The organism is Eisenibacter elegans DSM 3317 (genome assembly GCF_000430505.1).
Classification (GTDB): domain Bacteria; phylum Bacteroidota; class Bacteroidia; order Cytophagales; family Microscillaceae; genus Eisenibacter; species Eisenibacter elegans.
Genome location: NZ_AUMD01000012.1, coordinates 173,015 through 519,546 on the forward strand (window position 1 = coordinate 173,015; position 346,532 = coordinate 519,546).

At 48.4% G+C, this 346,532-nt stretch carries 291 protein-coding genes, 9 tRNA genes and 1 other RNA gene (1 of these 301 cut by a window edge); 153 read left to right on the top strand and 148 right to left on the bottom strand.

Annotated features, from left to right (window positions below; genetic code table 11):
- The 6 genes from G499_RS0104315 to G499_RS0104345 form a co-directional block, all read right to left on the bottom strand.
- A protein-coding gene (locus G499_RS0104315; RefSeq protein WP_026998928.1) for a 3-oxoacid CoA-transferase subunit B crosses the window boundary here: on the bottom strand, positions 1 to 312 show its 5' portion. 348 nt of this gene lie to the left of the window's left edge; 312 of the gene's 660 nt are visible here — the first part of the coding sequence; it begins with the start codon at positions 310 to 312; its stop codon lies beyond the left edge, outside the window.
- 42 nt (positions 313 to 354) lie between these two features.
- Positions 355 to 1,050 carry a CoA transferase subunit A gene (locus G499_RS0104320; RefSeq protein WP_026998929.1) on the bottom strand — a complete coding sequence of 232 codons (696 nt, stop codon included), beginning with the start codon at positions 1,048 to 1,050 and terminating at the stop codon, positions 355 to 357.
- A gap of 212 nt (positions 1,051 to 1,262) precedes the next feature.
- Positions 1,263 to 1,970: an SDR family NAD(P)-dependent oxidoreductase gene (locus G499_RS0104330; protein WP_026998930.1), complete on the bottom strand. Its 708-nt coding sequence runs from the start codon at positions 1,968 to 1,970 to the stop codon at positions 1,263 to 1,265.
- A 211-nt stretch (positions 1,971 to 2,181) separates the two neighbouring features.
- Positions 2,182 to 4,377 (bottom strand): M1 family metallopeptidase, encoded by a 2,196-nt coding sequence (locus tag G499_RS0104335; protein ID WP_026998931.1) that lies wholly within the window; start codon positions 4,375 to 4,377, stop codon positions 2,182 to 2,184.
- A 187-nt stretch (positions 4,378 to 4,564) separates the two neighbouring features.
- Positions 4,565 to 5,605 carry an aldo/keto reductase gene (locus G499_RS0104340; protein WP_026998932.1) on the bottom strand — a complete coding sequence of 347 codons (1,041 nt, stop codon included), beginning with the start codon at positions 5,603 to 5,605 and terminating at the stop codon, positions 4,565 to 4,567.
- 104 nt (positions 5,606 to 5,709) lie between these two features.
- Positions 5,710 to 7,038, bottom strand: a complete 1,329-nt coding sequence (locus G499_RS0104345) for a CHASE2 domain-containing protein (RefSeq protein ID WP_026998933.1) — start codon at positions 7,036 to 7,038, stop codon at positions 5,710 to 5,712.
- Positions 7,039 to 7,251: 213 nt separating this feature from the next.
- Between G499_RS0104345 and G499_RS0104355 the strand changes: the two genes are divergently transcribed.
- On the top strand, positions 7,252 to 8,010 hold the full coding sequence (locus G499_RS0104355) for a DUF4197 domain-containing protein (protein ID WP_026998934.1): 759 nt from the start codon (positions 7,252 to 7,254) through the stop codon (positions 8,008 to 8,010).
- 102 nt (positions 8,011 to 8,112) lie between these two features.
- A complete protein-coding gene (locus tag G499_RS0104360; protein WP_026998935.1) occupies positions 8,113 to 8,967 on the top strand; it encodes an aminotransferase class IV in 855 nt (284 codons plus the stop codon).
- A 10-nt stretch (positions 8,968 to 8,977) separates the two neighbouring features.
- Here the strand turns inward: G499_RS0104360 and G499_RS18705 are convergent, their stop codons facing one another.
- On the bottom strand, positions 8,978 to 9,664 hold the full coding sequence (locus tag G499_RS18705) for a DUF2461 domain-containing protein (protein ID WP_035726559.1): 687 nt from the start codon (positions 9,662 to 9,664) through the stop codon (positions 8,978 to 8,980).
- Positions 9,665 to 9,701: 37 nt separating this feature from the next.
- Positions 9,702 to 10,475 carry a CRISPR-associated endoribonuclease Cas6 gene (locus tag G499_RS18710; protein WP_161627693.1) on the bottom strand — a complete coding sequence of 258 codons (774 nt, stop codon included), beginning with the start codon at positions 10,473 to 10,475 and terminating at the stop codon, positions 9,702 to 9,704.
- 296 nt (positions 10,476 to 10,771) lie between these two features.
- Here G499_RS18710 and G499_RS0104375 point away from each other — a divergent pair, with 296 nt between their 5' ends.
- Together G499_RS0104375 and G499_RS0104380 are read left to right on the top strand one after the other, a co-directional pair.
- Entirely contained in the window at positions 10,772 to 11,551 is a 780-nt protein-coding gene (locus G499_RS0104375; protein ID WP_035726653.1) for a DUF4846 domain-containing protein, read from the top strand.
- An 81-nt stretch (positions 11,552 to 11,632) separates the two neighbouring features.
- Positions 11,633 to 11,851 (top strand): heavy-metal-associated domain-containing protein, encoded by a 219-nt coding sequence (locus G499_RS0104380; protein WP_026998937.1) that lies wholly within the window; start codon positions 11,633 to 11,635, stop codon positions 11,849 to 11,851.
- Positions 11,852 to 11,890: 39 nt separating this feature from the next.
- Here the strand turns inward: G499_RS0104380 and radC are convergent, their stop codons facing one another.
- From radC to smc, 5 genes are all read right to left on the bottom strand, one after another.
- The gene (gene radC / locus G499_RS0104385) at positions 11,891 to 12,592 is read right to left on the bottom strand and encodes a RadC family protein (protein WP_035726560.1); all 702 of its coding nucleotides are present in this window, start codon (positions 12,590 to 12,592) and stop codon (positions 11,891 to 11,893) included.
- A 202-nt stretch (positions 12,593 to 12,794) separates the two neighbouring features.
- Positions 12,795 to 13,319: a DUF4199 domain-containing protein gene (locus G499_RS0104390; protein WP_081413639.1), complete on the bottom strand. Its 525-nt coding sequence runs from the start codon at positions 13,317 to 13,319 to the stop codon at positions 12,795 to 12,797.
- A 65-nt stretch (positions 13,320 to 13,384) separates the two neighbouring features.
- On the bottom strand, positions 13,385 to 14,578 hold the full coding sequence (locus tag G499_RS0104395; RefSeq protein ID WP_026998940.1) for an aspartate aminotransferase family protein: 1,194 nt from the start codon (positions 14,576 to 14,578) through the stop codon (positions 13,385 to 13,387).
- A gap of 555 nt (positions 14,579 to 15,133) precedes the next feature.
- Entirely contained in the window at positions 15,134 to 16,171 is a 1,038-nt protein-coding gene (hemE, locus tag G499_RS0104400) for a uroporphyrinogen decarboxylase (protein ID WP_026998941.1), read from the bottom strand.
- Between the two features lie 231 nt (positions 16,172 to 16,402).
- Positions 16,403 to 19,972, bottom strand: a complete 3,570-nt coding sequence (gene smc / locus G499_RS0104405) for a chromosome segregation protein SMC (RefSeq protein WP_026998942.1) — start codon at positions 19,970 to 19,972, stop codon at positions 16,403 to 16,405.
- A gap of 252 nt (positions 19,973 to 20,224) precedes the next feature.
- Here smc and G499_RS0104410 point away from each other — a divergent pair, with 252 nt between their 5' ends.
- Positions 20,225 to 20,758: a hypothetical protein gene (locus tag G499_RS0104410; RefSeq protein ID WP_026998943.1), complete on the top strand. Its 534-nt coding sequence runs from the start codon at positions 20,225 to 20,227 to the stop codon at positions 20,756 to 20,758.
- A gap of 120 nt (positions 20,759 to 20,878) precedes the next feature.
- On the opposite strand, the gene G499_RS0104415 is transcribed toward G499_RS0104410, so the two are convergent.
- Entirely contained in the window at positions 20,879 to 21,169 is a 291-nt protein-coding gene (locus G499_RS0104415) for an SCP2 sterol-binding domain-containing protein (protein ID WP_026998944.1), read from the bottom strand.
- Between the two features lie 375 nt (positions 21,170 to 21,544).
- Between G499_RS0104415 and G499_RS18715 the strand changes: the two genes are divergently transcribed.
- Positions 21,545 to 23,065, top strand: a complete 1,521-nt coding sequence (locus G499_RS18715) for an acyl-CoA dehydrogenase family protein (protein ID WP_051295906.1) — start codon at positions 21,545 to 21,547, stop codon at positions 23,063 to 23,065.
- Positions 23,066 to 23,243: 178 nt separating this feature from the next.
- Here the strand turns inward: G499_RS18715 and G499_RS0104425 are convergent.
- From G499_RS0104425 to G499_RS0104455, 6 genes are all read right to left on the bottom strand, one after another.
- A tRNA-Val gene (locus G499_RS0104425) sits at positions 23,244 to 23,318 on the bottom strand.
- 22 nt (positions 23,319 to 23,340) lie between these two features.
- Positions 23,341 to 23,415: transfer RNA gene (locus tag G499_RS0104430), tRNA-Val, on the bottom strand.
- A 133-nt stretch (positions 23,416 to 23,548) separates the two neighbouring features.
- The gene (locus G499_RS0104435) at positions 23,549 to 24,070 is read right to left on the bottom strand and encodes a hypothetical protein (protein ID WP_026998945.1); all 522 of its coding nucleotides are present in this window, start codon (positions 24,068 to 24,070) and stop codon (positions 23,549 to 23,551) included.
- 143 nt (positions 24,071 to 24,213) lie between these two features.
- Positions 24,214 to 24,561, bottom strand: coding sequence for a MazG nucleotide pyrophosphohydrolase domain-containing protein (locus G499_RS0104445; protein ID WP_026998946.1), 348 nt, complete (start codon positions 24,559 to 24,561; stop codon positions 24,214 to 24,216).
- Positions 24,562 to 24,573: 12 nt separating this feature from the next.
- A complete protein-coding gene (locus G499_RS0104450; protein WP_026998947.1) occupies positions 24,574 to 25,749 on the bottom strand; it encodes a tetratricopeptide repeat protein in 1,176 nt (391 codons plus the stop codon).
- 18 nt (positions 25,750 to 25,767) lie between these two features.
- Positions 25,768 to 27,507 (bottom strand): Ig-like domain-containing domain, encoded by a 1,740-nt coding sequence (locus G499_RS0104455; protein ID WP_026998948.1) that lies wholly within the window; start codon positions 27,505 to 27,507, stop codon positions 25,768 to 25,770.
- A 496-nt stretch (positions 27,508 to 28,003) separates the two neighbouring features.
- Here G499_RS0104455 and G499_RS20900 point away from each other — a divergent pair, with 496 nt between their 5' ends.
- The gene (locus tag G499_RS20900; protein ID WP_051295907.1) at positions 28,004 to 28,516 is read left to right on the top strand and encodes a nitrous oxide reductase accessory protein NosL; all 513 of its coding nucleotides are present in this window, start codon (positions 28,004 to 28,006) and stop codon (positions 28,514 to 28,516) included.
- A gap of 83 nt (positions 28,517 to 28,599) precedes the next feature.
- Here the strand turns inward: G499_RS20900 and G499_RS21675 are convergent, their stop codons facing one another.
- Complete coding sequence (locus tag G499_RS21675; RefSeq protein WP_154658311.1) at positions 28,600 to 28,866, bottom strand: hypothetical protein; 267 nt, start codon at positions 28,864 to 28,866, stop codon at positions 28,600 to 28,602.
- 131 nt (positions 28,867 to 28,997) lie between these two features.
- Between G499_RS21675 and atpB the strand changes: the two genes are divergently transcribed.
- The 7 genes from atpB (at position 28,998) to G499_RS0104500 (ending at position 35,455) form a co-directional block, all read left to right on the top strand.
- Positions 28,998 to 30,164 carry a F0F1 ATP synthase subunit A gene (gene atpB / locus G499_RS0104470; protein WP_026998950.1) on the top strand — a complete coding sequence of 389 codons (1,167 nt, stop codon included), beginning with the start codon at positions 28,998 to 29,000 and terminating at the stop codon, positions 30,162 to 30,164.
- Between the two features lie 53 nt (positions 30,165 to 30,217).
- Entirely contained in the window at positions 30,218 to 30,472 is a 255-nt protein-coding gene (gene atpE / locus G499_RS0104475) for an ATP synthase F0 subunit C (protein ID WP_026998951.1), read from the top strand.
- 224 nt (positions 30,473 to 30,696) lie between these two features.
- Positions 30,697 to 31,191, top strand: a complete 495-nt coding sequence (atpF, locus tag G499_RS0104480; RefSeq protein ID WP_026998952.1) for a F0F1 ATP synthase subunit B — start codon at positions 30,697 to 30,699, stop codon at positions 31,189 to 31,191.
- Positions 31,192 to 31,221: 30 nt separating this feature from the next.
- The gene (atpH, locus tag G499_RS0104485; RefSeq protein WP_026998953.1) at positions 31,222 to 31,761 is read left to right on the top strand and encodes an ATP synthase F1 subunit delta; all 540 of its coding nucleotides are present in this window, start codon (positions 31,222 to 31,224) and stop codon (positions 31,759 to 31,761) included.
- Between the two features lie 15 nt (positions 31,762 to 31,776).
- Positions 31,777 to 33,387 carry a F0F1 ATP synthase subunit alpha gene (atpA, locus tag G499_RS0104490; RefSeq protein WP_026998954.1) on the top strand — a complete coding sequence of 537 codons (1,611 nt, stop codon included), beginning with the start codon at positions 31,777 to 31,779 and terminating at the stop codon, positions 33,385 to 33,387.
- Between the two features lie 94 nt (positions 33,388 to 33,481).
- A complete protein-coding gene (gene atpG, locus G499_RS0104495) occupies positions 33,482 to 34,375 on the top strand; it encodes an ATP synthase F1 subunit gamma (protein ID WP_026998955.1) in 894 nt (297 codons plus the stop codon).
- 174 nt (positions 34,376 to 34,549) lie between these two features.
- Positions 34,550 to 35,455 (top strand): OmpA family protein, encoded by a 906-nt coding sequence (locus G499_RS0104500; protein ID WP_026998956.1) that lies wholly within the window; start codon positions 34,550 to 34,552, stop codon positions 35,453 to 35,455.
- A gap of 204 nt (positions 35,456 to 35,659) precedes the next feature.
- Here G499_RS0104500 and purB read toward each other — a convergent pair whose 3' ends face one another.
- Positions 35,660 to 37,003 carry an adenylosuccinate lyase gene (purB, locus tag G499_RS0104505; protein WP_026998957.1) on the bottom strand — a complete coding sequence of 448 codons (1,344 nt, stop codon included), beginning with the start codon at positions 37,001 to 37,003 and terminating at the stop codon, positions 35,660 to 35,662.
- 427 nt (positions 37,004 to 37,430) lie between these two features.
- Here purB and G499_RS20905 point away from each other — a divergent pair, with 427 nt between their 5' ends.
- The 7 genes from G499_RS20905 to G499_RS0104545 all read left to right on the top strand — a co-directional run bounded on the left by G499_RS20905 (position 37,431) and on the right by G499_RS0104545 (position 44,198).
- Positions 37,431 to 39,578 (top strand): GAF domain-containing protein, encoded by a 2,148-nt coding sequence (locus G499_RS20905; protein ID WP_211231582.1) that lies wholly within the window; start codon positions 37,431 to 37,433, stop codon positions 39,576 to 39,578.
- A gap of 37 nt (positions 39,579 to 39,615) precedes the next feature.
- Positions 39,616 to 40,011 carry a hypothetical protein gene (locus tag G499_RS0104515; protein WP_026998958.1) on the top strand — a complete coding sequence of 132 codons (396 nt, stop codon included), beginning with the start codon at positions 39,616 to 39,618 and terminating at the stop codon, positions 40,009 to 40,011.
- A gap of 35 nt (positions 40,012 to 40,046) precedes the next feature.
- On the top strand, positions 40,047 to 40,556 hold the full coding sequence (locus G499_RS0104520; protein WP_026998959.1) for a hypothetical protein: 510 nt from the start codon (positions 40,047 to 40,049) through the stop codon (positions 40,554 to 40,556).
- Between the two features lie 220 nt (positions 40,557 to 40,776).
- The gene (locus G499_RS0104525; protein WP_161627694.1) at positions 40,777 to 41,802 is read left to right on the top strand and encodes an AAA family ATPase; all 1,026 of its coding nucleotides are present in this window, start codon (positions 40,777 to 40,779) and stop codon (positions 41,800 to 41,802) included.
- A 333-nt stretch (positions 41,803 to 42,135) separates the two neighbouring features.
- A complete protein-coding gene (locus G499_RS22105) occupies positions 42,136 to 42,369 on the top strand; it encodes a hypothetical protein (RefSeq protein WP_026998961.1) in 234 nt (77 codons plus the stop codon).
- Positions 42,366 to 42,869: a DUF4442 domain-containing protein gene (locus G499_RS0104540; protein ID WP_026998962.1), complete on the top strand. Its 504-nt coding sequence runs from the start codon at positions 42,366 to 42,368 to the stop codon at positions 42,867 to 42,869. The genes G499_RS22105 and G499_RS0104540 overlap by 4 nt, the downstream gene beginning before the upstream one ends.
- Positions 42,870 to 42,875: 6 nt before the next feature.
- Positions 42,876 to 44,198, top strand: coding sequence for a hypothetical protein (locus G499_RS0104545; RefSeq protein ID WP_026998963.1), 1,323 nt, complete (start codon positions 42,876 to 42,878; stop codon positions 44,196 to 44,198).
- Here the strand turns inward: G499_RS0104545 and G499_RS0104550 are convergent.
- Positions 44,165 to 45,220, bottom strand: coding sequence for a glycosyltransferase (locus tag G499_RS0104550; protein WP_245576650.1), 1,056 nt, complete (start codon positions 45,218 to 45,220; stop codon positions 44,165 to 44,167). The two genes, G499_RS0104545 and G499_RS0104550, sit on opposite strands and share 34 nt — an antisense overlap.
- Positions 45,221 to 45,301: 81 nt before the next feature.
- Between G499_RS0104550 and G499_RS0104555 the strand changes: the two genes are divergently transcribed.
- Positions 45,302 to 45,904, top strand: coding sequence for an acyl carrier protein phosphodiesterase (locus G499_RS0104555; RefSeq protein WP_026998965.1), 603 nt, complete (start codon positions 45,302 to 45,304; stop codon positions 45,902 to 45,904).
- Here G499_RS0104555 and G499_RS0104560 read toward each other — a convergent pair.
- The 6 genes from G499_RS0104560 to G499_RS0104590 form a co-directional block, all read right to left on the bottom strand.
- Positions 45,885 to 46,853 (bottom strand): AAA family ATPase, encoded by a 969-nt coding sequence (locus G499_RS0104560; protein WP_026998966.1) that lies wholly within the window; start codon positions 46,851 to 46,853, stop codon positions 45,885 to 45,887. The genes G499_RS0104555 and G499_RS0104560 overlap by 20 nt on opposite strands.
- A 192-nt stretch (positions 46,854 to 47,045) precedes the next feature.
- Entirely contained in the window at positions 47,046 to 48,206 is a 1,161-nt protein-coding gene (locus G499_RS0104565) for a 1-deoxy-D-xylulose-5-phosphate reductoisomerase (protein ID WP_026998967.1), read from the bottom strand.
- Positions 48,207 to 48,426: 220 nt separating this feature from the next.
- On the bottom strand, positions 48,427 to 49,218 hold the full coding sequence (locus G499_RS0104575) for a zinc ribbon domain-containing protein (RefSeq protein ID WP_026998968.1): 792 nt from the start codon (positions 49,216 to 49,218) through the stop codon (positions 48,427 to 48,429).
- Positions 49,219 to 49,326: 108 nt separating this feature from the next.
- Complete coding sequence (locus G499_RS0104580; protein ID WP_026998969.1) at positions 49,327 to 49,740, bottom strand: PaaI family thioesterase; 414 nt, start codon at positions 49,738 to 49,740, stop codon at positions 49,327 to 49,329.
- 93 nt (positions 49,741 to 49,833) lie between these two features.
- Positions 49,834 to 51,006, bottom strand: coding sequence for a S1 family peptidase (locus G499_RS18730; RefSeq protein ID WP_051295909.1), 1,173 nt, complete (start codon positions 51,004 to 51,006; stop codon positions 49,834 to 49,836).
- A gap of 5 nt (positions 51,007 to 51,011) precedes the next feature.
- Positions 51,012 to 51,590, bottom strand: coding sequence for an RNA polymerase sigma factor (locus tag G499_RS0104590; protein ID WP_026998970.1), 579 nt, complete (start codon positions 51,588 to 51,590; stop codon positions 51,012 to 51,014).
- 288 nt (positions 51,591 to 51,878) lie between these two features.
- Between G499_RS0104590 and gatB the strand changes: the two genes are divergently transcribed.
- From gatB to hemL, 4 genes are all read left to right on the top strand, one after another.
- Positions 51,879 to 53,330, top strand: a complete 1,452-nt coding sequence (gene gatB / locus G499_RS0104595) for an Asp-tRNA(Asn)/Glu-tRNA(Gln) amidotransferase subunit GatB (RefSeq protein WP_026998971.1) — start codon at positions 51,879 to 51,881, stop codon at positions 53,328 to 53,330.
- Between the two features lie 199 nt (positions 53,331 to 53,529).
- Positions 53,530 to 54,693, top strand: a complete 1,164-nt coding sequence (locus tag G499_RS0104600) for a TlpA disulfide reductase family protein (protein ID WP_051295910.1) — start codon at positions 53,530 to 53,532, stop codon at positions 54,691 to 54,693.
- A 16-nt stretch (positions 54,694 to 54,709) separates the two neighbouring features.
- Positions 54,710 to 55,222 (top strand): acyl-CoA carboxylase biotin carboxyl carrier protein subunit, encoded by a 513-nt coding sequence (locus tag G499_RS0104605; protein ID WP_026998973.1) that lies wholly within the window; start codon positions 54,710 to 54,712, stop codon positions 55,220 to 55,222.
- A 305-nt stretch (positions 55,223 to 55,527) separates the two neighbouring features.
- Positions 55,528 to 56,826, top strand: coding sequence for a glutamate-1-semialdehyde 2,1-aminomutase (hemL, locus tag G499_RS0104610; protein WP_026998974.1), 1,299 nt, complete (start codon positions 55,528 to 55,530; stop codon positions 56,824 to 56,826).
- An 82-nt stretch (positions 56,827 to 56,908) separates the two neighbouring features.
- On the opposite strand, the gene fabG (G499_RS0104615) is transcribed toward hemL, so the two are convergent.
- A complete protein-coding gene (gene fabG, locus G499_RS0104615; protein ID WP_026998975.1) occupies positions 56,909 to 57,664 on the bottom strand; it encodes a 3-oxoacyl-ACP reductase FabG in 756 nt (251 codons plus the stop codon).
- Between the two features lie 173 nt (positions 57,665 to 57,837).
- Between fabG (G499_RS0104615) and G499_RS0104620 the strand changes: the two genes are divergently transcribed.
- Complete coding sequence (locus G499_RS0104620; RefSeq protein WP_026998976.1) at positions 57,838 to 59,007, top strand: BtaA family protein; 1,170 nt, start codon at positions 57,838 to 57,840, stop codon at positions 59,005 to 59,007.
- A gap of 51 nt (positions 59,008 to 59,058) precedes the next feature.
- A complete protein-coding gene (locus G499_RS0104625) occupies positions 59,059 to 59,700 on the top strand; it encodes a class I SAM-dependent methyltransferase (protein ID WP_026998977.1) in 642 nt (213 codons plus the stop codon).
- A gap of 142 nt (positions 59,701 to 59,842) precedes the next feature.
- Here G499_RS0104625 and G499_RS0104635 read toward each other — a convergent pair whose 3' ends face one another.
- From G499_RS0104635 to G499_RS0104645, 3 genes are read right to left on the bottom strand one after another with little or no spacing between them, the layout of a single operon-like run.
- On the bottom strand, positions 59,843 to 60,319 hold the full coding sequence (locus G499_RS0104635; protein ID WP_026998978.1) for a hypothetical protein: 477 nt from the start codon (positions 60,317 to 60,319) through the stop codon (positions 59,843 to 59,845).
- Positions 60,320 to 60,326: 7 nt separating this feature from the next.
- The gene (locus tag G499_RS0104640; protein WP_026998979.1) at positions 60,327 to 61,061 is read right to left on the bottom strand and encodes a hypothetical protein; all 735 of its coding nucleotides are present in this window, start codon (positions 61,059 to 61,061) and stop codon (positions 60,327 to 60,329) included.
- Positions 61,058 to 61,591, bottom strand: a complete 534-nt coding sequence (locus G499_RS0104645; protein WP_026998980.1) for an RNA polymerase sigma factor — start codon at positions 61,589 to 61,591, stop codon at positions 61,058 to 61,060. Before G499_RS0104645 ends, G499_RS0104640 begins: the two co-directional genes overlap by 4 nt.
- Positions 61,592 to 61,784: 193 nt before the next feature.
- On the opposite strand from G499_RS0104645, the gene rimO reads away from it, so the two are divergent.
- Positions 61,785 to 63,098, top strand: a complete 1,314-nt coding sequence (gene rimO, locus G499_RS0104650; protein ID WP_026998981.1) for a 30S ribosomal protein S12 methylthiotransferase RimO — start codon at positions 61,785 to 61,787, stop codon at positions 63,096 to 63,098.
- 46 nt (positions 63,099 to 63,144) lie between these two features.
- Positions 63,145 to 64,194: a Holliday junction branch migration DNA helicase RuvB gene (gene ruvB / locus G499_RS0104655; RefSeq protein WP_026998982.1), complete on the top strand. Its 1,050-nt coding sequence runs from the start codon at positions 63,145 to 63,147 to the stop codon at positions 64,192 to 64,194.
- On the opposite strand, the gene G499_RS0104660 is transcribed toward ruvB, so the two are convergent.
- The 8 genes from G499_RS0104660 to G499_RS0104695 form a co-directional block, all read right to left on the bottom strand.
- Positions 64,189 to 64,899, bottom strand: coding sequence for a 16S rRNA (uracil(1498)-N(3))-methyltransferase (locus tag G499_RS0104660; protein WP_026998983.1), 711 nt, complete (start codon positions 64,897 to 64,899; stop codon positions 64,189 to 64,191). The two genes, ruvB and G499_RS0104660, sit on opposite strands and share 6 nt — an antisense overlap.
- Positions 64,900 to 64,912: 13 nt before the next feature.
- Positions 64,913 to 65,596, bottom strand: coding sequence for a YggS family pyridoxal phosphate-dependent enzyme (locus tag G499_RS0104665; protein WP_026998984.1), 684 nt, complete (start codon positions 65,594 to 65,596; stop codon positions 64,913 to 64,915).
- 97 nt (positions 65,597 to 65,693) lie between these two features.
- Positions 65,694 to 66,674, bottom strand: coding sequence for a pyruvate dehydrogenase complex E1 component subunit beta (locus G499_RS0104670; RefSeq protein ID WP_026998985.1), 981 nt, complete (start codon positions 66,672 to 66,674; stop codon positions 65,694 to 65,696).
- A gap of 224 nt (positions 66,675 to 66,898) precedes the next feature.
- Entirely contained in the window at positions 66,899 to 67,585 is a 687-nt protein-coding gene (locus tag G499_RS0104675; protein WP_026998986.1) for a 2-C-methyl-D-erythritol 4-phosphate cytidylyltransferase, read from the bottom strand.
- Between the two features lie 161 nt (positions 67,586 to 67,746).
- Positions 67,747 to 68,700 (bottom strand): acetyl-CoA carboxylase carboxyltransferase subunit alpha, encoded by a 954-nt coding sequence (locus G499_RS0104680; RefSeq protein WP_026998987.1) that lies wholly within the window; start codon positions 68,698 to 68,700, stop codon positions 67,747 to 67,749.
- A gap of 104 nt (positions 68,701 to 68,804) precedes the next feature.
- A tRNA-Leu gene (locus tag G499_RS0104685) sits at positions 68,805 to 68,888 on the bottom strand.
- 139 nt (positions 68,889 to 69,027) lie between these two features.
- A complete protein-coding gene (locus G499_RS0104690; protein WP_026998988.1) occupies positions 69,028 to 70,467 on the bottom strand; it encodes a pyridoxal phosphate-dependent decarboxylase family protein in 1,440 nt (479 codons plus the stop codon).
- 39 nt (positions 70,468 to 70,506) lie between these two features.
- On the bottom strand, positions 70,507 to 71,517 hold the full coding sequence (locus G499_RS0104695; RefSeq protein WP_026998989.1) for an FAD:protein FMN transferase: 1,011 nt from the start codon (positions 71,515 to 71,517) through the stop codon (positions 70,507 to 70,509).
- A 295-nt stretch (positions 71,518 to 71,812) separates the two neighbouring features.
- Between G499_RS0104695 and G499_RS0104700 the strand changes: the two genes are divergently transcribed.
- Positions 71,813 to 72,538 (top strand): Eco47II family restriction endonuclease, encoded by a 726-nt coding sequence (locus G499_RS0104700; protein WP_245576652.1) that lies wholly within the window; start codon positions 71,813 to 71,815, stop codon positions 72,536 to 72,538.
- On the opposite strand, the gene G499_RS22235 is transcribed toward G499_RS0104700, so the two are convergent.
- Together G499_RS22235 and dcm are read right to left on the bottom strand one after the other, a co-directional pair.
- Positions 72,514 to 72,780 carry a DNA cytosine methyltransferase gene (locus G499_RS22235; RefSeq protein WP_342663920.1) on the bottom strand — a complete coding sequence of 89 codons (267 nt, stop codon included), beginning with the start codon at positions 72,778 to 72,780 and terminating at the stop codon, positions 72,514 to 72,516. The two genes, G499_RS0104700 and G499_RS22235, sit on opposite strands and share 25 nt — an antisense overlap.
- Positions 72,781 to 72,783: 3 nt before the next feature.
- Positions 72,784 to 73,752: a DNA (cytosine-5-)-methyltransferase gene (gene dcm / locus G499_RS18735; RefSeq protein ID WP_245576654.1), complete on the bottom strand. Its 969-nt coding sequence runs from the start codon at positions 73,750 to 73,752 to the stop codon at positions 72,784 to 72,786.
- A gap of 178 nt (positions 73,753 to 73,930) precedes the next feature.
- Here dcm and G499_RS0104710 point away from each other — a divergent pair, with 178 nt between their 5' ends.
- The 5 genes from G499_RS0104710 to G499_RS0104730 all read left to right on the top strand — a co-directional run bounded on the left by G499_RS0104710 (position 73,931) and on the right by G499_RS0104730 (position 81,395).
- Positions 73,931 to 75,034 carry an Mrp/NBP35 family ATP-binding protein gene (locus G499_RS0104710; RefSeq protein ID WP_026998991.1) on the top strand — a complete coding sequence of 368 codons (1,104 nt, stop codon included), beginning with the start codon at positions 73,931 to 73,933 and terminating at the stop codon, positions 75,032 to 75,034.
- Between the two features lie 261 nt (positions 75,035 to 75,295).
- A complete protein-coding gene (locus tag G499_RS0104715) occupies positions 75,296 to 75,547 on the top strand; it encodes a NifU family protein (protein WP_026998992.1) in 252 nt (83 codons plus the stop codon).
- Entirely contained in the window at positions 75,534 to 77,654 is a 2,121-nt protein-coding gene (locus G499_RS0104720; RefSeq protein WP_026998993.1) for a M43 family zinc metalloprotease, read from the top strand. Before G499_RS0104715 ends, G499_RS0104720 begins: the two co-directional genes overlap by 14 nt.
- Before the next feature lie 25 nt (positions 77,655 to 77,679).
- On the top strand, positions 77,680 to 80,628 hold the full coding sequence (locus tag G499_RS18740; RefSeq protein WP_161627695.1) for a sensor histidine kinase: 2,949 nt from the start codon (positions 77,680 to 77,682) through the stop codon (positions 80,626 to 80,628).
- Between the two features lie 14 nt (positions 80,629 to 80,642).
- Positions 80,643 to 81,395, top strand: a complete 753-nt coding sequence (locus G499_RS0104730; RefSeq protein WP_026998994.1) for a LytR/AlgR family response regulator transcription factor — start codon at positions 80,643 to 80,645, stop codon at positions 81,393 to 81,395.
- A gap of 28 nt (positions 81,396 to 81,423) precedes the next feature.
- On the opposite strand, the gene porU2 is transcribed toward G499_RS0104730, so the two are convergent.
- The 5 genes from porU2 to G499_RS18750 form a co-directional block, all read right to left on the bottom strand.
- Positions 81,424 to 86,427, bottom strand: coding sequence for a putative type IX secretion system sortase PorU2 (gene porU2 / locus G499_RS0104735; protein WP_026998995.1), 5,004 nt, complete (start codon positions 86,425 to 86,427; stop codon positions 81,424 to 81,426).
- A gap of 48 nt (positions 86,428 to 86,475) precedes the next feature.
- A complete protein-coding gene (locus G499_RS0104740; RefSeq protein ID WP_051295911.1) occupies positions 86,476 to 87,564 on the bottom strand; it encodes a putative type IX sorting system protein PorV2 in 1,089 nt (362 codons plus the stop codon).
- A 112-nt stretch (positions 87,565 to 87,676) separates the two neighbouring features.
- Positions 87,677 to 89,431, bottom strand: coding sequence for a gliding motility-associated ABC transporter substrate-binding protein GldG (gene gldG, locus G499_RS0104745; RefSeq protein WP_026998997.1), 1,755 nt, complete (start codon positions 89,429 to 89,431; stop codon positions 87,677 to 87,679).
- 143 nt (positions 89,432 to 89,574) lie between these two features.
- The gene (locus G499_RS20910; RefSeq protein WP_051295912.1) at positions 89,575 to 90,036 is read right to left on the bottom strand and encodes a T9SS type A sorting domain-containing protein; all 462 of its coding nucleotides are present in this window, start codon (positions 90,034 to 90,036) and stop codon (positions 89,575 to 89,577) included.
- Positions 90,037 to 90,193: 157 nt separating this feature from the next.
- On the bottom strand, positions 90,194 to 91,771 hold the full coding sequence (locus G499_RS18750) for an OstA-like protein (RefSeq protein ID WP_051295913.1): 1,578 nt from the start codon (positions 91,769 to 91,771) through the stop codon (positions 90,194 to 90,196).
- Between the two features lie 159 nt (positions 91,772 to 91,930).
- Between G499_RS18750 and tilS the strand changes: the two genes are divergently transcribed.
- From tilS to G499_RS0104775, 4 genes are all read left to right on the top strand, one after another.
- Positions 91,931 to 93,274: a tRNA lysidine(34) synthetase TilS gene (gene tilS / locus G499_RS0104760; RefSeq protein ID WP_026998998.1), complete on the top strand. Its 1,344-nt coding sequence runs from the start codon at positions 91,931 to 91,933 to the stop codon at positions 93,272 to 93,274.
- On the top strand, positions 93,271 to 93,807 hold the full coding sequence (locus tag G499_RS18755; RefSeq protein WP_035726564.1) for a cyclic nucleotide-binding domain-containing protein: 537 nt from the start codon (positions 93,271 to 93,273) through the stop codon (positions 93,805 to 93,807). The genes tilS and G499_RS18755 overlap by 4 nt, the downstream gene beginning before the upstream one ends.
- 88 nt (positions 93,808 to 93,895) lie before the next feature.
- The gene (locus tag G499_RS0104770) at positions 93,896 to 94,540 is read left to right on the top strand and encodes a hypothetical protein (RefSeq protein WP_026998999.1); all 645 of its coding nucleotides are present in this window, start codon (positions 93,896 to 93,898) and stop codon (positions 94,538 to 94,540) included.
- 170 nt (positions 94,541 to 94,710) lie between these two features.
- On the top strand, positions 94,711 to 95,541 hold the full coding sequence (locus tag G499_RS0104775) for an SDR family oxidoreductase (protein WP_026999000.1): 831 nt from the start codon (positions 94,711 to 94,713) through the stop codon (positions 95,539 to 95,541).
- A 468-nt stretch (positions 95,542 to 96,009) separates the two neighbouring features.
- On the opposite strand, the gene lepB is transcribed toward G499_RS0104775, so the two are convergent.
- The 3 genes from lepB to G499_RS0104795 all read right to left on the bottom strand — a co-directional run bounded on the left by lepB (position 96,010) and on the right by G499_RS0104795 (position 98,790).
- Positions 96,010 to 97,149: a signal peptidase I gene (gene lepB / locus G499_RS0104785; protein WP_081413643.1), complete on the bottom strand. Its 1,140-nt coding sequence runs from the start codon at positions 97,147 to 97,149 to the stop codon at positions 96,010 to 96,012.
- 29 nt (positions 97,150 to 97,178) lie between these two features.
- Entirely contained in the window at positions 97,179 to 97,901 is a 723-nt protein-coding gene (gene dapB / locus G499_RS0104790) for a 4-hydroxy-tetrahydrodipicolinate reductase (RefSeq protein WP_026999003.1), read from the bottom strand.
- A 355-nt stretch (positions 97,902 to 98,256) separates the two neighbouring features.
- Positions 98,257 to 98,790, bottom strand: a complete 534-nt coding sequence (locus G499_RS0104795; protein WP_026999004.1) for a DUF5683 domain-containing protein — start codon at positions 98,788 to 98,790, stop codon at positions 98,257 to 98,259.
- A gap of 342 nt (positions 98,791 to 99,132) precedes the next feature.
- On the opposite strand from G499_RS0104795, the gene G499_RS18760 reads away from it, so the two are divergent.
- The 15 genes from G499_RS18760 (at position 99,133) to G499_RS0104875 (ending at position 121,502) form a co-directional block, all read left to right on the top strand.
- Entirely contained in the window at positions 99,133 to 100,830 is a 1,698-nt protein-coding gene (locus G499_RS18760) for an ABC transporter substrate-binding protein (protein ID WP_051295914.1), read from the top strand.
- Positions 100,831 to 100,920: 90 nt separating this feature from the next.
- Positions 100,921 to 101,658 (top strand): tRNA pseudouridine(38-40) synthase TruA, encoded by a 738-nt coding sequence (gene truA / locus G499_RS0104805; protein ID WP_026999005.1) that lies wholly within the window; start codon positions 100,921 to 100,923, stop codon positions 101,656 to 101,658.
- 186 nt (positions 101,659 to 101,844) lie between these two features.
- Positions 101,845 to 103,971, top strand: coding sequence for a tetratricopeptide repeat protein (locus G499_RS0104815; protein ID WP_026999006.1), 2,127 nt, complete (start codon positions 101,845 to 101,847; stop codon positions 103,969 to 103,971).
- Between the two features lie 145 nt (positions 103,972 to 104,116).
- A complete protein-coding gene (locus G499_RS0104820) occupies positions 104,117 to 105,883 on the top strand; it encodes an ABC transporter ATP-binding protein (RefSeq protein WP_026999007.1) in 1,767 nt (588 codons plus the stop codon).
- Between the two features lie 122 nt (positions 105,884 to 106,005).
- Positions 106,006 to 106,437 (top strand): dUTP diphosphatase, encoded by a 432-nt coding sequence (gene dut, locus G499_RS0104825; protein WP_026999008.1) that lies wholly within the window; start codon positions 106,006 to 106,008, stop codon positions 106,435 to 106,437.
- Between the two features lie 119 nt (positions 106,438 to 106,556).
- Positions 106,557 to 107,570 (top strand): sugar phosphate nucleotidyltransferase, encoded by a 1,014-nt coding sequence (locus G499_RS0104830; RefSeq protein WP_026999009.1) that lies wholly within the window; start codon positions 106,557 to 106,559, stop codon positions 107,568 to 107,570.
- A gap of 324 nt (positions 107,571 to 107,894) precedes the next feature.
- A complete protein-coding gene (locus G499_RS0104835) occupies positions 107,895 to 109,646 on the top strand; it encodes a tetratricopeptide repeat protein (protein WP_026999010.1) in 1,752 nt (583 codons plus the stop codon).
- A complete protein-coding gene (gene lolB1, locus G499_RS0104840; protein WP_026999011.1) occupies positions 109,639 to 110,415 on the top strand; it encodes a lipoprotein insertase outer membrane protein LolB1 in 777 nt (258 codons plus the stop codon). Before G499_RS0104835 ends, lolB1 begins: the two co-directional genes overlap by 8 nt.
- Positions 110,416 to 110,472: 57 nt before the next feature.
- Positions 110,473 to 112,179, top strand: a complete 1,707-nt coding sequence (locus G499_RS0104845) for an ABC transporter substrate-binding protein (RefSeq protein WP_081413645.1) — start codon at positions 110,473 to 110,475, stop codon at positions 112,177 to 112,179.
- A 132-nt stretch (positions 112,180 to 112,311) separates the two neighbouring features.
- Positions 112,312 to 112,385, top strand: a tRNA-Asn gene (locus tag G499_RS0104850).
- A gap of 39 nt (positions 112,386 to 112,424) precedes the next feature.
- Positions 112,425 to 112,501 (top strand) — tRNA-Asn (locus G499_RS0104855).
- Positions 112,502 to 113,178: 677 nt separating this feature from the next.
- Positions 113,179 to 115,698: a T9SS type A sorting domain-containing protein gene (locus G499_RS0104860; RefSeq protein WP_081413646.1), complete on the top strand. Its 2,520-nt coding sequence runs from the start codon at positions 113,179 to 113,181 to the stop codon at positions 115,696 to 115,698.
- Positions 115,699 to 115,910: 212 nt separating this feature from the next.
- A complete protein-coding gene (locus tag G499_RS18765) occupies positions 115,911 to 117,170 on the top strand; it encodes a lytic transglycosylase domain-containing protein (protein ID WP_051295915.1) in 1,260 nt (419 codons plus the stop codon).
- A gap of 233 nt (positions 117,171 to 117,403) precedes the next feature.
- Positions 117,404 to 120,580 (top strand): VPS10 domain-containing protein, encoded by a 3,177-nt coding sequence (locus G499_RS18770; RefSeq protein WP_081413647.1) that lies wholly within the window; start codon positions 117,404 to 117,406, stop codon positions 120,578 to 120,580.
- Positions 120,581 to 120,767: 187 nt separating this feature from the next.
- On the top strand, positions 120,768 to 121,502 hold the full coding sequence (locus G499_RS0104875; protein WP_026999014.1) for an MlaE family ABC transporter permease: 735 nt from the start codon (positions 120,768 to 120,770) through the stop codon (positions 121,500 to 121,502).
- A gap of 271 nt (positions 121,503 to 121,773) precedes the next feature.
- Here the strand turns inward: G499_RS0104875 and prfA are convergent, their stop codons facing one another.
- The gene (gene prfA / locus G499_RS0104880; protein WP_026999015.1) at positions 121,774 to 122,853 is read right to left on the bottom strand and encodes a peptide chain release factor 1; all 1,080 of its coding nucleotides are present in this window, start codon (positions 122,851 to 122,853) and stop codon (positions 121,774 to 121,776) included.
- Between the two features lie 257 nt (positions 122,854 to 123,110).
- On the opposite strand from prfA, the gene G499_RS18775 reads away from it, so the two are divergent.
- Entirely contained in the window at positions 123,111 to 125,057 is a 1,947-nt protein-coding gene (locus tag G499_RS18775) for a GAF domain-containing protein (protein WP_081413648.1), read from the top strand.
- An 11-nt stretch (positions 125,058 to 125,068) separates the two neighbouring features.
- Here the strand turns inward: G499_RS18775 and G499_RS0104890 are convergent, their stop codons facing one another.
- From G499_RS0104890 to G499_RS0104930, 8 genes are all read right to left on the bottom strand, one after another.
- Positions 125,069 to 126,178: a type III polyketide synthase gene (locus tag G499_RS0104890; protein WP_035726568.1), complete on the bottom strand. Its 1,110-nt coding sequence runs from the start codon at positions 126,176 to 126,178 to the stop codon at positions 125,069 to 125,071.
- A 298-nt stretch (positions 126,179 to 126,476) separates the two neighbouring features.
- Positions 126,477 to 127,205: an arylesterase gene (locus G499_RS0104895; RefSeq protein ID WP_026999017.1), complete on the bottom strand. Its 729-nt coding sequence runs from the start codon at positions 127,203 to 127,205 to the stop codon at positions 126,477 to 126,479.
- A gap of 173 nt (positions 127,206 to 127,378) precedes the next feature.
- The gene (locus G499_RS0104900; protein ID WP_081413649.1) at positions 127,379 to 128,395 is read right to left on the bottom strand and encodes a porin family protein; all 1,017 of its coding nucleotides are present in this window, start codon (positions 128,393 to 128,395) and stop codon (positions 127,379 to 127,381) included.
- Between the two features lie 43 nt (positions 128,396 to 128,438).
- Positions 128,439 to 129,164, bottom strand: coding sequence for a hypothetical protein (locus tag G499_RS0104905; protein WP_026999019.1), 726 nt, complete (start codon positions 129,162 to 129,164; stop codon positions 128,439 to 128,441).
- Positions 129,148 to 129,735: a sigma-70 family RNA polymerase sigma factor gene (locus tag G499_RS0104910; protein ID WP_026999020.1), complete on the bottom strand. Its 588-nt coding sequence runs from the start codon at positions 129,733 to 129,735 to the stop codon at positions 129,148 to 129,150. The genes G499_RS0104905 and G499_RS0104910 overlap by 17 nt, the downstream gene beginning before the upstream one ends.
- Before the next feature lie 99 nt (positions 129,736 to 129,834).
- Positions 129,835 to 131,784 (bottom strand): TrkH family potassium uptake protein, encoded by a 1,950-nt coding sequence (locus G499_RS0104915; RefSeq protein ID WP_051295916.1) that lies wholly within the window; start codon positions 131,782 to 131,784, stop codon positions 129,835 to 129,837.
- Positions 131,781 to 132,791: a bifunctional heptose 7-phosphate kinase/heptose 1-phosphate adenyltransferase gene (locus G499_RS0104920; protein WP_026999022.1), complete on the bottom strand. Its 1,011-nt coding sequence runs from the start codon at positions 132,789 to 132,791 to the stop codon at positions 131,781 to 131,783. Before G499_RS0104920 ends, G499_RS0104915 begins: the two co-directional genes overlap by 4 nt.
- Before the next feature lie 280 nt (positions 132,792 to 133,071).
- The gene (locus tag G499_RS0104930) at positions 133,072 to 134,277 is read right to left on the bottom strand and encodes a pyridoxal phosphate-dependent aminotransferase (protein ID WP_026999023.1); all 1,206 of its coding nucleotides are present in this window, start codon (positions 134,275 to 134,277) and stop codon (positions 133,072 to 133,074) included.
- Positions 134,278 to 134,300: 23 nt separating this feature from the next.
- Between G499_RS0104930 and G499_RS0104935 the strand changes: the two genes are divergently transcribed.
- Positions 134,301 to 134,528, top strand: coding sequence for a hypothetical protein (locus tag G499_RS0104935; protein WP_154658315.1), 228 nt, complete (start codon positions 134,301 to 134,303; stop codon positions 134,526 to 134,528).
- On the opposite strand, the gene G499_RS18780 is transcribed toward G499_RS0104935, so the two are convergent.
- Together G499_RS18780 and G499_RS0104945 are read right to left on the bottom strand one after the other, a co-directional pair.
- Positions 134,510 to 135,223 carry an NAD-dependent epimerase/dehydratase family protein gene (locus G499_RS18780; protein WP_154658316.1) on the bottom strand — a complete coding sequence of 238 codons (714 nt, stop codon included), beginning with the start codon at positions 135,221 to 135,223 and terminating at the stop codon, positions 134,510 to 134,512. The genes G499_RS0104935 and G499_RS18780 overlap by 19 nt on opposite strands.
- 103 nt (positions 135,224 to 135,326) lie before the next feature.
- Positions 135,327 to 135,758, bottom strand: a complete 432-nt coding sequence (locus tag G499_RS0104945; RefSeq protein ID WP_026999025.1) for a lipocalin family protein — start codon at positions 135,756 to 135,758, stop codon at positions 135,327 to 135,329.
- Between the two features lie 233 nt (positions 135,759 to 135,991).
- Here G499_RS0104945 and G499_RS20915 point away from each other — a divergent pair, with 233 nt between their 5' ends.
- Positions 135,992 to 137,425: a serine/threonine protein kinase gene (locus G499_RS20915; RefSeq protein WP_051295918.1), complete on the top strand. Its 1,434-nt coding sequence runs from the start codon at positions 135,992 to 135,994 to the stop codon at positions 137,423 to 137,425.
- Between the two features lie 4 nt (positions 137,426 to 137,429).
- Here G499_RS20915 and G499_RS0104955 read toward each other — a convergent pair whose 3' ends face one another.
- The 3 genes from G499_RS0104955 to dnaK form a co-directional block, all read right to left on the bottom strand.
- The gene (locus G499_RS0104955; protein ID WP_026999026.1) at positions 137,430 to 138,728 is read right to left on the bottom strand and encodes a hemolysin family protein; all 1,299 of its coding nucleotides are present in this window, start codon (positions 138,726 to 138,728) and stop codon (positions 137,430 to 137,432) included.
- Entirely contained in the window at positions 138,725 to 138,961 is a 237-nt protein-coding gene (locus tag G499_RS0104960) for a hypothetical protein (RefSeq protein ID WP_026999027.1), read from the bottom strand. Before G499_RS0104960 ends, G499_RS0104955 begins: the two co-directional genes overlap by 4 nt.
- Positions 138,962 to 139,232: 271 nt before the next feature.
- On the bottom strand, positions 139,233 to 141,131 hold the full coding sequence (dnaK, locus tag G499_RS0104965; RefSeq protein ID WP_026999028.1) for a molecular chaperone DnaK: 1,899 nt from the start codon (positions 141,129 to 141,131) through the stop codon (positions 139,233 to 139,235).
- Positions 141,132 to 141,333: 202 nt separating this feature from the next.
- Between dnaK and G499_RS0104970 the strand changes: the two genes are divergently transcribed.
- The 5 genes from G499_RS0104970 to G499_RS0104990 all read left to right on the top strand — a co-directional run bounded on the left by G499_RS0104970 (position 141,334) and on the right by G499_RS0104990 (position 146,351).
- Positions 141,334 to 142,128, top strand: a complete 795-nt coding sequence (locus G499_RS0104970; RefSeq protein ID WP_026999029.1) for a hypothetical protein — start codon at positions 141,334 to 141,336, stop codon at positions 142,126 to 142,128.
- 420 nt (positions 142,129 to 142,548) lie between these two features.
- Positions 142,549 to 142,893 carry a hypothetical protein gene (locus G499_RS0104975; protein ID WP_026999030.1) on the top strand — a complete coding sequence of 115 codons (345 nt, stop codon included), beginning with the start codon at positions 142,549 to 142,551 and terminating at the stop codon, positions 142,891 to 142,893.
- A gap of 148 nt (positions 142,894 to 143,041) precedes the next feature.
- On the top strand, positions 143,042 to 143,974 hold the full coding sequence (locus G499_RS0104980) for a hypothetical protein (protein WP_026999031.1): 933 nt from the start codon (positions 143,042 to 143,044) through the stop codon (positions 143,972 to 143,974).
- A 350-nt stretch (positions 143,975 to 144,324) separates the two neighbouring features.
- Positions 144,325 to 144,933 carry a hypothetical protein gene (locus tag G499_RS0104985; RefSeq protein WP_154658317.1) on the top strand — a complete coding sequence of 203 codons (609 nt, stop codon included), beginning with the start codon at positions 144,325 to 144,327 and terminating at the stop codon, positions 144,931 to 144,933.
- A 266-nt stretch (positions 144,934 to 145,199) separates the two neighbouring features.
- The gene (locus G499_RS0104990) at positions 145,200 to 146,351 is read left to right on the top strand and encodes an acyl-CoA dehydrogenase family protein (RefSeq protein WP_026999033.1); all 1,152 of its coding nucleotides are present in this window, start codon (positions 145,200 to 145,202) and stop codon (positions 146,349 to 146,351) included.
- A 267-nt stretch (positions 146,352 to 146,618) separates the two neighbouring features.
- Here G499_RS0104990 and G499_RS0104995 read toward each other — a convergent pair whose 3' ends face one another.
- The 10 genes from G499_RS0104995 to G499_RS18800 form a co-directional block, all read right to left on the bottom strand.
- The gene (locus G499_RS0104995) at positions 146,619 to 146,921 is read right to left on the bottom strand and encodes a hypothetical protein (RefSeq protein WP_026999034.1); all 303 of its coding nucleotides are present in this window, start codon (positions 146,919 to 146,921) and stop codon (positions 146,619 to 146,621) included.
- A gap of 187 nt (positions 146,922 to 147,108) precedes the next feature.
- Entirely contained in the window at positions 147,109 to 154,299 is a 7,191-nt protein-coding gene (sov, locus tag G499_RS0105000) for a T9SS outer membrane translocon Sov/SprA (RefSeq protein ID WP_051295919.1), read from the bottom strand.
- Between the two features lie 45 nt (positions 154,300 to 154,344).
- Entirely contained in the window at positions 154,345 to 154,935 is a 591-nt protein-coding gene (gene ruvA, locus G499_RS0105005) for a Holliday junction branch migration protein RuvA (protein ID WP_026999036.1), read from the bottom strand.
- 202 nt (positions 154,936 to 155,137) lie between these two features.
- A complete protein-coding gene (locus tag G499_RS18790; protein WP_051295920.1) occupies positions 155,138 to 156,454 on the bottom strand; it encodes a serine hydrolase domain-containing protein in 1,317 nt (438 codons plus the stop codon).
- 22 nt (positions 156,455 to 156,476) lie between these two features.
- Positions 156,477 to 156,656 carry a hypothetical protein gene (locus G499_RS0105015; protein WP_026999037.1) on the bottom strand — a complete coding sequence of 60 codons (180 nt, stop codon included), beginning with the start codon at positions 156,654 to 156,656 and terminating at the stop codon, positions 156,477 to 156,479.
- A 25-nt stretch (positions 156,657 to 156,681) separates the two neighbouring features.
- Positions 156,682 to 157,026: a hypothetical protein gene (locus G499_RS0105020; RefSeq protein ID WP_026999038.1), complete on the bottom strand. Its 345-nt coding sequence runs from the start codon at positions 157,024 to 157,026 to the stop codon at positions 156,682 to 156,684.
- Between the two features lie 178 nt (positions 157,027 to 157,204).
- A complete protein-coding gene (locus G499_RS0105025; protein ID WP_026999039.1) occupies positions 157,205 to 158,068 on the bottom strand; it encodes a hypothetical protein in 864 nt (287 codons plus the stop codon).
- A gap of 145 nt (positions 158,069 to 158,213) precedes the next feature.
- The gene (gene ahcY, locus G499_RS0105030) at positions 158,214 to 159,518 is read right to left on the bottom strand and encodes an adenosylhomocysteinase (protein ID WP_026999040.1); all 1,305 of its coding nucleotides are present in this window, start codon (positions 159,516 to 159,518) and stop codon (positions 158,214 to 158,216) included.
- 105 nt (positions 159,519 to 159,623) lie between these two features.
- Positions 159,624 to 160,976 (bottom strand): type IX secretion system plug protein, encoded by a 1,353-nt coding sequence (locus G499_RS18795; protein ID WP_051295921.1) that lies wholly within the window; start codon positions 160,974 to 160,976, stop codon positions 159,624 to 159,626.
- 235 nt (positions 160,977 to 161,211) lie between these two features.
- A complete protein-coding gene (locus G499_RS18800; RefSeq protein ID WP_161627696.1) occupies positions 161,212 to 162,582 on the bottom strand; it encodes a BatD family protein in 1,371 nt (456 codons plus the stop codon).
- A gap of 205 nt (positions 162,583 to 162,787) precedes the next feature.
- Between G499_RS18800 and G499_RS0105045 the strand changes: the two genes are divergently transcribed.
- Complete coding sequence (locus G499_RS0105045; RefSeq protein ID WP_026999041.1) at positions 162,788 to 162,985, top strand: hypothetical protein; 198 nt, start codon at positions 162,788 to 162,790, stop codon at positions 162,983 to 162,985.
- On the opposite strand, the gene queG is transcribed toward G499_RS0105045, so the two are convergent.
- Positions 162,982 to 163,977, bottom strand: a complete 996-nt coding sequence (gene queG / locus G499_RS18805; RefSeq protein WP_051295923.1) for a tRNA epoxyqueuosine(34) reductase QueG — start codon at positions 163,975 to 163,977, stop codon at positions 162,982 to 162,984. The two genes, G499_RS0105045 and queG, sit on opposite strands and share 4 nt — an antisense overlap.
- Positions 163,978 to 164,029: 52 nt before the next feature.
- On the opposite strand from queG, the gene gmd reads away from it, so the two are divergent.
- From gmd to G499_RS0105100, 10 genes are all read left to right on the top strand, one after another.
- Positions 164,030 to 165,148 carry a GDP-mannose 4,6-dehydratase gene (gmd, locus tag G499_RS0105055; protein WP_026999042.1) on the top strand — a complete coding sequence of 373 codons (1,119 nt, stop codon included), beginning with the start codon at positions 164,030 to 164,032 and terminating at the stop codon, positions 165,146 to 165,148.
- On the top strand, positions 165,141 to 166,061 hold the full coding sequence (gene fcl / locus G499_RS0105060) for a GDP-L-fucose synthase (protein WP_026999043.1): 921 nt from the start codon (positions 165,141 to 165,143) through the stop codon (positions 166,059 to 166,061). Before gmd ends, fcl begins: the two co-directional genes overlap by 8 nt.
- Positions 166,062 to 166,115: 54 nt before the next feature.
- Positions 166,116 to 167,165, top strand: coding sequence for a dTDP-glucose 4,6-dehydratase (gene rfbB, locus G499_RS0105065; protein WP_026999044.1), 1,050 nt, complete (start codon positions 166,116 to 166,118; stop codon positions 167,163 to 167,165).
- A gap of 19 nt (positions 167,166 to 167,184) precedes the next feature.
- The gene (gene rfbA / locus G499_RS0105070) at positions 167,185 to 168,051 is read left to right on the top strand and encodes a glucose-1-phosphate thymidylyltransferase RfbA (RefSeq protein ID WP_026999045.1); all 867 of its coding nucleotides are present in this window, start codon (positions 167,185 to 167,187) and stop codon (positions 168,049 to 168,051) included.
- Positions 168,052 to 168,054: 3 nt separating this feature from the next.
- Positions 168,055 to 168,624, top strand: coding sequence for a dTDP-4-dehydrorhamnose 3,5-epimerase (gene rfbC, locus G499_RS0105075; RefSeq protein WP_026999046.1), 570 nt, complete (start codon positions 168,055 to 168,057; stop codon positions 168,622 to 168,624).
- Positions 168,614 to 169,618, top strand: a complete 1,005-nt coding sequence (locus G499_RS0105080; RefSeq protein ID WP_051295924.1) for an SDR family oxidoreductase — start codon at positions 168,614 to 168,616, stop codon at positions 169,616 to 169,618. Before rfbC ends, G499_RS0105080 begins: the two co-directional genes overlap by 11 nt.
- The gene (locus G499_RS18810; RefSeq protein WP_051295925.1) at positions 169,615 to 170,820 is read left to right on the top strand and encodes a nucleotide sugar dehydrogenase; all 1,206 of its coding nucleotides are present in this window, start codon (positions 169,615 to 169,617) and stop codon (positions 170,818 to 170,820) included. Before G499_RS0105080 ends, G499_RS18810 begins: the two co-directional genes overlap by 4 nt.
- A 17-nt stretch (positions 170,821 to 170,837) precedes the next feature.
- Positions 170,838 to 171,917, top strand: a complete 1,080-nt coding sequence (locus G499_RS0105090) for an NAD-dependent epimerase/dehydratase family protein (protein WP_035726574.1) — start codon at positions 170,838 to 170,840, stop codon at positions 171,915 to 171,917.
- A 51-nt stretch (positions 171,918 to 171,968) separates the two neighbouring features.
- Entirely contained in the window at positions 171,969 to 173,030 is a 1,062-nt protein-coding gene (locus G499_RS0105095) for an NAD-dependent epimerase/dehydratase family protein (protein ID WP_026999049.1), read from the top strand.
- A 102-nt stretch (positions 173,031 to 173,132) separates the two neighbouring features.
- Positions 173,133 to 174,827 (top strand): hypothetical protein, encoded by a 1,695-nt coding sequence (locus G499_RS0105100; RefSeq protein ID WP_026999050.1) that lies wholly within the window; start codon positions 173,133 to 173,135, stop codon positions 174,825 to 174,827.
- Between the two features lie 171 nt (positions 174,828 to 174,998).
- Here the strand turns inward: G499_RS0105100 and G499_RS0105105 are convergent, their stop codons facing one another.
- Complete coding sequence (locus G499_RS0105105; protein WP_026999051.1) at positions 174,999 to 176,363, bottom strand: hypothetical protein; 1,365 nt, start codon at positions 176,361 to 176,363, stop codon at positions 174,999 to 175,001.
- Between the two features lie 555 nt (positions 176,364 to 176,918).
- Between G499_RS0105105 and G499_RS0105110 the strand changes: the two genes are divergently transcribed.
- From G499_RS0105110 to G499_RS0105150, 9 genes are all read left to right on the top strand, one after another.
- Positions 176,919 to 177,683: a glycosyltransferase family 2 protein gene (locus tag G499_RS0105110; protein WP_026999052.1), complete on the top strand. Its 765-nt coding sequence runs from the start codon at positions 176,919 to 176,921 to the stop codon at positions 177,681 to 177,683.
- A gap of 68 nt (positions 177,684 to 177,751) precedes the next feature.
- Entirely contained in the window at positions 177,752 to 179,044 is a 1,293-nt protein-coding gene (locus tag G499_RS0105115; protein WP_026999053.1) for an oligosaccharide flippase family protein, read from the top strand.
- Positions 179,025 to 179,693: a class I SAM-dependent methyltransferase gene (locus tag G499_RS0105120; RefSeq protein WP_035726575.1), complete on the top strand. Its 669-nt coding sequence runs from the start codon at positions 179,025 to 179,027 to the stop codon at positions 179,691 to 179,693. The genes G499_RS0105115 and G499_RS0105120 overlap by 20 nt, the downstream gene beginning before the upstream one ends.
- Before the next feature lie 57 nt (positions 179,694 to 179,750).
- Positions 179,751 to 180,617, top strand: a complete 867-nt coding sequence (locus G499_RS0105125) for a glycosyltransferase family 2 protein (protein WP_026999055.1) — start codon at positions 179,751 to 179,753, stop codon at positions 180,615 to 180,617.
- Between the two features lie 124 nt (positions 180,618 to 180,741).
- Complete coding sequence (locus G499_RS0105130) at positions 180,742 to 181,626, top strand: hypothetical protein (protein WP_154658318.1); 885 nt, start codon at positions 180,742 to 180,744, stop codon at positions 181,624 to 181,626.
- Between the two features lie 81 nt (positions 181,627 to 181,707).
- Positions 181,708 to 182,871 (top strand): hypothetical protein, encoded by a 1,164-nt coding sequence (locus G499_RS0105135; protein WP_026999057.1) that lies wholly within the window; start codon positions 181,708 to 181,710, stop codon positions 182,869 to 182,871.
- A gap of 12 nt (positions 182,872 to 182,883) precedes the next feature.
- Positions 182,884 to 183,627: a glycosyltransferase family 2 protein gene (locus G499_RS0105140; RefSeq protein WP_051295926.1), complete on the top strand. Its 744-nt coding sequence runs from the start codon at positions 182,884 to 182,886 to the stop codon at positions 183,625 to 183,627.
- Position 183,628: 1 nt separating this feature from the next.
- Entirely contained in the window at positions 183,629 to 184,549 is a 921-nt protein-coding gene (locus tag G499_RS0105145) for a glycosyltransferase family 2 protein (RefSeq protein WP_026999059.1), read from the top strand.
- Complete coding sequence (locus G499_RS0105150; RefSeq protein WP_026999060.1) at positions 184,530 to 185,837, top strand: O-antigen ligase family protein; 1,308 nt, start codon at positions 184,530 to 184,532, stop codon at positions 185,835 to 185,837. The genes G499_RS0105145 and G499_RS0105150 overlap by 20 nt, the downstream gene beginning before the upstream one ends.
- Positions 185,838 to 185,879: 42 nt before the next feature.
- Here the strand turns inward: G499_RS0105150 and mdh are convergent, their stop codons facing one another.
- Both mdh and G499_RS0105160 read right to left on the bottom strand, forming a co-directional pair.
- Entirely contained in the window at positions 185,880 to 186,812 is a 933-nt protein-coding gene (mdh, locus tag G499_RS0105155) for a malate dehydrogenase (RefSeq protein ID WP_026999061.1), read from the bottom strand.
- A gap of 274 nt (positions 186,813 to 187,086) precedes the next feature.
- Complete coding sequence (locus G499_RS0105160) at positions 187,087 to 187,314, bottom strand: hypothetical protein (protein ID WP_026999062.1); 228 nt, start codon at positions 187,312 to 187,314, stop codon at positions 187,087 to 187,089.
- Between the two features lie 248 nt (positions 187,315 to 187,562).
- Between G499_RS0105160 and G499_RS0105165 the strand changes: the two genes are divergently transcribed.
- Complete coding sequence (locus G499_RS0105165; protein WP_035726577.1) at positions 187,563 to 187,934, top strand: hypothetical protein; 372 nt, start codon at positions 187,563 to 187,565, stop codon at positions 187,932 to 187,934.
- Positions 187,935 to 188,072: 138 nt separating this feature from the next.
- Complete coding sequence (gene lipA / locus G499_RS0105170; protein ID WP_026999064.1) at positions 188,073 to 188,933, top strand: lipoyl synthase; 861 nt, start codon at positions 188,073 to 188,075, stop codon at positions 188,931 to 188,933.
- Positions 188,934 to 189,111: 178 nt separating this feature from the next.
- Here the strand turns inward: lipA and G499_RS18815 are convergent, their stop codons facing one another.
- Positions 189,112 to 189,837: a Fe-Mn family superoxide dismutase gene (locus G499_RS18815; RefSeq protein ID WP_035726579.1), complete on the bottom strand. Its 726-nt coding sequence runs from the start codon at positions 189,835 to 189,837 to the stop codon at positions 189,112 to 189,114.
- 136 nt (positions 189,838 to 189,973) lie between these two features.
- Here G499_RS18815 and G499_RS0105180 point away from each other — a divergent pair, with 136 nt between their 5' ends.
- From G499_RS0105180 to G499_RS0105190, 3 genes are all read left to right on the top strand, one after another.
- Positions 189,974 to 190,285: a TMEM254 family protein gene (locus G499_RS0105180; protein WP_026999065.1), complete on the top strand. Its 312-nt coding sequence runs from the start codon at positions 189,974 to 189,976 to the stop codon at positions 190,283 to 190,285.
- Positions 190,286 to 190,449: 164 nt separating this feature from the next.
- On the top strand, positions 190,450 to 191,127 hold the full coding sequence (locus tag G499_RS0105185) for a metal-dependent hydrolase (RefSeq protein WP_026999066.1): 678 nt from the start codon (positions 190,450 to 190,452) through the stop codon (positions 191,125 to 191,127).
- A gap of 67 nt (positions 191,128 to 191,194) precedes the next feature.
- Positions 191,195 to 191,578 carry a response regulator gene (locus G499_RS0105190; protein WP_026999067.1) on the top strand — a complete coding sequence of 128 codons (384 nt, stop codon included), beginning with the start codon at positions 191,195 to 191,197 and terminating at the stop codon, positions 191,576 to 191,578.
- A 22-nt stretch (positions 191,579 to 191,600) separates the two neighbouring features.
- Here the strand turns inward: G499_RS0105190 and ffs are convergent.
- The 12 genes from ffs to G499_RS21680 all read right to left on the bottom strand — a co-directional run bounded on the left by ffs (position 191,601) and on the right by G499_RS21680 (position 199,078).
- Positions 191,601 to 191,688, bottom strand: an RNA gene (gene ffs / locus G499_RS21435) — signal recognition particle sRNA small type.
- A 65-nt stretch (positions 191,689 to 191,753) separates the two neighbouring features.
- Positions 191,754 to 192,557 (bottom strand): diaminopimelate epimerase, encoded by an 804-nt coding sequence (locus tag G499_RS0105195; protein WP_342663918.1) that lies wholly within the window; start codon positions 192,555 to 192,557, stop codon positions 191,754 to 191,756.
- Positions 192,558 to 192,781: 224 nt separating this feature from the next.
- On the bottom strand, positions 192,782 to 193,147 hold the full coding sequence (gene rplS, locus G499_RS0105205; protein WP_026999069.1) for a 50S ribosomal protein L19: 366 nt from the start codon (positions 193,145 to 193,147) through the stop codon (positions 192,782 to 192,784).
- A gap of 118 nt (positions 193,148 to 193,265) precedes the next feature.
- On the bottom strand, positions 193,266 to 194,333 hold the full coding sequence (locus G499_RS18820; protein WP_035726580.1) for a glycosyltransferase family 4 protein: 1,068 nt from the start codon (positions 194,331 to 194,333) through the stop codon (positions 193,266 to 193,268).
- A gap of 72 nt (positions 194,334 to 194,405) precedes the next feature.
- Positions 194,406 to 195,758 (bottom strand): undecaprenyl-phosphate glucose phosphotransferase, encoded by a 1,353-nt coding sequence (locus G499_RS0105215; protein WP_161627698.1) that lies wholly within the window; start codon positions 195,756 to 195,758, stop codon positions 194,406 to 194,408.
- Between the two features lie 147 nt (positions 195,759 to 195,905).
- The gene (locus tag G499_RS0105220; RefSeq protein WP_026999071.1) at positions 195,906 to 197,192 is read right to left on the bottom strand and encodes an O-antigen ligase family protein; all 1,287 of its coding nucleotides are present in this window, start codon (positions 197,190 to 197,192) and stop codon (positions 195,906 to 195,908) included.
- 124 nt (positions 197,193 to 197,316) lie between these two features.
- Positions 197,317 to 197,529: a hypothetical protein gene (locus G499_RS0105225; RefSeq protein WP_026999072.1), complete on the bottom strand. Its 213-nt coding sequence runs from the start codon at positions 197,527 to 197,529 to the stop codon at positions 197,317 to 197,319.
- A gap of 29 nt (positions 197,530 to 197,558) precedes the next feature.
- Positions 197,559 to 197,714 (bottom strand): hypothetical protein, encoded by a 156-nt coding sequence (locus G499_RS22380; protein WP_211231583.1) that lies wholly within the window; start codon positions 197,712 to 197,714, stop codon positions 197,559 to 197,561.
- A gap of 55 nt (positions 197,715 to 197,769) precedes the next feature.
- Positions 197,770 to 197,874: a hypothetical protein gene (locus tag G499_RS22490; RefSeq protein WP_211231584.1), complete on the bottom strand. Its 105-nt coding sequence runs from the start codon at positions 197,872 to 197,874 to the stop codon at positions 197,770 to 197,772.
- A 76-nt stretch (positions 197,875 to 197,950) separates the two neighbouring features.
- Positions 197,951 to 198,154, bottom strand: a complete 204-nt coding sequence (locus G499_RS0105235) for a hypothetical protein (RefSeq protein WP_026999073.1) — start codon at positions 198,152 to 198,154, stop codon at positions 197,951 to 197,953.
- 88 nt (positions 198,155 to 198,242) lie between these two features.
- Positions 198,243 to 198,899 carry a fructose-6-phosphate aldolase gene (gene fsa, locus G499_RS0105240; protein ID WP_026999074.1) on the bottom strand — a complete coding sequence of 219 codons (657 nt, stop codon included), beginning with the start codon at positions 198,897 to 198,899 and terminating at the stop codon, positions 198,243 to 198,245.
- Between the two features lie 35 nt (positions 198,900 to 198,934).
- The gene (locus tag G499_RS21680; RefSeq protein ID WP_154658319.1) at positions 198,935 to 199,078 is read right to left on the bottom strand and encodes a hypothetical protein; all 144 of its coding nucleotides are present in this window, start codon (positions 199,076 to 199,078) and stop codon (positions 198,935 to 198,937) included.
- Positions 199,079 to 199,145: 67 nt separating this feature from the next.
- On the opposite strand from G499_RS21680, the gene G499_RS18825 reads away from it, so the two are divergent.
- The 3 genes from G499_RS18825 to G499_RS0105260 all read left to right on the top strand — a co-directional run bounded on the left by G499_RS18825 (position 199,146) and on the right by G499_RS0105260 (position 206,698).
- Positions 199,146 to 201,992, top strand: coding sequence for a S9 family peptidase (locus G499_RS18825; protein WP_035726582.1), 2,847 nt, complete (start codon positions 199,146 to 199,148; stop codon positions 201,990 to 201,992).
- A gap of 335 nt (positions 201,993 to 202,327) precedes the next feature.
- On the top strand, positions 202,328 to 203,422 hold the full coding sequence (locus tag G499_RS0105255; RefSeq protein WP_035726692.1) for an NAD(P)/FAD-dependent oxidoreductase: 1,095 nt from the start codon (positions 202,328 to 202,330) through the stop codon (positions 203,420 to 203,422).
- A gap of 48 nt (positions 203,423 to 203,470) precedes the next feature.
- Positions 203,471 to 206,698 carry a hypothetical protein gene (locus G499_RS0105260; protein ID WP_026999076.1) on the top strand — a complete coding sequence of 1,076 codons (3,228 nt, stop codon included), beginning with the start codon at positions 203,471 to 203,473 and terminating at the stop codon, positions 206,696 to 206,698.
- Positions 206,699 to 207,459: 761 nt separating this feature from the next.
- Here the strand turns inward: G499_RS0105260 and G499_RS20920 are convergent.
- The gene (locus tag G499_RS20920; protein ID WP_051295929.1) at positions 207,460 to 209,436 is read right to left on the bottom strand and encodes an extracellular catalytic domain type 1 short-chain-length polyhydroxyalkanoate depolymerase; all 1,977 of its coding nucleotides are present in this window, start codon (positions 209,434 to 209,436) and stop codon (positions 207,460 to 207,462) included.
- Between the two features lie 242 nt (positions 209,437 to 209,678).
- Between G499_RS20920 and G499_RS0105270 the strand changes: the two genes are divergently transcribed.
- Positions 209,679 to 210,593 (top strand): hypothetical protein, encoded by a 915-nt coding sequence (locus tag G499_RS0105270; protein WP_026999077.1) that lies wholly within the window; start codon positions 209,679 to 209,681, stop codon positions 210,591 to 210,593.
- 8 nt (positions 210,594 to 210,601) lie between these two features.
- On the opposite strand, the gene G499_RS0105275 is transcribed toward G499_RS0105270, so the two are convergent.
- Together G499_RS0105275 and truB are read right to left on the bottom strand one after the other, a co-directional pair.
- A complete protein-coding gene (locus tag G499_RS0105275; RefSeq protein WP_026999078.1) occupies positions 210,602 to 211,441 on the bottom strand; it encodes a CvfB family protein in 840 nt (279 codons plus the stop codon).
- Positions 211,438 to 212,157, bottom strand: coding sequence for a tRNA pseudouridine(55) synthase TruB (gene truB / locus G499_RS0105280; protein WP_026999079.1), 720 nt, complete (start codon positions 212,155 to 212,157; stop codon positions 211,438 to 211,440). Before truB ends, G499_RS0105275 begins: the two co-directional genes overlap by 4 nt.
- 261 nt (positions 212,158 to 212,418) lie before the next feature.
- On the opposite strand from truB, the gene rseP reads away from it, so the two are divergent.
- The 7 genes from rseP (at position 212,419) to G499_RS20925 (ending at position 226,294) form a co-directional block, all read left to right on the top strand.
- On the top strand, positions 212,419 to 213,732 hold the full coding sequence (gene rseP, locus G499_RS0105285; protein ID WP_026999080.1) for an RIP metalloprotease RseP: 1,314 nt from the start codon (positions 212,419 to 212,421) through the stop codon (positions 213,730 to 213,732).
- An 8-nt stretch (positions 213,733 to 213,740) separates the two neighbouring features.
- Entirely contained in the window at positions 213,741 to 214,265 is a 525-nt protein-coding gene (locus G499_RS0105290; RefSeq protein ID WP_154658320.1) for a DUF6702 family protein, read from the top strand.
- A gap of 74 nt (positions 214,266 to 214,339) precedes the next feature.
- Positions 214,340 to 214,765 carry a GtrA family protein gene (locus tag G499_RS0105295; protein ID WP_161627699.1) on the top strand — a complete coding sequence of 142 codons (426 nt, stop codon included), beginning with the start codon at positions 214,340 to 214,342 and terminating at the stop codon, positions 214,763 to 214,765.
- Positions 214,766 to 215,009: 244 nt separating this feature from the next.
- On the top strand, positions 215,010 to 216,032 hold the full coding sequence (locus G499_RS0105300; protein ID WP_026999083.1) for a PorP/SprF family type IX secretion system membrane protein: 1,023 nt from the start codon (positions 215,010 to 215,012) through the stop codon (positions 216,030 to 216,032).
- Between the two features lie 269 nt (positions 216,033 to 216,301).
- Positions 216,302 to 217,177, top strand: a complete 876-nt coding sequence (locus G499_RS22385) for a J domain-containing protein (RefSeq protein ID WP_026999084.1) — start codon at positions 216,302 to 216,304, stop codon at positions 217,175 to 217,177.
- Between the two features lie 281 nt (positions 217,178 to 217,458).
- Positions 217,459 to 224,592 (top strand): ELWxxDGT repeat protein, encoded by a 7,134-nt coding sequence (locus G499_RS18835; RefSeq protein WP_161627700.1) that lies wholly within the window; start codon positions 217,459 to 217,461, stop codon positions 224,590 to 224,592.
- A gap of 31 nt (positions 224,593 to 224,623) precedes the next feature.
- Entirely contained in the window at positions 224,624 to 226,294 is a 1,671-nt protein-coding gene (locus G499_RS20925; RefSeq protein ID WP_051295931.1) for a PorP/SprF family type IX secretion system membrane protein, read from the top strand.
- 174 nt (positions 226,295 to 226,468) lie between these two features.
- Here the strand turns inward: G499_RS20925 and G499_RS0105320 are convergent, their stop codons facing one another.
- The 4 genes from G499_RS0105320 to G499_RS0105335 all read right to left on the bottom strand — a co-directional run bounded on the left by G499_RS0105320 (position 226,469) and on the right by G499_RS0105335 (position 229,982).
- Positions 226,469 to 227,416, bottom strand: a complete 948-nt coding sequence (locus tag G499_RS0105320; RefSeq protein ID WP_026999085.1) for a 3-oxoacyl-ACP synthase III family protein — start codon at positions 227,414 to 227,416, stop codon at positions 226,469 to 226,471.
- An 84-nt stretch (positions 227,417 to 227,500) separates the two neighbouring features.
- Positions 227,501 to 228,106, bottom strand: a complete 606-nt coding sequence (locus G499_RS0105325) for a bifunctional nuclease family protein (protein ID WP_026999086.1) — start codon at positions 228,104 to 228,106, stop codon at positions 227,501 to 227,503.
- 119 nt (positions 228,107 to 228,225) lie between these two features.
- Complete coding sequence (locus G499_RS0105330; protein WP_026999087.1) at positions 228,226 to 229,194, bottom strand: electron transfer flavoprotein subunit alpha/FixB family protein; 969 nt, start codon at positions 229,192 to 229,194, stop codon at positions 228,226 to 228,228.
- 50 nt (positions 229,195 to 229,244) lie between these two features.
- Positions 229,245 to 229,982: an electron transfer flavoprotein subunit beta/FixA family protein gene (locus tag G499_RS0105335; protein WP_026999088.1), complete on the bottom strand. Its 738-nt coding sequence runs from the start codon at positions 229,980 to 229,982 to the stop codon at positions 229,245 to 229,247.
- 116 nt (positions 229,983 to 230,098) lie between these two features.
- On the opposite strand from G499_RS0105335, the gene G499_RS0105340 reads away from it, so the two are divergent.
- The 6 genes from G499_RS0105340 (at position 230,099) to G499_RS0105365 (ending at position 235,613) form a co-directional block, all read left to right on the top strand.
- Positions 230,099 to 230,422 (top strand): tetratricopeptide repeat protein, encoded by a 324-nt coding sequence (locus G499_RS0105340; protein ID WP_026999089.1) that lies wholly within the window; start codon positions 230,099 to 230,101, stop codon positions 230,420 to 230,422.
- A gap of 67 nt (positions 230,423 to 230,489) precedes the next feature.
- The gene (locus tag G499_RS0105345; RefSeq protein WP_026999090.1) at positions 230,490 to 231,260 is read left to right on the top strand and encodes an alpha/beta fold hydrolase; all 771 of its coding nucleotides are present in this window, start codon (positions 230,490 to 230,492) and stop codon (positions 231,258 to 231,260) included.
- Between the two features lie 179 nt (positions 231,261 to 231,439).
- Positions 231,440 to 232,711 (top strand): NADH-quinone oxidoreductase subunit D, encoded by a 1,272-nt coding sequence (locus G499_RS0105350; RefSeq protein ID WP_051295932.1) that lies wholly within the window; start codon positions 231,440 to 231,442, stop codon positions 232,709 to 232,711.
- Between the two features lie 242 nt (positions 232,712 to 232,953).
- Positions 232,954 to 233,475: an HNH endonuclease gene (locus G499_RS0105355; RefSeq protein WP_026999092.1), complete on the top strand. Its 522-nt coding sequence runs from the start codon at positions 232,954 to 232,956 to the stop codon at positions 233,473 to 233,475.
- 173 nt (positions 233,476 to 233,648) lie between these two features.
- Positions 233,649 to 235,451, top strand: coding sequence for a 30S ribosomal protein S1 (gene rpsA, locus G499_RS0105360; protein WP_026999093.1), 1,803 nt, complete (start codon positions 233,649 to 233,651; stop codon positions 235,449 to 235,451).
- A gap of 91 nt (positions 235,452 to 235,542) precedes the next feature.
- Positions 235,543 to 235,613, top strand: a tRNA-Cys gene (locus G499_RS0105365).
- Positions 235,614 to 235,655: 42 nt separating this feature from the next.
- Here the strand turns inward: G499_RS0105365 and G499_RS0105370 are convergent.
- Positions 235,656 to 236,213, bottom strand: a complete 558-nt coding sequence (locus G499_RS0105370) for a TVP38/TMEM64 family protein (RefSeq protein WP_026999094.1) — start codon at positions 236,211 to 236,213, stop codon at positions 235,656 to 235,658.
- 324 nt (positions 236,214 to 236,537) lie between these two features.
- On the opposite strand from G499_RS0105370, the gene hemA reads away from it, so the two are divergent.
- On the top strand, positions 236,538 to 237,806 hold the full coding sequence (gene hemA / locus G499_RS0105375; protein WP_026999095.1) for a glutamyl-tRNA reductase: 1,269 nt from the start codon (positions 236,538 to 236,540) through the stop codon (positions 237,804 to 237,806).
- A 170-nt stretch (positions 237,807 to 237,976) separates the two neighbouring features.
- Here hemA and G499_RS21685 read toward each other — a convergent pair whose 3' ends face one another.
- Together G499_RS21685 and lepA are read right to left on the bottom strand one after the other, a co-directional pair.
- Entirely contained in the window at positions 237,977 to 238,147 is a 171-nt protein-coding gene (locus G499_RS21685; RefSeq protein ID WP_154658321.1) for a hypothetical protein, read from the bottom strand.
- Between the two features lie 66 nt (positions 238,148 to 238,213).
- Positions 238,214 to 240,010, bottom strand: a complete 1,797-nt coding sequence (gene lepA, locus G499_RS0105385; protein ID WP_026999097.1) for a translation elongation factor 4 — start codon at positions 240,008 to 240,010, stop codon at positions 238,214 to 238,216.
- Between the two features lie 306 nt (positions 240,011 to 240,316).
- Here lepA and G499_RS18845 point away from each other — a divergent pair, with 306 nt between their 5' ends.
- The 11 genes from G499_RS18845 to G499_RS0105445 all read left to right on the top strand — a co-directional run bounded on the left by G499_RS18845 (position 240,317) and on the right by G499_RS0105445 (position 251,921).
- On the top strand, positions 240,317 to 241,375 hold the full coding sequence (locus tag G499_RS18845; protein ID WP_051295933.1) for a quinone-dependent dihydroorotate dehydrogenase: 1,059 nt from the start codon (positions 240,317 to 240,319) through the stop codon (positions 241,373 to 241,375).
- A gap of 39 nt (positions 241,376 to 241,414) precedes the next feature.
- The gene (locus G499_RS0105395; RefSeq protein WP_026999098.1) at positions 241,415 to 244,069 is read left to right on the top strand and encodes an FtsK/SpoIIIE family DNA translocase; all 2,655 of its coding nucleotides are present in this window, start codon (positions 241,415 to 241,417) and stop codon (positions 244,067 to 244,069) included.
- Between the two features lie 92 nt (positions 244,070 to 244,161).
- Positions 244,162 to 244,809 (top strand): outer membrane lipoprotein periplasmic chaperone LolA1, encoded by a 648-nt coding sequence (gene lolA1, locus G499_RS0105400; RefSeq protein WP_026999099.1) that lies wholly within the window; start codon positions 244,162 to 244,164, stop codon positions 244,807 to 244,809.
- Positions 244,810 to 244,840: 31 nt separating this feature from the next.
- Entirely contained in the window at positions 244,841 to 245,659 is an 819-nt protein-coding gene (gene pyrF, locus G499_RS0105405) for an orotidine-5'-phosphate decarboxylase (protein ID WP_026999100.1), read from the top strand.
- 61 nt (positions 245,660 to 245,720) lie between these two features.
- On the top strand, positions 245,721 to 246,446 hold the full coding sequence (locus G499_RS0105410) for a (Fe-S)-binding protein (protein WP_026999101.1): 726 nt from the start codon (positions 245,721 to 245,723) through the stop codon (positions 246,444 to 246,446).
- A 52-nt stretch (positions 246,447 to 246,498) separates the two neighbouring features.
- A complete protein-coding gene (fabG, locus tag G499_RS0105415; protein ID WP_026999102.1) occupies positions 246,499 to 247,239 on the top strand; it encodes a 3-oxoacyl-[acyl-carrier-protein] reductase in 741 nt (246 codons plus the stop codon).
- A gap of 389 nt (positions 247,240 to 247,628) precedes the next feature.
- Positions 247,629 to 247,940, top strand: a complete 312-nt coding sequence (gene rplU / locus G499_RS0105420) for a 50S ribosomal protein L21 (RefSeq protein WP_026999103.1) — start codon at positions 247,629 to 247,631, stop codon at positions 247,938 to 247,940.
- Between the two features lie 23 nt (positions 247,941 to 247,963).
- A complete protein-coding gene (gene rpmA / locus G499_RS0105425) occupies positions 247,964 to 248,230 on the top strand; it encodes a 50S ribosomal protein L27 (protein WP_026999104.1) in 267 nt (88 codons plus the stop codon).
- 176 nt (positions 248,231 to 248,406) lie between these two features.
- A complete protein-coding gene (locus G499_RS0105430; protein ID WP_026999105.1) occupies positions 248,407 to 248,631 on the top strand; it encodes a Sec-independent protein translocase subunit TatA/TatB in 225 nt (74 codons plus the stop codon).
- A 150-nt stretch (positions 248,632 to 248,781) separates the two neighbouring features.
- Positions 248,782 to 250,110: a NupC/NupG family nucleoside CNT transporter gene (locus tag G499_RS0105435; protein ID WP_026999106.1), complete on the top strand. Its 1,329-nt coding sequence runs from the start codon at positions 248,782 to 248,784 to the stop codon at positions 250,108 to 250,110.
- 785 nt (positions 250,111 to 250,895) lie between these two features.
- The gene (locus tag G499_RS0105445; protein ID WP_026999107.1) at positions 250,896 to 251,921 is read left to right on the top strand and encodes a helix-turn-helix transcriptional regulator; all 1,026 of its coding nucleotides are present in this window, start codon (positions 250,896 to 250,898) and stop codon (positions 251,919 to 251,921) included.
- Positions 251,922 to 251,928: 7 nt separating this feature from the next.
- Here the strand turns inward: G499_RS0105445 and G499_RS0105450 are convergent, their stop codons facing one another.
- Positions 251,929 to 254,085 (bottom strand): GAF domain-containing protein, encoded by a 2,157-nt coding sequence (locus G499_RS0105450; protein ID WP_026999108.1) that lies wholly within the window; start codon positions 254,083 to 254,085, stop codon positions 251,929 to 251,931.
- Positions 254,086 to 254,277: 192 nt separating this feature from the next.
- Positions 254,278 to 256,191 (bottom strand): M1 family metallopeptidase, encoded by a 1,914-nt coding sequence (locus G499_RS0105460; RefSeq protein WP_026999109.1) that lies wholly within the window; start codon positions 256,189 to 256,191, stop codon positions 254,278 to 254,280.
- A 239-nt stretch (positions 256,192 to 256,430) separates the two neighbouring features.
- On the opposite strand from G499_RS0105460, the gene G499_RS0105465 reads away from it, so the two are divergent.
- The 3 genes from G499_RS0105465 to yidC all read left to right on the top strand — a co-directional run bounded on the left by G499_RS0105465 (position 256,431) and on the right by yidC (position 263,206).
- Positions 256,431 to 258,116 carry an ATP-binding protein gene (locus G499_RS0105465; protein ID WP_026999110.1) on the top strand — a complete coding sequence of 562 codons (1,686 nt, stop codon included), beginning with the start codon at positions 256,431 to 256,433 and terminating at the stop codon, positions 258,114 to 258,116.
- A 310-nt stretch (positions 258,117 to 258,426) separates the two neighbouring features.
- On the top strand, positions 258,427 to 261,156 hold the full coding sequence (locus G499_RS0105470; protein ID WP_051295934.1) for a T9SS type B sorting domain-containing protein: 2,730 nt from the start codon (positions 258,427 to 258,429) through the stop codon (positions 261,154 to 261,156).
- 193 nt (positions 261,157 to 261,349) lie between these two features.
- On the top strand, positions 261,350 to 263,206 hold the full coding sequence (gene yidC / locus G499_RS0105475; protein ID WP_026999112.1) for a membrane protein insertase YidC: 1,857 nt from the start codon (positions 261,350 to 261,352) through the stop codon (positions 263,204 to 263,206).
- 144 nt (positions 263,207 to 263,350) lie between these two features.
- On the opposite strand, the gene phbB is transcribed toward yidC, so the two are convergent.
- A complete protein-coding gene (gene phbB, locus G499_RS0105480) occupies positions 263,351 to 264,097 on the bottom strand; it encodes an acetoacetyl-CoA reductase (RefSeq protein WP_026999113.1) in 747 nt (248 codons plus the stop codon).
- Positions 264,098 to 264,342: 245 nt separating this feature from the next.
- Between phbB and G499_RS0105485 the strand changes: the two genes are divergently transcribed.
- Positions 264,343 to 265,179, top strand: coding sequence for an SDR family oxidoreductase (locus G499_RS0105485; protein ID WP_026999114.1), 837 nt, complete (start codon positions 264,343 to 264,345; stop codon positions 265,177 to 265,179).
- A gap of 100 nt (positions 265,180 to 265,279) precedes the next feature.
- Here the strand turns inward: G499_RS0105485 and rpsT are convergent, their stop codons facing one another.
- The gene (rpsT, locus tag G499_RS0105490) at positions 265,280 to 265,534 is read right to left on the bottom strand and encodes a 30S ribosomal protein S20 (RefSeq protein ID WP_026999115.1); all 255 of its coding nucleotides are present in this window, start codon (positions 265,532 to 265,534) and stop codon (positions 265,280 to 265,282) included.
- A 122-nt stretch (positions 265,535 to 265,656) separates the two neighbouring features.
- A complete protein-coding gene (locus tag G499_RS0105495; protein ID WP_026999116.1) occupies positions 265,657 to 268,107 on the bottom strand; it encodes a SpoIIE family protein phosphatase in 2,451 nt (816 codons plus the stop codon).
- Positions 268,108 to 268,511: 404 nt separating this feature from the next.
- Between G499_RS0105495 and G499_RS0105505 the strand changes: the two genes are divergently transcribed.
- The gene (locus G499_RS0105505; RefSeq protein WP_026999117.1) at positions 268,512 to 270,899 is read left to right on the top strand and encodes a TonB-dependent receptor; all 2,388 of its coding nucleotides are present in this window, start codon (positions 268,512 to 268,514) and stop codon (positions 270,897 to 270,899) included.
- 165 nt (positions 270,900 to 271,064) lie between these two features.
- On the opposite strand, the gene G499_RS0105510 is transcribed toward G499_RS0105505, so the two are convergent.
- The 5 genes from G499_RS0105510 to G499_RS20930 all read right to left on the bottom strand — a co-directional run bounded on the left by G499_RS0105510 (position 271,065) and on the right by G499_RS20930 (position 275,903).
- Positions 271,065 to 271,772 (bottom strand): SAM-dependent methyltransferase, encoded by a 708-nt coding sequence (locus G499_RS0105510; protein WP_026999118.1) that lies wholly within the window; start codon positions 271,770 to 271,772, stop codon positions 271,065 to 271,067.
- A gap of 17 nt (positions 271,773 to 271,789) precedes the next feature.
- Positions 271,790 to 272,851, bottom strand: a complete 1,062-nt coding sequence (gene cobT, locus G499_RS0105515) for a nicotinate-nucleotide--dimethylbenzimidazole phosphoribosyltransferase (RefSeq protein ID WP_035726585.1) — start codon at positions 272,849 to 272,851, stop codon at positions 271,790 to 271,792.
- Positions 272,852 to 272,915: 64 nt separating this feature from the next.
- Positions 272,916 to 274,379 carry a trypsin-like peptidase domain-containing protein gene (locus G499_RS0105520; protein ID WP_026999120.1) on the bottom strand — a complete coding sequence of 488 codons (1,464 nt, stop codon included), beginning with the start codon at positions 274,377 to 274,379 and terminating at the stop codon, positions 272,916 to 272,918.
- Between the two features lie 209 nt (positions 274,380 to 274,588).
- Positions 274,589 to 275,146 (bottom strand): thioredoxin domain-containing protein, encoded by a 558-nt coding sequence (locus G499_RS0105525; RefSeq protein ID WP_026999121.1) that lies wholly within the window; start codon positions 275,144 to 275,146, stop codon positions 274,589 to 274,591.
- A 103-nt stretch (positions 275,147 to 275,249) separates the two neighbouring features.
- Positions 275,250 to 275,903 carry a 4'-phosphopantetheinyl transferase family protein gene (locus G499_RS20930; RefSeq protein WP_051295935.1) on the bottom strand — a complete coding sequence of 218 codons (654 nt, stop codon included), beginning with the start codon at positions 275,901 to 275,903 and terminating at the stop codon, positions 275,250 to 275,252.
- Positions 275,904 to 276,263: 360 nt separating this feature from the next.
- On the opposite strand from G499_RS20930, the gene G499_RS0105535 reads away from it, so the two are divergent.
- From G499_RS0105535 to G499_RS0105545, 3 genes are all read left to right on the top strand, one after another.
- The gene (locus G499_RS0105535; RefSeq protein WP_051295936.1) at positions 276,264 to 278,936 is read left to right on the top strand and encodes a YfhO family protein; all 2,673 of its coding nucleotides are present in this window, start codon (positions 276,264 to 276,266) and stop codon (positions 278,934 to 278,936) included.
- Between the two features lie 172 nt (positions 278,937 to 279,108).
- Positions 279,109 to 279,906 carry an adenosylcobinamide-GDP ribazoletransferase gene (locus G499_RS0105540; protein WP_026999123.1) on the top strand — a complete coding sequence of 266 codons (798 nt, stop codon included), beginning with the start codon at positions 279,109 to 279,111 and terminating at the stop codon, positions 279,904 to 279,906.
- Positions 279,906 to 280,904, top strand: coding sequence for a glycosyltransferase (locus G499_RS0105545; protein WP_051295937.1), 999 nt, complete (start codon positions 279,906 to 279,908; stop codon positions 280,902 to 280,904). The genes G499_RS0105540 and G499_RS0105545 overlap by 1 nt, the downstream gene beginning before the upstream one ends.
- Positions 280,905 to 281,155: 251 nt before the next feature.
- Here G499_RS0105545 and G499_RS18855 read toward each other — a convergent pair whose 3' ends face one another.
- The 8 genes from G499_RS18855 to G499_RS0105585 all read right to left on the bottom strand — a co-directional run bounded on the left by G499_RS18855 (position 281,156) and on the right by G499_RS0105585 (position 286,532).
- Entirely contained in the window at positions 281,156 to 282,262 is a 1,107-nt protein-coding gene (locus tag G499_RS18855) for a glycosyltransferase family 9 protein (RefSeq protein ID WP_081413662.1), read from the bottom strand.
- 67 nt (positions 282,263 to 282,329) lie between these two features.
- Positions 282,330 to 284,024 (bottom strand): DNA polymerase/3'-5' exonuclease PolX, encoded by a 1,695-nt coding sequence (gene polX / locus G499_RS0105555; protein ID WP_026999125.1) that lies wholly within the window; start codon positions 284,022 to 284,024, stop codon positions 282,330 to 282,332.
- 217 nt (positions 284,025 to 284,241) lie between these two features.
- On the bottom strand, positions 284,242 to 284,538 hold the full coding sequence (locus tag G499_RS0105560; RefSeq protein WP_026999126.1) for a putative quinol monooxygenase: 297 nt from the start codon (positions 284,536 to 284,538) through the stop codon (positions 284,242 to 284,244).
- A 128-nt stretch (positions 284,539 to 284,666) separates the two neighbouring features.
- A tRNA-Gly gene (locus G499_RS0105565) sits at positions 284,667 to 284,739 on the bottom strand.
- A gap of 12 nt (positions 284,740 to 284,751) precedes the next feature.
- Positions 284,752 to 284,837, bottom strand: a tRNA-Leu gene (locus G499_RS0105570).
- Between the two features lie 27 nt (positions 284,838 to 284,864).
- A tRNA-Gly gene (locus tag G499_RS0105575) sits at positions 284,865 to 284,937 on the bottom strand.
- Positions 284,938 to 285,023: 86 nt separating this feature from the next.
- Positions 285,024 to 285,692 carry a hypothetical protein gene (locus tag G499_RS0105580; protein WP_154658322.1) on the bottom strand — a complete coding sequence of 223 codons (669 nt, stop codon included), beginning with the start codon at positions 285,690 to 285,692 and terminating at the stop codon, positions 285,024 to 285,026.
- Positions 285,693 to 285,782: 90 nt separating this feature from the next.
- A complete protein-coding gene (locus G499_RS0105585; protein ID WP_026999128.1) occupies positions 285,783 to 286,532 on the bottom strand; it encodes a hypothetical protein in 750 nt (249 codons plus the stop codon).
- A 209-nt stretch (positions 286,533 to 286,741) separates the two neighbouring features.
- Between G499_RS0105585 and G499_RS0105590 the strand changes: the two genes are divergently transcribed.
- Entirely contained in the window at positions 286,742 to 287,107 is a 366-nt protein-coding gene (locus tag G499_RS0105590) for a CoA-binding protein (protein ID WP_026999129.1), read from the top strand.
- Positions 287,108 to 287,143: 36 nt separating this feature from the next.
- Positions 287,144 to 287,911 (top strand): MBL fold metallo-hydrolase, encoded by a 768-nt coding sequence (locus G499_RS0105595; RefSeq protein WP_026999130.1) that lies wholly within the window; start codon positions 287,144 to 287,146, stop codon positions 287,909 to 287,911.
- A gap of 106 nt (positions 287,912 to 288,017) precedes the next feature.
- Here G499_RS0105595 and G499_RS0105600 read toward each other — a convergent pair whose 3' ends face one another.
- The 10 genes from G499_RS0105600 to G499_RS18860 form a co-directional block, all read right to left on the bottom strand.
- A complete protein-coding gene (locus G499_RS0105600; RefSeq protein WP_026999131.1) occupies positions 288,018 to 288,455 on the bottom strand; it encodes a DUF2147 domain-containing protein in 438 nt (145 codons plus the stop codon).
- A gap of 168 nt (positions 288,456 to 288,623) precedes the next feature.
- Complete coding sequence (locus G499_RS0105605) at positions 288,624 to 289,352, bottom strand: phosphoglycerol geranylgeranyltransferase (RefSeq protein ID WP_035726586.1); 729 nt, start codon at positions 289,350 to 289,352, stop codon at positions 288,624 to 288,626.
- Positions 289,309 to 289,803, bottom strand: coding sequence for a hypothetical protein (locus tag G499_RS0105610; RefSeq protein ID WP_154658323.1), 495 nt, complete (start codon positions 289,801 to 289,803; stop codon positions 289,309 to 289,311). Before G499_RS0105610 ends, G499_RS0105605 begins: the two co-directional genes overlap by 44 nt.
- Positions 289,742 to 290,143, bottom strand: a complete 402-nt coding sequence (locus G499_RS0105615) for a phage holin family protein (protein ID WP_026999134.1) — start codon at positions 290,141 to 290,143, stop codon at positions 289,742 to 289,744. The genes G499_RS0105610 and G499_RS0105615 overlap by 62 nt, the downstream gene beginning before the upstream one ends.
- Before the next feature lie 30 nt (positions 290,144 to 290,173).
- Complete coding sequence (locus tag G499_RS0105620) at positions 290,174 to 293,215, bottom strand: PD-(D/E)XK nuclease family protein (RefSeq protein WP_026999135.1); 3,042 nt, start codon at positions 293,213 to 293,215, stop codon at positions 290,174 to 290,176.
- A gap of 287 nt (positions 293,216 to 293,502) precedes the next feature.
- On the bottom strand, positions 293,503 to 296,001 hold the full coding sequence (locus tag G499_RS0105625) for a PAS domain-containing protein (RefSeq protein ID WP_081413654.1): 2,499 nt from the start codon (positions 295,999 to 296,001) through the stop codon (positions 293,503 to 293,505).
- Positions 296,002 to 296,141: 140 nt separating this feature from the next.
- Positions 296,142 to 296,696: a hypothetical protein gene (locus G499_RS0105635; RefSeq protein WP_026999138.1), complete on the bottom strand. Its 555-nt coding sequence runs from the start codon at positions 296,694 to 296,696 to the stop codon at positions 296,142 to 296,144.
- A gap of 103 nt (positions 296,697 to 296,799) precedes the next feature.
- A complete protein-coding gene (locus G499_RS0105640; protein ID WP_026999139.1) occupies positions 296,800 to 297,909 on the bottom strand; it encodes a helix-turn-helix transcriptional regulator in 1,110 nt (369 codons plus the stop codon).
- Positions 297,910 to 298,052: 143 nt separating this feature from the next.
- Positions 298,053 to 299,216 carry an acyl-CoA dehydrogenase gene (locus G499_RS0105645; protein ID WP_051295938.1) on the bottom strand — a complete coding sequence of 388 codons (1,164 nt, stop codon included), beginning with the start codon at positions 299,214 to 299,216 and terminating at the stop codon, positions 298,053 to 298,055.
- 140 nt (positions 299,217 to 299,356) lie between these two features.
- On the bottom strand, positions 299,357 to 300,163 hold the full coding sequence (locus G499_RS18860; protein ID WP_211231585.1) for a metallophosphoesterase family protein: 807 nt from the start codon (positions 300,161 to 300,163) through the stop codon (positions 299,357 to 299,359).
- Positions 300,164 to 300,353: 190 nt separating this feature from the next.
- Here G499_RS18860 and G499_RS0105655 point away from each other — a divergent pair, with 190 nt between their 5' ends.
- The 4 genes from G499_RS0105655 to G499_RS0105670 all read left to right on the top strand — a co-directional run bounded on the left by G499_RS0105655 (position 300,354) and on the right by G499_RS0105670 (position 303,382).
- Positions 300,354 to 301,175: a crotonase/enoyl-CoA hydratase family protein gene (locus G499_RS0105655; RefSeq protein ID WP_026999141.1), complete on the top strand. Its 822-nt coding sequence runs from the start codon at positions 300,354 to 300,356 to the stop codon at positions 301,173 to 301,175.
- A gap of 115 nt (positions 301,176 to 301,290) precedes the next feature.
- Positions 301,291 to 301,683, top strand: a complete 393-nt coding sequence (locus G499_RS0105660; protein ID WP_026999142.1) for a hypothetical protein — start codon at positions 301,291 to 301,293, stop codon at positions 301,681 to 301,683.
- A 436-nt stretch (positions 301,684 to 302,119) separates the two neighbouring features.
- Positions 302,120 to 302,845, top strand: a complete 726-nt coding sequence (locus G499_RS0105665; RefSeq protein ID WP_026999143.1) for a tetratricopeptide repeat protein — start codon at positions 302,120 to 302,122, stop codon at positions 302,843 to 302,845.
- A 123-nt stretch (positions 302,846 to 302,968) separates the two neighbouring features.
- A complete protein-coding gene (locus G499_RS0105670; protein ID WP_026999144.1) occupies positions 302,969 to 303,382 on the top strand; it encodes a hypothetical protein in 414 nt (137 codons plus the stop codon).
- A 2-nt stretch (positions 303,383 to 303,384) separates the two neighbouring features.
- Here the strand turns inward: G499_RS0105670 and G499_RS0105675 are convergent, their stop codons facing one another.
- From G499_RS0105675 to G499_RS0105685, 3 genes are read right to left on the bottom strand one after another with little or no spacing between them, the layout of a single operon-like run.
- A complete protein-coding gene (locus tag G499_RS0105675) occupies positions 303,385 to 304,284 on the bottom strand; it encodes an alpha/beta fold hydrolase (RefSeq protein WP_026999145.1) in 900 nt (299 codons plus the stop codon).
- A 45-nt stretch (positions 304,285 to 304,329) separates the two neighbouring features.
- On the bottom strand, positions 304,330 to 305,454 hold the full coding sequence (locus G499_RS18865; protein ID WP_051295942.1) for an AMP-binding protein: 1,125 nt from the start codon (positions 305,452 to 305,454) through the stop codon (positions 304,330 to 304,332).
- Complete coding sequence (locus G499_RS0105685) at positions 305,454 to 305,849, bottom strand: hypothetical protein (RefSeq protein ID WP_026999146.1); 396 nt, start codon at positions 305,847 to 305,849, stop codon at positions 305,454 to 305,456. Before G499_RS0105685 ends, G499_RS18865 begins: the two co-directional genes overlap by 1 nt.
- A gap of 240 nt (positions 305,850 to 306,089) precedes the next feature.
- Here G499_RS0105685 and mnmC2 point away from each other — a divergent pair, with 240 nt between their 5' ends.
- Positions 306,090 to 306,767 carry a tRNA (5-methylaminomethyl-2-thiouridine)(34)-methyltransferase MnmC2 gene (gene mnmC2, locus G499_RS0105690; protein WP_026999147.1) on the top strand — a complete coding sequence of 226 codons (678 nt, stop codon included), beginning with the start codon at positions 306,090 to 306,092 and terminating at the stop codon, positions 306,765 to 306,767.
- Here the strand turns inward: mnmC2 and G499_RS18870 are convergent.
- On the bottom strand, positions 306,764 to 307,852 hold the full coding sequence (locus G499_RS18870; RefSeq protein ID WP_051295943.1) for an oxygenase MpaB family protein: 1,089 nt from the start codon (positions 307,850 to 307,852) through the stop codon (positions 306,764 to 306,766). The two genes, mnmC2 and G499_RS18870, sit on opposite strands and share 4 nt — an antisense overlap.
- 408 nt (positions 307,853 to 308,260) lie before the next feature.
- On the opposite strand from G499_RS18870, the gene G499_RS0105700 reads away from it, so the two are divergent.
- The 7 genes from G499_RS0105700 (at position 308,261) to rplI (ending at position 315,421) form a co-directional block, all read left to right on the top strand.
- Positions 308,261 to 310,579, top strand: coding sequence for a peptidylprolyl isomerase (locus G499_RS0105700; RefSeq protein ID WP_161627703.1), 2,319 nt, complete (start codon positions 308,261 to 308,263; stop codon positions 310,577 to 310,579).
- The gene (locus G499_RS18875) at positions 310,545 to 311,468 is read left to right on the top strand and encodes a peptidylprolyl isomerase (RefSeq protein WP_051295947.1); all 924 of its coding nucleotides are present in this window, start codon (positions 310,545 to 310,547) and stop codon (positions 311,466 to 311,468) included. Before G499_RS0105700 ends, G499_RS18875 begins: the two co-directional genes overlap by 35 nt.
- Positions 311,446 to 312,816, top strand: a complete 1,371-nt coding sequence (locus tag G499_RS0105710) for a peptidylprolyl isomerase (RefSeq protein WP_161627704.1) — start codon at positions 311,446 to 311,448, stop codon at positions 312,814 to 312,816. The genes G499_RS18875 and G499_RS0105710 overlap by 23 nt, the downstream gene beginning before the upstream one ends.
- Positions 312,817 to 313,075: 259 nt before the next feature.
- Complete coding sequence (gene dprA, locus G499_RS0105715; RefSeq protein ID WP_026999150.1) at positions 313,076 to 314,197, top strand: DNA-processing protein DprA; 1,122 nt, start codon at positions 313,076 to 313,078, stop codon at positions 314,195 to 314,197.
- Positions 314,198 to 314,288: 91 nt separating this feature from the next.
- The gene (gene rpsF / locus G499_RS0105720) at positions 314,289 to 314,666 is read left to right on the top strand and encodes a 30S ribosomal protein S6 (protein ID WP_026999151.1); all 378 of its coding nucleotides are present in this window, start codon (positions 314,289 to 314,291) and stop codon (positions 314,664 to 314,666) included.
- Between the two features lie 12 nt (positions 314,667 to 314,678).
- On the top strand, positions 314,679 to 314,930 hold the full coding sequence (gene rpsR / locus G499_RS0105725) for a 30S ribosomal protein S18 (protein ID WP_026999152.1): 252 nt from the start codon (positions 314,679 to 314,681) through the stop codon (positions 314,928 to 314,930).
- 44 nt (positions 314,931 to 314,974) lie between these two features.
- A complete protein-coding gene (rplI, locus tag G499_RS0105730) occupies positions 314,975 to 315,421 on the top strand; it encodes a 50S ribosomal protein L9 (protein ID WP_026999153.1) in 447 nt (148 codons plus the stop codon).
- A gap of 175 nt (positions 315,422 to 315,596) precedes the next feature.
- Here rplI and G499_RS0105740 read toward each other — a convergent pair whose 3' ends face one another.
- The 7 genes from G499_RS0105740 to G499_RS0105770 form a co-directional block, all read right to left on the bottom strand.
- Positions 315,597 to 316,964 (bottom strand): flavin monoamine oxidase family protein, encoded by a 1,368-nt coding sequence (locus G499_RS0105740; protein WP_026999154.1) that lies wholly within the window; start codon positions 316,962 to 316,964, stop codon positions 315,597 to 315,599.
- Positions 316,965 to 317,267: 303 nt separating this feature from the next.
- Positions 317,268 to 317,687: a nuclease A inhibitor family protein gene (locus G499_RS0105745; RefSeq protein ID WP_026999155.1), complete on the bottom strand. Its 420-nt coding sequence runs from the start codon at positions 317,685 to 317,687 to the stop codon at positions 317,268 to 317,270.
- Between the two features lie 83 nt (positions 317,688 to 317,770).
- Entirely contained in the window at positions 317,771 to 318,334 is a 564-nt protein-coding gene (locus G499_RS0105750; RefSeq protein ID WP_026999156.1) for a hypothetical protein, read from the bottom strand.
- Positions 318,335 to 318,388: 54 nt separating this feature from the next.
- Complete coding sequence (locus tag G499_RS0105755) at positions 318,389 to 319,300, bottom strand: bile acid:sodium symporter family protein (protein WP_026999157.1); 912 nt, start codon at positions 319,298 to 319,300, stop codon at positions 318,389 to 318,391.
- Between the two features lie 77 nt (positions 319,301 to 319,377).
- Positions 319,378 to 319,749: a dihydroneopterin aldolase gene (folB, locus tag G499_RS0105760; protein ID WP_026999158.1), complete on the bottom strand. Its 372-nt coding sequence runs from the start codon at positions 319,747 to 319,749 to the stop codon at positions 319,378 to 319,380.
- Between the two features lie 15 nt (positions 319,750 to 319,764).
- Complete coding sequence (locus G499_RS18880; RefSeq protein ID WP_051295950.1) at positions 319,765 to 320,406, bottom strand: DivIVA domain-containing protein; 642 nt, start codon at positions 320,404 to 320,406, stop codon at positions 319,765 to 319,767.
- 52 nt (positions 320,407 to 320,458) lie between these two features.
- On the bottom strand, positions 320,459 to 321,376 hold the full coding sequence (locus G499_RS0105770) for a WD40 repeat domain-containing protein (RefSeq protein WP_035726590.1): 918 nt from the start codon (positions 321,374 to 321,376) through the stop codon (positions 320,459 to 320,461).
- 350 nt (positions 321,377 to 321,726) lie between these two features.
- Between G499_RS0105770 and G499_RS0105775 the strand changes: the two genes are divergently transcribed.
- The 4 genes from G499_RS0105775 (at position 321,727) to G499_RS0105790 (ending at position 325,774) form a co-directional block, all read left to right on the top strand.
- Entirely contained in the window at positions 321,727 to 322,155 is a 429-nt protein-coding gene (locus tag G499_RS0105775) for a hypothetical protein (RefSeq protein WP_154658324.1), read from the top strand.
- 421 nt (positions 322,156 to 322,576) lie between these two features.
- Complete coding sequence (locus tag G499_RS0105780; RefSeq protein WP_026999161.1) at positions 322,577 to 323,764, top strand: WG repeat-containing protein; 1,188 nt, start codon at positions 322,577 to 322,579, stop codon at positions 323,762 to 323,764.
- 260 nt (positions 323,765 to 324,024) lie between these two features.
- Positions 324,025 to 324,549 (top strand): hypothetical protein, encoded by a 525-nt coding sequence (locus G499_RS0105785; protein ID WP_026999162.1) that lies wholly within the window; start codon positions 324,025 to 324,027, stop codon positions 324,547 to 324,549.
- 145 nt (positions 324,550 to 324,694) lie between these two features.
- The gene (locus G499_RS0105790; RefSeq protein ID WP_026999163.1) at positions 324,695 to 325,774 is read left to right on the top strand and encodes a hypothetical protein; all 1,080 of its coding nucleotides are present in this window, start codon (positions 324,695 to 324,697) and stop codon (positions 325,772 to 325,774) included.
- Positions 325,775 to 325,931: 157 nt separating this feature from the next.
- Here the strand turns inward: G499_RS0105790 and G499_RS18885 are convergent, their stop codons facing one another.
- A complete protein-coding gene (locus tag G499_RS18885; RefSeq protein WP_051295952.1) occupies positions 325,932 to 328,292 on the bottom strand; it encodes an ATP-binding protein in 2,361 nt (786 codons plus the stop codon).
- Between the two features lie 50 nt (positions 328,293 to 328,342).
- Positions 328,343 to 330,454: a methionine--tRNA ligase gene (metG, locus tag G499_RS0105800; protein ID WP_035726592.1), complete on the bottom strand. Its 2,112-nt coding sequence runs from the start codon at positions 330,452 to 330,454 to the stop codon at positions 328,343 to 328,345.
- A 401-nt stretch (positions 330,455 to 330,855) separates the two neighbouring features.
- On the opposite strand from metG, the gene G499_RS18890 reads away from it, so the two are divergent.
- From G499_RS18890 to G499_RS21445, 7 genes are all read left to right on the top strand, one after another.
- Positions 330,856 to 332,772, top strand: coding sequence for an aspartate ammonia-lyase (locus tag G499_RS18890; RefSeq protein ID WP_081413663.1), 1,917 nt, complete (start codon positions 330,856 to 330,858; stop codon positions 332,770 to 332,772).
- Between the two features lie 151 nt (positions 332,773 to 332,923).
- Positions 332,924 to 334,090 (top strand): tetratricopeptide repeat protein, encoded by a 1,167-nt coding sequence (locus G499_RS20935; protein WP_051295954.1) that lies wholly within the window; start codon positions 332,924 to 332,926, stop codon positions 334,088 to 334,090.
- A gap of 158 nt (positions 334,091 to 334,248) precedes the next feature.
- Positions 334,249 to 336,087, top strand: coding sequence for a M1 family metallopeptidase (locus G499_RS0105815; RefSeq protein ID WP_026999166.1), 1,839 nt, complete (start codon positions 334,249 to 334,251; stop codon positions 336,085 to 336,087).
- 99 nt (positions 336,088 to 336,186) lie between these two features.
- Positions 336,187 to 336,705, top strand: a complete 519-nt coding sequence (locus G499_RS0105820) for a gamma carbonic anhydrase family protein (RefSeq protein WP_026999167.1) — start codon at positions 336,187 to 336,189, stop codon at positions 336,703 to 336,705.
- 79 nt (positions 336,706 to 336,784) lie between these two features.
- A complete protein-coding gene (locus G499_RS20940) occupies positions 336,785 to 337,873 on the top strand; it encodes a pentapeptide repeat-containing protein (protein ID WP_051295956.1) in 1,089 nt (362 codons plus the stop codon).
- A gap of 580 nt (positions 337,874 to 338,453) precedes the next feature.
- Positions 338,454 to 338,948: a redoxin domain-containing protein gene (locus tag G499_RS18900; protein ID WP_051295958.1), complete on the top strand. Its 495-nt coding sequence runs from the start codon at positions 338,454 to 338,456 to the stop codon at positions 338,946 to 338,948.
- 13 nt (positions 338,949 to 338,961) lie between these two features.
- Positions 338,962 to 339,279 carry a hypothetical protein gene (locus G499_RS21445; RefSeq protein WP_211231586.1) on the top strand — a complete coding sequence of 106 codons (318 nt, stop codon included), beginning with the start codon at positions 338,962 to 338,964 and terminating at the stop codon, positions 339,277 to 339,279.
- 232 nt (positions 339,280 to 339,511) lie between these two features.
- On the opposite strand, the gene bioB is transcribed toward G499_RS21445, so the two are convergent.
- On the bottom strand, positions 339,512 to 340,483 hold the full coding sequence (gene bioB / locus G499_RS0105835) for a biotin synthase BioB (RefSeq protein ID WP_035726594.1): 972 nt from the start codon (positions 340,481 to 340,483) through the stop codon (positions 339,512 to 339,514).
- 80 nt (positions 340,484 to 340,563) lie between these two features.
- Entirely contained in the window at positions 340,564 to 342,339 is a 1,776-nt protein-coding gene (gene sppA, locus G499_RS0105840) for a signal peptide peptidase SppA (RefSeq protein ID WP_026999169.1), read from the bottom strand.
- A 313-nt stretch (positions 342,340 to 342,652) separates the two neighbouring features.
- On the opposite strand from sppA, the gene folK reads away from it, so the two are divergent.
- Positions 342,653 to 343,171, top strand: coding sequence for a 2-amino-4-hydroxy-6-hydroxymethyldihydropteridine diphosphokinase (folK, locus tag G499_RS0105850; RefSeq protein WP_026999170.1), 519 nt, complete (start codon positions 342,653 to 342,655; stop codon positions 343,169 to 343,171).
- Here folK and G499_RS0105855 read toward each other — a convergent pair.
- Positions 343,127 to 344,092 (bottom strand): Ppx/GppA phosphatase family protein, encoded by a 966-nt coding sequence (locus tag G499_RS0105855; protein WP_081413657.1) that lies wholly within the window; start codon positions 344,090 to 344,092, stop codon positions 343,127 to 343,129. The genes folK and G499_RS0105855 overlap by 45 nt on opposite strands.
- Positions 344,093 to 344,214: 122 nt before the next feature.
- On the opposite strand from G499_RS0105855, the gene G499_RS0105860 reads away from it, so the two are divergent.
- Together G499_RS0105860 and G499_RS0105865 are read left to right on the top strand one after the other, a co-directional pair.
- Complete coding sequence (locus tag G499_RS0105860; RefSeq protein WP_026999172.1) at positions 344,215 to 344,493, top strand: DUF493 family protein; 279 nt, start codon at positions 344,215 to 344,217, stop codon at positions 344,491 to 344,493.
- Between the two features lie 63 nt (positions 344,494 to 344,556).
- Positions 344,557 to 345,183 (top strand): tetratricopeptide repeat protein, encoded by a 627-nt coding sequence (locus G499_RS0105865; RefSeq protein ID WP_154658325.1) that lies wholly within the window; start codon positions 344,557 to 344,559, stop codon positions 345,181 to 345,183.
- A gap of 6 nt (positions 345,184 to 345,189) precedes the next feature.
- Here the strand turns inward: G499_RS0105865 and G499_RS0105870 are convergent, their stop codons facing one another.
- Entirely contained in the window at positions 345,190 to 345,708 is a 519-nt protein-coding gene (locus G499_RS0105870) for a PH domain-containing protein (protein WP_026999174.1), read from the bottom strand.
- 58 nt (positions 345,709 to 345,766) lie between these two features.
- Complete coding sequence (locus tag G499_RS0105875; RefSeq protein ID WP_026999175.1) at positions 345,767 to 346,243, bottom strand: Lrp/AsnC ligand binding domain-containing protein; 477 nt, start codon at positions 346,241 to 346,243, stop codon at positions 345,767 to 345,769.
- Between the last annotated feature and the right edge of the window lie 289 nt (positions 346,244 to 346,532).

Genomic DNA, 346,532 nt, shown 5'->3' on the forward strand with positions numbered 1-346,532 from the left:
AGCCCCGAGGATGGTCAGGTCTACGTGATTGCCCCGAATCATCGCAAAGCTTTCGGCAGAGCTAAAGAGCGCCGAGCCTGCTAACATCGACACCGTCTGTTTGCCTGCATTGATGAGGTCTGCGTCTACGTCTTTTTCTTCTGGGAAGGGGCCGATACCGAGCAGGCCGTTTTCGGATTGTAGCACAACGTTCATTCCTTCGGGGATATAATTGGCCACCAAGGTCGGGATGCCAATACCCAAGTTTACATAATAACCATCGCGCAGCTCTTGGGCTATTCTGCGGGCGATGCCGTCTTTATCTAAAGCCATAATGAATCGTCTTTTGGGGTTGTGGGAAAAAGTACTGGGCGATTACTTGCGCACGGTGCGTTGTTCGATGCGTTTTTCGTAGTCTTTGCCTTGGAAAATACGCTGCACATAGATGCCGGGCGTATGGATGTGGTTGGGGTCGAGCGTACCGGCAGGCACTAGCTCCTCTACCTCGGCGATGGTGATTTTGCCGGCGGCGGCCATCATCGGGTTGAAGTTGCGGGCTGTGCCTTTGAAAATGAGGTTACCGGCGGTATCCCCTTTCCACGCTTTTACGAGGGCGAAGTCTGCACGCAGCCAGCGCTCCATCAAATACAGCTTACCATCAAACTCACGTACTTCTTTGCCTTCGGCCACCTCTGTACCCACCCCGGCAGGGGTGAAAAAGGCCGGAATACCAGCTCCACCGGCGCGGATGCGTTCTGCGAGCGTTCCCTGCGGGATGAGGTCTACCTCCAGCTCACCGGAGAGTAGTTGGCGCTCAAACTCTTTGTTTTCGCCCACATACGACGAAATCATCTTGCGTACTTGGCGCTGTTGGAGCATCAGTCCGATGCCGAAATCGTCTACACCGGCGTTGTTGGAGATGCAAGTCAGCCCCGTAATACCTTTGCGTACCAAGGCAGCAATGCAGTTTTCGGGGATACCACAAAGCCCAAAGCCGCCCAACATCAACACGGCGTTGTCGGGAATGTCGGCGGTGGCTACCTCGGCGTTATCTACCACTTTGTTGATCATACTTGTAATCCTTATTAGATTTATTTGAAGAAGGTGAAAAATGTGAAGTGCTTTCGAGTCCTTGCGGGTATGGGTGTTGGGCTCAAAGGACAGTCAAAAATCGAGATTTTTTTAGAGAAAGCCAAACAAGCTTGTGCTTTGCTATCTTTTGCCTGTAAATTTCAGCAGCCAATAAGATTTTTACAAGAACTGGCTGCGGTTTGTTTTTGGACTTAAATATCGCCGAGCTGTGGGCGCAAGATGATTTCCTCGACCACGGTTTGGTTAGAGAGGCTATAAGCTGCCCAAACGGTTTGGGCTACGTCTTCGGCCTTCATAAAGCGCTCTTGGGGCAAATCTACACCTTCCCAGCTGGCGGTATAGGCTGCGCCGGGCAACAGGGAGGTTACGCGGATGTGGTGTGGCTTAAGTTCTTCTCTCAAGACTTTGCTCATGCCATAGAGGGCAAACTTGGTGATGGAATACGAGCCACCGTTCGGATATGCCATAAAACTGGCGATAGAACACATATTGAAGATATGTCCTTGTTTGCGGGCAATCATCGATGGTGCAAGCGCACGGGTCAATTGATAGGCGCTCAAGAGATTGACTTGTAGCATTTGCTCCAAGGCTCCATCGGGTTCTTCTAAGATGCTGCCAGGCGAGAAAAAGCCTGCATTATTGACAAGCACTTCTATGGGGCGTTGTAGCGCTTGGACTTCGCGGGCGAAGGTTTGGACGCTGCTGGCTTGGGCAAAATCAGCTACAAGGCCATAAAACTGCTGTCCGGGGTACTGTATCTGCCACTGTGTGATGGTCTGGTCGAGGTCGGCTTGGTTGCGTGCGCAAATCAGCACATCAAACTGATTTTGGGCAAACACTTCGCCTATGGCCTTGCCTAGGCCTTTGGTGGCTCCGGTGATGATGATGAGTGGGTGCATATTGTGGGAATTTAGGTAATGTGAAGCTCCGGCTTCGCATCAGGTATATGTTACACGTAGTTGATACATCAAACAAACAGGCTAAAGCCTATGTTGCATTTAGGTATTGTGTGGAAAATTGGAAAAGCATCAAGGCGAAGATACAAAAAAAACCGTAGGCTTTTTACCTACGGGTTGTGATGCGCTGTTGAAGTGCCTTTTAGACGGCGGCTTAGTTTTGGCGGTTTTTGAACTGCTCAAAACGCGAGGGGCTTGCCCCTTGGCGCGGGAAGATGTTGTTGTCGATGTTGATATCGGCAGTTTCTTCGAGTGGGTCTACCAAGAAGCTCTTAACGGGCTTGTCAGTTACGATGAGCCTACTGATTTTTTCGGGGTTCATACGCCATATTTCAGCAGCAAATCGGTGTAGGTCTTGTGTACCATCTTGGTATTCTACTCCTACAATGAGTGGCATTATCAGCCCGCCGGGGTTGCTCAAACGCAGTAGATATAGGTATTTGCCTTCGCCAATGGTGCGACGCTCTTGGGCGCTTACCTCCATACGGGCAAACACTTCGTCGAGGCGGGCGGGGTCAATGGTTTGGGCTGTAAAACCATTGGCATTTTCGGGTTTTTGGCTGCTGATGAAGTACTGCTCAACCTCGTCGAGAGAGATGTCGCAAGGCTCTGTGCCGAAGAACCATCCACGCCAGAACCAGTCGAGGTCTACAGCAGAGGCATCTTCCATGGTACGGAAGAAGTCGGCAGGCATTGGGTGTTTGAACATCCAGCGGTTAGAATATACCTTGAAGGCGTGGTCAAACAGGTCTCGTCCCAGGACGGTTTCGCGCAGGATGTTGAGAGCCGTAGCGGGCTTGCCATAAGCATTGTTGCCAAACTGCATAATCTGCTCGGAGTTGGTCATAATCGGTTCCAACACGGCAGGGTCGGCGCGCATATAGTCTACAATATTTTTGGCAGGACCACGGCGGGAGGGGTATTTGCTGCCCTTGGGGTAGTCTTTTTGTGCCCAAGGTTGGTTAGGGATTTCCTGCTCGGCCACATATTGCAAGAAAGAGTTGAGGCCTTCATCCATCCAGCTCCATTGGCGTTCGTCAGAGTTGACAATCATCGGGAAGTAGTTGTGGCCTACTTCGTGGATAATTACTGAGACCATCGCGTTGCGGGTGCGATCGGGTACAGTACCATCAGGCTCGGGGCGGCCACCATTGAAGCAAATCATGGGGTATTCCATCCCAAATACAGGCCCGTGTACAGAGATAGCCACTGGGTAAGGATAGGCAAAAGTCATTTTGGAATATTCGCGGAGGGTATGCGCGACGACATGGGTGGAGTAGTCGCCCCAGAGTGGGTTTCCTTCTTTGGGGAAGTAAGACATGGCCCATATTTTTTTACCTTCGACTTCTACTTGCATTGCATCCCAGATGAACTTACGCGAGCTGGCCCAGGCGAAGTCACGCACGTTTTCAGCCTTATAAATCCAAGTTTTGGTTTTTTTGGCCTTGCTTTTTTCAGCTTTTTCGGCTTCAGCCTGTGTAACGATGAGTACGGGGTTTTGCGCGTTTTTGGCTTGCTCTAGTCGTTGGCGTTGCGTATTGCTCAGCACTTGTTCGGGGTTTTGTAACTCACCGGTAGAGGCCACGATATGGTCTTCGGGGGCGGTGATGTGTACCTCATAGTCGCCAAAAGTGAGGGCAAACTCTCCACGGCCTAGGAACTGCTTGTGTTGCCAGCCATTGACATCATCATAAACGGCCATACGCGGAAACCACTGAGAGATTTCGTAAAGGTAGTTACCATCTTTTTCAAAGTACTCATAACCTCCACGGCCTCCCATCTTGTTAGCATCGATGATATAGTGTTCCCATTCTACCGAAAAAACCACCTTGCCATTACGTGGCGCAAGGGTTTGGGGAAGGTCTACCCGCATCATGGTTTCGTTGATGGTAAAGGGTAGGGCGTTGCCTTGTGCATCTTTGACAGCCAATATTCTGAATCCGTGCTTGCTTTCTTGGCCGCGCATCCAACCTACCAAGCTAAAGGGGCTGTTGAGGTCAAAGGCTGCGGTATTGAAGGCGATGGAGTTTTTGGCAAACCGGTTTTGGTCAAGTTGTAGCCAAAGATAATCTAAGGGGTCAGGTGATTGGTTGTAGTAAGTGATGACCTCCTTGGCTTTGAGCATCTGCTTATCGTCGTCGAGGGTAACCTCTATCTTGTAGTCGGCGCGTTGTTGCCAGTATTCGTGCCCGGGAGCGCCAGATGCTGCCCGGTAGTTGTTTGGAGTAGGCAAAAGATAGTCCAGCTGCTCAAATTTGATGCTGCGTGGGTTTTGTGCCCAAGCGCTCTGTATACCGATTAAAATCAATAATAAAGCACACCAATAAGGGGTTGTTGTTCTTAGTCTCATATGTCAAGAATGGGGAAGATAGTGGGTGTTCTCAGTGGAATGGAGGGGTAAAAATGCGCTGTTGGTGTTTCTTCAAATAGTAAAGAAACAAAAAACAGGCGTTGAGCACAACAAAATTCGCTGATTTACTGGTTTTCCCCTGCTTTCAGCAGGTTTCGCCTCCTTTCTTCTGTGTTGGGGTGGCAATCTATACTTGATAAGGTCGGTGCTGTATGCGTTCATCAAACCCACCTAGCGCATTGGTACGCACAGCGGGCAGGCGCATAAACTCGTGTGGGAAGCCGAGGTCTATGGCGCTTATTTCGTCGAGTGTTTGGAGCTGTTCGTCGGAGAGCTGTACGGTCAATACACCTAGGTTATCGTGAAGTTGGTCGAGCGTGCGCGCTCCTATGATGGGAATCATCATAGGATGTTTGGCGCGTATCCACGCCAGTGCTACTTGGGCGGAGGTGGCATCTAGTGTGGTAGCGATTTCGCTTACTTTACGGGCAATGGCTAGGTTTTGTGGCTTGTTAAATTTCAAGCTTTTTTCTGACAACCTCACCCCCTGTATCATTCCTTGGTTGTACTTGCCCGTCAGTAGTCCTGCGCCTAGCGGCGACCAGGGCGTGATACTCATCCCAAAGTGGGCGGCCATCGGCAGGAGGTCGCGCTCAGGAGTCCGCTCAATTAGGCTATATTCGATTTGTAGGCCCACAAAACTGCTCCATCCGCGCAGCTCCGCAATGGCATTGCCTTTGGCCACAATCCAAGCAGGGGTATCTGAGATGCCGATATAGTGTACCTTGCCGCTGCGCACAAGGTCGTCCATCCCGCGTAATACTTCTTCGATGGGAGTGGTATTGTCCCAAATATGTAGCCAAAGCAAGTCGATATAGTCTGTGTTGAGCCTTCGGAGGCTGTTTTCTACCGAACGCATCATATTCTTACGGTGATTGCCAGAGGCGTTCACATCTTCGAGGCTGTCATAAAGTCCATATTTGGTAGCGATGACAAAGGCATCGCGCCTGTCGGCAACAAACTCGCCCAACCACCGCTCGCTTGTTCCTTCGGTATATCGGTTGGCCGTATCTAGGAAATTACCTCCGGCAGCGACAAAAGCATCAAATAGCCGTTGGCTTTCGGCCTTGTCAGCGCCGGTTCCCCATTCTTGCCCGAAGGTCATCGTTCCCAAACAAAGTTCGGATACCCGCAGGCCTGTTTTTCCAAAAAGCTTGTACTGCATCATTGTTGGTGGTGGTTATAAATGGCGTAGTATGTTATCTTATCCCTTGAAATATTGGCAACCAGTGGGTATATCGCCCATTTTTGCGCGATTAGTTGCCATTTTTGTCATCGTGTAGGTGGCGCGTTAGACGTGGTCGAAACTGCGGAAGATTTCCCCGGGGCAGTAGGACTTGCTTCGGTTTTCTTTTTCAACCCGCTGCGTTCGAGCACTTTGTCTACAATACCAAAGTAAATTTCTATCAGAAACCCTGCGATGAAGATACTCAAAATAGTGATGCCAATATCTATACGGAGGCGGTACCAATCAAACATCAGCACTACGACTGTCAGGAATAGCAGGGAGAGCGCCAACTGGAGCACCACCGCTACAGCATCAAACCAAAAATCAAGCTTCCGATATACTACCGACAGCAGGGCTACCGTAAAATAACAAAAGCCAAAAGCTATCAAATAGTTTACCCAAGCAGGCATTTCGTTGATATATTCTTCTGCCAAAATCATGGAAACGATGTTGGCGTGTACCACGACTCCATACATATCCGGTGAGCCCCTGCCCAGATAATCCATATTGAGTGGCGTAAATAGCCGGTCGATGTAAGAGATTTCACCCAAATGAGGCCCCATATATCCCAACAAAATCGCCTTGCCTTTGAGGAAGCTTAGGTCGGCTTCGGGGTCAAAAACATTACTGATATCCAAGACATAAAACTTATCTTGATTACCTCTGAAATTGACAAACTCGTGGTCATTGTTGCGAGCCAAGAAACGCTTTACCTTCTCTGGGGCAATATGGTTGGCTACTTGTACGGCAAAGGCCAGCTCAGAACGATAAGTATCTTTTGAGGTTTTTACTTTTTCTTGTGGGCTGAAGGCGCGCACGGTTACAAACTCTCCTTTGTCGCCGGTTGTAATGAGGTTGACAAAGCCCGTAGTGGCCTGCCCCATAAACAAAGGGTGTGAGGCTTCGAGGCTGTCATAGCGTTTGGCTTTTTGTTTGAAGTGACTTTCGGGCAACTCACTGGCCATCACCAGATGCTCTATTTGTGCCAAGCTCATTGCCAAAGCACCGTCCCAGGCCGCACGTTCTTCATCTTGGTGCAGCTGCCTGAAAAACGCATCTATCCCAATCACTGCCGGTGACTGGGCTTGCAAAATCTCCAACATCTCGGCAACCTCACCTCGATGTAGTGTGCCAATATTGACTACTACCACATTGGTATCAGCAGTAGTTTCTTTTTTGAAATGTGAGAACACCAAGTCTGTCAGGTCAAACGTCTCAAAAGCATTCTGAATCGGATTGAGAAACTCTAACTTGAGCGGAATATTGGCAATCACAAGGATAGACAAAAACACAAAAACCGACAACAGCAGATTGTTCAATACTCGGTTCAGCCATCCTTGGCGATGTTGGGTAGGCGCAGGACTATCTGTCATAAAGCAATTGGGGTTTAGTAGTATTAAGTAAAGCTACAAAAAATATGCTGCTTTGGCCAGACATTTGCCCAAGGATGTATTTTGGGGCGATGTAGGCTATACACGCCCGATTGTAAATGTTAGTTTTTTTGTTTTGAGTCAAATTATGTACCTTTACTCATACACAGGGCAAATGCCTGTGTGCTCTATTTACCCCCTAAATACCTAATACCGATGAACAAACAATGGTACTATCGTTTGGTGCTGGCGTGTCTGTTGCCCCTCACCCTTAGCTCTTGTGCCTCTATGGGCAGTTTCATTTCTACCTCAGGAATGCTTTCTCAACCCCTGACAGATGGCGAGATAGGCTCCGGCCTCAAAGAGGCGCTTAATGTGGGTATCCGCAATGGTGTACAAGACTTGATTCGTACAGATGGGTACTTCGCCAACGAAGCTATCAAGATATTACTCCCTCCCGAAGCCCAAAAAGTGCAAAATATCATCACGCAGTATATCCCCGGTGGCCAGAACCTTATCAATGAGGCGGTATTGAAGATGAACCGCGCCGCCGAAGATGCTGCTCAGGAGGCGCTGCCCATCTTTGCCGACGCTATCACGAGCATGAGTATTCAGGACGCTCGCGGCATCCTTTTTGGAGAGCGCAACGCCGCCACAGCATATCTCCGCAGCCGTACATACGACAACCTGCGCGGCCAATATGCTCCCAAAATCAATAACTCTCTCAGCAGTGTAGGCGCTACACAAGCGTGGGAGGCACTCACAACTCCTTACAACAAATTTGCAAACTCTGCCGCCGCCCGTCTCATCGATGGGGTAAGCCCTGTCAATTCAGATTTGGGCGCTTATGTAACAGAACGCGCCCTTGATGGCTTGTTTTTCAAAGTACAACAAGAAGAGGATAAAATCCGCACCAATGTCAATGCCCGAGTGAGCGACCTGCTTCGCCGCGTATTTGGCGAATTGGATAAATAAAGATGTACTTTGGTCGCCTGTGAAGCCACAGGCGACACCTCAACCGCTTTCTTGCCAATAGCCGTACGTATCGCTATCGATTCCCTCTATACCCATAGGCCTATGTCCCAACGTTATCATTACCTTAACGGCGCTGTGCTTCCCGCTGAGACCGCCTCGCTCTATCTCAACGACCTTGGTATCTTGCGTGGTTATGCAATCTTTGATTATTTCCGAACCTATGGTCGCCACCCTTTTCGGATGGAAGATTACTTAGCGCGTTTTGAGCGTTCGGCTGCCGCCCTCGACCTAAGCCTGCCTATCAGCCCTGCCGAAATTGCAGAGCAGGTCGAAGAATTGATTTTTATGAAACAATGGCAACCTGGCGCTTCTTGTGGTTTTAGGCTGTTGTTGACAGGGGGATATAGCGACAATGCGCTCCAATCGCTTGCGCCGAATTTGGCAATACTTACAGAAGATTTTAACCCCCCTCCGGTCAGCTATTATCAAGAGGGGATTCACGTGTTGCTCAAAGACTTTCAGCGAGACCTGCCCGAAATCAAAAGCACCAATTACCTCCGTGCGCTACAGTGGTACAAAGAACTGCCCGCACGCCAAGCCCAAGACCTGCTCTATCACCATCAAGGGTTGCTGAGTGAGTGTTCGCGCAGTAATTTTTTTGCTGTTGTTGAGGGGAAACTCATTACACCAAAATCCGGTATTTTGTATGGCATCACCCGAAAGGTAGCCCTAGAGCTAGCCCAAGACTTGATGGAGGTAGTAGAGGCTGATTTGAGCTTAGAAGACTTGGCGCGTGCTACAGAGGCGTTTACTACGGGTACTTCCAAGCAAGTCGTCCCGATTGTCCGTATAGACGATAAGCCGGTGGGCAATGGCCGACCCGGCCCAAAAACACGTCAGCTGATGGCGGCATTTGATGCATTGGTGTCCCCATTGCAAAAAAAACATACTCAATAGAGACTGCCAATTACCACTGTAGGTGTTCTAGTCCCTCGCCTGCGCGGTTGATGAAGCGGTTGAGTGGAGCCAGTGCCTTGCAAGCGTCTGCTACTGCAGGCAACCACTGCTCAGAGCCCAAGAGCGCATCTGATAGAGGGTAAGAAGCCAAGAAACTTTTCATCCGTAGCCACTCGATAGCCGGATTATTGGCCTCGTAGCCTTTGGGAGTGGTTTTGAGGCGTTCGCCTTCAAGACCCGAAAAATATTTTGCAAACATTGGTTCGTGGAGGATGGCCTCAAACTCTGCCAGATTGTAATCAATCTCTTCGCGTATGACGCGCAAAAGTGGTGCGGGGGGCATATATACCCCTCCTGCCACAAAGCTTTGCCCACCCGGCTCTATGTGTAGATAGTAGCCGGCCAGGGCCGAACGCTTGCCATAGCCACTCACAAAAGCCCCCATATTGCGCTTATACGGTGATTTGTCCTTGCTAAAACGAATATCCCTGTTGATGCGGAAAGTACAGTTTTTGGCTTGTAACTCGCGCATCCGCACCGGCTCATCAAAGGCTGCGACAGCCTCTATAAAAGCAGTGATTTGGGTTTCAAAAATTTGTTTCGCTTTTTGATAACGTGCTTTGTTTTGCTCCATCCAATCACGGTGATTGTTGGCTTGGAGATCTGTCAAAAAATCGAGTACAGGGGCAAACGACACAGGTGTGAAAGTTAAGAGTAGCGTAAAATAAAGTCGATTATTGCCAGTGGTATGGCTCTGTGCGCGCTACTGGGTCAGCATTGGCAATGTCTATCATCCCGAAACCCTTGTGTGTATACGCACCTAGACCACGGATAAAGACAAACTGCTGTACTTCGGGCGCAGCGTGTAACACAAAAGGAAAGGTGTACCCGCGCACCTCATAACCTAGGGCTTGATCGTATACTGTGTAGATACGGGCAAACTTCTTGTCGCTGCGCTTGGCTTTTTGGAGGTATTGCGCATCAGGGACAAGCTGAAACCGGAAAAACGAGGCCATCTGCTCAGAGGTAAACATCCCGGAGTTTTCCATTCGTATCATTGTCGTATCATACAGAATGTCCGAAAACTCATCGGTGTTGGGCAGAATAAACCGCTTGGCAGGGTCTTGCTCGCCAGACTCGGTGTGGGCTGGTGCCAATACTGTAGGCGAAATACAAACGTATTTGTTTTCTTCGCCCAGCTCGGGTAAGTGCTCGCGCTCCGTAAATTCCGGCGTTAGCTGCAAAGCCCCGATTTTTATTTTGGGAAAAGAGAACAAGCGCTGCAAAAATGCGCGTATAAAAGATTCCGAACTACTAGCCAACACCAAGGTTACCCGTGAGGAATAAAAGTGAAGCCCCGCCTTGCTAACCTTAGTCTGTCCTTTAAGCCCTGAGAAGTTGTAGTCTTCAAAATGCTCGTAGCGACGGTCTTCGGTTTGCGTAAGCTCCTGAATGAGGTCTGCCAGTAGATGTTGGTGATGAAAAGGCACATATGCCCCTCGATTCAACAGATTGAAAATGATCCGTACCCTCATCTTGCTGATTTATAATTGATAACAGTGAAAATATACAGAATATTAAAGTACAACAAAATAACGTTATGAATTGTTTTTTGCAACTTATCTTGATTCAAGCTAAAAAAATCAAATGTTTTGCTTGTTACTATTCCCTCACAAAACCTTGGGGGTTGAGGGTGGTGTTTTGGGGTGTTTCAGGTATCTTGGTGTTACTTTTTGCCGAAAGATATATCTGTTCAGCAGCCTCTGCCAACGGCCTTTGTGAGACACAAAAGGATTTGACCAAAATGGGCAACGCTAAAGAAGGCAAAAGTATTGCTTTTTCAAGAGTAGAACAAATTCCGCTCCCAAAAAGTTACCAACGGGTGCAGGTTTTGTCCCAAAGTTTTGCGGCATACTTGCGACAGCTGCCCTTGCGCACAGCCGACAGCCGTGTCTATCTCTATGATGGCCGCCTCAAGCCCAACCAGTCAGCGCAGTATGCAGTGGTCGATTTGGATATTGGCAAGCGTGATTTACAACAGTGTGCAGATGCTATCATACGTCTACAAGCGGAGTATTTGTATCAACAACAACGCTACCAAGAGATTGCTTTTCATTTTACTTCGGGTGACTTGGCGCGTTATCAAGATTGGACAAAGGGGATGCGTCCTAAGGTAGATGGCTCGCGGGTACATTGGCAACAAAGCGCCCAGCCCAGCGAAGGTTATGCTGATTTTAGGCGTTACCTTGATATTGTTTTTGCTTATGCTGGCACTCGGTCTTTGGCCAAAGAGCTGAGCCCCATAACTGATGTAGAGACCATACAAATCGGGGATGTATTCATCCAACCCGGCTCCCCCGGTCATGCGGTGTTGGTGGTGGATATGGCCATACATACCCAAACAGGCGCAAAAATCTTTTTGTTACTCCAGAGTTATATGCCTGCACAGGATATACACATTCTCAAAAATCCACAATCAACCAGCCTCAGCCCTTGGTATGGGCTGCCGGCTGTAGGGGGCAGTTTATATACTCCCGAATGGAAATTCAACACCAGCGATTTGCGCCGATGGCCAGTGCAGTAAGCGCCTGCTTTTCGTTGTTGGAACTATCCCAGAAGAGGGTTTGTATGAATATAAACTGTTGAAACCATAGACCGAAAACTTATGCCCACCCTATATTTTCATACAACCATCAACTGCGCCAGCTGTGTGCGTGCGGTTACACCTGCCCTAGAGAAGCTAGCTCCGGCCACGTGGGCAGTAGACACCAACGAAGCCAACAAGCCCCTGACTGTCAAGGGTGAAAATGTCAGCGCCCAGCAAGTTGTGGATACCTTGGCCGCCGTTGGTTTTTCGGCCACCCTAGTACAAGAGGAAGCCTAGCAGGGCCATACCCCTACTTTGTGACAGGCAAGCGCTTGGTTATAAAATGCCCTCATCGGCAAAGCTGAGGTAGCCGTTATTGGTAAAAATCAGATGGTCAAGTATTTGTATATCCAATACTTTGCCTCCCTCTTTTAGTTTGTGGGTGAGGGTTTTGTCTGCTTGGCTGGGCTTGAGGTTGCCCGAAGGATGATTGTGTACGAGGATAATCCCTGTGGCAAGCGCTTGTAGCGCGGGTTGGAATACCATCTTGGCATCTACCACTGTCCCGCTTACGCCTCCCGAGCTAATCCGGGTTTTTTGAATGACCACATTGGCGTTGTTGAGCAGGATGATCCAAAACTGCTCATAGGGCAAGTCGAGCAGCTCTGCCTGCATTAGGTTGTATACATCAGCCGAAGAGCTGATGCGCGGGCGCTTGTGTGGCTCGGCGGCCTTACGCCTACGGCCTAGCTCTAGAGCCGCCATAATGGTGATGGCCTTGGCCTCTCCTATGCCTTTGAATTTTTGTAAATCCTTCATATTCAGCTGAGCCAAGTGGTGTAGGTCGTTGTTGGTGGCTTGCAAAATCTGCTTGGCCAACTCTACGGCGCTCATCGAGACTGTTCCGGAGCCAATCAGGATGGCAATCAGCTCTGCGTCTGATAGGGCTTCGCGGCCTTTGTCGCGGAGCTTCTCGCGTGGGCGGTCGTCTGCTGCCCAGTGGTTGATAGCGAGATATTTGGGGTTTTGTTCTTCCATAGTCAAAGGATTTTTGACAGATGAAAATAGACCAAGAGTGAGTGGATTGAAGGTTTTATAGGGGCTGATTTGCTTGATGCCCCTGATTTTTCAGTGTTTTTCCCAAACTAGTATCACAAGGTTGGGAAAACGCTGAGGATATCGTGATGTATCTCCGGCGGCTTGTGCTTGTTTTTCCGAAGTTCCTAGAAGAGGTTATTTGCTAAAAAACTTTTTCAGGGTCATCTTTTTTGAGAATGGCTGTGATAATGACCGCAATGATGCCACCGAACAGCAGCCCTCCCAACACCCCGGTAACGGCCATTGTAGGGAGTGTCCATTTGCGCATCAAGGAGATGGTCGCATCAATTTCGGTATCGCTGATGTTTCCTCTTTCTTCTAATTGCTGCTGGGTTTGTTCAAAGATAAGGTCCAATGCTCCGGGGTCAATCACCCCAAAGTGTAACATCGTATAGGCCGTACTCAAAAACGATGAGATAAGCAAGGTAATAAAAGCCGTACTCATGCCTTGGCCAAAACTCATATAGCCATTGTTTTTCTTTTTGAAATCGCTCAATGCCCATACCAGTATCCCGATTGTAATCAAGATACCAAACCAGCTGAGGGCAGAGTTAGTGCCTAGCTGTAGGCTTTGTAATAATAGAAACCAGACAACGGACAATACAGCCCCCAGAAGTCCGGCTTGCATACCGACTTGCGTGCTTAAATTTTTGGGAGTTTCGCTCATAAGAGGTATAGTTTAAGGTGAAATAATATTGTTGATATTTGTACAAATATATGACAATAAGCATTTTAAGCAAGGGCTTCTTCAATACTTTGAAGAATAATGGTGCAAGCTTCGCGAATTTGCGCTTCTGTGATGATAAGTGGCGGGGCAATACGCATCGCATTATCACAAAACAAGAACCAGTCTGTCAGCACGCCTTTTTCGATGGCTTTGTCAATGATGGGTTTGAGTACGTCGAAGGAGTCAAAAGCGACGGCCATCATCAGTCCACAATGTCGGACTTCGCGGATGGCGGGGTGTTTTAGCAGCGATTTGAAAAGTTGTGCTTTGGCTTCTACTTGTGTATAGAGCTGCTCTTGGGTGATAATTTGTAAGGTAGCCAAAGCGGCCGCACAGCTCACCGGATGCCCGCCAAAGGTGCTAATATGACCCAAGATAGGGTCATTTTTGAGGTGTGCCATCAGGGCTTGCGAGGCGATAAATGCTCCGATTGGCATTCCCCCACCCATTCCCTTAGCACAAACCAAGATGTCAGGCACAATGCCCATTTGTTCAAAAGCCCAAAGGCTGCCCGTACGCCCGAAGCCGGCCTGGATCTCATCCAGAATGAGTAAGGCACCTACTTCGTCGCAGCGGCGGCGCAGAGCCTGAAAATATGCAGGACAGGCGGCCTTTACTCCGGCTTCGCCTTGGATGGTTTCGATAATGACGGCGGCGGTTTGGGGGGTGATGCTCTGTGTTAGGTCGCTAAAGCTGCCATAGTGTATATGGCTGACACCGGGCAGCAGTGGCCGAAAGGCTTGTTTGAAACGCTCGTCGCCGCCTACCGAAAGCGCACCTTGTGAGGAGCCGTGGTAAGCCTGATAACACGAAACTATCTCGTAACGCCCTGTGGCGCGTTTGGCCAGCTTGAGCGCACCCTCTACGGCTTCGCTGCCCGAATTGACAAAATAAAAGTTATCAAGTGAGGGGGGTAAGTGTTGGGATAGCGCAGCAGCAAGTTGATTTTGAGGGCTTTGTACCAGCTCGCCATACACCATTACGTGTAGGTATTTGTCCAGTTGTTGGCGGATGGCATCGAGCACCTTGGGGTGCCGGTGGCCTACATTACTCACACCAATACCGGAGATGAGGTCGAGATAGGCTTTGCCATCAGGAGCATAAAAATATACCCCTTCTGCCCGCTCTACTTCGAGTAATAACGGGAAATCAGTCGTTTGCGCCATATAGCGCAAAAAAGTATCTCTAGCAGAAAGCATAAATAGTCATAGGTTGGGTGATGGGTAACTCCAAAGATAGGTAAACCTCATTTATGTATCAACGTAACACTCTTGTTGACACAAAGCTGGAGGCTACCTTAGTTTTTAGTTGTGAGTTGTTTTATTGGTTTGATTTCCAATATATTACACAATAAACAAAACACGAGTTGTTTTTGCATTGGTACTTATCAGCCTATTTGTCTAGATAGGCCGCGTTTTCTTGGTGAGACAGCGCCTGAGGGTAACAAAATGAACAAAACATAAAATTATTTTTCAACACAAGTGTTTGTTTATCAGGATTTCAGCGCTTTGTTTAAGTAGTAGTGAATTTCTCTATTTCGGGTTTGGACCTTATGGGCTAGCTTTGTTCTACAATCTGAGCATTGGTTGTACACAACACATCCTGTTTAGACCCACTATATCCTTCGACCTTATCCTTCAACCAAACCCTTTTTCATCTCAAAGGAAAACCACTACCGTTTGAAAAAACCGCCTTCGAATAGAGGGCGGTTTTTTTGAGAATCATTTTGGGCAAAATCCATTATAGGAAGCAGCTTAGGCTTCCTGTAGTTGATATTCTTTGACAGTATCGATAAAGCAGCGCACCTTGTCAGGGTCAATATCGGGATATAGTCCGTGGCCAAGGTTTACGATATGCTTTGGTCCAAACTTTTGGAGCATTTCTCGCGTACGTTTGCGGATAAATGCATAATCTCCATACAGCACACAAGGATCTAGGTTGCCTTGTAATACTTTTTCGGGGCCTATGAGCAACCTTGATTCGTGCGCATCCATTGTCCAATCAAGGCCAATGGCCGCACAGGGAAGCTGCCCTAGCTCTACCCGTGCAAAGAAAGCTCCTTTGGCAAAAACAATCATCGGAGCCTCTTGGACAGCCTCTGCGATTTGCCGGATATATGGCAAGGCGAAAGTACGGTAGGCCTCAGGAGAAAGGATTCCGGCCCAAGAGTCGAATAGCTGGACTAGGTCTGCTCCGGCTTTTATTTGCGCTTTTAGATAGGCAATAGTACTGTCAGTGATGCGTTGTAGCAGCTCGTGTGCGAGCTCAGGTTGGTTGTAGAGCACGGCTTTGGCTTTGGAGAAGGTTTTTGAGCCTTGGCCTTCGGTCATATAGGCGAAAATAGTCCAAGGGGCTCCTGCAAATCCAATCAAGGGAACTCTACCTTGTAGCCCCTGCTTGGTGAGGCGAATAGCCTCCAAGACATAGGCTAGGTCTTCTTCAGGATTGGCTACCCTTACTTGAGCCAAATCTTGGCTATTGGTAACGATTTTGGGGAAACGCGGCCCTCGTTGTTCTACCATTTCGTAGGGCAATCCCATTGCTTCGGGCACTACTAGGATATCCGAGAAAATAATGGCAGCATCTACGCCCAGCAGATCTACGGGCTGGATAGTTACTTCGGCGGCTAACTCGGGAGTGGTAGCTAGCTCGATAAATCCACTGAGTTTTTCGCGTACTGCGCGATATTCAGGCAGAATACGCCCTGCTTGGCGCATCAGCCATACGGGCTTTCGTTCGGTTATTTCTCCACGCAATACGCGTAAGATGAGGTCATTCTTGAGTGTTTGCATAAGCTGCAAAGATATGAAATAAGTTGCTATGAAAATTATACCAAAATTTACTCAACTTAGGCGCTTTGTTTGTTCTAAGTGGTTTGTAGAACATCAAGTCCTCAAGTTATGCTAAGATTCACTGGATGGGGACTCCCTTGGTTATCGAGGGTTTTTCAGTGTAATCTATTTCCCAAACCAATTTGGATTGGGTGTAGTTGCCATAGAGAGTATGTCCATGGCGCTGTTGGGTTACAGCGCTTGGCTGGCCGTACGTACGTCTACTGGCACGACCATCGACACACCCACTTCGCGCATAGTGATGCCATACATTACGTCGGTCATAGCCATAGTGCGTTTGTTATGGGTTACGATGATAAACTGCGAGTCTTTAGAAAAGTTCTTGATGATTTGATTGAACTTGTCCGTGTTGGTATCATCCAAGGGGGCATCCACCTCATCAAAAATACAGAAGGGGGCTGGCTTTAGTAGGTAAAGCGCAAAGAGCAGCGAGGTAGCAGTCAGGGTTTTTTCTCCGCCCGAAAGTTGGTTGATGGTAAGAGGTCGCTTACCCTTGGGCTTGGCGATGATTTCGATTTTGGACTCCAGCGGCTCGTTGGGGTCTGTCAGCACTAAGTCGGCGGTATCTTCTTCGGCAAAGAGCGAGCGGAACACGCGGATAAAGTTGATGCGAACGGCTTCAAAAGCTTCGAGGAAGGCCGTTTTGGCAAAGTCTTCCATCTCTTTGATGGTTTGTAGCAGCGCCATCTTGGACTCCATCAAGTCAGCGCGTTGGGTTTCTACAAAATCAAAGCGGTCTTTCATCTCTTGGTATGATTCCATCGCCATGGGGTTGATAGCGCCCATCCGGTCTATACGCTTGCGCAGGTCTTCGACCTTGCGCTTGAGCTGCTCTTCGTCAAGGTGTTCGTTGGCTTCTACAAAGACTTGCGCGTCTTCTTTCCAAAGGTCTTCGGCTTCCATTTGGAACTCAGCCGATAGGCGTTCTTGGATGGAAGTCAGGCCGATGGCTGTTTCGTGGAGTTTGTTGCGCAGCTCTCCGATGAGGGAGTCGAGCATTTCTTTTTGGCGTTGCATCTCCTTGATTTCGCGCTCTGTTTCGGCAATGCGCCCTCGAACGGTATAGAATGCCTTTTCGGCTTCTTTTACTTGTGTGTCATAGAGGTCAGTTTGCTCGTGAAGCCCTTCGATGGCCAGATTTTGGTCGTCGATATTGGCCAGCAGCAGCGCTACATCACGGCTGGCCTGCTGTTGGTCTTGGCTTTGCTGCCAGAGTCGGTGTTCGATATTTTCGAGTGCTGTTTGCTTGTAGTCCAGTTCTTGGGCTACGTTTTCGGCCTGGCTTTTTTGTTGGTGATACTGAATATTTTGTTCGTTGAAGCGGTTGGTTTTTAGTTGTAGGTTTTCGTTTTCAAACTCCAACTGTTCTTGTAGTGTACGCAGGCGTTCTTCGGTAGCTTGTAGGGTATCAGCTTGGTTTTGTCGCTGTGGCTCTAGGCTTTCTAATGCGGCAGCCAAGCTTTGGAGGCGTTCTTGGGCTTGGTGTTGCTTTTGGGCGCTGCGTGCGAGTTGCTCTTGGGCTTGTTGGAGTTGGGTTTGGAGGGTGATGGCTTGGCGTTCTACGCTCTTGAGGGATTGTTGTGCCTCTCGGATATCCTCTTCCAGTGTTTGGGACTTGTAGTGTTGTAGGTCTTGGCGTTTGTTTTCGAGTGATGTCTGCAATTGGATTACCTCCTCTTGCAGTGTCTCCAGTTGACTTTGCAGGCTTTGCAGTCTTTGTTTGCGTGCTAGTGGAGAGGCATCGGTTTTGCCTGTAGAGCCGCCCAAGAGTTGGCCTTGGCTTTGCATCAGGCTACCGTTTTTGCTTACCCACACAAAGCTACCCGGCAGTGGTGCCTCCAGAGCAGTTTCGTCTTCTACAATAAAAACTTGGTTGAGCAGGCGGCGAATCAGGTTTAGGTATTTTTCCTCCACACTGACTACTTCTTTGGCCGGGGTAGCGGGAATGCTTTGGGGCTGATGCTCGGTATTGGAGGCAGTGGGCAGGGCTTCGAGTACAAAAAAGCCGACCTTGCCCTTCTCTGAGCGCTTGAGCAGGGCGATGGCCTCACGGGCTTGGGCGTAGGTATCGGTTACGTAGTAATTGAGGTAGGGTTCGAGCCTTGCTTCGATGGCTTTTTGGTAGCCTGGGCTCACCTGAATGATGTCTGTCAGGAGACGGGCTTGCCCCTGCTCGCTGCGTTGCCAGTCAGGCTGTTGGTGCAGGTATTTGAGCGCGTCAGGGAAGCCTTCGAGGTTATTGATGAGCGCTTCGAGCAGGCCGATTTCGTTTTGGGCGGCATCGAGCTGGCGGGTTTTCTCACGGAGGGTCTCACGGAGTTGGTCTATCTCGTCGGAGAGAGCTTCGATGTGCTGTCGGTTTTCGGCTTCTTCAGCTTCAAGGTTTTCGAGGGTTTGCTGCTGTACTTGCAGGTCTTGGGCTGTATCTTCGTATTGGCTGCGGTATTGTGTTAGGCGCTCTTCGAGGTTTTGGGCTTCTTGTTGGCTGTTTTCGGCCTCTTGGGAGAGGGTATCGTACTGTGTTTGCTTGACTTCGTAGTTTTTGTTGAGCTCAAAGAGGGCTTGTTGTTGTTGGGCTTGTATTTGAGTGAGCGATTGCGTTTGTTGTTGCAGTTCGGCTACGGCAGCCTGTTGGTCTTGGTAGGCGGCGCGGGTATCATCGAGTAGGCTTTGGCTTTCGGCCAAGGTTTTTTCGAGGCCTTGTTGGCGCTCTACGAGGGTTTCGATATTGCGTTTGGTTTCAGACTGTTGCTCCAAATCTCTAGAGATTTGGCTGCTGAGGGAGCGGGTTTTGTCTTCCAAAAAGCGCAGTCTTTCCGACTTGAGCCTTTTTTCGTTTTCGAGGCTTCGGAGCTTATTGAGGTGTTCGTTGAGTTCTTTTTGTTTGTCGTAGAAGTGTGTTTCGGTGCTGAGGGCTTCTTGTTTTTCGCGCTCAAGGCCGGTTTCTTTCTCCTCTAGCAGCTGGGCTAGGGCGTTGCGCTTGTCTATTTCGGCCTCTATTTGTAGCTGGAGCGCTTCTTGGTGGGCGCGTTGGCGGCTTAGCGCTTTGCGGGCATAGGCAATGCCGGCCTGCTTGTATTCGTCTTTGAGGGCAAAAAACTGCTCAGCTTGCTTGGCCTGACGTTCCAAAGACTTGAGGTTCTTCTGAATTTCGTGTTGGAGGTCTTCTACACGGTTGAGGTCCTTGTCTACATCCTCTAGGCGGTCGAGTGCTTCTTTCTTACGTACTTTAAATTTGGAAATACCGGCAGCTTTTTCAAACAAGCCACGGCGGGAGTTTTCCTTATCAGTCAGAATCTCATCAACCATTTTGAGCTCAATGATGGCATAGCTATCGGGACCGATACCCGTATCGAGAAAGAGATTGCGGATGTCCTTGAGGCGGCAAGGTACATCGTTGATGAAATACTCACTATCACCGCTGCGGTGGTAGCGGCGGGTGATGGTAACTTCGGTATATTCAGCAGGCAGGATGTTTTTGTTATTGACAAAGGTAAGTGCTACCTCTGCTACTTGGGCGGGCTTACGGTTTTTGGTACCATTGAAGATGACGTTCTCCATCTTGTCGGAGCGGAGCAAACGGGATTTTTGCTCACCCAAGACCCAACGAATCGCATCGACTACGTTAGATTTTCCGCAGCCATTGGGGCCTACAATACCCGTTACGCCATCGTCAAACTGGATGCGGATACGTTCGCCAAAGCTCTTAAATCCCTTGATTTCTAACCTGCTGAGTTGCATAATATATGATGATGGAAAACAATGAAGTAACGATGAGGTATGAAGTATGAACGGTGGGGTATGGGGCAAAAAGCTTGATATTCACCCGAAAAATCGGTTTGCCGTCAGTTGGGTGCTATAACACCAACTCCCAGTTGGGCTTTTATACAAAATACCCTGCGTATGCGTTTGCAAAAATAAGATTATTTTATAAATTTGAATCAATGACTGCAAATAAGCCGCTCATAACCACAATACTAAGCCTGTGTTGCTATGGAACCACAAATTGTACAAATACTCATTTACGCCCTGATTGTCATTGTTTATGTGCTCATTCAGCGTGCTGATGCGGCCAAAAAGAAAGCACTAAAAGACCAGAAAACCAAGCAGTTAGCTCCCAATGACGCGCAAACGCCTGTGGTAACATCATTTATTGAACGCTACAAAGCTTTGCTCGAAGAAGAACGCAAAGTGAGCACTCAGCAGCCTCAGTATGTCAACTATGACGAACAGGCCATCGCCAAAATGGGGCAGTACAAAGACTATGACACCGACATAGAGGACGATTTTTTTGCCCAAGCAATCGCCGAACGCGACCGAGACATCCATCAATATGATAACTTTTTTGAAGATGCCAAGCAGGCCGTAAAACAAAGTGCCGGCCAGATTCCCAAAATGCCGACAATAACATCTTTGCCTCCAACCAATACCGCGCCAGTCGGCAATGCTATCAAAACCTTTTTGCAAGGGCGGCAAAACCTACGCCGGGCTTTTATTGCCTCCGAGATATTCAAACGAAAGTATTGATTCGCCAATTATCTAACCCATATCTTCCTAATACAAAAGAGATTGCATTTATGAAAACTAAAAAACCCTCAGCAATCGCTGAGGGTTTTTTCGTCAAGTTTTTGTCAATTAAGCAGGGGCTTAGCTGAATACAGCTTGGAGTTTCATGGCAATGCTCATATCGCCATCAATCTGCATTTTACCACCCATAAAAGCGTTCATTGGGTTGAGGTCGCCATCAAGCATGCTGTTGAAGTCGTCGATAGAAATAGAAACGGTACAAGCCGCGTCCTTATCTTCGTTGCTTACGCCGCCTTGGCCGTCGAGGTATACTACGCCACCTTCGCTAAAGGTAAACTTTACAGAGGCTCCCAAGTCGGCTGTCTGGGCTGAGCGGGCGTTTACTTTGGCTGTTGTTGCTTCTAAACTCATTGTCTATTAGTGTTTAAAGATGAGAAAATGATAAAACTATGATTTGGCTTTGCTAAGTACGTCAAATTTTCGCGTTCTGTCAAAATACCTTTGGCTGCTCAATTTGACAATTCTGGGAGCAAATATAAAATTTTTTTTAGGCACAGAGGACTAATCTCAAAAAAACTTCTAACTTTGTATTCAGATTAGGCCAAGAGGACTAATTGTCATCACCCCGAAAGTTTTCGGAAATTAACTACCTACTTTAAACTGCTTGTTTGATGCAATAGCGAGGGGCTGAACGACATGTGCAGTCCCTCAATTGCTAAAGTAGCTACCCAATCGAGAAATTGTTAGTACGAATTAGCTCCAACATCATTCATCATCCAAAAAATTATGCAAGCTTATTACTTCAGCGAAGAACACGAACTGTTTCGTGAAGGATTACGCCGCTTTTTGGCGCAGGAGGTACATCCCCATATCAATGCTTGGGAGCAGGCCGGAGAGATTCCTAAAGACATTTGGAAAAAATTTGGGCAAATGGGCTATCTTGGCCTCAACTATCCGGAGGCATATGGTGGCAGCGATGCAGATTTCTTTTATACAGTAGCTTATATCGAAGAGCTGGCCTGGCTCAACTCTGGAGGCTTCAATGCCGCAGCCGGAGTTACACCCTATATGGCTGGGGCGCATATCTTGGCTGCCGCCAGCGAAGCGCTCAAACAAAAGTACCTGCCCGGAAGCATCAGTGGATACCTACTCGGCGCGCTGGCCATTACAGAGCCTGTTGCAGGCTCTGATGTGTCTAATATTCGGACTACTGCCGTGCGCGAAGGTGACCACTATGTAGTCAATGGCAGTAAGACCTTTATCACCAATGGATACCTCTGCGACTATATCGTGGCGGCTGTCAAAACCAAGCACGAGGCAGGAGCCGCCGGCATCAGCCTGCTCCTCATTGACAAACGCGAGAGCGATGGAGTGCGAGCCAACAAACTCAATAAACTGGGCTGGCATTCTTCAGATACCGCTGAGATTTTCTTTGACAATGTGCGCGTTCCGGTCTCTAATCTCATAGGAGAAGAGAATCAGGGCTTTTACTACATCATGAACAAGTTTCAGCTCGAACGCCTCATTATGGCCATCGGCGGCGTAGCTGCCGCAGAGGTCGCGCTCCAAACAGCCCTCAAGTATATGGCAGAGCGCGAAGCTTTTGGGCGACCTATCAACAAATTTCAAGCGCTGCGCCACCGGATTGCGGACTTATACGCAGAGCTAGAAAGCACCAGATACTTTGTATACCACGTAGCGCGCCTCCACAACGACGGCCACTATGATGTAAAGCTGGCTTCTATCGCCAAGCTCAAAGGCACAGAGCTAGCCGACCGCGCTACGTATGAATGTCTACAATATTTTGGAGGCTATGGCTTTATGGAAGATTATCCGCTGGCTCGGATGTTCCGCGATAGCCGTATTGGCACCATAGGCGGGGGTAGCTCCGAAATTATGCGTGAAATTATTGCCAAAACCCTCATCGATTCGGTGAAATATGGACACGAAAGCCAAAACAATACACCAACATCGGACACGGCTATCACAGCCCGCGAGATAATCGCAGGGCTGCCACAACGCTTCAAGCCCGAAAAGGCTGCCGCCTATGAAGGGGTGTTTCATTTTGACCTCTCTGGCACGGGGGGCGGGCAGTATACCGTACGTCTGGCCGCTGGCGATTGCCAAGTAAGTGTGGGCTTCCAAGGCACTCCCACTTGTGTGGTGGAGACGAGCGCAGAGGTCTATGCGGCGGTTGAAACTGGCCAGATGGACCCTCAACAGGCTTTTATGGGAGGCAAAATAAAGGCTTCCAATCCGATGGAAATGCTCACCTTTGGTAGTTTCTTTAAGCGGCTGAAGAAGTAACATCAAGCATCCCTGCACCCGAATGAGCGTTTTTGGCAGCTAACCCTACCAAGAGCGCTCATTTTTGTTGAGGGGTATCGTAGGGCTCTGCTTATGTCATAAGGGGCTACAACCAAATGTGCCATAGGCTACAAAAACAAAAAACCACTCTTATTGATGTAAGAGTGGTTTGTGGGAGTGGGTTTTGAGGGATTCGAACCCCCGACCCTCTGCTTGTAAGGCAGATGCTCTGAACCAGCTGAGCTAAAAACCCAAATTGTATGTCAAAAATATAGTGGGTTTTGAGGGATTCGAACCCCCGACCCTCTGCTTGTAAGGCAGATGCTCTGAACCAGCTGAGCTAAAAACCCAAATTGTTGGTGTCTGAATGGATTGCAAAGGTACGGCGAGGTATTGATTTGCACAAGCTTTTGGGAGAAAAAATCAAGCTTTTGTGTTAAAAAAAATCACAAAAGCCTGATTGTAAGCTTTTTAAAATAAGGCTTATGACGATTTTTTGACCATTGCGCTATACTGTTTAACCGTTTCGAGGAGGCGCTCATTCATGTCTTTGGCCATCGATACAGGGTTGAAGGGCATCTGGTTGAAAGGCGCACCGAGCTTATCGAGGGTATCTTGGTACTGCTTTTCCATAGTTTCAAACATTTTGCCCACCTGCTCTTGGTACTTGTCTACGTCTAGGTTGGGGGTAGAGGCATTTTGCACAATCACGCCCACAGAGTCCATCATTGATTTGGAGAAGTTAGTCATAGTTTCGGACATTCCCTTGAGGAAATCAGGAACAAAGGGGATGTCGCCGGCGTTGGCCTGCAACAAGGTAGACGCACGCTCTAGTGTTTCTTTTTGCTTGTCGTAGAGTTCTTTGTAAAGCTCTGAGGTTTTTTGTAGCGCGTCGCCCTTGCCCACGATTTCGGGCAATTTTTTGGAGGTTTCGAGGAAGTTGTTCATCATTTGACTTTGAGTACTGACCATCAAGTCAAATAGTTGCTTTAGTTGGGTGTTCATACAGAAATGAGGTTTATTAAGAGTGTTTGTGATAGTGGGCAAGCGCCTTCAAGGGTCGAAGTGCGCTTGGCTTGCTCAAATATGCTGATTTTTACTTTCATATCAAAGCAAGGCTATCAGAAAGCCATCGATATGATTGGGTATCAATGCCATATTCTTTTGGCGTTGAGTTGTTCTTTTTCGTGTAGGGCGGTGGCTAGGTCTATACCAAACAAGTTGGAGAGGTGCAAGAGGTAGCTTAGCACATCGGCCAGCTCTTCGGCCAGCGCTTGGCGGCTGTCTGTGGGTTTGGCTTTGGCGCTTTCTTGGTATTGCTTTTGGTGGTTTCGGATAGCCTTGGCTAGCTCGCCTACTTCTTCGCCCAAGAGCAAGAAGAGCGTCTCGGGGTTATCGGTATCCCAACCACGGGCTTTGACAACTGCGTCGATATAAGCCTGTAAGTTGGGGAGGGTCGTTTGTTGGGGGAACGGAGGGAGGTTGGGCGTTTCCATTGTTGCAGGGGTTTATTTGAGCATTTTTTTGCGGGTAGCAAACCCTTTTTTGGCCATCTTCTGAATGTCTTTGGGCATTGCCTCTCTGGGGTAGCCATGTACAGCCGCCTGTACAAAATCTTGTTGGGCTTCGCGGGGTTGCTGTAGTTGTAGATAGCAAAGCCCGCGCTCGTAGTACAGTCCTGAGTCTTTGGGCGCGGCCTCTATACTTTGGGTGAGGTGTACGATGGCCGCCTCGTAGTTTTGTGTGGCTACATACAGGCGTACAAAGGTGCTGTCGAGCTTCAGGCTGGGGCTGAGCTGGGCTACGTGGTGGTAATCTTCGAGAGCAGCGTAGAGGTCTTGGTTTTGCTCGTGATAGTAGGCCCGTTCTTGGTAGAGCTTGGCGGAGTCAGGAGCGGCCTCTATCACAAAGTTGAGCGCTGCAATGGCTCCGCTGTAGTCTTTGAGCGCTGCCTTACAAAAAGCGTTGAGGCTGTGGTGGTATAACTCTAAAGTTTGGGGCGCAACAGCAAGGATATTGTCTATATCCAAGGATGTCAGCTCATATTCTCCAGCCAAAAAATAGGCCTGAATGCGTTGGTGGTAGAAGTTGAGGTTTTTGGGGTTAAGGTTGATGGCTTTCGTAAAATCTTCGGCGGCGTTGGCATACTGCTCTATGTCGAGATAACATTTGCCCCGGCCATAGTGTAGTGTGGCGCTTTGGCTGTCGATAGCAATGGCGCGGGTATAGTCTGTGATCGAGAGTGTTGTCAGGCCGATGGCGCGGTATGCCTCGGCGCGGTAGTTGTATGCCAGTGAGTAGTTGGGGTTGAGGCTGATGGCCTTATCAAACTGGGCGATGGCCTGAGTCTCGTTTTTGAGTGCTTGGTAAGTGGCTCCTTTATAGAGATAGCCCTCGGCTACTTGAGGAGCCAACTGGGTGTATTTGTCAAAATCCCAGAGGGCTTGTTGGTATTTTTTGAGAAAAAACCAGCTCTTCCCTCGTTCAAAGAACGCGTCTTTGTGGGCGGCATCTAGTTGGATGACCTTCGTAAAATAATTAATGGCTTGGTTGTAGTCTCCTAGTTGGAGTTCGAGTTTGCCTTTCTGAAAATAATCTGCGACAGCGGTTTGGGCCTGCCCCAAAACAGGCAGCCAAAGCAGCCATACTAAGGCCAAGGATAGGTGTTTTTTGTGTATTTTCATCGGATGAGATTACAAATGTTAGAATTCGATTTGGAGGCCTTGAATGTCCCAACCTTCGCGTACCCTGTTGGGTAGGGGGAAGTAGAGCACTTTCTCGGCAGGTATTTTTTTTCTGAAATCGGAGCCGTCCCAGCGATTGTTGTTGTTGTTGTCTATGGTAATGCGGATTTGGTATTCGCCAGAGCGGACATACCGAAACTCAAAGTCTTGTGATTGGCTCATTCCTTCGAGTCTATCAACTATCTGACCATCATTTTTCATCAGCTCGATAAAATAGTGAGCGGCTTGGCTTTGGATGGTGCCGCTGATAGAACCCAGCTTATTTTCGTCAAGCAAGTTGAAAACCTTGGATACCAAGGCGCTGCTGTCTTGTTCGATACTGATAAAAGCACCTTCTTCGATGCGCAGCTCTAGCCCTTTCTTGATAGGCAGCAGGGTATCCCAGCGGAGGGCGCTGCGGTTGTCATCCCACACAAAGAGGCTTCCTGAGGGGCTCCAAACTTCCACTTTTGGAGATGTATTGGTGTAGCGTTGAGCTATTTTGTCTGCCCAGTTATTGGCAGAAGAGGGTTTTTGGGCTTCGCGGATAAAGCGGATTTTGCTGTAATCGACTTCGGCCACAGGCTTGCTAAAGTATATCCTAAAGCCAAAAGGCATTCGTAGGGCTTCGCCCTCTCCTCCGGCTGCTTTGATGGTCAGGTCAAATGATTTTTGGCTGTTTTTTTTCTCTGTATCGGGCACCCTAAACTTGAGTTTGAGGGGTAGCCGCGCCACATTGTCGGCAGAATCACGCACCACTGCCAGCGTGGGGATGGTGTCTCTGATAGCGCTGCTGTCGGTAGGAGGGAATATCAGCACCTTTGTGGGCGCGTCTCTATTGACAATAAAGCGCAAATCGGTGTTGGCAGAGTCTAGTGCAAAATTGGCCAGCCCTTCGTCAAACTCTAGCTCTAGGTAGCGTTGTATGGGGGAGATGCCTCGCAGTCGGGGCGGGTTGTGGTCTTCGGGAGCAAGCGCCAGCTGCATATTGGCAAACACACTGTCGGAGAGTTGGATGGGGGTTTCTAAGAAAGCAATGGCTTCTCCTTCATCATATTTTTTGTTGCTGTTGCGGTCGTGGTAGGCATATACCTCAAACTCCTCGCTAGCCAGATTGGGCATCAGAAACGTACCATCTTCGTTGCTGATGGTGTAGTATCGCGGTGTCGATTTATCGAGCTGTATGGTATCGCCGGGTTTTACGAATGCAATCAACACATCTTTGGTAGGCTTGTTGTTGCGGAGGTTGGCCGTTCGCCCGCGCACTATCGCCGTATCGAGTTTGTCGCCAGTACTGAAGGCAAAGCGCAGATCTGGGGGGACATTCCCCTCGGTAATGTCTTTGAGCCCCTCTCTAAAGCTGAGGCTGTAGGTGGTGTTGGGTTCTAAAGGTTTCTCAAAGCTCAACTTCAAGCTGCGTTTGCTTACTCGGTGGCGGTATTTTATTTCCGGGATGATGATGAGCTGTTGCTTGAGGTTCTCTTCTTTGATCCATTCATCAAACTCCAGTGTGATACTCTCCCCGTTGAAATTGGTCGTATTGGGAGCCGGATTGGTATACTTGATTACCGGTGGCACCTCGTCAAGGTCACCTCCAGTGGGGGGGATACGATTGGCGCAGGCTTGTACAAGCAAGGTCGCTATCAGTCCCAAAAAGCCCCATAGCAATGAACGCGTGAAAGCTGTGGGGAGCAAGGTATGGGCAAAAGTGTTTGTCATAGGGCACAAAAATCTCAGAATTTTGACTGTCATCAAAATCATCTCTCAAAATTAGAGAATTATCCCCGTGCTCTTAACATTTTTTCACAAACCAAGCGCTAACATAGTTGTTTTTCGAGGTCTTCGAAACACCGCCCCATACAAGCATCAGTGCTTCAGACTGCGCTCAGGTGTATCCAAAGCCCGAGGAGTAGTGAGCGTCTGTCAGAAACGCTAAAAGCGTAATTACTGAGCTAGCCGGGCTATTTGTCCACTCCGATGGACATTTTCTAATTTGGCCTTGATTCAACAAGCGGCTTCACCACACAAGGACTTTCGACAAGCTCATAAAGTCCCCAATATGTATGCACCTTAGCATCCTTTGCGGTTAAATATATTTCCATAACAAGGGGATAACAGGAGCACAACAACGAAAGTCAAAAATGTCCAGAGGTGTGTTATTTGCCCGAACTTTTTAGGGTTTTTACTTGTTTCAAAGCATATTTCCCTAAAGACAATGCGTACCTCAGGATTGCTATACGGCCTCGTGGCCGGATTTTTTGTATGGGCCTGCCAAGGCAAGCCCCAAAACTCAACTCAGACAGATGCCAAAGCCACCTCAGACAGTGCGGAGCTAGTTGTGGCCGATAAATATGCAGACAAATATGACTGTATGCATTGTGGAATGCCTTCGATGGACTTTCCCCAGTGGCAAGTAAAGGCATATACCAAGGAGGGACAAGAGGGATGGTTTTGCTCCCCTAAGTGTATGTTCTTGACTGTTCAGCACCCCAAACAGCCACGCTACTTTGCCTCCATTCAGGTTACGGAGTATTATGAGCTAGAGAAAATAGACGCGCATAAAGCTTTTTATGTGATAGGGGGGGATGTATTAGGCCCAATGGGGCACGACCTAGTGCCTTTGGCCAGCCAAGAGGCAGCCCAAGAATACCTCAAAGACCACGCCGGCAAAAAAATCTATCGCTATGAGGAAGTAACAGCGGCTGTGTTGAAAGCATCTCTACAATAAAATTTGGCCGACTGCTAGGCATCCGCCTAAAACTTAGTACCTTTGCAGCCCTTAGCAAAGGTCTTTTGTTTTTGGTAACCTGATTATTTATGCGTTTGCGTTGGCAGCCAATTTTGGTACAAACCATATACCCCAGTATTATATTGGGTCTCTTGCTGGGCATTGTCTATACAGTCGATGCTAGAGGCATACACCCTCTGATAGGGACAATCATAGGCTTTTTCATCTGTCTTTCTCTTGTCGGTGTTTTTTTGTTGAAGCCGGGGGTGGAAGCTACACGGTTTTTGTTGCAATATACTGTTGTAGGGATTGGCCGGTTTTTTAGTGCGCTCATCTTTATGTTTGTGCATATATATATGGATGTGGTCGATATCCACATCTTTGTAGGAAGCTTTTTTGCTGCTTATTTCCTTTACCTAGTTTTTGAAATTTATTTCTTGTTAACTAACTTGCACCGCAATTCGACGACAACCCCATAACAATGAAATATATCTTACGCAATTTTCTGACTATCACAGCTTTAGCGTTTTGGCTTGGCAGTACGTTTGCTATCGCTGGCGGAGGCTCTTCTGACGAAAAGAAGCCTTTTAACGCCGGTGATATGATTATGCATCACATTGCTGACTCTCACGAGTGGCATTTTGCAACCCTTGGGCATACCCATATCTCTATCCCGCTTCCGGTTATTTTGTATAGCCCCTCTCAAGGCTTGATATTCTTTATGTCGGGCGCAATGCATCACGCAACTGTGGTAGAAGCCCCCAAACACGAAGCCACAGAAGGCGCTGAAGATGCACACCACACCACACACAATATCAAAATGATTAAAGTGGGCGACAAGACAGTATATTTTGACGACCACGAGCACTTCTCCTTGGGCTATGATGCCAAAAAGCACCACCTATCACACAGCGCCGAACACAAGGTGTATGATTTTTCTATTACCAAAAACGTCGCCTCGATGTTTATCAGTGTGGCGCTGCTGATGTTTGTGTTCCTTTCTGTGGCTGCTGGCTACAAGAAAAACGCCGGCAAAGCCCCACGTGGCATACAGTCTTTCTTCGAGCCGATTATCTTGTTTGTTCGTGATGATATTGCCAAAACCAATATTGGTGAAAAACACTACGAACGCTTTACACCATATTTATTGACAATCTTCTTCTTTATTTGGTTCAATAATGTTTTGGGACTCATCCCCGGCGGTGCTAACCTAACAGGCAACATCACCATCACCTTATTATTGGCACTACTGACCTTCTTCGTTACCAATTTCAGCGCGAAGAAAGACTACTGGATGCACATCTTGTGGACTCCCGGAGTGCCTTGGTGGCTCAAGACTGTGTTGCCTATTATGCCTATCGTAGAATTGATAGGTATCTTTACCAAGCCCTTCTCATTGATGATTCGTTTGTTTGCCAACATTACGGCAGGCCACATCATCATCTTGAGTTTGTTCAGCCTTATCTTCATCTTCGAGAGCTTGGCAGTAGGGGTAGTGAGTATGCTGTTTGCGATGTTTATGAACTTCCTTGAGTTGTTTGTAGCCTTACTACAAGCTTATGTATTTACCCTGCTCACAGCTATGTACTTTGGCAGCGCTGTCGAAGAGCATCATCACGAAGAGCACCACGAAGGTGCGCATCATTAATGGATAAGGCTTTTTTGATTACGGAACTTTGTTTCACCCTTAATAATACACGTATGTTAGCTACTCTTTTAGCCCTTTTGTTGGATATAAGCCTTGCATATGCAGGCGCAGCCATTGGTGCAGGTATTGCTGCACTAGCTGCTGGCTTAGGCATTGGCCGCATTGGCGGACAAGCGATGGATGCCATTGCGCGTCAACCTGAAGCCTCTGGCCGCATCCAAGGTGCGATGATCGTAGCAGCAGCCTTGATTGAAGGTGCTGCCCTCTTCGGCCTTGTTGTGTGCTTGTTGATTTCCTTCAAAGGTTAATCATTGGCGAAAGGCCGCTTGTCGTTAGGGCAAGCGCCTTCGCTTTCTATCCCAAGATTTACTGGGTTTGAGGGTTCGCTGGAGTTGATTTTCTTGATGTTCAAGGGCTTTCAATACAGGCTTTTCTCAAACCAATTTTGATTGGATAATAATAGCTAACACTTGGGGCAAGCCCCACATTTGTCTTGTATTTCATTTGCTATTCATACTAACACATTTATACAATGAACTTAGTTACGCCTGACTTAGGATTATTCTTCTGGGCACTTCTGACTTTCTCGTTAGTGTTTTTTGTGCTTTCTCGTGTGGCTTGGAAACCTATCATGCAAGCCCTCAAAGAGCGCGAAACCTCTATCGAACAAGCTTTGGCTTCTGCCGAAAAGGCGCGCCAAGAGATGGCCAAACTGACCGCCGACAACGAAAAACTCTTGGACGAAGCCCGTATCGAGCGCGACCGTATTCTCAAAACAGCCCAAAAGGCTGCCGATGAGCTGCGTGAAGCCGAAAAAGAGCGTACCACCAAAGAAGTGGCTAAAATGCTCGACGATGCGCGCCGTGTTATCCAAAGCGAAAAACAACAGGCTGTCAATGAAATCAAAGCGCAAATCAGCGTGCTATCGGTAGATATTGCCGAGAAGCTCCTACGCCAGCAATTGGCTGACAAAAACGCCCAACAAGCGCTGGCTCAGCAAATGGTCAATGACCTCAAAATCAACTAATGCGCTTGTTTCATCCTATTGCTTATTCTTATGCCTATCTCTAGAGTCGCTTACCGATATGCCAAGCCCTTGTTTGATTTAGCCCAAGAAAAAGGGCAACTCGAACAAGTGTACGAGGATATGAAGCTTATCTCCAACGTATGTAAGGAGAACAAAATATTGCGCGTGGCCTTGAAAAACCCCGTTATCCGTGGGTTTAAGAAGCGCGCCGTCCTTCAGCAGTTGTTTGCCGAAAAGGTACAGCCTTTTACGCTGAACCTCTTGATGCTGATGGCCGATAAAAACCGCGCCAACGTACTCTTTGATATCAGCAAGGCTTTTGCCGAACTGTATGATATTGCGCAAAATATTCAGCAGGTGCTCGTTACAAGTGCTACCACACTTGATGAAGCCACCCTTGCAGCCCTCCAAACCAAGCTCAGCAATGAGTTAGGCAAGCGTGTTGTGCTGACAGCCAAGGAAAACCCTGACCTCATTGGAGGTCTTATCGTTCAGATTGGGAATACCCAAATCGACCTTTCTATCAAAAATAGTCTGCAAAGACTCACTTATCAGTTTGTTCAATCATAAGACATTCATATAACTATGGCGCAAATCAGACCTGATGAAGTTTCGGCCATTTTGCGAGAGCAATTGTCAGGCTTCAAAACCGAAGCAGAACTTGAAGAAGTAGGTACCGTCTTGCAAATTGGCGACGGTGTGGCGCGTGTATACGGCCTCAACAGAGTTCAAGCCGGTGAGCTAGTAGCTTTCGGCAATGGCTTGCAAGGCCTTGCTCTTAACCTTGAAGAAGACAACGTAGGGGTGGTACTTTTGGGGGATGCTACCGGCATCAAAGAAGGCGACAGCGTGCGCCGTACCAATACCATTGCCTCTATCAAAGCTGGTGAAGGTTTGATTGGCCGTGTGGTCAATACCCTTGCCGAGCCTATCGATGGTAAAGGACCCGTACAAGGCGAAACTTTTGAGATGCCTATCGAGCGTAAAGCGCCCGGGGTAATCTACCGTCAGCCTGTAAACGAACCTTTGCAGACAGGTATCAAGTCTATCGATGCAATGATTCCTATCGGTCGTGGTCAGCGTGAGTTGATTATCGGTGACCGCCAAACCGGTAAAACTGCCGTTGCGGTAGATACCATCCTGAACCAACGCGAGTTCTTCGACCGTGGTGAGCCCGTATACTGTATCTATGTGGCTGTAGGCCAAAAAGCTTCTACCGTAGCTCAGGTAGTCAGTGTATTGCAAGAAAAAGGCGCTATGGACTATACCGTAGTGGTAGCCGCTTCTGCTTCTGACCCCGCCCCGATGCAGTTCTTTGCTCCCTTTACCGGAGCTGCTATCGGTGAATACTTCCGCGATACAGGTCGCCCTGCCTTGGTAATTTATGATGACTTGTCGAAGCAAGCCGTTGCTTACCGCGAAGTGTCGCTCTTGTTGCGCCGCCCCCCTGGACGCGAAGCCTATCCCGGAGATGTGTTCTACCTCCATAGCCGCTTGTTGGAGCGTGCCGCCAAAATCAACGCCTCTGATACAGTAGCACAACAGATGAACGACATCCCGCCTTCGTTGCAAGGCCGTGTGAAAGGTGGTGGTTCTTTGACTGCTTTGCCCATCATCGAAACCCAAGCAGGGGACGTTTCGGCCTATATCCCGACCAACGTAATTTCAATTACCGACGGACAGATATTCCTAGAAACCAACCTCTTCAACTCTGGTATCCGCCCTGCAATCAACGTAGGTATCTCGGTATCGCGTGTGGGTGGCTCGGCGCAAATTGGCACAATGAAAACCGTTGCCGGTACGCTCAAGCTCGACCAAGCGCAGTTCCGCGAGCTAGAGGCTTTTGCCAAATTTGGCTCTGACCTCGATGCGGCCACCAAATTGACCATCGAGCGTGGTAAGCGCAACCAAGAAATCTTGAAGCAAGGCCAATATGCCCCCTTCCCTGTAGAAGAGCAAGTAGCCATTATTTATGCTTCTACCAAAGGTTTCCTCGATAATGTGCCCGTAGAAAAAGTAGCCGAGTGTCAAGCTGAGTTCCTAAGCACACTCCGATTGAGCCATAAAAATGTACTCGAAGCCTTGCGTAGCAACCGCAAAGATGTGGTGAAAGCCCTCAAAGGCGACGAAACAGTGGCCGAAATCGAAACGCTCAAGCAAGTAGCTATTGAAACTGCCAAGCGTTTCAACGCCTAAGCATTTGCCCCGGAGACGGTAGCCCGCCTGCCGTCTCTTTTACCCCTTGGCAGCAATGCTGTCTCTTTTACCCCTTTGAATCAATCGCCCGATTATGCCTAGTCTTAAAGAGGTTCGTAATAGAATAAATTCGGTCAAATCTACCCAACAAATCACCAAAGCCATGAAGATGGTAGCGGCGGCCAAGTTGCGTAGAGCACAGACCAATATCACGCAAATGCGCCCCTATGCTGCGATGTTGCAAAATATTTTGCAAAATCTCTCAGCGAATATGGACCAAGAGATCTTCTCTAGCCCATATATCCAAGAGCGCAGCCCCGATAAGGTACTTATTATTGCTATCTCCTCTGACAGAGGGCTTTGCGGTGCGTTCAACTCCAACATCATCAAGGCTACCCGCCGTCTGTTGGACGAGACCTATGCCCCCCAAGTCGCTCAAGGTCAGGTGAGCATCTTGCCTATCGGCAACAAAGTGTATGATTATTTTCGCAAGCGCGACTACCCGCTTGTAGAGGATTACCGTGGGGTGTTACAACAGCTCAGCTTTAGCACTGTCAAAACGGCTGCCGAATATGTGCTCAAGGCTTTTGTAGCCGGTACATATGACAAGGTCGAGATTGTATACACAGAGTTTCGCAATGTCATCACACAGGTAGTGCAGGTAGAGCAAATGCTGCCCGTAGTACCCACACAACCCGAAGAAGGCGTTGCTAACAACAGTAGTGTAGACTATATCCTAGAGCCTTCGCAAGAAGAAATCATCACAGAGTTGATTCCCAAAATCCTGAAGATGCAGCTCTACCGTGCCGTATTAGACTCCAACGCCTCGGAGTATGGCGCACGGATGACAGCCATGGACAAAGCCACCGACAACGCCGCCGCCCTGATTAAGGAGCTACAGTTGATTTACAACCGTGCCCGTCAGGCTGCCATTACCAAAGAAATCTTGGAAATCGTGGGCGGAGCAGAAGCACTCAACGCAGAGTAAAGACCAACGCATTGGCCTAGCCAATACACTATATCATCAATCATGACAAACCTGTAGGGCATCTGCTTTGCAGGTTTTTTTGATGGGAAAAACAGTTGCGGTGTTCTGACCAAACTTTTAGTTACAGATACCGTTTGATTTCTTGTTTTTCCATAGTTAAACCTCGTTATCTTTATGAAACATACAATCATACTGCTTTTGGCGCTTTGCGTTGCTTGGGGGCTACAGATGCCCACACAGGCACAGTCCAAGCAGGTCGATGCTTTTGGCTTTGCCCTAGAGGTTCCCGCACACTGGGAGGTCGACCTCGACGTAAAAGCCAACCGACTTTATCTCACAGACCCTACTAAGAGCCTTTCCGAAACCCCTATGCTCACTGTCGATGCCTATGACCAAGCCACTCTGGCCGACCAAACTGCTATCCAAAAAGAGGTCATCAAACAGATTAGGGAGACTTATGGCAACTCATACCAATATAGCATCGCCAAAATCAAGGAACGCGCAGCGCAAAGCAGCCTCCACCAACACGGACAAGATTTTGAGGTCTGGGAGTTTGTTTCCGAAATGGAGGCCGACGGCCAATCCTTTACCTGGGTAGAGGTTTGGTATACCTTCCACGAGCTACACCAAGAACATCTTTTTTTTACGGCCTCTGCCGACTTGGTAGCGGGCAATGCCGAAAGCCAACAAAAAGTAGCAACCCTAATGCAGATGCTAAGCAGTACCCGCAGGCTCGACAAAACCATCGCCTATCAACAACAAACCCTCAAACCGGGTGATGCGCTAGGACAGGCGCTCAGCTTCGTGGCCGATAAAACCACCTTGGAGCCACAAGCACAAAAAGAACTGAAAGCCTTAATCAAGTTCTTAAAAGATTACCCCCAAGTAGAGGTGCGAATTGTAGGGTATTCACAAAAAAATGATGAAGCCAACCGCGCCTCCCTAGCGATGCAACGCGCCGAGGCAATACGGAGTGAACTGAAAAATGCGAAAATAGACGAAAACCGACTCAAAGTCGGAGCACAACAAGCCACCCGCGAGGGAATGATGGTGCAGTTGTTTGTACACCGTATTCGATAAGTTTTTCTATGGCTTTTGTGCAACTGCTCAGTTCTTAACAGATAAGTGCTTATTCAACCAATAAATCACCCGTTTGCAAAGAGATTGTAATAGTTATGGATAAAGCCCCCGCTTTTGAAAGCCCCTACGTTGCCAAAAAAGCCCCGTAGGGTATAAGCGTTAGCTTCCTTTTGTGTGGAGAGGACTATCTTTAGGTCGATGATTTCAAACGCCGGTATAGTTCATGGGGCTGATGGCTTTGAGTTCGGCTTTGAGAGCATCATTTAGGTCGAGGGTGTCGATGAAGTCGGCGATGGTCTCTTGAGTAATGGCCTGATGGGTACGCGTCAGCGCCTTGAGGGTTTCGTAGGGGTTGGGGAAGCCCTCTCGGCGCAAGATGGTCTGAATGGCCTCTGCTACAACGGCCCAGTTTTGGGCTAAGTCGGCCTCAATGGCGGTCTGGTTCAGTTCTAGCTTGCCCAACCCTTTGAGGCAGGAGCGCATCGCCAGTACGGTGTGTGCCATCGGCACCCCCAAGTTGCGCAAGACAGTGGAGTCGGTCAGGTCGCGTTGTAGGCGAGAGATGGGCAACTTACTCGAAAGATGATGCCAGAGCACATTGGCTACACCGAGGTTGCCTTCGGCATTTTCAAAATCGATGGGGTTGACCTTGTGCGGCATTGCAGACGAACCAACCTCCCCAGCCTTGATTTTTTGTTTGAAATAATTCATCGACACATACTGCCACACATCGCGGCAGAGATCAATCAAGATGGTATTGATACGGCTCAGCGCATCGCTATAAGCTGCCAGATGGTCGTAGTGCTCGATTTGGGTGGTGGTGCGGCTGCGTTTGAGGCCAAGCTGCTCGGCGAGAAAGCCTTCGGCAAAGCCCACCCAGTCGATATGAGGATAGGCTACATGATGGGCATTGAAGTTTCCGGTAGCGCCGCCAAACTTTCCGGCAAACGGGATTTGTGTCAACAGCCCCAACTGCTCTTCTAGTCGCTCTACAAATACCATCAGCTCCTTGCCAAGGCGCGTAGGCGAAGCCGGTTGGCCGTGGGTGCGTGCCAGCATCGGTATTGCCTCCCACTGCTGCGCCAGTGTAGCCAGCTTTTGGGTCAGCTCCTCAAGCAAGGGCAGGTATACTTGCTCGGTGGCGTGGCGCAGCGACATCGGGATGGCCGTGTTGTTTACGTCCTGAGAAGTCAGGCCAAAGTGAATCCATTCACTATAAGCCCCCAACTCAAGGCGCTCCATCGCTTCTTTGATAAAATACTCTACGGCTTTGACATCGTGGTTGGTTGTGGCCTCAATTTCTTTGATGCGGAGCGCATCTTTTATCTCAAAATTTTGATATATTTGGCGTAACATCGGCACTTTGCCGGCGGGGAAGTCTGCCAAAGGTGGGAGCGGAATTTGGCACAAAGCCAAGAAGTACTCTACCTCTACCCACACACGGTAGCGAATCAGCCCGTACTCTGAAAAGAAAGGACTAAGCGCCTCTACTTGGGTACGGTAGCGCCCATCGATGGGCGAAATGGCCTGAAGGCTGTCAAGTTGCATCCGATTTTTGTTTAAATGGCGATATTTGATTTAACTAAAACAACAATACTTGCTTACATCTCCAAAGCTCGGCTCAAATTTGGCTTAGTTTTTGGCTTTGTAATTTTACCAAGGCAGTAGCGCTCCATCACTCCGAGGTATCTTCACCCCAAAGGCCGGTGGTGTGTAGTGTGTATTGTTCTAAAAAATCTTAACTTACGGCAAAATTACCAAAATTGAGCACCAAAGCCTAGTCTTTTGTAAGTTGGCTTACCATCAAAAACCTTATAAAAGTCCTTTTGGGTATCAGAACTGATTAAACACAGCCCTGCCCCTCTAACCCCTAGGAGTAGGATACTCGCAGATTTAACCGCACGAAGCAGATATGGCGAACAAAGAAAAACGTTCTCAGACGATTCGGAATAGATTGGTAGCCTTGTTGCTGTTTATGTCTTTCATCACAATCAACTACTTTGTGATGATTAACTACTACGACGGCACCTTGCACGAAATACAGTATGTGGTCGATATTTCGAACAAAAACGCAGCTCATGCCTACGAAATAGCCCTGCACGCCCAGTATATGAAACAAGGCGACGACCAGCGCCGCGTAGCTCTTCGCCAAGCCATTGAGGCGCACGAAGCTGGGCTGGTAATCTTGCGCAAGGGTAGCCCCAAGACCTCCAAGGCTCCGGCTGCGGTCAGTTCTAGTATTGACATTACGGAGCGGCTTTGGTACAAGTACCGCCAAAAAGCCGACATCCTTGTCAATGAGCCGCTGATGCTCGAAAACCGCGAGATGAACCCTCAAGTAGAAGATGCGGCCAACTATATTCTCAAAAATGTAGAGAATATGGTTGAACAAGACCGCGCTCTTACGGCTGCCTACATTGCCTATTACGAAAATTTTCAAGATACTCGTACCTTCTCTTTGTGGGCTATCTTGGTGGCCAACCTCTTGTTGTTGGCCTTGGGCTTTACCTACATCAACTTCAACATTGTACGGCCTATCAGCAAAATCTCACGGATTAATGAGATTGTGTCCAGCGGCGATTTTCGCCAACGTATCCGCTATGATGCCGATGACGAGCTAGGGCGGGTAGCCATTGCCATCAACGCCCTTTTTGAAAACCTCGAAAAAGCAACGGACTTTATCCTGGCTATCGGTGAGGGGAAGCTGGATATAGAATACAAGCTCAGCGGCGAAAATGGCCAAGAAGTCAAACAAGACCGCCTCACTACAGCGCTCATCGATATGCGTAACAAAATGAGCGTAGTGGCCGAGCAAGACCGCCAGCGTAGCTGGGTATCGGAAGGCTTGGCGACCTTTGCCGACATCTTGCGCAAGGATATTGATGATGATGACTTCAACTATCGTATCATTGCCAATTTAGTAAAGTATCTGGAGGCCAACCAGGGCGCTATATTCATCATCAATGATGACAACGAGGCCGAAACCTATCTCGAAATGGTCGCTACATATGCCTATGGCAAGAAGAAATTTGTAGAGCGCAAAATCGAAAAAGGGGAAGGCCTTGTGGGTGAAGTATACCAAGAAGGGCAGACTGTCTACATCCGAGAAGTACCTCAAAGCTATATCAGTATCACCTCGGGCTTGGGCGACGCTACCCCCAGCAGCCTGCTGATTGTGCCGCTCAAAATCAATAATGAAGTGTATGGAGTGGTAGAGCTGGCCTCCTTTGAGCCTTTTCACACCTATCAAATAGAGTTTGTGGAGAAACTTAGCGAAAGTATTGCTACGACCTTCTCCTCTGTAAAAACCAATGTGCGTACCCAAAAGCTACTCTTTGAATCGGTACAGTTGAGTGAGCAAATGCGTGCGCAAGAAGAAGAAATGCGCCAAAACTTGGAAGAACTAGTTTCGACTCAAGAGGAAGTAGAGCGCAAAAATCAACTCATTGAGGAGCAAAAAGCCGAACTACAAAAGCAGCTCGATGAGCAAACGCAGCTCATCGTTGATTTGCGCAACCGCGAAGCTGAGCTGCGCGAAGAGCTACAACGCCAACAAGAGGAACGAAGCCTCCTTGAAAAAGCACTGACCGAACAGCAAGATCAGCAAAGTGATGTCCACCAACAGCTCCAAGACAAAGATGAGCAGGTGCGGCGCAGTGTAGAGGAGTTTGACAAAATCAAGGCCGAACTCGCCCAACGCGTACAACAGCTCGAACAACAAATCCAACTGGAACAGAAAAATAAAAAACAGCTCGAAGAGCGCATCCGACACTACGAAGATAGCGCCAAAACACTGCAAGAAACCTTGCAGAAAGTGCAAAACGGAGAAAACTCTAAGGTGAAAGAAATCTTGGATAATCAGAAGCAAACCGTAGAGCGCCTCATTGCCAACTATCGACAACGGGAAGAGAAATACAGCAAACAAATCGCTGAAAAAGAAGTAGAAGTAAGTGAAAACAAACAAATGGTAGAAAGCGAACGAGACCGTGCCCTGATTTTGCTCGAAGGCCAAAAAACAGCCATGATTAAAGTCTCTATGAGGCTGGCCGAAGACATCGAACGCCTCCGACAAGAGGTGGCCGAAAAAGACCGTATCATCGCACAACTCAAACAAAGCTTATAACCTCTACTGCCCGCGTATTATTTTAGCCTATTCTCGTATGAAGCACCACGAAACAGAAGCACTTATTGTTCAGACTCCACAAGACTTGGCCTGTGTGCAATGTTCTTGGATGTCCAAGTATGTCATAAGTGTTGAGTACCGCGAAGCGCTAGAACACGCCCTCCAAGCTTTGACAAACTCCGGCTCGCCAACACTACTCGTTGATGCCAGAAATCTCGGTGCCTTGAGTGATGAGACCCTAAAGTGGACAATCGAGGCACTACTGCCTCGGCTCAAAGATGCCGGCTGCAAACAGCTCTATTTTGTAGAGCCAAAAGATGTTTTTGGACGTATTTCGCTCCAAGAAATTGTACCACATATCAACCCAAGGGTTTTTAAAACGCGCAACTTTAGCTCTTTAGAGGAGGCGCACGAGTGGATTAAAAAAAACTAAGCACAGCTCCTTTTTATCATTTGCCCGAACTTGCCATGTTGCCAAACGACCTACTCATACAGCCCGTATTCATAGGCGCTTTTGTTGAAGGATTTGAGGAATTCAAGCCTATTGTACAAAATTTGTGGCCGGAGCTGAACCAGATACCGCTCCAAGCGCTAACTTATGAGCAATGGGCTTCGGGGCTGAGCTTACTAGAGCAAAAACTCAACGGAGAGGCTATTTTTATGGCTGCCGCAGCTGCTGCCCAACGCCTCTGCCCTGAGTATTTCAAAAAACAATGGCCTGATACTGCCCGCCAACTCAATAGTACCTTTGCCCAGCAATGGCACGGCGCCCCTAAAGCATTTTTTGAGATAACAGTGATTGATACCCAAACTTTCATCAAAAACAGACGTAACTACCCTCCCTCGTTCTTCGCCGGCTTTTGGAGTGGTGTCGCCCAAGCATTTGAAAACCAGCAAGATAACACCAAAGCACTGTTGCTCTCCGATATTCCGCTATTATATTCCAACGACCTACACGTTACTTGGGTAAGCGCCTAATATACTCACCAAAACCATTTTTTTGATACCTTCATCCCACAAAACTTAAAACTCCGACAAAGAGACTTATGCACGGGGAAGGATTGGTGTCTGCATATAAATACTTGATGTCTAGGTTGTAGAGAATCAGCTTTCCAAATTTTATAAGGAAGTTGACAAACTCACGTGAAAGTAGTAACTTGTTTTGAAAATGCCAGATGGGTTGAAGAAATTACTATATATGAGGATTATCAACTTTCAATTTGAGGATAAATCACTAGAGTGGCGGTTGGAACCCTTGACTTTCAACAAACTCACCCTCTTGGTAGGCGCATCAGGGGTCGGTAAAACGCAAATTTTACGCGCCTTGATGACCTTGAAGCAAATCGCAGAGGGAGATGCTGTGAATGGTATAACCTGGCGGCTGGAGTTTGAAACCCTAACACAACAACAATATATTTGGGAGGGTGCATTTGAGAATAAACAAAGCTCAACCTTTAGTGAGTTTGAAGACGATAAAGTGTCTGATAAACATAAGTATACGATTATCACAGAGCGGCTAGTGCTCAATGGAGTGGATATTGTGAGGCGAGATATTGATAGTACCTCTTTTAGAGGGCAGCAAATCGCCTTCAAATTACCTAAAAATAAGAGTGTTTTGTATTTGCTAAAAGAAGAAGATGAGATTCGGGGTGCGCAAAAAATTATTTTGAAGTTACACTTTAGCAATCAGCTCGGGTTTGCTGAAGATGCCGGCATGTATGTGAATAATCAAGAGGTTCTCACAAAAATTATCGCTTCACACAACACACTTGATAAAATTATCAGCTCAAAATTTAAAACTTCAATCAAGCTATTATTGGCCTCTAAAGCACCCAAAGACACTATCTTTCAGCGTATCAAAGATTGCTTTATCAGTATATTCCCCACAGTAGTCGATCTGAGGGTAGAAATGATGAAAAGCTTCTTTTCCATAGCTATCAAAGAAAGCGGTGTGGATAAATGGATAGCGTTGCCCCGAATGTCTTGGGGAATGGTCAAAACACTCAAACAATTGAGCGAGCTTTACTTATGTGAAGAAGGTACGGTGTTCTTGGTTGACGGATTTGAAGATAGTCTTGGGGTCAACTGTATCGATGAAATCACCAGAGACATCCTTATTTCTCAACGTAGCTTACAGTTTGTTTTAACAAGTCATCACCCCCCTATATCATGGATGCCATTGGCTATCAGAATTGGAAGCTTATCACACGAAATGCGGGTGTAATCAAGTCACATAGCCTCGAAAAATTTAATATTGGCAAGTCCAAACATAGTGCATTTATGCAGCTAGTACAGCTAGAAGAGTACCAAACAGGACGAGAGCGATGAATATTTACTTTTTGGTAGAAGGCAAACGTACAGAGGTGAAGGTATATCCCAAGTGGTTGTCTTTGTGGATACCTGAACTCAAAAAGTAAAATATTTTGAGGAAGTAACGCAAAATAACTACTATGTCTTTAGCGGCGCAGGGTTTCCGGCAATCCTAGATAAAATAGCACCGGCCATTCTGCGCAAATTTGTGGCTTATTACAATACCAAGACCTCAGACCCTGAGCTGATGAATAAACTAGATACTTTTGCTGGTTCGGTTGCTGTTTTTCAAGCTAGTTATTTTGAGGAGCTTTTATTTGAAAAATCTAAAGTTCGATATAGCAAGAGAAATCCGCAGGAGGTAGTAGAAAAGTACTATTTAGACGAACTAAAAGCACGAGCAGAACAAACCAATCACCTGCAATCTTTCAAATATTTTCTCGAGTTTTGCAGTAAAGCTAGAGGTAACATTGCCCTATGATAACTTCTGAACCCCTAAAACACAAACTCTTGCGTTGGTTTTGGAATTACATCCCCAATGCCTACAGCCGCAGCGGCGGGCGCATTCGTTATATTGCGGCTGACTACCGGGAGGTGCGTGTCAGCCTGAGCCTAGGTTGGCGTACCCGCAACTATGTCGGTACTATCTTTGGCGGGAGTATGTTTGCCGCCACAGACCCATTTTATATGTTGATGCTCCTCAATATCTTGGGTAAAGACTATGTCGTGTGGGACAAGGCCGCCAGCATTCGGTTTCGCAAACCCGGCAAGGGGCGGCTAGAGGCGCGTTTTGTCCTGACAGAGGCGCAAATAGAGCAGATAAAATCAGCCGTAGCCCAACACCAAGAGTTTGAGGTAGCCTTGCCCATACAGCTAACCAACAAAGAAGGGCAGGTATGTGCCGAAATCAGCCGGACGGTCTATATAGCCGACAAGGTATTTTACAAACAAAAACAAGCTGCCCGTGTACGGAGTGTATAGCCGCCTATGATGGATTTGAAAGACCTCGTACTCACGCCGCTATTTCTGCTTTTTTTGGTGGTTGTATTACAAGCTTGGCGCAACAGCATCCGACAGCCGCTGTATCGGAAACAGTTTCTGCCCGCAGTGCGCCTGCGCTTACTTGGTGCTGTGGCGTTGGGGCTTATCTATCAGTTTTATTATGGCGGCGGCGATACGTTTGTATTTTTCCGAGATAGCTACCACATCTGGGACGCTCTTTTTGACTCGCCTTTCAAGTGGCTGGGCTTGATTACGGTGCCGGCCAATACGTATGACCCCAATCTTTATGACTATACCCGGCGGATTTACCATTTTGTAGACCCGCCCACTTATCATGTCATCAGGGTATCAGGGTTTTTGAGTGCCTTTAGCTTTCATACCTACAGTATCAACGCCTTATGTTTTGGCTTGATGGGCTTCAGTGGTTCGTGGGCGCTTTACAAAGCCTTTATGACGATGTATCCACACCTGCCGCGTCTGATGGCCATTTCGGCTCTTTTTGTGCCCTCGGTTGTGTTTTGGGGCTCGGGTTTGATGAAAGACACCATCACTTTTGCGGCTACAGGCTGGCTTTTTTATGGTTTTTACTTTGGAGTGGTTTTGCGAAGGCAAATATTGTTCAATATCGGGCTGATTCTGCTGAGTATTTTGATTATCCAAGCCATCAAAATCTATATCCTCATTGCATTTATGCCCGGGGCTATTTTTTGGATATTTTTACAATACCGCGCCCGTATTCGCAACTATGCGCTGCGGGCCGTGCTCTTGCCCTTTGTCATCGTTATTTCTGTTCCCCTGAGTTTGGCTGTAGTCGACCGACTGACGGCCAACAACAGCCGCTATCAGCTCGATAATATCGCCGCTACGGCCAAAGAATCGGCAGAGTGGCTGGAATATGTGGCCAGCTCACAGGGAGGCTCTGTATATACCCTAGGGCCTATGGATGGCACATTGAGTGGCACTGTGCGGTTGTTACCACAGGCCATCATCATTGCTTTTTTCAGGCCTTTTTTGTGGGAAGTACGCAATCCTTTGATGCTGCTTTCGGCCTTAGAGTCGGCCTTGGTAAGTTGGTTGTTTTTGCAGATTTTATTTTCGGGCAAGCTTAGTAGGTTGCCAAGTTTGATGCTCCAACAACCATTTTTGATACTCTGTTTGGGTTTTTCGATTGTGTTGGGCTTTGCCACTGCTACAGGCAGCAGTAATTTTGGCACCTTGGTACGTTACAAAATCCCCTTTATGCCCTTTTTGGCGGCCTATCTCTATATTGTGCGTTATGAGCTGACGAGCCGCACGAAGTTGTATTGATTGCTTTCTACAGAGTAGCGGTCTACGACGGTTTGGCGGCCTGCCTGCCCGAGCCGTGTGCGCAAGTCTTGCTGCTGCAAGAGCTTTTGTAGGGCTTCGCGCCACTCGCTATCGTGTTGGCATAAGTAGCCATTTTGTTCGTGGGTAATAATTTGCTTATTGACCCCTACCGGAGAGGCCACGGCTACGATGCCCAACGCCATATACTGCAAGGCTTTGAAGCCACATTTTCCCAAAGCCCAAGAATCCTCCGTCAGGGGCATCAGCCCTATGTGGAAACGGAGTAAATCGGCTATTTCACTGTTTTTTTGCCAAGGCACGAAGCGGAGGTAGGGAGCTTGCCAATCAGGTGGGCGGTCAGCGATGACTACCAGCTCAAAAGCGCAGCCCTCGCGGTGGAGTTGGTCGAGCACGGGGCGCAAGGCGGTTAGGTAAGGCAGGGTAGAGTGTGTGCCCGTCCAGCCGAGGCGTACGATGTCAGTCGTTTGGTCTTGTACTTGGTTGTGCCAATGTTGGGTATCAAGTGTAGTAGGATTGAGAATTACTTGGGGGTTGAATTGGCGGGCATAATCCGCCAAATAATCGTTTCCGGCGCTGATGCGTGTGGCCCATTGGCAGATGAGGGCTGTTTTTTGGTGAAATTTGAACCACCGCGCCAGCGCGTTGCTCTGGGTAGTGTTGGGCAGCCAAATGGCATCATCAAAATCAAAGATAATGGGCTTTCGGGCAATGTAACGCGTGTAGGCTTCAAACCAAGGCGGCCCTATGGGCGTAGCTTCGCGATGGATGAATACCCTATCGGCACGGTGTACGGCTCGGAGCAGCCACAAACGCCGCAGGAAACCTTTCGCCAAGCCGGAGAGTTTTAAGAACAGATGTCCGGGCTGATAGAGGATGCGCCAAGTAGCCTCATCCCAAAAAGCAGCCAGCTGATAATCAATCCCTTGTGAGGTAAGGAGTGCCAGATACTGCTCAAACCGGAAACGCTGCGAAGCCGCAGTGCTATGGGGATAAGGAAACACAAATAACACTCTCAGAGGGCGAGCCTTCATAGCGATATAAAAAATCTGCCGCAGCGGCGGCAATCATCAAACAACAAAGGTATGAACTTTCTTGCGCATATTTTTTTGTCAGGCACAGCCTCCGAACAGTTGCTGATAGGCAATTTTATCGGTGATTTTGTACGTGGCAAACAACTCCAAACTTATAGCCCCGAAGTACAGGCCGGTGTCAGGCTACACCGTGCCATAGACAGCTACACCGACCATCACCCTTTGGTCAAGCAAAGCGCACAGCGGCTCAAGGCCGATTATGGCAAATACGCGCCGGTGATTGTAGATGTATACTACGATCATTTTTTGGCGACTCATTGGCACCAATACCATCCGCAGCAGTCCTTGGCACAGTTTGCCCAGAGCCGGTATGCTATTTTCCAAAAACATCAAGCCTTGCTGCCGGAGCGGGTACAGTACCTGTTGCCGTATATGATTAGCCAAGACTGGTTGCTCAATTATCAACAGCTCAGCGCTATCGATCGGGCGCTTTGCCGCCTAGCCGAGCGGGCTACATTCGACTCAGGCTTGGAGCGGGCTATTCATAACCTAGAGGCTGAGTATAGCGCTTTTGAGCAAGATTTTTTGACCTTTTTCCCTGATGTACAGTGCTTTGTGTCGGAACAGATAGCCCTTAGAGCAGTTGTGCAATAATCTGATCGATGCTGATGCCTTCGGCTTCGGCCTTGAAGTTGCGCACAATACGGTGGCGCAAAATAGGCGCAGCCACAGCTTGTACATCTTCAATATCGGGAGAATATTTTTTGGCCAACAAGGCGTGGCATTTGGCCGCCAAAATCAGCGCTTGCGAAGCTCTAGGGCCTGCACCCCATTCGAGGTATTGGTTGGCTAGGGGTGCCCCTTGGGGGGCATTGGGGCGGGTGTGGTGTACGAGACGGACAGCATACTCTATCACATTGTCGCTTACGGGTACGCGGCGTACCAAGGATTGGTAGGCCTGAATCTCTGCCGCGCTGATGACGGCCTCCACCTTGGGCTTGTGGTCGCTAGTGGTATTTTTGACAATCGCCACCTCTTCTTGGTAGCTCGGATAGTCCAACACGATATTGAACATAAACCGGTCTTGTTGCGCCTCGGGGAGCGGGTAGGTACCCTCTTGCTCGATGGGGTTTTGGGTAGCCAACACAAAAAACGGCAAAGGCAGGCCGTGGCGTGTGCCTGATACCGTTACGGCATACTCTTGCATTGCTTCGAGCAAGGCCGATTGGGTTTTGGGAGGAGTACGGTTGATTTCGTCAGCAAGGATGATATTGGCAAATACAGGGCCTTTGACAAACTGAAAGTTGCGTTCTTTGTCTAGGGTTTCAGCGCCTACAATATCGGAGGGCATCAGGTCGGGAGTGAATTGTATTCGGTTGAAATCCAGCCTCATACACGAGGCGATGGTCTGGATGAGCAAGGTCTTGGCCAAGCCCGGCACACCTACCAAGAGGCAGTGCCCTTGGCAAAACATAGCCGTCAGCAGCAGGTGTACGACCTCGTCTTGCCCAACGATTACTTTTCCGATTTCTTGTTTGAGTTGGCCATAGGCTCGGTAGAGCGCATCGGCGGCTTCTACATCTGAGTTGAATTTTTCGCTCATGCGTATCTTGGGGGTGGGTAAAGTAGTAAACACTAAGCCTAACAAGAAAAAGCCTATGATGGTTGTAACAATGCTTGCCGGCTGAGAACTTGCTCCTTTGAGCGTGTCTAAAATAGGGTATCCCACTGAAAAAACAAAGTCTCAAGGTGGCTTTCCTTGAGACCTGAGTAATTTTGAGCCTAGGGCAAATATTTATTGCGGTTTGTAGGCCTGTGCCAGCCGTCGAGTTTGTTCGTCGGTAGCCACATAGTCTTCGTAGCTTGGTTTGGCTACAAAGCTGGCCTTGGCTAGGCAGTCAGCGATGAGGTCAGACATTCCTAGGAAGCTTACTTCATCTTTGAGAAAACGGGCTACCGCCACTTCATTGGCCGCGTTGAGAATACAGGGGGCATTACCGCCGCGTTGCATTGCTTCAAAAGCAAGGGCAAGGTTACGGAAAGCCTCCGTATCAGGTTTTTCGAAAGTAAGGCTAGGATATAACCCAAAATCAAAGCGAGGGAAGGCCGAAGGGAGGCGGCGAGGGTAGCTGAGCGCATACTGGATAGGGATTTTCATATCCGGCAGGCCAAGCTGCGCTTTGATAGAGCCATCTTCAAACTGAACCAGCGAGTGTACGATAGACTGCGGGTGTACCACTACTTCTATTTGCTCTAGGCGGAGGTCAAAAAGCCATTTGGCTTCAATCACTTCTAGGCCTTTATTCATCATTGAGGCAGAGTCAATAGTGATTTTTGCCCCCATATCCCAGTTGGGGTGTTTGAGCGCTTGTGCCTTACTGACAGCAGCCAGCTCTTGGCGGGTTTTGCCTCTAAAAGGCCCACCGGAGGCTGTCAGAATGATTTTTTCGATGGGGTTTTGCCCTTCTCCTGGGAGGCACTGAAAAATCGCCGAATGCTCAGAATCAACGGGGAGCAAAGCTACTTGATGGGCTTGTGCCAAGGCCGTAACCAGCTCTCCAGCGACCACGAGGGTTTCTTTGTTGGCCAAGGCGATATGTTTGCCTGCACGGATGGCCGCCATTGTAGGGGCTAATCCTGCGTACCCTACCAAGGCCGTCAACACAAGGTCTAATTCTGGTAGCTGGACAACCTCTACCAAGGCTTCCATACCCCCATATACTTGGATGGGCAAGTGTGCCAGCGCATCACGGACAGTGGGGTATAAATCGGTATTGGCAATGACAACAGCCTTGGGTTGGAAGGCCAGCGCTTGAGAAATGAGCAGTGCTGCGTTGTTTTGGGCTGTCAATACTACCACCTCAAAAGCGTCGGGGTGGGCTTGCACGACTTCGAGCGCCTGAGTTCCGATAGAGCCGGTAGCGCCAAGAATAGCAATTTTTTTGGGGCTTTGCATAGGGTAATGATGTAGGCGTAGGGGCGGGCTACTGATTGCGTTGGCGGTGTTTGCGGCTGAACTTCCAGTCGAGATAATACCCAACTGCCGCAAAAATAACGCTTCCAATCAAAACCAATACAGGAGGTTTCAGCAAAAACATAGGCGTTTTGTGTTTGGAAAAATCGACAATAAACTCTCAGTAGAACCCACTCCTAGGGCATAATGTTTGGACAAGGGCTTACTCCGCCTTACTTGCTTTTTTCTTGGGGGCGGGTTTGGGCTTTTTCTCCTCTTCTACCACTACTACGGGGTCATCTACGCCGGCCAGAATACGTCCACAGTGTTCGCAAACGATGATTTTTTTCTGATCACGTACGTCAGCTTGGCGCTGTGGAGGCACAATGTTGAAGCAACCGCCGCAGGCATCACGCTGTACCATCACTACGGCTAGGCCGTTGATCGCATTTTCACGAATACGGTTGTAGGAGCGCAGCAGACGGTCTTCGATATTTTTGGCGCTTTTTTCTCGGTCTTTGACTAGTTTTTGTTCTTCGCCTTCGCTTTCGGCGATGATGCTGTCGAGCTCTGATTTTTTATTTTCGAGGTCTTTGTTGCGGTCAGCAAGTGTATCTTGCGTTTGCTTGATGTCAGCCTCCACACCTTTGATTTTCTCTTCTGTGGTGCGAATTTTTTTGTCGCAGAGGGTGATTTCCAGCTCTTCTGATTCTATTTCCTTGGTGATGGCATCGTACTCACGGTTGTTGCGTACGTTCATCTGCTGGTCTTTATACTTGGTGATGAGCTTTTCGGCTTCTTTTCGGCGCTCTCTAAACCCGGTGATTTCGTTACGTAGAGCATCTATTTCAGCATTGAATTTGTCGATACGGGTTTGGTAACCTGCTATCTCATCTTCGAGGTCTTGCACCTCTTCGGGCAGGTCGCCGCGTATCTTCTTGATTTCATCGAGCTGGGTATCAATAGATTGCAGTTTGAGTAGTGCGGTCAATTTTTGAGCTACGGTACGTTCCATGGGCTATTTTATCGAAAGTCAGTGGTAGGAGCTAAAATACTATAAACGGGACAAAGGTCGACAATTTTATTGAAAAAATCTATGTTTAGGGATAGATTCTTACGCTGGTTAGTCTTTGCGACGTAGTTGGAAAGCGCCTTGGCATCGGGCGCAGAGCTGCCCTTGGGCATCATAGATTTCACCATCTACAAAAACAACGCGTTTTCCTTTTTTGATTACTTGCGCCTTGCCGAGTACTTCGTCGGTGGCTTGCAACATACTGATATACTGTACGTTGAGGGAGGTGGTTACTTGTCCAATCACGCCTTCGTCCCATACTGATACGACGGCAGCGCCCAGCAGGCCATCAAAAAGGTAGGCCATAATGCCGCCATTGATGGCCTGTGTACCCCCGCCACCTCGGTGATGATCTTGAACCTGGAGGGCAATTGTTGCACGGCCTTCGTGGGCTTCTATGATGCGCAATCCGGCCCATTTATAAAAAGGATACTCATTCCAGCGGGCTAAAACTTGTTCGTTCATAGGATGTTTAATTTGGGTATGGGTAAATAGGAAAAGCAAAAACCTCTCGCCTAATGAAGTAGTACAAGAGGTTTTGATATATTGTTGGAAGGCTTATTGTTCGCTGCTTTTGTAGACCTTGACATCAAAGACAAAGTTTTGCATTACTTTGATTTGGTTGGTGCGGTCTAGGGTATGCATTTGTCCTTGTTTTGGGAGGACAATCAGCTGTTCGGGGTTTTGGGCCTGTATGGCATCCAACATTTGGAGCAGGTATTTTACTTTTACGGCAAAGGCTGTGCCTTCCATTCGGGTATTTTTGCCTTTGACAATCCCGATGAGGTTGCCTTTCATATCGAGCAGCGGCCCGCCGCTGTTGCCTGGGTTTACAGGGACGGAGATTTGGTAGGCTGTGGTATCGCCTTGGTATCCGGAGCGGGCGCTTATGGAGCCTTCTCCATACACCATTTCTTGGCGGGGGTAGGCTAGGGTAAATACCGGCTCGCCTAGGTCAGCCTCCTCAGCGCGTATGCCAAAGGGCAAGAGGCCAAAGGTTTGGAACCCTTCTTCAATCACACGCAAGATGGCCAAATCGTTGGTAGGGTCTGTATGGACTACCACCACCTTGAGGTTGTCAAGTGTATCAGAAGCAGAGGCGATATAGATAGCATCAGCATCTTTGACTACGTGATAGTTGGTAACTAAGTAGCCATTGGAAGCCAATACAAAGGCTGTAGCGCCAGAGGTAGGGGGTTGTAGGAGCATCTGCTCGTTTTTCTTTTGGCGGTCGGCTAGGCTTTGTTGGGAGCGCTTTACAGCGTCGAGGTCGCGCTTGAGGTCTTTATATGCCTCAAAATTATTGCTTTGACGTTGGGCAAGGTAACGGACATCGTGCTTGAGGACAATGACCGTAACAATGGAAGTAAGCAAGGCGACGGAGGCGGCCACTGCCAACATAGAAGCATTGCGGCGGAACAAGGCAACGCTATTGTCCCAAAGAGGGCGTAAGGCGACACTGCGCCCACGGTGTTTGGGCAGGGCAGGCGCTTCCAAGGCGGTGGAGATGTTTTCGCTTTCCAATTCTTGCTGAAAGACTTGTAGTTTGCGTTTGAGCATCAGGTGGCTTTCGTGTTGTCGAAGCCTTTGTAAGAGTTGCCCATACTGAGCTACTTCTTGTGCCAAATGCGCATCCTCAGCCATTTGCTTTTCAAACTGCTGACATTGGTCGGCGGACATCTGCCCTTGGAGGTACTGCTCAATAAGTGGTAAGTTTCCCTCAGATTTCATATCGTTTACTCCGGTTTATAGTTGTCAAAGAAGAGTTTTTTTAAGCGCATCAAACATTTGTACTTTTGGTTTTTGGCGCTGTCGGTGTTGTTGTAGCCCATTGTATCGGCTATTTCTTGCATCGACATTTGCGCCACATAATACTGCTTTAGTACAGAAGCACAGGGCTCGCCCAATTGTTCAAGCGCTTGTGCCATTAGGTTAAAGTGAGCCTCTCGTTCGTCTATCCGTCCTTCGTCTTGTGTGCTGAGGGGGACAAACTCCTCCAAATCTTGGATGGGAGGGAGAAACCTGCTTTTTTGTCGTAAACGCTTGAGCCACAGCCTTCTGCTGACGGCATAGAGATAAGTTTTGATTTGGCAGTTGAGCGCAAACTGCGCGTCCTGCAAATTTTCGTAGAGTACTATGACGGCCTCCTGATACACATCTTGGGCTTCTTGCTCAGTGCCATTATTTTGGAAAATAAGGTTGGCAATCACCTTATAGTGTGTTTTGTAGACATAGGCTAGGGCTTTGTTGTCGCCTTGGCGTATGGCTTCTATCAGGTCGGTTTCAGTATATGTAGGGGCACTTAGCTTTGACATGCAGCGGAAATCTGATTCAGAACATTGAGGCAAGTTACGTTTTTTCACGTATTTGCCCAAGATACTGCGTAGATGTCCGCCTGCATATATTTGTGATATGGGGCGTTTGTGCCTGTTGATGTTGCTTTTAATACCACAAAGGCCTAGATGTAACCCAAGCTTTGTTGTCTTTTTGTTATCCAAAAATGACGGTAGTGGTAGTGGTGGTGTCAGATGATGACGCTTTTGTTGCACTTACTTAGGCTTTTGTGTAAATTTGACCTCGATATCGACAGAACATCAATATTTATGGCCAATACCTACGAACTGGTAGTGGGCTTGGAAGTACACGCCCAACTCCTGACACAAAGCAAAGCTTACGCCCCCGACTCAACCGAATACGGCAGTTTGCCCAATACCAATATCAGCGTCATCACGCTGGGCCACCCGGGTACGCTGCCCCGTGTGAACGAAAAATCGGTGGAGTATGCCGTCAAAATGGGCTTGGCTTGTGGCTCCGACATCAACCGCTACAATATTTTTGCCCGTAAAAATTATTTTTATCCTGATTTGCCCAAGGGCTATCAAATCACCCAAGATAAAGGGCCTATCTGCGCAGGCGGCCACGTTACTATCCGCCTCAAAGACGGCAGCGAGCGCCAAATAGGCATCACCCGCATCCACCTCGAAGAAGACGCAGGCAAATCAATACACTTGGCCGAAGAGGTCGACACCTTGGTAGACTTCAACCGCGCCGGCGTGCCCCTAATCGAGATTGTCAGCGAGCCCGATATACGCACTGCCGAAGAGGCCTATGCCTACCTCACCGAAATCCGAAAGCTTGTTCGCTACCTCGGTATCTGCGATGGCAATATGGAAGAAGGCTCTCTGCGCTGTGATGCCAACATCTCTGTCCGCAAACCCGGCGAACCCTTCGGCACTCGGGTAGAGGTCAAAAATATGAACTCCATCCGCAACGTACAGCGGGCGATTGAGTATGAATTTGAACGCCAAGTGGCCCTCGTAGAGCAAGGCATTTCTTTCAAACAACATACCCGCACCTTCAACGCTGTAGATGGTAAAACCTACTCTATGCGTGAGAAGGAAGATATGAACGACTACCGCTACTTCCCTGAGCCGGACCTTACGCCCGTGGTTATTAGCGATGAGGATATTGCCCAAATCAAGGCTCAAATGCCGCCCCTGCCCCGCGAGCTCTACCTCAAATACACCCAAGAGTTTGGCCTCTCCGACTATGACGCCGAGGTACTCACCGCCACCAAGGAGGTTGCCCTGTATTACAACGCGCTCTGCCAACAGACCAAAAACTATAAGGCAGCTGCCAACTGGGTAACCGGCGACATCAAGGCCTACCTCAACAAACTGACCCTCTCGATGGAGCAGTTTCCGGTAAGCCCCGAAAAAATCGCCGGCCTCATCGAAATTGTAGACCAAAACAAGGTCAGCTACTCCATCGCCGCCCAAAAGATTTTCCCAGCCCTCATCGAGCAGCCCGAGCAGACCGCCCTCAGCATTGCCGAGCGTGAAAACTTGCTGCAAGAGAGCGACGAAGGCACGCTTCAGGCCATCATCGCGGAGGTCATTGCGGCCTTCCCCGACAAGGTGCGCGAGTACCAAGCCGGCAAAAAAGGCCTTACCGGTATGTTTATGGGGCAAATTATGAAAAAAACTCAGGGCAAAGCCGACCCAAAACGCACCAATGACCTGCTCGCCGAAGCCCTCGACAAGGCGACTGTCTAAGCTTTGACTGCTTTTTAGGACTTATCCCGCGCTTGCGCGGGGCTGGATCATTACCTGTAGTCCCCGCGAGGGCGTTGAAGGCTTATCTCACACATCCCGTCGGGCGCGGGGAGCTACTTGTAGGGCTTGTGCCTGCATAGCTTCGCATCGACACTGGCTCGCTATTTCAAACACCTCTTCACTTCTCATCTCCTGTGCAATGACAAAGACCAATATTTTTATCTCCTTTCATAAAACCCTACTCAAGAGTACCTTACTCCTACTCCTCATCGGGCTGGCTGCCTGCGGTGGCAACAGTGCTGAGTCGGGTAGCGGCAAGGTGTCTATCAAAGGCATTATCCAACAAGCCCCCAAGGGCACTATCGTGCTCGAAAAACTCGAAGGGCAAGCCTATCAGCCCATTGAGACCATAGCGCTCAAAAACAACGAGACCTTCAGCTTTGAGGTCAATGTTACGGAGCCGGACTTCTACCGCCTCAACCTCTTCAACGAAAAGCAATACATCTACCTTGTGCTCCAAGCTGGGCAAAAAGTAGAAATCACTGTAGATGCCTCTCAGGCAGATATGCCCTTCAAAGTAAATGGTTCCAAAGATACAGACTACTTCCGTACACTGAATGAGCGTCTGGCGGCCTTCAAACAAGAGCAGGAGCAGTTGATAGCCCTTTACCAAGCCACCGAAGACGAAACCGAACGCGCCTCCATCCAACAACGCTACGAGCGCTACCAACAGGCCGAAGTAACCCGTATGAAGGCCATCATCGATACCATCATTCCTTCGGTGAGTGTGATGTTTGCCCTTAATTTTTTTGAAATCGAAACCGAACTCGAGTACATCGAACAAGTAGCCGACCGCTTTGCCAAGGAGCTACCCAACTCACGCCATACCAAAAGCCTTGTAGGCAATTTGGCACAATACAAACAATCGCTCGCCGGTCAGGTAAACCCCGGCCAAGCCGCTCCCGATATCGCCCTGCTCAACCCCCAAGGCGAAACTGTCCGACTCTCCAGCCTCAAAGGCAAGCTTGTTTTGGTAGATTTTTGGGCCTCTTGGTGCCGCCCCTGCCGCGAAGAAAACCCCAACGTAGTCAAGCTCTACCAAAAACACAAAGACCAAGGCTTTGAGATTTTGGGGGTTTCCCTCGACCAAGATCGCAAAAAATGGCTGCAAGCCATCGAAGCTGACGGGTTGACTTGGGTACACGGTTGGGACGAGCAAGGAGAGGTTGCCCAAGAGTATCAGGTCAATGCTATTCCGGCTACTTTTTTGGTTGATGCCGAGGGCAAGGTCATCGCCACGGGCCTCAGAGGGCAAGCCCTAGCCGAACGCGTAGCCACCGAACTACAGAAAAAGAACAACTAACCCACCCTGCCAAGATATGCTACAAATCGATGTACAAGACCCCCAAGGGCAACAACTCCGCGCACAGTTTGAGCGCAAAGGCGACCAACTGTTACTCAACCAAACTGCCCTTGAATGGGATTTGGTAGACCTAGGAAACGGCCTCTTTCATATTCTCTACCAAGGGCGCTCTTACAATGCCCAACTACTACGCCACGACCGCGAGGCCAAAACAATGTCGCTGCGCATCAATGGCACAGTACACGAAATCAGCCTGAAGGATAAGTTTGACCTCCTACTCCAAAAAATGGGGATGGAAAATGCCGCCGCCAGTAAGGTCAACGAAGTCAAAGCCCCTATGCCGGGTCTCATTCTTACTGTCCACGCCACCGAAGGCGCAGAGGTTAGCAAGGGTGACCCACTACTCGTGTTGGAGGCCATGAAGATGGAGAATGTCATCAAGTCGCCCAGTGATGGCATTGTCAAGAACATACACGTCAGCAAAGGCCAAAACGTAGAAAAAAACCAAGTACTGATTACGTTTGCCTAAAAGCCTTCTGCTATTGTACTTGAAATCAGAATGATATAATACTGCTTTTGTTGTAGAAATAGGCGGCCATATCAGCCATTGTAGTAGCAATCGGTATCAACAGGCTTAGCCAAAACACCAAAACTGCTTAACCTGTTTTGAGGCTATGTGGGCACAAAAGCCCTATCAACCCCCAAAACCTTGGGCAAAATATGTATCTTTACTAGCCAAAATCCACCACTAGGACAAAGATTGGGGTTGGTATTGTATCGACCCATACGTACCTTGGTTTTTTTATTTTGATAAATCGGAAAGCAGATTCACCTATGAACACAAACAGAAGTCAAGCCCTATTCACACAGGCTCAACAATACATCCCCGGCGGGGTCAATTCTCCCGTACGGGCATTCAAAGCCGTAGGCGGCAACCCCTTGTTTATAGAGTCGGCCAAAGGCGCATACCTTTATGATGCAGACGGTAACCGCTACATCGAGCTAATCAACTCTTGGGGGCCGATGATTTTGGGGCACGCCCACGAACTCATCGAAGAGGCAGTGGTCAAAGCGGCTAAAAGTTCGCTTTCCTTTGGTGCGCCTACAGCCAGAGAGGTCATTATTGCAGAGCTGATAGCCGACATGGTGCCCTCTATCGAAAAAGTGCGGATGGTCAATTCGGGGACAGAAGCCTGTATGAGCGCTATCCGTGTGGCTAGAGGCTATACGGGGCGAGACAAAATCATCAAAATTGAGGGCTGTTATCACGGCCACGGCGACTCTTTTCTGATTGCTGCCGGAAGCGGCGCTGCTACTTTTGGGATACCCGACAGCCCCGGGGTTACACGCGGAACCGCCCAAGATACGCTTACTGTGCCCCACAACAACTTGGCCGCTATCGAAACCTTGGTCAACGACAATCCACAACAAATAGCGGCCATTATCCTAGAGCCCGTAACAGGCAATATGGGCGTAACGCTTCCCAAACGGGGCTACTTAGAAGGGTTGCGCCGCCTATGTGACCGCGAAGGGATTGTCCTGATTTTTGATGAGGTGATGACAGGCTTCCGCCTAGCGCCTGGAGGCGCACAAGAAGTTTTTGGTGTAACCCCCGATATGACCACGCTAGGTAAGATTATTGGCGGCGGAATGCCCGTAGGGGCGTATGGAGGTAAGGCCGAAATTATGGACTATGTATCGCCGGCAGGGCCGGTATACCAAGCCGGTACGCTCTCAGGCAATCCCGTATCGATGGCTGCAGGGCTGGCGATGTTGACCTACCTCCACGAACATCCAGAGGTATATGAGCGTATCTCCAACTTGACACAGGATATTGTCAATGGCATTCGCGGAGTCAATGAAAAACTAGGGCTCAACTACACCCTCAACCATATCGGCTCTATGTATACGCTCTTCTTTACGGGAGCAGAAGTATATGATTTTGCTACGGCCAAAGAATCTGACTTGGCGCTCTTTGGGCGTTATTTCCAAGCAATGCTCCAGCAAGGGGTGTACCTTGCGCCTTCGCAGTTTGAGAGCCTCTTTGTGTCGGCAGCGCTTAGCGATGCAGACGTAAGCCATATTGTCAATGCACACGAAGTGGCATTGCAGCAGGTTTTATCCCAAAAATAAATAAACAATCAATCATCCACCATAGAACAGCCCTGCCAATACTTTAGGTGTTGGCAGGACTTGTATTTTGGAAACGAAGGCACTAAAGCCCAAGAGTTGCCCCACCGTCGATGATGAGGGTCTGTCCGGTAATAAACCCAGCCTCTTCGCTACAGAAAAATAGCGCACCGTAAGCAATATCAGCAGGCGTGCCCACACGACGTACCGGAATAGATTGAACCATTCCTTTAAGCATTTCTTCGGGGATAGTGGCCAACATCGCCGTATCGATAGGCCCCGGCGCAATGGCATTGGCTGTGATGTTGTTTTTACCTAGCTCTTGTCCCCAAACCTTGGTCATAGCGGCTACACCGGCCTTAGCGGCTACGTAGTTGGTTTGGCCAAAATTACCAAACAAACCTGCTACCGATGAGAGGCTGACGATGCGCCCATAGTTGGCCTCCATCATATATGTGGAAACCGCTTTGGTACAGTTAAACACACCCGTCAGGTTGACATCCATCACAAGCTGCCATTGCTCGGCAGTCATTTTTTTGAAGGAAGCATCCCGTACAATGCCGGCATTGTTGACCAAGATGTCGATTTGGCCATATTTTTCGGCCACATATTGCGCTCCGGCCTCGGCAGCATCCAACTTGGTAATGTCTACCGTCATAGGAGGTACCTCTACTGTAAGGCCTTCGGCGCTGAGCTTTTGGGCAAGCGCTTGCGCCTTGTCCGTTTGTACGTCCCAAATAACCACTGCAGCCCCTTCGCGGGCAAAACGCTCCACAATACCTTGGCCGATGCCTTGCGCACCTCCGGTGATGATGGCCACGCGCTTGTCTAGTCTTTTCATAGCAAATGTGTGATTGTAATTTACGTTAGTTTGATTAAATTTTGAGGCAAAATACTGTTTTTTCGCTGTTAAAGCAACCTTATGCGGCTTATGTACCCAAATTGAAGGCCAAAGCGATAAGTTATAGAAAATTGTCTTAATTTTGTTGCCCAAGTAAATGTCCATAAAACAAGATGCTCAAAATCAAGAAATCTCTCAATAAAGTACGCGACAGGGTCTTCAAGAATGTCCACAGCAACAACCTGATTTATAATATGTGCTGGGAAGACCCGCGCTGCGACCGCGAACTGCTGGGCTTTGACCAACAGAGCGAAGTAGTGATGATTACCAGCGCAGGCTGCAATGCGCTCGACTACCTATTGGATGATCCCGCTGCCGTACATACCATAGATATGAATCCTAGGCAGAATGCTGTTTTAGACCTTAAAAAAACGCTTTTTCAACACGGAGACTATGAGCACTTGTGGAAGTTTTTTGGAGAAGGTCAATATGATGAAGCGCCAAAATATTATGAGCAACAGCTCAAAGCCAAGTTGCCGGCGTATGCTAGTGAGATTTGGGACAAAAAGCTGAGCTACTTTACCAATAAAGGATTGAAAAAGTCTTTTTATTTTCGAGGTACTTCGGGCAGCTTTGCTTGGCTTTTCAATCAGTATATGCGCTCACGCCCCAAGGTATACAAAGGCACACTTGACTTGCTCGAAGCCAAAACCCTTGAGGAGCAAACCAAGCTCTACAACGCCGTAGAAAGCAAAATCATCACCTTCTTAGTTCGTTGGCTGATGAACCGCCACCTAACACTCACCCTCCTAGGTGTGCCCCGTGCCCAGCGCCAACTGATAATGGACAAATACGATGACGGGGTAGCCGGCTTCGCCCAAGAGTGCCTACGGCAAGTATTTACCCAAATCCCAATCCACGACAACTACTTTTGGCGTGCTTATATTACCGGAAAGTATACCCCCGAATGTAGCCCCAATTACCTCAAGGCCGAAAATTTTGACACCCTAAGCCAGCGTGTAGACCGGATTCACCTCTATACTACCACTATCAGCGATTTCCTCAAGAAAAACCCCAAGCCTTATAGCCACTATATCTTGCTCGATCACCAAGACTGGTTGGCGGCCAACAATGTACCGGCACTGGAAGAGGAATGGGACTTGATTCTCAAAAATAGCCGCCCCGGCACTAAAATATTACTCCGCTCAGCAGCCCCAGAAGTAACTTTTATCCCCGAATTTGCAAAAAAGCGCTTGGTATTCGAACAAGAAGTTACCCAACGCACCCACAAAATCGATCGCGTAGGTACGTATGCCAGCGTGTATATGGGGATAGTACAATAAACCAATTTGTATTGGCCTCCTAGGGGGCCATACCCTCAATTTTGAAAGCCTATGAAAGACCGCCTTTCACAAGACAAAGAAGCCCAATTGGCCGATATGCGAAACTACTATAAGTTTCAGGCCAAAATTTATGACCTTACCCGCTGGGTTTTTCTCTTTGGGCGAAAGAGTATCCTCAAACACATTCCGTTTGAGCGCGAAGCCCAACTCCAAATCTTGGATGTTGGCTGTGGTACCGGAATCAACTCTTATAACCTAGCCAAGCGTTTTCCTAAGGCGCAAATCACCTCGTTGGATGTATCAGAAGATATGATTGAGCGCGCCACCCAAAAGCTGCGCCCTTTTGCCGACAGGGTGCAATGCTTACACCAACCCTACGAAAGCGGAACGCAGTACAACAATCACTTTGATATCATCCTCTTTTCGTATTCGCTGACGATGATTAACCCACAGTGGAGCGAACTGATAGACCAAGCCCGCCTCGACCTCAAGCCCGGTGGAGTGATAGTGGTTTCTGATTTTCACGATACGCCCGTAGGCTTGTACAAGCGCTTTATGCGTGCCAACCACGTCCGCCTCGATGGTCATCTGGTACCATATCTCCAACAACGCTTTGAGCCGGTATACACCAAAATCAAAAAAGGATATTTGGGTGTGTGGCAGTATATGATGTTTATAGGCAGAAAAGCATAAAAAATCTGCAAAAGACAAAACCCTGACAGCAGTCAAACGCAGTCAGGGTTTTTCTTGAAAGATACCCAATCAACAGTGGTTAGGGAAAAAGGCATGTACTGAGTTCCCTTTCTTGTAAATTTTGATATAATCTTTGTGGAGCTTATTCATCATCGGGATCGCCTTGTTTGGAATGATGCCGCATACGCTCCATCAGCATTTTTCGGAAACTATGTTCGGCCTCATAGAGTACTGCGACTTGTTCCCAGCTGATGACATTGGCAAAACGATACATATAATCTTTTTCTAGTGCTAGCTCTTGTTGTTTGAGCTGGAGTATTTGCTCTAAGTCAGCCTGTATGTTGGTGCTGTTTGAACGGTTTTTGCGCAGCCTTCGCGATTGTTCTTGGAGTTGTTGCCGCTCTTGCTCATATACATTATACAAAGCCCAAAAGTTGCCGGCTTGCTCAGGGCTGAGGTTCATCCTTTGTGTGAGATAAGCTGTCCGCATAGCCTTGATGTGTTCGTATCGTTCTTGTGCGGTGGCATTGGTCAGTTGGTCATCTGTTTGAGCGCTTAGCAGGGCGGGCGATAAAAGTCCGCAAATGGCTAAAAGAAAGAAGTAAATCGGTTTTTTCATGGTTGTTTTAGTTTAAGTTGGCCAGCGTAGGGAATGTTTCTAGTAGTTCTAAAAATTCCCACTCATCCATAGATGCCAGTAGTCGTTCTTCCCACCAATCGGTCTCCTCTACAACCATAATGACCTCAAAAGGCACATCCGCTTCAGTCAATGCCCAAGCGCTGAGTAGGGCATCATCATCTAGGGCTGTATCGAGTAGCGGCGTATCATTCCAGAAATTATTTACCCAGAACTCTTCTTCCCATACAGCTTTTTCGGATTCTTCGGCAGGGTTATCAGCAATATATGGCATAACAGAAGGAGGTATGGAAGTGGCTATATTTGTTCTTGACGTTGTGGTGGTAGGGTTGTTGGCTTCGGTTGGCGTGGGCGCATCCTTATGTTTGACAGCGCTCGCAGGTTTGGTGTTTGTGAGCGCAGTGTGTAGAGATACGCTGGTGTTTGTGAGCGTTTGCCAACCCTGATACCCCATCAATACAACCAGCAGGCATAAGCCAACGGCCAAGGCCATCCGCCATTGGGGTGTTTGAGCAACAGGTTTGGGCGATAGACGTTGTTGTAGCTTTTGGGGTAGGCTGTACTCAAAATAACCCACAGGTGTAACAAAAGGGGTGTCTTTTGGCAATGATGTAGGTTTGAGGCGTTTTTGTATGCGCAGTGGGAAGGTCTCGAAGTAACCTTTTGGGGCTTGCCAAGGGCTTTGGCGCGACCAGTTGGGGGGGGAATCTTGGGCGTTGCTCATAGTGTTTGGGCTAAATGCTTTTCAATTTTTTTTACGGCCAAATGATAAGAGGCTTTCAACGCCCCCACGCTAGTGCCCAGTATCTCGGACATTTGTTCGTAGGGTAATTCTTCAAAATAGCGCATATTGAATACCAACCGCTGTTTGTCAGGCAAGGTCAATAGCGCACGCTGTAACGCTAGTTGAACTTTATCGCCTTCGATATAGACACCTGATTCGAGCGCTTCCGTGAGTTGCTCTTGGAGCGGATGCCAAAAACGAAGCCGCTTTTTTCGCAAAAAACTCAGACACTCATTGGTGGCAATGCGGTAGAGCCAGGTCTGAAGTTGGGCTTCGCCCCTAAAATTAGCTAAGTGTTGCCACACCTTGACGAAAACCTCTTGCAAGAGGTCGTCAGTATCGGCATGACTGATGACCATATGCCGGATATGCCCATAGAGGCGGCGTTGGTACTTTCGCACCAACGCTTCAAAAGCTTGTGTGCGCGTAGTCTCGTTTTGGAACTGTGTTATGAGGGTTGCGTCTTCGATAGGTTTTTGGGCAAGTATTTGATTATCAGACACAGGGTTTGGGGTTGTTTGATGTATTGACGCAGCAACGCCCTTAGGGTTTAATTAGACAGTAAAGATTTTATACCATTGGGCAAAAGTGGCTAAGGGATATGAGGACATACCAATCTCCCGCAAAAAAAACGTACCTTTGTTGTCTGAATTGCGACAAGGTATGAAGACAAAGACATTACGCCAAACGAAGGTAAACATCGTTACCCTAGGTTGTTCCAAAAACCTAGTAGACTCCGAAAACATCCTGACCCAACTGCGTGGCAACGGCATCGATGCCCTACACGAGCAGGCCCAAGAGGCCAATGTGGTCATCATCAATACTTGCGGCTTTATTGACAATGCCAAGCAAGAATCTATCGATACCATCCTTGAGTATGTACAGGCCAAAGAAGAAGGTTTGGTCGAAAAGATATACGTAACTGGCTGTTTATCAGAGCGTTATAAAGACGGGCTGGCCGTTGAAATCCCACAGGTGGATGCCTATTTCGGCACACGAGACTTGCCGGCACTGCTCAAAGCGTTCAAGGCTGACTACAAACACGAGTTGGTAGGCGAACGCCTGCTGACTACCCCGCGCCACTACGCCTACCTCAAAATAGCCGAAGGCTGCGACCGTCCTTGCTCTTTCTGTGCCATCCCACTGATGCGCGGCGGCCACGTATCTACCCCGATGGAGCAGCTCCTTACTCAGGCGCAAAATATGGCCAAGAACGGCACAAAAGAGCTGATTCTCATCGCACAAGACCTGACTTACTACGGCCTCGATCTTTACAAAAAACGCAACTTGGCCGAACTAGTAGACCGGCTGGCTGATGTAGAAGGCATCGAATGGGTGCGCCTACAGTATGCCTATCCGGCGGGCTTCCCGATGGATGTGCTGGAGGTCATCAAAAACCACCCCAATGTCTGCAAATACCTCGATATGCCCCTACAACACGGCTCTACCGCCGTGCTCCAACGGATGCGCCGAGGCATTACCCGCCCAAAAACCGAGGAGCTGATAGACCGCATCCGCCAAAGTATCCCCGAAATTGCACTGCGTACTACGCTCATCGCCGGATACCCGGGCGAAACCGAAGCCGAGTTTGAAGAAATGTACCAGTTTGTGGCCTCACAACGCTTCGACCGCCTAGGGGTGTTTACCTATTCGCACGAAGAAAACACCCACGCCCATCAATTTACGGATGATGTGCCCGACGAGACCAAACTCGAACGTGCCGAGGCCATTATGGAGCTTCAACAGGACATCTCCGCCCAGCTCAACGAACGCCACCTAGGCCAAACAATGCAAGTGCTCTTTGACCGCAAAGAAGGCGATTTCTTCATCGGGCGTACCCAGTACGACTCCCCCGAGGTAGACAATGAGGTGCTCGTATCTGCTCAAGAAAATTATGTGCGCCTTGGAGACTTTGCGCCCGTAACCATCACTCAGACAGAGGCGTTTGACCTCTATGGGGAGTTGGCTCAAGGGTAGTAATCGTTGATGTGCTAAGTCCTCCTTTACCAAACCTTGAAGCCTTATGAATCCAAATCTGCGTGGCGACCACGAACACCTCTCCGACACTGACAAGGCCATTGAGCGGGCTTTGCGGCCCTTGAGTTTTGCTGATTTTGCAGGGCAAGACAAGATTGTCGAAAACTTACAGGTTTTTGTAAAGGCCGCCAAACATCGGGACGAAGCCCTCGACCACGTACTGCTACACGGCCCGCCGGGGCTGGGCAAAACTACCTTGGCCAACATCATTGCCCAAGAGCTGGAGGCGAATCTCAAAATCACCTCCGGCCCTGTGCTTGATAAACCTAGCGACTTGGCCGGCTTGCTGACCAATCTCCAGGTCAAGGACGTGTTGTTTATTGATGAGATTCACCGACTCAATCCCATTGTGGAGGAGTATCTCTACTCAGCAATGGAGGATTATAAGATTGACATTGTGCTCGACTCGGGGCCTAATGCGAGGACTATCCAAATCGGGTTGAACCCATTTACGCTAATCGGTGCCACTACCCGTGCCGGCCTCTTGACTTCGCCCCTACGGGCGCGCTTTGGTATCAACTCAAGGCTGGAATACTATGGAGCAGACTTGTTGGCCCGAATCATCACCCGCTCGGCCTATATTCTCCAAACTCCCATCGAACAAGAGGCGGCTTATGAAATTGCCCGACGCAGCCGAGGCACGCCCCGTATTGCCAACAATCTCCTTCGCCGTACGCGAGATTTTGCCCAAGTAAAAGGCAGTGGTACGATTACCCAAGACATTGCCCAGATAGCCCTCGAAGCGCTGGAAGTGGATAAATATGGCCTAGATGAGATGGACAACCGTATCCTCAACACCATCATCCATAAGTTTAAGGGAGGCCCTGTGGGCTTATCAACCATTGCCACAGCCTGTGGTGAAGAGGCCGAAACGATTGAAGAGGTGTATGAGCCATTCTTGATTATGGAAGGCTTTATCAAACGTACCTCACGGGGGCGCGAAGCCACCGAAAAAGCCTACCAACACCTAGGCGTAATTCCGACCTACAAGCAGCGCGGCCTCTTTGACCAAGGGGCAGAGCCAACAGGCTCATAGTTGCTGCGCTACGTGGCAGAGGTGTACGGCCACTAGGGCGGCGGTTTCGGTACGTAGGCGGCTGTCGCCCAAGCTCACAGGCCGGAAGCCTGCTGCCAAGGCGGTGGCGATCTCTTCGGGGCTGAAGTCGCCCTCGGGGCCTATCAATATGGTGTATGAGCCGTTAGGCTGCAAGGCTTTCTGCAAAAGCAGTCGTTCTTCGCCTTCCACCAAATGGGCGATAAATTGTTGTGAATCAGCGGGTTGATTTTTTATCCACTCACTGAGGGGCTGCAAAGGGTGTAAAAGTGGGATGGTGGCTTTGAGTGACTGTTTGGCTGCGCTGAGGGCTATTTTTTCGAGCCGCTCCAGCTTCAGTTGTTTGCGCTCCGAGTGGGCACAGAGCAAGAAAGAAACTTCATCAACACCTAGTTCTACGGCTTTTTCGAGCAGCCATTCTGTGCGGTCTATGTTTTTGGTAGGGGCTAGGGCAAGGTGGATGCGGTAGGGGCGTGCGCCGTGTTGGGGGTCAGCGTGTTGTATGTCTACTATTGAGGCTTTGGGGTTGGCTTGTTGTAATACCCCTTGCAAGAGCGTTCCCCGCCCGTCGATAAGGTATAGAGTATCGCCGGCTTGCTTGCGCAAGACCTTCACACAGTGCCTCGATTCTTCTTCGGAAAGCGTATAAGCGCCTAACTGTGCACCGGGGGCATAGAATAACTGCATAGGATTAGGGGGACTAGGCGTAATCGCGTTGGCCGAAGATAGCACTACCGATGCGCACCATGGTGCTGCCTTGGGCGATGCCTAGCAGGTAGTCGCCGCTCATACCCATCGATATTTCGCTTAGGGCGACATTGTCGGGTAGGTCGGTACGGGCGGCCTGTTGGTCAAAAAACTGCTTCAGCCCCTGAAATTCGGTTGTGATTTGGGCTTCGTTGTCGGTATTGGTAGCCATGCCCATCAGGCCTACAATGCGGATGTGGGTGAGTGTGGCTAGCTCGGGCGAGGTGAGCAGGGCGCGGGCTTCGTCGAAGTCGAGGCCGAACTTGGTCTCCTCGGCGGCAATGTGCAGTTGGAGGAGGCAGTCGATGATGCGCCCGTTTTTCTGCGCCTGCTTGTTGATTTCTTCCAAGAGCTTGACGCTGTCTACGGAATGAATGAGGTGTACAAAAGGGGTGATGTATTTTACTTTGTTGCGCTGCAAGTGGCCGATCATATGCCAGCGGATGTCGGGTGGGAGCTGGGCTTGTTTTTCGGCCATTTCTTGGGCTTTGTTTTCGCCAAAGTGCCGCTGACCGGCCTGATAGGCAGCCTCGATGGCCACTACAGGGTGGGTTTTGCTGACGGCAATCAGCTCACAGTGGGCAGCGTGTTGGGCAATTTCGGCCTTGAGGGCACTCAAACGTTGGGCAATAGACATCGTGTTGGGGAGGTAGTGGGTTGGTGCGTGCGTTAGCCCACGAGCAGTACCCCACAGCACGAAGTGCAAGGAGTACTCCGCTGTGGGGCAGTAGCATTTATTTGACGTAGCAAACGGCTTTGATGGCCTCGACGGTTTTGGCTACGTTGGGTAGAATGGCCTCGATGAGGGTAGGGGCGTAGGGCAGGGGCACGTCCTCGCTGGTGATGCGGATAACGGGCGCATCGAGGTAGTCGAAGGCGTGGCGCTGTACGTGGTAGGTGATTTCGCCAGAGATAGAGGCTAGTGGCCAAGCTTCTTCTACGACTACGAGGCGGTTGGTCTTCTTGACTGAGTTGATGATGGCGGCATAGTCAATGGGGCGGACGCTGCGCAGGTCGATCACCTCGGCCTGGATACCGTCTTTGGCCAGTACCTCGGCGGCCTCTTGGGCTACTTTGAGGATTTTGCCGAAGGAGACAATGGTTACGTCTGTGCCTGTACGGACAGTGTTGGCTACGCCGATGGGCAGGAGGTATTCGCCCTCGGGTACTTCGCCTTTGTCGCCATACATTACTTCGGACTCCATAAAAATGACGGGGTCGTTGTCGCGGATGGCGGCCTTGAGCAGCCCTTTGGCATCGTAGGGGTTAGAGGGGACGACCACCTTCAGGCCGGGGGTATTGGCATACCAGTTTTCGAAGTTTTGAGAGTGTTGGGCACCCAGCATACCAGCATTGCCGGTAGGGCCACGGAATACGATGGGTACACTGTATTGGCCGCCAGACATAGAGTACATCTTGGCAGCAGAGTTGATGACTTGGTCGATGGCCACAAGGGAGAAGTTGAAGGTCATAAACTCGATAATGGGGCGCAGGCCGTTCATAGCCGCCCCGACACCGATGCCGGCAAAGCCTAGCTCGGCAATGGGGGTATCGATGACGCGCTTGGGGCCGAACTCGTCGAGCATCCCTTGGCTTACTTTGTATGCGCCGTTGTATTCGGCTACTTCTTCGCCCATCAGAAATACGCGCTCGTCGCGGCGCATCTCTTCGCTCATGGCCTCACGGAGGGCTTCTCGAAATTGTATCGTCCTCATAGGTAGATTTTGTTGCTTTGGTATTATGGAGGGTAAAAATAGTGATTTCTAGCCGAAATTCACAAGCGCTAAGACAGACTAGGGGCAACTGTGTCAAAAGCTAAGCTAATTTCGGCTTTTTGGGTGGGGGGAAGCCCACATTATACCCAAGCAAAATGATAGCAAGATTTACTTGATTACCAAGTAACCTTGGTCTCCCCAGTGCTCAAGGTACATTGACTAGCTCAATGGTTTGGATCAGTTTGAGCAAAAGCTTCGGCAATGAGTAGGTCTTCGGGAGTAGTGATTTTGATATTCTGATAATTGCCCTCAATAATGTGGATACGATGGCCTGCGGCTTCCAACACGGAGGCATCGTCGGTGAAAAGGGTGGGGTCAGTGGCTTGATAGTAGGCTTTTCGGATAAGAGAGAGTCGAAATGTTTGTGGAGTTTGTACCAGCACAAACCGACTGCGGTCGGCGTGGGTGGAGTCACCTCGGGGTTCGAGTTGGCGGATAGAGTCTTTGAGAGCGACCACTGCTACGGCGTTACCCTCTGCTTGAGCAGTTTGAAAACCATTGAGGATGGTCTGGGGGCTGACAAAGGGGCGCACGCCGTCGTGGATGGCGACTAGCCCTTCGGCATCAGGAAGGGTGGCCAGACCATTGGCTACTGATTCAAAGCGCGTAGAGCCGCCTTGTGTTAGGTGGTGGGAGATTTCAAAACGGTGTACTTGGCATAGCTCCTGCCAGTAGGCGTGATGTGCCTGCGGTAGCACGAGAACGATAGAGGCATCGGGGGCGGTGTGGTGCAAGCGTCGGAGGGTGTGCATCAGGATAGGCAACCCGGCTATGGGAATAAACTGCTTGGGCAAGTCGCGTTGCATACGGCTGCCGCTGCCTCCGGCTACCACTACAAAATGTCGCTGCATAGGTTGGGTGGTGAGTTGAGCGCTTAGAGCTTGTTTAAATTTTCAACGACGTAGCAGCCAAAAAGCAGCAGTTTGATGTCGATGAAGATAAGTTTAAAAAGCTCTTAGGATGATGATAACAAAAAACCCCGATTACCAGAGGTATCAGGGTTGTAGATAGACTATTCTTCGTAAGCACCCATAGCGCAAAACTTCTCAATCCGCTGTTGGATGCGTTCTTCAGCGCTCAGCTCATCTAGTTCGGCAAGGGTGTTGAGTATCGTGCTTTTGAGGGTACTGTACACGGCCTCAGGGTCTTTGTGTGCGCCACCGATAGGTTCGGCAATGATGCCGTCTATCAGGCCAAATTTGTACATATCCTTGGCAGTGAGTTTGAGCGCTTCGGCAGCTTGTTCTTTATATTCCCAGCTACGCCAGAGGATAGAAGAGCAAGACTCGGGCGAGATAACAGAGTACCAAGTGTTTTCGAGCATCAGCACACGGTCGCCTATGGCGATACCCAATGCGCCACCGGAAGCCCCTTCACCGATAATGATACAAATCACGGGTACAGTCAGCATAAACATATCCTGAATGTTGCGGGCGATGGCTTCTGCTTGGCCACGTTCCTCGGCTTCGATGCCCGGAAACGCTCCTGGGGTATCGATAAGGGTAACGATGGGCTTGTTAAATTTTTCGGCCAAGCGCATCAGGCGCAAGGCTTTGCGGTAGCCTTCAGGCTGTGCCATACCAAAGTTACGCATTTGGCGCTGCTTGGTATTGCGGCCTTTTTGTTGGCCTATGAACATAATGGTGCGGCCATCGACCTTGCCAAAACCGCCCACCATAGCTTTATCATCGGCAATATTGCGGTCGCCGTGTAGCTCTATGAACTCCTCACAAATGGCCTTGAGGTAGTCTAGGGTATAGGGGCGCTCAGGGTGTCGCGAGAGCTGCACCCGCTGCCAGCGGGTTAGGTGCTGGTAGGTGTCGCGTTTGAGGTTCAAAATGCTTTGTTCGTAAGCTTTGACAGCCTCATCGACATTGATGTTTTTTTCGACGGCTAGGCGCTTTACTTCGGCCAGCTTTTCTTCCAATTCCGCAATGGGTTTTTCAAAATCAAGCAGTGCACTCATAGGGGTCGCGAGCTAGTGGAAAACGATGCCTTTGAGGGGGGCTATCTGAGGGTAATATTACAAAAAAAGGCGTATATCAAACGCCTTGGAGAATTTTTGAAGAGTGCCGAAGACAGGAATCGAACCTGCACGAGCGTAAGCTCACACGCCCCTGAAACGTGCGCGTCTACCAGTTCCGCCACTTCGGCTAGTGTTTTTAGGGGATACAAATGTACAGCGCTTTTTTGGTTTTGCAAAAAGGCGGTTCAATATTTTTTAGCGCCAGCCTTGCGTGTGACTTGTGCGTGGTCCCCATAGGTGGGGCTGATTCCTTGTTACAAAGGGTTTTTAGGCCAAGGTCAAATGCCGTTGGGCGAGTTGTTGTAGGTGTTGGAGCAGGGTATGGAGATGCACCTCTTCTGTAAAGGGGCTCATCAGGGTTGTACGCAAATAGACCCGCCCGCGCAACTTGGTACGAACAATAAAAAAGCTGCCTTCTTGCACCAAGGCGGTGTGTATGGCCTCATTGAGTGTATCGGTTTGGGTGTCGTCCAGTCCTTCTTGCCGATATCGGAAGCAGACGATGTTGCTCATCGGGGTTAAGAAAAGCTCAAAGTCGGGCTGTGCTTCGAGGATAGTAGCAAAGCGGCGGGCTAGGTCAAAGCGACTGGTAACGTAGGCATCAAACACGCGGGTGTCGTACTGCTGTAGGGTCAGGAATATCTTCACCCCCATACTCGACTTGGTACACTCCAGTGTACGTTTGCCTAGCGTAAACCACTCTTGGTCTTCTTGAGCCCATAGGTAATCGGCTTTTTGGGCAAAGGTACGGTATGATTCGTGCCCTCGACGGAACATCACTGCCGTTACCAAGGAGGGCATCATCAGCATTTTGTGGTAGTCTACAATCACCGAATCTGCTAGCTCAATACCGGCCAGCAGGGTTTTGTATTGGGGACTGAAGATAGCTCCGCCGCCGTGTGCGGCATCTACGTGAAACCACAGTCCTGCTGTTTGGGCAAAGGCCGCTAGGGCTTGCAAATCATCAAAAGTGCCCGTGGCTGTGGTACAAGCATTGCCCACCAAACCCACGACATGCAGCCCTGCGGCTTGTGCTTGGGCATAGGTTTGGGCGAGGCGCTCAGGGTCGATTTGGTATTGTTTGTTTACAGGCAGGTGTACCAGTTGGCTGTCGGCCAAACCCATCGCACGAAAAGCCCTTGCTACAGAATAATGCGACTCCTCAGAGACCATCCAGGCGGCTTGGTGTAGGGCTATTCCCAGTGCCTCACAGCGGATTTTGGTAGCTCCCAGCAGGGCGGTAAAATTACCAAGAGAGCCACCCGAAGTCAAAAAGCCCTCTGATTGGGTATCCCAGCCTAGGTGTTGGGCCAAGTGTTGGGTAACGATGCGCTCCATCACGACGGCAGGGCTGCCCATTTCATACACAGCCACCCCAGCATTGAGGGTGCGCCCCACAAAGTCTGACAGTGCCGCCAAGGGCAATGCCGCCGTTACCTGATGCCCCATATAGTGGGGGTGGTGTAGACGAATGGTATGCGCCAGCAACTGCTCTACAAAAGCCGGCACACTGTCGGGCTTTGTCAGCGTTTCCTGCCATTGTACCAGCATTGCCTCCGGGGTTTGGTAAGGCAGCGCCTGCGTATAGTGCCCTTGTTGGGCATTGGCGAGGTGGTCGGCCAGCAGGTCTACCAGTGCGTGGCCTTGCTCTCGAAAGCGCTCAGGGTCGTAGGCGTGGCGCAGTATGTCTGTCAGAGCTTGATTCATAGGAGCTTATGGGTGGTTCTGAGAGAGTAAATCCCGGGTTTAGTTTTCAAGCAATTTGGCTAATTCGGGAGTAATATATGTCTTGGTGCCTCCCTTGGCATCTGAGTAGATGAGGAGTGCATCGAGTTCGGGATGTTTTTCTAAAAATTTTTTCCCCTCTTCTAAGCCCAACACCATCAGGACTGTGGCCATGGCATCGGCAGTGGTGGCATCAGGGGCAAGTACCGTAGCACTGAGCAAGCTGTGTTGTACGGGGTAACCCGTTTTGGGGTCGATGGTATGCGAGTATTTCACCCCATCTTTGACATAAAACTTACGGTAGTTGCCCGAAGTAACCAAGGCCCGATTGCTCAAGGGAATGATGGCCTGAAAATCGTCTTGTTGTACAGGGTTCACTATAGCAATACCCCAAGGTTTACCGTCTTTATTTACACCTTTACAGCGGACTTCACCACTGATTTCAATCATATAGTTTTGTATACCTTTGGCCTCAAACATCTCTGCAACGAGGTCTACGGCATAGCCCGGAGCGATGGAGTTGAAGTCAATCACAATGCCGGGTTGGCTTTTACGAACCTGTTTTTGGTCGAAGCTGATTTTGTCAAATCCCACGAGCTGAAGCAAGGAGTCAATCACAAGGCTGTCGGGCTGTACTTCTTGTTTGAAACCGAAGCCCCAAGCATTGACCAACGGCCCTACAGTAGGGTCAAAAGCGCCGCCGGATTGCTCGTAGATTTTGCGTGAGGCCTCCAAGACTTGGTAAAAGTGAGGGCAGCCAAATGTGTGTGACATTCCTTGGTTGAAGCGGGAAATCTCTGACTTGGGGTCGTAAGTAGAGAGGCAGGTATTGAACTCTTCCAGAAACTTATCGACTTCGGGCTTGAGCTTGCGAGCCTGCGCATCGAGGTATTTGATGGTATAGACGCTACCCATCGCCTCTCCATAAAACTCCATAGGAACGAGTGCCTGCGACTCGCGATAGAGGTATACCAAACCGACAATTACAATCAGGATAAGGGAGTAAAGGGCATTTTTTGCAGTGTTGTTCATACGTAAAGCAAGAGATGTTGATATGCCAACAAAGATACATCAACTCTAGGGAGAATCCATAACAGATTACAAGTATGCGTATGTTGAGACACCCAATTACTTATTCCCACCAGAATTAGTCCGGGAAGAGCACGAGATGAAAACCCTTACGCATCAAGAAAATCAAATTTGGTGAATGATGGTATAACGCTTTATCAACGGCTGATGTTTGGACAAACAGACGGGAATAGAAGGGGGATAAATTATTCCTTATTTCAGGCATCAAGGCGCTTCTTTTGTCTCCGATGAGCACCTTTTGAGCTGTGTACAAACTCTACACACATCATACCTCAAGGCTAAAGCCAATATCAACAAAACAAAGTTTTACAACAATAAAATAGATGTTGTCAAGCTGATATTTGATGCCAAGTTCAATCATATGACAGAAGCGCAAATCATTGAAGCAGAAATATTGAGACAAATAGACAAATCAATCAACAATGCGATAGGCAAGTTTCACGAACAAGTATTGGGCGGAATCCAAGGGTTTGAACAAGGGCAAGCCAGCGGGTTTGATATCAAGGCGACAGACAATACCCTCTTTGACGATATCAAAAACAAGCACAACACAATGAATAGTAGTGCTGCTGAGAGCTTATTCCAAAAGCTGTCCCGCTATGCAGATACACACAAAAAAGCCAAGTGTTATTGGGTGCAAATTTTGGCTAAAAGTAGCTTCACAGAGCTTTGGAGCGGGGATATCAATGGCAAAGAATATAGCCATAGCCGCGTATACAAAATCTCAGGAGACCAATTCTACCACCTACTCACTGGTAGCCCGACGGCTTTTTTTGATTTGTATAAGGTGCTTCCTAAAGTGATAGAAGATTTTTTGAATGGCACGGCTTCTAGGGTTTATTCGGCTACATCCACCGACATTGTTGCCAACATTGAAGCGGCAGCAAAAACCAGCCACCGCTCCGTGATAGATCAAATCACTTTTGACAACTTCGATTATTACGCAGGTTTCGACAGACTGTAGTATCGATTCAAGAATTTGACAATGGCATACCCCAACTCTTGGCCTAGGTTTACAGGTACAGCATTACCAATCTGTTTGTATTGTTGTGCCATAGAGCTGGCAAACACCCAATCGTCGGGGAAGGTCTGAATGCGGGCGTACTCTCTGACCGTAAAAGGACGTGTTTCCTCGGGGTGGCAGCGCTCCGTTTGTTTTTGTGCAGGGCTACAGGTCAGCGTCAGCGAGGGCTCATCCCATCCAATGCGTCACGCCATGCCGGTTTTGCCCCCACCCAAGTAGAAGCTACCGCCCATATAGGCCTTTTGAATATCCGGCGGTAAGTCGCGCCAGTAACCTTTGGGCGGCACCAAATCAAGCACTTTTTTCTTGTGTTCGGGGTAGCTTACGCCTATCGACGGCGGTACATCCGTATCATAAAGCGACCCTTTTTTGAGCGCATCCTTTAGGGTATAAATCCGCTTGTGTGGTTTGGGGTAATCAAAATGGAGGTCAATGTCTTTCCGCACCCCTACCAAAATCAATCGTTCGCGTTTTTGCGGAACACGATATTGAACGGCCTTGAGTACCTGCACCGGAACAACTTGGTAACCAATCTCATCCAAGATAGAAATCATCCCTTGCAAAGTCTTACCTTTGGCGTGGCTCAGCAACCCCCGCACATTTTCACCAATACACAAGGCCGGGCGAACCTCTTGTACTACTCTTGCAAACTCATAGAACAGCGTGCCTCTTGCATCTTCCAAACCAAGTTTTTTGCCCGCATAGCTGAAGGCTTGGCACGGAAAACTACCCGTAACTACGTCGACCTGCCCGTGGTATTGGCTGAAATCATAGTTTTTGATATCTCCTTCTAATACTTGCCACTGAGGCCGGTTTTGCCGCAAGGTTTGGCAAGCCCACTTATCCAGCTCATTCAAGGCCACACAGTGAAGCCCGGCTTTTTCTAAACCAATCGCAAGGCCGCCTGCGCCCGCAAAAAGCTCCAACACACCATAACGATGGTCAGGAGTAACATAATTAGACACCTCGTGGGAAACATCCTCGGCGAAGAGTGACCCTAAGAGTTGGGCTACATCATTTTTGTGGTACATTCGATAATTAGAAACAGGCTCTCTGACAGCATTTAAGATGCCTTCTTTATCCCATCTTCGCAAAGTTTCTTTACTTTTGCCAATTATTTCGGCTGCTTCTGCTAACGACAAGTAATCTTTCATAATAACCACCTTATTAAACCTTGGGCAATGGTTACAGATTTAGGGATATTTTCGGCAACATAAAATATTCACCCTCAAAATACTTTCCTCTCAAGCGTGGAACACTTCGCCGCCCTTGTGGGTTTAATAATCTATCAACTGAGACAATAAAACAGACGGTTTTTATCAATTACCCCTTATGAGTCTTACTCCCGAACATATACTCAAAGCCTTGGGCACGGTCGAAGAACCAGACCTCAAGCGCGACCTTGTGTCGCTCAATATGATACGCGACATCGAAATCGAAGGCACCAAGGTGGCCTTTACGGTGATGCTCACCACCCCGGCCTGCCCCCTGAAAGAAAAAATACGCCAAGACTGCGAAAACGCTCTCGAAACCCACGTAGCCAAGCCTCTTGGTTTGGCACTTGAGGTAGAAGTACGGATGGCCGCCGAGGTTACGACCTCTGCTACTATCGGCCTGCCCAATGTCAAAAATATCATCGCCGTAGGCTCCGGCAAGGGCGGCGTAGGCAAATCTACCGTTACGGCCAATCTCGCCGCAGCCCTCGCCCGTACCGGCGCATCCGTAGGCATCATCGATGCCGACATCTCCGGCCCCTCTATCCCCATTATGTTTGGGGTGGAAGAAGAGCGCCCCGACATTGCCGAAATCGACGGACGACAGATGATCATTCCCATCCGTAAGTATGGCATCAAAATCATCTCGATGGGCTTCCTCGCCTCTGCCGAAACGCCCATTGCTTGGCGCGGCCCTATGGCTAGTAAGGCTCTCCGCCAGTTCCTCACCGAAACCGAGTGGGGCGAGCTAGACTACCTGCTCATCGACCTCCCTCCGGGTACAAGCGACATCCACCTGACCCTCGTGCAGGCCGTACCCGTTACCGGAGCTGTCATCGTTACTACCCCTCAAAAGGTCGCCGTAGCCGATGCCCTCAAGGCCGTCGGGATGTTCAAGCAAGATCCCGTAAATGTCCCCTTGTTAGGAATTGTCGAAAATATGGCGTATTTTACCCCTGCTGAGCTTCCCGAAAACCGATACTACATCTTCGGCCAAGGCGGTGGGCAGGTACTCTCTCAACAACACCAAATCCCCTTCCTAGGCGAAGTACCCCTCGTACAGAGCATCCGCGAAGGGGGCGACGAAGGCGAGCCGGCTATTTTCCAAGCCGACCCCCTCATCCGCAAAGCATTCGAAGAAGCCGCCCAAAAGCTCGCCCAGCAGGTGGCCATTCGCAATGCGACCCAAGACAAAACCAAGCCCGTGTCCATCGTCCGCTAACACATAGTACCAAAAGAGGCGCTTGTTTGTTTGATGGATTTGGGGCTTCCCCCGCGCCCCCGGCTGTGGAACACAGCCGTGAGCCACGGGGTCGGGCAGCGCTTGCGCTAGCATCCTTCGCACTCTCGCGCTCGGATGTCCCTAAGCCGCTTACGCACGACTGTTTCCTAGGCCGCAGCCTGTGCCAGTTTGTACTCAACGTGGTTATTTGCCAATCCTGAAAAAGGGTTGATACGCCTATAAAACCTCACATCACCCATTATGACCGAACAATTAGAACTCCATCAGCGCGTAGAAACCGCTCTCGACACCATCAGGCCTTACCTCAAAGCCGACGGTGGAGATGTAAAAGTGCTCGAAGTAACACCCGAAGGAAAGGTGATGCTAGAGCTGCTCGGCTCTTGTGGTTCCTGCCCTATGTCCAAGATGACTATGCGTGCAGGCATCGAAGAGTCCATCCGCAAGGCTGTCCCTGAAGTTACCGCAGTAGAGGCAATTAATGTGGCTCCATAATAGCTCCCGAGCGCAGCTATTTTTTGTACCCGGAGCGGTAATACTTCGGGTATTGCTTTTTTGCTATGCCACAGCCTTTGCCCAAACCCCTGCCGATACGGTGGCTGCTTGGCAGCGGTGTGGCACTCCCGCCGCTCCCTATGCCTTTGACCAGTGGCTACAAGAGCGCCGTACTTACCAGCCTCGCCAAGACGACAGCCTGCTGTGGCAAATCCCCGTAGTGGTACACATCATCCATCGGGGCGAAGCCATCGGGACGGGCAGCAACCTCTCTGACGAGCGTATCCTCTCCCAAATCCGTGTCCTCAACGAAGACTTTGGCCGCCACCCCAATACCAATGGGTTCAACACCCACCCCGCCGGAGCCGATACCCGCATCCGATTTGTATTGGCACAACAAGATCCGCAGGGCGAAGCCACTAGCGGCATTGTGCGTATCAATGGCCAGCGCAGCCTGTGGCGGCGGCAGGATTGGCCCACCCTCAGTCAGCTGAGCTATTGGAACAGCGAAGACTACCTCAACATTTGGGTCTGTGAGCTAGACGGCTTCCTTGGCCTAGCCTCCTTTCCGGAGAGCGACCTCGGCGGGCTGAGTGCCCAAGCCCAAAATCCACTCACTGACGGTCTCATCATCAACCATCGTTACTTTGGCATCACCGACAGCCCCCCCTTCAACCTTGGCCGCACGACTACCCACGAAGTCGGCCATTACCTCGGCCTGCGCCACACTTGGGGCGACCTGAGCAATTGCGACGGCAGCGATTTTTGCGATGATACCCCGCCGGCCTTTGGCCCTACCACCGGATGCCCCACCCAAGGCCGCACCCTCTGTAGTACCGTGCCCGAAATGTTTGAAAACTACATGGACTACACCCACGATGCCTGTATGCGTATTTTTACCCAATGCCAAGCCCAGCGTATGCAGACCGTCTTGACACACAGCCCCCGCCGCAAGACCCTGCGCAATTCGCCCGGCCTATCGCCACCCATCACCGACGAGCTAGATGCAGGTGTAGGCCAAATCGTCTCCCTCCAAACCAATACCTGCGAGCAACGCATCCGACCAGTAGTACGCCTGCGCAATTATAGCCGCATTCCCTTGCTCAGAGCCACACTCATCGTCCGGATACAGGGGCAGGAACTATACCGCTATACTTGGGTAGGGCAGCTGAACACCCTCGCCCAAACCACGATTGAGCTGCCCTTTGTAGACTTGCCCCCGGGCAGCTACCATATCGACATCAGCAGTACTGCTCCCAATGGCCAAGCCGATGCCAACCCTGCCAATGACGGCATCCGGCAATCATTTCGTATCGAGGCAGTACAGTCCCTGCCCTTCGTGGCCAACTTTGAAGGTGCTTTCCCCTTCGACCCTCCTTGGGAAATCCGCAACCCCGATGTGTCACTGACTTGGACACCCTACCCACTCCCGCCCATAGAGACCTTGCCCTCACAAGCGATGCAGCTCCCTTTTTTCAACTATGCTGCCCGTGGGCAATTAGATTGGCTTATCAGCCCGCCGTTGTATTTAGCTGGCCAAGGGGCGAGCTTGCAGTTTGACTATGCTTACGCACCCCGCAACACCGGAGCCGACGAGCTGGCCGTATGGCTCTCTACGGACTGTGGAAGCAGCTTCGATACCTTGCTTTTTAGTGCCAAAGGCCATCGGCTCCAAACAGCCCCCAAGCAGTCGGGTGCTTGGTTTCCGACTGCCCCCGGCCAATGGCGGCGCATCCGCCTAGACCTCAGCCCTTGGCAGCACCTTCCCCACCTCAAAATCGCCTTTGTAGGGCGTAACGATTTGGGCAACAACCTTTTTCTGACCCAAGTACGCCTGACACAGCCCCAAAATCAAAGCTCCCACGCACGCATTTACCCCAACCCCAACAGTGGCTTTTTTTATGTGGGATACCATCTATACGAGGCACAAACCATAAAAATACATATCTTTGATACCCAAGGCCGTGTGGTGGCCAAGTATAAGTTTCCGGAGGTATTGCCCGAAACGGTAAACTCCCTACAGCTTCCTGCCCATCTCAAGGGTATTTATTTCGTCCGCGTTTCAGGAGACCATTTTGAAGAAACACACAAGATTTTGGTACATTAGTATTTGTCTCTTTGGAGCATTGGCATTGGCAGGGACACAGGTACTTTGTGCCCAGCAGTTACCCTTTTGGCGCTTGACGGACGAAGACGGCCTGCCCAGCGCTACGGTTTACAGCCTTTTGCAAGATGCCAAGGGCTATATTTGGATGGCTACCGAGGGCGGTTTGTGTCGCTATGATGGCAGTCGCTTTCGGTACTACAACATCCCCGGAGCCAAGGCCATTCCCATCACAGGCCTGTACGAAGACCAGCACTACCGTATTTGGTTTCACAATTTCTCCGGCCAGTTGTTCTATGTGCTCAATGAAGTAGTACACGAGGTCAAAACCCCGCCCGAAGTGGCCTTGCGTGGGTTTAGCCAATACTTTATTGACCATAGGGAGCATATTTGGCTTGCCGCCGACAAAGTATACTGCTATCAACCCAACCTCCAGACGTGGGAAACACACCAGATTCCCCTCCCACAAGCCGACGCAAACAACCCCACCCCTATCAATAGTTTTGCCGTAACCAATGAGGGCGACTTGATTGCCAGCTATTGGGCGAATGACCTTCAGGCCGCAATGCTTCAAAAAGGTGGCCGTGTAATTCCCCTCAATGGCCTAAGCTTTCAGAGTAGTTACCGCTATCGCAATAAATTGTACTTGATAGACCGTACAGGCAATCGCATACAAGAGTATCAAGACAGCGGCAAAGTCCAGACGGTCTACCAAGCCCAAGACAACCTGATTTACCCCCGCCACGACCGCCGTGGCAATTGGTGGATTTGTACTGACAACGGGTTAATGGCCTTCGATGCCCAGTTGCGCCCCTTACACCAACCCGCGCTGAACCTGCTCCCCGGGATGACCATCGCCGATGTGATGGAAGATCGAGAGGGCAATCTGTGGGTGGCTACGCTCGAAAACGGCGTATTTGTCTCGCCAGTCATCAATTGGCTGCACTATACCCAGCAAAATTCCGCCCTGCCCAACGACCGCGTAACGGCCTTGGCTGCCGACGAGCACGGGCAGCTTTTTGTGGGCGACACGCAAGGGCTCATTTCTTTGCTCAATCCCAAGACTCGCACGGTTCTCTATCAGCTCAAAAGCCGCCAGAAGGGGATGTCTGTTCACGATTTGTATTACGATGCCCCTACAAAGCGCCTGCTGACAGCCCAAATCAACCTTCATACTTGGGACATTGTAGGCCAACAAGAATTGCCCGAAGTGGTGGGATATGCGCCCAAAACTTTGTCGATGGCACGTAATCAAAACTTGCTCGTGGCCGGGGGCTACCTGAGCTATTGGGTCAATATGCACCCGTCGGATTTGAGCCAAAAACCCAAACACGGGACTTATCGGCAGCGCTACGAAGGGGTTACCCAAGCGCGCTATACCGACCCTAACCGTAATTATATCGTATTGAGAAATGTGCGGGCGCGTACAGCGTGGGCAGACACCCTCAGCGAGGAGGCTTGGATTGGGTATATCGATGGGCTCTTTCATTATGATGCACAGGGCAAGGCTCAGAAAATACGATACAAAAACCAAGACATCTTTGCCTATGCGCTCTGCAAAGCGCCTGACGGCACGCTGTGGGTCGGCACAATGACCCAAGGCCTGATGGGTATACGCGAAGGTAGGGTAATACACCATTTTGAACAAACCAAGGGGCTGGTCAGCAATTTTTGCCGCACCCTCACCGCTGACCGCCAGTATCTTTGGATAGGCACTGACCGGGGGTTGGTGCGCTATCAGCCTGCTACGGGCGATTACCTGCTCATCAACCGTACAGACGGGCTGATTGGGCAAGAAATCAACACCATCTACCTACAAGACTCCTATGTTTGGGTGGCTACCTCTAAGGGGCTGACCCAAATAGATACCCTCAGTCTAGGCCGTAACCTAGCCGCGCCGCCTATCTACATTACCCAAGTCAGTGTTAATGAGCAAATTGTGCCCTTACAAAACGAGTATCGCCTGCCCTACGACCAAAACAACATCAGGGTTGATTTTCAGGGCTTGGCTTTGCGCAGCAGGGGCGACTTTCGGTATCAGTACAGGCTTTTGGGCTTGAGCGAGCAATGGATTTATACCGACAGCAAGACCAACTTCTGCCGCTATCCTTCGCTGCCCCCTGGCCAGTACATTTTGCAGGTGCGTGCCATCAACGAAGATGGGGTGGAGAGCCACGTAACAGCCCTCATCAATTTTAACATCAACCCACCACTATGGCAAAAATGGTGGTTTATCTCCCTGACAGGGTTTTTGGCTTTGTTGGTCTTTGGCTTGGCCTTGCGTTGGTATTTGGCACGGATAGAGCGCCGCAACCGCATCGAGCAGGACTTCCGAAGCTCGCAGCTGTCTTCGCTACGTGCGCAGATGAACCCCCATTTTATTTTCAATGCCCTCAACTCTATCCAAGAGTTTATCCTGACCAATGACAAGCTGCAAGCCAACCGCTACCTAGGGCAGTTTGCCGATTTAATGCGGCTGACGCTCGAAATGTCCAAACACGAGGAGGTCAGTCTCGAAGAAGAACTGAACTTGCTCCAGCTATACCTTTCGCTCGAAGCCCTGCGCTTTGAAGATAGCCTAGTTTACCAAATCGAGGTAGCTCCTGACATTATCCCCACCGATTTGAGCCTGCCGCCTATGTTGCTACAGCCCTATGTGGAGAATGCACTCAAGCACGGCCTGCTCCATCAGAGTGGTCAGCGCAGGCTGTGGCTGCGGTTTTATATAGAGGCGGCATACCTCTGTTGTGAGGTGGAAGACAATGGCATCGGGCGCGAACAAGCGGCGGTCATCCGCACACGCAAGCGCCCCGAGCACCGCTCTTTTGCTACCGGAGCCATCCAAAAGCGCCTCGAACTGCTCAACCACAAACGCAAAAGGAATATCTTTGCGTACATCGACGACCTGCACGATGCCCAAGGGCAACCTTCGGGTACCAAGGTCGTACTGTATATTCCACTCCCTTCTCAAAACTGAAATACCAACAGCCGATGACCAATACCCTCAAAGCGCTCATTGTAGACGATGAAGCCAAAGCCCGTAACATCCTTGCCCAGCTACTCCAAGAATATTGCCCACAAGTAACCGTCGTAGAGAGTTGTGTAGATGTGCCAACGGCAGTGAAAGCCATTTATAAACACAGTCCGGATGTAGTTTTTTTGGATGTAGAAATGCCTGGCTATGACGGGTTTCAGTTGTTAGACTTTTTTGAGGAGGTCAATTTTCAGGTTATTTTTACAACAGCCTATCAGGAGCACGCTTTGCGTGCCTTTCAAGTATCAGCAGTAGATTATCTGCTCAAGCCCATTCAAATAGAGTTACTTTGCAAGGCCGTTGAGAAACTCCACACCTCCCCCCGCCAGTCTGCCGAACAACTACAGTTACTGCGCGAGGCAGCTACCCCACAGCAGCCCTTGGAGCGCATTGCCTTGCCTGTGGCTGAGGGCTTGCTTTTTGTAGATGTGCAGGACATCATCTACCTGATGGCCGAAGGAGCCTATACCAAGATTATACTCCAAGACAGAGCGCCCCTGCTGATTTCGCGCAATGTCAAATCTTTTGAAGAAATGCTGCCAACGACGGTGTTTTTCAGAGCGCACCGCTCATACCTCATCAATTTACGGCGCATTAAGCAGTATGTCCGCCAAGACGGTGGTTATATCGTGATGGACAACGGCGACAGCGTCAGCCTCTCACGTGAGAAAAAAGAAGAGTTCTTGCAGCGCTATGCCAACCAACGCTAAGGCAGCCCAGTAAGACCGATGGCTAGTACTACCTCAAGATGTAGAGTTTGCCAAAGCCCCGCTTGAACGCGCGATCGCCGGCAGTAGCGCGCTGGCTGTAGTTTTCGCCTCCTTCTATCAACACACGGTATAGATAAACCCCATTGGCTAAAATATCACCAAACTCGTCGCGGCCATCCCACGCATACTCCGTGAGGTTGTTGCCAATGCGGATAGGCCCTATTTCGTCTTGGGTAATCTCACGCACCACCTTGCCGCTGATGGTCATAATCTGAATTTTGAGGCGTTGGGGTACTTCTTGCCCCGTTAGCGTAAACACAAACCTTGTACTGGTAGAAAAAGGGTTAGGATAAGGGTAAAAGTGGGTAATGGTAGACTCATTGACCACCTCAAAATTGATGAGGTAATCATTGCTTCCCGATAAATTACCCGAAACATCCGTGCCTTGAGCTTTTAGGGTATAGACCCCATCTTCGAGGGGGGTGCTAGGTTTATATTCAAAATTAAGTTGGGGATTGTTGCCTTCGGTAATAGACCAACGTGCTGCAGGGTCTCCGAAGTAGATGCGCTCAAAGCTACAATCTGGGCAGTTGCGTCGGAGCGACACTTGTAGGTGTGTAGTGTCCTGAAAGGCCAGAAAAGCGTTTTCGTCTCTAATACGCACCGAAATCAAGGGCTGCGGCGATACAATCTCCCCATCGAGGATAGTGCGGCCATCAAAAGCAACCTCCAAGAGCGGGTGTGTGTTGTCGCGGCGTACGACAAAGGGCACCACAGCGATGTTGTTGTCGTAGTTTAGCTCTGGTTGTAGTCTTGGGTTGACAAATACCGTTAGTTCGTTATTGCCCACTCGCCCACGGGTGTCGATGGTTATTTCAAAAGATACAGAGGCGTTTCCGGCCAAGGGAGCAAGCTTGACTTCTTCTACCGTAATTTGCCCATTGTTTAGGTTACGTGTGCTGAAGCGCACCAACAACGAGTCTGTAAAATTGAGTGGGGTCAAGTTTTCAAACACAAAGGGCAGGGTAAATCGGCTGCCCTCAGGTTGTTCAGCCAATTGGTAGGTTTCGCGCCCTACGGCATCGAGGTTTAAAAAACCCTCAGGCACTCCCTCATAAAGCACCAGCCAATTGCGCACCTGTACTGGAGTAAAATTAACCGCATCGCGCATTTCGAGCCTAAAACGCAGGAAGGGATAAGTTACCGCGTTGATATTGCTGATATCAAGACTGGGGCTGTTGTTGAGGTTCGGAATCAAGACCGTAGGCGTACCTTGTAAATCTTCACCTATCAAGCTGAGGGTATATGTGTCGGTGGGTTCGGCCTCAATACGGTGTTGGAGCGACTGCCAGCTGCGCGCAGGGCCTATGGGGGAGGAAATCAACACACCTTCATTCACAGACTGTACAATTTCTTTGTGCAGACTGATTCGGTCGCCGGTAGGGTTGGCAAAAGTAATAGGGAGGCTTTCTTCTGCTGTACCCAAGGCTGCGCCTTTTTGTCCAAAAATGATATACGGATGCCCGCTTTGTAGGGTGTTGACCAAGGTGGGATTTGCGCCTATTTCTTGTAGTTTGGTACGCATCGCTGCCGTCCAGCTACTAAACTGGATATTGCCCACCGCTACCAGCAGGATATAATCTCCGGCAGGAACAGCATCGATATAAGTAGCAAGCTCGCCCCCTTGTATTTGCGTATTGGTATAGCGATTGATGACTGATGGCTCGCGGCCACAGAAGCTCACCGGGAATACCAAGTAGGGCTGGAGTGTATTTTGCCTAAAGGCTACGGCCAAGATGGCATCTCCTCCGCAACGATTGGCGAAGGTGAGGGCAAAATTATTCCACAAAACACTCAAGTCGGTACTAACATTTCCGCCACTGGTACTGCCAAAAGTACTGGCACTGATAAGTGTCTGACTGCCTTGGAAATCATAACGTTGGGCAACCTCGTTGGGCTGTAAAGACTCTATGATGCTTTTGCGAAATTGGGCAAACTGCCGCTGTGTCCAGCCTTCGGCGCTACCCGGAATATAGGTGAAAGAGCTTTCGCTCCAGATACTGCCGGGATTGTTGACCACATCGGCAAAGTTGCTGCGCCAGTAATAGACGGTACTGTCTGCGCCTGAGAGCGGCACCTCCCAAATACCTGTGGTAGAAGCCGGCAGGGTTGTGCTGCGCTTGTTGGGGCTGTTAAAGCTGGGCGAGGTGTCTAGCTCTATCGTAAACTGCCGCGTGGGATCCGGCACTTGGTTGGGCGTAACAATCAGCCGCACCATATTTTGATTGACAATACTGAACTCTGGGGGAAGCAAAGCACGCACCCCTATCCCGGGGATATTCAGCTCCAGAATACCGGTATTATTGTTCTTGGTAATCTCTTCGATAGTATCATCAGGGTCTATCCGTACTTCAAAACGATTGAGACCAAAGCTGTTCAACTCAGGATCGTTGCGTAGGGTAAAGTACAGGGTGTCGCGGCTGTCGACAGGTGGGTAGGGCAGCGAGCTGACGTAAGTGCGCACTGTTCCGCTGGGAAAGGTACGCCGCACCCGAAGGTTGAGGTCTTGGGTGCTGCGGGTACCTCGGTTGGTAACAACCACCCGGAGCTGAAAGGAGTCTGCTTGTGCTGTGAGCGGGCTGCCGTCAAAAGTAATGGCCGATACCCAATTATCTTGGGTGGCATAGTCGGGGAGGTTGCCGGCGCGAAACTGCACCGCAGGGTCTCCCTGATAGAGCATTTGTTGGGCATTGGAAATAAGCAACTGATCAGTGGTATTGCTATACCGGCGAGCCACATTTTGCAAAATAACGCCAATGGGTTGGCCGGCATTGAAGCTTTCCAGAAAGGCGTTGATATAGAAGAAGTTGGAGTAATTGCGAAGCGGGAAAGTAAACCCGATATAGGAGTGTGCTAGGAAACCTATTGCGCCCCTGTCGCGGGTGAAGAGCCAATCTTGCGAGAGGGAGACATTGCCCCCATAGAAAATACTGGCCAATTGGCAGCCATTGGCCAACATAAAAGGGTACTTGCCTTTGTTGCGATAACCCAAGACATCATTGGAAGCAAAACCAATCTCGATGTCTGTAAAGTCGCGGCTGGAGTGCCCAAAGAAAGTGATTAAGCCTACACCGTCATTGACCTCCTGCGAAATGTCTATAAATTCTACCTCGGTGGCCGTACGTTTGCTGATTGTTTTGACACGAATGGCATAGAGGCCTTGTTCGGCGATTTGCTTGAACAAATCAACATAGGCCCTAAAAAGCGAGTACTCCGTGGTAGTGCGCCCGCCGCTGAGGTGTAGCACATTGTTTTGCCAGAAGTCCCCTCCTGTAGTTTCAAACTCCCGTACTTTATCGAGATAATTGAGCACATCTTGGGGGTTATTGGTGCTGATACGTCCTGTAGCCACTACCGGAGTATGAGGGTGGGCAGGGTCAATACGTGTGCTGAATACCACATCTGAAGGAGGAAACCCTCCTGTAGGTACTAAATCTTGTGCCCAGATAGCCGGATTAGTACGGACACTGCTCGAAAAGCTAAAATCAGGGAGGCTGATAGCATTGCCAATAAGCAATAAAAAGCGCGGACTACCTTGTTGGTACAGATACCGAACCCAGTTGCGGATAGCCAAAGGGCTTCGTTCTCCATAGTTAAACTGGTCAACAAGTTGTTGTATATTCATCACCAAAGGTCGGTAGCTCCCGCCTGCTGCGCTAGCACGATAATCGGCATAAGCCTGTACGGCATCAGGCACCCCAGCTACAGGCCTGCGCAGGCGCGGGTGTGTTACGATTAGGTAGTCGTGGGCGGTGGGGTCAAAAAAGCTAAATTGCACTGCTTCTACCCTTGTAGGACTGAGATAGGTATTGGCACTCCAAGCCAAAATACGTCGTTCTACACTGGTGTTGGTTACCACGGTATTGAGCGTAGGGCTGCTCGATGTAATAGGGAGTTGCCGGATATTGAGCGGGTCTGTGATGTCAAAAAGAAGGGTGTTGGCCGCAGGGTTTTGAATCTGTAGGCTTAGGTCGGTGCTGGCAGCTCTGGTAATAAAGGTTTTAGACGCAGCCGCTCCCATATCGACCGTCTGCGGATAGCGCACCAAGAGGTAGGCTACGGCTACAGTGCCTAAGGTAGGTGTAACCCTTACGTGGACAGTACCGCTGGCATTGATACTGCTGACAGGGACATTGAAACTCACCAAGGCATTGCCCTCTACATTGGGAATATAGCGCCCGGCTACAGTGGTCAGGGAGGCGGGGTTACTGCCTATGGCGATGCTCGTATTGGCATCGGCTGTAGAGGTGCGAACCAGCAGTATTTCGATGCGCGCATCTACGCCCACACTGGTAAGCGCAGCGCTGATAGGTACTTGAAAAGTGGTGCTGGCGGTAGCATTGTTAGACATAAAGCCCTCGCCACGATCAAACTCAGACAAGAAAATCTCGTTTTGTGTACCCTCTTGATAGCGCTGCCCCGGATGCCAGCGGCTGTTGTAGATGGTCAGGCCTTCGGCCAAATGATAGGCTTCGGCAGCCCCGGCGGCGGGTGGGGCGTAGCTTTCGATGCGCTTACCGATAGCGGCGGTTTGGGTAGTGAGGAAGTAGGCGGTGGTATCCGAAAAAAGATTATAGCGAGGGTTTGATTGAAACTGTGGCTGTAGATAGAGCTGACGATCTTGTGTGCCATCATTGCGTTGCCCATAAAAAATCAAGAAATCGCCACTATCAAAAAAACCGTTATTGTTGTTGTCTTCAATCCGAATAGCGGCTTCCTGTCCTCGATGAAAGAGCTGCAGTTGCCCTAAGGGTGCTCCTGAGGCTAGTCCTGCGTTTTGTAATTCTGCAAAACCGACACGGTGCATTCCTGTTTGTGCCGTACTGATTTTGTAGTAGGGCTGCCCTTGTTGAATCCACTCATTGCCAAAGTTTTGCGCTTGTAGCCCCATTCCCCACAACAGCCCTAGGCAGAGTACCGTGTTGAGCCAATACTGGCGGTCAACAATATTTTGATTCCAAAAAAGTTTCATAGTCTATCTCCAAAGGTTTTGTACAAGTCCTTGGCTTGAGCGCTAGTCTCAAAATCCTACTTTTACCGAAAATACGTGCGAATACAGCGCATCCGACACATTGCCGACATCTGTCAGCGCATAATCTATTCCAAAGCGCCCTAGGCGTATCCCTACGCCAAAGTTAGGCTGAAAGGTGCGGTAGGTACTCCCATCGAAATCTTTGATGGTCTGAAAATTAAACACTCCGCCTCTCAGATATACCCGTTGGGCGTAGTTCATCTCTATCCCTAAGTGAGGGTCGAGCGACACCACTCGGCTGCCAAAGGCCACATTGCGCTGCCCGTCGAAGGTCATCACGGCATCAAGGGCGGCAATGAGTTGGAATTTTTCTTTAATCTCAAACTGATGCCCAATGCCAATAATGGCTTTGGGTAAGGTGATTTCGATAGAATTTTGGGGAATGATATTGCCTGTTTGGGCAAATATGTCAAAGAGCAAGGCCGTGTTATGCGTCCACATATTGAAGGTAGTGGTAATATCACGTACCATTAACCCTAAGCGCCAGCCATTGCGCACATACTGTGCCCCGGCATCCAGGCCAAAGCCCCAGGCATTGGCAAAATCACCTACGTTTCGGTAGACAATCTTGAGGTTTGTCCCCACAGAAAGCCCTTTTACCTTAGGAATTTTGCGGGCATATGAGATAAGAAAAGCATAGTCTGCCGCCGAGAAGAAGCGGATATTGTTGTAGTTGAGCTGCCCATTAGCATCGTAGAGGAATCGGGTGTCGGGGATGTCATCTACCCCAAAACGAATCAATGAAATACCCAAGGCGCTATTTTCGTCAATAGGGGTGGCAAAGCCTGCATAGTCATATTGTGCAATACCGGCAAAATACTCGGCGTGCATCAGCGAGATGCTGTATTGGTCTTGTATCCTGACAAGGTTGGCAGGGTTCCAATAGCCTGCCGTCGCATCGTCAGCAATCGCGCTTTGGGCATTGCCCATTCCCATCGCCCGAGCACTGACTCCGATGTTGAGAAACTCGTTGCTAAACTTGGGCGTGCTTTGTGCCCATATTGTTCCCAAAGGAGCCACAACATAGAAAGCCCAAAACCAAACACGTAACAGAGAGCGAAAATCTGTATGAATCATCAGCGTTGTAAGGTTGGAATTATTTCACCCCAACAAGAGGGATAGCCGGTTTGTTGATTGATGGGAATTGGGGCAAAATAGTAACCTCAGCCCCTTTTAGGCAAGGTTGTATTTAGCCTTGGCGTGCATACATACGGCGGCGTGCCAAAAACCAAACTCCGCCAAATATCCAGAGCAACAAAACGGGCAAGCCCATATTGAGTGTTTGCCAGTAGAGGCGTTCTTCTTTGAGTTTGACTTTGTCGAGCGGGCGCAAGATGACCTCTTTGGCGCGAGCCGAAATCACACCCTCTTCGTCGAGCATATAGTCAATAGCATTGACCACAAACTCTTTGTTGGCAAAAGTACGCCGCGAGTAACGATCAAAGCCCAAGGGGAGTGGCTGGGGTTTGCCGCTGGCTTTGTCTATGGTGATATCATTCTGGATGAGGTCGCCATCTGTACAGACCAGAACCTTGGTGGGTTGGCCCTGCTCTCTGAAGCTGGCTCGTCGTGGGTCTTGAGGCGTAATGCGATTTTTGAATAGAGAGGTGAAGCGCCCTTCGAGCAGGTAGGCAATGGGTTGTGGCCCGGCGCTAAACTGCGCAGGGTTAGGCTCTACCCGAGCCTCATTGAAGGTGATGAAGGCCGGCGTACCGCGCAAGGCCGAATACCTAGAAGTAAACATCAACGGTGTTTTGCGGATGCCTACAGCCTTGACAGTATCTATCTTGGTAACAAACTTGGTATACACCGCATCTAAGTTGCGCACGATGGGGTGTGGCGCAAAGGTATTGACCAAGGGGTAGTAGTGCCAAGGGATGGGCTGCACTTGGGTTTGGTCGCCCATATTGCCGGTTACCATCGGGATAAAGCCGGCGTTCAAGTCCTTGATTAGCTTAGGCTCTAGGTATACACCATACTTGAAGAGCATATCGGTTAGGTTGTGGTCGTAGGGGAAGGTAAACGAACCTTTGTCGCGCAAGACACTGTCCATATACACCCCCACAGCATCGAGGAAAAACAGAGCTTTGCCCCCGCTCATGATGTACTGGTCTATCTTGTATTTCTCTTTGTCGCTATAGGCCGTATCGGGTTTGGCAATGACGATAGCGTCTAAGCCTTCCAGCGAAGACTGTTGGGGCAGGTCTACTTTGAAGACATTGTAGGTTTGGCTCAAGGTTGTCAGCAAATCTGCCAAGCGGATGTCTGGGGCTTCGCCGTGGCCTTGTAAGAAGCCGATATTTTTGCGTTTCTCTTCATCCATCACCAAGCGCTGGATGGCTGAAGCGAGATGGTATTCTACGTTTTCAATAGACTGATTCAGGATTTCGTCGGGGCTGGGTGCGTTGGGCATCCGTTGGTCTATAGTACGAAAAAGCAAGGTTGTGGCCTCGTATTGGTTGGTGTCTTTATCGATAGGAGGGGTATAGCTCAGTACTGCGCCCGGGAAAATGAGTTTTTCGACTCGTTTGCCGTCTTCGTTCGCAAAAATATTGGTAGGGTTGATGCCTTTTTGCACCAGCTGCAAGTAGTTTTGTTTACGTTCTTCCTCGTTATTGGCTTGGCTAGGGTCGATGTAGCGCACCTTGAGGCGGTTGCCGGCATAGCGTTGAAATTCGTCTAGTGTTTCTTTGACAGTAGTTTGTAGGCGTTTGAAGCCCGGCGGAAACTTCCCCTCCAGATATACTTTGATGGTCAATTCGCCCTCCAGTTCGCTCAACAGCCGTTGGGTAGCCGGAGAAATAGAGTAGCGCCCGTCTTCGGTCAAGTCAATACGGGTAAAATACTGTTGCCCAAAAAAATTCAGTAATAACAATCCAATCAAGAGTATGCCAAATCGTAGCCCTTGACGGCGGGCTTGGGGCCAAGAAGCAAATGCTGCCATAAAATCCGAGTTGCTAGGGTGTAGTGGGTGGTCAAAAATACCAATTGTCTCTTATTCGGCCAAGGTATCTTGCCCCAAAAACTAAAAAACCACTCCTCAACAAGGAGTGGCTCACAAACAGTTGAACGCTGAAAATAGGGCTGTTAGTGTTTTACTATCAGTTTTTTAGTAACCATTATTTTGCCATTGATAGAGAGCGTGTAGAAGTATACGCCGGCAATGTATTGATTGGTGGGAATGCGGATGGCGTGTGAGCCAAGCGATAGCTCAAATTCGCCAATAGCGCTACCCAACACATTAGAGACCGTTACCTTGGCATCAATAGGTTGGAGCATCGTATAGTCGATGGTCGCCAAGTTACTGGCAGGGTTAGGGTAGGCGGTATATACCTTGAGCTGCTCATTTTCAAAAAACACCTCGGCCAAGGCTTGTAGGCGATAGGTATTGGTTTGATGTAGCTCTATCTCTGTCGGAGGTGCTTCATCCAGACGCGATATTTGCTCAGAGAGCGTTACCACAGCCGGTGAGCCTAGCACTTCGGCTGAGAGTCTGGCGGTGAGGCACACCAGCAACAGACTGATAATGAAGTAGTAGTGTTTGTGCATACGTATTTTCAGCGTTCAATTGGTTTGTTTTAGTAGTTAATATAAGTACAAATTTCTCATAATACAACTATATAACCAGACAAATTGTGTTATCTTTTGTTAATTGTGTGAATTATCCAAAATTTTATCAAAATATTCAAAGTGTATAACTTTCTCCTTAGGGGTCTGTTCGGCCTGCGGCCAAGCTGGGCGTTATCCTATAAATCATTTCCAGTCTCTTGGGTCTATCGGCTTCTACCCAGCGAAAATCTTTGAGCTTTCGGAGTGGAGGCTCTATTTCGTGTGGGGGAATGATTTTGGCTTCTATCTCATTGTAGCGTTTGACATATTTGAGTTTGTTTTCTAAGGTGCTATCTGCTTTGAGCACTTCTTCAAACAAAAAGACACTGCGTGCGCAAAGCGCCTTGTCAATAGCTTTGAGAGTCGAGTCCCCGTCACCGAGCAGAAAGTACAAACTTTCGCTATTCCCCTCTACGTGAATTTGCCGGATTTTGTTGTCCTCCAAATAAGAGGTAATGTACTTACCTTTCAGCTGGTTGAAGTTGAGCAAGGTATCTTGTGTGATGACAAAAGAGCGTTGTTTGAGATACACCCTAGAGACCTTGCCATTGGCCATTTGGAGCTGGATGCTATCGGCACTCATTTGTCGTTTTTCGTTCCATAAAATGGGCTGCCGATAAAAGTAAAGCATAGAGTCAGCGCGGTTGTATACCAGCGAGTCGCAGATACCCTGCATATCATTGCGATAAATGCGGACTTTGGGGTAGGCGAGGAGGTACTTTTCTTCGGTTTCATCATTATTCATTGAGAAAAGCGTATCAGATTTTAGATAAAGCGTATCACCATCTGATATCTGTTTCATTAAACAATTGCCATATACTAGGCTTCGGCCTTCTTTTCCCCAGAATTGGCTCACATCTCCTTCTACAATCACACTATCTTCTTTGGAGAACAGCCAGGTATCGCCAGTAGCAAAGCCCTCTTCTTTGAGGTCATCATAGTGCAAAGAGTCTCCTATGAGGATGTATTTTTTGTCTTCTACTTGGGGGCGGCCCTTGAAGTTGGCAATCTTGGTCTTGGTGTTATAAGTCCCTTGGGTGGCTGTTAGGATAGCACCGTCCTTGGTCGTAATCTTGGTTGGGCCTGTAAAATAGGCCATATTACTAACGGTATTGTACTTGAGGTCATCGGTTTCGATACGCTCTCCATCTTTTTTGCTGACCAGTACGACATCGCGGGTAAAATAATAAATCTTACTATTGACATCATAAGTACCAGTTTGGCTAGTGAGGACGTTTTCGGGGTCAACTATTTTGCCGCCGGCATAATATTGCACAATTTTGCCGACCATATCGTAGTCTAGCTCGTCAGTAGTGAGGGTTTTGCCTTGGTCTACCAAAACCACATTCTGAATAGCTTTGGCTAGGCGGCTGTTACCATCATAGAACATCTTCTGGCTGGTAACTGTAGCGCCATCGGCATTGATGAGCTTGGCGTGCCCAAAGACATCAATGGTGTTGGACTGTAGGTATTGGTAGGCAGAATCGCAGTAGAGGGTCATCCCTTTGTGTTTGACAATGACATTGCCCCGCAAAATACGGGTCTCTACTTGGTTAATAACCCCGCCGGCCAACTCATCGGCCCGAATGATTTCGAGTTGCTCTATGTTTTGGGCTTGTAGGCTGCTCATACACAGCCCTGCCAATAAAAATGCAATGACGATATAATGTTTCAAAACGCTGTTTATTTTTGGAAAACTGACACCTAGATTTGACCCACCTAGATGTACTTGACATACCTCTAGCCCTAACGCAAATTGGGGTGGAAAATATTCTTAAAAGTTGTTAAATCATTGCCTCTCGGGGCAAAGGCTGCAAAATTAAGCAAAAAACTGATGCTCACCGCTTTTTCAGCACATCTACACGAACTTTGGCAGCGGGGGCTGCCCGGCAAGCGCTGGCTGCTGGCTGTCAGCGGAGGGGTAGACTCCGTAACACTGGCCCACTTGTGCGCACATTGGCAGGCAAAACACCCCGATTGGCAGTTTGGAATTGCACATATGAACTTCCAGCTGCGTGGCCAAGCCTCTGACCAAGACCAAGCGCTGGTGGAGGCGCTGGCAGCTAGCTATGGCTGGCCTTGGTATACCCGCGCTGTCGATACGGCGGCCTATATGCAGGCATACCGCTGCTCTGTCCAGATGGCTGCCCGATCCTTGCGTTACGAATGGTTTGCGGAGCTTTTGGCCGAAGGCTGGGATGGGCTTATGACTGCCCACCACCGCGACGATATGGCCGAAACCTTGGTGCTGAACTTGGTGCGTGGCACGGGCATCGCCGGGCTACAGGGCATCGGCTCCAAGGGGACACGCCTGCGCCCTCTTCTGCCTTTTGGCAAAGCCGAGCTATTGGCCTATGCCCAAACCCAGGGCTTACAATGGAGAGAGGATGCTTCCAATGTAGAGGTGAAATATAAACGCAACTGGGTCAGGCACAAGGTATTGCCGGCGATGCGAGAGCTGAATCCCAATCTCGAACAAACCTTGGCTCGCAGCGCTGACCGCTGGCAGGAGCTGACCCTGCTCCTACAGCGAGAGCGAGAGGTTTTTGAAGCCCAACACTGTCTGACGCTGCCACACGGCAAGTATGTGGCCATAGAGGCACTCCAAAACCACCCTGCACCCAAAAATATCTTATGCGAAATTTTAGCCCCCTATGGTTTTTCGTATGCACAAATACAGCAGGTGTGGGCGACAACAACAGCGCAGGCAGGCAAAGTATTTGCCTCCACAACACACCAACTGCTCAAAGACCGGACACATTTTATCCTTTGCCCCCTAACAGACCAGACGCTGCCCACTATCGAAATCCAAAGCCCGGAAAGCTTCCCTATCCAGTTGGGTTTTGGCTGCCTTGAGGCCGATTTTGTCGAGCAAATCCCCCCCAAACCACCCCCCACCAGCCTCTACCTAGATGCTCAAAAGCTGGATTGGCCCTTGGTTTTGCGTCCTTGGCAGGCTGGTGAGCGTTTGTATCCCTATGGGCTGAAGGGTAGCCAAAAAATAAGCGATATACTCATCAATCACAAAGTGCCGCTTTTATTGAAAAAATACGTATACTTGTTAGCCACTGCCCAAGGCCAACCCTTGTGGTTGCTCGGGTTGCGCGCCGACCGCCGCTGGGCTGTCGATAATAAAGCTGATAAAATACTGGAAATCAAATATATACCTACAAAATGAGCTGGAACCCATTTGCCAAAAGCTATACCGAAGAAGAACTGAAAATGTTTGAGTTTTTGAGTGGCAGCAGGCTCTTCAGCAACCTATCGCGCAAGGAGCTCGCCCGCTTTTTGCCACATTTATATCAGCGCTCATACATCAAAGACGAAGTCATCTTTTTTCGCAACGACCCCAGTCAGGCGATTTATATCATCCAAAAAGGGACAGTATCGCTCAAGGTCGATATTGGCAGTCGGTTTGAAACTTTTGCCCAAGTATATGCCCCGGCCACAGTAGGTAGCAATGCGCTCCTGCCCAAGACCCGCCGCCTACATACTGCCGTGGTAGCGTCCGAAGCCTGTGATTTGGTGGTGATTCCGCAGGTCAATATTCTCAATATCTTTGAGCGCGAGGTCAGTATTCGTTACAAAATGACCGAAGCACTAGCGCGTATTTATTATGATAATTCTGCCGGGCTGTTACAATCATACCGCAATACCTTTGGCTTTTTTGACCTCAAAGATATCGCCAATCGGATTACTTATGGTGAATAATTTGAGTACAACGCGCAAGCTTGTATGAAATTTGCAGCCGTTTAAAGACAAGTTCCTGGCTCCTCATTCTAATTATTCCTAAGCTGTTATGGCTACTGCTCCTTTGAATGAAAAACAAAAACAGCTGATCTTACAGCGACTACTCGAAAATCAAGCTCGTTTTGAGGCTGCCTCACAGTCATCTTCAGGGGCTGGGCTGGCGGTATTGCCTGAGCCCCACAGGGTGGCACAAAAGCTGGCCGACAATATTCCCACGACCGAGGTAACACAGAGACCTTGGCGCGAACAAGCGCTACAGTGCTGGAGCAAATACCGGGTAATCGTATTGGGATGTATGGCCGGTGCCGGCATCTGGATGAGCCTATATACCTCTTGGCAGCTCCAACAACACCGCCAACTGCTCCAAAAACAAGAAAGCAAAATCGAATTGCAACAACACGATTTTGAGCAGTTCAAAACCCAACAGTTGGCTTATGTCGACTCTATCCGCCACGAGTTGGAGTTGCGTATGGCCGCTTTTAGAGAGCTGGGAGAAGATTATGAAGCGCTCAAAGAGGCACACCAACGCCTAAACTCCGACCGACAGCAGCTTAGTCAGGCCTACTACGCGCAGTTTCACACCACAGAGTCGGTACATTATTATCGCAAAAAACTTGCTGCTTATGAAGAACTGCTACACCGCAAAGACGACCTACTGAGGGGCTATATGCGGCGTGTAGGAGAAATCCGGTAGTGGTGATGATATTCCCCCAATCAAAATTAATTTGGGCAGTGTGTGCACAGAAAACCCTCGTAAATCAAGGGGAGTTGATATAAATGCTTGAAAAAAAGAATATTGAGGCGGGTAGGCTCTTGATACAGTAGCGCTAAATCTTTAGCTTTACACCAAAACTACCTACTTATATGTCTCAAAATCACCCCAAAACCATCTGGATTACCGGCGCGGCCAACGGCTTTGGCCGGTATCTGGCCGAAACACTATACGGCCAAGGGCACTGTATTGTAGCCACAGACCTCGATAGCCAAGGCTTGCAGGCGCTCGCTCAAGGAAAAGAAGCGCAACGTTTGTTGACGCTGATACAAGATGTGCGCAATGCCGAACAATGGCAAAGCCATCTTTCAGAAATCTTGTCAGACCTTGGACACCTAGATGTATTAATCAACAACGCAGGTGTAATCAAACCCGGGTATATTCATCAAGCACCTTGGGAAAGCGTCGATTTTCATATTGACATCAATCTCAAAGGGGTAATCTATGGCACTAAGGCTGCTGCCGAATATATGGCGCAGCGTGGCCAAGGGCAAATCATCAATATTGCTTCTTTGGCTGGCATTACACCTGTAGCAGGGTTGAATCTGTATGCTGCAGCCAAGTTTGGCGTGCGAGGCTTCACTTTGTCAGTAGCGCAAGAGCTGCGCGCCCACGGAGTGTGGGTATCGGTTGTATGTCCTGATTTGGCTCAAACGGGAATGCTCACTACCCAACTCGATTATGAAGAGGCCGTGATGTCTTTCTCTGGCAATAAGCCCTTGAGCGTTGCCCAAGTAGGTCAGACAATCATCAAACAAGCACTGGAAAAGAAGAAACTAGAAGTGATTTACCCAAGAGCCAGAGGCATATTGGCCAAGTTGAGCGGGTGGTATCCAAGTTTGGGAATGGGTTGGCTGGCCAAGCACCTTTCTAGCAAAGGACGCAAACAGCAGGCAAAGCTCAAACAACAACCCGTAGGATAATCCCTTGGCTAATGCGTGTTGTTTTGAGGCTCTTCCACGCCACTGGACATTTTCAAAACCTAGAGTTAAAACTGTGGGCTGAGTTTCATTTTACCCCAAAATGAGGCTTCAGCTTGTCTCGAAGCCGGAACGCTGAGCTACTTTTCCAAAAATGTCTAGTGGTGTGAGGCTCTTCTGGACTTTGGCGCAAACGACTAGCGCCTAAGGACTTTTTAAAATGCGCTTCATCGATACCAAAACACTGCTTTTTGCCTAGTAACAGCAGAAAAATCATCTGTTTTGAATGCCGCACCGAAAATTTATACCAAGATTCACAAGAGTTGAGGATTCACAGGATTTGATTTTCTTGACGCTCAAGGATTTTCAGCGGAACATTTCCCAAACCATTTTTGATTGCGTATAAACAAGCGCTAAACCACAGAAGAGCCAAAAATTGAGGGCATACCCAATTTCGATTGGGTGTGTGGCTCAACGAATGGCTTTGAAAAACCGATTCCAACGGATGTGGGGCAATACGAAGGTGCTTTGGCTATTTTGGGGGGCTACAGAAAAGCAGACTGTTATGGCCTTGCCCACGATGTGGTCGTGAGGCACCAGCCCCCAAAAGCGGGAATCGTAAGAGTTGTGCCAATTATCGCCCAACATAAAAAAGTAATCTTGCTTGAAAGTATACCGTTTGACCCACTGCCCCTGAATGTAGAGGCGCTCATTGCGTACTTCTATCTGTGTATGGCCTTCATAAGCCATAATTAACTTGGCATACAGCAAGAGATTGCGCCGTGTCAGCTGCATTGTCATTCCTTTTTTGGGGATGACCAAGGGGCCGAAATTGTCGCTGTTCCAAGGGAACTCTGGGTGTGAGGGATAGATGTCTGTATCCATTTGGTCGGCAGATTTTTTGTCTAGAGTTGCCTCACGCACAAAGCTAAGCTGCGCTAGTTTATCCACCTGTGGGCCGGTAGCATAGACTGTGTAACCGCCTTGTTGTGCCTCATAGTTGACAATGCCTAGCGCAGCAAAAGTAGCCGGCTCAATGATATGTTCGGTATGGATACGGTAACGATGTTGGAGTGTCTGTGCGTCGTTTTGTATAACTTGGTTGACATACAAACGCATCGCTTTGATTTCGAGTGTATCGCCGGCAATGGCCACACAGCGCTTGATATAATGTGTTTTGAGGTCGGGAGGGTAGTGTTTGCCGTTTTCTTCGTCAGGCGGGAAATTGAACACCACTACATCACCACGACGTACGCCCGTCAGGCCGGGCAAGCGCCACGAGGGCAGTTGGATTCCTTCATAATAAGACGGCCAACCGAAGAATTTTTGATGAACAAACGGCACACGTAAAGGCGTATGAGGTGTACGCGCCCCATAGTGTAGCTTGCTAACTATCAGGAAGTCTCCTACTAGCAAGGTGTTTTCCATAGAAGGAGTAGGAATGCTGAACATCTTGAACAACAGCCAGTTGGTCAATAATAGCAAAAATAGCGTCAGGAATAAAAGCCGCAGCCAATCACGCAAAACAGCACGGCGGCGTTTGCGGCGTGGGGTAGTGGGCAGAGAAGCGCCATCGGTCATAGATGCGAAATGAGACGGGTCGTTGTTCATAGGTTCAGCATTGTTTAGGGGCGTGTGGGTTATGCTTTGATGCGCAGCATATCTGCCATTCCAAACACCCCTTGCTTACCCTGCAACCATTCGGCAGCCACAACAGCACCAGTAGCAAAACCTTGGCGGCTATGGGCTACATGTGTGATTTCGATATAGTCGATGTCTGACTCATAGCGTACTTCGTGTGTACCCGGCACTTGATCTTGTCGTGTACTGCGGATAGGAATTTGATGCTCGGCAGCGCTTTGGCCTTCAACCCAAGCCGTTTTTTGAGGGTTTTGGCGCATCACACCCTCTGCCAAGGTGATGGCAGTACCGCTGGGGGCATCTTTTTTCTCGGTATGGTGTATCTCGTGCATCGAGAGCTGGTATTCGGGATAGGGCAACATTAGTTGTGCGAGGTGCTCGTTGAGGGCAAAAAAGAGATTGACCCCGATGCTAAAGTTAGAAGCATAGAAGAACGCCCCTTGGTGTGCTTGGCATACTTGCTCTACCTCGGCACGCTTGTCGAGCCAACCTGTAGTACCACTCACCACAGGGATACCTGCCTGAAAGCAGGCCTTGAGGTTGTGAATAGCTGCTTCGGGCTGTGTAAATTCTATAGCCACAGGATTTTGAGCCTTATATTGGGAGAGCTTGGCTAGCTCCTCAGGGCTATCAATTTTGGCAATAATTTGATGTTGGCGTTGGAGGGCGATTTGTTCTATCATCTTACCCATCTTGCCATAACCTATCAGTATGATGTTCATAAGTTTCTAAAATCTGAGAAATATTGCAAAGCGGCAGTGGCTGCTGCGGATGCAAAATACAAAATTATACCAAGATTCACTTGGTTTGAGGATTCACAGAACTTGATTTTCTCAGTGTTCAAGGAAATACAACCCAGTGAACCTTTAAATTAGGCCAATCTTCACGCCGCTGGACATTTTTCAAATCCCACAGTTAAAACTTTGGGCTAAGCCTTATTTTATTCCCAAAATAAGGTCTCAGCTTGTTTTGGAGCTGGCGCTCCGAGCTACTTTTCCAAAAATGTTTAGTGTTGTGACAAATCGTGATACAATTTTCATCGAGTATGTGTGCCATACTTGTGGGTGTTGTAGCCAATTACTTCAATCGCAAGGCCAGCCTTAGCCCTATCGAGGGGATAGCCCCAGCAAAATCAGTACTATTGGAGCGATAAGGCTCAATACGTAGCGCCAAGCTGTCATCAATATCAAACTCCCGTAGGTGAGCATCTACCGTCGCATCGACAATCTGCAAGGCATAGAGCATAAAAGTCAGGATGATATAAAAATCCCGATCACGCCTAGCCGACTGGATGTTGGCATTGACGGTTTCGTCTCTCAAGAAAGGGTAAGGATCGGGTAGCCCAAGCCCCGGATTTTGCCGGCTTTGTAATGAACGTCGAAAATCTAAATAATCTTGGTGTCTTTGTCCTGATAAACTTAACAAACCAAAAGCTCCTCCGTATACGAGGGGGAGCTTCCAATAACGACGGTTGTATACCTGCCCACCACCGGGGAACAAAGCCGAGTACATCGCAGCCTTGCCGGGCATATATACCTTGGCTGGCCGTTCTGTTTGGCTAGCTTTGCGCCCTTTGGTAATGGCAATACTGTCTTGAGCTTGACCACACAAAATCAGGGGAGTTTGGATTAAAAAAAATATAACAAGCGATGAGTTAATAGATAACCTTCTTATTTTCAGCACCTTGCGCATTTTTAGTGGAGTATGGTCGGTGTATTTTTAGGATTAATTTGCTCGATGTGCAAACATACTAAATAATTAGTATGAATTTTGATAAACCATACATACAAATCAAACCTCAAACAAATGAGCGTGGCAACACGACATTTTTCTGCCAATTATTTGTATCCAAAAAATTTTTGGCGCTATCTTTAGTCATTCATACACATTACCCCATATTCTCCTCACAATCACTAAACACTGAAGGTTTCATTTTCAAAATACGCAAACACTATGATACGAAAACTCCTTATCTTCGCAATCACCACAACACTACTTGCCTCTTGTGGGTGGGGACAAGGTAAGTCAAACCAATCCGGGCAAAAGGTTTTCAGATACAATCAAACCGGCGGGCTATCTTCGTTAGATCCTGCTTTTGCACGTAACCGAGCCAGTATCTGGGCAACCTCTCAGGTATACAACGGCTTGATTTCGATGAATGAAAATCTCGATGCTGTTCCGGAGTTGGCCGAAGCTTACGACACACTTAATAACGGTAAGACTTATAAGTTCATCATCCGAAAGGGTGTATTCTTCCATGACAACGAGTGCTTTCCCGAAGGCAAAGGCCGAGAGTTGGTCGCCGAAGATTTCGTATACAGCTTCAAACGCATCATTGACCCTAACGTAGCCAGCACTGGCGCTTGGGTATTCAATGACAAGGTATTGCGCAATGCCGACGGGTCGTTCTCGGATACCTGCTTTGTAGCCCCCAATGACAGTACTTTGTTGGTTCACCTTCAGGAGCCTTCTCCCATTTTCTTGCAAATTTTGTCGATGCCTTATGCTTTCGTAGTACCCAAAGAAGCAGTCGAAAAATATGGTAAAGACTTCGGTGCTAACCCTGTTGGTACGGGTCCTTTCCGCCTCAAAAGCTGGGATGTACGCCAAGACTTACTTTTGGTAAAAAATGAAAAATATTGGAAAAAAGACTTCTATGGTAATCCACTACCTTATCTTGATGCGGTACGAGTGGCTTTCCAAGAAAATCCCAACACTGCATTCCTAGAGTTTCAAGAAGGGAAACTGGACTTTATCACCAGTATCTCTGCCGACTCACGCGAGAAAGTACTCACTCGCGACGGGCAGCTCAAAGAAGAATTTCGTGCCAAATATAACGTAGACAAAGTACCCTATCTTAATACAGAGTATATCGGTTTCTTGATGGATAATGACCCAAAAAATGCCTTCAGCAAACTTGAAGTGCGTCAGGCCTTGAGCTATGCCATCAACCGTGAGGGCTTGATTAACTTTATCCGCAGCGGACTAGGCCGCCCCGGCAACTACGGGTTTGTACCTTATGGCTTGCCCTCTTTTGATACCACGATGGTCAAAGGCTACAAGTATGACCCCCAAGAGGCGCGCCGCTTGCTCGAAAAAGCTGGCTACCCAGGAGGTAAAGGTCTACCAAAGCTGACTATCCACTCTTACCAAACAGATGCCGAGATTTTGGAATACCTCCAAAAAGACTGGGCAGATGTAGGCATCAATGTAGAGATTTCACTCAGTATGTTTACTTCACACCAAGCTGAAGTGGATCAAGGCAAGTTCAACTTCTTCAGAGGATCTTGGATTGCTGACTACCCAGACGCTGAAAACTTCTTGCGCCTATTCTATGGCAAGAAAGAAAACTTTGCGCCTACTGGCCCCAACAAGACTCGCTATGTCAATGCACAGTTTGACGAGATGTTTGAAAAAGCGCATTATATGAACAACCCCTTTGAGCGCTATGCTACTTACCGTACAATGGACTCATTGATGATGCACGACTGCCCTGTGATTGTCTTGTATTATGACGAAGTAATCAACCTCTTGCAGAAAAACGTGCGCGGTATGCAGATCAACAAAATGAATGTGATGTTGCTCGAAAAAGTAGACATCGTAGCGCCGGGCGAAGAAGACAAGGAAGATAACAAGCAGGCGATGCGATAGCACCCTTTGAAATGAAACTATTCAAAAGAGTACGAAGATTACTATCTTTGTACTCTTTTCTTTTGAGTATACCCAAACCCCCAAACTGTTGTGCGTTATTTTCTAGAACTTTCGTATCTGGGCACACATTACCACGGCTGGCAAAGCCAACCCAATGCGCTTGGTGTACAGGCTGTTATAGAAGAAAAGCTGACCATCTTGTTGCGACAACCAATCAATATTGTAGGTAGCGGGCGAACCGACACGGGGGTACACGCAGCCCAGCAATATGCCCACTTTGACTATGAGCAGCCGCTACGCCTCTCGCCCTTGGTGCGCGGCCTCAATGCCCTGCTGCCCTCTGATATTGCCATTCACGAAATCCACCCTGTAGAGCCAGAAGCCCACGCCCGTTTCGACGCTACCAGCCGCAGTTATCGCTATGTGTTGAGCCGGCAAAAAAATCCTTTTCTCCAACAAACAGCCTATCAATATGACCGACCGCTGGATTTGAATGGAATGAATCAAGCCGCCAAGATACTCTATGACATTACTGATTTTGAGAGCTTTAGTAAGGTACATACCGATGTCAAAACTTTCAATTGTGTGGTATATGAAGCCTATTGGGAAGTACAAACCGAGGATGTTTGGGTATTTCATATTACGGCCAATCGGTTTTTGAGAGGAATGGTACGCGCTATCGTTGGTACATTGTTGGAGGTGGGTTTGGGCAAAATAAGCCTGCCCGCCTTTGAACGCATCATTGCCAAAAAAGACCGCCGACAGGCCTCCGCCGCAGCACCGCCACAGGGGCTGTCGCTTTGTAGGGTAAAATACCCATATCTATAGTACTAAACATAGAAATGAACCGTTTTTTTTGAGCCAAAATCAGCCTAGAAAATGTGTATGCTCAAAATCGCTGAGCACCAAGAAAATCAAATCAACCTTGGTACAAACTTATTTGGTCAAAAATTGCTTTAAACAAAGATATTTCAGAAATTACTCTGCTTTTGGCGCTATTTCCATAAATGGTTGATGCAAAACTCTTGGCGATTTTTTTTCCTCTTTTATCTACTGCTCTGGAGCGGTTGGGAGCAGGGTTATGCGCAAAACAAAGCGCTTGATAGCCTGCAAGGTGTGTTGGCGCAGCTGAAAGAAGATACTAGCCGCGTGCGCACCCTGAACCTGCTCAGCCAACAATACCAAGAAACCAATGCGCTGGAGGCGCTCCGCTATGCCGAACAAGCCCTAAAACTAGGCCAAAAGCTACGCTTTGTACACGGCGAAGCACAGGCCAATGTCAATCTAGGATGGATTTACTACCGACGCAATATCCTTGAAAAAGCGATAGAGTATACACAGGCTGCCTTAGCACAAAGCATCTCTTTAGGAGACCTGCTTTTGGAGGCGCAAGTACTGACCAACCTAGGGGCGCTCTACAACGAACAAGGGAATTACAAAAAATCGCTTGATTATTTCGACAAATCACTGGGAATTTTCCAAAAACTCAACCATCACCAAGGCGTAGGCCGATGCCTCAACAACTTGGCATTTACGCACTTCAAAGCCAAACAATATACCCTAGCTGCCGACTTTGTGCGGCGCTCACTCAGGCACAATACTGACAATGCTTACTACCGCGCCTTTGCGCTGCGTACCCAAGGGGATATTGCCTATGCCCAACAACAATACACTCCTGCTATTGAGGCTTGGAAAGCAACACTAACCCTAGCCGACAGCATACAAAATAACAGCCTTAAAGCAGCAACACTGAACCGTATGGCAGAGGTGTATATTGCACAAAGCCAAGAAAACAAAGCTGTCAATGTGTTACAAATGGCGGTAGCCCTCGGCCAACAGTTTGGGTATCGGGCTGAGCTACGGCAAACTTATGCGCTACTGGCCAAAACTTATAAACAACAAGGCAATTATGAACAGGGACTGGCGTGGCAAGAGCGATTTTTTGCCCTACACGACTCTATTTTTAATGAGAAAAATGCTGAGAAAATAAATACATTAGCAGCCTTGTTTGAGAATGAGCAGAAGGAAAAAGAAATCTTATTGCTTAAAACACAGGCCAATGAACAGGACAAGAAAAATCAGCAGCGAGGATGGCTGCTGCTAGCTACGCTGTTGTTGGTGGCTTTTGTAAGTACTATCGCCTTGCTGACACAACGCAGCCGCCAAAAACTACAAAAGATAAATGCTTCTTTGACCAAGGCCAAGGATGAAATCACCGAAAAAAACGAGGAAATAAACCAACAGAAAGAAGAACTGGTGCAGACGCTGGAGCTGATAGAACAACAGCGGGTAGATTTGTTGAGAAAGAACGAAGATGTACTCGCCTCTATCAACTATGCTCTCCAAATACAACAGGCAGTACTACCTACCGAACAAGAGTTTGCACAAGCTTTTGGCAAGGAGGGGTACTTTATATTCTATAAGCCACGTGATATTGTATCAGGAGACTTTTATTTTCTGGAAAATATCCAACAACAAGATACCAACATTACGCTCTTGGCCGTTGCTGATTGTACAGGACACGGAGTGCCCGGAGCCTTTATGAGTATGATTGGTTCCCAAATCTTGACCGAAACCGTTGGCAAGGAGCATATCGTTGACCCGGCTGCGGTGCTCAACAGCCTCCAAAGCCGCATTCGTCAAGCGCTACACCAAGAGCGGAGCCTCTCACGCGACGGAATGGATATTTGTATCGTTACTTGCTACCAACGGGAGGATTATCTGCGCATTGATTTTGCCGGAGCGATGAACCCCTTGTTTGTCATCCGCCAAGAGGGCAAATTAGAAAAAATACGCCCTGACCGGATGCCTATTGGCGGTGGAGTGCACTACAACCCCGTACCCTATCAGACACAAACGCTCTACGAAGGAACGGCACAAGCCCTTGCCCAAGAACCCATTACACTTTACCTCTGTACAGATGGATACCAAGACCAGTTTGGCGGCACAGCCAAACGCCGTCTAATGATGACAGGGCTCAAAAGCCTACTCGAAAGTATCGCGCTATGGCCTTTGCCATCCCAAAAACAAAAGCTAGAACAACACCTCCAACAATGGCGCGCTCAAGGGCAAGAACCTCAAATAGACGACATCACCATCGTAGGAGTAAATTTTGGTGGCACAGCCAATAGGATACATTGAGCGGCCTCCAGCAGTCATCAAGGCCATCAATAACGGTATTCGACGGGCAAGGCAAACTTTATCACAACCCAAGGTGTTTAAACACGTAAGAACTCTCAGAAGTACCGATAGTTAAAAACGGTATTGCTTCAGCTAGAAAATATTTATGTTAGATAAAGAAACACGCAGCGATAAAAAAATCCTAGATTGGAAAACGCTCAAACGCCTTTGGGTATTCGTAAAAGCCTACATTGGCTATTTTTACCTCCTTACCTTTCTGACGATTACGATTGCCTTTTTGGGGCCTCTACGCCCCTTTCTGGTACAATATACTATCGATACATATGTGTTTGCCGGAGACTATGACGGGCTTTGGCGAATGACCTTGTTAATGTTTGGATTGTTGTTTGCCCAAACAGGCTTACAGTATTACCATACTTGGCTTTCGGGGTGGTTGGGGCAGACGATTGTCAAAGACATTCGCATCGCCCTCTATGAGCATATCCTGAGCCTCAAGCTCAAATTTTATGACAATACGCCCATTGGCCGCTTGGTTACGCGGGTAGTATCAGACATCGAAACACTCTCCAATGTGTTTACAGAGGGTATTTCGGCGATGTTGGCCGATATTTTACAGATATTCTTCATCCTTGCGTTGATGTTTTACATTGACTGGCAGCTGACCCTTATCAGTTTGTCAATGCTGCCGCTGATGTTACTCAGTACGTATATCTTCAAAGAACGCATCAAAGTAGCTTTTGACGAGGTGCGGGCTGCTGTCTCTAATCTCAACTCCTTTGTACAAGAGCACATTACCGGGATGAATATCGTGCAGATATTCAATGCCGAAGCCGTAGAGCAGAAGAAATTTGCCGAAATCAACCGCGAACACCGCCGCTCCAACCTCAAGTCGGTGCTCTATTATTCGGTCTACTTTCCGGTGGCCGAGGTTATCAGTGCGGGTGGCACAGGGCTGCTGGTATGGTATGGAGCGCGTGGGGTACTGCACGAAACCGTTACGCTCGGTACACTCATCGCCTTTATTATGTATATCGCCTTATTTTTCAGGCCTATACGGATGATAGCCGACCGCTTCAATACCTTACAGCTGGGTGTAGTCAGCACTGACCGTATTCTCAAGCTCCTTGATAGCACCGAACACATAGCCAACAACGGCAACTATATCCCCGAAAAGCTCCAGGGCGATATCCAGTTCAAAGACGTGTGGTTTGCCTATGAGGGCGAAAACTATGTGCTCAAAAATATTAATTTCGAAGTAGCTCAAGGCCAGACCGTGGCCTTGGTAGGAGCTACCGGCTCGGGTAAGTCTACTATCATCAACCTGCTGAGCCGCTTCTATGAGCTCAGCAAGGGTGATATCATCATCGATGAGGTTTCGGTCAAAGACTATGAGCTGACCCAACTACGGCGCAAAATCGGCGTAGTACTCCAAGATGTGTTCCTCTTTTCGGACAGCATCCACAACAACATCACCTTAGGTAACCCCGACATCAGCCGCGAGCAAGTCATCGAAGCGGCCAAGCTCGTAGGCGCAGACAAGTTCATCGAGCGCCTGCCCGACGGCTACGATTACAATGTGATGGAGCGGGGCGCTACTCTATCAGTAGGCCAGCGCCAGCTCATCTCCTTTGTGCGGGCGATGGTCTACAATCCTACAGTGATTGTGTTGGATGAAGCCACCTCTTCGGTAGATACCGAAACGGAAGAGATGATTCAGGAAGCTATCGAAAAAATTATGAAAGGACGCACAGCGATTGTGATTGCCCACCGCCTTAGCACCATTCAAAAAGCGCATAAAATATTGGTGCTCGATAAGGGTGAAATCAAGGAAAGTGGCACACACGAGGCGCTCTTGGCTCAGGGCGGTTATTATACCCAACTACACGCGATGCAGTACAAAGAGGTTGTCTAGTCGACGTACTCCTAAAGCCCGAGGGGTGGGAGGGCTTTGTCGAATAGTTGCGATTACTTTTGAAAACCTTTAACTTGCAGGCATTCTTAGCAGCGAACAATTCTGTACCGAAACGCTTTTATATGCCTACTGCAAGCATCATCAATCAATCTCCTTATCCACTGCCCCAATATGCCACTCCGGGGGCTTCGGGGATGGATATTCGCGCCCATCTCGACAAGCCCTTGGAAATCCCCCCCTTGGGGCGGGTACTGATTCCTACCGGCATTCGTATAGCCCTGCCCGAAGGATATGAGGCGCAGGTACGCCCACGTAGCGGCCTGTGCGCCAAGCGTGGCTTGATGGCTTTTTTGGGTACGATAGACCAAGACTACCGGGGCGAAATTTTTATTTCTCTCATCAACCTGTCACCCGAAGCGCAAAGCATCGAGCCGGGCGAGCGCGTGGCGCAGCTTGTCGTTGCTCCTTATACCCAAGTTGCTTGGGAGGCCGCCGATGCCCTACCCGATACCTTGCGTGGAGCGCAAGGCTTTGGTAGTACTGGAAGCCACTAAAACTGATTCCAAGATGGATTTGATATTCTGGATTCTCAATGATTTTTAGAACATCAATTTTACAAACCAACTGCCATTGAGTATATATCACTGCCAATCAAAAACCGAACTCAACTGATATGCGTATCATCATCCCTATGGCCGGAATGGGCAAGCGTATGCGCCCCCATACCCTGACCCTCCCCAAGCCGCTAGTGCCTATTGCCGGCAAACCAATTGTACACCGACTGGTAGAAGACATTGTCAAAGTATGTGACCAACCCGTCAGCGACATTGCCTTTATCATCAAAGAAAGCTTTGGAGCAGAAGTAGAAGCACAGCTTAAGGCCATTGCGCAAGCCTCTGGCGCTACCGGGCATATCTACTACCAAGAGGAAGCCCTCGGAACAGCGCACGCCATTATGTGTGCCGCCGAGCAGTTGGAGGGCAATGTAGTAGTGGCTTTTGCCGATACGCTCTTCAAAGCAGATTTCAAGATGGATAGCAGCGCCGAAGCCGTTATTTGGGTACAGCGCGTAGACGATCCCAGCGCCTTTGGGGTAGTACAGCTCAATGAGCAAAACCAAATCACGGCCTTTGTCGAAAAGCCCGCTACCTTCGTATCCGATTTGGCCATCATCGGCATTTATTACTTCAAAGATGGGGCCTATCTCCGCAATGAGCTGCAATACCTACTCGACAACAACATTCAAGACCGAGGCGAATACCAAATCACGGATGCCCTCAAGCATATGCAGCAAAAAGGAACCGCTTTTCTGCCCGGCCAAATCAGTGAGTGGCTTGACTGTGGCAACAAAGACGCTACTGTGTATACCAACCAACGCTATCTCGAATACCTCCACGCCGACAAAGTGCCGACAGTGGCGGCCTCGGCCACGATTACTAACAGTGTGATTGTACAGCCGGTATACATTGGCGAAGGTGTTGTGATTGAAAACAGCGTGGTAGGCCCTCATGTCTCCATCGGCGACCATAGTCGGGTCAGCTATAGTGTCATTACCAATAGCATTGTACAGACCCATACCCAACTACAGCGTGTGCAGCTCGACAACTCTATGGTAGGCAACCACGCCCAGTACCAAGGGCGCGCACAAAGCCTAAGCCTAGGAGACTATAATACATTAGAGGATTAGTGGCGGTGCTGTAGTTTGGGCGCTGACGCTGCCAAATGGAAAAGACAGACTCAATATCTTTGAAAGACAAAGTGTTGGGGCTTCTCAGAATCCCTCCCATTGCCCCGAAGCCTTGGCTTCGGGCTACCTCTCTGACAATATCTGGTGAGCCCTTCAATCAAATGAATCTCAACATATTTGGACTAAGAAAGCGCAAGACTAAGGAAACCGTAGCACCTTATGATAAAGATGACGAAAATTGCGCATAACTGCTTTTTGGGCAAACTCCCTTTGGGCAAATAGCGTTGTATGAATGAATCCACCTACTCGAAAAACGCATTGTGTATGATGATGTATCAACAGCTATTTCGTGGCATTGTGCTTGGGCTACTCCTTTGTTTGGGGCAAGCCGAGACGCTATTGGCACAGCGCAAACAACAAACCAACCCTGTAGAGAAGAAAAACAGTCGGCGAGCGCAGGGAGGCGGGGTTGAAGCAGGCTATTACCTGATAGAAGGGATGAAGCACTATGCGCTTGAAGATTATCTATCGGCGCTCAAGCAGTTTCAAACTGCGCTAGAGTTTGACAATAGCTCTTCGGGCATCTATCACCGTATCGCTATTTGCCAAGAGCGCCTATCCAATTTGCCTGCCGCCCTCGAAGCTGCCCAAAAGGCACTTGACCTTGACGGCAGCAACAAACACCTGTATCTGCATTTGGCACAACTCTACGAAGAGCAACGCAACTACGAACAGGCTGCCAAGGTATATGAAACCCTCATAGCCACAGTGCCCGAACAAGAGAAGTACTACCTCGATGCAGCCAATGCGTATCTTTTTCAGAAAAAATACAAAGAAGCGCTGCGTGTGTATACCCTTTTAGAGACAAAATGGGGACTACAGGAAGAGATTATACAACGTAAGCAACGACTATATCTCCTGACAGACCAAGTAGACAAGGCCATAGACGAGGGAAACCGGCTGCTGGAGCAGTTTCCGGGCAATGCGGATTACCTGCTGGCGCAGGCCGAGTTGATGTTGGCCAATGGACGTATCCACCAAGCGCTACCGTTGTTGGAAGAGGCCATCGCCTTGGATAGCAATATTGACCCACGCCTGTATGCGGTATTGGCCGATGCTTACCGCCAAAAAGATGACAATGGCAAGGCCTTTCAGTACTTGAGTAAGACCTTAGAGACCAATGACCTCAGCACGGACGAAAAAATAGACTTGCTGCTCAAACATTTCCCGTTTGATACGCCCGAAGAAGCTGGAGAACCAGTGTTTCAAATCATTCAGAGCCTAGCCAAAGCAGAGCCACAACACGCCCGCTTGCAGGCACTGTATGCAGATGTGCTGTACCGCAAACGAGATTTGCCGCAGGCTGCCCAATATTATGCGCTGGCACTGTCGCAAAATCCAGACCACCAAAAAATGTGGGAGCGCCTGCTCCAAATCCATACCCAACTGTTGCAGGCCGATAGTCTGCTGCACTATAGCGAGCTGGCTTTGGAGCTTTATCCCAATGTGGCTAGTTTTTGGATTTATCAGGGGATTGCGCAAGGAATGCTCCAAGACTATGACCAAGCCCAGCTCACGCTCGAAGAAGCGCGCCGTCTAGCCTTCGACAATCAAGCCCTGCTCAATGAGTGCGGCATCCGTTTGGGAGATGTTTATGCCGCTCAAAAGGACTACAAAGCTGCCTTTGCGGCTTATCAAGGAGTGCTGGATCAGACACCAGACTACGCGCCGGCGCTGTATCGCTACAGCATAGAGCTAATCAAACAGAAAACCAACCTGCCACTAGCCCGCCAGATGACAGAGCGCCTAGTGAAACAACACCCACAAGAGCCGCAGTATCTCTATGCCTATGCCCAAGCCCTCTACCAAAGCAAAGATTATAAAAATGCACGTATACAACTCGAAAAAGCCTTGGTGCTCAGCAGTGAAGGCTATCTGCTAGAAAGCTACGGCGATGTGCTCTTCAAGTTGGGCAACAAAGAGCAGGCGCTAGAGCAATGGAAACAAGCCCAAAAACGCGGATATCAGTCCGAAAATCTCGAAAAGAAAATCAATACCCAATCCTTATATGAATAATGTGACTGTGCGCCCGATGTTGCGTACGTATGTAACGGCTGCCCTGCTGCTGCTAGGGCTTATTTCTTGTAAACCAACTAAAAAAATGGCCGGCGGAAGCCATATCCCTGGTGATGTTGTCCATAGTTTGCCGCAGCCTTTTTTGGATAGCAAACTCAAAATCCAACTCAAAAATAGCGAACAAAGCAATAGCGCCCGTGCCAAGCTGCGCCTACAAAAAGATGCAGTTATTTGGGCATCATTGACCAATAGCACCGGAATAGAAGGCTTACGGACACTCATACGCCCCGATTCGGCCTTTGTGATTGATAGGCTCAAGAAAAAATATGAAGCTCTCGCCGTAAAAGATTTTTCTAAACAACTAGGCTTTGCCGTAGACTATGCGATGTTGCAGGCCATTTTGTTGGGAGAGTTGGCCATCGCCCCTGATGGTAATGACCAATACCATCGAGAAGACACACACGATGTGTTGTACCAAGACTACGGCCAATTGCAAATCAAAAATTTTATCAATCCAGAAACAAAACGGATTGAGAAAGTTCAAATTACGGACAAGGAAGGCGAGGAGCAGGTACTCTTGACTTATACGGACTTTCAGGCGGTCGAAAACTTTCTATTTCCACACCAAACCCTGATAGAAATACACTATTACAACAAAGAAGAGCGCCGCTACGAAGACCTCAGCATCAGCCTAGAACATACAAAGGTCGTCTTGAGCAAAGAACCGCTGAGTTTTCCTTTTAGCCCACCGGCGCGCTTTGAAGACTAGTTGAAAAAAAACTGTATCTTTACGCCCATTAGGCGCTCATACTCACACCTATCAACAATGATGAATTACCGTTTGCTTGCGGCCTGTGTGGTCGCTTTTTGTTGTTTGTGCTTACAAACCTTTCCACTCCAAGCCCAAAGTAAAGCCGCATTTTTCAAAAAATACCAAGCTGCCCAGCAACTCTATAATGCCCAACAATATGGAGAAGCTGCGCAGGCTTTCCGCTCCTTGACTTTTGCGCACAAGAACAACGTTTTTGCGGCGTATGCCTATTATTATCAGGCTTTGGCAACGCTCAAACAAAGCCAAGCCAATGAGGCACGGATTATCTTACAACAGTTATTGGACAAACACCCCAACTGGCACAGCCTTGACGATGCTCACTGGCTATTGGCTGAGGCCGCTTTTCAAGAGCAAAAGCCCGAAAAAGCACTTGGGTACCTTGGCAAAATAAAAGACGAAAACCTCCGCAACAAGGCCGACACGCTCAAAGCATATCACTTTGTCCGAATGAATGAGGCCGAACTGTATGACCTACATTTGCAGTTCCCTAAAGACAAGCAGCTGGCACAGAATTATGTAGAGAAAGTAGCAGCACACTCAGAAGACTATGCGCTCATCACAAAAGCACGCCAAATGGTAGCAGACCTTGGCCTCTCTATGCCAGTATTCAAAGTAGCCAACATCTTGCAAACAAAGCCGGTATATGTGGTAGCCGTATTGATGCCTTTTGGAGTCAATGTGCTCAAACACGATGCAATGGGCAAGCTAGCCAAAATAGCCGTCGGCCTACATCAGGGCCTGCGCTTGGCAGAACGCCAGCTAGCTACCAAAGGCATCCGTATTCGTTTAGAAGCCTATGATATTGGCAGCGGAGAAGAAGACAAAGCCCTGAGTCTAATCAATAGTGGAGAGCTGGCCAAGGCAGATCTGATTGTAGGGCCGCTGCTGGAAGGAAGCTTTAAGATTGTGGCTGTATATGCTGCCAATCACCAAATCCCTATCATCAACCCCGCAATCAATAACCCGGCATTGCTGAGCTCTTCGTATACTTACCTTACCCAGCCGACCCCTGCTACCCAAGGTGCTGTGGCTGCAGGCTTTGCACGCCAGAACTTTGCCGAAGCCAAGAGCATTATCATCTACGATAACCTCCCCGAACACGTACTGATGGCGCAAAGCCACCGACAGGCTCTCTTGGCTGCCGGAGGCGAAGTGTTGGCCTATGAGCAAGTCGAATCAGGTGATTTGGAACGAGTGGCCGCGCTACTCAATGAGATTGGTACCCGCAATGTAGGCTATGTATTTGCCGCCACGAGCAGTGAACTTATCGCCAGCCAACTGCTACAAGCTTCAGAAAATATAGGCCTTACAAAGCCCATTATCGGCCTAGAAAGTTGGTTGCGCTTCCAAGAGATCCCTACCGAAGAGTTGGCCATTCGCAACATATATTTCCTTGCTCCACAGTATCGGCATACACACAGCCAAGATGCACTGCTCCAGTTTCATAGCGCATACAAGGCGCTGCCCAACTTCAATGAGGTCAATGAATATGCCTATGTGGGATATGAGCTGCTGCAATACTTTGGGCAGATGATGTACCAATATGGTAGCCGAACGGACTTCCGCGCCTTCTTGAAAGACCGAAGCTTACAAAAAGGGGCGCTCAATGGTGGGTTTGATTTCCGACACGGTAATGACAATGCCTACTTGCCTATTTTGCGCTACGAATATGGCGAACTGAAAATGGTAAGCCCCAAATAATCAGTAAGTTGTATAAATTTTGCAAAAAATCACTCTTTTGCTTGGATTATTAATTTAGATGCATTTACTTTGCAGTCCAATCTAAGAGAAAGCTATAAACATGTAGCTCACTCCAAATATTAAAAGTTAACTTCCTCAGTAGCTCAGTCGGTTAGAGCATCTGACTGTTAATCAGAGGGTCGCTGGTTCGAGCCCAGCCTGAGGAGCTTTTATTTATTAGAGATTTTTGGGTTAATGTTTTTGATTCCTCAGTAGCTCAGTCGGTTAGAGCATCTGACTGTTAATCAGAGGGTCGCTGGTTCGAGCCCAGCCTGAGGAGCCACAACCACTTTACAATTGACGTAAAGTGGTTTTTTTGTGCCTTTTGATGAGCTGTAAACGTAAACTAGTTGTGTTTATCCCCTCGATATTTTTTGGGGCGCATATGGAGAACGAAGCTCATCAATTCCACTTTCCGCACTCCTTAATTTCAGATTAGGGAATTAAGATAAAAATAGATTAAATTGATTTTGAATTATGTTTTTCAAATATAGGTCTAGAGACAAATATTATTGAAAATAAGTTTTATTACAATGAAAAAATGAAAAATACCAATTTATTTAATAATACTTTATCTTGAAAAATAGGGTGCGGAAAGTGGGATCAATCCAAAATCGTCAATATGAGGGCATCAGTCTTGGTATAGCTCACTACTTCTGAGCATGTTTTTAGAAAGTGTTGGCAGTACTTTGGTTGTAGGGCTTCCGCACCAAATCAATAATCAATCTTTGGTTGCTTGTTACTACTCCAATTATTCGAATGCGTTTGCAGCGTTTTTTAAAGGTTTTTCAAAAACAATAGAAAACGTGCGCAGAATAAAATATTGAATTGAAGCCAAAAACAACACAAAAAAGTTTGATGCGGAAGCCCTACTTTGGTTGGTATTTATAACACTTTGCTTTAATTTTGTATTATTATCCGAACCACTGCCTTAGCAAAAATTCTAAAAAACACTTTCTAATGAAGAAGACTACCTTATTACTATGCCTAATTTTAGGTCTTGGTTGGCCTTTGGGCTTGACCCTATCGGCACAGACCCCCACAAATCCACTTAATACAACTCAGGTAATGAAGGGTGGGCAAGTAGTTTGTTTTATGGGCGATACCCCCCATCAACACATTCACCCTCCCCAAGCATATTTGGAGCAACTGCTTAACGGCGCACGCCCAGAGCCAAAGTCGGAGTTTATTGTAACATATAAAGGCTTTACTGAAGAAGCCAAGGCTGCTTTTCAGTTTGCGGTTGATATTTGGGCATCGCTTATCAGCTCTCCAGTGCCTATTCGGGTAGAGGCCAACTGGACACCTTTGGCTGCCGGCACCCTAGGCTCTGCCCGTCCGGGGACGTTCTATCGTAATTTTCCGGGGGCGGTCAAACTCAATACTTGGTATCCGGTTGCTTTGGCAGAGAAAATGTCTGGGAGAGGGTTGAATAACAACAATCAGTTTGATATCGTAACCAATTTCAACAGTGATTTTAACCGATGGTATTTGGGCACAGATCTGAATCCCCCGCTCAATCAGTTTGACCTTGTAACGGTAGTGCTTCACGAGCTGGCGCATGGGCTGGGCTTTGTGTCACTCAATAGTGTGGAGAATGGCGAAGGCTCTCTGTTACTTCAAAACTTCCCGTCTATTTTTGCACATTATCTGCGCGATGGTAGCCTTCAGCCCTTGCTTTTCAATAGCAACTACCCAAGCCCATCGGTAGCGCTTTTCCAGGCGTTTACCTCTGAGAGCCTGCTTTTCCAGTCGCCCTTACTAACCCAGCGCACCAGCACACCAGCCAGCTTGCATTCGCCCGCTTCATATTCGCAAGGCTCTAGTATTTCTCACTTGTCGGATATACCCTTCAAAGGAACTGTCAACACCCTGATGACCCACGCGGCGGCTCCGGGAACGGGTGTACACGACCCTGGGCCAGTAACCTTGGCGATGTTTGCCGATATGGGCTGGGCACATACATACTTGCGACCCGATACCATTCAGAGTACTGAGACAGTGGCAGCCTCGTTTGAGGTCAAAGTCAAAATTACGAGTGACTCGGGCTTCCAAGCTAGTACTGCCAAATTGTTTTATTCGCTCGACAGTATGAAAACCACCCCTACTGAGGTGGCGCTTAGCCCTACGGCTACCCCTGACGAATACAGCGCCACCATTCCCGGGGGCAGTGCGATAGATGGCAAGACGATTGCCTACTATGTGGCAGTCAAAGACAAGGATAACCGCGAGTATCTGTCGCCTAGCGAAGCTACCAACACCCGATTCAACAACTATTTTTACTTCTATGTTGGGGTAGATAATATCCCGCCCACCTTATTACATACACCCATTCGGGCACAATTGCTCGTACAAGACTCTGTGGAGATTTTGGCTGGCGCTACAGACCTGTTCGGCATCGACAGCGTATGGGTCGAATATACGATAGACAACCAAGCCCGCCCACCTTTTCTACTACGTAGGAGCAGCCCCACCAGCAGTCAGTTCACAGGGGCATTTTCGTTTGCCGGGCTACAAGGGGGCGAAACTATCCGGTATCGCATCATTGCCAATGACCGCTCTCAGGCGCGTAACCGCAGTTTTAGCCCTTCGGCCACTACATTCCATAGCTTTGTAGTCGAAAATCTAGCTTTGGGAGCCGCATTAGACAGCTACCAGAATAATTTTGATGCAGCCGGCGCGGCCGATGACTTCTTTGGAGATGACTTCTCTATCCGGGTAGAGCCGGGCTTCAGCAACCCCGCCATCCACTCCGAACACCCTTACCGTGATGCTCCACTAGGCCAGACCGTAGATTATACCTATGTATTGCGCCGCAAAATTCGTGTAAGCGCCAACAATGCCTTGATGGCTTTTGACGAGATAGCATTGGTAGAGCCGGGTGAGAGTGGGATTCCCTTTGGCGGGGTAGGTTTCTGGGACTATGTCATTGTAGAAGGCTCTAAGGACAATGGCGCTACTTGGATACCACTGTTAGATGGGTATGACGCACGCGCACACAATATCTGGGAAAGCACCTACAACGGCAGCCTCCAAGGAGGAAACTCTAGCGCTATCGGTGCACCAGGGCTGTATCGCAATCGGGTAATTAACCTAAGAAACCGCTTCAACACCGGAGATGAGATTTTAATCCGTTTCCGTCTCAATGCAGACGAATCAGCCTATGGCTGGGGCTGGGTCATTGACAATCTCAAGATTCAGACCAGTGATATTATTACGACCTTGGCACAAACAGCCGAAGTTGGCGCGCCGCTATTGTTCCCCAACCCGTCCTCAGGTGAGGTAACTCTTCAAGGTGATTTCAGCCAAGGAGTACAAATATTGGTGTACAGCGCAACAGGAAAGATTGTGGATAGCCAAGTGTTTGACGCCGGAAGCCAACCCAAGTTAGACTTGAGCAAACAACCAGCCGGTTTGTACCTTATCAGGGTGCGCAGCGGTGCTGATAGCTATACCCTGCGGCTGATGATACAGCGTTAGGCTAAGACCGTCATTTGTGATAGATTAGTCACCCCAAACTTTTGGGGTGGCTTTTTTTATAGACAGAGAGATGACCGGATAAAAAGGCGCAAAAACCCCTTAGTAGTACTCTAAGGTAAAAACCTGATTTTTTTGATAAAACTTTGATAATCAATTTTTTGATTTCTTGATATTGTTCGTAGCTTTGCAGCCGTGTACCAACAAAGCATTATATGCATCATTTTTTACACCGTGCTACCAAAAGCGCCATCATTTGCTTAGCGGCCTTTTTGTGGCTCCAACCACACCAAAATTTAGCCTTACCTCTCCACCCACATCCTCCTCAGGACAGCTTAACCCAAATCCGCCAATCGTTGACGGAATACAAGCCTTTCTTGGTGCGTGGGCAAGACGATGCGCTGATAGCCCGAAGGCTAAAAGCCATTGAGGCCAAGATAGCCCTGCCTAGCAACCCCTCTACCTTGCAATTTATCTATACGTATACCTCCAGTTATAGCTATGGACGTAATAGCATCAAGGAAGTGTTGAGCAAAGCCTCTTTTTATTTTCCGATATTTGAAGAAGCACTAGAGCGCCACGGACTGCCCAAGGAGCTAAAATACCTTGCCGTAGTAGAGTCAGAACTGCGTCCCAAGGCGCGGTCTTATGCCTCAGCGGTAGGGCTGTGGCAGTTTATGCCTTATACAGGCCGTAAGTTTGGGCTACGCCAAGATGTGTTTGTAGATGAACGCCAAGACCCATACAAATCAACGGAGGCGGCTTGCCAATATCTCAAGTATCTCTACAATATGTTTGGGGATTGGCATTTGGCTATAGGCGCTTATAACTGTGGCGAAGGACGTATGCTTTGGGCTGTACGCGCTGCGGGTGGCAGCAAAGATTTTTGGGTAGTCAGTAAGCACTTGCCCCATCAGACCCGGATGTATGTCCCTAAGTTTATCGCTACGGCCTACTTGCTTTCTTATGCGCCCTCTCACGGGATGTGTCCTTCTCAAGAGCTAGCCACGCTGCCTGCGGCGGCCATTCAAGTGCAGCAAGCCACTAGCTTGAGCAACTTGGCAGAGCACCTTAATATCCCGCTAAGCCAACTACAACAACTCAACCCACACCTCAAAAAAGATTATATACCGGTACAAATGAAGGGCTATACCTTACGCATTCCGGCGAACCGGTTTACTTTTTGGCAAGCATACCAAGCACTCGAAGCCGGGCAGTGGGAATGGCAGACACCAGCGCTGGGCTATACAGCTGCTGAGGAAGAGCCAGCTCCGGCACAGTCATTCCCACTAGTACACGAAGTCATGCGGGGCGAAACTATCGAAATGATTGCTCAGCGTTACCAAGTATCCAAAAATGCCCTGATGCTTTGGAACCGCCTTACCAGCAAAAATCAGGTTCAAGAGCAATCACAACTGCTGATTTGGATTGATACATATCCGACAGAAGCCCAAGTAGAAATCGCAGCTAATTAGTGCGCCGGCTTTTAGTCGATTAAGATGATAATGACACACACCGTTGGTTTTCGTACAAAACCAACGGTGTTTTTTTAGGTGCCAAGGGTTAGGATATACCATTCGCCCATTTATAGCGGATAGCTTGTTGTTTGGCAGCATTAGGCAGTCTTTTATCTGATATACTGTTGCAAAACAATAGAAAAGCTTATTTTTGACCAAAAGACCCAATAAAAACAAAATTACCATCAAATATGCTGCATACTCATACTTATTGGTTGAGGTTATGCTGGAGCTTGTGCCTAAGTATTGGCCTCGGCTTCGGATTACATGCCCAACAACTTAATATTGATTATCTACAAGGCATTCAGCCCCGCAGTATCGGACCGGCAGGCATGAGTGGACGTATTACGGCCATCGATGTGGTTACGAATAACCCCGACATCATCTATGCCGGCGCAGCCTCTGGAGGAGTATGGAAGTCAGAAGGTGGGGGCATAGACTGGACCCCCATTTTTGACCACGAAAAAACCGCGTCTGTCGGCGCTATCGCCATTTATCAAGCCAATCCGAACATTGTTTGGGTAGGGACTGGCGAAGGAAACCCCCGCAATAGCCAAAACAGCGGCTATGGTGTTTGGAAGTCGATAGATGCTGGGAAAACTTGGCAATATCTCGGCCTCGAAAAAACCCGCAATATCCACCGACTCTTGCTCGACCCCAACAACCCCCAAGTAGCTTATGTGGGTGCGCAAGGCTCTGCCTGGGGAGGGAGCGAAGATCGGGGGGTATTCAAAACTACTGATGGTGGCAAAACTTGGAAAAAAATCCTTTATGTAGACCAAAATACTGGCATTGCTGACTTGGTCATCGACCCTCACAACCCAAACAAACTGATTGCGGCTATGTGGGAGTTCAGACGTTGGCCTTGGTTTTTCAACTCTGGCGGCAAAGGCTCAGGCCTTTACATCACTCAAGATGGTGGGGAAAACTGGACGCGCCTCAACGAAACAAACGGCCTACCTGCCGGCAACCTAGGCCGTATCGGTGTAGCCATTGCCCGCAGCAACCCCAAGGTGGTGTATGCCATTGTAGAAGCCAAGAAAAATGGTTTTTACCGCTCCGATGATGGAGGCCTACATTGGAAACTCGTTACCCAAACAGGAGAGTTTGGCAACCGGCCTTTTTACTACTCCGAAATTTATGTAGACCCTAGCAACGAAAACCGTATCTATAGCCTATGGACGATGGTTTCGGTGTCTGAAGATGCCGGCCGTACTTGGCAGCTCCTACTCCCTTGGTCACGCCGCCATACCGACGTACACCTTGACCACCACGCCTGGTGGATGCACCCCGAAAATCCCGATTTCATCATAGAAGGCAATGACGGTGGACTCAATATCTCCCGCGACCGTGGAAAAACTTGGCGATTTGCCGAAAATATTCCTGTAGGCCAGTTTTACCACGTCAATGTGGATATGGCCATCCCCTACAACGTAATGGGAGGCATGCAAGATAATGGCTCTTGGCACGGCCCGGGCTATGCCTGGAAAGCGGGTGGCATCCGCAACAGCTACTTCCAAGAGATATTCTTTGGCGATGGCTTTGATGTTGTCCCTGACCATAGCGACGAACGCTACGTCTACGCCATGTCTCAAGGTGGCAACCTAGGCCGTGTAGATTTACATACCGGACACTCCAAGCGTATCAAGCCCGTACACCCTGAAGGAGAGGCGCTACGCTTCAACTGGAACGCGGCCATTGCGCACGACCCCTTCGTCAAAACCAAAATTTATTATGGTAGCCAATACCTGCACCAAAGCAATAACCGTGGAGATGATTGGACTATCATCTCGCCAGACCTGACTACCAATGACCCCGAAAAGCAAAAAGCTCACGAAAGCGGCGGGCTGACCTTTGACGTAACTGCTGCCGAAAATCACTGTACCATCGTAGCGATTGCCCCAAGCCCCGTAAAAGAAGGCGTTATATGGGTAGGTACTGATGACGGCAATGTGCAGCTGACCCAAGACGGAGGCAAAACCTGGACTAACCTCGCCAAAAGCCTTAAAGGAGCTCCCGCAGGTAGCTGGATTCCACAAATCCACCCTTCACCGCACAATGCCGGAGAAGCTTTTGTCATACTCAATAACTACCGACGAGATGACTGGACTCCGTTCTTGTTTCATACCACAGACTATGGCAAAACTTGGACTAACCTCGTGGATGCCAACAAGGTATGGGGATATACTCACGCCGTCGCACAAGACTTGGTAGCGCCCAATTTGTTGTTCTTAGGCACAGAGTCGGGTCTATATGTCAGTATCGATAAGGGCAAGACGTGGACAAAGTGGACCAAAAACTACCCCACTGTCCCTACAGTCGATCTTGTGATCCACCCTCGTGAGCATGACCTCGTGGTGGCTACCTTTGGACGCTCTTTGTATGTGATTGACGATATCCGTCCGCTGCGCGAATTGGCACAAAAAGGTGATAAAATTCTCAAAGAAGCCCTGTATGCCTTTGAAGCCCCCGATGCTTATCTAGCCAAATACATAGAGGCCTCAGGAACCCGATTTGCGGCCAATGGTATTTTTGCTGGCGAAAACCGTCCTTATGGAGCGATGATTTCGTATAGCATCGGCCAGTGGCAGTTAGGGGAGAAGAAAGATTCACTCAAGCTCAAAGCCGAGATTGTGAACGCACAGGGCGAAGTCATTCGTACGCTACAGATGAAGCCTGAGCGCCTAGGCATCAACCGCTTTCAGTGGAACTTGGATGTGCGCGGTGAGCGCGGCATCAACGCCCCCAAGGCCAAGCCCGACAGCCCCGAACCCAGCGGCTATAGCGCCTTACCAGGCACGTATACCGTACGCCTTAGCTATGGCGATGCCAAGGCCGAAACGCAGGTAAAAGTAATGACCGACCCAAGAATGAATGTTTCTACCGAAGCTTTGGCTGCCCAACAGGCTTGGTATGAGGAGGTCTATAAGCGTACCCGCAGCGCCCGAGCGCTGATGGAACGACTCAACGAATCGAAAGAGGCTGTAGACAATTTCCTCAAGCAACTTGGCGACGCAGACGATGAAGCTACATTGGCGCTGAAAAAACAGGCTAATGCAGTGAAAGACAGTCTGAAAGACCTGCGCGAGATGATGGTCGGCCCAGATGATGTGCAAGGTATTTTCCGCACGTCTGAAACGGTGAGTGCCAAAATTGGGGAGGCTACTTGGGCCACCAGCAGTGCCGAAGATGGGATTTCTTCGGCCCATCGTGTACTTTTGGCCGAAGCCGACAAAGCTCTGAATGATGCGCTAGATCGTACGAATGCTTTTTATGCAGAAGTATGGAATAGCTTCATACAAGCTGCTGAGCAAGCCCCACGCCCTACATTCAAACGTTATGAGCCCTTGAAGGCCAGCGGGGAATAAAACGTCATCTTGATACTCAACTTGAAGTTCTCAAAAGCTGTTCCGAGTTTCGGAGCAGCTTTTTTCGATGGACTACAACACAATGTAATCCAATTTTAGCGGTCTTTCTCCGATTTGTAAGCTTCTCGTTTTTTCATTCCTGATTTATATTGTACTTTTGGCGCACACTATCCCTGCTACCGACATGCTGACAAATATTGGGAGATATATGGTTTTCTTGGGTTTGCTATTTGTGAACCCAGAGCGGTTTAAGGTGTATCTGCGCCTAGTGGTCAATGAGTGTGTGCTCATTGGTACCAACTCTATTTTCATAGTCTCTATTGTTTCGACCTTCATTGGGGCAGTTACTGCCGTCCAAACGGCATACAACCTCATCAGCCCCCTGATTCCAGACTATGTGATTGGCTTGGTTACACGCGACATTATTCTTTTGGAAGTAGCGCCTACCTTCACCTGTATTGTGTTGGCGGGCAAGGTTGGATCGAATATCGCCGGAGAGCTAGGCACTATGCGTATTACCGAACAAATAGACGCTATTGAGGTGATGGGTATCAACCCAGTGTCATACTTGGTTTTGCCCAAAATCATTGCCGCTGTTTTGATGTTTCCCTTGTTGGTGATTTTGGCCGGCTTTTTAGCGCTTTTGGGCGGATATTTTGCCGCCACAGTTACTGGCATTATGACCGAGCAAGACTATATCAAAGGTATTCGCGATGGTTTCAATGCCTTTTCTGTAACTTTTGCGCTTATCAAAGCATTTGTTTTTGCCTTTCTGATTGCCTCTCTGTCAGCTTTTCAGGGGTTTTATACCCGTGGAGGAGCCTTAGAAGTAGGGCAGTCGAGTACTCAGGCCGTAACCATTAGCGCCATTGCGGTGTTGTTGGCTGATTATGTACTGGCTGAGCTGCTGCTCAAAAACTAAGGGCGAATTTTGATGTATGCCTAATCAAAACTGGTTGGGTATAGTCAAAGAGGCGCATCTCAGGACATGCTCTTATCTCGTCTCTAACTCAAAAAGGCGTACCTTATATAAGGGCTTCCGAACCCGTCTTTTGTGCTCTTTGTGGCCAAATATATGTCCAGAGATGCAGTGAAAACTCTTGACGATTATAATATTCCAAGGAATATAAAAAACCATTCCAAGGGTTTTGGAATGGTTTGAATTACCTTATCTAATTACAATCGATAGGTGCTTAGGCCTGTTCGCGAGTTCCCTCTTGTAGTTTTTGGGCGTTGTCAGCAAGGCGGAGTGCTTCGATAAAATCGTGGATTTCGCCATCCATCACTATCGGCAGGTTGTAGACAGTATAGCCGATGCGGTGGTCGGTTACACGGCCCTGGGGGTAGTTGTAAGTCCGGATTTTGTCAGAACGGTCGCCACTACCTACCATTGACTTGCGTTGAGCACCTACTTCATCATTGTGCTTTTTCAACTCAATTTCATAGAGGCGTGAGCGCAATACCTTGAGGGCTTTCTCAAAGTTTTTGATTTGCGATTTTTCATCTTGGCACGACACCACCAAGCCCGTGGGCAAGTGTGTTAGGCGGACAGCAGAGTAGGTCGTATTGACCGACTGCCCACCGGGCCCAGAGGAGCAGAAAGTGTCTTTTCGAACCTCATTCATATTGATTTCTACGTCTACTTCTTCCATTTCGGGCAGTACGGCCACCGAGGCGGCAGAGGTATGTACACGCCCCTGGGTTTCAGTAGCAGGCACACGCTGTACGCGGTGTACCCCCGACTCGTATTTCATCATCCCATACACATCTTCCCCTGATACATTGCAGATAATCTCTTTGTAGCCACCTGAAGTGCCTTCTGTAAAATCAATGATTTCTAAGCGCCACTGTTGCTTTTCGGCAAAACGTTGGTACATACGGTAGAGGTCTCCGGCAAAGAGTGCGGCCTCATCGCCACCAGCTCCGGCGCGAATTTCGAGGATGATGTTGCGGCTATCGTTGGGGTCTTTGGGGATGAGCAGGTTTTTGAGATTTTCCTCAGTAGTTTCTTTTTGCTCTTGGAGCTCTTCTAGTTCCAATTTGGCCATTTCGCGAAACTCCGGGTCTTTTTCTGTACTCAGGATTTGCTTGGAGCTATCGATATTGGCTAGAATATTTTCGTATTGCTTATAGGCTTCGTTGATTTTTTCAAGCTCCTTATATTCCTTACTCAGCTTGCGGTATTCTTTCATATCGGCCATTACTTCGGGCTGGATGATGAGATGGCTAACCTCCTCAAAACGGCGGCGAATGGCTTGCAATTTATCTATCATAAGATTGGTGGTATCGAAAAATTAAACCTGATTGCAAAACTACGAAAAAAGGGCTAATTTTGGTACTAACAAGTTCAAATGAAGCAAGTGCCTACAGGCTAAAAATCAGCCTTGTTGGGAATGGTATTAATTTTGCAAACTTGTGAGAAAACTCCCACTGCCCTCAAAGGCATATCACTAAAAATGATTCCAAGGCAACAGGTCTCAAACCTTACCATATCTACTTCTATGGTCGTACCCCTACTGATATACACATTATGAGCAGAGCAAGAAAAATTTTGGGTCTCAATCTGAGCATTCGCCAAAAAATCATCGGTGGATTTTTATCTATCATCCTGATTTTTAATATCAATGGTATATTCAGTGTGATTTCGATTTCGAGTAGCGAGCAAGTCCTCGACCGCTCATCAGAGGTCATTTATCCGTCTATCGAAGAGATTCAAAACTTACGCCTGCTCATTACTAGCACGCAGATGTATATCACCAATTGGGTCTATAACCACATCACCCCCGACGACAAAAGCAACCTCAAACGCTTGCAAGACTTTGAGTATACAGCCATCAAGGACCGGCTTATCCAAGCCGCCAACGAGTGGGAAAACGAGGCGCAACGCAAAACCTTGGATACAATCTTCGTAACCTTTGAACGTATCAAGAAGGAGCAAAAGCGCATCATGAACGACTTGGCCGACTATGAGGCTTACGAAAACAAGCGCCTCATCTTGCCTGCCGAAGAACGGCTCAACACCTATATCTTACCTACCTCACGCAATGTGTTGGCCAAGTTAGATCGTATTTACCGACAAAAACAAAAAGAAACTCAAGAAGCCCGAACAGAGCTGAAGAGCTCTTTTACTTGGCTCAAAATCATCACTATTGGTCTAGGGGTTGTCTTGATAGTCGTAGGCTTGATTGCGGCCTTGCTTATCTCGGGGCAGATAGTGCGGCCTATCAAGTATATCAATGAAGTGTTCGTCAAGTTAGGCTCGGGTGAGCTTCCCGAAGACAAGCACTTTGCTTTTGAAGATGATGAAATTGGGCAGATGGCTGCCTCTGCCGACCGGCTGGTAAATAACTTGCGCTCTACTTCGCTCTTTGCCGAAAACATTGGTAAGGGCAACTACCAAGCGTCGTATGAGCCGCTTAGCGAGAAAGACGTACTCGGCAATGCCTTGCTGAACATGCGCGACAACCTCTCCCGTGTGGCTGAAGAAGACCGCCGCCGCAACTGGCAAAACGAAGGTCTGGCCAAGTTTAGCGAACTGTTGCGTACCAACAATAATGATATCGAACAACTTTCTGACAATATCATCTCCAACTTGGTTAAGTATATCCGTGCCAACCAAGGCGGATTGTTTATTGTGTCCGAAAAAGATAAAACCAACGACCAAGAAGACCAATACATGATGTTGGCCTCTTGCTATGCTTGGGATAAGAAAAAATACCTCGAACAAAAGGTCTATCGAGGCGAAGGGCTTTCGGGGCAGGCATGGCTGGAGCAACATACCATCTACCTGACCGAAGTGCCGCAAGAGTATGTGATGATTACTTCCGGTTTGGGCGAAGCCAACCCCAACAGCATCCTGATAGTACCCCTCAAGGTCAATGAAGAGGTGTATGGTGTGGTAGAGTTGGCCTCCTTCAATACGTTTCAACCTTACGAAATAGAGTTCGTGGAGAAGGTTGCCGAAAGTATTGCCTCTGCGATTGCTTCCGTAAAAATCAGCGAACGTACCAAGGCGCTGCTCGAAGAATCGACCATCATCACCCAACAAATGCGCAGCAAGGAAGAAGAGGTAAAAGCCAAGGAGCGCGAAGTAAAGCAAACCAAGGAAGAAATCTCTAAAAGTAAACGCAGCAACCGCGACCGTGATGCGCTCCTCAACGCCACATCACTCATCATCGAAACCGACGAGCAATACCGTATCAGTCACGTCAACCCCCTGACAGCCCTCAAGCTACAGTATGAACAAGAGGAACTGCTACAGCTCAATATCGAAACCTTGTTTGAATCGTATAATACTTTTGATAAAGCCCGCAATAGCTTGCAGAATATACAAAAATGGGCTGATTTTGTTTACCTAAAAGACAAACAAGGGCAACGCCTGCGGTTCAAGGCTAGTGCTACGGCGGTAGTCAATGAGCAAAAGCAAGTCGAAAAATACCTCTTCCTACTACATGATATAGGAGAGGTAGAGCTTTAGCCCAATACTTCTTAGCAAAATTCCATACGAGCTGACTCTACCGTAAGCCCGGGGCCAAATGCCAAACAGAGCATAGAGCGACCCCGAGCTTCGCTTTGCCCCAGGTTTTGGAGCCAATGTTGCAATACAAACAACATTGTGGCCGACGACATATTTCCATATTGGCGCAAAACCTCATAAGCTGCTGTGTTTTGTGTTGGCCGAATGGCTAGGGCTTGCGCTACGGCTTCTAAAATTTTGCGCCCTCCGGGGTGTATGGCAAAATAATCTGTTTGAGCCGGACTAAGGCCCAATTCTGTGACCATAGCCTCAATAAAGTGCCCCAACCCCTGTGCCAAAAATTGAGGTACATACGATGATAGGCGCATCTCGAATCCGTGGTTTTGGATGCTCCAAGTCATTTCGGCAGCGCCCTCAGGAAAGAGCCCACAAGCAAAGCCACGTAGCGCCAAGGATAAACCCGAGGGGCTAGGCTGGCGCTCCACCAAAACGGCTGCCGCGCCATCACCAAAGATTGCATTGGCTACCAGCTGTTCGTCGTCTTTTGACTGTTGTAGGTGTAGGGTACACAACTCTACCGATACCACCAACACAAGGTTGTGGGCATCGGCACGGCACAGGCTATCAGCAAGTTTCAGTGCGTTCATTGCCGCATAACAGCCCATAAAATTGACACAGGTCCGGTGGGTATGTGTCGCCAAGCCTAGTGCCTGTACCAGCTCTATATCTAGCCCGGGGGCATACATTCCGGTACAGCTGACCGTAATCAGATGGGTAACTTGTGGCAACTTTGCCTGCGCATAAGCTGGCAAATCTGCTACTGCTGCCTTGGCCAAGGGTAATGCCTCTACGCGATAACGCTCCATTCGGGTAGCAGTATCTGGAAAAGGCGCAGTCGCTTGGTTGGGGAAAAACCGAAAATCCTCGGTTCGCAAATAATCTTCCAATACAGAATAGCGCGTATTGATACCGGTAGCCCTATACAAAGCGCGTAGTTTGCGCGCCTCATAGGTCGAAAGCCCCAAGGCTTTTTCCATAAAAACCGCCGTCGTTGCCTGAGGAATACAATGCACAGGCGTAGCAGTACCGATGGCCGTGATATAGCTTTGTTGAATGCTCATATAGGTTTTTTGACAAAACAAGCACAGGATACAGCCAAAAAATCAGACAGAGAGGTGTATACCGTTGTTAGAGAATGTATTTTGAGGGGAAAATACGCTTTAATCTTTAGTAAACCTATAAAACAGTGCGATGTTCGAGGTCGTGGTATTAAAAATTCACACCACCAGACATTTTCAGCAAGCAGCCCGACCGTAAAGCCGTACCAAAGCCAATCTTCGGCCTCGGAGTAATGGGAAATCTTATTTTGGTATAAAGCGGAGCTTTTGCGCCGCTAAAAACTGTCCGGCGGGTGCTGACTTAGCGCGCCTCCAACAACGGAGCCAGTGCTTGCCATACTGTAGCAGCCACAAGCTGATGCCCCTCAGCGGTGGGATGTATGCCATCGGGTAGGTTCAGCTCCGGCACACCACCCACACCCTCCAAAATAAACGGAATCAGCACCGCGCCAGTCTGCTGGGCTACTTGAGGATAAATTTGGGCAAATGCTTGAGCATAATCAGGCCCCATATTGGGTGGTACTTGCATTCCCCCCAACACTACTTGTAGTTGAGGATATTGTGCTTTGGCCAATTGGATGATGTCGATTAAGTTTTGGCGAGTTTCGTCGGGAGATAACCCGCGCAGACCGTCATTCCCGCCCAGCTCTATCAAAAGTATGCTGATTTTTTGTTGCAGTATCCACTCCATACGTGCCTTGCCGCCGGCGGTTGTTTCGCCACTAATACCTCGGTTCAGCACTCGGTAGGGCAACCCTAAGGAATCAATGCGCTTTTGGAGTAAGGCAGGGAAGGCCTCCTCGGGGTCTAGCCCATAGCCGGCAGTGATGCTATTGCCTAGGCAAAGGATGACGGCGCGGCTGTCGGTGTCGGTGGTTTGAGCCAAGCTGTCGTTTGTTGGTATGGTGGTGGTGTTGGCAGGTTTGTCCGATGGATTTTGGCAGGCTCCTAATAGGAGTAGCAGGAGGCCGAGGAGGCTCAAGGGCTTAGAAAATCGCAGTATGGGGGCTGTCAGCATAAGTAGCGGCATTGTTTTGGAGAGGTGATCTAGTTCTGAGTAGCTTCGATGAGTAAAGATACTATCTTGTCAACAAAGAGCAACAACAGCTGTTTGGTCTTTTGAGGTCAAATAAAAAAACAGCACCTGAGCAGAGCCGCAGGTGTTGTTAGGGGTGTATGATGTATGCGAAATCCAAACTAATCTTAGCGCAGGCGTAACCCTACAGCAATGGGCTGTAGTATGGGTGCGTTGGCCGTATCGTTGAAGAGTGGTGTGAGGTCGTAGCGGGCAAAAAGCTTTAACTCTCCAAAGCGCACCTCTCCTTCTAGGCCATAGCGTACTCTGTTGACCACGGTGTCAAAGCTGCGGTCTTTTTCGGTAACACTGTGTGTGATGCGTGAGTGTGCCCCCAATAAAAATCCGACATACCCTCCAGCAGCAACAGCGAAGAAATCGTGGCCGCGCCGGTCAAAGGTTTGAATGCGGAACAAGAGCGGAATATTGATATGGGTGGTTACAAATTTATTGCGGCGCAAAGATTCCCCAAAATCCTCTTGATAGTCTCTAAACTCTACGCCATTGTCGATTCGCTTGGGGTAGTAGCTATAGCGCATCACATAGTTGCTCCAGCTGATTTCGACCCCTGTTTCCAGCTGAAAAGGGCTATTGGGGCCACCGAGGTCTGTTCCGGTGAAAAACTGTAGGGCGATGTAGTGCGAGCTCCACAACGAGGCCTCGTATGGCAGGCCTGATTCGGGCAGGATAAATTCTTCGCCCTGCATATAATTGCTTAGCCCTACATCTAACCCCACACCACCGTAGCCGGGGCTTTTGCGGGAGTAGCGTTGTCTTTCGGTATCATAGTAATATTTCCTTCCGTTGATATACATCGAGTTACTGTATTTTTCGACACTGACATTTTGAGAGTCATCGTTGTCTTTCTCTGTCTTTTCGAGCACAACACTCTCTAGGGTGAGGTTTTTGCGTTCTTGTCGATACTCATAGACGATGGTCTTTTCGGTTTCGTCAATCTGCTTCCCTACCTCTTGTACAATCGCATTGATGTCTACCTTTGTCAGCTGGCGGAGTGCTTCGCTGTCTTTAGCATAGATGAGGATCTGGGCTTTGCTGCCTATTTCGATACGGATGGTATCTTGGGCTTGTGTATGGATGCTACCCCATACTAGGAGTAGCAGCATTAGGAGTGTGTATCGTTTCATTTTTCTGACGATTTATGTATAGTGGATGTATGGTGGAGTGGTTTTATTCTTTGTTGCGTTTAAATACCTGAAAGTCTACCGGTTGTCCGGTTCGGATATTATTAAGTTCGTTGAGTATTTTGTTGATTTGGCTTTTTTCTTTTTTCTCCAAACCTTTTCCTGATATTTTTACTGTTACGACAATTTTTTCTACCTTATCTTCTTCTTTTTTCTGAGGCTCTATGGTCGTGTAGGCCGTGTCGAGCAAGGCTCCCCCAAGGTATATATCAGGCAGTGTAGCGTGCGCCTTATTGCTTTCTCGCCGTTCTTGAATTTGTTCTTGATGATTTTTGGCAGAATTTTGAAGCTCAGGTGTTGTTATTATGACTGAGGTCTTGGCAACTTCTTCCGTTGTTGGCAGGTTGTTTTTGGGTTGGGCTACAGGCGGTGTTTGGTGTTCGGGTGTTTTGGCGGCGGATGCCGTACTGCGGGATTCAACAGTGGCAGCCATATTTTTCTGGACAGTCATCGTAGCCTGAGCGAGCGGTGTTTTGTCGCCCTGTTGCCATTGATAACCTATCCAGCCCCCGATGCTGACCAAGAGCAGGGCTACCGTAGCATATACCCAGCCTGTCCAAGGGCGGAACTGGACTGGTAGTGTAGGCATATCTGTGGGAGCAGCCATTTGCGCCTGTAGGCGTGCCCAAGCTTCGGGGCGGGGCGTTGCTTCGGCCTCGGCGGCCTTCCGCGCAAACAGCGCGTCGATGGGGTGCTTATCTTGATGAGACATGGCTTGGCGTAATTTGAGACAATTGTTTTTGTAGAATAGCCCGGGCGCGTGAGAGCTGCGACTTAGATGTTCCCTCGCTAATAGCCAACATAGTGGCTATTTCTTGATGGCTATACCCCTCGATGGCATAAAGGTTGAACACCGTCCGATACCCTTCGGGCAAGGCTGCTATTAGCACCATTAAATCTTGTGCAGATAATTGGGCTTCGATAGCCGCCTCGTCTATGGCTGCCGGGAGTGAAGCCGCGTTTTCTTCCTCTTGGATGCTCAGGAATACTGCCCGGTGGCGGCGAATTTCATTGAGGCACTCATTGACCATAATCCGGCGAAGCCATCCTTCAAAGCTGCCTTCTTGGCGGAAATTAGATAAGTGTTGAAAAGCCTTCACAAAGCCTTGAATCATCATATCTTCGGCCAACATGGGGTCTTTGAGGTAGCGTAGGCATACCGACAGCATCTTGGGCGCAAAGCGCTCGTAGAGCTGTTGTTGGGCTTGCGGCTCTTGTCGGCCACAGGCCGAGAGCAGCGAAGCTTCATCGGTAAATCGTTTTTGTTTAGTATATCGCATCATAACCCTTGGTCATCTATTGGGGCGCGCTTGTTTATTAGCAAGATGCAGATAACACAGGCAAGGTTGCGTAAGCCTGAAAAAAATATACCGGCTACAGCGTTATCCCACCATCAAGTGTTCGGTAGGATATTGATATGATGTACTGATGACTTGTTTGCTGAGCGCCAGTGCTAGGGTCAGCGTTCCCACACGCCCCAAGTACATTGACAAAATGATGATGGCCTTGCCGTAATCATTGAGCTGTGAGGTCATCCCGATGCTCAGACCAGCGGTGGCAAAGGCCGATACTTGCTCAAACAATAAGTAATGAATCAGCATATCGGGCTGTACGATAGAGAGCAAGAACAAACACACGGCATTGTAAGCCACCGCAAAAGTAAAAATAGAGGCAGCTCTTGAAACAACCTCTTGGGCCACATTGCGCTTGCCTATCTCTACATTGCGTTTGCCTCGAATGCTGGCAATCGACGAGATGGCCAACAGATAAAAAGTGGTCGTCTTGATGCCGCCGCCGGTAGAACCTGGTGATGCGCCTACAAACATCAAAAACATCATCAGTAGCATCGTAGGAAAGGCCAAGGTCTCCATATCGACAGTATTGAAACCGGCAGTACGGGTTGTGATTGATTGAAAAGCAGCTAGGATAACACCCTCTAGCAGGTTGGTATTTTTGATGCCACCCAGGTCATTGTTGCGTTCCAGAAAATAAAATACAATTGCGCCTAGTCCTGTAAATAAAAAACTTAAATTGACAGCAATCCGAGTTCCCAAGCTCCACTGTTTCCAAGGCTTGAGTAGGCGTTCGTGCATTTTGCGAAGCGAAAAAATATCTTCAATGGCGGCAAACCCTAGGCTGCCAAAAAAGATAATGCCAATCATTACCACATGCATCACATAACTGCTGCGCACCCCTTCCTCGTATAGTCCGTTGCTGAAAAGGCTGAACCCTGCGTTGCAGAAGCCAGAAATAGAATGAAAAATGGAGAAGTAAATTTTTTGCCCCAGGCTGTCAAATTTCACTTCTGGGCTCCAAGTCATAAAAATCAGGATGGCTCCGAGAGCCTCAATCAAAAAAGTAATGCCGACAATGCGCCGCAACATACCCTTGGCCGATGATAAGGATTCGCTACTGAGCATATCCTGAATCATCGCTTGTTGTTTGATACCAACTCCTTGGCTCAAAAAGGTAGCGAAAAACGACGCAAAAGATACGATGCCTATCCCTCCCAGCTGTATCAATATCAGAATGGTGAGCTGCCCTTTGAAAGTAAAAAAAGTAGCCGTATCCTGAACGACCAAACCCGTAACACAAGAAGCGCTGGTAGAGGTAAAAAGCGCATCGATAAAGCGCATACTCCCCGGCACGGTTGTCATAGCGGGCATCAACAAAGCCCCTGTCCCCAGCAATATCAGTAAGATAAAGCTAAAGATAAACGTGGCTGCCGGTTTGATATTGGAGGCCGAAAGGACAACACTCACCTTGCCTAGCTGGATGATAATCGTAGCCAACAAATAGGCGCTGACCAAGCCCTCATAAAAAGCCCGGTAGTCTTTCTGCCCCAGCCATACAAACACCGTATGCACTAGCTCTATGCCAATGAATGATGTGCCCGCTTCAATCAGGAAAAGCGCTATTAGCGTGCTTTCGAGTGCATTTTTCTTCAAAAACAACCAAGTAGGCACTACCCCTTCTTGCCAAGAAAAGAAGCTCCGCCTTGGCTCATAAATCAGCTGTAAGAAAAAGCCTGCGGCAAAAATACCGATACAGACTTCTAGCACATTGAAAATACGGGTAATCTGTACCTTGGGTAGCTCAAACCCAAAAGTATAGACCAACAGGCTCAGGGTAATGATGGTATTGATAACATTGATGACACGCTTGGCTACAAAAGCCTTGTCTCTTGTTTTGAACAAAAAGGTTTGTAGGCTTTCATCAATGCGCAATAACAACTCATTCCCTTCTTGTAGTTGGGGAACTTGAAACCACTTCTTGAGTTGGTCTTTGGTTGATTGCCACAGGCGATTGAGCCAAGCGTTACGTTTTTTCATGAGTATTGCTCAAAAAGTTGATGTTTGATGGCCTCTGCCAACAGGCGCTCTTTATCGATAGAGACTACCCCCACAGACTCACACACCAAGCCGCCGGCCAAGTTGGAGAGCGCCGCTATGCGTGCTGCCGAAAGCCCCAAGGCCAAACACAAAGCCGCCACGCTGATGACAGTATCGCCTGCGCCCGACACATCGGCTATGCTGCGTTTGTGTGCCGGAATCCAAACATCCTCCTCAGTTTGGCCTATATACACGCCGTGTTCCGAGAGGGTGATAAAGGCATAGTGAAGCGAAAGCTTATCACGCAGTTGGGCTGCCGCCTTGCAAATGCTGTTTTTATCCTGAATGTCAATATCTATCTTCAGCCCCTCTTTCAGCTCCTTAAAATTAGGTTTGAAAAGTGTTGCGCCGTGATAGTGTAGAAAATTCAACTTCTTAGGGTCTACCACAGTCGGAATGCCGTATTCTTGTGCCAATCTGATGACGGAGGCAATCAGGCTGGGCGTAATACAACCCTTGTCATAGTCTTCAAAAACTACTACCTGAGTCTGTGGCAATAGTGATGCTATGCGCGCCAAGAGCTGCTCCTCCTGTGTGGCATTGATGGGCTGAGTGGTCTCAGAGTCTACCCGCAGCATATGCTGGTGTCCGGAGATGATGCGATGCTTGATGGTCGTCAGGCGTTGGGTAGCTTGTACGATACCTTCTGACGACAGACCGTGCTGATGTAGCAGGCCGATTAGGTCTTGGCCATCGCTATCGTCTCCAATTACGGCACAGAGCATGGGCTTGGCTCCCAAGGCCTGCATATTAAGGGCTACATTGGCAGCACCGCCAAGGCGTTTTTCACGTTTTTGTACTTGTACTACGGGCACGGGTGCTTCGGGCGAAATGCGCTCTACCTTGCCCCAAAGGTAAGAATCAATCATTACATCACCGATGATGAGCGCCTGCTGGTGGCCAAATGCCTCAAAAGTATCTTGAATCGTCAAGGTATTGGTTTTCATGAAGAGTTGTTTCGTCTTGTTAGCCCTGTTGGGCAAGGCCTGGGGGCATTATGCCGGCAAGCCAAAATATGGAGGCCATCCGAAAAAGCTATTGCTATACCCGGTCAAAATTAGTTTGGGAAGTGTATATGCTGAAAATGCATTGATAATCAGATGAATACACTAAAGTTTCCAACCAATCGTATCTTGGTATTACTACCAAAACCTAAGCTTGATTGTAATCTACAGCCCAGAGTTTTGGTAATATTTTCGGACATCCTCGCCGGTCTGTTGTTAAGGCTTATTGTAGTTGAGCCAGTGCGCGGGCGATGCGGGCAAAGGCTTCGCGTATTTGCTCGTCTGAAGCTGCAAACGAGATTCGCAGGCATTTGGGTGCACCAAAGGCACCACCCGATACTAGCGAAACGTGTGCTTCGTGTAGCAAATACATACACAAGTCGTCTGCATTTTGGATATGGTACGTTCCTGCGCGGCGGCCAAAGAAGGCATCTACTTCGGGGAAGAGGTAAAAAGCACCATCAGGAACATAGGTTTTGATACCTTCAATGGCATTACAAAGCGAAATCACAAGGTCGCGGCGGCGGAGGTAAGCGTCGCGCATGGCGTAGGTAGCAGTCAGGTCTTCTTGGAGGGCTGCTAGAGCAGCGCGTTGGGTGATAGAAGAAGCGCCAGAGGTAATCTGGCCTTGGATTTTTTCGCAAGCTTCGGCCAACCAAGCCGGTGCAGCCATATAACCCAAGCGCCATCCTGTCATCGAAAAGCCCTTAGACAAGCCATTGACAGTGGCCACACGCTCAGCCATACTAGGGATAGCGGCCATACTGAAGGGGCGCTCGCCAAAGGTGATGTGTTCGTAAATTTCGTCAGCAATGACCAAAACCTGCGGATGAGCTTCCAATACTTGAGCCAAGGCCTCTAGCTCTGAGCGGCTGTATACAGCTCCTGTGGGGTTGCTGGGCGATGAGTAGAGCACGGCCTTGGTGCGCGGGCTGAGGGCTTGCGCCAACTGATCGGGGCTGACTTTGAAGCCGCTCTCCAAATCACTCTCCAAAATCACAGGTGTGCCTCCGGCCATCCGCACCATCTCCACATAGCTTACCCAATAAGGTGCAAAAATGACGACCTCATCGCCCTCGTCTACCAAGGCCAGAAAAAGATTGGCCAGCGATTGTTTGGCACCTGTCGATACTACAATGTGTTTGGCCTCACAATGAATTTGGTTTTCACGGGCAAATTTTTCAGCAATGGCTTGGCGCAAATCCGCATAACCAGCCACAGGAGGGTATTTGGTGTAGCCCTCATCGATGGCTTTTTTGGCAGCCTCGCAAATGTGCTTAGGAGTCTGAAAATCGGGCTCACCAAGGCTAAGATTGATAACCTGAACACCCTGAGCGGCTAGTTCGCGCGCTTTTTTGGCCATAGCCAAAGTAGCCGATTCGCTCATGGCTTGTGTACGGGCAGAAAGAAGGGTATGTGGCGCTGTCATGAGTGTGGGGGTATGTCTGTGTGATGAAAGAAGGAGAAATGCTTTTTGGCAAATGGGCGATGTTCCAAGCGAAACCAGTAGGGGAAATGTATCTACTGAAAATCCTTGAAAATCAAGAAGATAAAATCCAGCGAATCCTCAAATCCACTAAACCTTGGGATACATTGCTTGGATGCTTGCAAGTAAACAAATTTTTGCCAAAAGACCATAGCCCTAGCGATGGCTTGGGGTGTTACAAATGTGCTTTGTAATTGGTTTGCTCTTGGGCTGTAAGGGCATCGAATCGGCGGCGCTCGATACGGCGTATCCGGTCTGATTCGTGGAGGTGTACCCCTTCTAGCGGGCTATGGGCAGCCAGCTGTAGGTATTTGGCTACAGTTTTGGCCTTGATACCTTTGTATTTTTGGGGGATAAACGGCTCAAATGCCATACTGAGCACCTTGGCAAGGTCTTCACCTAGGCGTACTTCTTTGCGAGGTCCATACAGAATGGACGGCCTCAAGAGATGGACAGCCTCAAAAGGGAGCGCCGACAAAGCCGATTCTATCTCGCCTTTGGTTCGCAGGTAATAATTTTTGGAAGTTGTATTAGCACCAATGGAGCTGACATAGAGTAGTCGTTTGGCACCGTTTTGTACTGCTATTTGTGCTAATTGATGTGGATAGGTAAATTCTACTTTGTAGGCATTGGCTAGGGAGCCTGCTTTTTTGAGCGTAATGCCCAAACAGATAAAAATATCGTCGGCCTGTATCTGCGTACTGTATTGTGGTAGTTCCTCAAAATCGACTATCTGAACAGATAGCTTGGTGTGTGTGTGTGGCAGGGCTTGCCTACTCAAAACAACCACGCGGTCATATTGCTCGTCTTCGAGCAAGAAGGTAAGCAAATAGCTGCCTACCAAGCCGGTAGCGCCGGCCAAAAGAGCGGTTTTGCGTGTATTTTCCATACAACAAAAATACAACAGCCCCACAAACAAACAAAGTCCATACAGCTACTCCTGTACGAACTTTGAACATTGTTGCTACCAATAGCTGTGTGACAGTGCTAGACTATTGTCTAGTATACGCAGTATTGAAGCTAGAGCCGGCAGTTTTTCCAGCATCTACACCCAAGGGGATAGTGGCCGTGAAGCTATTGCCTTGGGCATTTACCGTTACAGCAGTCCAAGTACTTTGGGGATCGGTGATAGTAATGGTGTTTTCTGTAGCAGTCCACCTACCTGTACGGGTATTGTTGCCTACTTCGGTGATGGTATAATTGCCATCTGCGCTGAACTGGATGCGTTGAATAAGGAAAGACTGGGTTACTGTGCCAGTTGTGGGGGCTGTTTGGTTGGCTGATTGGATTTGCCAAGTATTCCCTGCGAGGCGCGCAGACAGTGAAGGCGCAGGCTGGTCGCCGCCACCGTTATTACCACCGCCACAAGCCCAAGTAGTGAGGGCTACCATAACTACTAATACATAAGTACTGAACTTTTTCATAAAACATTTTTTGGAGAATGGGTGAGAAGATAAAATTATTGTTTTGGTTTAATATGGCACGCAAGTTAAACAATTTTATATAACGCGAGAAATAATCCTAGGGTTTTTGCGAAAGCTAGGGTTTTTGTGTTAAATTTAGTCGCAAAAAAGGCCATTATTCGCTCAACATACAATTATTCTTGGTAAACAATACGTTACCATTGTAGCTAATTTTTGTTCCGTACCCCTTGGCTATGATAGCTTTAGGCTCTCAAGTACTTAATTATCAAATTCACCAACGTCTGGGCGATGGCGGTATGGGAGTGGTATATTTGGCTACGCACCGCAAAATTGGGCGCAAGGCAGCCATCAAAGTACTTCATCCACAATTTGCACAGAACCCACAAATCAGGCAACGTTTTCGGAACGAAGCGGCGCTTTTGGCGCAGCTCGACCACCCTTGTGTGGTCAAGCTCTACGATTATATCGAAGATGAGCACGGCCTCTGCCTGATTATGGAATACATAGAGGGGATAGATCTTGACCATTACCTCAAACAGGTATCAGGGCCTATTCCGGAGGGGCGGCTAGTGCCCTTGTTCAACAAAATATTGAGTGCCTTTGATTATGCACATCAGTATGGCATTGTACACCGCGACATCAAACCCTCCAACATCCTGATTACGCCCAATATGGGGGTCAAAGTCTTGGATTTTGGAATTGCCACCATCGTCAATAACGCAGAGACGGCCTTGGCCGCCGCCGGCACACGTATGGGCACAGTATTGTATATGAGCCCAGAGCAGGTCAGAGGAGATTTTTTTGATGCCCGCAGCGATATTTACTCTCTTGGGGTTACGCTTTTTCAGATGTTGACGGCGCGCCACCCCTACGAAGACCTACACACGGAGCACCAAGTGTTCCAGAAGATTCTGCAAGAGCCACTGCCTCGGGCGGCCAATTTCTACCCCGGGGTGTCGGCACCGATGCAGCAAATCATTGACATTGCCACGGCCAAAAACCCTGACAAGCGCTTCCCCAATTGTAAGGCTTTTGCACAGGCGATGCGTGCTTCTCAAGAGCAGCGGTTTCGTATACCCAGTGCAGCCCAAACCCGCCCTCAACCGTTGCCCGCTTGGGTGGGGCAGGCCGCGTTAGCAGGGCTTGGGGTGCTGTTGGCTGCTGCCTTGTGGATTGGCTGGGGGCAAGAGGCTTGGCAGAATCATTATGCCAACACCACCGCCCGACCCAACCCTACCGACCAGCCTGTCAGCTCCCCCGATGTCAGTGAGCCACCACATATCTTGGCCGTCAAACGGCGATTGGAGGCTTTTTATGCCGCACGCGAAACCGGTGATTTTGAGCAAGTGGCTGATTTTTATGCCTTTCCTATGGAGCGGTTTATGATTTACCAAAACGTTCGTAGGGAAGAAGTCCGAAAAGTGAACGACTATTACTGGAGTACACGCATCAAAGCCGAAGAAAATATCATTGACTGGGATAGTTTCATCTACCAACAAGACGAAAAAGGAAACCACCTCGTCAGAGTAGAAGTTTTGTACCGTTGTTTGCTCCGAGCTGGCAACCGCTGGGAAGAAAAACGCGAGGTGCGCGACTTGCGTCTCAATCCTGAGCTTAGGATTTACTATATCCGTTCTGACGAATTACGGACAACCGCCGACGACTGAAAGGTTATGCTTCAGATAACAACTCCAGCTTTACCCTACTGATGCGGGCGTTGTCTTCGAGGGCTAGGATTGTCAGGCGGAAGTGTTCGTGGTTGATGACCACACCTGCCTCCGGAATATCTTCGTGTAGATACAAGATAAGCCCACTAAGTGTGTCATAATCTCCTTCGGGTAGGTTAAGCGCATAGCGCTCATTGAGGTAATCGACTTCTAGGCGCGCATTAAAGATGAAAGTACGCTCATCGATTTGTTCTTCTTCGAGGGTTTCGTTATCATACTCATCTTCTATTTCCCCAAAAATCTCTTCTACAATATCTTCAATACTGACAATGCCCGCTGTACCTCCAAATTCGTCGACTACTAAAGCCAGACTTTTGCTAGCCGAAATCATTTTGAGCAGAGCTACCTCTGCCGGAGAAGACTCCGTAACGACAATAATAGGTGTCAGGATTTCTCGGATATGTTGGGGGCGGTTGAAAAGCTGTGAAGAATGACAATATCCGATGATGTCATCGATGGATTCTTGATAAACCAAGACCTTGGAGTGCCCACTATCTACAAAGGTTTGTTTGAGGTATTCGACTTCTTCGTTCACATCCACAGCCGTGATATCGGGTCGGGGAACCATACACTCTCGTACCCTGAGTGTACGCAACAACAGCGCATTACTGAAAAGCTTGGTATCTACTTCGGGTTGTTCTTCGGCAAAGTTTTCCCTGTTGGGCGAAGCAGTTGAGAGGTTGTTGATATAATGATTCAGGTCTAACAAGCCAAAAACAGGCCTGTCTTCAGTATATTCTACCCGCAATACCCACCGGAACAGCACTTTGGAGAATTGCATTGTCAGCCAAACAAAAGGGTAGAGGACGGTATAAAAAAACATCAAGGGCAGGGCCAATACATTGAGCACTTGATTGGGGCTAATCAGGAAAAGGCTTTTGGGCAAGAACTCTGCCGTAACCAAGACCAGCAGGGTAGAAAGCAAGGTCTGTAATACCAACACACTGATGTCATTGTTGGCCCATAAGGGCAATACCGTCATCAACCAAGGGTCTAACACCGAGGCCATAAAAATCCCATACACCACTAGGGTAATGGTATTGCCTACCAACATCGTGGCGATGAAATGCGAAGGGGTTTTGGTAAAGCGTTCTAAGATGTATGCCGCCCAAGCTCCTTTTTTGCGTTGTAAGGCGATGTAAAGCTTATTAGAAGAAATAAAAGCAATTTCGGAACCCGAAAATAAGGCCGATAAAACAAGCGATGTGATGATAATGCCCCAAGCTATGTTGTAATCGCTCATCGTTTTTTGCGCTTGGGTTGGGAGGTCGGTTTGTTAGGTGTCTGCTTGGGGGCGGGTTTTGTGGCAGATGATGTCTCTGTTTGGGTACGCCAAAGTTTCAGACCCAACAAGGCCGCGCCGGAAATCATAAAAATCCAATAGCTATTGAGAACATCTCCCAACATTATTTGATGAATCCCGATGATAAGGGTACTAACGGCTACAGACAACAAAATAGCCTCGTATAGCTTCATAATTTCTGGTGGTCAAGCGTTGCTTTGAAACTACGAAATTACGCAAATATGCGCACAAAGTAAAATCATAAAGCTTCGGCTAATTCAAAACTCTGCGCCATAGGCTCGAAGCCTGTGCTAAGAAGTTGTACTTGTTTTGGGAAAAACTACATAATCTGTGTTAGAGCAGTAGGGCTAGCGTTGAGCTTTGTGGTAGTTGGGTTGGGAGGTATTGAGCAAAAAAAGCCATTCCTAGTTGGAATGGCTTTCAGCGTTGATGTCATCGACAAGATTACTTGTTGTCTACCTCTTCGTAGTCTACGTCGGTTACGTTGTCGTCGGAGTTGCCACCAGGCTGACCGTTGCCCACATCCCCTTGTGCGCCGCCTTGGGCATACATTTCTTGAGAGGCCTGTTGCCAAGCGCTATTGAGGGCTGCCATGGCGCTGTCGATACCGGCTACGTCTTGGGCTTGGTGAGCCTTGCGCAGGTCTTCGAGAGCGGCATTGAGGGCATTACGGTTAGGCTCAGAGATTTTGTCGCCAAATTCGGTGAGCTGCTTTTCTGTCTGGAAGATGAGTGAGTCGGCAGCGTTGATTTTCTCGATGCGTTCGCGCTCTCGTTTGTCCGTCTCGGCGTTGGCCTGAGCCTCGCGCTTCATACGCTCGATTTCTTCAGAAGAAAGGCCTGAAGAGGCTTCGATACGGATTTTTTGCTCCTTTCCAGTGCCTTTGTCGCGGGCCGATACGTGTAGGATACCATTGGCATCGATGTCAAAAGTAACCTCTACTTGTGGTACACCACGGGGGGCGGGCGGAATATCGGTGAGGCTGAAGCGGCCGATGGTGCGGTTGTCTTTGGCCAAGGGGCGCTCGCCTTGGAGCACGTGGATGTCTACCGAAGGTTGATTGTCGGCAGCTGTCGAGAAAATCTCAGACTTCTTGGTCGGGATGGTGGTATTCGACTCAATGAGCTTGGTCATCACACCGCCCAAGGTCTCAATACCCAGCGAAAGCGGAGTAACATCGAGCAAGAGCACGTCTTTTACTTCACCAGTAAGCACACCACCTTGGATAGCTGCGCCGATGGCCACTACCTCGTCAGGGTTTACACCTTTAGAAGGCTTTTTGCCGAAGAAGTTCTCAACAATATCTTGGATTTTGGGGATACGAGTAGAGCCTCCTACAAGGATGACCTCGTCAATGTCTTTGGCTGTCAATCCGGCATCTGAAAGCGCTTTGCGGCAAGGCTCTAGCGTACGCTGGATAAGGTCATCGCAGAGTTGCTCAAACTTAGCGCGTGAGAGCTGCTTCACCAAGTGCTTGGGTACGCCATCAACGGGCATGATATAGGGCAGGTTGATATCGGTAGAAGAAGAGCTAGAAAGTTCGATTTTGGCTTTCTCGGCAGCTTCTTTTAGGCGTTGTAGCGCCATAGGGTCTTTGCGTAGGTCGATGCCTTCGTCGTTGATAAACTCTTGTGCCAACCAATCAATGATGCGCTCGTCGAAGTTATCACCGCCAAGGTGTACATCCCCGTTGGTAGATTTTACCTCAAATACACCGTCGCCGAGTTCGAGGATAGAAATATCAAAAGTACCACCACCAAGGTCAAAAACGGCCACTTTCATATCGCGGTCGCGCTTGTCAAGTCCATAGGCTAGCGCAGCGGCAGTAGGCTCATTGATGATACGCTTTACTTCGAGTCCGGCAATTTCACCAGCTTCTTTGGTGGCTTGGCGCTCAGCGTCGTTGAAGTAGGCCGGTACGGTGATGACCGCCTCAGTAATGGTCGTGCCAAGATAGTCTTCTGCGGTTTGCTTCATTTTTTGCAGAATCATCGCAGAGATTTCTTGGGGGGTATATTGGCGGTCGCCAATGCGTACACGGGGAGTGTTGTTGGAGCCACTCTCTACCTTATAGGGCACACGACCGACTTCGTTGGTGACGGCCTGAAAAGTTTTGCCCATAAAACGCTTGATAGAGTATATCGTGTTTTGGGGATTCGTAATGGCCTGACGTTTGGCAGGATCACCCACTTTGCGCTCGCCATTACCATTGTCCAAAAATGATACAATTGAAGGAGTCGTGCGTTTGCCTTCGCTGTTAGGGATAACCACAGGCTCGTTGCCTTCCATCACAGAGACGCAAGAGTTGGTCGTTCCTAAGTCAATTCCGATTATTTTTCCCATTGTTGTAAAAATATTTTTAGGTTTATGATGTGTGAATTGTTTGGAGCTTCTTCACGTTATAGCTGATAAACAAGGCGTATGCCAAGCTATTTTCGGGTCAAAATACCGACATATTGGCATAATTCCTGACACTGTGCCGCTTTGAGCCCTGCTTATTTTCTATTAAATCGGTAATTTTTACCGCTATTGCCCGTTTACTCCTATGCCACAAAAAGCTTTGGTCTTTGGCCTGATGGTATGGTGCTCGTTTGCCCTTGCCTATCACCAACTACAAGCGCAAGCCCATTATGACTTGCTCGATGTCGATTCTTTGGCGCGCTATCCGTTACACCAAACGCCACAATGGTGGCTCGAACTGGGCGTGGGAGCCTTGGCCTACACCGGAGATTTGAGTCCTACGGTACAAAAATGGAGCAATGGATTTCAGGTTGCGGCTGTGCGCAATGCCGTCGACCGGCGCTTTGTCCACCGGTGGGGGCTGGGCTGGGGCTTTGTTACCGGAGAGCGTTTTGAGCCTACCAATCGATTTGGCACCATAGATGCCTCAGAGGAGCGGGTCAATACTTTTTTTCGCAGTCAAATTATCCACCTACATTATGAATTGCGTGTCTTGTTGCTCCATAAGCCTAAATGGCAGGTTTACTTCAGCCAAGGGCTAGGGCTGATGCAGTTTACGGTCAAAGATGAGAACGGCAACGACCTGCTACCACAGCGCAGTACTCGTGCGTCTGACGAAGATTACAATACGACTTCCTTGATGTTACCCACCGGACTGGGTTTTTCTCATATCTTTGCCAATGGGTACGCCGTCGGCTTTCAGGGGATGTGGATGCACCCAATGACCGATTACCTCGACAATATCAGCGCCCTAGGCTCGCGCAGCGGCAACGACAATGTGTGGGCAGCCCGCTTTTATGTGCTGGTGCCGCTCAAACGCAAACCCAGCACGGCCTTACCCCAATACCGCCCCAGCACACGCGGCGAGGCGCAATATTAATGCGTATTGGAAGTTATGCCAAGATGCACGCCACTAGACATTTTTGGTTTTTGTCGTTGTTGTGCTCATGTTACCCTTCAAGCTCTAGACATACGTTTGACCGCAAAGAGCTCAAAACTCAAAGTATCATTAAACGATTATGAAAAAAAATAATATCATCTGTCTTTATCGTGTTATTTCCATGCTGGGCATCGCAAGCTACTTATGCTCAAACCAATAAAATCTGCGTATTTCTACCCAAAGACGGTACAAAAAACTTATTCTATGGAGGTCGCCTATACTTGCGTTGGGAACGTCCTAATGCAAGTTTATGTTACAATCTCGATTTTGAGACATCAGTAACTGACCCTTATTTTTTTTGAAAACAGAGCCAACCCTTTTCCTATCAATACACTCGATTTAGGAAATGAAGCTGATGGAATGGGCTTTTCTTTTATGACCGAAGAGGGTTTCGAAAACAAGAAGAAGCGTTTTGCCGGAGCCTCTTATATCATTACTATCACAAGTACCGACAATCAATACAAATCAGAAGAAGTGTTTATCTGGGGACATAACCAAGCACGGCGTAAGGGAATCTCAAATGAGCTAAAGGAAGCAAATTTTGATACCCTTTCGAATGTGGAAAAAGCACGTCTATTGGCTAAGATGAAGCTTTGGCTCGATGTTCAGTACCACTACGAGGTTGCCCTTGTTGCGACACCCGGCAATCAAGCACTCAAAGGAGAGTACAACCAATTTCTCACAAACTATTTTGAGTTGAAGTAATACTGGTAGGGGCTGTGCTAATCATTGCCAAAATGCAAAGCCGTATTTTTGCGCCAAATTAACAACCCTATCCAAGGCAAACACGTTTGAAAAGACAACAAAGTTTTTTTTCTGTATACCTAATCTTACCAAAGCTATTCCCTATCTTATGAAAAAGTTTTTTGTATTCACACTTGGGCTCGTTTGTTGGCTGAGCATCGGAAATGTGCAGGCGCAATATGTGTTTAAGGTGTTGGCCTCTTCGGGTAACAATACCACCAACAGCACTCAGAAGCTTGGCATCAATACAACCCTCTCTGATAAGGATATCATCACTGTGGCGCAGGGCGGCTATGTAGGCCTTACCAGCATCGAAGGTGGTACAGTCCAAATCCGCAAAGCGGGAACATACAAAGTATCGGAGCTAAAGACAGAGCTAGCCAAGCAACCCCGCACTGCCACCGGCAAACTGGGCGCTTATATTATTTCGGAAGCTACCAAGGGCGATAATAACATCTATGCCAACAAAAACCAGAATATGCGTACGACTGGTTCGGTAGAGCGTGCTACTCCCGTTCCTGGCAAAGAAATGGTGTTTGATTTGCTTATCCCCGAAGACCCTACAAAGAAAGTATGGCAGTTTTATGACGAAACCCTACACCTTAGCTGGCTCAGCGATGGCAAACCCCATACCTATCTTGTGGAGCTGAAGTCTTTTATTGGAGACAAAATCGCTACCTTCGAAACTACTGACACCAACTATGTTGTCGATTTGCGTAAACTCAACTACAAAGACGAAGACTTGGGCACTAGTACGTTCAACGTAGCCATCTCTGCCAAAGATGATGAAGCTGTCAGCTCGCAGGTGGTGGAGCTGGAGCCACTGCCTGAAGGCGAGCATCAAAAAATCACCAAAAAGCTGGCCGATGCCAATTTTGAGAAGCTATCTCACATCGAAAAAGCCTTGCTTTTTGTAGAGCTAAACTTGCCCATCGATGCCTTGCGTCATTATGAATTGGCCATAGCCGAAGAATCAGACAATGAGCTGTACCAATTGGCCTACGAAGATTTTCTCTATACTGTGGTATTGGGCAACAAATAAAAAGTCCTCCAGATTTTAGCGCTTGTTTAAAACGCTTTTCATCAACATTAAAACCTTGCTTTTTGGCCGCTACGTCTACGCTTTTTGCCTAGCGTCAGCACAAAAGGTATCTGTTTTGAGTGTCACGCTGAAAATTTACACCAAGACTTGCAAGATTTGAGGATTTATAGGATTTGATTCTCAAGGGTTCTCAGCACACACATTTCCCAAACCAATTTTGCTTGAGTATAAGCAAGCGCTGACTACTTGGTTACAGCCGCCCTGCATTGGCAAGGGCGGCTGTCTGCGTTTTCAGAAGGACAGTATTTTTTGTAAATTTGATTCTCAATACCCACTTACTCCCTTATCCTATGCCTTACTTAGCCATACACCGTTGTTGGATATTGCCCATCTTATCAATATGCTGCGTGCTCGGCCTTCAACCCATACTCTGTGCCCAAGTAGAAGAAGAACAAGCCGTAGAAACCCCTGGGCAACGCATTCGCAATCCCGAAGATACTTTCAGAATAGAAAAGCCAGACTATGCCGAGTATTTCCTCGCCCTCGAAAAGCCCGGATTTGTCAAGCGTTTGCGGTTTTATGAAACCGAACGGCTAGACTTCAAACTCAAAAAAGAATCGCATTGGCAAAAAAGTCTCTTGGTGGATATCCGCAAAGACTATTTTGTCTCTGATGATTTTGCGCGTATTTATTTTGAAGACATCAAGTCTGTCCGTATCCGCCGAGACAGTTGGTTTCTCAACCAAGGCAGTATTTTATTGCCTATAGCAGGCCTGGGTTATTTTCTGATGGATACGCTCAACCCTGCCAACCGCTTTGAGGGTGAACCCGTCATTACCAACCGCAACATTACCCTCAGTGGTTCTCTTCTGATGGGTGGCCTGCTCTGCCAGATTTTCAAAACACAACGCTACCGAATGGGCAAATGGAAGTATCTTAAAGCTATCCAAAAATTTTAAACAAAACTTTATTTTGTGCAAATCTGATTCCTCCAACGAATCACAGGCGCTTGCCTACTCTGACCATTAGTCATCAAGAAAATAAGCCCCCTTACCATACACTTCGTTCTTGCTATAAGTCTATTTTGTCTTAAAATTTTACCAAACAACAAACTTGTTGTATCTTTGTTAGGTTATAGTAAGGCAAGGTAGGATACTATTTGCTTTGCCTCAGCTCCACGCCTATTACAACAAAAAAATATACACTTATAGCGTTTTGAGGATCTATGGAATCACAAGTTTTAGACAATCGCGCCGAGTTGGTTGCCGAAATAGCCAACAGCGTTAGAGATTTTGCCGAAGTACACATCCGCCCCAATATCAGTGACTGGGATGAGCGCCAACACTTCCCCCTTGAGCTTTTCCAAGCAATGGGTGAGCTAGGACTGATGGGAATGCTTGTTCCTACCGAATATGGTGGCGCAGGGCTAAACTACCAAGAGTACGTAACAGCTATCATTGGGCTAGCCAAGGTAGATGGGTCTATCGGCTTGTCAATGGCCGCGCACAATTCCCTTTGCACCAATCACATCCTGATGTTTGGCTCTGAGGCACAAAAGCAAAAGTATCTTCCAAAATTAGCCAGCGGCCAATGGGTAGGCGCTTGGGGTTTGACGGAGCCCAACACCGGCTCTGATGCCGGCAATATGCGTACAACAGCTGTGCTCGACGGCGACCACTGGGTGCTCAACGGTGCAAAAAACTTTATCACTCACGGCATCACCGGACAGGTGGCCGTAGTTGTTGCCCGTACCGGAGAAGTAGGCGACTCACGCGGGATGACAGCCTTTGTCGTGGAGCGCGGTACGCCTGGCTTTAGCGGTGGAAAGAAAGAAAACAAGCTCGGTATGCGGGCTTCCGAAACTGCCGAAATGATTTTTGACAACTGCCGTATCCCCAAAGAAAATATCTTGGGAGAAGTAGGCGAGGGCTTTATCCAATCGCTCAAAATTCTGGATGGAGGGCGTATTTCTATTGCAGCACTTTCGGTAGGGATTGCCAAAGGAGCCTACGAAGCGGCTTTGCAGTATTCCAAAGAGCGCCACCAGTTCAACCAACCTATCAGCAACTTCCAAGCAATTGCTTTCAAACTAGCGGATATGGCTACTCAAATCGATGCGGCTCAGCTCCTCACCGATCGCGCCGTAGAGCTGAAAGAAAAGGGGCTGAGTGTCAACAAAGAATCTGCGATGGCCAAATACTTTGCCTCCGAAACTGCCGTAACGGTCTCTACAGAAGCTGTGCAAATTTTTGGCGGCTATGGGTATGTAAAAGACTTTCCAGTGGAGAAGTTCTACCGCGATTCCAAGCTATGTACTATTGGTGAAGGCACTTCCGAAATTCAGAAATTGGTTATCTCCAGAGCTATTCTCAAATAATACCATCCGTGGCTTGTACCGTCATCTGCTTTGTTTCATCCCATAGCAAAGCTTGAAAACCAACCCAATACCTACGGATTCTAAAGACTACGCCCAGCGCGTTTGAACACCTCGACGAAAGCTTACCCTTTGGGTAGGCTTTTTCTGTAGGTGAGCGCACAAAAATACCCGCCTTGCAAAAGCAAGACGGGTGGAAGGTAGGCGTAGTAGAGCAAAAAGCAAACAAAAATCGGATGAGCTAGTATTGATATAGGTATAAAATCTGCCTTAAACCAAGGCCAAAACCACCTCAGAAACTTCTTGGGGGGCGGTCAGTAGTTGCGTCATTTCTTGGCTTAGGTCTTCACACATCACATCTACCACCTCATCAAAAGACACCTGTGGTACTTTGAGGGTAGCGATGAGGCCGTCGGGTTGTAATACTTGCTCTGGGCGGTCGTCAATCACTGCACCCAATGCATACACAAATTCGTCCCACGCTGGGGGTGGGGTTTGGTGTGTACCACCTTCTTGTACAAATCGGATGACCTTAGTTTGGTCTTTAGCATAGATTCTAATTTCGTATTTCATACCTGAGCATGTTGGTGTATGATGGCTTATACGCAAAAAGCCTCGACAAGGTTGGTCTTTTGCGAAGAAAAAATATCACTTTTTGACGAGTAGTTGCCTTGTCTCAGTCAATCAATGAGTTAGCCTATCTGTCCTTGATACATACACGGAATATTTTTCAAAAGCGTGTGGCAGTGTGAGTGCCTAGCTATTGTACCAAATTGTAGCGGAGCTGCACCCCAAAGGCTGTACTGTTTCGAGGAAAAGAGGAAGAGATTTTGGGGCTATTGGTGGTGTATTCGTAGTATAGTTGTACGTTGAGCCGCTGGTTGGCTGCATAGCTCATGACGGGTTTGAGTTGGAAATTGAAGTTTCCTCCTGTTACGGTTTGCTCATTGTCGAGTTGTCGTTGTACGATGTCTGAGTCGCGCAGGGTTACGTCAATACGCATATTGAAGTCATTCTTAAGGACAATAGGCTGTCCGTCTCGTTTGAAAGGCAAGCGTAGCCCCCGTTTGTTGTAGCCAATTCCGATGACAATGTCTTGGCTTCGGTTTTCGGTTACCTGTGCGTTCGACATATTGAGGTTTAGGATACGCTCTCGGTTATAATCCAGCCTGACAGTCCAGTTGGTCTTTGTACGGAAATTGACTCCTACCAAGGGGGCAAAACGCTCTGCAAGCGTAATTTGGCTCATCACTGTAACCGGAATAAACTCTCCTTGTTCGTTGAGGCTGTCGGGCAGCAAGTACCTAAAATCAGGCATAGGGTTGGCACCATTGAAACGGTTGACATATTGCAACGAGGAGGCGAAATTGCCGATGGTATAGGTAGAGTTATAGGCGTGGGTAAGGGTAAAAGAAGCCAAGTATTCTTTGAAGAACGGGAGCTTGGCTAGGCCGTTGTAGTCTATGCGCCAGTTGGGCAGTGGGATAGGCTGTGCTGCCGAGAGGCGGATACTGTTGGGGTCTTGGTCGGTATAAGCGGCCAAAAACGCCGGCACAAGCACATCTTGAGAGTTGAGGCCATACTCCCCTTGGTTGGTGTTCAGCCCGCGCAAACGCGTCAGTATGACAGACCGGTTTTGCTCAAACCTCCTAAAGTTAGGCGATTCGTTGCGCGCATTATCAGGAGCCACAAAACTGGTAAAGAGCATCAGACTAGAAACCGTATAGCTGCCTGTCCGCAAGGGGTTAAAAGAGTTGTAATCTTGGCCTTCGGTATCAAACCTAAAAATCTCTTGAAACCCGACGGTTTGCCTTCTTTGGGCATCAAGCGTGATACGGAAGTCTTTGAAAGGCTCTAAGGTAGCCCTCAGCCCGACTGTTTCCTGCCAATTTTGCAAGAATGGCGCATTGAGGAAGCCACTACGAGAAATCAGCCCTTGTTCCGCCAGCCTAAAGCGGATATTGGGATCTTGGCTTCCCAACACAAAATCGAGCCCTGGTTGGGTAAACGTACTATCGAGGCCAAAGAAAGACGGAGCCATCATAAAGCCCGTGATAGTGGTCTGCTGTTGTAGGGCATAAGTAATGTTGAAAGAGCGTATCATCAGGAGTGGCTTCAGTCCCAGCCTGATCATCTCTTGCAGGCGTTGTGAGGGCGTGAGCGAGTCCATGGGCAGGTCTGTTCGGGGAGCTTCTAGGTTTCGCAAAATGGGCGTATTGCGGTATAGACGCACAAAGTCTAGGCGGCCATTGGCCGTAATGCCCCGATTGTTGCTCAGGGTATTGCCTAGGCTGTCGGCAATGCCCAGCGGTCCAGCAGTCCATTGATAACCTATATTGTAGCCAATGTTGGCATTGATAAAGCTGGTGAGAGGAATTTTGTTGAATGGGAGCTGATAGGCAGCGTTGATTTGTTGGTTAAAATTACGCACCCGTCCTAGGCGGAGGAAGTTGTTCAACACCGAATCGCGCTTCTCTTGGGTATCCAAATCGCCAAAAGGCTCATCGATGATGGCATTGGTGGCGGCGTTGTAGTTAATATTGAGGCTTTTGGTCAAGTCCCATTGCACATCATACAGACGGTTGAAGAGGAACTGCTTCTCGAACAAGGGCACTACGCCCTCCGTAGTCAGGTCTGGCCCTCGGTAGAGAATGCGTTGGAAGTTTCGGTTAAGGTCTCCTCTGACCAACACACTGTTGGGGAAGGGGTTGAAATTGAAGTCCCCGATGAGCTTGAGCCAAGGAGATTGGAACAGCTTCATTTTACTGAAAGGCTCTATCGATTTGGCCTCGCGGCTGTAGGCATAGTTGAGCGAAGCCTGATAAGACTGGAATAAAAACTGGGCGATGAACTGATCTGTCCGAACTTCATCACTATAGGCTACTGAGGCCGAGAAGTTCGAAATATCATAAAATCGGCTTTTGGAGTCACCTGTTTTCTCTTTCCGCACGTTGGTCAGGTTGATGCTGCGGCGGGTGGTATTGTCTTCTACAATGCGGCGATAGTCTTGCCGTTCGGTGTTGGACTCAAATAGGTTGAGGTAATTCTGTAGGGGTACGTCAGGGTCAAGAGGGTTGAAAAAGGGCGAAATACTACGGCGTTGATAGCTGACAAATAGGGGGATACGCAGCCCCCAGCGTTGTGGGAAAAACTTATCCAAGGCCACATTGGCCGTGATGTCATATTCTAAAGTATTTTCGAAAGCACGCTCAGAGATGCTCTGTTGGATTTGCCCAAAACCAAAAGTAGTATAGCGCGCAGCGCCCGTGATTTGGGCAAAGTCGGCTAGTTGGATATTGGTACGCGCCAAGGCCGCCCAGCCGGAGGTCTGCTCAAAGCCTGTTACGCGCAATTCATTGAACCAAACCTCAACAGACTTGGGAAGGCGGTCATCATTGGCACCTAAATCAGGGTTGCGTACCCCCATCAGTACCGTTTGTACGGCGCTGATTTCAGGATTCCCTACCACCGTTACGCGGTATCGGCCTACCTCTCGCGAAAAAGGGAGGTTGGTGCGTTGGCCAGCGTCTTGGTTGCGTTGTATTTTGGTATTGACCAGCTCGGCCAAGGGGATATCTATCTCGTTTTCGCGTGGCCAGATAATTTCGGGAGAGGTGCTTCCGCGTGGGGTCATTGTCAAGGGTACTTCTACCTCGTAGTAGTTTTCCACAAAGTCTGTTCCGAGCCGCACAAAGGCCGTCAGCTCTCCGTCGATGGCGTTATCGCTTTCGGCGTGGATATACATATTGAGGTTTTTGTAACTCAAGAGGTTGAGGTCATAGTTGCGGAAAACAGCGCGGGCATCGCGGTCGCGTAGGTCGGTGAGCGAAATGCGCAACGATTGTTCGTTGATGCGACGGTTGTTGATATTGGTTACATCAATATCCCGAATAACCCCGGGGGGCAACACATAGGGAGTAATTCCGGGAACAAAGGCTCCGTTTTCCTCAATATTTACCGTCGAGACATCAAACTGCGGGTCATAGGGTTCGTTGGGTTCGCTGAGGCCGCGAGCAGTCAAATCGCCCAAAAACTGCCGCCACTGGTTAGCCACCATTTGGTAACGGGCAAAGCGCAAGACTGCCGGCTGCTGGAAGTTGGTAACAAACATCCGGAGATAGCGTATGGATTTGAATCCGTTGATATTGCCCACGCGGTCGTCGAATTGACGGATAGGGATACGGAACAAATACCAGTTTACGCGGTCTTGACCATTGTTGACGGTAGCCTCCACCCGGTCAATGATGTAGTTTCGGCCTACCTGTAGGTCTTGCGGGCGCAGGCTGATGCGGTATTGATAATAGGCTTCTAGTTCGTTGAGGGTGTTGTCGCGGTTGAGGTCTTCGTTGTCGGGCTCATTGGTAGCCGATTCGTTAAAGGCAGCTCCAGCAGAGCCAATGGGAGAGTTGCCCTCCAATCCATTGAAATTCTTGTATCGTTGTACAATCTTGGCGTTGGCATTGTCTTGTGCTGCGCCGAGATAATACTGGAAGTCGTCTGCTGATACATCGCTGAGTAGCTCGCTCAGGGCATTGCCTCCAAGGCGACCCGACACAGTATTGACAAAATTTTGGAAATAGTTTCGTTCGTTTTCGCTGTTCAGGCCGTCGAAGCCTACATCTTGGTTGGGTCTAGAGCCGGGGTTATTATCAAAAGCATTGGTAATAAACTGCCTATTGGTAACCCTGCCCCATTCATTTTCGACCACCCCTTCGAGGGAGCCATCGGCGGGGAGGCCATTTTCGAACGACTGCCGCCCATCTTTGAGTACGTCTTCAGATACATTCCCGAGGTTGATATACAAGTCGCCGCCCGTGGTATTGTTGGTATTAAAACGCCCATCGAGGACTCGCCCGCGCTCCCCGGCAATGAAGGGGTCAAGCATCCAAAACTCGATGTACTCTACGTTGGCGTTGTCGAAGTCGATATCCGATGTAATCGCACGGGTAATACCGCCCCAGCTCTGTTGAGGATTGGGCAGAAGCCCGTCGGGGGTCAGGTCGGGGTTGTAGTTGTAGGGGCCGCGCTCGTGTGGGAAAAAGGCCATATCAAATATCAACTCATTGGTATTGACAGGCAGTAGGTCTTGATTTTGGAAAATCTCTTGAGGGACAACCGCACGCTCATAATGGTTCTGTATATCGTCGCCAGTAATATTGCTCGGGCGCAAGTTGTTGAAGCCATCCCCACGATAGAAGAGGTTGTCTACATTGTACCAAGCCAGCTTACCCCTACGATAGCCAGCCTCTAGGGGGTTGTCGGTAGTCCCTTGTGGGAAGAGTTGTGGCGTAGAGGCTATCTTCCAGTTGGCGTGAGGGGCGCGGACAAAGTTGAAGGTAGTACGGGTGCCTTCAAAATCATCTATAAAAGCTACCTGCCCGCTAAATGGCGAAGCACCGGGGCGGAGTTGGGCAAATTCGCCATAAAAAGACACACTGGACTTGGCCTTGGTTTGAATAAAGGGGATACGGTCGACCAAGCGTGTCAAAAAACGGGATTCTTTTTCATAATTGACATCCAAGCCCCAGATGGTGTTGTTGACAGGGTCGGAGCCTACATTGTTTCGGGTAATGACAGGGCGCTCGCTGAGGTTCATCATAGTAGCCCCAAGGACAAAATTTTTGCTAAACTCATAGTCGGCTCTTAAGCCCCACAAGCGCCGTGTTTGGAAGTTGAATAGGTCGGCCTGCTCAAAGTCAATCTTGATTTCCTTGCCCGAAGCACGGACAGACTCATTGATGATATTGACACTGCCCGTGGCATAGTCTACGGTATAGTCAGTGCCTTCTACCAAGGGGATGCCTCCGGCAGTAACAACTACTGAGCCAGGGGAGATGTTGAGACCGGGTAGCTGTACCTCGCTGGTAGCGCTACCCTCAAAGCTACCAATGATAAAGAATTTGTTCTTACTGGCATCTTGCAAAGCATCGGCTTGGGTACTCCGATACAGCGAACGGAACACATACTTGCCAATCAGCTCGGCTTCGGTTACGGGGTTGAATTGCCGCTCTAGGTGGGCACCAAAAGGCTCTACAACAGGGAAAATCACACGCCCGTTGACGGCATCCATCGTTACCCTGTCCACAAAGTCAAAGTTACCATCGGGGAAGGGGTCGTTTTGGGGGTTGAGCTGGTCTAAGTTGAGTAAGCGAAGCAAAGGTATACCGGCGGTGTTCTGACCTTCTTGTAGGGCGGGGTTGTTCAGGCCGGTGATGTCATCGCGATAAACAACCCGTAGCTGAAAGTTCTGTCTATTGATTTGTGAGGCATTGAGCTGATAGATGTTTTTCATCATCAAGTCCCAAGTAGGCGATTCCAAGTCGATGGTGGAGGGGCGCAGGAGCTTCAAGAAAACGGCTTGGTCTTGGGGCAACGTTTGGTAGTCTTCGGTTAGTTCACCTACCTTAAATACTTGTCCGTTGAAGGTATATTCAAATGCGACAGCCAAGATTTCGTCATTGCGCAAAGGAGTAAGCAAGCTGATGTAGCCTAGCTCGGGCTGAAAGGTAAATTCCCTTTCGGAGAGTTTTCGCGCAGCGCGCAGTACTTCAAAGTCAAAGCCGCGTTGTAGCCCAAAAGAAGTTTCGAGGGTACGGCTGATGTTATCGGCAGAGCGGTTGTTTAGGTTGATGAGGTTGTCAAACAGCGCGTTGGCACGGTTGGCCGTAGGGCTTCCCGGGCGAATAGGACCTACATTGGGGTTGGCAGGCCGAGCGGCTTTGTCGGCTTCACCCAAGTCGAGCAGGCCAATCACATTGCGTAAGGTCTCGGTATTGTTGGTACGGTTGGTTACATACACCTCTATGCGTGTGATGGTTACCCGCGAGGAGATGATGGGCAAGGTAGAGAGCGAAGGCTCATAAATATCTCTAAAAAACTGCCCCAAGAAGAAGTGACGGTTTACGTCGTAGTTATCCGCACGGATTTCAAAGTTGCGGCGTTGCGCGCCTCCTCTACCTTCGAGCACAACCTGCTCGGCACGGGCGCGTTGGTTACTATAGACCGCACGAATCCCTAGGCGGCCAAACTGTAAGTGTGTATTGACTCCAAAAAGGTTTTGTGCACCTTGTATGAGGGTTGTATTGAGCGGAAAGCTCACATTGCCAAACTCTATCTTACGGATAATCTCGTGCTCTAGGCCGTTGTATTCGAGCTTGAACTGGTTCTCAAACTCAAAGCCGGCTTTGGTGTCAAATGTACCCCGCAGGTTGAGCTTTTCGCCTACTTTGCCTTGCAGGCTGACATTGGCGTGGGGGTCGAAGTTGAAAGTAAAATTACGTTGTTGGCGCAGGGTAAGCGTTGGGTTGGCTACGCGCTGTATGCGTGCGCCAAAGTCCAGATTGACAAACCCTGCGGGGGTAAATTCGATATAGTCGCCGCCAAAAATACGACCTAATAAGCGATTTTGTAGCGGTATGTTGGGCAGAAGATTCCGCCCACCAAGTGTTTTGTTGCCCTCTACGCCAGAGGCTGTTTCGCGCCAAAACTCATCCTTGGCTTGATCGTCGAGGCTGCGGTTGAGGTTTTCTTCGTCTATAAGTGTAGGCGGGCGGTAATAGCCGCTTCCCAGCCGCTCGTCAAGGCGATAAATCCTACGCCCTGAGGGGTCTGTCGAAAAGTCCAAGTCTTGTTTGAGGCTTGGCGGGTCGGGGCTGAATAGCCGCGAGCGCCCACGAGGGTTGGCAAACGGATCACCGTAGCGGTCTTCTGGCTGATAGGTAGGAAAACGGTTAGGACGATAGATAGGCGTATCTTCAGGCGCTGCCAGCAGCCCTGTTTCCCAAGCTTCAGGCAGTGCATAACGAGATACAGCGGCCACTTGCGCCCGTGTGATGTTGGCTGAAAGCGGTCGGATAGTTTGTGCGGCGTTTTGTAAAGAGGGGGCATTTACTGCCCAAGGCAGCCACAATAGCCACCAGCCCAAGCTGAGTATATAGCGAATTGAGAACAAGGCATTTGCTAGGTTTAGAGAGCGACAGACCTGCCCGTAAGCAGTTTACACATTCAGTGCCAACTTGATTAGCTCTTCGATGCGCAGGTCGGCGCCGTGGGTTCGCATTATTTGCTCGATATTTTTCTCGGCAGTGGTCTTGGCAATGCCCAAGGCCACCAAGGCCGCCACTGCCTCGGCTTTATTCTGCCGAAAGTTGTTGGGGCTAAGCTCGGGTAAGGTGGTGGCCTCCCCGCGCTGGATTTTGTCTTTCAGTTCTACTATCAAGCGCTCGGCGGTCTTGCGGCCAATGCCTTTGACCCCCTGTATCACACGCAAATCTTCGGTAGCGATGGCGTGGGTAAGCTCGGCAGTGGATAACGATGAGAGCATCAGCAGGGCCGTATTGGCTCCAATACCCGAAACACTGATGAGATCAAGAAAAACCTTTTTTTCGGCGGCTTCAGCAAAGCCATAGAGTGTGTGTGCATCTTCTTTGATTTGTAGGTAGGTATAGAGCTTACAACGAGCCTCTAAGGCTCCCAAAGTGGTGAAGGTTTGTAACGAAATCCGTATTTGATAACCTATGCCTTGTACATCTAAAATAACATAGGCAGGCTCTTTATAGGCGATTTTACCGTCGATATATGCAATCATAGGCTACCAACGTGGGCTTGTATTGTAGTATGGTTTGACCGCGCCAAATATACAGTAAAGGCATTCAAAAAACAGTCAAACACGTGATTTTATGCCTATTTTTTAACCAAATGCCTTATTTAGCTTATGAGTTACCTTTGTAAGGTAAAGAACGCAGCAAGAAGGATGTCAATCGTCAATCCCAAATCGTCAATCGCAAATATTACTGCTTTAAGGATGTTTGTGGGGTGTCATATCGGATAAAATAACGTCTTTTGAACACATCGAGTGTTTGACGCTCTATAGGCAATGGTTTGGGGATAGTAACTTTATCATCCGACAAAATGGCTTCTATGGCCTGATAAATGGGGTACATCTGCCCACCCAACCCTCTGTTGGTGAGGATGATAATCGTGGTTTGCTTTTGAAGATTACGTTGGATAAAAGAGCGGAACCCCCGATACAGTCCGTGGTGAAAGACTACATGTGTACGTTTGGACTCTATTTTCCAGCCAAAGCCATAGTAGAGGTCATTGCGCTCGGTCAGATAAGAGGGTTTAAATGCCTCTTGGAGTGTGGCCTTAGAAACGAGCTTTTCGGTATAGAGTGCCTGATCCCACTTGAAGAGGTCTTCTACGGAGGTACAAATGCTTTTTTCGCCATAAATACCATCATAGGGCAGGTAGTCCATCCTTACCCACTGCCCGCCGCCGCCCAAGGTATAGCCTATAGCCCGCTGACGGTCGATGAGTCGTTGGCTATGTTTGATTTGTATGACAGTAGAGGTTTCTTGCCAATCCGAGCGGTTGATGATGGTGTCGTAGGCCAACAAGAGCGTATCGACTTGGCGGAGCGTGTCCTTGCTTTGGTAAGGGTATACATAGCTGTCGCGCATATCGAGGGGGTGGAAGATGTACTGGGTCAAGAAGCTGGGGAAAGTCTGTCCTGAGGCGCGTTCCACAATACAGGCCAAGAGCACATAGCCTGTGTTGCAGTAGCTACCTTTGGTACCGGGGGTAAATAGGGGTTTGCGCCCGGTATTAGCCAAAAACCGCACGACATCCCAGTTGTTGATAAAGGCCTTGCCAGGATAATAAGCATCGAGCGCATAGTGAATCATAAAATAATCGGGCAAGCCACTTTGATGTAAGAGCAGATGCCGGATGGTGATGTGATCGTAGGGCAGCTCTGGCAAAAATCGTGTGATCGGGTCTTCATAAGAGAGCTTGCCCTGCTCTTTGAGAATCATAATGGACATTGCCGTAAACTGCTTGCTGACCGAGGCAATGCGGATAGAGGTATTGGTACGGAGGGTGTCTTGGCTTTCATAATTGGCCCAGCCAAAGGCTCCCTTATAAATCACTTGCCCTTCTTGGGCGACCAATACAGTACCATTAAACTGATTATTGGCATACAGCGTCTGCATCACTTCCTGTATTTGGCGCGCTTTGTAGCTGTTTTGCGCGACCAATACCGATGTAGCACCCACCAACAACCACAGGCCGCCAAGAAGCCAATACAACAGTCGGGATAGAATCATAATAACAAGCTTCAAGTCAAGATTAACGAATATTGATGACAACACTGTCAGTTACGATGACATTGCTTTTTTGGAGGGCGCGGTCGGCTATCTGTATCTCAAACCGGACGGTATCGTTACGAAAAGGATACAGGCTGTTAATAACGACATTGCGGAATAGAGTCCCTTGCAAGGGGCCTTTTTTACCTTCTACATTGAGCACAGGAAAGCGACCGTTGAGAGTAAAGTTAGGGGTCAGGAAAAATAAACTCTACATACTGCCCGTTTTGGCGGCGGAACATCCGCACAAAGTAGTTGAAGAAAAACTCATTGGGCGTGCCATCGGCGTTCAGCTCCTGAAAAGGGGGGTTGGTATCTGTTGCCGAAAGCCCCAAATCCCCATCTCCGTCCTGAAACTCAATGGCAATGATGATAGAGTCCCGTGTCAAGCCGTTTTCTGTTAGCTGAATAGACCGGATACTTTCAAATTTGATTTTGGGGCGGGTATCAAACTCGGGTTTTAAATAGCACTGGGTCAAAAAGCCTGCTGAGATAAGCAGCAGTAAGCAATAGGAGAGGTGTTTTGCGTTCATTGTGGTGAAGTATGGTATATGAAACCGTCAATTCAAATTTGTATTCAAAACTGCGAAAAGCTGCGCAAAGTTGCTAGAAATATACAAACTTCATGGCACTTAGGGTGCAATATCCAAAAAAAATCCCCTCTACACGACTGTAAAGGGGAGAATTGAGTATTACACCTAGAGAAGGGGCTTATTGTCGAATGATGACTTCGCGGCTTTTGCCGTTGACCGTAATGGTGGCTGTGCGGTTGCAAGTACCATCTCCATAATCAATGGAAGCGCTAGTACTGTTGTTGAAGTTGAAGTTAATCACGCCACTTACGAAGGTACGGGCACAACCGATACGCAAAGTTTTGATGAGGGGGTTGTTGCGGTCGATGGTAGCAGTAGCTGTACGTCCGTTGCTGCTAGTCAAAATCGCCACACCATTCCAGCGGAAGGTGTCATCAGAAAACACAAAGGGCGTGTCGCTACCTGCAATCCACTCACGGCTGCGATCGCAGCGCCAAACCAATGTACCCCCGTTGTTAGCCAGCCTAATGTTTAGGTCAGCATTGACTTGCTTGGTAGGAAACCCATTGGAGCCGTTGAGGCCTCTGTTGATGGTTTTTGTACCCGTTACTTGGTGGTCATTGACAAAGTAGTCTTCAAAGCTCACATTGGCTATCAAGCCATCTGTAAAATAGTTGCCAGTATATCGGGCGATGATTTTACCACGTCGGCTTTTGGCATCAGCACCTTGGCAGTTGGTGGTGCCAAAGTCGATGGTCAACTCACGGCTGTTGTCAGTTCGCGACACGCGGGTAATGGTAGCGCAATTGCCGATGGTGGCGTAGCTTACCTCCATACGTCCGGCCTCACGGGGGGCTTCTTGGCTTACTTCGGCTTCTTCGATGATTTGGATAATCTCATCGGATATTTCGGTGGCGAAGCCATCTTCTTCGGCAGCTTTGGCGGCAGCCTCTTCCGCATTACGTTCCATCAACCCTTTACAGGCATTCAGCCCTACAAAAAGGGGCAATATGAGTAGGAGGGCAAAGTATCTTGTTTTCATACAGTTTAACAAGGGGGGTTTGGTCAACAACTGATTTTATGCTCCTTAGACGCAGATTGAAATAATAAGTTTAATCTACAAAACAAAGACCCTGCCTCGGAGGTAGAGGCAAGGTCTTGTTTGTAAGGCAGAATGTATTTGCAGACTAGTAGCGGTACATTTCTGATTTGAAAGGTCCTTCTACAGCAACGCCAATATACTCGGCTTGCTCGGCAGTAAGTTCTTCCAGCTCTACCCCGATTTTGGCAAGGTGAAGTTTGGCTACCTTCTCGTCGAGGTGCTTAGGCAATACATATACTTCGTTTTTGTATTGGTCGTTGTTAGTCCAAAGCTCGATTTGCGCCAAAGTTTGGTTAGTAAACGAGTTAGACATTACAAACGATGGGTGTCCGGTAGCACAGCCAAGGTTTACAAGGCGGCCTTCGGCCAATACGATGATGTCGTTGCCTTCAACATTGTATAGGTCTACCTGAGGCTTGATAGTGTCCTTGGTATGGCCATAGTGTTTGTTCAACCAAGCCATATCGATTTCGTTGTCGAAGTGGCCGATATTACAAACGATGGTCTTGTCTTTCATCAGCTTGAAGTGCTCACCAGTGATGATATTTTTGTTGCCGGTAGCCGTAACGACAATGTCAGCACGAGGTACAGCATTGCTCATTTTCTTCACTTCGAAGCCGTCCATAGCCGCTTGTAGGGCACAGATGGGGTCGATTTCAGTAACAATTACGCGAGCGCCTGAGCCTTGGAGCGAAGCCGCAGAGCCTTTGCCTACGTCACCATAGCCAGCTACTACAGCTACTTTGCCGGCCATCATTACGTCAGTAGCGCGGCGGATGGCGTCTACCAATGATTCTTTACAGCCGTATTTGTTATCAAACTTAGACTTGGTTACTGAGTCGTTTACGTTGATAGCAGGCATAGGGAGTGTACCTTTGCGCATACGCTCATATAGGCGGTGAACACCAGTGGTAGTTTCTTCAGAAATACCTTTGATGTCTTTGGCAAGCGCAGGGTATTTATCCAATACAACGTTGGTCAAGTCGCCACCGTCATCCAAAATCATATTCAAAGCTTTGCCTTCTGGGAAAGCATACAAGGTTTGCTCGATGCACCACTCGTATTCTTCTTCTGTCATGCCTTTCCAAGCAAATACAGGGATACCGGCAGCGGCGATAGCAGCAGCGGCATGGTCTTGAGTAGAGAAGATGTTGCAAGAAGACCAAGTTACGTCAGCGCCCAAGGCTACCAAAGTCTCGATCAATACAGCGGTTTGGATGGTCATGTGCAAGCAGCCGGCAATGCGTGCGCCTTTGAGGGGTTGGCTAGCGCCAAATTCTTCACGCAAGGCCATAAGACCGGGCATTTCGGCTTCGGCCAATTGAATTTCTTTACGTCCCCAAGCAGCCAAGGAGATGTCTTTTACTTTATAATTTTGTGCTTCTACCATGATAGAGTGAAATGATTTGAACTGTAGATATGCAAAGGTACGTCAAAATGTACAAATAACCAGCGCTTTTTCTAGGCTTTCATAAGGCGTGGTTGCCACCAGCGATTATTCGGTATTAAACCTGCCATAACCGACGAGCCGGTCGGCGCGTGCGCCGGGGGGGCGGTGGTATACCAAGATGTCATAGGTATTTTGGGTTTCGACATAGCTGCCCTCTACCGGGGTGTGGCTCAGGGGTATAGCTGCGTTTTCCTGTTCTTGCCAGAGCGCATACATATAGTCATACATCCCCTGCTTGAGCAGTATATTGGTTTGGTAGGCTTCTTCTTCAGGATAATACCGCATCTTGTTTTCGGGCTCTCGCCGCCAATCATTAAAAGCCCCCATGACATAAACATCCCCTGAGAGTGGCGCGGCAGATTTCAGGGTAAAGTATACCTTCACATAATCCGACTCAGTGGGGCCTTGTTTGGACTCGGCGTGTTGGATATAAAATCCCCCATTCATATCTGGCTGCCGGAAATAAGGTTTGCCGGAGCGGTTGTCATCAAAAGCAATGCGGGCGCGGTTTTCTGTGCCACTCAGATCCAAGGCGGCAACTCTAAAGCCTTGGAATCGAATGCTTTGTAAATCAAACTGGCGGAACTCATTATTGCCCGGAAAATTATTCTTCCCGTCGAAGTGCTTGTATTCCAATACCCGCTCTGTTTCGCGGACGCTGGTGGGCTGTAGGCCATAAATGGCTTGATCCCAGCGGTAATTTTGGCGAATCACTACTTTGACCGACTCGCGAGGGTTGAAAATATCATACTGAGGGTAGGCTAGGCTGAAATCTATCTGTTGGTTTTGGTAAAGGCTGCCGATATTGGTCGATGAGCGTACTTCTGGCCGCACACTCACCTGAGTTTCATATACCATAAAGCGCTTGCTCAACACAATATCTTGCACATTATAGCCTCGATATACTACCAACAGATAGTTGCCGGAGGCCTTCAGCCGGGGTACTTCGAATCGGTAATGGACATAAGGCACTCGGGTATTGAAAGACAGCTCATAGTCCATAATAGGAAATTCATTAAACTCCATCAAGAAGTCCATATCATTCAAGACAGACTTTGTCCAGTCGGCATTACAATGATAAATTTTTATGTGATATGTTTGTGCTTGCGCATTTAGCTCATCAAACTCCAACACCAGCGGGCGGGTATCGCCAATAAAAGTGATAGGAGGAAAGAGTGTCCGCTCTACAGTGTTTTGTTGAGGGTATAGCAAGGCTGTTCGGATATTAGGCTCATAGTTGCGGTTGTCGAATACCAAGGTTTTTTGTGCAATACGTTGCGCATTTTCCGCATTGTTTTGGGCATTTTGAGCTTGGTATGTGGCGCTAGTAGGGGGCAAACACGCTACCGAGGAGCTAAGTATCAGGGTATAAACACAGAGACTGCGTAGAAATTTCATAGTCAAATTGCTTTTATATAGGTTGGGTGTACTCCAAGGTAAGGGAGCATTTCAAAAAAGGCTATCCAAAGTTAGTCAATTATACCCTCTTTGGAAATGGACAGGTTATCTGTTGGATAGTCCCTAACGGTATCACTCTTCAGGTATTTTTCAGCCACATAGTTGTGACACCATAGATGTATCGAAAATCCTTGATTATCAAGGAAATAAAATAAAGCCTAGTACAAGCTGTATGCTATATTTTTCGGCGTTTTTTGTCCCATAAGAAGGCGAGTGTAAAAGCCAGCAAGCCAACCCAGACAATATTGGTCAGTAGGCGGATAAAGTTTTGCCATTGATAAATAGCAAACTCGTTGCTATCAGTGGATATGCGGGTATATAGCCCCTGAAACAGCGGGCGGTCAGTTTGTGTGGGGAGCGGGTCGCCCGATATTTCGAGCGTAAACTTAGGGCTGAGCGTATCGTATTGTTGTTTGGCCGGATTGAAATACACAAAACTAAACAAATCGCGCAGTGGGTATTGCCCCGGAGCTTTGGCGATGAGGTTATAGGTAAATATTTTAGTGCCCGATACGCGGTTATTGCCCCTCAAGATAGTCTGTTGCATATCGCCTTGGTAAATATCAATATGCTCATGGTTTTGCGGTTCGAGCATCGTAACACTGGCCAGGTTGCCTTCTCCGCCAAGGGTGAGGGTCAGTGAAATACGCTCCCCAGTGTTAAATTTGAGCTTGGGTAAGCTCTCACGTAGTTGAAACGCCCCCACAGGCACATTGGATTTCTTGGCCATAGGTAGCGGCAACACAGCCACTTGCCGGGGCTGGGTATAATAGGTTTTGAAGTCGCTCACATCCGGCAACGTCAAAGATTGGGCATTTTTGATGTCTTTGTACTTAATCATCTTTAGGCCTACCTTGGGGAAAACGATAGACTGGGTAGTGAGGGGATAAAACGTTGCTTGGTAGATTTTGTATTGATAATACTCCTTGCCGGCAATGGTGATTTGCTCTTGTTGTATTTCGCTGATGTTGAAATCCTCCTCCCAACAGTGTGCAGGGCGTAAGCTTTTAAGAATATCGACCAATTGTGTGCCTACATCGTGAAACTGCAACCTAGCCCTATTGGTCCGTACGGCAGCATAGAAGGCCAGCATTACCGTCAGCCCTTGGCCTAAATAGACCTTGTCGGAGCTGACCGTCAGCCCCAAAAAGGCATCATCTTCGGCCTCACTCAGCTCTAGCTCTACGTTGGTCAGTGGGTCCTCCAACACATCTTCTAAATCAGGGTTAGCCGGGCTGACCCGAAGCTTTGTGCCTGGGCACTGGGTTGTTTTGCCATTGATTTGCATACTGAATGCCGGCACTACAATCTCTCCTTCACGCTTGGGATAATAGTATTGGATAATGGTATTGATGACGCTGCGCTGCCCGTCGATGACCTTGGTAGTTGAAGAAGACGAAGAGCCGCGCATCACCAGTCCGTCGATTTGAGGAAAACGGCTATGTGTTTGCAATGCCTCATCTTCTACCGAAATAGCAATACTAAATGCTTGATTCTTAGCTATTTGTACATCACCAAGCTCAATACTTGTTTTTTGAGCCTGCATTTTTTGTGGAATGAAAAAGGCCCAAAAACTAACATACATAAGATAAACCCAAAAAAATATTGGAAAAATATTATTGACCATTGCAAAAGTCTTTTGTTTTATGTATATTCGCAAGCGTAATGTTTTTGAGAGTCGTACGAACAGACACCTTCGTTCGTTCTTTTATCAATGTTACCACATTTTTAAACCTAAACCAAACAATGTTATGCTAGAATACGTGAAGACTATTCTCCAAAAGGTAAGCTTCGACAAAAACCTCTTCGAGAAAGAATTACGTAAGTCCATTGCCCGCTATTTGGAAACCGAAGAGGTTGACGAACTTAGAAAGTGGTGTTACGGGCAGTTTTCGCATTCCCAAGACCATGTCAAAATACTCAATGAGTGTTTTGCGTGGGCGGCCTAGCTAGGCTTAGTACTGTTGTTTGACTCTTTACTATTTACACTCATACTCTCCTCAGAAGGGTTGTAGCCAACAAACTGAATGTTGCGCTGCAGCCCTTCTAACTTTGTACGCTTGAGGGCTGATTTTTTGAACAATTTGCCAAACACCTCTGCTGTAATCTCTTCCCAGTCGGTCTTACGCATATCTTTGAGATCGGGGTGGGGCTCAAAAGCAGGCTCTTGATGTCCTTTAGCAAATCGGTTCCAAGGGCATACATCTTGACAAATATCACATCCAAAAATCCAATTTTCAAATTTACCCTTCATTTCTACCGGAATATGTTCTTTGAGCTCAATGGTAAAGTAAGAGATACACTTGCTACCGTCGACTTCGTAGGGAGTGATGGCCTCAGTGGGGCAGGCATCAATACAGCGGGTACAAGTACCACAGTAGTCGGCGGTGGGCGCGTCATATTCTAGCTCTAGGTCAATGATTAGCTCGGCGATGAAGAAGAAACTGCCAGCCTTTCGGCTGAGGAGGTTGGAGTGTTTGCCCTGCCAGCCTAGGCCTGCGCGCGCTGCCCAAGCCTTATCCATCACAGGGGCTGAGTCTACAAAAGCCCTGCCGCCTACCTCGCCTACGTGCTCTTGAAGGCGGCTGAGCAAGGTTTTGAGCTTGTCTTTGAGCACAAAGTGGTAGTCGGTGCCATAGGCATATTTGGAGATTTTGTAGTTGTCTGTTTCGGGTAGCGGGTTTGTGGGATAATAATTGTAGAGCAACGAAACCACCGACTTAGCACCTTCTACGAGCAGGCGCGGGTCTAGGCGTTTGTCAAAATGATTGGCCATATAGTGCATCTGCCCGTGTTTGTTTTGGTGCAGCCAGCGTTCTAACCGAGGGGCTTCCTCTTCCAAGAAATCAGCCTTGGCAATACCACAACTCAAAAAGCCAAGTGCTTGCGCCTCCTGCTTTATCCAATCGGTGTAGTGCCGGCGGCGGTTGATGGGGTGCATAGTCATTTGAATTATCGCGCAATCTTGAGTACTTTTGCCCAAAATGCAATTTATGGCAAAAATAGCACTTATTACCGGAATTACCGGCCAAGATGGCGCTTACTTGGCCGACTTTCTGCTCCAAAAAGGCTATGAGGTACACGGCATCAAGCGGCGCACATCGCTCATCAATACCGCCCGCATTGATGACCTCTACCAAGATCCCCACGAGCCTGATGTGCGCTTTAAGCTCCATTATGGCGACCTTACAGACTCGACCAACCTCATCCGCATCATTCAGGAGGTGCAGCCCGATGAGATTTATAACCTCGGCGCGATGAGCCACGTCAAAGTCAGTTTTGACATGCCCGAATATACCGCCGATGTGGATGCTCTGGGGACGCTACGCATCCTAGAGGCGGTACGCATCTTGGGTTTGACCGCTAAAACGCGTATTTACCAAGCCTCTACTTCTGAGCTGTATGGCTTGGTGCAGGCTGTGCCCCAAAGCGAAACAACGCCTTTCTACCCTCGCTCGCCCTATGCTGTAGCCAAACTGTATGCCTATTGGATTACGGTCAACTACCGTGAGGCGCACAGCATGTATGCCTGCAACGGCATCTTGTTTAACCACGAAAGCCCGCTGCGTGGTGAGACCTTCGTAACCCGCAAAATCACCCGCGCCGTAGCCCGCATCGCCCTAGGCTTGCAGCAGAAGTTTTATCTGGGCAACCTCGACGCACAGCGCGATTGGGGGCACGCCAAAGACTATGTAGAGGCCATGTACCTGATGTTGCAGCAAGATACCCCACGGGATTATGTGATTGCAACGGGCATTACGACTCCCGTGCGCGAGTTTGTGCGTAAAGCTTTTGCCTTCCTCGGCATCGATATCGAATTTAAGGGCACAGGTATCGACGAAGTTGCCCTAGTCAGCCACTGCCACCAACCAGCCTACCAACTCCCCAAAGGAATGGAAGTGTTGGCTATCGACCCACGCTATTTCAGGCCTACCGAAGTAGATCTGCTCATTGGCGACCCTACTAAGGCGCAAAGCGAGCTGCGCTGGCAACCACGCCATACGCTCGACTCCCTGATTGAAGATATGATGCAAGCCGATGTGGCGCTTTTTGAGCGGGAGCGTTATCTGCGCGCTGGTGGACACAAAATCCCTTCTAGCAATGATGAATAAAGACAGCAAAATATACATTGCCGGGCATCGGGGTATGGTCGGTTCGGCCATTGCCCGTAAGCTCCAAGCCCAAGGCTTTGAAAACCTCGTATTGCGCAACTCCTCAGCGCTAGACTTGCGCGATGGGCAGGCCGTAGCCGATTTTTTTGCCCAAGAAAAGCCCGAGTATGTCTTCTTGGCTGCCGCCAAAGTAGGAGGTATTGTGGCCAACAACACCTACCGTGCGGAGTTTTTGTATGACAACCTGATGATTCAGAACCACGTCATCCACCAAGCCTACCTCCACCAAGTCAAAAAACTTATGTTTCTAGGCTCTTCCTGCATTTACCCCAAACTTGCCCCGCAGCCGCTGAAAGAAGAATACCTGCTCAGTGGAGAGCTAGAGCCTACCAATGAGCCTTATGCTATTGCCAAGATTGCCGGCATCAAGATGTGCGAAGCCTACCGAGACCAGTACGGCTGTAATTTTATTGCCGTAATGCCTACCAATCTCTATGGTCCGGGAGACAACTACGACCTGCAAAAGTCGCATGTACTGCCCGCACTGCTGCGCAAGTTTCACGAAGCCAAGCAAAACCAACAAACCGAAGTAGAAATATGGGGCACAGGCAGCCCCTTACGGGAGTTCTTACACGTAGATGACCTCGCCGATGCTTGCATCTTTTTGATGCAAACCTACAACGAAAAGCCCTTTCTCAACGTAGGTACGGGAGAAGATTTGAGCATCCGCGACTTGGCCGAGATGATTGCCGAGGTGGTGGGCTATTCTGGAGCCATGCGCTTTGATACTTCCAAGCCCGACGGTACACCACGCAAACTGATGGATGTCAGTCGGTTACATCAGCTTGGGTGGCGACATCGCATCGGTCTTCGCCAAGGAATCGCACAAGTGTATCAAGAGAAATTCTTATAATTTTAGCCTAAAGTAGTATACTGTTTTATTGAAAATTACTTGTAAATCTCTCATATGAAATTACTCATCACCGGAGGAGCCGGATTTATTGGCTCACACGTAGTACGGCTATTTGTCAACAAATATCCCCAATACCAAATTGTGAATTTGGATAAACTAACCTATGCCGGCAACCTCGAAAACCTGCGGGATGTAGAAAAAGCGCCCAACTACCAGTTTGTGAAAGGGGATATTGTGGACGCTGATTTTGTGAATGCATTGTTCGCACAGCACCAGTTTGACGGGGTGCTCCACCTAGCCGCAGAATCACACGTAGACCGCTCCATCCTTGACCCGCTGGCCTTTGTGCAGACCAATGTCATCGGTACGGTCAATTTGCTCAATGCTGCCAAACAAAGCTGGCAGGGCAATACCGAAGGCAAACGCTTTTACCATATTTCTACCGATGAGGTATATGGCTCTCTGGACGAGGGTGGGTATTTTTTAGAAACCACCCCCTACGACCCACAGTCGCCCTACTCGGCCTCTAAGGCAGCCTCCGACCACTTTGTGCGGGCTTATCACAATACGTACAAGTTACCGATGGTGATTTCGAACTGCTCGAATAACTACGGCTCTCACCAGTTTCCCGAAAAACTGATTCCGCTCTTTATCCACAATATCCAGCACAACAAGCCCCTGCCGGTATATGGCAAAGGCGAAAATGTACGCGACTGGCTTTGGGTAGAAGACCACGCCCGCGCCATCGATGTTATCTACCATCAGGGCAAGGACGGCGACACCTACAACATCGGCGGCTTCAACGAGTGGAAAAACATAGACCTCATCCACCTACTTTGCCAGCAAATGGATGCCAAGTTAGGCCGCGCTGAAGGTACTTCTGCCCAACTTATCAGCTATGTAACCGACCGCGCCGGACACGATTTGCGTTATGCTATCGATGCCCAAAAGCTGATGAACGAGCTAGGCTGGAAGCCTTCGGTAACCTTTGAGGAAGGCTTGGCCAAAACCATTGACTGGTATCTGGAAAATACCCAATGGCTCGACAGCGTAACCTCTGGTGCTTACCAGCAATATTATCAGACCCAATATCAAAACCGATAACCGCTCAGGAAACACAATTATGAAAGGAATTATCTTAGCAGGTGGCTCTGGCACACGCCTCCACCCCCTGACCTATGCCATCAGCAAGCAACTCATCCCGGTCTATGACAAACCGATGATTTATTATCCGCTGTCGGTACTGATGATGGCCGGTATTCGTGATATACTCATCATCACCACCCCCCACGACCACGAGCTCTTCACGAAGCTTCTGGGCGATGGGCAGCGCCTAGGCTGCAACTTCAGCTATGCGGTACAGCCCTCGCCTGACGGGCTGGCGCAGGCCTTTGTCATCGGAGAAGAGTTTATAGGCCAAGACAAGGTCGCCCTTGTATTGGGGGATAATATCTTCTATGGCAGCGGCTTGGAGACTTTGCTACAGTCCAAAACCAACCCCGATGGCGGGGTGGTGTTTGCATACCACGTTTCTGACCCTGAGCGCTATGGGGTTGTGGAGTTTGATGCGCAGCAGCGTGCCATTTCGATAGAAGAAAAGCCACTCAAGCCTAAGTCAAACTATGCCGTGCCGGGGCTATATTTTTATGACAATGAGGTAGTGCATATTTCCAAAAACCTCAAGCCCTCTCCCCGTGGAGAGCTGGAAATCACCGACGTAAACAAAACCTATTTGGCCGCCGGCAAACTTTCGGTCGGTATTCTGGATAGAGGAACGGCTTGGCTCGACACCGGCACCTTCCAATCTTTGATGCAGGCCAGCCAGTTTGTACAAGTAATCGAAGAGCGCCAAGGACTGAAGGTAGGCTGTATCGAAGAGATAGCCTATCGTATGGGCTTTATCGATGCTGCCCAGCTCGAAGCGGCTGCCCAGCCCCTGCTCAAAAGTGGATATGGTACGTATTTGATGAACTTGTTAGCCACACAGTAGCCTATGGAATTTATCAAAACCGAATTTCCTGACCTTTGGATTATTGAGCCCAAAGTATTTGGAGACGAGCGCGGCTTTTTTTTGGAAAGCTTTCACCAACATAAGTTTGAGGAGGCGACAGGGCTGAAAAATACCTTTATCCAAGACAATCACTCCAAGTCGGCCTATGGGGTGTTGCGCGGCCTGCATTTTCAAAAACCTCCTTATACCCAAGCCAAACTGGTACGGGTAACCCAGGGCGAAGTGATTGATGTGGTGGTAGACCTGCGCCAAGGTTCGCCTACGTATGGGCGTAGCTTCAGCATTGTGCTTTCGGCAGAAAATAAGAAGCAGTTGTTTGTGCCCCGAGGTTTTGCCCACGGCTTTGCTGTGTTGAGCGAAACAGCAGAGTTTTTGTACAAATGCGACAATATTTATGCGCCCAGCCACGACTCCGGCGTAATTTACCATGATACGAGCCTTGCCATTGACTGGCAAATTGCCCAAGACCAAATCTTGGTATCGGCCAAAGACCAAGCCCTTCCGACTTTGGCGGAAGTATTGGCTCAGAACTATTTTGTGTATGAACAATAATTACCTTGCCCCCATCAGGGGGCATTCGTTTTTGGTAACCGGAGGCGCAGGGTTCATCGGAGGCCATTTGGTCGATGCACTGCTTGCAGCCGATGCCGGCAGAGTAATCATCTTAGATAATTTTGCCACCGGATACCGTCAAAACATTGCCGAAGCCCTGCAAGACGAACGCTGTAGCTTGATAGAGGGCGACATTCGGGACGGGGCCGTTTGTATGGAGGCCTGCGCAGGCGTAGATTATGTGTTGCACCAAGCCGCACTAGGCTCGATACCGCGCAGTATGGCGCAGCCACTAGCCACACACGAGGCCAACGTAACCGGATTTGTTAACATCCTCTGGGCAGCCAAAACACAAGGAGTGCGCCGAGTGGTGTATGCCTCCTCATCGTCGGTATATGGCAACAGCCCCCTGTTGCCAAGGCGCGAACAAGCCCTGGGGCAGGTACTCTCTCCTTATGCCTTGAGCAAGCTGGTCAATGAACAGTATGCCCAAGTGTTTGCCCTGGCCTATGGAATGGAGTTGATTGGCTTGCGCTATTTCAATGTCTTTGGCGCACGCCAAAACCCTCACGGCGCTTATGCTGCCGTCATTCCGCTCTTTATCAAGGCGTTGTTGCGGGGGGAGCAAGCCACCATCTATGGCGACGGAAGCCAAACACGTGATTTTACATATATCGACAATGTAGTACAGGCCAACTTACGGGCGCTTTTTGTGTCTGATGCTGAAGCCTGCGGAAAAGCCTACAACATTGGCTGCGGAACACGCACCAGTGTTTTGGCGCTCTACAAAACCATTCAACGCCTGATGGAAGCCTCTCAAGAGGTGGCACACGCCCCCAAACGTGCGGGGGATGTGTCAGATAGCTTGGCTGACATCAGCCTTGCCCGCACCTACTTGGGTTATGAGCCGAGTGTGAGCCTAGAAGAAGGCCTGCAAACGACCATCGGCTGGTATCGCCAACATATTGACCAAACCCCTTCGTATCGCCTATGACTCCTCCTCCTACCATCGCCATCATCGGTTTAGGGTATGTCGGCCTGCCGCTGGCGGTCGCTTTTGGGGCGCAATACCCCACGATAGGCTATGACATCAACCCTGAGCGCATCCGGCAGCTGCGGCAAGGGCTAGACCAAACCCTAGAGCTGGATACGGCACAAATGGCCGCTGCCAAGCACTTACAGTATACCGATGAGCCTACGCACATTGGCCGTGCCCAATACTTCATCATCACCGTACCCACGCCCATTGATGCGGCCAACCAGCCCGACCTCAGCCCCCTGAGGCGAGCGACGCAACTGGTAGCGCCCTACCTCAAACAGGGGGATGTGGTCGTGTATGAGTCTACGGTATACCCGGGATGTACGGAAGAGGTCTGTGTGCCTATTTTGGAGGAGCTGAGCGGGCTGCGCTACAACCAAGACTTTTTTTGCGGGTATTCGCCGGAGCGCATCAACCCGGGCGACAAAAAACATACGCTGCCCAACATCATCAAGGTAGTCAGCGGTAGCACACCTACGGTGGCGCAGGCCTTGGCAGACTTGTATGGCAGCATTATCCCGGCAGGCATCCACCTCGCACCGTCAATCAAGGTAGCCGAGGCGGCCAAGGTTATTGAAAATGCCCAACGCGATATCAACATCGCTTTTATGAATGAGTTGGCCATTATTTTTGACAAGCTTGGCATCCGAACAGAAGACGTACTGGCGGCTGCTCGGACGAAGTGGAACTTCCTGCCTTTTCACCCCGGACTGGTGGGGGGGCACTGTATCGGGGTAGATCCTTATTACCTGACCCACAAGGCACAAAGCCTAGGCTACCACCCCGAAGTCATCCTTGCTGGTAGACGTATCAACGACTATATGGGGACGTATGTGGCCCAGCAGATGGTCAAGCAGATGGCCGCTGAGAAAAAGTTGCGCACGGGTGCTAAAGTTTTAATCTTAGGATTTACTTTTAAACCTAATATTCCCGATATTCGCAACACTAAGGTGATTGATGTCGTAAGGGAGTTGGAGTCTTTTGGCCTGACCGTAGATATTTTCGACCCATTGGCCAACGCCGCCGAAGTACAACAACATTATGGCCTACATCTCCTGCCTACAATGCCTGCGCTGGAAGCCTACGACCATCACGCCCTACTGGTCAAACACGACTGGTTTGCCGAACAAGCACAAACGCTAAAAGGGCTTTTGTGAGAAATTTAATTTGAATTATGCATACTATACCTAAAACCATACTCATTACAGGAGGCGCTGGATTTGTGGGGTCTTCATTGGCTATCAACCTCAAGCAAAAATATCCTCATTATGAGGTAATTGCGTTTGACAACCTCAAACGCCGTGGCTCTGAACTCAACCTTCCCCGTTTGGCAGAGGCAGGCATTCAGTTTGTACACGGTGATATCCGTCAAAAAGCTGATTTTGACAGTCTTCCCGCTCAGGTAAATACCATCATCGAGGCTTCGGCAGAACCATCTGTATTGGCAGGGCTTGATGGTACGCCTGACTACTTGGTAGATACCAACCTCAATGGGACGATTAACTGCCTGTATTTTGCCAAAAAAACAGGGGCAGATTTTATCTTCCTCTCTACCAGTCGTGTGTATCCGATAGAAAATATCGAGAAGAGTCTGTTTGAAGAGGCCGAAACTCGTTTTGTATTGCAAGATCAACAAAGCTTGCCGGGTATCTCGGCCAAAGGCATTGCCGAGGATTTCCCTCTGGGTGGGTATCGTTCACTATACGGGGCTACTAAGTTGGCTTCGGAGTTGATGATTCAGGAGTTTCAACAATTTTACGGTCTCCGTACTGTCATCAACCGCTGTGGTGTCTTGACAGGGCCTTGGCAAATGGGTAAGGTGGATCAAGGCGTGGTGGTATTGTGGATGGCTAGGCACTTTTGGCAAGGAAAATTGGGCTATTTTGGCTATGGAGGTCAAGGCAAGCAGGTGCGTGATATGTTACATACTGACGATTTGTTTGGCCTGATTGACTGGCAGATGCATCATCTTGACCAAATCAATGGAGAAGTGTTCAATGTAGGGGGCGGGGTAGAAACCAGCGCCTCTTTGCAAGAACTGACCCGTATCTGTGAAGAAATCACGGGAAATCGCATCGAAATTCAACAAGTGCCTGAGAATCGTGTGGCCGATATCCGCATCTACCTTACCGACAATAGCAAGGTAAGCGCAGCCACTGGATGGACACCCCAAAAGCGTGTGCCTGAGATTATGCAGGAAATCTATGCGTGGATGAAAACACACCAAGATGCGCTGAAAAAAATATTGTCATAAGAAAATCTTTATTACACCTAATCAAATGCTTTTGTAAAATCCTGAAATACAATGAAAATCGCCTTAATCACTGGAGCTGCCGGGCTTATCGGTAGCGAGTCTGTTGCCTTCTTTGCGGAGAAATTTGACTTGGTCGTAGGGGTTGATAACAACCTCCGAGAATACTTTTTTGGTAAAGATGGTTCTGTAGAATGGAACAAAAACCGCCTAGAAGAGCAGTTTAGTAACTATAAACACTACAGTGTAGACATCCGCGATGTAGCCGGTTTGGAAACCATCTTTAAAGAATATGGTACAGACCTCAAGCTCATTGTACATACTGCCGCCCAACCCAGCCACGACTGGGCTGCCAAAGAGCCATTTACTGACTTTTCAGTAAATGCCACAGGCACACTCAATATGCTGGAAATGACACGCCTGCATTGCCCTGAGGCGGTATTCATTTTCACTTCTACCAACAAAGTATATGGTGATACGCCCAATTTTCTGCCCCTAGTGGAGCTAGAGACTCGTTGGGAAATTGCCGAAGACCACGCCTATTACGCTCACGGTATTGATGAGCAAATGAGTATAGATCATAGCAAACACTCGCTTTTTGGCGCTTCTAAAGTAGCGGCAGATGTGCTGGTACAAGAATATGGGCGTTATTTTGGCCTGAAGACAGGCGTGTTTAGAGGCGGCTGCCTTACAGGACCCAATCACTCAGGGGCACAGCTGCACGGCTTCTTGGCCTACCTGATGAAGTGCGCCATCACAGGCAACCACTACACCGTATTTGGCTACAAAGGCAAGCAAGTGCGCGACAATATCCATAGCTGGGACTTGGTCAATATGTTTTGGCACTTCTACCAAAACCCTAAAGAAGGAGAGGTGTACAATGCCGGAGGCGGACGATTTGCCAACTGCTCTATGCAAGAAGCCATTGTACTTTGTGAAGAAATCACAGGCAACAAAATGAGCTATAGCTACTCAGAAACCAACCGCATTGGCGACCATATTTGGTATGTGAGTGATTTGCGCAAGTTTAAAACCCATTACCCTGAATGGGATTGGAAATATGACCTCAAAGATACGCTTACTCAGATGTTTCATAATATGAAAGCTAGGGTGTAATCTGACACCAAGCAATGATACAACTTCCTGATATGACAAATTTTCAGGAAGTTGTTGTTTTTCTACCCATCACGCTATCTATTCTTACTTCACTACGTATATATGCTTTTGAGCAAAAAAAATAATATTGTTTTTTATGTCTTAGGTAGTCTTATTACTATTGGCTACTTGTCCATAGTATACTATCTTACTCCTAATGTTCCTAATTGGGATGATTATGATGCTGTGCTGCGATTTTTAGCTGATTATAAGAGCAGTACGGGTGTCTTAGCAAAGTTCAAGTTATTATTTTCGCAGCACAATGAGCACCGCATTGTTTTGGATAGGGTGATTATTCTCGGCTCTTATGCAGTGATAGGTACTGTTCATTTTAAGTGGTTGGCTGTTGTCGGTAATCTGTTTTTATTGGCCTTGTTGGCACTACTGTGGAAAGTTTATCAGGAATTTTTCACACCTCATAATTGGCCTTGGTGGGTATTTCTCCCAATGGCATTGATGGTACTCAGCCTTCAAAACTGGCAGAATAGTTTTTGGGCCATGGCTTCTATTCAGAATTATGGGGTCATTTTTTTTAGCTTTATCGCATTCTATTCCCTCAATCGAAATAGTAATCAGTTTTTTATTGTAGCAATCATTGCTGCTATTGTTGCTGTATATACTAGTGGCAGTGGTTTGTTAGCCTTTATTTTGGGCGCTGCTTTTATTTGGCATCAATCACAAGGTTTCAAACGATTAAGTATTTGGAGCGGTATCGGTTTATTGACGATAGCTAGCTATTTTTATAATTATCATAGCCATTCAGGCCACCCCAGTCCACTAAAGACCATTATAAAACAACCAGATTTACTGCTTCCTCATTATTTCACCTTTCTAGGCAGCACGGCGCAGCCTCTAGGGCTTTTATTTACTATCCTCTTAGGTTTTGCTGTAGTTGTGTTCTTCTTGTGGTTGTTGCAACAGCGCTATGATAAACACAATGTCTTATTATTTACTTTTTTTGTGTGGATATTACTCTCTGCGGCATTGGTTTCGGTTTCACGCGCTGGGTTTGGAGTTTTGCAGGCGCTTGACTCTAGGTATTATATCTATGGTATTTTATTGTTGATAATCGTACTGTGGATTATGATGAGTTTAACAAAAGCCTCGTCCAAACAGATGTTGTTATGGGGGGCAGGAGTGTGGGTGCTTTCTTTAGGACTTCATTTAACAGCTTTTTTGCAATCTTTCCCGGCTTTGTCTAATACCAGCGAACAGTTGCGGTATGGCGCTGCTTGTTATCACGAAGGGCATCGTTATAGTTCGTTATCATACCCAGATCAAACCATTGCACGTGAGATACTGCGTCGGTGTGATAGCCTTGGCATTTATCGACTAAATCATATCAAGTATGCCGATTTGGCCTCTCGAAAAAGCTATGAGTTTAGAAAATATGAGGAAACGGACCACATCAAAAGCGATTTTAAGTTTGAAGCCCACCCAGACCTCTTGTTTATTGATAATGGCTGGGCATTTGAGGAGGGCATGCCTACCGAAAACAGTCGGGTATTTGTTGTATTGCGAAATACACAAACCAAAGAACAATACACCTATCATACTATCCGACACTACAGGCACGATGTAGGAGCGTATTATCAAAACCATCATTACGATTGGGCCGGATTTACCTTTATTTTACCCAAGAGCCACCTCCCAAAAGGAAGGTATCAAGTAGGGATTATGATTAAACATAGGCACGGGCCTTTTAAGTTGCGTGCCCGTCAGGTGTTGAAGTGGATGGAGCACGATGTTTTGCAATAGTATTTTGTGATAGAATAACAACCAATAAAACCTATGTTTCCTTTACTGATTCGGGTATCAACAAAGCCGCTTGTTCGTTCAGTACCGGATAATGGTCTATCCTAGTAGATGGCCAAAGACCTTTGCAACTCCCCCAACTTTGGGTAAAAGCTGAGATAATGAGTCGCTTACTTAGTTATCTGTCTCCTTAATGTAGGTTGTTATCTTAGATTTGGCGTAGCCTTGTGGGTGTTCAATATAAAGATACACCTCATAGGCTTTTTGCTTGGGGATATATTTGGTAGGTATTTTGAAGCCAAATCCAGTATTGAAGTAGAAGGGATTGTTTTCAAAAGCCATTACTACATCGGGGCGTTGTGCCATAGCTGCTTTGAAGCTGATGGTAGTTTGGTCCGTAGGGTCTTCAAAAACTAAATAAATTTGACTTTGTGTAGCATCTAACCCTTCTACAAATGCCCAACCATTGTTGATGGTTATTAAGTCGGGTTGAGCTATCCAGTGATGACTTGTCTTTATGGGGATATCCAATGCTAACGCTGCTGGCCATTGTTTTTTGATGGGTTTTTGTGTTTTCAGTGGCAACTGTCCGAGCTGTCGCTTTACAGTAAATGTACCTAGATGAGTAGGAAAAGCTTGAAAAGTATGACTGCTATCTGGTGGTGTAGCAAAAAACTGCTCTACTTGTTGACTCCACGAAGTAGTATAATACATACTGCGGTCATAATGAAAGCGCGAAGGAATCCCCACCAAGCAGGCCATTAAAAACAAGGCTCCGAAAATCCATCGGTAACTCGAAGTAACTTGATGCCAAGCGAAATAAAGTAGAAACAACCACATCACGGCTATAGACAGGAAGTAGCGCTCACCATTGAGCAGCTCATTACCAACCAATAAATGCCCAAACATACGATGAAAACCGCTGATTGTAGTAAGCGTCGTGACTATCAACAAAGCCGCTAAAAAGGGATTGCGGCTACGCCATACTTGCCACCCTAATGCGAGCCACAAAGTCAGACCGGCTATGATGAGTGGAACGGATTGAAAGCCCACCTTGGTATTCCCTCTCAATAGGGTGAGCAATATATCGCCAAAGGTTGCCCCAATCACCGTTTTATATACCCAAAGCCCGGGGAAGTAACGCACATAAAGCCAGATGTCCGGGCGTATGCCGGTATCGTCCATCCCTCCGGTAAATGAGTCTGACACCCATAAAAAATAGCCTTGTACCAAAATACCCATAGTAAGAATACCCAAAGCCATCTTGGTAGGCCGGTAACGATACAGCAGCCATACCACCCCTACGGCTAGGGCATAAAACACAACAAATGGGCCGGTGAGGACTAATATTACTAAAAGAATATATTCTAGATTTTGCACCCAAGGCTTGATAGGGGGCGCTGCGTAGAGCAATATCAAGGCTAAAAAAGGCAAATACCACTGGATATTGGTAATGCTTCCATAAGTTTCATATCCAATAGGGCATAAAATATATACTATGCTGAATACCAACAGTAATAATTTGTTGGGAAAATACATATCCAATCTGCCTGATAGTAAATACACTATGGGAACAAACTGTAATAAGGCCGCTATTAAAGTATATGTTACAGGAATTAACTCTATGGGAACAATCAAGCCACTTAACGCAACGATACGAATAGCAGTATGCAGGTATCCGTGATATGGTGTGTAAATAGTATGTATACCTAAGTTGTAAGCTTCTTGAAAAAAAACAGCACCGTCTTCCATCCAAAATTCAGCCCCTATCAAAAGTGGCATTGTTCGAATCCAATGTATCAGGAATAATAGAAATAGAGATAGTATTTGTTCTTTTGGATTTAGCAATCTAGTTATTTTGGAGGTGTGCATTGCAGGTCAATGGTCATATTATTGTATCACAAAGATATTAAATTTTCTAACATACCGTTCTTATCAAGGCAACTTTTGTCTTTCTATGACGTTTATTTTCCAATGAATTGCGCTGTAACCCTTAAGATGCCAATTTGATATGTATATTTGCAAACAAACTGCGTCTCTTTTTTTGAAGCAGCCTCAAATCTTACCGACTTACCCTCTCTGATGCTTGTTGTTATGAAACTCTCTATTGTCATCCCGGCCTATAACGAAGAAGGTTCTATCGCAGAGACTATCCAAACGTTATATGATACATTATCGCACGAGGGAATTCCTCACGAGATAGTCGTTACGAACGATAACTCTAAAGACAATACTGCCTTGATTTTGGAGGAGCTTAAACAACAAATCCCCACCTTGGTATACTACACCAACAAAGGCCCCAATGGCTTTGGGTATGCTGTACGTTATGGTTTAGAGCGTTTTACGGGAGACTGTGTGGCGGTGATGATGGCCGATTTGTCGGACGACCCCGAAGACTTAGTAAAATTTTACCGGACAATGGTGGAGGGTGATTATGACTGTGTTTTCGGCAGCCGCTTTATCAAAGGAGGCAAGACTGTAGACTATCCAAAGCTCAAAAAAATCATCAATCGCTTGGCTAACTTTATTGTCCGAGTAGCGGTAGGGATGCGCTACAATGATACCACCAACGCCTTTAAGTTATATAAACGCGAGACAATGGAAGGACTAAAGCCGTTTTTGTCCCCTCATTTTAACCTCACGCTAGAGCTTCCCCTAAAAGCGATTGTACGTGGATATAGCTACACAGTGTTGCCCAACAGTTGGACGAACCGTAAGTCGGGCGAATCGAAGCTAAAAATACGTGAAATGGGCAGTCGTTATTTCTTCATCCTGATGTACTGCCTGATTGAAAAATTCTTTTCCCGTGGGGATTATAAAAAAGAGCGTACTACTGTAAAAGCACATACGCCACAATAACTTTACCACATAAAACACGATTTCGTTTTGCGCTAAATCATCCGATTAGCAGTAAAATCACAAACATTATGAGCACTGACGCTCCTCAAGGCATCCAGCGTGTACTCCAAAATTTTATGGCTTTAGGGCTAATGCAAGTGGCCAACTTCTTGTTGCCTTTGCTTGTAATTCCCTACCTCACCCGTGTGATTGGGATAGAGCTGTATGGGACCGTCAATTGGCTACATGCATTGATGATATACTTGGCCATTTTTACAGATTATGGCTTCCAAATCACTGCTACTAGAGAGGTGGCTGTACACCGCTCGAATCTAGCAATGATATCCAAGATTTTCTACAAAATATTGTTTACCCGCATCATCCTTTGTTTGACTGCAGGGATATTGTTGTGGGTTGGTGTTCAGACGATTCCTGCATTACAAACAGAGCGCTGGGCTGCCTATTTGGGCTTTAGCTTTGTAATAGGACAAGCATTGTCTCCCGTGTGGTTTTTTCAAGGAATGGAACGAATGTTTTATATTACTATTCTGACAGTGATTGCCAAGCTGTTGTTTACAGTATTAGTTTTTGTTTTGGTACAATCTCCACATGACTATGTGTATGTGCTTTTTTACCAAGGGCTAGGATGGGTTGTAGCGGGAGGGCTTGGTACGATACTGGCCATTAGGCTCTTTAGGCTACAGTGGGTTCGCCCTTCTGTGCAGGAGGTTTGGGAAGAGTTGTACTCAGGTTGGGGAGTATTTTCTACCAACTTGTCTGTAGCCTCTTATACCACTGCTAATTTGTTGTTATTAGGGCTTTGGGAAACAGACAAGCAGGTAGTAGGGTATTACAGTGTCGCCGAAAAAGTGGTGACAGCCTTACGACAAATCTTGGTTACATTTTCTCAGGCTACCTATCCTCGGGTGTGTCAGTTAGCCCAACAAAGCCATAGTACGCTAAGGGTGTTTTATCGTCGCTTACATTTGCCTTTTGTAGGACTGATTGCCGGCGGTACAATCCTACTTTGGTTTTTGGCCCCTCAAGTATTATGGATAGTTAGTGGCGAAACGTCGGAATCGATGGTGATGTATCTGCGCCTTCTAATTTGGATTCCGCTAGTGGTGGCTACCAACATCCCTTTTTATCAAACACTGTTGGCTTATAACCTTTCTAAGGGTTATGTTAGAGTAGTCAATGCCGGATTTGTGCTGAACTTGTGTTTAAATGCACTATTGCTTACATACTTCTCCGCCCTTGGTAGCAGTTTATCTTTTCTCTTAACAGAAATCTTTATAAGCATCGCTTTGGTGATTGCTTTGGAGCGACATAACTCATCAAAATCAATTGTATTTGTATCACATGAATTCATACGAAAATAAAGACCTCTCGTACTTTTCTAATGCGAGACGTGATTTGATATCTTTGGTTCCTCAAAACCCTGAAAATAAAATTTTGGAGTTAGGAGCCGGTAGTGGGAGTACTTTAGTAGAACTCAAAAAAATGGGACTTGCCCAAGAGGTTGTTGGGATAGAACTCCTTCAGATGCCTAATACTGATCAGTCAAATCCTATTATTGATGCACTCATTTTTGGCAATATAGAAGAGTTTACCCCTAACTTACCACTAGGGTATTTTGATGTAATATTGGCTGGTGATGTATTTGAGCATCTTATCACTCCTCATCAAGTAGTAGCTAAGCTTGAGCCTTTTTTAAAGCCCGGAGGATTGCTGATTAGTAGTATCCCTAATATCCGAGAGATTAGCGCGTTATACCGCATCGCTATTAAAGGAGAATTTACATATGAGGATTCGGGTATATTTGATCAAACACATATGCGTTTTTTCTGTAGAAAAAATATTATAGAACTGATGACCAGTGTGCCTAGTCTAAAACTTGTCAAAATACACAGTAACTTGGACTTACAACCGGAAGCGCGCCGACGGAGGTTGTTCAACAAACTTAGTGGAAGGGTATTTGAACAGTTTTTGAGCATGCAGTACTTAACTATTGTTCAAAAACATCAATAATATAGTTTTGATGAGTTAAAAATCAGGTTTAGTTTATTCAATCAAACTTTGGTCTCTTTGAAACTTGCAGCCATTGTGGTCTTGTATCATCCATCCGCAGAGGTATGGCATAATATCAAAAGTTATGCTTCGGCAGTAGAGGCGCTGATATTAATAGACAATAGCCCTCAGGCACTGGAAGATGCTGAAGGGCGTTGGGAATCGTTTGTATCTCAGGTTCATTACCGACATTTTTCTGAAAACCTTGGCGTAGCCTCCGCGCTCAATGAAGGGGTGCAGATTGCGTTAGATGTGGGCTGTACACACGTGTTAACCATGGATCAAGATAGCGCGTTTGCCTCTGGCGATATTGGCGTGCTGTGCCAGATATGGAATCAGTTGGCACAAACTACACGAATAGGCATTTTGTCTCCTAATCATACCCCTAACGCATCACTACCTGACACTAGTCCTAGGTCTACACTCCTTGTCATGACCTCCGGCAATATACTTTCTTTAGAAGCCTATCAGGCTTGCGGACGATTTGAGGATAAACTTTTTATTGACCACGTAGACCATGAATACTGTTTAAGGCTTCAACAAAATGGCTGGCAGGTATGGGTAGCCCCATCTGTCGTATTAGCACATGGGCTGGGAGTTCAAAAATCCATTCGGTTGCTAGGGCTTACTTGTGGGAGCTTTATTTCTCATACCCCGCTACGAGGGTACTACATGTGGCGCAATGGACGTTGGGTTTCTAATAAGTATCGCCAAAAGTTTCCACAATTCCGTCGAGTAGTTCGCAAGATTTTGTTTAAGGAATTTATCAAGACCCTCCTTTGGGAAAATCAACGTTGGGAGCGCCTTCGGCTATTTTGGCAAGCCAACCAAGACTATCGCCAGAACCGGATGGGGTCTTGGCAACCCAAAAAGACCAAAGGATGATTTCTGTTGAATAGTTTGAAACTACCAAACAAAGCCCTAATTTTACCCACCAAAGTTAGATTACACGACCCATTTGCGAGCCTAATCTGATTTTTTAGCTTAACTCAAGAGTACACCCTTGACTATGAATACCAACCCCACCACCAATACAAATCAGGAATTGAGTCTTGTAGACTTATTTATAAAAATCATTCGTGTTTGGAGAAGACACAGACAGAAGCTTCCCATAGCCATTATTCTTTCTATTGTTGGTTTTGGAAGCGCCTATTTTGCGTTCTCTCCGGTATATACCACATCAATGGTAGTCAGCTCTAAGGAACTGAGTTACTTGACTGCCAATCCTATCATCGAGACACTCCGCGAACTAATCAGGGAAAAAAACTATGAGGAACTAGGCCGTAGACTCAATCTTACAGCAAAGGAAGCTGCACTTATTTATCGCATCAAGGCCTCTCCTTTGTTACAAAACCCCATGGAATTAGAAAGGGTGCGCATCTATCAGAATCGTGAAGAGGCTGCCCCGCGTGAGGCATTTGTTGTTGAAGTAAAAGTGCATAAAAATGAAGTATTGCCCAAGTTACAAGATGGCCTATTGAAGTATTTTGAGCAAAATACCTATGTCAAAACGCGCAGAGAAATCGACAATAAAAATCGCCAAGCACTCATTAACCGTATTGAAGCCGAAATAGCTGCGATGGATACTCTTAAAACCGCACTTAATCAAGCGGTTACTAGAACTCAAACGGGTGTAAACCTTATAAATCCGGGGGAAATCTTTGAAAAATCGGCTTATCTTAAAAGATTTTCCCTCCAACTAGAAAAAGATATAGCGCTTTCACAAGACCTTCAAGTGATAGAAGCATTCACCCAATATAGTAAACCTAGTAGCTTTGACCTCAAAAAAACACTGGCATTAGGTTTGTTAGCCGGTATCTTGGTTTGGATTATTTGGGTGTTAGTTGTTGAGTTGAAGCGCCTTATTCAAAGGGCTGAAAGTCTCATTGGATAATACTTATTCTGTATAGCTCTCATGGCGCTAATCTCATCTAAAATACGACTCAACACGCTTCATTGGAGTGATATCTTCTTTATGATATTACTGCTAGAGTTATTTATGGGCGGTGGCGGCCGGTTGTTGGATATTGGAACACTCAGTGTACGGATGTACTTTTTCATGGCGGCTACAGGGCTTAGCTTACTCTATCTCATTATCAGACAGCATATCTCACTGGATATTCTTGTCTTATTGGCTGTATTCACACTCTTACACGGGATGGCTTTTGTGGTAGCCTATGCCAATAATGTACCGATGGAGCGGGTATTGCTTGATTTTAAGCCACTATCTTTTTTCTACATCATTCTGTTTTTTTCTTATAAAATCCGACGAATAGAGGATGTACTTTGGGTTGTTGATTTAATCCGCATCGCAGCGCTCTTATTGGCTGTGATATATCTGATAGTATTTGTTTTGCTGAATCTAAGGCTTATCAATTTTGCGTTATTTTGGCATGCAACCTATGCCTCCGAAGAATTTTTTTTTAGAGGGCAAATGGCTTTTCTATACAAAGGGTTTGTGTATCTTGTGATTGGTTTCTTCTTTTTGTTCCGAGGCAAACACTGGCAATATAAAGCGTTTGCCGTGTTACTGGCCTTGGCTACATTTCTGACTTTCACTAGGGGGTTTATTGTGGCTTGGGGAGTTACTTATATTATATATTTAGCATTGTTTGGAAAAAATAAAATACTCATCTTGATTTTCAGCCTAATCATTCCAATACTTGTGCTACTTGCTTGGCAATATACAGACAGCCTCTTGGGTGATAAGATGTATTCAGACGGAGTTCGATTTTTACAAGTATACCAAGTGCTAGATATGATTACGCCTTATTCCGTTATTCTTGGGCACGGGTTAGGAGTAGGTATTGGTATTCGAGATTTGCACATGGAAGTTGCCTATCTCGAGATTTTCCATAAACAAGGAATAATCGGTTTGGCTTTTTGGGGTGGGATATTCTTGGTCATCACTTGGAAGTTTGCTCAAGCAGTGCAAAAAGGTAATTTGGAATTGGCATTACCATTTTTTTTGGCTGTTGTATTTATGTATGTTGAGTCTGTAACCAATCCTTTTTTACTAAGCCCACTGGGGATGGGCTTGGTGTTGTTGGCTTGGGTTTGCCTGAGCGTATTGAGCCTAAAAACATTCCAAGAAACCCTCTACCCCTTAGATCATTCAAGGGAATTATCCCAAGCCTAATCCTCTCTTGCTATGCCTGAACAAGTTCCCGTTACTGATAGACCGCCCGTATCTGTTTGTATGGCCACATACAATGGTGCCAAACACATCCGGCAGCAGCTAGCATCAATACTCATCCAACTCCAACCCCAGGATGAAATTATTATTTCTGATGATTCTTCTACCGACGATACACTCAGCATTATTGCAGACTTTAAAGATGAGCGTATTCGTGTTTTCCCAAACAATACGTTCAGAAACCCGATATATAATTTTGAGTTTGCTCTAAAACAGGCACAACACGAATATCTTTTTCTCTGTGATCAGGATGACTATTGGTACCCTCATAAGTTAGATACTGTAACAAAACTCTTATCAGAACATCTTCTGGTTGTACATGATTGTGAGGTGGTAGATATTTCAGGAAAAGTCTTGCACAGTTCCTTCTTTGATTATATACATCTTGGGCAGGGAGGTTTTTTTAAAAACCTTCTAAAAAATCGATATGTAGGTTGTTGTATGGCTTTCCGTCGGGATCTACTAGAGCAATCGCTTCCTTTCCCTAAGTCTATTCCGATGCATGATTGGTGGATTGGACTCATTGCCGCAGCAAAAGGAAGGGTGTATCATTGTCCAGACAAATTGATTCGATACATTCGGCACTCCGAGACAGCCTCAAACACAGGAGCTAAAAGTCAGAGAAGTATGCAACAAAAAGTGGTTATACGTTATTTCTTACTTAAAAACATCATCATCAGAGTACTATTGAGCAGATAATATGCAAGCAACTCCTAAAGTATCAGTGGTTATACCTACCTACAACGCAATGGCGCACCTACCTGAGCTGTATACTGCTCTCAAGGCGCAAACTTTGGACTATGAGCTTTTTGTGATAGATTCTGCTTCTACAGATGGGACACAAGCGTTTTTAACGAAGAATCAAATAAACCACCATGTCATTGCCGCAGGAACATTCAATCACGGGGGGACACGTAATGAGGCGCTCAACCATACAACTGGTGATTTGATAATATACCTCACACAAGATGCGCTACCAGCTAATTCAGAGGCATTTATGTATTTAACGCAGGCTTTATTACAAAATGATAATGTAGGTATTGCCTATGGTCGCCAGCTTCCCTACCCTGATGCTGATCCGTTTGGCGCTTTTACCCGAATTTTTAATTATCCGCAAACATCCCAACTCAAAACGCTACAAGATGCGGACCGATTAGGTGTAAAAGCATGCTTCTTGTCCAACTCTTTTGCCGCCTATAAACGTGAACTGCTCCTGAAGTTAGGTGGTTTCCCCACCAATGTCATCATCAGTGAGGATGCCTATGTAGGAGCCAAAGCCCTTATTAATGGTTATAGCATTGCCTATGTAGCTGAGGCAGAAGTTTATCATTCTCATAATTATAGTATCAACCAAGAGTTCAAGCGATACTTTGATATTGGTGCTTTTTATCAACACGAGCGCGAACTGATGAAGCCCTTCAGTAAGGCTGGTGGCGAAGGCTTACGATTTGTAATCAAGCAATGCCGCTATTTGATTGAAACCAAAAAATACCACTATCTACCCGAATGGTTTGTACGAAACATTGCCAAATTCATCGCTTTTAAGCTAGGTGCTTGGGAGGCATATCTGCCTATTGGGTGGAAAAAGAAACTGAGTATGCATGCCTTTTTCTGGAAATAAACATCAATCTGATACTACTTTGGCTACTCCAAGCGCAACCCCTACCATATTCCAACAAGCTCAAGCTTGGCTGCTCTATGCTTGTGTACTTTCGCTTCCTTTTAGCATCTCGCTCAATAGCCTCATCATTATGCTCTGGCTGATACTATGGGTCGTTGAATGGAACTGGAAAGAGAAGCTGCAACGACTGTATACAAATCTGACCCACTGGATGATTTTTTTTGGATTTTATGGGTTGCACGTGCTTGGAATGTTTTATTCTGACAACCTCGCTGAAGCAGGATTTGATTTAGAGCGCAAAATGACTTTTGTGGTTTTGCCATTGCTCATAGGGTCTCTTCAAAGCCTCAATCTAAGCATGGTTCGCCGTATACAGATTGTATCTACACTAGCCTGTCTGCTGATTCTATTGGCACATAATTATGCTTTGGTATTCGAATTTGATAATCAAATCAGCAACGTACACTTTAGAAATCTACTTACACACACCCCTATATTTGCAATACATCACGTATATTTGTCTTTATATATTTTGTTGTCTATTATATTTGTATTTGAAGAAGTCGGGATACTGTTGTTAGAAAATAAAAAAATAGTCATCATCACGATAACTGTAGGAATATTATTTTTTTATTTATTATCATTATTTATCCTATCCGCACGAACCGTATTACTCTCCACACCAATTATTCTAGGTCTATACTTACTACTCAAGCTCCCCAAAAAGCAAGCCTTTGCTTTTATAAGCATACTTTCAATGATGTTGTTGGGTGTGTTTTTTTTACAGCGAGAGCGCATACAGTACATGTGGCAATTTTCACAACCACAAGAAATCAAATATGAGAGTCCTCATTGGTACGATTGGACAAGTGGCCTTGCTATCAGGCAAGCCATCTGGAGTTGTAGTATGGATGCTTATAAAGGCGCTAACTTATACTTTGGACATGGTACTGGAGATGCAAAAGGCGCTTTACTATCGGCATATACTTCTAGAAATTTTGTACTTGCATTGGAGTACCAATTTAACGCACACAATCAATATATAGAGACGCTCTTAGCTTTAGGGTTTGTAGGTTTAATATACTTAATAGGTATGTTTTTTAGTTTTATGTACATAGCCTATCTCCGTTCCAACTGGGTACTAGGATTATTTATGCTTAGTTTTATGATATCTTGCACCACAGAGTCCATGTTGCAAGCTCAAAAAGGCATTGTATTTTTTACCTTAGTAGGTGCGCTATTGTTATACTCCCCACCAAAACCTACTCCCCCACCAATCTATGATTAGCGGAGGGAGTTTATGTTAGCGTGTGTTAGAGAAGGGGGAGGCTTATTTTTTGAGGTTATCAAAAACGGCCATTACTTCGCTTACGCGTTGGCGCGATACTTCTAGCAGTTCTTTCTCGTTGTCATTGAGTTGGAGCTCGATGATTTGCTCGATACCATTTTTACCTAGGATTACCGGCACACCGAGGTAGCAGTTGTTGATACCGTATTCACCTTCGAGACTGATACATACCGGGAACACGCGGCGCTGGTCTTTGACGATGGCCTCTACCATTTGTGCAGCAGCAGAACCTGGCGCATACCAAGCCGAAGTACCCATCAGTTTCACGAGTTCGCCACCACCGGTTTTGGTGCGCTCTACGATAGCGTCGAGGCGGGCAGCATCGATCAGCTCCGTCACGGGGATACCGCCTACAGTGGTGTAGCGTGGTAGGGGAACCATGGTGTCGCCGTGGCCACCCATCAATACCGCTTGGATGTCTTTGGGAGATACGTTGAGTGCCTCTGCCAAAAATGCACGGTAGCGCGCTGTGTCCAAGATACCGGCCATCCCCATTACCTTGGTGCGGGGCAGCTTAGAGGTAACGTGAGCGGCATAGGTCATTACATCGAGGGGGTTCGATACCACAATGATGATGGCGTTGGGAGAGTGTGCAATCACATTTTCGGTTACCGAAGTAACAATGTTGGCATTGGTGCTGATGAGGTCATCGCGGCTCATGCCGGGCTTGCGGGGTAGGCCAGAAGTGATGACAACTACGTCAGAGTTGGCTGTGCGGCTATAGTCGTTGGTTACGCCTACGGTGCGGGTATCGTACAAGTCGATGGGGGCTTTTTGCCAAATATCCAAAGCCTTGCCTTCAGCAACACCTTCTTTGATATCGAGGAGAATGACTTCGTTGGCTACTTCGCGGTAAGCCAATACATCGGCACAGGTTGCACCTACGTTGCCGGCACCTACTACGGTTATTTTCATATGAATCAAGTGGTTTTGTATGAATGAAACAATATCGGATTGTCTATAGCGGTAAAGTTAGGAAAGTTTTGAGAATTCGCGTTCTTTTAAGCAGACAAAGATGGCTTCTCAGTTCTTCGTCAGAAGCAAAAAAACAGCCTAGCAGGCAGCCTTATCGGGCTGTTGCTAGACTGTTGTTGGACACGCGCTTAGGGGCTATTGCTTGACTACTTTGAGGGCCTGCGCACCGCTTTCTGTTTTGATAAAATACAGACCGCCGGCTAGGTTTGACAAGTCAAACCAGAGGGATGTGGTGTAGCCACAAAATGTTACCATCTTCGGTTTTGCCGCGCAAAGGCAGGCCTCTCTCGGCAGCTACTGCTGCAATGCGTCTTTGTTGTTGTCGGTATTCAACCTGAAAGTACAGGGTTTGAATTTTCCCCGGAGAAAGCACCTGCGCATAACTGCTTGTGTTGGCTATCCCCCAGAAAAACAAAGGGAGTAATAGGTAGTGTCGGTTCATTGATGGATATATTTGATTATGACATAAATTAAAACTTTGCACGTATAGCTATCCTGTCAAGTTCAAACCTTGTGTTGTAAATTCGGCAAACGGCTCCATTATATGGATTAACTACTGCCAACATCGATAGTATACATCAACTTTCCCTCCGCAATGTTCTGAGTGTTTGGTCAATCCTACGTATCTTTGTCCCATAGATTCACTATAATTGTTTATACAATCATTCTCTCACTAAACCAATCAATACTATGGGTGCAGGCGGAACTTCTGGCGGCACAGAGCGCTTCTTACTAGGCTTGGCTATGTTTGTCGTAGGTGGCTACTTGATGCTCAATGCGATTCACGTCAATTGGTACAATTCTTTTTACATCGGCGGTATGCGGATGAATACCGGGTTTCTGATGATTCCTTTCATATTTGGCATTGGGCTGACTTTTTTCAACTACCGTAACATCTGGGGCTGGGTCTTGATGTTTGGCTCCTTGGGGTTGCTGGTTGTGGGGGTTATCTCTAGTGTCAATTTTAGTATACGACATATGACTTCCTTTGAGCTGATAGGCATTCTTGTCTTGCTTTTTGGCGGATTAGGATTGTTTTTAAGCTCATTTAGAGGCTCTTAATCATCGCCCCAAACCCTTTGGGGCTGTCTTTTTGTTATCTATTGGTAATGTATGGCCACTGCCCTACAGCTTTTGTACACACTGGTGGGCTTCTAGCCTTTTGCTCAGGAGCGCGCCAGTCTAACAGAACAACAAACTATGAGTGAAGCTACCAAAAATCAACGCGTAAAGCCTGATTGGCTCAAGATACAGCTGCCTACCGAGCGCACATATTTTGATGTCAAAGACACGGTCAAAACCCATAAACTACACACTATCTGCGAAAGCGGCAAGTGCCCCAATGTAGGGGAGTGTTGGAGCCGAGGAACGGCTACTTTTATGATTTTGGGCGATATCTGTACCCGCGCCTGCCGCTTTTGTGCTGTCAAAACTGGCCGACCCGAAGCCGTAGACTGGGACGAGCCCGCCCGCGTGGCCGAGTCGGTGTTCTTGATGAAGCTCAAACACTGCGTGGTTACGTCGGTAGACCGCGACGACCTCGCCGATGGTGGTGCCGCTGTTTGGGCTGCCACTATCAAGGCCATCAAAGCACAAAACCCCCAGACTACCATCGAGGTGCTCATCCCTGACTTCAAAGGCAAGGCCGAACTTATTCATCAAGTAACCGCCGAGAAGCCGGAGGTTATCTCGCACAATATGGAGACTGTACGCCGCCTGACACGCCAAGTACGCCGCAACTCTGACTATGACCGCAGTCTATCTGTCTTGAAGCACGTCAGCGAAGCCGGTATCCGCCCCAAATCGGGTATTATGGTCGGTATTGGCGAAACACAGGCTGAAGTGCTCGAAACAATGGATGACCTACGCGCCGTAGGCTGCGAAGTCCTCACTATCGGCCAATACCTACAGCCTACCAAAGAACACCTAGAAGTGTCTGAGTTTGTCAGTCCCGAGGTATTTGCTTTTTATAAAGCACAAGGCCTAGCTAAGGGCTTCCGACACGTAGAAAGCGGCCCTATGGTACGCAGCTCTTATTATGCCGAAAAGCACGTGTTGTAGTTTCGGAGAAAATCAACCAAAGAAAAAGGCTTCGTTCTTCTATCAAGAGCGAAGCCTTTTTTTGGTAAGGCATACCACAGGGCATAAGCAACAGGCAGCTCAATGGCGAAGCAACATTGAAGAACACCTCCAGCTTCGAGCCACTTTTCTGAAATTGCCCGGTGGTGTGATGTGCATCCTAATTTTGCTGTTTTAATAGCAGCTCATACCGTGTGCTTACCTTCTGCCAATCAAGAATATTCCAAAAAGCGGAGACATACTCTGCGCGGCGGTTTTGATACTGCAAATAATAGGCGTGCTCCCACACATCGAGCCCCATTACCGGCACCCCTTTCTCGGCTACAATATGATGCATCAGCGGATTGTCTTGGTTGGCTGTATCGCTCAAAAATAATTTGCCCGAAGCATCCACCGAAAGCCAAGCCCATCCAGACCCAAATCGGTTGAGTGCCCGTTGGGCAAAGGCTTCTTTGAATTTAGCCAAAGACCCAAAGCTAGCGTCTATGGCTTGTGCCAGCTTGGCGCTGGGGCTGAGGGCAGGCTTGGGGCTGAGTATTTCCCAAAATAGGCTGTGGTTATAGTGCCCTCCAGCATTGTTGCGCAGGGCAGCCTCCTCGGGTTTGAGCTGCTGTAGCAGTTGTTCTAAGCCTTTTTGGTCATAACGTTGATTGCTGCGGCCTTCGAGGGCTTTGTTTAGGTTATTGACATAGGCGGCGTGGTGCTTGCCGTGGTGAATATGCATCGTCTCTTGGTCGATATAAGGGGCAAGCGCTTCGGGCGCATAGGGTAGGCGTGGTAGCTCAAACTGTGTGGGGCGTGCTGCACCAGCCCATAAAAACTGAGGTTGTACCATTGTGGCCAAACCGGCCAAGGCGGTTGTTTTAAGAAAAGTGCGTTTGTCCATAAGTATTGGGATTGTGTGCTCAAAAAAGTACGATGAAGTACTAGTCATGAAACACCAGAATATCAAAAATGATTTGTAACTTGAGCACAGGATACACATTGTCCCTATTTTGATTGTCTTGTTACACCCAAAAATCATGTCTCAAAATCCGATACCATCGTACCAAAACTCCCCCCTGTGGTGGTGGATATTTGTGTTAGGGGGCTTCGCCCTCCTCGCGCTTGTAGGTTTTGGCTATTGGCTACCCCAATACGCTTTTTATGCGCGTTATTTGTTTAGGCTGCTATTGTTGGTACACCTAGCAGAAGCCGTATATGCCTATGTTTTGGCCTCCCGCGCAGGGCTTGGGCAAGTAGCTTGGGCTTGGGCTGCGCAGACCATGGCTTGTGGGTTTTGGGCTTTGCTCTTGCTCAATAAAACCATCCGCCTACACGGGCGCAAAGCCTAGGGCGAAGTCTTGGTGTAGTAGGCAAAAATCCGTAAATTATACCAAGATTTACTGGATTTGATTTTCTTGATGCTCAAGGATTGTCCGCATATCCATTTCCCAAACCAATGTTGATTGGGTATAAAGTATCTGCTTATTTCCAACACACAAACACATCACTGTTTATGAAAATCACCTATTATGGTCATTCTTGTGTAGCCGTCGAAACACAAGGCAAGACCATCCTCTTTGACCCATTTATCAAGCATAACCCCCTAGCGGCACACATAGACGTAGCCCAATTACGCCCTGATTATGTGTTGTTGACCCACGGCCACGCCGACCATGTGGCCGATGCTGCCGAAATCGCGCTCCAAGCCGATGCTACCCTCGTCTCTAATTTTGAGGTGGTAGAGTGGTTTGCCAAACAAGGCGTGCAAAAAAACCATCCGATGAACCACGGCGGTAGCTGGAATTTTGACTTCGGCAAGGTAAAATATGTCCACGCAGTCCATTCCAGCACCCTGCCCGACGGCAGCCCCGGCGGCAACCCCGGTGGTTTTATCCTATGGGGCGACAAGACCATCTACCACGCCGGCGACACCGCACTCACCTTGGATATGCAGCTCATCCCTCGGTTTGCCCAACTCGATTTGGCCTTGCTACCCATTGGCGACAACTTTACGATGGGGGTGGAGGATGCCATCATCGCCGCTGATTTTATCGGCTGCAACAAGGTTCTCGGCATTCACTACGATACCTTTGGCTATATCAAAATAGACCCACAAGCCGCTAAGGAGGCTTTTGCTGCCAAAGGAAAAGAACTCATACTACTTCATATTGGGGAGAGCCTCTCCCTCTAACACAACTAAACCCATATCCGTCTGCTCGTCTCAAGGGCAGGCGGCCCGTGATTACTCTCTTGATGCTATGAGCCAACAATCTTCTATCAAGTGTATTATTTTAGTGGATGATGATGAGGTAAGCAACCTTATCAATGAGCGCAGTTTACACAAATACAACCCCCAATGGGAAGTAAAAGTATTTACCCAAGCCCCAGAAGCCTTACATTTCCTGAGTACTGATGCGCTCGAAGACACCCTGATTTTATTGGATTTGAATATGCCGGAGTTGGATGGTTGGGCATTGATGGCACAACTGGCAATGCAAAAGTCTGATTTCAAAGTCCTAATTCTTACCTCCTCTATCCGCAAGCAAGATATTGTACAGGCTAAAAATTATGCACAGATTTTGGGCTATGTGGTCAAGCCTTTGGATGTAGCTAAAATCGAAAAGTTTCTGAAGGACTTATAAACCTCTAAAAAGGTAAAAAAATAAAAAAGGCAGTGTCTCACTGCTCAACCATCTACCCTTGCTGTCTTCCGACCCTGGGGGATTCAACAGGAGCTAGTAGCACTGCCGATACAAAGGTACAAAGGTTTTTGATTTTGTCAAATCTTCTACCCTCCAAAAACGCTTTATTTTAGGATTATCCTTGTTTTGGTAGAGGCCATTGTCCCTCAAAGACTTGAATGGCAGGCCCTTGAAGATAGATGTTTTGAAAGCTGTTGGCCGATTTTTTTTCAAATTTTACTTGCAACAGCCCGCCGGTAGTTTGAATAGATACAGGGCTTTGGACACCCTCTTGAACAGCTGCCACCAATGCACAAGCCGTTACGCCTGTGCCACAAGAGAAAGTTTCGTCTTCTACTCCTCGCTCATAAGTACGTACACATAGGCTGTTGGGGGCTTGGTCTAGGCTCATAAAGTTGACATTGGTGCCTCCTGCCGACACAAACGGCGCTCCGTAACGAATGCGTTTGCCTTCGGCCACTACCGGATATTGAGACAAATCATCTACAAAAGCCACATAGTGTGGGGAGCCAGTATTGAGGAAATAATAGCCGTCGCCTTGCGCTATCTCCGATACGTCAAGCATCTTGAGCGAAATAGCCGTACCAATACGAGTAGCCTCGTGAGGGCCATCTACGGCGATAAAGTGCGTCTGTTGGTCGAATATCCCTAAAAAATGAGCAAACTGTACCGCACAACGCCCCCCATTGCCACACATACTCCCCTCGCCACCGTCGGCATTATAGTAACGCATTCGGAAGTCATAGCCATTGGCTTCTTCTATCAAGATAAGCCCATCCGCACCAATACCAAGCCGTCGATGACACATAGCCGCTACCAACTCCTTGCTATAAGGGAAATGCCCTTGACGATTGTCTATCATCACAAAGTCGTTGCCGGTGCCTTGGTATTTGAAAAAAGGAATATGTGCTGTCATCATAAGATAAGAAACTCTAAAGGAGAGGAGATATAAGGCTAGCTATGTTGTGCAACTACGTTGCTAAAAAGCCTTATGGGGATTTCCTGTTGTTAAAAAATAAATGTACAATTACAAAAAGCCCCATAGGGTAAAAAAAGAAGTTGTCAAAAAGCGCTCTGATGCGCAGAGGCGCAACCAAAACAGCGGCTTGACAACTTGAAAGAAAAAGCAGACAACAATAGTGCTTAGTTGTTATCTGTTACACGCTCCTTGATACGTGCAGCTTTGCCCATTTTGCCACGGAGGTAGTACAGACGCGCACGACGTACAACACCGCGACGGACAACTTCAATTTTTTCGATGTTTGGAGACAACAAAGGGAAGATACGCTCTACCCCAACACCGTTTGATACTTTACGAACAGTAAAAGTTTCACCGTTGGTGTTGCTGTTCTTGCGTTGGATCACCACGCCTTTGAACTGCTGGATACGTTCTTTGTTACCCTCACGGATTTTTACGTGTACGTTTATCGTATCACCAGACTTGAACTCAGGAATATCCTTGCGTGCTTCTTGATATTCAGATTCAATGTATTTGATTAACTCGCTCATAACCTTTGATTTATGCTTGTATTAATGATTTGCAAACAGGCTAAAACTGAAATGGGACGCAAATATAACTAATCCTGAAGACTTTAGCTTGTTTACGCCAAAATAATTCTCTACTTTCTTAGGCTTTGTAGGGTTCTGGGCTATGGAGTTGATTGTTTTTTTTTGCTTTGCCAATATATACTCCCAGCCCTGTAGCCATAAGCGCTACCCCTAGCAGCAAGAGCAATACCCAGCCCGGGGCATAGTCTTTGGCGCAGTAGGCAAGCCCCAACCACAGTAAGTGTAGGCCATAAAGTATGAAAGAGGCTTGGATGTGGGTATGGCCTGTGTCGATGAGCAAGTGATGCAGGTGGTTGCGGTCGCCACGAAATGGAGAGCGTTTCAACACAAACAGCCGCCAAGCAAATACCCTGAGGGTATCAAAAAGTGGCAAGCCCAATAAAAAAAAGGCAAATACAGGAATATATCCCGTCGGCAGCCATTGCCGTGCATCGGCTTCGTTGATAAAGACAATGGTGCCAACGGCACAAATGGCTCCGATGAACATCGAGCCAGTATCGCCCATAAAAATACGGTTTTGGAAATTGAACACCAGAAAGGCCACACAGGCTCCGGCAGTAGCTGCCATCAGGGTGAGCCAAGGGGTCAGATTCCATAGATAAAAAATAGCCCCCAATACTGCCAACACCCAGAAAGCGATGCCGGCGGCCAAACCGTTGATGCCGTCCAAAAGGTTGAACGCATTGATGATGACCAAGACCACAAAGCCCGAAAACAACAGGCTCAACATGTAGGGCAATTCTTCAATACCCAAAAAACCATAAAACCCAGTGAGGCGAATATCTGCTCGCCAAACAATGATGATGACAGCAATAAGTTGGGCTGCAAATTTTTTGCTGGGCGATAAGGGAAATATATCATCCTTGATACCCGCAAAAAACAAGATGAGCAAGGCTGCCAAGAGATGTAAAAAGGCAGCCGTGCTTTGGTCTGCCAGCAAGGTGATTGTAGCCAAGGCACCAGCAAAGATAGCAACCCCGCCTAAGTTTGGTATATGCACCAAATGGCGCTTACGCTCATTATCGGGCGTATCATAGAGTTGCTTTTCTTCGGCTATTCGGATGAGGGCAGGTATCATCACATAGCTTATCACAAATGCACTTAAAAGTGCCAGTATCATCATCATAAAAACCTTGTAAAGTGAAGTAGCGCTACAACACGCTACGGTACAAAAAGCGTACTATTTCTACAACAAGGTTTAGTAAGCGTTTTTATCTCCCACCAGCATATTCACCACAGTCATCACAATGATCTTGAGGTCAAACCAAAAAGACCAATTTTCTACATAAAAGATATCCATTCTGATGCGGTGGTGCATCGACTGTACATCTCTTGTTTCTCCACGAAGCCCCTTGGCTTGAGCCAAGCCGGTAACCCCAGGTTTTACAAGATGGCGCACGACATACTTGTCAATATAGACTTTGAACTGCTCATCTAAAGGGATAGGGTGTGGGCGCGGACCAACTACGGTCATATCTCCCAAAAACACATTGATAAACTGAGGCAGCTCGTCTAGGTTGGTTTTGCGCAAAAACTTCCCCACTCGTGTTACCCGGCTATCATTCTTAGTAGCTTGCACAAAGGTGGCGTTTTTTTGGTAGGTCATCGTACGAAACTTGTAGCACAAAAAGTGCTTGCCGTCTCTGCCAGAGCGTTTTTGTCGAAAAAAGACCGGGCCTTTGGAATCGAGCTTGATAATGAGGCCAATCAAGGGAATAAGCCAAGAGAGGATAAAGACAAGTACCAAAGAAGCAAAGACAATGTCGAAGGAGCGCTTGATTATCCGGTTGCCCAGTTGGGTCAGGGGTTCGTGGCGCAAGGGAACCAAAGGCACTGTTCCGTAGCTTTCGACGCGGAAGCTGTCAAAATCAGGTTGTGTAGTTACGGTTTTGACTCTGAGCAGGTGTTTATCGGCTATTTTACGTACGGCGTTTAGGGTTTCGTGAGCGTCTATAGAGAGCGTAAAGAGAACTTCGTCTGTCTCGTTATTGGCCAGAAAATCATCTAGTTTTTGCAAAAACGCATCTGCGTCGTTGTTGGGTGTGAGGGTGGGGTCAAAATACCCAGCAAACTGAAAGCCCAAGTCGGGGCGTTCGGCAAAGAATTTTTCTAGGGCTTTTCCGGCTTCATTATACCCTACAATCACTACGCGTTTTTGGTTGTAGCCCAAGGAGCGGTATGTACGGATGAAGTATACGGATATGGTACGGAATGCAATCATTCCCCCTATAAAAAAAGCATAGGTATAGCCCAAGTGTAGGCGGGAAAAGTAGTTGTTTTTGAGTGCCCAAAAAGCCACGACCACTACTACTAGGTGTAGTATGGCTGCGATGATAGCTTTTTGGAAGACAGTGCGGTAGCGGTCGAGGCGGGCATACACATTGTTGTTGCGCAAGAAAGTGATGCCTATCCAAAGGATATTGAAATAGACCAGCAAGAGCCCGTATGAACTGGACACAAAGTTTTGGAGACCGTCAAACTTAAGCCAATAGCTTAGGATAAAAGCCATATTCAGCAGGAGTAGGTCTCCTGTCAAATAAAACAGTCGCATGAGTTTTGCGTAATCCTTGAGCATAAAGTTGTTGTTTTATGGTGTTGTGGTTGATGGGTTTACTCTGTTGGGTTTATCCAATTGAGTAGATATACGCAAAGTTAGAGACTCGTGTTGTGATGTGAAGGAGAATTGTTTGTACTTAGTTTATGAAACCTCTATTCGGTTTGATAAATAGTGGAATGCGAAGAGTGAGTTGAAAAATGCGAAGAATATCACCCCTGCTTGGCGACTCAACATAGACTCGGTCAGGAACGCAAAAGCACAGAGCAACAAGAAGGCTGCATAGAGGTACTGTCTTTGGGCGAGGCTTCGGTAGAGGGGCAAAATCAAAACACCGATGAGCAGTAACAAGCCGATGATGCCATGGCGGAGAGTCGTCTGGAGATACTCATTGTGTGCGTTGAGCTGTAATGATTTTTCATATACAAATCCTTTGCCTGCATAACAAGCTTGGAGCTGAGCTTGTACGCCTCCTGTGCCTAGGCCGTAGAGCCACTGCTGGTTTTGGCTGAGAATCTGTAGCCCACAAACCAAGATGTTCTGACGGGTATATTGTTGGACGGCGGTGTCAGGGTTGCGGATATGCGCTTCTATCCAGTCGATACGGGTGAGGTTTTGAACAAAAGCCTGTCCGTTGTGGGTATGGTACAGGCCTATGCTGATGCTCAGCAGGAGTACCCAAAATAGGCCTGCTAAGACATAGCGGCTAGTCTGTATCCAATAGACCGTCAGCAGGATAATCAGCGTAGCGGCGATGCCTAAGAGCGTCATCTTGGCCTGAATCAAGAGCAGAAATAAACCAAAATACCCCAAGAGGCCAATAATCCACTTTTCTTGTCGCGGATTGGTATAGGTCAGTAGGCGGCTCAACAAAATCAGCATCGAAAACCCTACGTAAAGTCCCAAGTATGGACGATGCATGACTATCAGGCGTTGCAGTTTGGGTAGGCCGGAGTTGAGGTCGAGGATAAAGGCGAAGCCCTCCCTGAAAGTCAGCAAGGTGGCTACCCAGACTGCAATGACAAAGGCACTGAGAAGCTTTTGCATAGGCAAGGAAAAGCGACCTGTCGCAAAAAACCACGGCAGCAAGACCAACGGCAGGCGTGTGGTAATTTCGTGTATGGCTTGTGTGGATTGGCTGGGTTTGTAGGCCAGGAGGTGTAGCAGATAAAAGATACTGATAATAAGCAGCCAATCGAGGGAGATGGTCGGGCGTGTAGGTTTGTGATACAATAGCCCCATCAGCCAGAGTAATGCCAGACAGGCTATCCATAAGCTTCCCCATTGGATTTGCCCTAGGTGTTTAATAAGGCCTAGTTTGCTATCTCCCCCCAACATGCCAAAAGGTATCCAACAAACGAGCAAAAAAACAATGATTTGCCAATAGGTCTGTAGCGGTATAGGTGCTTTTTGAGAAGCTAATAGGGGCATAAATAGTGTAGAAGTATACTAAAAAATGATAAAGCCAAAGATACACATAATTTTGGGTAGGCCAAGGTACAGCCTGCTTCTTATTGTGTTTTGTGGGGGAGACTCATTGGCGCTCCAGTGTAGCTCAGAGTCGAGGGTCAACTTCTTCGCTTTCGAGCGCCAATATCCCAAAAACGCTTTCGTAGATGCGTCTTAGAGGTTCTTTATTGACAAAGCGCTCTAGGGCTTCGATGCCTAGTGCAAAATCTACTTGTTGAACGCTACGTTTTTCTTGTGATGTATCAAAGTTGATTGGTTTTACAGGAGTACGGTATACTTGGCGAGCCTCTACGGCCACTAGCTCTTATTCAGGATAACGTAGGGATGTTAGTTTTCCGACAAAAACGCATCCTGTGCGATGGCTACACTCATCAACGAAGAGGCGACATAGGCTTCATCGTTTACATACTGCCCAAGGGCAAAATTTTCTCCGCTTAGGTTGCGCGCCTGTCGCACCATTTTGATGGGGTCTATCTCTAACAAACAAAAGGCTGACGGTAGTTTTTTGCTCGCTTTTTTGAGGATAAAAAATATGTGCCTACCCCATAGACAGTGTTACAGATTGAACCTTATCGGGGTGTTTATACAGCAAATACCCCAGCGCTGTGGCTGGTTGGTGTGTGGTAGTAATATTCAGAATCATCGTAATAGCTGTTGAAAGATTGGTCAGCGCCAAACTTCGCACAACAACAATGGTTGAGCAGCAATTCCTCCTTGGGCTACAACTCTAACTTTTGCAGCTTGCCATAGGGCATCGTGTCAATGAGTTGGCGCAATGGCTCTTCTTTTCCTTCGAGGCCATATTTGTCCAGATTTTTGAGCGGTCGGTCGGCGCGAAAATAAGCCACCAATACAAAATTACTATCCCTTAGTTGGATATAATCGGGGATTTTGGCCTTGCCTTTTACTTTGATAATATGCATAACGACAGAGTAGATAAGAGAAACACCTGATAAGCGCAAAACAAGCGCCCAAGGCCAAAAGTTTTGACCTTGGCGCGGGGGGCATTGGTTAGCCGTTATTTTTTTGGTAATCGCTGAGGAACTTGGCCAGGCCAATGTCTGTCAGGGGGTGATTGAGCAAGCCAGTGATGACACTAAGCGGGCAGGTAACCACATCGGCTCCAATTTCGGCACACTCCACCAAGTGCATCACGTGGCGTACAGAGGCTGCCAGTACTTCGGTATGAAACCCAAAGTTGCCATAAATTTCCGTAATCTGCGCGATAAGCGCCAAGCCGTCTTGGCTGACATCGTCGAGACGACCTACAAACGGCGACACATAAGAAGCCCCCGCCTTGGCTGCCAAGATGGCCTGCCCAGCCGAAAACACTAGGGTGCAGTTGGTACGGATACCTTGGTCGCTGAAATACTTGATGGCTTTGACTCCATCGCGAATCATGGGTATTTTGACCACGATTTTGTCGTCGAGCGCGGCCAATGCCTCACCCTCGCGAATCATCCCTGCATAGTCTGTGGCGATGACTTCGGCGCTCACGTCGCCGTCTACAATAGCACAAATGGCTTTGTAATGAGCCATTACGGCATCTGTACCTTTAATCCCTTCTTTGGCCATCAGAGAGGGGTTGGTGGTTACGCCGTCAAGCACGCCGAGGTCTTGTGCTTCCTGAATTTCACTAAGGTTGGCCGTATCGATAAAGAATTTCATAAAACAGTGGGAGGGGGGTAAAAGTAAGTACATTACTACAGGGTAGTAAAATTAAACAACTTTTCTGAGATATACGCCTTACCCGAAGCGATTCTTCTGCTTTTGTTGTAGATTCTTTGGCGGCTGCGTTTGTCTGGCCAAAAGCTTCCATTGCCGCGCCAGAGGTGTTGTCTAGGCATAGGGATAGGAGACTTGGGGCTTTTTGTGTATTTTTAGCTCAGATTGTGAACATAAAACCCCTCGTCTATGCGACAATGCTACCTACTGCTCTTGTTGGCCTGCTGCCTGCCGTTTTCAGTTTGGGCACAGAAACAAGCGCTTACACACGATGTATATGATGGTTGGCGCGAAATACAAGCCCACCAAATCAGCCCCGATGGACAATGGATTGCCTACGTGCTCAACCCTCAAGATGGGGATGCAACCCTAGAGCTTTTCAACCAAAAAACGGGCAAATATACCCGCTTTGAGCGGGGTGAAAACCCTAAAATCAGCTTTGACAGCCGCTGGTTGGTGTTTAAAATCAGCCCTCAGGCCGATACACTCAAAGCCATGCGCCGCCGCAAGGTCAAAAAAGAAGACTTACCCAAGGACTCGCTCGGTATCTATGACCTGCGCAACGGCCAACTTCAGAAAATAGCCGATGTCAAACGGTTTGAAATGCCTGAAAAATATGCCGGATGGATGGCCTATTGGCTAGAGCCTGAAAAGCCTTCTTCCAAAAAAGAGAAAGCCGAGAAGGACGCAACGCCTGATTCGACCCAAAAATCCAAAGCCGAAAAGGCCAAAAAAGAAAACGCCGAAAACGGCAGCAAACTGGTCTTGCTCAACCTCCAAACCAGTGCTCGCGACACGGTATGGTATGCTACCCAATTTGCTTTTGCAGAAGAAGCACCTGCGTTTGCCTTCGTTACCAAGGGCAAAGACAGCACCTTCCCCGAAGGAGTATATGCCCAATTATTAACACAACAGCGCCGCGCCCACATCCAGGCCGCTAAGGGCGACTACAAAAACCTACAGTGGGACAAGGCCGGCACACAATTGGCCTTTGTAGGAGATACGGATACCTCGGCCAACCACAAAAAAGCCTTGCTCAAGTACTATGACCTCTACTACTGGCGCGATGGCCAAGCCGAAGCCCAACGCATTGCCCAAGCAGGGCAGCCAGCATTCCCACAGGAGTGGATGGTCAGTGAGCACCAACAACCGATGTTTTCGCAAGATGGCCGCCGCCTCTTTTTTGGCATTCACCCCAAACCCCTCGTAGCTGATACAACACTATTGCCCGAAGAAATTGTGAATGTTGAAGTTTGGCACTGGCAAGACGGCTACCTCCACACCCAGCAAAAAGCCAATGCTGAGCGAGAGAAAAAACGCGCCTATATGGCCGTATACCACATCGTAGACAACAAGCTTCTGGCTCTGGCTACCGAAGAGCGTCCTAACCTCAGCCTTGGCAACGAGGGCAATGCCCGCTATGCCCTAGCTGCCACCGATGTGCCTTACCGCCGTTTGTCGACTTGGGAGGGTTTTCCACCCTATCACGACATCTACCGTGTGGATGTACAAACCGGTGCAGCCAAGTTATTGGCCACCAAAATAAAGGCATACCCGCAAATCTCCCCACAGGGCCGCTATGCCTATTGGTACAATGTACAGGACTCTGCGTGGTTTGCCTATGATTTTGAGCGCGAACAGCTGAGCAATATCAGTCAAGCCGCTGCTACGGTATTTTATGATGAGCGCGACGACCACCCCGACTATCCTTCGGCGTATGGGATTGCCGGTTGGCTCGAAAATGATGCTGCGCTCATTGCCTATGATCGCTACGACCTATGGCAGTTGGATCCGCAAGGTCGGCAAGCACCCATCCGCCTGACCACCAACGGGCGCGAAAATCAAACGACTTACCGCTACATACGCCTTGACCCCGAGGAGCGTTTTATCCGACCTAATGCGCAAATGCTCTTGCATTTGTTTGAGGAAAAATCGAAGGCCGAAGGTTATGCCCAACTTACCTTGCCCAAGGCTGCCAAGCCTAAGGTGTTGCTCAAGGAAGATTTTGCTTTTAGCAATAATGTCATCAAGGCCAAAAACACGCCGGATGTACTCTTTACCAAGCAAAGCTTTACCCAGTTTCCAGATGTTCAGCTCAGCGACTTGGGTTTCAAAAAACAACAGCGTATCAGCCGCGCCAACCCCCAACAAGACCAATACCTATGGGGTAGTGTAGTGCCGGTTTCTTGGACAGCCTACGATGGCACACCGCTGGAGGGGATGCTCTATCGTCCAGAAAACTTCGACCCCAACAAGAAATACCCACTGATGGTGTATTTCTATGAGCGCAATGCCGAAAATATCCACCGCCACTGGGCGCCGGCTCCTATCCGCTCTATCATCAATTTTAGCTATTTTACTAGCAACGGCTACTTTGTGTTTGTGCCGGATATTGTCTACAAAGACGGCTACCCTGGCGAAAGCGCCTACAACTGTATTATCTCAGGTACAGAGGCAATGCTCAAGGCGCACCCTTATCTCAACCCTGAGCGCGTAGGTATCCAAGGGCATAGCTGGGGCGGTTATCAGACGGCCTATCTCGTTACACGCACGAATATGTTTCGTGCTGCCGAAGCCGGAGCGCCCGTGTCAAATATGACCAGTGCCTATGGTGGCATTCGCTGGGAGTCGGGTCTGAGCCGTATGTTCCAGTATGAGCACAGCCAGAGCCGTATAGGAGCTACTTTGTGGGAGCGGCAAGATTTGTATATCGAAAATTCTCCCATCTTCTTTGCCGACAAAATCAATACGCCTCTACTGTTACTCCACAACGACGAAGACGGGGCTGTGCCTTGGTACCAAGGCATAGAGCTGTATGTGGCCTTACGCCGACTAGACAAGCCTGTTTGGATGCTCAATTACAATGGCGAAGCCCACGGAGTAATGAAACGCCACAACCGCAAAGACTTTACTAAGCGGCTTTACCAATTCTTTGACCATTATCTCAAAGATGCACCTGCACCAGTGTGGCTGGAGAAAGGCATTCCGGCAATCGAAAAATCGCTGAACACCGGCCTGGAGCTGATGGAAGAGTAATGATTGCCTTTTAGGGCTTTCGATATGAAGTTCGAAAACTGAGCCATCCCAGATTTTTGGGGTGGCTTTTTTTGTGTCAAGCGAATCCTAATGGCTTTATTATCAGGGGAAAAGGATGTCGTGTGTTGGGCCAAAGGATGAGTTGTACCTGTTTTTGGCCGTTATGGGGTGCTTTCCTACCTCTTTGTGTGTTATTTTTGCCAAATTAGCCATACTTTTTTATCTTGCTTCGCTGCTGAGCCTAATTGCCCCAAAACCAAACTCTATACCTATCTTTGGGGTTTTACTATACGGACTAAACCGCTACCCCATTTATGGGGGCACACACCTCATTTATGACACATACTTCAGTCGACTATATCATTGTTGGCCAAGGTATTGCCGGTACGGTGATGACGGCCACGCTCCTCGAACGCGGGGCGCAGGTACTGCTCTTGGACGCACCCGAGCAGCCTACAGCCTCGCTGGCCGCCGCCGGCATCTGTAACCCCATCACAGGCAGGCGTTTGGTCAGAACTTGGATGGCGGATAGGCTATTCCCTGTATTGCACGACTTTTATGCGCGATGGGGCAACCTCCTCCAGGCCGATTTCTATATGCCCAAAGAAGTATACCGGACTTTTGACAGTGTAGAGGCCCAAAACTCTTGGTATGGTCAAAGCGCTGAGCGCGGCTGGGCAGCATTTGTAGACTCCCAAACGGACGACAGCCGCTACAGTCCTTATATAGCCAATCCGCTGGGTGGTTGGCAAACTCGCCAAGGAGCATATGTAGAGGTGGGGAGAATGTTGGAGGCTTTCCGTCAATATTTTCAACAACAAGGCATCTATCAAGCCCAAACCTTTGATTATGCAGCGCTTCAATGGCACGCAGGCCGTCCCCAATGGCAAGGTCATCAGGCCAAAGCCCTGATTTTTTGTGAAGGAGCCGCCTTGGTACACAATCCATTTTTTAGCTGGCTGCCCATCCGCCCCAACAAGGGCGAATGGCTCGAAATAACTCTCCCCGCTGATTGGCCACACATACAGCCCGAAGAGGTCATCAATAAGGGGTTTTTTATGTTACCTTTAGGAGGGCATCGTTGGCGTATAGGTGCTACTTATGACAATCAAGATGACTCTCCCCAAACTACCAACCACGCCCGACAAGAGCTGGAAGCCAAGTTGGCTCAAACCTTCAAACCTCCTTATACTGTGGTAGCGCAAGCCGCAGGACTTCGCCCTACTACTCCCGACAGAAGGCCGCTGGTGGGGGTACATCCCCAACATCCCCACTTAGCATTGCTCAATGGACTTGGTACCAAGGGGCTATCATTAGCCCCCTATTTTGCCGCCCAGCTGGCTGACTTGCTCATACATCAGAAAGCCATAGAACCCGCTGCGGATTTGCAGCGTTATGCAAACAAGTACTTTACTGCTCCTACAATTTAGCCCACCTCCTGAAAACCCTTGCTTGGACATTTTCAAACATTGCTCACTATGAACAGATTCTGCCGGTTTTTCGCCCTCTTCATACTCCTTATTTGTGCCAACTATACCCAAGGATATGCCCAAGCCGCCGATGCTACTTTTGGTAAGAATCGGGTGCAGCACAAACGTTTCTACTGGAGTTATTACAAAACAGACAACTTCGATATCTATTTTTATGACGGTGGAGCGCGTATGGCCAATCTTGCCGCAAGATATCTCGAAACGGAGTTTGACCGCCTGACCAATGCCCTTGGTTATTTGCCCAGCCGAAAAGCCAAAATATTTATTTACAACTCGGTAGACGAGCTCCAACAAAGCAATATAGGACTCGGAAGGGAGGCACTCCAAGTAGGTGGGCAGACCAACTTTATCAATGCCCAAGCCGAAATTCCCTATACCGGCAGTGAAATCAGTTTCAAAAAAGAGCTGCTCTATGGTGTCTCTTATATGTTTGTTACCGAAATGCTGTATGGAGGCAATATCAAAGACCTGCTCCAAAATACTTATGGAGGAGAGTTCTCTGATTGGTTTATTGGAGGCGCTGCTGCCTATGTTGCTTTTGGCTGGAATGAAGAAATGGATGACAAAATCCGCAGCTTAGTTATTTCTAAAAAACTCAAACGCCCCAACCTGCTTACCGGAGAAGATGCAGTGATTGCAGGCCAGTCTATCTGGAATTTTATCGCCGAAAAATATGGCAAAAACAACCTCAGCAATGTCCTCAACCTTGCCCGTATTTTGCGGAATGAGAAAAAAAGCATCGCCAGCACTTTTGGCGGCTCTTATCGGGGCTTTATTAGGGATTGGGAGAAGTATTATGAAGAAGTAACCCGATTGACCAACGAGCAAACCGAAGACCCCGAATACGACTACAAGGTGCGCAATAGAAACCGGAAGGTGCTGAAATACAATACACTGGCTATCAGTCCTGAAGGCGATAAGCTGGCCTACTCCGAAAACAAACAGGGGCGATACAAAATATTTGTGCGTAACCTCGCACAAAAACCAGCCAAGAAGAAGAAGCTTTTCCGAACGGGATACTATGCCGTATACCAGCGATTTGACGAGAATGTGCCGCAACTAAGCTGGAAAAGCAACCAAGAGCTAGGCGTAATGCACTTCGACAAGGGTAAGCCCAAGCTCACAGTACTCAATATGCGCAAAAAAACTACTTTTGACCGCTCCTGGGCCTCCTTAGGGCAGGTACATAGTTATAGCTTTTCGGATGATGGAAATTTCCTAGTAATGAGCGCCGACCGACAAGGGCAAAGCAATTATAAAACAGCCGAAACAGATATCTTTATCTATGATTTTGAGCTGGATTATGTAGACCAGCTTACCTCAGACTGGGAGGATGACCTGTACCCACGGTTTCTCAAAGGCAGTAACGATTGGATTGTGTTTAGCTCCAATCGCCGCGAAGATACGCTCCGTACTAATCTCTTCAATGATAGAGGGCCTTTTGACCGCTTCGACGACCAGTATGACCTGTTTCTCTATAATATCACCAAGAAAACAGGTGTAGTCAACCGCCTTACTGATGGCACAGGCAGCAAGCGGATGGCCTTGCCAGTAGACCAAGAGCGGATGCTCTATATCAGTGATGAAACAGGTATCACACAGTTATATCTCTACAATTTCAACTCTGGCGATGTACAACTGCTGACCAATTACAAGCAAAGTATTATGAGCTATGACTTTGACCTCAACACGCAGTCATTGGTCTATACCTTGCTTTTTAAAGGGCAGCCCATCCCTGTAGTCAAACAAGTACTGGATTTGAGTGCCAACCTAGCGCCTTTCAAAACCCCACGAGCGGATATGTTGGCCAGCAGATTCTCCAAAAACAATACTGATAAAGGACAAAAAACCATCATCGACGGCCTCACCGAAAGGGACAAAGCTCCCGAAGAAGACCCTTATGAGCCGGATGAGGTAGATACGGACAACTATGTTTTTAATATCGAAAAAGACGGGCGCGACAAAGACCTCAAGGGCAAAACAGCGCAAAGTACTATCCTGAACCGAGCCAAAAAAGCCCGTAGCGGCGACATACGTGTGATAGGAGCCTATGAATACGAGCCCCGATTCCGTACCGAAGGCCTGACAACATCTTTCTTATTTGACCCGCTGCGCGGCTTTGGGGCTTTGCTCAATTTTTCGACTGCCGATATTCTCGAAAACCACCGCATCCGTGCAGGCTTGCTGATGATTAGCGATTTGCGCAGCAGCAGCTTTTATGTGGATTATTTGCGCTTGGGGCGGCGCTTCGATTACATTGCCCGCTTCGACCGCGATGTCATCTTCCTCAATAGCCCTCCGCTTTTGCAGCGTTATGCCAAAAATACCTTCTCCTTCGGTATTTCATACCCTTTTACCAACCTCAGCCGCATCGAAGTGGGGCCGTTTTTTGTCAATACAACTTTTACAGAGTTGAACCCCAACCTGCTGGCAGTCCCCAACAGTGTCCTCAATTTTGCTGGATACAAGGCTGAGTATGTCTATGACAACACCATCATCAATGGGATGAATATGATCTATGGCACACGCGCCAAGGCCAACTTCTATAGCTTCAACGCCCTAGGCGATGCGCCGGAGAGCTTCTACCGCTTCAGTGCAGATATTCGGAATTATACCCGTGTACACCGTGACTTGATGCTGGCCACGAGAGTTGTCTACGGGCATTTTGGTGGCAATAGCCCCAAGCGCTACCTCCTTGGCGGTATGGACAACTGGTTTGGCCAACAAACAGATAACACTGGCAATGATGATGCGCTCCAAACCGAACCCGGGCTGAACAACCCCAACCTACTCTTTGTAGAGTTTATCACCAATATGAGGGGCTTCAACTACAATAAATTCTCGGGCACGAATGTCTTGCTGACCAATGTCGAGCTACGATTCCCGATTATCCGATATCTGTTCGGCAAACGCATCACCTCCAAAATCTTGAGCAACCTCCAGCTCGTAGGCTTTACCGATGCCGGAACAGCTTGGACTGAGGGCAACCCCTTTACGCCTGAGAACAATGTCAGCACCCGAAACATAGGTGCTCCCGGTACACCCTTCTTCGCTACGGTCAATAACTTCAAAAGCCCTTTCTTGATTGGCTATGGCTTTGGAGCACGCACCATCTTGCTAGGCTATTACCTAAAGCTAGATGTGGCTTGGGGGGTAGAAGACTTCGTTCCTGCCGAGAGACCAAAGTTTTATGTAACCTTTGGTTATGACTTCTAGCCTTGGCAGTATGTGTTCATCAACGGATTTTTACCCACTCCCCATACCATCACTATACAGTGTAACAATTGTAAAAACACATTTGCCGAATCAAGATTGATTTGCCCTGTGTGTCAGTATCCTATCTAAGGCACAAAAGAAGAACAAGGCGCTTTTATTGCCAAAAAAATCATCCAAAAGAACAAGGTACAAGATGCTGTCGAACATATCAAAAAGGCACGTATTATCTTCTTTTTGTTTGGTGCTTTTTTGATTGTCAGCGCATTGATTTCATCCTTATTGTCAGGTTTTAGTATTTACACCAAAATTACGAAAGTGCCTTTTGTAGATTTGTTATGCAAATCATAAAGCATATTTTATAGATAGTACTAAATTTCTGTTTCCGAAACTTCAACACAGGAAATTGGGCAAAATAATTGGGCAAAATATCGACTTTTTTCGCTATATAAAATATTGATAATCATTGTGTTGTATGTTTGCTTGAGTAATATTACTCAGGTGTGTAGGTAGTTACTCTATTTCGGGTTTGTGTATGTTGGCCTACCTTTGTACTACAACATGAGCGTTGTATACTGTTTGTTCTACCAAATCCTTTCAAGCAGTTATTATTCCTCAACCACAACCCATTCCTCTCGCAAGGGAATCAATACCGTTGAAAAACCGCTTTCTACTTCGAGGGTGGTTTTTTTATTTCCCCACCTCCATTGTCTGAAAGTGGGGTAAATACCTGTTGATGATACTACAGCAAAAAGTCAAATCACTTATCGTTGAATCATAAGAGAACGGCGAAGCGTTTGATAAGGCGTTTGGATAATGACCTGATATGCTCCTGAGGGCAATTGCCGCAGGTCAATAGGGGCATCGGTAGAGGCCTGAAGTTGCCGTACTTGCCGCCCCCGGCTATCGTAGATTTGTACCCCAAAGCGCTCTGTTTCGTGCTCAGGCAGGCGGATGCGCAAAAACTCACTACAAGGGTTGGGGTAAATCTGCCAATCGGCCAAGGGGTTGTCTAGCGCATCGGCTAGGGGGATGGCTGCCATCATCGCAGCTTCACCTCCCGGAGTATTTCCGGCGATGACAATCTCAAAAGCAGCATCAAACACCGTGTAGGCAATGGTATTGTACCATAGGTGCCCTCCTGAGTATGCGTTACTATTGGTGTAGGCCACAGAAGCATTGGTCAGGATAATGGTATATTGGGTATTGGCACTGACCTCGAAGGGCGTACTGAGGGTAAAAGTCTGCCAATCGCCAGCACTTGTACTGACACTCTGGCTGTAAGCAGGCGAACCGGACACGGTATTGCCTACATAAATATGGAGTGTGGAATTGTTGATGGCGCTGTACAATCGGAATTTGACTTGTGTAACCTGCCCGGCACCTAAGGTAGTGATAGATTGTCCGGTGTTTACGTTGTTGAGCGTGCTGAGGTAGAAATTGCCGTTTGGTTGGGCAATGGTATAGGTACTTGGGGGTACTTGTGCTTGTTGGGTAGTAGCACTGGCAGTGTTGCTAAAGGCCGAGCTTCCGCCAGCATTGGCCGCTCGCACGCGGTAGTAGTAAGTAGTGTTGGCGTTCAGACCGGTGTTGCTGAAGCTGGTTGTATTGGCAGGCAGGGTAGCGATGGCGGCGAATCCTGTGGTGGCAGAGGTGGAGCGCTCTAACACGAAATTATCTTCATTGTTGCTGTTGTCTGCCCAAGTAAGGTTGATTTGCGAAGCCGAAACCGCTGCCGCCGCTAGGTTGCTAGGGGTAGCAGGCGCAGTAGGGGTTGGAGTAGCTCCTAGCAGTCCAAAAAAATCAGCCGCCCAGTAGCTCGACCAAAAGCCCCTGTTGACGGAATAGCCCCCTGTTTGTCCTCCCTGTTTGGGGTTGCTATTGCCTGGGTTGACGCTGATGGCATGTCCCATACCTATCAACTCATAGGTAATGACCACAGGTTGGCCGTCGGTGCCTAGGTATACACGCCGTGTAACATTCTGCACCCCGTCAAAATTGGTATTGGTGATGTTTACAGTTGCATTGGCTCCGGCGACATTAGTCCACTGCTCGGCAATTTCTATCATATTCATCGGGCGGACGGTAAAGTCTTGGCTTCCGTGAAAAACGACCATTTTGGGGTAGTTTCCCGAAAAAGAGGGAAATTGTTGGCGTACCAAGTCGCCCCATTGTTGCGGCGTTCTGTCTACCCCTGGCGACATCGCCTGAAAGGCTGCCGTAGTGCCTACTCCTGCACGATAAGGAAGGCCAGCCATTGGTGCGCCAGCAGCAAATATTTCTGGGTAGGCGGCACACATTGCGGTAGTCATCGCTCCGCCGGCAGACAAGCCCGTAACAAATACGCGGGAAGCATCGATAGAAAAGTTGTTTTTCATAAAATCTACCATCTGCTTGATAGACAGTGCCTCGCCCTGCCCCCGTGAGATGTCGCCATTCTCAAACCAATTAAAACAACGGGAAGAGTTATTGGCCGTTTTTTGTTCTGGATAAACTAGGTGAAAGCCATATGTGTCAGCTAGCTTGTTCCATTCGGTTTCGTTGGCAAAAGCCGCTGCTGTCTGCGTACATCCGTGCAACACCACCACGAGCGGGGCATTCGCAGGTACCCCGGCGGGTGAATACCGAAACATAGTCAAATTGCCGGGGTTAGAGCCAAAATTATTGACCGTAACCAATTGTGCATAAGTCCATAAAGGCATACTACACAGCATCAATACAAGCATCCATACCGTTTTCATGAGCATCAGGGTTTTGAGGTTGTTTGTTACAATTCAAACAATGTTATGGATTTTTCGGGTGTGATGCTGTGGTTTTATGGTGAACGTGCTATTCTGTGAGGTGAAAGTACTATTTTATCAAGTGAACGTTTGCTAGAATAAGACAAAAACATTTTTTTTTGTATAAAAAGCTTGGGACGCATAATTTTTATTTGGCAAAATCGTTTAAGCCCAAAAGCGTCTTGCTTAAGTCTGTAAAACCTATGAAACTACGATTTTTATTGAGCCTGCTCCTGAGCTTTTGCGGTTGGAGTATCGCCCAAGCCCAACAGGCTATGCCCTTGGGCGAAGCCTTGGCGCAAAAGTATGTGGAGCTCCGCGCACAAGGCAATGCTGCCAGTACACATTACCTGCGCCCCTTGCGCTTATACTTGAAAAATACGGGCAAAAAGCCGCTCAAAATTCAAATTACGCCCGGTATGCAGTTTGTTTCTCAAGACCCCGGCGTGCAAGACCTTATCATCACCCGCCACCAAGAAGTGCTGATTTCGGGCAAGGCAAGTGTGCAGGTGCTGGCCTATGCGATGTGTATTCAAGCCAGCAAGAGCGCGCCTTCGGATAAGGATTTTTATCAGCCCTACCAAGACGAAGCCCCCCCACAAAACAATCACGAAGCCCTAGCGGCTTTGGCACACTATATCGATGAGCAGGGCTATCACAAGCACAGCGAGGCGCAACACGCCCTCTGGGCTGTAAGCGATGCCCACACCCTAGAAAGCATTGATGGCTTGGCCAATGGCGGCGACATTGCCCAACAGTTGCGCATACGCACTGCCGAACTGACAGGGCAACCCCTCCCACAAACCGCTCCGGGCAGCCACCGCCCGTTTGAGGTAGCGCTCAATGAGCAAACACAAATTAGCTTTAGCCAACCACCCCAGCGTAAAATCAGCGGTCAGCTGCGCTATCAGTTGGGGGCGACTTCCGTGGTACAGCTCGTTATGTTTGATGAAGAGGGGCGGCTGGTGCGCGAAATCTACCACAACCCCGAAAGCAAACGTGGCGAACACCGCCTACAGTTTGCCTTTGATGCCTCAGAATATACCCTGCCTCGCTATGAGGTCAAACTATTGATTGACGCAGAGGTAGTGGCTGTGGTCAATGTGCGGACACGATAAATGGGGTACTATAGCTCTATTCTATCGTTTTTCAGCCGGATAGCGCCCTGTTTATACAAAGCCCCAACAGCTTGTTTGAACACCTTTTTGCTCATCTGCAATACCTGATAAATCTCTTCGGGGGCGCTCTTGTCTGTCAGATACAAAACCCCACCATTGGCTACGATTGCTTGGTAGAGCTGTTTGGCTGCGCCTTCTATAGCGCCATAACCTTGTGGGCGAAGAGCCACATCGATTTTGCCGTCTTCACGTAGTTTTTTGATAAAGCCTGTGGTATGTTGTCCGGGTCGCAGCGGCTGAAAAACCTCATTTTCATAAACAAGCCCCAGCCATTGGCGCTCGATAATCACCTGCCAACCCAAAGGAGTAGTATCCGTAATTTGGATAGAGACCTCATCCCCCTCGTCCAAAGTACAAGGCTGGAGATGTTTGTTGAGGTGTGTTGTGGCTACGGGGCGGTTGCTCTGGGTGTCGAGATAGATGGCCACCAGATAGTATTCTCCCTTGACAAACTTGCGCTTTTGCTCGCTAAAGGGCACAAAAAGGTCTTTGCTTAGGTTCCAATCCACAAAAGCGCCTAGCCTAGAAGTACTTACTACAGGCAAGTAGGCCAGCTCTCCTACTTGGGCGGTAGGGGTTTCGGTAGTGGCTACAGGGCGGTCTTCTGAATCAGTGTAGACAAACACCCTCAGTTCTTGGCCGATGGCCGCCTCAGGAGAGAGGTAGCGCTTAGGAATCAGGACCTCTTCTTGGAGAGGGTCTTGGGTATGGGCGGGCAAGGAAAGGTATGCGCCAAAATCAGTAAATCTCCTGATAACGAGATGGTTGTATTTGCCTAGTTGTATCAAAGCGTTGGGTTTTTGGGTTGTGATGGGCGGCTGCCGATAGCTTCCAGAAATTCGTTTAGGGCTTGGGCTTGCTCAATCCGAAACTCGCCGATGGCCGTACGCCTCAGCGCCGATAAATGCCCCCCCACACCTAGCGCAGCCCCAATATCATGGGCGAGGGTGCGGACATAAGTCCCCTTAGAACAGCATACCCTAAAGTCGACCTCGGGCAGGGCAATGCGCGTAAATTCCAAACTATAGATATGGATAGGGCGGGGGTCTCGTTGTACTTCTTGCCCCTTACGGGCGTGTTGGTAGAGGCGTTTACCATCTACTTTGACAGCCGAAAACATAGGGGGCAGCTGACTTTGCTCGCCCAGAAACTGTGGAATCACCGCCCGCACCTGTGCTTCTGTGAGGTGGTCGATGGGTAGCTCTTGGTCTACCTCGGTTTCTAGGTCATAAGAAGGCGTTGTTTTGCCCAATACAATCGTACCGGTGTACTCCTTTTCGAGCGCTTGGTAGCTTTCAATATTCTTGGTCATTTTGCCCGTACAGATAATGAGCAGGCCGCTGGCCAGTGGGTCAAGCGTGCCGGCGTGGCCTACCTTGTGTTTTTGGTTGGTGTGCGCGCGGAGGGCATAACGTATTTTGTTGACCACATCGAAGGATGTCCAAGTAAGCGGCTTGTCGATGAGCAAGCAAGCGCCTTCGGCAAAGTTGGGCAGGGTTGTCATGAGGGAGGTGGGCTAAAATCAAGCACAAAGGTAACAAAAAAAGCCCGAGACCTTCCTTACTCTTGTAGCAGCCCCCCCAACATAGGGAGTATCTACGCTTTTTTTACCCATTCATTTTTGCAAAAACGATAATTGCCGTACCTTTGGGATTTAGTCAAACATCCGGTTAGGCTATATCGTTTTCTGAACAGTTCTTTCAACATCATCCACTTACTGGCAAGTTTTGCCCAAGTACCCACAAAAGTTTGTAAGCAATCACGTATGGATATATTGATTATGGTGGGACAGCTCCTATTGGGCTTGTCCATTTTAGTAGGCGTACACGAACTCGGCCACCTGTTGGCAGCCAAGGCTTTCGGTATGCGTGTCGAAAAGTTTTCGATTGGGTTCCCCCCAAAAATTGCCGGTTTTAAATGGGGAGAGACCGAATACTCCGTCGGCGCAGTACCCTTGGGCGGATTTGTGAAAATTTCGGGGATGATAGATGAGTCGATGGACAAGGAGTTTGCCGACAAAGAGCCACAGCCCTATGAGTACCGCTCCAAGCCTGCTTGGCAGCGCCTGATAGTCATTATGGGGGGCATCATCGTCAATGTCATCACAGGCATCATCATTTTTGTAGGCCTTACCTACTGGCTAGGCGAGCAGTATTACCCCGCCCGCTTGATGGACAACGGCATTGTGGCCTCCTCATTGGCACAAGAAATAGGCCTCAAAACAGGCGACAAAATCGTAGCTGTCAACGGGAAAGCCCTGACACGCTTCGATGATATCACCAGCCGCGATGTCTTGCTTGGCTCCGGCGCTTATTATACCGTGGAGCGTGGGGGAGAGCAATTGCGCATTGATATCCCCAATGACCTCATTGGCCAACTTAGCCGCAAAAAACTAGGTGGACCCTTTGTAGAGCCGCGATTCTTGTTTAGTGTAGGTCAAGTAGACCCCAAAGGCCCTGCCGCCGCCGCCGGTATGCAGGCCGGAGACAAAATCACGGCCATCGATCAGATGCCCATTGTCTATTTTCAGGATGTCCAACAAGCGCTGAGCGACAAGGCCGGCAAAACAGTCAATGTGGCCATTAGCCGCAAAAATACTATCGATACGCTTCAAATTACAGTTACAGAGCAAGGTCGTATCGGATTTGCCGCCGACCTAGACCGCCCGGTCGAAACAGCCCACTTTGGCTTTTGGGAATCTGTACCCCACGGCGCTACGGCTGCCTTTGGCATCATTGCTGACCAAATCAGGGCCTTTGGCAAAATCTTTAAACGCGAACTGCGTGCCGAAGACTCCCTCGGAGGGCCTATCTTGATGGCGCAGATGTTTGGCGCTACTTGGGACTGGGTGCGCTTCTGGCGTATTACCGGAGCGCTGTCGATGGTGTTGGCTTTTATGAATTTTTTGCCTATCCCCGCGCTCGATGGAGGCCACGTGATGTTTATCCTCTTCGAGATGGTGTCGGGTCGCAAACCCTCTGACAAGTTTATGGGCACTGCTCAACAAGTAGGGATGATTTTGCTCTTGTCGCTGATGGTCTTTGCTTTTTATGTAGACATCGCCAAAATCTTCCGCTAGACATGCCTATGACCACACTCTGGTATAGTTATTTGCTGTTGTCAGCATGGTGGTGGAATGGAACCCCCTCAGAGGGGGCTGTTCCACCACACGATTTTCACGCCAGTATGGCCGAGATAGCCTACAGCCCAGAGTCTAAGGCTTTTCAGATGAGCCTTCGGGTGTTTACGGACGATATGGAGGACGCAATCCGCCCCAAAGCCGCCAATAGCCGAATTACCCTTAGCAACAAAAGCACGGTACATGATGCGGCACTTTTGGCCTATGTACAAAAAAACTGCTATCTCTCTTCCAATAAGGAAAAATTAGGCCTTTGGCAGTGGGTAGGCAAGGAGGTTACCGCAGAGGTGGTATGGTTGTATGTAGAGCTGCCCTACAAGGGCAACTTCAAAGACTTATCGCTGACTTATAAGGTGATGTTTGAGCTCTTTGACGACCAAGTCAATATGGCCAATGTCAAAACCCGCCAAGGCAGCACCAAAACCTATGTGTTCAAGGCCGGCAAGCCAAGCACACAAACTTTACAATGGTAATCTTGATTACAAATGGTTATTTGCTGATTTTTAGTAGTTTTGTCGCCTTATTCCGCACAATACCATCGTCCATCATGTTACAAGTCATCTCAGACATCTTAACACTCGACTTCAGCCGCCAAACTACCAAACAAGTGATGCGCTTTGTCATCGCAGGAGTTACGTGTGCGGCGCTGGAATTTACCACCCTGATAGGTTTGGTAGAATGGGTTGGGTTGGATATGTACCTAGCCAACACCATTGCCTTTACGGCTGCTGTCGTGCTCAACTATGTGATGAGTAGGGGCTGGGTGTTCGAATCTAACAAGTACTCCAAAAAACGCTACGAATTTACGGCCTTTGCCCTGATGGCCGTGGTAGGCCTGGGGTTGAATCAGCTCATTATGTGGGGCTGTGTGGACGTGCTCAGCCTTGACTATAAACTCTCTAAGGTGTTGGCCATAGGCTTGGTGGTGATTTGGAACTTCTTCTCCAAAAAATACCTCGTCTTCAAGAGTTAGAGCCTAACATAGGTAGCACGAATTTTGTACTTTTACGAGCGCTTAGAACTTGTCCAAACTGTTGACCAGGCTCTCCAAGCGAGTAACTTTTGTGCTTAAACGAGGTGAGAAGCAGGTATTTTCAACGCAGTATAGGCCAAAAATAACCGGCTGGGAGGGCGCGAAGACAATTTTAGGCAAGCGCTTATACCTCAAAACAAACCTTTGGCGCGTTATCGCACAAACGAAGCTGCCCAATTTACCTATGAAAAAAGCATATACCTTCTGCTGCCTATGTTGGTGTTTGTATATATCGGCAAGTTATCAAGCCCCCATACAAGCACAAGACCCGCATTTTTCTCAATTTTATGCTTCTCCACTCTATCTCAACCCTGCGCTTACGGGTACAGCCGACGAAGGGCGGATGCTTTTCAACTATCGTGCACAGTGGGTCAGCCTACCCGGAGAGTTTGCCAGCTATACTGTTTCTTATGACCATAATTTTCATCACTCAGGCAGCAATCTTGGCGTATTGGCCAGCTTCGACAAGGCCGGCAGCGCCGGGGTGCGCTCTATAAACCTAGGTTTGTTATATGCCTACACGCTCAAGGTCGGAGACCAAGCCGCCGTCAATGTCGGAATGCAAGCTGCTTATGGCAACCGCACGCTCAACTACCTACAGCTAGTTTTTGGCGACCAACTGAGTGCTTTGGGCGTTATCAACCAAGATTCACAAGAAAACTTTGCCGATCTGTCGCTCCATTATTTTGACCTCTCGGCAGGGGCGGTATTCTACACCCCACAGTTTTGGTTTGGGGTTTCAGCCGCCCACCTGAACCAACCGCGCTATGGCCTAGGTACAAGGGCTGATTTTCTACCGATGCGCATCTCGGCACAGATGGGCTACAAAATCTATTTTGATAGCTATGGCCCCGATGACCAAGCCTTCAGCCTACATCCGATGATTTATTATGCCCGGCAAGGCGATATGCAGCAGCTTGACTTGGCCGCCAACCTAAGCTTGTCGCCCGTATTGATGGGCTTAGGCTACAGGGGAGTACCCATAGGGGGGCAGGGCTGGAGCGCCGCCGTCATCACTGGGGGGTTCCGATACCAAGACTTCGCTTTTTTGTATAGCTATGACTTCCCTGTGGGGAGGCTGGCACGCGCTACCGGCGGCGCACACGAACTTACCCTACGCCTCGACCTCAACTACCCCCACGGCAGCAGTATGAGCTACAACCCCCGAAAACGCAAAAAAGGACGGGTGGCTTTTCCTTCTTTCTAATACTGTGGGCTTGGGCAATAAACGCTAGTTGTTCAAAAACATATACCAAGATTGATTTAAGGATGCACTGGATTTGATTTTATTGATGCGTAATGATGTTTAGTGTATATATTCATACCAAAATTCAGCCTTTTTGTAATCTAGAGGCTAAGGCCATTAAAAGTCTCCTTGGCCATAGGCTTATATTTTACCCAAACTAATACTGCTTGGGCAGAGTTTCGCTCATCAAATGGCAAAACCCAATTCCACCATTCATAATACCCAGTGTCGTGGCAGAAGATTATTACCAAATATTAGGACTTGACCGCCAAGCTTCAGCAGAAGACATCAAGAGAGCCTTCAAGCGTTTGGCGCTTCAATATCACCCTGATCGCAATCCTGATAGCCCGCACGCCGAGGAGCAATTCAAACGAATCAATGAGGCATATCAGACTCTTTCTGATGAGCACAAGAAGTGGATCTATGACCTACTGGGCACTGCTCCGGCTGCCGCAACCTCACCAGGCCCTGTCTATCCCGAATATACTCCGCCCCCGCCAACATATACTCCGCCCTCCGCCAATAATGAGACACAACCTTTGACCAAGCGTGCAAGAAAGCGATGGTATCAGCTGACAGTTGTTTTTGGGTTGTTCTTTATCGTATTTGCCATATATTTTCATGGTTGGATGAACCGCTACAGTGCTCGGCTCAATGTGTCAGATGCGCAAGAGGCACGTGCCGGCGGCAACTATGATGAGGCCTTGGGCTACTTAAATAGCGCCAAAAATTTTTATCCTGAATATGCCGCCGCACACGAACTAGAGGGGGATATTTATTATGAAAACTACCAAATCTACCGATATGCGCTGAAAGCCTACACAAAGGCGATTGAGTATACCGACCAGCCCAGCCCGCAGCTTTTGTTCAAAGCCGCGCTCTCGGCCTACCATACCCGCCAATACACCGAAGCGCACCAATACCTGAACCAGTTGATTGTCCTACAACCCCACAATGCAGAGGCTTACTACTACCGCGCCCGAAGCCAGTATGCCCTAGGATATGCCGATACCTCGGTTTGTAATGATATGATGAGGGCTGCCAAAGCCCAAGTTTTAGACGCACAAAAATACATTGAGCTGATATGTTCGGACGTTTATCGATAAGAAAAAAATACCAGTCGATAAAATACCTGACACAACTCATGAATGATTTTTCATCACAAGCAATTACCTTTGTTCGACCTAGCGTATAAAAGCAAAGTACCTCAAACCAAGGCATCAAGTATTTGCCCGTCGAAAACAGCCAGAAAACTGCCCGTAGGACAAAAGAAATTCGATGGCTGCCGCCAAAACACAAAATGGTACTTTTATTGAGCTTATCGCAAATACCTTACAATACCTACCCACTGTACCTATACTTAGATTATTTTATTGCAATTACTCAGATGAAAAAGCATTGCTTCATACTTCCCCAGTGGTTTTTCCAAATGATTCTTTGTTTCGGCCTGTTATGGCCGGCGGGGCTTGTTCAGTTATTACAAGCCCAACACCAAGAACCACAGCTCATCAACGTGAACGACCTCCCCGGTGTGAGCAGCGGCCCTTCACAGCTAACCAATGTCAATGGAGTGTTGTACTTCAATGCATTGGCAGGGTCAGTTGGGCAGTTTGGTACTGAGCCGCATACCGCCATACAAACTACTTCCACTTTTTTGAGGGATATACGCCCCGGTGGTGATAATTCCGGCTCAAGGTTTTTTACTTTTTATGGAGGACAATGCTATTTTTTTGCTAATAATGGCACGACCAAAGCAGGGGCTATGTGGCGCAGCAATGGAACACCCGCAGGCACAGTTTTATTGAAAGACCTTGTTCAGCCTACATCTACCATACCTAGTGCCCAATCGAGGGATATGATGGTAGTCAATGGCTTGTTGATATTTGTGGCAGATGATGGTATTACAGGTACAACATTATTTAGAGGGGATGGCACTGTAGGGGGAACAGTCCCGATTGTCAATATCAATACCAATCCTACTACTCCCGCGCCCCGTACACAAAACGCAGACCCTTTTGGGCTGACTCGTGTAGGCAACAGGGTGTTTTTTACGGCCAATAATGGTAACGCAACCAATGGGCGCGAGCTGTGGGTTAGCGATGGTACGGCTGCCGGTACAATGATGGTCAGGGACATTCGCCCGGGACCCCAAAGCGCTTTTACCGAAGATCCCGAAAGTAGCATCCTGATAGAAAAAGATGGGCTTTGTTATTTTGTAGCCAATGATGGCACAGGACAGGCGCTTTGGCGCAGCGATGGCACGTCTGCCGGTACAATAAAGGTCAGCCCCATTGAGTTCAATACCGCCAGTGGCATTATCAACGTGGGCAATATCCTGTATTTTAGCGCCAGCACCCCCGCCGCAGGTGCAGAGCTTTGGCGTAGCGATGGCACACCTACCGGTACGGTGATGGTTCGAGACTTGATTCCGGGAACGGCCAGTTCAGCCCCCAGTAACTTTGCCGCTGTAGGTGGACGCTTGTTCTTTGCAGCAGACGCGGTAGGCCCTACAAGTAACCCCTTGGGTCGGGAGCTGTGGGTCAGTGATGGTACGGCCAGCGGTACTTTCTTGGTAAGGGATATTGCTCCAGGAGGTTTTTCGTCTAACCCCAGTAATTTGACCAATGTAGATGGCACTTTATACTTTGTGGCCAACAATGGGACTGTCGGAGCCGAACTATGGACTAGTGATGGTACAGAGGCCGGTACGCGGCTTTTTAAGGATGTAAACCCAACACCCAATGTGGGCGGTGAGATTACAGAGATTGTCAGTATGCTCACCCAAGGGTTTTACTTCAATGGCTTTCTTGATGCCAATGTAGGAAAAGAGCTTTGGTACTCAGTACCTTGCCCTCGCGCCACCCTGACCTATGCTTCTGATGTACTGTGTCAAGGAGCGGGCAATGCGCTACCCAACCTCACCGTAACGGACCCGGGACTGAACGGCGGAGTATATAGTAGCACCGATGCCAATTTACGTTTTGTAGACACAGGCAACAACACCAACTCCCTGACTGGGGAAATCAATGTGGGTATTACCCCCCCGGGCACATACTTGATTAATTATAATCTCCCGGGAGGCTTTAATGGATGTATTATCCGAGCTTCGTTCGAAGTAACAATTTTACCGGGGGGATCTAGCAGTGTGGATGAAGTAGCCAATCATACGACCTTTGCCCCGGGTATTTTTGAAAACCCACCTTCAGACCCCGGTCAAGCTACAGACATTCCGGTAGGGATAGCGGCTTCGCCCAACCAACAGTTTTTGTATATTGCCGATATTGTCAATGGGCGTATCCAGCGCCTCAACAAGGCCACAGGCGCAGTAAATAACGCTAACTTTATCACTGGCCTCAACCGTCCCGGAGGGATCGATGTAGACATTGCTGGCAACATCTACGTAGCCGAGTCGGGTAACCACGTCATCAGAGTATTTTCTGCCGCCGGTGGTGCAACCCCTATTCTAACCTATGGCCAGCCTGGTAGTGAAGGTGATGTGTTGGGTGACCCTGCCACAGCACGCTTCCGCCGCCCTTCGGATGTGGCAGTAGATGCCAGTGGCAACATTTATGTGGCCGATATGTCTAACCACAAAGTCAAACGCATAGCACCAGATGGCAATACAACCCTCCTAGCCGGTAGCGGGGCAACAGACTTTGCTGACGGTACCGGAGCCGATGCCCGCTTTTGGTTTCCTACAGGCATCGCCGTAGGGTTCGACGGCAACCTAGTCGTAGCCGACCGCTTCAACAACCGTATCCGACGCATTACTCCGGCAGGGGTGGTTACAACCATCGCCGGACAAGTACAGGGCTGTGCTAATGGAGTCGGTAGTGCGGCAAGCTTTAACCGCCCTACCAGTGTATCCGTAGGCCCTAGAGGGGTTATTTTTGTTGCTGATCGCAGTAACCACGTCATCCGCCGTATCCAAGGTAATCAAGTTACCTTGGCTGCTAGTACTTGTGCGGCAGGGGCTGGTGATGCCGCTGGTGGGTTTGCTTTTGCGGCGCGTTTTAATATGCCTAATGGGATATATGCAGATTTGTCCCAAAATGTCTTTGTAGCTGATGGGCGTAACCAAAAGCTCAAGCGCCTGTTGGTGGCAAATGCTGCGGCGGGATATGTAGACGGTGCAGGAGTCATTTGCTTGAATACACCGGGAACGCTGACAGCACGCCGCGTTGATGGAACCATGCAGCCCTCAGTGCTCAAGTGGCAGCGCACTACCGATTTCAGCCTTGCCCAAACGTGGATAGACATCAACCAAACCAGCGCTACCCTCAACTACAACGATGGTACACTCAACATCACCGAAAATACGATGTTTAGGGCTATCGTACAGGCGGGTTTGTGTCAACAACCCTCTAACTTTGCGGCTATTGTCATTTCCAAACCTGACCCTCCCGTTGCCGGACTCGCGCCAGACCCTAGCTGTGGCGGGGGTAATGTAACCCTGACGGCCTCTGGGGGTGCCAATGGCACCTACCGCTGGTACCGAGATGTGGCCGGAACGCCTACCCTCATCGTTGGAGAAACCAGCAACACCATTACCGTCAGCGTAACCGAAAACACGACCTTCTTTGTCTCCTTACAAGGAGTCTGTGAGAGTGAGCGCATCCCAATAGAGGTTACGGTCATCCCTACGCCGGCTACGCCTACCGCCTCCGGCCTACGCTGTGGCCCTGGCGCAGTTACCTTGACTGCCACCGGCGCAACAGGGCAAGAAAAATATGTGTGGTACGAAGATGCTGCCGGAACGATTATTCTCAAAACCTCTACCGATGCCGCAGACAATACCTTTGTAAGCCCCGAAATCAGCAGCAGCACCAACTTCTATGTCCGCATTATCAATGAGGCGGTTGCTGGATGTAATGGCGTCATTGCAACAGCTCCCGCTACCATCGAAGAAGTGCCCGCGCCAGTCATTACTGGCGACAACCAAATCTGTACCAGTGCTACCGGTATTGTCTATAGCACCCCAAATGCTGCCGGACGTACTTTTGAGTGGACAGTAGTAGGGGGAACGATTGCCTCCGGCCAAGGAACAAACCAGATTACGGTAGACTGGGGGCCTACAGGCGGCACAGTAACTGTTAGGGAAATTATTGATGCCACCAACTGTGATGCGACCAGCCCCGAAATTACCGTGGCTACCAACACCCTACCTACACCCAATATCACTGGCGACAATACTGGCTGTGTGCAGAATATTTTGGTATATACCACCCCGGCTGTGGCAGGCAATAGTTATGACTGGACAGTAGTGGGCGGCAATATCGTAGCAGGCCAAGGAACAAACCAAGTTTCTGTACAATGGACTGCTGCCGGCACTGGAGAGGTTTCAGTGGTGGAAGGCGCCAACGGAAGTACTACTTGTATAGGTACGGCCAACTTCAACGTAACCCTTGGCGATACCCCACTGCCCACCATTACAGGGCCGGATGTCGTTTGTGAAAATACTCCCGGACAAGTGTACACTGTACCCAATGTGGGCGGCGATACTTACAATTGGGTGCTTCTGGACGGAGGCGGAACAATCGTCGCTGGGCAAAGTACCAACTCGCTGACCATCGATTGGGGCGCTGTCAACGAAATCCGCTTGATGATAGAGCAAACCAACCCCATCACCAACTGTATCGGGCGCGATACCCTTACGGTTCGTATCAACGGTGTACCTGCTCCGGTCATTGCAGGCCCTACTGTTGCTTGTACCAATACACCCACCATATATAGCACCACTAACAACCCCGGCAATATTTATGACTGGACAATAGTGGGTGGCAATATCGTAGATGGCGCAGGTACACACCAAATCACTGTAGAATGGACGAACGCTACCGGTTCTTTGGACCTGACCGAAAGCGTTCCTGGTGGTGGCTGTACGACAATAGCCGCACAGCTGAACGTAACTGCTGCGCCACGCCCAACACCTAGTACGGCTACATGGCCTACAGCGGCATGTCAACTTGACGAGCTGGTCTACACCACGCCCAACGTCGGAGGCAATACCTATACTTGGGTAGTAGATGGAGGCACTATCATCGCCGGTGATGGCACTAACCAAGTAACCGTGCGTTGGACAGAAACCGGCACACGCAGCATCCGACTGGTAGAGGCCAGCGCAGCTACCTGTACCGATACCGTCAGCATTAGCGTAGAGGTTACACTCAAGCCAGCACCTGTGATTAGTGGAGATGTAGTCGTATGTGAGAATAGCACCGGTACTTTCAGTACCCCTGATGTAGCCGGACACACCTACAACTGGAGCATCACCGGAGGTACTATCACTGGTGGCCAAAACACGCACCAAGTAACCGTACAGTGGGGAGCAGGCCCTGCTGGCACATTGAGCGTAGAAGAGACCAACCCCGCAGGTGGAGGATGTGTAACGGCTACTACACCGCTGCCAATAGAAATCAGGCCTACACCTACACCAGTCATTACGGGAGATGCCAACGCCTGTACCAATGTGGCAGAAGTATATAGTACGCCTGCCGTCGGAGGCAACACGTATGCCTGGACGCTTTCCGAAGGAGGAATGATCACCGCCGGAGATGGCACAAACAGTATCACCGTAATGTGGCAGACTGCCGGAGCCAAAACAGTATCGCTCACCGAACGCAGCGGCCCCGGTTGCGAAACAGCCACTAGCTTCAATGTCAATGTAGACAATACCCCCGTGCCAGATATTTCTGGCCCGACAGTGGTCTGTAAGGGTGCTACCCAAACTTACCAAACTGCTGCCACGGGCAACACATTCAACTGGGTAATAAGCAGTGGAACCATCAACAGCGGCCAAGGTACTAACCAAGTAACCGTTACTTGGAGCAATGTAGACAATACCGGCAGCTTGACGGTAGAAGAAACTTCTGCCAACGGAACTTGTATTACCACTACTGCGGCTTACAACGTAACGCTGGCCGATGTGCCCACACCAGCAGTAACTAGGGTAGATGCCATTCCAGGCAATGATTTCTGCGCCAAAAACACCTACCAATTCTCCACACCGGCTCAAGCCGGCACTTCGTACCAGTGGGAGGTCAATGGCGGTACTATCATCGCAGGCCAAGGTACTAACCAAATCTCAGTTACTTGGGGTACAGGCTTGGCTGGAGATGTACAGGTAACCCAGCAAGTAACAGGGACAGACTGTGCGGTTACGAGCGCGTTATATACGGCCAATATCCTGCCTAGTCCTTCGCCTGATATTACCGCACTGAACGAAGCCAATAGCGCTTTTCCAGGTTTTGTCTGTGAGAATACCGGTGGGTTCCGTTATCAAACCCCCAATACCGGCGGCACCTTTGTTTGGACTATCAACGGCAATGGAACGATTGCTGCAGGCCAAGGCACCAACGAAATCACCGTCAACTGGGGAGGAGCAGGCAATGCCGCAATTATTGTAAGCGAAGTGGGCGGCAACGGTTGCGGATTCTCTGATACCTTGCGCATCACCATAGAGCCAACACCAGGCGCGCCCAATATTCGCAATGCCCTGCGTTGTACCCCAGGCAGAGCACGGATGTTTGCCAGCTTACCCAATGCCATTGCCTACAACTGGTATGATGCGGGTAATAACTTTATCGCACAAGTAACCGATACGCTCTTCACGCAAGACATTAGCGCAACGACAACCTACTTCGTAGAAGCTGTTACAATGCCACAGTGTATCAGCCCTAGAGTACAAGTAACGGCGACCCTCAGCGACCAAAATATAGAAGCCAATGTAGACGCACAGCTGACCAACATCTGTGGGCGTGCACCTACAGGAGCCATCACGCTGACCCTTAGCGGCGGGCAGGAGCCTTATGTGTTCCAATGGTCGAATGGCGCTACCACACAAAACCTCAGCGGCCTTACCGCCGGCGTATATAGTGTGCTGATTACAGACGATGGCGGCTGTACTACGGAGCGTACTTACGAGTTGTTTGAAGAGTTCAATACCTTACCAGTCAATGTAGGGCCGGATTTGGTCATTACTCGTGGCGAAACTGTTACCCTCAACGCAGATGCTCCTGATGCGGTGGCCTTCCTCTGGACTCCGGCGCGAGGCCTCTCTGACCCCACCGCCCGCAACCCGCAAGCCTCTCCCGATACCACCACTACCTATGTGGTAGAAGTAACCAATAGCGCAGGGTGTATCGGCTTCGACAGCCTCACGATAGAGGTAAATGTGTATGATATATTTATTCCGAACACATTCTCGCCCAATAACGATGGAGAAAATGACCTCTTGGAGATATATGGCAACAATCTTGTAAGGGTGAATGTACAGATATATGACCGACTGGGCAAACTCGTTTATGAACAGCGCTTTGACCGCAACAGTGGCACATTGCAGGACATAGACGATATCGGAAAAATTCAAAAATCAGTCGGAGGTTGGGATGGTACGGCCAGCACCGTAGGGGGCAGCCGAGAGCCGCTGCCTTCTGGAACTTATATCTGGAAAGTTACCGGACAGTTTGCCAACGAACGTACGATGAAGCCACAATCCGGTAGTGTTGTATTGATGCGATAGCTTCCAATGACTCCAAAACACCTTGACCCTAATGACACAACGTAGCTTCTTTTTATTCATCTTACTTGCGCTCCTGCTCTTTGGGCAGGAGGCAAGTACCTTGCAAGCGCAGGATATTCGCTATATGCAATATCACCTCTCGCCGCTGCAAACCAACCCTGCTATGGTAGGTGCCGAGAACCAAAAGCAATTTATCCTCAATTACCAACAATATAACGTAGGGACAGGGGCGGCCTTTGTGTCGCCGACTGCCTCCATATTGTTGCCCCTGATTCGATATAATGAAGCCAAAAAAGCCAGCTACCGCTGGGGGGGCGTAGGGTTTGGGGTAATCAGTGATCAAACAGGCCAAAATGGTATTTTACAGACCAATGGCATCACCGGAGCGCTGGCAATCAACTTCCCCATCCCGCTACCCGATGGCTTGGCCGTAGTAGAAGACAGCTACCTGAGTATAGGTGCTCAAGCCAGTTATTTTATGAGGGGTATCAATACTGCTGCCATTACTACCGGAAGGCAGTTTCAGTTTGGCCGTGTAGACCCTACACTCCCTACAGGTGAGCAGTTTGACAATGAGCGAGCGATGTTTCCCCTCTTCAATGCCGGGGTCTTCTGGTATACCCAAGACCGCTTCCAAGAGCAGATGACAACCTTCATCGGGTTTTCGGTCAGCAATATCAACCAACCACAAGTAGCCATTATTGGCTTTGGCCAACAAAACGAACTGGGCGTAGATCGCCTGCCGATGATGCTCTCGGCTACTGCCGGAGTCAGCTTTTTCAAAACAGGCTTGGTATCTGTTATGCCTAATGCCCGATGGATAAGCCAAGGAGGTGCGAATCAAATCAGCGCAGGGTCGCTCTTCAGAATACAACCACAAAGCGGCAAACTATTGGACAAGAAGTTCAACCTAGGGGCTTGGTACAATACCCTTACGGCCAACGCTTCTGTGTCGACAGAGGTACATATGCCTATGTGGAACGATAAGCGGAAAGACAATTCCGGTGGAGATATGTTCATTGCCTTGGCCTATGATCTGCCCTCGTTTGACCAAGGGCTGCGCATTCCCAATGGCAACCGATGGGAGATTACGGTAGGTCTGAAGTTTGGCCGACGCAAAATCATTCTTGACAAACCTATCGAAATCAAACCACCCACAGATGAAGACCGACTTGCCGCTATCAAACCCGATACTACAGGGGGTAATGATGGCAATGATGGCAAAGGAGACAATAACAGTATCCGAGAGCTGTTGTCAGACAAAGACTTGGAGCTTTTCAACTACCGTGGCTATTTCTCATACCTGACCGATACCGTCAACACAACAACTGCCGAACTGTTGGATGAGATTGCCGAGATTATGCGCAAATATCCCACTTTGCGTATCGAAATTTCGGGGCACAGTTGTAGCCTTACCAAGGATGAACGCGAAAATGCGCAGCTTTCACTCCGACGTGCCAAGGCCGGAAAAGAGTACCTTGTGAAACGAGGGGTAGCTCCAAACCGCATCGAAACGGCTTCTTATGGCGCAAATCAGCCAATTGCCAGCAATGATACGGAGTTTGGTCGTATCAAAAACCGCCGCATCGACTTCCGTATTCTCAACCCTGAGTTCCAAAATCCGGCGAAGAAACAGGAAGCCCCTAAAGAGGAAGATAAACCCAAAGGCGACCAAGACGACGATGGCGAGAACGATGAGTAACTCTTCCAAAAGCCATCCAAGTATACAAGACTTGGATGGCTTGGTATAGCCCACACACCATTGGGCACAATAAGCAAGCAGCCCGACCGCGAAGCAGTATCGAAGGGAATCTTCGGCCTCGGGGTAGGGCTAACTTTCTACGAAAATCTCAGCAGTGGGAGGCCTCAAAATGGGCTATACCTTGCGCATCAGCACAGAACCATAGGAGTATCCACCTCCAAATACTGTTACGGCAATGAGGTCGTTGGTCTGGAAGCGCTCCCAATGCTCATACAAAGCAATGGCACAACCAGCACAGCCGGTGTTACCAAGATATTGAATGTTGGAAAGCGCTTTTTCGTCGGGTAGTTCGAGGGTTCGGGCTACATTTTTGGTGATGCGTAGGTTGGCTTGGTGGGGGACAAAGTAGCTCAGTTGCTTGGTAGTATAGCCGTTGCGTGCCAGAATATCTTGTGTAACCTTGGCCATATATTGGCAGGCATTGAGGAATACATCTTTGCCATATTGCATCACAAAACCTTCGTGGGCAGGGCGTAAAAATACCCCTTCGGGGGCTTTGCCTACATTGCCCGCACCTCCGGTGAGGATGTCGATGATTTCGAGGTCGTTGGGTGTTACGCGGGTTTTGCTCACGAAGAGCGCCGTTGCGCCATCACCCCAGAGGTGGCCGCCTATTTTGTCGCGTTCATCGCTATAGCGGGTGTTGTTGTCGGAGAGGACTACGAGCGCCTTTTCGGCCTTGCCCATGGCAAAATACCCTTGTACGACTTCGAGCGTGTTGGCAAAAGAAGAACAAGCCGACGAGACCGAAAGCACTGGGATATCGCTGATATTGAGGAAGTGTTGGGCGGCGTGAGCCAGGGTATGGATGGTGTCGTAGGGCGTGTAAGTACCACCTACGATGAGGCCGATTTCGGCTGGGTCAAAAGGCAAGTCGACCAACCCCTTGCGGACAGCCTCCACGGCCATAGAGTTGGTGTTTTCGTGGGCTTGGGCTTTGCGCCGCTCTTCGATACCGGTGCGTTCCAGTATCCATTCTTCGGTCATGCCATTGAGCTGGCTAAAATGTGCATTGGGCACAACTGCATCGGGGATATATCCCGACACACGGACAAGGTACATCATAGGAGTTTTAAGTCGAATGCTTTCTGTTGATTGGGCACAAAAATAGAAAACCTTGAGCCAGTTGACCCAAGGTTGGAGACTTTAGTTGCGGCGGTTCATCTCGTCGCGCACCTTGGCGGCGCGCTCATAGTCTTCGTTTTCGAGTGCCTCGTCGAGCATGGTTTGTAGGCGGTCGAAGGGCAGGCGTTTGAGTTGTTCTTGGAAAGATACCGGTTCGCCGCTGGCGCTGCTGTCTTCGGTCGAGATCTCGGTTGTTTCTTCTTCGTCTTCTTCGCCCTCATTGAGTACAATGCCGGCCTCAGACATAATCATTTCGTTGGTATATATGGGTACGCCAAAGCGAAGCCCGATAGCGATGGCATCAGAGGGGCGGGAGTCGATTTCGAGTGTACGCGCACCATCAGAGCACATAATTTTGGCAAAAAACACCCCCTCTTTCAAATCAGAAATCACGATTTCCTCGATGGTAAAATGAAAGGCTTCGGCAAAGGCTTTGAAGAGGTCGTGGGTCATTGGGCGATTGGGGACAATCTTTTCGATTTCGATGGCAATGGCCTGCGCTTCAAACATTCCGATGATGATGGGTAAGCGGCGGTTGCCATTGGCCTCACCCAACACGAGTGCAAAAGAGCCTGTTTGTGATTGACTTGAGGAAAGTCCTAATATCTTGAGTTTAATTCTGCTCACGGTCGTCTTCGTTGCTTTTTTTGAAAACACAAAAAAATGAAAAATGTATGAAAGCACAAAGCAGTCATACATTTTCCAAAGATACATTATCTGCCTCTCAATTCAAAAAGGCTAGGAGCTTAAAGTTTGGCTTTAAGCGCCTCTGTGAATTTGGGCAATACCTCAAAAGCGTCGCCTACGATACCGTAGTCAGCAGCTTTGAAGAAAGGTGCTTCGGGGTCTTTGTTGATTACGACGATACACTTCGAAGAGCTTACGCCGGCCAAGTGTTGGATAGCGCCCGAAATACCTACAGCGATGTAGAGGTTGGGGCTTACTTTTACGCCGGTTTGGCCTACGTGTTCGTGGTGTGGTCTCCAGCCTACATCAGATACAGGCTTAGAGCAGCCGGTAGCGGCATCGAGGGTTTTGGCCAGCTCTTCGACGATATTCCAGTTTTCGGGGCCTTTCAAGCCACGGCCACCAGAAACGACGATATCAGCTTCGGGCAATAGTTTTTCGCCGGTTACTTTATCAGTACCCAATACTTTTACCCCAAAGTCTGCGTCGTTGAGTGTAGCGGCAAAAGCCTCTACGGTAGCCGTAGCCTCCGTAGTTGTTATGGGGATGATGTTTTTCTTAACGGCCAAAATCTTGTTTTCGGCAGTAAGGGTAGTTACTTGGAATGCTTTGCCGGTGTAAACACTGCGTTTTACTTTGAAGCCACCGTTGGTATCGGGTAGTTCTACTACGTTAGAGGCGAGGCCGGCCTTGAGCTTGGCCGCTACACGGGCAGCTACAGCGTCGGCCAAAGAAGATTTGGCTACGATAAGCACCTTGCTACCTTCTTTTTCGTAAGCTTGGGCTATCACACTTGCGTAGGCTTGGATGTTGCCGACGTTGAGTTTGTCGTCGTTGGCGTGCAATACTTTGGCAGCGCCATAGTTGCCAAGTTTGGCAAGTTCGTCAGCCGAAACAGCATTACCCAACACAATGGCAGTGGCGCTGGTGCCTAGTTGTTCGGCTAGTTTGGCGCCGTAGGCAACAGCTTCACAAGATGAGCCACGTACTTCGCCCTCGGCAGTTTCTACAAATACTAAAACAGACATATCGTTAGTTTTTTGAATTTAATCAGTTGATAAATGTTTTTGTTTGGAACTTAGAGCACTTTTGCTTCAGACTTGAGCAAGTCTACCAGTGTGCCTACCTCATCGATAGAAAGCATACGGCAAGTGCCTTTGGCAGGAGGCAGCTCGTGTACTTCGGGTTGGGTGAGGGTTTCGGGGTTTTCGGGAGCTACTACATTGAGCGGCTTTTTGCGGGCGCTCATGATGCCCTTCATGTTCGGAATTTTCCAGTCAGCAATAGGCTCTTGTACGCCCAATACGAGGGGCAGAGAGGCTTCTAGGGTTTCCTTACCGCCTTCGATTTCGCGAGCCATCTTGGCAGTGGTTCCCGAAATGTCAAGTTTCATCACAGGAGAAAGCGAAGGAATCCCCAACATCTCACCCACGATACCGTGTACTTGGCCGCCGTTGTAGTCGCTAGACTCACGACCCATCAGGATGAGGTCATAGTTCTCTTTCTTGGCGATGGCCGCAATTTGCTGGGCCACAAAATAAGCATCGGTAGGCTCTGCGTCGATGCGGATAGCATCATCAGCACCAATAGCCAAGGCTTTGCGGATTACCTGCTCTGTTTCGGCAGTGCCTACATTGAGCACGGTCAGTGTGCCGCCTAGTTCATCGCGCAGCTCCACACCACGAGAGAGGGCGTAGTCATCATAAGGGCCGATGACAAACTGAATCCCGTTTTTATCTAATTCTTTACCGCCATTGGTAAAGCTAATTTTAGAAGTGGTATCGGGTACACAAGTAATACAAACGAGTATTTTCATGGGAGTAACTGAACTTAGTTTAATTTTGGATTTCCAGCATTCTATTGCCTAACTATTGAGTTAAACAACTTAAATTGCCGTGAAGTTATGGAATATTCCCTTAAATAGAAAAAAATATGCCACCCTCTCGACTAGACATCTTGCTAAAAATGCTTTCCGAAGACCCTTCGGATGCTTTTACGCGCTATGCCATTGCGCTAGAATATGCTAAAATACAAGCTCCAGAGGCTACTACATATTTTCAAACATTGTTAGAAGCTCATCCAAACTATATCCCGACATATTACCAAGCCGCGCAATGGTTTGCAGACCAAAATCAACCAGAAAAGGCGCTCGAAATTTACCGCATCGGCATCGATAAAGCTCGTGAACAAAACGAAGTTTTGGCCTTGCGTGAACTTCAAAGCGCCTACGAACGGTTATCTTTTGAACTTGAGTAGATTGACGATTTCAGGCATTACTTCGTCAATCGTCAATCTGAAATCGTACTTTGTCAATTTAGTAAATATGGAACTCTTTTATCGCGTTTTAGGTCAGGGCGACCCAGTTGTTATTTTGCATGGCCTTTTTGGCGCCTCTGACAATTGGATGAGCATCGCCAAGACCTTGTCCGAAAACTACACAGTGTATCTGCTTGACCAGCGCAACCATGGCCAGTCTCCTTGGAGCGATGAGTGGGATTACAGTGCGATGAGTCGAGATTTGTATGCTTTTTTGGAGACACAACAGATTCACAATCCCTACCTCATTGGGCATTCTATGGGCGGTAAAACGGTGATGTGGTTTGCTGCCAGTCATCCAGAGGTAGCATTACGAAAGTTGGTTGTGGTAGATATTGCCCCACGCAGCTATCCCATCCACCACGATGAGATTATCGAGGCGCTCAACAGCCTCGACCTCAATGCCCATACCAGCCGCAGCGCCCTTGACCAAGCCCTAGCCCAGCGCCTACCCCAGCCGATGTTACGACAGTTTTTGCTCAAAAATCTTGAGCGCGATGGGCAGCAGTTTCGTTGGAAAATCAACCTGCCCATCATCAGTCAGAAGCTCGAAAATGTAGGGCAGGGGATGGACAATCAAGGCTTTGCCCCCGTGCAGGTTCCCACATTGTTTATTGCCGGAGCCAATTCGGACTATATTCAGGAGGGGGATTATGCCCTGATGGCGCAGCTTTTCCCACAAATGCAGGTGAGTGTGATTGCACAGGCTGGACATTGGGTACACGCCGAGCAGCCTGATACCTTCACAGAAGTGCTCTCGGGCTTTTTGAAAGCCTAGACTTATCATATAAATCACTCACAATCAATGTACTATTTGGGGTGCGCCTAAATGCGCCTACCCTGAGTATGGAGTGCAGTTGTTTGGTTTTTGAAGAAAAAAAGCCCATTTTTAGTACCTATAAGGGTGTTATCATCCTTCTGTATGCGATATTTCAACACCAATAGCCCTTTTGACTTATGCAAGCCCAAGAGCCCCAAACCATTCGGCAGCCCGACCCTACCGCCCGACACGAGGAGAAACGCATCCAATATATCTTCCAAGAAGACAATCATTTGCGCTCTGCGCCCAACAAATACCGCCTTTCGGCCTTGGGCGAAGACGAGATGATTTTGAGCATAGGCCCACAGCACCCCTCAACCCACGGAGTACTGCGGCTAGAGGTAATCACGGACGGGGAGCTGGTCAAGGATGTGGTACCACACTTGGGCTACTTACACCGCTGCTTTGAGAAACACGCCGAGTCCTTACCCTTCAACCAAATTATCCCCTATGTAGACCGGATGGACTATCTGGCGGCGATGAATTCCGAACACGCCTTTGCGATGGGGGTGGAGCGGATGTTGGGCATCTCGGATGATATTCCGCCGCGAGTAGAGTATATCCGGGTGTTGGTAGCAGAGATGAATCGCATTGCTTCACATTTTATCGCCTTGGGTACTTATGGGCTGGATATTGGAGCTTTTACGCCGTTTTTGTGGATGATGCGCGACAGGGAGCATATCCTCCGTATGTTGGAGTGGACTTGTGGGGCGCGGATGTTGTATAACTATGTGTGGATAGGCGGCCTTTTCTATGACTTGCCGGTAGGCTTCGAGGAACGCGCCCTTGAGTTTGCCCGATACCTCAAGCCTAAGCTTATCGAGACGCAACAGATTTTGATTGAAAACAAAATCTTCGTACAACGTACCGCCAATGTGGGCGTGTTGCCCCTGCCGCTGGCCATCAATTATGGAATATCAGGCCCTATGTTGCGTGGCTCCGGCCTGAAATATGACCTGCGCCGCATCGACGGCTATTCGGTATACCCTGAGCTGGAGTTTGATGTCCCCATAGGCCAAGGCGAAATGGGTACACTGGGTGATTGTTGGGACAGAACTTGGGTGCGGTTGGCCGAATGCTTTGAGTCAGTACGCATCATAGAGCAGTGCTTAGCGCGCCTGACCACCGACCTCAAACGCACACCCAGCTTTGACCCACAGGCCTTGGTGCCCAAGAAAATCCGCCCGGCAGCAATGGACTATTACGTGCGCGCCGAAAACCCCAAAGGAGAGCTAGGCTTCTTTTTCCGTACAGATGGGCGTAGCGATACCCCTGTGCGCTGCAAGGCGCGGGCTTGCTCCTTTGTCAACCTGTCTGTTTTGCCCGAACTGAGCCGAGGGGTGATGTTGGCCGACCTCATCGCCATTATGGGATCTATCGATGTCGTTATGGGAGAAGTAGACCGCTAGCCCCGAAATAGTGCCAAAATACCTAGGAGTTAACCCAACAATATCTCAGGCTTAAATATTTGTTAAAAAACAAGCCTTGACCATAGTATCTTTTGGACTGATGTTTGCCAGCAAGGATTTATATCTTATATTTGACAATTCGTTTGCTTCTTTAAAAAGCACTTCTCCCTTTGTTTGACGAAATGCTAAACTAAAACGAATACAAACAGTTTACTTCTTTGCCTATTGTAAACCACAACTCAATGGATACCCGAAGTAGAAAGGTTTTAATCCTCAATCAAGATTACAGCGCCCTGACGGTTTGTAGCGTTCAGAAAGCGTTTATCTTGGTATACCTCGATAAGGCAGAACTAGTCTCGGCTGCCGACGACTATGAGCTGCATACCATTTCGGTTGCATACCCCTTGCCATCCATCATTCGCTTGATGAAATATGTACACCTGCCCTATCGAGGCGTGATGCTCAATCGCCACAATATCTTCCGGCGCGACCACCACCAGTGCCAATATTGTGGAGCGGTCAAAGATTTGACCCTCGACCACGTGCTGCCACGTTCGCGTGGCGGTCGCTCCTCTTGGGAGAACCTCGTAACGGCCTGCAAACGCTGCAACTCCCGCAAAGGAGACCTCACCCCCGAAGAGGCCAATATGCCCCTGCGCAAAAAGCCCTTCAAACCTTCTTTTGTGATGTTTTTACGCGACTTCTCAGGCCAAATTTCTGAAGACTGGAAACCCTACCTTGGTAAGAAAGCAAAATTTTACTAAAAGATAGTTTTGTTACTGGTTTTTTCATAAATTTGCAGTCCGTTTCAGTGTGAAAAAACACCTGTGCGGGCTGCTTTTATTTTACCCCCTAAAACTTTATTGTTTCACCCCAAAAGTTGGTCTGGATGCCTATACTTACCAACGTATTCACTTCATAGGCTTTTCAAAATTATATGAGTAACTCGAAAGAATTTAATTGGGACAAAGTAACTAATACCAAAGAGTTTGGCTCTGGTTATAGTGATGCAGAGCGCGCCGAACTCGAAGCAATGTATGACCAAACCATCACTCCGGTAAGCGAGCGTGAAGTGGTGGAAGCCACCGTAGTAGGCGTATTGGGCCGCGATGTGTTGTTGAACATCGGCTTTAAGTCTGACGGACTCGTGCCGCTCTCTGAATTCAGAGATATGCCCGACCTCAAAACAGGCGATGTAGTAGAAGTGTACGTCGAAAATCAGGAAGACACCAACGGTGAGCTGATTCTTTCGAGAAAAAAAGCCAAGATTCTTACAGCTTGGAAAAAAATTGAAACTGCTTTTAGCGATGACCTCGTTATCGAGTGTGTGGTAAAACGCCGCACCAAAGGTGGTCTGATTGCCGATATCTTCGGTATCGAAGCCTTCTTGCCAGGCTCTCAAATTGATGTGAAGCCTATTCGTGACTTTGACATCTATGTAGGCAAGAAAATGGAAGTGAAAGTGGTCAAAATCAACCACGCCAACGACAACGTTGTTGTCTCACACAAAATCCTCATCGAGAAAGACCTCGAAAAACAAAAAGCTGAAATCCTCAACAACCTCGAAAAAGGACAAATCCTTGAGGGTGTTATCAAGAATATGACCAACTTCGGGGTATTTATCGACCTCGGTGGCGTAGATGGCCTCTTGCACATCACAGACATCTCTTGGGGACGTATCAACCACCCAGAAGAAGTGTTGGAGCTAGACCAAAAGCTCAAAGTAGTAGTACTCGACTTCGACGACGACAAGAAGCGTATCTCCTTGGGTATGAAGCAGCTCACGCCTCATCCTTGGGAATCATTGGGCGAAGACATCCAAGTTGGCTCTAAAGTAAAAGGACGTATCGTGAACGTGGCTGATTATGGCGCTTTCTTAGAAGTGATTCCAGGGGTAGAAGGGCTTATCCACGTATCTGAAATGTCTTGGTCACAGCACTTGCGCAACCCGCAAGACTTCCTCAAAGTAGGAGACCAAATCGAAGCCGTAGTCTTGACGCTTGACCGCGAAGACCGCAAAATGTCGCTCGGTATCAAACAACTTACCGAAGACCCTTGGACTAAGGCCGAAATCATCGAAAAATATGCTATCGGTACCAAACACACCGGTATCGTTCGCAACTTGACCAACTTCGGTCTCTTCCTTGAGCTTGAAGAAGGTATCGATGGCCTCGTACACGTGTCTGACCTCTCTTGGACGAAGAAAATCAAACTTCCTTCTGAGTTTATCAAAGTAGCCGAAAACCTCGACGTAGTGGTGTTGGAGCTTGACGTAGAAAACAAGCGCCTTGCCCTCGGACACAAACAACTCGAAGAGAACCCTTGGGATACTTTTGAGACAATCTTCGTAGAAGGCTCAACACACCGTTGTACAGTAATCTCTAAGAATGACAAAGGAGCCATCCTTGAGCTGCCTTATGGTATCGAAGGCTTTGCACCAAACAAAGGCTTGACCAAAGAAGACAGCACTACAGTAGAAGTAGGAGATAGCATCGACTTTGTCATCATCGAGTTCTCTAAAGACGAGAAGAAAATCATTCTTTCTCATACCCGCACTTTTGAAGAAGAAAGCGCAGAAGACAAGAAAGAAGGCGCTAAGCGCAAGAAGAAAGCTCCTGCTAAGAAAGAAGGTGAAGCTACAGGCAATATCCCTGCGTCTGAAGAGAGCACTACCACGCTCGGCGACATCGAGGCCTTGTCTTCTTTGAAAGAGCAGATGGAGAAAAAAGACAACGAATAAGCTGTCAGGATAATTCTCTAAAATAAATTAAGCGGAATGCTTGCAAAAGTAGTCTTCATCGGCTACTTTTGCATTCCCAATTAAGATTAAGGGTTGCGTGGCCGAGCGGCTAGGCAAGGGTCTGCAAAACCCTCTACGGCGGTTCGATTCCGCCCGCAACCTCTAACAACACTCTCCCCAACCGGAGAGTGTTTTTTATTGTACTCAGCGCAACGCAGCGCCTGCCTGTAAATATACCCAGTTGATGACCAACTGCCCCAACAATGCTGCCAAGAAAAACCGGAAATACGAAACACGTACCGCTCCGGCCACATAACACATTAGGTCGGTAGGGGCTATTGGCAATACTGACCACAAGAGCATCCACCAAAAGCCCGAAGGCTGGCTGAGCTGCCTCTGCAAGCGCCGCGTCAGCGGATGGTTGCGCTCCCGTACCCACGCCGCAATGCCCAGAAATTCGGCAAAGTAATATACCAAGGTGGCCGATACCAAAGCCCCCGACACACTCAGCACATAGGCCAACCAAAAACTATCGGCAAACAACAACCCGCCCGCAATAACTAGGGGTGTAGCCGGTACAAGCGTAAAAATCCGAAAAGCGCTGACCAACCCATAACTCAACAAGGCATAAGCCCCTGCCTGACGGAGAAGCTGCGCTAGGTTGGCAGGCGCAAAAAACTCCGGCGCATATACATAATAACCCAAAACACCTAGGGCAATTGCGCCCCAAATGCCAAGCCCTATTTTTTGTAAAAAGCTCATAATAACCGCTGGTTTTGAAGCTCTAAATGAAGTGTAAAGATGGAGGAACAATTCGATGGTACAACGTGTTTACCCCTAATAATACAATTTCATACCCAAACGTCTGTGGTAAAATCCAAAGCTACACAAAAGTTTTTGCCCTAAGAAGACAAATATGACCAAAGTCATAACAGCTTGAACTCATTTGGAACATATTTGTAAAATACAAAAAGCATTGTGGTATAGTTTATAATCTTTCTAAATTAAAGCTTTATTGAGGCCTAAGCTTCAATCAAGCCTAGTTCTGTTGTAAATTTGTGATTAGAGAAAACCTGGGTAGAATCGATGAATAACCACTTTAGAGCAATCAGTTTATCCTATAAAAGTGCCCCGGTGGCCATCCGCGAAAGCGTATCCCTGAACGAAGAGCAGAGCAAACTCCTGCTCAACCTCTTACGACAAGAGCCAGAAATAAGCGATTTGTTGGTTATTTCGACCTGCAACCGCACCGAAGTATACTATGCTTCTCCCCAAAACTACCGAGACAATATCTTGGCTGCTTTTGCAGAAGTAAAACAAATCGCCAATATCGCGGACTATCAGGAGTATTTTGTAAACATTGACGAACCTATCGTCGCCGTGCGGCATCTGTTTCACGTAGCGATGGGCTTGGAGTCACAGGTGGTCGGCGATTTGCAGATCTCCAACCAAATCAAAAATGCCTACCAATGGGCTGCCGATATGGGAACTGCCGGCCCCTTCTTGCATCGATTGATGCACACCATATTTTTTACCAATAAGCGCGTCGTTCAGGAGACCGCCTTCCGTACCGGAGCCGCCTCTACTTCATATGCCGCTGTAGAATGGGTAGAAGAAATCGCCGCTGACCTTATCAGCCCCAAAGTGTTGGTCTTGGGCTTGGGCGAGATTGGTGCCGATGTATTCCTGAATCTGCAAAACAGCAATATTGAGCATATTATGCTCTGCAACCGCACACTGGCCAAAACAGCCAAGTATGCCGAAAACACCCGCGCTGAAGTAGTTCCTTTTGAAAAAGCTTGGCAGGCCATCGCCGAAGCCGATATCATCATTTCTTCAGTAGCCACTGCGCACCCCTTCGTTACCAAGGATAGGCTCGAAGCCCTCAATATCTTGAGCTTCAAATACTTCATCGATCTTTCGATGCCTCGTAGTGTGGCTCCCGATGTAGAGCAAGTCAACGGAGTATTGGCCTACAATATCGACGACATCAAAAACAAAGCCTCGCAAGCCCTAGAGCGCCGCCTACAGGCCATTCCCGCCGTAGAGCGTATCATCGAAGAGTCGTTGGCTGATTTTGAAGAGTGGACAAAAGAAATGAATGTGTCGCCGACCATCCAAAAGCTCAAAAACGCGCTTGAACAAATCCGGATGGAAGAGCTAGACCGCTACTTCAAAGAGTTGAACGATGAGGAGCGCGAAAAGGTGGATAAAATCACCAAGAGTATGATGCAAAAAATTATCAAGTACCCTGTCTTACATCTCAAGGCTGCCTGCAAACGTGGCGAAGCCGATACTCTTATCGATGTATTGAGCGAGCTTTTTGACCTCGAAAAGCAGCCCGTCTTGAAATAGACAAACACACATCGTCAGCATACAATATACCCCTGACAAGCTTTGAGCGCTTGTCAGGGGTATGTTTTTAGACCAAAATTCACAGGGACATATTTCCTTTTCCAAACCAGTTGGGCACGAAGGACAATGCTTATCCTGTCTTCATAGGTGCGTGGATATATAGCCCGGTCTCATGGTTTTTTTCCCAAGCTAATCCACACCCACACAATACCGGCTCCAAGGCAGGCCAAGCCGGCATACAAAAACTGTATGCCTTGTTTCCAACCAAAATAATGGAACAACCCCCATTGAATAAGGTTGACCAACCCGAACACAATCAGGATATATTTGACATTTTTCATAAGGCATATAAAAGACAAAAGCTGCCCAACAATAACTTGGGGGCAGCTTTTGGGTAGTACCAATGATTAACCTTCGAGCTTGAGTACGGCCATAAACGCCTCCTGTGGGATTTCGACGCTACCGACTTGGCGCATACGTTTTTTCCCTTTTTTCTGTTTTTCGAGGAGCTTACGCTTACGCGAGATATCCCCCCCATAACACTTGGCGGTTACGTTTTTGCGCAAGGCTTTGACGGTTTCACGGGCGATAATTTTTTGGCCAATAGCCGCCTGAATCGCAATCTCGAACTGTTGGCGTGGGAGCAACTCACGAAGCTTTTCGCAGAGCTTCTTGCCCCAGTCATAGGCTTTGTCGCGGTGTACGATGGCCGAAAGCGCATCTACTTTGTCGCCGTTGAGCAGAATATCGAGCTTTACAAGTTTAGATTCACGGAAGCCTATCAGCTCATAATCGAGAGAGGCGTAGCCACGAGAGATGGTCTTGAGGCGGTCAAAGAAGTCAAAAACAATCTCAGCCAGCGGGATTTCAAAAATCATCTCCACACGGTCAGTGGTAAGGTAGCTTTGGTTGCTCAAGATACCGCGCTTATCCATACAGAGCGTCATAATTGCGCCCACATAATCTGCCTTCGTAATGATTTGTGTTTTGACGTAAGGCTCTTCGATGTGGCTGAGGTAGTTGGGGTCAGGCATTTCGGCGGGCGACTGTACCGTAACCTCCTTGTTGTCTTTGGTAAGGAAGGCTTTGAACTGCACAGAGGGGACAGTCGTGATGACAGTCATATCAAACTCGCGCTCTAGGCGCTCCTGTACAATCTCCATATGCAGCATTCCGAGGAACCCGCATCGGAAGCCAAAGCCCAGTGCCGCAGATGTTTCGGGCTCCCAAACCAGCGAAGCATCATTGAGTTGCAGTTTTTCGAGCGCTTCGCGCAGATCTTCAAACTCGCTGGTCTCGACCGGATAGATACCAGCAAAAACCATTGGTTTGACATCCTCAAATCCTTTGATAACCTGTGAGGGGCGGCTGACATGCGTAATCGTATCCCCTACCTTTACCTCGCGGGCTTGTTTGATGCCCGAGATAAGGTAGCCCACATTACCGGCTTCGATGACTTGGCAGGGCTTCTGCTCAATGCCGAGGATACCGATTTCGTCGGCCTCATATTCTTTGCCTGTGGCCACAAACTTTACCTTGTCGCCTTTGCGGATACGCCCATTGAAAACTCGGAAGATAACCTCTACCCCCCTGAAGGAGTTGAACTCCGAGTCGAAGATAAGGGCTTGCAGCGCCTCTTCGGGGTCGCCTGCCGGAGGAGGGATGCGCTCTATCACAGCAGCCAGAATATCGGCAATACCGATACCTTCTTTGGCGCTGGCCGGAATAATGTCTTCGTGGTCGCAGCCTATAAGGTCTACAATTTCGTCGGCTACTACTTCGGGCTGGGCGTGTGGCAGGTCGATTTTGTTCATCACTGGGATGATGGTCAAGTCATTGCCGATAGCCAAGTAGAGGTTAGAGATGGTCTGAGCCTCAATCCCTTGAGAAGCATCTACAACGAGTAGCGCGCCTTCGCAGGCCATAATAGAGCGGGAGACCTCGTAGGAAAAGTCTACGTGGCCGGGCGTATCAATCAAGTTGATGGTGTATTCTTCGCCCTTGTAGTGGTAATTCATTTGGATGGCGTGGCTCTTGATAGTAATGCCACGCTCGCGCTCCAGGTCCATATCGTCAAGAACCTGCTGCTGCATTTGGCGCTCGGTAACGGTTTGAGTATGCTCTAGCAGGCGGTCTGCTAGGGTACTTTTGCCGTGGTCAATATGCGCGATAATGCAAAAATTTCTGATGTGCTTCTGTCCCATAGACTGCAAAATTACGGAGAAAATTCAAAACCTGTGTAGGGTTATTACGGGCACTACCAAGTATTTTTTGTAAAAACGATTTGTGAAGGCTAAAATGTTGGCATTTACTTGAGGTATTTATTTGGCAAGCCTCAGGGTATTTTGGGATTCGTATTGGGGCAAAGGCTGTGATTTCGAGCTGTATTTCGCCAAAAGGCCACAGTTACATTGCGCCGTATCTCTTATTTTTGCCTAGAGATAGCTAGGCCGACTTTCAGAAAAATTCGTACTTTTGTAGCTGCTGTATCACCAACAACCCATCGGAACTTGTACAAACAACTGCTACAACCCCTGCTTTTTGCGCTAGATGCCGAACGAGCGCACCGGATTACTTTTGCCATGCTTAAGCTGGCGTATGCCTTGCCCCCTGCGCGTTGGTTGCTCAAGCAGCTGTACTATTATCGCCCGGAGGCGCTGGCTTGCGAGGTCGCCGGGATCCGGTTTCCGAGCCGGGTTGGGATTGCTGCAGGCTTAGACAAAAATGCTGAGATTATCCGCCCGCTGGGAGCCATAGGTGTTGGGTTTGTCGAAATTGGAACCGTTACCCCCCGCCCGCAGGCCGGCAACGACCGACCGCGCCTGTTTCGCCTCAAGCCCGACCGCGCCATCATCAACCGGATGGGCTTCAACAACGAGGGGATGGAGGCGGTTGTACAGCGGCTAAAACGCCACAAGGGGCAGCTCGTGATAGGAGGGAATATTGGTAAAAATAAAATCACCCCCAACGAGCAGGCCATCGATGATTACCTGGCTTGTTATGAGGCACTTCAACCTTGGGTAGACTACTTTGTGGTCAATGTCAGCTCGCCCAATACGCCCAACCTGCGTGATTTGCAAGAAAAAGAACCACTCAAACATTTGTTACATACGCTACAAAATGTAAATTTACAACAACCAAGCCCCAAGCCTATTTTTTTGAAAATAGCGCCGGATTTGAGTGATACACAACTGTCTGATATTGTGGAAGTTGTACAGCAAACGGGCATCGCCGGGGTGATTGCGACCAATACGACCATCAGCCGCGAAGGGCTACAAACCTCCCCCACCACGCTCACCCAGATAGGAGCCGGAGGGTTGAGCGGACACCCTTTGAGGCAGCGTGCGACTGAGGTTATCCGCTATCTACGCCAAGCACTTGGCGCAGAGGTAGCCCTGATTGGGGTTGGAGGCATTCACAGCCCCCAAGACGCGCTCGAAAAACTTGAAGCCGGAGCAGACTTGGTGCAAGTATACACCGGGTTTGTTTATGAAGGGCCGATGCTGATTAAACAAATCCACAAAGCATTGGCACATACTAAACCGATACAGGCCGCCCCTGCGCAATAAGCAAGGGTTCTCTACGTTTGAATTAGCGTATCTGAAATTATGGCAAAAAATACTCCTCGTCAAAATACTTACCGAACCCGCCCACGTGAATTAGGGCAAGACTTTGGGCAACTCTTTACGGCATTTTTGGTCAATGAGCGTATACGGCTGGCCTTGGGTCTTTGCTTTCTGATGACAGCCTTTGGGCTGTTGGTAGCGCTTAGCTCATATTTTAGCACCGGCCCCCAAGACCAAAGCGTGGTGGAAGCAGTGTTGAGCCGCAAAATCAAATCCTCGGGAGCCGAAGTCGAAAACTGGCTCGGTGTCTCTGGGGCTGTAGTGGCGCATTTGCTCATCTTCCGTTGGTTTGGGGTTGCGGCCTTCTTGCTAGTGCCGGTATGTTTTCTGGCCGGATGGAAACTGGCTTTCAAAACCGAAGTCTTCCCTATCCGTCGGACACTCTTGCTGACACTCTTTGTGATGTTCTGGACTAGCCTGTTGCTAGGCTATCTTTATGCCGAAAGCGAACGGGTTACCTTCTGGAGTGGAGGGCTGGGCTATGAAGTAGCCAGCCTAGTCGAATCGTTATTGGGTGTCGGAACGATACTCTTCATCCTTTTGGTCTTGGTACTCTTTGTGATTAATTTCTTCAATATCAATGAGTTGAGTGCACAGTTCAATCAGCGTTCTGAGCAGTTTAAAGACTATTTGGAGCAAATACGCGAACAGGCCGCCCAGCAACAATCGCAACGCCAACAAGCAGATACACAAGCTAAACAAGCTACCACCCACACCGACGGACTCGAACCCGCCGAAGAGGTGCTCGATGAGCAGGCATACAAACGAATGCCTAAAACACCCAAAACCTTCACGCCCTCCGACCCTCATACCATCGAGATAGAGCCTGTGGCAGAAGAAAAAGCAGCGCCCACACGCAAAACCCGCAAGATAGATGTGGAGCTGGAAATAAACCCCGACAGTCAACCACCCGAACAAAAGCAAGCCAAAATACCATTTGAAAAAGTACCGGTCTTTGAAGTCAATAACCTTGACGATGACGAGCCGCCCACCCATACCGAGCCGCCCAAGGATTTGTCTAAAACCATCATCTTGGAAGATTCTCCACGTCGCCAACAAGCTATCGTAGATCCAGCCGGAGACGATGAAGACAAATCTTGGGAAGAGAAGAGCGCCATCGAAAATACCGAACCTTATGACCCAAGGCTCGACCTAGGCAACTATCAGTTCCCTACTCTAGAGCTGCTCGAAGAACACTCTTCGGGCAAACGACAGGTAACCAACGAAGAGCTTTCGGCCAACAAAGACCGGATTGTAGAGACGCTGAGCAACTATGGTATCGGTATTTCGCAAATCAAGGCAACTATCGGGCCCACTGTTACGCTCTACGAAATCATCCCCGAAGCAGGGGTGCGTATATCCAAAATCAAGAACCTCGAAAACGATATTGCTCTTAGCCTTGCCGCCTTGGGCATCCGTATCATTGCGCCTATTCCGGGTAAGGGAACTATCGGCATTGAAGTGCCCAATAAACGCCGAGAAATAGTCGGAATGCGTTCTATCTTGGGAGATGAGGCCTTCCTCAACAGCAGCAAGGAACTACCAATAGTATTGGGCAAAACCATCGCCAACGAGGTATATGTAGCCGACTTAGCCAAGATGCCTCACTTACTTATGGCCGGAGCTACCGGCCAAGGTAAATCAGTAGGGCTGAATACGTTTATGATTTCGCTGCTTTATAAAAAGCACCCTTCAGAGCTGAAATTTGTACTAGTAGACCCCAAGAAGGTAGAGCTTTCGCTTTTCAATATCATCGAAAAGCACTTCTTGGCCAAGCTGCCCAACGAAGCCGAAGCCATCATTACTGACAACAAGAAGGTGGTCGATACGCTTACTTCGCTTTGTATAGAGATGGATAACCGATATGATTTGCTCAAAAATGCACAATGCCGCAACCTACGCGAGTACAACCGCAAGTTTACCCAACGCAAACTCAACCCCCGAAAAGGCCACAAGTACCTGCCGTATATAGTCTTGATAATAGACGAGCTGGCCGACTTGATGATGACCGCCGGCAAAGAAGTCGAACAACCCATCGCCCGACTGGCACAGCTCGCTCGTGCAGTTGGTATCCACTTGATAGTAGCCACACAGCGACCTTCGGTCAATGTGATTACGGGGATTATCAAGGCCAACTTCCCCGCCCGATTGTCATTCAAAGTTACTTCTAAAATAGACTCTCGCACCATTCTCGATACCGGCGGCGCAGAGCAGCTTGTCGGGATGGGAGATATGCTCTTTACCCTAGGCTCCGAAATGACCCGCCTCCAAGGGGCATTCCTCGATACTCCTGAAGTAGAGCGTGTCTGTGAGTTTATAGGCCAACAACAGGGCTACCCCAGCGCCTATGAGCTGCCCGAAGTCGCCTCTGATGATAACGGCGCAGACGGCGCAGATGAGGGAGATTACGAACGCGATGCCTTGTTTGAAGACGCAGCCCGTGTTATTGTTATGCACCAGCAGGGCAGTACGTCGCTATTACAGCGCCGTCTCAAACTAGGCTACAACCGCGCCGGACGCTTGATAGACCAACTCGAAAAGGCCGGTATCGTAGGCCCTTATGAAGGCAGCAAAGCCCGTGAGGTGCTTATCCCTGATGAATATACCCTCGAACGATTACTCAATAGTTTGAAATAATTTACTGACCAACCACCCATTTCCTTATCAAAACAGCCTCTGTGGCAACCACTATTTCCCCCACAATGAGAGGCTTAATAACACAGTGTATTATGAGAAAAAACTGGATTGTACTGACCCTTGCGTGTTTGTTTTTTGTGATGCATAGCCCCATAGTCCGCGCTCAATACGACCCTAAGGCCAAAGAAGTGCTCGATGCTATCAGCCAAAATTATCAGGCTATGCAAGCCTTCAAAATTGATTTTACCTATACCCTCAAAGGAGAAGGCATCAATGAGTCGTTGCAAGGCAATATTGTCATCAAAGCCAAGCGATTCAGATTGGCACTGCCCGGCCAAGAAATCATCAATAATGGCGCTACTGTTTGGACTTACCTCAAGGACGATAATGAGGTCAATATCTCTAACTATGAGCCTGAACCCGACGAAATTACCCCTAGCAATATCTATACGATCTACCAAAAAGGCTTCAAATATAGCCTAGTAGGAGAGGAGAACATCGGGGGCAAGATTTATCACGTGATTGAGTTGATACCCGAAAATATCAATGCGCAATACACCAAAATCCGCCTCAAAGCGACCAAAGACACCCGCATCATTATGCAGTGGGAGCTTTTTGAGCGCAACGCCAACCGCTATACATACAGTGTAACAAAATTTGCCAAAGTAACCGTAGGCGACAGCTATTTCGAATTTAATAAAGCCAATTATCCGGGTGTACGTGTAGAAGATCTACGCTAGTATCCCCGCTTGCATTTACCCATATTCACTCATGACCTCACAAGCGCTGACGCAGCACATCTGGCGAAAGAAAAGCTACCTCTGTGTAGGGCTGGATACAGACCCTACCAAGATACCGGCACACTTGCGCCAAAGTCCAGACCCTATATTTGAGTTCAACAAGCAAATCATCGATGCAACAGCTGACTTTTGCGTAGCCTACAAGCCCAACTGGGCTTTTTATGAGGCGCTGGGCAGCCAAGGCTGGGACAGCCTCCAGAAAACACTCGAATACATCCCCGATGAGATGTTTGTGATTGCTGATGCCAAACGCGGGGATATAGGCAATACCGCCCATAAGTATGCAGCAGCCTTCTTTGAACACCATAAGGTCGATGCTGTTACGCTTTCGCCCTATATGGGCTACGACAGTGTCAGCCCATTTACCAACCAACCTAACCGCTGGGCCATCTTATTGGCCCTGACTTCTAACCCCGGCAGTGCTGATTTTCAGCTCTTGGAGTTACGCAACGGACGGATGCTCTTTGAGCAAGTAATAGAAACAGCGCTTACTTGGCCCAATAATGAACAACTGATGTTTGTGGTAGGAGCTACCCAAGCAGAAATGCTGGGGCAAATCAGGCAACTCGCCCCCGAACACTTCCTGCTCGTGCCCGGAGTGGGCGTGCAGGGCGGAAGCCTAGAGCAGGTATCGCGCTACGGACTCAACGCCCAAGGAGGCCTCTTGGTCAATGCCTCACGCAGTATCTTGTATGCTGCCGATGGCACGGACTTCGCTATCGCCGCCCGACGGGAAGCCCTCGCTCTCAAACAAGAAATGGGGCGCTATCTCGAACAATACGGGCGCTAACCCCCTCCCACGCAGGGCGGCGGCCAGTGCTCCCACCTAATACTCCCGTTGATATTTTGCTATGGTAGTTGATATATTTATTCCTTGTTTTATAGACCAAGTCTACCCCGAAACGGGATTCAATATGGTCAAGGTGTTGGAGAAATTGGGGTGTGAAGTACATTACAACCCCAACCAAACCTGCTGCGGGCAACCGGCCTACAACGCCGGCTTTGTAAAAGAAGCACAAACGGTGGTACACAAGTTTTTGGCTGATTTTGCCCACCCCGACCGCTACATTGTGGCACCCTCCGCCTCTTGTATCGGGATGATTCGCAATGCCTACAATGACATCATCACAGACCCGGCCAAACGCAAAACTTATTACCCTATACAAAAAAACGCCTTTGAGTTTACGGAGTTCTTGACAGATGTCTTAGAAGTAGACCACATACCCGGCGCGCGATTTGAGGCCGTAGCTACTTACCACGACGCGTGTAGCGCCTTGCGTGAATGTGGCATTCGAGAAGCGCCGCGCCGCTTGCTCTCCAAAGTAGAAGGCTTGACATTGGTCGAAATGGAAGGAACAGAAATCTGTTGTGGATTTGGGGGGACATTTTCGGTCAAGTTTCAGGCTATTTCTGCCGGAATGGCCGAGCAAAAAATCGATCACGCCACCCATACCCAAGCCCAATACCTTATCTCGACAGATGCTTCGTGCTTGATGCACCTCGATGGCTATATCCAAAAGCACCGCAAAAATATTCAGACGATTCACATCGCCGATGTCTTGGCGAGCGGCTGGTAAGCGCCTCGCCTGATGTTTTTTATACCTGATTTTACTCAAAACACGAACACTTATGCAACTATTAGCCGGAAAAGTAGCCCTCATTACAGGGGCCTCCAAAGGCATTGGCCGCGCCATTGCCCAACGATATGCCGAACAAGGAGCTTCTATCGCTTTTACTTACCTCTCTAGCGTAGAAAAAGGCCAAGCCCTAGAAGAAGAGCTAAAAGCCCTCGGAGTTCAGGCCAAAGGATACCGCTCCGATGCCTCTGATTATGCTGCTGCCGAAGACCTAGCCAACCAAGTGGTGGCTGATTTTGGCCGTATCGATGTGCTTATTAATAACGCAGGCATTACCCAAGACGGTCTGTTGATGCGGATGAGCGAAGAGCAGTGGGATCGTGTAATCAATATCAATCTCAAGTCGGTGTTTAACCTCACTAAAGCCTGCCTCAAAACAATGATGAAGCAACGCAGCGGCTCTATCATCAATATGACCTCTGTAGTAGGCATTAGGGGAAATGCAGGACAGGCCAACTATGCTGCTTCCAAGTCGGGCATTATCGGCTTTACTAAGTCGGTAGCCTTAGAGCTTGGCTCACGCAATGTCCGCTCCAATGCCATTGCTCCAGGCTTTATCGAAACAGAAATGACCGCCGAACTGGAAAACAAGGCCGACTGGCTAGCCAATATCCCCCTCAAACGCGGTGGAAGTGCCCAAGAAGTAGCCGATGCAGCAGTGTTTTTAGGCTCCGATATGTCGGCCTATATTACTGGGCAAGTGCTGCAGGTTGACGGTGGAATGCTGACCTAGTACAGCAGACAATAGGTCACAATGTTTGTTCGTGTGCCGCTGGATATTTTTTGGAAAAGTAGCTCGAAGCTCCAGCTCCAAGACAAGCTGAGGCTTCATTTTGGGGGTAAAATGAGACTTAGCCCATAGTGTTAGCTGTGGGATTTGGAAAATGTCCAGTGGCGTGATGCTTGTTTCAAACGCAGGTTTAGCCCTGCGTTTGGCCTTGAAACACACATTTGCGCCACCTATAAGTTATGCAAATCCCTGTAAGACAGTATATTAACATCCTTTACCTAGAAATAGTCATATAATTTTTCACAAGGTTTGGGCATGTTTGGCAAATGTTTTATCTTTGCAATCCCTTTTGTAAGACGACGATTTTAAGAATCATATTTTCCCAATCCATCATGTACGCAATTGTAGACATCGCCGGACAACAATTCAAAGTTGAGAAAGGCAAATACGTATATGCGCACCGTTTGCCACAGGCAGAAGGCGAGGCGCTGGAGTTTGACCAAGTACTGTTGGTAGACAACAACGGCCAAGTAACCGTAGGTGCTCCTACCGTAAGCGGCGCTAAAGTAAGCGCTAAAGTATTGAGCCACGTCAAAGGTGACAAGGTACTGGTTTTCAAGAAAAAACGCCGCAAAGGCTATAAGAAAAGCCAAGGCCACCGTCAATATTTGACTAAGGTTTTGATTGAAGACATTATCCAATAACCCCAAAATTGAATTAAGAAACTATGGCACACAAAAAAGGAGCCGGTAGTTCGCGCAACGGACGCGAATCAGAAAGCAAGCGATTGGGCGTGAAAATCTTCGGTGGCCAAAACGCCAAAGCCGGAAACATCATCGTTCGCCAACGCGGAACCAAACACCACCCCGGAGCTAATGTAGGCATCGGTAAAGATCATACCCTCTTTGCCCTAGCCGATGGCGTGGTACAGTTCAAAAAAGGTAGCGCAAATCGCTCTTACGTATACGTAGAGCCTATTTCTACTCAGGAGTAGTCATAGCGACGGCGGTATCGCCGCTCAACAAAAGACCGCACAAGCTCGGCAGCAGTTTGTGCTTTTTTGTATTGGGCAAACCCGAAAATAGCACCCGCCCTCTAGGTTGTGGGTAATTTTTCGTATCTTTGCCTTATTCTATACGATTAATCACCCCCACCAAATACCCACCCGCCATGGAACTACACAGCATACTCCTGTTCTTTAATATGGGAGGTTACGAAATATTCCTGATTTTATTGGTTATCTTGTTGCTATTCGGTGCGAAGAAAATCCCCGAATTAGCACGAGGCCTGGGTCGTGGCATACGCGAGTTCAAAGACGCTACCCGCGAAGTTCAAAATACGCTCGAAGAGAGCATGCGCGACGACGAGAAGCAGGCAGAAAAGAAAAACCAATAACCCGTTTTTTGTAGAAATGGAGATGCCTTGCGGTGTCTCTATTTTTTTGTGCCTTTTGTAAAAATACCCTCTTCCCCAACGGCAGTAGCTGTTATCGGCTGCTGTTTTTTGTGTGTTCATTTGCTCTAGCCCCCTTTCTTACCCTTTCTCATGCATACCCTAACCCTACTCCGCAGTGTTGCAGGTATTTTTGTGATGATTGGCATTGCCTACCTCTTGTCTAACAACAAGCGAGCCATCAACTGGCGTTTGGTCATCGTCGGAATCCTACTACAAGTGCTCTTTGGCTTCTTAATTCTACGTGTAGATTGGGTAGCGGCAGGCTTCAAGCAAGCAAGCGAGGTCTTTGTTTCTTTCCTCAACTTCTCCCTGATTGGGGCAGAGTTTCTCTTTGGCGACTTGGCGCGCAATAGCAATGCCCAAACAGGTGTCAACCACTCTCTGGGGCTTATTGTCGCCTTTCAGGTATTGCCAACCATTATCTTTTTCTCTACCGTCTCGGCGGCGTTGTATTACTTCGGTATCTTACAACGCATTGTGTATGGCATAGCTTGGGTAATGTCCAAAACAATGCGCCTTTCTGGCGCGGAGAGCCTTTCTGCCGCAGGCAATATCTTTATGGGGCAGACTGAAGCCCCGCTTTTGGTAAAGCCTTTCATCGGAACGATGACACGCTCAGAGCTGATGTCATTGATGACAGGCGGGATGGCGACGATTGCCGGAGGGGTGTTGGCTGCCTATGTTTCTTTCTTAGGAGGGGCAGACTTTGCCGAGCAAAGCCGCTTTGCCGCACACTTACTCAGCGCCTCGATTATGAGCGCCCCGGCGGCTATTGTGATGGCCAAAATCATTATTCCGGAGTCAGAGCCTGAGTTAGTACGCAACGACCTGACAGTCAGCAAGGAGAACTTAGGCGTAAACCTGCTCGACGCAATGTCTACAGGGGCTGCCGACGGGCTCCGCCTTGCACTCAATGTAGGAGGGATGCTCCTAGCCTTTATTGCGGTCATTGCCTTGCTCAATGCGATTTTGAGCTGGATAGGCGGTGTGGTTGGCATCAACCCGCTCATTGAAGCCTACACACAAGGCGTGTTTAAGGGGCTTTCTTTGGAGTATATCCTAGGGCAAATAGGCCGCCCATTGGCCTACTTGATGGGTATCGACTGGAACGAAACCCTGCTGGTAGGAAGCCTCATCGGCCAAAAAACGGCCATTAACGAGTTTGTCGCTTACCTCGACCTAGGCCGCCTAAAAGCCGAAGGATTGTTGAGCGAAAAGTCTATTCTCATCGCAACCTATGCGCTCTGTGGCTTTTCCAATTTCAGCTCCATTGCGATTCAGATTGGCGGCATCGGTGGGATGGCTCCTGAGCGCCCCGACTTACAGGCCACACTTTCCCAACTGGGGATTCGTGCCTTGGTGGCTGCCAGCTTAGCTTGTTTTATGACGGCCACCATCGCCGGCATGATTGCGCACTAGAAATTATACCAAGGTTCATCACAAGAGTGGAGGATTCACAGAATCTGATTTTCTCGATTCTCAAGGATTTTCAGCGACATATTTCCCAAACCAATTTTGATTGGGTATAAGCAATCGTTTGGTAGCCCAAGGGTTTTTGATAAATTTGCACCGCCACCACCTTACATACCCAAAGTAGGCAACTTATAGCCGCTGATTTCGTCCTATGGAACAGGTTTGGGTATTGTTTTTGAAGCATACACAATAAAACCCTGCATCATAAAGTTATTTTCCATAAAACCCCCGCCTGTGATGAAAAAAGTCTTGATACTGGCCGTTGTCGCTGTTCTTGGTCTTAGTGCTTGCAAAAAGCGCTACACCTGTCCCACATACGCACAAGATACACACCAGACAGCGCAGCCCAAAGTAGCGCCACAGCCCTAAGCTTTTTGATGATATAGTCTATTTCATCAGCAAGCAGCCTTGTTTTTGTACCCACAATAAACACGATTGCTTATTAGCGCCTTTGGCAAAATACAGTACCTGTAGGTCATTGATAAACACCTACAGGTATTTTTATTGGCGCAGAGGGCTATTGGCTGGAAAATGTTGCGCAGAGTGGACTTCGATATACGCCTGGTTTGTACGCCACATTTTTGGAAAAGTAGCTCCGAACTCCAGCTCTGAGACAAGCTGAGGCCTTATTGGAGGATAAAATAATACTTAGCATACAGTAGGATTTGGAAAATGTCTAGTGTTGTGTCTGGTTTGTTTATTTGTGGCTATATTGGCAAAAAAGCAGGGCTATGCCACTCAACAAATTAGCACTTATTCGTTACAAAACCATCGATGCCTGTCTTTGCAACAGGCAGCGCCGCTGGACATTAGAAGACCTGATAGCAAAGGTTTCGGACGCAGTATATGAATACGAAGGACTCGACTCTGGTGTGAGTAGGCGTACAATACAAGCGGATATTCAGCTGATGCGTAGCGATAAGCTTGGCTATGAAGCCCCTATAGTCGTTTATGAGCGCAAGTACTACACCTATGCCGACCCAGAGTATAGCATTACCAAAGCCCCCATCAATAGGGCAGATATGGATACACTGCGGGAAGTGCTTGATTTACTCAAGCAGTTTAGTGGGTTTAGGTACTTTGATTCTCTTCAAGAGATAGTACTTAAACTAGAGCACGAATTGCCCTTGGTAGGGCAACAAAAATCAACCCTTGTACAGTTTGAAGAAAATCCGTTGCTCAAGGGCTTACAATGGATAGCGCCACTCTATCAGGCCATCGCACATAAACAACCAATTTTGTTGGAGTACCAGTCTTTTTCGGCACAACAATCAGCTAGCTATGAGTACTCCCCTTATTTGTTGAAAGAATACCGGAATCGTTGGTTTTTATTGGGCAGGCGCAAAGGACAACGAGGGGTAGACACACGGGCGCTTGACCGGATTATCCACCTAAGTATCTTGCCCGAAAGCGTGTATGAGCCCTATGAGGGGGTCGCATTTGCAACATATTTTGCCGACACCATAGGCGTAACCAAGGCGCAAAATGAGCGGGCAAGAACAGTAGATTTGTGGTTTGATGCTGCGCAGGCTCCTTATGTATTGACCAAGCCCCTACATGCTAGCCAAACACTGCAAAAACAGTATGACAACGGCAGCATCATTGTCCGCATTGAGGTCATTCTTAACCTAGAGTTGGAGCGCGAAATTTTGGGCTTTGCTGATGGGGTTAGGGTATTGGCTCCTGAGCGCCTACGAGAGCGCATCGCTAAACGTTTAGAGAGCGCCACACAGCACTATCGGGGGGATATTGCGTAAAAAGCGCCTATTCAAATATAGAATGATACTTCCGGATTACTTCCGGTTCGGGCATAGTTTCGGCATCATCCATCTCTTCGAGTGTAAACTCATTGAAGACAAAGACATACATCAGTTTATTTTCGATTTCCATCTTGCCCGACATCATCTCCACATCTAATGACAGGCCATTGCGGTCGATGACCTTACCAGCTACACTGCGGCGGAAAGAGCGGTAGCTGAGTTTGAAGCGTTTTTCACGAAGGTCGATGATGTTGTTGTAGTCTGTTTCTATCAACACATCGACAGATTGACCCACCAGCTCTTCACGGCTATAGCCAAAGCGTTTGAGGATATAATGATTGACCTTGGTGATGCTAAACTTCTCATCGGTGATGATGAGGCCGTCAAAAACCTTGTTGATAATGGCCTGATAGAGCAGCGCTTCTTCGGAGGCTGCTTGGAGCTTGGGCTCAAACTGGCGAACCCAGTGTTCGTAGTTTTCGATTTGTTTTTTGAGCTTTTCTTCGCGCTCTTGTGCTTTGTGTGCCATGGCTTCGGTAGCGGCCAGTAGGCGGCGGGTACGCTCTTGTGCTTGGATAGAGGTAAATACACTTGCTATCTTGTCTGAGAGTGTTTCTACAAAATGTATTTCGTGTTGGCCAAACTCTCTGAAAGAAATCAACTCAATAACACCCTCCACCTTGTCTTCGTGGCGTAGGGGGACAATGAGCAAGCTGTTGGGGCGTGCTTTGCCCAAGCCAGAGGTGATTTGGGCGTAGTCTTGTGGGATATCGGTGATGAGGGCTGTGTCACCTTCGCGCCATACGCTGCCGATGAGGCCTTCGCCCATACGGATATGTTTTTGAAGATATTTGCGTCTTTCGTAGGCATAGCAGGCCGTTAGCTCCAGCACTGGTTCTTCGTCTGTGTTTTGAGGATTTTTGACAATAAGAATACCACCCTGAACACTTTGGGTGTACTTTACCAGTTGGGCAATAATTTCAAAAGCCTGCCCGTGGAGGTCGAGGTGATTTTTACGGAAAATCTCGTTGAAGATAGCCAGCCCCTCATTGTGCCAGTTGCGTTGTGCTTCGCCTTTGGCAAATTCTTCCAGTTTTTCGCTACGTTCGTTGGCCTGGCGGATTTTTTCTTTGAGCGTAATGAGCATCTGGCGCAGGCTAGTGGCTAGGCTGCCTATTTCGTCATTAGCACGAATGCTTTCCAACACTTGGTCTTGGTTTTTGAGCCCTTGCGTAACGGACTGTGCGACCTTGTCGAGGATGATCAAAGGGCGTGAGAACGCATGGGTGAAATATAAGACAAAGCCCACTGCTGCCAATAACATCAACAAGCCAACCCCCAACAAAACAAACAGGGAGCGCCAGATGATAAAATTGGTTTCTTGGATGATGCGGTAGTGTAGTTGGCTGAGATCGTCTTCTAGTTGGCCTACAAGGGTAGCCATCTGGCCTGAGAGCCCGCTTTGGCTGTCAAGCCCTATTTCTTCTTCGATTTGGTAGAGTTGTACCAGCTTTTTTCGATACTCTTCGATAGTCCGCCGGATAACAGGGTCGCCTGCATAGGCATTGGTCATAAGCTCTACTTGCGCATACAGCCTTCGGATGTCTTCAGGGTTTTTGCGCATCAAAAAATCTTTCTCGTGGCGGCGTATGGCTAGGATATATCGTTGGGGGAGCGTATCGAGTGCTTCTAATTCGTGGGCTAGGGCGCGGAGCTGCCCTTCGATGCCTTCATCTTTGAAGCCTCGTTGGAACAGCTTGTCGCTGAGGCGGATGAAAAGCTCATTGTATTTTTTGAGTGATTGTTGAATGTGTTGGATTTGGCCTTGTAACCCTAGGCGGGCAGAGATTTCAGAGCGTTCTAACTCTTGGGTACGGTAAACAGCCTCTTGGTAAAGGTCTTCAAAGGCGGCAAGTTGGGTGCTTTGGCCTGTTTGGAGGTATTTTTGGCTTTTGGAGTCGTTGAGGAGATAGGCCTGTTCGGCTTGGCGCAGCTCTAGTGTTTTGACCAATAGCTCGTCGGCGCTGTTTTGGAGGCGTTGGTGGGTGGCGATATGGTTGAGGAACACGACTGCCAATAGCCCTATTGTCCCTGAAAGTGCTATCAGGGTAGAGAAGGCCAAAAACAGCTTTTTCCTTATACCAAACCTTTTCTTTGCCATAGCGCCGCTACGTTACCAACATCTGTGAACGATGCTTACTACTTATCGTAAAAACTATGCCAAATATACATTATATCTTGGCTTTTGCCATAGTTTGCCAGCTTTTTTCGATAAACGGTATAGGCTTCAGGAGGCATTGGGGAGAACAAAAAAGCCCCACTAGGGTGGGGCTGTTGGGGAAGCCAAATCTGCTTATTTTTTGTTGTTGGCAGGGTTGTAGTCTGGCAGTTGCTGGTCGGGGTCAAGCTCTACACTTTGGATTTTTTTGGTGGTTTTTACAAAAAACTTCCAAGTGTTGCCACGTTGCCAAATCTCTACAGGGAGGTTGATGCGGGTTTTGTTGCCGCCTTCTTCAATTACTTCCACTACAGCAGGCATAGGTACTTCGCCCTTGTTGCTAATGGTGATAAAAGCCCCTTGAGCAGGATCATTGGCTTCTTTATACTCAAAGCCTTCTACGGCTTGGTCGATACCGCCAAGGCCATAGAACCAAGTTTTCCAGAACCAAGAGAGTGATTCACCAGAGCCGCTTTCCATAGCACGGAAGAAGTCTTCGGGGGTGGGGTGTTTGAATGCCCACTGACGGATATACTCACGGAAGGCATAATCAAAACGCTCAGGGCCAAGGATGACTTCGCGCAACAACACCAAGCCAAGCGCAGGCTTGTAGTAGGCCGTTAGGCCGAGGGATTGCTCTGACACGATGTCGGGATAAGTGCTGATAGGCTCTTTGAGATACCCGGCTATGCCGCCTAGTTGGCGCATTGGGGGAAATCCGGCACCATACTCACCTTTGTTGAAGGCGCGGGTGCTGTGGATGTTGATGAAAGTATTGAACCCTTCGTCAAGCCAAGGGTATAGGCGCTCGTTAGTCCCTACAATCATCGGGAACCAGTTGTGGCCAAACTCGTGGTCGGTAACACCCCAAAGGCCTTCACCTTTTGACTTGTAGCTACAGAATGATACGCCGGGGTATTCCATTCCGGCAGCACGACCAGCTACGTTTACGGCAGCAGGGTAGGGGTATTCAAACCACATCTGCGAGTAGTGTTCGATAGACGCTTTGGTGTACTCAGTAGAGCGCCCCCAGGCTTTGTTGCCCTCGCTTTCTATTGGGTATACCGAGTGTGCCATACAAGGCTTGCCGCTAGGCAGGTTGATACGGGCAGCATCCCAGATAAATGCCTTAGAAGTAGCAAAGGCGACATCGCGGCTGTTTTCCATCTTGAAATGCCAAGTGAGCGTTCCGCTCTTGGTAGGACGGGTTTTGGAAGCGTTGCCTACTTCTTTGGCATCGATAATCATCACGGTTTTGTCGCTGTTAGCGGCTTGCTCTAGGCGCTTGATTTGGTCGGCAGTGAGGACTTCTTGTGGGTTTTGCAAAGCGCCCGAGCCTACTACGATATGGTCGTAGGGAACGGTGATTCTGTAGTCAAAATCGCCATAATCGCAATAAAACTCGCCTGCTCCTAGGTAAGGCTCATTGTTCCAGCCACGCACATCATCGTATACAGCCATGCGGGGATACCATTGGGCAATTTCGTAGATGATACCGTTCTTGGTATCCTGACGACCCATACGGTCAGCGCCATAGTTGGGGATGTAGAATCCGTAATCGATGCTGATGGTGGTCTTTGCGCCAGGCTTGAGCGGCTTGGCTAGGCGAATCTGCATACGGGTATCATCAATGATGTTTTCGGCAGGTTGGTTGTCTACCTTTACAGAGCTGATGTTGTAGCCGCCTCCAGTTTCGCCACCTTCAAAGCGCCCACCATCGGTAGACAGTGTAAGCTCGCCGCGAGAGTCTGCTTTAAAGCGGTTTTGATCCAGTTGTAGCCATAGGTAAGGCAACTCGTGGGGGCTGTTATTAGTATAAGTGATGGTTACGTTCCCTTTGAGGGTATTGGCGGCCTCATCCAAGGCAATCTGGATGTTGTAATCCACACGGTTTTGCCAATAAGCCTCGCCAGGGTAGCCCGAAGCTGTACGGTAAGGGCTGCGTTGTATTTGAGAAACTGGGTCAAATAGCGCTTGGTTGTTTTGCGCGAAGATATTCGGGCAAAGCAGAACAAAGGCTAGAAGCCAGTGTAGCCAAATTTTGCTCATAATGTGTTTGGAGTTTATCGAATTGAGATGTTTGAATTAATTGTGCTAATTAGCGTTTTTTGTAGAAAAAAGAAAATTTACGTCTTAATACTTTTGCCAAACGCTGTGCTAACCATTGCGATTTTGTAATTTTGTGTCCTGATAGCCAAATACATTGACCTGCCTTTGGTATTGCTTCACATACAAGCCCGACAAATACAGGCCTATTATTCACCCCTGAAGATTTTCGAAATCCCTGCATGGAAAACCCAAGTACTACGTCCCTTCAAGCCTCTATTCTCCCTCATATAGAACAAATAGCCCAAACGCTCAAAGGCGTAGGACTGACAGAAAGCAACAAGAAAAAGCTGCTCAAGCCGCTTCAGCCTCACTTAGAGGTCGTAGGCAACTTTTTGCACTGTGAGCAGGAGGACGAGGTGTGGCTGTTTTCCATTTTATTTGCCCTCAGTATCAGCAGCCGCGAAACCGACCTCGAAAGCCTGACTGACTACCTCGGCTGTAGCCCCTTTATGACGGTGCAGTTTGTGCCTGTATTGGAGCGGATGGTACAGAAGCGCCTGCTGGTCAAAAGCTCTGGCTATGATACCAAGGTCGTTACGACGCGCTACCAGGTGTCGAGCTATGTGTTCAATGCCGTATCGTTCAACAAGCCCGTAACAGCCCACGAAGTATTCGTAGATGTGTATGAGGTCATTGAACGCATCAATGAGCTGATTTGTGAGCGTGAGCGCAACAGTCAATTGACCAAAGACTTGATTGAGGAGGTGATGGCCTTGGTCGAAGCAGAACAGGAGCGCTTCCCCGCATTCAAAAAACTGCTGGCACTCAGCCTGCCTTACGAAGACAATTTGCTATTGCTCTACCTTTTTTATGCTTTTGCCAATGAGTCTAACGAGGCCGATTTAGAGCGTTATATTTACTATGTCTATGATTCGATGGGCAGCAAGATACGGGTCAAAAAAAATCTGTATTCAGGAGGGTATCACCTCATAGAAGACGGCTGGGTCTGCTTTGTGGACGATAGTTTTTATGGGGGAAGAGAGATATCGCTCACTGACCGTGCTATTGAGTATTTCTTCAATGAAGATCTTGGCAATATGGCTGCCCGCAAAAGCTTTGTACCCAAACACTGTGTGGTCATTGCGCCCGATAAAACTACCTTGCTGCCGCTTTATTTCAACAGCCAAGAGCAAAAGTCGATAGACTTAGTCGCCAAGCTATTAGAAGAAGAGAACTTTCAACGCGCTACGGCCAAGCTCAGCCAAATGCGGATGCGCCCTAGCATTACGATGCTGCTACACGGTGCGCCGGGTACAGGCAAAACCCAATGGGTGTATAACTTAGGGCACGAAACCGGCCGGCACGTCTTGATGGTCGATATTTCTTCTATTCGTGATAAATACCTAGGCGAATCGGAAAAGCGTATCAAACAAGTATTCAAAACCTACCAACAGGCCAAAGAACATTATCCCAAATGCCCTATCTTGCTCTTCAATGAGTCTGATGCGCTCATCAGCAAACGGTATGAAGTCAGCTCTAGCGCCGACCAAATGAACAATGCCATGCAGAATATCTTGTTGCAAGAGTTAGAAGATTTTGAAGGAATCCTGATTGCGACTTCTAACCTCAGCCTGAATCTGGACGCAGCTTTTGAGCGCCGGTTTTTGTACAAAATACCCTTTCAAAAGCCTGATGAGGGGGTTCGTGCTAAAATATGGCTCGATAAAATGCCCGAAATCGACCAAACGCTTGCCCAGCAGCTTGCCCAGCAGTTTCAGCTGACTGGCGGGCAGATTCAGAATATCGCCCGCCGCTACCTACTCGAAAACCTCCTCAACGATGCCCCACCCACCTACGAAATCCTTAGTGAGCTTTGCCGCCAAGAGTTTTTGCAAGGCCAAGGTAGTACGCCGGTTGGGTTTTAGTGCTGGTTTATCCCAATTCTGATTGGGTATAGAATGCGTGCCATCGTGGGCTAAATCTCTTTTATGCGTTTTTCGCCCAGTATGGGCATAAAAACGAATTTAACGAGACATTAAGCCCGGGGAATGACTTTTATGACGGACAAGTCCCAATCTCTCTAACTAATTTTGATGGGGGATAATAGGGCTGAGTAGATGGTTTTATAGGCTTTTTGTCGAAATGTCTTATATTTGTACGATTCCCTTATCATCCAACTCTTGGCTATGAGGTGATTAGTTCCTTGTTGGCCTCTTTTTCAAAACAGATACCTCTATGTCTCTTGTGAACACAAGGCGGCAAGCGCCTATCCTACGCTTATTTTGGCTATTATTGATATGTTGGGCAGGCTTGGCTCAGAGCCTCTATGCTACCCACATCCGCGCCGGCGAAATCACCTCTAGGCGTACCTCGGGTACGGCGCTTTCCTATTGCTTTACAGTTACCCTCTATACCGACGATACTTCGCCGGTAGAAAGCTTTGAGCTGGTGCTCAATTTTGGCGACGGGACTACCGGCACAGCCTCCCGCATCAGCCAAGTAAGGCTGGGAAACCTGACCACAGTCAATGTGTATCAAGTTTGCCACACCTATGCCGGCCCAGGGGTTTATCGGGTATTCTTTGTAGAAGAAAACCGCAACGCGGGGGTCTTGAATATGTCCCAATCCGTAAATACACCGTTTTCGGTAGAATCACAGGTGGTGATAGACCCTTTTCTGGGTATCAACAATTCCCCTATCTTACTAGCGCAGCCCATCGATTTGGCCTGCATCGGACAACGTTATACGCACAACCCTGCTGCTTTTGACCCTGATGGGGACAGCCTCTCTTACCGGCTGACTATCCCCAAGCGCAGTGGCACAGAGACTGTCGTGGGATATTTAGACCCCGCAGACGTAACGCCAAGAGGCTCTTCGGAGGCCGGTGGTGCGCCTTCGTTTTCTATCAATCCCATCACCGGAACCATCACTTGGGACGCACCCAATGTGCCGGGCGAATACAACATCGCCTTTGTGATAGAAGAATGGCGCGGCGGCGTGCGTGTAGGCTTTGTAGTACGTGATATGCAAATCACCGTAACCGACTGCCGCAACCGCAGGCCGGAGGTTATCGTGCCCAACGATATATGTGTGCCTGCCGGCACACGCATTGAGGAGATTATCAGGGCGGTAGACCCTGACGGCAACCGCATCCGACTGACTTCTGAAGGGGGAGTATATGGCTCCCTCATCCAGCCTACAAGGGCTACGTTTACACCAGGGGCTACTCAACCCCAAAATTCACCCGCATCGGCTACTTTCGTATGGCAAACCAACTGTGTACACATTCGCCAAGAGCCATACCAAATTGTCTTTAAGGCCGAAGACGAGCCACCACCACCCCAATCACGCCGCTTGGCTGACATCAAGCCTTGGCGTATTACCGTAGTGGGGCCGGCACCTACCAACCTGACCGCAACACCTAGCGGCAGAAATATGATCCTCAATTGGGACAGTTATTCCTGTACCAATGCTTCTGAGCTGATTATCTGGCGGCGAGAGGGCTGCTCCGATTGGATACCGGCTGATTGTGAGATTGGGGTACCTCCCGAAAGAGGCTATGTCGAAATTGGACGTGTATCGGCCAATGCGACTACCTTTACAGACCTGACTACCCTCAAACGGGGGGTGCGCTACAGCTATCGCGTGTCTGCTACTTTCCCCGCACCCGCAGGCGGCGAAAGCTATGCTTCTAACGAAGCCTGTATGGCCGTGGCTATCGAAGCTCCCGTGATTACACAGGCCTCGGTAATACAAACTGGCACAAACGATGGGCGTATCAATATCCAATGGATTCGCCCGCCGGAGGGCACATTTACCCCCCCATACCGCTATGAACTGTATCGTGCCGAAGGGTTGACAGGAACGGATTATGCCCTAATCCAAACAATCAATGACCCTACGGGCGCGCAAGCAAACTTTAATTTTGAAGATACCGGACTCAATACCCAAGCGCTGGCCTACAACTATCAGGTGCGTTTCTTTAGTAATGCCGGAACGGTAGAAGAGGCCTCTGACCCAGCCTCCTCAGTGAGGCTAGAAGTGGCTCCTGCGCCCAGTAGCCTGCGCCTAGTTTGGCGCTATGAGGTACCTTGGTCTAATGTAGGAACACGACACCGGATTTTCAGGCGCATTGGAGGCAATTTTGTGCAGATAGACGAGGTAGAGGCTCGCGCCGGAAACGAACAGGTTTATGCCGACTTTGGTACTTTTGGCGATGAGCGACTCATCAATGGCCAGCAATATTGCTATAGGGTAGAAACAATTGGCACTTTTTCTAATCCTGTTATTCCGGTTGATCCTATCCTGAATTTCTCTCAGGAGTTTTGCGCCATCGCTGTAGATACTACCGCGCCTTGTCCGCCAATCTTGGCATTAGACTCTATCTTGTGTGAAGGTTTCAACGAACGTACCCCTTTGCGCAACCGCTTAAGCTGGCAAAAAGTCGTTACAGGCACGGTTGGTGGCCGTCAGTGTGCCGATGACATCGATTTCTACACCCTCTACTACAGCCCAACAGAGCCGGGTGAGTTTGTAGAGTTGGTGCGTACACGGGATCTCAATTTCATCCACGACAATATCAGCTCCCTTGCGGGTTGCTATGAGGTTACGGCCACCGACCTTTCGGGCAACGAAAGTCGACGGAGCAACCGGGTGTGCCAAGACAATTGCTTCCAGTATGAGCTGCCCAATGTCGTAACCCCCAACGATGACCAAACCAACGAACGCTTCAGGCCATTCCCTGGCTATCGGTTTGTAGAAAGTGTGCGGACAACCATCTACAACCGCTGGGGCTCGGTAGTATTTACGACCAATGACATCGAAATCAATTGGGATGGCAAAACCAATAATGGAACTCCAGTAGCACCAGGGGCTTACTTTTATTCTGCCGTCGTACGTTTCATCACCTTACGACCCGAACAAGCCGTACAGGAATTAAAAGGATGGATAGAGCTGATTCGATAATTATTTATTAGATTGACAATCGGGGATTTACGATGGATGATTTTAGATTGTCCATCGTCAATCTGAAATCGTCTATCGTACATCGTCCATTCCTAAACAAAGTGGATGAAAACTTGTGAAACAGCTTAGTTTTTCGGAATTTTGCGAACGCTTTAATAGCGATGCTATCTTTTCACTATTCTGATTAACATCAATGGATAAGAACCAAGCCATTGGGTTGGCTTTGATATTTGTGCTGTTGACGGTATACTTCCAATTCTTCGTACCACCACCAGAAGCAGCTCAAAACACAAACAACAAGCAAACTTCCCAACAAACCACCACTCAGGAACCACAACAACCTGTAGATACTTCTCAGAAAGATACAACTGCGCTTGTGCTGACCACAGACTCTGCCAAACAAGCACAGGCTGAATCAGCTTTAGGGGCTTTTGCACGCTTTGCTGAAGGCAAGGAGAAGCAAATCCTGTTGCGCAACGAGCACCTCTCCTTGGTACTCTCTTCCAAAGGAGGAAAGATAGCACAGGTAACCTTGCTAGACCACCTCGACCAAAACAAAAAGCACATACAGTTGCTTGACCCGCGCAATAACCAAATGGCGCTTTTGGTCCAAACCAAAACAGGTAAAAGCATCGACTTGTACAGCCTATACTTTGAGACCAGCGCCGCCGCCGAGGTCGTCGTTACCAAAGATAGCGCCACTGTCGTGTTCAGCCTTCCCCTAGGCAATGGCCAAGCTATAGAGCAAGTGTATACGCTCAAGCCTGATGCCTATACAGTAGACTATCACCTGCGCTTCAAAGGATTAGACAACGTGCTCAAGCCACAACCTGCCGAACTACAATGGGCGGCACAACTGCGCAATACCGAGCCAGACATTACCCAAACACGTAATCAAACGACAGTAAACTATTATACTGCTACAGGCAGCTTTGATTATCTTAGCGAAAGCGCTATGGATGCCAAGGAAGCGAAGCCTGAGCAAGCCCTACACTGGATTGCTTTCAAACAAAAGTTTTTCTCCTCTGCATTGATAGACTACCGCAAGGAGCTACAGCAAGCCAAACTCAACCAAGTAGGAGATGCAGATAACACCGAAATTCTCAAAACAGTAAGCGCATCTATCCAGCTTCCTTGGGAAACATTGAGCAAAGATGGTGGGCGCTATGCCTTCTTTTTCGGCCCCAACCGCTATTATGTCCTCCGTGATGTGAGTGATGGGTTTTATAAGAATGTTAACCTTGGCTGGCCGATTATCAATATCATCAGCCGGTTTGTCATTGTGCCGCTTTTTGCTTTCCTAGAAGGTGTTATTGGCAATTACGGCCTTATCATCATCGTACTGGTCTTTCTGATTCGTTTGGTGCTCCTGCCGCTTTCGTACCGTTCTTACATCTCTATGGCCAAGATGCGCGTAATCAAGCCCGAACTGGATGCCCTCAAGGAGCGCGTAGGTGACGATATGCAGGCAATGCAGCAAGAGCAGATGAAACTCTACCAACAGGTAGGCATCAACCCTCTCAGCGGATGTGTACCCGTACTCCTACAGATTCCGGTGCTCTTTGCGATGTTTACTTTCTTTCCTAATGCCATTGAGCTGCGCCAACAGGGCTTCTTATGGGCATCGGACTTGTCGGTATATGACTCTATACTTACACTGCCCTTTGCTATTCCTTTCTATGGCAATCACGTCAGCTTGTTTACCATCCTGATGACGGTATCGACCCTACTCGTAACGCTCTTCAATGCCGAAAACAGTCCTTCTGTCGATGGACCTATGAAGTCAGTACAGTATGTCATGCCAGTGATGTTCTTGTTCATCCTCAACTCCTTCCCTGCGGGTTTGAGCTTCTACTATTTGGTGTCTAACTTGTTTTCTATCGGACAGCAGTTTATCATTCGCCGATTTGTAGACGATGAAAAAATCAAGCTGATATTAGAAGAGAACCGCAAGAAGAACAAAAACAAGAAGAAGTCGGGCTTCCAGGAGCGACTCGAAGCTGCCATGAAAGCCCAAGAGAATATGAAGGGCAATAAGAAAGGCAAATAAGCCAAGTGTTTTTCAAATTACTACCTAAAACAAAAGCCACCCCGGCGTTGTGTTGGGGTGGCTTTTGATGTGCCTAGTGGTTTGTTTTATGCATGTGTTACTTCATACACGGATATTGCCAAGGTAGCCAAGCTGTGAGCGGGCTTAGTACATATGTTGACCACCATTGATAGCATAATTGGCACCAGTGATAAAGCCGGCCTTCTCAGAAGCTAGAAAAGATACTAGGTGGGCAATCTCCTCTGTGCCTCCCAAACGCCCCACAGGAATGCCCTCAATAATTTGGTTACGTACTTCTTCGGCCACAGCCATCACCATATCAGTCGCCACATATCCGGGCGAAATAGTATTGACTGTAATGCCTTTGCGAGCCGTTTCTACGGCCAAGGTTTTGGTAAAACCGTGCATCCCGGCCTTCGCTGCTGAGTAATTGGCTTGCCCAAACTGCCCTCGCTGCCCATTGACAGACGAGATGTTGATAATACGCCCGTAGTTACGGGTGCGCATCCCGTCGATAAGGTGGCGGCAGCAGTTGAACACGCTCGTGAGGTTGGTCGCAATGACGGCATCCCAGTCTTCTTTACTCATCTTATGGAAAGGGCGGTCGCGGGTAATGCCCGCATTATTGACCAATACGTCCACAGAGCCTATTTTTTCTTCTATTTCCTTGACCATCATGCCCACGCTCTCATAGTCTGAAACATTGCCCTGAAACATATCAAAAGTATATCCGGCAGCCTGTTGGGCTTCATACCATTTTTTGGCCTTGTCCGGATTGTTAAAATTAGCCGCCACACGGAAGCCCTCATCGTGTAGTTTTTGGCAAATGGCAGTGCCCAGCCCTCCGGTAGATCCGGTTACTAAGGCAATACGGCGGTTGTTGTTGTCCATGATTGTTGAGATTTAGGTGGATTACACTGACGGTGTAGATTGATTTGTGTTGATGCTAATTTATCTTGGAATTTTTTTATTTGCAATGATAAATGTCAGATTCCTGCTTATTAGCTATATATATTGAACAATAGCGCCAAGTCGGAACTTTGTAGGGGCTGAATATTGTTTTAGCTCTGAAATATTCGGTATGCCGAGCATTTTTACAGCCCAAGAAGAGCTGTACCAACCTTATTGCGAAAAGTATGACAAAAATTAAGGACAAAACCGTTTTGATTACCGGCGGAGCTTCCGGGATTGGGCGTTTGATGGGTGAACGTATGCTAGAGCGCGGCGCAGCCAAGCTCGTCATCTGGGATATCAACGATGCGATGATGCAAGAGGTAGCGGAGGCATTTCGAGCACGCCAGTGGGAAGTATATACTTACAACGTAGACGTATCAGATGTAGAAGCCATCCAACAAGCTGCCGCCGCCGTCGAAAAAGAAGTAGGCACGGTAGATTTGCTCATCAACAACGCCGGTGTTGTTGTCGGAAAAGAGTTTGTGGAGCATAGCCATCATGATATCGATTTTACGATGAGCATCAATACGGCTGCTCTGATGCATATTAGCTTGGCGTTTTTGCCTACGATGATTGCACAAGGATCGGGGCACATCATCAACATTGCCTCGGCGGCAGGGTTAGTATCTAACCCCAAAATGGCCGTCTATTGCGCCAGCAAATGGGCTGTGATTGGCTGGTCGGATTCCCTTTGGCTAGAGCTAAAACAGAAACATCCCGGCATAACAGTAAGCACTGTTACCCCTTATTATATCAATACCGGAATGTTTGACGGGGTACGCTCGCCTATCATTCCAATTATCTCGCCAGAGCTTGCCGTAGCCAAGATTTTGCGAGGTATTGAGCGCAACAAACGCTTTGTGCGCATGCCGGGCATTATCTACCTCTTGCCCTTGGTCAAGGGGCTACTCAGTGCCGGCCTGTTTGACTTAATAGTCGGCAAAGGAATGGGGGTATACAAAACAATGACCAACTTCAAAGGACGTAAAGCCACTCAGAAGACCGAGGTCAAAGCCTAAGCCACTATTGCCAAAAACAAAAATAAGCCACTTCCTAAAAAGAGTGGCTTTTATACTTTAGGCACTATACCTCATATAAGGCAGGCTGTACTGCTAAGGCTTAGGCAATGTTGTTTACCAAGCGAGTCAATTTAGACTTGTTGTTGGCAGCTTTGTTTTTGTGGATGACATTCTTACGAGCCAAGCGGTCAAGCATAGCAGACACCTTCTTCAAAAGGTCTTGGGCTTCGTTTTTGTCTTTGCTGTTACGCAACTTCTTGATAAAAGTGCGTGTGGTTTTCACTTGAAAGCGGTTACGCAAACGCTTTTTTTCGTTGGCACGAATTCTCTTTAGTGCGGACTTATGATTTGCCATTGCTCAATGAATATCTTCTGTGTATGAAAATTGGGTACTTGTTGCTTTTTAAGACCGCAAAGATAAGTGATGATATGTGAAAGTCAAAGGTTTTGCAGATAATTTCGCTGAAAATATTTGGTTTAGAGGCGAATACCTAGCACTGTGATATCATCGCGTTGTTCTTGTCCACGGCTGTGCTGCTCTAAGAAATGCAAGAGGCAGTGTCGTTGCTCGTCTGTGGGAATAGGGGTGATGACTTTGAGCAGCAGCTCAAACTGGCTTTTGCCAAGGCTATGCCGCTTGTCGTCAGGAGCATCCATATAACCATCGGTAGCCAAAAACAGCATATCGTCAGGAGCCAAGACAAGCTCGTTGTTTTCGAAGGGGTATTCGTCGGCCGTACGGATACTGCCAATCGAGCGGCGTATACCATCTATCCGGTGTAGATGGCCTCCTTGGGTATAATACAGTGGCTGTTTGGCTCCGGCAAACCGGATGTGTATGTGTGTAGGGTTGTCAACAGCAGGGCTAAGCGTACAGAAACTGATATCCATCCCTTCGCGGTGGCCTGTTTGGCCTACTCCTTGCGAAAGTGCCATCTGTACTTGGCGGTCTAGTTCTTCGAGTACGGTTGCCGGGTCAAATATTTCGTTGGTATTGACAATTTCGTTGAGCAGTGCGTAAGCAATCATACTCATAAAAGCGCCGGGCACACCGTGGCCGGTACAGTCAATTACAGCCACAAACCGCTGTGTGCCGATTTGGCTCACCCAATAAAAATCACCCGATACAATATCCTTGGGCAAATAAATGGCGAAATAGTCGCGGAAGGTCTCCCGCATACGGCTCTCAAACGGGAGCAATCCTTGTTGGATTACTTGGGCAGCCCGGATACTGGCGGTGATGTGTTCGTTGTTGCGTTCTATTTCTAGCTTTTGTGTCTCTATTTCGGCCTTTTGTTGGTTAATTTGTTTGTAGGCCTGTGCGTTTTTGAGTGCGATAGTGGTATAAATGGCAATATTGCGCAAGAGGTTGAGGTGATAATCTGTATAGGCACCTGTTTGTTTGCTCTGTACGCTAATCAGTCCAATGACCTGCTCCCCATCTATGAGTGGGAGGCAAATGATGGCATTGAGCAAATCGCCGGGTTTGTAGGCATCGAGGTCTGTAAAAAACCGTGAATACTGCGCTTGGATATCCGTCAAAAAAATCTCAGCTTTATTGAGAACACAATAATTAGAAAACCGTTGGCTATCAGTTACCTTTACTTTAAACCCGGGTACTTTTGTCCCCTCATAAAAATACAGTTCGTAGTTGAGGACCTTGTTTTCGGCATCATACACTCCAATAGCGACTTCATCTACATCCATCAAATCCCGCAAATTGACATAGACCGATTCAGCGATGCGTTCCAAGGAGAGGTTGGTGGTGATGCTTCGCCCAATACTACCTAGCAGGGTGAGGTTGTTGTTGGTTTCTTTGAGTGTTTCGGCCTGTTGAGCAATCTCTTTGTTCTTGTCTTTCAGGGTACGATTGGCCTGATTACGCAACCTGAACATAAAGAACAGCACCCCTACAATAATCAGTGTGAAGGCAATCGCCACTGTATAGATGCTGATATAGAGACTTTGGCGGTTTAGCTCTATATCTTTTTGTTGTAGAATGAAGCGGCTCATTTGCCCTTCCATTTTGAGCATTTCTACCTCCTTGCTGCCGCTACTGTCGTTGGCAATATTGCTGAGTAGTTCGTTGGAGTCTTCGCCGATATAGTTGGAGATAATGCGCCGGATAGCGAGGCCAAAATCACGGCTGTTGAGAAACGCGTTGAGTGGCTCGTCCCAATCGCTGTTTAGGGGCATAAAGAACGCCAAGCCCTCGTTACGACGACTGAATACCGGATGACGGCGGATATTAGCGCCTTTTTTTAGTTGCAACAAATAAGTAGGCAGTTGTAGATAGCCCCAATAATTAGGTTTTGTGCCAATGAGCCGCAACATCTCCTCCGAATTTGCTACAAGCTTGTAGGTCAAATCAGGAGCAAAGCCCTGTTGCATCTGTTGGAGATGTTTTTCGAAAGTAGAACCTTCGAGTGTAACGGCTTGTAGCTCGGGCAAACGGCGCAGAAACGCCTCTTCGTCGCTGATAAGTGGTACAGCTGCATTGCTGATAATTACTTCTATATCTGGCAGGTAGGGGGCTGTGAATTTAACTTCTTTGCGGCGTGCTTCGGTGATTGTAACCGCACCTGTCCCGATGGTATTGGTGGAGGCCGTTTTTACGGTCTCATAGAATGCCTGAAAGTCTTCGATAAGCTCCCACTGAAGCGTTAGGTTGGTTTGGTACTTTTCTCGCACAAAAGCGACAAAGGCTTGTAACAACTCATATTCAATTCCGGCCAAATCATTGCCCTGACGATACACGAAAGGGTCATCTTCGTTGTAGATGACTATGAGAGTTCCTTGTTTTTTTTCGGATACGCTGCGCCAAGTCCCTTCGGTTTGTTGCCCAAAAGCATCAACAGCAAAGACACAAAGTAGCATAAATACCCCAAAGGCAGAGGCAAAAAAAGATAATGTAAGGTTTCGATGCATAGGCGCTCTATATACTAAAAAGATAGTCAGTAGTTGTGCTGCAAAAATAGCGCAGATGTGTTATCAAACATAATGAATTTATTTGATTAATCTTGTTTTTCGTCAAAAAATCCAAAAAAACGATGCTTTTCAGCCAGTATACAATCTGTGTGAGTGCTAAAATACAGAGATTGCCAAAAATGGTAGATTGGGATATGGCAGGATTTTACGCGTTTTTAGTATGTGTATCCTACATCTTGACTAAGCTATTGGCAAGCACACAAAAATAATCACCTCAAAATCAAAGATTTGTTGGCTTAATGATTAATTTGCAACGTTGTTGCATTATTAAAATTTGGCTTGTTTGATTTTATTTTTTAGATTTGCCAAAAAATAAGTTAAACCAATTCGCATATATAATTTTTATGAAACGAATATACCTATACCTCCTCCTATTATGGTCATCTACTGTAGCCATTCAGGCTCAACAAACAGGCAGTATCAGTGGGCAAATATTGGGAGAAGACCAGCAGCCGTTGGTTGGAGTGGTAGTACAGTTGTTGCCCGGGCAAGGGGGGGCTGTTACAGATGCTCAGGGAAAGTTTTCCCTCACGCAAGTGCCTCTCGGTCAACACTCATTGCGCATCCGTATGGCGGGCTACAGCCCACAAACGCTGAGCTTACAGGTAAGCGCAGATAACCCCACCACCATAGCACCGATTGTATTGGCGGCTGACTGGCTGGGGTTGGATGCCGTAACGATAACCGCCACAAGGTATGAAACCGACCTTCAAGAAGCGCCAGTAGTGGTTAACCGGATTGACAGCCGGATTTTTGAAGCCACGCAGTCGTTAAGTCTCTTTGAAGGATTGAGCTTTTCGCCAGGGCTGAGGGTAGAAAACAATTGCCAAAACTGCGGCTTTTCTCAAGTACGGATGAACGGCCTTGGCGGCCCCTATACCCAAATCCTCATCAACAGCCGTCCCGTATTCAGTGCCTTGGTAGGGGTCTATGGTTTAGATTTGCTTCCAGCCAATATGATTGACCGTGTGGAGGTTACACGGGGTAGCGGCTCTGTGTTGTATGGGGGCAATGCCATCGCCGGCACGGTCAACATCATTACCAAGATGCCCGTCGAAAACAGCCTTCAAATAGGGACTACCCTCAACCTCATCGATGGCACTACTCCCGACCACGCCCTAAACGTCAACGGTACTTGGGTAACCCCCGACAAGCGTGCCGGAGTGAGTATCTATGGCTTTACGCGCCACCGCCAGCCCTTTGATGCCAATGCAGATGGGTTTTCGGAAATCACTGCACTCAACAACACCAGCCTTGGTGCAGATGCTTTTTTCAAACCTAATGAGCGCAACTTACTACGCTTGGGGATGTACCACTTGAGCGAACTAAGGCGGGGAGGAAATGCCTTTGACCGTCCTCCACATCAGGCAGATATAGCAGAACAACTACAGCACCGCATCAACGGAATCAACCTGAATTATGAGCGCTTTTCGGCAGATGGGCGACAAAAAATAGCGCTGTACTCCAGCCTCCAACATACCCAACGTAATAGCTATTATGGTACAGGCGGACGCATTATCGAAGAGGGCGAGCCTTTGACAGAAGAGGACTTGCTGGCGCTGAACGCCTATGGGCAAACAACAGACCTCGCCTTGGTCAATGGAGTACAGTTTACGCAGGCTTGGTCGCCACGCTGGGTACTGACACTGGGCAGCGAATGGCAATACAACGAAGTAGATGACCAAATGCCCGGCTATCGCCGCAGTATTGCGCAGCGGGTCAGTACTTGGGGGAACTATGCCCAACTAGAGTGGACACCTGTGGACAAGCTCAGCTTATTGGCCGGCGGGCGATATGATTGGGTTCATATTCAGGGGAAATACAATTTCCAAGACGAACAACTGATGGATACCCAAATACAGCAGGTGCTTGTGCCACGAGTTGCACTTGTCTACAAACCCACCCAAGCCCTGCGTTTGCGGACTGCCTACGCCCAAGGTTACCGTGCGCCACAGGCTTTTGATGAAGACCTGCATATTTCTATCATCGGTGGCGATGCAGTATTTACACGCCTAGCCCCCGACCTACAAACGGAGCGCTCCGAAAGCTGGACAGCCAGTGTTTCGTATGCCAAACGCCGCCGACAGACCCAGTGGAGTGTGTTGGCAGAGTTGTTTCATACTCGTTTGCGTAATCCTTTTATCACTGCCGACCTACAGGTGTTGCCAAGTGGTGTCAGTGTATTCACCAAACGCAATGGCAGCGGCGCAGTAGTACAGGGAGTCAATACGGAGCTGCAATGGGCGCACGGCAGCCGCTGGCAGCTACAATTGGGCGCAACCCTACAACAGGCCTACTACTTAGAAGCAGAGGAAATTTGGGCTCCCGAAACAATTACTGAGCTAAACGCCGGCGATGTGCTCGAAACTACCCAGCTCTTGCGAACGCCCAATCTGTATGGCTACAGCGTCCTCAATTGGCAGACTACTAGCGCATTGAGCTTGGCGCTCTCAGGGGTGTATACAGGCAGGATGGACGTGCCACACGTTATCGGTACTGCTGATGGGCGGACAGTCATCAAGCGCAGTCCTGACTTTATGGAACTAGGGCTAAAGCTAAATTATGATTGGACACTACAAAAAATTCAAACCCTATCTCTATCCTTGGGGGTGCAAAATATTTTCAACAGCTACCAGCGAGACTTTGATGTAGGAATTGACCGCGATGCGGATTATGTATATGGCCCGGCACGACCCCGCACCTTGTTTGTAGGGCTGAAATGGGGTTTTTAGCCCTGTTATTTGGATGAATAACCTAAATACCAGCACTAGTGACGATACTGGTGCTGGAAAAAAATCCATCACATCCTCACACACCGACGGACACACCAGTACAGGAAAGTACGCGAATGATGCCAAGCTTACCGAATCACTAAATCATTGTGAAATAGCCGCCAATCATTCTCCCATCACAAAAATACAGGGTAGTTTGTGTAAATTGGGTAGCTCAGCCTTCCAGGCTTCGAGTGTTTTGGTTCGTACCCAGCCGTCGGGGGCGGTCAAGTTACAAGCAATGCAAAGCAATGTTTGGGGGTGCCCAACGTGTAGCAATGTTTGAAGCATTGCTTGGTTGCGGTAGGGTGTTTCCATAAAAATTTGTGTTTGCCCTTCGCGTGTGGCGCGTTGTTCGAGTTGCCGTAGGCGTTTGCCACGCTCAGCCGCATCAATGGGTAGGTAGCCCTCAAACGCAAAACGCTGCCCCTGAAACCCAGAGGCCATCAAGGCCAGCACAATCGATGAGGGGCCTGTGAGGGGTACGACCTTGCGACCTTGCTCGTGCGCCCAACGGACAGCCAGCGCCCCGGGGTCGGCAATGCCCGGACAGCCTGCTTCTGACATAATGCCTATCGAAGCATCGGGCGGCACAGTGGCCAGCTGCTCTGCTAAGGTGTCGGCCTTGCTGCGCTTGTCTAAGATTTCAAAATGCAGGGTATCAATCACCACGCCGGTACGCAGGCTACTTATAAAGCGCCGCGCAGTACGCAGGTTTTCGACCCAGTAATATTGGGTATGTTGAACTACCTCCCGCACCAGCGGCGGCAATACGGCATCCTGCGTATCAGGAGCCAATACAGTGGGGATGAGGTAGAGAATGCCTTCGGCCATATATTTTTGGAGTTGTGTTAAGAGTTGGCGCTACTTACGCCTGCTTGCTCAAAAGAGGCCATTTCATTCAAAAGCAATATGGCTGATTGTAACAGAGGGAAAGCGGCGGCGGCACCGGAGCCTTCACCCAAGCGCATCCCAAGCTGTAACAGAGGCTTGGCCTCAAGGTGTGCCAATAGCAGGCGGTGCCCTTGTTCATCAGATTGGTGGGCAAACACACAGTAGTGCCGTAGCGCTGGATACATCTGTATGGCAGCCGTACAGACCGCCGTCGCGATGAAGCCGTCGATGAGGAGCAGAGCACCCTTGGCGGCAGCCTGTATCATTGCCCCTAACATTTGTACCATTTCAAACCCACCAAAAGTACGCAATGCTTCTGGCAGCGCATCAGGGGCAATGATGTCGCCCTGATAGCCGTGTGTTTGGAGGGCTTGTGCGAGGAGTTGGGTTTTGCGTGCCAGCCCTTGGTCGTCGAGGCCGGTACCCCTACCCACACAGTCAACTAGGGGGAAGCCCGTAAGCAAATGCATCCATAGAGCTGCTGCCGCTGTATTACCGATACCCATTTCGCCAAAGGCCACACAATTAGTGCCTTCGGCCAAGGCAGGGGTTACAGTAGCTGCGCCTTTTTCGAGGGCTTGCTGCCATTGCTGGGCGCTCATAGCCGGAGCTTCGAGGTAGTTGGCAGTGCCTTTGGCAATTTTTTGATGTACAATCGGCAAGGCTGTCGGAAAATCAGCAGCCACTCCTGCGTCTACAACTTGGAGTTTGATGCCGTGTTGGCGGCAAAGAACATTGATTGCCGCGCCATTTTGTACAAAATTATAGACCATCTGCGCCGTTACAACCGAAGGGTAGGCACTTAGGCCAGCATCAGCAGCGCCATGGTCGGCAGCAAAAACCCAAAGCGTAGGGTGTTGGAGCTTGGGCTGTAGGCTTTGCTGTACCCAAGCTATTTGGGCGGCTAGAGACTCAAGAGCCCCCAGAGCCCCTAGAGGTTTGGTTTTATGGTTAATCAGATGCCATACTTTAGGCAAAATTGCTTCGTCAGGCGGGAGGATTGTTAGCGAGGGAATCATTCGTGGATGTAGGGCTGTGGTGAAACCTTGCCGGGTATTGTATCCCGGCAAGAGTGTAGAAACATTAGAAAGAAAACGAATAGTAGCCGCGAGTACCGTCCTTGGTCATCCCCTCTAGGGTTACCTTGCCACCGATGCGGCTGAGGATTTGCTCTACCTCTTGGGGTTGGCTGACAGGGCGGTTATTGATGGCCGTGATGATAAAGCCCTCTTGCAGGCGTAGGCGGGCAAAAAGCCCCCCTCGTATTTTTACGATGCGCACCCCTGAGTTGAGCCCCAGCTTGTCGCGTTCTATTTTAGAAACTGGTTCGAGGTCTGCGCCCAACGATTCGGCAGTAAATATTTCTTGCTTGAGGATGTCGGTAGTGCCGTCGCGGTTTTCGAGCAACAGGGTTATTTCTTGGTTGTTGGTGCCGCGTTTGTAGAGTACCTTTACTTTATCGCCGGGGCGGTAATAGCTCAAGTGTTCTTCAAAAGTGCTTTTGCCCAACACCGGATCATCATTGATTTGCAAGATAATGTCTCCGGCTTGCAGCCCTGCACGTTCTGCGGCTCCTTTGCTTTGAACACTCGTCACCAAGGCTCCTTGGTAGTTATCGAGCTTGAGCTTGAAACGTTCTACTTTTTCATTGTCAATATCATCGACACTCACTCCGGCAAAAGCCTTCTGGACACTGCCATACTTGATGAGGTCATTGAAAACCTTGGCCACAATATCAGACGGCACAGCAAAGCCATACCCGTTATAAGCACCTGTACGGGAAAGGATGGCTGTATTGATGCCCACAAGCTCACCTTGGAGATTGACCAGTGCCCCGCCGCTATTGCCGGGGTTGATAGCCGCATCGGTTTGGATAAACGACTCTAGGGGGAAGGAACCGCCCAAGAGCTGGATGTTGCGCCCCTTAGCACTGACGATTCCCGCCGTTACGGTAGAGGTGAGGTTAAAGGGATTGCCTACGGCCAATACCCATTCGCCTACTTTCAGCGCTCGCGAGCTGGCCAAGCGGATGTTGGGCAAGTTTTTACCTTCTACTTTCAGGATGGCCAAATCAGAAGAGGGGTCTGTGCCGACTACCTTGCCGCTGTATGATTTTTTCTCGTGAATGACCTCTATACGCTGTGCGTTCTCAATCACGTGGTAGTTGGTTACGATATAGCCATCGGCAGTAAAAATCACCCCCGAACCAGAGCCGAGCACACTCCGACGGCCACCTCCACCGCCAAAGAAAAACTCGAATAAATCATAAGAGTTGTATTGCTCATCCGAAACAGTCTTGATATATACTACGCTTCGGGTACTAATTTCGGAGGCTTTTACAAAATCATCGCTGAGAACACTGAGTGCCTCAGGGTTTTTGGCAGCTCTGACATTGGACTCATAAACAGCGTCTAGCTCGTCTATATTGCTAGGGGGTGTTGAGGAGCCAAAATACCAAAAGCTCAACACTAGAGTGGCTCCCAAAATACCGGAGCCAAAGCCTATACCTGAGAGGTAGAATAGTTGTTTGTTGAAAAATGTGTTCATTTTTTTATGGTTTTTGCTAAATATGTATCTAAAAGGGTGTTGTGTCAAGGACAAAATAGCACTCTTGTCTAATCTAAGAAGAGGTTTTTTTGAATCATAAACACAATGCTCCAAACACGCCGGAATGGAGCGCCATTGTCTAACACAAGACTGGTTGTTGAAAAATACACACGGAGCTTTTAAGGCAAAGGTATAAATTTTGTTGATTTTTAGCGAACCACACACCCAATGGGTCTGCGGAAAGGGGTCTGGATGAGCCTTCCGGCCAATACATCGGCGATTGCTTGCTCTAAGAAAGGGGTATTTTCTTTACGAGCACGGTTAAGCCGTTCATCTAGGCTGCCTTGGTATTTGACCATCCAAACCCCGCGCTGATATTGTATGAGTACACACTCTGGTGTCTTCTCTATTTTGAGTGCTTGACATAAGCGCCCATCTTCGTCGTATAACAGTGGGACGTTGGGCGGGTAAATGTCTGGAGCAAATTGTTGGGTACTGATAAATACCCAACCTACTTGGCTGTATTGGCGGCTGACATCTACAAACCAGTCTTGGTAGAGCTTGTCATAGGCGCATTCGGGGTTGCTAAAAATCAAGACCACACAAGCCTTGTCATTGTATTGGTTCAAAGCCCAGCGCTGACCGCCTTTGCGTAGCTCTGGAGCGCTAAAGGCCTCTATTTTGGTGTTGACTGTGGTTTGGGCTTCAAGCCCGAAGCTCCAAAGCAAACTACTCCAAAGCCAAAGTAATAAGTATTGTTTTCGCATAGCATTTCTTCATTAACATACACTTGTGGTAAGGCATCGCCCTAAAATTATTGCTTATGTAACGGGAATGAGCTGCTATAAGTTTTCGACAAACCCCTGTGAATCAGTAGACCAGTGATACCCAACTATCGACCAACCGGAAATATTGCCATTGGTAGAGCTGTGTTTCTTCTTTTTGGAGCAACAGGATATGGTGTGTGCCTTGCTGTGTGTGTGCATCGAGCACGAAATAAGGAATATGTAGTTGGGTGGCAAAAGCCAACGCTTTTTTGCCATAACATTTGTAGAGTGCTTCCTTGGCCGTCCAGCATAGGGTGAGGGTATCGAGGTTTTGCGCTGCATATGCTTGTTCTTGTGGGGAGACAAACTTGTGTTGGATGCGTTGTAGCTGCGGGCGTGGTCGTTCCAAATCAACCCCGATGGCTCCGACGAAGCTCAGCGCACAAACCGCCAACCCATCGTGATGGCTCAAGGAGATTTGCAGGTGGGGCTGCCCCAAGAGCGAGGGTTGTTGTGTGGGGCTTTTCACAATGCCACCATAGCTGATACCCAACATCTCACAAATCGCCTGACAGGCGTGCCTAGCGGCCAAGAAGGTCTGTTGTCGGGTAGGATGACGCAACTGCTCCCACTGTTGTTGGTCGTCGGGGCTGAGCGTCAAGCCGGCCAAGAGGTCTGCCCAAGAGTCGGTATTGGCCAATTGCCAAACGGCGAGCCATCTATCAGGGGCGGGTGTATCGATTGTAATCAGAGGCATAGGCTGTTTGGAAGCTATAAAAGAGTGAAACACATTGAAAATACATATCCAAGTTATATGCCGCCGGATATTTTTGGAAAAGCAGCTCGGAGCTTCAGCTTCGAGACAAGCTGAGGCCTCATTTTGGAGTAAAATGAGACTAAGCCCATAGTTTTAGCTTTGGGATTTGAAAAATGTCCAGTGGCGTGTCCAAGTCAGATATTTGCCCGAACACCGTGTAGGGATACTTGGTATATCGGCCAATATGCCTACATCGCTTTCCCCCAATGCAAATCTAAAAAAAACCGAGGGTCGAAGGGCTTTTTAGGACAATTCCTTACTTTTGTTCCGCTATCCCTTTTTTTGACTATTGCCAAATTTATGTCTACCCAAACCACTACCCATAAACTTCCTTCGTTCTTGGCTCCCTTGGCCAAGCGCATAGGGGAGGCCAATACCCGCTTGTTGGGGGTTCATTTGCTTGTCATAGCTGCCTTGGCTTTGTTGAGCTTGGTGTATAACTATCCGTTGCTCGAAGGCAAGGTGATGCTACAGTCGGATGTGGTTCAGGCTACCGGCGCTGCTCAAGAACTCAAAACATACCGAGAAGCAACGGGCAAAATAGCTCTTTGGACCAACGGAATGTTTAGCGGAATGCCAGCCTATCAGATTATGATGGACTATCCCAAGAGCTTGACCATCAAGGTCGGACGATTTTTGAGCTATTTATTGCCGGAGCCAGCCAATGTTGTGTTTGTATATCTCTTGGGTTTTTACCTGATGGGGGCAATACTAGGGTATCGTTGGTGGGTAGCTTTGTTGGGAGCCTTTGCCTTTGCTTTCAGTACCTACAATATCATTAGTATCGAGGCCGGCCATATTTCCAAAGCCTTAGCCATAGGCTTTGCGCCCCCGATGATTGGGGCTATCATCCTCGCATATCGTAAAAACGCTCTTGTAGGGGCAGCACTTGCCGCGTTATTTGCCTCTATAGAGCTATATACCAACCATATACAGATAACTTATTATGCCGTACTTGCCGTAGGGCTGTATGTCTTGTTTGAGTTAGCTTGGGCTTTGATGGATGAGCAGCGGGGGCAGCGCTTACAACAGTTTGCCAAGGCCTCGGCCTTGTTGTTGTTGGCCGGAGGCCTGGCCATAGGCTCGCAAGCCTCTAGGCTTTGGGGAGCCTATGAGTATACCGCTCAAACGATTCGGGGCAAAACCGAACTGACACCCCTCAATGCCAATAGCGGTGAAAGTGCCAATGGGCTTTCCAAAGAGTACGCTTTTCAGTGGAGCCACGGCGTGGCCGAAACACTTACGTTTATAGTGCCTAATTTTTATGGCGGAGCTTCTGGTGGAAACCTCAGCACCAAGTCCAATATGTACAAAACCCTTACATCGCGTGGTGTACCCGAAGGTACAGCTGCTGATTTTGTAGAGCGCCTACCGCTGTATTGGGGCGATATGCCTTTTACTTCGGGGCCGGCCTATATGGGCGCTGGGCTGATGTTTTTGTTTGTATTGGGCTTCCTTATCAGCAAAGACCGCCTGCGTTGGTGGGTGCTCAGTGTGGTATTGCTCTATACCTTGATTGCGCTTGGCAAAAACTTTGCTGCGTTCAACTACCTGCTCTTCGACTACCTGCCTTTGTTCAATAAATTCAGGGCCGTAACTATGATTTTATCCTTGCTGCCTATCTTCTTGGCTTGGATGATGATGTTGGGCATAGAACAAGTGATTTTGATAGCGCAACCAGCCACTACTGAGCCAACCAACAAAGCGACCAAGGTACGCGTCAGTCCTGCCAAGCCAGCACTTACACCCCGGCAATTGGCCGTAGCCCAGCAAGTAGTGATTGTGGGCGCTGTTTTCGGTGGGTTTTTGCTCTTGGTGGCCTTTGTGGCCAAAGGGATGTTGAGCTATATAGGGCTGGGGGATGAGCGGTTTTTAGCCAGTCTGACCCAAAGCGCAGGGCCGGAGTTTGCCCAAGAGTTGATGCGCGCCCTGCGTAGCGACCGCGCCGACTTGATGAGTAGTGATGCGTTGCGTTCACTTATTTTCGTGTTGGCAGCGGCAGGGGTATGCTGGCTTTGGCTGCGCCAACAGCTCAACTATACCTGGAGTGCCGTGTTGTTGCTTGCTATTGTGTTGATAGACTTATGGGGCATAGACCGTCGGTATCTCAATGCTGATAGCTTCCGTACACGCAGCGAGGTACGCCAAGTATTGGAGCGTAAAACACCTGCCGATGAGCAGATTCAACAAGACAAAGACTTGCATTATCGCGTACTCAATCTGACCACTGACCCTTTCCAAGATGCAACCACTTCGCTCAATCACAGGTCTGTTGGAGGGTATCACGGTGCCAAGCTGCGCCGCTATCAGGATTTGATAGAGCGTCATTTGCAAAATGAGTTGCGTACAGCCTTTACACTCCTGCAAACACGAGGGACACTCCAAACACAAGCCCAAGACAGCCTTCAGTTGCGAGTGCTCAATATGCTCAATACCAAATACTTGCTTGTCGGAGCGCAAAGTGGGCAAACCACAGTAGTCAAAAACCCGATGGCCTTAGGCAATGCGTGGTTTGTGGAAAAATATAACATTGCCCGAAATCCAGACGAAGAGATTGCTTTGCTCTATCAACTGGACACCCGCCGTGAGGCAGTAGTAGATGAGCGCTTCAAAACGCTTTTGCCTGCCGAGCTCAAATCAGACGCACAGGCGCGTATCGACCTCAAATCATACCAGCCTGATGAGTTGGTATATGAAACCCAAGCAGCCAGCCCTCAATTAGCGGTGTTTTCGGAGATTTATTACGAACCGGGCTGGCAGGCCTATCTCAATGACAAGCCCGTTCCTCATCTACGTGCAAACTATGTACTGAGGGCCTTGCCTGTCCCGGCTGGGAAGCATAAGGTCAGCTTCCGTTTCGAGCCTAAGTCTTATTACATCGGCTCACAAATAGACCTCGTGTGTTCTATACTGCTCTTCCTGGGGCTGGGGCTGGTAACTTGGGTACAATTGCGCAAGGAAACTGACGAATAAAATACTTTACAATCAAGTAGGTCTTGGTACAAAAAAGCAGCGCGCTTCCATTACTTTGGAGCAAATCCTTCGCGGTAGGTTTGTAAAGCTATCGCGAAGAAGATTTTTAATGACTTTCGCACCTAAATCACAGAAGACCTCCAGTATTCACAAATCCCCTCCTGATTTATTAATGAAAAATGCCCTTCGTGCTCAGATACACATATTTTTTACGGCACTTATGTTCTATACCCGCATTCCTTGCCCTTCGTGGGTAACACATTCTGCCGAATATCTCAACAAAGCGACAGTATACTTCCCTGTTATTGGTTGGATTGTGGGTGGGGCGGCTGCCTTAGTTTTTGTGGCTGCTCAAGGAGTTTGGGGAGGGTTGGTGGCTGTGGTGTTGAGTACGATAGCGACTATCTGGATTACCGGTGCTTTTCACGAAGACGGCTTTGCCGATGTGTGTGATGGTTTTGGCGGAGGCTGGACCAAGATGCGCATTCTAGAAATTATGAAGGACTCCCGTGTGGGGGCTTTTGGTGTAATCGGAATGATAGGGATGTTGGGGCTGAAGCTGGCTACTCTTTATGAGCTACAGCAAATGGTCTATCTGCCACCTTGGCTCATCATAGGCCACACCCTGAGCCGCTACACGGCGGTCTGTTTGGTTGCTACCGACGAGTATGTCCGCGAGAACGACGATGCCAAGGCCAAACCCATTGCCAAAGGAATGGGTAAGAAAGATTGGTTTTTTGCCACTTTGCTGGCCTTAGTACCCGTAATATGGGCTGTGAGTGGTTTATGGCCTGTTTGGGCGCTATTGGCGGTGCTCGTCTTTGGGGTTTGGTTGATGATGGGGCGCTATTTTCGCAAGCGCATTGGTGGCTATACCGGCGACTGCCTTGGCGCTACCCAGCAGGTAGCCGAGGTAGTGATTTATCTTGGGCTGCAAGCCTTATTCACACACAAATGGCTCTTAGTCTGATGATGACTACAGATGCCCCTCCTTTGGTCTCCATCCTGTGCTTGTGTTACAATCAGGCCGCTTTTGTGGCCGATGCTTTGGCCGCTGTCAAAGCTCAAACCTACCCACATTGGGAGTTGCTTATTGCCGATGATGCCAGCACCGATGGTAGTGCCGAACGCATCGCCCAAGTGATAGCAGATTGGCACAAAGAGCCTGTGCTACAGCGCGTTTTTTTTGAAGCCCAAACAGCCAACAAGGGACACTGTACCACATTCAATGCCTTATTGGCCAAGGCCAAAGGCAAATACATCGTTGACCTTGCTGCGGACGATTGGTTTACTCCAACAAGAATTGCCAATCAGGTGGCATTTTTTGATACCTTGTCAGAGGATTATGGCCTGATTTTTAGCAATGCTGCTTTGGTCGATGCCCAAGGGCGCTTGTTACGCTATCATTATCCTATCAATGCCGACGGACGTAGCCGGCTATCTATTCCTCAAGGCTGGGTATATGAGGAGGTGCTGAGGCGCTACTTTATCTGCACTCCTACGATGATGATGCGCCATACGATGCTCCAAGCTTTGGGAGGCTATGATGCAACACTGAGCTACGAAGACTTTGATTTGTGGGTAAGAAGCAGCCCAAACTATGCCTATGCCTACCTTGATGAAATCACGACCTACAAACGTCAGCTCCAAAACGCAGCTTCCAAGCGGTTTTATTTTGATATTCCGTCTAATCGTTATCAGTACGATACTTGGCGGGTATGCCGCAAAGCTCAAGCCCAAAACCAAACGCCAGCCCAAAACACAGCTTTGGCACAAGGGGCTCGTTATTATCTCAGGTTGGCATTTTATACCCGACAATGGGGCTTGGTCAGGCGTTGGGCCTTGATGTTAAGGCAGTTGGAGGCTTTAGGCTTTTTAGAGCGCTGGATTTGCTGGGCGGCCTCCAACAAGGTATCCGTACATTATTGGTATCGCCTTTACTTACGCTGGAGGTATGGGCAGCAATGAGGCTTCAAGCCTAATACAAATAGGGAACAACACAACACCACGGGATATTTTTGGTTTTTGTCGTGGGTATCTTCCCCCCTATTCTTGACGCATGTCTAACCGCGAAGAACGCAAAGGCGCATCCATATTTCAGGTTTTATACTCAATCAAAATTGGTTGGGGAAATGTGTCCGCTGAAAATCCTTCATAATCAAGAAAATCAAACCCTGAGCATCCTCAAATCTTGTCAATCTTGGTATAAAAAACAGGATTTACCAAGTATTGGTACGAGATTGGCTTACACCAAGCCTCAAGGAGGTTGTCTGCTGTGTTTCGTGCGGTAGTGTCATAGACTCGTGTTGGGGGGTATACGTAATCTGCTGTTCTAGGGGCAAGGACACCAGCTTTTTGGGTAGTCGTAGCCCCAACATACACTTGAAATGCCCCTTAGGACATTGGTTGTACCCAATCTTGGAGCAGGGGCGGCAGTTAAGTGTTAGGTTTTCGATAGACACAAAGCTGGTCTTGTAGGGGTACATCCCCAAGGCTGGAGTCGTATTCCCCCAGATAGCATAGATAAATTTCTTGTAGGCAGCAGCAATGTGCATTAGCCCGGTATCGTGTGTAAAGACCACTTGCGACTGTCTGACAACAGAGGCCGCTTGATTGACACTATATTCTCCGCAGGCATTATACACCCTCTCAGCCACTTGTGGATGTGTTTGATATAAGGCTTCCATCACATGCTTGGCCGTAGCCATTTCTTCTTTGCCCCCCAGCAAAATGATAGGCATTGGGATTTGTATACAAAACTCCAGTACCTTTTCTATCGGAAGCCGCTTGGTATAATGCCCTCCACCAATCACAAACGCCGCATAACCTTGTTGGAATAACACAGGAAATTCCGACAGCGGTACTTCGTGGTGAGGCGTTATGAAGTAGTCTAGCCCTTGATGATCATTCTGAACACCCAGAAAAGCTACAGTCTGCATATACCGGTCCACGATATGTGTTTTGGGCATCCAGTTGATTTTGGTGTTCACATACAGCCATTTCTGCACATTCAGCTTCTTGAGGGTCTTGTGGGGCTTGTTTAGCGCCATTTTGATACGAAAGCTTCTGAAGTTATTGTGCAAATCAATGACATAGTCAAAATTTTCGGCTTGCAGCCGCTTGATAGTATTTTTGATACAGCCGTTGAGAAGGTGTATTTTGTCGATGTAGGGGTTGTGAGCCAGGAGGTCGTGATATTGCTCTTTGGTGCAGAAGTGGATCTCTACTTGGGCTAATTGCTGCTTGAGGCATCTTACAACAGGGCTTGTCAGCACAATATCGCCCATAGAAGAGAGGCGTATGATGAGTATCTTTATGGGGTGCATAGGCCGGGGTGTTGTCGTGTTCAAAGGTTGGATAGTATGATTTTTACGAATATTGTTTGGGCTTAGGTTATTTTTTTGAGAAAAAATTCGCAATTTGCTGGCCATCAAGTGTGTTGAGCGTAGCCTCTTTGGTCAGGCCGGCTTTTCTCGCGATACGCACTCCCCAGTCAATATCGTGAATGGTGGCTTGTTCGTGGGCATCAGGATTGATGCTAATCTTGACTCCTTTTTCCAGAGCATAAGGGATATATTGCCAAGGAATATCCAAACGCCAAGGGCTTGCATTCAGCTCAATAGCGACCCCATTGGCTGCACAAGCATCAATAACTTTCATAAAGTCTACAGGATAGCCTTGCCGGCTCAGCAGCAGCCGGCCTGTAGGATGCCCGAGGATGGTAGTATAGGGGTTTTCTATCGCCTTGATAAGCCGTTGAGTAGCCTTGCTTTCATCCATTCTCAATCCGGAGTGGATAGAGGCGATGATAAAATCGAAGCTTTTCAGACAATCTTCGGGGTAATCTAGTGAGCCATCAGCCAGAATATCAGACTCGATACCTTTGAATATTTTGAAAGGAGCTAGGCTGTTGTTGAGCGCATCAATTTCACGATGTTGTTCATAAACACGGGCTTCGTTTAGCCCATTGGCATAAAAAGCCGACTGGGAGTGATCCGTAATGCCTAGGTATTGGTATCCAGCTTCAGCACAGGCCTGAGCCATTTGCGCTAGGCTGTGTTTGCCATCGCTATAAGTAGAGTGAGCGTGAATGACTCCCTTGATATCAGAGGTCTCCAAGAGCATTTCGGTTTGGTATTGTGTTGCCCAAGCCCACTCTTGGTGTCCTTCGCGCATTTCGGGGACGATATAGGGTAGCCCTGCGCCGGCATAGATGGCTTCTTCGTTGGCAAAAGTAGGCTGCTCCTTGACCCAGACCTGTAGGGGTACTTGGGTTTGGGTGGGCTGTGCCAAATGCCTTCCTTCGCAAGCTTGCAAAAATCGGGTACCGACCCACTCATCTTCCGACACAAGGTGCACAGAGACTTTGAGCTGTACTTCTGGTAACTGCCCCCGCCACACTTTGAGTCCGTGTGCGATAGGCGTAGGCTCAAGGTCTTCGAGCTGGTTTAGGCTGTGCCAAGCTGCTTCCCAATCGTGGCTAACGGCTACCCAACATAATTCACTCACAAATTCAGCCTGGCGGCGCAGCTCGCCGCTGGCGTATACTTTGCCCCTAAAAACGGGCAATGATGTCAGTGCTTGGGCTACTTTTTGGGCATACACTGCGGCTTTATCTAGGCGTAGCTTGCCCTTGGTGTCTTGTTTGAAGAGCAGCGCCTGCCGGATTTGTTCTTGGGTTTTGGTGCCAAATCCTTTGAGCTGTGCTACTTGGTTGGCTTCGCAAGCCTGTAGCAGTCCTTCGGCATCGGTGATGTTGAGCTCTTGCCAGAGTGTGCGCAGTTTTTTGGTACCAATGCCCGACAGGCCGGTCAGTTCTATCAGACCGGCGGGTGTTTTTTGCTTGACTTCTTCGAGTAGTTTGAAAGTACCGATAGTACAGAGTTCGGCTATCTTTTCGGCGATAGCTTTCCCTATGCCGGGGAGTTGTTGAAGCTCAGCAACGGAGAGGTTGGCTAGCGGGGTATCTACTTTTTCGAGATGTTGGGCAGCGGTAAGGTATGATTTAACTTTGAAAGGGTTCTCTTCGTGTAGCTCCAAGAGTGTAGCCAATAGCTCTAGTGTATGGATGATTTGTGCGTTGTCCAAAAGTTTCAAGGGGGTTGGGTCTAGGTATTGTGTCAAAATAGGGCGGCCAAGGTGGGTCGCTATTTAGTGACCTCTGAAAGCCGGCTGGGGCAGAAAATTTGGGGTATTTAAGCCCAATCTTTAAGGTGCATGTACTGTTTGCGTGGAGAGAATGTTACAACGATGGGCAGAAATTTTACCAAACCTCAGTTTGGCTATACCAGCGGCTATTCAGCATTTATACGACTTCTTGCGCTTTGAGCAGGGAGAATGCGACAGGGCTTTGGGCGAAAAGGGGCTTGGTCTGCCCCCAAACGTGTTGAAAAAGCTCCGAGTGTCGATAGTTGTTGAGATGCTCTTCGCTGAGCCAGTGGCTGTAGGTAGTAAAAATATGGGGGGCTGACCAGTCGCGCAGCAAGCTAAGGTGTTGGCAGCCTTCAAAGTGCCGTATTTGGTGTTTGTAAGTTTCAAAAGTAGCCAAGAAAGTCTCTACTTGATCTGCTTGGAAAGTCATCCGAACGATACGAATCAACATAGGGTAAGGGGTTGAGATGGTAGTCAGTATATTGACTAAGGTAGCCAATCTTGTAGTAGCTTACAAGTCTGATAACAAAAAAACCCGACAAGACAGGCTTATCGGGTTTTGTTTGAGGAGTAAAGCTGAGCGAAAGACGGGGGTCGAACCCGCGGCCTCGACCTTGGCAAGGTCGCGCTCTACCAGCTGAGCTACTTTCGCTTTAATAAATAGTACCAGGAGCGGGGGTCGAACCCGCACGAGCGTTTCGGCTCACAGGATTTTAAGTCCTGCGTGTCTACCAATTCCACCATCCCGGCGGTTCTTGTCTGCTCCTTTTTGCAGCGAGCGAAAGACGGGGGTCGAACCCGCGGCCTCGACCTTGGCAAGGTCGCGCTCTACCAACTGAGCTACTTTCGCTGATGGATGACTATCGTCCTAGTCATTTGGGACTACAAAGGTAGTGGGTTGATTTGAATTAACAAAAAAAGTGCTGATTTTTTTTATCAATGTTGTTTAACAATTTGTTTTTCAGGGGTATATTTTATTTTACTAACAAAAAAACCACTGCCACCGGCTTCGCCCAGGGCTGTATAGGGGTGTTCGCCCCAGATGAGGAAGTAATCATCATACCAATGTTTTAGCTGTACACTGTTGCTGAGGTTGATGCGTTCATCGCCTAGGATATCGCCAATGCGCTGGGAGTTTTGCTCCCCTACGGTACGATAACGGTGTACTAGCTTGGACTGAATTTTGTTTTGCTCCACATAGGCAATGACAGTACTATCGCCTATAAAACCGATACGAAGATTTTCGCGCTGGGTATATTCTTTCAGGCGTTTGATACGGATGGTATTGTCCCAAAGCTTGCGCCCGTTGAGATCAAAGGCAGTAATGGTGGCGTGTAGGTATCGGTAGCCGTCGAAGGTGCGGAAGGCATCACGTGGATACATTACGCCCATATTGTTGTTACGATATTCTTCCACATAGCTTTCTGTAATTACATAGAGCTTGTCTTGGTAACTGATGAGGTCTTCTTGCATCGTGGATTTCGTCCGGATGATATAGTCTTTGCCCCGACTTTGGCGCTTGGCAATGCGTGCTTGTATGCGGTCCACTTGTCGTTCGTTGCGGTATTTGAAATAATTGACAAAGTCGACAAATTTGTAGAACATGACCTTGTCTGTTTTGCCTCCTTCAAACGTAGCGACACAAAAACCTTGGGGGAGGTTGAGGCAGCGATGAGAGAAGGTCGCCAGCAGCATTCAGCGGTTGTCGCCGGTTTTGCGGGCAATGATTTGCTGCAAATAACGGTCGCGATCTTCGCCAAGATTGAATACCGGGAGTAACCCTACCAAGATGGAATAAGGCTGTACAAAGATTTGACAGGTACGGCGGTTACGAATGACAAAGTAGGCGGTTTTGCCTTCGGGGTCATCGTAAATGCGCTGAAAGTCAGTGAACTTGTCAAAAAATGAAGGCATTATTTGGAAAGATACCTCGCCCGAGGGCAGGTATAGCGCCGTGCTCTTGTCGCGATAACGCCCAATAATCAAGACAACATCATCGATGACCTTGAAATCCTCGACTTGCAACCTGAAAGGCAGACGGCCACTGAGGATACGTAACTCACCTGTTTGCACATCGATGCTGAGGGTAGAGAGATAGAGGCCGGAGTTGTCGGTGGTGAATATGTGGAAATAGCGCCCTTCATCATAATAGGTATCCAATACATAGAAGCGCCCCTTGAGGTCGTAGTTTTGTTGCCAGGCTTGCGCAAAATCTTCGGCAAAACGTGCCAGCTGTAAGGTACTGCTAAACTGCCGCGCTTGGGTAAAAGTAAGAATCCCTTTATCGCGCAGCGGAATCACATCTAGAGCGTAGGGGAAGGCATCGGGGGTCAGTATTTCGAGGCGGGCAGTCTGCTCAAATTGCCCATAAGCAGGTAAAAACCCTCCAAGTAGCCAAACTAGGCCAAGCCAGAGGAGCGCATGAAGATGAATGGGTGTGTGCATAGGTTTGGCGGTTTAGTATGTTAGGGAGCGCCTTAGGATGATTAGGATAGTAATATAACCAAATTTGATTAAAATTGTGAGCAATCCAGCCAAATAAGTTTTCGGTATTTTGTAGCCCGATACTTGAACCCTTGTAGGGTTTATTGGTAATGAGCAACTCTTGGCAGGTTTTTTTGGTTATATACCCATCAAGGAAAACACTTCGAACAATGTTACAGAAGAAAACACTTATCCTCGGCGCGACTACCAATGCCGATCGTTATGCTTATATGGCTGCCGAAAGACTGACGGCACACCAACACCCGATTGTGCTGGTGGGGATAAAAAAGGGAGAGGTTGTGGGCCAACCGATTGACAACAGCCGCCAAATACACACAGACATAGATACACTGACCTTGTATGTAGGGCCTCAGAATCAGCCAGAATGGTACGACTATATCCTCCAAACCAAGCCACAAAGACTTATTTTCAACCCCGGTACCGAAAACCCTGAGCTTGCCCAAAAAGCTAGCCAAGCTGGGATAGAAGTGCTCTATGCTTGTACTTTGGTGATGCTTTCGACCCAGCAGTATTGAGGAGATAAGCCCTGATTTTGTTTTCTTTGTTGTATGATGAAAATAACTATCCTTGGGAGTGGTACTTCGCAGGGCGTGCCGGTGATTGCGTGTGATTGTGTAGTGTGTCGGTCGCTCGATTTTCGGGACCAACGCCTCCGCGTGTCTGTACATGTGGAGTATAAGGGCAAGAGTCTTGTTATTGATACAGGGCCAGACTTCAGGCAGCAGATGTTACGGCACGATATCCGCCAAGTAGATGCGGTCTTGTATACCCATGAGCACAAAGACCATACTGCCGGAATGGATGATCTCCGCACGTTTCAGTTCAAGATGCCGAACGATATGCCCATCTATGCGCGCAACCACGTATTGGAGCAGCTCAAACGAGAATTTGCCTATATCTTTGTTGACAAAACTCAGAAATACCCAGGCGTGCTTTCGGTAGCGCCACATATCATCGAAAACAAGCTTTTTGAAGTAGAGGGTATCCCGATTCTGCCGATAGAGGTCTTACACTATAAGTTGCCAGTCTTTGGCTTTCGGATTGGGGATTTTACCTATATCACCGATGCCAACTATATCGCGCCCAAGGAGCTAGACAAGGTCAGGGGAACCAAGGTGCTGGTCTTGGATGCGCTCCAAAAAGAAGATCATCTCTCTCACTATACCCTAGCGCAGGCGCTGGAGGTAATGGCCGAAATCAAACCTGAGCAGGGCTACCTGACACATATCAGCCACAAAATGGGCTTGCATCGGGAGGTTGAGCGAGACCTTCCCAGCTATGTCAGGTTGGCTTATGATGGTTTGCAGCTACAGCTCTAAATAGATGGGCATCAAAAGCCTGTCAGGGAGTTGGCCGCTGACAGGCTGTGATGTGTATAAGTACCAAAAATAAGTTTTTTGGACTATTTAGGCTATGGTTTGTTGATTATTTGGGAGCATTGGTAGGTAGCCAAGTTTGGGTACGGTAAAACATCCCCCAATACCCACGCACCTTGAGTGTATTGCCTTCGCGCCATATTTTACAGTTGTATTCTTTACCACTTTCGGGATCGAGGATTTTGCCGCCCGACAGCTCGTTGCCATCCGCAGAGGCTTTGAGGCCGCTGAAGATGACCATTCCCAATACGGGTTTGTTTTTGCGCTCGTCCGTACATTTTTCGCAAAGCCCTTTGGCTTCTTCGGGGTCGGTGATAGAAATAATCTTACCAGCATAAGTGCCAGCAGTGGTTTTGTAGATATGTACTACGGAGCGCTCCTTGCCGGTGTTGTCGTCGACGGTCTTGAAATAGCCCACTACTTGGGCTTGTACGCCCAATAGGCTTAGGCAACACAACACAAAACTGATAATGATGGTCTTTTGCATAAGGGAAGTTAGTTTAAAACGGGGATAATTGGTCAACAAAAATACGTTTTTATACCAAGATTTGCTTGGTTTGAGGGCTTACTCGATTTGATTTTCTTGATGCTCAAGGATTTTCAACATACACACTTCCCAAATTAATGCTGATGGGGGCACAATCCGAATCAGTGGTTACGCTTTCCAGCGAAGCAATTCGTCGAGCAAGTCGGGGTTGGTTTCGAGCGCATTGCCCACCACTACCATATCAGCGCCGGCTTGGTAGGCTTGGCGCAGGTGGTCGGCGTGGCGGATACCTCCGCCTATCACCAGGGGATTTTGGGTTTGTTGGCGGATGGCACTGATGACCGCCGGGGGGATGGGGTGTTGTGCGCCGCTGCCTGCATCGGCATAGATAAGCCTCAGCCCCAGCAGCTCTCCGGCGAGCGCTGTACAGGCGGCTAGCTCAGGCTTGTCGGAGGGGATAGGGTTCGTGTTGCTGATATAAGCTACGGTGGTAGTGCGCCCTCCATCTACCAACAAGTAGGCCGTAGGAATGATTTCTAAGCCGCTGCCTTTTAGGAATGGTGCGGCAGCCACGTGTTGCCCAATCAGGTATTCAGGGTTGCGGCCTGATATTAAAGAAAGCAACAAGATAGCGTCTGCGCTTGAGCTGATGTGTAGGTTGCTTCCCGGAAAAATGATTACTGGCTGCACACACATTTGGCGGATGTAGGCAAGGGTTTGCTCTAGGTTGCCTTGAGTGATGAGGCTGCCCCCTACCAGCACCCAGTCTACTGCGGCAAAGGCAGGCTTGCTACTCCAACGTTCAAACACCTGTGGCGAAAACTTGTCGGGATCTATCAATAGCCCAAAAGCTTTATGCCCTTGGGTTTGTAGTTGTATCAGTTGCTTGAGCAGCATTATGAGCAGTTTGGGAAGTTGATGAAGAAGACTTTCCGCCGGGAGCGCGTCCTTGTTGTTGGGCAGCTTGGCGTAAGTATTGTAGCGCCAAAGTCTGCACTACATCTTTGAAAAAAACAAACAGCCAGTTGCGCATCTCTGCTTTGACCATCTGCCAGAGCTTGCTTTCTTGTGGAGGCGCAACAGGCCGCTCAGTAGGGGTTTCTATTGGCGTTTGCTCGGGGGTTGGGCTTGGTTGTTGGGGCTTGGTATTGGCTTTTTGCAAAGTACGGACTACTTGATAAGTACCAAAGGCCATACCGGCCATAAACAGCACCGTGCTGAGCTTGCCCAATTCCAACTTGAGCTTCTTTTCTTGCTGACGTAGCTGCTTGTTTAGCTCTAGGCGCTTACGATCGAAGGGACTTGCGTCTAGCTCGTTTGCGCTCTTCGTCTTTGTTGATTTCGTCATAAATTTTGTATTCCAATTGGTTATGCAATCTTTGTCGAATCAGCCATAACATCATCAAAAAAAGCCCTTGAACGCCTGCAATACACAGAAAACCGGCAAAAGGTGTATCTGGAAACCACCAATGATTGATTAGCAAGGCCAGCCCCACACTGATAAGCAGCCACAGCGAAAGCATGATGATGGCAATCACAAAAACTTCCAACAACAGGATGATGAGTGTCGCAATGCGCTCCTGAAAATCGAGCTTGGTCAGCTCTACCCTTGTTTCGACATATTGCGTAACAAGGTCTGCGATGAGTTGTCGGTCGATGAGTTGATTGAGCAGTTGTTTTAAATTCATACGACAGCGGAGGCTTGGGTGTGCATTGGCTTAGCGGTTACAAATATCTTTATAAATACAATATTGACAAGTATCGGTGTCAGTGGTTTTTGCGAAGTCTTCTTGTGGGTCAAGCATTTTCCGGATGATTTGCTCCAAATGATACTCCGAAGTCTGGATAAAGCCCTGCCAATCTTGGGTCGAAAGTTGTGGGCTTTGGCCTTTTTCTTCCAAAGAGAGTAAAAATTTCTCTGGTTCACGCAAGGCATATACGCCGGCGCTGAGCTGTGTGGGCGGGGTTTGGGTGCGGGTAGCAGGCAAAAAGCGCTGCTTCTCGAAAAGCTCTTTGGCCACAATATACTTATAAATCCAGAGCTGCCGTAGCTTATCAGCCATAGGGTCGGTATGGAGGCGCTCCAGTTCTTCGGTTTTGATGTGTAGCTCAGTAGCACGCACCTTCCCGGTTTTATAATCGATGATGCGCAGGTGTGGCCCTATCTGGTCGAGTCGGTCGATGATACCGGTAATCTTGACGCGCAGGGTCTCCCCGTGGATGATGGTCTCAAAAGTAGTGATGATATTTTCACGCTGCCGTTTGCCTAGCTTGTCAGTATCGTCTTTGACGTTTTCAAGCAAAATAATTTCAAAAGGCTGTTCCGATTTCTGAATTTCAGCAATTTGCGCTTTCAGAAACTGCTCCATAAACGTAACGGCCACTTCCTTGGTGATATAGTTTTCGCCGGTGAGGTCGTAGTTGACGTAGTTGCTTTGTTTGAACTTTTCTTCTACAATACCCGGCACCTGCGGCAGCATTTGTTCGATATCACTGATGCCTACCTGGCGGTGTAGGTTCTTAGAGGCCATCTGTGTGAAAAGCTCTTCCAAAATTTCGTGGATGATAGTCCCAAACTTATCAGCGCCCAGCTCATCACTCGTTTGCTGTGGAGCTTGCAGACCAATAATTTCAGCAAAGAAATACTTTAGCGAGCAGGCAATGAAGGTATTGATGTGGGCGGGAGAGAGGCCGCTTTGTGTAATTTGTTGTTTGACTTTTTGCAACAGCCAAGGGCTTTTGTTGATGCGTAGTTCGGGGCTTTGCTCAGCTTGTCGGGTGCGGTATTGGGCTTGGCGTGTGCGCACCTTTAGCTTGGGGTTGGCCTGTACCCAGTCGCTTTCAATCTGGTATAGTAAGCGACTGCGCTCCTTGGCTCCATACGTATCCGAGGGAGCCACATATACCAATGCCACACGCTGTGCGCGCTGTAGCAAGCGGTAAAAATGATAGGAGATAATCGCGTCTTGATCGCTATAAGTAGGCAAACCATAGCTGCGCGCAATGTCAAGGGGGATAAAAGAGTTGATTTTTTTGGTGTGGGGCAAAATCCCCTCATTGGCCGAGAGGATGATTACCTGCTCAAAGTCCAATGCCCGGGTTTCGAGCAACCCCATCAGTTGCAAGGGGCTGAGGCGGTCACTGTCAAAAACAATGGTTTCTTGCCGCAGCGCCTGATAGAGCAAGGTCCTAAAAAACCGTCTATTTTCCGAAATCTGCCTATACAGTCCCTTGTTGTGTGTTTTGTATCGGTTGAGGGTTTGGCGGATATCTGCCAATACTTCCTGAAATAATTGCCTGTATTCTAGCTCCATTGCTTCTTCGTGGGCTTGGCCCGAGGGCAATAGCAGCAGCAGTGCTTCGAGCTGGTCTATGAGCTTGCCCACACTGCCGACTCGTGTCAAAAGCAGCTCCAACAGCGGGCGCAATGAGGCCAGCTGTGCTTTGTATAGTGCCAAATCTTGGGCAAAATCTTCTTGAAAAACAGGGTCTAGGTCAATCTCTAGCAACTCTTCTTGCGAAAGGGCAAATTTATTATGCTTGTTGATAAACCAAATCAGGGCATGGCTAAGGCGCTTTTCGCCGCTTTCGGGAGGCAGGTGCGCTTGCTCATAGCTCCGAAAATAGCGGTGCTGGAACAAGGCCAAGAGGTGTTTGTAGTTAAACTTATAGACCCACTTGTTGCCCTCACGCTGTCGCTTCAGCTGCCCATGGAGCGCAAAAAACAACTCGGTAAAATGAAACAAGTGCGAATGCCTGAAAGACATTCCCATGGTGATATTGAGTGCTTTGTGTTGGGTATCTAAGCCCTGTAATACCGGTAGGAGCAGGTTTTCGTCAGACAAGACGATGGCTGTCTTGAGGTTTTCGACCTCGGCCAAGGGTTTTTGTTCCCATTGGTGTAGCAGTTGGTTGGCTATTTGGCCTTGCCAAGCGGCATTGGCTGCCGCAATAATTTCGACTTCTTTTTCGCCATCGAGCATAGCCCGCCCCTCAAAATACCAAGGACTGGCCCAACTGTTTTTATACTTGCGCAAAAAAGCCCCGGCCTTGTTTTCGATGTTGTGGCTGAGGTAGTAGGTATCTGAGTCCCAATAAGCGCCCCCTCGATTATGTTTGATGAGTTTTTGCAAAATCTGCTCTTCGGCGTGGCTGAGCGCGTTCATCCCCACCCACAAGAAGCGCTTGTGTTGCGGATGGTTGAGCAAATAATGGTCTATATTTTCGGCTACCCGTCGGTAGAGCATCCCTTGATAGGCGAGGTTATAGGTGCGTAGCCGCTCCTGAAAAGCATCATAAGCACTGTGTAAGTTTTCCCAAAGTTTGAAATAGCGTTTGATGCGCTCTGTCATTTTCTCCGGACTGATGCCCCATTGTTGTAGCAGTTTGATGTCATATAAATTATGGAACAGGGCCTTGGGGTCTATCAGGGCTCGGTCTACTTGGTCAAAATCTTTGAGCAACACATAGCCCCAAGCCGCAAAGCGATCAATGTCGATGTTGTCGTCCAAGTGTTGATAGACATCGTAGAGCTCTAGCAGCAAGGTCATTGCTCCAGTAACCTTGGTGTCGGTCAGGTAAGTGAAAAAGTCCTCAATCGGAATCAACACAGGTTGATTTTCGGGCTTGATATGGGCACTGAGGGCGTGTTTGAAATAAAAGGTCGCCCGTTTGGTGGGCAACACTACGACCGTTTGGGCTAGGTCTTCGGCATAGGTTTGGCAAATATGTGCCGCGCATTGAGCTAAGAATGACTGCATCCGGGAGCGATTGAGGTATCAAATAACGAAGTGAAGTTAGCAAAATTCGCTCAAATACTTCCGTTTATGCTCAGTTTTCAAGGAATTCAAGACATTGCACCGTCTTAAGAAGGCTTTTTATGCCCAACCAAAATTGGTTTGGGAAATCTGCGCACTGAGAATCCTTGAGCATCAAGGAAATCAAATCCTGTAAATGCTCAAATCTTGTGAATCTTGACATAAAACTATGGGCGAAGTCTCATTTTACCCCCCAAAAGGTATCAAACTTTGAACAGTATCTGTAAAAGTTAGTTACTCTCTTGGTATTCGCGGAGCTGTAGTGTGAGGCGTTTTTCGCGCTCGAGTAGGGAGCTATTTTGGCGCAAGAGGTCTTCTTTTTGCTTGGATACTTGCTCTAGTTGGCGGTGGGTTTCAAGGTCTGACTGGATGACCTCGGTAATATCTTGTGAGATTTCGACGATTTTGTATACCTGTCCGTCTTGCTCAAACACCGGACAGTAACTGCTTTGCAGCCATCGTTCTGTCCCGTCTTTATGAATTCTTTTGAAACGCCCTCGGATGACTTCTCCTTTGGCGAGGCGTTTCCAAAACTCTTGATAGCTTCGTTGGTAGCGTTCTTCGTGCTCTACCAAGGTATAATGAGGCTTGTTGCGCAGCTCAACATCAGCATATCCCAGAATTTCCAGTCCGTAGGTGTTGGCCTGAATGATATACCCCTTGGTATCATATTCTATAATTGCGTGAGACTTGTACAATGTATCCAATCGGTTGACTGCATCGCTGCTTCTGATATACATTTCGGTATTAGGCAATAACAGGCCGATGATTTTGATGAGGTCTCCGTGGTGGTTTTTGATAGGGGTAAAGGATCCCAACATCCACACCTCCGAGAGGTCTTGGGCTTGGTATTGGAACTGGCCTACCTGGGCAAATCCTTGGCTCAGCGCCTCCCAGAAAACCTCGTAGTCGGCGTGATTGCGAATATTTTCGGGGATAAGTGCATCATAACTTAGCTTTTTGAGCGAAGGCAAGTCATACTTTAGTTCTTCTAAGAAAACAGCGTTGGCTTTGCGGATATACCCCTGCGGCGCTAGCTCTATCAAAGCAGTATAACTATTGATGGCTAGGGTCTGCCAGCGGTATTCCAGCAACTGTGCTTCCATCTCTTCTTGTGTAGAGATGAGTTGATCCATATTTTGGCGCATTTCTTCTTCTTGGGCGCTCATTTCTTCTGTAGCTTCGCGGGCTTCGTCCAGCAGTATCTGCGTTTCTTTATTTTTCTGAATGGTAGAAACCATAGAAGCGAGAATCTCACTGATACGTTTGACAAAATCGATCTCGTAAGGCTCAAAATATCGGAAAGAAGCCAGCTCAATAGCGCCCAAGAAATCGGTATCATTGGCCATAATCGGAACTATCAGCACACATCGGGGCGATTCGCCCCCTAGGCCGGAAGAGATACGCACGAAGTTTTCGGGGATTTCGGTCAGGTAAAGGGTATCCTTTTCGCGCCATACCTGCCCTACCAACCCCTGTCCCATTCTGATTTGGCGTGTTTCGAAGCGCTTACGCTCATAGGCATAAAGGGCCTTGGTTTCTAGGTAGTGGTCTTCACGGTTATCATCATTGACAATAAAGATGCTTCCTTGGTTGGCCTCTACATAGCGGACAAGCGTACTGATAAACTCGTCGTAGGTCTGTTGGTCATCTTCATAATTTTGGCGCAAGATATTGCTAAAAAGCGCAATTCCTTCATTGGTTCGGTTGCGTTGGCGGGCTTGGATGGCTACTTCTGTCAAGCCTTGGCGCATATCTGAAAGAGCCTTACCAATATCGCTATTGGCCTCAAAAACAGCTATTTGGCTCTCAAAATTCCCCTTGCTTACCTCGGCAGCAAAGTCTTGCAAGCGTCTGAGATGGGCTTGGAGTTTTTGCAAAGAGTCAATGATGGCATTCAGCTCTTGGTCTTTGATTGTATTGAGCTCGCTAAGGTTGCCTTGCGCTAGGGCTTTGGTGTGTAAGGCAGCCGTGCGAATATCCCTAATCAGCTGATTGCTAAAGCGGATAGTCATATACAATGAAATCAACAATGAGATGATAATAATGCCCACCAACAACAGACTGAATCCGCTGAGGTTTTCTGCGAGGCTTGCGCCTTTTGTTCGCAGTTTTTCGAGATGTATTTGGTCGAGGGTTTCGATGTCTTTGAGGATTTTCTGCGTAACCGGCAACACATCCCGGCGAAACACCTCTTTGGGGGAGAGTTGGTTTTTGAGATCCTCGTCGCTGTAGGTACTACTCCGATAGCTTTCTACCAAATCTTGGGCGTTGCGCAGGTTTTCGAGGCTGGAGAGTAGGTTGGCATACATCAGTTTTTCTTCTACCCCTGTCCATTGTGCGGCATATTGCTTGAGCGAGTCTGTAATAGCAGGCAGCTCTTGCCGCCAGATACGGGCGCGTTGCTCTTGGTAGGTTTCGAGTTGGCTTTGGCTTTGGTAGCTTTCGCCCCAAGCCAAGAGGTACGTCTGTAGGTGTTGGTTGCTGTGGCTTACAGCCAGCCCCAGTTTTTGCCCGTAGATACGCGAGTTTTCCAGTACATTGACCAAGTAGCTTACTTGGTTGGTACTTTGGCTGATTTGGTAAATCACCAATGAAACGAAAGTAGTCAGTAGTATTGTAATGGCTACAAAGCTAATCATCAGTTGGCCTCTGATACTGCCCAACCACTGCCACCAGCTGCGTTTGGGGGAATTTGTCAAGGGCGCATTTGCTTTTGTATCGCTCATAAAACTCGTGCTTGCTAATGCTTTTTTCGGGAATGGGTATGGGTTGAGCCAAGCCCAACGCTTGATATCAATTGCCAAAACCGTACCGTAAAGATAGCAGCATTGTGCTAAATATCAGTAGTTGTACCAATTTTTTCACCTCATTCTATCTCCTTGCCCAACAGCCGCAGGTAGTCTTCTATGGTTAGTCGGAGCGCCTCTTGTTGGGGCGTAGTATGTAGTAAGGGGCTTGCTTGGCAGCGCAGCGTATGCTGGGCCTTGATACTTTGGTAGAGACTTAGGGCAAAGGCCTTGTGTTGGTGATGGTTGCTGCGCTTCGCAAAGACATACTGCCCACTATCGACCGGCGAAGCCCAATCGATATAAAGGCTGTCGCCAGTGGCAAAGGCCAACGCGTTAGGCTCTACTACGAGGTAGGCTTCGTCGAAGCGCCAGTTGTGGGCGATAGCCAAATTGATTAGGGGGGTATCGGCAGTTTTGACGCGTTTTTTCAGCCTATATAGTGTGATATGGGTATTGGGTGGTTCTTCGCGATCATAATAAATTTGCCTGACATTTTTGAAAAACAGCTCTGCGTCGTCTGGTGTATGAAAGTCAGCCAGAGGTTGGTATTGGCTGCGAGGGTCAGGCGTGCCACATTGGCTATGAAGCCCAAGCAAGGCGAGCCACCCACAAAAGTACAAGAATAAGCGCATACAATCAGATGGTTTGGTGTAGCTCTAATACCATCTAAAGGTTGGTTTTGTTGGCAGGGGCAAATAAAAAGCCTGTAAACAGTGCTTACAGGCTGGGGAGAATTTAGATGTTGACAGCAGTGTCGCGGCGGCGCATCTTGCCGGCAGGGATACCAAACATCATCTTGAAGCGGCGGCAGAAATAGGCTGTGTCTTTATAACCTACCTCTTGGCCGATGTCGCGGATGCTCATATCAGTAGTCCGCAGCAAGTGTACGGCGTGCTCCATACGTTGATACTCAATATAATCTTGAGGGTTGATATTGGTCAATTTCTTGAAATACTGCCCTACATAATCCTCAGAGATGTTGGCTACATTGGCCAACACCTTGTTGGACAAGTCGCCGCCCAGATTTTCTTTGATGTACTTGAATACTTCTACCAAACGGCGGTCTTTGAAGTAGGTACTGTTGGTGGCGAGTTTTTCCACAAAAAGGTCGTTGCGCAGGATATGGCGGATGACCTCAATCACCACTTGCTCCATTTTGTTTTGGAGCATACGGCGTTTGCCCGGGGTAGCCTGAAGGTCTTCTTGTACAATCTCTTTGATAATACGTGCCAATCCGGGGTTGTCACGGATGACCAAGGGGGGAATATCGAGTGAAGAGAAAAAGTTGATAGAGTTGGAGACTTTGGCCTCAAACGATAGGTAGCTGAACGAATTGCTCAGTTTGCCTACTTGGCTTAGGTCGCTGTTGCCTCCAAAATAGCGTTCTTTGCTCGAAATAAAGTGTTGATTATCAATAAAATGAGGAATACTGTTGATAGGGTCAAAGCCCTCTTCTGCCAAACGGCTAGCATAGGGCGCTAGGCTGTCTTGGAGTCCAAAAGCCATACAGGTTGGTTTACCACCGGGTACAAATAGGATATCACCTACCTCTACTTCTTCGAGCGTTTGGAGTAGTTGGCGCTCGCGTTTGCGGCGGGTTTGATCGCTGGTTTCGGGGGTAGCAGGCTTGCTATGACCGTTTAGTTGGCCGTTTAGCTCCTCTTCGCCTTCTTTCAGCTCTTTGTCTTCGAAATAAGAAAACGCGATAGATTTGTCGTGAAGCAAAAAAATATGGTTTTCAACATCGTAGTAGTCTTTGACGATAACGGAGTTGAGCAGCTGGATATTTTTAGCTTTGAGCAGCCTTACAGTCAATGCATCTATGATTTCATTGTAATCTCCCATACTCAATTATGATTTTATTTGTATTTTTAGATTTGGTGTTTCGCAAGAAATATGCCGTTAGTACAAGTAGTATAGCTAAAAAAGAAACGTATCACAAAGATACGCTTCTTTTGTTATAATACAAACAAATAACTGATTTATGATTATTTTAAGATACCCCGAGAGATGACAATACGTTGTACTTCGGAGGTGCCTTCATAAATCTGGGTGATTTTGGCATCGCGCATCATACGCTCTACGTGGTATTCTTTGACGTAGCCGTAGCCGCCGTGTACTTGTACGGCTTCGGTGCTGACCCACATGGCGGCTTCTGAGGCATATACCTTGGCCATCGCGCTGGCGTGGGCATAGTCGAGGCCGGCATCTTTGATGCGGGCTGCTTGGAGGCAGAGCAGGCGAGAGTTTTCTACCTTGAGCGCCATATCGGCCAGCTTAAACTGGATGGCCTGATGTTGGCTAATGGGCACTCCAAATGCTTTACGTTCTTTGGAGTATTGTACAGACAACTCGTAGGCGCCAGAGGCAATGCCCAAGGCCTGAGCCGCAATCCCAATACGCCCGCCGTTGAGGGTTTCCATCGCAAAGCGGAAGCCGAAGCCATCCACCCCGATGCGGTTTTCTTTCGGTACGCGCACATCCGAGAACATCAGCGAGTGGGTGTCGGAGCCACGAATACCCATTTTTTCTTCTTTTTTACCAATAGTAAAGCCTTCCATTCCTTTTTCTACAATCAGGACATTGATGCCTTTGTGGCGTAGCTCGGGATTGGTTTGGGCTATGACAAGGTAGATATCGGCATTACCTCCGTTGGTAATCCAGTTTTTGGTACCGTTGAGTAGGTAGTGGTCGCCTTTGTCTTCGGCAGTGGTACGCTGGGAGGTAGCATCAGAGCCTGCTTCGGGTTCTGAAAGGCAAAATGCGCCCAGCTTTGCGCCGGTAGCTAGTGGTACGAGGTACTTGCGCTTTTGCTCTTCATTGCCATATTTTTCCAAACCCCAGCAAACGAGGGAGTTGTTGACAGACATACAAACCGAAGCTGAGGCATCAATCTTGGAGAGTTCTTCCATCGCCAATACGTAAGACACGGTGTCCATACCGCTGCCGCCGTATTCAGGAGAGACCATCATCCCCATAAAGCCTAGCTCGCCAAGTTTTTTGATTTGCTCTGCCGGAAATATTTCGTGGGTGTCGCGTTCAATCACACCGGGAAGCAGTTCGCGCTGCGCAAATTCACGCGCTGCCATACGGACTTCTTGCTGCTCTTCGGTCAGGAAAGCTGCCGAAATTTCGGTATCTATAATCGCCATAATTTATTGGTTTATTACTATCGGAGTTATTTGGAGTACAAAGATATGCCTTTTCACAAAAAATAAAAAAGGCTTTTGTACTTTTAGAAGGGATGCCTAGGGGCTGTGTGGCGGATGCCAACTTGGCAAGCACAGGCGCTTCAAGAGGCAGCAGGAAGGGATACTTTGCGTTTGGGTGTCGAAGTTTGCTCAACCGAAGGCTGGACAAGCAGGCGGCGACTGTGCAATTCAAAAGCCAACAAATGCCCTTTGCCATATTCGTTTGAATAGATACAGCCGTTGTCTAGCCCAATGCTGGGGCTATTTTGGGTGATTTGGCTTTGTATTTGGGCTAGGTTGTAAGGCCGATGCCCATAAATCAAGGTGCGATACCCTATTTTGTGGGGCTCGATAGGATAATTTTTAGCCCAAAGCATCGCCGTTTGGTCAGAAAAAGGGTCGTTTATTAAGAAGTTCATCCCGGCGTGTACCATCACATAATCGTTTGTACTGTAGTACAGCGGGCGTTGACGTAACCATTCGATATAATCAGCCGGAATATCACCTACTTTCCGAACGCCAAAGCTGCGCAAGGTCGCATCGCCACCGTAGCGCTGCCAACTATCCTCTAAGCGCATCATCCCGACCATTGGTTGCGGGTTATGGGCTTCGTCATAACAGCGTAGAAGCACATCTTCGTGATTGCCCAACAGGCTGATGATTGCCTGTCCTTGGCGTTCGAGCTGCCGCAAATAATCTAAAACCCCCTTGCTTTGAGCGCCTCGGTCGATATAATCACCCAAGAAAACCAGCAAATCATTGCTCGAAGGGCGGATACTGTCTTCTATCAAGCGCAAAAGTGTTTCATAACAGCCGTGAATGTCAGGAATTACCCAAGTACGGGTCGGATGACCGGAGAGGGAAACGCCCACAGGGGGGCTGGAAGGTATTAATGGTTTGATACTCAAAGGACTATCGGGGCTAAAACTATCGAAAGAACGTGTATGGGCGGCGAAAGGTTTGAAAGGCAGTTTTCAAAAATATCGTATCTTTGTGAAGATACCCTGTTTGATACTTGTTTTTGTTGGAAAAGTACAATAACTTGTTCAAATAGTTTTACTGAAAAACGGTCTACCTACTCCTCTAAACTACCTTTCTATGCCTGCTGAATTCCAAACACTTAAACTGCATATCCAAAATAATGTCGCGCTGCTGACGCTCAACAACCCTGAAAAGGCCAATGCGATGACGGCTGCTTTTTGGACAGAACTGCCCCAAGCCCTAGCTCATATCGACCAAACCCCCGAAGCACGGGTGGTGGTCTTGAGTGGCGAAGGCAAACATTTTACCTCAGGCATCGACTTGCAGATGCTGATGGGAATGAAACAAAGCTTTGACAAGTTCAGCTGCCCTGCCCGTGCACGAGAATTCCTCCGCCTCGATATCCTCCGCCTTCAAGAGGCTTTTACGGCCATTGAACGCTGCCGCAAACCCGTCATTGCCGCCATTCACGGCGCGTGTATAGGCGGCGGGGTAGATATGGTTACGGCCTGCGATATGCGCTATTGTACGGATGATGCCTTCTTTGTTGTCAAAGAGATAGACCTCGGTATGGTGGCCGACGTAGGCACGCTCCAGCGCTTGCCCAAAATCATCCCCGATGGTATTGCCCGCGAGATGGTCTACACAGGCCGCAAAGTTTCTGGCCAAGAGGCTGTACGCGTTGGCTTGGCTAACAACAGCTTTGCTGACAAGGAGGCGCTGATGGAAGGGGTGATGAATATCGCCCGTAATATCGCCGAGAAATCACCGCTCTCTATCCGAGGTACCAAGGAGATGTTGCTCTACACCCGCGAACACAGCGTAGACGAGGGACTCAACTATATCGCTACTTGGAATGCGGCCATGCTCTTCTCCAACGACATCCAAGAGGGGCTGATGGCGCAGATGCAAAAGCGTACCCCCAAGTTTGAAGATTGAGTTTATGTTACCCAGTACAACAGGCTTGTGGGAGGTTCTGAAAATCCATAGCCTGTTGGTTTATACCATATTACGACAGATTTTTGAAACAAGAAACTTTAGATACCACTAGACTATGCGCCGTTTTATCATACTTGGTATCATAGGGCTGCTTTGGGGGTTGAGTAACCCAACTGTCGTTGCTCAAAGCGACCCAGTGTTGTTCTGGTTACAAGAGCAAAAACTCAAACCACCCAACTTGCAACTGCGTATTTACTTTAGTACCAATATGTTATTGGATAGAGACGGTTGGGTTACTAGTCACAAAGGCCACAAGACCCGCTCGGGCAACAATCACGAATTTGCCCTAGAAAACTACCAAGTAAATAGCTGGAACACCCTCAGTACTGGTGAGGCAATCTTTGTCGATACTGATCAAGGAAGTCTGTTCTTGCCCTACAAAAGTATTCTGTTGATGCAGGCTACTACCGAAAACGACAAGCAGCTTTGGATAGTGTATCTGAAATAGAACAGGATTCATCGGATTTGAGGATGAACAAGGCTAGATGGTACGCTAAGGGTATCAATTTCACAGACTAAGAGCGTGTTTGAATTTTCGGCGCGACACTCAAAACAGCTGATTTTTGTGCTGCTATTAGGCAAAAAGCGCAGGTGTTACCATTTAACCCACGATTTTAATCTTGGGAGGGCTACAACGAGTATTTTTAACGACATAATAGCGCAAAAAGCAGCGTTTCGGTGTCGATGAAGAGAATTTTAAACGAGCGCTAGTAGTCATTGTATATCAATACTTCCCTCAAACTGTAGATTCAGTCCAAAAATCACAAACATAATACGGTATCCCTAGTTTTTCAATAATAGTGCTGTCAGCAGCAGGCCGCTACCAAGGCCGGTCGTTTGGCAGTTGCTTTCACAACTGATAATTTGATTGCTCGTTGCTACTTATGGCCAACATTCCTACCACTCATCCCGATTTCTTAAAAGCTTTACAATATTGCGAACAGGGGCAATATCAAGCGGCCTTACTATTGCTCGAAAAGGTGTTGTATGAACACCCTGCCCACGCCGAGAGCCTGTACAACAAAGGCTTGGTTTTGAGTAAATTAGGTCAATATAAGGCCGCTGTAGAAACGTATACATTGGCCCTGGCCCAAGCCCCTGACCAAGCGCTGGTCTATAGTGAACGAGGGGTAGCCTACCACCAACTCAAAGACAACCGCGCTGCGCTAGAAGACCTTAGCACTGCCCTCAAACTAGAACCCGAAAACCCCTATCGCTATGCCAGTCGCGCCTATGTGCGCGCACACGTAGGCGACATCAAAGGGGCTATCGCCGATTATAAACAGGCTATCGCGCTTGACCCCGAAGATGCTATCGCCCTCAACAACCTAGGCCTGCTCGAAGAGAAAGCCGGACGCAAAAAAGCCGCCCAAGAGTTTTATGACAGGGCGGATGCCATTGCGGATAAGGGCAAATCTTTTGACAAGCCTGATATCGATACAATCTTGGCTGAATACGAAACCCATAAGGCCATACAAGAAAAACTGCATCAGTCCGAACCGCCACCGCCTACGCGCCTACAGGTCATCGCAGAGGTTTTTACCAAGGCCGATACTTTCCGGGAGTTTGTAGATTTTGCTAAGAAAACATTGGGCTTGCGCAAAAAATAACATGCCACCAAAAGGGTTTGACAGAAGATAAACAAAGAGAATAGCACAAAGGCGAAATTTTTGTTAAAAAATACGGCATCATTTGTGCTAACTTTTATCTTTGTGAGCCAAAACCTTTTTCATATGACCTATATCATTCATCTCATCAGTTCTTTGGTCTGGTTAGTATTGGCTAGCTGGAGCACACCGGTTCAGGAGCCGCTGTTGGTGAAAGAATGGCAGCGCGATACCGTAATGGTAAAACCTTGGGGCAAGGAAGCCTTGAGCGAAGCCAACAAACGTTTGGTACACTACCCACTCTCACCCCTAGAGGCCTCTCAACAGCTAGAAGCCTTGGCATTGCAGAAAAACCAACAGTATACGCTCAATGGCGACACCCAAGGAGTCTGGAGGCTCAGCGGCGACCGCAAAACCCTGATGCTGATGAAGGGCGCGCTTGAGGGGCGTTGGCTGATAGAAGAGGTCAGCGAACAACGGCTGCACCTCTCCCTAATTACCCAAAACGAGCGCATAGACCTCGTCTTGAAAGCCAAGTAGCCTTACCCTTGTAGATGTGGGGCTACAAAAGCCCAAAAAGCCTCCCACACAGCCTCGGGCGCTTCTACTTGTGGATAATGCCCTATCTCGGGCAGCAAAATAGTGTCAGGATTGGGCACTAGAGCCTTGTAACGCGCCACCATATGTGCCCCCGAAACAGGGTCTGCCGCCCCATCAATTACCCGCAGGGGGATTTGTGTATTGACCAATGCGCCTACCCAACGCTCTCGATAGCGCTTGCGCTCACGCATATAGCCAATGAGCTTATGTAGAATATTTTTCCCTCCTTCGCGGGTGATGAGCGCCCAAAAATGCTGGTATTCTTCTTCTGAAGGAGGAGTGTTTTTTCCAAAAATCCCCTGAAATGTTTTCCGAAACTTGGCCTCTCCATAAAGCCGCACCAGCAGAAACCCTACAGGGCTTTGCAAAAGATGTTGAATAGGCTTGGCGTGGTGTGTTTCGGGGAAAAGCCCGCCGTTCAAGAAGCAGATTGATTTGATAGACAAGCCCGTTGCTTGGCTGCCGTATCGGCGGCGGTCTTCGTAGCGTGCCAACAGCTCCTGAGCCACAGTATCGCCATAGTCGTGGGCTAAGATATGAACTTGGGTGATGCCTAGCTGCTTGAGGAGATTTTCGTGAAGCGTGGCTTGATCCAGAATGCTGTAGGCATACCGGTAAGGTTTGGCCGAAAAGCCAAAACCTATCATATCCGGAGCCACTACCTCGAAGTGCTGTGTGAGCTGGGGCCATAACTTGACCCAGTCCCAAGAGGCGGTAGGGTAGCCGTGGATACAGACTAGCGCCTCGCCCTGTCCTTCGTGTCGATAGAACAGCTGATGTCCTCGGTATTGGCTGTAGTGTCCTTGCGACAGCCACTGTTCGGGAGTGGTTTGTGTGTGCATAGATTTATGGTAGGTTAGTGTTAGTCGTAGTGAGGGAGCCACAACTTAGGTAGCTGGAGCATCTGCAATCAGCCCCATAGCCAACAAGGTTTGGCGGCGTTGAATTTTGGCACTGGCAGTTTGTACAAATTTGGGTGAAAAATACAATTGCTTGGGAGTCTCATATTTGCCCAGCAGCGCCTGATGGTTTATCAAATGCCAAAAGCGGGCTGTTTGGGCTTCGTCCCAAGGGGGGCTTTCTATAATTAGGCAAACCTGTTGCCCCAACTGGGGGTGTGGCAAGCCGGCTACAAAAAACAGATATGGCAAGCCCATATCAGCCAATACCAGACTGATGGCGCGCTCTACTTTTTCGGCAGGAACTTTTACCCCTCCACTATTGATGATATTGTCGAGCCTCCCCAACCAGCGGAAGCCTTTTGGAGGATGTAGTGTTACCCAATCATTGGTTTGTATCCATTCGTGTTGGGTTACGGCACCTTTGATGGCCAGTGCGCCGCGATGATCACATTTTATCTCAATACCGGGCAAGGTTACAAACGTTTCGTCGGCGGCTGTACCGTTGAGGCGTTGTAGGGCGATATGTGAGATGGTTTCTGTCATCCCATAGGTCGCATATACCGCAGCGTGTAGTTGTTGTAGCGATTGTGTAAGGCTAGGACTTACCGCAGCGCCCCCAATGAGGATGTGTTGCCAATTATCAGTATATTGTCGATAGGCCGCTGTATGTACGATAGCTTCGGCCTGTAGAGGCACTAAGGCTACCAAGGCGAAAGGAGGGCTTTTGGGGAAATGTGTTTGCAATAAGGCCACAGGGTTGCCCACTGGCGGCAGCCAATACAAATCCATATCGGCCATCATCGCCCTGACGAGCATCATCCGCCCCCCAATATAATTGGTATTGAGGCATAGCAAGGCGCAGCCTCCTTTGCCCAAACCTAGGGCTTGTAGGGTACTGCGGGCGCTATGTTCCATCAACTCTCGCGCCAAACGGATGGTTTTGGGCTGCCCTGTAGAGCCAGAAGTTTGCAGGTCAAACTCGGCTTGCCCTCGATACCAGGCCTGACAAAAAGCCAAGGCATCGGCCAAGGCATCGGGTAACCCAACAAGGGATAGTGTAGGCCAGTCTTCGGCTTGCCAAACATCAGTTGGGCTAAAAATCCAGCGCATTAGGCAATAGGCTTTTGAAAATTTTGTTGGTAGATGATTCTGATGTCGTGTTCGAAACGTTGGAGCAATTCCCTCTCCTCGTCGACAATTCCGGCTACCTCGGCCACTCTGGTCAGAATACGGATAAATTTATCAATCAACTCTGGCGTAAGGCCTTGTCGATTTTGTTTGATAAAAAATAACACACTCCGGTAGGCGCTATCCAAATCGCCTATATCTTGGAGAATGTCGAAGCGATTTTCGGCCAGCCAGCTGTGCTTGCCCAGCTCATCATGGATGGCTTTTTTGAAAGCTTGTACTTCTTCGGCCATAAACTGGTTGTCGGCCTGCGCGATTACATAAGACAACTCAGCAACCGCCCGGAAGAGATTGTGTTGAGCAAGTGTCAATTCCATAAGTTCAAGGTGTTGGGTGTGTGTGATTGGTAGCAGCAAATTACGAAAAAATATTGGTTAAGGCACAAAAAGCTTCAAAAAGTCCTATTATACAGCGACATCAAAGCATAGGTACATTGACTAATCAAATTCGAAACCATACAAAACAAACAAATGTTGTAATTTTGTATTTTATATTAAGCCACAGGCATTTGGGCGAAGCCCTCAACCAAAGCGTGCGTGTGCTAAGTAAGATGGATTATGTCAGACATAGAAATACATATCACTGATGATGGCTCACAGACCTTGTTTAGCCGTCGTTTCAACGAGATTTACCACTCCCGCCAAGGAGCTATCGAAGAGTCGCAACACGTATTCATTGATGCGGGGCTGCGTTATATTGCCGAGCGCTATCCTGTGGTTCGATTGCTGGAGGTAGGCTTTGGTACAGGCCTCAACGCCTTGTTGACTTTTCAGGCAATGCAACAGAGCTACCCCCAGCAGCATTTGAGTTATACAGGGTTGGAGCCTTTTCCTATTCCGATGGAGATTGTCTCGCAGTTGCTGTATCCGGCAATGGTCGATGAGGCGCTTACGCCGCTCTATCATCAACTACACGCGCAGCCCGCAGGGGAAGTTTTGGTCTTGGAGGAGCGCCTGTCTTTTTGTAAGATAGCCTCTGCCATCCAACATTATGAACATCCACAACCTGATATCAACTTGGTATACTTCGATGCGTTTGCCCCTACCAAACAACCCGAGATGTGGGACTATTCGGTGCTGGAGTCTATCTACCGTTGGATGGCCACCGATGCGGTCTTGGTTACCTATTGTGCCAAGGGTCAATTTAAACGTGATTTGAAAGCCATTGGCTTTGAGGTAGAATCCTTGCCCGGCCCCAATCGCAAGCGTGAGATGGTACGCGCTCACAAGCGCTAGCCCAGATGTAATGGGGGGACAAATCCGGCCTCCCACTGTGCCAGTTGTTGCCTGATATTGGCGCTGGTACGGCGCGAAGGCTGGCTGCCAAACAAGAAATTTTGGGTTTGAATACCCTGCTTGAGCGCCCATATCAAGGCCTGGTGGCTGAGCGTAGCCGCAGGAATATCAAGCATATCGGCAATCTCAGCTCCCAACAAATCCCGCATATATGACACCCAAAAACCTTGGGGCAAGCGTGCAAATACGGGGTTGTCTTGGCCGGACTGCGCCAGGCTCTGGAGCAAGGCTTTGGTGAGCGATTGCCCCTCTTCCGAGGGGCGGAAGTGCCTTTGGCCAATTCGCTTGCTCAACCAAAAAGCTGCTTTTGCATTGTTTGGTAAGAGGTCTTCGCTGATTCCGAGGCCATACCCAATCACATTCCAGAGGTGTAGATAGTCAAGCGCTTCTTGGCTGCTGACCTGCCAGCCGCTATGGCGCAAGCCGCGCAATACCAACCAAGAAAAGGCTAGATTGGTACCAGCCATATCTTCTTGGTTGACCGGAACCCCCCAATGGCTGCTGTCCCAAGTTTTGTGTCGGAGGAGATGATGCCTGACGGTGGCATGCATAAGCCTAACCTTCAGAATAGAGGCCCAGGCGCTGCCCTGCTCTCCAAATCCTTGAGGGGCAGTTACGTCGACAACAAACTGTGCTGTTTCGCCCAAACGCTGGTAGGTTTGCGAGCGTATACGCTCCGTATAGCAGAGTACTTTTGCTCCTAAGGCAGCAGCATAACAATATGGCAAAGACAGCAAACCCAACAACAATAAAACCGGTTGTGTGTGTTTGTCAAAAAAAACACTCGCACGGTTCATTGCCTGAGTATCGGCCCAAGGCGGCAGTTGCTGGTGTTGACTAAAATATTCTTGCAAAAATGGCGATAACCCTGCTTTGGTCAGGTCTTGGTTTGTTTTGATACTATGTAATTGACGCATATACTGAGCAGTATGCGCCGTATTGGCAAACATCTCCTGAACAACTGCGTCGGCGGCAGCATCCCCCTCTTGTCTTTTGGTGGCTAACTGTTGATCTGAGTAGTACATCGTTTTTGGTATGATAACCTGATGTACCCCAAAAGGTTCGACAATGTGTGAGCGGTATGGACGGTTTTGCAAAGAAGCGCACTAAGTAGGCGCTTTTTGTTGTTGTATACACCAAGATGAGATATATGCCCAATCAAAATTGGTTTGGGAAATGTGTGCGTTGAAAATCCTTGAGAATCAAATCTTGTGAATCTTGGTATAAAATGCCCTGAGCCAATGCCTTATCATTCCTGTAAACCTGATAGCTTGTGGTGTAAAACACAGATAACTATCTGATAGTCAATTGTTTGTAATGTGTTTTGATCGGTAGCAAGTATAAGCTTACCATCCTAATCTCCAAACCATAGGAATATTCCTAAAATTGTATGTACCTTTGCCATCTACAATGATATGATTGTTTTTTACCTTATGAATCGTCTGCGTACGCGCCTATATTGGTGGTGGCTTTTGAGCTTAGTGATGGTAGCTTGTCAGGGTACGGGTAAAGTATCCAAAGGCAAAGATCCAGTAATAGCTACCATTGGTGGAGAACCCATACTGGCTAAAGATTTTTTGTCGGTATATGAAAAAACACTCAACACTGAGCAAGATCAAAACTACAGCGAGGAAAACCTGCGCAATTACCTAGATTTGTATCTCAATTTTAGGCTCAAAATTTTGGATGCGCAGCGCCAAGGGATTGACCAAGACCCTGACTTTCAGCGAGAGCTAGAAAGCTACCAAGAGGAATTGGCCAAACCCTATCTCATCGACCAAGAAAAAATGACCGAGTTGATGCGCGAAGCCTATGAGCGCCTTCAAGAGGAGGTCAATGTATCGCATATTTTGCTCAAAGTAGAGGAAGATGCCGAGCCTGCCGATACTATGCTCGTATATGAGCGTATTCTGGATTTGAGAAGAATGGCCCTTTCGGGTAAGAACTTTGAAGAGCTAGCCCAATCATACTCTCAAGACCCCGCAGCGCAAGACAATGCAGGCAACTTGGGGTACTTTACGGCCCTTCAAATGATGTATAACTTTGAAAATGCCTCATACAATACACAGGTAGGTAGTATTTCTAACCTGTTGCGGACGCGCTTCGGGTATCATTTTGTAAAAGTATTGGACCGCCGCCCGGCTACCGGAAAGCTCCAAACAGCTCATATTATGGTGCGGGTTCCGCCCAATGCGACCGCCGAAGATTCGTTGCTGGCCGAGAAAAAGATACAGACTATCCACGAACGCTTGCGCAATGGAGAAGACTGGGCTGCCTTGTGTTTGCAGTTTTCGGATGATGATGCATCGCGCAATAAAGGAGGCGAGCTGCCTGAGTTTGCTATCGGGACAGTCATCCCGGCATTTGAGCAAGCCGCAGTAGCGCTAGAGCAACCCGGTGACATCTCGACCCCTTTCCGTACCAACTACGGATGGCATATTGTAAGATTACTCAAGAAAACAAACCTAGAATCATACGAAGAGCTACAGCCTGTGTTGCGCCAAAAAGTAATGCGTGACACCCGCTATCAGGTGATTCAGGAAAGCCTCATACAAAAGCTTCAAGTCAAAAACAATCTCAAAGATTTCCCCAAAACATTGCAGAAAGCGCTGGCGCAGGCCGACAAAAAACTGCTTGATGGCAACTGGAGTTACCGCCAAACAGACCTGTTGCGTGAGGTGCTTTTCAGCTTCGAAGATAAAACCTACAAGGTGAAGAAAGACTATACCGTAGGTATGTTTTTCGAATACCTCTATGAGCGCCAAGTACCCAAAGCGCATCTCAAAACACCTGCATTCTATATGCAGTGGTATTATGAGCGTTTTTTAGACCAATCTACGCTTGATTTTGAGCGCAGCCTGTTGCCTATGCAATACCCCGAATACCGAATGTTGGTCAAAGAATACAAGGAGGGGATGATGCTCTTTCAGATGATGAACGACAGCGTTTGGGGCAAGGCCCTGAAAGATAGCGCAGGGGTGCGTGCTTATTTTGAGCAAAATCGCGACAACTACCGATGGGATTATCGTGCTGTGGCCAGTATTTATGATGTGGCCGATTACACAACCCTAGGCAAACTGCGCGCCCGACTCGACAAAGGATATTATACCCTCGATGAGGCCTTGGATATCCTCTACTTTGAAAAAGAAAGCAGCCAACTCGGCCTCCCTCAGCGCCGAGTACTGGATCAACTAGCCGAGCGCCTCAACGCAGACCCACAACTGCTATTGGAGCTAGGTGGCCATCAGGATAACTCCGAAAAGCCCGCTCTTTCGCAAGCCCGAAATAAGGCTGTTACGCAATATCTCTTGGCCAAAAAAGTACCTGTAGAGCAGCTTATCATCAGCGATTTTGGGGCTTTCCGATTGGCATCGCGCAATGACAAAGACCGAAACCGTCGTGTAGAACTGACACTACATACGACTGATAAGAAATATCTTGCCCAGCAACTCAACGCCGAAAACCCTTTAGCGCTGCGATTTTATGAAGGAGTGTTTGCCAAAGGAGACAATAGCTACCTCGATGCCATACAATGGGAGGTAGGTACTAACGTTGTAGAGATAAACAACCGTGTGGTGATGATTCAAATTCAGAGTATAGAGCAGCCACGACTCAAAAATTTTCATGAAACCCAAGGGGCAGTTATCGCAGATTACCAAAACTACCTAGAGCAAACTTGGCTTACTGCCCTGCGCGAAAAGTATCCTGTACAAATCAATGAAGAAACATTTCAGCAAATTATTCAACGCTAAATCCTCTATCGCCTCTGCCCTTGGGCTTCCCTTTTGGGCAGGGACTTTCGTACTTACCATACTACTCTCAAATGGCGCTTGTAAAAGCAAAAACAACAATAATGCCGACAAGGCGCTCGCCCGAGTAGGAGATATCACGCTCTACCAAAGTGATTTGGAGGGGGTATTGCCAGCCAACATCTCTGCTGCGGATAGCGCCCAACTTATCAGCCGCTACATCGATAGGTGGGTTCAAAAGCAGCTGCTGATGGCCGAAGCCAAAACACAGGTTCAAATAGACCAAAAAACCCTAGAGCGCAAAGTACAAGAGTACCGTTATGACTTGATGGCCTATGAGCTGACACGCAGCTATATAGACCAAAGGCTCGATACGGCTATCACAGAAGCCGAAATCAAACAATATTACGAAGAAAATATTGACAACTTCCAGCTCAAAAACAATATTGTCAAGGCGCTCTTCTTGGTAGTGCCTACTGGTGCTCCTGATCGAGACGAACTGCCCGGATGGTTGCAAGCTTATAATGAAGACAATGCCGCCAAAATCTTGACTTTTGCCCAAAACTATGCTTCTTTTCAGCATCTTAACGACACTGTTTGGATTGATTTTGAGGCCCTTGTGAGGGGAACACCTTTGGCCGAAGTGCCTAATAAGATTGATTTTCTCAAGCTCAACCGATATTATGCCAAGGTAGATGGCACTAGCAGTTATTACTTACGGGTGTTGGAGTTTAAAATTTCGGACGACACCTCCCCACTACCCTTCGTCAGAGATCGCGTGCGCGAAATGATTCTTAACCAACGCAAGGTGTTATTAGCCAAGCAACTAGAACAGGAAATCTATGAAAAAGCCAAAAAGAAAAATGCCTTTGAAATTTTCAATAAGCCCTAAGTATCTTGGGCTGGGCCTGCTCCTAGGGCTCTGCCAATTACTACCCGGCTTCTCGTATGCCCAAGGGGGAAGCGATGCCGGTGACAAAATCATCGCCAGAGTAGATGACTACATCGTACTGCTCTCGGAGTTGGAAGCTACCTACCAGCAATACCTCGCCGAAACCCGTGGACGAGGCTATAGCGAAGACCTCAAGTGTCGTATCTTAGAAAGCATTGTTACCAACAAGCTACTCGTGGCTAAGGCCGATATCGACTCCGTAATGGTAGAAGAAGTAGAGCTACAAGACCAACTCGACCGACGGATGGAGTATTTTGTCCGACAGGCCGGAGGTCCCGACAAGCTCGAAAACCTCTACCAAAAACCCCTCGAACTCATCAAGGAAGAGCTCCGCGAGCAAGTTCGAGAGCAAATGGTGGTAGAACGAATGGAAGAGCATATTACACAAGGTGTAAAAGTTACGCCCAAAGAAGTACAAGATTTCTTCAAAACGCTTGACACCATCCCCTTTATCAACGAAGAAGGGCGTGTAGGCCATATTGTCAAAATACCGGAGCCTAACAAAAACAGCAAAGCCGCCACCCGCGAAAAGCTGGAGCAACTCCGTGCTCGGATCATCGCCGGAGAAGACTTTGGTATCTTAGCCCAAACCTATTCTCAGGATCCGCTCAGTGCCGTTGAAGGTGGCAATCTTGGCTGGGTTACGCGGGGGATGTTTACGCCCGAATATGAGGCCGTCGCCTTTAAGCTACAACCCGGAGAGCTGTCTAAGGTCATTGAGTCGCCTTTTGGGTTTCACCTTATCCAACTCATCGACCGCCGTGGTGATGAGTTTAACTCCAAGCACATTCTCCTACGTCCTGAAGCTTCCAAAGGCGATATCAAAGAAGCCGAGCGCTTCCTCGATAGTCTCCGCACCCTGATTATACGGGATTCGCTTACGTTTGAAAAAGCCGCCAAGCTTCACTCTGACGACATCAACAGCTCCACCAATGGAGGCTATATCTCTTCTGGCCGTGGCGATGGTTATGTGCCGTTAGATATGATTGACAAATACCTCTATTTTGTGGTAGACTCTATGACCGTAGGCAACATTACCAAGCCTATCCCTTATCGTACAGACGACGGTAAAGAAGCTATGCGTATTGTCTATCTCCAAGGCAAACGAGATGGGCACTTTGCGTCTCTCGAACGTGATTATCCCAAGATACAACAAATGGCCTTGGCCAAGAAAAAAGAAAAAACCATCGAGCAATGGTTTACACAAGCCCGAGACGAAGTATTTGTTTATATCGACCCCGAATACCTGCCTTGCAATATCTTGGGGAGTAATAAAGATGCACCATAAACCGATTGTGATAGGTTAAACCCAATCAAAATTGGGAAATCTATGCGCTGAAAATCCTTAATAATCAAGAAAATCAAATACCGTCAATCCTCAAATCAGGTAAATCTTAGTATAAAATTTTTCCGGCAATTCCAAAAGTTATAGGAATTGTCGGTTTTTTTATAGATAATCGCATACACCTCGTTACAACCATCTTCTCAACTTGACAGCTTTCTGGCTTGTAACTTGGGTGAATATTCATTAATTATTACCCAAGGCTATGCCCAATTCTTCTGACAATCTACTATATGAAGTAGCCCTCAGTCTTGTGCCGGGGGTAGGAGCTGTTACGGCGCGCCAACTCATCAGTTATGGAGGCAACGCAGAGGCTGTATGGCAAATGCCCAAGGCCAAGTTGCTCAAAATCCCTCAAGTTGGGCCACATATTGCCAGGCAGATGGAAGCCGCCGACTACCTCACACAAGCCGGGCGCATCATCGACGAAGCCCGCAAACAGAAAGTTGAGCTACTGAGCTATAGCAGCGCACAATATCCCAAACGCCTGCTTCACATCCCTGATGCGCCCTTGGTCCTGTATTACAAAGGCACTGCCGACCTCAACGCTCTCCGCACTGTGGCAATAGTAGGCACACGCGAAGCCACAGCTTACGGCAAGTTGTTTGTAGAAAAACTAATCCAAGATTTGTTGCCGTATAAGCCTGTCATCATCAGTGGGTTGGCTTACGGAATCGATATTGCCGCACACCGCGAGAGCTTGCGACAAGGCCTCACAACAATAGGCATTATGGCCAATGGAATCGATATAGTATACCCAGCCCTTCATAAAAACACTGCCCAAGAGATGCTTCAGGCAGGTGGGTTGCTCACCGAAAATCCCTTTGGCACCAAACCGGACGCTGCCCGCTTTCCTGCCCGCAACCGTATCATTGCCGGAATGGCCGACGCAGTCGTGGTGGTCGAAGCCCGCAACAAAGGAGGCGCCATCATCACAGCCAAAGTAGCCAATGACTATCATAAGGAGGTTTTTGCCCTGCCGGGGAATATCAACCAGCCCGCCTCCCAAGGCTGTAACGAGCTCATCAAAACACACCAGGCCAACCTGATTACAGAAGGCCAAGACCTTGTTATGATGTTGCGCTGGCAAAACCCGACAAGTCAAACCAACCAAAGCCAGACAATGAGGCTGCCATTGACACAGCTCACACCCCTAGAACAACAGATTATCAGCTTCTTGCGTAGCAAGCCTGCGCGCAAAGCGCTCCTCGATGAGCTGATACAACACACAGGCCTGACGCTCCCACAACTCAGCAGCCTGCTGCTAAGCCTAGAGCTACAGGGAGTCCTCTGTGCGCTGCCCGGCCAAAGCTATGAATTGCTCTGAAGGGCTGAAACTTTTGGGACAATAGTTTGAAAAGCCACTTATAATCAGTAGTTTTGCAACCTTAATTTTCAAACTGTTATACACAGATACAATTATTATGAATCATTACGAGACAGTGTTCATTTTAACTCCCGTTTTGCCTGATGACCAGGTGAAGGACGCTGTTGCTAAGTTCAAACAAGTTTTGATTGACAAAGGAGCAACAATTGTTCACGAGGAGCACTGGGGGCTGAAGAAATTGGCTTACCCTATCAAGTTGAAAAACGCCGGTGTGAAAAACACTGGATTCTACACCGTAGTAGAATTTACAGCTGACAACGCCACCGTAGCTTCACTCGAAACAGAGTATCGCCGCGATGAGCGTGTGATGCGTTTCTTGACTGTAGCGCTTGACAAGCACGCTGTGGCTTATGCCGAAAAGCGCCGCCGTCGTTTATCCGGACAATCAACTACCACAACTGAAGCTTAAGGAGGACTTGTTATGACATTGATGAATGAACCCCTACACCGTACAGAGGTGAAGAAAAAATATTGCCGCTTCAAGAAGCTTGGCATTAAATACATTGACTACAAAGACCCTGAGTTCTTGCTCAAGTTTGTCAATGAGCAGGGTAAAATCCTGCCTCGCCGCCTTACCGGTACTAGCCTGAAATATCAGCGCAAAGTAGCGCAAGCCATCAAGCGTGCCCGCCACTTGGCTTTGTTGCCGTATGTAACCGATTCGTTGAAGTAAGCCACACGGCACTTAACTTATTACCCAAAATATTTTAACTTGTCATGGAAGTTATTCTAAAAGAAGACGTGAAGGGTCTTGGCTATAAAAACGACATCGTGGACGTGAAGCCGGGCTATGGACGTAACTATCTCATCCCGCAGGGTTTGGCCGCACTGGCTACGCCTGCTGCCAAGAAAATGTTGGCTGAAAACTTGAAACAAGCTGCCCACAAGGCCGAAAAAATCAAGACAGCAGCCCTCGACTTGGCCAATAAGCTCGCTACTGTACGCGTAGAGTTGCCTGCTAAAGTAAGTGAAACCGGAAAAATCTTCGGTGCTATCACTACTATTCAGCTCGCCGACGCGCTCAAAGCACAAGGTTTTGACCTTGACCGCCGCAAAATCTCTATCAATGAGAAAGAAATCAAAGCTTTGGGTGAATACTCAGCTACGATTGACTTGCACCGCGAGGTAAAACAACAAGTAACTTTTGTGGTCATCGAAGGTTAATCTTTCCGCATCACATTGGTACAACGCTCAGGCCACCCCAACATCACTTGGGGTGGTTTTTTTATACCCAATCACAATTGGTTTGGGAAATATGCGTACTGAAAACCCTTGATAATCAAGGAAATCAAATCCTGTAAACCTCCAAATCTTGTGAATCTTGGTGTAATTTTGGCGGTCAAGCAATGGCCTCAGCAGCATCATAGCCTGTTTGGAGTGCGCCTTCCATAAAGCCTTGCCAATCGGCTAGGTGTTCGCCGGCAAAGTATACTTTGCGAAACCGCCGCTGAAGCGTTTCGTATTCATCAAACCACTGCTTGCGCCCATAAAAAGCATAAGCGCCTTGGGTATAGCGATCAGTGCCCCAATAATAGCTCACCACTCTTTGTGCCAAAGGCGCAGTAGCACCAAAAACGGGTTTTAGGGCTTGGTCTATGGCCTGTATTTTTTGAGTATCATTGTATTTGCTCATTACATAGGCGCGGTCGCCCACCGCATAGGAAGTCAACACCCCACCATTACCAGCTTGGTTTTTGGTACTATGAAAGAAATATTGTGGCAGGGTATCGCTGAGAAGGTCAAAAGCTTCATCGTTCCAAAATCGCTCCCGATAAAGTACAGAGGTTTTGATAATTCGGGAGTACTGCAAAGCACTAAGGGCCTCACGTGTATTGGGTGGTAGCGGAGGGTCAAAAATCACTCGGCTCAGCGCCCAAGTAGGCAGGGTACAAATCACCGCATCGGCCTCAAAGCTAGTGCCATTGGCACAACCAACAGTGACCTTAGCCCCGCGTTGTTGGATACTAATGACCTCGTGCTCAAGATAGAGGTTTTCGCTGCCCAGTGTAGAGACTAGGGCTTCGATAAGGCGGCTATTGCCTCCTTCAATACGCCAGTCCATCTCGTTTTTTTCGCTTGACTCTGCATACTCGCTCAAGGCTGCATAAGCCGATACGTGGCGGATGTCTTCTCCGAAGTCTGTACTATGGAACAACTCCAACACCTCTAGGTCACGCTCCGAGATGTTGCGCTCTTGGAGATACTGCCGCCAACTGACACGGTCGAGGTCTTTGTAATCTGAGCGGCCTAGTTTCTCGTTGAAGTCGCTTATTTGTTGTTTGAAACTACGCTCCCACTGAGGGTCAAGCGACCAAGCCCCGGGCTTTTGGTGTTGGCCATCGAGCAAAAGGTGGGTTTCAAACCTGTGGTCTACTAATTTGATATTCAGAGCCTTGCACAGCTCACGCATCTGCGTATGCGAGTTGCCAATCCATTCGGCACCTAGCTCTATTGTTTGGCCAGCCTCAGGATCGATCGTATGGGTAAATATCCGTCCTCCGAGGCGTTTACGTCCTTCGATCACAGTGAAATCTAGCCCCAGCTGCTGTAGGCGATAGGCTGCGCCTAGGCCTGCAATGCCCCCACCAAGGATGATTACTTTCTTTTTGGCTGTTGAATTAACTTGGCTTGCCAGCAGTGTTTGGGGCGCAATGGCTGTGGCGGTAGCTGCCAGTGCCGTTGCTTTGAGAAAATACCGTCTTTTCATTCAGATATAGGGTTTAGGGTTGTGTCGCGTTTGCCTACAATATTTCTTTGCCGCTCCCAAACCGACCGCTGAGGTCGTATATACTGTTGAAAATAGAGATGTGTGGAAGAGCGCTTCTGCCAAGGCATCGAAGTCTTCCAATTTGAGAGTCTTTCGGAGAAGATAGACAGACGCTTGTTATTGTTTTTACCCTAACAAAATTCGCCCCACAAATACCTGTGGTTGGGCTTGTTTTGGATTACAGACGCAAAAAAACCACCCCCGAAAACCTGGGGTGGCGTGGTTTGTGTGCCAATGGCAGACCTAGGTCTCAATCACGACTGTAGACAAGCCTGCATAGTCTTCCGTATTGGGAACTTTGCCGACAATGAACACATCAACTTCAATATCGCCTACCTTAAAGACTCGCAAATCTTGCAGGAGCTGCTCCAGCAGTTTGCGCAAATTTTGGTACTGCTGTACTTCTAGGCGCTCTTCGTCGGAGTGCCAGTCTTTTTCTTCGGCTACCGGGCGGAAAAACCGCTCTAGTGGTATTTCGGAGATGGGGGTATCCTCATCCTCTTCGAGGTATTCGCGAAGGCTTTCGCTACTGAGGGGGGCATCTTGATCCCATTCCCAGTAGATGGCTTCAAAAGGATAATCCGACTCGCTCGGGTAGAGCAATCCTGCGCTAGCTTGCTCCAAGCGGCTAAGCAGTATGTCGATAGGGTCTTGCGTTGACATCAGACAATGCGTAATTGGGGTTTGAAATGAGGCCAAGGGCTACATACACTCCTAGCTTAGGGGGCAGCCTTTTGGCAAAGGGTTTAGAATTTTTCTTTGGAAGCGTCTCCACGGTTACACAGCTCAATGGCGTGAGTAAAAGCCTGAACCATACGGACAGCCACTTCTTCGTCGTCGATATAGATGGCGACACGGCTGGTGCGGTCTCGCCCTTCGCCACGTTGGCGTTTGCGGACAGCCTCGCGGTCATTAAAAGCACGGAAGACAACAGCATAGTAAAGCACCTTGTTGCCGGTTTGTTGCTTACCTTCTACCGGTTCCATCACTACTTCGCTGATATCCTTGATACGGAAGCGGATTTTGTATACTTTGGGTTTACGGCCTCGGCCTCGGTCGGGCGCGTCATAGCGTGTTTCGCTATACTCATAAAACCAAGTACAGTTGGAGCCTCCGGTGTAGAATCGGGCGTTGAAGAACTCATTCTCCCCTCTGAAAAAATATTTGAAGTTACCGTGTTCGCGTACCTTTCCCACAATCCAGTCAACGGTTTCGCGGCGATTGGCATCGCTCTGCGCGTTGAGCGGTGCGGCTACTGTCAATATCAAAAGGGCGGCTAAAGTCAGTAAGAGGTTGAATTTTTGTTTCATAGTTTGAGGTATTATGTAATAAAGATTGCTTTGCATACGGTTGTACGAAAAAAACTAAGCATAGTTATGGTAGGGCTTCCAGCGGCTCCAATAAAAGGCTAGCAGCATTCCTGAGAGGAAATGCCATACGCCCCACCAAGCGGCTACTAAGGCCATTCCGCCGAGCCCGTCAAAAAAGTTGAAAACAATCAATAATGCTAGCCCGCCGTTCTGAATACCGGTTTCGATGGCAATGGTGCGGCGGTCGCGTATAGGCAGCCGTGTGGCTCGCGCCAGCATATATCCGGCAAACATCACTAAGCTATTATGAAATAAAACCAAAAGCAAGACAAAGTGTAGAAAATCGATCAACTGAATCACATTTTTGGCTAGTACGAATATGACAAAGACCACAAAAAAGATGACTGCCAGGTTGTTGATACCTTTTTGAATCACCTTGGTGGTGCGTGGGAATTGATGCCCAAACCAAATCCCTAGGGCTACGGGTAGGCCAATCAAGATAGCCAGTGTATAGAGCATATCTGTCCAGTTGAGGCTGAAGACCTTGATGGTAGGCTGTAGTGCCGGGATGAGGCTTGCCCAAAAGTTAAAGTTGAGCGGGGTCATCACGACAGAAAGCAGGGTAGAGCAGGCCGTAAGCGATACCGAGAGCGCAAGGTTGCCCTTGGCTACCATTGAGATAAAGTTAGAGACATTGCCCCCCGGGCAAGCGGCTACTAGCAACAGCCCAAGGCCTAGGCTGGGGTAAGGGTTGGCTACCCAGACCACGAGGCAGCTTAGCGCTGGGAGCATCAAGAACTGCGCTATAGCCCCTACCAAGACTGGTTTGGGGTCATTGGCGATTTGCCGGAAATCTTCAATGCGGATATTTAGCGCTACGCCAAACATCACAAAGGCCATCAAGAAATTGAGCATGGCAATTCCCTCTTCGCTAAAGGGGAGCTGCATATCATCAGGTGTCAGCACAGAGCAGGGGGTATTTTAGAAATCAGTTGGAACCAGTTGCCCTGATGGGCGGTGCAAATTTAGCAAAAGCTTGTTGTTTAGGGTACTATGGGGAATGTTTCGCGCACACAAACTTGGGCGCGGGTACATACCCCTCCTATGGGCGGGTTGTATTTCGTAACCCCCACCTCTACGGAGAGGAGTTGGGGGTAGGTACTGGCTACGGTTTGTAGAATATCGTGGGCGAGGTGCTCTAAGAGTCGGGCGGGTTGTTGCATACGTCGGGCAATAATTTGGTAGAGTTGGCCATAGTCGACGGTATCGGCTAGGTTATCGCTTTGGCCGGCCTTGGTATCGGGCAGGCCTATGCGGATATCTACGCTGTATTTGTTGCCGATACGTTGCTCTTCGTCATGGAAGCCGTGGTAGGCAAAAAACTCCAGCCCTTCGAGCGCTACAGTGGTTTGCATAAGGAAGGGGCGCGCTTAGTCGGCGGTATTGTCTAGGTGGTTGATGGGGGCTTCGGCCTGAGGCTCTAAGAAGGCTTGGCGCTCATCGAGTTGTTGGCGAATTTCTTGGGCTTTCTCAGTGAAGAATTGCCGGTAGTCGCGAGACTCTAAACGGGTGATTTTCTCTAACGTTTCTTGAATCATGGCCTTGAGGTCTGAGACAAGGTGGTCGCGTTGTAGCTCTATTTGATGATATTCGCGTTCTTTGGCCTTGAGTTGGTCAAGCGCCTCTGCGTCGATATTGCGAGCCTTGTCTTGGGCTTTTTGCACGATGGCCTTGGCCTGTGTGCGGGCTTCGGTCAAAATAGCCTCTGAGCGCATCTGAGCATCTTTGAGCTTCAGCTCGGCGTTTTTGCGGGCTTGCTCTACCATATTGGCGCTGGTATCCTCAGCGGTTTTGAGGGTTTTGAAGAGCGAAGTTTCTACTTCTTTGAGTTTGGCGATTTCTTTTTCTAGAAACTCGATTTTGATACGGGCTTCCTTGTTTTCGTCGCTGGTTTTTTCCCACTCTTGCGCCAATGCCATCAGGAATGCGTGGACTTCTTCACGGTCGTACCCTCCGCCAAAAGATTTTTTGGTAAAGGTTTGGTGTTTGATGTCAGATGGGCTGAATTTCATAAGGCTTAATTTTAGGCTACAATAAAGCACATTTTTTTGGAAATAGCCAAGCTCAGTACTTAAATTTTACGTCCCAAAGGCTGATGAGCCGGTCATCTCCGGCAGATAGGAGCTGACCTTGGTGGTTAGTCCACAGTACTTTATTGACGGAGGTGCCGTGCCCGGCGTGTCGGGCTTTGTCGATGACCTTGAGGAGTTGCCACTCTTGGGTGTCCCATATCTTGACGGACTTGTCCATACTTCCGCTGGCCATAAACCGCCCACTAGGGCTAAAACAGAGGCTGTTGAGCGCATATAGGTGTGCGGCTATTTTGGCTTTGGGGCTATAGTGTTCGGTAGCAGACCAGACAGCCAAGTGCGCATCACGGCCACCACTGACAAGGTGTTGCCCGTCGGGGCTGTATTGGAGGGTAAAGACGGAGTTTTGGTGTGCCTCAAAATCATACAAAGGGTTAAGGTGCTCAGTATCAAACACGCGAATATGCGCATCGCTATAGCCCACGGCCAGCTGTGGGGCTGTAGGGTGGAGGGCCAGAGCGCGTACTCGCTCGTGAGACGCTTTCAGATGTTGGCGCACAGCGCGGTGCATTAGGTCAAATACAATGACTACGCCATCGCCACAAGCAATATAAGCATAGGGCAGCTGTACCTGAATATCAAAAATGGCTGCATCGGTGAGTTTTACCGAATAAAGCTCTTTTTTGGCCTGAGTATCAATGAGATGAATCCCTTGGGTGTTATGCCCAACGATGAGTTGGTTGCTGCCCGGAATCATACATAGGGCATACACAGCGTGTGCTACTTGGGCGATGGGCTGACCCATTTCGGGCTTCAACAAATCCCAACGCGCCACTAGCCCTGTGCCATCAGCAGTATAAAAAATATTAGGTGATTCGCCCTGAACAAGGGCATATATACAATCGCGGTGGCCGCTGAGTGTTTCTAACTTATCGACTTGGATGAGTTTCATAAAAATAGTATTCAAAAATGGAGACAAGAATCAACTGTCTTAGGCAAAATGCTGTCTTCTGAGTGCATAACTATTGGCTTGAGGGGAAAGTTCAAAGCATAGCTAATCACTAGATTTTATGGTCTAAAAAATTGAAACTACCCAAACTTGCAGCAAGTCGCTAAAAAAAAGCAGTAAAGCTTTGATACTTGGCTTCTTTTCTGCTAATTTATACCAAATTTTATTTGATTTTCCAGATGTGTAAGGACTTTCAGTACACATCCCAAACCCATTTTGATTGGATATAACTGCCCCTGAGCTTCAGATTGGATACAATGCGTTCTACCCCCCCTACTAGCCCTTAGATATTTATGACAGACGATAGCGCCAAAACACCCCGAAAGCCCCGTTGTATGGTCAAAACAGGCTTCTTCGTACAGCGTATTTGTGGCCGCCCGGCCGCAGGCAAATGCTCCGTTTCGGGGCAATATATCTGTAAACAGCACGCCGTAACACTAGACGGTGAGGTAGTCAGCACAGAGGTATATGCGCAAGAAATGCGCAAACGCAATCAAACAGTAGACCGAGCAGATGCGCTCTCCAGCCGCCAAGAAGATATGGCTCGCTATAATGTATGGTACTATTTTATGCGGGAGGAATTTTATGCCAACTATGAGCTCAACCCTCTTGAGGAGTCAGATTTTCGTGCCTTCGACGAAAAAGAAGCACTTTTTGGCGGAGGTGAGTTGGGGCCGGGCGAGTATTGGGACGATGAAGGCATCGGCTTCTTCGATAGTTAGGCTCGTTTTTATATCAAGATGTTATTTTATTGATTATCAAGGCTTTTTTTATGTTTTCGTAATGTAGTCTTTGGGCTGTAGTATTTCAATACAGGCTAGAAGCCTAGGTTACGTCGTGGTCACGCCACTGGATATTTTTGGAAAAGTAGCTCAGAACTCCAGCTCCGAGACAAGCTAAGGCCTTATTTTGGGGGTAAAATAAGTGGGATTTGAAAAATGTCCAGTGGCGTGTACCGTGGTATAATTCCGATTGGGGTTCAACGCTTTCAAAAACATTTTACCGACAGAAACCAGCCGTTCATCTTAAATACCTAACTTTATCCGCCAAAAGTCGTCATTTTGGTGGGGGATAGCGTTGATGGAGGAAAGACGCTGCCTTATCCAATACTGTACCCTTTGTTTTTCTTAATTGCCTAATGTTATGAGAGCCGCCTATTCTTTTTCATTTCTGCTGCTATACTGCGTATTGGCTGGCTGTCAGATGCCATTATTGGCACAAAATGAAATCAGCCTTTATCCAATCCACCTAAACAATATGTGGGGCTATGCCTCTGCAGAGGGTCAGGTGCTCATCCCAACCCAATACCACGACGCATTGCCTTTTCAGGAGGGCTTGGCACGGGTACGTGTGGGGTCGCTTTATGGCTTTATCGATACCAATGAAAACGAAGTCATCCCTATCCAATACCTTCACGCCACCCCTTTTATAGAGGGCTTTGCATGGCTCAAAGATGCCAAAGGCTACCATCTGTTCAATACTGCTGGCGAACAACTTAGCTTCACAGGCTACGAGGAGGCATACCCCATTCGCGATGGCCTGTTTTTGGTCAAACATCAAGGCCGGTATGGCTTTATCAATGCCGAGGGCAATATTGTTATCCCGTTTCACTATGAGCAGGCCGAGCCTTTTATGAACGGGCTCAGCGCCGTACGCCAAGACCAACGCTGGGGAATGATAGACAAACAGAATAGGCTGATTGTAGACTATGAGTATGACTACTTGGGCATCGGGAGGGAAGGCCCTATATTGGTAAAATTCAGGGGCTTGTATGGCTACTTGAGCCACAACGGCTTGATGAACATCGGTATCAACTACACCCTAGCCGAGCACTTCTATGAAGGCCGCGCACGTGTAGAGCGCCACAATCGGTGGGGAATGATTGATACCTTAGGCCAAGAAGTTGTCCCGCTTCAATACGAAGCGCTCATCAGTATGTCAAATGGATTGGCTAGAGTGCGCAAAAACTACAAGTGGGGGTATATCGATGCCGATGGTGCTGTCATTATCCCTATTAATCTACACTATGGCAAGGAGTTTTCGCAAGGCTATGCCGCCGTCATCAGGCAAGCAGGACAGGCTTATGAGTTTATCAATAAAAAAGGGGAATCTATTACCGAAGCCAAGTACCAAGATGTAGGGCTATTTCGTGAAAACCGCGCCAAAGTAAAGTACAAAGGCCGTTGGGGTTTTATAGACCAAAACGGGCGCGAAGTCATCCCGCCTATTTATGAGTACGTAGAAGACTTTGTGCAAGGCTTGGCCAAGGTCAAATATGAAGGGAAAACATTTTATGTCGATAAAATGGGAAATGAATTTATCATACGCTAGATAGCCGGTATATTTTGGCACAGGCTGTGGTATTTTATACCAAGATTTACAAGATTTGGAGATTTATAGCATTCGATTTCCTTGATTATCAAGGATTTTCAGTGCGCAGATTTCCCAAACCAACTCTGAGTGAGTATAATACAAGCCACGAACGAGCCTATGACACATTATTTCTGATGGACTGGGGTTTGTAAAAACCTACGAAGATGGTTAAGTTTGTGTTTATCTATCTTATTGCTTATAGTTTCACAAAATAAAATATGTCAACACTTTATCGCTTTATTCTTTTGTTTGGGGTACTGTTTTTACTCAACCCTGTGGCTGCAAAAGCCCAACAGTCAGCCAAAGGTGTGCAAAGAGCCTACAACGAAAGCCTTCAAAACTGGGAGAAATTCAAAGACCAAGGGATTAATAGTTATGATTATGTACTGGTTTATGAGGGGGTGATGAGTGGTATCCAAACAACCCACGACATCAAGGTGCGCAACCACCAAGTAACCGAGGTGTTGGTACGTACCCGTGACCGCTCAGGCAAAATCACTAACAAACGCCGCTACAAACAAGGCGAGCTAGGTGAAGTAGGCGTTCCCGTTCCTACTTTGGATGAAATCTATGACTTTGCCAAGGCGCAAGTTATCTACCGAGACACCGAAGCATATCACCTCACCTTTGAGGCCACCAAGTTGGGGCTAATCAAGCGTGTAGGCTATACCCCCATTGGTTGTGTAGATGATTGTTTTCAGGGCTATGTCATCCAAGGCGACATCCGATGGGTGCAAAAATAAGCTATACTTAGCCCAATTACTTGGCGAAATGTATGTGCTGAAAGCCTTTGATAATCAATAATATAAAATCCTGAAAATCCTTAAATATTGCAAATATTGACATAAACTACCCATAATAATCGCTCTACATAAGCCCAAACCTATTATGCTTCAAATCTGGAAAGCATTTAACAAATACTTCTGGCTCAACGCTGAGCAGCGGCAGGTCATTCATCGCAAGCAGCTCAACGGGACTCATAGCGCCGAACAGTGGCTAACCTTGCTCAGCAAGTTGGCTGATTTTGATGAATTAGCAGGTAAGGCTCGCAGTAAATTGGGTGCTTGGATGACAGCCTTGGGCTTTTTACTTTTTTTCTCAGGCTGTAGTGCAACATTCTTTGCCGAGTTTTTCCCAAGACGCTCTCCCATTCTTCCGCTTACTTTTACTGGTATTGGGGTAGGGCTGGTACTTATATTGATAATGGGGCTTATCAATCGCTATCTCCGCCGCCGTGATTTACACGACTCCCTAAGGTATTTTGTCGTACCGTTGTTGGTGGTGCTCAAAGAAGAAACCAAAGCCCAAGAACCTATCCAGCTTTTTGTGGCGCTCAACAGTCGCCGCAATAAAAAGCATATTGTCAATATCTTCCAAAGACCTCCTAAGAAAAAGCCGCATCCTTTTTGGTGGTGGGCTTCAGTGGTGTTTACGATATTGACAGTGATGGTATACAGCAGTTTATTTTTGGATGGATTCAGGGCGCGGCTGTTTCCTGAGTTTATGTACTTTGTGCCGGTGATGTTGTCAGTGATGCTTTGGTTTATTACGGCCATCATTTACAGCGAGACAGGCCCCTATCCCAATACCCGCACTACGGTCTACCAACAACTCTGGTTTGAGCTCTCTACCCGCCTACACGACCATACCCGCCTGCGGATGGCAATCACGGACATCACCCAAGAGCGCCGCCGCCAGCGCCGCAATCCACGCAATAAGGTCAAAACAAAAACCAAGTTCAAGACCCGCACCCAGGCGGTTGTTACGCTCTTGCCCTCATTAGCGCGTTACCGCCTTAATGCCGAGCTGCTCCAAAGCCCTACCGACTTGCGTATCCAAACACGCGAGCGCGACACCCGAGCCGTCATCCAGCTACGTCAAAGCTACAAACAGGAAGGGTTAGATACTTCACCCCCCTTACAGATGGTGCTCCACCTAATAGGGCAAGGGTATCGGCGCTTAGCTTAAAGGCATAAGCCGACGAGGTCATAAATGGCTCACACCACTAAGTATTCTTGGAAAACCAGCTCGGAGCACCACCTCCGAGACAAGCTGAGGCCTTATTTGGGGATAAAATGAGACTTAGCCCACAGTGGGAGTTGGAAAATGTCCAATGGTGAAATGGTTACACATCTCGGTTGAGTAGCCTTTGGAGATGCTTGCGGAAGGCCTGCTCCCAACTTTGCTGCGGGGTTTGGGATAGGTCTTGACGGACTTGTTTCTCAAAATCAGCTTTAGATAAGTTTTGTTGTAGCTGGGGAAGCTGTTCTTGCAAGAGGTGCTCTACCTGCTCTTCGATGCGGAGGCTGCGCAACAGTTCGTCATAGAGCTGGGCTTTGAGTTGGGCTTGGGCAAGCGTCTGGGCTTGGTCTTGGAGATACGCTTGATGCGGTACGACCTTGCCTTGGTTATAAGGGCTGATTTTTTGCTCCAGCCAATCCACAAAAGTCGGGGTATCCATGGCGTTCAGCTCGATACGGTAGTTGGTCAGCCAGTCGTGCCAAGTGCTTTCCGAAAAGCGCTTGTCGAGTTGGTAAGGAGGCAGAATGTCTTGTTGGTCAGGATGGTCAGAGATGTAGGCTGCTGCCTGCTTTCGCGAGGTACGTTCGAGTGTCTCCACCTCTAGCCCCATTTGTAGTCCTTCCCAAGGCTCCAAGCCAAGGTTGATGATGCGGACTTTGCGCTCGGGGCGCGCCTTGGTAGCACCTTGGAGGGCTTGGTAGATGAGTGTTCCCGATAGGTCGGCATCGTGAATACAAAAAAACTGCAGCTCCTCCTCCGTTTCGGCCAAGAGGTCGATTACGTCTCGGGCAGCCCTGCTGGCAAATCCTTTGGAGGTAAGCAGGGCACAGTCGTGGCGCTCGCAAAAACCAGCCTCTTTCAGGATTTCAAAAAATCCTTCTTTTTCGGAGTAGAGAATTTTGTTGAAGGCAAATCGCGGGCGATGGTATTTTTCGACACTCTTAGTTCCGAGGCGTATTTCTTCGTGAGTGTGGGGGTGTAGGAGCGTGCCGCGCTCGTCGCGGTATACGCCGGGTAGATCTTGGCCGGTTTCGTGCTCATAGTCGGTGATGATGGTATTGAAGTTGGCATACTTCAACTCCCTTCCGGTGGCCTGCATCACAAAGGGGCGCAACACATAGTAGAGCTGCCGAAGAGAGTAGCGGTATTGCCCCTCGCCCGAAGCCTTGGCGATGCCTTCATACAGATGTTGCCGTACAATCTCTTTTTGCGTGGGCAGCTTGTCGCCACCTGCGGTATCGAGTCCTTGTGTGGGTTGTTGCTGGCGGAGGTGCTTACTCAGCTTTTGCCACACCTTGCTAATGGCTTCTTCGATAGGCACGGCCAAGGCCGAAAAGTCTGGCTCCTTGCCATTGCTCACGATAGGCATATAGGGAGTCAGGATATTGACCCATACCGTAGGCTCGCTTTTGAGCTTGGGCAGGGTGAGGTATGCCTGTAGGCCACACCCAAACAAGAGGGCTTTTTTGCCCTGATAGCTCAGCCCCACATCTCCGATGATGGGGGTTTTGTTGACAAAAAACTGTGTTTGGCCTGCCCCATCCAAACGGGCAAAACATTCCAACACAAAGGGAATTTGCGCAGTATGAGCCCCTTTCTGGGGGCTGAGTTCAAAAGTTCCACTGCTGAAATGATGGACTTCAAAATCGGCCATCTCGCCTACATCCCCTAGTTTTTTGGGGTTAAATGGCTTGGCTGCCTCCCGCAGGAGCGTGAGGAGGGCTTCGGCCTCTTGGCGACTGTGGGCAGCAACCGCTTTTTGGAGTTGGTGGGGAGGCAGGGTTTTGCGCAAACCAGTTCCCCCCTCCAGATAAGCCAAGAAGCGCTGTAAGTCAATGGCTTCAGGAGTAGCGAGCAAGAGGTTATAAAAGCTGTCGGAGTCGTACCAATGGGGATGTGTTTTGCCTTCGTATTGTTTCCCTTGGTTGAGTTGAATAGCCAGTTGTGCCCATTCGGGTGCGTTTTGCCCAAAAATATCCTCAGGGATGGTGAGGGTAATTTCTGTGCCTTCGCCCTCATAAGGCCCAACATAGACAGCCTGCGTACTGCCGTCGTCTTGGGGGATGAGCTGGAGCTTTCGCCCCGCCGTAGCAACCCATAGTTGACCTTGGAGGCAATAAATAGTCGCAGTTACCACCCTGAGGCCATTGCCCAAAGCCCCCCGCGAGGGCAGGCGTAGGCGCTTGGAGCTGGTCAGCGGGCGACGCACCGAAAAGAGGTCGGCGATTTCCTCGTCAGTACCCGGAAAGCCGCGCCCTCCATTGCGGATGACGAGCGTGTTGTTGAAATCAGCATCTGATGACTGCTCGATACTTACCTTAGGGTCAATATCTAAAGCATTGTCTATCAACTCTTTGGCAACAAGCTTTGGTAATAAATATTTGGGAACACCCGCCTGTTGGGGCAGGGTGTTGATATTCATAAACAGTTGCCAATCTGGCTGAACAAAGAAAATATCTTCCATAGGCTCCAAGTTATTGTGCCTTGGCGGGGCATTTTTTCTAGCCCAAAAATTTATTTTACACCAGCTCCGTTATTGACAAGGCGCTGCGGACTTACGAACACCAGTTTTCCTTCGGCATCTTCCGCCATCAGAATCATCCCTTGTGAGGGAATACCCTTGAGCTCACGTGGGGCCAAGTTGGCCACGAGGCAGACCTGCTGCCCGATGACCTCTTCGGGGCTGTAGTGTTCGGCTATCCCGCTGACAACCGTACGTTGGTCAATGCCGGTGTCGACGGTTAGTTGGAGGAGCTTTTTGGTTTTCTTGACCTTCTCGGCGGCAACGATAGTCCCTACACGTAAGTCTATCTTGGCAAAATCATCAAACACGATTTCGGCCTGTAGGGGGGCTAGGCTGGGCGCTTGAGCCGTTTCTAAGCTGCGGGCTTGTTTAATCCCCTCTAGGCGGTCTACTTGAACTTGGATGGCCTCGTCTTCTATTTTTTCGAACAACAAACTCGCTTCTGCCAAAGGAGCACCTACCAACAGCAAGTCGATATTGCCTAGTTCTTGCCACTGAGGGTTGGCCTGACTCCACTGTGGGGCGTTGAGCATCTCGCGCAATTTGGCGGCTGTAAAAGGCAAGAACGGCTCGGCCAGTGCAGCCAAGTTGGCGCAAAGCTGTAGCCCGATGTGTAGGATGGTTTCGATACGGGTGCGGTTGCCTTCGGGGTCTTGTTTGTAAAGCACCCAAGGAGCTGTATCTTGGAAGTATTTGTTGCCTGCACGCGCCACATCCATCAACAGGCTGAGCGCCTCTCGGAAGCGGTAAGCCTCAATGGCCTGACCGATGCGCTCAGGGGCGGCTTGTAGCTCAGCTATGAGGGCTTGATCGGCAGCTTCGAGCTGATGGCAAGGCGGTACTTTACCCTCGAAGTACTTATGTGTCAGCACGACAGCACGATTCACAAAATTACCCAAGATTGCGACAAGCTCGCTGTTGTTTTTGGACTGAAAGTCTTTCCAAGTAAAGTCATTGTCCTTGGTTTCGGGCATATTGGCAGCGAGGGTATAGCGCAGCACATCTTGCTTGTTGGGGAAATCGCGTAGGTACTCGTGCAGCCACACAGCCCAGTTGCGCGAGGTCGATATTTTGTCCCCCTCTAGGTTCATAAACTCATTGGCCGGCACTTGGGTCGGCAAAATATAGCCTCCGTGTGCTTTGAGCATTGCAGGGAAAATGATACAGTGAAACACGATATTGTCCTTGCCAATAAAGTGTGTGAGGGCGGTATCGTTGTGTTGCCAATAAGGTTTCCAAGCCGTTGCATAGGCATCGTCAGGCTTTCCTTCGGCGCGGGCTTTTTCGATAAAGTATTCTTTGGTGGCAGAGATATAGCCAATTGGGGCATCAAACCACACATAGAGCACCTTGCCTTCGGCATTGGGGAGGGGCACGGGTACGCCCCAGTCGAGGTCGCGGGTCATGGCGCGAGGTTGTAGCCCGGCGTTGAGCCAAGATTTACACTGCCCGTAGACGTTAGGTTTCCACTGTTTGGCTTTTTCGTCTATCCAAGTATCTATCCACTCTTGTTGGTACTTGTCGAGGGGGAGATACCACTGCTTGGAGGGCTTGAGCTTTGGGGTAGCGCCACTGAGCATAGAGCGGGGGTTGCCTAGCTCCTTGGGGCTGAGCGAAGTACCACAGCGCTCGCACTGGTCGCCGTAGGCGTGCTCATAGCCACAGTTGGGGCAAGTACCTACAATGTAACGGTCGGCGAGAAAGCGCTCTTTTTCGGGGTCAAAGTATTGCTCTTCTTCTTTTTCGACAAAAGCGCCTTGGTCATACAGAGTCTTAAAAAAGTCAGAGGATGTTTGATGATGCACCGGAGAGGAAGTGCGTGCATAAATATCGAAAGAAATACCCAGCTCCTCAAACGAGGTTTTGATTTGCTGGTGGTATTTGTCTACTACTTGTTGGGGGGTGATGCCTTCGGCCTCTGCGCGGATGGTGATGGGCACGCCGTGCTCATCTGAGCCACTGACGAAGAGTACTTCTTCGCCTTTGAGGCGTAGGTAGCGGGCATAAATATCGGCAGGAATATACACACCGGCCAAGTGCCCGATGTGTACAGGGCCATTGGCATAAAGCAAGGCTGCGGTGATGGTATGGCGTTGGGGCATAGTGTATTGTTGCAAAAAGGAATAGCCAAGCAGGTATCCAAAAAGGAGGCTTGGCAATGGAGCTAATCTAAAACACAAAAGTAGTCTTTTCTACCCAAAAAAACCAGCACCTCTATGTGAGAAGCGTTGCGAAAACCTATTGGTGTATCTAGGCCGGCCCACACGGAGGAGTCATCAAAATATGCCAAGATTCACTTGATTTGAGGGTTCAAAGAATTTGATTTTCTTGATTATCAAAGATTTTCAGCAGCTATATTTCCTCACCCAATTTTGATTGGAGATAACATTGGGCAAAAAAGAATTATCCACTGACAGAGGCGCTGTGTAGGGCTTAGCATAGATTTTGCCCAATGGAGGGATACAAACTGTGTTGTATCTATCACCTACCCTTGCTGACAATTATGCTACGTTACGAATCAGATTCCCTTGGTCAATTGCCCATTCCACAAGAGGCGTATTATGGTATCCATACAGAGCGAGGCAGGCAAAACTTTGATGTGTCGGGGGTAAGTATTGGGCATTTTCCGCAATTCATTGCTTGTTTGGCAATGGTCAAAAAGGCTGCGGCCTTGGCCAATGCCGATATTGGCGCATTGGCGCAACCGATAGCTGAGGCTATTTGCCAAGCAGCAGATGAGGTCATCAGCGGAAAAATAGGTGCAGACCAGTTTCCGGTAGATGTGATTCAGGGTGGGGGATGTGTGTCCACACATATGAACATCAACGAAGTATTGGCCAATCGTGCCAATGAGCTGATAACAGGACACAAGGGCTATGACTTTGTACACCCCAACAATCATGTCAATATGGGGCAATCTACCAATGATGTAGTACCTACGGCACTCAAGCTGACCTTATATTCCTACTTGCAAGACCTGAGTGCAAGCCTGCGGATACTGGAGGGAGTGTTGTTGAGCAAGACCGAAGAACTGAAAGATGTGGTCAAATTGGCCCGAACTTGCCTTCAAGATGCTGTCCCAATTACCTTTGGCCAAAGCTTCAGCGCGTATGTGGCCATCGTACAGCGTGGCTTGCGGCAGTTGGCCGAAGAGGCTGATGCCTGCCTGCACGTACCGCTGGGAGCCACTGCCGTTGGTACAGGTCTAGGCTCGCGCCCCGGCTACTTGGAAGCCGTATACCCTCGTTTGCGCGAGGTTACAGCCTTGGCGATTATGCCAGAAGAGAATTTTTTTGACGGTCTGCAAAACGGAGATTTCTTTGTACAAGTGTCGGGTACTGTCAAGGCTGTGGCTACGGGTCTTTCCAAAATGGCGACTGATTTGCGGATTCTTTCTAGCGGCAACCGTACAGGGATGATGGAAATTGTATTGCCTCCTGTGCAGGCCGGTTCTTCTATTATGCCGGGCAAGATCAACCCTTCTTATCCCGAACTGATGAATCAGATTGCCTACCAAATCTGTGGCAATGATGTGGCCATTACGATGGCCGTAGAGGGCATAGAGCTGGAGCTAAATATCTGGGACTCTATCTTATCAAAATGTTTGTTTGAGTCTTGTCAGTTATTGATACGCAGTATCCCCTTATTTGCCCATAAATGTATCAAAGGCTTGAGCGTCAATGTAGATATATGCCGCCATCAAGCCGAAAATACCTTGGCGTTGGCCTTGGTTATTTCGGTGATTTATGGATATGAGGTGGGAGTCAAGGTCGCTAAATATGCCTACGAAAACGACTTGTCTATCAAGCAGGCGGCCATCGACCTAGGGGTGCTCAGCCCTGAGCTGGCCGAGGAACTGCTCGACCCGGTGATGCTCACGGATGTGTCGCGCAGTATGGAAATCACCAACCGATTGGCTACCTTACAGAAGCAAAAAACCAAGGACAGCATTGGGGCTATAGCCTTACATACACGTCAGCAGATTTTTGAGGTAATGCTGCGGATGGCTTGGGCTGATGGAACATTGGCACAAGAAGAGCTGCTGGTGATGGAGATTGCCGCCGAGGCGCTCCAGCTCCAGCTCAGCCACGAAGCCCTCGCCCAAGCCTTGGCCAAAGGCATACAACCGCTTACACAGCTTCATACCCTACAACATACAGAGGATGCGGCCAAAGTGTATCTATTTGCGGCTTGGCTTGCCCACGTAGACGATGAGCTTGCTGAGAGTGAGGTAGCGCTTTTACACGAAATCCGCGCCATACTGCAACTCGACCAAGCCAAGGCCGAAGCGTTAGAACAGCTCGCCCACGAAATCAAGTATGAAGAGGCAGCCCTTATCCCCCAATGGGAAAACTCCCCTTGGTGGGAACAATTTGAGCAGCTATTGGTGAGGGTGGCGCAAATGCCCATCAAAGGCTAAACGCTTTTTGGGGTGGACACCCCAACTGGCACTACCCTTCCTGTTTTGTTTTTCGTATCTTTGGCACATTGAGGGATGTTTACCGACCAACCTTCTCACTACTTTTGCGTTTAAGCCTAAAATCATTTCCCACACTTCTTGATTTGTATCTATGCAAAAAAAAGTCTTATCCTACACTTTTGCGTTGGTTTTGGCCTTCGTGATTCCACTAACGAGCTGGGCACAGCGCAACCGCAACAATGATGCCCCTAGCGCCGATGAAATTCGGCGAATAGCCATTGAGCATATCAAACAATATTACCAATCACTCAACTCGCTCAAAGACGATACCCTAGCCCTGAGCAAGGAGGAAGCCAGTACAGAAACAGGCTCCCTATATAGTGGGATTAGCTATAAAGACCGCTTTATAGCCAATTTCCTTGATGGAGATGATATTTACCTAGCCAACGACCTCTACCCGTATTTTGCCAAAATGCCCGAAGGCTCCGACCGCGCCACACAGGCCTGGATTTATATGAACCGACTCAATACGGAGTATCCCCAAGGGGTAAGATTCCAAGTAGATGATTTCAAACCCGGTGAAGTGCGCTTGAATGAGACTTCGTTTGAAAAGTTTTATCACGTCAAAATAGATGTTACCCGTACCCTAATGGGAACCTATCGCGATGGTAACAAGATAAACAATACCGAACGCCTCGATATTTATGTAAAAGTAAGCCAAGACTATAACAAAGTTTGGCAAAAAGCCCGCATCTTCGCCATCGACTGGGCGCGAGGCAATGCATCTGAAAAAGCCAAACTGAGCAAGAATGAAGAGATTGCGCTGGCGATAAGGGCTTTTTATTCAGAACAATACGAAGTCGCTTTTACTATCTTGAGCAAATATCTCGGAGCTGAAAACAACAAACGCAATGACGACCGTGCCGTCCGTACAGATGGTATGGCTGCTTTCGCCCTAGCTTGGATGTATTGGAGAGGCCAAGGCGGCGCAGAGCAAAGCGATGAGCGTACCATCGAGTTTTTAGAATATGCCGGCAAACAAGACAATGTGTTGGCATTGCTGAACCTTGGGTGGATTTATTACTTTGGCTATGGCGCTGACGAAGACGAGAAAAAAGCCTATGATTACTTCCAAAAAGCCGGACGCAAAGGCCATCCCGAAGCACAATACTATGTCGGGATGATGTCGGAGAACGGACAAGGAACCCGCCAAAACGAACGCCGCGCACGCCGCTGGTACCGCAAAGCAGCCGCCCAAAATTATGGTCTGGCCATAGAGGGCTTGGCACGCCTAGGCGAGGGCCCCGAAGAAGAATAGCCTGCCGAAAAAGCTTGAACAGCGCTTCAAAACCCCTTTGTGCCACCATACAAAGGGGTTTTTCTTGCTGATGCCCAAAGAAAAATGTGGCTGCAAGTCTCAAAATCCAGCCAAAACTTGTATACTTGACTTTCATTACTCAGCAAACAACAACAGATATGAGATTTTTAAGCCTTATACTCTGCCTTTTGGCCTTGGGCAATGGGCAATATGCCGCCGCTCAAGCCAATGTACGTTGGCTACAGCGGGCAGACTATACGATGGACGTGTCCCTTGATGTAAAAACCAACCGATTTAAGGGTACACAACGCATAGAGTATTACAACAACTCTCCCGACACTTTGACCAAGGTGTTTTACCATCTTTACTTCAATGCCTTTCAGCCCAACAGTATGATGGATGTGCGCTCTCGCACCATTGCTGACCCTGACCCCCGCGTGCGCGACCGTATTTTTAATCTGAAAGAAGATGAAATAGGCTATCAGAAAGTTATCAGCCTCAAACAAGACGGCAAGGCTGTCCAGCATCATACGGAAGATACTATCCTCGAAGTAGCCCTGGCGCAGCCAATCTTGCCGGGGTCAAAAGTGGTTTTTGAGATGGAGTTTGAGGCCCAAGTGCCTATTCAAATCCGCCGCTCAGGCCGCGATAATGCCGAAGGTATCCGCTATTCGATGGCACAATGGTATCCTAAAATAGCCGAATATGATTATGAAGGATGGCACGCCCATCCCTATATCGGGCGTGAGTTTCACGGTGTTTGGGGCAACTATGACGTAAAGCTCACCCTTGACGCAAGCTACCTCGTGGCTGCCACCGGATACCTCCAAAATGCCAACGAAATAGGCTACGACTACAATGCCGGGGGCAAACCCAACCCTCCCAAAAAAGCCAAAACCCTGACTTGGCACTTCAAAGCCCCCGAAGTACACGACTTCGCTTGGGCGGCTGATCCTGATTTTGTACACGAAACAGTACAAGTCCCCGGAGGCCCGGTATTGCATTTCTTCTTCCAAAATGACCCTGCCTACGCCCAAACTTGGAAAGAATCGAAGCCCTATATGGTCAAGGCGCTACAATGGCTCAACAAACACTATGGCCTATACCCTTATGAGCAGTACTCTTTTGTACAAGGTGGCGACGGAGGGATGGAATATGCGATGCTGACCCTCGTAACCGGCAACCGCAAGTTGGGTAGCTTGGTAGGGGTGATGGTTCACGAACTCATCCATAGCTGGTATCAGATGGTGTTGGCTACCAACGAAAGCCTTTATGCTTGGATGGATGAAGGTTTCAATACCTATGTGGGCAATCTCCTGATGCAGGAGCTCTTCAGCAGCCAAGGCGACCCCCACGCCGGTACGTATGGAGCGTATTTCAGTATCGTGAAAGACCGAATGGAAGAGCCGGCCATCCAACACGCCGACCATTTTATCACAAACCGCGCCTATACTACTGCCTCTTATGTGAAAGGGGGGATGCTCTTGCACCAACTCAGCTATGTAATCGGACAAGAAAACCTTGACAAAGGAATGCTGCGCTATTACAACGAGTGGAAGTTCAAACATCCCAACACGACCGACTTCAAGCGGGTGATGGAGAAAGTCTCAGACCTAGAGCTGGATTGGTATTTCGACTACTGGATCAATACCACACATACTATCGACTATGGGGTGAAGGAGCTCAAAGAAGAGGGGAACAAAACCCAAGTAACCCTACAGCGTGTCGGTCTGATGCCGATGCCCATCGACTTGCTCGTAACCTATACCGATGGCTCACAAGAGTTGCTCTATATCCCGCTACAAATCATGCGGGGTGAAAAGCCACACGAAACCCCCGAAATACCCCGAAAAGTCCTTAAAGACTGGGGCTGGGTATATCCCGAATATGTCTTGACCATTGAGCGGCCCAAGAACCAAATCCGCAGCGTGGTCATTGACCCCTCACAACGGATGGCTGATATCAACAAAGGCAACAACCAATACATCGCCCAATAACATTACTGCCATCAATCCAAACCTTTACCGAAGTTTTTATATCTTTGGTAAAGGTTTTTGTTTTGACAAACTAATACCAACGACCAAACTGTAACAAATATGCCACTTATCAAATCTGTAAGAGGATATACACCCACTTGGGGAGAGGATTGTTTTATCGCCGACAATGCCACCATTGTAGGGCAGGTAACTATGGGCAGCCGCTGTAGTGTCTGGTTCAATGCTGTAGTACGTGGCGATGTCAGTGCTATTACCATCGGGGATAATACCAATATCCAAGACGGCGCGGTGATACACGCCACCTATCAACGAAACGAAACCATCATCGGCAATAACGTCTCCATCGCACACAATGCGATTGTACACGGTTGTACTATCGAAGACAATGTGCTCATCGGAATGGGTGCCATCATTATGGACGGCGTGGTGGTCAAAAAAGGCTCTATCATCGGCGCTGGCGCAATTGTACTCCAAAATACCATAGTCGAAGAAGGGAGCATCTGGGCGGGTAATCCGGCCAAATTTATCAAACAAACTCAAAACCTTGAAAGCGAAATCTTACGAATAGCCTCGGCATATCCAATGTATGCACAGTGGTTTAAGGAAGATAGAGAATGACACACGCCACCGGATATTTTTGGAAAAGTAGCCCAAATCGTCCATTGTCCATCCCAAATCGTCCATCCCAAATCAAAATATGCGCTCAAGCCTTACCACCCTCCCCGATGCAGCCACGATTTATTCTAAAGTGCAAAACACCTTAGAGGCTTCGCCCTCTGATTGGACAGCACTCTACACAACGCTTTGGGAACTGGGCGGAGCCGAGCCACTTTCGGAAACTGCTACCGACGCACTGATTGCCTATTTAGGAGAGCAACCTCTGGTCTCGCGGGCGGCTTTCACACAAGCGCTGGCCTTGCACTTGCCCCAGTTGCTACAGCATTCTTTTGTCTATACACCGGCCTTTGACGAAGCGTCGGAAGCGCCCCTGTCTTTGGCCACACAGGTATTTTACTGTTATTGGACCTTGCTGTCGTATGCTAACCCCTCCCCGCTAAATTGGCTGCCTACTGACGAGGATTTGTTAAACCGATTTGCGTATTTCTTACGCCTAGGGCAATACTATCGTTTACGCCTCGACCATCAATGCTTTGATGGGGCAGTGCTTCAGCAGGCGCATCTCAAAGGAGCCGATTTACAGTTTGCTTCTTTCCGCAAAGCAGTGCTGATAGATGCAGACCTACGCGGTGCCAACTTACAAGATACCAATTTTGCCGGTGCAAACCTCAGCGGCGCTTTGCTCAACAATGCCAATACCCGGCGTACTGATTTCCGTGCGGCTAGGCTATACAAGGCCGATATGCGCCACGTACACCTCAATACCGCACAGGTGGCCGGAGCAGACTTGAGTGGGGCGAACTTGTCACAGGCTTTTTTGTCAAATATGAACTTGAGCGAAATGGACTTGCAAATGGCCAACCTCAATGAGGCGGATTTGAGCTTTACCATCCTCATGCGTGCTAACCTGAGCTGGGTTACCTGCCGAGAGGCCAAGATGCAAGGCGTGGTCTTGAGTGATGCCCAATTAACCAAGGCCGACCTCAGTGGCGCTGACCTCTACCAAGCACGCCTCGACAATACTGACCTCTTTAAGGCTAATCTTGACCACGCCGACCTGCGCGAGGTCGATATGCGGGGCGCAAACCTACGCTATGCCAGCTTTCGTGAGGCCAAAATTAGCGATACCCTTCGGGGATATGCCGCCTCACAAGAAGCCAGTTTTTAGCACCGCCACCGGACATTTTTGGAAAAGTAGCGCGGAGCTCTACCTCTGAGACAAGCTGAGGCCTCATTTTGGGGTAAAATGAGGCTTAACCCACAGTTTTATACTCAACCAAAATCGGGGAATGTGTGTGCTGAGAATCCTTGAGAATCAAGTAAATCAAACCTTGTGAATCTTGGCATCCCTATGGGATTTGAAAAATGTCCAGTGGCGTGTAATACCATTCAATCGAAGCCAAAAGTTCAGATTTAGCAATTACTTTCACACGAAGTCGTGCCATCCACCTGACGCAAAACCCGCTGTTATGTGCTGGTGTTCTTGTCATATCACAGGCCTCAGAAAAACATTTTTTCGCCTGCTGTCAAATAATTGTTTTGATGCTTGCACATAACACCTCTCTTTGCACCCTTAGTGGTTGACTATGTGTCAAGAGCTGATGACCAAAATAAACACAACCACAACGAAAGCCCAAAATGTCCACTGGTCTGGGCAAATACATTAACACTACCGAACTTATCAAGGGGGATATCGTGTTTATATGGCTAAACGACGCATCACCGTCCCCTAGGAACAAGTAATATTTATGACCAACATACGGACTTCGATAGGGCTGGTAGCCCTCTTTTTGTTATTGAGTGCTTGTGACTCGGGCAAGCTCGACAAAGGAAGTAACGCCCCTGATTTTAAACTCAAGGATGTAGCCCAGGCTACCCACCAGCTATCCGAATACAAAGGCAAGGTAGTATGGGTACACTTCTGGACAGACTGGTGCAAGTCTTGCCGGGCGGAGTTTCCCAAAATTGAGGCCACATATAGCAGCCTGAAAAACAAGGCCAACTTTGAGCTTTTGGCCATCAATGTAGGGCAGCCTGCGACGACTTCTGCCCAATTTCAAAAAGATTTCTCGGCTTCGTTTCCAATGCTTGTCGATGAACAAGGAATTATGAAAGACCTCTATCAGGTAGAGGCGTATCCTACTAATTATTTTATTTCTCCCGATGGAAAGGTAATCCGGCGTATTATTGGTTGGCTGACCCAAAACCAAGTGGAGGTGATTTTGGCAGCATACGAACAATAACCGGAGTGGCGTGATGATGCATTTGCAAACAGCATATCGCTGGCTAACCCTCTGGCTGCTCCTAGCAGGGGCTTGGTTGGCGTTGGTGGGTATGGCACAATATCGCCAAAACCATTACCAACATCAAAGAATGGAAAGGGCTGAAATAGCTAAATCATTGATTTTGAGTGATATGTGCCTCACCACAGAGTCGCGTCATACCCGACACCCCAACACACCAGAGTTAGTAGCTCCTTTTCAGGATTTCCCGGGGTATCACGAACATTTCCCTTCCTCCTCGTTTTTTAGCCCACGTGTTGTACCTAGTCTGAGAACAAAAAATGAGCTGTAGTAAGTACCAATGCAAAAACAGCTCAGGTTCTGTTTATTGTGTAATCTATTGAAAATCAACTAAACAAAACAACTAAAAACTAAGCACTAAAAACTAAAAACTAAATTTAGCCCACAGTTTTAGCGGTAAGACTTGAAAAATGTCCATTGGCGTGAATCTGGGTATAAAAACCGAAAAAGCCACTCCAAATATTTGGGGTGGCTTCAGTTTTTGAGCGCAGTATCTCCAATGTTTATGCGGTAGCACTTTCTCCTTTGAACGATGGGCGCGGAGTCAGGTTGAGCATACTGAACAGCTGTTGGTCGGCGTTTTGCTCTGGATTGGGCGTGGTCAGTAGTTTATCACCGGCAAAGATGGAGTTTGCACCAGCTAGGAAGCAAAGCGCTTGCTCTTCCGTGCTCATTTCTAGCCTTCCGGCAGAAAGGCGTACCATCGCCTGAGGCATTGTAATGCGCGCTGTGGCAATCATTCGTACCATTTCCCAAACCGATACCCGTTCTTGGTTTTCGAGAGGCGTTCCTTCGATACTTACCAAAGCATTGACGGGCACAGACTCGGGGTGCTCAGGCAGGGTAGCCAAGGTATGGAGCATCGAGATGCGGTCTTCGTCAGTTTCGCCAAGACCGATAATGCCTCCACAACATACAGAAATACCTGATTTGCGGACGTTTTCGATGGTCTTTAGGCGGTCGTCGAAAGTCCGGGTTGTGATTACATCCCCATAGTGCGACTCGCTAGTGTCGAGGTTGTGGTTGTAGGCAAACAAACCGGCTTCTTTGAGTTTTTGGGCTTGCTCGGCGGTAAGCATTCCGAGCGTGCAGCAGACTTCCATTCCGAGTGCGTTTACACCCTTGACCATCTCCAACACGCGGTCAAAGTCGCGGTTGTCGCGTACTTCGCGCCAAGCAGCGCCCATACAAAAACGGGTACTGCCAGATTCTTTGGCCTCTTGGGCTTTTTGGAGTACCTCAGGCACCGAGAGGAGCTTGTGTACATTTACTCCGGTTTGGTAGCGGGCTGCTTGTGAGCAGTAGGCACAGTCTTCTGGGCAACCTCCTGTTTTGATAGAAAGCAGGGTACATACCTGCACTTCCTGCGGGTTATGGTATTGGCGGTGTACGGTAGCCGCTTGGTAGATAAGGTCTAACACAGGGCTGTGGTATAGGTTTTCTATTTCGGCTTGGGTCCAGTCGTTACGTATCATAAGGTGATGTTCTGGGGGTAATGAAATATGGGCATTCGTGTGGCGGAGCTACTTCAATCAACTGCAAAGTAGGGGTGATTTTAGCGAATCTCCAAATAAAAGGGCATACGAGCCTGTATGGGTTCTGTTTTTTTGAGTTGCTCTAGGAGCAGGAAGTAATATTGGGCCTCTTTCAGGTCAGCGGGTAGGGTAGGGGTTTTGGCCATTTGCCCCATCAGCCCTTGGTTGCGGAGGCGCTCGAAGAAGTCGGGTTGGTCGGGGTAATAACGCACACGGTAGGTGTTGGCTTCTAGCTTGGCCTCTTGGGCAGCTAGGGCGATGGCATCATCAAGCGTACCCAACTCATCTACTAAGTTAAGTTCCTTGGCCTGAAGCCCTGTCCATACGCGCCCTCCGGCTACTTTTTGGAGCTCTTCTACAGACATTTTGCGCCCTTGGGCAGCTTTAGAGGTAAAGGTTTGATAGGTCTGCTCTACAGAGTTTTGGATAATCTGTCGCTCTGCCGGGCTGAGTTGACGCAAGGGGTTGCCGAGGTCGGCATAGGGACCTGTATTGACCCGGTCGGTCGTAATGCCCAGCTTGTCTTCGAGAAAGCTTTCGAGCGTAAACGACACGCCAAAGACCCCGATAGAGCCAGTGAGGGTAGTGGGCTGGGCTACAATCTTGGTACAGGCCATCGCCATATAATATCCGCCAGAGGCCGCAGCATCACTCATAGAAGCGATGACGGGCTTTTCTTGGGCAGCAAGATTGATTTCGCGCCACATTACATCAGAGGCCAAGGCCGAGCCTCCCGGGGAGTTGATACGCAAGACGATGGCTTTACAGTTTTCGTCTTTGCGGAGCTTGCGCAAAGTTCGGACAATGGTTTCGGAGCCGATGGTTTGGTTTTCGTTGCTTTTGCCTCCCACAATATCGCCACTGGCAAACACCACAGCGATACGGTCTTTGCCACTGATTTTGGGTGCGTTGTTGTTTTCTACCTTCAGGTAGTCTTCGTAGGTAAGCCAAGGCAGTTCTTTTTTCTCGTCTTCAATTTTGAGTAATTGGCGCAATAGCGGCTCTACTTCGTCTTGATAGGCCAACTGGGTAACGAGCTTGTGTTTGAGAGCGTCTTCGGGGTTGCGGATGGCCATCGAGTCAGCTAGTTGTCTGAGGGTCTCCACCCCGATATTGCGCGATTGCCCTACCACCTCCAGATAATGCCCATAGATAGACTCCAACAAGGCAGACGTTTGTAGGCGGTTTTCGTCACTCATTTTGCGAAGCATAAAAGGCTCTACAGCGCTTTTGAACTCGCCAACGCGGAAGACCTCGGGCTGGATGCCAAGTTTTTCCAAACTACCTTTGAAAAAAGTCTGCTCTGCCGAAAGCCCTCGGAAATCAAAACCTCCTTCGGGGGTCAGCAGGATGTGGTCTGCTACAGAGGCAAGATAATAGGCTTTTTGACCATAAAATTCCCCATAAGTTACGATGTGCTTGCCGGCTGCCTTAAAGTCGAGCAGGGCAAGACGCAGCTCCGAAAAAGAAGCAAACCCACCTTGTAGGTCAGAGACCTTGAGGTAAATGATTTTTATCTTGGGGTCTTGCGCAGCTTGGCGTATTTTTTTACAAAGCTCCAGCAGGCCGATGCCGCTTCCTTGTGGGCCGGTCAACAGGGCTGTGATGTTGTCGTCGTTGTCGCGCTCAATAAGCGCACGTTTGAGCTCTATCTTGAGTATGCTGTTGTCTTTGACCGTTACTTTCTTTTCTGAAAGAGCCCATTGGGCAATACCCAAAAATAGCAGGCTACCAATAGTAATCAAAAAAGCGATAGCTGCCATAAGCGCGAAGGTCAGTCGTAGGAATTTTAACATCGAATGTATAGTGTTTGGAATGGTGGAATGACAAGTTACGAGTTTGTATTTTATTGTGGCAGCGTGATGGGCGAGTCCTCGAGGCTATTGAGCTTGAGACTCTCCACTAAAACCAGCGAAGTATCAGCATTGTTACCGATTGTACTCAATCGAAATTCGTTTGGGAAATACATGCGCTGAAAATCTGTGAGCATCAAATCCAATGAATCCTCAAATCAAACAAATCTTGGCGTAAATTTATGCTTGGATACTTTGTAGCCCGTACTTGCGCCGTATCTTTGCCTTTACAAGTATACAAAAATATCTAAAAACTATGGCGCAAACCTATCTTTTGTTGGGGACAAACTTGGGCAACCGTGCCGATAATCTTGCTCAAGCCTGTGACTGGATTGGGCAGCGGTTGGGCAAGATTGTGGTGCAGTCATCGATATATGAAACTATGCCTTGGGGTAAGACCGACCAGCCGGAGTTTTACAACCAAGTGCTTGGCGTAGAGACTCATCTCGCCCCCGAAGCGCTACTGGTGGCAGCCTTAGAGATAGAGGCCTTGATGGGCAGGCTGCGACAAGAGCACTGGGGCGAGCGTGTGATTGATATTGATGTGTTGTATTATGATGATTTGGTTTGGGAATCGGCCCAACTATCAGTACCCCATCCGGCTATTGCGGCTAGGCGCTTTACGCTTATCCCCTTGGTCGAAATTGCCCCCGAATACATCCACCCTGTGCTGGGGCAAAGCAACCAAGCCTTGTTGGAACGCTGCCTTGACCCTTTGGGGGTTCAGAAATTAGCTTCGTTGGTATGTTCCACGCCGGAGCAGCGACTGCTTTAGCCCCTGTTGGAGAGTATAGGTAGATACTTCTACCACAGGCAATCCAAACCTTAGGCGCACCCACTGCATCAAAGCCGTAGCCGGAACCATCATCTGCGCCCTGAATCCTGCCAAACCGGGAAGCGCTTGGCGCACTGATTCTTCACTAAAAATCAGGTCTTCGTAGACCGCTTCAAAACCTGCAGCATCGACCACAAAATGGGTTTGGTTTTCGGGAAACCGGAAGGTGGCTGCTTGGCGCTGGCGGCACTCGTGCATCAGCACCAAGGTCTCGAAAGCACCGGCAGCGCCTATAAAACGCTGTGGAGCCTGCTCGGCACAGGCTTGGTATAAGTCTGGGAGCTGCGCATCGAGCCAAGCCCATAGTTGGGCCAAGGCCTCTGGCAGGAGTGTTGTTCCGGGCATAAATTTGTCTAACATACGCTGCGCGCCGATTTCAAAGCTGCCCTGCCAGTAGGTTTGAGAGGCATCACACAAGATAAACTCGATACTTCCACCTCCGATGTCACAGATGAGGGCAGGGCGCTCATCCATTGGGACGGCCTGTTGTACGCCGGCGGCAATTAGTGCGGCCTCTTCTTGGCCATCGATGATTTGAATCTCAATGCCCGATTGCTGCCGGATGGCCTCACACACGGCAGTGGCGTTGTCGGCTGCCCTGAACGCACTCGTGGCGACGGCCTGTACGGACGTGGCTGGCACGCGATATTGCGCCAAATCTTGAGAAAACAATGCAAAGGCAGCCAATATACGCTCCTGTGCTGCGGGGGCAATCTGTCCGCGACTGATGCCGCCTTCTCCCATCTTGACAGGATGGGAGCGCCGGTGTATATCGCGCCCGGAGGCATCAAAGATAAGCAGATGGAAGGTGTTTGTCCCCAAATCCATCAAGGCAAGTAAGGGTGTGGAACTATCTGACATGAGACCAAGGTTTTATAAAAATGCACTGACCATATTGCAAACATACTCAATAGGCCGGGAGTTTCGCTCTAGGCTGTTGTGATAGGCAGACATCATTTTCCACTCTTTAGCAATCATCCCCTATGAACGAGAAGACCAAAGCCTTTTATGCTTCACTCCACGAAAAGCTCTCCAATGAGCACTTCCCATTACTGTATATGTTCAAATTTATCACCCCTTCAAACCACGACAAAATCGCGTTGTTGACCAATGTGTTTGATGAAAATGCCGAAATCACACTCAACCAGTCCAAAAAGGGCAACTATACCAGTATCAGCGCCCGGACGGTCATGCTCTCTCCCGAGGAGATTATCCGCATTTATCAAAAGGCTGCCGAAGTAGAAGGGGTCATCTTGCTCTAAACAGTCAGATAACCCAAGCCTTGGTTTTTACGTTGGAATAGCAAACCAACTTCAAAAAGACCTATGAAAACAACTTTATGGATGAGTCTTTGCCTTTGGATAGCCAGCCAGTATGCCATACAGGCACAAGGAGTGATGCAGTACCGCGAATGGCATCACGAAGGCAAGGCTCAAATGGTAGCAGGGGATTATGTGGCGGCTATTGCCAGCTTTGACAAGGCCATCCAACGGATGCCTTATTATGTTACGATGTATTTTGACCGCGCCGATGCCAAGGTGCTCAACGGCCAATATAAAGAGGCTATAGGCGATTATAACTACGTGCTCGAAAAGCAACAACGCAACTACAAAGCCTTTCGGGGGCGTGGCATCGCCAATTATCATCTGAATAACTTTGATGCGGCGGAGCGCGACCTGCGCGAATGCCTCAAATATTCGCCGGTAGATATGGAAGCGCAAAAATACCTCAATTATGTGCTCGAAGAGAAAGAAGCCTTGGCACAACAAGCCGCAATGGAACGCGCCCGCCAACAAGCCCTGAATCAGCAATACCAAGCCCGACGAGAGGCCGAGCTGCGCCGTTATCGTACGGCAGTAGTGGCGGCGGCGGTGGTGCCTGTGGTAGTTTGGGCGGCTTGGCGGCCTACACGCTACCATTACCGCAGCGTATACTATTACCGTCGCTGGTAAGCGCTGTTACTGCTCTTTTTTCAAACCTTCTTGGATACACTCACGGAAGCCTGTCGGGTTGGCTACATACTCGATGGGCTTTTCTGTGCCCGCCCCCCCCGACGCAGTAATATTGATTTTGCCAAAATTCAACAAACGCCCAATCAGGCTTTGGCTTACTTCTACAGTTTCTATATGTTTGAGGCTGATGGTCATAGAATTATAAGTAATGACTCCTTCCTTGATGTAGATGCGTTTGTTGGTAATGATGAGCACCGTGCTACGGATTTTGATGTATTCGATCAACCCACGCACAGCACCAAACCCAAAAATAAGATAAGATACCACACGCAAAAACCAGTTGAAGTCAGGGTTTTCGATGCTGATAGCCAAGACCAACAGGGTAATGCCTCCCAACATAATCAACCCGGGAACGGTATAGAGTACCCAGTGTAGAGAGGCACGGTGGATGACATGCTCGCCTTTTTGTACGCCGGCAGCTGCGTTTTTGCGTTGTTGGGCGCTGGAATTTTCTTTAGAAGACATGGGGCTAAAAAATACGAAACAATAAAACTAGACCAGTAGCTGCTAAGCAAAAGCTAAGTTAAGACTTTTCGGGCAAAATAGGCAAGCTTCGCGCTAGGGATTCTTCGAGTGAGATAAAAGTCTCTGTCCGTTGAATACCCGGAATTTTCTGAATTTTATCATACAACACATTGCGCAGGTGGTTGGTGTCGCGGCAAAGCAGCTTGACAAAGATGCCGTAGGTACCTGTTGTGTAGTGGATATCGATAATCTCGGCGACCTCTTTCAGCCGCACCAACACATCCTCATACAGTGCGCTACGATCCAAATAAATGCCCAAAAAGGCTGTAATATCCCAACCCAGCTTTTTATAATCTACAACCAAATGCGCCCCCTTGATGAGGCCTTGTTGCTTCATCTTGCGCATGCGGGCGTGTACAGTTCCGTCCGAAACAAAGACTTGCTTGGCTACTTCGGTGTAGGGCAAAGTAGCGTCAGCGCTCAACAAACGAAGGATTTGCCAATCGGTATTGTCGATTTCGAAAATTTTGTCCATTTCTAAGATATTAAAATTAGATATTTTTTATTTTTTCACTCAAAAATACGAAAACAATATTTTTTAGCAAATATTTTTAAGAAATTTGCAGTTAAAAAGATTTTGCCCTTACTTTGTCTCAACAATAAGGCAAACAATAAATATCGACTACAACAAACAAAGTCGGTAGATTATTTGCCAAATTGAATAAAACGATACTGTAAGGTGATGAAATCAGGCAGCCATGCCCTCCGGTCTCGGGGGTGGGGATTAAGGGACAAATCGCAAGACTAACCGCCCCGTGAAGGTT

What these genes read in the sequence shown, in the direction of transcription:
- G499_RS0105395 (WP_026999098.1), top strand. Translation starts at nt 241,415, where the DNA reads ATGGCAAAAAATACTCCTCGTCAAAATACTTACCGAACCCGCCCACGT.
- G499_RS0105080 (WP_051295924.1), top strand. Translation starts at nt 168,614, where the DNA reads ATGAACAATAATTACCTTGCCCCCATCAGGGGGCATTCGTTTTTGGTA.
- lolB1 (WP_026999011.1), top strand. Translation starts at nt 109,639, where the DNA reads ATGAATAATGTGACTGTGCGCCCGATGTTGCGTACGTATGTAACGGCT.
- ruvB (WP_026998982.1), top strand. Translation starts at nt 63,145, where the DNA reads ATGAATCCAAATCTGCGTGGCGACCACGAACACCTCTCCGACACTGAC.
- G499_RS0105520 (WP_026999120.1), bottom strand. Translation starts at nt 274,379, where the DNA reads ATGAACACATTTTTCAACAAACAACTATTCTACCTCTCAGGTATAGGC.
- G499_RS0105115 (WP_026999053.1), top strand. Translation starts at nt 177,752, where the DNA reads ATGAGCACTGACGCTCCTCAAGGCATCCAGCGTGTACTCCAAAATTTT.
- G499_RS0104955 (WP_026999026.1), bottom strand. Translation starts at nt 138,728, where the DNA reads ATGAGCGATTACAACATAGCTTGGGGCATTATCATCACATCGCTTGTT.
- G499_RS0105110 (WP_026999052.1), top strand. Translation starts at nt 176,919, where the DNA reads ATGAAACTCTCTATTGTCATCCCGGCCTATAACGAAGAAGGTTCTATC.
- G499_RS18855 (WP_081413662.1), bottom strand. Translation starts at nt 282,262, where the DNA reads ATGCACCCCATAAAGATACTCATCATACGCCTCTCTTCTATGGGCGAT.
- G499_RS0105615 (WP_026999134.1), bottom strand. Translation starts at nt 290,143, where the DNA reads ATGAATTTAAAACAACTGCTCAATCAACTCATCGACCGACAACTCATC.
- G499_RS0104355 (WP_026998934.1), top strand. Translation starts at nt 7,252, where the DNA reads ATGAACAAACAATGGTACTATCGTTTGGTGCTGGCGTGTCTGTTGCCC.
- G499_RS0104625 (WP_026998977.1), top strand. Translation starts at nt 59,059, where the DNA reads ATGAAAGACCGCCTTTCACAAGACAAAGAAGCCCAATTGGCCGATATG.
- G499_RS18765 (WP_051295915.1), top strand. Translation starts at nt 115,911, where the DNA reads ATGCATCATTTTTTACACCGTGCTACCAAAAGCGCCATCATTTGCTTA.
- G499_RS18715 (WP_051295906.1), top strand. Translation starts at nt 21,545, where the DNA reads ATGCAAGCTTATTACTTCAGCGAAGAACACGAACTGTTTCGTGAAGGA.
- G499_RS0105450 (WP_026999108.1), bottom strand. Translation starts at nt 254,085, where the DNA reads ATGGCAAAGAAAAGGTTTGGTATAAGGAAAAAGCTGTTTTTGGCCTTC.
- G499_RS0105545 (WP_051295937.1), top strand. Translation starts at nt 279,906, where the DNA reads ATGATGACTACAGATGCCCCTCCTTTGGTCTCCATCCTGTGCTTGTGT.
- G499_RS20905 (WP_211231582.1), top strand. Translation starts at nt 37,431, where the DNA reads ATGTCTTTCATCACAATCAACTACTTTGTGATGATTAACTACTACGAC.
- G499_RS0105625 (WP_081413654.1), bottom strand. Translation starts at nt 296,001, where the DNA reads ATGAGCGATACAAAAGCAAATGCGCCCTTGACAAATTCCCCCAAACGC.
- G499_RS0105470 (WP_051295934.1), top strand. Translation starts at nt 258,427, where the DNA reads ATGTCTCTTGTGAACACAAGGCGGCAAGCGCCTATCCTACGCTTATTT.
- G499_RS0105090 (WP_035726574.1), top strand. Translation starts at nt 170,838, where the DNA reads ATGCATACTATACCTAAAACCATACTCATTACAGGAGGCGCTGGATTT.
- G499_RS0105320 (WP_026999085.1), bottom strand. Translation starts at nt 227,416, where the DNA reads ATGTACCTTGTCCGTGTGTCGGGATATATCCCCGATGCAGTTGTGCCC.
- G499_RS0105095 (WP_026999049.1), top strand. Translation starts at nt 171,969, where the DNA reads ATGAAAATCGCCTTAATCACTGGAGCTGCCGGGCTTATCGGTAGCGAG.
- G499_RS20935 (WP_051295954.1), top strand. Translation starts at nt 332,924, where the DNA reads ATGCAAAAAAAAGTCTTATCCTACACTTTTGCGTTGGTTTTGGCCTTC.
- radC (WP_035726560.1), bottom strand. Translation starts at nt 12,592, where the DNA reads ATGGAAGAACAAAACCCCAAATATCTCGCTATCAACCACTGGGCAGCA.
- dut (WP_026999008.1), top strand. Translation starts at nt 106,006, where the DNA reads ATGCCTACTGCAAGCATCATCAATCAATCTCCTTATCCACTGCCCCAA.
- G499_RS18820 (WP_035726580.1), bottom strand. Translation starts at nt 194,333, where the DNA reads ATGATGATGATACTGGCACTTTTAAGTGCATTTGTGATAAGCTATGTG.
- ahcY (WP_026999040.1), bottom strand. Translation starts at nt 159,518, where the DNA reads ATGGTAGAAGCACAAAATTATAAAGTAAAAGACATCTCCTTGGCTGCT.
- G499_RS18795 (WP_051295921.1), bottom strand. Translation starts at nt 160,976, where the DNA reads ATGAAATTTCTACGCAGTCTCTGTGTTTATACCCTGATACTTAGCTCC.
- G499_RS0105100 (WP_026999050.1), top strand. Translation starts at nt 173,133, where the DNA reads ATGCTTTTGAGCAAAAAAAATAATATTGTTTTTTATGTCTTAGGTAGT.
- G499_RS0105665 (WP_026999143.1), top strand. Translation starts at nt 302,120, where the DNA reads ATGGCCAACATTCCTACCACTCATCCCGATTTCTTAAAAGCTTTACAA.
- G499_RS18865 (WP_051295942.1), bottom strand. Translation starts at nt 305,454, where the DNA reads ATGCGCTGGATTTTTAGCCCAACTGATGTTTGGCAAGCCGAAGACTGG.
- G499_RS0105585 (WP_026999128.1), bottom strand. Translation starts at nt 286,532, where the DNA reads ATGCACACACCCATTCATCTTCATGCGCTCCTCTGGCTTGGCCTAGTT.
- G499_RS0105785 (WP_026999162.1), top strand. Translation starts at nt 324,025, where the DNA reads ATGTCAACACTTTATCGCTTTATTCTTTTGTTTGGGGTACTGTTTTTA.
- G499_RS20910 (WP_051295912.1), bottom strand. Translation starts at nt 90,036, where the DNA reads ATGCACAAACACTACTACTTCATTATCAGTCTGTTGCTGGTGTGCCTC.
- G499_RS0105340 (WP_026999089.1), top strand. Translation starts at nt 230,099, where the DNA reads ATGCCACCCTCTCGACTAGACATCTTGCTAAAAATGCTTTCCGAAGAC.
- fabG (WP_026998975.1), bottom strand. Translation starts at nt 57,664, where the DNA reads ATGAAAAGACTAGACAAGCGCGTGGCCATCATCACCGGAGGTGCGCAA.
- G499_RS0104520 (WP_026998959.1), top strand. Translation starts at nt 40,047, where the DNA reads ATGTTGCCAAACGACCTACTCATACAGCCCGTATTCATAGGCGCTTTT.
- rpsT (WP_026999115.1), bottom strand. Translation starts at nt 265,534, where the DNA reads ATGGCAAATCATAAGTCCGCACTAAAGAGAATTCGTGCCAACGAAAAA.
- G499_RS0104935 (WP_154658315.1), top strand. Translation starts at nt 134,301, where the DNA reads ATGAAAGAAGGAGAAATGCTTTTTGGCAAATGGGCGATGTTCCAAGCG.
- G499_RS0104915 (WP_051295916.1), bottom strand. Translation starts at nt 131,784, where the DNA reads ATGAAAAAACGTAACGCTTGGCTCAATCGCCTGTGGCAATCAACCAAA.
- G499_RS0104980 (WP_026999031.1), top strand. Translation starts at nt 143,042, where the DNA reads ATGAAAAAGTTTTTTGTATTCACACTTGGGCTCGTTTGTTGGCTGAGC.
- atpE (WP_026998951.1), top strand. Translation starts at nt 30,218, where the DNA reads ATGTTAGCTACTCTTTTAGCCCTTTTGTTGGATATAAGCCTTGCATAT.
- G499_RS0105430 (WP_026999105.1), top strand. Translation starts at nt 248,407, where the DNA reads ATGGAACTACACAGCATACTCCTGTTCTTTAATATGGGAGGTTACGAA.
- bioB (WP_035726594.1), bottom strand. Translation starts at nt 340,483, where the DNA reads ATGATACGTAACGACTGGACCCAAGCCGAAATAGAAAACCTATACCAC.
- G499_RS0105620 (WP_026999135.1), bottom strand. Translation starts at nt 293,215, where the DNA reads ATGCAGTCATTCTTAGCTCAATGCGCGGCACATATTTGCCAAACCTAT.
- G499_RS18815 (WP_035726579.1), bottom strand. Translation starts at nt 189,837, where the DNA reads ATGGACAAACGCACTTTTCTTAAAACAACCGCCTTGGCCGGTTTGGCC.
- G499_RS0105435 (WP_026999106.1), top strand. Translation starts at nt 248,782, where the DNA reads ATGCATACCCTAACCCTACTCCGCAGTGTTGCAGGTATTTTTGTGATG.
- G499_RS0105300 (WP_026999083.1), top strand. Translation starts at nt 215,010, where the DNA reads ATGAAAAAAGCATATACCTTCTGCTGCCTATGTTGGTGTTTGTATATA.
- G499_RS0105525 (WP_026999121.1), bottom strand. Translation starts at nt 275,146, where the DNA reads ATGCGAAAACAATACTTATTACTTTGGCTTTGGAGTAGTTTGCTTTGG.
- G499_RS18755 (WP_035726564.1), top strand. Translation starts at nt 93,271, where the DNA reads ATGAGCTGGAACCCATTTGCCAAAAGCTATACCGAAGAAGAACTGAAA.
- G499_RS0105330 (WP_026999087.1), bottom strand. Translation starts at nt 229,194, where the DNA reads ATGTCTGTTTTAGTATTTGTAGAAACTGCCGAGGGCGAAGTACGTGGC.
- G499_RS0105595 (WP_026999130.1), top strand. Translation starts at nt 287,144, where the DNA reads ATGAAAATAACTATCCTTGGGAGTGGTACTTCGCAGGGCGTGCCGGTG.
- G499_RS0104710 (WP_026998991.1), top strand. Translation starts at nt 73,931, where the DNA reads ATGAGTCTTACTCCCGAACATATACTCAAAGCCTTGGGCACGGTCGAA.
- G499_RS0105295 (WP_161627699.1), top strand. Translation starts at nt 214,340, where the DNA reads ATGTTACAAGTCATCTCAGACATCTTAACACTCGACTTCAGCCGCCAA.
- G499_RS18790 (WP_051295920.1), bottom strand. Translation starts at nt 156,454, where the DNA reads ATGATTCTATCCCGACTGTTGTATTGGCTTCTTGGCGGCCTGTGGTTG.
- G499_RS0105750 (WP_026999156.1), bottom strand. Translation starts at nt 318,334, where the DNA reads ATGAAACAAAAATTCAACCTCTTACTGACTTTAGCCGCCCTTTTGATA.
- G499_RS0105610 (WP_154658323.1), bottom strand. Translation starts at nt 289,803, where the DNA reads ATGACGAAATCAACAAAGACGAAGAGCGCAAACGAGCTAGACGCAAGT.
- G499_RS18780 (WP_154658316.1), bottom strand. Translation starts at nt 135,223, where the DNA reads ATGGAAAATACACGCAAAACCGCTCTTTTGGCCGGCGCTACCGGCTTG.
- G499_RS0104830 (WP_026999009.1), top strand. Translation starts at nt 106,557, where the DNA reads ATGCGTATCATCATCCCTATGGCCGGAATGGGCAAGCGTATGCGCCCC.
- hemA (WP_026999095.1), top strand. Translation starts at nt 236,538, where the DNA reads ATGAATAACCACTTTAGAGCAATCAGTTTATCCTATAAAAGTGCCCCG.
- yidC (WP_026999112.1), top strand. Translation starts at nt 261,350, where the DNA reads ATGGATAAGAACCAAGCCATTGGGTTGGCTTTGATATTTGTGCTGTTG.
- dapB (WP_026999003.1), bottom strand. Translation starts at nt 97,901, where the DNA reads ATGAACATCATACTGATAGGTTATGGCAAGATGGGTAAGATGATAGAA.
- G499_RS0104330 (WP_026998930.1), bottom strand. Translation starts at nt 1,970, where the DNA reads ATGCACCCACTCATCATCATCACCGGAGCCACCAAAGGCCTAGGCAAG.
- G499_RS0105495 (WP_026999116.1), bottom strand. Translation starts at nt 268,107, where the DNA reads ATGCATCGAAACCTTACATTATCTTTTTTTGCCTCTGCCTTTGGGGTA.
- G499_RS0105485 (WP_026999114.1), top strand. Translation starts at nt 264,343, where the DNA reads ATGACAAAAATTAAGGACAAAACCGTTTTGATTACCGGCGGAGCTTCC.
- G499_RS0105180 (WP_026999065.1), top strand. Translation starts at nt 189,974, where the DNA reads ATGTCTCAAAATCCGATACCATCGTACCAAAACTCCCCCCTGTGGTGG.
- G499_RS18875 (WP_051295947.1), top strand. Translation starts at nt 310,545, where the DNA reads ATGAAGAAACATTTCAGCAAATTATTCAACGCTAAATCCTCTATCGCC.
- G499_RS0104995 (WP_026999034.1), bottom strand. Translation starts at nt 146,921, where the DNA reads ATGAAATACGAAATTAGAATCTATGCTAAAGACCAAACTAAGGTCATC.
- G499_RS0104690 (WP_026998988.1), bottom strand. Translation starts at nt 70,467, where the DNA reads ATGAATCAAGCTCTGACAGACATACTGCGCCACGCCTACGACCCTGAG.
- G499_RS18835 (WP_161627700.1), top strand. Translation starts at nt 217,459, where the DNA reads ATGAAAAAGCATTGCTTCATACTTCCCCAGTGGTTTTTCCAAATGATT.
- G499_RS21680 (WP_154658319.1), bottom strand. Translation starts at nt 199,078, where the DNA reads ATGCCTAGACAACACCTCTGGCGCGGCAATGGAAGCTTTTGGCCAGAC.
- rimO (WP_026998981.1), top strand. Translation starts at nt 61,785, where the DNA reads ATGAAGACAAAGACATTACGCCAAACGAAGGTAAACATCGTTACCCTA.
- folK (WP_026999170.1), top strand. Translation starts at nt 342,653, where the DNA reads ATGGCGCAAACCTATCTTTTGTTGGGGACAAACTTGGGCAACCGTGCC.
- G499_RS0105770 (WP_035726590.1), bottom strand. Translation starts at nt 321,376, where the DNA reads ATGAAACTCATCCAAGTCGATAAGTTAGAAACACTCAGCGGCCACCGC.
- G499_RS0105270 (WP_026999077.1), top strand. Translation starts at nt 209,679, where the DNA reads ATGAAACTACGATTTTTATTGAGCCTGCTCCTGAGCTTTTGCGGTTGG.
- G499_RS0105165 (WP_035726577.1), top strand. Translation starts at nt 187,563, where the DNA reads ATGGGTGCAGGCGGAACTTCTGGCGGCACAGAGCGCTTCTTACTAGGC.
- G499_RS0104820 (WP_026999007.1), top strand. Translation starts at nt 104,117, where the DNA reads ATGTTAGATAAAGAAACACGCAGCGATAAAAAAATCCTAGATTGGAAA.
- G499_RS20920 (WP_051295929.1), bottom strand. Translation starts at nt 209,436, where the DNA reads ATGAAAACGGTATGGATGCTTGTATTGATGCTGTGTAGTATGCCTTTA.
- G499_RS0105185 (WP_026999066.1), top strand. Translation starts at nt 190,450, where the DNA reads ATGAAAATCACCTATTATGGTCATTCTTGTGTAGCCGTCGAAACACAA.
- smc (WP_026998942.1), bottom strand. Translation starts at nt 19,972, where the DNA reads ATGCAACTCAGCAGGTTAGAAATCAAGGGATTTAAGAGCTTTGGCGAA.
- G499_RS0105860 (WP_026999172.1), top strand. Translation starts at nt 344,215, where the DNA reads ATGAACGAGAAGACCAAAGCCTTTTATGCTTCACTCCACGAAAAGCTC.
- G499_RS0105140 (WP_051295926.1), top strand. Translation starts at nt 182,884, where the DNA reads ATGCCTGAACAAGTTCCCGTTACTGATAGACCGCCCGTATCTGTTTGT.
- G499_RS0105135 (WP_026999057.1), top strand. Translation starts at nt 181,708, where the DNA reads ATGATATTACTGCTAGAGTTATTTATGGGCGGTGGCGGCCGGTTGTTG.
- purB (WP_026998957.1), bottom strand. Translation starts at nt 37,003, where the DNA reads ATGCAACTTGACAGCCTTCAGGCCATTTCGCCCATCGATGGGCGCTAC.
- hemE (WP_026998941.1), bottom strand. Translation starts at nt 16,171, where the DNA reads ATGCAAACACTCAAGAATGACCTCATCTTACGCGTATTGCGTGGAGAA.
- atpF (WP_026998952.1), top strand. Translation starts at nt 30,697, where the DNA reads ATGAACTTAGTTACGCCTGACTTAGGATTATTCTTCTGGGCACTTCTG.
- G499_RS0105190 (WP_026999067.1), top strand. Translation starts at nt 191,195, where the DNA reads ATGAGCCAACAATCTTCTATCAAGTGTATTATTTTAGTGGATGATGAT.
- G499_RS0104890 (WP_035726568.1), bottom strand. Translation starts at nt 126,178, where the DNA reads ATGAGCATTCAACAAAGCTATATCACGGCCATCGGTACTGCTACGCCT.
- G499_RS0105195 (WP_342663918.1), bottom strand. Translation starts at nt 192,557, where the DNA reads ATGATGACAGCACATATTCCTTTTTTCAAATACCAAGGCACCGGCAAC.
- G499_RS0105335 (WP_026999088.1), bottom strand. Translation starts at nt 229,982, where the DNA reads ATGAAAATACTCGTTTGTATTACTTGTGTACCCGATACCACTTCTAAA.
- G499_RS20930 (WP_051295935.1), bottom strand. Translation starts at nt 275,903, where the DNA reads ATGCCTCTGATTACAATCGATACACCCGCCCCTGATAGATGGCTCGCC.
- G499_RS0105600 (WP_026999131.1), bottom strand. Translation starts at nt 288,455, where the DNA reads ATGCAAAAGACCATCATTATCAGTTTTGTGTTGTGTTGCCTAAGCCTA.
- G499_RS0104545 (WP_026998963.1), top strand. Translation starts at nt 42,876, where the DNA reads ATGATGGATTTGAAAGACCTCGTACTCACGCCGCTATTTCTGCTTTTT.
- G499_RS0105410 (WP_026999101.1), top strand. Translation starts at nt 245,721, where the DNA reads ATGGTAGTTGATATATTTATTCCTTGTTTTATAGACCAAGTCTACCCC.
- G499_RS18900 (WP_051295958.1), top strand. Translation starts at nt 338,454, where the DNA reads ATGACCAACATACGGACTTCGATAGGGCTGGTAGCCCTCTTTTTGTTA.
- G499_RS20940 (WP_051295956.1), top strand. Translation starts at nt 336,785, where the DNA reads ATGCGCTCAAGCCTTACCACCCTCCCCGATGCAGCCACGATTTATTCT.
- G499_RS0105445 (WP_026999107.1), top strand. Translation starts at nt 250,896, where the DNA reads ATGCCACTCAACAAATTAGCACTTATTCGTTACAAAACCATCGATGCC.
- G499_RS18775 (WP_081413648.1), top strand. Translation starts at nt 123,111, where the DNA reads ATGAGCAGAGCAAGAAAAATTTTGGGTCTCAATCTGAGCATTCGCCAA.
- G499_RS0104835 (WP_026999010.1), top strand. Translation starts at nt 107,895, where the DNA reads ATGATGATGTATCAACAGCTATTTCGTGGCATTGTGCTTGGGCTACTC.
- G499_RS0105255 (WP_035726692.1), top strand. Translation starts at nt 202,328, where the DNA reads ATGACACATACTTCAGTCGACTATATCATTGTTGGCCAAGGTATTGCC.
- rseP (WP_026999080.1), top strand. Translation starts at nt 212,419, where the DNA reads ATGGATATATTGATTATGGTGGGACAGCTCCTATTGGGCTTGTCCATT.
- G499_RS0105740 (WP_026999154.1), bottom strand. Translation starts at nt 316,964, where the DNA reads ATGAAAAGACGGTATTTTCTCAAAGCAACGGCACTGGCAGCTACCGCC.
- G499_RS0105870 (WP_026999174.1), bottom strand. Translation starts at nt 345,708, where the DNA reads ATGTCTTCTAAAGAAAATTCCAGCGCCCAACAACGCAAAAACGCAGCT.
- G499_RS0105700 (WP_161627703.1), top strand. Translation starts at nt 308,261, where the DNA reads ATGAATCGTCTGCGTACGCGCCTATATTGGTGGTGGCTTTTGAGCTTA.
- G499_RS0105685 (WP_026999146.1), bottom strand. Translation starts at nt 305,849, where the DNA reads ATGGAATTGACACTTGCTCAACACAATCTCTTCCGGGCGGTTGCTGAG.
- G499_RS0105370 (WP_026999094.1), bottom strand. Translation starts at nt 236,213, where the DNA reads ATGAGCTTTTTACAAAAAATAGGGCTTGGCATTTGGGGCGCAATTGCC.
- fabG (WP_026999102.1), top strand. Translation starts at nt 246,499, where the DNA reads ATGCAACTATTAGCCGGAAAAGTAGCCCTCATTACAGGGGCCTCCAAA.
- folB (WP_026999158.1), bottom strand. Translation starts at nt 319,749, where the DNA reads ATGCAAACCACTGTAGCGCTCGAAGGGCTGGAGTTTTTTGCCTACCAC.
- G499_RS0104900 (WP_081413649.1), bottom strand. Translation starts at nt 128,395, where the DNA reads ATGAAACGATACACACTCCTAATGCTGCTACTCCTAGTATGGGGTAGC.
- G499_RS0105290 (WP_154658320.1), top strand. Translation starts at nt 213,741, where the DNA reads ATGACCACACTCTGGTATAGTTATTTGCTGTTGTCAGCATGGTGGTGG.
- pyrF (WP_026999100.1), top strand. Translation starts at nt 244,841, where the DNA reads ATGACCTCACAAGCGCTGACGCAGCACATCTGGCGAAAGAAAAGCTAC.
- G499_RS0104845 (WP_081413645.1), top strand. Translation starts at nt 110,473, where the DNA reads ATGATGAATTACCGTTTGCTTGCGGCCTGTGTGGTCGCTTTTTGTTGT.
- G499_RS22105 (WP_026998961.1), top strand. Translation starts at nt 42,136, where the DNA reads ATGAATAAACTAGATACTTTTGCTGGTTCGGTTGCTGTTTTTCAAGCT.
- G499_RS0104390 (WP_081413639.1), bottom strand. Translation starts at nt 13,319, where the DNA reads ATGAGCGAAACTCCCAAAAATTTAAGCACGCAAGTCGGTATGCAAGCC.
- G499_RS18825 (WP_035726582.1), top strand. Translation starts at nt 199,146, where the DNA reads ATGCGACAATGCTACCTACTGCTCTTGTTGGCCTGCTGCCTGCCGTTT.
- rpsA (WP_026999093.1), top strand. Translation starts at nt 233,649, where the DNA reads ATGAGTAACTCGAAAGAATTTAATTGGGACAAAGTAACTAATACCAAA.
- G499_RS0105350 (WP_051295932.1), top strand. Translation starts at nt 231,440, where the DNA reads ATGCAAGCCCAAGAGCCCCAAACCATTCGGCAGCCCGACCCTACCGCC.
- G499_RS0104970 (WP_026999029.1), top strand. Translation starts at nt 141,334, where the DNA reads ATGCCACAAAAAGCTTTGGTCTTTGGCCTGATGGTATGGTGCTCGTTT.
- G499_RS0104715 (WP_026998992.1), top strand. Translation starts at nt 75,296, where the DNA reads ATGACCGAACAATTAGAACTCCATCAGCGCGTAGAAACCGCTCTCGAC.
- G499_RS0105045 (WP_026999041.1), top strand. Translation starts at nt 162,788, where the DNA reads ATGCTAGAATACGTGAAGACTATTCTCCAAAAGGTAAGCTTCGACAAA.
- G499_RS0104590 (WP_026998970.1), bottom strand. Translation starts at nt 51,590, where the DNA reads ATGTCAAAGCTAAGTGCCCCTACATATACTGAAACCGACCTGATAGAA.
- G499_RS18890 (WP_081413663.1), top strand. Translation starts at nt 330,856, where the DNA reads ATGCTACGTTACGAATCAGATTCCCTTGGTCAATTGCCCATTCCACAA.
- gldG (WP_026998997.1), bottom strand. Translation starts at nt 89,431, where the DNA reads ATGGCAGCATTTGCTTCTTGGCCCCAAGCCCGCCGTCAAGGGCTACGA.
- G499_RS0105655 (WP_026999141.1), top strand. Translation starts at nt 300,354, where the DNA reads ATGCCTGCTGAATTCCAAACACTTAAACTGCATATCCAAAATAATGTC.
- G499_RS0104500 (WP_026998956.1), top strand. Translation starts at nt 34,550, where the DNA reads ATGAAACATACAATCATACTGCTTTTGGCGCTTTGCGTTGCTTGGGGG.
- G499_RS0105590 (WP_026999129.1), top strand. Translation starts at nt 286,742, where the DNA reads ATGTTACAGAAGAAAACACTTATCCTCGGCGCGACTACCAATGCCGAT.
- G499_RS0104605 (WP_026998973.1), top strand. Translation starts at nt 54,710, where the DNA reads ATGCTACAAATCGATGTACAAGACCCCCAAGGGCAACAACTCCGCGCA.
- G499_RS0105215 (WP_161627698.1), bottom strand. Translation starts at nt 195,758, where the DNA reads ATGCGACTGTTTTATTTGACAGGAGACCTACTCCTGCTGAATATGGCT.
- G499_RS0105540 (WP_026999123.1), top strand. Translation starts at nt 279,109, where the DNA reads ATGAAAAATGCCCTTCGTGCTCAGATACACATATTTTTTACGGCACTT.
- G499_RS21675 (WP_154658311.1), bottom strand. Translation starts at nt 28,866, where the DNA reads ATGCACAAACATAAAGATGAGCGCACTAAAAAACCGGCCAATCCCTAC.
- G499_RS18810 (WP_051295925.1), top strand. Translation starts at nt 169,615, where the DNA reads ATGACTCCTCCTCCTACCATCGCCATCATCGGTTTAGGGTATGTCGGC.
- lepA (WP_026999097.1), bottom strand. Translation starts at nt 240,010, where the DNA reads ATGGGACAGAAGCACATCAGAAATTTTTGCATTATCGCGCATATTGAC.
- G499_RS0104895 (WP_026999017.1), bottom strand. Translation starts at nt 127,205, where the DNA reads ATGCCGCTACTTATGCTGACAGCCCCCATACTGCGATTTTCTAAGCCC.
- G499_RS0104860 (WP_081413646.1), top strand. Translation starts at nt 113,179, where the DNA reads ATGAAGAAGACTACCTTATTACTATGCCTAATTTTAGGTCTTGGTTGG.
- G499_RS0104730 (WP_026998994.1), top strand. Translation starts at nt 80,643, where the DNA reads ATGACCAATACCCTCAAAGCGCTCATTGTAGACGATGAAGCCAAAGCC.
- G499_RS0105345 (WP_026999090.1), top strand. Translation starts at nt 230,490, where the DNA reads ATGGAACTCTTTTATCGCGTTTTAGGTCAGGGCGACCCAGTTGTTATT.
- G499_RS0104720 (WP_026998993.1), top strand. Translation starts at nt 75,534, where the DNA reads ATGTGGCTCCATAATAGCTCCCGAGCGCAGCTATTTTTTGTACCCGGA.
- G499_RS18880 (WP_051295950.1), bottom strand. Translation starts at nt 320,406, where the DNA reads ATGAAATTCAGCCCATCTGACATCAAACACCAAACCTTTACCAAAAAA.
- G499_RS0105130 (WP_154658318.1), top strand. Translation starts at nt 180,742, where the DNA reads ATGAATACCAACCCCACCACCAATACAAATCAGGAATTGAGTCTTGTA.
- rfbB (WP_026999044.1), top strand. Translation starts at nt 166,116, where the DNA reads ATGAAATTACTCATCACCGGAGGAGCCGGATTTATTGGCTCACACGTA.
- G499_RS18800 (WP_161627696.1), bottom strand. Translation starts at nt 162,582, where the DNA reads ATGCAGGCTCAAAAAACAAGTATTGAGCTTGGTGATGTACAAATAGCT.
- G499_RS0105460 (WP_026999109.1), bottom strand. Translation starts at nt 256,191, where the DNA reads ATGAGCAAAATTTGGCTACACTGGCTTCTAGCCTTTGTTCTGCTTTGC.
- G499_RS0104660 (WP_026998983.1), bottom strand. Translation starts at nt 64,899, where the DNA reads ATGCAGTTATTCTATGCCCCCGGTGCACAGTTAGGCGCTTATACGCTT.
- G499_RS0104415 (WP_026998944.1), bottom strand. Translation starts at nt 21,169, where the DNA reads ATGAGTTTAGAAGCAACAACAGCCAAAGTAAACGCCCGCTCAGCCCAG.
- G499_RS0104640 (WP_026998979.1), bottom strand. Translation starts at nt 61,061, where the DNA reads ATGAGCAACGCCCAAGATTCCCCCCCCAACTGGTCGCGCCAAAGCCCT.
- atpB (WP_026998950.1), top strand. Translation starts at nt 28,998, where the DNA reads ATGAAATATATCTTACGCAATTTTCTGACTATCACAGCTTTAGCGTTT.
- G499_RS0104565 (WP_026998967.1), bottom strand. Translation starts at nt 48,206, where the DNA reads ATGCAAAGCCCCAAAAAAATTGCTATTCTTGGCGCTACCGGCTCTATC.
- G499_RS21685 (WP_154658321.1), bottom strand. Translation starts at nt 238,147, where the DNA reads ATGAAAAATGTCAAATATATCCTGATTGTGTTCGGGTTGGTCAACCTT.
- G499_RS0105855 (WP_081413657.1), bottom strand. Translation starts at nt 344,092, where the DNA reads ATGTCAGATAGTTCCACACCCTTACTTGCCTTGATGGATTTGGGGACA.
- rfbA (WP_026999045.1), top strand. Translation starts at nt 167,185, where the DNA reads ATGAAAGGAATTATCTTAGCAGGTGGCTCTGGCACACGCCTCCACCCC.
- G499_RS0105150 (WP_026999060.1), top strand. Translation starts at nt 184,530, where the DNA reads ATGCCTTTTTCTGGAAATAAACATCAATCTGATACTACTTTGGCTACT.
- ruvA (WP_026999036.1), bottom strand. Translation starts at nt 154,935, where the DNA reads ATGATTGCATATATCGACGGTAAAATCGCCTATAAAGAGCCTGCCTAT.
- G499_RS0105505 (WP_026999117.1), top strand. Translation starts at nt 268,512, where the DNA reads ATGAAACGAATATACCTATACCTCCTCCTATTATGGTCATCTACTGTA.
- dcm (WP_245576654.1), bottom strand. Translation starts at nt 73,752, where the DNA reads ATGAAAGATTACTTGTCGTTAGCAGAAGCAGCCGAAATAATTGGCAAA.
- G499_RS0104770 (WP_026998999.1), top strand. Translation starts at nt 93,896, where the DNA reads ATGGCTACTGCTCCTTTGAATGAAAAACAAAAACAGCTGATCTTACAG.
- G499_RS0104945 (WP_026999025.1), bottom strand. Translation starts at nt 135,758, where the DNA reads ATGAAAAAGTTCAGTACTTATGTATTAGTAGTTATGGTAGCCCTCACT.
- G499_RS0105790 (WP_026999163.1), top strand. Translation starts at nt 324,695, where the DNA reads ATGCTTCAAATCTGGAAAGCATTTAACAAATACTTCTGGCTCAACGCT.
- G499_RS0105105 (WP_026999051.1), bottom strand. Translation starts at nt 176,363, where the DNA reads ATGTATTTTCCCAACAAATTATTACTGTTGGTATTCAGCATAGTATAT.
- metG (WP_035726592.1), bottom strand. Translation starts at nt 330,454, where the DNA reads ATGCCCCAACGCCATACCATCACCGCAGCCTTGCTTTATGCCAATGGC.
- G499_RS0104680 (WP_026998987.1), bottom strand. Translation starts at nt 68,700, where the DNA reads ATGAGTGCACTGCTTGATTTTGAAAAACCCATTGCGGAATTGGAAGAA.
- G499_RS0105560 (WP_026999126.1), bottom strand. Translation starts at nt 284,538, where the DNA reads ATGTTGATTCGTATCGTTCGGATGACTTTCCAAGCAGATCAAGTAGAG.
- G499_RS0104375 (WP_035726653.1), top strand. Translation starts at nt 10,772, where the DNA reads ATGGGCAACGCTAAAGAAGGCAAAAGTATTGCTTTTTCAAGAGTAGAA.
- atpG (WP_026998955.1), top strand. Translation starts at nt 33,482, where the DNA reads ATGCCTAGTCTTAAAGAGGTTCGTAATAGAATAAATTCGGTCAAATCT.
- G499_RS0104575 (WP_026998968.1), bottom strand. Translation starts at nt 49,218, where the DNA reads ATGGAACGTACCGTAGCTCAAAAATTGACCGCACTACTCAAACTGCAA.
- G499_RS0104620 (WP_026998976.1), top strand. Translation starts at nt 57,838, where the DNA reads ATGCTCAAAATCAAGAAATCTCTCAATAAAGTACGCGACAGGGTCTTC.
- G499_RS0105820 (WP_026999167.1), top strand. Translation starts at nt 336,187, where the DNA reads ATGCCACTTATCAAATCTGTAAGAGGATATACACCCACTTGGGGAGAG.
- rplI (WP_026999153.1), top strand. Translation starts at nt 314,975, where the DNA reads ATGGAAGTTATTCTAAAAGAAGACGTGAAGGGTCTTGGCTATAAAAAC.
- G499_RS0105235 (WP_026999073.1), bottom strand. Translation starts at nt 198,154, where the DNA reads ATGCATATTATCAAAGTAAAAGGCAAGGCCAAAATCCCCGATTATATC.
- G499_RS0105745 (WP_026999155.1), bottom strand. Translation starts at nt 317,687, where the DNA reads ATGTCAACGCAAGACCCTATCGACATACTGCTTAGCCGCTTGGAGCAA.
- G499_RS0104340 (WP_026998932.1), bottom strand. Translation starts at nt 5,605, where the DNA reads ATGATGCAGTACAAGCTTTTTGGAAAAACAGGCCTGCGGGTATCCGAA.
- rpsR (WP_026999152.1), top strand. Translation starts at nt 314,679, where the DNA reads ATGACATTGATGAATGAACCCCTACACCGTACAGAGGTGAAGAAAAAA.
- G499_RS0104990 (WP_026999033.1), top strand. Translation starts at nt 145,200, where the DNA reads ATGGAATCACAAGTTTTAGACAATCGCGCCGAGTTGGTTGCCGAAATA.
- G499_RS0104975 (WP_026999030.1), top strand. Translation starts at nt 142,549, where the DNA reads ATGGGCTTTTCTTTTATGACCGAAGAGGGTTTCGAAAACAAGAAGAAG.
- lipA (WP_026999064.1), top strand. Translation starts at nt 188,073, where the DNA reads ATGAGTGAAGCTACCAAAAATCAACGCGTAAAGCCTGATTGGCTCAAG.
- G499_RS0105605 (WP_035726586.1), bottom strand. Translation starts at nt 289,352, where the DNA reads ATGCTGCTCAAGCAACTGATACAACTACAAACCCAAGGGCATAAAGCT.
- fsa (WP_026999074.1), bottom strand. Translation starts at nt 198,899, where the DNA reads ATGAAATTCTTTATCGATACGGCCAACCTTAGTGAAATTCAGGAAGCA.
- sppA (WP_026999169.1), bottom strand. Translation starts at nt 342,339, where the DNA reads ATGTTAAAATTCCTACGACTGACCTTCGCGCTTATGGCAGCTATCGCT.
- G499_RS0105160 (WP_026999062.1), bottom strand. Translation starts at nt 187,314, where the DNA reads ATGAACCGACACTACCTATTACTCCCTTTGTTTTTCTGGGGGATAGCC.
- G499_RS0104740 (WP_051295911.1), bottom strand. Translation starts at nt 87,564, where the DNA reads ATGATTCATACAGATTTTCGCTCTCTGTTACGTGTTTGGTTTTGGGCT.
- G499_RS20900 (WP_051295907.1), top strand. Translation starts at nt 28,004, where the DNA reads ATGCGTACCTCAGGATTGCTATACGGCCTCGTGGCCGGATTTTTTGTA.
- G499_RS0105510 (WP_026999118.1), bottom strand. Translation starts at nt 271,772, where the DNA reads ATGGCCGAAGGCATTCTCTACCTCATCCCCACTGTATTGGCTCCTGAT.
- truB (WP_026999079.1), bottom strand. Translation starts at nt 212,157, where the DNA reads ATGACAACCCTGCCCAACTTTGCCGAAGGCGCTTGCTTGCTCATCGAC.
- G499_RS0104435 (WP_026998945.1), bottom strand. Translation starts at nt 24,070, where the DNA reads ATGAACACCCAACTAAAGCAACTATTTGACTTGATGGTCAGTACTCAA.
- mnmC2 (WP_026999147.1), top strand. Translation starts at nt 306,090, where the DNA reads ATGTCAGACATAGAAATACATATCACTGATGATGGCTCACAGACCTTG.
- G499_RS18730 (WP_051295909.1), bottom strand. Translation starts at nt 51,006, where the DNA reads ATGAAATCTGAGGGAAACTTACCACTTATTGAGCAGTACCTCCAAGGG.
- G499_RS0105465 (WP_026999110.1), top strand. Translation starts at nt 256,431, where the DNA reads ATGGAAAACCCAAGTACTACGTCCCTTCAAGCCTCTATTCTCCCTCAT.
- G499_RS0105355 (WP_026999092.1), top strand. Translation starts at nt 232,954, where the DNA reads ATGGATACCCGAAGTAGAAAGGTTTTAATCCTCAATCAAGATTACAGC.
- rfbC (WP_026999046.1), top strand. Translation starts at nt 168,055, where the DNA reads ATGGAATTTATCAAAACCGAATTTCCTGACCTTTGGATTATTGAGCCC.
- G499_RS20925 (WP_051295931.1), top strand. Translation starts at nt 224,624, where the DNA reads ATGACACAACGTAGCTTCTTTTTATTCATCTTACTTGCGCTCCTGCTC.
- prfA (WP_026999015.1), bottom strand. Translation starts at nt 122,853, where the DNA reads ATGATAGATAAATTGCAAGCCATTCGCCGCCGTTTTGAGGAGGTTAGC.
- fcl (WP_026999043.1), top strand. Translation starts at nt 165,141, where the DNA reads ATGAATAAAGACAGCAAAATATACATTGCCGGGCATCGGGGTATGGTC.
- tilS (WP_026998998.1), top strand. Translation starts at nt 91,931, where the DNA reads ATGCTCACCGCTTTTTCAGCACATCTACACGAACTTTGGCAGCGGGGG.
- G499_RS0104515 (WP_026998958.1), top strand. Translation starts at nt 39,616, where the DNA reads ATGAAGCACCACGAAACAGAAGCACTTATTGTTCAGACTCCACAAGAC.
- G499_RS0104675 (WP_026998986.1), bottom strand. Translation starts at nt 67,585, where the DNA reads ATGCAGCGACATTTTGTAGTGGTAGCCGGAGGCAGCGGCAGCCGTATG.
- G499_RS18760 (WP_051295914.1), top strand. Translation starts at nt 99,133, where the DNA reads ATGATACGAAAACTCCTTATCTTCGCAATCACCACAACACTACTTGCC.
- G499_RS0105675 (WP_026999145.1), bottom strand. Translation starts at nt 304,284, where the DNA reads ATGCACACACAAACCACTCCCGAACAGTGGCTGTCGCAAGGACACTAC.
- G499_RS0104345 (WP_026998933.1), bottom strand. Translation starts at nt 7,038, where the DNA reads ATGACAGATAGTCCTGCGCCTACCCAACATCGCCAAGGATGGCTGAAC.
- G499_RS0104985 (WP_154658317.1), top strand. Translation starts at nt 144,325, where the DNA reads ATGCCTTACTTAGCCATACACCGTTGTTGGATATTGCCCATCTTATCA.
- G499_RS0104525 (WP_161627694.1), top strand. Translation starts at nt 40,777, where the DNA reads ATGAGGATTATCAACTTTCAATTTGAGGATAAATCACTAGAGTGGCGG.
- G499_RS0105220 (WP_026999071.1), bottom strand. Translation starts at nt 197,192, where the DNA reads ATGCCCCTATTAGCTTCTCAAAAAGCACCTATACCGCTACAGACCTAT.
- G499_RS18885 (WP_051295952.1), bottom strand. Translation starts at nt 328,292, where the DNA reads ATGGAAGATATTTTCTTTGTTCAGCCAGATTGGCAACTGTTTATGAAT.
- G499_RS0104450 (WP_026998947.1), bottom strand. Translation starts at nt 25,749, where the DNA reads ATGAAAATACACAAAAAACACCTATCCTTGGCCTTAGTATGGCTGCTT.
- G499_RS0104555 (WP_026998965.1), top strand. Translation starts at nt 45,302, where the DNA reads ATGAACTTTCTTGCGCATATTTTTTTGTCAGGCACAGCCTCCGAACAG.
- lolA1 (WP_026999099.1), top strand. Translation starts at nt 244,162, where the DNA reads ATGAGAAAAAACTGGATTGTACTGACCCTTGCGTGTTTGTTTTTTGTG.
- G499_RS0104920 (WP_026999022.1), bottom strand. Translation starts at nt 132,791, where the DNA reads ATGAAAACCAATACCTTGACGATTCAAGATACTTTTGAGGCATTTGGC.
- dnaK (WP_026999028.1), bottom strand. Translation starts at nt 141,131, where the DNA reads ATGGGAAAAATAATCGGAATTGACTTAGGAACGACCAACTCTTGCGTC.
- G499_RS0105865 (WP_154658325.1), top strand. Translation starts at nt 344,557, where the DNA reads ATGAAAACAACTTTATGGATGAGTCTTTGCCTTTGGATAGCCAGCCAG.
- G499_RS0104665 (WP_026998984.1), bottom strand. Translation starts at nt 65,596, where the DNA reads ATGTCTATTGCCCAACGTTTGAGTGCCCTCAAGGCCGAAATTGCCCAA.
- G499_RS0104910 (WP_026999020.1), bottom strand. Translation starts at nt 129,735, where the DNA reads ATGATGCGATATACTAAACAAAAACGATTTACCGATGAAGCTTCGCTG.
- G499_RS0104670 (WP_026998985.1), bottom strand. Translation starts at nt 66,674, where the DNA reads ATGAGGACGATACAATTTCGAGAAGCCCTCCGTGAGGCCATGAGCGAA.
- G499_RS0105145 (WP_026999059.1), top strand. Translation starts at nt 183,629, where the DNA reads ATGCAAGCAACTCCTAAAGTATCAGTGGTTATACCTACCTACAACGCA.
- G499_RS18870 (WP_051295943.1), bottom strand. Translation starts at nt 307,852, where the DNA reads ATGTACTACTCAGATCAACAGTTAGCCACCAAAAGACAAGAGGGGGAT.
- G499_RS0104635 (WP_026998978.1), bottom strand. Translation starts at nt 60,319, where the DNA reads ATGAAAAAACCGATTTACTTCTTTCTTTTAGCCATTTGCGGACTTTTA.
- G499_RS0104360 (WP_026998935.1), top strand. Translation starts at nt 8,113, where the DNA reads ATGTCCCAACGTTATCATTACCTTAACGGCGCTGTGCTTCCCGCTGAG.
- mdh (WP_026999061.1), bottom strand. Translation starts at nt 186,812, where the DNA reads ATGAAAATAACCGTAGTAGGTGCCGGCAACGTAGGTGCAACCTGTGCC.
- G499_RS0104580 (WP_026998969.1), bottom strand. Translation starts at nt 49,740, where the DNA reads ATGAACGAACAAGTTTTAGCCCGCTGGAATGAGTATCCTTTTTATAAA.
- dprA (WP_026999150.1), top strand. Translation starts at nt 313,076, where the DNA reads ATGCCCAATTCTTCTGACAATCTACTATATGAAGTAGCCCTCAGTCTT.
- gmd (WP_026999042.1), top strand. Translation starts at nt 164,030, where the DNA reads ATGGCAAAAATAGCACTTATTACCGGAATTACCGGCCAAGATGGCGCT.
- cobT (WP_035726585.1), bottom strand. Translation starts at nt 272,851, where the DNA reads ATGATTCCCTCGCTAACAATCCTCCCGCCTGACGAAGCAATTTTGCCT.
- G499_RS0105670 (WP_026999144.1), top strand. Translation starts at nt 302,969, where the DNA reads ATGACCTATATCATTCATCTCATCAGTTCTTTGGTCTGGTTAGTATTG.
- G499_RS20915 (WP_051295918.1), top strand. Translation starts at nt 135,992, where the DNA reads ATGATAGCTTTAGGCTCTCAAGTACTTAATTATCAAATTCACCAACGT.
- G499_RS0105815 (WP_026999166.1), top strand. Translation starts at nt 334,249, where the DNA reads ATGAGATTTTTAAGCCTTATACTCTGCCTTTTGGCCTTGGGCAATGGG.
- G499_RS0105025 (WP_026999039.1), bottom strand. Translation starts at nt 158,068, where the DNA reads ATGAAAACAAGATACTTTGCCCTCCTACTCATATTGCCCCTTTTTGTA.
- atpA (WP_026998954.1), top strand. Translation starts at nt 31,777, where the DNA reads ATGGCGCAAATCAGACCTGATGAAGTTTCGGCCATTTTGCGAGAGCAA.
- G499_RS22490 (WP_211231584.1), bottom strand. Translation starts at nt 197,874, where the DNA reads ATGATTCTGAATATTACTACCACACACCAACCAGCCACAGCGCTGGGG.
- rplU (WP_026999103.1), top strand. Translation starts at nt 247,629, where the DNA reads ATGTACGCAATTGTAGACATCGCCGGACAACAATTCAAAGTTGAGAAA.
- rplS (WP_026999069.1), bottom strand. Translation starts at nt 193,147, where the DNA reads ATGAGCGAGTTAATCAAATACATTGAATCTGAATATCAAGAAGCACGC.
- G499_RS0105020 (WP_026999038.1), bottom strand. Translation starts at nt 157,026, where the DNA reads ATGAACGCAAAACACCTCTCCTATTGCTTACTGCTGCTTATCTCAGCA.
- G499_RS0104540 (WP_026998962.1), top strand. Translation starts at nt 42,366, where the DNA reads ATGATAACTTCTGAACCCCTAAAACACAAACTCTTGCGTTGGTTTTGG.
- G499_RS0104320 (WP_026998929.1), bottom strand. Translation starts at nt 1,050, where the DNA reads ATGATCAACAAAGTGGTAGATAACGCCGAGGTAGCCACCGCCGACATT.
- G499_RS0105260 (WP_026999076.1), top strand. Translation starts at nt 203,471, where the DNA reads ATGAACAGATTCTGCCGGTTTTTCGCCCTCTTCATACTCCTTATTTGT.
- hemL (WP_026998974.1), top strand. Translation starts at nt 55,528, where the DNA reads ATGAACACAAACAGAAGTCAAGCCCTATTCACACAGGCTCAACAATAC.
- G499_RS0105780 (WP_026999161.1), top strand. Translation starts at nt 322,577, where the DNA reads ATGAGAGCCGCCTATTCTTTTTCATTTCTGCTGCTATACTGCGTATTG.
- atpH (WP_026998953.1), top strand. Translation starts at nt 31,222, where the DNA reads ATGCCTATCTCTAGAGTCGCTTACCGATATGCCAAGCCCTTGTTTGAT.
- G499_RS0104930 (WP_026999023.1), bottom strand. Translation starts at nt 134,277, where the DNA reads ATGACAGCGCCACATACCCTTCTTTCTGCCCGTACACAAGCCATGAGC.
- phbB (WP_026999113.1), bottom strand. Translation starts at nt 264,097, where the DNA reads ATGGACAACAACAACCGCCGTATTGCCTTAGTAACCGGATCTACCGGA.
- G499_RS0105580 (WP_154658322.1), bottom strand. Translation starts at nt 285,692, where the DNA reads ATGTTCTACAAATTTGTCGACTTTGTCAATTATTTCAAATACCGCAAC.
- lepB (WP_081413643.1), bottom strand. Translation starts at nt 97,149, where the DNA reads ATGAACAACGACCCGTCTCATTTCGCATCTATGACCGATGGCGCTTCT.
- G499_RS0104380 (WP_026998937.1), top strand. Translation starts at nt 11,633, where the DNA reads ATGCCCACCCTATATTTTCATACAACCATCAACTGCGCCAGCTGTGTG.
- G499_RS0104455 (WP_026998948.1), bottom strand. Translation starts at nt 27,507, where the DNA reads ATGACAAACACTTTTGCCCATACCTTGCTCCCCACAGCTTTCACGCGT.
- G499_RS0105875 (WP_026999175.1), bottom strand. Translation starts at nt 346,243, where the DNA reads ATGGACAAAATTTTCGAAATCGACAATACCGATTGGCAAATCCTTCGT.
- G499_RS0104695 (WP_026998989.1), bottom strand. Translation starts at nt 71,517, where the DNA reads ATGAACAACACTGCAAAAAATGCCCTTTACTCCCTTATCCTGATTGTA.
- G499_RS0104445 (WP_026998946.1), bottom strand. Translation starts at nt 24,561, where the DNA reads ATGGAAACGCCCAACCTCCCTCCGTTCCCCCAACAAACGACCCTCCCC.
- G499_RS0104775 (WP_026999000.1), top strand. Translation starts at nt 94,711, where the DNA reads ATGTCTCAAAATCACCCCAAAACCATCTGGATTACCGGCGCGGCCAAC.
- G499_RS0105645 (WP_051295938.1), bottom strand. Translation starts at nt 299,216, where the DNA reads ATGGCGATTATAGATACCGAAATTTCGGCAGCTTTCCTGACCGAAGAG.
- G499_RS0105635 (WP_026999138.1), bottom strand. Translation starts at nt 296,696, where the DNA reads ATGCGCTTATTCTTGTACTTTTGTGGGTGGCTCGCCTTGCTTGGGCTT.
- gatB (WP_026998971.1), top strand. Translation starts at nt 51,879, where the DNA reads ATGGCCAATACCTACGAACTGGTAGTGGGCTTGGAAGTACACGCCCAA.
- G499_RS18770 (WP_081413647.1), top strand. Translation starts at nt 117,404, where the DNA reads ATGCTGCATACTCATACTTATTGGTTGAGGTTATGCTGGAGCTTGTGC.
- G499_RS0104560 (WP_026998966.1), bottom strand. Translation starts at nt 46,853, where the DNA reads ATGAGCGAAAAATTCAACTCAGATGTAGAAGCCGCCGATGCGCTCTAC.
- G499_RS0104600 (WP_051295910.1), top strand. Translation starts at nt 53,530, where the DNA reads ATGACAAAGACCAATATTTTTATCTCCTTTCATAAAACCCTACTCAAG.
- G499_RS0105660 (WP_026999142.1), top strand. Translation starts at nt 301,291, where the DNA reads ATGCGCCGTTTTATCATACTTGGTATCATAGGGCTGCTTTGGGGGTTG.
- G499_RS0105775 (WP_154658324.1), top strand. Translation starts at nt 321,727, where the DNA reads ATGACAGACGATAGCGCCAAAACACCCCGAAAGCCCCGTTGTATGGTC.
- G499_RS0104905 (WP_026999019.1), bottom strand. Translation starts at nt 129,164, where the DNA reads ATGTCTCATCAAGATAAGCACCCCATCGACGCGCTGTTTGCGCGGAAG.
- G499_RS0104335 (WP_026998931.1), bottom strand. Translation starts at nt 4,377, where the DNA reads ATGAGACTAAGAACAACAACCCCTTATTGGTGTGCTTTATTATTGATT.
- G499_RS0104410 (WP_026998943.1), top strand. Translation starts at nt 20,225, where the DNA reads ATGGAACCACAAATTGTACAAATACTCATTTACGCCCTGATTGTCATT.
- G499_RS0104815 (WP_026999006.1), top strand. Translation starts at nt 101,845, where the DNA reads ATGCAAAACTCTTGGCGATTTTTTTTCCTCTTTTATCTACTGCTCTGG.
- G499_RS0104960 (WP_026999027.1), bottom strand. Translation starts at nt 138,961, where the DNA reads ATGAAGCTATACGAGGCTATTTTGTTGTCTGTAGCCGTTAGTACCCTT.
- rpmA (WP_026999104.1), top strand. Translation starts at nt 247,964, where the DNA reads ATGGCACACAAAAAAGGAGCCGGTAGTTCGCGCAACGGACGCGAATCA.
- porU2 (WP_026998995.1), bottom strand. Translation starts at nt 86,427, where the DNA reads ATGAAACTTTTTTGGAATCAAAATATTGTTGACCGCCAGTATTGGCTC.
- G499_RS0105640 (WP_026999139.1), bottom strand. Translation starts at nt 297,909, where the DNA reads ATGGGAGATTACAATGAAATCATAGATGCATTGACTGTAAGGCTGCTC.
- G499_RS0104395 (WP_026998940.1), bottom strand. Translation starts at nt 14,578, where the DNA reads ATGCTTTCTGCTAGAGATACTTTTTTGCGCTATATGGCGCAAACGACT.
- G499_RS0105535 (WP_051295936.1), top strand. Translation starts at nt 276,264, where the DNA reads ATGTCTACCCAAACCACTACCCATAAACTTCCTTCGTTCTTGGCTCCC.
- G499_RS0105120 (WP_035726575.1), top strand. Translation starts at nt 179,025, where the DNA reads ATGAATTCATACGAAAATAAAGACCTCTCGTACTTTTCTAATGCGAGA.
- G499_RS21445 (WP_211231586.1), top strand. Translation starts at nt 338,962, where the DNA reads ATGATGCATTTGCAAACAGCATATCGCTGGCTAACCCTCTGGCTGCTC.
- queG (WP_051295923.1), bottom strand. Translation starts at nt 163,977, where the DNA reads ATGCACCCCATCAACCGCCGCCGGCACTACACCGATTGGATAAAGCAG.